At 69.3% G+C, this 418,559-nt stretch carries 346 protein-coding genes, 7 tRNA genes and 1 pseudogene (2 of these 354 running past the window's edge); 186 read left to right on the top strand and 168 right to left on the bottom strand.

Annotated features, from left to right (window positions below; genetic code table 11):
- Together D7Y04_RS45085 and D7Y04_RS07275 are read left to right on the top strand one after the other, a co-directional pair.
- Positions 1-57: transfer RNA gene (locus D7Y04_RS45085), tRNA-Pro, on the top strand (it extends 141 nt beyond the left edge of the window).
- Between the two features lie 27 nt (positions 58-84).
- A tRNA-Leu gene (locus D7Y04_RS07275) sits at positions 85-159 on the top strand.
- Between the two features lie 42 nt (positions 160-201).
- Here D7Y04_RS07275 and D7Y04_RS07270 read toward each other — a convergent pair.
- From D7Y04_RS07270 to D7Y04_RS44370, 3 genes are all read right to left on the bottom strand, one after another.
- Complete coding sequence (locus tag D7Y04_RS07270) at positions 202-885, bottom strand: SdpI family protein (protein WP_121758727.1); 684 nt, start codon at positions 883-885, stop codon at positions 202-204.
- Entirely contained in the window at positions 882-1,169 is a 288-nt protein-coding gene (locus tag D7Y04_RS07265; RefSeq protein WP_121754132.1) for an autorepressor SdpR family transcription factor, read from the bottom strand. Before D7Y04_RS07265 ends, D7Y04_RS07270 begins: the two co-directional genes overlap by 4 nt.
- A 302-nt stretch (positions 1,170-1,471) precedes the next feature.
- On the bottom strand, positions 1,472-1,645 hold the full coding sequence (locus tag D7Y04_RS44370; protein ID WP_158627457.1) for a hypothetical protein: 174 nt from the start codon (positions 1,643-1,645) through the stop codon (positions 1,472-1,474).
- A gap of 205 nt (positions 1,646-1,850) precedes the next feature.
- Here D7Y04_RS44370 and D7Y04_RS07260 point away from each other — a divergent pair, with 205 nt between their 5' ends.
- The 4 genes from D7Y04_RS07260 (at position 1,851) to D7Y04_RS07245 (ending at position 12,244) form a co-directional block, all read left to right on the top strand.
- Complete coding sequence (locus D7Y04_RS07260) at positions 1,851-4,571, top strand: VCBS repeat-containing protein (protein ID WP_158627456.1); 2,721 nt, start codon at positions 1,851-1,853, stop codon at positions 4,569-4,571.
- Positions 4,572-4,798: 227 nt separating this feature from the next.
- Positions 4,799-4,874, top strand: a tRNA-Pro gene (locus tag D7Y04_RS07255).
- Between the two features lie 27 nt (positions 4,875-4,901).
- Positions 4,902-4,976, top strand: a tRNA-Leu gene (locus D7Y04_RS07250).
- A gap of 119 nt (positions 4,977-5,095) precedes the next feature.
- Complete coding sequence (locus D7Y04_RS07245) at positions 5,096-12,244, top strand: RHS repeat-associated core domain-containing protein (RefSeq protein WP_121758725.1); 7,149 nt, start codon at positions 5,096-5,098, stop codon at positions 12,242-12,244.
- 423 nt (positions 12,245-12,667) lie between these two features.
- Here D7Y04_RS07245 and D7Y04_RS07240 read toward each other — a convergent pair whose 3' ends face one another.
- The gene (locus D7Y04_RS07240; RefSeq protein WP_121758724.1) at positions 12,668-14,380 is read right to left on the bottom strand and encodes a DUF4215 domain-containing protein; all 1,713 of its coding nucleotides are present in this window, start codon (positions 14,378-14,380) and stop codon (positions 12,668-12,670) included.
- A gap of 199 nt (positions 14,381-14,579) precedes the next feature.
- On the opposite strand from D7Y04_RS07240, the gene D7Y04_RS07235 reads away from it, so the two are divergent.
- Positions 14,580-15,491, top strand: a complete 912-nt coding sequence (locus tag D7Y04_RS07235; RefSeq protein ID WP_121758723.1) for a LysR family transcriptional regulator — start codon at positions 14,580-14,582, stop codon at positions 15,489-15,491.
- Positions 15,492-15,502: 11 nt separating this feature from the next.
- Here D7Y04_RS07235 and D7Y04_RS07230 read toward each other — a convergent pair whose 3' ends face one another.
- The 6 genes from D7Y04_RS07230 to D7Y04_RS07205 are packed head-to-tail and all read right to left on the bottom strand — an operon-like array spanning position 15,503 to position 20,993.
- On the bottom strand, positions 15,503-16,108 hold the full coding sequence (locus D7Y04_RS07230) for a TMEM175 family protein (RefSeq protein ID WP_147454556.1): 606 nt from the start codon (positions 16,106-16,108) through the stop codon (positions 15,503-15,505).
- An 11-nt stretch (positions 16,109-16,119) separates the two neighbouring features.
- Positions 16,120-16,791 carry a YoaK family protein gene (locus D7Y04_RS07225; RefSeq protein ID WP_121758722.1) on the bottom strand — a complete coding sequence of 224 codons (672 nt, stop codon included), beginning with the start codon at positions 16,789-16,791 and terminating at the stop codon, positions 16,120-16,122.
- A complete protein-coding gene (locus D7Y04_RS07220) occupies positions 16,770-18,152 on the bottom strand; it encodes an alginate export family protein (RefSeq protein WP_158627455.1) in 1,383 nt (460 codons plus the stop codon). Before D7Y04_RS07220 ends, D7Y04_RS07225 begins: the two co-directional genes overlap by 22 nt.
- A 13-nt stretch (positions 18,153-18,165) precedes the next feature.
- Positions 18,166-20,022 (bottom strand): amidohydrolase, encoded by a 1,857-nt coding sequence (locus tag D7Y04_RS07215; RefSeq protein ID WP_121758720.1) that lies wholly within the window; start codon positions 20,020-20,022, stop codon positions 18,166-18,168.
- A gap of 13 nt (positions 20,023-20,035) precedes the next feature.
- Positions 20,036-20,302: a XapX domain-containing protein gene (locus D7Y04_RS07210; protein ID WP_120595911.1), complete on the bottom strand. Its 267-nt coding sequence runs from the start codon at positions 20,300-20,302 to the stop codon at positions 20,036-20,038.
- 34 nt (positions 20,303-20,336) lie between these two features.
- Positions 20,337-20,993, bottom strand: coding sequence for a hydrolase (locus D7Y04_RS07205; protein ID WP_121758719.1), 657 nt, complete (start codon positions 20,991-20,993; stop codon positions 20,337-20,339).
- A gap of 195 nt (positions 20,994-21,188) precedes the next feature.
- On the opposite strand from D7Y04_RS07205, the gene D7Y04_RS07200 reads away from it, so the two are divergent.
- A complete protein-coding gene (locus D7Y04_RS07200) occupies positions 21,189-23,906 on the top strand; it encodes a hypothetical protein (protein WP_121758718.1) in 2,718 nt (905 codons plus the stop codon).
- 24 nt (positions 23,907-23,930) lie between these two features.
- On the opposite strand, the gene D7Y04_RS07195 is transcribed toward D7Y04_RS07200, so the two are convergent.
- The gene (locus D7Y04_RS07195) at positions 23,931-24,956 is read right to left on the bottom strand and encodes a lipase family protein (protein WP_121758717.1); all 1,026 of its coding nucleotides are present in this window, start codon (positions 24,954-24,956) and stop codon (positions 23,931-23,933) included.
- A 375-nt stretch (positions 24,957-25,331) separates the two neighbouring features.
- Here D7Y04_RS07195 and D7Y04_RS44365 point away from each other — a divergent pair, with 375 nt between their 5' ends.
- Positions 25,332-25,967 carry a hypothetical protein gene (locus tag D7Y04_RS44365; protein WP_158627454.1) on the top strand — a complete coding sequence of 212 codons (636 nt, stop codon included), beginning with the start codon at positions 25,332-25,334 and terminating at the stop codon, positions 25,965-25,967.
- A gap of 94 nt (positions 25,968-26,061) precedes the next feature.
- Here the strand turns inward: D7Y04_RS44365 and D7Y04_RS07185 are convergent, their stop codons facing one another.
- From D7Y04_RS07185 to D7Y04_RS07175, 3 genes are all read right to left on the bottom strand, one after another.
- A complete protein-coding gene (locus D7Y04_RS07185) occupies positions 26,062-27,093 on the bottom strand; it encodes a hypothetical protein (protein ID WP_120599825.1) in 1,032 nt (343 codons plus the stop codon).
- An 89-nt stretch (positions 27,094-27,182) separates the two neighbouring features.
- Positions 27,183-27,791: an isochorismatase family cysteine hydrolase gene (locus D7Y04_RS07180; protein WP_120599824.1), complete on the bottom strand. Its 609-nt coding sequence runs from the start codon at positions 27,789-27,791 to the stop codon at positions 27,183-27,185.
- Positions 27,792-27,880: 89 nt separating this feature from the next.
- The gene (locus D7Y04_RS07175; protein WP_120599823.1) at positions 27,881-28,972 is read right to left on the bottom strand and encodes a vWA domain-containing protein; all 1,092 of its coding nucleotides are present in this window, start codon (positions 28,970-28,972) and stop codon (positions 27,881-27,883) included.
- 187 nt (positions 28,973-29,159) lie between these two features.
- Between D7Y04_RS07175 and D7Y04_RS07170 the strand changes: the two genes are divergently transcribed.
- The 9 genes from D7Y04_RS07170 (at position 29,160) to D7Y04_RS07120 (ending at position 36,165) form a co-directional block, all read left to right on the top strand.
- Positions 29,160-30,398, top strand: coding sequence for a styrene monooxygenase/indole monooxygenase family protein (locus tag D7Y04_RS07170; RefSeq protein ID WP_120599822.1), 1,239 nt, complete (start codon positions 29,160-29,162; stop codon positions 30,396-30,398).
- Positions 30,399-30,489: 91 nt separating this feature from the next.
- Positions 30,490-32,487 carry an AHH domain-containing protein gene (locus D7Y04_RS45080; protein WP_199749629.1) on the top strand — a complete coding sequence of 666 codons (1,998 nt, stop codon included), beginning with the start codon at positions 30,490-30,492 and terminating at the stop codon, positions 32,485-32,487.
- The gene (locus D7Y04_RS45075; RefSeq protein ID WP_233601369.1) at positions 32,487-33,131 is read left to right on the top strand and encodes a hypothetical protein; all 645 of its coding nucleotides are present in this window, start codon (positions 32,487-32,489) and stop codon (positions 33,129-33,131) included. The genes D7Y04_RS45080 and D7Y04_RS45075 overlap by 1 nt, the downstream gene beginning before the upstream one ends.
- A gap of 75 nt (positions 33,132-33,206) precedes the next feature.
- A complete protein-coding gene (locus D7Y04_RS07145; RefSeq protein WP_120596510.1) occupies positions 33,207-33,608 on the top strand; it encodes a hypothetical protein in 402 nt (133 codons plus the stop codon).
- Positions 33,605-34,384 (top strand): hypothetical protein, encoded by a 780-nt coding sequence (locus D7Y04_RS07140; RefSeq protein WP_121758715.1) that lies wholly within the window; start codon positions 33,605-33,607, stop codon positions 34,382-34,384. The genes D7Y04_RS07145 and D7Y04_RS07140 overlap by 4 nt, the downstream gene beginning before the upstream one ends.
- A 68-nt stretch (positions 34,385-34,452) precedes the next feature.
- Entirely contained in the window at positions 34,453-35,082 is a 630-nt protein-coding gene (locus D7Y04_RS07135) for a hypothetical protein (RefSeq protein ID WP_121758714.1), read from the top strand.
- Between the two features lie 58 nt (positions 35,083-35,140).
- Positions 35,141-35,767, top strand: a complete 627-nt coding sequence (locus D7Y04_RS07130) for an NIF family HAD-type phosphatase (RefSeq protein WP_121758713.1) — start codon at positions 35,141-35,143, stop codon at positions 35,765-35,767.
- A gap of 226 nt (positions 35,768-35,993) precedes the next feature.
- A tRNA-Pro gene (locus tag D7Y04_RS07125) sits at positions 35,994-36,069 on the top strand.
- A gap of 22 nt (positions 36,070-36,091) precedes the next feature.
- Positions 36,092-36,165 (top strand) — tRNA-Leu (locus tag D7Y04_RS07120).
- Positions 36,166-36,313: 148 nt separating this feature from the next.
- Here D7Y04_RS07120 and D7Y04_RS07115 read toward each other — a convergent pair.
- Complete coding sequence (locus tag D7Y04_RS07115; protein WP_121758712.1) at positions 36,314-36,808, bottom strand: hypothetical protein; 495 nt, start codon at positions 36,806-36,808, stop codon at positions 36,314-36,316.
- 153 nt (positions 36,809-36,961) lie between these two features.
- On the bottom strand, positions 36,962-37,498 hold the full coding sequence (locus D7Y04_RS07110) for a hypothetical protein (protein WP_121758711.1): 537 nt from the start codon (positions 37,496-37,498) through the stop codon (positions 36,962-36,964).
- Between the two features lie 332 nt (positions 37,499-37,830).
- On the opposite strand from D7Y04_RS07110, the gene D7Y04_RS07105 reads away from it, so the two are divergent.
- The 5 genes from D7Y04_RS07105 to D7Y04_RS46715 all read left to right on the top strand — a co-directional run bounded on the left by D7Y04_RS07105 (position 37,831) and on the right by D7Y04_RS46715 (position 43,628).
- Positions 37,831-38,313: an STAS/SEC14 domain-containing protein gene (locus tag D7Y04_RS07105; RefSeq protein ID WP_120596504.1), complete on the top strand. Its 483-nt coding sequence runs from the start codon at positions 37,831-37,833 to the stop codon at positions 38,311-38,313.
- A 279-nt stretch (positions 38,314-38,592) separates the two neighbouring features.
- Positions 38,593-39,492 carry a hypothetical protein gene (locus D7Y04_RS07100; protein WP_121758710.1) on the top strand — a complete coding sequence of 300 codons (900 nt, stop codon included), beginning with the start codon at positions 38,593-38,595 and terminating at the stop codon, positions 39,490-39,492.
- A gap of 427 nt (positions 39,493-39,919) precedes the next feature.
- On the top strand, positions 39,920-40,519 hold the full coding sequence (locus D7Y04_RS07090; RefSeq protein ID WP_147477056.1) for a hypothetical protein: 600 nt from the start codon (positions 39,920-39,922) through the stop codon (positions 40,517-40,519).
- A 1,033-nt stretch (positions 40,520-41,552) separates the two neighbouring features.
- Positions 41,553-43,352, top strand: a complete 1,800-nt coding sequence (locus D7Y04_RS07070; protein ID WP_120596499.1) for an amidohydrolase — start codon at positions 41,553-41,555, stop codon at positions 43,350-43,352.
- 105 nt (positions 43,353-43,457) lie between these two features.
- On the top strand, positions 43,458-43,628 hold the full coding sequence (locus tag D7Y04_RS46715) for a GMC oxidoreductase (RefSeq protein ID WP_120558383.1): 171 nt from the start codon (positions 43,458-43,460) through the stop codon (positions 43,626-43,628).
- A gap of 6 nt (positions 43,629-43,634) precedes the next feature.
- Here the strand turns inward: D7Y04_RS46715 and D7Y04_RS07060 are convergent, their stop codons facing one another.
- Together D7Y04_RS07060 and D7Y04_RS07055 are read right to left on the bottom strand one after the other, a co-directional pair.
- Positions 43,635-44,558, bottom strand: a complete 924-nt coding sequence (locus D7Y04_RS07060; RefSeq protein ID WP_158620686.1) for a LysR family transcriptional regulator — start codon at positions 44,556-44,558, stop codon at positions 43,635-43,637.
- Positions 44,559-44,939: 381 nt separating this feature from the next.
- The gene (locus tag D7Y04_RS07055; RefSeq protein WP_121758707.1) at positions 44,940-51,155 is read right to left on the bottom strand and encodes an Ig-like domain-containing protein; all 6,216 of its coding nucleotides are present in this window, start codon (positions 51,153-51,155) and stop codon (positions 44,940-44,942) included.
- 599 nt (positions 51,156-51,754) lie between these two features.
- Between D7Y04_RS07055 and D7Y04_RS07050 the strand changes: the two genes are divergently transcribed.
- Positions 51,755-53,797, top strand: a complete 2,043-nt coding sequence (locus D7Y04_RS07050) for an FG-GAP-like repeat-containing protein (RefSeq protein ID WP_121758706.1) — start codon at positions 51,755-51,757, stop codon at positions 53,795-53,797.
- Between the two features lie 401 nt (positions 53,798-54,198).
- Here D7Y04_RS07050 and D7Y04_RS07045 read toward each other — a convergent pair whose 3' ends face one another.
- Both D7Y04_RS07045 and D7Y04_RS07040 read right to left on the bottom strand, forming a co-directional pair.
- Positions 54,199-54,600 carry a hypothetical protein gene (locus D7Y04_RS07045; protein WP_121759304.1) on the bottom strand — a complete coding sequence of 134 codons (402 nt, stop codon included), beginning with the start codon at positions 54,598-54,600 and terminating at the stop codon, positions 54,199-54,201.
- Positions 54,601-54,727: 127 nt separating this feature from the next.
- Positions 54,728-56,212 carry a hypothetical protein gene (locus tag D7Y04_RS07040; protein ID WP_121758705.1) on the bottom strand — a complete coding sequence of 495 codons (1,485 nt, stop codon included), beginning with the start codon at positions 56,210-56,212 and terminating at the stop codon, positions 54,728-54,730.
- A 76-nt stretch (positions 56,213-56,288) separates the two neighbouring features.
- On the opposite strand from D7Y04_RS07040, the gene D7Y04_RS07035 reads away from it, so the two are divergent.
- The 3 genes from D7Y04_RS07035 to D7Y04_RS07025 all read left to right on the top strand — a co-directional run bounded on the left by D7Y04_RS07035 (position 56,289) and on the right by D7Y04_RS07025 (position 58,182).
- Positions 56,289-56,948, top strand: coding sequence for a MarR family winged helix-turn-helix transcriptional regulator (locus tag D7Y04_RS07035; protein WP_120596494.1), 660 nt, complete (start codon positions 56,289-56,291; stop codon positions 56,946-56,948).
- 95 nt (positions 56,949-57,043) lie between these two features.
- Positions 57,044-57,631 carry a protoglobin domain-containing protein gene (locus D7Y04_RS07030; RefSeq protein WP_121758704.1) on the top strand — a complete coding sequence of 196 codons (588 nt, stop codon included), beginning with the start codon at positions 57,044-57,046 and terminating at the stop codon, positions 57,629-57,631.
- On the top strand, positions 57,631-58,182 hold the full coding sequence (locus D7Y04_RS07025; RefSeq protein ID WP_121758703.1) for a redoxin domain-containing protein: 552 nt from the start codon (positions 57,631-57,633) through the stop codon (positions 58,180-58,182). The genes D7Y04_RS07030 and D7Y04_RS07025 overlap by 1 nt, the downstream gene beginning before the upstream one ends.
- A gap of 235 nt (positions 58,183-58,417) precedes the next feature.
- On the opposite strand, the gene D7Y04_RS44360 is transcribed toward D7Y04_RS07025, so the two are convergent.
- Positions 58,418-59,662: a collagen-like protein gene (locus D7Y04_RS44360; protein ID WP_233601290.1), complete on the bottom strand. Its 1,245-nt coding sequence runs from the start codon at positions 59,660-59,662 to the stop codon at positions 58,418-58,420.
- Between the two features lie 76 nt (positions 59,663-59,738).
- The gene (locus D7Y04_RS07010; RefSeq protein ID WP_121758702.1) at positions 59,739-60,290 is read right to left on the bottom strand and encodes a hypothetical protein; all 552 of its coding nucleotides are present in this window, start codon (positions 60,288-60,290) and stop codon (positions 59,739-59,741) included.
- Between the two features lie 176 nt (positions 60,291-60,466).
- Here D7Y04_RS07010 and D7Y04_RS07005 point away from each other — a divergent pair, with 176 nt between their 5' ends.
- Together D7Y04_RS07005 and D7Y04_RS07000 are read left to right on the top strand one after the other, a co-directional pair.
- Entirely contained in the window at positions 60,467-61,366 is a 900-nt protein-coding gene (locus D7Y04_RS07005; RefSeq protein ID WP_121758701.1) for an aspartyl/asparaginyl beta-hydroxylase domain-containing protein, read from the top strand.
- A gap of 70 nt (positions 61,367-61,436) precedes the next feature.
- On the top strand, positions 61,437-62,318 hold the full coding sequence (locus D7Y04_RS07000) for an ADP-ribosylglycohydrolase family protein (RefSeq protein WP_199749628.1): 882 nt from the start codon (positions 61,437-61,439) through the stop codon (positions 62,316-62,318).
- Positions 62,319-62,322: 4 nt separating this feature from the next.
- Here the strand turns inward: D7Y04_RS07000 and rnhA are convergent, their stop codons facing one another.
- Entirely contained in the window at positions 62,323-62,790 is a 468-nt protein-coding gene (gene rnhA, locus D7Y04_RS06995; protein ID WP_121753537.1) for a ribonuclease HI, read from the bottom strand.
- A gap of 55 nt (positions 62,791-62,845) precedes the next feature.
- On the opposite strand from rnhA, the gene D7Y04_RS06990 reads away from it, so the two are divergent.
- From D7Y04_RS06990 to D7Y04_RS06955, 8 genes are all read left to right on the top strand, one after another.
- A complete protein-coding gene (locus tag D7Y04_RS06990) occupies positions 62,846-63,901 on the top strand; it encodes a Gfo/Idh/MocA family protein (RefSeq protein ID WP_233601289.1) in 1,056 nt (351 codons plus the stop codon).
- Between the two features lie 152 nt (positions 63,902-64,053).
- Entirely contained in the window at positions 64,054-64,890 is an 837-nt protein-coding gene (locus D7Y04_RS06985; protein ID WP_147477055.1) for a hypothetical protein, read from the top strand.
- 100 nt (positions 64,891-64,990) lie between these two features.
- Positions 64,991-65,395, top strand: a complete 405-nt coding sequence (locus D7Y04_RS06980; RefSeq protein WP_120597867.1) for a DoxX family protein — start codon at positions 64,991-64,993, stop codon at positions 65,393-65,395.
- Between the two features lie 110 nt (positions 65,396-65,505).
- Positions 65,506-68,571, top strand: a complete 3,066-nt coding sequence (locus tag D7Y04_RS06975) for an ATP-binding protein (RefSeq protein WP_121758698.1) — start codon at positions 65,506-65,508, stop codon at positions 68,569-68,571.
- A gap of 89 nt (positions 68,572-68,660) precedes the next feature.
- Positions 68,661-69,602 (top strand): DUF808 domain-containing protein, encoded by a 942-nt coding sequence (locus tag D7Y04_RS06970; protein WP_121758697.1) that lies wholly within the window; start codon positions 68,661-68,663, stop codon positions 69,600-69,602.
- 98 nt (positions 69,603-69,700) lie between these two features.
- Positions 69,701-73,000, top strand: a complete 3,300-nt coding sequence (locus D7Y04_RS06965) for an Ig-like domain-containing protein (protein ID WP_158627453.1) — start codon at positions 69,701-69,703, stop codon at positions 72,998-73,000.
- 170 nt (positions 73,001-73,170) lie between these two features.
- Positions 73,171-74,844 (top strand): serine hydrolase, encoded by a 1,674-nt coding sequence (locus D7Y04_RS06960; protein ID WP_121758695.1) that lies wholly within the window; start codon positions 73,171-73,173, stop codon positions 74,842-74,844.
- A 110-nt stretch (positions 74,845-74,954) separates the two neighbouring features.
- The gene (locus D7Y04_RS06955) at positions 74,955-77,024 is read left to right on the top strand and encodes a PQQ-dependent sugar dehydrogenase (protein ID WP_121758694.1); all 2,070 of its coding nucleotides are present in this window, start codon (positions 74,955-74,957) and stop codon (positions 77,022-77,024) included.
- A gap of 49 nt (positions 77,025-77,073) precedes the next feature.
- On the opposite strand, the gene ppk2 is transcribed toward D7Y04_RS06955, so the two are convergent.
- Positions 77,074-77,874 (bottom strand): polyphosphate kinase 2, encoded by an 801-nt coding sequence (gene ppk2, locus D7Y04_RS06950; protein ID WP_120597876.1) that lies wholly within the window; start codon positions 77,872-77,874, stop codon positions 77,074-77,076.
- A 231-nt stretch (positions 77,875-78,105) separates the two neighbouring features.
- Here ppk2 and D7Y04_RS06945 point away from each other — a divergent pair, with 231 nt between their 5' ends.
- From D7Y04_RS06945 to D7Y04_RS06880, 14 genes are all read left to right on the top strand, one after another.
- Positions 78,106-79,668 carry an efflux transporter outer membrane subunit gene (locus D7Y04_RS06945; protein ID WP_233601287.1) on the top strand — a complete coding sequence of 521 codons (1,563 nt, stop codon included), beginning with the start codon at positions 78,106-78,108 and terminating at the stop codon, positions 79,666-79,668.
- 10 nt (positions 79,669-79,678) lie between these two features.
- On the top strand, positions 79,679-80,689 hold the full coding sequence (locus tag D7Y04_RS06940) for an HlyD family secretion protein (protein WP_121758693.1): 1,011 nt from the start codon (positions 79,679-79,681) through the stop codon (positions 80,687-80,689).
- Positions 80,690-80,714: 25 nt separating this feature from the next.
- Positions 80,715-83,513, top strand: coding sequence for a ribosome-associated ATPase/putative transporter RbbA (gene rbbA, locus D7Y04_RS06935; protein WP_121758692.1), 2,799 nt, complete (start codon positions 80,715-80,717; stop codon positions 83,511-83,513).
- A gap of 2 nt (positions 83,514-83,515) precedes the next feature.
- Positions 83,516-84,640, top strand: coding sequence for an ABC transporter permease (locus D7Y04_RS06930; protein ID WP_120595230.1), 1,125 nt, complete (start codon positions 83,516-83,518; stop codon positions 84,638-84,640).
- Between the two features lie 33 nt (positions 84,641-84,673).
- Positions 84,674-85,447 carry a hypothetical protein gene (locus D7Y04_RS06925; protein ID WP_121758691.1) on the top strand — a complete coding sequence of 258 codons (774 nt, stop codon included), beginning with the start codon at positions 84,674-84,676 and terminating at the stop codon, positions 85,445-85,447.
- Between the two features lie 497 nt (positions 85,448-85,944).
- Positions 85,945-86,859, top strand: a complete 915-nt coding sequence (locus D7Y04_RS06920) for a class I SAM-dependent methyltransferase (protein ID WP_199749627.1) — start codon at positions 85,945-85,947, stop codon at positions 86,857-86,859.
- The gene (locus D7Y04_RS06915; RefSeq protein WP_121758690.1) at positions 86,856-87,413 is read left to right on the top strand and encodes a hypothetical protein; all 558 of its coding nucleotides are present in this window, start codon (positions 86,856-86,858) and stop codon (positions 87,411-87,413) included. The genes D7Y04_RS06920 and D7Y04_RS06915 overlap by 4 nt, the downstream gene beginning before the upstream one ends.
- A gap of 101 nt (positions 87,414-87,514) precedes the next feature.
- Positions 87,515-87,736, top strand: coding sequence for a hypothetical protein (locus D7Y04_RS06910; protein ID WP_120595227.1), 222 nt, complete (start codon positions 87,515-87,517; stop codon positions 87,734-87,736).
- Positions 87,737-87,780: 44 nt separating this feature from the next.
- Positions 87,781-88,002 carry a hypothetical protein gene (locus D7Y04_RS06905; RefSeq protein ID WP_121758689.1) on the top strand — a complete coding sequence of 74 codons (222 nt, stop codon included), beginning with the start codon at positions 87,781-87,783 and terminating at the stop codon, positions 88,000-88,002.
- 54 nt (positions 88,003-88,056) lie between these two features.
- Entirely contained in the window at positions 88,057-88,275 is a 219-nt protein-coding gene (locus D7Y04_RS06900) for a hypothetical protein (protein WP_014394285.1), read from the top strand.
- Positions 88,276-88,326: 51 nt separating this feature from the next.
- Positions 88,327-91,311 (top strand): DUF1611 domain-containing protein, encoded by a 2,985-nt coding sequence (locus D7Y04_RS06895; protein WP_121758688.1) that lies wholly within the window; start codon positions 88,327-88,329, stop codon positions 91,309-91,311.
- 17 nt (positions 91,312-91,328) lie between these two features.
- Positions 91,329-93,113: an ABC transporter ATP-binding protein gene (locus tag D7Y04_RS06890; RefSeq protein ID WP_158627452.1), complete on the top strand. Its 1,785-nt coding sequence runs from the start codon at positions 91,329-91,331 to the stop codon at positions 93,111-93,113.
- 26 nt (positions 93,114-93,139) lie between these two features.
- Positions 93,140-93,430, top strand: coding sequence for a hypothetical protein (locus D7Y04_RS06885; RefSeq protein ID WP_120595223.1), 291 nt, complete (start codon positions 93,140-93,142; stop codon positions 93,428-93,430).
- The gene (locus tag D7Y04_RS06880) at positions 93,427-94,125 is read left to right on the top strand and encodes a S8/S53 family peptidase (RefSeq protein WP_121758686.1); all 699 of its coding nucleotides are present in this window, start codon (positions 93,427-93,429) and stop codon (positions 94,123-94,125) included. The genes D7Y04_RS06885 and D7Y04_RS06880 overlap by 4 nt, the downstream gene beginning before the upstream one ends.
- Before the next feature lie 6 nt (positions 94,126-94,131).
- On the opposite strand, the gene D7Y04_RS06875 is transcribed toward D7Y04_RS06880, so the two are convergent.
- Complete coding sequence (locus D7Y04_RS06875; RefSeq protein WP_199749626.1) at positions 94,132-96,747, bottom strand: carboxypeptidase regulatory-like domain-containing protein; 2,616 nt, start codon at positions 96,745-96,747, stop codon at positions 94,132-94,134.
- Between the two features lie 190 nt (positions 96,748-96,937).
- Between D7Y04_RS06875 and D7Y04_RS06865 the strand changes: the two genes are divergently transcribed.
- Positions 96,938-99,100 (top strand): xanthine dehydrogenase family protein molybdopterin-binding subunit, encoded by a 2,163-nt coding sequence (locus D7Y04_RS06865; RefSeq protein WP_121759301.1) that lies wholly within the window; start codon positions 96,938-96,940, stop codon positions 99,098-99,100.
- Positions 99,101-99,102: 2 nt separating this feature from the next.
- Positions 99,103-99,585, top strand: coding sequence for a (2Fe-2S)-binding protein (locus D7Y04_RS06860; RefSeq protein WP_121758683.1), 483 nt, complete (start codon positions 99,103-99,105; stop codon positions 99,583-99,585).
- On the opposite strand, the gene D7Y04_RS06855 is transcribed toward D7Y04_RS06860, so the two are convergent.
- Positions 99,586-100,701 (bottom strand): aldo/keto reductase, encoded by a 1,116-nt coding sequence (locus D7Y04_RS06855; protein WP_121758682.1) that lies wholly within the window; start codon positions 100,699-100,701, stop codon positions 99,586-99,588.
- Between the two features lie 94 nt (positions 100,702-100,795).
- On the opposite strand from D7Y04_RS06855, the gene D7Y04_RS06850 reads away from it, so the two are divergent.
- The 3 genes from D7Y04_RS06850 (at position 100,796) to D7Y04_RS06840 (ending at position 103,472) form a co-directional block, all read left to right on the top strand.
- Entirely contained in the window at positions 100,796-101,701 is a 906-nt protein-coding gene (locus tag D7Y04_RS06850; protein WP_121758681.1) for a LysR family transcriptional regulator, read from the top strand.
- A gap of 120 nt (positions 101,702-101,821) precedes the next feature.
- A complete protein-coding gene (locus D7Y04_RS06845; RefSeq protein WP_120595216.1) occupies positions 101,822-102,199 on the top strand; it encodes a hypothetical protein in 378 nt (125 codons plus the stop codon).
- Positions 102,200-102,224: 25 nt separating this feature from the next.
- Positions 102,225-103,472, top strand: a complete 1,248-nt coding sequence (locus D7Y04_RS06840; protein WP_120595215.1) for a hypothetical protein — start codon at positions 102,225-102,227, stop codon at positions 103,470-103,472.
- 12 nt (positions 103,473-103,484) lie between these two features.
- Here D7Y04_RS06840 and D7Y04_RS06835 read toward each other — a convergent pair whose 3' ends face one another.
- The 3 genes from D7Y04_RS06835 to D7Y04_RS06825 are packed head-to-tail and all read right to left on the bottom strand — an operon-like array spanning position 103,485 to position 107,273.
- A complete protein-coding gene (locus D7Y04_RS06835; RefSeq protein WP_121758680.1) occupies positions 103,485-105,731 on the bottom strand; it encodes a hypothetical protein in 2,247 nt (748 codons plus the stop codon).
- The gene (locus tag D7Y04_RS06830; protein WP_233601286.1) at positions 105,728-106,567 is read right to left on the bottom strand and encodes a DUF3142 domain-containing protein; all 840 of its coding nucleotides are present in this window, start codon (positions 106,565-106,567) and stop codon (positions 105,728-105,730) included. Before D7Y04_RS06830 ends, D7Y04_RS06835 begins: the two co-directional genes overlap by 4 nt.
- A gap of 52 nt (positions 106,568-106,619) precedes the next feature.
- Entirely contained in the window at positions 106,620-107,273 is a 654-nt protein-coding gene (locus D7Y04_RS06825; protein ID WP_120595213.1) for a TetR/AcrR family transcriptional regulator, read from the bottom strand.
- Positions 107,274-107,369: 96 nt separating this feature from the next.
- On the opposite strand from D7Y04_RS06825, the gene D7Y04_RS06820 reads away from it, so the two are divergent.
- From D7Y04_RS06820 to D7Y04_RS06800, 5 genes are all read left to right on the top strand, one after another.
- On the top strand, positions 107,370-108,185 hold the full coding sequence (locus D7Y04_RS06820) for an alpha/beta fold hydrolase (RefSeq protein ID WP_121758679.1): 816 nt from the start codon (positions 107,370-107,372) through the stop codon (positions 108,183-108,185).
- 16 nt (positions 108,186-108,201) lie between these two features.
- Positions 108,202-109,203: a PHB depolymerase family esterase gene (locus D7Y04_RS06815; protein WP_121758678.1), complete on the top strand. Its 1,002-nt coding sequence runs from the start codon at positions 108,202-108,204 to the stop codon at positions 109,201-109,203.
- Positions 109,204-109,368: 165 nt separating this feature from the next.
- Positions 109,369-109,911, top strand: coding sequence for a hypothetical protein (locus tag D7Y04_RS06810; protein WP_147477053.1), 543 nt, complete (start codon positions 109,369-109,371; stop codon positions 109,909-109,911).
- A 93-nt stretch (positions 109,912-110,004) separates the two neighbouring features.
- Positions 110,005-110,322 carry a helix-turn-helix transcriptional regulator gene (locus tag D7Y04_RS06805; protein ID WP_120595209.1) on the top strand — a complete coding sequence of 106 codons (318 nt, stop codon included), beginning with the start codon at positions 110,005-110,007 and terminating at the stop codon, positions 110,320-110,322.
- Positions 110,319-110,723, top strand: coding sequence for an SRPBCC domain-containing protein (locus D7Y04_RS06800; RefSeq protein ID WP_120595208.1), 405 nt, complete (start codon positions 110,319-110,321; stop codon positions 110,721-110,723). Before D7Y04_RS06805 ends, D7Y04_RS06800 begins: the two co-directional genes overlap by 4 nt.
- A gap of 26 nt (positions 110,724-110,749) precedes the next feature.
- Here D7Y04_RS06800 and D7Y04_RS06795 read toward each other — a convergent pair whose 3' ends face one another.
- Positions 110,750-112,444 (bottom strand): PA14 domain-containing protein, encoded by a 1,695-nt coding sequence (locus D7Y04_RS06795; RefSeq protein WP_158627451.1) that lies wholly within the window; start codon positions 112,442-112,444, stop codon positions 110,750-110,752.
- Between the two features lie 179 nt (positions 112,445-112,623).
- Here D7Y04_RS06795 and queD point away from each other — a divergent pair, with 179 nt between their 5' ends.
- Entirely contained in the window at positions 112,624-113,007 is a 384-nt protein-coding gene (gene queD / locus D7Y04_RS06790; RefSeq protein WP_233601285.1) for a 6-carboxytetrahydropterin synthase QueD, read from the top strand.
- 7 nt (positions 113,008-113,014) lie between these two features.
- On the opposite strand, the gene D7Y04_RS06785 is transcribed toward queD, so the two are convergent.
- Genes D7Y04_RS06785 through D7Y04_RS06775 form a run of 3 tightly spaced genes read right to left on the bottom strand, consistent with a single transcriptional unit; the run spans position 113,015 to position 115,865 of the window.
- Positions 113,015-113,716, bottom strand: a complete 702-nt coding sequence (locus D7Y04_RS06785; RefSeq protein WP_121758675.1) for an SDR family NAD(P)-dependent oxidoreductase — start codon at positions 113,714-113,716, stop codon at positions 113,015-113,017.
- A complete protein-coding gene (locus tag D7Y04_RS06780; protein WP_121758674.1) occupies positions 113,709-114,209 on the bottom strand; it encodes a 6-carboxytetrahydropterin synthase in 501 nt (166 codons plus the stop codon). Before D7Y04_RS06780 ends, D7Y04_RS06785 begins: the two co-directional genes overlap by 8 nt.
- A 39-nt stretch (positions 114,210-114,248) precedes the next feature.
- Positions 114,249-115,865: an NADP-dependent glyceraldehyde-3-phosphate dehydrogenase gene (locus D7Y04_RS06775; RefSeq protein WP_121758673.1), complete on the bottom strand. Its 1,617-nt coding sequence runs from the start codon at positions 115,863-115,865 to the stop codon at positions 114,249-114,251.
- 143 nt (positions 115,866-116,008) lie between these two features.
- Here D7Y04_RS06775 and D7Y04_RS06770 point away from each other — a divergent pair, with 143 nt between their 5' ends.
- From D7Y04_RS06770 to D7Y04_RS06750, 5 genes are all read left to right on the top strand, one after another.
- Positions 116,009-118,138, top strand: coding sequence for a von Willebrand factor type A domain-containing protein (locus tag D7Y04_RS06770; protein ID WP_199749625.1), 2,130 nt, complete (start codon positions 116,009-116,011; stop codon positions 118,136-118,138).
- Between the two features lie 11 nt (positions 118,139-118,149).
- The gene (locus D7Y04_RS06765; protein ID WP_121758672.1) at positions 118,150-119,994 is read left to right on the top strand and encodes a HAMP domain-containing sensor histidine kinase; all 1,845 of its coding nucleotides are present in this window, start codon (positions 118,150-118,152) and stop codon (positions 119,992-119,994) included.
- Positions 119,991-120,698 (top strand): response regulator transcription factor, encoded by a 708-nt coding sequence (locus D7Y04_RS06760; protein WP_121758671.1) that lies wholly within the window; start codon positions 119,991-119,993, stop codon positions 120,696-120,698. The genes D7Y04_RS06765 and D7Y04_RS06760 overlap by 4 nt, the downstream gene beginning before the upstream one ends.
- Positions 120,699-120,737: 39 nt before the next feature.
- Positions 120,738-121,499 carry a type 1 glutamine amidotransferase domain-containing protein gene (locus D7Y04_RS06755; RefSeq protein ID WP_121758670.1) on the top strand — a complete coding sequence of 254 codons (762 nt, stop codon included), beginning with the start codon at positions 120,738-120,740 and terminating at the stop codon, positions 121,497-121,499.
- Positions 121,500-121,627: 128 nt separating this feature from the next.
- Positions 121,628-122,842: an RICIN domain-containing protein gene (locus D7Y04_RS06750; RefSeq protein WP_120595231.1), complete on the top strand. Its 1,215-nt coding sequence runs from the start codon at positions 121,628-121,630 to the stop codon at positions 122,840-122,842.
- Positions 122,843-122,905: 63 nt separating this feature from the next.
- On the opposite strand, the gene D7Y04_RS06745 is transcribed toward D7Y04_RS06750, so the two are convergent.
- The 10 genes from D7Y04_RS06745 to D7Y04_RS06700 form a co-directional block, all read right to left on the bottom strand.
- Positions 122,906-123,271 carry a hypothetical protein gene (locus D7Y04_RS06745; RefSeq protein ID WP_120595199.1) on the bottom strand — a complete coding sequence of 122 codons (366 nt, stop codon included), beginning with the start codon at positions 123,269-123,271 and terminating at the stop codon, positions 122,906-122,908.
- Complete coding sequence (locus tag D7Y04_RS06740) at positions 123,268-123,504, bottom strand: hypothetical protein (protein ID WP_121758669.1); 237 nt, start codon at positions 123,502-123,504, stop codon at positions 123,268-123,270. The genes D7Y04_RS06745 and D7Y04_RS06740 overlap by 4 nt, the downstream gene beginning before the upstream one ends.
- Before the next feature lie 4 nt (positions 123,505-123,508).
- Positions 123,509-124,168, bottom strand: coding sequence for a hypothetical protein (locus tag D7Y04_RS06735; protein WP_121758668.1), 660 nt, complete (start codon positions 124,166-124,168; stop codon positions 123,509-123,511).
- A gap of 108 nt (positions 124,169-124,276) precedes the next feature.
- On the bottom strand, positions 124,277-125,359 hold the full coding sequence (locus D7Y04_RS06730; protein ID WP_121758667.1) for a hypothetical protein: 1,083 nt from the start codon (positions 125,357-125,359) through the stop codon (positions 124,277-124,279).
- A 43-nt stretch (positions 125,360-125,402) separates the two neighbouring features.
- Positions 125,403-125,813, bottom strand: a complete 411-nt coding sequence (locus D7Y04_RS06725; RefSeq protein WP_120597594.1) for a hypothetical protein — start codon at positions 125,811-125,813, stop codon at positions 125,403-125,405.
- A 3-nt stretch (positions 125,814-125,816) separates the two neighbouring features.
- Positions 125,817-127,382: a hypothetical protein gene (locus tag D7Y04_RS45070; RefSeq protein ID WP_199749624.1), complete on the bottom strand. Its 1,566-nt coding sequence runs from the start codon at positions 127,380-127,382 to the stop codon at positions 125,817-125,819.
- A 94-nt stretch (positions 127,383-127,476) separates the two neighbouring features.
- Positions 127,477-127,863: a VOC family protein gene (locus tag D7Y04_RS06715; RefSeq protein ID WP_121758666.1), complete on the bottom strand. Its 387-nt coding sequence runs from the start codon at positions 127,861-127,863 to the stop codon at positions 127,477-127,479.
- 55 nt (positions 127,864-127,918) lie between these two features.
- Positions 127,919-129,379: an alpha/beta fold hydrolase gene (locus D7Y04_RS06710; protein ID WP_121758665.1), complete on the bottom strand. Its 1,461-nt coding sequence runs from the start codon at positions 129,377-129,379 to the stop codon at positions 127,919-127,921.
- A gap of 68 nt (positions 129,380-129,447) precedes the next feature.
- Entirely contained in the window at positions 129,448-130,014 is a 567-nt protein-coding gene (locus D7Y04_RS06705; RefSeq protein WP_120597597.1) for a DNA-3-methyladenine glycosylase I, read from the bottom strand.
- Positions 130,015-130,088: 74 nt separating this feature from the next.
- The gene (locus D7Y04_RS06700) at positions 130,089-130,793 is read right to left on the bottom strand and encodes a bifunctional 2-polyprenyl-6-hydroxyphenol methylase/3-demethylubiquinol 3-O-methyltransferase UbiG (RefSeq protein WP_158627450.1); all 705 of its coding nucleotides are present in this window, start codon (positions 130,791-130,793) and stop codon (positions 130,089-130,091) included.
- A gap of 108 nt (positions 130,794-130,901) precedes the next feature.
- Between D7Y04_RS06700 and D7Y04_RS06695 the strand changes: the two genes are divergently transcribed.
- Positions 130,902-132,557, top strand: coding sequence for an FAD-binding dehydrogenase (locus D7Y04_RS06695; protein WP_121758663.1), 1,656 nt, complete (start codon positions 130,902-130,904; stop codon positions 132,555-132,557).
- A 54-nt stretch (positions 132,558-132,611) separates the two neighbouring features.
- On the opposite strand, the gene D7Y04_RS06690 is transcribed toward D7Y04_RS06695, so the two are convergent.
- Entirely contained in the window at positions 132,612-133,061 is a 450-nt protein-coding gene (locus D7Y04_RS06690) for a GFA family protein (protein WP_121758662.1), read from the bottom strand.
- Between the two features lie 145 nt (positions 133,062-133,206).
- Between D7Y04_RS06690 and D7Y04_RS06685 the strand changes: the two genes are divergently transcribed.
- Both D7Y04_RS06685 and D7Y04_RS06680 read left to right on the top strand, forming a co-directional pair.
- Positions 133,207-135,180, top strand: coding sequence for a S9 family peptidase (locus tag D7Y04_RS06685; RefSeq protein ID WP_121758661.1), 1,974 nt, complete (start codon positions 133,207-133,209; stop codon positions 135,178-135,180).
- Positions 135,181-135,223: 43 nt separating this feature from the next.
- The gene (locus D7Y04_RS06680) at positions 135,224-136,354 is read left to right on the top strand and encodes an alpha/beta fold hydrolase (RefSeq protein ID WP_121758660.1); all 1,131 of its coding nucleotides are present in this window, start codon (positions 135,224-135,226) and stop codon (positions 136,352-136,354) included.
- Between the two features lie 15 nt (positions 136,355-136,369).
- On the opposite strand, the gene D7Y04_RS06675 is transcribed toward D7Y04_RS06680, so the two are convergent.
- Complete coding sequence (locus tag D7Y04_RS06675) at positions 136,370-136,870, bottom strand: MarR family winged helix-turn-helix transcriptional regulator (protein WP_120597607.1); 501 nt, start codon at positions 136,868-136,870, stop codon at positions 136,370-136,372.
- A gap of 55 nt (positions 136,871-136,925) precedes the next feature.
- Between D7Y04_RS06675 and D7Y04_RS06670 the strand changes: the two genes are divergently transcribed.
- The gene (locus D7Y04_RS06670) at positions 136,926-138,203 is read left to right on the top strand and encodes an MFS transporter (RefSeq protein ID WP_121758659.1); all 1,278 of its coding nucleotides are present in this window, start codon (positions 136,926-136,928) and stop codon (positions 138,201-138,203) included.
- A gap of 6 nt (positions 138,204-138,209) precedes the next feature.
- On the opposite strand, the gene D7Y04_RS06665 is transcribed toward D7Y04_RS06670, so the two are convergent.
- Positions 138,210-139,181 carry a quinone oxidoreductase gene (locus D7Y04_RS06665; protein WP_121758658.1) on the bottom strand — a complete coding sequence of 324 codons (972 nt, stop codon included), beginning with the start codon at positions 139,179-139,181 and terminating at the stop codon, positions 138,210-138,212.
- A gap of 83 nt (positions 139,182-139,264) precedes the next feature.
- Here D7Y04_RS06665 and D7Y04_RS44355 point away from each other — a divergent pair, with 83 nt between their 5' ends.
- The 4 genes from D7Y04_RS44355 (at position 139,265) to D7Y04_RS06650 (ending at position 143,169) form a co-directional block, all read left to right on the top strand.
- Positions 139,265-139,423, top strand: coding sequence for a hypothetical protein (locus D7Y04_RS44355; RefSeq protein WP_158620737.1), 159 nt, complete (start codon positions 139,265-139,267; stop codon positions 139,421-139,423).
- 99 nt (positions 139,424-139,522) lie between these two features.
- Positions 139,523-139,607 (top strand) — tRNA-Tyr (locus D7Y04_RS06660).
- Between the two features lie 106 nt (positions 139,608-139,713).
- On the top strand, positions 139,714-140,256 hold the full coding sequence (locus tag D7Y04_RS06655; RefSeq protein WP_120578714.1) for an HNH endonuclease: 543 nt from the start codon (positions 139,714-139,716) through the stop codon (positions 140,254-140,256).
- An 87-nt stretch (positions 140,257-140,343) separates the two neighbouring features.
- A complete protein-coding gene (locus D7Y04_RS06650; protein ID WP_121758657.1) occupies positions 140,344-143,169 on the top strand; it encodes an AAA family ATPase in 2,826 nt (941 codons plus the stop codon).
- A 158-nt stretch (positions 143,170-143,327) separates the two neighbouring features.
- Here D7Y04_RS06650 and D7Y04_RS06645 read toward each other — a convergent pair whose 3' ends face one another.
- The 3 genes from D7Y04_RS06645 to D7Y04_RS06635 all read right to left on the bottom strand — a co-directional run bounded on the left by D7Y04_RS06645 (position 143,328) and on the right by D7Y04_RS06635 (position 146,231).
- Positions 143,328-144,128: a hypothetical protein gene (locus tag D7Y04_RS06645; protein ID WP_121758656.1), complete on the bottom strand. Its 801-nt coding sequence runs from the start codon at positions 144,126-144,128 to the stop codon at positions 143,328-143,330.
- A 109-nt stretch (positions 144,129-144,237) separates the two neighbouring features.
- Positions 144,238-145,830 carry a M56 and MltD domain-containing protein gene (locus tag D7Y04_RS06640; RefSeq protein ID WP_121758655.1) on the bottom strand — a complete coding sequence of 531 codons (1,593 nt, stop codon included), beginning with the start codon at positions 145,828-145,830 and terminating at the stop codon, positions 144,238-144,240.
- Positions 145,827-146,231 (bottom strand): BlaI/MecI/CopY family transcriptional regulator, encoded by a 405-nt coding sequence (locus tag D7Y04_RS06635; RefSeq protein ID WP_167547819.1) that lies wholly within the window; start codon positions 146,229-146,231, stop codon positions 145,827-145,829. Before D7Y04_RS06635 ends, D7Y04_RS06640 begins: the two co-directional genes overlap by 4 nt.
- A 147-nt stretch (positions 146,232-146,378) precedes the next feature.
- Between D7Y04_RS06635 and D7Y04_RS06630 the strand changes: the two genes are divergently transcribed.
- Genes D7Y04_RS06630 through rimO form a run of 4 tightly spaced genes read left to right on the top strand, consistent with a single transcriptional unit; the run spans position 146,379 to position 151,112 of the window.
- Entirely contained in the window at positions 146,379-148,019 is a 1,641-nt protein-coding gene (locus tag D7Y04_RS06630; protein ID WP_121758654.1) for a ribonuclease J, read from the top strand.
- 30 nt (positions 148,020-148,049) lie between these two features.
- Positions 148,050-148,547 (top strand): YajQ family cyclic di-GMP-binding protein, encoded by a 498-nt coding sequence (locus D7Y04_RS06625; protein WP_120599742.1) that lies wholly within the window; start codon positions 148,050-148,052, stop codon positions 148,545-148,547.
- Between the two features lie 15 nt (positions 148,548-148,562).
- Positions 148,563-149,678 (top strand): hypothetical protein, encoded by a 1,116-nt coding sequence (locus D7Y04_RS06620; protein WP_121758653.1) that lies wholly within the window; start codon positions 148,563-148,565, stop codon positions 149,676-149,678.
- 33 nt (positions 149,679-149,711) lie between these two features.
- Positions 149,712-151,112 carry a 30S ribosomal protein S12 methylthiotransferase RimO gene (gene rimO / locus D7Y04_RS06615; RefSeq protein ID WP_216672894.1) on the top strand — a complete coding sequence of 467 codons (1,401 nt, stop codon included), beginning with the start codon at positions 149,712-149,714 and terminating at the stop codon, positions 151,110-151,112.
- 82 nt (positions 151,113-151,194) lie between these two features.
- On the opposite strand, the gene D7Y04_RS06610 is transcribed toward rimO, so the two are convergent.
- From D7Y04_RS06610 to rplU, 6 genes are all read right to left on the bottom strand, one after another.
- Positions 151,195-152,613, bottom strand: coding sequence for a hypothetical protein (locus D7Y04_RS06610; RefSeq protein ID WP_121758651.1), 1,419 nt, complete (start codon positions 152,611-152,613; stop codon positions 151,195-151,197).
- A gap of 15 nt (positions 152,614-152,628) precedes the next feature.
- Positions 152,629-153,444 carry an outer membrane lipoprotein carrier protein LolA gene (locus D7Y04_RS06605; RefSeq protein WP_121758650.1) on the bottom strand — a complete coding sequence of 272 codons (816 nt, stop codon included), beginning with the start codon at positions 153,442-153,444 and terminating at the stop codon, positions 152,629-152,631.
- A gap of 81 nt (positions 153,445-153,525) precedes the next feature.
- On the bottom strand, positions 153,526-154,206 hold the full coding sequence (locus D7Y04_RS06600; protein ID WP_120580527.1) for an RNA methyltransferase: 681 nt from the start codon (positions 154,204-154,206) through the stop codon (positions 153,526-153,528).
- A gap of 4 nt (positions 154,207-154,210) precedes the next feature.
- Positions 154,211-155,572: a GTPase ObgE gene (gene obgE, locus D7Y04_RS06595; protein ID WP_121758649.1), complete on the bottom strand. Its 1,362-nt coding sequence runs from the start codon at positions 155,570-155,572 to the stop codon at positions 154,211-154,213.
- A 128-nt stretch (positions 155,573-155,700) separates the two neighbouring features.
- Positions 155,701-155,976 (bottom strand): 50S ribosomal protein L27, encoded by a 276-nt coding sequence (gene rpmA, locus D7Y04_RS06590; RefSeq protein WP_120536731.1) that lies wholly within the window; start codon positions 155,974-155,976, stop codon positions 155,701-155,703.
- Positions 155,977-156,022: 46 nt separating this feature from the next.
- The gene (gene rplU, locus D7Y04_RS06585; RefSeq protein WP_121758648.1) at positions 156,023-156,331 is read right to left on the bottom strand and encodes a 50S ribosomal protein L21; all 309 of its coding nucleotides are present in this window, start codon (positions 156,329-156,331) and stop codon (positions 156,023-156,025) included.
- Positions 156,332-156,610: 279 nt separating this feature from the next.
- On the opposite strand from rplU, the gene D7Y04_RS06580 reads away from it, so the two are divergent.
- A complete protein-coding gene (locus tag D7Y04_RS06580; RefSeq protein WP_121758647.1) occupies positions 156,611-156,991 on the top strand; it encodes a hypothetical protein in 381 nt (126 codons plus the stop codon).
- 30 nt (positions 156,992-157,021) lie between these two features.
- Here the strand turns inward: D7Y04_RS06580 and D7Y04_RS06575 are convergent, their stop codons facing one another.
- On the bottom strand, positions 157,022-159,061 hold the full coding sequence (locus D7Y04_RS06575; protein ID WP_199749623.1) for a serine/threonine-protein kinase: 2,040 nt from the start codon (positions 159,059-159,061) through the stop codon (positions 157,022-157,024).
- Positions 159,062-159,237: 176 nt separating this feature from the next.
- Between D7Y04_RS06575 and D7Y04_RS06570 the strand changes: the two genes are divergently transcribed.
- Complete coding sequence (locus D7Y04_RS06570) at positions 159,238-160,200, top strand: isopenicillin N synthase family oxygenase (RefSeq protein ID WP_121758646.1); 963 nt, start codon at positions 159,238-159,240, stop codon at positions 160,198-160,200.
- Here D7Y04_RS06570 and D7Y04_RS06565 read toward each other — a convergent pair.
- A complete protein-coding gene (locus tag D7Y04_RS06565) occupies positions 160,193-161,119 on the bottom strand; it encodes a hypothetical protein (protein WP_147477051.1) in 927 nt (308 codons plus the stop codon). The two genes, D7Y04_RS06570 and D7Y04_RS06565, sit on opposite strands and share 8 nt — an antisense overlap.
- 109 nt (positions 161,120-161,228) lie before the next feature.
- Here D7Y04_RS06565 and D7Y04_RS06560 point away from each other — a divergent pair, with 109 nt between their 5' ends.
- Positions 161,229-162,266, top strand: coding sequence for a carbon-nitrogen hydrolase family protein (locus D7Y04_RS06560; protein ID WP_121758644.1), 1,038 nt, complete (start codon positions 161,229-161,231; stop codon positions 162,264-162,266).
- On the opposite strand, the gene D7Y04_RS06555 is transcribed toward D7Y04_RS06560, so the two are convergent.
- From D7Y04_RS06555 to D7Y04_RS06535, 5 genes are read right to left on the bottom strand one after another with little or no spacing between them, the layout of a single operon-like run.
- Positions 162,250-162,588: a hypothetical protein gene (locus D7Y04_RS06555; protein ID WP_121758643.1), complete on the bottom strand. Its 339-nt coding sequence runs from the start codon at positions 162,586-162,588 to the stop codon at positions 162,250-162,252. The genes D7Y04_RS06560 and D7Y04_RS06555 overlap by 17 nt on opposite strands.
- 7 nt (positions 162,589-162,595) lie before the next feature.
- On the bottom strand, positions 162,596-164,041 hold the full coding sequence (gatB, locus tag D7Y04_RS06550; RefSeq protein ID WP_121758642.1) for an Asp-tRNA(Asn)/Glu-tRNA(Gln) amidotransferase subunit GatB: 1,446 nt from the start codon (positions 164,039-164,041) through the stop codon (positions 162,596-162,598).
- Between the two features lie 27 nt (positions 164,042-164,068).
- Positions 164,069-165,532 (bottom strand): Asp-tRNA(Asn)/Glu-tRNA(Gln) amidotransferase subunit GatA, encoded by a 1,464-nt coding sequence (gene gatA / locus D7Y04_RS06545; protein ID WP_120597564.1) that lies wholly within the window; start codon positions 165,530-165,532, stop codon positions 164,069-164,071.
- Positions 165,533-165,538: 6 nt separating this feature from the next.
- Positions 165,539-165,826 (bottom strand): Asp-tRNA(Asn)/Glu-tRNA(Gln) amidotransferase subunit GatC, encoded by a 288-nt coding sequence (gene gatC / locus D7Y04_RS06540; RefSeq protein ID WP_120523770.1) that lies wholly within the window; start codon positions 165,824-165,826, stop codon positions 165,539-165,541.
- 28 nt (positions 165,827-165,854) lie between these two features.
- On the bottom strand, positions 165,855-166,202 hold the full coding sequence (locus D7Y04_RS06535) for a zf-TFIIB domain-containing protein (RefSeq protein ID WP_120597565.1): 348 nt from the start codon (positions 166,200-166,202) through the stop codon (positions 165,855-165,857).
- Positions 166,203-166,403: 201 nt separating this feature from the next.
- Between D7Y04_RS06535 and D7Y04_RS06530 the strand changes: the two genes are divergently transcribed.
- The 3 genes from D7Y04_RS06530 (at position 166,404) to D7Y04_RS06520 (ending at position 171,142) form a co-directional block, all read left to right on the top strand.
- Positions 166,404-169,490: a DNA translocase FtsK 4TM domain-containing protein gene (locus tag D7Y04_RS06530; RefSeq protein ID WP_171812820.1), complete on the top strand. Its 3,087-nt coding sequence runs from the start codon at positions 166,404-166,406 to the stop codon at positions 169,488-169,490.
- 95 nt (positions 169,491-169,585) lie between these two features.
- Complete coding sequence (locus tag D7Y04_RS06525; RefSeq protein ID WP_120597566.1) at positions 169,586-169,870, top strand: antibiotic biosynthesis monooxygenase; 285 nt, start codon at positions 169,586-169,588, stop codon at positions 169,868-169,870.
- A gap of 42 nt (positions 169,871-169,912) precedes the next feature.
- Entirely contained in the window at positions 169,913-171,142 is a 1,230-nt protein-coding gene (locus D7Y04_RS06520; RefSeq protein WP_120597567.1) for a class I SAM-dependent RNA methyltransferase, read from the top strand.
- Here the strand turns inward: D7Y04_RS06520 and plsY are convergent.
- Together plsY and D7Y04_RS06510 are read right to left on the bottom strand one after the other, a co-directional pair.
- Positions 171,068-171,646, bottom strand: coding sequence for a glycerol-3-phosphate 1-O-acyltransferase PlsY (gene plsY, locus D7Y04_RS06515; RefSeq protein ID WP_120597568.1), 579 nt, complete (start codon positions 171,644-171,646; stop codon positions 171,068-171,070). The two genes, D7Y04_RS06520 and plsY, sit on opposite strands and share 75 nt — an antisense overlap.
- A 23-nt stretch (positions 171,647-171,669) precedes the next feature.
- Entirely contained in the window at positions 171,670-172,101 is a 432-nt protein-coding gene (locus D7Y04_RS06510; protein WP_120566606.1) for a DUF2752 domain-containing protein, read from the bottom strand.
- 89 nt (positions 172,102-172,190) lie between these two features.
- Between D7Y04_RS06510 and D7Y04_RS06505 the strand changes: the two genes are divergently transcribed.
- Together D7Y04_RS06505 and D7Y04_RS06500 are read left to right on the top strand one after the other, a co-directional pair.
- Positions 172,191-172,763, top strand: a complete 573-nt coding sequence (locus D7Y04_RS06505) for a DUF4920 domain-containing protein (RefSeq protein WP_169849395.1) — start codon at positions 172,191-172,193, stop codon at positions 172,761-172,763.
- A 26-nt stretch (positions 172,764-172,789) separates the two neighbouring features.
- Positions 172,790-173,404 (top strand): hypothetical protein, encoded by a 615-nt coding sequence (locus D7Y04_RS06500; protein WP_233601284.1) that lies wholly within the window; start codon positions 172,790-172,792, stop codon positions 173,402-173,404.
- 11 nt (positions 173,405-173,415) lie between these two features.
- Here the strand turns inward: D7Y04_RS06500 and D7Y04_RS06495 are convergent, their stop codons facing one another.
- From D7Y04_RS06495 to D7Y04_RS06480, 4 genes are all read right to left on the bottom strand, one after another.
- Complete coding sequence (locus tag D7Y04_RS06495) at positions 173,416-174,354, bottom strand: hypothetical protein (RefSeq protein ID WP_171807225.1); 939 nt, start codon at positions 174,352-174,354, stop codon at positions 173,416-173,418.
- Between the two features lie 98 nt (positions 174,355-174,452).
- A complete protein-coding gene (locus D7Y04_RS06490; protein WP_120597572.1) occupies positions 174,453-175,997 on the bottom strand; it encodes a radical SAM protein in 1,545 nt (514 codons plus the stop codon).
- Positions 175,998-176,113: 116 nt separating this feature from the next.
- Positions 176,114-176,881 (bottom strand): hypothetical protein, encoded by a 768-nt coding sequence (locus tag D7Y04_RS06485; protein WP_120597573.1) that lies wholly within the window; start codon positions 176,879-176,881, stop codon positions 176,114-176,116.
- A 30-nt stretch (positions 176,882-176,911) separates the two neighbouring features.
- Positions 176,912-180,109 carry a TonB-dependent receptor gene (locus D7Y04_RS06480; protein WP_121758639.1) on the bottom strand — a complete coding sequence of 1,066 codons (3,198 nt, stop codon included), beginning with the start codon at positions 180,107-180,109 and terminating at the stop codon, positions 176,912-176,914.
- 230 nt (positions 180,110-180,339) lie between these two features.
- On the opposite strand from D7Y04_RS06480, the gene D7Y04_RS06475 reads away from it, so the two are divergent.
- The 5 genes from D7Y04_RS06475 (at position 180,340) to D7Y04_RS06455 (ending at position 184,726) form a co-directional block, all read left to right on the top strand.
- On the top strand, positions 180,340-181,083 hold the full coding sequence (locus D7Y04_RS06475; RefSeq protein ID WP_120620545.1) for an energy transducer TonB: 744 nt from the start codon (positions 180,340-180,342) through the stop codon (positions 181,081-181,083).
- 75 nt (positions 181,084-181,158) lie between these two features.
- Positions 181,159-181,836 carry a MotA/TolQ/ExbB proton channel family protein gene (locus tag D7Y04_RS06470; protein ID WP_120575935.1) on the top strand — a complete coding sequence of 226 codons (678 nt, stop codon included), beginning with the start codon at positions 181,159-181,161 and terminating at the stop codon, positions 181,834-181,836.
- A 100-nt stretch (positions 181,837-181,936) separates the two neighbouring features.
- Positions 181,937-182,350 (top strand): biopolymer transporter ExbD, encoded by a 414-nt coding sequence (locus D7Y04_RS06465; RefSeq protein WP_014394198.1) that lies wholly within the window; start codon positions 181,937-181,939, stop codon positions 182,348-182,350.
- The gene (locus D7Y04_RS06460; RefSeq protein WP_120599649.1) at positions 182,350-182,862 is read left to right on the top strand and encodes a biopolymer transporter ExbD; all 513 of its coding nucleotides are present in this window, start codon (positions 182,350-182,352) and stop codon (positions 182,860-182,862) included. The genes D7Y04_RS06465 and D7Y04_RS06460 overlap by 1 nt, the downstream gene beginning before the upstream one ends.
- Positions 182,863-183,088: 226 nt before the next feature.
- On the top strand, positions 183,089-184,726 hold the full coding sequence (locus D7Y04_RS06455) for a YifB family Mg chelatase-like AAA ATPase (protein WP_120599648.1): 1,638 nt from the start codon (positions 183,089-183,091) through the stop codon (positions 184,724-184,726).
- Here the strand turns inward: D7Y04_RS06455 and D7Y04_RS06450 are convergent.
- Positions 184,649-186,028, bottom strand: a complete 1,380-nt coding sequence (locus D7Y04_RS06450) for an NAD(P)/FAD-dependent oxidoreductase (RefSeq protein WP_121758638.1) — start codon at positions 186,026-186,028, stop codon at positions 184,649-184,651. The two genes, D7Y04_RS06455 and D7Y04_RS06450, sit on opposite strands and share 78 nt — an antisense overlap.
- 283 nt (positions 186,029-186,311) lie before the next feature.
- Between D7Y04_RS06450 and recA (D7Y04_RS06445) the strand changes: the two genes are divergently transcribed.
- On the top strand, positions 186,312-187,337 hold the full coding sequence (gene recA, locus D7Y04_RS06445) for a recombinase RecA (protein WP_121758637.1): 1,026 nt from the start codon (positions 186,312-186,314) through the stop codon (positions 187,335-187,337).
- Here recA (D7Y04_RS06445) and D7Y04_RS06440 read toward each other — a convergent pair.
- From D7Y04_RS06440 to pssA, 4 genes are read right to left on the bottom strand one after another with little or no spacing between them, the layout of a single operon-like run.
- Positions 187,334-187,843: a DUF1285 domain-containing protein gene (locus tag D7Y04_RS06440; RefSeq protein ID WP_120599645.1), complete on the bottom strand. Its 510-nt coding sequence runs from the start codon at positions 187,841-187,843 to the stop codon at positions 187,334-187,336. The genes recA (D7Y04_RS06445) and D7Y04_RS06440 overlap by 4 nt on opposite strands.
- A gap of 57 nt (positions 187,844-187,900) precedes the next feature.
- Positions 187,901-189,400 carry a hypothetical protein gene (locus tag D7Y04_RS06435; protein ID WP_121758636.1) on the bottom strand — a complete coding sequence of 500 codons (1,500 nt, stop codon included), beginning with the start codon at positions 189,398-189,400 and terminating at the stop codon, positions 187,901-187,903.
- Positions 189,397-190,665, bottom strand: coding sequence for a CinA family nicotinamide mononucleotide deamidase-related protein (locus tag D7Y04_RS06430; RefSeq protein ID WP_121758635.1), 1,269 nt, complete (start codon positions 190,663-190,665; stop codon positions 189,397-189,399). The genes D7Y04_RS06435 and D7Y04_RS06430 overlap by 4 nt, the downstream gene beginning before the upstream one ends.
- A 57-nt stretch (positions 190,666-190,722) precedes the next feature.
- Positions 190,723-191,577, bottom strand: a complete 855-nt coding sequence (gene pssA, locus D7Y04_RS06425) for a CDP-diacylglycerol--serine O-phosphatidyltransferase (RefSeq protein ID WP_120597526.1) — start codon at positions 191,575-191,577, stop codon at positions 190,723-190,725.
- Between the two features lie 116 nt (positions 191,578-191,693).
- Here pssA and D7Y04_RS06420 point away from each other — a divergent pair, with 116 nt between their 5' ends.
- Positions 191,694-192,812 carry an alpha/beta fold hydrolase gene (locus D7Y04_RS06420; RefSeq protein ID WP_120597527.1) on the top strand — a complete coding sequence of 373 codons (1,119 nt, stop codon included), beginning with the start codon at positions 191,694-191,696 and terminating at the stop codon, positions 192,810-192,812.
- Here the strand turns inward: D7Y04_RS06420 and D7Y04_RS06415 are convergent.
- Positions 192,803-194,257 carry a hypothetical protein gene (locus tag D7Y04_RS06415; protein ID WP_147477050.1) on the bottom strand — a complete coding sequence of 485 codons (1,455 nt, stop codon included), beginning with the start codon at positions 194,255-194,257 and terminating at the stop codon, positions 192,803-192,805. The two genes, D7Y04_RS06420 and D7Y04_RS06415, sit on opposite strands and share 10 nt — an antisense overlap.
- A gap of 324 nt (positions 194,258-194,581) precedes the next feature.
- Between D7Y04_RS06415 and D7Y04_RS06410 the strand changes: the two genes are divergently transcribed.
- On the top strand, positions 194,582-194,851 hold the full coding sequence (locus D7Y04_RS06410) for an HU family DNA-binding protein (RefSeq protein WP_014394187.1): 270 nt from the start codon (positions 194,582-194,584) through the stop codon (positions 194,849-194,851).
- 30 nt (positions 194,852-194,881) lie between these two features.
- Here the strand turns inward: D7Y04_RS06410 and D7Y04_RS06405 are convergent, their stop codons facing one another.
- Together D7Y04_RS06405 and ltaE are read right to left on the bottom strand one after the other, a co-directional pair.
- The gene (locus D7Y04_RS06405) at positions 194,882-195,901 is read right to left on the bottom strand and encodes a M23 family metallopeptidase (RefSeq protein WP_121758633.1); all 1,020 of its coding nucleotides are present in this window, start codon (positions 195,899-195,901) and stop codon (positions 194,882-194,884) included.
- A 239-nt stretch (positions 195,902-196,140) separates the two neighbouring features.
- Positions 196,141-197,166, bottom strand: a complete 1,026-nt coding sequence (gene ltaE, locus D7Y04_RS06400; protein WP_120575923.1) for a low-specificity L-threonine aldolase — start codon at positions 197,164-197,166, stop codon at positions 196,141-196,143.
- A gap of 35 nt (positions 197,167-197,201) precedes the next feature.
- Between ltaE and nth the strand changes: the two genes are divergently transcribed.
- Positions 197,202-197,912 (top strand): endonuclease III, encoded by a 711-nt coding sequence (gene nth / locus D7Y04_RS06395; RefSeq protein WP_121758632.1) that lies wholly within the window; start codon positions 197,202-197,204, stop codon positions 197,910-197,912.
- Here nth and def read toward each other — a convergent pair.
- The 6 genes from def to galU form a co-directional block, all read right to left on the bottom strand.
- A complete protein-coding gene (gene def, locus D7Y04_RS06390) occupies positions 197,909-198,436 on the bottom strand; it encodes a peptide deformylase (RefSeq protein ID WP_120575921.1) in 528 nt (175 codons plus the stop codon). The genes nth and def overlap by 4 nt on opposite strands.
- A 53-nt stretch (positions 198,437-198,489) precedes the next feature.
- Positions 198,490-204,429 (bottom strand): response regulator receiver protein, encoded by a 5,940-nt coding sequence (locus D7Y04_RS06385; RefSeq protein WP_121758631.1) that lies wholly within the window; start codon positions 204,427-204,429, stop codon positions 198,490-198,492.
- 16 nt (positions 204,430-204,445) lie between these two features.
- Complete coding sequence (gene priA / locus D7Y04_RS06380) at positions 204,446-206,839, bottom strand: primosomal protein N' (RefSeq protein WP_120597532.1); 2,394 nt, start codon at positions 206,837-206,839, stop codon at positions 204,446-204,448.
- A 178-nt stretch (positions 206,840-207,017) separates the two neighbouring features.
- On the bottom strand, positions 207,018-207,626 hold the full coding sequence (locus D7Y04_RS06375; protein WP_121758630.1) for a glutathione S-transferase family protein: 609 nt from the start codon (positions 207,624-207,626) through the stop codon (positions 207,018-207,020).
- Between the two features lie 101 nt (positions 207,627-207,727).
- Entirely contained in the window at positions 207,728-208,480 is a 753-nt protein-coding gene (locus D7Y04_RS06370; RefSeq protein ID WP_121758629.1) for a hypothetical protein, read from the bottom strand.
- A complete protein-coding gene (gene galU, locus D7Y04_RS06365; protein WP_120597535.1) occupies positions 208,477-209,379 on the bottom strand; it encodes a UTP--glucose-1-phosphate uridylyltransferase GalU in 903 nt (300 codons plus the stop codon). Before galU ends, D7Y04_RS06370 begins: the two co-directional genes overlap by 4 nt.
- A 60-nt stretch (positions 209,380-209,439) precedes the next feature.
- Between galU and D7Y04_RS06360 the strand changes: the two genes are divergently transcribed.
- Entirely contained in the window at positions 209,440-210,309 is an 870-nt protein-coding gene (locus tag D7Y04_RS06360; protein ID WP_120597536.1) for a hypothetical protein, read from the top strand.
- Between the two features lie 22 nt (positions 210,310-210,331).
- Here the strand turns inward: D7Y04_RS06360 and D7Y04_RS06355 are convergent, their stop codons facing one another.
- Positions 210,332-216,232, bottom strand: coding sequence for a hypothetical protein (locus D7Y04_RS06355; RefSeq protein ID WP_147477049.1), 5,901 nt, complete (start codon positions 216,230-216,232; stop codon positions 210,332-210,334).
- Positions 216,233-216,372: 140 nt separating this feature from the next.
- Complete coding sequence (locus D7Y04_RS06350) at positions 216,373-217,311, bottom strand: RluA family pseudouridine synthase (RefSeq protein ID WP_121758627.1); 939 nt, start codon at positions 217,309-217,311, stop codon at positions 216,373-216,375.
- 133 nt (positions 217,312-217,444) lie between these two features.
- Here D7Y04_RS06350 and D7Y04_RS06345 point away from each other — a divergent pair, with 133 nt between their 5' ends.
- Positions 217,445-218,965 carry a peptidase M3 gene (locus D7Y04_RS06345; RefSeq protein ID WP_120598494.1) on the top strand — a complete coding sequence of 507 codons (1,521 nt, stop codon included), beginning with the start codon at positions 217,445-217,447 and terminating at the stop codon, positions 218,963-218,965.
- A gap of 13 nt (positions 218,966-218,978) precedes the next feature.
- Here D7Y04_RS06345 and D7Y04_RS06340 read toward each other — a convergent pair whose 3' ends face one another.
- From D7Y04_RS06340 to D7Y04_RS06330, 3 genes are all read right to left on the bottom strand, one after another.
- Positions 218,979-219,314, bottom strand: coding sequence for a hypothetical protein (locus D7Y04_RS06340; RefSeq protein WP_120575912.1), 336 nt, complete (start codon positions 219,312-219,314; stop codon positions 218,979-218,981).
- Between the two features lie 154 nt (positions 219,315-219,468).
- On the bottom strand, positions 219,469-220,014 hold the full coding sequence (locus D7Y04_RS06335; RefSeq protein WP_120575911.1) for a hypothetical protein: 546 nt from the start codon (positions 220,012-220,014) through the stop codon (positions 219,469-219,471).
- Between the two features lie 182 nt (positions 220,015-220,196).
- Positions 220,197-221,234, bottom strand: coding sequence for a hypothetical protein (locus tag D7Y04_RS06330; RefSeq protein WP_171809683.1), 1,038 nt, complete (start codon positions 221,232-221,234; stop codon positions 220,197-220,199).
- A 106-nt stretch (positions 221,235-221,340) separates the two neighbouring features.
- Between D7Y04_RS06330 and D7Y04_RS06325 the strand changes: the two genes are divergently transcribed.
- On the top strand, positions 221,341-222,273 hold the full coding sequence (locus tag D7Y04_RS06325; protein ID WP_121758626.1) for a DUF2058 family protein: 933 nt from the start codon (positions 221,341-221,343) through the stop codon (positions 222,271-222,273).
- Positions 222,274-222,352: 79 nt separating this feature from the next.
- On the opposite strand, the gene D7Y04_RS06320 is transcribed toward D7Y04_RS06325, so the two are convergent.
- The 3 genes from D7Y04_RS06320 to D7Y04_RS06310 form a co-directional block, all read right to left on the bottom strand.
- Positions 222,353-223,534 (bottom strand): acyl-CoA dehydrogenase family protein, encoded by a 1,182-nt coding sequence (locus D7Y04_RS06320; protein ID WP_121758625.1) that lies wholly within the window; start codon positions 223,532-223,534, stop codon positions 222,353-222,355.
- Positions 223,535-223,583: 49 nt separating this feature from the next.
- Positions 223,584-224,588 carry a DUF1028 domain-containing protein gene (locus D7Y04_RS06315; protein ID WP_121758624.1) on the bottom strand — a complete coding sequence of 335 codons (1,005 nt, stop codon included), beginning with the start codon at positions 224,586-224,588 and terminating at the stop codon, positions 223,584-223,586.
- 109 nt (positions 224,589-224,697) lie between these two features.
- The gene (locus D7Y04_RS06310) at positions 224,698-225,702 is read right to left on the bottom strand and encodes a DUF1028 domain-containing protein (protein ID WP_120598498.1); all 1,005 of its coding nucleotides are present in this window, start codon (positions 225,700-225,702) and stop codon (positions 224,698-224,700) included.
- Positions 225,703-225,820: 118 nt separating this feature from the next.
- On the opposite strand from D7Y04_RS06310, the gene D7Y04_RS06305 reads away from it, so the two are divergent.
- Entirely contained in the window at positions 225,821-226,585 is a 765-nt protein-coding gene (locus D7Y04_RS06305; protein ID WP_121758623.1) for an SDR family NAD(P)-dependent oxidoreductase, read from the top strand.
- A 123-nt stretch (positions 226,586-226,708) separates the two neighbouring features.
- Here D7Y04_RS06305 and D7Y04_RS06300 read toward each other — a convergent pair whose 3' ends face one another.
- Positions 226,709-228,532: a methyl-accepting chemotaxis protein gene (locus D7Y04_RS06300; RefSeq protein ID WP_121758622.1), complete on the bottom strand. Its 1,824-nt coding sequence runs from the start codon at positions 228,530-228,532 to the stop codon at positions 226,709-226,711.
- A 200-nt stretch (positions 228,533-228,732) separates the two neighbouring features.
- The gene (locus tag D7Y04_RS06295) at positions 228,733-229,473 is read right to left on the bottom strand and encodes a PP2C family serine/threonine-protein phosphatase (RefSeq protein WP_121758621.1); all 741 of its coding nucleotides are present in this window, start codon (positions 229,471-229,473) and stop codon (positions 228,733-228,735) included.
- A gap of 408 nt (positions 229,474-229,881) precedes the next feature.
- Between D7Y04_RS06295 and D7Y04_RS06290 the strand changes: the two genes are divergently transcribed.
- Entirely contained in the window at positions 229,882-230,886 is a 1,005-nt protein-coding gene (locus tag D7Y04_RS06290) for a hypothetical protein (protein WP_121758620.1), read from the top strand.
- Between the two features lie 26 nt (positions 230,887-230,912).
- Here D7Y04_RS06290 and D7Y04_RS06285 read toward each other — a convergent pair whose 3' ends face one another.
- The 3 genes from D7Y04_RS06285 to D7Y04_RS06275 all read right to left on the bottom strand — a co-directional run bounded on the left by D7Y04_RS06285 (position 230,913) and on the right by D7Y04_RS06275 (position 234,420).
- Entirely contained in the window at positions 230,913-232,202 is a 1,290-nt protein-coding gene (locus D7Y04_RS06285; RefSeq protein ID WP_121758619.1) for a hypothetical protein, read from the bottom strand.
- Between the two features lie 39 nt (positions 232,203-232,241).
- A complete protein-coding gene (locus tag D7Y04_RS06280) occupies positions 232,242-233,126 on the bottom strand; it encodes a hypothetical protein (RefSeq protein WP_121758618.1) in 885 nt (294 codons plus the stop codon).
- A gap of 160 nt (positions 233,127-233,286) precedes the next feature.
- Positions 233,287-234,420 (bottom strand): aminotransferase class I/II-fold pyridoxal phosphate-dependent enzyme, encoded by a 1,134-nt coding sequence (locus D7Y04_RS06275; RefSeq protein ID WP_121758617.1) that lies wholly within the window; start codon positions 234,418-234,420, stop codon positions 233,287-233,289.
- Between the two features lie 162 nt (positions 234,421-234,582).
- Here D7Y04_RS06275 and D7Y04_RS06270 point away from each other — a divergent pair, with 162 nt between their 5' ends.
- Together D7Y04_RS06270 and D7Y04_RS06265 are read left to right on the top strand one after the other, a co-directional pair.
- Entirely contained in the window at positions 234,583-235,092 is a 510-nt protein-coding gene (locus D7Y04_RS06270) for a peroxiredoxin (protein ID WP_120594881.1), read from the top strand.
- A gap of 42 nt (positions 235,093-235,134) precedes the next feature.
- Positions 235,135-236,175: an SDR family oxidoreductase gene (locus D7Y04_RS06265; RefSeq protein ID WP_120594882.1), complete on the top strand. Its 1,041-nt coding sequence runs from the start codon at positions 235,135-235,137 to the stop codon at positions 236,173-236,175.
- 27 nt (positions 236,176-236,202) lie between these two features.
- Here the strand turns inward: D7Y04_RS06265 and D7Y04_RS06260 are convergent, their stop codons facing one another.
- Positions 236,203-237,312 carry an MJ1255/VC2487 family glycosyltransferase gene (locus D7Y04_RS06260; protein ID WP_121758616.1) on the bottom strand — a complete coding sequence of 370 codons (1,110 nt, stop codon included), beginning with the start codon at positions 237,310-237,312 and terminating at the stop codon, positions 236,203-236,205.
- 73 nt (positions 237,313-237,385) lie between these two features.
- Between D7Y04_RS06260 and D7Y04_RS06255 the strand changes: the two genes are divergently transcribed.
- Both D7Y04_RS06255 and D7Y04_RS06250 read left to right on the top strand, forming a co-directional pair.
- Positions 237,386-237,682 (top strand): hypothetical protein, encoded by a 297-nt coding sequence (locus D7Y04_RS06255; protein ID WP_121758615.1) that lies wholly within the window; start codon positions 237,386-237,388, stop codon positions 237,680-237,682.
- 128 nt (positions 237,683-237,810) lie between these two features.
- Positions 237,811-238,710 carry a LysR family transcriptional regulator gene (locus D7Y04_RS06250; RefSeq protein ID WP_120577755.1) on the top strand — a complete coding sequence of 300 codons (900 nt, stop codon included), beginning with the start codon at positions 237,811-237,813 and terminating at the stop codon, positions 238,708-238,710.
- Between the two features lie 4 nt (positions 238,711-238,714).
- Here the strand turns inward: D7Y04_RS06250 and rsmB are convergent, their stop codons facing one another.
- The 4 genes from rsmB to D7Y04_RS06230 are packed head-to-tail and all read right to left on the bottom strand — an operon-like array spanning position 238,715 to position 242,602.
- Complete coding sequence (rsmB, locus tag D7Y04_RS06245) at positions 238,715-240,031, bottom strand: 16S rRNA (cytosine(967)-C(5))-methyltransferase RsmB (RefSeq protein WP_120594885.1); 1,317 nt, start codon at positions 240,029-240,031, stop codon at positions 238,715-238,717.
- Positions 240,028-240,990, bottom strand: a complete 963-nt coding sequence (locus D7Y04_RS06240; protein WP_199749622.1) for a type II 3-dehydroquinate dehydratase — start codon at positions 240,988-240,990, stop codon at positions 240,028-240,030. The genes rsmB and D7Y04_RS06240 overlap by 4 nt, the downstream gene beginning before the upstream one ends.
- A 49-nt stretch (positions 240,991-241,039) precedes the next feature.
- Positions 241,040-241,978, bottom strand: coding sequence for a methionyl-tRNA formyltransferase (gene fmt, locus D7Y04_RS06235; RefSeq protein ID WP_121758614.1), 939 nt, complete (start codon positions 241,976-241,978; stop codon positions 241,040-241,042).
- Between the two features lie 33 nt (positions 241,979-242,011).
- Positions 242,012-242,602, bottom strand: a complete 591-nt coding sequence (locus tag D7Y04_RS06230; protein WP_121758613.1) for a signal protein — start codon at positions 242,600-242,602, stop codon at positions 242,012-242,014.
- A gap of 103 nt (positions 242,603-242,705) precedes the next feature.
- On the opposite strand from D7Y04_RS06230, the gene D7Y04_RS06225 reads away from it, so the two are divergent.
- Complete coding sequence (locus D7Y04_RS06225; protein WP_120594888.1) at positions 242,706-244,301, top strand: HEAT repeat domain-containing protein; 1,596 nt, start codon at positions 242,706-242,708, stop codon at positions 244,299-244,301.
- 281 nt (positions 244,302-244,582) lie between these two features.
- Here the strand turns inward: D7Y04_RS06225 and D7Y04_RS46500 are convergent, their stop codons facing one another.
- Together D7Y04_RS46500 and rpsD are read right to left on the bottom strand one after the other, a co-directional pair.
- Positions 244,583-246,781 (bottom strand): FUSC family protein, encoded by a 2,199-nt coding sequence (locus D7Y04_RS46500; protein WP_120594889.1) that lies wholly within the window; start codon positions 246,779-246,781, stop codon positions 244,583-244,585.
- Positions 246,782-246,897: 116 nt separating this feature from the next.
- Entirely contained in the window at positions 246,898-247,530 is a 633-nt protein-coding gene (rpsD, locus tag D7Y04_RS06215) for a 30S ribosomal protein S4 (protein ID WP_120594890.1), read from the bottom strand.
- 348 nt (positions 247,531-247,878) lie between these two features.
- Here rpsD and D7Y04_RS06210 point away from each other — a divergent pair, with 348 nt between their 5' ends.
- Complete coding sequence (locus D7Y04_RS06210) at positions 247,879-249,672, top strand: M4 family metallopeptidase (RefSeq protein ID WP_121758612.1); 1,794 nt, start codon at positions 247,879-247,881, stop codon at positions 249,670-249,672.
- A 59-nt stretch (positions 249,673-249,731) separates the two neighbouring features.
- On the opposite strand, the gene D7Y04_RS06205 is transcribed toward D7Y04_RS06210, so the two are convergent.
- Positions 249,732-252,086 (bottom strand): arylsulfatase, encoded by a 2,355-nt coding sequence (locus D7Y04_RS06205; RefSeq protein ID WP_121758611.1) that lies wholly within the window; start codon positions 252,084-252,086, stop codon positions 249,732-249,734.
- A gap of 132 nt (positions 252,087-252,218) precedes the next feature.
- The gene (locus D7Y04_RS06200; protein ID WP_120577747.1) at positions 252,219-253,253 is read right to left on the bottom strand and encodes an aldo/keto reductase; all 1,035 of its coding nucleotides are present in this window, start codon (positions 253,251-253,253) and stop codon (positions 252,219-252,221) included.
- Between the two features lie 165 nt (positions 253,254-253,418).
- Between D7Y04_RS06200 and D7Y04_RS06195 the strand changes: the two genes are divergently transcribed.
- The 4 genes from D7Y04_RS06195 (at position 253,419) to D7Y04_RS06180 (ending at position 259,086) form a co-directional block, all read left to right on the top strand.
- Positions 253,419-255,200 carry an ABC transporter ATP-binding protein gene (locus D7Y04_RS06195; RefSeq protein WP_120594893.1) on the top strand — a complete coding sequence of 594 codons (1,782 nt, stop codon included), beginning with the start codon at positions 253,419-253,421 and terminating at the stop codon, positions 255,198-255,200.
- Positions 255,197-257,011, top strand: coding sequence for an ABC transporter ATP-binding protein (locus D7Y04_RS06190; protein ID WP_199749621.1), 1,815 nt, complete (start codon positions 255,197-255,199; stop codon positions 257,009-257,011). Before D7Y04_RS06195 ends, D7Y04_RS06190 begins: the two co-directional genes overlap by 4 nt.
- A 359-nt stretch (positions 257,012-257,370) precedes the next feature.
- On the top strand, positions 257,371-258,150 hold the full coding sequence (locus D7Y04_RS06185; RefSeq protein ID WP_121758610.1) for an SDR family oxidoreductase: 780 nt from the start codon (positions 257,371-257,373) through the stop codon (positions 258,148-258,150).
- A gap of 57 nt (positions 258,151-258,207) precedes the next feature.
- Complete coding sequence (locus D7Y04_RS06180) at positions 258,208-259,086, top strand: aldo/keto reductase (RefSeq protein ID WP_121758609.1); 879 nt, start codon at positions 258,208-258,210, stop codon at positions 259,084-259,086.
- Between the two features lie 66 nt (positions 259,087-259,152).
- Here D7Y04_RS06180 and D7Y04_RS06175 read toward each other — a convergent pair whose 3' ends face one another.
- From D7Y04_RS06175 to D7Y04_RS06165, 3 genes are all read right to left on the bottom strand, one after another.
- The gene (locus D7Y04_RS06175; protein WP_120577742.1) at positions 259,153-259,590 is read right to left on the bottom strand and encodes a hypothetical protein; all 438 of its coding nucleotides are present in this window, start codon (positions 259,588-259,590) and stop codon (positions 259,153-259,155) included.
- Complete coding sequence (locus D7Y04_RS06170; RefSeq protein WP_120594897.1) at positions 259,563-260,954, bottom strand: GNAT family N-acetyltransferase; 1,392 nt, start codon at positions 260,952-260,954, stop codon at positions 259,563-259,565. Before D7Y04_RS06170 ends, D7Y04_RS06175 begins: the two co-directional genes overlap by 28 nt.
- Before the next feature lie 126 nt (positions 260,955-261,080).
- Positions 261,081-261,677, bottom strand: coding sequence for a TetR/AcrR family transcriptional regulator (locus D7Y04_RS06165; RefSeq protein ID WP_158620601.1), 597 nt, complete (start codon positions 261,675-261,677; stop codon positions 261,081-261,083).
- A gap of 94 nt (positions 261,678-261,771) precedes the next feature.
- Here D7Y04_RS06165 and D7Y04_RS06160 point away from each other — a divergent pair, with 94 nt between their 5' ends.
- A complete protein-coding gene (locus D7Y04_RS06160) occupies positions 261,772-263,334 on the top strand; it encodes an FAD-dependent oxidoreductase (RefSeq protein ID WP_121758608.1) in 1,563 nt (520 codons plus the stop codon).
- A 55-nt stretch (positions 263,335-263,389) separates the two neighbouring features.
- Positions 263,390-264,763, top strand: a complete 1,374-nt coding sequence (locus tag D7Y04_RS06155; protein ID WP_158627449.1) for a spondin domain-containing protein — start codon at positions 263,390-263,392, stop codon at positions 264,761-264,763.
- Positions 264,764-264,789: 26 nt separating this feature from the next.
- Here the strand turns inward: D7Y04_RS06155 and D7Y04_RS06150 are convergent, their stop codons facing one another.
- Both D7Y04_RS06150 and D7Y04_RS06145 read right to left on the bottom strand, forming a co-directional pair.
- Positions 264,790-266,181, bottom strand: coding sequence for a TerB family tellurite resistance protein (locus D7Y04_RS06150; protein WP_233601283.1), 1,392 nt, complete (start codon positions 266,179-266,181; stop codon positions 264,790-264,792).
- 198 nt (positions 266,182-266,379) lie between these two features.
- Entirely contained in the window at positions 266,380-267,240 is an 861-nt protein-coding gene (locus tag D7Y04_RS06145) for a metal-dependent hydrolase (protein ID WP_120594900.1), read from the bottom strand.
- Positions 267,241-267,449: 209 nt separating this feature from the next.
- Between D7Y04_RS06145 and D7Y04_RS06140 the strand changes: the two genes are divergently transcribed.
- The 4 genes from D7Y04_RS06140 to D7Y04_RS06125 are packed head-to-tail and all read left to right on the top strand — an operon-like array spanning position 267,450 to position 271,269.
- The gene (locus D7Y04_RS06140; protein ID WP_121759292.1) at positions 267,450-269,303 is read left to right on the top strand and encodes an HSP90 family protein; all 1,854 of its coding nucleotides are present in this window, start codon (positions 267,450-267,452) and stop codon (positions 269,301-269,303) included.
- Positions 269,303-270,412, top strand: a complete 1,110-nt coding sequence (locus D7Y04_RS06135) for a hypothetical protein (protein ID WP_370457085.1) — start codon at positions 269,303-269,305, stop codon at positions 270,410-270,412. The genes D7Y04_RS06140 and D7Y04_RS06135 overlap by 1 nt, the downstream gene beginning before the upstream one ends.
- A 15-nt stretch (positions 270,413-270,427) precedes the next feature.
- On the top strand, positions 270,428-270,802 hold the full coding sequence (locus D7Y04_RS46710) for a hypothetical protein (protein ID WP_120594903.1): 375 nt from the start codon (positions 270,428-270,430) through the stop codon (positions 270,800-270,802).
- Positions 270,799-271,269, top strand: coding sequence for a DUF6714 family protein (locus D7Y04_RS06125; protein ID WP_120594904.1), 471 nt, complete (start codon positions 270,799-270,801; stop codon positions 271,267-271,269). The genes D7Y04_RS46710 and D7Y04_RS06125 overlap by 4 nt, the downstream gene beginning before the upstream one ends.
- 255 nt (positions 271,270-271,524) lie before the next feature.
- On the opposite strand, the gene D7Y04_RS43985 is transcribed toward D7Y04_RS06125, so the two are convergent.
- From D7Y04_RS43985 to D7Y04_RS06080, 9 genes are all read right to left on the bottom strand, one after another.
- Entirely contained in the window at positions 271,525-271,824 is a 300-nt protein-coding gene (locus D7Y04_RS43985) for a hypothetical protein (RefSeq protein ID WP_147477048.1), read from the bottom strand.
- Positions 271,825-272,039: 215 nt separating this feature from the next.
- Positions 272,040-272,354 (bottom strand): YrhB domain-containing protein, encoded by a 315-nt coding sequence (locus tag D7Y04_RS46705; RefSeq protein WP_121759291.1) that lies wholly within the window; start codon positions 272,352-272,354, stop codon positions 272,040-272,042.
- 30 nt (positions 272,355-272,384) lie between these two features.
- Positions 272,385-272,681, bottom strand: coding sequence for a hypothetical protein (locus D7Y04_RS06110; RefSeq protein ID WP_121758605.1), 297 nt, complete (start codon positions 272,679-272,681; stop codon positions 272,385-272,387).
- A 5-nt stretch (positions 272,682-272,686) separates the two neighbouring features.
- A complete protein-coding gene (locus tag D7Y04_RS06105; RefSeq protein WP_121758604.1) occupies positions 272,687-273,157 on the bottom strand; it encodes a hypothetical protein in 471 nt (156 codons plus the stop codon).
- A gap of 5 nt (positions 273,158-273,162) precedes the next feature.
- Positions 273,163-275,463 carry a Tex family protein gene (locus D7Y04_RS06100; RefSeq protein ID WP_121758603.1) on the bottom strand — a complete coding sequence of 767 codons (2,301 nt, stop codon included), beginning with the start codon at positions 275,461-275,463 and terminating at the stop codon, positions 273,163-273,165.
- A 53-nt stretch (positions 275,464-275,516) separates the two neighbouring features.
- The gene (locus D7Y04_RS06095) at positions 275,517-277,574 is read right to left on the bottom strand and encodes a right-handed parallel beta-helix repeat-containing protein (protein ID WP_121758602.1); all 2,058 of its coding nucleotides are present in this window, start codon (positions 277,572-277,574) and stop codon (positions 275,517-275,519) included.
- Between the two features lie 156 nt (positions 277,575-277,730).
- The gene (locus tag D7Y04_RS06090; RefSeq protein ID WP_370457084.1) at positions 277,731-279,869 is read right to left on the bottom strand and encodes an alkaline phosphatase; all 2,139 of its coding nucleotides are present in this window, start codon (positions 279,867-279,869) and stop codon (positions 277,731-277,733) included.
- 254 nt (positions 279,870-280,123) lie between these two features.
- Entirely contained in the window at positions 280,124-281,209 is a 1,086-nt protein-coding gene (gene recA / locus D7Y04_RS06085; protein ID WP_120600023.1) for a recombinase RecA, read from the bottom strand.
- 112 nt (positions 281,210-281,321) lie between these two features.
- Positions 281,322-282,128, bottom strand: coding sequence for a hypothetical protein (locus D7Y04_RS06080; protein ID WP_147477047.1), 807 nt, complete (start codon positions 282,126-282,128; stop codon positions 281,322-281,324).
- 42 nt (positions 282,129-282,170) lie between these two features.
- On the opposite strand from D7Y04_RS06080, the gene D7Y04_RS06075 reads away from it, so the two are divergent.
- From D7Y04_RS06075 to D7Y04_RS06060, 4 genes are read left to right on the top strand one after another with little or no spacing between them, the layout of a single operon-like run.
- On the top strand, positions 282,171-282,773 hold the full coding sequence (locus D7Y04_RS06075; RefSeq protein WP_120576842.1) for an RNA polymerase sigma factor: 603 nt from the start codon (positions 282,171-282,173) through the stop codon (positions 282,771-282,773).
- Positions 282,770-283,249, top strand: a complete 480-nt coding sequence (locus tag D7Y04_RS06070) for an anti-sigma factor (protein WP_120600344.1) — start codon at positions 282,770-282,772, stop codon at positions 283,247-283,249. The genes D7Y04_RS06075 and D7Y04_RS06070 overlap by 4 nt, the downstream gene beginning before the upstream one ends.
- Positions 283,249-283,743 (top strand): DUF3106 domain-containing protein, encoded by a 495-nt coding sequence (locus D7Y04_RS06065; protein ID WP_120600343.1) that lies wholly within the window; start codon positions 283,249-283,251, stop codon positions 283,741-283,743. Before D7Y04_RS06070 ends, D7Y04_RS06065 begins: the two co-directional genes overlap by 1 nt.
- Entirely contained in the window at positions 283,740-284,006 is a 267-nt protein-coding gene (locus tag D7Y04_RS06060; protein ID WP_147477046.1) for a hypothetical protein, read from the top strand. Before D7Y04_RS06065 ends, D7Y04_RS06060 begins: the two co-directional genes overlap by 4 nt.
- A 76-nt stretch (positions 284,007-284,082) precedes the next feature.
- Here D7Y04_RS06060 and glmS read toward each other — a convergent pair whose 3' ends face one another.
- Both glmS and glmU read right to left on the bottom strand, forming a co-directional pair.
- Positions 284,083-285,918: a glutamine--fructose-6-phosphate transaminase (isomerizing) gene (gene glmS, locus D7Y04_RS06055; protein WP_120599844.1), complete on the bottom strand. Its 1,836-nt coding sequence runs from the start codon at positions 285,916-285,918 to the stop codon at positions 284,083-284,085.
- Between the two features lie 113 nt (positions 285,919-286,031).
- Complete coding sequence (gene glmU / locus D7Y04_RS06050; RefSeq protein WP_121758598.1) at positions 286,032-287,432, bottom strand: bifunctional UDP-N-acetylglucosamine diphosphorylase/glucosamine-1-phosphate N-acetyltransferase GlmU; 1,401 nt, start codon at positions 287,430-287,432, stop codon at positions 286,032-286,034.
- 388 nt (positions 287,433-287,820) lie between these two features.
- Here glmU and ggt point away from each other — a divergent pair, with 388 nt between their 5' ends.
- Positions 287,821-289,584 carry a gamma-glutamyltransferase gene (gene ggt / locus D7Y04_RS06040; protein ID WP_121758597.1) on the top strand — a complete coding sequence of 588 codons (1,764 nt, stop codon included), beginning with the start codon at positions 287,821-287,823 and terminating at the stop codon, positions 289,582-289,584.
- Positions 289,585-289,605: 21 nt separating this feature from the next.
- Positions 289,606-290,388, top strand: a complete 783-nt coding sequence (locus D7Y04_RS06035; RefSeq protein WP_120599847.1) for a TatD family hydrolase — start codon at positions 289,606-289,608, stop codon at positions 290,386-290,388.
- A 147-nt stretch (positions 290,389-290,535) separates the two neighbouring features.
- Here D7Y04_RS06035 and D7Y04_RS06030 read toward each other — a convergent pair whose 3' ends face one another.
- On the bottom strand, positions 290,536-290,811 hold the full coding sequence (locus tag D7Y04_RS06030; RefSeq protein ID WP_120561800.1) for a hypothetical protein: 276 nt from the start codon (positions 290,809-290,811) through the stop codon (positions 290,536-290,538).
- Between the two features lie 323 nt (positions 290,812-291,134).
- Between D7Y04_RS06030 and D7Y04_RS06025 the strand changes: the two genes are divergently transcribed.
- The 5 genes from D7Y04_RS06025 (at position 291,135) to D7Y04_RS06005 (ending at position 295,435) form a co-directional block, all read left to right on the top strand.
- Positions 291,135-291,383, top strand: a complete 249-nt coding sequence (locus D7Y04_RS06025) for a hypothetical protein (RefSeq protein ID WP_120576850.1) — start codon at positions 291,135-291,137, stop codon at positions 291,381-291,383.
- Positions 291,380-292,372: an amidohydrolase family protein gene (locus D7Y04_RS06020; protein WP_120599933.1), complete on the top strand. Its 993-nt coding sequence runs from the start codon at positions 291,380-291,382 to the stop codon at positions 292,370-292,372. Before D7Y04_RS06025 ends, D7Y04_RS06020 begins: the two co-directional genes overlap by 4 nt.
- A gap of 102 nt (positions 292,373-292,474) precedes the next feature.
- Positions 292,475-292,855, top strand: coding sequence for a response regulator (locus tag D7Y04_RS06015; RefSeq protein WP_014394116.1), 381 nt, complete (start codon positions 292,475-292,477; stop codon positions 292,853-292,855).
- An 85-nt stretch (positions 292,856-292,940) separates the two neighbouring features.
- Positions 292,941-293,774 (top strand): ABC transporter ATP-binding protein, encoded by an 834-nt coding sequence (locus D7Y04_RS06010; RefSeq protein ID WP_120599934.1) that lies wholly within the window; start codon positions 292,941-292,943, stop codon positions 293,772-293,774.
- On the top strand, positions 293,771-295,435 hold the full coding sequence (locus D7Y04_RS06005) for a hypothetical protein (RefSeq protein WP_120599932.1): 1,665 nt from the start codon (positions 293,771-293,773) through the stop codon (positions 295,433-295,435). The genes D7Y04_RS06010 and D7Y04_RS06005 overlap by 4 nt, the downstream gene beginning before the upstream one ends.
- Positions 295,436-295,477: 42 nt before the next feature.
- Here the strand turns inward: D7Y04_RS06005 and D7Y04_RS06000 are convergent, their stop codons facing one another.
- Positions 295,478-296,770: a VWA domain-containing protein gene (locus D7Y04_RS06000; RefSeq protein ID WP_121758596.1), complete on the bottom strand. Its 1,293-nt coding sequence runs from the start codon at positions 296,768-296,770 to the stop codon at positions 295,478-295,480.
- A 129-nt stretch (positions 296,771-296,899) separates the two neighbouring features.
- Between D7Y04_RS06000 and D7Y04_RS05995 the strand changes: the two genes are divergently transcribed.
- From D7Y04_RS05995 to D7Y04_RS05960, 8 genes are all read left to right on the top strand, one after another.
- Positions 296,900-297,799, top strand: a complete 900-nt coding sequence (locus D7Y04_RS05995; protein ID WP_121758595.1) for a histone deacetylase — start codon at positions 296,900-296,902, stop codon at positions 297,797-297,799.
- A gap of 84 nt (positions 297,800-297,883) precedes the next feature.
- Entirely contained in the window at positions 297,884-298,594 is a 711-nt protein-coding gene (locus D7Y04_RS05990) for a hypothetical protein (protein ID WP_120598981.1), read from the top strand.
- A gap of 84 nt (positions 298,595-298,678) precedes the next feature.
- A complete protein-coding gene (locus D7Y04_RS05985; protein ID WP_120598980.1) occupies positions 298,679-299,071 on the top strand; it encodes a peptide chain release factor-like protein in 393 nt (130 codons plus the stop codon).
- Between the two features lie 205 nt (positions 299,072-299,276).
- A complete protein-coding gene (locus D7Y04_RS05980; RefSeq protein WP_121758594.1) occupies positions 299,277-303,518 on the top strand; it encodes a hypothetical protein in 4,242 nt (1,413 codons plus the stop codon).
- Positions 303,515-304,114 carry a type II secretion system protein gene (locus D7Y04_RS05975; protein ID WP_120576856.1) on the top strand — a complete coding sequence of 200 codons (600 nt, stop codon included), beginning with the start codon at positions 303,515-303,517 and terminating at the stop codon, positions 304,112-304,114. The genes D7Y04_RS05980 and D7Y04_RS05975 overlap by 4 nt, the downstream gene beginning before the upstream one ends.
- Positions 304,111-305,226, top strand: a complete 1,116-nt coding sequence (locus tag D7Y04_RS05970) for a PilW family protein (protein ID WP_120598978.1) — start codon at positions 304,111-304,113, stop codon at positions 305,224-305,226. The genes D7Y04_RS05975 and D7Y04_RS05970 overlap by 4 nt, the downstream gene beginning before the upstream one ends.
- A gap of 26 nt (positions 305,227-305,252) precedes the next feature.
- Positions 305,253-305,879 carry a hypothetical protein gene (locus D7Y04_RS05965; protein WP_120598977.1) on the top strand — a complete coding sequence of 209 codons (627 nt, stop codon included), beginning with the start codon at positions 305,253-305,255 and terminating at the stop codon, positions 305,877-305,879.
- Between the two features lie 31 nt (positions 305,880-305,910).
- On the top strand, positions 305,911-306,333 hold the full coding sequence (locus tag D7Y04_RS05960; RefSeq protein WP_120576859.1) for an HD domain-containing protein: 423 nt from the start codon (positions 305,911-305,913) through the stop codon (positions 306,331-306,333).
- Between the two features lie 79 nt (positions 306,334-306,412).
- Here D7Y04_RS05960 and acnA read toward each other — a convergent pair whose 3' ends face one another.
- The 5 genes from acnA to D7Y04_RS05935 all read right to left on the bottom strand — a co-directional run bounded on the left by acnA (position 306,413) and on the right by D7Y04_RS05935 (position 314,210).
- Positions 306,413-309,145 (bottom strand): aconitate hydratase AcnA, encoded by a 2,733-nt coding sequence (gene acnA, locus D7Y04_RS05955; protein WP_121758593.1) that lies wholly within the window; start codon positions 309,143-309,145, stop codon positions 306,413-306,415.
- Positions 309,146-309,273: 128 nt separating this feature from the next.
- Positions 309,274-310,533: a phosphatidylserine/phosphatidylglycerophosphate/cardiolipin synthase family protein gene (locus D7Y04_RS05950; RefSeq protein ID WP_120576861.1), complete on the bottom strand. Its 1,260-nt coding sequence runs from the start codon at positions 310,531-310,533 to the stop codon at positions 309,274-309,276.
- Positions 310,534-310,632: 99 nt separating this feature from the next.
- Complete coding sequence (locus D7Y04_RS05945) at positions 310,633-312,252, bottom strand: FHA domain-containing protein (protein WP_121758592.1); 1,620 nt, start codon at positions 312,250-312,252, stop codon at positions 310,633-310,635.
- Between the two features lie 6 nt (positions 312,253-312,258).
- Positions 312,259-313,188: a YafY family protein gene (locus D7Y04_RS05940; protein WP_120576863.1), complete on the bottom strand. Its 930-nt coding sequence runs from the start codon at positions 313,186-313,188 to the stop codon at positions 312,259-312,261.
- The gene (locus D7Y04_RS05935; RefSeq protein WP_120576864.1) at positions 313,185-314,210 is read right to left on the bottom strand and encodes a YafY family protein; all 1,026 of its coding nucleotides are present in this window, start codon (positions 314,208-314,210) and stop codon (positions 313,185-313,187) included. The genes D7Y04_RS05940 and D7Y04_RS05935 overlap by 4 nt, the downstream gene beginning before the upstream one ends.
- Positions 314,211-314,570: 360 nt before the next feature.
- On the opposite strand from D7Y04_RS05935, the gene D7Y04_RS05930 reads away from it, so the two are divergent.
- Complete coding sequence (locus D7Y04_RS05930; protein WP_171809096.1) at positions 314,571-315,044, top strand: hypothetical protein; 474 nt, start codon at positions 314,571-314,573, stop codon at positions 315,042-315,044.
- Positions 315,045-315,066: 22 nt separating this feature from the next.
- Here the strand turns inward: D7Y04_RS05930 and proB are convergent, their stop codons facing one another.
- Positions 315,067-316,191, bottom strand: coding sequence for a glutamate 5-kinase (proB, locus tag D7Y04_RS05925; RefSeq protein ID WP_121759290.1), 1,125 nt, complete (start codon positions 316,189-316,191; stop codon positions 315,067-315,069).
- A gap of 166 nt (positions 316,192-316,357) precedes the next feature.
- On the opposite strand from proB, the gene hflX reads away from it, so the two are divergent.
- Positions 316,358-318,013, top strand: a complete 1,656-nt coding sequence (gene hflX / locus D7Y04_RS05920) for a GTPase HflX (RefSeq protein ID WP_169827771.1) — start codon at positions 316,358-316,360, stop codon at positions 318,011-318,013.
- Between the two features lie 50 nt (positions 318,014-318,063).
- Positions 318,064-318,525 carry a hypothetical protein gene (locus tag D7Y04_RS05915; protein ID WP_233596986.1) on the top strand — a complete coding sequence of 154 codons (462 nt, stop codon included), beginning with the start codon at positions 318,064-318,066 and terminating at the stop codon, positions 318,523-318,525.
- 15 nt (positions 318,526-318,540) lie between these two features.
- On the opposite strand, the gene D7Y04_RS05910 is transcribed toward D7Y04_RS05915, so the two are convergent.
- Together D7Y04_RS05910 and D7Y04_RS05905 are read right to left on the bottom strand one after the other, a co-directional pair.
- Entirely contained in the window at positions 318,541-319,548 is a 1,008-nt protein-coding gene (locus D7Y04_RS05910; RefSeq protein WP_120599463.1) for an NAD(P)H-dependent glycerol-3-phosphate dehydrogenase, read from the bottom strand.
- Positions 319,549-319,583: 35 nt separating this feature from the next.
- Positions 319,584-320,567, bottom strand: coding sequence for a hypothetical protein (locus tag D7Y04_RS05905; RefSeq protein WP_233601379.1), 984 nt, complete (start codon positions 320,565-320,567; stop codon positions 319,584-319,586).
- Positions 320,568-320,751: 184 nt separating this feature from the next.
- On the opposite strand from D7Y04_RS05905, the gene D7Y04_RS05900 reads away from it, so the two are divergent.
- A complete protein-coding gene (locus D7Y04_RS05900) occupies positions 320,752-321,528 on the top strand; it encodes a hypothetical protein (RefSeq protein ID WP_147477045.1) in 777 nt (258 codons plus the stop codon).
- Between the two features lie 12 nt (positions 321,529-321,540).
- Here the strand turns inward: D7Y04_RS05900 and D7Y04_RS05895 are convergent, their stop codons facing one another.
- A complete protein-coding gene (locus D7Y04_RS05895) occupies positions 321,541-322,650 on the bottom strand; it encodes a hypothetical protein (protein WP_120581506.1) in 1,110 nt (369 codons plus the stop codon).
- A 95-nt stretch (positions 322,651-322,745) separates the two neighbouring features.
- A complete protein-coding gene (locus D7Y04_RS05890; protein ID WP_121758589.1) occupies positions 322,746-324,776 on the bottom strand; it encodes a c-type cytochrome in 2,031 nt (676 codons plus the stop codon).
- Between the two features lie 255 nt (positions 324,777-325,031).
- Here D7Y04_RS05890 and D7Y04_RS05885 point away from each other — a divergent pair, with 255 nt between their 5' ends.
- Complete coding sequence (locus D7Y04_RS05885) at positions 325,032-326,564, top strand: cell wall metabolism sensor histidine kinase WalK (protein ID WP_121758588.1); 1,533 nt, start codon at positions 325,032-325,034, stop codon at positions 326,562-326,564.
- Positions 326,561-327,274 (top strand): response regulator transcription factor, encoded by a 714-nt coding sequence (locus D7Y04_RS05880; protein WP_120581425.1) that lies wholly within the window; start codon positions 326,561-326,563, stop codon positions 327,272-327,274. Before D7Y04_RS05885 ends, D7Y04_RS05880 begins: the two co-directional genes overlap by 4 nt.
- Before the next feature lie 7 nt (positions 327,275-327,281).
- Here D7Y04_RS05880 and D7Y04_RS05875 read toward each other — a convergent pair whose 3' ends face one another.
- Entirely contained in the window at positions 327,282-327,980 is a 699-nt protein-coding gene (locus D7Y04_RS05875) for a bifunctional 2-polyprenyl-6-hydroxyphenol methylase/3-demethylubiquinol 3-O-methyltransferase UbiG (RefSeq protein ID WP_121758587.1), read from the bottom strand.
- A 217-nt stretch (positions 327,981-328,197) separates the two neighbouring features.
- On the opposite strand from D7Y04_RS05875, the gene D7Y04_RS05870 reads away from it, so the two are divergent.
- From D7Y04_RS05870 to D7Y04_RS05860, 3 genes are all read left to right on the top strand, one after another.
- Positions 328,198-329,880, top strand: coding sequence for a hypothetical protein (locus D7Y04_RS05870; protein WP_121758586.1), 1,683 nt, complete (start codon positions 328,198-328,200; stop codon positions 329,878-329,880).
- Positions 329,881-330,145: 265 nt separating this feature from the next.
- A complete protein-coding gene (locus D7Y04_RS05865) occupies positions 330,146-331,510 on the top strand; it encodes a sigma 54-interacting transcriptional regulator (RefSeq protein ID WP_121758585.1) in 1,365 nt (454 codons plus the stop codon).
- A gap of 59 nt (positions 331,511-331,569) precedes the next feature.
- Complete coding sequence (locus D7Y04_RS05860; RefSeq protein ID WP_121758584.1) at positions 331,570-332,217, top strand: DUF3332 domain-containing protein; 648 nt, start codon at positions 331,570-331,572, stop codon at positions 332,215-332,217.
- Between the two features lie 49 nt (positions 332,218-332,266).
- Here the strand turns inward: D7Y04_RS05860 and D7Y04_RS05855 are convergent, their stop codons facing one another.
- Positions 332,267-332,818 carry a hypothetical protein gene (locus D7Y04_RS05855; protein WP_121758583.1) on the bottom strand — a complete coding sequence of 184 codons (552 nt, stop codon included), beginning with the start codon at positions 332,816-332,818 and terminating at the stop codon, positions 332,267-332,269.
- A complete protein-coding gene (locus D7Y04_RS05850; RefSeq protein ID WP_121758582.1) occupies positions 332,815-334,134 on the bottom strand; it encodes a hypothetical protein in 1,320 nt (439 codons plus the stop codon). The genes D7Y04_RS05855 and D7Y04_RS05850 overlap by 4 nt, the downstream gene beginning before the upstream one ends.
- 179 nt (positions 334,135-334,313) lie before the next feature.
- Here D7Y04_RS05850 and D7Y04_RS05845 point away from each other — a divergent pair, with 179 nt between their 5' ends.
- Both D7Y04_RS05845 and D7Y04_RS05840 read left to right on the top strand, forming a co-directional pair.
- Entirely contained in the window at positions 334,314-334,967 is a 654-nt protein-coding gene (locus D7Y04_RS05845) for a gluconate 2-dehydrogenase subunit 3 family protein (RefSeq protein WP_121758581.1), read from the top strand.
- The gene (locus D7Y04_RS05840; RefSeq protein WP_121758580.1) at positions 334,964-336,616 is read left to right on the top strand and encodes a GMC family oxidoreductase; all 1,653 of its coding nucleotides are present in this window, start codon (positions 334,964-334,966) and stop codon (positions 336,614-336,616) included. Before D7Y04_RS05845 ends, D7Y04_RS05840 begins: the two co-directional genes overlap by 4 nt.
- Before the next feature lie 20 nt (positions 336,617-336,636).
- Here D7Y04_RS05840 and D7Y04_RS05835 read toward each other — a convergent pair whose 3' ends face one another.
- Positions 336,637-337,077 carry a hypothetical protein gene (locus tag D7Y04_RS05835; RefSeq protein WP_233601282.1) on the bottom strand — a complete coding sequence of 147 codons (441 nt, stop codon included), beginning with the start codon at positions 337,075-337,077 and terminating at the stop codon, positions 336,637-336,639.
- Between the two features lie 88 nt (positions 337,078-337,165).
- Here D7Y04_RS05835 and D7Y04_RS05830 point away from each other — a divergent pair, with 88 nt between their 5' ends.
- Positions 337,166-337,609, top strand: coding sequence for a hypothetical protein (locus tag D7Y04_RS05830; RefSeq protein WP_171809492.1), 444 nt, complete (start codon positions 337,166-337,168; stop codon positions 337,607-337,609).
- 50 nt (positions 337,610-337,659) lie between these two features.
- On the opposite strand, the gene D7Y04_RS05825 is transcribed toward D7Y04_RS05830, so the two are convergent.
- The 5 genes from D7Y04_RS05825 to D7Y04_RS05805 form a co-directional block, all read right to left on the bottom strand.
- Positions 337,660-339,957, bottom strand: coding sequence for a hypothetical protein (locus D7Y04_RS05825; protein ID WP_121758579.1), 2,298 nt, complete (start codon positions 339,955-339,957; stop codon positions 337,660-337,662).
- Between the two features lie 16 nt (positions 339,958-339,973).
- The gene (locus D7Y04_RS05820; RefSeq protein ID WP_121758578.1) at positions 339,974-341,764 is read right to left on the bottom strand and encodes a vWA domain-containing protein; all 1,791 of its coding nucleotides are present in this window, start codon (positions 341,762-341,764) and stop codon (positions 339,974-339,976) included.
- Complete coding sequence (locus tag D7Y04_RS05815) at positions 341,761-343,746, bottom strand: vWA domain-containing protein (RefSeq protein WP_120578937.1); 1,986 nt, start codon at positions 343,744-343,746, stop codon at positions 341,761-341,763. Before D7Y04_RS05815 ends, D7Y04_RS05820 begins: the two co-directional genes overlap by 4 nt.
- A gap of 36 nt (positions 343,747-343,782) precedes the next feature.
- Positions 343,783-345,111: a thrombospondin type 3 repeat-containing protein gene (locus D7Y04_RS05810; RefSeq protein ID WP_121758577.1), complete on the bottom strand. Its 1,329-nt coding sequence runs from the start codon at positions 345,109-345,111 to the stop codon at positions 343,783-343,785.
- A gap of 169 nt (positions 345,112-345,280) precedes the next feature.
- Positions 345,281-346,918: a calcium-binding protein gene (locus tag D7Y04_RS05805; RefSeq protein ID WP_121758576.1), complete on the bottom strand. Its 1,638-nt coding sequence runs from the start codon at positions 346,916-346,918 to the stop codon at positions 345,281-345,283.
- Positions 346,919-347,170: 252 nt separating this feature from the next.
- On the opposite strand from D7Y04_RS05805, the gene D7Y04_RS05800 reads away from it, so the two are divergent.
- The 3 genes from D7Y04_RS05800 (at position 347,171) to D7Y04_RS05790 (ending at position 349,059) form a co-directional block, all read left to right on the top strand.
- Positions 347,171-347,473: a hypothetical protein gene (locus D7Y04_RS05800; protein WP_120600060.1), complete on the top strand. Its 303-nt coding sequence runs from the start codon at positions 347,171-347,173 to the stop codon at positions 347,471-347,473.
- A 99-nt stretch (positions 347,474-347,572) separates the two neighbouring features.
- On the top strand, positions 347,573-348,103 hold the full coding sequence (locus D7Y04_RS05795; protein WP_147477044.1) for a hypothetical protein: 531 nt from the start codon (positions 347,573-347,575) through the stop codon (positions 348,101-348,103).
- Positions 348,100-349,059 (top strand): hypothetical protein, encoded by a 960-nt coding sequence (locus D7Y04_RS05790; RefSeq protein WP_121758574.1) that lies wholly within the window; start codon positions 348,100-348,102, stop codon positions 349,057-349,059. The genes D7Y04_RS05795 and D7Y04_RS05790 overlap by 4 nt, the downstream gene beginning before the upstream one ends.
- On the opposite strand, the gene D7Y04_RS05785 is transcribed toward D7Y04_RS05790, so the two are convergent.
- The 3 genes from D7Y04_RS05785 to D7Y04_RS05775 form a co-directional block, all read right to left on the bottom strand.
- Positions 349,056-349,595, bottom strand: coding sequence for a hypothetical protein (locus D7Y04_RS05785; RefSeq protein ID WP_147454879.1), 540 nt, complete (start codon positions 349,593-349,595; stop codon positions 349,056-349,058). The genes D7Y04_RS05790 and D7Y04_RS05785 overlap by 4 nt on opposite strands.
- 8 nt (positions 349,596-349,603) lie before the next feature.
- Positions 349,604-349,840 (bottom strand): hypothetical protein, encoded by a 237-nt coding sequence (locus D7Y04_RS05780; protein ID WP_120600056.1) that lies wholly within the window; start codon positions 349,838-349,840, stop codon positions 349,604-349,606.
- Between the two features lie 232 nt (positions 349,841-350,072).
- On the bottom strand, positions 350,073-352,430 hold the full coding sequence (locus D7Y04_RS05775) for an MtsA protein (protein WP_121758573.1): 2,358 nt from the start codon (positions 352,428-352,430) through the stop codon (positions 350,073-350,075).
- A 230-nt stretch (positions 352,431-352,660) separates the two neighbouring features.
- On the opposite strand from D7Y04_RS05775, the gene D7Y04_RS05770 reads away from it, so the two are divergent.
- Genes D7Y04_RS05770 through D7Y04_RS46495 form a run of 8 tightly spaced genes read left to right on the top strand, consistent with a single transcriptional unit; the run spans position 352,661 to position 364,363 of the window.
- A complete protein-coding gene (locus D7Y04_RS05770; protein WP_233601281.1) occupies positions 352,661-353,071 on the top strand; it encodes a hypothetical protein in 411 nt (136 codons plus the stop codon).
- A 39-nt stretch (positions 353,072-353,110) separates the two neighbouring features.
- Positions 353,111-355,762 carry an AgmX/PglI C-terminal domain-containing protein gene (locus D7Y04_RS05765; protein ID WP_121758572.1) on the top strand — a complete coding sequence of 884 codons (2,652 nt, stop codon included), beginning with the start codon at positions 353,111-353,113 and terminating at the stop codon, positions 355,760-355,762.
- A gap of 59 nt (positions 355,763-355,821) precedes the next feature.
- Positions 355,822-356,457 (top strand): outer membrane beta-barrel domain-containing protein, encoded by a 636-nt coding sequence (locus tag D7Y04_RS05760; protein ID WP_121758571.1) that lies wholly within the window; start codon positions 355,822-355,824, stop codon positions 356,455-356,457.
- Positions 356,454-358,067 (top strand): hypothetical protein, encoded by a 1,614-nt coding sequence (locus D7Y04_RS05755; protein WP_121758570.1) that lies wholly within the window; start codon positions 356,454-356,456, stop codon positions 358,065-358,067. The genes D7Y04_RS05760 and D7Y04_RS05755 overlap by 4 nt, the downstream gene beginning before the upstream one ends.
- A complete protein-coding gene (locus D7Y04_RS05750; protein WP_120576593.1) occupies positions 358,064-361,333 on the top strand; it encodes a tetratricopeptide repeat protein in 3,270 nt (1,089 codons plus the stop codon). Before D7Y04_RS05755 ends, D7Y04_RS05750 begins: the two co-directional genes overlap by 4 nt.
- Entirely contained in the window at positions 361,324-361,827 is a 504-nt protein-coding gene (locus D7Y04_RS05745; RefSeq protein ID WP_216672564.1) for a hypothetical protein, read from the top strand. Before D7Y04_RS05750 ends, D7Y04_RS05745 begins: the two co-directional genes overlap by 10 nt.
- Positions 361,824-362,462, top strand: a complete 639-nt coding sequence (locus tag D7Y04_RS05740; RefSeq protein WP_120595414.1) for a hypothetical protein — start codon at positions 361,824-361,826, stop codon at positions 362,460-362,462. The genes D7Y04_RS05745 and D7Y04_RS05740 overlap by 4 nt, the downstream gene beginning before the upstream one ends.
- Positions 362,462-364,363, top strand: a complete 1,902-nt coding sequence (locus D7Y04_RS46495; RefSeq protein WP_121758569.1) for a tetratricopeptide repeat protein — start codon at positions 362,462-362,464, stop codon at positions 364,361-364,363. The genes D7Y04_RS05740 and D7Y04_RS46495 overlap by 1 nt, the downstream gene beginning before the upstream one ends.
- A 61-nt stretch (positions 364,364-364,424) precedes the next feature.
- On the opposite strand, the gene D7Y04_RS05730 is transcribed toward D7Y04_RS46495, so the two are convergent.
- From D7Y04_RS05730 to D7Y04_RS05720, 3 genes are all read right to left on the bottom strand, one after another.
- A complete protein-coding gene (locus D7Y04_RS05730; RefSeq protein ID WP_147477043.1) occupies positions 364,425-365,264 on the bottom strand; it encodes a hypothetical protein in 840 nt (279 codons plus the stop codon).
- Between the two features lie 49 nt (positions 365,265-365,313).
- Positions 365,314-366,951, bottom strand: a complete 1,638-nt coding sequence (locus tag D7Y04_RS05725) for a hypothetical protein (protein WP_121758567.1) — start codon at positions 366,949-366,951, stop codon at positions 365,314-365,316.
- A gap of 139 nt (positions 366,952-367,090) precedes the next feature.
- Complete coding sequence (locus tag D7Y04_RS05720; protein ID WP_120595410.1) at positions 367,091-367,729, bottom strand: protein phosphatase 2C domain-containing protein; 639 nt, start codon at positions 367,727-367,729, stop codon at positions 367,091-367,093.
- A 125-nt stretch (positions 367,730-367,854) separates the two neighbouring features.
- Between D7Y04_RS05720 and D7Y04_RS05715 the strand changes: the two genes are divergently transcribed.
- Complete coding sequence (locus D7Y04_RS05715) at positions 367,855-368,541, top strand: hemerythrin domain-containing protein (RefSeq protein WP_158620634.1); 687 nt, start codon at positions 367,855-367,857, stop codon at positions 368,539-368,541.
- On the opposite strand, the gene D7Y04_RS05710 is transcribed toward D7Y04_RS05715, so the two are convergent.
- On the bottom strand, positions 368,522-369,016 hold the full coding sequence (locus D7Y04_RS05710) for a hemerythrin domain-containing protein (RefSeq protein ID WP_121758566.1): 495 nt from the start codon (positions 369,014-369,016) through the stop codon (positions 368,522-368,524). The two genes, D7Y04_RS05715 and D7Y04_RS05710, sit on opposite strands and share 20 nt — an antisense overlap.
- 9 nt (positions 369,017-369,025) lie before the next feature.
- On the bottom strand, positions 369,026-369,670 hold the full coding sequence (locus D7Y04_RS05705) for a hypothetical protein (protein ID WP_120576585.1): 645 nt from the start codon (positions 369,668-369,670) through the stop codon (positions 369,026-369,028).
- Positions 369,671-369,726: 56 nt separating this feature from the next.
- On the opposite strand from D7Y04_RS05705, the gene D7Y04_RS05700 reads away from it, so the two are divergent.
- The 9 genes and pseudogenes from D7Y04_RS05700 to D7Y04_RS05665 all read left to right on the top strand — a co-directional run bounded on the left by D7Y04_RS05700 (position 369,727) and on the right by D7Y04_RS05665 (position 378,827).
- Positions 369,727-370,569 (top strand): LEA type 2 family protein, encoded by an 843-nt coding sequence (locus tag D7Y04_RS05700; RefSeq protein ID WP_171811685.1) that lies wholly within the window; start codon positions 369,727-369,729, stop codon positions 370,567-370,569.
- A 14-nt stretch (positions 370,570-370,583) separates the two neighbouring features.
- Positions 370,584-371,270 (top strand): leucyl/phenylalanyl-tRNA--protein transferase, encoded by a 687-nt coding sequence (gene aat / locus D7Y04_RS05695; protein WP_121758564.1) that lies wholly within the window; start codon positions 370,584-370,586, stop codon positions 371,268-371,270.
- A gap of 10 nt (positions 371,271-371,280) precedes the next feature.
- A complete protein-coding gene (locus D7Y04_RS05690; RefSeq protein ID WP_121758563.1) occupies positions 371,281-371,481 on the top strand; it encodes a hypothetical protein in 201 nt (66 codons plus the stop codon).
- A 130-nt stretch (positions 371,482-371,611) separates the two neighbouring features.
- The gene (locus D7Y04_RS05685) at positions 371,612-372,940 is read left to right on the top strand and encodes a GTPase-associated system all-helical protein GASH (RefSeq protein WP_121758562.1); all 1,329 of its coding nucleotides are present in this window, start codon (positions 371,612-371,614) and stop codon (positions 372,938-372,940) included.
- Positions 372,940-373,899 (top strand): hypothetical protein, encoded by a 960-nt coding sequence (locus D7Y04_RS46700; protein WP_121758561.1) that lies wholly within the window; start codon positions 372,940-372,942, stop codon positions 373,897-373,899. Before D7Y04_RS05685 ends, D7Y04_RS46700 begins: the two co-directional genes overlap by 1 nt.
- Positions 373,899-374,763: pseudogene (locus D7Y04_RS46695) on the top strand (hypothetical protein). The gene D7Y04_RS46700 and the pseudogene D7Y04_RS46695 overlap by 1 nt, the downstream one beginning before the upstream one ends.
- A complete protein-coding gene (locus D7Y04_RS43980) occupies positions 374,753-377,236 on the top strand; it encodes an effector-associated domain EAD1-containing protein (protein WP_147477042.1) in 2,484 nt (827 codons plus the stop codon). The pseudogene D7Y04_RS46695 and the gene D7Y04_RS43980 overlap by 11 nt, the downstream one beginning before the upstream one ends.
- Before the next feature lie 27 nt (positions 377,237-377,263).
- Positions 377,264-378,376 (top strand): caspase family protein, encoded by a 1,113-nt coding sequence (locus tag D7Y04_RS05670; RefSeq protein WP_121758560.1) that lies wholly within the window; start codon positions 377,264-377,266, stop codon positions 378,374-378,376.
- Between the two features lie 187 nt (positions 378,377-378,563).
- Positions 378,564-378,827 (top strand): hypothetical protein, encoded by a 264-nt coding sequence (locus D7Y04_RS05665; protein ID WP_147477041.1) that lies wholly within the window; start codon positions 378,564-378,566, stop codon positions 378,825-378,827.
- Here the strand turns inward: D7Y04_RS05665 and D7Y04_RS05660 are convergent.
- The 3 genes from D7Y04_RS05660 to D7Y04_RS05650 all read right to left on the bottom strand — a co-directional run bounded on the left by D7Y04_RS05660 (position 378,824) and on the right by D7Y04_RS05650 (position 381,388).
- Positions 378,824-379,423 (bottom strand): hypothetical protein, encoded by a 600-nt coding sequence (locus D7Y04_RS05660; RefSeq protein ID WP_121758558.1) that lies wholly within the window; start codon positions 379,421-379,423, stop codon positions 378,824-378,826. The genes D7Y04_RS05665 and D7Y04_RS05660 overlap by 4 nt on opposite strands.
- A 93-nt stretch (positions 379,424-379,516) precedes the next feature.
- Entirely contained in the window at positions 379,517-380,521 is a 1,005-nt protein-coding gene (locus D7Y04_RS05655; RefSeq protein WP_121758557.1) for a hypothetical protein, read from the bottom strand.
- Positions 380,522-380,584: 63 nt separating this feature from the next.
- The gene (locus D7Y04_RS05650) at positions 380,585-381,388 is read right to left on the bottom strand and encodes a hypothetical protein (protein WP_121758556.1); all 804 of its coding nucleotides are present in this window, start codon (positions 381,386-381,388) and stop codon (positions 380,585-380,587) included.
- Between the two features lie 55 nt (positions 381,389-381,443).
- Between D7Y04_RS05650 and D7Y04_RS05645 the strand changes: the two genes are divergently transcribed.
- Positions 381,444-382,805 carry a hemolysin family protein gene (locus D7Y04_RS05645; RefSeq protein ID WP_121758555.1) on the top strand — a complete coding sequence of 454 codons (1,362 nt, stop codon included), beginning with the start codon at positions 381,444-381,446 and terminating at the stop codon, positions 382,803-382,805.
- 4 nt (positions 382,806-382,809) lie between these two features.
- On the opposite strand, the gene D7Y04_RS05640 is transcribed toward D7Y04_RS05645, so the two are convergent.
- Genes D7Y04_RS05640 through glgA form a run of 3 tightly spaced genes read right to left on the bottom strand, consistent with a single transcriptional unit; the run spans position 382,810 to position 385,688 of the window.
- Entirely contained in the window at positions 382,810-383,301 is a 492-nt protein-coding gene (locus D7Y04_RS05640; protein WP_121758554.1) for a hypothetical protein, read from the bottom strand.
- Positions 383,301-384,218, bottom strand: coding sequence for a serine/threonine-protein kinase (locus D7Y04_RS05635; RefSeq protein WP_121758553.1), 918 nt, complete (start codon positions 384,216-384,218; stop codon positions 383,301-383,303). The genes D7Y04_RS05640 and D7Y04_RS05635 overlap by 1 nt, the downstream gene beginning before the upstream one ends.
- 36 nt (positions 384,219-384,254) lie before the next feature.
- A complete protein-coding gene (gene glgA / locus D7Y04_RS05630) occupies positions 384,255-385,688 on the bottom strand; it encodes a glycogen synthase GlgA (RefSeq protein ID WP_121759287.1) in 1,434 nt (477 codons plus the stop codon).
- Between the two features lie 71 nt (positions 385,689-385,759).
- Between glgA and pdxH the strand changes: the two genes are divergently transcribed.
- Positions 385,760-386,359 (top strand): pyridoxamine 5'-phosphate oxidase, encoded by a 600-nt coding sequence (gene pdxH, locus D7Y04_RS05625; RefSeq protein WP_121758552.1) that lies wholly within the window; start codon positions 385,760-385,762, stop codon positions 386,357-386,359.
- Between the two features lie 9 nt (positions 386,360-386,368).
- Here the strand turns inward: pdxH and D7Y04_RS05620 are convergent, their stop codons facing one another.
- Together D7Y04_RS05620 and D7Y04_RS05615 are read right to left on the bottom strand one after the other, a co-directional pair.
- Positions 386,369-388,786 (bottom strand): CapA family protein, encoded by a 2,418-nt coding sequence (locus D7Y04_RS05620; RefSeq protein ID WP_121758551.1) that lies wholly within the window; start codon positions 388,784-388,786, stop codon positions 386,369-386,371.
- A 149-nt stretch (positions 388,787-388,935) separates the two neighbouring features.
- Positions 388,936-389,625 (bottom strand): SDR family oxidoreductase, encoded by a 690-nt coding sequence (locus tag D7Y04_RS05615; protein ID WP_120576571.1) that lies wholly within the window; start codon positions 389,623-389,625, stop codon positions 388,936-388,938.
- Positions 389,626-389,728: 103 nt separating this feature from the next.
- On the opposite strand from D7Y04_RS05615, the gene hemG reads away from it, so the two are divergent.
- From hemG to D7Y04_RS05600, 3 genes are all read left to right on the top strand, one after another.
- Entirely contained in the window at positions 389,729-391,129 is a 1,401-nt protein-coding gene (gene hemG / locus D7Y04_RS05610) for a protoporphyrinogen oxidase (RefSeq protein WP_121758550.1), read from the top strand.
- Positions 391,130-391,384: 255 nt separating this feature from the next.
- Entirely contained in the window at positions 391,385-392,443 is a 1,059-nt protein-coding gene (locus D7Y04_RS05605) for a sensor histidine kinase (RefSeq protein ID WP_121758549.1), read from the top strand.
- Positions 392,440-393,213, top strand: a complete 774-nt coding sequence (locus D7Y04_RS05600; RefSeq protein WP_121758548.1) for a LytTR family DNA-binding domain-containing protein — start codon at positions 392,440-392,442, stop codon at positions 393,211-393,213. Before D7Y04_RS05605 ends, D7Y04_RS05600 begins: the two co-directional genes overlap by 4 nt.
- Before the next feature lie 139 nt (positions 393,214-393,352).
- Here the strand turns inward: D7Y04_RS05600 and D7Y04_RS05595 are convergent, their stop codons facing one another.
- A complete protein-coding gene (locus D7Y04_RS05595; protein ID WP_121758547.1) occupies positions 393,353-394,819 on the bottom strand; it encodes a hypothetical protein in 1,467 nt (488 codons plus the stop codon).
- Positions 394,820-394,933: 114 nt separating this feature from the next.
- On the bottom strand, positions 394,934-396,421 hold the full coding sequence (locus tag D7Y04_RS05590; RefSeq protein WP_121758546.1) for a glutamate--cysteine ligase: 1,488 nt from the start codon (positions 396,419-396,421) through the stop codon (positions 394,934-394,936).
- 170 nt (positions 396,422-396,591) lie between these two features.
- Here D7Y04_RS05590 and rlmN point away from each other — a divergent pair, with 170 nt between their 5' ends.
- On the top strand, positions 396,592-397,668 hold the full coding sequence (gene rlmN, locus D7Y04_RS05585; protein WP_120595391.1) for a 23S rRNA (adenine(2503)-C(2))-methyltransferase RlmN: 1,077 nt from the start codon (positions 396,592-396,594) through the stop codon (positions 397,666-397,668).
- 200 nt (positions 397,669-397,868) lie between these two features.
- On the top strand, positions 397,869-398,255 hold the full coding sequence (locus D7Y04_RS05580; RefSeq protein ID WP_120595390.1) for a hypothetical protein: 387 nt from the start codon (positions 397,869-397,871) through the stop codon (positions 398,253-398,255).
- Positions 398,256-398,258: 3 nt separating this feature from the next.
- On the opposite strand, the gene D7Y04_RS05575 is transcribed toward D7Y04_RS05580, so the two are convergent.
- Both D7Y04_RS05575 and D7Y04_RS05570 read right to left on the bottom strand, forming a co-directional pair.
- Positions 398,259-399,869, bottom strand: coding sequence for an adenylate/guanylate cyclase domain-containing protein (locus tag D7Y04_RS05575; RefSeq protein ID WP_121758545.1), 1,611 nt, complete (start codon positions 399,867-399,869; stop codon positions 398,259-398,261).
- 33 nt (positions 399,870-399,902) lie between these two features.
- Positions 399,903-400,757 carry a metallophosphoesterase gene (locus tag D7Y04_RS05570; RefSeq protein ID WP_121759286.1) on the bottom strand — a complete coding sequence of 285 codons (855 nt, stop codon included), beginning with the start codon at positions 400,755-400,757 and terminating at the stop codon, positions 399,903-399,905.
- Positions 400,758-400,848: 91 nt separating this feature from the next.
- On the opposite strand from D7Y04_RS05570, the gene gluQRS reads away from it, so the two are divergent.
- The 6 genes from gluQRS to D7Y04_RS05540 all read left to right on the top strand — a co-directional run bounded on the left by gluQRS (position 400,849) and on the right by D7Y04_RS05540 (position 405,860).
- Positions 400,849-401,787 (top strand): tRNA glutamyl-Q(34) synthetase GluQRS, encoded by a 939-nt coding sequence (gluQRS, locus tag D7Y04_RS05565; protein WP_233601280.1) that lies wholly within the window; start codon positions 400,849-400,851, stop codon positions 401,785-401,787.
- Positions 401,788-401,944: 157 nt separating this feature from the next.
- Positions 401,945-402,895 carry a hypothetical protein gene (locus D7Y04_RS05560; protein WP_121758543.1) on the top strand — a complete coding sequence of 317 codons (951 nt, stop codon included), beginning with the start codon at positions 401,945-401,947 and terminating at the stop codon, positions 402,893-402,895.
- A gap of 72 nt (positions 402,896-402,967) precedes the next feature.
- Positions 402,968-403,612, top strand: a complete 645-nt coding sequence (locus tag D7Y04_RS05555; RefSeq protein ID WP_121758542.1) for an AgmX/PglI C-terminal domain-containing protein — start codon at positions 402,968-402,970, stop codon at positions 403,610-403,612.
- 45 nt (positions 403,613-403,657) lie between these two features.
- The gene (locus tag D7Y04_RS05550) at positions 403,658-404,497 is read left to right on the top strand and encodes a GNAT family N-acetyltransferase (RefSeq protein WP_121758541.1); all 840 of its coding nucleotides are present in this window, start codon (positions 403,658-403,660) and stop codon (positions 404,495-404,497) included.
- 324 nt (positions 404,498-404,821) lie between these two features.
- Positions 404,822-405,094 (top strand): hypothetical protein, encoded by a 273-nt coding sequence (locus D7Y04_RS43970; RefSeq protein WP_147477038.1) that lies wholly within the window; start codon positions 404,822-404,824, stop codon positions 405,092-405,094.
- A gap of 139 nt (positions 405,095-405,233) precedes the next feature.
- Positions 405,234-405,860: a tRNA-(ms[2]io[6]A)-hydroxylase gene (locus D7Y04_RS05540; protein ID WP_121758540.1), complete on the top strand. Its 627-nt coding sequence runs from the start codon at positions 405,234-405,236 to the stop codon at positions 405,858-405,860.
- Positions 405,861-405,877: 17 nt separating this feature from the next.
- Here D7Y04_RS05540 and D7Y04_RS05535 read toward each other — a convergent pair whose 3' ends face one another.
- Complete coding sequence (locus D7Y04_RS05535; protein WP_121758539.1) at positions 405,878-407,677, bottom strand: SLC13 family permease; 1,800 nt, start codon at positions 407,675-407,677, stop codon at positions 405,878-405,880.
- Positions 407,678-407,943: 266 nt separating this feature from the next.
- Between D7Y04_RS05535 and D7Y04_RS05530 the strand changes: the two genes are divergently transcribed.
- The 3 genes from D7Y04_RS05530 to D7Y04_RS05520 all read left to right on the top strand — a co-directional run bounded on the left by D7Y04_RS05530 (position 407,944) and on the right by D7Y04_RS05520 (position 412,139).
- Positions 407,944-409,737, top strand: coding sequence for a phosphoenolpyruvate carboxykinase (GTP) (locus D7Y04_RS05530; RefSeq protein ID WP_121758538.1), 1,794 nt, complete (start codon positions 407,944-407,946; stop codon positions 409,735-409,737).
- Between the two features lie 138 nt (positions 409,738-409,875).
- Positions 409,876-410,706 (top strand): hypothetical protein, encoded by an 831-nt coding sequence (locus D7Y04_RS05525; protein ID WP_120597354.1) that lies wholly within the window; start codon positions 409,876-409,878, stop codon positions 410,704-410,706.
- Positions 410,706-412,139, top strand: coding sequence for an ABC transporter substrate-binding protein (locus tag D7Y04_RS05520; RefSeq protein ID WP_120597355.1), 1,434 nt, complete (start codon positions 410,706-410,708; stop codon positions 412,137-412,139). Before D7Y04_RS05525 ends, D7Y04_RS05520 begins: the two co-directional genes overlap by 1 nt.
- Here the strand turns inward: D7Y04_RS05520 and D7Y04_RS05515 are convergent.
- From D7Y04_RS05515 to D7Y04_RS05490, 6 genes are all read right to left on the bottom strand, one after another.
- Positions 412,120-413,295 carry a pyridoxal phosphate-dependent aminotransferase gene (locus tag D7Y04_RS05515; protein WP_121758537.1) on the bottom strand — a complete coding sequence of 392 codons (1,176 nt, stop codon included), beginning with the start codon at positions 413,293-413,295 and terminating at the stop codon, positions 412,120-412,122. The two genes, D7Y04_RS05520 and D7Y04_RS05515, sit on opposite strands and share 20 nt — an antisense overlap.
- Positions 413,292-413,570, bottom strand: a complete 279-nt coding sequence (locus D7Y04_RS05510; RefSeq protein ID WP_014394019.1) for a hypothetical protein — start codon at positions 413,568-413,570, stop codon at positions 413,292-413,294. The genes D7Y04_RS05515 and D7Y04_RS05510 overlap by 4 nt, the downstream gene beginning before the upstream one ends.
- 114 nt (positions 413,571-413,684) lie before the next feature.
- Positions 413,685-414,380: a dethiobiotin synthase gene (gene bioD, locus D7Y04_RS05505; protein ID WP_121758536.1), complete on the bottom strand. Its 696-nt coding sequence runs from the start codon at positions 414,378-414,380 to the stop codon at positions 413,685-413,687.
- Complete coding sequence (gene bioF, locus D7Y04_RS05500; RefSeq protein WP_121758535.1) at positions 414,370-415,551, bottom strand: 8-amino-7-oxononanoate synthase; 1,182 nt, start codon at positions 415,549-415,551, stop codon at positions 414,370-414,372. The genes bioD and bioF overlap by 11 nt, the downstream gene beginning before the upstream one ends.
- Positions 415,548-416,573: a biotin synthase BioB gene (gene bioB / locus D7Y04_RS05495; RefSeq protein WP_120578971.1), complete on the bottom strand. Its 1,026-nt coding sequence runs from the start codon at positions 416,571-416,573 to the stop codon at positions 415,548-415,550. Before bioB ends, bioF begins: the two co-directional genes overlap by 4 nt.
- Before the next feature lie 188 nt (positions 416,574-416,761).
- Complete coding sequence (locus D7Y04_RS05490) at positions 416,762-417,031, bottom strand: GlsB/YeaQ/YmgE family stress response membrane protein (RefSeq protein WP_120597359.1); 270 nt, start codon at positions 417,029-417,031, stop codon at positions 416,762-416,764.
- 181 nt (positions 417,032-417,212) lie between these two features.
- Between D7Y04_RS05490 and radA the strand changes: the two genes are divergently transcribed.
- Positions 417,213-418,559, top strand: partial view of a DNA repair protein RadA gene (gene radA, locus D7Y04_RS05485; RefSeq protein WP_120597360.1) — the 5' portion only. It continues 15 nt past the right edge of the window; 1,347 of the gene's 1,362 nt are visible here — the first part of the coding sequence; it begins with the start codon at positions 417,213-417,215; its stop codon lies off the right edge, out of view.

Genomic DNA, 418,559 nt, shown 5'->3' with positions numbered 1-418,559 from the left:
GTTGAGAGCGTGCGCCTCGGGCGCGCAAGGTCGCTGGTTCGAATCCAGTCATCCCGACTTCAAGCACAATCAAAGACACACCCCGCCGGGGTAGCCCAACTTGGTAGAGGCGCCGCGCTCAGAACGCGGAGGTTGCGGGTTCGAATCCCGCCTTCGGCACATCATCACCCAAGGAGCATGGGCCTCCACATGGCCCCTCCTTCACGCAGAGCGATGCGAGCCCGCATCGTCCGGCGGTCCGTGCCTGTCCTGCTCGATGCGGCGATAGAGGAAGTACGAGTAGAGCACGGGAATCACCACCGCGACGGTGACCGCCGCAATCACGGGGACCGGACCACCGCCGAGCAGCCCCGAGACGAGGACGATGACTCCCGCGAGGACGAAGAGCCTTCCTCCCAGGCGATGCGTGCGCAGCCAGACCTCGTCGCTCGCGAGCGTCCAGGGCGTCCGGATTCCACAGAAGAAGTTCTTCGTGAACTTCCCCATGTAGTTGCCCAAGACAATGAGGACCCCGCCCGCGGCCGCGGGAACCACGCGCGCCATCGGCACGGACACGCCGATGCCCCCGAGCAGGACCAGGGCGTTGAGCAGAAACAGGAACGCGACCAACACCACCTGGATGCCCTCGAAGACGCCCTGGAATCGCTCCACGCGGTATCCCCTGGGCGAAATCAGCGGCACGGCCACCAGGACCAGGTACATGGCAGCCATCAGCAGCGGCAGGACGAAGGGTCCCCAGGGCTTGGGCGTATACCCATCCACCACCCCCTGGGCATTCCAATGCGTGGGCATCCACTCCGGCAACTGGCCGTAGAGAATGAAGGCCATCGCGAACGCCGCGACGACGAATCCCAGACTCAGCACATGGGCTCGGCTGATTCTCATGACCGCTCTCCGTTCCCCTTGTCGACCTTGAAGAGGTCAAGAAGGACCGCCGCTACGTCCTCGAACACGGTCGTATTGAGGGAGTAGACGATTTGCTGCCCACGGCGCTCACAGCGCACCAGGTCCGCGGCTTTGAGCACGTTGAAGTGATGCGATAGCGACCCCTTCGTGATGTCGAACGCCTCAGCGAGCTCTCCCGCTGACTTCGAGCCGCCCTGCAGCAGCTTGAGCACCTTGCGCCGGGTCGGATCTGAAATTGCCTTGAAGACCTCCTGCGTTCGCATCACGACCTTTTGATATTTTGAATAACGTCAAAATAACCACAAGGAAGGCCCTGTCAAGTGGAACGCATGGGGCACCGGGCCTTGGGGGCCATGCCGGGACGGCAACCCCGAGGGCCCTCCTGCGCTCCATGAGCCAACCGACTCATGGGTCGAGGCCAAGGACCGGAGAGACACTGAGGATGGTGGACGCCTCACTGGGGCCCTTCATGCCGCTCCAAGGAGACATGCCCCCTCCCGTGGCGGACGACTACCGGGGGCCGTGGGCGCGGGATGCCCGGCGCCTGCTGCCCCTGGGTGGGGCTTCACTCCAGTCTCGCAGCGATCTCGAACCACCCGTCGTCGAGGACCTCGACGCCACCGCGGATCATCTCCGGCCCCGGCTGCTCCAACGTGAGCCCGCGCAATGTCTTCGCTCCGAGTCGCTCCCACTTCGCGCGCAGCGCGGGTCCTACCCCATGGAGGTCGTGCTCATTCATCGCCGTGCATCCTCCTGAGAAACCTCTCATGAGAAGAAAGGCAGACAGCCTCAGGAAAGAGCTGTTAAACTGCCGGCTGGTGTCCCCTGCGGTCATCCATTGACCGCGAGGGATTCCAGCTCCCCATCACAAGGCAATGCCTGCCACCGGCCTCCCCCGCGCCGTACGCCCGGGGTGTGCCATCTCACGTCTGGAGCACCACCGCTTGAAACGCCATACCCTGCAACTCATGTTGGGAGTGATTGCCCTGCTCCCCTGGACCCGTCAGGCCCACGCGGCGGACTGGGAAGACCTCATCGTCCCGTCGACGTTCCGTCAGGGGCACTACGACCCCGCGAATCCAACGGTCGCCCCCCGGGGCGTGTACGTCGCGCCGTATTCCATCAACACGGGGGAGACCCCCACCTTCTACATCCAGAGCCCGGAGTGCTTCCGGCTGCGCATCTACCGGCTGGGTTGGTACGGCGGCGCGGGCGCTCAGGTGGTCCACGACTCGGACACCGCCCCCGCGACGACCTACGGGCCCATCTCGCAGCCCCGTTGCGGCACGGAGACGCCCACCACCGCCCCCAACTACCTGGCGATCCGACAGCAAGAAGTGGACTACGGCCTGGTGGAATGCGCGTGGAGCAACCCCGTGCAGCCCTCCGTGGGCACGCTCAGCTCGGGGGTGTACTTCGTGCGGATCACCCCGAAGGTGACCTCGCCCAAGGAGACGCTGGCGACGTTCGTGGTGCGCGACGACGCCTCCACGGACCGGCTGATCATCGTCAACCCGACGACGACAGAGGTCTACAACCCCTGGGGGGAGACGCTGCACACCAGCACCACGGCTCAGCCCTGTGAGGGCTGGCCTTCGTGCCCCTGGCGCGGCATGTACGCCTACGAGCGGGCGACCAAGGTCTCCATGGCGCGCCCGTCGTGGAACGTCCCCACCCACTTCAAGACGGACGTCCCGCTGCTGCGCTACCTGGAGAAGAACGACCTGCCGTACACGGTGGCCACGGACTACGACGTCTCGCGCTTCTCGAGCCTGCTGACCTCCCGGCGCTCGGCCATCATCTCCGGTCACGGCGAGTACTGGGACATGAACACGCGCAACCGGCTGGAGTCCTTCGTCGCGGGGGGCGGCAACCTCGTCGCCATGGCGGGCAACACCGGCTACTGGCAGATCCGCTACGAGGCCTCCACCACGGGCAACCCGGGCCCCATCATCGTGGGCTACAAGGACAACGCCACCGACACGACGACCCCGTCGTCCACGTGCCGTCCCGGCGTCACCGTCCCTGCCTCGAGACCGGACTGCTCGGATCCGATGCTGTCCGTCAACCCCAGCCTGACGACCACCTGGTTCCGGGCGCCGCCGGTGCACAAGCCGGAGCAGGAGCTGCTGGGCGTGCAGTACCCCATCGACCCGGCCGGCAACACCTTCGAGCTGCCGCTCACCTTCTTCACGGACACCGTGGCGGCCCGCCCCAGCCTGGGCACCGGCATCACCGCGACGGGCAACACGCTCATCGGCTCGTACGTCTCCTCGCAGAACGTCTACGTGGGCAACCTGGGGTGGGAGGCGGACTCCATCCACCCCAACCAGCTGTTCCGGATCGACCCCACGGCGTGCGTGCTGCCGCTGGGACAGGGGAAGTTCTCCGATGATCCGAAGTGGGCCCTGGACAACCCGACGCCCTTTGGCAACGAGTTCACCCACCTGGTCCTGTACCGCCCCAAGGCGACCAGCGGCCACGTCGTCGCCGGCATGAGCATGCTCTGGAGCTGGGGCCTGGATGACTGGGCGACGCTGCACCCCCTGGGCGGCCCCATCGTCCCCCGGGTGGACCCGCGGCTGCAGCAGTTCACCCGCAACCTGCTCGTCTCCAGCGACGGCGCCGGCTTCGGGACCGACTGTGACCGTGGCGTCGACTTCGACGTCTGGTTCGGGGATGCCTTCACGGACACGAAGGCGGATGGCAACACGGCCCCGTCCGGTGGCGACGGCAGCCCGGTGGAGATGATCGTCAAGGAGCGCGACTACCCGGGCCGCTGGGGAAGCGTGGCCCTGGAGAAGCAGGCGGGCTCCCTGAAGCTGGTGCCCACCTTCAAGGAGGTGGCGCGGCTGACGGACTGGGCGGTGGGCAGCAACGCCTACAACCTGTTCCTGGCGGACGTGAACGGCGACGGCAAGAAGGACCTCATCGCGCAGAGCCGCGTCAACGGAACGTTCGACGTGGCCCTGAGCAACGGCGACCGCTTCGTCCCCGGCAGCACCTCCTGGCTCACGGGCTGGGCGGTGGGCAGCGCGTATGACGTCTTCGCCGCGGACCTCGACGCGGACGGCAAGGCGGACCTCGTGGCCAAGGAGCGCACCGCGCCGGGGACCTGGTACGTGGCCCTCAACACCGGGACGCAGTTCGTCCCCGCGTCGAGCAGCTGGCTGACGGGCTGGGCCGTGTCCAGCAGCGCGTACGACCTGTTCGTGGCGGACGTGAACGGCGACCACAAGGCGGACCTCGTGGCCAAGGAGCGCACCGGCTCCGGACTCTGGTATGTCGCGCTCAACACCGGCAGCGGGTTCACGGCGCAGCCCGGCTCGCTCGCGGGCTTCGGGGTCCCCAGCGCGGACCATGACCTGTTCGTGGCGGACGTGAACGGCGACGGCAAGGCGGACCTCGTGGCCAAGGAGCACACCGGCACCCAGGCCTGGAAGGTGGCGCTCGGCACGGGCACGGGTTTCGTGCCCCAGACGTCCGCGTGGCTGACGAGCTGGGCGACGAGCAGCAGCGCGTACCGCCTCTTCGTCGCGGACATGGATGGGGACGGAAAGGCGGACTTGGTGGCCCGGGAGCGCACCTCCCCGGGCGCCTGGTACGTCGCCCCCAGCTCTGGCAGCGCCTTCGTTCCGCAGACCGCGCGGCTCGACGCACGCTGAGCGGTCCATGGGAGCCGGGGCCCCGCGCACGCGGAGTCCCGGCTCCAGGTCTCGGCCCTCCACGACGAGCGCGCAAGCCTCGCAGTCGAGCTCCGTCGCCGGGACCACGTTCCCTCGCGCGACCTTGAGTTCAGCGAGGAGCATGGGAAGGGCGAGGGCCGGGTTCCCGAAGGGGGACCCGGCCCTTGTCGTGTCCGGGTCCCTCCCTCGAAGGTTTCCCCAGTCATCGGGATGTAGCTCAGCCTAGTTGAGAGCGTGCGCCTCGGGCGCGCAAGGTCGCTGGTTCGAATCCAGTCATCCCGACTTCAAGCACAATCAAAGACACACCCCGCCGGGGTAGCCCAACTTGGTAGAGGCGCCGCGCTCAGAACGCGGAGGTTGCGGGTTCGAATCCCGCCTTCGGCACATCATCAAGCCCGGCAATCCCCACGGGTTGCCGGGCTGTTTCATGGGCGCATATTCACTTTTCGTGAATTCCTTGGTATTGATACTTCCCAGAGGGGATATCAATGCAGGAAATGACGATGCGCCCATGGCTGGGATTGGCCCTGGGTCTGCTGTTGGGGTTGTCTCCAGGCGTGAGCGTGGCGCAGCTGGCGCCCACCGGTGGCCACTATGGGGGCCGTGCTTCCGACACGGGCACCGCCCCCGGCGCCGTCAACGCGTCGGGCGGTTACTCGGCCTCGATTCCACTGGAGCTGCCGGCCTCACGGGGCGGCATGCCTGTTCCCCTCTCCATCGGCTCCGGCACCCGGGGCGTGGGCGCCGTGGGCCTGGGCTGGGACATCCCGCTCTCGTACATCCGCCGGGACATGACGTTCGCCCACCGCAAGCCGCAGGTGGGCAGCAGCGTCCCCTCCGGACGGGAGCAGGTCACCCTCTTCCTCCAGGGCCAGGTGCTGGACCTGGTGCCCCGCCAAGTGTCCGCGGGGCCGCCCCAGGTGGTGCACTGGGTGCCGCGCTACCACGGGGCGGACCTCCTCCTTCAGGAGCAGTCCGGCAACTGGGTGATGAACGACGGCGACGGGCGGACCTGGACCTTCACCGAGCCTGCCGGGATGGCCGGGGGCGGCTTGTGGCTGCTGACGTCCATCACCGGGCCGGACAACACCGCCGTCCAGCTCACCTATGACGTCTCCACCATCGGCGTCCCGGGAGGTGGCTCGGGCTTCACGCTCGATCTGCGTCAGGTGCTCTACAACAAGCACCCGGCTGCCAACTGTTTCAAGAACGAGCTCACCCTCAACTACGGCGCCCCGGCCGCTTCTCCCCTGGCGCTCTCCCTGCTGGGTGACGTGGTGCTCACACGGCTGCGCACGTTGAATACGCTGGACGTCTCCAGCCGCGCCACCTGTGGCAATTCCCCCCAGAGGCTGCGCACCTATGCCTTCGCGTATGGGACCGACGCGGACACGAAGCAGCCCCGCCTGGCCACCGTGACGATGCTGGGACGCCAGGGCACGCCGGAGCAGTCCGTCGCGCTGCCCGTCGCCTCCTTCACGTATGGCAGCGCCACCACCGGCGGCAAGCTCACCTACGCGAAGACGGCGTCCATCCCCATGCCCACCGGCACGGATGCCACGAAGCTCTCCAGCACGGGCCGCGACGCCACCTTCACTCCGCCCAATTCGGAGATCGGCTCCACCACCTGGCAGAGCCTCACCGACGTCACCGGCGATGGACTGCCCGACCTCGTCTACGCCAAGAGCGGCAAGCTCTGGGCCGCCCTCAATAAGCCCAACACGACGGGCGCCACCACCCTGGGCACCGTCAACGCGCAGCTCCAGGACACCACTTTCACCGGCGGCCCCTTCGAATCCCGCAGCGCCACCGCGGTGCGCTTCCCCAACAGCGTCACCACCACCACCAAGGACCGCGTGTGGCGGCAGGCCCTGGACGTCAACGGCGACGGCCGCATCGACATGGTCGACGCGGCGGAGACCCCGGGCCGGTGGGTCATCTACCTCAACACGCCGGGCACCGGCACCACGGGCGTGACGTGGGTGCGCCGCTCGTACTCCATCACCGCGGTGCGCGACCTGCTCATCAGCCTGGGCCACTCCCTGCCCGGCGGCTACCTGCCCCTCTCCAGCCGCTTCAGTGGCCGCGACTACGTGATGCGCCAGTGCTGGGTGTGGAACGACGTGACGCTCAAGTGGTCCGCCCACACGGGCTCGAACTGCGGCTCCGTGCCCCTGGGCACCGTGGCGTCCGCGGATCCGCAGAAGACGTACACCGAATGGGAGGTGACGGACGTCAACGGCGACGGCTTCCCGGACCTCGTCTTCAACTCCTCCCCCGTGGAGACCGTGGCGCCGGAGCCGGACTACTCGGGCAGCTTCGGCGGCCAGATTGTCTACGGCGACTTCGCCATCAAGGTGCGCCCCCTCCTGGACATCGCGAACCAGGTGCTGGCCGTCTACAACCTCCGGGGCCTGTTGTTCGACGAGGGCGTGAACGCCTTCTCCTCCGCCGTCCTGCTCAAGAAGAGCTCCTGCGGCGTTGGCCTGTGGACGACGGACAACGACTCGCAGCGCGTGTTCTGCGCCCTGACGGACGTCAACGGTGACGGATTGCTCGACCGCGTGGAGAGCGCCACCGTCTATCTGGGCACCGGCAGCGGCTTCTCCGACGCCACGCTGACCCTGCCCTCTCCTGGCTTCCTCTCCATCCAGGAGAACGTCCAGGAGCGCACCTGCGTCTGGCCGGATCCGGATCCTCCCGCCAGCACCCCCTTCACCTCCGCCATGACCCACGGGTTGCGCGACCTGACCGGCGACGGCATCCCGGACTACGTGGTGCGGAGCTCGCCCTGGACCGTGGCGGTGGGCACCGGCGCCGGCTTCGCCCCTCCCGTCACCATCGACGTGACAGGCTCCAGCTTCACGCTCTCCACCCAGACGGAGCGCTGCGACGGCCAGACGTCCCTCACGGTGGGCGGTCTGTACGACCTCAACGGCGACGGCAAGCCAGAGGTGGTCCGCCTCAACGGCACCAACCTGGACGTCTACGAACTGGCCGGTGGGACGCGTCCCGGCAAGCCCGAGGCCGGCCGCCTCATCCGCGTGGACAACGGCTACGGCGCGCTCACCACCGTGGGCTACCGCTCCGCCAAGGAGGACGGCACCACGAAGCACCAGGTCCCCTTCCCGGAGGTCGTCGTCTCCTCCGTGGTGACCGTGGGCGGCAAGGGCCTGGGCGGCACGCTGGCGGAGACGCGCTACGCCTACGGCGGCGCGGAGCTCGTCTACGACTCCTCACTCCAGACCTTCACCCTGCCCGGCTACCAGCGCTCGGTGGCCATGAACACCATCACCGTCCAGGGCAAGAGCGAGGGCTTCGCCACCATCACGGACACCTATCCGCTGCCCGCCTACGACAGCACATCCAAGCTCACCCGCTTCGCGCGCTACCTCCAGGCGGGCCGGGCGCGCGACGTCACCACCGTCACCAGCTCCGGCCTGGACCCTTGGGCGCTGCTGGCCACCGACCTCACCTCCTATGCCCGCCGCCTGAGGGCGACGCACACGGAGTGGGGCACGAAGCTCTTCGAGGAGCCCGCGCCCACCGGCTCCACCAACACGTCCCTGGACTGCCTGGAGATGTCCTTCCCGCTCGACTTCGCGGCTTCGATCCTCCAGACCTCCGGCTCCATCCCCTTCTACGACGCCTGCCGCGCGCGGGGCTTCCAGTACACGCGCGTCACCGACGCCTGGCGCGGCACCCCGCCGCCGTCCACCGCCAACGTGGCCACGAAGTCGGAGGTGACGAGCGTGGACGACCAAGGCCGCGTCCTCAACGTCAAGCACTCCAACGACGTCTACCGCACGGACGACGACCTCTGCGAGGAGACGCTGTACGCCACGCCCACCAGCACGGCGATGGCCCCCCGGGTGCTCCACGCGCCCATGAGCCGGCGCTACTGGACGTGCGACAAGACGCCCTATGTGACGTACGCCTCCGAGTCCTGGACGTATGACGGCCTGGCGTCCGGCAGCGTCTCCGTGGGCCACGCCACCACGCACCGCCGCGACCGGCGCGACGGCGCGGGGGCGGTGCTCGACACGGTGCTCGAATACACCGCCGGCTACAGCGCCGCGGGCAACCTCGCCTCCGTCCAGCGCGTGCGCGAGGACGGCGCCGTGCGCACCGTGAAGCTCTTCTACGACGAGTTCGGGCTGGGGCTGACGGAGCAGCGCGTGGAGGGCAGCGGTCTGCCGGCGCTCTCCACCACCTACACGCTCGATCCGGTCAGCACCGCGGCGACCACCCTGACCGAGGCCAACAGCACCCGCTACGACTTCGACGTGGACGGCTACGGGCGTCCGGTGCGCACCCTCGTGGAGCCCCCGGGCGGCATGCAGGGCGTGCTGTCCACCACGAGCTACCTGGGCTTCACCGGCGCGGATCCGCTCGGTCGCCGCGTGGTGGAGAAGGGCTTCAGCGAACCCGTCACGCCGGGCAACGAGGTCAGCGCCGCCGGCAACGTCCAGACCACGTTCCTGGACGAACTGGCCCGCCCGCGCCGCACCGAGGCCCCCCTGGGCAGCGACTACGGCACCGAGGTGATGATCACCGGCGCGCGCACCTACGACGACCTGGGGCGCGTGGCGTTCGAGGCGTCCCCCTACCCCGCCTCCCAGAGCGCCGCCACCGCCTACGGCACCAGCTACTATTTCAACCAGGACGGCTCGCCCTCATGCTCCATCCGGGGCAACGGCCCGCAGGCGTACAGCACCACGCCGGACGCGGCCTCCGAGCGGCTGCCCACCTGCTACTCCCGCGCCTTCGTGGACCACCAGGAGAAGGTGTCCCTGCGCGACGCCGCCTCCTACTCCACCACGTCCTCCCAGCTGAACGTGGTGCGCACCGCCACGATGACGGGCGCGGGCCGCCTGCTGTCGCGCACGACGACCCAGTCCAGCACCACGCTGGAGCACACCGCCTTCAGCATGGACCGGCTGGGCCACCTGACGGGGATGACCCGCTACCTGGATCCGGTGAACCTCACCGGGCCGGTGACGTGGTCGTGGACCTATGACTCCTTCGGCCAGCAGCTGGCCTGGCAGGAGCCGGACACCGCCACGCGGACGGTGAAGTACAACAGCTGGGGCGAGCAGACGGAGGTCAACTGGACCGAGTCCGTCGCCACGCCCACGGGCGCGCGCACCCAGATCACGCAGTACGACGCCCTGGGCCGCGTCACCCACTCCGAGGACCGCATCCAGGGCGCGGCGGTGCCGGCCACCGCCTACGACTTCTTCTACGACGTGGGCTCCAGCCCCACGCCGCTCGTCACCCCGACGAACGTGCTGGGCCGCCTGTCGAGCACGAAGTCCTCCCTGGGCGAGGTCTTCTACAGCTACGACGCCTATGGCCGCCCCAACGCGCACGTCTACACGGACTCGGGGGGCAAGGCCTACGTGGAGCAGACCACGCTGCGCGCCGACGGCGCCCTGGACACGCTCACGCGCTACCTGCCGGACACCGGCTACACGCCGGAGACGGTCTGGTACGCCTACGACACCGCCCAGCGCCCCACGTACATCAAGTACGAGGACCCCTCCGGCAGCAAAGAGCTCTACCTGGCCAAGTCCATCGACGCGTTCGGCCGGGTGCGCAAGGCCGTGTACGGCGGCGTGGCGGAGTTCCTGGGCGAATACGCGGACACGGGCCGCCGACTGCCGCTCGGCACGACGGTCGCCACCAGTTCGGGCTCCCGCGCGTACTACCACACCAACCGCGACCTGATGGGCCGGGAGACGGGCCGCTCGGAGGTCGTCAACGGCGCCACGACGTACGCGAAGACGAACCTCACCTACGACGTGCTCGGCCGGCTCGCGACCTCCAAGCGCTTCCAGGGGTCCACGTCCCTGGCGGACTGGAGCTACACCTACGACGCCCTGGGCAACGTCCTCACGCAGACCGACGCGCTGAGCACCGCCGACGCCGCCATGAGCTACTCCACGGTGGACCGCGACCGGCTCTGCCGCATCGGCTACGGCAACGGCGGCCTGGGTGGCACCGCCTGCAACGTCACCCATGACAGCCTGGGCAACGTGCGCACCCAGCCCACGCGCGCGGGGACGCGAACGCTCGACTATTACCCCTCGGGCGACGTGCGCAGCGTGAGCATGCCGACTGGCACGGCCTCCTTCCGCTACGGGGCCCTGGGCGTCCTGCGGGAGGTGCTCCTGAACACCACCGGCAAGGACACCCGGCAGGAGTGGAGATACGGCGACCTGCTGGAGCTCAAGCAGCAGATCATCGGCGGACAGAACCTCCAGGTCCTCACGCGCCACATCCCCGGACCGGGCGGCGTCATCGCCACCCGGCGCGGGGCCAAGGACGAGTGGGTCTTCCCCTTCGAGGAGCTGCGCGGCGCGCGCTACGCCGTGGACCTCAAGGGGAAGTTCATCCAGGACGTGGACTACACGCCCTTCGGCGATGCGAAGTCCACCGGCTCCCAGGGGACGCCGGGCGCGCTGCTCTACTCCAGCGACCAGTGGAACGGCGGCGAGTCGCTGGAGTCCCTGGGAGTGGTCCACGTGGGCGCGCGCCTCTACGATCCGGTCATCGGCCGCTTCCTCAGCCGTGACCCGCTCACCGTCCCGCGCACCGCGGCCACCTCGAACCCCTACGGGTTCGCGATGAACGACCCGGTGAACCTGTCGGATCCGTCGGGCATGGACCCCTCGTGCATCGGGCAGGAGTGCCAGGGGCCCGGGGGCGGCTTCCCGGGCCAGCCCGGCGGGGGCGGGGGCCCCAGCCCCATCAACGACCCGAGTCTGTACTTCCCCAGCCAGAGCCCGTCCGGTGGCTTCGCGGACCCCGAGGCGTCCTTCCGCCCCGTCGCCTCCGTCGCGTCCTTCACCCAGGCGCCCACGGGTCCCCAGACGATCCCGGGGCAGTTCCTGAAGCTCTCCACCCAGCTTCTCACCGGCTACGAGATGGGCTCCGCGTTCGACTTCGACTCGCTCGCGGCGAAGGGGTTCACGGTCTCCGAGGTGGCCGAGCGGATCATCAACACGCCGGAGGGAGCCCTGCAGGCGTCCGCCATGGAGAACGCGGTCTACGACCGCTGGTCGAGCTTCGGGCAGGGCTTTGGCGACATGATCATCTTCTGGTGCCCGGGGTGCACGCAGCGGATGCGCCAGGACTGGGGCATCACCTCCGGCGGCGACCGCTACTCCTACGCGATGGGCTCCATCACCGGCTTGGTCGTCTCCATCATGTTCCCGTCGCCGGCGAAGGCCCCGGTCACCCGCGCACCCAAGGCGGACTACCAGCGGGTGCTCTACGAGGAGCTGCGCGAAGTCAACATGGTCCGGGGCAGGACGAACTGCTTCAACTGCGTCATCGCGGGGCACGCCACGCTCTCCGGTGCGCCCGCGAGCGCGCTCAGGGGACCGGTGACATCACTCACGACAGCGGAGGCGTACTTCGGCCAGAAGTTCACCCAGCTGCTCAACAAGGGCGCGGTCATCCGCACCGTGGAGGGTTGGGAGTCGGGTGCCATCGGGGCCGTGGCCATCGGCAAGGGAGGAGAGACCGGCCACATCCTGCTGGTGCAGAACTTCAATGGCAGGGCCTACTTCACGGACCCCCAGGGGCTCAGCGTGCTCCCGAACCTCAGCGGCGTGAAGGAGTGGTTCCTGATGAAGCTCCCCTGAGGACTGGATGAACAGCACGCCCCGCATGTCAGCCCTTTCCAAAATGATTCCCGGCGACACTCGCAGAGTCCTCCTGGAGGGGCACATGTATCGATGGTTGCTGTTCGCGGCGCTCGCCGTCACCACGACGGCGGGCGCGAAGCCCAACACCCCGCTGTACGCCACCGGCGCAGGTCCTGGCGGTGGGCCGGCGGTGAAGACGTTCGACCCCAACTCCAACACCAACTGGGTGTCCTTCTACGCCTACGAATCGTCCATGAGCGTGGGCGTGGAGATGGCGACAGGCCGGGTGACGACGAACTGGCGCCCGGACGCCGTCACCGGCACCAGCGAGGGCGGAGGGCCCCTGGTCCGCGTGTTCGACGTCAACACGGGCAGCGTGCTGCGGGAGTTCTTCGCCTACGACCCGAACTTCCGGGGCGGCTATAGCTCCAGCATGCAGGTGGCGCTGCAGCCGTCGCGGCTGACGGTGTTTCCGTCGTCGCATTGCTCGCCCTGGTTGAATTGCACGACCCCGTCGCCACAGCGGATGCCGAGCAGGCAGCCCGGGGCGCATTGCCCGTAGCCTCCCGGGTTCATGCCCTCGTCGCACTCCTCGCCCTCGTCCAGCCTGCCATTGCCGCAGGCGGAGATGCACACCCTGGACTGGTTGGCCGGCAGGAGCGAGGAGAGTTGCAGCTTGTAGCTCGAGCCCGTGGTGAAGCGTTCCGCCTGGAACACGGCGACCTCATAGATACCGTCTGGCTGGAGGCCCAACGCGGACGCCCGGCCCGCGAGGTCCACGGTCGAGGTCATGCTGGTGTGAACCCCTCCCAGGTCGATGGCGAGCTTCCCGTTGATGAAGACCCAGACGTCATCGTCTCCCGTGAAGACGAGTTGCCCCTGGCCCGTGTACACGAACCAGAAACGCGTCTCGCTGGTGAAGCTGTAGTTGTGCGGTGCTCCCGTGCTGTCCGGACGCGTCGTCTCCTGCCCCTCGGCCACCCAGCCCTTGCCGTCGAGCGGGAAGAAGGTCGTGTCCTCGAACAGATAGGAGAGGGCGTTGGGAGAAGAGGTCCGCGACAGGGCCAGCGTGGAAACGACGGGCAGGTTGACGTTGCTCACGTCGCGAAACCATTGGTCGAAGGGCACCACTCCATGCGTCGTGGCGGAGAACACACCTGCCTTGGCATAGACGGGCTTGCCGGCCGGGCCCAGGGTGGCCTGGACAATGCCTGTCTCCTGCCCGTTCGCGTTCTGGAAGTCGACGTGGCCATTGGGCAGGTCATTCCCCCGGAAGTCGCGGTAGACGATGGGGAGACTCAACGTGGACAAGGGCTCTGAAAGGACGCAGACGAAGCCCTCCTCGATTTGACAGGTCGAGGAGCAGCCGTCGAAGTCGCGCAGGTTGCCGTCGTCGCACGCCTCTCCGGCCGTGAGGATGCCGTCGCCACAGAGGGCATCACAAATCCCATTCACGCAGCGGGGCTCCCGCTGACACAGCGGCGAGCAACCATCGCCCAGGTCGTGGTTGCCGTCGTCGCACTGCTCGGTGCCTTCCACCTTGCCATCGCCGCAGGTCGTCTTCGTGCACTGCTTGCCCACGACCTGGCACTTGTAGCCCTGCTCCAACCGGCAGGAGGAGTCACAGCCATCGCCGTTGTCCCTGTTGCCGTCCTCGCATTCCTCCGGGGCCGCGATGATGCCGTCGCCGCAGCTCGCGGCGTGGCACCTCAGGCCACCGGCGCCGCAGTTCCACCCCGGCTCGACCTGGCAGCTCGCGCTGCAGCCATCGCCGCTCGTGGTGTTCCCGTCGTCACATCCCTCGCTGCCCTCCTTCTTTCCGTCACCACAGATGACCGGGGAACCCGCGTCGACAGGGTCGGTGCCGGCATCGGTGGTGCCTGCGTCCTCGGGACCCGCGTCCAGCGTCCCGGCGTCCGTGCCCGCGTCCGTGCCCGCATCATCATCGGGCAGCGTCCCGGCGTCCGAGCCGGCGTCGTCTTCGGGCTGCGTCCCGGCATCCGCCCCGGCGTCCGTCTCGGAGCCGGCGTCCTGGATCCCGGTCGAGGCATCGGGCCGGGTCCCCGCGTCGGAATCCGGAGTGGTGTCATCTCCACAGGCCGCGAGTGAGAGCAGGAGGGCGGCGCAAAACATTCGCGCCAACAGGGATTGGCGGGAGCCATTCTGGGTCTTGTTTGTCATACGGGGCGCGCATGCTGTGAGCGCTGAAAGCAGGTGTCAAAGGGTTGCTGGCTTTTGTTTGTCTCCAAGTCCAAGCGCGTCCACGCTGGCAGTCACACCCACACAGGAGGAGCCTTTGCCTCCGCCCACCGATTCATGAGATGGGGCGGACGTGTTCGACCCCATCACGCTCGACCAGCTTCGCGCCTTCGTCTCCGTCGTCGAGGAGGGAAGCTTCTCCGCGGCGGCGCGCAAGCTCCGCCGGGTGCAGTCCGCCATCAGCACGTCGATGGCGAACCTGGAAGCGCAATTGGGCGTCACGCTCTGGGATCGCACGACGAAGGTCGCCCGGCTGACCAACGAGGGCCAGGCGGTGCTCGCGTCGACGCGGCGGGTGCTCAATGAAGTGGACGGCTTGCGGCGGCTCACCACCGGGCTGACGATGGGGCTCGAAGCGTCGGTGTCGCTGTGCGTGGATGCCTTCTTCCCCCTGAAGGCGCTCATCGACCTCTGCGCCGCCTTCACCCAGGAGTTCCCCGCGGTCGACTTGCGCATCGACACGCAGGTCAAGTCCGCCGTCTCCGCGCGAGTGCTGGACGGACGGGCCACCCTGGGCGTGGTGAGCCCGGAGGGGCTGGCGCGAGGACTCGAAGCGCAAGCCCTGTCCCCCATCCGGTTGCTCCCCGTCGCGGGCCCGGAGCACCCGCTCGCCGCCATCAAGGGACGCATCGCGACCCGGCACTTCGCCGACGCGATTCAAGTCGTGCTCTCCGAATGCACCGATGATGGCGTCAGCGATCAGCTCGGGCTGTCGCCGCGCGTCTGGCGCGTGGGCGACCTCTACACCAAGCACGAGATGCTTCGCGCGGGGCTCGGGTGGGGCACCCTGCCGGAGCATCTGATTCGCGAGGACCTGCGAGCGGGCACGCTGGTGGCCCTCCGGCCAGCGGCCTGGGGGAACCCCGCGCGCGAACTCAACCTCGTGGCCATCTACCGGAGCAACACCATGTTCGGCCCCGCGCATCGCTGGCTGCTGGAGCAGCTCACCCTGCTGTGCGCACGCGAGGCACGGCGCCAGCAGTAGGCCGGCCCACCTCACCCACCGTCGTGCACCGGCCGCATGTTGGAGCTCCACAAGGCCCACATGCCCGCGCACATCGCGAGGCTGAGGGGAAGGCTCCAGAGCGCGACGAGGGTCGCCACCAGGTACACCGGGAACCCGAGGCGGTAGTGCCACGTGAGCCGCTGTTCCAGCGCTCCCGGGAGCGCCTGCCGCCGCAGCAGGCGCCAGAGCAGGTTGAAGGCCCCGTTGATGAGGACGAACAGGCCCGAATAGAGGGCCCCGGCCATGGAGCCCGACGGCTCCATCAGGTGGGCCGACAACAGCGCTGTCGTGAACGGCACGAGCGTGGTCAGCAGCATCAGGAACCCGTTCGCGAAGAGCACCGGCGTGTCCACCCGGCGCACGAACTTGAGCAGGCCGTGGTGGTCGATCCACATGATGAGGACGGTGCTGAAGCTCGTCACGAACGCGAGCCAGGTCGGCCACCTGGCGGCAAGCTGCCAGAGCAGCGTGCGTGAGTCCCGGGCGGAGTCGGTGAGCTCCGGCTTCAGGTCGAGCGCCAACAGCGTGATGACGACGGCGAAGACGCCATCGCTGAAGGCCTCCAGCCTCGTGTCTGTCCGCTCGGTGTCTGGCATGGCGGCGCCCGTCACACCCGGCTGCGCACCCACAGCGCGAGTCCCAGGGGCGCGAGGAACGCCGCGAACCCCAGGTGCTGGACGCCGAACGCCCCACCCAGGCACCCCAGCGCGAACGCCAGGATGATGAAGCCCAGGGAGCGGTGTTTGCCCGCGTTCTCCGGGGTGGCGGGAACAACCTGCTCGACGAACCACTGAGTGACATTGCCGGTCATCACCGTCGTCATCGGCCCCAGCGAGGGCGCCACCCGGTGCATCGCGTTCTGGATGCCCATGGCGATGACCGCGAAGACCACGACGAGCTGGTGCGCCGCCGTCCCCTTCACCAGCAGGGGCACGCCGGCCGCCAGACCGAAGGCCACCGCCTGGAGGAGCAGCAGCATCCGCGCGGAGCGCTCCACCCGGACATGCAGGTGCGTGGCGAGGAAGACGGACAGGACGAAGATGGGAAAGGTCGACAGCTTGAGCCATTCATCGGCATTGGCGTTCCGGGCAAGGTCCGCCGCGAGCACGACGAAGTTGCCGGTGACGTGTGCGCAGAAGATTCCTCCCGCGCCGACGAAGGTGACGGCGTCCGCGTAGCCCGCGACGAACGCGAGCGCGGCGGGAACCCATACGGACGGGGACGAAGGACTGGAAGGCATCGAGGTGGGGCCGTGGGTCAGTAGGTGAAGGTCGTCCATGTTCCGAGGAAGTCGACGTCTCCGCCAGTGGCCGCCCGCAGCGCGGGCCCGGCGAAGACGTGCGAGTACTCGGCATTGAATTGAACGTGGCGCGTGACGCGATAGCCAAGCGACAGCGAGAGCTGCGCGCCGGTGTACCGCGCCGTGGAGACCGAGGGCGGAACGAGCACCTCCCCCGGCGGCGTGTAGACGGCGTCGTGCACCGACTGCCGGAAGAAGAAGACCGAACCCGCCTCCAATGAGACGGCGTCGAGCTCCCACTGCACGAGCGGATGCACTTCGTAGAGGTTCGAGGGGTAGATCAACGGCAGCGCGCTGAAGAAGGTCTGGTTCGGAAACCAGGCATGGAAGGTGGAAACCCGGCCGTCGCCAGCGCGGCGGTCACCGCTCAGCGCATCGCCTCGCACCCCCACCCGCAGGGGCGCGAAGGGCAGCCGCTGCCACAGGCCTCCCGCCAATCCCCAGGCCAGGACCCGGTCACCGCCCACGGTGCCCGCCTGGAGGAGCGCATGCCCGATGTACTCGAGGCCGCTTTCGGTCTCGCCGAACCCCCGCACGCCCACCATGTGGCGCACCTCGCGCCCCTCCACCTCGCCGTAGGTCACCGAAGGCCGGTCGCGCCCGAGATAGAAGGCATCGAACGAGAACTGCTTTCGCGGCAGGACGTTCACCGTCGCGTAGACGCCCCAGAACCGGCTCCGCCAGGAGGGAGCATCATCGAGCACGCCCCGCTCCAGCTGGGGCACCACGCCGCCAAAGCCCTCCACGTTCCAGCCGTCGCCGGTGACCGTGAGCCGGGCCAGGTCGAATGCCTGCCGGACATTGGTCCCATCCCGCGTGCTCACCCATCGCGTCGACCCCAACGCCATCTCCTGGCGTCCCACGCGGGCGACGAACCGGACCTCCCGGGCCCTGGCTCGCCACTCGACGAAGGCCTGCTGCACGTCCAACAGGTCGCTTCCGGGCGGCGCGTCGCGGGACGGAGCCCCCAGCGCGAAGTGCGCCCCCAGTTGCACGAAGGCCCGAAGCGGTCCCGCGTGGGCGTCGACGTGCAACAGGTTGCGCGAGAGCAGGACGCTTTCGGGGAGCGGCCCCTCCCATCCTTCGGTCAGCTCGTAACGGAGCCGATGCTGGCCTCCGAACGAGAGATAGACCTGCTCCGCGAGCGGGACGTACTTCACGCGGTCGAAAGGATCCTCCCCGGGCCGCCGCGACGGGTCCGCCCAGTCCTCGAGGTAGCGGATCCCGGCGTACCGGGGCGGCTCGCGCGGCTCCGGCACGTCCTCGGCGTGGGCCGTCAGCGACAGGGTCAGCAGCCCGGGGACGAGGCGGAAGAGTTCCCGATTGAAACGACAGGGCATGGGGGAGCTCCGCTCAGAACGCCCAGCAGGAGCAGCCCAGGAGCCCCCAGAACGCCGGCTCCTCCGCGACGGGCACCGGCCGCTTCCAGGCCGCCGTTCCGTGGGCGTGCACGCCACACGCATGCGGCGCGGCGTGGACCGGCGACGCGTCGTGCCCGCCTCGGGCATGCGCGGTGGCGTACTCCGCGCCGCCGAAGGTCCGGACCGGAGACCAGTCCGGCATCGCCGGGGGCAGCGGCGGCGCGAACTCCGCGAAGCCCCCGGAGCCATGCACCACCTTTCCGCCGACAAGGGTGAGCACGGATTCCAGGCCAGCGATGTCGTCGGCCGCGACGCGAAAGTAGTCCGCCGAGAGCACGGCCAGGTCCGCGAGCTGCCCCACGGCGAGCTGCCCCTTCTTGCCCGTCTCCGAGGAGAACCAGGTGTTGCGCTCGGTCCAGAGCCGCAGCGCGGTCTCACGGTCGAGCAGCGCTCGCTCCCCGTACAGCGGAGTCCCCGCGACGGTCTTGCCGGTGACCAGCCACGACAACGAGACCCAGGGATTATAGGACGCGACCCGCGTGGCATCCGTGCCGGCGCCCACCGGAACACCCGCGGAGAGCATGCGGGCCACGGGCGGAGTCCGGCCCGCGGCCACCGCGCCATAGCGCTCCACGAAGTATTCGCCCTGGTAGGCCATCCGGTGCTGCACCGCGATGCCGCCGCCGAGCGCCGCGATGCGGTCGATGTTCCGCTCGGAGATGGTCTCCGCGTGGTCGAAGAACCAGTGCAGCCCCTGGAAGGGCATGTCGCGGTGGACCCGTTCGAAGACATCGAGCGCACGCGAGATGCTCTCGTCGTAGGTCGCGTGCAGGCGCCACGGCCAGCGGTTCTCGACCAGGACGCGGACGACCTCCTCCAGCTCCCCTTCCATGTCGGGCGGGAGGTCTGGACGCGGCTCGCGGAAGTCCTCGAAGTCCGCGGCGGAGAACACCAGCATCTCCCCCGCGCCATTGTGGCGGAAGTGGTCGCTCCCCTGCCCCGGCTGGACCATCCGGGTCCACGCGCGGAAGTCCGCGGCCTCGGCGCCCTTGTTCTGGGTGAACAGGTTGTAGGCGATGCGCAACGTGAGCTCGCCCGCGTCCGCGAGCTTCCGCACGACGGCGTAATCGTCAGGGTAGTTCTGGAAGCCGCCGCCCGCGTCGATGACGCCGGTGATGCCCAGGCGGTTCAGCTCGCGCATGAAGTGGCGGGTGGAGTTCTCCTGATACTCCTGGGGCAGCTTCGGGCCCTTCGCCAGGGTCGCGTAGAGCAGCTGCGCGTTGGGCTTCGCGAGCAGGAGTCCGGTGGGATTGCCGTGCCGGTCGCGCTGGATTTCACCGCCCGGCGGGTTCGGCGTGTCGCGGGTGTACCCGCACGCGCGGAGCGCCGCCCCGTTGAGCAACGCCCGGTCATAGAGATGGAGGATGAAGACCGGCGTCTCCGGCGCGACGGCATTCAGTTCTTCCAGCGTCGGCAGGCGCCGCTCGACGAACTGGAACTCGGTGAAGCCCCCCACCACCCGCACCCACTGCGGCGCGGGGGTGACGGCCACCTGCTGACGCAACATGCGCATCGCATCCGCGAGCGACCGGACCCCATCCCAGCGCAGCTCCAGGTTGTAATTGAGCCCGCCCCGGATGACGTGGGTGTGACTGTCGATGAGGCCGGGCACGACGCGCCGGTCCCCCACGTCGATGATCCGGGTGGCCGGGCCCCGCGTCGGGAGGATGTCGCGCGCGGCGCCCACCGCGGAGAACCGCCCGTTCGTGATGGCGACGGCTTCAACCTCGGAGGCGCCCGGGTGCAGCGTGGTGAACCGGCCGTGGTGCAGGATGAGGTCAGGGGCCATGGAGCGTGTCCCTTCAGGGTTGGGGGCGGGCTGGCGGCGCGTCCGGAGGCTCGGGGGGAACTCCCGTGACCTTCGGAACGCACTCTTCAGCGAACCACGCCGCGGTGAGCGGTTCACGGCGAATCAGCCGGCGCCCGACGGGCACCAACTGCTCTCCGATGAGGATTCCCAAGAGGCCCGTCAGCGCGACGAGCGGCGGCGCCGGAGAGCGGACACCGAGCAGACCGTAGAGGAAGCCAATCAGCGTCCCCGCGGCGATGGACACCAGATAGATTTTCATGAGCATCGACCCGACGCGGAAAGCCCCCCGGGGGTCAGTGACCGCCCTCGCCCCCACCGAACATGGTCTTCGCGTAGAGCAGGCCGAGCCCATAGGCGCCGCCCGACTCCTTCGCGAGATTCACGACGGCGTCGTACGTCTTGCTCCGGGCCCAGTCGCGCTGCAGCTCAAGCAGGTACTGGAGCGACGTCATGGGACGGACGCCGGCCTGGATCATGCGGGACATCGCGCGCTCATGGGCCTCCGTGGAGACGTCACCGCACGCATCGGCGATGACGTAGACCTCGAAGCCCTGGTCCAGCGCCGACAGCGCGGGACCGACGATGCACACCGACGTCCAGAGGCCCGCCAGGACGATGCGCGACTTCCCGATGGCGTTGACGCGCTCGGCGATGCGCGGATCCTCCCAGGTATTCATCGAGGTCCGGTCGATGAACTCGGACTCCGGAAACGCTTCCTTGATCTCCGTGAACATCGGGCCGGAGAAGGACTTCTCCGCGACGGTCGTGAGGAGGGTGGACACGTTGAACACCCGCGCCGCGCCGGAGATGAGCGAGACGTGCGTTCGCAGCTGGTTCGCGTGGATGGAGTGGGTCGCGAAAGCCATCTGCGGCTGGAAGTCGATGAGGATCAGCGTGTGGTCGCCGGGGTTGAGCAGCGTCTTGCCAGGGGATGCGGTCGCGGTCGCCATGTGGATGCCCTCCGTGGAATGGGGGCACCCTCTCCTGCCCGCGACGCCGTCACAATCCGCAAACGGGAGATGATTTCCATCGACTCAGGAGATGGGGCGAAGGCGACCTGTGAGGGTTCATCCGCCGGGCTTTGGGTTGTCCCCGGGTCCTAGAACATCCATGCTGGGAGTCACACCCACGACTGGACTTCGCGGATGCCTGACCTGAAGAAAGTCATTCTTTGCCTGGGAGCGCTCCTCCTCGTGGGGTGCGCCAGCGGCCGCGACACCACGCCTTCGAATGCGGACCACCGGCTGCTGGCGCTCGCGACGGACGGCGAGCCCACCGCGACGGTGGCCCTCAACCTGCGGCTGCTGAAGACCGCGAGCGCGGATCCCACCTGGAAGGACGCGGTCGAGTCCGCGGAGCAGCACCTGTTGAAGCTGGGGAACATCCCGCCCCGGCACCGGGCCCTCGTCCTGGACACGTTCTCGTCGTTCGCCGCGGGCCTGATGCAGACCCCTGGCGGAACGGCACCCTTCCGAGTGTTCGCCTCCCATGGCCCGGAGGACGCGGCGCTGGAGGTCCTCCAGACGGCGCGGATCATCGAAGCCACGAAAGACGGCGACTACGTCCTCATCGACCCGGAGACGTGTGAGCGCGCGGGCCCCTTGCGGCTGCTCAAGACGAAGCAGCTCCTCGCGTTCGTGCCTCCGGCGCTCGCGGCGGACGTGTCGGCACGGCTCGCCCGCGAGCCCGGCCAGAAGATGGAGCCGCTGTTCATCGCCCAGGGGGGCGTCGAGGTGGGGCCGGTCCTGGAGCCGTTCGTCCCCGGCCTCCTGATGCTGGCCATCCAGCAGTTCCAGGCGACGGATGCGGCCCGGCGAATCTCCTTCACCGCGCGAGCGGATGCGAGCGGTGCCATCCGGGCGGACGTGGAGTTCGCCGGGCCCCACCCCGAACGCATCCAGGCGCTCTGGGAGCGAGTGACCACCAGCGAGTCAGCGCTGCGGACCGTGGTGGCCTCCTCCACGAAGCTCCAGGCCGGCAAGGACGTCCTGCGCATCACCTTCGACGTGAACGCCCTGCGCGCGCAGTCCGCCATGCTCCGGCGGGCCTTCTCTCCCTTCAGCGACGAGCCTCTGCCCTCGGAGAACCTGGAGGACCTGCGCGAGGGCGCGGTGCTTTCGCCCGAGAACGTGGTGTCCTACCCGGAGACGCTGACGCCCGAGTCCTTCCTCGCCCTCTCCGGTGACGACTGCAGCCCCTGGAAGGGTGATGCCTTGGACGAGACGAAGAAGCTGCGCCTCGCGTTCACGTCCCTGCGAGCCTCGTTCATCACTCCCGAGGCCGACCACCTCCAACTGACCGCCCGTGTCTGCCAGCCCCGCGACTACGTTCCGGTCCTCGCGCGACGCAAGCTGATGGAGCTGCGCGTCCAGCAACCGGAGCTCCACCGCCCCCTGTGTGGCCCGCTGGCCGCGAGCCCGGACGGGATGAAGGTCGGGGAGGACTTCTCGGGTGAGAACGCCTCTCGCGGTCAGGTGGCGTCCCACCACGCCCAGTTCGCGCTCAAGCCCGGCGTGGACGCCCAGACGCTGCCGGCCATCTCGGGTTCAGTCACCGTGCATGTGCCTACGCGAATCCGGAGCATCCGCCTGCCCTTCGCCGCGCCCTTTAACCGGGCGGAGCAGACCTTTCCCGACGGGAAGCTGTTCGTGGAGGGACTGCGCATCCACCTGGGCACCCTGACCTTCCAACTGGGGAGCGAAGGCACGCCGCCGACAGTGCTGGCGGTGCGGGCCCTGAACGCGGAGGGGAAGTACCTCAGGACCGAGGCACGCCCGGGCCTCACCATGGTCCTGTCGCTCCCCCTCTTCGGCGTGCTGTCTCCCGACGCGCCACTGTTCACCGTGGAAGGAAGGCCCGCGCAGATAGAGCTCGTCCTGGTGGACGCGACCACGCCGTACACCCGGCCCTTCACGCTCACGCCGCCCTTCCCCTCCGGGAACGCCGCGGCCAGGGACGCCGAGGCGCTTCCGCTCGCGATGATCGATCAAACCCTGTTCGAGCAGCACCTCATGTCCCCGGAGTCGGTCGCGAGGAGGACCGCGTCGTTCAGTGGCGCAGTGAAGAAGGACGCGCTCCCCGCGGCGCTCCCGCCGAACGCCCCTGCCTCGCCCTTCCACGCCTGGCTGGTGACCGACGGTGTCTTCCGCGGAGACGTCGAGTTCTCCTGGCCGGACGACGTGCAGAAGTCCTTCGCGCAGGCGGATCCCCCCGTCACGCTGGAGCTGCTCGAAGCGGACTTCGCGGACGGGACGCGCCTGCGCGCGGCGGACATCGAGGCGGTGGATGAGGAGGACCAGTACGTCTGGCACAACGGCTATGGCCAGCAGCTCAAATGGAGCACCACGTTCTCGCCCGGGCGGAGCTGGAGCTTCACGCACAGGGGCTACATCCCCCACCAGCTCGAGCGGGTCCCCCTGACGAGGCTCAAGGGGCAGCTCTCCTTCGCCCTGCCGGAGAAGTGGGTCGCGTCATCCCCCACGGCCCTGAGCCTGCATACAGAGGCCCGGCTGGAAGGGGGCCGCTTCAAGGTCGAGATCATCGAGCCGGGCCGCATCCGCATCCAGAGTCACGACACGGGCCAGGAGGGTTTCTCCGCGGTATTCGACGACGCCAAGAACCGCCCGGTTGACGCGGTCCTGACGAAGCGGACGGACTTCGATGACGCGACCTTCATGCTCGACTTCGAGACCCAAAAACCCGCGCACCGCTGGCGGATGATCCAATCCCAGGGCGCCCCCAAGACGTATGCCTATCCGTTCGAAATCCTCGCCCAGGCGCCCGTGGCCCCCACCGCGCCCAAGCCCGTCCCCGCCCGGAAGGCCGGGCCCACGCGGAAGGCCAGCCCCACCCGGAAGAAGTGAGCGGGGCCGGAACGGACGAAGGCCCTACTTCGCCGCCACCTGACGGCCCGGAGGCTGGGCCACCGGGCGCTGCGGCAGGGCCTTCGCGGACGCCTGTGCGTTGACCACTGCGTCCGCGGTGGGCGCCACGCTGGTGTCCTGGAGCGGGTTGCCCTGGCTGTCCGTGTAGACGCCATCCGAGAAGGGGCCCACGTAGAGCTGGGGCGTGGCGGGCAGCGCCTGGGTGAGCACGGTGAGGTAGTTGTCCATCTCGTGCCGGATGGTCGCCTCCTGCGTGCTGGTGTCGTTCAGCGTGTTGTAGAAGAGCACGTCGAACTCCACACCGACCTGCGTGTAGTTGGGCGCCAGCCACGACGGCGGCAGAGTGGGCACCACGTCGTACTGGTTGACCACGCGCACCGTCGCCGGACTCGTGACGTATCGGGCGTAGGCCGTCCCCCATGAATCCGCGAGCCCGGCCTTCGGCGCCGCGAACGTGACGGTCGTCACGCTCAGCGACGGCTGGCTCACCGCCAGGTCCAACGCCAGCAACTCCGCCAGGCCTCCGCCCAGGCTGTGGCCCGTCACGTAGAGCGTCTGGATGTTGTTCGCCTTCAGCCACGAGAACACCTGCGCCTGCATCGACTGGGGCACGGAGGTGCTCGTGCCGGTGTAGATGCCCCAGAACCCGCCATGCACCTGCGGCACCGGCGACAGGGACATCCCGGAGTACGGCGCGAAGGACGTGGTGGAGTACTGCTCGTCCGCGCTCGTGTCCGCCGACGTCACGGTCCCGCGCAGCGCCAGCATCACCGTGGTCGAATCCGCGTCGGAGCTGAACCACAGGCCGAACGCCTCCGCGACGCCGCCCTTCTGAGGCACCCACGCCGTCAGGGTGTCCGCCTGCGTCCAGCCCGAGGGCACGGAGTACTCCTTGCCATTGAAGGCGGCGTAGGCCGCGACCACGCCCTGCCCCATGCCCAGCACCTGGGTCGCGTCCAGCACGGGCTCGGGTGGCGTGGCATGCAGGCTCGGCTGCGGACGGACGGCGGCAACGGTCGAGGTCGTCATGTTCGGATCCAGGAAGGTGTGGCGGGTGGAACGGGGCGACGCCTGTCGCCATCCGTTGCCAGGCACCGATTGCAGCGCCCATGCCGCACGCGGCGTCCCCCGGAGGCCCTCGCGGCAAGGGGGTTCACGCGCGCCTTCGACGCGTCGGTCGACGCGACGCCCGACACAAAGCCGCCCCTGGTGACTGGAAACATCAACGCCTGACGGCAGTCACCAGGCGCAAGCCCAGGAGCCGGGGCTGTGCCTCATGCACTCCCAGCAAGATCAACGGCTTGCGCGTGCCCTGAGGGGTCCGAGGCGTTGGCATGCCCGCTGCTATGGGTGTCCTCGTCGCTGAAAGCAACACTCCCTCCCCTTCCAGAAAAGAGACACGTCATGGCCATCCGCTCCGCCGGTCGCTCCACCCCCTCCATCCCGTCCACCGCCTCCAAGCCCACCACCTCCCCCACCCAGCCGTCCGCGACCTCCAAGCCGACCACCCCGACGCAGCCGTCCGCCACCTCCAAGCCCACCACGCCCAACCAGCCGTCCTCCCTCTCCAAGCCCAACACGCCCGACCTGCCGTCCTCCGTCTCCAAGCCCACCACGCCGAGCCTTCCGGGCGCCGCGGATGCCTCCCCCTTCGGGAAGGTGGGCGGCAAGATGTCCGACAAGCTGTCGAGCCTGAAGCAGGACGGCTTCGACGCGGCTGGCAGCCTCGGCGGAAAGGCCGCGAAGCTGGGCGAGCTGCTGGAGGGCGCCGCCTCCGTGCTGAGCAGCATCGCGCAGCTGGTGCAGGGCATCACGCAGGGCGTGCAGGGTGTCGCTGAGGGCGTGCAGGGCGTCGCGGGCGCGGTGGGTGGCGCCGCGGGCGCGGTGGGTGGCGCCGTGGGCGCGGTGGGTGGCGCCGTGGGCGCGGTGGGCGGCGCGGTCGGTGCGGTGAGCGACGTCGCGACCAGCGTGCTGTCTCTGGCCCAGGGGCCGCAGCAGGACCCGACGGCCGGCATGAGCCAGGTCCCGACGATGGAGTAGTCCGCCGCGCAGCCTGACGCGGTGATGAAAAAAGGGGTGACGGCGATGAGCCGTCACCCCTTTTTCGTGTCGTCACGAACGTCCAGCCGCCGCGCTACTCGATGGTGGCGACCTTGTCGTCCTTGCCGAACTTCACCCGCACCTTGGACGTCTTCGACTTCCAGTAGGTCCAGGTGCTGGACTGGAACGACGGCGTCTCATGCGCGGGCGGAGGGCCCCACGCCATGCGCACGGCCTCGCGGCTCATGCCGGGCTCCACTTCCGACGCGGAGACCTTCTTGCGGTCATCCACCGACAGCGCCTCCAGCTTCGCGGCCTGGTCGTCCGGCGCGAACGAAGCCTGGAACAGCTTCCAGGTCTCCGAACCCGAGCGCGAGTCGTTCGTGAACTCGAGCTCCGCGCCGGTCTCCACGACCTTGAACTTCACGGAGGACGAACCCTTGTCCAGCACCTCCACCTTCGCGTTGAACGGGATGATGGGGCCCTTGAGGTAGTTCACCCAGGACACGGTGCCGTCCTCGAAATGGAAGTTCGCGGTCGCGTGGTAGTAGGCCTTCTCCACCACGGGCGCGGGGGCCGGGGCGGCCGCGGGCTCGTCGCCCACGCGCACGACCTTGCCATCCGGGCCGAACTCCACCTCGAACGTGGAGAACTTCGAGTTCCAGTACGTCCAGCGGGTGCTCTGGAGCGAAGGCGTGCGGTGCGGCGGCGGCGGCCCGGCCGTCAGCAGCACGGCCTCTCGCGACATGCCCCGGGCCAGCTCACCAGCGCGGACCTGCTTCTGCTCCTCGGGCGTCAGCGCGGCGATGCGCGAGGCCGGGTCCTGCTCGGCGAAGAAGCCGGCGAACAGCACGTTGATGGGCTTGCCCAGGCTCCGGTGCGTCACGAACCGGAACTCGGCGCCGGACTCGATGACCTTGCAGCGGACCTCGTCGTTGTCCCGCTCGAGGACAGCGACCTTCGCCCCCACGGGGATGGCCGCGCCCTTGCCGCGGTAGTTCACCGCGGAGAGCTGGTTCTTGTTCAGAAGGAAGTTGGCCTGGGCATACAGCACCTCGGCCTGGGCCCCCATCGCCGTCAGCAACCCCAGCGCGAACACGGCGCTGAGAACATTCTTTCGATACACGCGAAAACCCCCTCGGGTCAGGCAACGGCGTGCTTCTAGTGGCGTCGCACGCACGGCCGCAAGGGGGTTCGCGCCGCGCTCCTCCGGCCCTACGCCCCCAGCATGCCAATCACTTCCGACGACGGCATGGGGCGCGAGAACATGGGGAAGTCATACTTGAGCGCGTTGCGGTGCTCCTCCGCCGAGGTGGCGGCGGCGCAGTCCGTGAGGGTGATGACGTCGAAGCCGTGCTCGTACGCGGTGCGCATGGTCGACTCGACACAGCAGTTGGTGAGGAAGCCGCCCATCACCACCGTCTTGATGCCCTTGCTGCGCAGGATGAAGTCCAGGTTGGTGCTGGCGAAGGTGTCCAGGCCACGCTTGCCTTCCACCACGATGTCGCCCTTCTGCGGCGCCAGCGCGTCGATGATCTGCGCCCCCCAACTGCCCTTCACGAACGCCTTCCCGTCCACCACGCCCTTCAGGATGCCGTAGGGGTGCCGGGTCAGCTCGCCGTACCCTTCCGCGAAGGTGATGGGCACGTGCATCACCGTCACGCCCTTCGCCCGGGCGGCCTTCACCACCGCGAGGGTGTTCTCCAGCATCTTCGTTTCGGCCATCACGCCCTTCACGGCCGGGTGCAGGACGCCGCCTTCGGTGGCGAACTCGTTCTGGTACTCAATCAACAACACGGCGGTGGTTGAAGGGTCGAGCAACATGGCGGACTCCGAGGCAAGGGGACCGGACCATTCCGGACGCCCGCCATGTTTGTCAGTCATTCCAACAGGCCGTCAAGCCATCCCCTGGCTCAGGCCGCGGCGCGAGCGCCGTCCCAGTCCTCCACTTCGTAGAGGAACTTCGTGCCGCCCTTGAGCTTGCGGTTGGCGGACGTGCTCTGGACGAAGACGACGTACTTCTCCAGGCTCGCGGGCCGGATGCGCACCGTCTCCCCGGGCGGCAGGCCGAGCATCTCCCGCGCGCGCTCGCCGCTGTAGAGGTCGCCGGACTTGCGGTCCATCAGCACCACCTCCTTGCGGCCCTGGATGGTCTCCGTCTTGGTGAACTCGTAGAAGCCACGCCCCGTCTTGAAGCCCAGGCCGTTCTCCGTCACGAACTCCTTGATGGCGCTGTCCCCTTCCACCTCCAGCACCTGGAAGCGCCCCGACGGCACCGCGCGCAGGTCCGTCTCACCGAAGAGCGTGGACGCGGTCCGCTTGAGCATCGTGTTGAACATCGCGTTCAGGCCGCGGTTCATGCGGCCCTCGCGGGACACCTCCGCTTCGTATGCCTGGAGTTGAGAGTCCGAGGACTGCTTGTAGCAGACGGCCAGCAGCATGTCGGTGATGTGTGAGAACTGATCCAGGCTCAGGTGGAAGCCGCCCGACTTCTCCGCCAGCTCCTTGTAGAACGACGTCGCGTGACGGCGGTTCAGCGCCTGGACGCCATACACAGGCACGCCCTGCTCCCCCAGCGCGGCCACCTCCTTGCGCCAGTCCAGCTTCTTGGGGTTGTGCTGGGGCGGGTGCGGCACGTCGTCCCCAATGAGCACGAACGCCTTCGTGTAGCCCTCCGTCCAGGACAGGCTCCGGGCCTCATGCAGCACCAATTCGTAGCACTCCGGCGCGTCACCGCCGCCCGTCTGGCCCACCTTCTCCACGAAGCGGGTGATGGCCTTGGCGTCGTCCGTGAGGTCCAACGCCTTGGTCACGTAGGTGGACTTCGCGTCACAGTAATCGCCGTGCGCGATGATGCCGATGCGGATGCCAGGGATCTCCTTCGTCAGCCGGGCCACGGCGGCCCCCAGCTTCTTCCGCACCTGCGCGAGACACGGATACATGCTGCCCGTGGTGTCAAAGCTGAAGACGACCTCAACGCGGTTATCAATCACAGAACTCGCCATGACGTGTTCCCCCTCGTTCGTTTCTCGCTGCGACAGGAGGAACAGTACTCGCGGGGTCTGACATGAAAGGGGGCTCCGGGGCGTCGTTTTCCGGGCGGCCTCGTACCGCCGTGCGTTGCCAGGAAGGGGCCCTCGTTTCGTAGTGTCCTGGCAGGGCGTGACGCCCGGACACCACCCAGGGGGGACCATGAGGAACATCGGCATCATCGGAGCGGGCCAGGCGGGTCTGCAGCTCGGCTTCGGCCTGTTGGAGAAGGGCTACGCGGTCACCGTCTACTCGGACCGCACGCCCGAGCAGATCTTCAACGCCCGGCTCGCCGCGACCACCTACCTCTTCGGCCGCGCACACCGGTACGAGCAGGAGCTGGGGCTCGATTTCTGGACGGGCCCGGGGGAGTCCGCCCGGGGCGGGGACCTGGACGTCTGCGCGGCGCCGGGTCAGCGGGCGCTCCGAGTCCAGGGGCGCATCCTGAATCCAGGCAAGTCCCTGGACCTGCGGGCGAAGTACTCCCGCTGGCTCGCGGAGTTCGAGCGGCGCGGCGGCACCGTGGTGGTGCGGGACGTGGACGTGGAAGCGCTGGAGGCGCTCGCGCCCGGGCATGACCTGGTGGTGGTGACGACGGGCCGCAACAGCTTCACGCGGCTGTTCGAGCGGGACGCCGAGCGCAGCGTCCACACGCAGCCGCAACGGAACCTGGTGGCAATGATTGTCACCGGCATGAAGCCGCTGCACGAGACGCCCTACCCCGCGCTCAAGTTCATCCTGACGGCGGGCCACGGCGAGTACTTCGCCATGCCGTACTTCGACCGCATCCGGGGCCCGCTGAACGGCATCCTGCTGGAGGCCATCCCCGGCCAGGGGTTGGACCGCTTCGGCGGCGTGAGCACAGCAAGGGAGGCGATGGAGCGGATGAAGCAGGTGCTGCGGGACTTCTCACCGTGGGTAGCGGAGCGGCTGGAGGGCGCCAGCATCGTGGACGAGTCCTCCTGGCTCACCGGCGCGTTCACGCCCACGGTGCGCAAACCGGTGGGGCGGCTGCCCTCGGGACGCACGGTGATGGGGATGGGGGATGTCGTCATGCTCAACGACCCCATCGCGGGCCAGGGGCTCAACAGCGCGTCGAAGCAGGCGCATGCGATGACCCAGGCCATCCTCGCGCACGGCGACCAGCCCTTCACGCCAGACTGGATGGAGCAGACCTTCGAGCACTTCTGGCGGACGGAGGGCCAGTTCATCACCGCGTTCACCAACCTGCTGCTCCAGCCGCCTCCGCCGCACGTGCTGCGCTACCTGGGAGCCGCCTCGGCGATGTCCCCCCTGGCCGACACGTTCTTCGACAACTTCGGAGAGCCGCAGCGCTTCTGGCCTTGGATTGTCAGTCCTGCGGAGACCGAGGCGCGCATCCAGCAGGCGGCCGCCGCGTAGCGGCTGTAAGTCTTTGTCATTCCCACCCGGCCGGTCCTTCACCTCCGGTCCGGGTGGCTGAATCCTCTCAGTCCCGAGACCTGGGGGGAACATGACGATTCAGCTCGGGTTCATCGACCAGAGTGATGGCGCCAACCTCCGGACGCTTCCCGCGGAGATGAAGGGCTCCACATGCCTGACGCCAGCGCCCCTGCCTCCGGGCACGCGGGTGAGCGTCATCCGGGACCATGCCCAGGCACCTGGATGGTCCTACGTCTCCACCGTGGTGGGGGGATACCTGCTGCAAGGCTACGTGCAGACCTTGCGCATCGCGACCCAACTGCCGGAGCCCGCGGCGACGCTCTATCAGGTCCGTCCAGGGGACCGCCTGGAGCCCATCGCCGCGCGCATCTACCGGCAGGCCATCCAGCCGGGACGGGACCTGCGCTTCTACGAGAATGTCATTCATCACGTGAACGTGAAGAGTGGCCGCAAGGGGGTCCAGCGCATCGACGGTGACGTGCGGCTGGTCGCGGGCGAGCGCATCTGGCTGGTGAGCATCGCCTTCGCCAACCAGCTCCAGGGAATCGTGTCGAGCGGCTCCATCACCCACGAGGCGATGGCCAAGGCACGCAAGGCCGCCCGGCACCTGGAGGACGTCATCACCTCCGTGAGGCAGGCGGATCAGTACTTCGGAGAGGTCACCGGGCAGTACGGCAAGGCCATCCTGGACAACTGGCTGGCGATCTCCGCGATGGTGGTGGGCTTCATCGCCGCGGAGGCGCTGTCCACCTTCCTGGCGGCGACGCCCACCGGCGTAGGACAGCTCGCGGCGGCACTCATCCAGCTGGGCCTGGCGGCGTTCGGAGCCCATGGCCTCATCGAGGCCGGAGGGGAGGCCCTGAAGCACGCGCAGCTGTGGCTCACCCAGGCCTGGGAGGCCAACGGCTCACCGGAGAAGCTCAAGGAGGCGAGCAAGTCCTTCCTCCGGATGCTGGTGAGCATCGCGATGGCGGCGCTGGCGCTGATGGGCGTGAAGACCAACGCGGGACGTGGGCTCAAGCTGATGACGTCCGTGAGAATCACCCCACCCCGCATCTACATGATGGCGGCGGCGGGTCCCGGCGGAGCCTACGCGGGCGTCCCCGTGTTCCAGCCGGGATCCATCACCGCCGCCCCCGCCATCCCGCTTCCCTTCAATCCCTGGGGAGCCGGCACGCCGCTGCTGTCGAAGGCGGTCACGGAAGGCGGGACATCAAAGCCGGACCCCGAGCCCAGCCTGACCGAGCGCATGCTCAGTGACGCCGAGTTGGAGAAGCTGCTGGAGAAGCTCCCCAACTGGGACAAGCTCAAGGACTTCGTCGGACGCCGCATCCCTCAGGAAGGAACGCCGGAGTTCAATGCATTCAAGCAGGAGCTCCAGGCTGCCGGATACCGCCTGGAGAAGTTGAACACGGGCTCCCAGCCCTATCGGCTGAGCCGTCCGCACGGAAAGGCCCTGGGCGACGAGTACGGAGCGCTCACGGTGACCGACGATGGATTGGTGGTGCTCAAGGTCGGCAAGGGGACGCCCCGCCTCAGCGTCTTCACCCGCTACCGGAAGAACTACCTGGACTGGGTGGAGAAGACCCAGGGTCCGGCGGCACGGGCGGCGGCGGAGGTCCGGATCTCCGCCGGTCATCCCATGCACCACCTCATCCCAGACGGGGTCGCCCAGAAACACCCACTGACCCGCATGGCCATGGAGCGGCTCAAGGGCTACACGATTGACCAGGGGTCGAACATCCTCGACATGCATTCCGGGCTCAACGTGGAGGGCCAGCTCATCCACTCGGGCAGCCACCCGCGCTACAGCAAGTTCGTGGAGACCCAGCTTGATGGTGCCTTGAGGAATCTGTCCAAAAGAGGCTCCCCCTCCAGTTGGACACCCAAGGTCATCGAGGAGGCCATCCTCAAGGTCGAGCACGAACTGCGCCAGGCCATCCAATCCGGGAGCCTGAAGGAGCCGGTCATCAAGGTGATCCAGGAGCAGCGCGGCGGTAGGGTGCTCACGGGGAAGAAATTGGCCTTGCTGGAGCTGTCCTCCCACGGGGAGTCACACGCCACATGATGTATGCATTGACGGCTGATACCGCCCATATCGAGGAAGAAGATGTCCATGACGCCACGCTCATCGAGTTCGACGATTTCGAGTCCGTGACGTTCTTCGAACCGGGCATCGACTACCAGCGCCAGCAGGGCGCGCCCGGAGTCATGGAGTTCGTCGGCAACCTGGAGAGCGCCGCCCGGCTCGACCATCTGTTCACCGCTCCCATGGGGTGGTTGCTGCTCTCCCGGCGCATGGTGCGTGTGCTTGAGGGAGTTGGCCCGTTCCGCCATCGTCTCATCCCCGCGGTCATCTACTCGGAACGCATCCGGCACCTCGTCCAAAGCGGATACCCCCGGAGGAGGACCTGGTACCCGGTAAAGGACCCTGCGCTGAAGAACGAGGACTTCGTCATCCTCCAGTTGCTGGAGCAAACCGACTGCCTTGACCGGGAGCGAACCCTCGTGAAGGGAGTTCCCTTCCACCGGTGCGGAGAAGAATTCCTGGGCCAGGAACAAGCCGAGCCGCTCGTGCTCCGCCCCCCCCCCGGAGGCTTCCCGCCCGTGTTCTTCGTCCCCGAGCTGCTCTACTACTGCTACACCGAGGAGGCACGGCAGGCGTGTGAGCAGGCGGGACTGAAGGGCCTGTGGTGGCGCCCCCAGCCATGAGCCCGGACGCGCCCGGGGCTGACTTGGGGCGCGAGTCCGTCCCCCTTTAGGATGACGTCCCCATGGGGACGCAATATGAGTGGTGAGGGCTCGAAGCCCGTCGCGGCGGTGCTGCTGGGGCTGACGAACTTCCGGCTGGGCCGCATCCTGCTGTGGACCACGACAGTGTTCCTGGGGCTGCTGGCGCTTGTGCCGGGCCCTGACAGTGGGCTCTTGTGGCACATGGCCGCCATTCTGGGCGTGCTCGCGCTGATTGGAACCGGCACCGCGTGGTGGAAGGAGCGCCAGAGCGCCCGGTCAGGTCCCATTCCATGGCTGCTGCCCCGGCTGGCCGTGGGCGCCGTGCTCTTCGGCTCCGCCGCGCTCCTGATGTGGTGGCGGCGCCGGCGCGAGCTGAAGGCCAGCGAGCCGGTATCGCCGCCCTCCGCGGAACAGGTGGACCGGTGGGCTGCCGCCGAGCTGGAGCGCTCGTCATGAGCCACGCGGCATTGAAGCAACAAGACGCGGCACCGCTCGAAGTGCCTCCGCGTGAGTCCATGGGAGGCATGGCCCGCGCGGGCTTGCGGAGCCTCCTCTCGATGGTGCCCGCGCTGCTGGGCTCCGGCGTGATGGGCGCGCTGAAGGGCTTCTTCCTCTTCGGGTGCTTCGGCCTGGTGCTGGCAGGCGTCTTCGTGCTCGCGCCGCGTTGGACGGGCGCGACACCAACGCCCTCCTGGCTGAACTACCTGAGCTTCGTGCTCACACCCCTGCCCCTGGCTCTGGCTGGGGGCTACGTCTGGATGCTCCACGGGGTCAGCTCACGGCTCGCGAGCGAGGTCCGCGCGCGAGGGTTGATGGGCTATGCGTACGCCATCCTCAAGCCCGCGACGATGCAGGTCGCCCGGCGGTTGCGCGGGGCCAGCACGCCCAGCCGCGCGGAACTCACCCGGGCCATCGAGGAGTCGGTGGCGGAGCGCATGCGGGAGCCCGAGGAGGAGCGCGAATCCGCGGCCTCCCGCGCCGGATGGCTGGAGGGCTTCCTCATGGACCAGTCCCGCCGGGTGCTGGGGCTCATCGCCCTGCGCGCGGTGCTGACGTCGTCGGACGTGCCTTCCGCCGTGCGGGAACTGGAGATGTTGGCCATCGATCGATTGGAGGGAGTGTTGGAGGAGACGCTGGAGGACCTCTTCTTCCTCCAGATGGTGCTCACACTCTGCGCGGGCATTCTTGTCGCCTCGCTGCCCACGTTCCTGCTCCTCTTCCTGCCCCGCTGAGCGGAGACCCGCCGGCCTCTGCTAGCCTCCTGCCGTCCCACCAGGGTGGGACAGGAGGCGACGCCGGGATGGACTCACTGGACGCGCGCATGGAGCGGCTGGAAGGCCGGCTCCGACGGTGGCAGGGCCTCACTCTCGCGGCCGTCGTGCTGGCCGGGGTGGGACTGGGAACCGCGGCCCTGCGTGACGAAGCGCAGCAGCCTCATTCGGGAGAGCTGGTCGCCTCGCGACTGGTGCTCAAGGACGCCAGGGGCCGCACACGGGCCAGCCTGGATGCGAACCGCCATGGCGGCGCGTCGCTGGTGCTGAACGACAGCGAAGGCCGTCCCCGGGCGCTGCTGGGCGTGGGCGAGGACGACTCGCCCCGGCTGCGCTTCTCCACGGCGGAAGGCGAGTCACTGGCGGAGCTGATGGTGTTCTCCGACGAGGCGCCGCGCCTGACGCTGTCCAAGTCCGGAGGCGCGGAGCTGTTCTCCGTGGGACTCCAGGTGGACGGCTCGTCGCGACTGGAGCTGGCGGACGTGACGGGACGCCCCCGCGCCATCCTGGGCGCGGACGAAGAGGGCTCGCCCGGCCTGCTCCTGGTGGACCGTCGCGGCCAGGCCCGCGTGGAGCTGCGAGTGGGCAGCACGGACGAGGCCAGCCTCGTGCTGGAAGGCCGCAACGGCCAGGTGTTCCGAGCGCCCGGCGTGCAGTGACGCCGCGTCGTCATTTCCGTGAGCCGTGCGGCGACATCACCGGGAGGGAGACCCACCGGTGACGGCGCCCACGGACCGCATCCTGTTGATCCTGGACCTGGATGAGACCCTGGTCCACGCAAGCGAGAAGCCCCTGGCCCGGGAGGCGGACTTCCAGGCCCTGGGCTATTTCGTCCACGTGCGTCCGCACCTGGAGCCATTCCTGCGGGAGTGCGCCTCTCGCTTCCGGCTCGCCATCTGGTCTGCGGGGGCTGACAAGTACGTGGCGGAACTCGTGAAGCGGCTTGTCCCGCCGGAGCTCGAGCTGGACTTCGTCTGGGGGCGGAGCCGGTGCACGTATGGGCTCGACCGGGCCGGCGTCCAGCGGGACGGGTTTCTCGACCTGGATGCGCACTACGGCTGGGTCAAGAAGCTGCGCAAGCTGAAGCGGCGGGGCTACCGGCTGGAGCGCGTCCTGATTGTCGATGACACGCCGGCCAGGTGCATCCACAACCACGGCAACGCCATCTACGTGCGCGAATACGAGGGCGAGGCGCACGACACGGAGCTGCTCGACCTGGGTCGGTATCTGAAGACGCTCGCGGACGTGGACAACGTCCGGTGCATCGAGAAGCGGAACTGGCGGAAGCAGCTCTGTCAGGACGGATTGTCTGCTGCGTCCCTCATCCCCGAGAAAGGAGTGTGACGCCCATGACGAAGCGCGACGAGCCGAACCCCAACCGCCCCACCGACATGGAGCCCACTCCAGACAGCTTGGAACTGGCCATTGCCTCGTTCCACGGCTGTCCGCCCGGTACCTGACCCACGCCGCCACCCGGTAACACCGGGACGGGCATGGACAGAGGCCGGGCTCCCGAGGGGGGACCCGGCCTCAGTCATGTCCGGGTCCTCCCTCGAGGACTCAAACCCATCGGGATGTAGCTCAGTCTGGTCAAGAGCGTGCGCCTCGGGCGCGCAAGGTCGCTGGTTCGAATCCAGTCATCCCGACTTCACATCCAAGACAGCTCACGCCGGGTTGGCCCAATCGGTAGAGGCGCCGCGCTCAAAACGCGGAGGTTGCGGGTTCGAATCCCGCCTTCGGCACTATTTTCCCCTGTCGTTACGATCATTTCCTTGATCACCGGACGTCCCCGGGGCCACGTCCGACCGCGCAGACGACCTTGGTGCCGCCCGCCTCGATGGCGCCGACGAGAACCTCCTGCCGCTCCTGGCTCACGGCGAATCCTCCACTTCAGGAGGTGGATGCCGTGGGCGGGGTGGGTGTCGTGGTCGTGGGCACCTCCCACACCTGCTGGAGCAGCGCGAGCAGGCCCGGGTCGGGCTTGCCCAGCTCTTCACATGTGAAGAGATAGAAGTCGTTGCGGCCGAAGAGCGCCTCCGAGTTCTCCGCGAAGTACTCCCCCACGTCCGTCGTGGCATAGGCACGCTCGAACGTGTGGGGCCGCCCGGGCCTACGCGAGCGATCCACGCAGTCGTAGCTCTTGCTTGCCATCGCGCGCTCATAGACAGCCGCGAGGCCGGCGTGCTCCCAGCCGAGCACCTGGTCATCATAGGCGTGGCTGAGCTCGTGGAGCACGAACACGGGCATCCGCTTGGATTCCTTCTCGAAGATGAAGACGTTTGAGAACTCGACGCTCTTCAACTCGGAAAGAGGGTACGTCGCCCTCGGCTCCTCGTTGGGATAGGGCGGCGACAGCCACAGCGTCACCTTGCGGAACTGAGCCACGGGGCCCGCGGGGACGATCCGGACGACATCAAGATCGACGAAGACGTCAACACGGGCATCCTGGGCGGCTCGGTGGCGGGCGTGGTGCGCCTCACCGAGCAACCGAAGCCCGGGGACCGCCGCTGAACCCGGCGGCCCCCGGTCGAGGGACCCTTACCGCGCCGCCGGACTGGGACAGGTGCTGTAGCAGTCCTCGCGCTCCGGCGCGCACTGGGCCGGCGTCGGGGAGTTGCGCAGGCAGTAGGTGTAGGCGAGGTCGCACGCGTACTCGCACGGCGGCGGGCGCATGGCCTGCACCGGGCTGGCCACCGAGGGTTGGCACCTGGCGTAGCAGACGTTGCTCTGCGCCTCGCAGGCCGCGTCCTGCTCGGGCGACGTCGACTGATTGAAGCATTCGTCATACTGGATGAAGCAGGCTCGCTCGCAGGCCCGCTGCGACCGGGCCGTCACCTCCGCTGCGGGCGCCCGGTAGGGGAAGCAAGCTGCGGCGCAGGAGTTGCTCTCGTCGCGGCAGAACTGCAGCGCCTCGGGCGTCGTCGCCTGATAGCTACAGGTCCGATAGGCCGCCAGGCATTCCCGCTCACACGGCGTCAGTATCTGGGATTCCACGTCCCGCGACTCCATGTCCACGCTGCCACAGCCCGCGAACAGACCGACCGACAGCAGTCCCGCGATGATTGCCAGACGCACGCCACACTCCTTGAGTCAAGGATGAAGGTGCCCCGTGAGGGGCCGTGCGAGAGTGACAGGCATTGCCAGGACCGTCACCCTGGGAAGGCGTGCGAGTGAGAGGATTTGAACATCCCTCGCTGACGGAGATGTTCGAGGACGACCTGCACGTCAAACAAATCCTGTCCCTGTCGCGCGCGACGCTGGGGCGGTGCAGGCGGCGAGCCTGTCTCAAAGCCCGAGGGGCTCAGCTTCGCGACGTAGATGTTGTCGAGGCTGGACATCCCACCTCCGGCCATACCGGGAGTGCCGTGGGTTGCGGCAGCCCCTACCCCCGGGAGAGCATGGCCCCAATGACTACTTCTTCCGAGCACGGAGGTCCGGCGGCGCTCGACGCACCGGATGTCGTTGGCGCCTTCAAGGGCCGCACGCTGGGCGTGGCCATGGTGGGCAAGGTGCTGGTCCTGGCGCACAACGCACTGCCGCCCGCGCAGGACGAGTGGGGCCACTACTGCGACCTCGTCGGCCAGAACATCACCACCATGAGCGCACAGCTCGTGGTGGCGGAGGGGCATGGCCCGAACGCCGCCCAGCGCCAGCAGTCGCTCGACCGGGGCGCAAAGGTGAAGGGCGCCGCCATTCCGCCCACGGCCGTGCTCACTCGCTCGCCGCTGGTGCGCGGCATCGTCACCCTCTTCAACTGGTTCACCCCCAAGGCCATGCGCGCCTTCCCTCCGGAGGACCTGGAGGCCGCGGCCCGGCACCTGAAGATGAGCGACGCCGAGTTCCAGCGTCTCGTGGACATCGCCCACGCGCTGCAGCCTCAGGAGGCGTGACACCTGGCGTCCGGCGTCCGCCTGTCCGGAGGACGCTGGCAACAGGCGCAACTCTCACGCCGGCAGCGACGGAGGGGCGCGCGCCACGTCACCTTCAAGTCCGCGCCCTCCCGCGCCACGTCCAGCGTCTTCGCCTCGTCGAGCGGGTCGAAGCTCCCCGGCACCAACAGTTTGCTCCGGGGCGCCCAACCCTGTCGATTCAATCGGCTCCATTCGCGCTGTCGGTCAGGACTTTCGCGGGCTCGTGAACGGTCAGTCGTCAGGAGGGATTCTCGTAGAATGACGAAACGTCATCGCGAGGAGCCCGTCATCCGTCCCTTCCGTCTCGTGGAGACCCGCCTCGCTGTGCCCGGCGTCATCGGCATGCGCGAAGCGCGGAGACTTTCCTTCGGCAAGATGCCGCACGTGCTGATCGGCCCCGACGCGGGCTTCCCTGAATTCCAGCCGCTGGATGAATGGAAGAACGAGGTCGCCCTGGTCGACGCGCGCGCACTTCCGCTCGAAGTGCGCAAGGAGGCGGGCATCAAGAACCCGGCAGAGGAGCATGCCAGGCTCGTTGAAATGGAATGGGCTTACTACATGGGGGAGGGCAAGCTCGAGGACCTGCGCATCATGGAGCGCGCGCGGCTGACGCCCCTGGACGAGAGGGCCCGCGGCGTCCTCACGGCCCACGGGCATGCGTATTGGTTGGCCGGCTACAGCCGGCATTCGTCCATGCTGTGGGTCCATCTCATCGGTGGAGCCGCGCCGCGCCAGGCCTGGACGAGCATCTGGAGCACGCCCCCGCCCCAGCCGCTCGGCGAAGGACCGCCAGCATGGCTGTCGCCGGAGGCGTACTCGGAGCTCCGGCTCGCGCGCTGGGCGGACAGGGTGCTGCGCGCGCTGAGCGACGGCATGGTGACGGAGACGGGGCTGCTCTTCGCCCGGGTGCGCGAGGCCATCTGGGACCTGGCGGAGGACGACCTCGCGCGGGCGGGCATGGAAGCGGCGGCGCACATGGCCGCGGGCGCGGACGAAGTGGTGCTCCCCCTCCACGGCCCGGCGCGGCGGGTGCGGCTGCCACCCTTCATCCTGAGTGTCCATGAACGCAGTCCGTTCGAGCGGGAGGAGCCCTCCCGCCTGAGAGAGGTCCACGTACCCGCCGAGGATGCCTGGATACTCACGAAGGACCTGCGCTGATTCCCTCACTGGCACGGTCCGGGGCGCGGGCCGCTCGCGGAGAACGGACGCGTTTCAAGAGGAGTCCGCCATCCACATCCAGGGCGAACGTCCTTTTCAGCAGCCCCGCCCAGTCCAAACGGAGTGTGCGCTCCTTCCTCGGCTCCTCCACTGTCGCGGCAACGGAGGGGATCAAGCGGCCTGTCCACCGGCCGGGGGCATCGGAAGGAGAACAGGCCTTCCGCCGGAGTTCTGATCAGAAACACTGGCCACATTGCATGGAGACCGCGACCAGAGAGAGCATGGCCCCAGACCGGTGCGCTCAGAGAACCTGGAGCCGCGGGACGAAGACGCCGTCGGGCCACGGCACGGCGTCCTGTAGGAGGACCGCGTGGGAGTAGCTGAGCCGGTACTTGCTGGTGATTGCGTCTGGTATCGCGGGCGGACGTTGAGCCTCGCCATCGCTCAAGGCACTGGGTTGTTCGTGCCGCAAAAGCATGGCTTGAAGCCGCGGTCCGCAGCGACGCCTGATCGCCGGGGCTTTGCCTGTTTCTATCGGGTCTCGGAGGATGCACTCTTCCTCGAGCGACTCCATCTCGCGTTACCGTACAAGGAGCAACTGCTCGTCCAGGCTGGAAGAGGGCCTCTGCTCCTCGGCCTGAGCGCGCGGGTCGAGCCGGAGGGAAGGCTTCGCGTCCTGTACTCTGACATGCATGCCCCCGTGCAGTTTTCGGGAGGGATGTTGCTAGGGGACGGCTACATTCACGCTCTGGCGCTGCACGGCCGCGAACTGCAGTTGCGCCGGACCACCATTCACCCTGCTTTCGAGTGGCGCGAGGTTCACGAGCTCATTTTCGAGATGGGCCGGCTTGTAGAGGCGCAAGACTGCTCCGAGGCCGTGGTCCGGATTCGCGAGCACCTGGCCTCCGAGCAATTCGAGCCAGGATCACCCGAGTGGCAGGCCGCGCACGCGACGCTGGTCGCACAGGCATTCCGGGTGGACTACGGGCTGCCGGCTCTCTCGTCTCCGTCATCATGGATTCGCTAATCCCTCTCAGGACTCTCGCCGAAGAGCACGGAGGATGATGACCTCTCGGCAGTCCAGGGCGAACGTCCTTTTCAGCAGCCCCGCCCAGTCCAAACGGGGTGTGCGCTCCTTCATCGGCGCCTCCACCGTCGCGGCAAAGGCAGGACTCTCCTCCTCCAGCCCCGGCTCCGCCCCTGCTGTGAGATCAAGGCGATAGCCGGTAACAGCGCGACCTGCTTGGGGTTTTGCTTCCGCCTTGATGCGGGTTCGATTGCCGCCGCTTCCACGCCGAGCAACCCGCCGCTCTCAAGCGAGTTCCCTCTGAAGAAGAGAGCGGGGCTTATATTTCGGGACCAAATCGGTTCTTGTAGGACCAAATTTGGACCAAATCCGGAGCGCATAAGAAGGATGAGGAGGCGGCAGGCGACGGGCCACTGCTGCTGCAGACTCAACACCACGCGTTCTGGGGTGGCCCCCGTGCTGGAGCCAGTCTCCCAGGAAGCGTGGGCAGTCCCAGGTGCTTCAGGATGGCACGCACCCCACCGGGAGCCGTCAGATACGCCAGCACCCGGCGCCTGCCTCCACACCTGCCGCAGGCGAACACGTCCAGCGCGAAGCTCCTGCGCAGCAACCCGGCCCAAGTAAGCCGCGGCGTGCGCTCTTGGGTCGGCTCCTGCCTCGTCGCTGCTAAAGGCGGCTCACTTGCCTCTTCCGGCTTCGGCTCTGTCCCCGCTTGAGGGAGTTCTGCCCCCGCTTGAGGGAGCCGGCCATGTACCACGTCAAGACGATGATCGTGAACGGCGTCTGGACTTCGGTGGGGTTGACCAACTTCGACCCGCGCTCGCTGCGGCTGAACAGCTCTGAACCGAGGCAGACATTCAGGCGCGGTTCTCGGACCAGGGCAGTCCCCACGCGGCATGCCCGATAGGCATGCTAGTCCCTACGAGCAAGTATTGTTCCGGGGTTTTCTTCCGTACGAGACTCTCACCCAAGGCAGATCACTTGGCCCTCTGCTGGCCTCCCAATGCAACCCACTGCCGTGAAAAAGGACCCCATGTCTGCACTCCGACTCCTGGCTCTCTCGCACCTGTTGCTCGTCGGCCTCCATGCGCGTGGAGACGAGCTTCGTCCCGGGGCCGATCTGATCGTTTTCAACGCGAAGATCACCACTCAGCACCTAGCGCAGCCGGCGGCTTCCGCGGTCGCGATCAAAAGAGGGCGGATCTACGCAGTGGGCGACGACGCCGAGATCCTCGCCCTCAAGAACAGCAAAACCAAACTGATCGATGCGGAGGGGCATCGCCTGATCCCGGGCATCAATGATGCCCACGTCCACGTGCTGAATGAGAACAACTACAACTACAACGTGAGGTGGGACGGGGTTCCCACCTTGAGCCGCGCCCTCGAGATGTTGAAGGAACAGGCCAAAAGAACGCCCAAGGGCCAATGGGTCAAGGTGATCGGGGGTTGGTCGCCGTATCAGTTCAAGGAGAACCGGTTCCCGACCTTGGAGGAGCTGAACGCCGCGGTACCTGACCGGCCGTACATCGTTCAATACGCCTACAACCAGGCGTTCTTGAACGAGCTGGCGATGAAGGAGATCGGCGTGGGAACCCCCAAGCTCCAGATGCCGCCCGGCACGGAATTCGAGAAAGACATGCAAGGCAAGTACACCGGCGTCGTGCGAGGGTTCACCTGGACCTTCGTGGCGCTCGAAGCGGTGGTCCCGTTGCCTTCCTTCGCGGAGAAGGTGAACTCGCTCGCCTACGCGATCAACGACTTGAACCGGTTCGGAGTGGTATCGGCGCTGGAGTCCGGCAGCATCATCCCCTACCCGGAAGGGCACAAGCCCATCGAAGCCCTGATCAGGGATCAGCGTTTGAACGTTCGTTTCCCTTTCATGGATCTCCAGCTCGTCGAGCCCGGCGCTTCGATGGTGGACGCCGAGATCGATGCCATCACCAAGAAGTCTCCGACCAGCCCCGGGGACAACACGCACCCGACCCTGGCGCATGGTCACGAATACCAAACCAACGGAGAAGTGCTGAACGCCCAACTCCACGACCATGAGAACTTCGACCGGCAGGCTGTGGTGATCGATCGGGAATTCATGCGAAAGACCGTCGAAGAGGACGTGGGCAAGCTGGTGAAGCGGCGAAGCCCGTTCCGGATGCATATCAGCTACGACGAGAACATCTCTCCATTCCTGGATGCTCTGGAAGCGCTGAACAAGAAAACGCCTTTCGACGGCCTGCGGTGGAGCATCGAGCACGCCGAAACGATCAGCCCGAAAAACATCGAAAGGATCAAGAAACTGGGCGGCGGAATCGCGCTGGACGACAAGATGGCGCTCCACGGAGACGGCTTCATCAAGACCCACGGCCGCGAGGTGGCCCTGCAGACGCCTCGCTTGCGTCAGCTCGTCGACAGCGGGATCCCGCTGGCCATGACCACCGACGGATTCAGGGCTTCTTCTTACAACCCGTGGGTGGCTATCCAGTGGATGGTCACCGGCAAGTCGGTGTCGGGCTCGGAGATCCTGGCCAAGGACAACCGCCTGAGCCGGGAAGAGGCGCTCAAACTCTATACTTTGGGTGCCGCGTGGTTCACCAAGACCGAGAACGAGAGCGGGAGGATCGCGCCGGGCAACCTAGCGGACTTCGCGCTGCTGAGCACCGACTACTTCTCGGTGCCGGAAGAGGAGATCCAGCATATCACTTCCGTGATGACCGTCGTGGACGGGAAGGTCGTGTTCGGTGCGGGCAAATACAGCAAACTCGCTCCGGAACTGCCGAAGATCATCCCGACGTGGTCCCCGATCAAGTACTTCGGCGGCTACTATGGCGCGAAATGACGAGCTGAAACCCATGGGCCAAAGCGTGAACAGAGCGCATGGAGCCGCCGGAGCGGACGTGATCATCGTGGGCGCTGGGTCGGCGGGGGCCGTCCTGGCCCGCCGATGGGCGCGGAGAGCGATCCGACCCCGGTCGTGGATCGATGGGGACAGGTTCGGGCCGTGGAAGGCCTACGGGTCATCGATTCGTCGATCATTCCGGCGATCCCGTCGGTTCCTACCAATCTGACCACGATCATGTTGGCCGAGAAGCTCGCCCACGAGCTGTTCCGATGAGAGGCGTCAGACGATGAGCAGACCCGCCGCCGGACGAAGCGACTTCAGCTTCACGGCGGCCAGGATGGCCAGGAAGTCGTTCCCTGCCGAGGACAGCTTGGCTTGATCGTAGATCACCACGACGGGCAGCCTGGGCGGGGACGGCAGCACCGGACGGAAGTTGAGCCGGCTGCCCGCGAGCTTAGCCATCGTCTCGAAGCCGATCGCGACGCCTTTGCCGGACTCGACGGCCGCGAAGAGACTGGAGATCCCGTCGCACTCCATCACGATGTTCGGCTCCTCGGTGAACCCGGAGAGGATCTTCCGGATCGCCGAATGAGCCTCCGGGTGCTCGCTCTTCGTGAAGGTGATCAGCCCTTCCTTCGCGACTTCGGCCAACGGCACTTGCTTCAGCTTCGCGAAACGGTGCTCTTTGGGGAAAGCCACGGTGACGCCGTAGCTTCCGAGCTCTTTCATCGCCAGCCCCTCGAATGACTGGGGGGCGACGCCGATGGTGATTCCGAGATCCAGCTTCAGATCCCTCACGCCGCGGACGATCCCGTTGCTCGACAGGTCTTTTAGCTCGATCTGGATCGATGGATGCTGCTTGTGGAAAACCCGCATCGCTTGCTTCAGGATTTCCACGGCCGGCGTGGCGGCGAATCCGATCCTCAGGATGGACCGATGCGAAGGCGATTTCCGTCGCACCTTCTCGACGGCGTCTTCGACCCGACGGAGGATGGCCTTGCATTCGGCGAGAAACACCTTGCCCGCTTCCGTCAGAGCGATGGAATTGGGATATCGCTCGAGGAGATCGACTCCGAGCTCCTCCTCCAAGTCGCGGATTTGCCGACTGAGCGCAGGTTGAGAAACATGAAGCAGTTGCGCCGCGCGGGTCACGCTGAGCTGCTCGGCAACCGCCGCGAAATACCTCACGTGTCTGAGTTCCATGATCGCAGCATAACCAAAAGGCATGCTAGCGGCACCTAAGGGGCAGTCCGCGCCCCAGCTCGCCTGCCTCCGCCAGCAGCGTGGCGAGGTTATCCCTCACCGCCTCATACAGCACCGTCCCCTCCGGCCGCCTGCGCCGATACTCCCACCCGCGCTCCTTCACCAGTCCCTCCCCAGCCACACCTCGCCAGGGCACACGCTACCGGTGGGCACCCACGGAACTTCGCCAAGCCCGCTCTCAAAATGCCGTGCCTGGAAGTCCTATGGGACCTGCGCTCGACCCAGACGGAGCGCTCTCGCCAGAAGCTCAGAGCGGCGGGCTCGATTCCCGCCGCCTCCATCCCGAGAAGCCCAGCAATCCTGAAGCAGCCTTGCTCCCCGCTATTGTACCGTCACGGAGATCGCCGCGGACGTGGTGACATTGCCCGTCACGTCGGTGGCCCTGGCCGTCAGCGTGTGTTTGCCCTTGGCCGCGCTCAGGAGGTTCCAGCTCACGCTGTAGGGCGCGCTGGTGTCCGTGCCGAGCACCGTGCCGCCATCGTAGAACACCACCTGGGTCACACCGGCGTTGTCGCTCGCGCTGGCCTGGATGGTGGTGCTCAGGAACAGAGACAACAGCGTCGCCCCATTCGCCGGAGAGGTGATGGCCACGGCCGGAGCGGCGTTGTCCACAGTGACGTTGCGCGAATCAACCTTGACGTTCCCGACGGCATCATAGGCCCTGGCGTAGAGCGTATGACTGCCATTGGCCATCCCCACCGTGTCCCAATTCATGGAGTACGGCGCGGTGGTCGCGGTGCCGATCAGTACCGAGCCGTCATGGAACTCGACCCTCGCGACGGCCCGGTTGTCGCTGGCGCTGGCCGTCAGCTGCACGCTCCCCCGAACGTAGGTGGCCACGGGCGCGGTGAATGACACCGTGGGAAGGGTGTTGTCGACGATCACCGGGACCGCCACGGAGGTCCCCGTGAAGCCAGCGCCGTCGTAGGCCTTCGCCGTGAGCGTATGAGAGCCCGCCGCCACGCTCGCGGTATTCCAGCTCACGCTGTAGGGCGCCGTGGTGTCCATCCCCAGCAGCGTCGCGCCGTCATAGAACTCGACCTTCGTCACACCGGTGTCGTCCTGCGCCGTGGCCGTCACCGTCACCGTGCCGAGCAGCTCGGCATTGCTGGCTGGAGCAGTGAGCACCGCCGTCGGGGGCGTCACGTCCGACTCCGGCGGACCGACCGCGAACATCAGGTCGTCATGATCATCATAGGTGCCGGTGCTGCAGGCCGAGGCGGTGCTGCCGCCAGACAGGTAGCTGGCGCGAACCGCCTGCACGCTTCCCGTGGGCAACACGTACTCCGTCGAGAGGACCTGCGAGCCACTCGCGCTCGCCCGGAGCGTGGTCAGGTACGTCCACACGGGGGCGGCGGCATCGCTCGCGTAGTAGAGGGCGAGCGCATCGGAGTAGCTGTTGTCGACCAGGGCCCCGACCTCGAGCCGGACGCGCTTGCCTTCCACCAGGGAAGCCCCATTCACGCCGGAGACCGCGATCCAGCCGACCCGCCCGGACGGGTATGAGCCCCCCGCTCCATCGGCACAGCCATCGAGCGTGTTGGGCGGGTGGAGCTCTGGGAACTGGGAGACCACACCGCGGCCCTGCAGGAGCGACTCGGAATCACAGACACTGGAGACCTGGGCGCACGCGGGGACCTTGCGGGTGGCGTCGTACACGGCGGTCCCCGGCTGGGCCACGCTCACCGTGACCGGGGCGCTCGTGGTGAGGTTGTTCGCCGCGTCATAGGCCTTCACGGTGAGGGTATGGCTGCCATTGCGCACCGAGTGGCTGTCCCAGGTCATGGCGAAGGGCGGCGAGTAGCTGGACACGGCCTGAATGCCATCGACATAGAGATCGACCCCGCGCACGCCATGGTCGTCGCTCGCACTCACCTGGATGGAGACCCGTCCCGCCAGGCTCGTCCCCTGCGAGGGCGAAATGAGGGCCACCGTCGGAGGCGTGAGGTCATTGTCCACGATGAAGGAGCGCGTGGCCGATACGCCTACGTTGCCGGCGCCGTCGTAGGCCTTGGCCATCAGCGTGTGGGCGCCGTTGGCGACACTCCGGCTGTCCCAGGTACGGCCGTAGGGTGAGCTGTTGCCACCCGCCCCCAGCAACTGTCCATCGAGGAAGTAATCCACCCTGGAGATGACATCATCATCGGCGGCGTTCGCCGCGAAGAGGGCATAGGAGCTGACGGTGGTGCCCTCCGCCGGGGAGCTCACCGAGACCGTGGGCGCGGTGACGTCGCGGGCCACCGTCACCACCACCGCGGGCGAGGTCCCCACGTTGCCATACGAGTCATATGCCTTGACCGTCAGCGTGTGGCTGCCATTGGCCATCGAGCTCGGATTCCAGGAGATCGCGTAGGGCGAGGAGGAGTCCGTTCCCATCAACGCACCGTCCACGTAGAGCTCGACCCGGAGAATCTGCGTGTCATCGGTGGCGGTGGCCTGGACCTGCACGGTCGAGCGGACCGTGGCACCCGCCGAGGGCGAGGTGATGGCCACCGTGGGCGGAATGTTGTCACGCACGACGGTCACGTTCACCGGCGCGGACACCTCCACGTTGCCTGACGCATCGTACGCGCGGGTGGTCAGGGTGTACGGGCCGGTGGGCTCGGCGAGGGTGTTCCAACTGAAGGCGTAGGGAGACGTGGAATCGGTGCCGAGCAGGCGCGTGCCCGCGTAGAGCTCGACCCGCGCCACCTTGCTCGGGTTGCCGACCGTGGCGGAGATCGTCACCGTTCCCACCAGCGTCGCCCCGTCCGAGGGGCTGGTGATCGTCGTGAGGATTGAAGCGTGGTCGTTGTTCACCGTCACCACCACGGGGCTCGAGGGGCCCGCGTTCCCCGCGGCGTCCCGGGCCACCGCCGTCAGCGAGCGGCTGCCATTGGGCGTGCTCCAGCTGTTCCAGCTCACGCTGTACGGCGGCGTGTCATCGGTGCCCAGCAGGGTCGTCCCCTCGTAGAAGTCCACGCGCGCCACGTCGTAGTCATCACCCGCGCTGGCCGTGGCCGTGGCCATCCCTGTCAGGACAGTGCCCCCAGCCGGAGAGGTGAGCTGCGCGGAGGGCGGCGTGGTGTCCGGCTCGTCGGCGAGCGTGAAGACCAGGTCATCGTGGTCATCGTCATTGTTATTGCCGACGCTGCACGGGCCTTGGGTGTGCGTGCTGAACCAGTAGCTCGCGCGCACGGCCTGCACGCTTCCGGAGGGCAGCCGGTACTCCGTGGAGACGGTCTGCTGGCCATAGCCGCCCTGCACGAGTGTGGTCAGGTACGTCCATGAGGGGTGGGTCGCGTCACTCGTGTAGTAGAGATCCACCCCCTCACGGTTCGGGCTGAGGGCATTGACGGTGACATCGATCCGGACCCGCTTTCCGGCCGCCAGGTTCGTCCCATCCGGCCGATACACGCGGATCCGATCGATGGCTGTCGAGGTGCCCTGATAGAAGGCCGCGGTGCCGTCGGCGCATCCATCCAGGGTGTTGGGCGTGTGGGCCTCGGAGGCAGAGCCCCTGTTCGCGAGCAGCGTGACCGAGTCGCAGTAGGCCGACGGCGTGGTGCAGACCGGGACCTTCAGGGTCGCATCGTACGCCGCGGCGCCCGTATTGCTCACCATCACGGTGACGGCGGCGCTCGTCGCGCCATTGCCCGCGGCATCCATGGCCGTGGCCATCAGCGTGTGGCTGCCATTGGCCTGGAACGTCGAGTCCCACGTCAGCTCATAGGGAGCCGAAAGACGGGTGCCGAGCAGTTTTCCATCGACAAAGAAATTCACCTTCCCCATCTGCCGGTTGTCATTCACGGAGACCTGGAGGGCGACCGTGCCGCTCACGTTCGCGCCGGAGGCCGGCGAGACGAGGGCCACCGTCGGAGGTGTGTTGTCGTTGTCCAACACCACGTTCAGCGGCCCCACCATGGAGGCGTTGCCCGCGGTGTCATAGGCCTTCACATAGAGCGCCCAGGAACCGTTCGTGAAATAGCGGGCGCTCCAGGTCACATCGTAGGGCGCCGTCGAGCTGCCGCCGATGAGGCGATAGTTGGAGGGCGGGAGCAGATAGTAATACTCGACACGCACGTTCCCGCCCCGGTCATCACTGGCATTGGCGGTCAGGTGGACATCCCCGCTCACGGCCGCGCCCTCCGCGGGAGAGAGGAAGGACACCTGCGGCGGGACAATGTCGTTGTTGACGATGACGTCCACGGGGTCCGACGTGGTGCTGAGGCCCGCCGCATCGTAGGCGCGCGCCGTGAGGCGATGGACGCCGTTGGGCAATCCCTTCGTGTACCACGTCAGGGAGAAGGGAGGACGGGTGGCGATGTCGGCGAGGGTCGCGCCGTCGTACAGCTCGACGCGCGCCACGCCGAAGTTGTCGCTCGCCGCCACCCCGACGGTGATGGTGTTCTCCACCGCCGCGCCCGCCGTGGGCGAGGTGATGGCCACTGTGGGCGCGGAGGGGTCCGACTCCTGTCCCACCGCGAAGACCAGATCATCGTGGTCGGAGCGGGAGTCCGGGTTGCACGCCTGGGCACTTCCTCCGGTGCGGTACACCCCGCGAATGGCCTGCAGGCCGCCCGGAGGGAGGAGGAACTGGGTCGAGAGGATCCGGTCTCGATAACCGCCGGGAGAGAGGGTCGTGAGGTAGGTCCAGACGGGGTTGTTCGCGTCGGCCGCGGTGTAGACATCCAGGGATTCCTGCCCGTACTGGTGGCTGGCCCGGACCGTCGCCTGGATCGTCACCCGCTTGCCCTCCGCGAGCGCATCCCCCGCGTCCCGGAAGACAGCGAGCCGCTGCAGCGCGGGGCTGGGGAGATCCGGCCGGTCCGTTCCATCCGCGCAGCTGCCCGTCAGGGTATTCGGGGCATGCGGCTCGGCGCCGAGCGCTCCCCTCCCCTCGAGCAGCCACACCGAGTCACACCGGCTGCTCACGCTCGCACAAGCGGGCACCTGCCACTGCGCGTCGAAGGCTGCGTTGCCCGCGTTCTGCACCGCCACGTCCACGGGCGCGCTCTGCGTCCAGCCGCAGCCGTCGTCGTACGCCCTGGCGGTGAGCGTGGTGGGGCCGCTGCTGGCGGCAGTGGTGTCCCAGGCCAGCGCGTAGGGGGGCGAGGTGACCGTGCCCAGCAGGTGCGTGCCCGCGTAGAACTCGACCTTCGTGACGCCCACGTCATCCGTGGCGTTGGCCGTGAGCGTCACCGTGCCGCTCAGCGCCGCTCCGGCCGCCGGTGCGGTCAGGGCCACCTGCGGTGCCTGGGTCGCCTCCAGCACCGAGCACGGGGTGTACAGCAGCCGGTTCGGCGCGCCCTCGGTGCCGGAGACCTTGTCCGGCGTCACGCGGCTGATGAGCCTGTTTGCGACCTCCTCGGGCGTGGCGGTGGGGTTGGCTTCCAGGTAGAGCGCGACCGCGCCCGCCACATGGGCGGCGGCCATGGAGCTGCCGCTGGTCAGCAGGGTGTCGCTGTAATGACCATAGGTGCCCGTTGCGCCCGGCCAGGCCGAGGTGATCTGCGCCCCCGGCGCGAAGAGGTCCACGCAGCTCCCGTAATTGGCATACGAGAACCGTTGGTCCGTGCCGTTGGTCGCGCTGACGGTGATCGCCGCCGGAAGCCTCCCGGGAGAACGGAAGCACGCATCCGCGCCGAAGTTGAAGGGGCCGCCTTCGGTGTCGCCCGCGGCCACGACGTAGGGGATGCCCGCGTTGATGGAGCGGGTGATCGCATCCTCCAGGGCTTGCGTGTCGGCATAGGCCGTCAGGCTCAGGTTGGCCACCGCCGGCTTGATGTGATTGGCCGTCACCCACTCGATGCCCAGGATGGCATCGGACACGTAACCCGCGCCGTCACAGCCGAGCACGCGCACCGCGTGGAGCTTCACCCCCTTGGCGACGCCGTAGGTCTTGCCGCCGATGATTCCCGCCACGTGGGTGCCGTGGCCATTGCAGTCCGGGTTGCCCTGGTTCCAGCTGTAGCTGGCGACGTCGTATTCGAAGCGGGCGCGCCCCTCGAACTCGGTATGGGGCGTCCAGATGCCCGTGTCGAGCACGTAGACATGCACCCCGCTGCCCGTCCGGCTGTAGGAATAGCCCTGGTCCAGCGGCAGGTCGTGCTGATCGATCCGATCCAGGTTCCACGGAGGAGACTGCTGCGTGCTGGCGGCCCTGATCATCCCGTCCTCTTCGACGTAGCGCACGCGCGGGTCCAGACTGAGCCGCCGTGCGTCGGCCTCGGTCATCGTCGCGACGAAACCCGGGAGGGCGTGCGAGTACACGTGCCCGACCTTCGCCCCGTGGAGCGATGCCACTTCGGAGGCCACGGACGCCACGCGCTGCGTCGGCGCCTGGAGCGCGGCCGGCGAGGCCTTGTCCTCGAGGACGACGATGTACCGCCCGGGGAAGGCCTTCTCGGTCTTCAGCAACCGGGTGCCGGCGACGAACGCCTTGCCGCCCGGGCTCGCGCGCACCGGGGAGTCGGCCTCCGCCGTGCCGGAAGAGGTCTTCGAGTCACAAGCCAACAACGTGAGGCTGGCGGCCACCAGCACTGAAAAAATCCGCATATTCTAAATTGAGCGACGAACGCGAAATGGATCGCACTCCGGATGCGACGCGCTGGGTGGGGCCCATGCGGCGGGGCGTCAACGCGGATTCATGGAGTCACGGCACGTGTCGCGTATCGATGAGGCAAACGCCATCAAACGCATCCGACATTCAAGGCAATCCAGGCTGCGCGCCATGAATGCAATTGCATGCCCGATGACCGGATCCGGCGCCGTATGAGCCGGAGCGCTCGCTTCGCGCTGCGTTCATCGCGGCCCGGGGGATGCCGCCGGCTGCGTTCCTCCGCCGCCGTCGCTTCGAGTTCGGGTCCGGCGGGCGATTCAGCGTCGAATGCAAGACGCTCTTCGAAGAGACCCTCGCGGCCTCGCGCGGACCCGCCATGGATTGAGCTGTGCGAAAACTACGGGCATTGTGCCGAATCGGCAGGAATCCAACCGCGGTCATGAATTGGCAATTGATAGGTCGCCAACGGGCGTTATAGATCTTCACTGCGGGTGAACAGGGACGGCCCGCGCTCAACGACAGTCCAGCTTGGGTGCCCGCGAGCTCCGCGCAAGCCGTCGCGAGGCCGTGGTGCGTCCTTTCAGGGGGAATCTCAATGAAACACAAATCAATTTCGCTCCTCGTCATGTTCATGGGGGCCGGTTTGCTCGGCCTCATCGGCGGTTGCAGCCCGATCTCCGTCGGAGACAATGACGCGTACGTCGGTTCGGCCGACTCCGCCCTCACCGCCGAGCAGTGCGATTACTTCGAGGTCAACGGGAAGGTCCAGATCTGCCACAAGACCAGCTCGAAGAGTCATCCCTACACGATCGTCCGTGTTAGCGAGCAGGCGTGTATCAACGCGCACAGCGCTCACAACGGCGACTACGTCACCAGCCTCGACCCGACCTCGCCGCTCTACGACCCGACGTGCAGCGGCCAGGGCTGCCTGTCCGTGAACGCGCCGTGCGACGCCACGGTCCCCTGTTGCGACGGCCTCACGTGCCAGAGCGGCACCTGCGTCGACGTCAACGAGTGCGCCGCCGGCACCGACAACTGCAACGAAAACGCCACCTGCACCAACACCGTGGGCTCCTTCACCTGCGCCTGCAATGCGGGGTACGAGGGCAACGGCGTGACCTGCGCCGACGTCAACGAGTGCGCCGCCGGTACCGACAACTGCGACGACAACGCCACCTGCACCAACACCGGGGGCTCCTTCACCTGCGCCTGCAACGCGGGGTACGAGGGCAACGGCGTGACCTGCGCCGACGTCAACGAGTGCGCCACGGGCCCCTGCCTGAACGGTGGCACCTGTATCGACGGCGTGGGTAGCTACACCTGCGAGTGCGCGCCCACCTATGAGGGAACCAACTGCCAGGCTTGCTCCGGCACCCTCGGGGACTGCAACGGGAACTCGTCCGACGGCTGCGAGGTGAACCTCCAGAGCAACGCCGGCAACTGCGGCGCCTGCGGCATCGTGTGCTCAACGGGCCAGGTCTGCACGAACGGCGCCTGCCAGAACGCCCCCACCGGCCAGGTCCCCGGCACGCCGATCAGCTCCCCCGCGAACCACAACCCGCTAGCCCCGGCGGTCGCCGATGTGAATGGCGACGGCAAGCCCGACATCCTGGTTGCCAACGCCGAATCCGGGGCGATCCTGTTCCCCTCTGGCTCGCTCTCCGTTTTCCTGGGGAACGGCGACGCCAGCGTCCAGTCGGAGGTCAACTACGGGGGCGCCTCGCTCTCCAGCAACGCGGTCGTGGCCGTGGACGTGGACGGCGACGGGTGGCTCGACGCCGTCACCGTCAACGGCCAGACCAACCTGCTCCTCATCAACGGAAACATCAGCGTCTACAAGAACCTGGGCCCGAGCGCGCCCGGGACGTTCGGCGCGCCGACGAGCTTCACCACCGGCACCCCGGGCTCCGTCCACCTCTGCTCCGGGGACTTCGATCACGACGGGGTGGCTGACATCGCCACGACGAGCGTGACCCTGAGCCAGGTGAGCGTGCTCTTCGGCACCGGCGCGGGCAGCTTCGGCGCGCCCACGTTCATCGGCATCCCGAACACCGGTGGCGTGCAGTCGACCATCGCCTGCCGTGACCTGAACAGCGATGGCTTCTCCGATCTCGTGGTGACGAGCCCCGCCAGCGCACGCCTGTCGGTCCTCATCAACCAGGGCGATGGCTCGTTCGCCGCTCCCGTCGCCTACAGCAACTCCGCAAGCGGCCAGACGGCGGGCATCGCCTTCGGTGACGCCGACGGCGACGGCACGCTCGACATCCTCTCGAACGGCGCGGCCGGCCGGTTTCTCTTCTTCTTCAAGGGGAACGGCAACGGCACCTTCGCGAGCGGCGTTCAGTCCGTCGCCGCGCCCACGACGGCCGCCAACTCGGCGCTGGGTGTCGTGGCCGATGACTTCAACGGCGATGGCAAGCTCGACGCCTACATCCTCGTTACAACGGCCTCGGGCGGCGTCCGCCCGATGACCGGCAACGGCACCGGAGGCTTCACCTCGGGCACCGTCGTCACGACCGGCGCCTCGCCTGGCCTCAACGCCATCGCCACCGCGGACATGGACGCGGATGGGTACGCCGATCTCATCCTGACCAACAGGGGCTCCGGCACCGTGACCGTGGTCCCCAACGGACTCTGAGCAGCTGTCCGCGATACCGCCATGGGGCGGTGTGCCCTGATTTCAGCGCGGTCTCGGTAGGAGAATCGGTGCGCCGCGTGCTTCGCGCGCGGCGCACCGAACGGGTGCAAGACCACGCGGCGTGCTCGGCACAACGTGGGGCCAACAGGCCGCGCCCCAACTCGCTCGCCGCTCGCATCCGTGAGCGGATTGACTCTGTGGGGCCGCATGTGCCCCCAGTGTGTCCCTCCAGCAGGGAGGAGAACGGGACAAGACGGGGCGTAACGGGATAGGGCGGCACAACGAACCGACGTGAGATCAAGGCGATAGCGGGTCACAGCGTGTCCTGCCTGGGTTTTCCTATCGCCGTGTCAGCGGGTTCGAATCCCGCCCCCCGGCACACGCCTGAGCCCGTCTGACGCCTACTCGAGTTGGAGGCCGCAGTCGCTGCAGGCGCCCGACACCAGAGCGGCGGCTGTTCCGCAGGCCGGGCAGGGAGGCTCTCCCTCTTCCTCGGTCGCTTCTGACGGGGCGGAGGGCATCAGGCGGGGAGCCGCCCCCTCTGGCATCAGACCCTCGCGGCGCACCGTCTCCAGCCATCCCTGCTGGAGCAGGGCGGCCACCCGGGGCCCATCCTCGGGCCGCACCAGCACCTGGAACTTCGGAGAGCAGCCGACCTTGCTGCACGCCTCACGGTGGACGAGGGCGGGGACGTCCGCATCCAGGAAGCCCTCCACCATTCTCCGGGCGTCCGCGAGTGACACCTCCGCGCACGGCACCAACTCCGAGTCCGCCAAGGTTCTCTGCACTTCGTCTGGGGTCATGACGGCCGTGATTGGACCTCGGATGTGCCCCCTCCGTCCACCGCGCCTGCTGCGGAGGCGCGAGGAACTGAAGGCGAGCGCGGTCCGGAGCGTCATGGCCCCCATCATCACCTTTCCACGAACCGCATTACGAACCGCAGCCGCGCGCATCCTTCCGGACGAAGACGCGAACCGGGCCTGGGTCCGCCACCTCTTCGAACCGGGAATCCCCTTGGAGCGTGTCGAGCAACGCCTCCCGGGATTCCGCTCCCAGGAGGAGCGTGTCCACGCGCGGAGGCACGAGCACGACCTGCGCCCGCTCATAGTGGTGCAGGAGGAAACGGTCGTAGCCGTTGGGCACGAAGACGATGGAGCGGAAGTCCGTGGCCACCGCGCGCCATGAGGCACACTTCTGGACCTGACGCGCGAACGCCTCGCGGAAGTCGCCATCCACCGGAGGCATGGGCCGCAGCGGCGGAGACCCGATGGTCCGGTCGAAGCGCGCGACCTGGAGAATCGCGAGCACGGCGAGCAGCAGCGCGGGCACCTTCGCGGCCCAGGCAGGGACCCGTCCGCGCGCGAGCACGCCCTTCCACACCTCCGCGAGCCATCCAAAGCCAGCCGCCGCGCACACGCCCAGCCCGGGCAGCAGGAAGGCGGAGTTGTAGAACCAGAGGAGGCGCTTGTCCGGCGCATCCGCCATGAAGAAGAAGGTGCCCGGAATCGTGCTGACCAGCGTTGCCGCGGGCGAGAGCAGTTGCATCCACCAGAAGCTGCGCTGGAAGACCACCAGCCCGCTGGTAGACACGTCGTGCACCACCCTGCCGGGATCGCCCAGCGCGGTGAAGGCAACCTGCCCCCACGTGCTGCCGTAGTGCGACCAGAACCGCGTGCCCGACGGTGTCCCTAGCGCCGGCAGCACCACCGCGACACAAAGCGCGAGGTAGCCAAACGCCAACGCGGACACCCCGAGCGCCCTGCGCGTGAGCACCGCACGCGGCGGACGGGCCACGGCAGGCAGCAGCAGTAATGCCGCCGACTGGAACGCGAGGAACAGGCCTCCATCCGGACGCACGCCCAACGCAAGCAGCGCCGTGGGCACGATCCACCGCATCCGCGCCCCGCGCAGGAGCATTACGAGCACCGCCGTGGAGCCCAGTTGGAAGAACACCTCGAAGTGCGCGGAGAGCGCGACCGTCTTCACGAACGGATTGAGCGCCAGGTACAGCGTGAAGGCGACGGAGGCCCACGGCCTCCAGGCGGCGGGAAGCAGCTCCTTTTCCTCGACCATGCGCTCGAAGAACCAGACCTGGAGCGCGACCGCCGCGTACAGCGCCACCAGCCCCAACAGGATGAACAGGAACTGTGAGTCGCTGAGCAGGAACAGCGGCGTGAGCAACAGCAGCGTCGGGGTGAAGTGCACCGTGAGGTGGTTGAAGCCCCCGTCCGTCACCCAGAAGGGCCGGCCCCGGTGCACCGCGTTCGAGAACAGGTCGTTCAGGAGCGCGAGGTCGTGGAACGCGAACACCCCACCCCGGAAGGCGCTCCAGACGCAGACCACGGTGTAGACGAACAAGGCTCCGAGCACGAGGTGCCAGGCCCGGAACCGGCGGGTGAACGCGAAGGGATGCAAAGCGGGGGGACTCTGCCACACGAACGGTCCACCCGGTCGCCTTGACAACTTAGGACTCCTAACTTAGATCAAATGCATGACTGGGAAGCGACCGGGATACTTCGACGAGAACAGCGAACCCATCTCCGCGCGCATCGCGACCGGGCTCCACAAGATCGGGCTCGCGATGAAGCAGCAGTCGTGGCAGCAGGCGAATGGAGCGGGCCTGTCCGCCACGCAGGGGCAGATCCTCGCCACGCTGGTCGCGAACGGGCCCCTCACCGGCAAGGAGTTGAGCGAGCGCCTCGGCGTGACGCTTCCCACCATCAGCGACTCCGTCCGCGTCCTCGTCGAGAAGGCGCTCGTGACCCGCTCCGCGGACCCGAGGCACCCGCGCGCCAGCCTCCTGACCCCCACGGCCACGGGCGCATCACTCGGGGCCCGCGCGCGTTCCTGGCCGGAGTTCATGGCGGACGCGGTCGCGGACCTCTCCCCGGAGGAACAGCGCGCGTTCTTCGCCGGCATCGTCAAGATGATCCGGATGCTTCAGGAGCAGGCGCTCGTCCCGGTCACCGGCATGTGCGTGACCTGTACGCACTTCAGGCCGAACGTGCGCCCGGGCGCGTCTCCGCATCACTGCGCCTTCGTGGACGCGCCCCTGTCGAGTGAGCAACTGCGCCTCGACTGCCCGGAACACGAGCTCGCGGCGGAGTCCGCGCGACGCGAGGTCTGGGAGCAGTTCATGCGTCGCGGCTGACGTTCCTGCGTCTCAGACACGAATGAACACGGCTTTCCGCGGCCACCCCGGCCGACGGCAACGGCGGAGCTCTGCTCCCTGAAGGAGAAGACACCATGAGCAACATCCCCGGCTATACCCACGGCACCGCGTCCGTTTCGCGCTCGCCGGTATCCCTCAACGACTTCGAGCAGATGAAGGCCAGCGTCCTGTTCGGCGATGAGGACGTGAAGGCCCTCCGCATGTCGCACGACATCGTGAAGGAGCGGACCGAGGCCATCCTCGACGTCTGGTATGGGTTTGTCGGGAGTCAGCCGCACCTGCTCGCCTCGTTCAGCGGAAAGACAGACGGCAAGCCCCTGGGTGACTACCTCACCTCCGTCCGCAAGCGCTTCGCCCAGTGGATCCTCGATACGTCGAGCGCCGGGTATGACCAGGCCTGGCTCGACTACCAGCACGAGATTGGCCTGCGCCATCACCGGGCCCGGAAGAACAAGACCGACGGAGCCCCTTCGACGGACCTCGTGCCCTTCCGCAACCTGTTCGCGCTCATCTTCCCGGTGACCTTCACCCTGCGCCCCTTCCTGGCCGAGCAGGGCCACTCCGCGGAGGACGTCGAGAAGATGCATGCGGCGTGGGTGAAGTCCTGCCTGTTGCAGGTGACGCTCTGGGCCCACCCCTACGTCAAGGATGGGGACTTCTGATGACTCCGCGCCCCGCACCGGCCTGGCGGACCACCGACTGGCTCAATACGCCAGAGCCGCTCACCCTGGAGCGACTCTGCGGCAAGGTCATCCTCCTCCACGCCTTCCAGATGCTCTGCCCGGGCTGCGTCGCCCGGGGCATTCCGCAGGCCCAGCGCGTCGCTGAAGTCTTCGCGGGCGCGCCGCTCGTCGTGGTCGGGCTGCACACGGTCTTCGAGCACCACGAAGCCATGAAGCTCGAGTCCCTCCGGGCGTTCCTTCACGAGTACCGGGTGAAGTTCCCGGTGGGCGTGGATGCACCGGGCGAAGGCGGCGACCCCATCCCGCGCACCATGAGGGCGTACGCCATGCAGGGAACGCCGACGACGGTTCTCATCGACGCGCAGGGACGTCTTCGCCGGCAGGTCTTCGGGATGCACGACGACCTGCTCCTGGGCGCCGAACTGCAAACCCTGCTGCTCGAGGCCCAGGCGGGTCCTGTGTCCGGTGTGCAGCGGCCTGCGATACAGGGGGCTTGTGACGACACCGGCTGCACAGTGCCTGCGGACTGACCGCCGCCGGCCAGCCTCCTCGCCGCGAGCAGGACACCCGCGGCGAGGATGACGGTTCGCCAATGGCTCAGATCGAGATGGCCTTGGCCACCGTGTCGAAGTGGCTGACGATTTCGGCGTCACTGAGCTTCCAGTAGCTCATGGGGATGATCATCACCGCGCTGGCACCGGCCCCATCCCTACTCCTGGGCCCCCTTCATCATCGCGGGCCGGGATACGCCCCTCCGGGGACTCGTCACAGGCAGTTGGAGTCCACGGGCAGGGTGTCCTGCTGCACGGTCTGGAAGGTGAACAGGCACAAGGCGCTCGCGCCCTGCTCCACGAAGACCCCGCCGTAGAGCTTCGCGTGGCCCAGCCGCGCCGTGCTCCCCGCCTTGAGGTACACGGCCGTTTCGTAGCCTTCGATGGAGGACTGGTCGATGCCCATGCGGACCCCGGGCGTCGGTGCCGGGAAGTCCGCGTAGACGCCGAAGGCCCCCGTGCCGTTCCCCTTCAGGCGGCTGGAGCGCACGGACACTCCGGGCGTCTCCGCGTGCAGGGCCGCGGACAGCGTGGCGCCTCCGCTGAAGACCTCCGAGTCCACGATGTCCACGTCCTGGGCCGCCGCCTCCACGCCGAAGCTCCGGGCGCCGTTCGTCGCGCTGGCATTGATGAACACGCGGCGCAGGATGCCGAAGTTTCCGGCCACGCCCACGCCAATCACAGACTCCACCGCGCTCGCGGTGCCCTGGACGACGGCCTTGGAGTCCTCCAGCGTGATGCCCACCTGGTCGAACGCGAACCCCATCACCCGGCCCCGGTCCGACGACGCCTGGGATTCGACGCGCGACAACGTGATGCCATTGGCGGACTGGTAGTACACGCCAAAGGTAAGGGATTGGCCCGCGAGCGCCTCCGCCCGGACTTCGCTCACCGCGAAGCCGTCATCCCTGTTGAAGATCGCCACCGACCGCGCCCCACCGCCCGTGTTGCTCACGGAGAGCAGGCGCAGCCCCGCGCCGGAGGCGCCCACCACCGAGCCATCCCCGGCAGTGGAGGACGTGATGCGAGACACGCCCACGCCGCTGCCCTCCAGGAACACGCCCCGCTTCAGCACCAGGCCCGTCGTCCCCAGGTCGTAGGTGCCGGCGCCGAGCTTCAGCACCCACGTCTGAGAACCGTCGGAAGGCACCGCGTCCACGGCGGCCCGGAGCGCGGCGCCGGACTCCAGCGCGGTGGCTTCCAGCGGGATGATCCGCACGCGCGCGGCCAGCAGCCTGTCCGTCCCGGAGCCGCCCGGCGCCCCCGCGGGACCCGTTTCCCCCTGAAGACCTTGCGCTCCCGCGGGCCCGACTTCACCGCGAGGCCCCTGGGCTCCCGCGGGCCCCGTTTCCCCCTGGAGCCCTTGAGGCCCTTGAGCCCCCACGGTGCCCTCACCCTTGCAGGCGGACACGAACAATACCCACGGCAACAGCGCACGGCGGACAGACGGAAGATTCAAGAACAGCTCCCCTTCGGACCTGAAGGAGCACAGTCTGTCCGCTCGCGCGGTGGCGTTGGAATGGGTCCGCCGTCACTCAGCCCATCTTGCAGTAGTAGAGGCTGATGTCATCGCAATACCAGCCCCGGCACTTCGCGCCCCGGATGAAGTACTCCTCGGGGGCCTGGAAGGGGGCGGTCTCGTCGGAGATCCAGCTGGACCAGTAGCAGTCCGTCGCGGTGCGCCCGGTGATGTTCGTACACTCCAGTGAGACGTTGTCGCAGAAGCTTCCCGTGCAGGACACGCCCGTCGCCCAGTACCCCGAGGGACAGAGGGTCGGCGTCGTGGTCTCCTCGGAGAACGACCGCGTCCAGCTCTTGCTGCCATACCCGGCGTTGGAGGGAATGTCCCGGCAGTTCATGGACACGTTGTCGCAGCCGGTGCCCGTACACCCCAGCGAGAAGGCCACCATCCGGTTGCCGCAGTGGATGGGCGGAAACTCCTCCGACGTGGAGCCCGCGGATTGCGTCGCCGCCTGCTCCACCTGCTCGGTCTCAAACCCGGTTTCGGAATCCATCTCATCGGCGGGACCGCAGGCCGGGGTCGTCAACAGGAGGGTCAGTGCCGCGAACAGGGACAGTCGCTTCATGGTGTGAAACCTCTCAATGAATGGTCGTTGCCCTGCGGTTACGCCCGCGTCCGGAATTATTCCCGGGGCGTGTCCGAGGAGGGACCGGGTCATCCGCGCAAGGGTCAGCGCCACCCCTGGACGCTGCATTCGCCGCCGGGCTATGGCTTGCGCCTCCCCATCGGAGGCACCGCACCATGGTCGCGCAGACATCGCCCCAGGAAATCACCGCGCAGGTGCGCCAGCGCATCGTCGACCTGGCCCGGCAGGGCGGCTACGTCGACGCGGTCCTCGGCGCGGGGCCGGAGCTGGAGCGGCTGAAGCACTACCTGCGCATGCTCATGGGCCAGGTGCCCGCGCCTCCCGCCAGGCCTGAACAGTCCCCCACCATCTTCCCGCCGTTCCCCGGACTGGATGAGCACCCGTGGCGCGACCCGCCGCCTCCGGCCGCGAAGGCGCTGGAGGGCTGCCTGGCGGCAGTGACGCGAGACATGGAGCGGCTGGAGAACGCGGACCTGCTGCACTACGACTCCGGCATCGTCGGCACGGGCCACTGGTCCGTGCACCCCATCTACTTCGGCGGCGAGCGCACCGACCGGCTCTTCTGGCCCCAGCTCGCCATGGAGGAGACGGCCGCCGCGGTGCGGTCGCTGGACGGCGAGTGCACCGACTTCCCGCTGGCGGACGTGCTGTTCTCCTCGCACGCGCCCGGCACCACGCTGACGCCGCACTGCTCGTGGGACGGATTCCGGATGAGACTGCACCTGGGGCTCAAGGTGCCGGAGGGCTGTGGCATCCGCGTGGGCGCGGAGAGCCGGCACTGGCAGCCGGGCCGCGCGCTCACCTTCCACGACTCCTTCGAGCACGAGACCTGGAACCGGGGCACCGAGCGCCGCGTGGTGCTCATCGCCGACTGCTGGCACCCCGGCCTCACCCAGCCCGAGCGAGAGGCCCTGCTCGGCCTCACGCGCAAGTTCGAGGTCCGCGCGATGCTCGCCCAACTGCGCGTGCCGGAAGCCATGTCCGAGCCCCTCCTCGTCCGCTTCGCAGAACAGGAACGCACGGACGCCCAGGTGCGCCGCTTCTGGCGCGGGTAGCGCCCCCACTCGGAGGTCGACAGGAGGCACCATGGTCGCGCGGACATCGCCCCAGGACGTCACTACACGAATGACTCGTGCGCTCGTTTCACTGGACGGCGTGTCCGTGGGAGATGCCTTTGGCGAGCGGTTCTTCGGCCCGCACGAGCTCGTGCAGCCCTGGGTAGAGCAGCGGATCCTTCCGCGAGCACCCTGGGGCTACACCGACGACACGGAGATGACGCTGTCCATTGTCCAGGTGCTGGAAGACCATGGCCACGTCGACCCGGACGCGCTCGCGAACCTCTTCGCGAAGCGCTACCGCCGCGACAAGAACCGCGGCTATGGCGGCACCGCGCACGACATCCTGTGGAAGCTGGGGCTCGGGCTGCCCTGGCGTGAGGTGTCCTCGGAGGTCTTCGAGGGCCAGGGCTCCATGGGCAACGGAGCGGCCATGCGCGTGGCGCCCCTGGGGGCGTACTTCGCGGGAGACATGAGCCGGGTGGTGGCGGAAGCGCGCGCGTCGGCGGAGGTGACGCACATGCACCCGGAGGGACAGGCGGGTGCCATCGCCATCGCGGTCGCCGCCGCGTGGGCCTGCCAGTGGCCCCAGACGCGCGGCTCCGCGATGGAGCTCTTCGACACGGTGCTGGACTTCACGCCCGCCGGAGCCACGCGCCAGGGACTGGAGAAGGCGCGAGCGTGGCCGCGGGACACCAGCCCCTCCTCGGCGGCGCGCACGCTGGGCAGCGGACAGAAGGTTCTCGCCGAGGACACCGTGCCCTTCGCCGTGTGGTGCGCGGCAAGGCACCTGGACTCCTTCGAGGAAGCCCTCTGGTGCACCGTGGCCGGCTTCGGAGACCGGGACACCACCTGCGCCATGGTGGGGGGAATCGTCGCCCTGAGCGCGGGGCGGTCATCCATTCCCGCGACGTGGCTCGCCGCGCGGGAGCCCCTGCGCCGGCGCGTGTAGACCCCTACCGTCCGAGCCGTGCCGCCAGCTCCAGTCGGGCCGCCACGGCCAGCGCATCCGCGCGGTTGTTCTCCACGTCATCCGAGTGGCCCCGCACCCAGTGCCACGTCACCTCATGAGCGCGAACGGCTTCCAGCAACTCGCGCCACAGGTCCGCGTTGGACACGGCCTTCTTGCCCGACGTGCGCCAGCCATTGCCCTGCCACGTGTCCAGCCACTTCTCCGCGAAGGCGTTGCACACGTACTTCGAGTCGGTGAACACCTGGACGCGGCACGGCATCTTCAGGGCCTTCAGCGCGACGAGCGCCGCGGTCAACTCCATCCGGTTGTTGGTGGAGTCCGCCTCCGAGCCCTGGAGCTCCTTGCGGTAGCCCTGGCGTTCGGTCGCGATGAGGATGGCACCCCAGCCGCCCAGGCCGGGGTTCGGCGAACAGGCGCCATCGCAGTAGATATGCACGAGCGGGAGCGACATCGGACGCGCACCCTACTCCATCCGCATCCGGCGTCCCGCGGCTAGAGTTGGGTTCGTGAGCGCCTTCCCCTCCACCCTCCCCCACGTCGAACCCATCCCCTTGCGCGGAGGGCGCGTGCTGCGCTGGGGCGTGCTCGCGCCGGGGCGGATCGCCGGGGGCTTCGTCTGGGCCCTGCACCGGCACACCGACCAGCGCGTCCACGCGGTGGCCTCGCGTGACCCCGAGCGCGCCGGGCGCTTCGCCGCGCAGTACGGCGTCCCGCGCGTCCACGAGTCCTACGAGCAGCTCGTCGCCGACCCCGACGTCGACATCGTCTACGTCGCGTCTCCCCACAGCGAACACAAGCGACAGGCGTTGCTCGCCATCGCCGCCGGCAAGCACGTCCTCGTGGAGAAGCCACTCGCGCTCGACGCCTCCGAGGCCCGCGACATCGCCCAGGCCGCTCGCGCCGCGGGCGTCTTCGCCATGGAGGCCCTGTGGTCGCGCTTCCTCCCCCAAACCCTGCTCATCGAACGGCTGCTGCACGACGGAGTGCTCGGCGACATCCGGCTCGTCATGGCGGACTTCGGAGGCTGCTTCGACTTCGACCCCGAAGGCCGCGTCTTCAATCCCGCGCTCGGCGGTGGCGCGCTGCTGGACATCGGCATCTATCCCATCTGGCTCGCGCACCTCGTGCTCGGCCCACCGCCGCACATCCACGCCACGGGCACCCTCACCCAGACAGGCGTGGACGGACAGGCGGCCCTCGTCCTCACCTGGCCCACGGGCGCGCAGGCGCTGCTGCACACCACCCTCTTCGCGGAGACACCCCAGGAGGCCGTCATCGCGGGGACGCACGCGCGCCTCCAGATCGACTCGCGCTTCTTCACCCCCGGCGGCTTCACGCTGAAGGCAGCCAGGTCGGACCAGCGGCTGCGCTGGACCGACCCGTCCGGCATCCACGGCAGCGAGGGCCTCGCCTGGCAGGCGGCCGCGGTCGCGCTGCACATCGCCGAAGGCCGCACCGAGTCGCCGCTGCATCCGCTCGAACGCAGCATCGCGTTGCTCGAAACCATCGACGCGGCGCGAAACCAGCTCGGCGTCAATCGTGACGGGGCGCGTCGGGAATAGCCGCAAACGCCACAAAACAAGCTTTCCTGTGACCTGAACAGTCACAGCCGCCGTACGACAATCATTGCCATCCGAGCGACTGTCTCGGTTGGGCGCCGTGGTCTGTCCATTGCAGACATCTGGCCTCCGCTGTCCACCCCGAGGAGGAATGGATGTCAATGACGCGCGCAGGCATGTTCATGGGCCGGCTGCTGACGGCCACGTTGATGGGAGTGTTCGCGGGCTGCCAGGGAGAGCCCACACAGGAGGAGGCCAAGACCGCCTCCACGTCGCAGGAGGTCATGGCGGCCTCGCAGGACTGTGTGAAGCGCTTCGACGGCATCACCCACTGCGCCACGGGCACCGCGAAGGTGGAGTCCACCGACAAGGGCCTGGTGGTCACCGGCATGAACAAGGTGGGCCAGGACGGCGTCGTGGGGCTCATGGGTCGCGCGGAGAGCTGGCGGCAGCGGTCCATCGTGGATTTCGGCGCCAGCCACGAAGGCGTGCAGTACTTCGGCCGGAACGAGGACCAGGTCATCAGCACGCTGTCGCTGGCCCCGGATCCGAGCAACCCCGAAGCCGGGATGCGGCTGCTGCCCACGTTCACGGGGAGCCCCGGCGGCTCCGCCTACACCATCAACGTGCGATACCAGGGCGAGCCGACGGCCATGATGCTTCCGCACAACTGGTGGCGGTGGAGCAGCGTGGAGCTCTGGGACTACATGGACCGCCAGCGTCACCCGGACCTGTACTTCGGCGTGGAGGGGTTCGGCGTGACCACGGGCGTGGGCCGCGTGGGTGCCTGCATCTGGCGCGTGCGCTTCCAGGAAGGCCCGTTCACGGTGACCCTGGAGGACGGCAAGCAGGTGATGGGCGATGAAATCGAGTTCGTGGAGCAGCTCGATGACGGCGCCTATCCCTACAGCGCCTTCACGCACATCGGGATGACGGGCTCGGTGGACGCGCTCACCATCGTCGACGAGACCGTGGTCCAGAGCAGCAAGTGAGGTTCCCGGGCCCGTGCCCAGCGTGGACACGGGCCCGCCATTATGGTTCACGGGCGCGTGCCGGGACCTTCCATCCCCCGGCACACGCTCGGAGAACACCATGGGATTCCTGCGGCCCCACGCTGAACGCATCTACGCACTGCTCCGCATCGCCGCGGGGCTGATGTTCATGCTGCACGGCATGCAGAAGCTCTTCGGCATGTTCGGCGGGGTGCCCGCCGGGGCGCCGCCGTTTGTCGTCTACGGCGCGGGAGGCATCGAGTTCCTGGGCGGCCTGCTCGTGGCGCTCGGCCTGTTCGCCGGGCCCGCGGCGTTCATCTCCAGCGGCACCATGGCGTTCGCCTTCTTCATGGGGCACGTCATCCCCAACGGAGGCAACCTCATCCCCATCCAGAACCAGGGCGAGCTCGCGGCGCTCTACTGCTTCGTTTTCTTCTACATCGCCGCGCACGGCTCCGGCATCTGGAGCGTCGACGCCGCCCGCCGGGGCAATTCCCGGACGTAGCCGCCCTCGGGATGGCCGGCCGCTTGCCCTCCAAGGCCTGCGTCGAGGGGTCAACCTTCCTCCCACACGCCCCGCCCGGCCACGGGGCCGTGTGATAACGAACGCGCTCGATGAGCTCCTCGACCTACTCGCGCGCGCCAGCTCCCAGCGACCCCGAGGTGAAGGACACCCCTCACCGCGAGGGCCAGGAGGAGCCCTTCATCCAGCACGGCGGCGAGATGGGCGCCCTGATGCGGGCCCATGACTGGTCCAGCAATTCGCTCGGCCCGCTCGAGCACTGGCCCCAGTCCCTGCGGACCTCCGTCAGCACGATGCTGCGCTCGCCCTACCCCATCATCCTCTTCTGGGGTCCCGAGCTGCGCATGCTCTACAACGACCCGTTCCGGCCCATCCTGGGGGCGAAGCATCCCCAGACGCTGGGCGCGCGCGGAAACGAGGCGCTCGTCGAGGAGTGGGCGCAGCTGGGGCCGCTGATGAAGCGCGCCCAGGACACGGGCGAGCCCATCTACATCGAAGACGGGAACGTCAACTTCGCGCGCCGCCCCGGGGGCCTGCGGGAGGAGTCCTACTTCACCTGGTCCTACAACCCGACCATCGGCGAGTCGGGAGAGATTGCCGGCCTCTTCGCCATCGCGAGTGAGACGACCCGGCAGGTGGTGGGTGACCGCCGGCTGGGAATCCTCCGGGAGCTGTCCATCCGGATGGCCCTGGACAAGAAGGTCGAGGACATCTTCCGCTCGCTGGAGGGGGTGCTGTCGCAGGCGGCGTACGACGTGCCCTTCGCGCTGCTCTACGTCGTCAAGGCGGAGCAGGCACGCCTGGTCAGCTGCGCGGGCATGGAGCGTGGTGGGGCTGCCTCGCCCGTCGCGTTGGCGTTGGACGACACGTCGTCCTCCTGGCCGCTCTCGAGCGTCACGCAGTGGGGGCAGGAAGTGCTGCTCGAGGACCTGCTCCAGCGCTTCGGGCCCCTTCCCGGCGGGCCCTGGCCCGAGCCCACGACGCGCGCGCTCGTCCTCCCGGTGTCCATGGGCGTGGAGACGGAGACCACCGCGGTGCTCGTGGCCGGTCTGAGCCCCCTGCGCGCGCTGGACGACGAGTACCGCGGCTTCCTGCAGTTGCTGGCGCGACAGCTCAGCGCCAGCATCGCCAGCGCCCGCGCCTATGAGCAGGAGAAGCAGCGGGCGGAGGAGCTGGCCCGGCTGGACGCGGCCAAGACAGCGTTCTTCAGCAATGTCAGCCACGAGTTCCGGACACCGCTCACGCTCATCCTCGGCCCCATCGAGGACGCGCTGGCGCGGACGCCGAAGTCGTTGGAGGGAGAGCCGCTGGAGCTGGTGCGCCGCAATGCCTTGCGGCTCTACAAGATGGTCAACACCCTGCTCGACTTCTCCCGGATGGAGGCGGGACGGGCCCAGGCCCGCTACGTGCCCGTGGACCTGTCTGTCTTCACCACGAACCTCGCGAGCGCCTTCCAGTCCGCGGTGGAGAGCGCGGGCCTGCGGCTGGTGGTGGACTGTCCGCCCCTGCCCGAGCCCCTCTACGTCGACCCGGAGATGTGGGAGAAGGTTGTCCTCAACCTCATCTCCAACGCGGTGAAATACACCTACCACGGGGAGATCCACGTGAGCCTCCAGTGGGAGGACGCGCAGGCCGTCCTTCGCGTGGAGGACACGGGGGTGGGCATCCCCGAGGAAGAGCTCCCGCGCGTCTTCGAGCGCTTCTACCGCGTCCGCGTCACCCAGGGCCGAAGCCACGAGGGGACGGGCATCGGACTCGCGCTGGTGCAGGAGCTGATGAAGCTGCATGGAGGCAGCGTCGCGGTGACGAGCCAGCTGGGAAAGGGCACCACCTTCACCCTGCGGCTGCCGCGCGGGACGGAGCACCTGCCCCCGGAGCGCGTCGAGCGCACCTTCCGGCCAGGGCCGGTCCCTACGGGCGCCATCCCCTTCGTGGAGGAGGCGCGCCGCTGGTCCATGGACGTCAGCGCCACGGACCTCGAGGCGCCACCCGCGGCCGCGTCGCTCTCGCCAGAGGTCTCCGCGGAGCTCGCGCGGTCCCGCATCCTCCTGGTGGACGACAACGCCGACCTGCGCGCCTACGTCACGGGTCTGCTCAAGCACGTCTTCCCGCACGTGGAGGCCGCCAGGAACGGTCAGGAGGCGCTGGAGCAGGCGCGCGTCCGGCCGCCGGACCTCATCCTCTCCGACGTGATGATGCCGGTGCTGGATGGCTTTGGCCTGGTGCGGGAGCTGCGCGCCGACGAACGCACGCGCGCCATCCCCATCATCCTGCTGTCCGCGCGGGCGGGCGATGAGGCCACGGTGGAGGGCCTGCGAAGCGGCGCGGATGACTACCTGGTGAAGCCCTTCTCCGCGCGCGAGCTACTGGTGCGGGTGCGCACCCAGCTGGACATGGCCCGCGTGCGCCGGGAGGTGGTCCGCAACGAGGTGGAGAAGGATTCGCTGCGCGAGTCCGTGCGGACGCGGGACGACTTCCTGCGGCTCGCCAGCCACGAGCTGCGCACGCCCGTGAGCGCCCTGTCGCTCAGCATCCAGTCCCTGGTGCGAGGCCTGGACAGCGAGGCTCCGGACGCGAACCTGGAAGCCACCCAGCACAAGGCGCGGACGACGCAGAAGCACCTTCAGCGCCTGTCGCGCTTGGTGGAGCAGTTGGTCGACGTGTCGGAGTTCGTCACCGGACCGCTGGACCTCTCACGTCGGGAGGTCGACCTGGCGGAGCTCGCGGCCACGGTCGTGGCGCGGTCGCGGGAGAAGGCCCTGCGCGCGGACTGCGTCCTCACCCTGGAGGCGCCCCTGCCGGTGGTGGGGAGCTATGACGGCGCGAGGCTGGAGCAGCTCCTGGACAGCCTCGTGGACAACGCCCTCAAGTTCGGGCCGGGCAAGCCCGTGGAGGTCACCGTGGCGCGCGCGGAGGGCCGGGTGAGCCTGGCGGTGCGGGACCATGGCGCGGGCATCGGGCCGGAGGACCAGGAGCGCGTCTTCGGGCGCTTCGAGCGCGCCGTCCCTACCCAGCACCATGGCGGCTTCGGGCTGGGGCTGTGGATGGCCCGCCACATCGCGGAGGCCCACGGAGGAAGCATCCACCTGGAGCCCACGAAGGGCGGCGGCGCCACCTTCACCGCGGTGTTGCCGTGGGAGCTGAACCCGGGAGGGTGACCCGCCGTCGCTGGAGCGCGGCTCGTCCAGCTGTGCTAATCCGCGCTGAAGCAGGGTGACGTCCCCACCCCCCAGCCCGGAAGACATCCATGGCAGGCAGCAGCCTGATTGCGCTCATCGACGACATCGCCACCATCCTGGATGACGTCTCCATCCTGACGAAGGTGGCGGCGAAGAAGACGGCGGGTGTGCTGGGAGACGACCTGGCGCTCAACGCGCAGCAGGTGACGGGCGTGAACGCGGACCGCGAGCTGCCCGTGGTGTGGGCGGTGGCGAAGGGCTCGCTGGTCAACAAGGCCATCCTGGTGCCGGCCGCGCTGGCCATCAGCGCGCTGGCGCCCTGGCTGGTGACCCCGCTGCTGATGATTGGCGGCGCCTTCCTCTGCTTCGAGGGCGCGGAGAAGCTGGCGCACAAGCTCCTGCACGGCAAGGAAGAGGACGAGGCGCACAACGCCGAGCTGCGCAAGACGCTGGAGGACCCGAACCTGGACCGGGTGGCCCTGGAGAAGGACAAGATCAAGGGCGCGGTGCGCACGGACTTCATCCTCTCCGCGGAGATCATCGCCATCACGCTGGGCACCGTGGCGACGGCGGACTTCGCCACCCGCGTCTCGGTGATGGTGGGCATTGCCCTCATCATGACGGTGGGCGTGTACGGGCTGGTGGCGGGCATCGTGAAGCTGGACGACGCGGGCCTGTATCTCAGCCGCAAGAGCAGTGGCTTCGCGCAGGGCCTGGGCAGGGGAATCCTCCGCGCGGCGCCGTGGCTGATGAAGTTCCTCTCCGTGGCGGGCACCGCGGCCATGTTCCTGGTGGGCGGCGGCATCCTCGTGCACGGCATCTCCGGCCTGCACCACGCGGAGGAGTCCCTCACCGCCTGGGCCGGGCGCGTCCCGGGCGTGGGCAGCGTCCTGGGCGGGCTCGCCCCCATGCTGCTCAACGCCGCCGTGGGCCTGGGCGCTGGCGCCCTGCTGGTGGTGCTCTTCACCCTGGGTCAGAAGCTGTTCAAGGGCCGCGGCGCGAAGAAGTAGCAAGGTCCCCCTCGCCATGGGTGGGATTGCATGAAAGCAGCAAATCATGCAATCACTGATGTTGGATGTCTTCACGAGTCCAGCAGAGGGGGAGTTCCATGCAAATGCGTTCCTGGCTGCGGGGCAGCCTTGTCTTGTTGTGTCTCAGCTGTGGTCCCACGTCGTCGGAAGACGCTCCGGAGCCCGCGCAGGCCCAGGCCCAGGCCCGGACGCGGGCCGAGCAACTGGTCGCGGAGCGCGGCTTCGACCTCCGGGATGTCTCACTGATACCGGATGCGAAGGGGGTGCGGCAGACGCTCCACTTCCGGGGCGTGCCGGTCTGGGGCCTGGAAGCGAAGTCAGCGCTGGGCCAGACCTTCTTCTCCAACGCCCGGTTCCAGCCCATGGGTGCGGTGGAGACGGAGGCCCGGCTCACGGAAGCCCAGGCCCGGGACGCAGCGCTCGCGGCCCTGAAGGATGCCACCGCGAAGGTGGAGTCCGCGCGGCTCGTGCTCCTGCCCACGGAGGTGCGCCAGCTCCGGAAGGACGCGGCCGCCCCGCGCTTCGCCGGTCCCCGGAACGCCGAGGACTTCGAGCGGGTGGTGACGGGCCTGCGGCTCATCTACCGGCTCAAGCTCAGCACGGGCGGGGACCTGCCGCGGCAGTGGAGCGCGCAGGTGGATGCACGCAGCGGAGAGGTGCTGCGCCTGGAGCCGCTCGAACACACGGGCGTGCAGGGGACGTTCAAGAAGGCCCGGGGCACGGGTTACTTCGCGGGAGCGGTCACCATGGCCGTGTTCTCCGAAACCTTTGGCGGGGCCACCCGGCTGCGGGACGTGTACAACAATGACTATTACGCCTTTGTCCCGCAGGGGCGAGGCGGCACCTGGCAGCTCTATTACACCCCGGACCTGATCCTGGGTGACGGGCTCCGCTACAGCGGAGGAGGCACGCTCGGAACCAACGGGGAGACCGCGGCGGTGGACGCCTACCACGCCGTGGGCCTGGCGTGGTCCGTCTACGAAACCTTCCTGGGGCGCGCGGGCCCGACGGGAGATGGCACCCCCTTCGACGTCCAGGTGCACGCCAACGCCGAGAACGCCTTCTATCTCCCCGGGCTGCGCAATCCGACGCTCCGGTTCGGCTACCGCTCCCTCAGCGATAATCTCAAGACCTCGCTCACGACCACAGACATCGTGGCCCACGAGATGGCCCATGACTTCTTCGGCCGGGAGCTGGCGGGCGACCCCTCGGATGTCCCAACGGAGCATTCGGAGCGGGCCGGGCTGAACGAGGGCACGGGGGACATCTTCGGTTTCGTCACCGAGCTGCTGCGCGACGCGAAGCGGACGTCGTCGACGAACATCGATGGGGTGGCGGTGAAGCCCTCGAACCTCACCATGGGCGAGGAGACGGGCACCACGTCCCGCAGCCTCCTGGCGCCCCTGTATCCGGAGTGGTTCGACTCCATCGGTCAGGCGGACGAGCACTACTCCGGGGGCCCCCTGAGCCGGATGTTCCTGCTGCTGGCTTATGGATGCAGCGCGCAGACCACGAGCCCGTGGCACTGCTGGCTGGTGCCCGAGGGGTTCAGCGGCCTGGGCCCCGCGGAAGCGCTGCGCATCTGGGGGCAGGCGGTTCAGTTGATGCCGCTGGATTCGGACTACGTGCAGGCCCGCCAGGCGGCTCTCGCGGCGGCGACCGCGCGGGACGGCGTGCTGAACGGCAACCGGATGAAGACCGTGGCGCGCGCGTTCGCGGCCGTCAACGTCGGCTACGCGCCGGACTCGGTGCCTCCGCAGACGACGCTGAGCTGCCGGCAGGTGAACCAGGACATCGAATGCACCGGCACCATCACCGACGCCGAAGTGCCGGGGCAGTACACCACCGCGCCCCGGCTGGTGGTGGACGGCGGCACGCAGATCAAGACGCTGTCCGGATGGACGTTCACGCAGGTCCTGCCGGGCGCCGCGCTGGCCCATGGCAATCACTCCATCCAACTGCAGGCATGGGACTTCTGGGGGAACCTGGCCACGAAGACGGTGACGGTCGCGATGGACAAGCAGGCGCCTGGCTTCTCCTTCCTCCGCTCCGGTTCGCCGAAGCAGCCCCGCTACTCCGTCACCCCGAGCGACCCCTCCGGAATCCTCTCCGTGGACTTCGGCGCCGACGGACAGTTCATGTACGGCATCTTCGTGCCGCCGTATGAGCAGGAGCTGGACACCTCCACCTGGACGGATGGCACCCATGACGTGTTCATCCGGGTCTACGACACGTACATGAACGCCGCCGTCCAGCATGCCGCCTTGAAGGTGGACAACACGCCGCCCAGCGTGACGATGACGGTGGGTGCGGGGACCGAGTCGCCGTTCCAGGTGAATGTCTCCGTGACGGACAGCTCCGCGGTGGCGCGGGTGGACTTCAAGGTGGACGGCTTTGTTTTCGCCACGCGGACGAACGAAGCCACGACGTACCAGGCCAGCTACACGCCCCTGGATCCGCTGGCCCACAACCTCACCGTGGAGGTGACGGACGCCTTCGGCAACAAGGGCACCACGTCCAGGGCGGCCCCGCTCGACACCACGCCCCCGGTGGTGAGCTTCGCCAAGACACAGCCGGGCTCGCTGGTGCGGCTGACCGTCAGCGCGGCGGATGGCTGTGGCATCGAATATCCGTATGCGCTGTATGTAGACGGGACGCTGGTGGCGCAGCCCACGACACCGTCCTACGTGCTGGACTTCGGGGACGCGATGGCCGCGGGGACGCACACCTTCCAGGCCCTCGTTCGCGACCAGTGCGGCAACACGGCGAACTTCCAGACAGCGTTCATCAAGGACCTCACCCCGCCGGTCATCACGGGCATCACCCGGGACGACACCCAGCCGAAGAAGCCGAAGTTCACCGTGCAGTGCACGGATACGGAGGGCGTGCACCACGTGGAGCTGCGCGAGGGAGGCGTCGTCACCCAGATGGACACCACCGCGCCCTATGAATTCGTGGTCGACACCACGGGCCGCGCGGACGGTGACTACTCGCTGCTGTTCCAATGCACGGACATCAACGGGGTCTCCAGCTCACCGGAGACGCGCACCGTGACGGCGGACAACACCGGTCCCACCCTCAACCTCACGGTCTATGGCGCGGGCCGCTCCTACCTCATCTCCGCGGAGCCCGCGAGCGACCCTCGTGGCATCCAGTCCATCACCCTCGCGCAGCTCCTGATACCCGCCTTCTCCGTCACGCTCACCCAGGCGCCCTGGTCCGCGTGGTGGAACATCCCGGGCACTGGCTCCATCCAGTCGGACTTGCCGTTCTCGGTCACCGCCAAGGACAAGTGGGGAAACACGTCCAGCAAGTTTCTGTATTGCTCGGTAAGCACCTCCTCCACCGTGGCGCAATACAGGACCTGTCACCCGTGAGTTGACGCAGCCGGGGAGCATGGATGGGCATGCTCCTCGGCCGTGCGGCCCGTTCGCCGCACGGATGTGCCCGTTCGCCGCGAGCCAGTCCCCACCGGCTGAACACTCCCCCAGCGTGGCGTCAGCACAGGCAGGGTGCCCCCGTTCACCTCTTGCCCTGGAAGCGCTCCATGCCGCGCAAGCTGCTCGTGTCGTCGTTCCTGTTCGCCGCGCTCATGTGTGCCCCCGCCCTGGCCGCGAACCCCCTGCCCAAGGACCGCCACAAGCAGGTGGATGCCCTCTTCTCGCAGTGGAACAGCAAGACCCAGCCCGGCTGTGCCGTGGGCATCTCACGCGACGGCGTGCTGGACTACGCGCGAGGCTACGGCATGGCGGACCTGGAGCACGACGCCCCGGTCACGCCGCGTTCGGTCTTCTCCATCGCCTCCATCTCCAAGCAATTCACTGCCTTCTCGATTGGACTGCTGGCGCAGGAGGGCAAGCTCTCGCTGGACGACGACATCCGCAAGTACGTGCCGGAGCTGCCCGCGTATGCAAAGACGGTCACGCTCGCGCACCTGATGCATCACACCAACGGGCTGCGTGAGCAGGGACAGTTGCTGAACCTGGCGGGCTGGCGCGGTGATGACGTGTCCACCGAAGCAGACGTCCTCTGGGCGCTGAGCCGGCAACGCGGTGTGAACTTCGAACCGGGCACGGAGGTCCTGTATGGCAATGCCGCGTACACGTTGCTGGCGGTCGTGGTGCGGCGCGTCTCCGGTCAATCGCTGCGAGCGTTCACCGACGAGCGGCTCTTCAAGCCGCTCGGCATGACCGACACCCTCTTCCGCGAGGACCACACCGAGCTCTTCTCCCGGCGCGCCTGGGGCTACACCTCCCACGACGGCGGTGGCTGGCGCCTCAGCGTCTCCAACTCCGACCACTATGGCGCGAGCAACCTGTTCTCCACGATTGGCGACCTGCTGAAGTGGCAGCAGAACCTGCTCGACGCACGCGTCGGTGGGCAGGCGCTGGTCGCGAGGGTGCGGACCTCCGGCAGGTTGAACGATGGCACCGCGACGGGCTACGGCGGCGGCCTCCGGTTGATGGGGTATCGCGGCCTGGACATGGTGAGCCACGACGGCATGGACGGCGGCTACCGCACGGAGTCCCTCCTCTTTCCCGCCCAGCGGGTCGCCATTGTCACGCTCTGCAACAGCGGCCTGATTGATGCCAGCGTGCTCGCCCGGAAGGTCGCCGACGTGTACCTGGGCGCGCACATGAAGAACGAGCTGCCGCCCGCCGTGAAGATGGCTGAGGCAGAGCTGTCGGCGCTGGCCGGCGACTACTGGAGTCCCCTGACGGATGAAGTGGTGCGGCTGGAGTTCAAGGACGGAGCGCTGCGCCAGGTCGGCGTGCCCACCGCCTTCGTACCCATGGGCGATGGCGCGTTCCGTCCAGGCGAGTCCATGCACGTCTGGCGTTTCTCGCCCCCGCGAGCGCTGAGCATCCGGGACGCCTGGCCGACGACGAGACCCTTCATCCGCGTGACCGAGCCCCTGCCCGTGGCTTCGGCGTTGGCGACCTTCGCGGGGCAGTACCGCAGCGACGAGGTCGACATGATCTACACGGTGCGCGTCGTGGACGGGAAGCTGGCCATCCGCTGGCCCCGCCGGGACGAGGTGGTGCTGGAGGCCGTCGGTGGAGACCGCTTCGTCGGCTCGCTCGGCGCGGTCACGTTCACGCGGGCGGCCTCCGGAGGAATCAACGGGTTGACCATCAGCAACCGCCGCCTGCGCCGGTTCCGCGCGGAGCGGCTCGAGAGAGCGGAGGCGGTGAGAGCGGCTTCGACGGCAGGCAATTGAACCTGGGGGCGTGTTGATAGCCGCTCAACATCAGCCGACGCGTGCCAGAGAGTTCACTTGAGGCCTTTCATGGATTCCGTGAAAGAGGCGGAATGCAAAGGAGCGCCTCAATGAATGTTCGTCACCTACTGGCCGGAGTCCTGGTCACCGTCACTGCTTGTGGAGAAAAGCCGGAGGAAGGCCCCGACCTCCAGACCCAGACCGCCGCGGTGGTCGCCGGCTCGCGGCTCATCAGCACGCAGTCCGGCCGCTGCCTCGACGTGGCGGGGAACAGCCAGACCGCGGGGCAAGAGCTCCACATCTATGACTGCCACAGCCAGGACAACCAGCGGTTCCTCTTCACGCCGGAAGGCGAGCTTCGCGCGTTCGGTGGCTCGTGGTGCGTCCAGCCGGAGACCGCCAGCTCTGGGGCCCGGGCCGTCATCGCCGCCTGCAATGGGACGGCGAACCAGCGGTGGGTCCGCAACACCGCCGGCGCGGTGATCCACACGGCGACCTCGCTGTGCCTGGACGTGTCCGGTCAGGCCACCGCCAACAGCTCGAAGGTCATCGTCTGGACCTGCAACGCCCAGACGAACCAGCAGTGGTCGCTGCCGGCCGACACCCAGGCGCCCACCGTGCCCACGGGGCTCGCGCTGTCCAACGTGACGTGCAACTCGGCCACGCTGTCCTGGTCACCTTCCACGGACAACCAGGGCGTCGCCTTCTACGACGTCTACCATGACGGACAGCTGATGAAGTCCGTCTCCGGCGCCACGGTGTCCACCGGGCTGACCGTGGTGCCCGGCGTGACCTGGGGCCTGTATGTGAATGCGCGGGACGCGGTGGGCAATGTCTCCCAGGGCAGCGCCACGCTCTCCATCACCCCGCCGCAGTGCCAGGCGGACACCCAGGCCCCCAGCATCCCCACCGGCGTCACCGCCACCGCGTCCGGCACCAGCGTGACGGTGAACTGGACCGCGTCCACCGACAACGTGGGCGTGCGCGCGTATGACGTGTTCCGGGGAGGCGTGCAGATTGGCTCGGTGGCCGGCTCTCCGCCGGGGACGACCTTCGTCGACAGCGGCCTGTCCGCGAACACCGCCTACACCTATGCCGTGCGCGCTCGCGACGCCCAGGCCAATGCGTCCGCCCAGAGCACGTCCGTGACGGTCACCACCGGCCAGGCCTGCGCGAACGCCGTCTGCTCCGTCATCCAGGTCGCCACCGACACGGACATCCCGTGGGGCCTGGTGAACCTGCCGGACGGCACGGTGCTCTACGGCCGCCGCGACGCGCAGAACATCGTTCGCCTGGACCCGGCGACGGGACAGAAGACGTCCGTGGGCACCGTCCCCAACGTGCAGAGCACCGACGGCGAGGGCGGCCTGATGGGGCTGGCGCTTTCCCCCAACTTCTCCACCGACCGCTGGCTGTACGTGATGCACACCTCCCCCACCGACAACCGCATCGTGCGGCTGCGGTATGAGAACGGCGCCCTCAACACCGCGTCGCTCCAGGTGCTGCTCCAGGGCATCGGCCGCAACAAGTTCCACAACGGCGGGCGTCTGCGCTTTGGCCCGGACGGGAAGCTCTACGCGTCCACGGGTGATGCCCAGAACGGCGCCTACGCGCAGGACATCAACAACCTGGCCGGCAAGGTGCTGCGCCTCAACGCGGACGGCACCGTCCCGTCCGACAACCCCTTCGGCAACTACGTGTGGAGCTACGGCCACCGCAACCCGCAGGGCCTGGCCTTCGACTCCCAGGGCCGGCTGTGGGAACAGGAGTTCGGCAACTCCGTGATGGACGAGACCAACCTCATCCAGAAGGGCGGCAACTACGGCTGGCCCAACTGCGAGGGCACGGTGTCCCAGGGCGGTTCGGGCTGCGCGACGGCCGGGTACATCGCGCCGAAGCAGACCTACTCCACGGCGGACGGCTCCTGCTCAGGCATCGCGGTGGTGCGCGACGTCCTCTACGTGGCCTGCGCCCGCGGCACGCGCCTCTACCGCGAGGTCATCAGCGGCACCAACCTGACCAACGTGCAGCAGTTCTTCGTCGGCACCTACGGCCGGCTGCGCACCGTGGAGCCGACTCCGGACGGCAACCTCTGGATGACCACCACCAACCAGGGTGACAAGGACAGCATCCCCGACAACAGCAACGAGCGGATCTTCCGCGTCGTGCTGGGTCAGTAGCCAGCGGGGCACCGCCGCGCCGTGACGAGGGCACAGCTCGTCACGGCGCTCAGTACCGCTCGGGGATGAAGTTCCGCCCCTTGAGCGAAGCGCCGTCGTCGTACTCGCCATGCTTGGAGCGGGGGGGCAGCTTCACCTTGGCGCGCTTCACCTTCTCGTAGGGAATCTTCTCCAGCAGGAAGCGGATGCAGTTGAGCCGCGCCTTCTTCTTGTTGTCGGACCGCAGGATGTGCCAGGGCGCGAAGGGCGTGTCCGTCGCGGCCAGCATTTCATCCCTCGCCTTGGAGTAGTCGTACCAGCGCTTCCAGGACTTGATGTCCATGGGGCTGAGCTTCCACTGCCGCAGGGGGTCGTCAATCCGCGCCGCGAACCGCCGCGCCTGCTCCTCCTTGCCGACCTCCAGCCAGATCTTCAGCAGGAGGATTCCGCTGTCGACCATGTACTGCTCGAACACGGGGCAGCCAATCAGGAAGCGCTCGTGCTCTTCGGGAGTGCAGAAGCCCATCACGGGCTCGACGCCGGCCCGGTTGTACCAACTGCGGTCGAAGATCACGATCTCGCCTGCCGCGGGGAAATGCGGCACGTACCGCTGCAGGTACATCTGGGACTTCTCCCGGCTCGAAGGAGCCGGGAGGGCCACCACGCGAAACACCCGGGGACTCACCCGTTCGGTGATGGCGCGAATCGTTCCGCCCTTCCCCGCCGCGTCCCTTCCTTCGAACACCACGATGACACGCATCTGCGCGTGCTTGACCCACTCCTGAAGCTGGCAGAGCTGGGACTGGAGCTTGCGGAGCTCCTTCATATAAGCCTTCTGCTTCAGGGGCTCTTTTGGGGTGTCCTGTGCCATGGACATAGGGTTGTGCGGCCCCCCGGCACGCGCAATGTCAGACGTGCGCACGGTGCGGCGGATGACAGCCACGCCGTCCCCGGGTCGGTGTCTGGCATGGGCCGGCGGACATCGAACACTGCCCCCTGGGGCATTCGCACGGCTCGTACTTCCGCGCGCTTCACCCCGTGCGGACTCTGCCCACCCATCGAGGTGTAGCGGATGCGGGGGACGGCCAACGCCATGCAGGGGATGAAATCCTTCGTCGGCACCGTGTCCCTGCTCAGCGTCCTCGCCGGGTGCGCGGTGGGCCCCGACTTCAAGAAGCCCGAGGCCGCGGTCGCGAAGGAGTGGCGCACCCAGGGCGACCCGCGCCTGTCGACACAGGGCGCGGTCGACACCCAATGGTGGAAGTCGTTTGGCGATCCCTCGCTGGACCGGCTCGTCGAGCTCGCCGCCAGGCAGAACCTGCCGCTGCAGATCTCGGGGCTGCGCATCGTCGAGGCGCGCGCCCAGCTGGCCATCCTCACCGGCCGGCAGTATCCGCAGGTCCAGGTCCTCACCGGCAGCGCCGCCGCGGTGAGGCGCAGTGAGAACTCCGCCGCGGCCAACCCCATCGATTTCGACCTGGGCTCCATCGACCGGAACTTCCTGGAGTACCAGCTGGGCTTCGACGCGCTGTGGGAGGTGGACTTCTGGGGCAAGTACCGGCGGGGCGTGGAGTCGGGGACCGCGGGCCTGCTCGCGTCGGTGGCGGACTACCAGTCCTCGCTCGTGTCGCTCACCGCGGAGGTCGCGCGAACCTATGTCCTGGTCCGCACCTTCGAGGTGCTCATCGAGCAGGCGCGGCAGAACGTGCGCATCCAGGAGGAGGGCTTCCGGATCGCCGAGTCGCGCTTCAGCAACGGCGTCACCTCCGAGCTGGATGTGACGCAGGCCTCGACCCTGTTGGAGAGCACCCGGGCCACCATCCCCCAACTGGAAGCCGGGCTGGAGCAGGCTCGCAACGCCATGAGCACGCTGCTGGGCCAGCCCACGGGCGAGGTGGAGGCCCTGCTGGCGGGCCCCAAGCAGATTCCCGTGGCGCCCGCGACGGTAGCCCTCGGCATGCCGGCCGAAATCCTGCGGCGGCGGCCGGATGTCCGTAGCGCGGAGCTGTATGCCGCCGCGCAGTGCGCCCGGATCGGCATCGCGGAGGCGGAGCTCTATCCGAGCTTCTCCCTCTTCGGGACGGTAGGGCTCCAGGCGAGCACCAGCGCCGCGGCCTCCGGCAATCTCTTCTCCCTGGGCAGCCTCTTCTATTCCGTGGGTCCCCGGATCGTCTTTCCCTTCCTCAACTACGGCCGCCTGAAGAACGGGGTGCGGGTCGAGGACGCGCGGTTCCAGCAATTGCTCGTCAACTACCGCAACACGGTGCTCAAGGCGGCCCAGGAGGTGGCGGACGCCCTGACGGGCTTCATCCACTCCCAGCAGGCCATGACCTTCCAGCAGGCCGCGGTGAAGTCCGCGCAGCGGTCGGTGGAGCTCGCGGTGGTGCAGTACCGCGAAGGCGCCGTGGACTATCAGCGCGTGCTGGACGCGCAACGCTCACTCCTGGAGCAGCAGAACAACCTGGCCCAGACGAGCTCCAACATCGCCACGAACCTGGTCGCCCTCTACAAGGCGCTGGGTGGGGGCTGGGAGGTCCGCCGCGACCAGCCCGTCGTGCCAGAGCCGATGCAGGCAGAGATGGAGCAGCGGACCCACTGGGGCGACATGCTGTCCAAGCCGCGGACGCAAGAAACCAAGCCGGTCTCGCAACCCGTCAAGCCATAGAGAGTCCGCCATGCCCAAGAACCCGAAAGGGAAATACAAGTGGGTGATTGGGCTGGTCGCCCTCGCGATCATCGCGTTCATCGGCTTCAAGTATTGGAAGGGGAAGAAGTCCGCGCTGCCGGAGGGCATCGTCTCCGGCAACGGCCGCATCGAGTCGAAGCTGGCGGATGTCTCCGCGAAGGAGCCCCTGCGGGTGCGGGAGGTCCTCGTCAACGAAGGCGACCTCGTCAAGCCAGGGCAGGTGCTGGTGCGACTGGACACCACCACGCTGGAGTCCAGCCTGGCGGAGGCCAACGCGAACCTCGCGGCCACGCAGGAGAAGCTGGCGGTGGCCCAGGCGGGCATCGTCAAACAGAAGAGTGAAATCGAGCTCGCCACCATCGAGGCCGAGCGCTCCCGGAGGCTGGTGGCGCAAGGCGCAGGCTCGCAGCGGGACGTGGACGTCCGGGCGAGCCAGCTGGAGACCACCCGGGCCAGCCTGGCGGAAGCCGAGGCCACGCTGAAGACCTCGCGGGAGGAGATTGAAGTCGCGCGAGCCAACGCGGCGACGATTCAAACGCGCATCGCCGACGCGACGCTCAAGTCCCCGGTGACGGGCCGGGTCCTCTACCGCCTCGCCGAGCCCGGCGAGGTGCTGGCGCCCGGCGGACCGGCGCTCACGCTCGTGAACCTGGAGGACGTCTTCATGGAGATCTTCCTGCCCGCGAGCGAGGCCGCCCGCGTGAAGCTCGGCTCCGAGGCGCGCCTCACCGTCGACTTCGAGCCCGACCGTTCGATCCCCGGGTACGTGTCCTTCGTGTCGCCGGAAGCGCAGTTCACGCCCAAGCAGGTGGAGACGAAGAGCGAGCGGGAGAAGCTGGTGTTCCGCCTGAAGCTCCAGGTCCCCCGCGAGCTGGCCAGCCGCTACGTCGAGCGCATCAAGACAGGCATTCGCGGCGTCGGTTACGTCAAGGTGGACCCTGACGCGGCGTGGCCATCCCGGCTGCAGAACGTCGTCACGGCGGAATCCGAACCTCACTAGCCCGGCGACAAGGGAGGGCCCCGCCATGGTCTCAGCCGTGTCTCCAGGGGCGCCTGCCGGCTCCACTCGCCAGCTCGTGGTCTCCATCCAGGACGTGACCCACCGCTACGGCAAGGCCGTCGCGCTCGACGGCATCTCGCTCGACGTCCCCAGCGGCATCCGGGTGGGCATCGTGGGGCCTGACGGCGTTGGCAAGTCCACGCTGTTGGCCCTGGTCGCTGGCGCCAAGAAGATGCAGCAGGGACGGGTCATGGTCCTGGACGGGGACATCGCGGATGCCCGGCACCGGCGCGGAGTGGGCCCGCGCATCGCGTACATGCCCCAGGGCCTGGGCAAGAACCTCTACCTGGAGCTCAGCGTCTACGACAACGTGGACTTCATGGCCCGGCTCTTCGGGCTGTCCCCCGAGGAGCGCAAGGTGCGCGTCCCGGAGCTGCTCGCGGCCACGGGCCTGGGCAAGTTCGCGGAGCGCCCCGCCGGCAAGCTCTCCGGCGGCATGAAGCAGAAGGTGGGGCTGTGCGGCGCGCTGGTGCACGACCCGGACCTGCTCATCCTCGACGAGCCCACCACCGGCGTGGATCCGCTCTCCCGGCGGCAGTTCTGGGCCCTCATCGACGACATCCGCGCCGGGCGTCCCGGCATGAGCGTCATCATCTCCACGGCGTACATGGACGAGGCGCAGCAGTGGGACTGGATCGTCGCCATGGACGCGGGGCGCGTGCTGGCGACGGGGACGCCCGCGGAGCTGATGGAGCGCACGGGGACCCAGGACCTGGAGAAGTGCTTCATCGCGCTGCTGCCCGAGGAGAAGCGCCGGGGCCACAAGGAGATCACCATCCCGCCCCGCGCGCCGGGCAAGGCGGAGCTGGCCATCGAGGCCCATGGGCTGACCCGCCGCTTCGGGACCTTCACCGCCGTGGACCACGTCACCCTGTCCATCGAGCGCGGGGAGATCTTCGGCTTCCTGGGCTCCAACGGCTGCGGCAAGTCCACGACCATGAAGATGCTGACCGGCCTGCTGCCTCCCACGGAAGGCACAGCGAAGCTCTTCGGCAGCTCCGTGGACGCGGGCAGCATGGAGGTGCGCAAGAACCTGGGCTACATGACGCAGGCGTTCTCGCTCTACAGCGAGCTGAGCGTTCAGCAGAACCTGGTCCTGCACGCCCGGCTCTACCACCTGCCACCTGACAAGGCGAAGGCGCGCATCGATGAGCTGGTCGAGCGCTTCGGGCTGGGCACTCACCTGGAGGCACTGGCAGGAGACCTGCCCATGGGCCTGCGCCAGCGGCTCTCGCTGGCCGTCGCCGTGCTGCACGGGCCGCAGATCCTCATCCTGGATGAGCCCACGTCGGGAGTGGACCCGGTCGCCCGGGACAGCTTCTGGGAGCTGTTGATCGACCTGTCGCGCAAGCAGGGCGTCACCATCTTCGTGACGACGCACTTCATGAACGAGGGGATGCGCTGCGACCGCATCTCCCTCATGAACGCGGGCATGGTGCTGGCGGCGGACAGCCCCCAGAAGCTCATCGAGGCCCGGAACGCGGACAGCCTGGAGACCGCCTTCATCGGCTACATGGAAGACGCCATCGCCGAGAAGGCACGCGCCGAGGGCAAGGACACGCCTCCCACCCCCGCGCCCCAAGCCGCCCCACCCCAGCCCCCGGCCGCGCCACGGGCGGACCGGGCCGGACTCCGGCTGCGTCTGGGCCGGATGCTCGCGTATGCCTCCAACGAGACCCGTCAGATTCTGCGCGACAAGGTCCGGCTGGCGTTCGCCTTCATCGGTTCGGCGGTGTTGATGCTCGTCTTCGGCTTCGGCATCACGACCGACGTCGAGAACATCCGCTATGCCGCGCTGGACATGGACCAGTCGCCGGAGAGCCGCGCGTACCTGGAGCAGTTCAGCGCGGCGAAGCCCTACTTCGCCCCGACTCCGCCCGCCCCGTCCGCGGACGCGGCGCTCCGCCGGCTCCAGTCAGACGATGTCTCGGTGGTGATGGAGATTCCGCCCCGCTTCGGTCTGGACCTCCGCCGGGGCTCCGGTCCCGAGGTGCTGGCGCAGGTGGATGGCGCCATGACGTTCCGTGGCGACACCGTCGGGCAATATGTCCAGGGGGTCCACAACCGGATGCTCCGGGATCCCGCGAGCGGCTTCTATTCCGCCACCGCGAGGGAATCCACGGCCAACATCGAAGAGCGCTACCTCTACAACCCCACCTTCGAAAGCATCTACTCCATCGTGCCGAGCGTCCCGGCGCTGCTGCTGCTGCTCATCCCGGCCATCCTCATGACGGTCAGCATCGTGCGTGAGAAGGAGTTGGGGTCGATCATCAACTTCTATGTCACGCCCACGGGGAGGCTGGAGTACCTGCTTGGAAAGCAGCTGCCCTACGTGGCCATCGGCATGGCCAACTTCTTCATCCTGACCGCGCTGACGCTGGTCGTCTTCGGCGTCCCCATCAAGGGCAGCTTCCTGACGTTGGTGGTCTGCGCCCTGTTCTACGTCACGGCGACAACAGGCATTGGGATGGTGACGTCCACCTTCACCGGCAGCCAGGTCGCGGCCGTCTTCGTCACGGCCATCCTGACCATCGTGCCGACCATCCAGTTCTCCGGCTTGTTGCAGCCGGTCTCCACGCTCCAGGGTGGGGCCAAGCTCGTCGGCTCCATCTGGCCGGCCACCTATTACATGCACGCCAGCCTGGGCGCCTTCACCAAGGGACTGGGCGCGGGCCTCATCCTGCGGGACGTCGCCTTCCTGGCCGTGTGCGTCCCCGTCCTCCTGGCCATCAGCGTCCTCGGCCTGAGAAAGCAGGAGAAATAGCGGTGAACTCGCTGCTGAACATCCTGTGGCTCGGGCTCAAGGAGCTCCGCAGCCTGCTCAGCGACGCGGTGCTGGTCGTGTTCGTCGTCTATGCGTTCACCCTGGCCATCTACGTCCAGGCCACGGGGACCTCCAGCGAGGTGAACAACGCGTCGATTGCCTTCGTCGACGAGGACGGGTCCGCGTTGTCCAAGGAGCTGCTCAACGCGTTCTATCCGCCCCGCTTCAAGTCGCCGGAGGTCATCACCGCGGAGGACATCCAGCCGGACATGGACCGGGGCCGGTTCATGTTCGTCGTGGTGATTCCGCCCCGCTTCGAGCACGACCTGCGCGCGGGGCGCAACCCGGACGTCCAGCTGAACATCGACGCGACCGCCATGCAGCAGGCGGGCATCGGCGCCGGCTACATCAAGAACATCATCAACGACCGCATCTCGTCCTTCCTCAAGCGCACGGCGGAGACGGGACCGAAGCCCGTCAACCTGATCGTCCGCAAGCTCTTCAACCCCAACGGGGTGTCGTCCTGGTTCAAGAGCGTGGTGGCCATCATCAATCAAATCACCCTGCTGACGGTCGTCCTCACGGGCGCGGCGGTCATCCGCGAACGCGAGCACGGAACGCTGGAGCACCTGCTCGTGATGCCGCTGACCTCGTTCGAGATCGCCATGGCGAAGGTCTGGGCCAACGGCCTGGTCATTCTCGTCGCGACCGGGGCTTCGCTGTTCCTGGTCGTGCACCTGGTGCTGAAGGTGCCGTTCGCCGGCTCGGTGGTGCTGTGGTTCGTCGGCGTCGTGCTGTACCTGTTCTTCGCCACGGCGCTCGGCATCTTCCTGGGGACCATCTCCCGTTCGATGGCGCAGTTCGCGCTGCTCATCATCCTGGTGGTCCTGGTGCTGATGCTGCTTTCCGGCGGGAGCACGCCCGTGGAGAGCCAGCCGAAGTGGCTGCAATACGTCACGTACCTCCTGCCGGCCCGGCACTTCGTCAGCTTCTCGCAGGTCATCATCTACCGCGGCGGAGGGCTGTGGGCCGTCTGGCGCCAGTTCCTGATGGTGGCCGCGGTGGGCGTGGGCTTCTTCGTCTACAGCCTGGCGCTCTTCCGGAAGTCCATCGCGGTGAGCAAGTAGGGCCGGGCGCGCGGAGGATCTATCCTCCGGGCGATGAGACTGCTCCCCCGACTCCACCTCTTCGAGTTCCTCGACCAGTCGTGGCTACCCGCGCCGTTGCGCCGTGGCGAGGTCGACTATCTGCACGTCGTGCTCGACAAGACGCGCCCCTATGACTCCGTGGCCCCCCAGCTGGCGGATCTGCTGCGCATGTCCGGCACGAACCGCATCATCGACCTGTGCTCGGGAACAGGAGGCCCCTGGCGCACCCTGCTCCCGGCGCTGCGCCGTGTGAACAGCGAGGCCGAGGTGGTGCTCACCGACCTCCACCCCACCCCGGTGCCGGAGCTACCCGAGGGCGCTCAGTACCGCGACACTCCGGTCGACGTGATGCACATCCCGGAGGAGCTCACCGGGTTGCGCACCCTTTTCGAGGGACTGCACCACTTCCGCCCGAAGCAGGCGAAAGCCCTCCTCGCGGACGCCGCCGCGCGTGGTGTCCCCATCGCGGCCTTCGAGCTCACGCAGCGCTCGCTGCTGTACGTCCTCTTCCAAATCCTGCTCATCATCCCCCTGGTATGGGGCTTCACCCTGCTCATCCGGCCCAGGCGCTGGTGGCGGCTGGTCCTCACCTACCTGGTGCCCATCATCCCGCTGCTCATCCTCTGGGATGGGGTGGTGTCATCACTGCGGACCTACACACCGGAAGACCTCGAGGAGCTGACGGAGGGCCTCGATAACGACGGTTACAAGTGGCACCACGGCGTTCATCGGGTGAATGGAATGAGCATCACCTACCTCATCGGACTGCCTCGCCGCCGGCAGTGAGGCAGGCAACGCGACGCAAGGACTTTCGTGCTAAACTTTATTTGCAGCTCAGGCGCGAAAGGGAATGCCCATGCAAGGATTGCGCGGAACGTTGGTCGCGTTGCTGGTTGTCCTTGGAAGTGGATGCGGTGGCGTTGAGACATCGCAGCCCCAGCCGGAGTCCATCAACTCGGAGGGACAGGAGCTGCAATACTGTACCGACCAGAATGGCTGTTATGCCGGAGCCACCTGCGCGGGGAATGCGTGCCGGCCGACCTGCAACTTCAACAATCCGCCGGTCGAGGTGTTGAGCAGCGGTTCGGGTGCGCTCGCCTTCACGGGCTGTCCTTCCGCGCAGTATTGCTGCATGGGCTACTACCCCACCGAGACCCAGCCCTATTGCGCGCCCAGCCCCAGCGCGTGCCTGTGGGGCGTCTACCGGTCTCCTTGATTGCGCCACGTCCCGACGCCGGGGCGCCGAGCCGCCCCGGCGATGAGGTACAGTCCGGCGCACTCGCTTGCCCTCCGACCTCCTCGAAATCTCCGACCTCATCGTCGACTACGACGTCGCGACACTCCAGCCCCGGCCGGTGTCGCGCGAATCCGTCGTGGCCCGGCTCATGGCGAACGGGCAGCGCTCCGCCGCGCGGTTCGTGCAGCGGCTCCCCGCGTCCAATGACACGCTCGACTTCGAGGCCTGCAGCCTGGCCCTCCTGCGCTCCCACATCGAGCTGCAGCGGCTGAGCGAGGAGTTCCTACAGGCGGACCGCATCCGCTGCGTGCTGCTACCCCTGTTGCAAGCGCTGCGCGACTCCGGCGTGAAGCCGCCGCTGCGCATCGTCGACGTCGGCTGTGGGCTCGGCTACGCCGTCCGCTCGCTCGCGGCGCATGGGCGGCTGGGACGCGACGTTGAAATCATCGGCTGTGACATGAATGTGACGCTGGTTGAAAACGCCCGGCGGCTCGCGGAGGAGGAATCCCTCTCATGCGAGCTCCGGGTCGCGAACGCGTTCCAGCTAGAGCAGCCCGGACACATCTACATCTCCACGGGCGTCCTGCATCACTTCCGTGGCAACGACCTGAACGCGTTCTTCGCCGGCCAGCGGCAGGGCCACGCCTTCGTTCACTACGACATCCAGCACTCGGTGCTCTCACCCTGGGGTTCGTGGATGTTCCACCAGGCCCGCATGCGGGAGCCGCTCGCGCGCCACGATGGAGTGGTCTCCGCACGGCGCGCCCATCCCACGGAGACCCTGCTATCGGCGGCCCGGTCCGCGACGGGCTTTACCTGCGCGTCGCTGGATGGGGCCCGGAACCTCCTCGGCGCGATGCTCCGGCCCATGACCGCCACGGTGGGAACGCGCGCGGAGCTGTGGGAACCACTCCAGCGCCACCTGGGCCCGCTGCGCTCACGGATGGGAACCGCTTCATGAACGCCGGCCTCCCGGTGCTGCTCGCACTGCTCGCCATCACCGACGCCGCGTTCTGCGGCTTCCGGGTGGCCGCGGGCCGCGATGCCCGCATCTTCAAGGCCGACTACTACCGGGCCGCCATCCGCCGGGGGATGGGGCGGGGACTCTTCACGACCGCGCTGGTGGGTGCCGGCATCGCCGGGGCCTGCCTGTTCTCACCGGGCCTGTTCCCCCAACTGCTCGTCTGCGCGCGGGCCATCCTCTGGGTGCTCCTGCCGTACGCGACCCTGACGCTGATGGGCATGGGCGTCTGGGCCGCCGCGGAGGCCGACGTGCGGACGCTCGCGAGCGTGGTGGTCCTGGGGCCCTTCACGCTGATCCGCCCCTGGGTCATCGCCACGGCGGCCGTCGTCGGCGCGTGGAAGGCTCCGGGATTCACCGCTGTGCTCGTCACGGTCGCGGCGTGCGGCGTCCAGCTCGCGCTCGAACCCTGGCTGAACGCCGGCATGCGGCCCCGGCTTCCTGTTGGTGGGTCCGGTGAGACCGTGAAACACAAAGTCACACGTGCTTCCTGACACTTCCGGGGACCCTACCCTGCCCTGCCTTGCCCGCTCCTCCGTCCCTTCCTAGGATTCAGGGCTCCGCTGATCTCCCCTCATCACCTGGAGTCCTCACCATGCGGTACACGCGCAAGAACATCTCCGAGCTGCTCGACACCGTGCAGGGCAACCCCGACGTGACGGGCTTCTGGACGTCCACGGTCGGCGGCTACACGTACAACATCACCCCGTCGGCGGGCGGCTACATCTACCAGGACATCTACAACGCGAATCACCGGATGTGCGAGGACGGTGGCCAGGTCGTGTTCGAGGACCGGTCCCAGGTGGGCTGCTACTAGCGCCCCGCTTCGCCGTCTCCCCACGCCACTCCCGGAGCACTCCCATGCGTTACACGCGCAAGAACGTCAGTGACCTGTTGAACGCGGTGCAGGGCAGCCCGGATGTCCAGGGCTTCGGTACCTCCACCTTCGCCGGCTCGACCTGGAACCTGGTCCCCTCCTTTGGCGGCGGCGCTGTCTGGCAGAACTACTGGACCTACCAGTGGACCTGCGAGGACGGCGGCACCGTCACCGCCGAGGACCGCTCCACGTTCGGCTGCTACTAGCCCTCGGCCCGCGCCTTCCCTTCCGCCGTTCCACCCGTCACACGGAGGTCCCCGATGCGATTCACGCGCAAGGATGTCTCGGAGCTGCTGGAGCAGGTCAACGGAGGCCCGGACGTGCAGGGCTTCGCCACGTCGAACTTCTCCAGCACCACGTACACGCTCGTCGCATCGGGACCGGGAACGGTCTGGCAGGACCTCTACAACTCGGCCCACCGGCTGTGTTCCGAGGACGGCGCGACGTCTCCCTCCGAGGACTGCGGCGGCGGCGCCTAGCCCCGCAGTCCGCTGTGCCTCCCCCGCTTCCCCCCGTCTCGCGGTCCCCTCATGAACACGCGCCTTACCCTGATCCTCAACACCCACATGCCGCAGGTGTTGGGCGAGGGGTCCCTCTTCGATGAGCCGGAGAACTGGCTCTTCGAAGCGCTGACGGAGACGTACATCCCGCTGTTCCGGATGTTGGAGCGCTGGGACGCCCAGCGCTTCGCCGGCACGCTGGTGATGTCCTTCACCCCGTGCCTCTTCGAGCAGCTCGTCGCCTGCGAGGAGCGCTACACCGGCTACCTCCAGCTGCTCAAGCGCATCGCCACGCGCGAGCTGGAGCGCACGTCGCGGCTGGAGCTCTACAACCGCTACGAGAAGTTCCCCCAATCCCTGTCGGACGAGTCGCTCGCGCGGGTCCACCGCACCGCGGGCATGTACCTGCGCCGCGTGGAGGACAGCCTCGCGTTCCTGCGCCAGCACAGCCTGAGGGACGTGTTCGCCTCGCTGGGGCGCTCGCGGCCGTCCAACGTGCAGCTGTGGACCTCCACGCCGCAGCACAACTTCCTGCCCTTCTTCCAGCCCGCCGTCGCGGACCGGCTGGTGGCGAGGGGCGTGGAGTCCTTCCAGGACCTCTTCGGCCGCGAGCCGGACGGCCTCTGGCTGCCCGAGTGCGCCTTCCAGCCGGGCCTGGAGCGCGTGCTCACCCGCCATGGCATCCGCCGCACCGCGCTCAGCCTGACGGGCATTGGCGCGTCCCAGGCCCAGGACCCCAGCGGCGTGTTCCGCCACGAGGACCTGGAGGTGATGGTCCACGACTACCGAATCGGGCTGTACCTGTGGAAGTCGCCCGAGTCCACGTTCCCTGCGCACCCCGTGTACCGCGAGTTCTTCCGGGACGTGGGCTTCGACGTGCGGCCTGAATACTTCGAGGAGATGGGCGTGCCCGTGCCCGCGAACAAGCGGGGGCACGTGTGGACGGGCCTCAAGTACCAGGCGGTGACGGGACAGAAGGTCGACCTGGGCCAGAAGGCGCTCTACGACGTGGACGCGGCCCGCACCCAGGTGAAGCAGCACGTGCGCGAGTTCTGGGAGCTGTTGGACTCGCGCCGCTCGCTCGTCCAGGACGGGCAGACGTTCGTGCTCGCGTTCGACACGGAGCTGTTCGGCCACTGGTGGCACGAAGGCATCGAGTGGCTGGAGGGCGTCATGCAGCCCGCCGCGCCCGTCGAGCTCCAGGCCGTTACGCCGCCGCCAACTCCGCCGTCGCTGCCCCGGCTCTACTATTCGACGTGGGGGCGCGACTTCTACAGCGAGCACTGGCTGACGCCGGGCAACGCGTGGATGTACGCGCTCATCAAGCTGGTGGAGGCGCAGCTGCCGGAGCCGGTGGACGCGGAGACACGCGAGACGTGGCGCCGCTTCGAGGTCTTCAGCGGCAGCGACCTGCTCTTCATGATTCCGGACCCGACACAGCGGGACCGGGCGAGGGCGCTGTTCCTCGCGCGTTACGCGGACGTCGTGTCGCGGCTGAAGGACTTCTCCTCCGAGCTGCTCACGTCCTTCCCGGTGGACCCCTTCAAGTGCGTGCTCATCCAGGTGAGCAAGGCCGACGGGCAGGAGCAACCGCCGTTCCTGCTGCGCCGGCTGTCGCTGGAGGGCGTGAACACCGGGGCCCGCCGGGAGCTGACGCTGGACGCGGAGGTGCTGGAGGTCGCGGGACTGCGCGTCGCGTTCCAGTACTTCCTCTTGCACCCGCAGGGCCGCTACGCGCTGCGCGTGGAGGGCTCCGAGCGCGAGCACGTCTTCCAGATGCCGGACTACGGCGTGCCGCTGCTCATCGCGCCGGACACCCGCACCTATCCCAAGTACGACCCGGAGGTGCTGTACCAGAAGCTGGGTGAAATCTGGGAGGGCGACCAGCGCCTGCCACTCAAGATGAACCCCACGCTGCGCAGCCGCCACATGTACACGCGCGCGCAGGTGATGGAGGTGCTCGCGGGCAAGCGGACCGCCGTCTTCAAGTACAACAAAGAGGGCTACGCGCTCTTGCGCTTCCGCGACCGGAGCCCGGCCCCGGCGTGCGTCGTCTTCGACGACACGGTGACGCTCAGCGACGCGGGCACGTACATCCAGGCAGGTGAGCTGTCCGTGCCCGTGGTGAACGACCCGGCGGCCATCGCGAGCCATGACTTCGACGCGGTGGTCTTCACCTGCTCGCTCAACTTCGAGACGGAGGTGCCGCACGTCCGGGCGCTGCTGGAGGTAGCCACGCGCAGGCGGCTGCCGGTGGTGTCGCTGTACGACGACATCCTCTATTACGACCTTTTCGACGGGCTGGAGCCGGACCCCAACCTCTTCTTCCGCGTGGCCGTGCCGGAGCAGGACGCGCTCGCGAAGCCGGGCCCGGAGGAGTACGGGCCGCGCAACCTGCTGGGCGTCTTCGGCACGGACACGGTGCAGGGCAAGTTCACCACGCAGGTCTACCTGCGCGAGGCGCTGGCGAAGCACGTGCGCGTGCGCCACCACGCCACGGAGCCCACGGGCATCCTGCTGGGCTCGGACACGGGCTACTCGCGCGTGCTGCGCGTGGAGGGCCCGCAGCGGCTGGCGTTCGAGCGGCGGATCATGGCGGACCTGGCGAAGGACTGCGACCTGGTCATCACCGGCGGGCAGAACGGACTGCTCTACGTGCCGCAGGGCATGGACAAACGGGCCAACGCCTCCACGCTCATCTACGAGACGTTCCTCCCGCGCCTGGTGGTGCTGACCGTGGCGGTGGATACGAAGCCGGAAGACGTCATCGCGACGCGCGAGTACCTGGAGCTGCTGGCCCGCGAGCACAACGTGCCCTGCACGGTGGTGGGCCTGGCGATGATGGGCGGGCGAAAGCTTTTGGGCAGCCGTTGGACGGAGACGTGGTTCCTGGGCGTCCGGGATGAAGTCCTGGAGGAGGCGCGCCGGAAGATGGAGCAGCACACCGGCCTGCGCGTCCACGCCATTCCGGAGGAAGTGGACGCGCTGGCGCGGAGCGTGCTCACGCACCTGTGATGGAAGCGGGCGGCGCGATGCAGGAAGAAGGGGCTCCCGGGCTGCGGCAGTCGGCGCGCTATCTCGTCGCGCTGCTGCGGCTCTTGCGTCCCGCGTGGGGCTCGCTCTTGAGGAGCGCGCTCCTGGGCCCGGTCATCACCGGGCTCCTGCTCATTCCACCCTTCCTCACCCGGCTGTTGTTCGACCACGTGTCGTCCCCGCAGGACCTGGGGCTTCTGCACGTGCTGGTGCTGAGCATCCTCGCCGCGTCGGTGGCGGCGGCGCTCGTGGAGTCACTGTTCGGCTACTACTCCGCGTACCTCACGGTGAAGCTGGAGAGTTCCGCCACGCTCTATCTCTTCAACCACCTGCAGCACCTGCCGGACCGCTTCTTCTCCCGGCGCCAGGTGGGGGAGCTCACCAGCCGCTTCGACGATGCGAAGGCGGGCATGGCGCTGGTGCTGGGGTTGATCCGGCTCGTCTTCTCGCAGCTCACCTTCCTGGTCGTCATCCCCTTCACCCTTGCGTCGCTGCACTGGGAGCTGGCGCTGGCGGCCGTGGCCACGCTGCCCTTCGTGGTGGCGGTGCCGCTCGTCATCGGCCGCGCCATGGGGATGGCCTGGCAGGAGGTGATGGGCGTGCACGGCGCCCTCCAGGCGCTCCAGGTGGAGACGCTGCGGCAGAGCCGGACGACGAAGGTGCTGGCGCTGGAGCCGTTCATCTACCAGCGCGCCGCGGGGCTGATGCGGTCCGTGCTGCGGGCACACCTGCGGGCCCACGGAGTGGAGGGGCTGATGCGGCTGTTCGAGCGCACGGTGGAGGCCGCGCAGACGGCGCTGTTCACCTGGCTGGGCTGGCGGCTCATCATCCAGGGGAAGCTGACGCTGGGCGGCTTCGTGGCCTTCGTGGCGTATGCCGCGTACCTGCGCGGGCCGGTCATCGAAGCCATCGGCTTCGTCACCGGCCTGCAGCAGCGAGGGGTCCACCTGCGCCGCTTCTTCGAGTACCTGCACGAGGCGCCGGAGCAGGACCCGGCCCGCTCGCTGACGCCGCCTTCTCCGCTGACCCAGCGGCTCTCCGGCGGGGTGGAGCTGGAGGACGTGTCCTTCGGCTACCTGCCCGGACAGGACGTGCTGCGCGAGGTGAGCGCGCGCATCCGGCCCGGCGCGGTGGTGACCATCGTCGGCTCCAGCGGCTCCGGGAAGACGACGCTCGCGCGGATGCTGACGCGGCTGGAAGAGCCGGGCCGAGGGCGCGTGCTGTTCGACGGGCAGGACGCGCGGACGCTGGAGTTGTCCGACCTGCGCCGTCAGCTCGCGGTGGTGTGGCAGGACGTGGAGCTGTACCACGGCACCGTGCGCGACAACCTCACCCTGGGGCTTCCCGCCGTGAGCGAGGAGGACCTGCGGCAGGCCGTGCGGCTGTGCGCGCTGGAGTCCGTCCTGGCCGCGCTGCCGCAGGGCTTCGACACGCCGGTGGCCGAGGCGGGCGCGAGCCTCTCCGGCGGACAGCGGCAACGGTTGGCGTTGGCCCGGGCGGTGCTCCGCGACGCGCCCGTGCTGTTGTTGGACGAAGCCACCTCGCAGCTCGACGTGGAGACGGAGTCCGTGATTGTGCGGGCGCTGCTCGCGCGGGCCCGGGAGCGCGGTCAGACGGTGCTGTTCATCACGCACCGGCTGGCCAACGCGCCCCTGGCCGACGAGGTGTGGATGCTCGCGGGAGGCCGGCTGGTGGGCCAGGGACCGCACACGGAGCTGCTCGCGCGCTGCGCGCCGTATCAGCGACTGTTCCGTGCGGGCATGGGCGAGGCGGACGCCGCCTGACGCGGCGGAAAGGAAGGGTCCCGGTCATGGCGAACGAACTCCCACGCCCCACCGCGCAGCCGCTGCCCTCGCGGCTGCCGCTCCTGGAGGACCCGGACCACGCCGGCCTCTTCGTCGTGCGGCGCATTGGCACGCTCACGTTCCTGCTCATCCTGGTGCTGGGCGCGGGGATGGTGCTCGCGGGTTCGCTCGTGCACCTGACCGTGTCCGTTCCGGACGCCGTCCCGCCCCGCACGGAGTCCGTGTCGCTGGGCACCTATGTGTTCCGGCAGCTGAAGCTCTGGAGCCCTTCGCGGCCGGGAGGCACCTCGCCGTGAAGAAGGTGGGCATCATCGACAGCGGCGTGGAGGTGGCCTTCCTGCGCGAGCACGCGATGCACCTCGCGGGAGCGGCCACCTTCTCGCTCGACCTGGACGCGCAGGTGCTGGAGGCGCGCACCTACGAACGAGAGGAGTTGGACGCGTGGCGCGACGGCACGGGCACGCTGGACCTGGAGGACACGCACGGGCACGGCACGGCCGTCCTGAGCATCCTCTACGACCAGGTCCGTCCCTGGCCGGATGTGGAGGTCTACGTCGCCCGCGTCCTCGACCAGAACATCCGAGGACACTCGCTGTGCCTCGTGGAGGCGATGGGGTGGATGCTCGATGAGGTGGGCGTGGACGTGCTCAACCTGAGCCTGGGCACGACCCACCGCGCGCTGGAGGCGTCCATGCGGGAGGTCACGAACCGCGCGGCGGCACGGGGCGCCATCATCGCCTCCTCCGCGGGCGGCATGCCCACCCTGCCCGCGCAGCTGGAGTCCGTGGTGTCCGTGGGCGACCCCGCCCTCATGGAGCGCGTGGGCGCGGACGTGAAGGTGGACCACGTCGTGAAGGAGCGGGAGGTGAAGCTCTACATGGGCGGCCACTGGATGCAGGTGCCCATGACGACCAGCTTCGCCTGCGCGGTGGCGGTGGCCGAGGTGCTGCGCGACGGTCCGCCTCCGGGCTGGCGGCGCAAGCCCGGCTGAAGCATCTCACGGCGCGGATGCGTCCTGGGGGGGCGGCGTCACCTCCATGGCCACGTCGCCCAGGTCCAACACGTCACCGTCCTTCATCTTCAACGGCCGGCGCAGACGCCCCTGCGAAGGGCCGCCCAGGATGAGGAGGACGCGTTCGCCCGCGCGCACCCCGCCGAGGGAGAAGCGGCCCTCCACGTTGGAGATGTGCTCCATCAAGGGCTCCTCCCCCTCGATGAAGACGAACGCGCCAGAGACGGGCGTCTTCGTGGCCGCGTCCACCACCCGGCCCCGAACGGTGCCGGAGGCCTCCAGGGGAATGTCCACTTCGAGCACCGCGCCCGTGGAGGGAGAAGCCGTGGTCTCGCCGATGGAGCCATCCACCGTGCGCGCCGTCAGCTTCACGGGGTCGGGCGGGACGTCGCGTAACTCGAAGCGGTCGCCGGAGAACTCGAAGGGGCCTTCGCCGTTGGGCAAGTAGCCCTTCTGGAGCCGGAGCGAGAGGGTGAAGCCGCGAACGGGCTCTCCCTTGCGCACCACGCGGCCGCGAAGGAAGGCCGAAGGCCTCAGCCGCACCACCACCTCCTTTTCGAGGGTGATGGGCACGGGCTCGCTCGATCGTCCTCCATTGCGCGCGACCAACAGCACGCGGTCCGGGTGGGTGAACCCCGATCGGAAGGAAGCGGTGAAGCGCCCCTCCACATCCGTGGGTGTCATCGTCAGGGGGACGCCCTTTCCTTCCGCGGCCGTGAGGGTGATGACGGCGTGGGGCGACGGCGAGCCATCCGGCTCCAGGACGACCCCCCGGTACGCGCGCTCCTCGGGCGGTTCCTCCCAGATGAACTCGACCTGGGCCGTCCGTCCCGCCTCCACGCGCACCTGCTCCTGCTTGCCCTGAACGAAACGACCGCGCGCCGCGAGCGTGGCCGTGTAGGCGCCAGCGGGAAGGGTCATCCGGAAGACCCCGTCCGCGCCCACGGCGGCACTGCCGAGTGTCATCCCCGTGGCCCCCGGCTGCCTGTCCGCCATGGCCGTCACCTCCAGCTGACCCTCCGAGAGGTCTCCACGGGCCGCGCGCACCCTGCCCTCGAGGGTCCCCGTGCCATCCAGGGTGAAGTCCGCCCGGGCCGTGCGGTTCTCCTCCACGGAGACGGTCTGGCGGATGCCCGCCGTCGTCCCATCCTGGCTCGCGGAGAGGGACAGGATGCCCGTGGCGATTCCCTCGAGCCGATAGTGGCCGTCCGCGTTCGTGCGGGCCTCGATGGAGCTCAACTCCATTCCGCGGCTCCAGCCGTTGACGCCGGAGATCCGGGCCGCGGCCACCGGCGCTCCGTTCCGGTCTCGCACCTGGCCCTCCACCACGCCGGTGCCCGAGAGCTGAAGTTCCACGGGAAAGCGTTCGCCCTGCCTGACCGTCAGGCCCCGGCGCATGGCGGGCGAGTAGCCCGAGGCCGTGACCTTCGCGTCGTAGCCGCCGGGGGCAAGCCCCCGCACGAGGAAGTGCCCCTCCGCGTCCGACACGGCGACGCCGGGGTCCGCGTCCCCGCCGGAGCGGCTGACGTCGACGCGCGCTCCCTCCACCGGCTTGCGCGAAAGCGCCTCGACGACGCGGCCCTCCAGCACCGCGCCCGGCCCCAACTGGATGCGCACGTCTCGCACGGTGCTGCCCGCTGCGCAGAGCACTGGCAGGTCAAGCGCGCCGGACTCCTCGCCGCGCCGCGCGGACAGGAGATGGGAGCCGGGATCCACCTCCACGGAGAAGCCGCCCTGCGCGCCCGTCGTCACCACCTGCGAGGCGCTGCCGCCGACCCGCACCTCGGCGTCCGCGGCCGGCAGGCCCTTCGCGTCCACGACGAAGCCCTCGATGACGCTCGCCAGCCGGAGCGCCAGCGTCAGCGGGCCTTCCGTGGGGATGCGCAGACGGCCCAGCACCAGGCGCGCGTAGCCGGGGGCGCGGGCCTCCAGCTTGTAGGTGCCCTGGGTGAGTCCGTCGACGCGGAAGTTCCCCCGCTCGTCGCTCGTGGCATAGACGCGCTCGTCGTCGGGAGCATCCGGGCCCTGCCAGGTCTCCAGGTCATGGGCGTGCGCCGTGAGGACGATCTCCACGAGCGGTAACGGTTCATTCGTTCCGCGCACCACGGTGCGGCCCGCGAGTGATTGCGCGGGCTCCAGGGAGATCCGCAGCGCCGTGCGCGACTCGCCGAGCGGGCGGGCCACGTCGTACAGCAGCGGGGCCCGGCCCGGAGCGCGCACCGCCACGAGATAGCGCCCGGGCCCGGAGGCAAGCTGGACGTGGCCTTGCGGATCCGTGACCCCAGAGCCCATCAGCGTCCAGGTGGATGCCCGCGCCCCCCGTGCGTAGAGCCGCACGGTGGTTCCGAGTGAAGGCTTTCCATCGGACAGCACCTCCACGTCCAGGACGCCATCCGCTTCGCTCGGGGACCGCGCCGCCGGGAGCCCCTCCACAGGGTCGGAGCGCTCCGGTGTGGGCACGGGGTTCGCGGGGCGCTTCCGCGTCAGCGTGGCGTCCGCGTTGCCCTCCGGCGCGACGGGGCCACCGGAGCGTAGCGCCCAGAACAGCACGAGGCCGCACGCGACCAGGACCGCCACTCCACCGATGAGCCACCTGCGCATGCCCGCCGTCCTCGTCCCCGCCTCCATGGTGCACATGGCCACCAGTATCCCTCGAAGCCGCGTGCGCGTCCCGCCCCAGACTCCATGCCCCGGGTCGTGTCCCGGGTGCTTCCGCGCGCCACATGACAGGTGCCGTACAGGTCCTGCCAGGTCGTTGGGTCCGCCCGTGGCCGCGTGCCACACTTTCTCCATGGCTGACACGCTGCCCACGGACGCAGCCCCTCCTCCCAGCGGCATCGAGCGCCGCAAGTTCCTCACGTGGCTGGTGGCCTCACCCACGTTGATGATCGCGGCCCGGCTCGCGCTCGATGTCCCCTCCGCAGAGGCTTCGGAGCCTTCAGCGGCCCCGGAAGAAACGCCGCTCAATCTCTACGTCGCAGTCCGGACCGATGGCCGCGTCACCGCCACCCTGCCTCGCACGGAGATGGGCCAGGGCATCACCACCGCCGTCTCCATGCTCGTCGCCGAGGAACTCGACATCGGCCTCGATGCCGTGGACGTGCACACCGCCGACGCGGATCCGCGCTGGCTCATCCAGCTCACCGGGCTGTCCTCGACGATGCGCTACCTGGCCGGTCCGCTCCGCGCCGCCGCGGCGGAGGCCCGGGCACGGCTGGTCACCGCCGCCGCGCACCGCTGGCGGGTGCTGGCCCTCACGCTCACCACCGCGCAGGGCGAGGTGCGTGCTCCCGACGGCCGCAGGCTCGGCTACGGCGAACTGGCGGAGGACGCCGCGCGCGTGCTGCTGCCGGAGGTCCTTGCGCTGCCGAAGTCCTCGAGCAAGTACACCGTGGTCGGTCAGCCCACGGGACGCGTCGACGCACGGGACATCGTCACCGGCGCGGCGCGCTTCACGCTGGACCTGGACATCCCGGACGCGGTGCCCACGGTGGTGGCGCGGCCTCCCACGCTGCTCGGCAAGGTCCAGTCCTTCAATGCCTCCACGGCCCGGGCCCTGCCTGGCGTGGTCGGCGTGGTGCAGATTCCTTCAGGCATCGCGGTGGCGGCGCGGACGTACTCCCAGGCCTTCGCCGCTCGCGATGCCTTGCAAGTCACCTGGACCCCTGGCCCGGCCAGCCATCTCTCCGACGCCGACATCCGGACCCGACTGCGTGACGCCATCGGTCCCCGGCCGCTGCCTCCGCTGCTCACGACCCGGGTCGTGGAGGGGCGCTTCGACTTCCCGTATCTCGCGCACGCGCCCATGGAGACACAGAGCTGCGTGGCGCGTGTAACGACAGACACCGCGGAGATCTGGTCCGGCGTCCAGGATCCAAAGTTCGCGCGGAGCCAGGTCGCCGCGGCGCTCGGATGGGCGCTCACTCCGCAGCGGGTCACCGTGCATCCCATCCGCGCTGGCGGTGGCTTTGGCCGGCGCTTCTTCACCGAAGCCGCCGTGGAGGCCGCGCTCATCTCGCGCTCGCTCGGGCAGCCGGTGAAGCTGATGTGGAGCCGCAACGATGAGATGCGCCACGGGCACTACCGGCCCGCGAGCCACCACCGCATCCTCGCCTCGCTGGGGCCCGGCGGTTCCATCCTCGGCTGGCAACACCGCGCCGCCATCCCCACCGTGGAGTTCCCCCACGGCTTCGGAGACCTGCTCACCTCCCTGGTCGGTCAGGTGCTGCCGGATGTCACGAGCGCGGTGTTCTTCGCGCTGACACAGCACGTCCCCTACCAGTTCGGCTGGGTGGCGCAGGAGCTGGCCGAAGTGCCGCTCCCGATTCCCACCGCGTCCTTCCGCTCCGTCTTCACCAGCCAGGTGGGCGTGGCCAACGAGATCTTCGTCGACCAGCTGGCCCGCGAGCTCCAGAAAGACCCCGTGGAACTGCGGCGCTCCCGCCTCACGTCCCGCAGGCTCAAGGCCGTGCTGGAGCGGGTGGTGCTCGAAGGCGCCTGGGGCCGCGCGCTGCCACCTGGCGTCGCGCAAGGTGTCGCCGTGCTGGAGGAGTGGGACAGCGCCATCGCCCACCTCGTCGAAGTGGACGTGACCAGCGGGACACCGCGCGTGCTGCGCGTGGTCATCGCCGCGGACGTGGGCCTGGCCATCAACCCGAAGGGCATCGAAGCCCAGCTCCAGGGCGCGGCGATGGACGCGATGTCCACCACGCTGAGCGCCGGGCTCCACATCGACGCGGGCGCCGTGCGCGAGGGCAGCTTCGCGGACTACCGGTGGCTGCGGATGAAGCACGCCCCGGCCTCCATCCAGGTGCACCTCGTGCGCTCCGACGACCGCGTGGGCGGCGTGGGAGAGCTGGGCTACCCCAGCGCGGCGGCGGCCCTGGCCAACGCCATTGCCCGGGCGACGGGCACCATGCCCACGCGCTTCCCCATCCTCGACGAGGGAGTCTGACCATGCCGGCCCATTCCTTCCTCCTCAACGGTCAGCCGGTGTCGGTGGACTCGCCCGCGGACCTGCCCCTGCTGTGGGTGCTCCGCGACGTGCTGGGCGTCACAGGCCCCAAGTACGGCTGCGGCGTGGGCGTCTGCGGCGCGTGCACCAGCCACCTGGACGGCGAAGCCTTCCGTCCCTGCCTCCACCCCGTGGGCGACATCGCGGGCCGCGAGGTGAAGACCATCGAAGGACTCGCGGACGCGTCTGGACTGCACCCCGTGCAGGAGGCGTGGATCGCCGAGGACGTGGCCCAGTGCGGCTTCTGCCAGCCGGGGCAGATCATGGCCGCGGTCGCGCTGCTGCGCGGGAATCCCCAGCCGTCCGACGCGGACATCGACGCGGCGATGAGCGACAACGTCTGCCGCTGCGGCACCTACGTCCGCATCCGCGCCGCCATCCACCGCGCGGCGCTGCTGCTGCGGAATGGCGCGGCCCCACGGTAGCTACCGGGACGCCGGCCGGAACCACGTGGGCTCGGCACGGACCGTCGTGCCACCCGTGAACATGCCTCCAGTGAAGAAGGCCTCTTCGAAGAAGTGGTACGGGTGGACGAGCTCCGGGCGGCTCACAGCCTCCAGCTTCGCGGCGAGCGCTTCAGGAATCCGCACGTCGAGCGCATGCAGGTTCGCCTCCAGTTGCTCCATTCGCGTCGCGCCAATGATGGTGGACGCCACGCCGGGCCGCCTCGTCACCCACGCGAGCGCCACCTGCGCGGGCGACCGGTCCAGCTCCGTCGCCACCTCGCGCAGCGCATCCACGATGGCCCAGTTGCGCTCGGTGAAGAGCTTCTCGAAGCCCGGGTTGCCTCCGCCCTGGATGGACGGCAGCCGTCCCTCGCCCTTCGCCTGCGTGCCCTCGCGGGTGTACTTGCCGGACAGCAGCCCCGACGCCAGCGGGCTCCAGGGCGTGATGGACGCGCCCAGCGCCAGCGCCGCGGGGATGTGCTCGCGCTCGATGTTGCGCTCCACCAGCGAGTACTCCAACTGCAACGCGGCGACGCGCTCCCAGCCCTCCTGCTCCGCCAGCGACTGCGCACGGGCGAAGTACCAGGCCGGCACGTCCGACAGGCCGATGTAGCGGACCTTGCCCTCGCGCACGAGCGCGTCGAGCGTGCGCATCACCTCCTCCACCGGCGTCATGCCATCCCACGCATGCAGCCAGTACAGGTCCACGTAGTCCGTCTTCAGCCGCCGCAGTGAACCCTCCAGCGCGCGGCGGATGTTCTTGCGGCCATTGCCACCCGCGTTCGGATCCCCGGGCTGAGTGTTGATGGTGAACTTCGTCGCGATGACCGCACGGTCGCGGCCGCCGGCCTGGGCGAAGTAATCCCCGATGATGGCCTCGCTGGAGCCGCCCGTGTAGCCGTCCGCGGTGTCCACGAAGTTGCCACCGGCCTCCAGGTAGCGGGCGAGGATGCGGTGGGCGGTGTCCTTGGGGCTGCCCCAGCCCCACTCGGTGCCGAAGGTCATGGCGCCCAGGCACAGCGGGCTCACTCGCAGGCCACTGCGGCCCAGCAGGTGGTACTGCGCCAGCGAATCGATGCGAGCGGTCGTCGTCATGGAATGCCCCCGTGTTGGATGCGCACAAGGTGCCGTCCAGAAGCCGCCGGATGAAGACGCGGAAGTTGCAGGGACTGTTTAGACTTTCTTCGAAATGGCCCTGACACCCCTCAATGCCCTGACCGTGTTCGTCACCGTCGCCCGCCGGCGCAGCTTCACTCAGGCCGCGAAGGAGCTGGGCGTGTCCTCGTCCGCGGTGAGCCAGGCGGTGCGCCAGTTGGAGGAGAAGCTGGGACAGGCGCTGCTCGCCCGCACCACGCGCAGCGTGTCCCTCACGGAGGCGGGACAGCGGCTGATGGACGAAGCCGGCCCGGGCCTGCAGTCCGCGCTGGCGGCGCTCGAGCACCTGGCCGCCGGAGCCACCCCGGAGGTGACAGGCACGCTGCGCCTGTCGGTGCCCGCGTTCTCCGTGTCACCCGTGGTGGAGCCGGTGCTGCCGCGCTTCGTCGCGGCCTACCCGCAGGCGCAGGTGCACGTCTCCGTACAGGACGGGTTCGTGGACATCGTGAAGGAGGGCTACGACGCCGGCATCCGGCTCACGGAGTCCGTGCAGCGCGACATGGTCCAGGTGCGTCTGACGCCCGCCTTCCGCTTCCTCGTCGTGGGCTCGCCCGCGTACTTCGAGCGGCACGGGACGCCCCGGCATCCCCGGGACCTGGGGAACCACTCATGCCTGGGCTACCGCGCGCCCTCGACGGGGCTGCCCTACCACTGGGAGTTCGAACAGGGGGCGAAGGAGCTCATCGTCCCGGTGAAGGGGCCGCTCACGTCGGACAACTCCTCGCTGCTCCTGGACATGGCCAGCCAGGGACTGGGGCTCACCTACATCGCGGAGCTCCAGGCGGCGGCCGAGCTGCGCACCGGCGCGCTGCGCCCCGTGCTGGAGGACTGGACCCCGAGCGTCCCCGGCCTCTTCCTGTACTACCCCCACCGGGCGCGGGCCTCGCGTCCGCTCAAGGCCTTCATCGAAATGGCGCGGGAGCTGCTCCCCCGCCGCTGAAGCGGGCCTGGCCGCTCGACTCCCACTCGGGCAGGCGGGCATGCTGCGCGTCGCTGAGTCCCCTTCTCGCGGACTGTTATGGCGGAAGTCGGGCCGGTCCCACACCGAAAGGACAGGAACATGGCGCAGCACGGACAGCGTGTCGGTCTCTTCATGGCGCTCACGATGGCGGCGGCCCTGCTGGGCGCTCCCGCGCACGCGGCGGACACGGCGAAGAAGCCCAAGCCCTCCACCTCCGCGAAGGCGGACGCCGGAGTCGAAGGCCAGGACGCGGGCACGGCGGCCACGCCGGAGAAGAATGCCACCGCGTCCGAGGGCGCCGGCCGCTGTACGGGCAAGGCGCACTTCTGCGGCGTCTTCTCCCAGATGTACTGCAGCAGCCAACCTGGATGTGCCTACATGTTTGGGTCCAATATGTGCGGCGGCGTGGCCATCGCGTGCGAGAAGGCCACCAACGAAGCGTTCTGCACGAAGATCAAGGGCTGCTCCTGGAAGTAGCCCGCTCGCACAGCTGGGGGACTCCATGCCGAAGCGCGAATTCGACGAGGGCATCGACACCGCGACCCTTCCTCGCATCTCCATCCTGTTCATCCCCTTCGACGCGGCCAAGAAGTTCTACAAGGCCAACACCACCAAGGGTGTGATGGGGCTGAGCGCGACGTTGGATGACACGGGGGCGCGGGTGGACGGAAAGAGCCTCGCGAACCCGCTCGTCCCCAGCATGGCCGCCACCGAGTTCCTGCAGGGGCCGGACATCGCCGCGAAGCTCGCGGATATCGTGGAGCAGGAGTGCGACCTCATCCGCAACATGCACGTCCGCGACTCCGACTATGACGACAACCTCCAGTCCTGGCTGGAGAGCAACGGCCCCCAGGCGGCGGACACGTCCCGGTGGAGCGACCGGCGCAAGAAGCGCATCGAGCGGAACCTGCGCGGCTACAAGCACTACCCCGTCTTCATCTTCCTGTCGGAGAACCCCACGGGCTCGCCCTTCCCGGACCGCATCGACGTCCCGGGCCTGGGCATGGCCTACGTCCGCAAGCACCTGATTGACCACGCGACGGTCAAGGGCATCAAGCACGTCAACGAGATTGCCCTCTACCTGCGGGAGGACATCGACGAGCAGTTGGACAACGTGAAGGAAGACGGCTTCTACCTGGAGGCCACCACGCTCACGCGCAATACGGCGTCCATCCAGACGAAGCTGAAGGCCAAGGACGAGTACATCCTCAAGGTGACGCTCGGGAACCGGTATGGCTATTCAGTGACGGTGGCCGGGGTGCACCTGCGCGCGTCGCTGACCGGCTCCTCGCATCACGAGCGGCAGGTGGAGCGCACGGCCTTGCAGGCCTTCTGCAAGTCCGAGGGCATCCAGGTGATGGTGGGCGACTTCAACATGGACCTCCAGGAGACGGCCCAGGGCAGCCGGGGCGTCTACTTCGACGGCCAGCCGGAGACGCAGCCCACGTACATGCTGGCCCTCAAGAGCAGCGAGGCCATCCCGCTCTACCAGCAGCAGTTCTCGAACTCCGCCGGCAACGCCCACTACATGGGCTACTACCAGGCGGACGTGGATGCCCTGGAGCTGTCCGGCCCCGGCATGTTCGGCCTGATGGGCGCCAGCGGCTCCCGGCACCTGAAGTCCGAGGGCAAGTACTACTCGGACCATCCGTCCATCTACCTGCAGGTGAAGTCCACGCGCCTGACCGACGAGGCGCGCGACAAGATCTTCCGCCGGAAGATCCTCCGCGTCACGAAGCCCAATCAGTAGGGCCCGCTCGCGTCAGTACACGTAGGGCGTTTTGCGCGCCCACTCCGTCTTGCCGTAGTGCTTGTGGAGGAAGGCGAAGGCCTTCTTCGCCTCCGGGGTGTTCTGGCCGCAGCCCCGCTTGCTGGAGCGGACCGCGCGGAACAGCGCGATGGGCGAGCGCGGATCCTCCGGGTGCGCCTTCGCCCAATCCAGCGCCACGCGGGAGAAGAAGGCGACAGAGGAGCCCGCCTCGTTGAGGGCCTTCCACTCCGCGGCGGCGTCCGCCCGCTCCTCCGGGCTCGCGAACGGGAGCGGCGTCTTCAGCGGATCCTCCTGGTTCTTCGGCCCCGGCACGCACCAGCCGTTGCGGTACCAGCTCAAGTCCTCCGTCAGGTCGAGCTTCGGGGAGACGTTGGCCAGACGGTCCCTGGCGGGCTCCACCCTCGCGGAGACGACCGGCAGCCCCATGATCAACAGCCGCGCGTCGAACTGACGCTCCTCCGCCGTGGGTCGCCCCACGATGGCCAGCAGCTCCGCGCGGGCCTTGGGCTCCGTCTCCGCGAGCGTGGTCGCCTGGGCCTTGAGCATGGCGTCATCCCCCACCACCGCGGCGCGGGCGAACACGGCCCACGACAGCTGCCGGCGCATCTCGGGGCTCAACGACGGAAGCGCGGCCCACTCGCGCAGCCGACGCGTGGGGACATGGGACTCCAGGAAGGTGGCCCGCGCGGCGCTGAGTCCCATGGGTGCACTGCCGTCCTGCTGGGGGGCCAGGACGGACTCCTCCACCAGGAACTGAGCCGCGTTGCGCAGGGCCTCGTCCCAGTCGTGCGCCAGGTGCAGCCGCTCCTCTCGCAAAGCGTTGTCCGTGGAGAGTTGGCCGCGCACCTGCTCCGGGGGAATGGCGTCCAGCCGCGCCCGGGCCTCCGCCAGCTGTCCCCGCTCCCGCAGCAGTTGCACGGAGCGCCACGCGAGCGTCATGCCCGCGGGGGACTCCACCGGAATCGCTGCCGCGGCCGTGAGCAGCTCGGGCACCTCCGGCGCGTCCGCGCGGGCCGACAGCAGCGCGAGCACGAGCCAGGGCTGATTCCCGGACTTCTTCCAACGGGCCACGGCGGTGCCGTAAGCCTTCGCGGGCCACGGCGCCTCTGGAGCGCCGGGCTCCTCGGGAATGGGGGCGGACATGAGCCGGAGCCACTCGAAGAGCTCCGCCGCGCGAGGCTTCAGCCCCGAGCAGGTGACGGCGTTGCCCTCCGCGTCGGATCCCAGCCAGATGCCGGCCAGCTCCGAATCCAGCCCGGAGCCCGTGCCCTTCTCCAGCACCCGAGAGAACAGCTCGCACCGCCAGGTGTCCGGCGACAGACGCAAACGCACGAGGGACAGCAGGCGTCGCGCGGGGCCGTGCACCTCGCGCAGCTTCGGATCCGCGAGCACCTTCTGGATGGCCTCCTCCGCCTTGGTGAAGCGCGCGAGCGAGGCCTCATCCACCTTGCGCACCTCGTAGTAGTCGTCCGGCTGTAGGAACAGCGCCTCGCGAACGCGGGTGCGCGCCACGAGGTACGCGCCGAGCGCCCGGTAGGGAGAGTCCGCGGTGCTGGCGAGCGCCTGGAAGGCCTCCGCCGCCTCGTCGAACTTCCCGCAGTACAGGTGCATGGCCGCGGCCTGGTAGTCGCGCTCGGCCTGCCTGCGCGCCTTCTCCTTGGGCGTCAGTGAATCCTCGATGCCCGGCGCCGGGTCGGCCACGGCGCAGCCCTTGCTGAAGACGATGTCCTGGTTGCCCACCCACTCCTTCAGCAGGGCCGGGCGCTGCTTCCATTCCTTCGCGAGCGCGCGGGCCGTGACCGCGGCGTGCAGGAAGGCATCACCGTGGATGTAGGCGTCGTTGGAGGCGTACACCAGCTGGTTGGCGTCCACCTGCGGCAGGTCCTTGGCGGGCACGGCCTCCTGCCGGACGGCGGTCCATTGATCACGGGCCCAGCTCGGGTCGGGCCCATAGCGGCCCTCCGCGTCCGTCCAACCCGCCACCAGGTGCTTCTGCTCATCCGCCGTGGTGGGGATGCCCATCATCGAGCGAAAGGCGAAGGCGAGGTACGGCGGGTCGAACGTACGGCGGAGGATGCCCAGGCGTCCGGCGGCGTAGTTGCTGAAGGGCTGGTCGGGATTGTCGATGACGGAGAAGCGGGGGGCGGGCCCGAAGTCGGGTCCACAGGCGTCGGCGATGACGGGAGGCAGCAGGACCGCGAGGCCCACGAGCCCCAGGACTGTTCTTGCGTTCTTCATGGTCGGGTCTCCGCCACGGCACGAGCGAACGCATCGGGCGTCCACGGCCGGGGGTTGAAGAGATAGAGGGTCGAAACGCCGGGAGGCACGGGCTGCCACTCGTCCACGGCCAGGCCCATGCTTCCCGAGCACGGGCGAGGCAGGCCGCGCGCGAAACGAGCACGCCAGACCGGCGCGTCCGGGCCCATGCGGAAGAGCTGCGGCACCACTTCGTCCACGGGCGCGCGGGCAATCCAGCTGCCGGGCACACACCACGACGCGAGCCCCGTGATGGACAGCGGCATCCCCGGAGGCAGGCGCGCGCGCAACCGCTGGAGCATGTCGACGTAGGCGTCGTATTCCGATGCACGGGCATCGAAGTCCAGCTGCAGCGCCGTCACGTCAGGACGGCGGCGAACGAGCGCATCCAGACTCCCAGCCAGCGACTCCAGGCGCTCCGGACCGAAGCGCGCGAGCGAACTTCCCGGAAGCACCTGCAACCGCACGGTGGCCTTCAACGCGGTGCCAAGAGGAACCCTGAGTGGCTGCCTGCGAGGCACCAGGTGGTCGCCCTCATCGGTGAGGTCAATCGTCGCGAGCAGGAAGGCGACATCCACCGCGCGGCCTTCCAGGAAGCTCAGGTCCTCCGGCCGCTCCCAGGCCCAGAGGACAAGACGGGGCGGCGGAGACTCCGGCGGCGGCGTGGCCACGGACAGCGGCAGGCACAGCAGCGTGAGGACAGCAGTGGCCCGCAGGCCGCGCCGTGGGCCGGGTGCCGCGTGCGAATGGGACTGTTCGGGGAGCATCGCGGCCAGGAAGCCACGGCCGGGCACCCTGCCCGGCCGGCATGGGGACATTTAGCAACCCGTGCGCCAGACGCCCATGACCTCTCCGGTGATGCGCCGGAGCTCAGCCCTCTTTCTTCCCCGCCTTGACCCCCAGCATCCGCAACGCCAGCTCCGCGTGCAGGTCCGCCAGCGCGTCCACGTCCAGCGCGGGCGTGGGTTCGAACCAGTAGGGCAGCCGCAACCCCATGGCGGAGATGGCCGCGGCGACGACGCCCGCGTTCGGCACGGAGAACACGCCCTGCGCGCGCCCTCGCTCGATGACCGCCATCAACAGCGCCGACGACTGCTCCCGCAGCGCCAGGGACGGCGCCGCCAGCTCCGGCGGCAGGGCATGGATTTCGTCGTTCACCACCACGGCCAGCTGCGGATGGGTCGCGTGCAGCTGAGTGTGCGCCCGGACCAGGGCCCGGAGCTGCTCCACCGGCTTCGCCCCCGCGCCGAGCAGCGCCGTGCGCAAGCCCTCGTGGTGCGCCTCGTGCCCCAGCCGCACCAGCTCCGCGAGCACGTGCTCCTTGGAGGGAAAGTGCGCGTAGAGCGCGCTGGGCCGCAGCTCCAGCTCCTTGGCCAGGTCCCGGATGGACGCGTCATGGAAGCCCCGGCTCGCGAAGAGCTGGAGCGCCGTCTCCAGGATGCGGCGACGCGTGCCGTCAGCCAGCGCCGAGGCCGGAAGCACCGCCTTGCGCGCACGAAGACGGGACGGGGAGGAAGACGCCATGGGAGCCACCTTGAAAAACGAACGGTCGTTCAGCTACGGTTCCACCGACCCTGCAAGCGTAGTCCATCCCCCCTCTGAACGGTCGTTCACCTGACGATGCCCACGTTCTCCCTCCCCGACGGCGTCACCCTGCACCTCCAGGAGTCCGGCGAGGGAGCTCCCATCCTGCTCCTCCACGGGCTGGGTTCGTCCGGCAGCGACTGGGAAGCGGTGGCGCCCCGGCTGTCCGCGCATCACCGCGTGCTGGTGCCGGACGCACGAGGCCACGGCCAGAGCGACAAGCCAGCGGGCGCGTATGGCGTGGCCCTCTTCGCGCGGGACATCGCCGCGCTGTGTGACGGGCTGGGGCTGAAGCAGGTGCACGTCGTCGGCCTGTCCATGGGCGGGATGATGGGCTTCCAACTGGCGGTGGACCGGCCGGACCTGGTGCGCAGCCTGACCGTGGTCAACAGCGGGCCGGACATGGTCGCGCGCACGTTCCGCCGGAAGATGGAGTTCGCGGCGCGACTGCTGGTGTTGCGCCTGCTGGGTCCCCGCGGGCTGGCGAAGCGCGTGGCCCCCAGGCTGTTCCCCAAGCCGGAGCAGGAGGCCCTGCGCCAACGGGCCATTGAATCCCTGGGCGCCAACGCGCCGGACGTGTACCTGCGCGCGACGAAGGGGCTCGTCGGCTGGAGCGTCCAGGACCGGCTGAAGGACATCACCTGTCCCGTGCTCGTGCTGCACTCCGAACGGGACTACACGCCACTGTCCACGAAGCAGGCCTACGTCGGCCAGCTCAAGGACGCGTGGCTCCAAGTGCTGACGGATTCCGGGCATGCCGCGCCCGTGGATCAACCCGGACAGGTCGCCGACGCGGTGGAGCGGTTCCTCCGGGATGTCGAGTCACCCGGGCGCATGACGCGTCCTGGCTGAAGCAGGAGGCAGACACATGTCGGTGACTCGGAAGGTCCAGGCCATGTCTCGCATGGCGGTGGCGGTGTGCGCGCTGTTCGCCGTGTTGGGAACCACCCAGGCCCACGCGGGCGAGTGGGTCCACGGCGTCTATTCGAACGTCTGGGGCACCCGGAGCTACCAGCTCTGGGTCCCCACCGGCTACCAACCCGGCGAGCCGCTCCCGCTCGTCGTGGGGCTCCATGGCTGTCTTCAGAACCCGGACCAGTTCGCGGGCCTGTCACGGCTGAACGCGAAGGCGGACGCGGAGAAGTTCCTGGTGCTCTATCCCAACCAGGCGATGTTCGCGAACGGCACCCAATGCTGGAACTTCATGTTCTCCTCCAACCAGGAGCGAGGCATTGGCGAGCCGTCGATCATCGTCGGCATGGTGGATTGGGTGAAGAGCCACTATGCGGTGGACTCGCGCCGCGTCTACCTGGGCGGCGTCTCCGCGGGCGCGGTGATGACCAGCGTCCTGATGGCCTGCTACTCGGATGTGTTCACCGCGGGCATGGTGGGCGCGGGCGCCATGTACAAGGCGGCCACCACTGCGTCCGGCAGCCTCTATGCCATGACGTTCGGCAGCATCTATTCGCCGGATGAGCGGGGCTATGACGCGTGGGCGTGCTCGGGCAAGCCGCGCCGGAAGGTGCCGGTGCTCGTGGTCCACGGCACGTCGGATGACGTCGTCAATCCCGTCAATGGACAGCAGGCCGCGCGCCAGTTCGTCCAGACGAACGACTACGGCGATGACGGCTCCAACAACAACAGCGTGTCCAACACCCCGGCCCGGACGACGTCCGCTGTTTCACCGGGAGGCCGCAAGTACACCGTGAGGGACTACGTCTCCAACGGCGTGCTCCTGGTGCAGCACATCGAAATCCAGGGCATGGGTCACGCATGGCCTGGCGGTGACGGCGCCTTCCCGTTCGCGGACCCAGCGGGTCCCGACGGAACCACCATCATGTGGGACTTCTTCAAACAGCACTCCCGCTGAAGGGGCGCGGTCCGTCCGGCGGCTCCCGGACTACCCGGGAAGACGTGGACAGCCCATCCGCCGGCATGTTGAGCTTGGGTCAAAGGCATCCATCGCCCGTACGCCCGAGACACCGGCCCCATGTCCTTCTTCGAAGTGCTTTCACCGGTTCCACAGAAGATGGACATGGGGGGTGACCTCCCCCTGCGCTTCCGCACGCGTCCGCTGCTCGGCCAGGTCGTGTGGCCGCTGCTCGGGCTGGTGCTGCTGGTCGTGCTCCCCGTCGCCTACGCGCTGGACCAGGGCCTGTCCCTGGCCCTGCTGCGTGAGCAATGGATGCTGCCGCTGGTGGGCGTCCTGGGCTTGTTCGTGACCGGGACGCTTATCGTGCGGTGCGTGACGACCCGCCTGGAGGTGTTGGTGACGGCCTCGGAGGTGTCAATGCACGGTGGCGGGGCCCTGAGCGCCTTCACCTGGAGCGAGCCCCTGACCCACTACGCCGGCCTCGACTGCGAGCGGCGCCACCACCCGGACTGGATTGGCGCGCAGGACGAGTACGGCATCGCGCTGACGCACCAGAAGAACCCGGAGCGCACCGTCGTCGTGCACTGGGGCCGCGATGCCCGGCGCTTCGAGGATCGGCTCGCGCGCTACGCCCAGCTCCTCCGGCTCCCCATCCGCCGGGAACAGCGCGCGCCCCTCGCACAGCCGCGCGCCGCCCGCCGGTAACCGCTTCACGCAAGCCCCGGGCGTCCACCGACGCGTCGGGAGTTTCCGACGTCTCTTGACGCGTCGGATATTTCCGACGTATCAATCCGGACCATGTCCGAACCGGATGTCTTTTCGGCGCTCTCCAATCCGGTGCGCCGGGAAATCCTTCTGCAGCTGCGCAAGGGGCCACGCGCGGTGAACGACCTGGCGAGCGGCTTCAATCTGGGCCGGCCCGCCGTGTCCGAACATCTCCAGGTCCTGCGCAAGGCTCAACTCGTCCGCGAGGAGCCGCGCGGCCGTGAACGCTACTACCACCTGGATCCGCGTCCGCTGTCGGAGGTGGACGACTGGCTCAAGGCCTTCACGCACTACTGGAAGCAGCGGCTCGCCGCGCTCGAGGACGTGCTCGACGAGGAGTCACGCAAATGAATCCCCCCGCCGTCATCCAGCTGGACCACGTGTATGCCCATCCGCCCTCCGCCGTGTGGAAGGCTTTGACGGACCCGGCGCTCCACGCGAAGTGGTGGGCCGCGGGCGACGTGCGCCCCATCGTGGGCCACCGCTTCACGCTCGACATGGGCCCCTGGGGTCAGCAGCCCTGTGAGGTGGTCGCGGTGGAGCCGGAGAAACTGCTCCAGTACCGCTTCGCCACGGGCACGCTCGACACCACCCTCACCTGGCGGCTCGTGCCGGAGGGCAGCGGGACGCGGCTTACGCTCGTCCACGAAGGCTTCAACCTGGACTCGCCCATGGGCCGCCGCGCCTTCGAAGGGATGAAGCCGGGCTGGCCGGGGGTGCTCGCACGGCTGGGCACCGCGCTCGAAGGCTGAGCGCGGGCCCTCGCGGATGACTCAGTTTATCGGGGGCCGCACACCGTGGCCCCTTCGTTCCAGATGGTGACGTTGCCCACCGGCGACACGGAGCAGAAGCCACCGCAGCAGTCCTCGTTGGAGCGGCACTGGGAGCCGTGCGGCCGGCAGGTGAAGTGCGGCGGCGTGCTCAGTGCGGTGGTGACGGTCTGCCAGGGGATGCCCGGGCCGGTCCACGACAGCTGTGCGTGCGCGTCGCCGTAGCCCTCGAAGAACTCCATCACCAGGTCATGCGGGCTGTTGGCGGTGAGCGACACGACCACGTCATGCGTCTGCCCGCCCTCCGCCTCCATCCAGTCGTCGACGAGCAACACGCCGTCCAGCCACAGGCGCACGCCGTCCTCGGTGGCGGTGCGCAGCGTGTACGTGCCGGTGGTGGGCGCCGTCAGCGTGGCGGACCAGCGCGCGGACCACCTGTCGGCGGGCACGCCGGGCGCGGGAGAGGACGCGCCCCAGTACGTCCCCAGGAACGCCTCGCGCCGGACGGTGGCGCGGTTGTAGAGGAACTCAGAGGTGAAGTACTCGGCCTTGAGCCCGGGCTGACCTTCCGCCACTTCGGGCGTGCAGACGGCGTCGCCCTCGTTCCAGATGGTGACGTTGCCCACGGGGAACACGCTGCACCCACCGGAGCGGCACTGCGCGTCCGCGGTGCAGTGGGCACCCAGGGGACGCGGCTGGGGCAGCGCCGCCGTCTCCAGGCGGGACACGGGCACCGTCTGCCAGGGCTGGCTGGCGCTCTGCCACTGGAGCAGCAGCGAGGCCGCGGCTTCCGCGTCGAAGAACTCCAGCACCACGCTGGCGGGGACGTCCTGCGACAAGGCGATGCTTCCGGAGTGCTGCTCCACGGCGTGCTCGAACCAGTCATCCACCAGGAGCTGTCCATTCACCCACAGCCGCACGCCACCACTGGCGGAGGTGCGGAACGAGTACGTCTGCGTGAAGGCGGGCGTGACGTAGCCCTCGATGCGCATGCCGAAGAAGTCCGCCGGAATGCCAGCCACCGGCGCTCCCGTGCCGTAGGACACGTTCACAGTGGACAGGTGACGCAGCACCGGAACGCCCTGCATCCGGAGGTTGGGGAAGAAGCGCGCCACCACGCCCGGCTCGCTGCTGGCGTACTGGATGACGACGACATACTGCGCGTTGGTGCCTTGCGCCGGAGCCGCCATGCCGCCCCCCAACACCAGCGTCCCCGAGGGCACGGACTTCACGTACACCTTCATGGGCGTGGAGGAACTGGACGTGGTCGCGGAGGGATCATTGGTGGCGAGCACCTCGTCGGTGAGCGCCCAGGTGCCGTCCGCCAACCACGCGGGCAGCACCGTGTTGCGGCGGTCCATGGCCACGTAGACCGTGGCGGCGGAGTTCAGGCCCAACCGCACCTGCGACGCGCCGGTGTAGAGCTTGTCGTCGTTGGCCGCCTGGAGCAGCACACCACCCTGGAGCCGAGGGGACAGACCGGTGAGCGTGTACGTCCGGTCGACGTAGAGCTGCGTGCCTGGCTGCGCGGTGGCGAAGGCATAGGGCCGGCCCGTGCCCACGGCCTCCAGGGTGACGAGCCCGTTGGCGGAGGTCAGGCCCTGAGCGCGGGTCGCGGTGGGCGAGGACTCCTGTTCTGGAACGGGACCACAGGCCAGCAGGCTGGCGAGCACCAGGAGCGGTGCGAGGAAGGAACGACGCATCACGAAGGCCTCCGGGAAAAAGGGGCCGGCAGCCTGTGCGCTCATGTCCAACAAGGAAAGGATGCGGGGGGCGGGATCATCTGATTCCGGGGAATTGCCTGGCGTCCGGGCCCGCGCCTCCAGGCACGTGGACGCCGGGGGACATGACAGGTAGAAGGCCGCCGTCAGGAGACTGTCCCTTGAAGAAGACCCCCCTCGTCACCGAAATCTCGAAGGAGTTCACCTTCGAGGCCGCGCACCGCCTGCCCAACGTTCCGGAAGGGCACAAGTGCTCGCGGGTGCATGGCCACAGCTACCGCATCGAAATCACCCTCCGCGGCCCCGTGCATCCGCAGTTCGGGTGGATCGTGGACTTCGCGGAGCTGAACGCCGCCTGGCAGCCGCTCCACGCCCAGCTGGACCACCGGCTGCTCAATGACGTCCCCGGCCTGGAGAACCCCACGAGCGAGCTGCTGGCCGCGTGGCTCTTCGATCGCGTGAACGTGCCCGGCACCACCGTCGCGCGCATCCGCGTGGCGGAGACCTGCACGTCCTCGTGCACCGTCTACGCCGCGGAAGGCTGAAGCCGCTTCAGCGCTCTACCTGGCCCAGGTTGGCGTGGATGACCGCGCCATTCAGGACCGGAGTGGTGGCGCAGAGGTAGAGCACGCCGGAAATCTCCTCCGGCGTGATGAGCCGCCCGAACGTCGTCATCCCCGCCACGCTCGCCCGGACGGAGGGGTCCGTTCCCATGTGCTCGCGGAGCATCTCCGTGTCCGTGAAGCCGGGGCAGACGCAGGCGGTGTGGACCTGGGTCCCCGCCAGGTCCTGGCAGGTGGCCCGCATCATCCCGATGAGCGCGTGCTTGGTCGTCACGTAGGACGCCACGCCCTTCACGGCCTTCTCCCCCAGCGTGGATGACACGTAGAGCAGGGACGAGCCGTCCGTGAGCAGCGGCCGCGCCAGGCGGTTGAGCACCAGCGGGGCCACCACGTTGACCTCCAGCACGCGGCGCAGGTGGTCCGCGTCCATGGTCAGCGCGTCGTCGTGCTCGTAGAGGGCTGCGTTGTGGATGACGGACAAGCGCCCGGGTCCGGCGCCGTCGCGCAGCGCCGCTTCGACCGCGGGCTCCCAGCCCGGCACGGCCAGGTCCACCGTCACGTTGACGACGCCCGGCACGGTGCAGGGGCTTCGCGACACGTTGATGACGCGCCAGCCCTCCTTGCGGAAGCGCTCCGCCGCCGCCCGGCCAATGCCCCGGCTGGCGCCGGTGATGAGGACCTGATCAGACATCGCGTTTCCACTCCCAGGAGGCCCACTGGCCAGGGCCCGAAGCGCACTTCACCAGCAGCCCGGTGATGTGGTCGCGCGCCATGCCGCTGCCGTCGCCCACCAGCTCCTCGCCGAAGACGCGCGCCAGCTCCTCCAGCGACACGTTGGCCACCGGCAGCACCGTGACGTCGCGAGCGAGGAAGCGCAGCTCCTCGCCGTTGAAGTGCGCCACGTGGTTGCCCTTTTCGTCCCGCTCCAGCCGCAGGTGCTTGGAGCGGCTGGGGAGGAAGAACGTCTCGTTCCAGGCCTTGCAGCGGTTGATGATGGCCTGCTTGAGCGGACCGTAGTCCGAGAGCAGGCCATCATCGGACACCTCCCCCGTCAGCGCGACGTAGACGGAGAAGTTGTGCCCATGCAGGTTCTCGCGGTGCGTGGCGGAGAAGATGGTGAAGTGCCCCGCGGAGAACTTCATCTCTTCCTTGTGCAGCTCGAGGGTCGTGGTGCGCGGAGCCATGGGATGGCCCAGGGCATACCACCCAGGGCCAAGGCCGGACTAGAAGAGGAAGTCCGTGGTGAGGAAATCCGACTCTCTTCGGGTCAGGATGGATTGGACGAGCGCGGTGTTGTCCGGCGTCGTCTTCGTCGCCACCAGCGTGCGGATGGAGAACACCCGCAGCGCGTCCGCCACGGACAGCGTCCCTTCCGCGGAGTCCTTGCGGCCGTTGAACGGGAACGTGTCCGGCCCGCGCTGGCACTGGCAGTTGAGGTTGATGCGGCCCACCTGGTTGGAGAACGCGTCGATGAACCGCCCGACGCGCGCGGAGTCCTTCCCGAACAGGCTCAGCTGCTGACCGAACTGCGACTCCACCACCAGCCGCACGGCCTCCGCGTCGTCGTCGAAGACCATCACCGGCACCACCGGGCCGAACTGCTCTTCCGTGGCGAGCCGCATGTCGCGCGTGACCGGGTACACCACCGTGGGTGAATAGAACGACCGGGCCCCCTGCCCGCCCGTCTGGTTCACCACGCGCGCGCCCTTCGACACCGCGTCGTCCACCAGCCCCTGGAGGTATGTCGCCTTGCCCGGCTCCGGAAGCGGCGTGACGGCGACGCCCGGGTCCCAGGGCATGCCGGGCTTGAGCTTGTCCACGGCGGCGGTGAACTTCGCGAGGAACGCGTCCACGATGTTCCGGTGCACCACCAGCAGCTTGAGCGCCGTGCACCGCTGACCGTTGAAGGACAGCGTGCCGGTGATGCACTCCTTCACTGCGTTATCCAGGTCCGCATCCTCCAGGATGATGGCCGGGTTCTTCGCGTCCAGGCCCAGCACGGACTTGAGGCGGTGCGGCCGGGGGTGCATGCGCTTCAGCTCGCTGGCGCCCTTGTTGGTGCCAATGAAGGCGAACAGGTCCACCTGCCCGCTCTCCATCAGCGCGCCCACGGTCTCCCGGCCCCGGCCGTAGATGATGTTGATGACGCCGGGCGGGAAGCAGTCCCGGAACGCCTCCAGCAGGGGCCGCACCAGCAGCACGCCGAACTTCGCCGGCTTGAACACCACGGTGTTGCCCATCAGGAGCGCAGGGAAGAGCGTGCTGAAGGTCTCGTTGAGGGGGTAGTTGTACGGCCCCATGCACAGGGCCACGCCCATGGGCGCGCGGCGGATCTGCGCCATGATGCCCTGGTCCTGGACGAAGCGGGACGAGGTGCGATCCAACTCCTTCAGCGCGCGGATGGTCTCCACGATGAGGTCCACCGTGCGGTCGAACTCCTTCTCCGAGTCCGGCTGCGTCTTGCCAATCTCCCACATGAGGAGGTTCACCACGGCGGTGCGCTGGGCGCGCATGGCGATGAGGAAGCGCTCCACGTGATCGATTCGCTCGGCCACCTTGAGGGAGGGCCAGACGCCCCGGCCGGAGTCGTAGGCCTTCACCGCCGCCGCCAGCGCGTCCAGGGACTCACGAGAGGTGAGCAGCGGGGTCGCGCCAATGACCTTCTGCTTCAGCCCCTCCGGGGTCCGGACGAACACGGGGCTCGCCACCGGGTTGAGCTCGCCGGTCCAGGTGCGCAGCTCGCCTCCCACGAGGTACTCGCGCTGCTCCAGATAGGCAGGCAGCCGCACGCCGGGGGGAATCTGCTCTTCGGTGGGAAAGAGGGTGCCGAGTGCCGTCATGGACGGCCTTTCTAATCAGACACCGCGCCCCCGGCACGGTTTCCCTTCATGATGAAACCATGATGAGGAGACGAGCCCCCCATGCGGTTCGATGCGGGGCGCATCTGGATGATGGCTCCACCCTGATGCGCGAGAGGTGGTCCATGCTGAAGTCCCTCCTGAGAAGCACCCTGCCGTTGTTCCTGATGATGCCCGCCGAGCCCGTGCTGGCTCAGCCCGACGCGGGCACAGTCGGCAAGAGCGTCATCATCGGCACGGTGATTGACACCGAGACCAAGAAGCCCTTGCCGGACGTGGTCATCACCGCGACCTCCCCCAGCATGCAGGGCGAACAGTTGGTCGTCACGGACGTCCATGGGAACTACCGCATCCCCCAGCTTCCCGCGGGCACGTACACCCTGCGGTTCGAATTGGAGTCGTTCAGGCCTGTCGTCCGCCCTGAGCTCCAGCTACTCCTCAACCGCACCATCCGCGTGAACGTGGAGATGATCCCTGAGAGCTTCTCGTCGACGGAAACCCTGGTCGGCTCGCCCCCCGTCATCGACGTGGGCGGGACGAACCACGGCGTCAACGTGGACCAGGAGTTCATCAAGCGCATCGCGGTGGCGCGCCCGGTGGGCCAGGGCGGTGCGACGCGCAACTTCGAGTCCCTGGCGGAGTCGGCGGCGTCCGGCGCCCCTAACAGCAACAACGACCGCGCGCGCGCCCCGTCCTGGGCCCTGCCGTACATGCACGTCGTCGTCCCGGACGGCACGCCGCAGACGGTCTACCGCGCGCCCCAGGCCTCGGCGCTGCCGACGCCGCAGCCCGCGCCGGAGCGCACCGAGGCCCCGCAGGGTCAGCGCTTCTTCGACATGTACTTCAAGGGCTACGGCGTGAACCCCACCGTGGACACCGAGGAGGAGCGCTTCTCCACCTTCTCCGTGGACACGGACACGGCGTCGTACACGCTGACGCGCGCCTACCTGGAGCGCGGCGCGCTGCCGGACGAGCAGGCGGTGCGTGTGGAGGAGTTCGTCAACACCTTCGACTACGGCTACGCCAACGCCCCGGACGCGCCCTTCAGCGTGAACGTGGAGGGCTTCCCCTCCCCCGCGCGCAAGGGCTACCAGGTGGTGCACATCGGCGTGAAGGCGCGCGACGTGAGCCGCGCCGAGCGCAAGCCGGCGCACCTGGTCTTCGTCATCGACGTGTCCGGCTCCATGGCCATGGAGAGCCGGCTGGGCATGGTGAAGCGCTCGCTGCGATTGCTGGTGGATGCGCTGGATGAGCGGGACTGGGTGTCCATCGTCGTCTACGGAAGCACCGCCCATCAGGTGCTGGCCCCCACCAATGCCACGCAGACGGCCGTCATCCTGAGCGCCATCGACAGCGTCCAGGCAGAGGGATCCACCAACGCGCAGGCCGGCATGGAGTTGGGCTACGCGCTGGCCGCGAGCCACCTGGTGAAGGGCGGCATCAACCGCGTCATCCTCTGCTCGGATGGCGTGGCGAACAACGGCATCACCCAGGCGGATGGCATCTGGGCGCGGGTGAAGGAGCAGGCGGCGGCGGGCATCACCCTGTCCACCGTGGGCTTCGGCATGGGCAACTACAACGACGTGCTGATGGAGCGCCTGGCACAGGTGGGTGAAGGCAACTACTCCTACGTGGACAAGCTGGAGGAGGCCCGCCGCATCTTCGTGCAGAACCTCACCGGCACGCTCCAGGTGGTGGCCAAGGACGTGAAGCTCCAGGTGGAGTTCGACCGCAAGACGGTGTCCCGCTACCGCCTCATCGGCTACGAGAACCGGCTGCTCACCAAGCAGCAGTTCAACGACGACCGCGTGGACGCGGGTGAAGTGGGCGCGGGCCACGCCGTCACCGCGCTCTATGAAGTGAAGCTGCGCGACCCGGCTCAGACGAACTTCGGCACGCTGCGCATCCGCTACAAGGCCCCGGAGGGCGGCAGCTCGCGCCTCATCGAGAAGGCCATGCCCATGACGCTCCTGCGCCCCGCCTATGAGAAGGCCGCGTCCCCCACCCGCCTGTCCTACGTGGCCGCCGCCTTCGCGGAGAAGCTGCGCGGCTCCTACTGGGCGCGCCCGCTCACCTACGACGCGCTGGTGTCGCTGTGGGAGGAATTGGGCACGCCGCTGAAGTCCCGCACTGACGTGGTGGAGCTGGGCAACCTCATCCGGCTGGCGAAGAAGCTGGACCGCCGCGAGGACCGCTTCGAGTCCTTCGCGCCGGTGCGCACAATGGACGCCGACCGCGTCCCCACCATCAAGTAGGGACTGTCCGGATGCCGCGCAGGCTGCTGCCCACCCTCGTCGCACTCGTGCTCGGCCTCGCCGGGCTCGCGGTCGGCCTGGGCTATCTCCACCGCATCTTCGCCGCTGAACGCGAGGATGCTCGGGCCTCGCTCCGTTCCCGGCGCGAGGCCCTGGAGCAGTACGCCCGCGCGTCGTTGGGGCAGGCGCTGCGAGAGGGACTGGATGCCTCGCGTTCCACGCTCGCCGCGGCGAAGGAGGATCCGCTCGTGGCCACGCCGGGGCTGTACCTGCGGGAACAGGGGGAGCAGGTGCTGCCGCGGCTGGCTCTCTTCGATACGGCCGGGGACTCGCCCGCGAAGGACCGCTACGCGCGGCTGCGCGCGGGCACGGAGGTCGCGGACGAGGACGAGGGGCCCTGGAAGGAACGGCTGGAGCGGATGGCGCTGGTGGAGCAGTCGCTGAAGGCGAAGGACCGGCGGGCCACGCTGCTGTCGCTGATGGCGCTGCTCCAGCACCGCGCCCGCTTCGTGCTCGCGTCCACGAGGGACCTGCCCTCGATGCTGGTAGTGCTGGAGGACGTGGCGGCGCGGGGCGACGTGGTGCCGGACCTGATGCGGGCCCTGGTGCGCGACGGGCTGGTGGATGGACAGGGCGGAGGGCGGCTGGAGGGCTTGCAGCGGCTGCTGTTGCTCAAGCGCTCGCGCTTCACGCCAGAGGACTTCGACTTCCTGCGCGAAAAGGTGGTGGCGCTCTCCACGCGCGTGGGCGTGCCGGTGGCGGACTTCGAAGCGAGGACGCGCGAGCTGGCCGCGACGCCGCTGCTCCTTCCGGAGGACGTGCGGGAGCCGGTGCTGGCGGGGTCCGGCTGGTACCTGGAACCGCTCCAGGGGGCCGACGTACGCGGGCTGGCGCTGGACCTGTCAGGGCTCCTGGCGGGGCTCACCCGCGAGATGCGGGAGCGCGGCCTGCTGAAGGCGGACGGACACGTGGCCCTGCCGGGGGATGCGCCAGTACTGACGCTGGCGTCGCTGCCGGTGGCGGTGGAGTCGTCCGAGTGGACACGGGGCGAAGAGGCGCTGGAGAGCCGCTACCGGATCAAGACGCTGATGCTGGTCCTGTGCGCGGCGCTGGCGCTCACCATCGCGGTGCTGGCCTTCGTGGCGCAGCAGCGCAAGTACCGTTTCCTGGAGCTGAAGAGCGACTTCGTGGCCACGGTGTCGCACGAACTGCGCACGCCGCTGGCCTCCATCCGCCTGCTCGCGGAGACGCTGGAGTGGCGGGTGGCGGAGGGCGCGGACGCGAAGGACTACCCCGCGCGCATCATCCGCGAGGCGGACGGGCTGGGCTTCCTGGTGGAGAACCTCCTGTCCTTCAACCGCATCGACAAGGGGCGCTGGGTGCCGAAGCTCGCGCCGGTGCGGCTGGACGAGCTGGTCTCCAACCTGCGCCGGGACCTGGAGTCCGGCGCGCCGGTGCCGGTGGAGCTGACGGCGGACGTGGACGCTCGCGAGCTGAACGCGGACGCGCAGCTCCTGCGGCTCTTGCTGGCGAACCTGGCGCGCAACGCATGCGCGTACAACACCCGCAGCCCCGTGCGACTGCACGTCCAGACGCTGTCCGGAGGGCGAGTGCACTTCACGGACAACGGCACCGGCATCCCGGCGTCCGAGTGGGAGCACGTCTTCGGCGAGTTCTACCGGCTGTCCGGCCGCGACGGCCGCGAGGTCCCCGGCAGCGGGCTGGGGCTCGCGCTGTGCCGGAAGATTGCCCGGCTGCACGGAGGCACGCTGCGCGTAGCGGCCTCCAGCTCCGAAGGCACGACCTTCGAGCTGACCCTTCCCGAGTACCGCCCCGAGGCCCGGAGCAACGCATGACCATCGCCGCCCCCACCGTCCTCGTCGTGGAGGACGACCCGAACCTGCGGCTCGCGCTGCGTGACAACCTGGAGCACCAGGGCGGCTACGCCGTGGAGGAGGCCGCCACGGTGAAGGAGGCGCGCGAGCACCTGTCCCGCCGCGACTTCCAGCTCATCCTCCTGGACGTGATGCTGCCGGATGGAGACGGCTACTCGCTCTGCCGCGCGCTGCGAGAAGAAGGCCTGAGCGTACCGGTGCTGATGCTCACCGCGCGCACGCTGGAGGAGGACGTGGTGCGCGGCTTCGAGTCCGGCGCACAGGACTACCTGGGCAAGCCCTACCGGCTGCGCGAATTGCTCGCACGTGTGGGCGCCCACCTGAAGCGCGGTGGCGGTGTCGCCCCGGCGAAGGTCCTGCGCTTCGCGGGCTACAGCGTGGACCTGGACCGGCGGCGCGTGGATTCCCCCGAAGGCGCGGAGGTGGAGCTGACGCGCAAGGAGTTCGACCTACTGGCCTTCTTCCTGAAGGAGCGCGAGCGGGCGCTCAAGCGCGACGAAATCCTGGACGCGGTCTGGGGCACGGACGTGGTGGTGGACCCACACACCGTGGACAACTTCGTCTCCAGCCTGAAGCGCAAGCTCAAGTGGACCAGCGCCTCACGCTTCTCCATCCAGACCGTGCGAGGCGTGGGCTACCGGATGGAGATCGAGCGAGGCTCCTGACCGCTTGTCAGCCCCGGGACCGCGGGAAAGACTGGCCGCATGGCCTCCGCTCGCCGCGTCCTCGTCCCGCTGCCCGATCATGATTTCGATGTCACCGAGGTGGCCGTCCCCTGGCGCCTGCTCACCGACGCGGGCCACGAAGTGGTGTTCGCCACGGAGAAGGGCCACATGCCCGCCGCGGATCCGCGGCTGCTCACCGGCGTGCTCTTCGGACAGCTGGGCGCGGATCCGGAGCCCAAGCGCTTCTATGGCGACCTCACGCTCACGCAGGCCTTCCAGAAGCCTCTGACCTGGGACGCGGTGACGCCGTCGGATTTCGACGCGCTCCTGCTGCCTGGAGGCCACGCGCCGGGCATGCGGCAGTACCTGGGCAGCGGCGCGCTCCAGGCGAAGGTGGCGGCGTTCTGGGCGCTCCAGCGGCCCGTGGCGGCCATCTGCCACGGCGTGCTGGTGCTGGCGCGCACCAAGGACCCCGCCACCGGAAAGAGCGTGCTCCACGGCACGCGCACCACGTGCCTGCCCAAGTACATGGAGCGCTCCGCGTACCTGCTGACCGCGTGGAAGCTGGGCCGCTACTACCGCACCTATCCCGCGTACGTGGAGGAGGAGGTCGCCGCCGCGCTCGCGGACCCGAGCCACTTCGAGCGAGGCCCCCGCGTCCTGTCCAAGCGCGGCACCGCGACGGACCACGCGCCCGCCTTCGTGGTGGAGGACGGGCGCTACGTGTCCGCGCGGTGGCCGGGAGACGCGTACCTCTTCACGGAGCGCTTCCTGAAGCGCCTTTCGGATTCCCCGGATTGACTGGATATCTAGCCTGATGGCATGAAGCCAGGAGACTTTGTTCTCTCAGAAAACAAAGTCTACCTGGGACGTACAAATACACCTCCCAGGAGTTCCTCCATCTGCTGGCGGTACCCATGGGAGACGTCATGAGCCACAAGGGAATGATCCGCGGTCTGTCGTTGCTGGGAGTCGTGGGCGCGCTGGCGGGCTGTTCGGGGCCGGAAGCCGGAGACACCGCGCAAGAAGCCGTGGGCCAGGTGGAGAGCGCCGCCGTGGTGTCGACCATCACGGAGGGCGACTACGTCATCCGCTCGGTGCGGACGAACAAGTGCATCGACGTGGCGTCGTCCAGCACGGCGGACGGCGCGAAGGTGCAGCAGTGGGACTGCAACGGCACCAACGCGCAGAAGTTCCACATCTCGCCCACGTCCGGCGGGTTCTGGAAGATCATCAACGTCAACAGCGGCAAGGCCCTGGACATCGTGGGGGTGAGCACCGCGGAGAACGCCGTCCTCCACCAGTGGACCTACGTCGACGGCGCCAACCAGCAGTTCCAGTTCATCAACCGGGGCGGCACGCAGTTCAGCTTCCACCCGCGCCACACCGGCATGGCCATGGACCTGTCGTATGGCTCGCCGGACAACGGAACCCTCATCGTCCAGTACCCGTTCTACGCGGACCGCGACAACCAGCGCTGGACGTTCGACAAGGTCTCCGGCGGCGGGACCGGGGGCGGCTCGGGCTTCGGGGGCATCCTCACCCGCGACATGTTCAACACCATGTTCCCCGGCCGCAACGGCTTCTACACGTACGACGCGCTCATCGCCGCCGCGAATGGCTTCCCGGGCCTGGCGACGACGGGTGACACCGACACGCGCAAGCGCGAGGTGGCCGCCTTCCTGGCCAACGTGTCACACGAGACGGGCGGGCTCGTGTACATCGAGGAGATCAACAAGGGCGACTACTGCGACACTTCGTGGGGCCCTCCGGGGTGCAGCTGCGCCCCGGGCAAGCGGTACTTCGGACGCGGACCCATGCAGCTGTCGTGGAACGGCAACTACTGCGCGGCGGGCAACGCGCTGGGCCTGCCGCTCCAGTCGAACCCGGACCTGCTGGCCCAGGACGCGAACGCCGCGTGGCGCACGGGCTTCTGGTTCTGGACCACGCAGAACGGCGCGGGCTCCATGACGGCCCACAACGCCATCGTCAACGGCGCGGGCTTCGGTGAGACCATCCGCACCATCAACGGGTCGGTGGAGTGCTATGGCCGCAACCCCGGCCAGGTGCAGAGCCGCATCGACAAGTACCTGCAGTTCTGCTCCCTGCTCGGCGTGAGCCCCGGCACCAACCTGGGGTGCTAGGCCCCGATGCGGGTGGCGCTCAGCGCCTCTGGCGAGCGCCACCTGCATCCGTCAGACACGCCCCTAGCGGGCGGGCGTCTGATTGCGCCAGATGAGCAACACCTGGTTGATGGTGTTCACCCACCGCCGCGCGGCGTCCGCGTCCTCGTAGATGCCGTCCTTCATCAGCTTGAAGACGAAGTCGTTGCCGTCCTGGAGGAGCAGCCGGATGCCATCGCCCTTCCAGAAGCTCTCGCGCACCTCCGCGCGGGCAATGTCCTTCAAGTAGAAGTTGAAGAGCAGCGTGCCGTTGGCGTCTTCGGCGAAGACGCGCTTGCTGGTCATCGTCGCCAGGTAGGTGCCGAAGAACGTGTCATCGGGCCTCCGCGTCGCCACCAGCGACTGCATCTGGATGTCTTCCTTCGGGGCCAGCACGACCTTCGTCTTCATGACTCCCCCTCCTCGGACCTGCCGCCCTGGAACAGCGGGCCCTCCTTGTAGAGCTCTGTGTATCCACACGTGTCACAGACCGCGGCGAACAACGAAAGGACCTGCGGATTCGCGAAGCTGTCGTCCGGCTGCAAGGTGTAGCGGCTGGCGGGGACGGTCAGCAGGGTGTTCGGGCAGTTGATGCAGAGGAGGGTCTTCGACTCCTTCTGCACAGGATGTGCGCGCAGGGGCATGGACTCAGTCCTCGGTGATCTTGTTGTGGCCGCGAGGCGTGTTCTTGTTGATCTTGTCCCGCGCCGCCTGGTCCTTCATCCGCGCGATGTCCGCCTGCGTCTGCTCGTGGCGGTTCGAATCGATCCGGTCATAGGCGTCGTCCATGACGGCCCCCAGTCCCCGTCCCACCACGGCAGCCCCGCCAATGGCCTTCCCCACGCCCCGCACGACCGAGCCGCTGCCCGGATACACGAGGTCCGCCACGCCGGAGACCACGCCCACGGCCCCCGCGACCTTGCCGATGACGTCGTAGGTCTTGTCCCGCTGCTGCTGGCTCGCGGAACGGCCATTCCCCGCGGCCTCGATGCCGGCCATGACCGGGTCCTCCGCCGGCTCCTCCCCCGAGGAGGGCATGCTGAAGGGGTCTTCCGTCTGGGAGCGGTTGCCCCCGAAGAAGCCCCCCTCGTCATCCGGCATGACGGCCGGCATCTGCAAATCCGCCTGGCCTCCGGGACGCCGGAGCGGCTCGGGAGCGTCGGAGAAGAACCCCGCTCCGGGCTTCCGGCCCGGGTGCGGAAACTCCTCCTGGGGCGGGGTGGGTACGCGCGGACGCAGCCGCACCTCTTCCACCCGCGCGGTGTTGGACTGCGGAGCCTCGTCCTCTTCGTCGAAGAAGCCAGCCATGTTTCCCCCTCATGGGATTATTCCCACGGAGCTGCACTCCCAATCCTGGGCCGCGAAGTGCGACCCCGTCAAGACAGGGGGTAGAGGGGGGACGCGGCGGGTCCGCCGTCAGGGAAGCTGGCCCAGCAGCTCGAAGAGGGCCTCGCGCGTCAGCCCTGCCGCGTCGCGAGCCACCGTCTCCAGCATCCCCCTGGCCCGGCCCAGCCGGGCCGGATCCGCTTCCTCCAGCGCGGCCACGGCGGCCTCCTGGAGTTCGCGCGACGCGGCCGGGCCCAGCTGGCCCTTCAGCAGGAAGAGGGCCTCCGCCGCCGGAGCGCCGGAGCGAACCAGCGCCACGGCGGAGCGGGCCGCGACGTGCGGACTCTCGTCACGGAGGTGCTCGCGCAGGGCCGCGATGGCCTCGGGCGACAGCGGACCGCTCAACCCCAGCAATGCCGCCGCTTCCTGCCGGATGGGGGCTTCCGGCGCGGTCAGCGGGCGCAGCAGCGCGGACTCCAGGTCCGGCAACGCGGGCGCGGGCCGCGCCTCTCCGTTCAACTCCTCCAGCAGGCCCCGCAGCGACACCAGGGCCAGGTAGAGGCGCGCTCCGTCTGAATCGCGCACCTGATCCAGCAGCCGGGGCGCGGTGAGGTCCGGCGCCAACGGGGCGAGCGCGGCCAGGGACTCCAGCGCGGAGAGGGCCACGGCCTCCTCGTCCTCCAGGAGCGCCAGCAGCTGGCGCAGCTCCGGCGCCGCGGCGGTTCCCAGCCGGCCCACGACGCGCGCCATGGCGCCGCGCACGGAGGCCCTCGGGTGCTGGAACAGCCCGTCCAGCGCGGCGAGCTGGAAGGGATCCACCCGGCACACCCCGGCGAGCACGCTCGCGGCGTTCTCCAGCGCCGGAGCGTCCGCCTCCATCCGCGTCAGCGAAGCCAGCACGCTCTGGACGGCGAGCCCGGTGAGGCCCGGCTGCGGAGGCCACCAGCTGCGCTGCAACAGGAACAGCAGGGGCTCCGTGACCGCCGTCCCGGGCCGCCCCAGCTCCTCCAGGAGCGCCCGCGCGGTCCGCTCCCGCGCCTCCGGCTCACCGGACACCAGCAACTCCTCCAACGCCGACTGCGCCTCCTCGCGTGTTCCCGCATCGCGCGAGGAGAGCCGCCCCAACCCTTCCTCCACCGTGCGGACACGGCCCTTGCTGCGCTCCGAAGACATGGCTCCACGCTAGCGCAACACCCCGGGGGCCCGGGGCGTCACGCTAGGGGGAGACCTCCGTGGCGTGCCCCTCTGGGTCCACGTCGAAGTGGAGCGTGCCCCGGTTCTTGCCCACCACGTACAGGGCGTAGCGGCCCCCGGGTTGGAGCGCCCGGGGCCCGTCCAGCACGGTGAAGCCGGGGGGCGCCTCGCCGTACGTCAGCGAGGCCACACTGGCCGTGTCGCCGTACGGCTCCGCCCGCAGCTGCCAGTACATCTCCCCCGCCCGGTCCAACACCTGGACGGTGGTGTAGCGGGGGCGATCCGCGTGCTCCGGATCCTCCACGGTGAAGCGCGGAGCGGGCAGCTGCCGCGCGCCCTCCAGCAGGGACACCTGGAGGACCGGACGGCACGCGGTGAGCAGCAGGAGCAGGACCCAGGCCCACCCCAGGTTGGCGAGGCGCGGCGACCGCATGGCCTACGGGGCTCCCTTTCCGGCCCGCACCTGGGCGATGGCCGCTTCAATCTGCGCCGTGTAGTCCTTGCCGTTGAAGTGGAAGCCGGCGGCGGGGTTGGCGAAGTAGCCCGCGAGCTGGGCCTGCTGGAGGAACTCCGCCTGCTGCTCGGGGTTGAGCTCGCTCCAGGGCTTGCCCGCGTCCAGGCCCTTCTCGAAGTCGTAGCCGTCTCCGATGTGCTGGGCCACCAGGGCTTCGCTCATGTAGTCCGTGCCGCCGTTCTGGTGCTGCCAGACGTGCGCCGACTCGTGCACCAGCAGGTCCGGCGTCAGGGGCAGGTTGTCCGGCGGGATGTAGATGGTGTTGCCGTGGGTGAACGCGCGCCCGGTGGTGCTGAAGAGGCCGGAGTTGCCCTCCTTGATGCGCATCTGCGAGTAGTCGATGGAGTCCCCGTAGACACTGCGCAGCGTGGCGATCTCACTGTCCGACAGCTTGCGCGCGGGCGGCTCCACGCCAATCAGCGTCTGGATGGCGCTCAGGGCCCGTCCGCCCATCATCAGCAAGGCATCCACCGGCGTCTGCACGACGGTCTTCAGCAGGCCCAGCCCCATCTGCTTGAAGCCTTCACCAAACTTGCCCTGGAACAACTTGCCGATGCCGCCGAAGAAGGTGCCCACCCCCTCTCCGATGTTGCGGAACGCGCCCACCACGGTGCTGGTGGCCCCGGTGAGAAGGCTGCGCAGGCCATCGCCCGCGCGGTTGGCCACGTTCTTCACGCCGCTCCAGACGGTCTTCGCCGCGTTGCCGACCCAGTTCGCCGCGGTGGTGACCGCGCCACCCACCGCCTTGGCCGCCGTGGTGACCGCGCCACCCACCGCCTTGGCCGCCGTGGTGACCGCGCCACCGATGGCGTTGCCCACGGCCTTGGCCGCGTCACCAATGGCCTTGAAGGGGTTCCAGAACTCGACCTCCTTCGCCTTGCCGTCCACGACGATGGTGCCCTTGTCGTTCTCCGCGCGGATGTCCGCCACCTGCTTCGAGGACAGCTTCTCCCCGGACAGGATGCGGCGGAACAGCTCGCCCTCGTCGCCCTGGGCGTCCTCGGTGTTGAGCTTCGTGTCCAGGTGGTGGCCCGCCTCCTCCACGTAGGTGGAGGCCGCCAGCGACGGATCCAGCGACTCATTGATGAGCACCGTGCCGGATTCCGCGTCGTAGGCGCCGTTGGCCCCGTTCAGCGTCTCCGCGGACACCGTGCGCACCGGCGGCAGCCAGCCGAAGTCGCCCTTCAAGGCCTGCTGTCGGAACTGCTCGGCCTTGGCGGCGTCGTAGCCCTCGCCGTAGACCGTCCGCATCGTCTCGTGGAACTTCTGCTTGTCCGACGCCAGCGCGCCGAACTCACGCTTGAGCGTGGACGTCACGTCCGGCTGCTTGGAGACGAACGCGCTCTGCTCGGAGAAGCCCGCCCGGCGAGCCGCCACCTCCGGAGCACGCGCCGGCGTCCCCTGCGTCGTATTGCCTTGTGCCGTTCCCGCCGCGAGCCCCTTGCGAGGCTCCTGCGGCGGTACCCTGGATTGAATCCGCAGCGTCATGACATCCCCCCTCAGTCAGCATGAAAACCCAGGACACAGCGTAAACCCTGGCTGACTCGGGGTGACATACGACGAACGGCCGATACACGGCTCGTTACACCTGAGCAATCTGGATGAGATTGCCGCAGGTGTCCTCGAAGACAGCGACGGTGACGGGGCCCATGACGGTGGGCTTGCTGCGGAACACCACGCCGAGTTTCACCATGCGTTCATATTCCGCCTGACAGTCGTCGACGCCGAACGACGTCAACGGGATGCCCGTGTCGAACAGCGCCTTCTGGAACACGCGCGCGGGCGCGAAGCCCATGGGCTCCAAGAGAATCTGCGTGCCCTCCGGCGCGTCCGGCGCGACGACGGTCAGCCACCGGTCCTTGGGACCCATGGGGACGTCTACCTTCAGCACGAAGCCCAGGACCTCCGTGTAGAACTTCAAAGCCCTGGACTGGTCATCCACCATCACGCTCGTCACGCTGATCTTCATTTCGTGTCTCCTGGGTGTTTCGCCGGTTCCGTCCACTGCGTGAAGCGTGCTGGGGCTAGGGCCGCACGCTCAGGGAAAAGTCCGCGCCGCGCCGCTTGAGCGCGCAGTCGACGGCGGGCGGGTGCGAGGGGTCCTGGAGGAAGGCCTCCACGATGCTCACGCCGCACGTGTTGAAGGAGGCCGCGTGGCTGCGGCCCCGCATGTCGACGGGGTACGCGTTGGGCATCGAATCGAGCAGCCGGTGACCCCATTCCGGAGGCGTGTCCGGGTCGAACTCGCCCGCGAAGACGAGCGCCGGCACGTCGCTCTTCACCGGCTCGTTCTCCACAGCGGGCGCGGCGGTGACGTTCCACGCGCGGCACTCCTGCGGTGAAGCCGTCCCCTCATTCACTCCGCCCAGGCCCATGGCGGGCGCGAGCTGCGCGGCGATGCGCCCCGCGTCCTCGAACGGCATTTCCTCGGCGCACCAGACTGAATAGCGCAGGCCCCAGGCCATGGACGAAGGCCCCTGGTTGTCGCGGATCAGCCCGCTCAGGGCCTCGAAACGCCCCTCGGAGGCGTCCACGATGAGCCTGGGAATGAGGGGGATCTGCACGGGTTCGTGCATGGCGGAGTAGACGGCCTCCACCACCTGCGCGCCCCGGACCTCCACCGGTCCGCCGCCCGCCCGGATGGCCAGCTTCAAGGGGCGGCGGTCCGCGTCGGCCACCAGCTTCGTGAAGCGGGCGCGCAGGTCGGGATACCTTGCGCCGCACTGGCGGTCCACCGCGCACCCGTCGAACACCTGGTTCAGGACACGCAGCACGTTCGTCGCGGAGACCTCGTCGAAGTTCACCTCCGGCGGCAGCACCGAATCCAGCACGACGCTCCGGACGCCAGCGGGATGCCGCCGCAGCACGGTCAACATCAGCCGCGTGCTGTAAGACACGCCATAGAGGTTCCACCGCGCCACGCCGAGCACCTTGCGGAGATCCTCGATGTCATCCGCGGCGGCCTCGCTGGTGTAGCCGTCCAGGTCCACGCCCGACGCGGTCAGCACCGCCCGGCAGCGTCCCGCGGCCTGCGTCAGCGCGGTGGTCGCCGCCGGCCCGCGCAGCCTGCCCGCGGCCAGCTCGCCCCTGAGGGTGGAGGTCTCCGGGCACTGGAGCGACGGCTGCGCGAACTTCGCGCCGCGCTGCTCCAGGACGATGTAATCGCGCTGGTCCAGGAGCTTGTTGTTCTTGCCGGAGGTGAAGTGCTCGACCGCGCTGAGGCCCGGGCCCCCGGGCATGAACAGCACCGGATCCGCCAGGGGCTTCGCGGCACGGCTGCGGAAGAGGGTCACGGGAAGGCGGATGGAGCGGCTGTCCGCCTTGTGCCGGTTCTCCGGCACCACCAGCAGGCCGCAGTCGATGCGCTCCGTAGCGGCGACCTCCACGGCACAGGCGCCTGGCTCGAAGCGGGGAACCACTGGAGCCGGTTCAGCCCCGGCCCTCCACGAGAGCAACAGCACCGCGACGAAGAGGGGCAAGCGCATGCGCTCCGTTAAACCAGCACCCGGCGGCACAGGTCCACCGCCCCACCGCCCTCGATGTCCCCCTGCGCTCAGCGGTGCCGCACGCCGTGCCGGAAGCAGTCCACGGTGTGGTCATCCACGATGCCCGTGGCCTGCATCCACGCGTAGACGATGACCGGCCCCACGAACTTGAAGCCGCGCTGCTTGAAGGCCTTGGCGTACGCCTCCGACAGCTCCGTCTTCGCCGGCACGTCGCCCCGGCCCTTCCACACATTGCGGATGGGCTTACCGCCCGCCATCCCCCAGACGAACGCGGAGAAGTCCTCGCCCGCCTCCTGCATCTTCAAGTAGGCGCGCGCGTTGCCGATGGTCGCTTCAATCTTCGCGCGAGCCCGGACGATGCCTTCGTCCGCCATCAGGCGCGTGACGTCCTTCTCCGTGAAGCGCGCCACCACCTTCGGGTCGAAGCCCTTGAACGCCTTCCGGAAGGCCTCGCGCTTGCGCAGGATGACAATCCAGGCGAGCCCCGCCTGGAAGCCCTCCAGCATCAACATCTCCCAGAGCGCGCGGCTGTCGCGCACAGGCACGCCCCACTCCTCGTCGTGGTAGGTCTGGTACAGCGGATCCGCTCCCACCCACACGCAACGCTGTTGCATCCGCGCTCCTCGCTGGTTCGCGGCAGGGGCTATCACGAAGACTGAACAGGCGACCAGTCCCGTCGTCTGTCCTTTCAGCGCGGGCGCGTCAGCAGCGCGAACAGCCCGTCGCTCCACCACCGGCCGCGCAGCCCCGGCATGAACCGCTGCCAGTACACGCTGCTGCGGGGAATCCGCCCGGGCAACGGATAGTCGAAGTCGATGGACTGGAAGCCCGCCTCCACGGCCATGCGCCGCGCGTCCAGTTCCGTAATGGGCGTGATGTGTCCGGAGTCCCGGTAGTCCTGCTCGCAGAACGCGGGGAAGTAGCCCCGGACCAGGAAGGACAACCTTGCCGTCAGGCTGTCGTTGTTGGGCGTGGTGAAGAAGAGGTGGCCTCCGGGCTTGAGCACGCGGAAGGCCTCCTTCACGAAGTGGCGCGGGTTGGCCAGGTGCTCCAGCACTTCGATGGCGAACACCCAGTCCACCGACCCGTCGCCCCACGGCAGCGCGTCCCGGGACACGTCCCGCAGCTGGAACTCCACGCCCGGCAGGCGGCTGGCGCCCGCGTCGTGGATGTCCGTGCTGAGGATGCGCTCGACGGCGGGGTTCTGCCGCAGCCGGCGGATCCACCCGCCACTGCCCGAGCCCACGTCGAGCACCACGCCAAAGGCCCGCTGCCCCGCCACGCTCCAGGCCGCGTCCCGCAGCGGCTCCGGGGACAGCCCGTCCTGACGCTGCGCGTAGGCGACGGCATCATGGCCCATCGGTCCCGTGTTGCCCTTCACATCTGGCTCCATGCGCGGAGAGTCTAGCCTCCGGAGCGCCGGGATGCGCAGATGAAGGAAAGCTCTGCTCTCCGCGCGAAACGCTATCATCCGCGCGCCAGGTGCTACCGGGAGGCACGCATGGGACAGGAAGTGGATGTCATTGTCGTGGGCGGAGGGCTCGCGGGACTCGTCGCCGCGACCGAGCTCGCGGATGCGGGCAAGCGCGTCGCCGTGGTGGACCAGGAGGGACCGCAGAACCTGGGCGGCCAGGCGTTCTGGTCGTTCGGCGGCCTGTTCCTCGTGGACTCGCCCGAGCAGCGGCGCATGGGCATCAAGGACTCCCACGAGCTCGCGATGGTGGACTGGATGGGCACCGCGGCCTTCGACCGCGAGGAGGACCACTGGCCGCGTCAGTGGGCGGAGGCCTTCGTCAACTTCGCCGCGGGCGAGATGCGCCCCTGGCTGGTCCAGCAGGGCATGAGCTGGTTCCCCGTGGTGGGCTGGGCGGAGCGAGGCGGCTACGGCGCCGTGGGCCACGGCAACTCCGTCCCCCGCTTCCACGTCACCTGGGGCACCGGCCCCGGCGTGCTGGAGCCCTTCGTCCGCCGCGCCAAGGCGGCCGAAGCCAAGGGCACCCTCACCTTCCACTTCCGCCACCGCGTGGACGAGCTGCTCACGCAGAACGGCGCGGTGGTGGGCGTGCGCGGCATGGTGCTGGAGCCCACGGACGTCCCCCGCGGAGCCAGCAGCTCGCGCGTGACGACGGGCGACTTCGAGCTGCGCGCGAGCGCGGTCATCGTCACGTCCGGCGGCATTGGCGGCAACCACGAGCTGGTGCGCAAGGCGTGGCCCGAGCGCATGGGCCCCGCGCCGAAGTTCATGATTCAGGGCGTGCCCGACCACGTGGACGGCCGGATGATCGCCATCACGGAGGCCGCGGGCGGGCGCCTCATCAACCGCGACCGCATGTGGCACTACACGGAGGGCCTGCGGAACTGGAACCCCATCTGGCCCCGTCACGGCATCCGCATCCTGCCGGGCCCCAGCTCGCTGTGGCTGGACGCCACCGGCAAGCGCCTGCCGCCGCCGCTGTTCCCCGGCTTCGACACGCTGGGCACGCTGGAGCACATCCTCAAGACGGGCCACGAGCACACCTGGTTCATCCTCAACCAGTGGATCATCAAGAAGGAGTTCGCGCTCTCCGGTTCGGAGCAGAACCCGGACCTCACGGGCAAGGACTGGCTGGGCGTGCTCAACCGCGCCGTGGGCAAGAAGGCCATGGGCCCGGTGGAGGCCTTCAAGGAGAAGGGCGAGGACTTCGTCATCTCCAACAACCTGCGCGACCTGGTCGCCGGGATGAACGCGAAGACGGAAGCCCCGCTGCTGGACTTCGCCACGGTGGAGCGCGAGGTGAAGGCCCGCGACCTCCAGATGGACAACCCCTTCAGCAAGGACCTGCAGCTCGCGGCCATCCGCCAGGCGCGCAACTACCGGGGCGACAAGCTGGTGCGCACCGCGAAGCCGCACCGCATCCTGGACCCCAACGCGGGGCCGCTCATCGGCGTGAAGCTGAACATCCTCACGCGCAAGACGCTGGGCGGCTTCGAAACGGACCTCCAGGGCCGCGTCTTCAACGCCCAGGGGAAGACCATCCCAGGGCTCTATGCGGCAGGTGAGGTGGCCGGCTTCGGAGGCGGTGGCGTCCACGGCTACCGCGCCCTGGAAGGCACGTTCCTGGGAGGCTGCATCTTCTCCGGCCGCACCGCGGGCCGGGCCGCCTCGGGGAATGTGTAGTCATGGGCGGTGACGGGCAGGGGCGCGTCAAGGCCCCTGCCCCTCCGGGCGTCCTCAGGCGGCGGCCTGGAAGGGCCACGGAGTGGAGCGCGCCCCGGCCATCCAGTTGTCGTGCCGGCCGTCCCAGTACTTGAAGGTGAGCAGCGACGGGTCCACGTCATCCAGCGTGTTGACGTAGATGGAGACGAACTTCCCGCCCAGCTCCGGGACGTCGCCGTCGCCGAAGCACACGACGCCGCAGCGGCCGCAGAAGCTGCGCGTGTTGGGGCTGCCGTCGCGCCCGTACTTCTTGATGGCGTCCTGGCCCTTGAGGAGCCGGAAGGCGTCCGGCTTCATCCCCGCGCCGCCGCCGTAGCCGTACTTCATGCAGATGGTGCAGTTGCAGCGGGTCACGCCCGCCAGGTCCGCGGTGGCCTCGTAACGCACGGCACCACACAGGCAGCCGCCCGCGTAGGTGTGCACGCCGCTCAGGGCAGGGGTCTTCTGAAGGTCGTTCTGGGTCATGGCGGAATCTCCGGTGCCGCGTTGTGGGAACGAACCCAATGTCGCCCCTGGCCGTGACAGCCTTATGTCAGGTTTGTCGCCCGCCTCTGTTGAACCCGGCGGGGCCTGGCCCAGAGTGCCCCGGTCCGCCATTCCCGGAGGCCGCATGCCCGCGTGGAAGTCCCTGTCCCGTGTCCTTGCCCCGACGTTGCTCCTGCCGCTGCTGGGGGCCGCGCCGCCCGCCACCCTGCCCGCCACGAAGCCCGCTTCAGCGGTGAAGGCGGTCGCGGGCGCGACGGGGGCCCGGCCGTCGAAGCAGTACTCGGTGGAGCAGTTCATGGGGTCCACGGAGGTGATGGCCCCGGTCTTCACCTCGGATGGCAAGCAGTTGCTCTTCTCGTCGAACGCGTCCGGCATCTTCAACGTGCACAGCGTGCCGGTGGGTGGGGGCAAGCCCACCGCGCTGACGCGCTCGAAGACGGACAGCATCCGGGTGGTGGGGGCCTTTCCTCGCGACAGCCGATTCCTCTTCGAGCGCGACAAGGGCGGCGATGAGCAGACGCACGTCTACGTGCGCACGCCGGACGGCAAGGAGAAGGACCTCACGCCCATGAAGCAGGGCGTGGCCGGCTTCCTGGGCTTCAGCCACGACGACAGCGCGTTCTACATCACCACCAACGAGCGCGATCCGGGCGCCATGGACGTGTACCGCTATGACGTGAAGACGTACGCGCGCACGCTCCTGGCCCAGAACGACAAGGGGTTCAGCGTCGCCGCCGTGGCCCCGGACGAGAGCTGGGTGGCGCTGGAGGAGGCGGTCACCACGTCGGACGGCAATGTGTGGCGCTACGACGTCGCGACGAAGACGCTGAAGAACCTCACGCCCCACACGGGCGCGGCCAGCTACCGGGTGGGGGACATCCACCCCGTCACCGGGGAGCTGTACGTCATCACGGACGACGGCTCGGAGTTCACCCGGGTGGTGCGCCCTGCGAAGGAGGCCGGCAGGTGGGAGGACGTGGAGAAGGCGGACTGGGACATCTATGGCACGCACTTCTCGCGTTCGGGGGCGTTCCGCGTCTCCATCATCAACGTGGACGCGGGCATCGAGGTGCGCCTGCACGACGTAAAGGCCGGCACCCAGGTTCCTCTGACGCAGCTCCCCGCCGGGATGATCTCCGACGTCGTCTTCTCCCGTGACGAGAAGCAGCTGGCGGTCCAGGTGGAGACGGACCGCACCTCCGCGAACCTCTATGTCCTGGACCTGGCCACGAAGAAGACCCGGCGCGTGACGGACACGATGAGCCGCGAGCTCGACTCCGAGGACCTGGTGGACGCGCAGGTGGTGCGCTTCAAGTCCTTTGACGGGATGGAGATCCCCAACCTGCTCTTCAAGCCGCATCAGGCGACGGCGGAGCACAAGGCCCCCGCCATCGTCTACGTGCACGGCGGTCCCGGCGGCCAGACGAGCCGGGGCTACAACAACTTCGTCCAGTACCTGGTGAACCGCGGCTACGTGGTGCTGGGCATCAACAACCGGGGCAGCGCCGGCTACGGCAAGACGTTCCTGAGGGCGGACGACCAGAAGCACGGCAAGGATCCGCTGCGCGACTGCGTGGAGGCGCGCAAGTACCTGGCGAGCCTGCCGTACGTGGACGGCTCGCGCGTGGGCATCCTCGGCGCCAGCTACGGTGGCTACATGGTGCTGGCGGCGCTCGCCTTCCACCCGGACGCCTTCGACGTGGGCGTGGACGTCTTCGGCCCCTCCAACTGGCTGCGCACGCTCAAGAGCATGCCGCCCGAGTGGGGCGCCTTCCGTCAGGCCATGTTCCAGGAGATGGGCAACCCGGAGACGCAGGAGGTGATGCTCAAGGACATCTCCCCCTTCTTCCACGCGGAGCGCATCAAGAAGCCGCTGTTCGTCGTGCAGGGCGCCAACGACCCGCGCGTTCCCCAGGCGGAGTCTGACGACATCGTGGCGGCGGTGAAGAAGAACGGCGTGCCCGTGGAGTACCTGCTGCTCCCCGACGAGGGACACGGCTTCAAGAAGAAGAAGAACGAGGCGGAGGTGGACCGGCGCATCCTGGAGTTCTTCGACCGCTACCTGAAGTCCGCCACCGCCACGGTCCCCAAACCCTGAGGGGCGCTTTACAGTACATGCACATGCAGGTATTTCTTCCGACATGACGACTTCCGTCCGCCGGCCTTGCGTCCTGCTGTCCGCGCTGTTGGGTCTGTCCCTGGGGTGCGCCACCGCGCGTCCCCAGGCCGCCTCGGCTCCCGTGGAGACACCGGCGTCGGCGCCCGAGCCACTCGTGGCCCAGGAGGCGGACGCGGTCTTCACCGGCCACCGCTTCCAGGACGGGACGGTGCTGCCGGAAGTTCGCATCCACTACGCGACGCTGGGCACGCCGCGCCGGGACGCCTCCGGCGCGGTGACCAACGCGGTGCTGCTCCTGCACTGGACGAGCGCGAGCGGCGAGGTGCTGCGGAGCAAGCCCTTCCAGGACGCGCTGTTCGCGCCGGGCCGTCCGCTGGACGCGACGAAGTACTTCCTCATCTTCCCGGACAGCGTGGGCCACGGCCGCTCCAGCAAGCCGAGCGACGGCCTGCGCATGAAGTTCCCGGCCTACGGCTACCGGGACATGGTGGAGCTCCAGCACCAGCTCGTGACGCGGACGCTGGGCATCCGCCGCCTGCACGCCATCGTGGGCCTGTCCATGGGCGGTATGAACGCGTGGCAGTGGAGCGAGCTGTACCCGGACGCGGTGGAGGGAGTGATGCCCATCGTGTCCCTGCCCACGCGCATCGCGGGGCGCAACCTGCTGTGGCGGCGCTTCGTGTCGGGGCAGATTCGCAACGACCCGGAATGGAAGGACGGCCTCTACACCGCGCCGCCCCGAGGCTGGCTGGAGGCGTTCCCGGTCTTCCGGATGATGCTGGACGGGGTGCCGCACCTGCAGGCCACGCTGCCGGATGCACAGGCGGCGGATGCCTTCATCTCGACGGCGCGGGCGCAGGCGGCGGGCATGGACGCCAATGACATCCTGTACTCGCTGGAGTCCTCGCGGGACTACGACCCGGAGGGCGCGCTCGGGGACATCCAGGCCCGCGTGTTCGCGCTCAACTTCTCCGACGACGAGTTCAACCCTGTCTCCCTGCGCACGCTGGAGACGTTGATGCCGAGGGTGAAGCGCGGCCGCTTCGTGGTGCAGGAAGGCAGCGCGAGTTCCTTCGGCCACTTCACCCAGGCACACCCGGAGCTGTGGGCGGATCAGGTCGCCGCGTTCCTGAAGTTCCTCGAGGAGGGGTGAGCCGTGGGGATGCGCTCAGCGTCCGCTGCGGCGAGTTTTGCCCTTGGGAGCCGGAGGGGCTTCGGCCTCCGCTTCGGCTTCGCCCAGTCCCGTCCGGGAGACGGCGGCCAGCAGGTCCCGCAGCGCGGTGGCCTGGGTGTTGCCCACGGCGTTCTCGAAGTCCGACTGGGCGCGCAGCCACAGGGGCCGGGCCTTGCGGTAGATGCCCTGCCCTTCCGGGGTGATGGCGATGGCGCGCTGGCGCCGGTCGGTGCGGCCCACCTCCAGCACCACGAAGCCGTCCTTCAAGAGAGGCTTCAGGTTGTGGGTGAGCGTGGAGGGGTCCATGACGAGCTGATCCGCCAGCGCGTTCACGGTCAGCGGGCCCTGGGTCTGGACGCGGTGGAGGATGGAGTACTGCGTGGTCCGGATGCCGCTGGGCGCGAGCACCTGATCATAGAACTGCGTGACGTGGCGGCTGGCCTGCCGCAGCGCCAGGCAGTTGCAGAGGGTGCGCTGGAGATCGTCTTGGGACATCGCTGCCGGGAAGTATACGTGGGCCCGGGCGTGGCCGCTTGAAGGAGACACCGTCATGAGGACACACCGGTTTCATTATGCGTGGGTGATGGCCGCGGCCATCTTCGTGGTGCTCCTGTGCGCGGCGGGCGTGCGGGCGACCCCGAGCGTCTTCATCGTCCCGCTGGAGCGGGAGTTCGGCTGGAGCCGGGCCCTCGTCTCCTCGGCCGTGTCGGTGAACCTGGTGCTCTACGGGCTCGTGGGGCCGTTCGCCGCGGCGCTGATGCAGAAGTTCGGCATCCGGCGCACGACGCTCGTGTCCCTCTGCATCATCGCGGTGGGCGTGGCGCTGACGAACTTCATCCGCGCGCCGTGGCAACTGCTCCTCTTCTGGGGCGTGCTGGTGGGGCTGGGCACGGGGACGACGGCGATGGTGCTGGGCGCCACGGTGGTGCAGCGTTGGTTCGTCGCGAGGCGCGGGCTGGTGATGGGCGTGCTGACCGCGAGCACGGCCACGGGGCAACTGGTGTTCCTGCCGTTGCTCGCGATGCTGGTGGAGCACCACGGCTGGCGCGTCGTGTCCTTCACCGTGGCGGGCGTGGTGGCGTGCGTGATTCCGCTCGTCGCATGGCTCGTGCGCGACAGGCCGTCGGACGTGGGGCTGAAGCCATACGGAGCCGCGCCGGAGGACGAGGAGGTGAAGCCATCCAGCATGAATCCCCTGGCCAACGCGTTGGGCGCGCTGGGGCGGGCTTCGCGCAAGCGGGACTTCTGGCTGCTCGCGGGGAGCTTCTTCATCTGCGGCGCGACGACGAACGGGCTGGTGGGCACGCACCTGATTCCGGCGTGCATGGACCACGGCATCCCGGAGGTGCGCGCGGCGGGGTTGCTCGCGCTGATGGGCATCTTCGACCTGGTGGGAACGACGGCGAGCGGCTGGATGTCGGACCGCTTCGACAACCGCTGGCTGTTGTTCTGGTACTACGGCCTGCGAGGGCTGGCGCTGCTCTACCTGCCGAGCGCCTTCGAGATGTCCCTCTTCGGCCTGCCATTGTTCGCGGTGTTCTACGGCCTGGATTGGATCGCCACGGTGCCACCGACGGTGCGCCTGACGACGCAGACGGTGGGCGCGGAGGATGGGCCCATCGCCTTCGGCTGGGTGGTGGCCGCGCACCAGGTGGGCGCGGGCCTGGGAGCGCTGGGCGCGGGCGTCATCCGCACGTCGCTGGAGACGTACACGCCCGCCTGGGTCGTCGCGGGCGTCATCTGCCTCGCGGCGGCGCTGGTGGTGCTGCGCATCGGACGTGGCTCCGCTTCATCACCGCCAGTGGTGGGCGCGCCCGCGACGCACTGAAGGACCTCAGTCCGAGCCCAGCAACACGACCTTGCCCACCGTGCGCCGCCCCTCCAACTGGCGGTGGGCCTCTTCCGCGCGAGACAGCGGCAGCGCCAGGCCCACCAGGATGTGCAGGCGCCTCGCCACGACCTCCGCCAGCAGCGCCTCTCGCGCCTTGCGTTGCACCTCCGGGGGCGTGGGCGTGCGCAGCCAGTAGGCGCCCACGGTGAGTGACTTCGCGTAGAGCGACTCCACCTCCACGTGCGGCGGATGGCCGCTGGCGTTGCCGTAGCTCACCAGGTGTCCGAAGGGTGCCAGCGCATCCATGCTGGCCTTCCAGGTGCTCGCGCCCACGGAGTCCAGCACGCGCTCCACGCCGCGCCCCTGCGTCAGCTCGCTCACGCGCGCCGCGACGTCTTCCTGGTCGTAGCGGATGACGGCGTCCGCGCCCACGCCCCTCGCGAGCTTCGCCTTCGCCTCGCCCGACACCGTACCGATGACCCGCGCTCCCGCCGCCTTCGCCAGTTGCACCGCGAGCAGCCCCACGCCTCCGGCCGCCGCGTGGATGAGCACCGTCTGCCCCGCCTCCACGCGCCCCACGGTGTGCACCACGTGGTACGCCGTCAGCCCCTGCACCAGCAGCCCGGCGGCCTCCTCGAAGGACACCTCCGGCGGCAGCACCAGCAGTTCATCGACCGACGCGAGGGCGGCCTCCGCGTAGGCCTCCTTCGTCAGGGCGACCACGCAGCGGCCCACCCAGGATGCGTCCACACCGGGCCCCACCGCTCGCACCACGCCCGCGGCCTCGCTGCCCAGGATGCGCGGCAGGGGCGCCTGGGCGTCGTACAGCCCGCGGCGGCGCTCGGTGTCCGCGAAGTTCACGCCCGCGGCATGGACTTGCACGAGGACCTGGCCCGGCCCGGGCACGGGCTCCGGCGCGTCCTCCCAACGGAGGACCTCTGGCCCTCCCACCTGGTGGTAGCGGATGGCTTTCATGCGCGGATTCCTAACGTCCGCGCCGCTTGCCTGTCAGGACTGATTTTCCGCGTGCGTCGCTGGGAGCGAAAGGAGCGGTCCCGATGCGCCAGGCGACGAAGCAGGCCCCGATGAACCTCAAGCACCTGAATCCTTCCGGTCACGGCATCGACGCGGCCTCGCGTCCCAGCCCGGCGACCGCTCCTTCCACGTGCCGCTGGCGGGACTTCGCGTCCTATCGCCTCGCCTCGCCCGGCTCCTGAAGGCGCCCTGCTCCGTCCCTGACGCGGCATGGCCCTGGAGGCCGGGCTCCCGACAAGGGGACCCGGCCTTCTTCACGTCCGGGCTCCCGCTCACCTTCCGGGGACGTAGAGCGTTACGGAGACGCGCTGGCCTGTAGAGCCGGAGCCCTTAGAAGCCCGCTGGGTTCGACTCCCAGCGTCCCCACTCCCTCACCCACATAGGCCGCGCACCGGGTGCAGTCCGAACTCCAAATCCGGACGAGCAGGGTTCGACTCCCTGGCGGCCTGTCCCGCCCGAAAGGCCCTGTGTCATGGAAACGCTGGTGCTGAGCCAGTCCTATGAACCCGTCGCACGCATCCCCTGGCAACGCGCCATCATGCTGCTCGTCCAGGGCAAGGTGGAGGTCGTCGAGGAGTACGAGGACCGCGTCATCCGCTCAGTGACGGTGGAGCTGCGCATGCCGTCCGTCATCCGCTTCGTGCGCGCCCTGTGGAAGGGCCCGCGCGGCGTGCGCTTCAGCCGTGAGAACGTCTACCAGCGCGACCAGTGCCGCTGCCAGTACTGCGGCCACAAGGTGACCCGTCCGGAGGCCACGTACGACCACGTGCTGCCGCGCGCGCAGGGCGGCCGCACGAGCTGGGAGAACATCGTCATCGCCTGCGTGCCCTGCAACCAGAAGAAGGGCAACCGCACCCCGGCGCAGGCGCGCATGACGCTGCGCACCGTGCCCGCGAAGCCGAAGCGGCTGCCGGACGCACTGGTCGTCTCGTTCCTCGTGGAGAAGGGCCTGCCCCTGTCCTGGCGCAAGTTCCTGAGGGACGTGGCCTATTGGCACACGGAGCTGGAAGCGTAGGTCCCGGCCCAAGGGTGGGCCGGGACTTCGCTTCCGCGCCGCAACGGTTAGAGTGCCTCACGTCGAGGGGGCGTTCCGGACCACACCATGGCGACGAGGAAGAACGAAGACCAGGAGCGGCTCATCGACCGCGACCTCACCGCGATGGCGCGCGAGGGCAAGCTGCCGGCCGCCCACGGCGTGGACACCGCCGTGACGGAGGTGCTGGGGCTGCTGACGCGCGGAGGCAAGCATCCGCTGCTGGCGGGCGAGCCCGGCGTGGGCAAGAGCGCGCTCGTGCAGGAGGTGGCCCGCCGCATCGCCGAAGGGCGCGTGGACGGGGACCTGGCCCAGGCGCGGCTCGTGGAGGTGTCCGTCGCGAACATCCTGGCGCGCAGCACCCAGCGCCAGGCGGCCGAGTCCTTCGAGGAGCTGCTCATCCACCTGGGCCGCCACCCCTGCCCCATCGTCTACATCCGAGACCTGCCGGTGGCCCTGGGCGGGCCCCTGGCGCCCGTGGCCGTGCGCGCGCTGCGCACCGGCGGCCTGCGCTTCATCTTCGAGACGGAACCCAAGCGCGTGCAGGAGCTGCTGCGCGCCGATGAGGCCCTGGCCGAGCGGCTCCACCTGTTGCCCCTGAACGAGCCGCCGCTGGAGAAGGCGCGCTGGATCGTCGGCCGCGTGGCGGAGGAGCTGGAGCGCGAGCTGCGGCTGCCCATCGACCCGGCCGCGTGCGACCTGGCGCTGCGCCTGTCCGCGAAGTTCCTCCTGGCGCAGCACATGCCGCGCAAGGCCATTGAGCTGCTCAAGGAGACGGCGGCGGAGGCCGCGGGCGTGGCGCGCGACCACGTGGGGCCGGAGGATGTGCTCACCCGCTTCTGCGCCGCCACGCGACTGCCCCGCTTCGTCGTGGACGACGCGATGCCGCTGGACCTGGAGGAGACGGAGCGCTTCTTCGGGGAGCGGCTGCTCGGCCAGACGGACGCGGTGGCCGCGGTGTTGCGCTCGGTGGCGTTGCTCAAGGCGGGGCTCAACGACCCGCGCCGCCCGTTGGGCGTGTTCCTCTTCGCCGGGCCCACGGGCGTGGGCAAGACGCAGCTGGCGAAGCTGCTGGCGGAGTACCTCTTCGGCTCCGCCGACAGGCTGGTGCGCCTGAACATGGCGGACTACCCCAACGACGGCGACGAGAGCGTCCCCTTCGGCGCGTCGTGGGCGCCCGCGCTGGAGACGCGGCGCGGAGAGCTGTCCGCGCTGCTCGACGGCAAGGTGTTCACCGTGCTGCTGCTGGACGAGTTCGAGAAGGCCGCGCGCAGCGTGCACGACCGCTTCCTCCAGCTCTTCGACGAGGGAACCTTCGTCAACGGCGCGGGCGAAGCGGTGTCGTGCAACAACACGCTCATCGTGGCCACGTCCAACGTGGGCTCGGAGGTGTACCGCGAGGCGGGCCTGGGCTTCGCCGCGCACAAGCGCGCCGACGAGCAGGTGTCGGAGGTGGACCGCCGCATCGCGGAGGCCTTCCGCCCGGAGTTCCTCAACCGCTTCGACGCCATCTGCCACTTCCGTCCGTTGTCGCGCGTGGACATCCGCAAGATTGCCCAGCGCGAAGTGGGCCGCGTGCTGGAGCGCGAGGGCATCCGCGCCCGCGCCCTGGACGTGGAAGTGACACCGGAGGTGGTGGACCGGCTGGTGGAGCGCGGCTATTCGCCGCAGTTCGGCGCGCGCTACCTGCAGCGTGAAATCGAGAAGACGCTCACCGCGGCGCTCGCGGTGGAGATTGCTCGCAGGCCGCTGCCGCCGGGCACGCCTGTGCGCGTGGAGGCTCGTCCTGGAGGCCGCGTGGTGGCGGTCGCGGAGCCCGTGCCGACTCCTCGCGAGGTGACGGCGCAGCTGCTCCTGCCCACGCCGAAGGCCGCGGCGGTGAAGCGCCGGCTGGACCGCAAGTCGCTGCTGATTGAGATGGACCGGCTGGTGGGCCGTGCCCGCGCGCTCGCCGAGTCCACGGGACGGTCGGAGCTGGAGGCGCGCCGCGCGGCGCTGCTCGCGGAGACGCAGGCGCCCAACCTCTGGGACGACTCGCAGCGCGCGGCGGACGTCCTCCGCGCCTTCCGCACGGTGGAGGCGCAGCTGGGAGAGCTGGACCGCCTGGAGGCCGCGTGCAACTTCGGGCGCCGGCTGGTGCGCGAGGCGAAGAACGAGGTGCAGCTGGGCTCCGCCGCGAAGCAGGTGGAGGAGGTCGCGCGAGAGGTCCAGATGGCGGAGGCGCTGCGGGCCGCCGGGGCCACGACGTTGGACAACGAGGCGCTGGTGGACATCTGCGCCAGCGACGCGTCCGAGCTGCAGGACGCGTGGGTGCAGGAGCTGGCCACCATGTACCTGGGCTGGGCGCAGCGCCGGGGCTACGAGGCCACCGCCGTCGCGGAGGCGGACGCCCCCGCACGCGTGGTGGTGCGCATCGCCGGGCCGGGCGCATACGGGTTCCTCGCGGGCGAGGCGGGGCTGCACCGCCGCCTGGAGGACGAGAAGCGCCAGCGCGCGTACGTGCGCGTGCACCGAGGCGGACCGATGGAGGAGGTGGAGCGGGAGCTGCTGGTGCTGGAAGGCCGGCCGGTGAAGAGCCGCGAAGGCGAGTACCTCCAGCGCGTGCGCAACGAAGTCACCGCGAAGGATGAAGCGACGGGCCGCGTGCTCACGCTCATTGGCGCCGGGGAACTGGACGAGCTCAAGGGCATCGCCGCGCGCGTCGTCGCCGGCCAGGGCGCCAGCACCGACGAAGCCCGCCGCTACTTCCTGGGCCGTGGAGCGCGAGTGGAGGATCCACGCACGGGCGCGGGGACACCTCGCGTGAAGGACGTGTTGCGAGGCGAGCTGGACGTGTTCATCGCCGCGTGGATTTCCCGTCCACCCCCCGAGGGGGGCTCCACGCCGCTGTCCTGAGCCGTCGGGGCACCCGCCCCTTCAGCACGGGGAGAGAGTGCGCGCGGACTGCCCACGCTCTTGAACGGTGGGAGTCGGGCGCCTGTCAGGCATCGCAGCGTCGGCGAGATGCGGAAGTCCCCGGCCCGACCGGGGTCATCCTCGCCGCGCATGCACGGTCAGGGCAGGTCGCCCCGGGCCACACCCAGCCGCATGGCCTCCGCGAGCACGTCCAGGCCCTGTGCGGTGTTGATGCGGGAATGAGACATGGCGCCGCTGACCACCTGCACTGCTCCGCCCAGCACGAAGGGCACGGGCCGGCGTCCCAGCCGCAGCAGCCGCTCGTCGTAGAACGCGGCCGGGGCGCGCTCTCGCACCAGGCGCGCCAGCGTCATCATGTTCGCGGTGCGCGACGGCTGCATCGCGGAGCCCAGGCACGAGAAGTCGAAGCCCACCTCCGGCAGCACGGCGCCCCGGCCGTCGCGGTCGAAGATGAAGACGACCTGCGATGTCTCCTCCTGCGAGCCGCGCACGCTCTTCTCCGCCGTCTTCGTCAGCTTCAGGCCGCCCGTGATGAGGGCCGTGCCCAGCGCCACCTGTGTCGTCTTCTCCGTGTGCTCGCTCTGCGTGCGCAGGGACGACGCGCCCCGGAGGATGAGCGTCACATCCTCCCAGGCCATGGTGAGCGGCGCACCCGCGCGAGGCGTGAACGTCGCCTGCGTCGCGCCGAACGTGACGGTGCGTGCCGTGACGCGCTCCGCGACCTCCGACTCGTCGATGGCGAGCGCCGCGAGCCCCGCGTCCCGAAGGGTCTTCACCAGGGCATCCGCCGCATCGGGAGCCAGTCGCGCAATCAGGGCGGGAGGCTCGGGGGCCAGCCGCATGCGGGCCTCCGCAGGGGCCATGCCCGCCGCGGCGGCGAGCACCTGGGCTGCTTCCGGAACCTCACCCGCGGGACGAACGAGCGCGACGATCTTCATGGCGTTTCCCACCCCTGGCACTGAGCGCCGCCATCCTCGCGCGAAAGCAGGGTGGCGCGCATCCGAACCCCGGTGTGGCGGGGACATTCCCCGCGCGGTGGACAAACGCTCAGTCGAGCAGGTGCGGGTTGCGCAGCAGCAGCACTCCGGCCTGAACGGTGGCGGTGTAGCCATTGAGCTTGCCGGTGCGCACCAACTCGCTCACGTCGCGCACGCCGCTCTCCGCGAGGACTCGGTCCACCACGCCCTCCCCCTGGTTGTAGGCCGCGAGCGCGAGCCGCCAGTCGCCGTAGCGCTCATACAGCGCCTGGAAGAGGGACGCGGCGGCCTCCGTCTCCCGCGCCACGTCCAGCCGTTCGTCCCGTCCCGCCTCCACCTTCAGGCCGTAGCGACGCGCCGTCTCCGGAATGAACATCCAGACGCCCGCGCCCCTCGACCCCGGCGCCATCGACGGCTCGCGAGACGTCTCCGGCAGGTTGCTCACCGCCGACTCCACCATCGCCACCGCGAGCAGCCCCTCCGGCAGGGAGCGCGAGCGCAGCGTGCCCGTCATCGCCTCGCGGTGCTCCTGGAGGTTCGCCAACGCCTTGCGCATGAAGTCGCGGCCCTTCGGCGTGGTGACGAACTTGTTGAGCTGTTCGACCACGGCGGCATCCACCACCACCGGCAGGTCCCCCGCCTTCTGCCCCGCCTCCGCCAGCGCACGCGCCTCCGTCAGCGACACCGCGCGCCCCCGCACCGCGCCCTGCGCCCACAACGCCAGCGGCGCGAGCACCAACGCCAGCGACAACGACAGACCCAGGGTGCGCACGGAGCTACGGGGACGAGTCTGGAACAGCATGTGGATCCTCCTGACAGTGGGGTGGGACATGCCGGTGACACCGGCGGGAAGAGAAAGGGCAACAGGGACACGCAGCGACGCCTGCAACAGGCACCGCGCATACGCATCCGCGGACACGTGCTTCACGGCGACGAGCGCCTCGTCACAGGCGAACTCCTGACGCTCCGCCAACCACCGCGAGAACGCCCGGGCGAACGGATTCCAGAAGAAGGCGCTGTCAAACCCCAGCCGCGCATAGGCAAACACCGTGTCCCGCTGCCGGTGATGTTGCAGCTCATGCCGCACCGTGAGCCGGAGCGCCTCCGAGTCCACCAGCACTTCAGCGGGAACCACCGCCCACGCGCCGCCACCGGGGAACCACACGGAGAACGCGCCGTCCGCCGCGTCCCCCAGCACCACGCGCACCCGGCCCACGCGGCGAAGCACGGGCAGCGTCTCCAGCTTCCGCCGCAAGCGCGCATACCGCCGCAGCTCCCACGCCAGGAACGCCAACGCCCCCGCACCCACCAACCCCATTCCGACCATCGCCCACGGCAGGCCCATGCCCGAGGACCGCGTCTCCGGCACGGCGCCGAGCACGGGCCGCGCTTCGACAGACGTCAGCGGCGCGGCGTAGCTCACCAGGGAACGCTCGAACTTGAAGAGCGGCGCCGACGGCATCCACTCCCGCGCAACGAGCGCCACGAACGGAAGGAGCACCGCCAGCCCCAGCGCCACCCGCCCCACGCGCAACGTCTGCCGCGCGTCCAGCCTCCGCTCCATCCCCAACGCCAGCGCCGCGCGCAAGAGTCCGAAGCCCACCGCCACCAGCACCGCCGCCGTGAAATACGCGGCCAGCACGTCCCGGATGAAGGCGCTCATCCCCGGCCTCCCTTGCGGCCCAGCAGCTTGCGGATCTGCTCCACCTCCTCCGGGGACAGCGGCACCGCCTCCACCAGCCGCGCCACGAGCGACGACGGCGTCCCGTCGAACACCGTCGCAACCAGGTGGCGCACGCTCTGGGCCTCATAGGCCTCGCGAGACAGCCGCGCCGAGTACAGGTGCCCCCGCCCCTCCTTGCGGCTCTGCACCACGCCCTTCTGCTCCAGGATGCGCAGCACCGTGGACACCGACGTGTAGGCCAGCTTGCGCTCCGGCGGCAGCGCCGCGAGCACGTCCGCCACACTCACCTCCCCCAGCTTCCACACGAGCTGCATCAGCTCCAGCTCCACGGGTGTGAGCGGCTTGGACTCCTCGACGGACGGCGGCTTCGTCACGGGCATGGCCTCCCGACTTCGAACTAAACCCTTAGTTCGAATACAACTAAGCCTTTAGTTTGAATCCGTCAAGCAGGCGGGCGGTGGCTCGCGGTGGTGGGGTGTGCGGATTCCTACGCACTGGAGGGGCCGGGCCCTTAGACTTCCGGACACATGCTCCACGTCATCCCTCTGGGCGGCCTTGGCGAAATCGGCCTCAACGCCATGGTGCTCGCCTGTCGTGGGGAGATGCTGCTCATCGACGCCGGCTTGATGTTCCCCTCGTCGGGAATGCCCGGCGTGGACATCATCGTCCCGGACTTCACGCACCTGCAGCGCAACGCGGCCCAGCTCAAGGGCGTGCTCCTCACGCACGGGCACGAGGACCACATCGGCGCGCTCCCCTACCTGCTGGGCGACATGCCCGTGCCCATCTACGGCACGCGCTTCACGCTCGCGCTCGCGCGTCAGCGCCTGGAAGAGCTGGGCGTGAAGGCGGACCTGCGCGAAATCGAGCCGCGCACGCCCTTCCCCGTGGGCAGCGTCTTCAACGTGGAGGCCACGCGCGTGACGCACACCGTGCCGGACGCGGTGGGCTTCATCGTGCGCTCCCCCGAAGGCACCGTCATCCACACCGGCGACTTCAAGCTGGACCCGGACCCCATCGACGGCCTCAAGACGGACCTGGAGCGCTGGGGCGAGGCGGGCGACGAAGGCGTGGTGTGCCTGCTGTCGGACTCCACCAACTCCGAGCATGTGGAAGAGACCGGCAGCGAGCGTGTGGTGCAGACCACCTTCGAGCGCCTCTTCCACGAAACGAAGGGCCGCATCGTCGTGGCCCAGTTCTCCTCCAACCTCCACCGCGTCCGGCACCTGCTGGACCTGTGCGAGCGCACCGGCCGGCTCGTCGCGCTCCAGGGCCGCAGCATGGTGCGCAACGTGGAGTTGGCCCGGGAGATGGGCTACCTGGATGTGCCCGACTCGCTCTTCGTGCACCTGGACAGCGTGCCCAAGCTCGCGCCCCACCGCGTGGCGGTGCTCACCACCGGCGCGCAGGGCGAACCCCGCGCGGGCCTCACCCAGTTGGCGAATGGTGATGGGCCCGTGCGCCTGGAGCCCGGCGACACCGTCATCGTCAGCGCCCGGCCCATCCCCGGCAACGAGCGCTCCGTGGGCGCGCTGCTCGACCAGCTCCACTGGCGCGGCGCCCGCATCGTCTACGCCCAGGTGGAGCCCGGCGTGCACGTCTCCGGACACGCCAGCCGCCCCCAGCAGCGCCGGGTGCTGGAGTTGATCCGCCCCCGGAATTTCATCCCCGTGCATGGGGAAGTCCGGCACCTGCACCGACACCTGACCACCGCCCGCGAGGCCGGCATGGCGGCGGAAGGCCTGCTGCTGGCCCACGACGGGGACGTGGTGACGTTCGAGGAGGGGCGGGGCCGTTTCACTGGCAGCGTGCCTTCAGGGCGCATCATGATGGAGCGCTCCGGGGACGGGGTGGTGACGCCGGAGACGCTGGTGGAGCGCAACCGGCTGGCGGAGACGGGCGTGGTGGCCGCGGCGGTGGTGCTCCGGCGCGACACCCAGGCGCTGGTGGGGGGGCCCCAGCTGTCCGGCCAGGGCCTCAGCCCGGACGAGCAGGGCGTGCTGGCCCGGGTGGCCCAGGATGCTCGGGCCTTCTTCGAGGAGCTCAACCCCCTGCTCCGTGGGGACGACGCCCTGGTGCGGGAGGAGCTCGTGAAGGCGGTGAAGCGGGCCTTCAAGCAGCACACCTCCCGGCGGACCCTGGTGGTGCCCTTGGTCGTCAGGGTGTAGGTATGGTAAGGGCGCGAAAAGGTCCCCCCCATGCCCTCCTTTGACGTCATCTCCAAAATCGATCTGGCTGAGCTCGACAACGCGGTCAATCAGACCCGGAAGGAGCTCAGCACCCGCTACGACTTCCAGGGCGTGAAGGCCGAAATCGAAATCGCTCCGGACCATTCCGCGCTCACGCTGAAGACCAACAGCGAGGAGAAGCTCCAGGCCGCCAAGGAGGTCCTGCTCGGCAAGCTGGCCAAGCGCGGCATCAGCCTGCGCGTGCTGGAGTTCGGCGACATCGAGAAGACGGGCCTGTCCAACGTCAAGCAGCCCATCAAGCTCCAGCAGGGCATCCCGGTGGAGAAGTCCAAGGAGCTCATCAAGGTCCTCAAGGAGTCGAAGATCAAGGTGCAGGGCTCCATCCAGGCGGATCAGCTCCGCGTCACGGGCAAGAACCGGGACGACCTGCAAGAGGCCATGGCGCTGTTCCGCAAGGAGCAGGACCGCCTCAGCCTGGACATGCAGTTCACCAACTTCCGCGACTAGAGGCGCCCCTTCGCCATGCACGCCGCCCGTCTGGCCTCCCTGCCGCTCTGCCTGCTCTTCGCCACCGCCTCGCTCGCGCAGGACGGGGCGCCCCGGCCCAGCAAGCCGGTGCCCGCGCTCAAGAAGGCACCCCAGCCGGAGAAGGGGCTCAAGGACTTCGGCTCGCCGCTGGTCCTCAAGCCGCTGTCCACCGAGGGCGCCACCGCCAGCTTCTCCGCCCGGGTGGGCTGGCGCAAGGACACGCTCTTCGTGGGCGTGGAGGCCACGGACAACCAGCTGCTGGCGGGTGACATCATCACCCTCACGCTCTACTTCCCGGACTCGGGAACCACCGCCACGGGCTACACCTACCGCTTCGCCTTCGACGGCCAGCGCACCTCCGGGGCGGACAGCGGCACGCCCAGGTTCGCGCAAGGCCTGGTGAACGCCGCCGTGCACCGCCAGGGCGACACCCTGTCGGTGGTGGCGATGATTCCCGTGCGCGCCCTGCCCCGCTTCCCTGCCGTGGATCCGCTCGTCATGGACCTCTGCATCACCTACGAGGACCAGGACCAGGTGGGCGCCAAGGTGGTGCCGGTGTCCAACTGCAAGGGCGGCACCATGCCGGAGGGTGAAGCGCTGCGCCTGCCGGACGAGGCGCGCAAGAACCTCAAGCTGAAGCCCCCCGCCAGCGTCACCGCGCTGGAGGCGGCGCCCACCGGCTGGCTGGGCTGGAGCCTGTTCAGCTACCCGGACTGGGCCCAGGGCGAGCAGGCCCTCACCCCCGCCTCGCTGCGCGCGCTGGTGGCCCCCACGGCCGTGGACGCCTCGAAGATGGGCGTGAACCTGCCGGAAACATTGAGCCTGCCGGACGGACGACCGGTCGTTAGTGTCCTCACTGGGAAGAATCCCTATGCCGTCGAGGGTCAATGCGACTCCGACGATGAGCTCCGGATGGGGCTCTATGTGGTGTCGGGGAAGACAGCCCAGCGAGTGCTCGACTGGCCGGCCGCCACCTGTGCGCTGGGTCGCGCCACTTCGGTGGAGCTGGAAGAAGACGGGGCGCTGAACATCGGTTACTCGAATGGCGCCATCATCAACTTCGTTTGGAGTGCGGACCACTTCGAGCGAACGCAACTGGGAAAGCGGTAGACGCGCGTGGAAGAGACCAAGAGCCTGTACATGATGACCCTCGGCTGCCCGAAGAACCGGGTGGACTCCGAGGTGATGCTGGGCACGCTGCGCACCCGCGGCTATTCGCTCGTGCAGGAGGCCTCGGAGGCCGAGGTCATCGTGGTCAACACGTGCGCCTTCATCGGGCCGGCGAAGCAGGAGTCGGTGGACTCCATCCTGGAGATGGCGGAGCTGAAGAAGTCGGGCTCGTGCAAGACGCTCGTCGTCACCGGCTGTCTGTCCCAGCGCTACGGCCAGGAGCTGTCGCAGGAGATGCCGGAGGTGGACCACTTCCTGGGCACCAGCGCGTACGCCCAGATTGGCGACCTGCTGGCGGCCGAGGCCTCGCCGCGCCAGGTGATTCCGGATCCGGACTACATCCACAACGCGGAGACGCCGCGCATCAACTCGATGCCGAAGTACACGGCGTACCTGAAGATTTCAGAGGGCTGCGACAACGCCTGTGCGTTCTGCATCATCCCCACGCTGCGCGGCGGCCAGCGCTCGCGCACGGTGCAGGACATCGTGGCGGAGGCGCGGAACCTGGCGGACAGCGGCGTGCAGGAGCTGAACCTGGTCGCGCAGGACCTGACGGCGTACGGGCATGACCTGCCCGGCAAGCCGAAGCTCCACGAGCTGCTCAAGGAGCTGGTGAAGGTGGACGTGAAGTGGATCCGCCTGCACTACGCCTACCCGCGTGTGTTCCCGGACGAGCTCATCGACGTCATCGCCACCGAGCCGAAGATCGCCAAGTACCTGGACATGCCGGTACAGCACGCCAGCGACAAGCTGCTCCTGTCCATGAAGCGCGGCCGCAACTCGGAGTTCCTCAAGAAGCTGCTGGGCAAGCTGCGCGAGCGCGTGCCGAACCTGGTGATGCGCACCTCGCTCATCGTCGGCCTGCCGGGTGAGACGGAAGAGGACTTCGAGCTCCTGAAGGAGTTCGTGAAGGAGCAGCGCTTCCAGCGCCTGGGCGTGTTCCAGTACTCGGACGAGGAGAACACCGCCGCGTTCGACCTGCCGAACAAGGTCCCGGCGAAGACCATCGAGCGCCGCTGGCGCGAGGTGATGGCCATCCAGAAGCGCATCAACCGCGAGCAGAACAAGAAGCTCGTGGGCCAGAAGCTCACCGTGCTGGTGGAGGGCCCCAGCGAGGAGTCCGAGCACCTGCTGGTGGGCCGCCACGAGGGCCAGGCGCCTGAAATCGACGGGCAGGTCTACATCAACGACGGCCTGGCGTACCCGGGCGAGTTCGTCACCGTGGAGGTGACGGAGGCGCACGACTACGACCTCATCGCCCGCGTGGTGGAGCGCCCGGATCCGAAGCAGCGCGAGCACACCCCGCGCGAGGCCCATCCCGCGCCCGTGCCGCTGAAGGCGCTGGCGCGTCCGCCGGAGCCGCGGCCGGAGTAGTCCGTCACCGCGAAGGCCGTGCCCCGGGCCCGCCCCGTCCTCCCCAATGGAGGCGGTCGCGGGCCCGAGCCGTTCGTGGGCCCTACTTCGGATCCTCGGGCTCCAGCTCGCGCTCCTCGACGGGCGGCGGCTGAGGACCCGAGCCCTTCGTCGGCACCGCCACACCCTCGCCCAGTGGCGTGGGCTGGCACTCGCATACGGTGCGCCGCGACGCGGACTCGGTGACGAAGGCGCACGTCGTGGGGCACTCGGGCTGACGCCCTTCTTCCACCAGCGACACCACGTAGCTCTTCGCGCCCTGGAGCGCGGCGTGGCACGCGGGCAGGGTCTTCGCCAGCGAGGCCCACGGCAACCGGTGCTGCGTGTTGGCGCCACGGGTGGTGGTCGGGAAGCTCAGGCCCACCTGGCAGCCCGTCTCCAGACGCTGACCGTCCACGCCCCGAGGCTCCACGTACAGGCGCACGCCCTCCGGCACGTCCCTGAACACCTCGCCGGAGAGGGCCACCGCGCCGTCGGGCTCCGCGCGCACGAAGATGCCGTAGCAGCCCTCCTCGCTGAACGCGCCGCCCTCGCCCGCGCACTGCTGCCGGCCTCCGCCCTCGGGCGTACGCACGTGGGGCCTGCGCAGCACCAACGCCCCACCCTGCGCGTCCACGGTGGTGGTGAAGCGGCCCCACACGTCCGGGCCCAGGCGGCCCAGGCTGCTCTGCGACGGCCAGCGCCCCGCGGCCTCCATCACCAGGGGCTTCACCCCCAAGCCGTCGGCCACCTCCACCGCGTCCACCACGAAGGTGCGCGGCGGCAGGCCCGCGGCCGTCTCCAGCGGCTGAAGCCCCAGTCCCAGCGCGGGGTCCACCGACAGGCGGGAGAAGGGCTCACGCGTGCCCAGCACGAAGGGGCCGGTGATGCTCGCCCCGCCCTGCGTCACCTGCACGGCCAGGAGCGGCCAGTCGCCCAGCGGCTCGCGGCTCAACTCCACCACGTGCGACTCGCGCACGGCGTCCGTCCCGCGCAGCTCCGCGTCGTAGGCCTCCCGGGGACGTGAAGCGGTGAAGGTCACCTCGCGGCGCAGCGGATCCACCGTGAGGGCATACGGAAACAGCACGTCCTGCCCCAGCGTCACCGAGCAGCCCGTCTCACCGGAGAGCAGCAACGTGCGCAGGGGCGGCGACACCGGGCCCACCGTCAACGGCGGCGCCGGAACCTCCGGCCAGGAGCGATGACCTCCGGAGGACTCCGGCACGCGAGCGGTCCCCGCGGCCGCGGGCGGCGCGCCGTCGAAGCAGCTGGAGGACACGAGCGACAGCGGCCGCGTGACGTCCAGCACCACCGGCACGGCCCGGTTCCCCAACCGCCCCGCCACCGTCAGCCGCAGCGCGGGCGACGACAGGAGGGGCAGCGTCTGCCCCGCGAGGCTCGTGGGACGTGAAGGACCCGCGGGCGCGGCGGAGTGACACCCCGCGCCCAGCAGCACGCATCCCGCCAGCAGCACGCCGCGCATGGGGGGCGGGCCGTCCTACTGCGCCTTCTTGGTGAAGTCGTCCACGCGGGTGCCCTCGGGCGGGTTCAGCTTGAAGCTGTCCGCGGAGATGCCCACGTTCGTCTTCAGGTCCAGGAAGGCGATGGTGTTCTCACTGCCGTCCGGATCCACCACCGTGCTCTTGAGCACCTGCGCCGTCGAGGGGTCCACCTCCAGGCGCACCTGGCGGAAGCGCGGCTCGTTCTTCAGCGGATCCAGCACCAGCAGCGTGCCCTTGCAGTCCTTGCAGGCGCCCTTGGTGATGGCGAACTCGTCCGCCAGCTTCCCCTGGCCGAAGAGGAACGTCACCGACGCGGACAGCTGGCTGGTGTCCATGGCCGCCACCGACAGCGTCTGCGCTTCCGGGTCGTGCATGTAGACCTTGTTGCCCGCGAGCACGAACGTCCGCTTGGACGGGTTCTCGTACTCCCAGCGCATCAGGCCCGGCTTCTTGTAGGTCACCGTGCCCGTGGACGTCTGCGTGCGGCGGAAGGCCTTGTACTTGTAGTCCTGCTTGAAGCCCGCCTTGAAGTCGCCCGTCTTCTCGTAGAAGGCCTGCATCCGGTCCACGAGCGTCTTCACCTCGGGCGCCATCGGCTTCGGAGCGGCCGTGGTGGCGCCGGCGGCGACGCTCGCGTCGCCCTGCTTCGCGGCGGGGGGCATGGCGGCGGTGCCGGCATCCTTGGGAGCGGCGGGCTGCGGCGTGGCGGCGGGGGCCTTGGCGGCGGCCGCGGGCTTCGGCGCGGGCGCGGTGGGGGCGGCGGTGGTGGGGGCCTGCGTGAGGAGCGTGAAGAGCAGGGATTCCAGCAACATGGCGTGCGCCTCCGGAGCGGGCACCCGGGGCGCCCGCAGGGTCCATCTATCGCATCCGGACGGACCCCGGGGGACCGGCATTCACCGCTGTGTGGCTTTGACCAGACGCTTCCGCTGCTTCACGCCCAGCAGGTAGAAGCGCTCGCGCAGCTCCTGGGCCTCCTCGGGGGACAGGTCCCCGGAACTCCCCAGGTGCTCGTCCCGCCAGGCGATCGCCCGGGTGATGCTGGCGGACGCCGCCGCGGAGATGTTCAGGCTCTGGCTGAAGCCCTTCATGGGCACCCAGAAGGTGCCGTCCACGCCGTTGAGCACGTCGTCGCTCACGCCGTAGCGCTCGTTGCCGAACACCATGGCGAACTTCGTGTCGAAGCGCAGGCTGTAGAGGCTGGTGGCCCCCTCGCGCAGCGCCGACGCGTAGAGGCTGAAGCCCCGCCCCTTCAGGTGCTCGCGGCACTCCGCGAACGTCTTGTAGAGGTGCACGTCCAACCACTTGTCGCAGCCCTGGGCCACCCGCAGGTTGGGGATGAAGGGCGCTTCCGGGTTGATGACGACGTGCACCTCCTGCACGCCCATGGACTCGCAGGTGCGCAGCACCGCGGCCATGTTGAAGTTGTCCTCCAGCCGGTCGAGCACCACCACGAAGTTGCGCGTGCGCTGGCTGACGACGCGGTCGATCTTCTCCTTCCGCACGTCGAGCAGGAACTGCTCCGGCTCGACGACGTCGCGCTCGAACTTCTCGTAGCGGGGGCCTCCACCAGCCATCGGATCAGCGCCTCCCGCCGGACTTCTTCGCAGGGGCCTTCCGGGCGGACTTCTTCGCCGGGGCCTTCTTCGCAGGAGCCTTCTTCGCGGCGGCCTTCTTCACCGGCGCCTTGCGCGCGGCCTTCTTCGCCACGGGCTTGCGCGAGGACTTCTTCGCGGCGGCCTTCTTCGCCGGAGACTTCTTCGCGGCGGCCTTCTTCGCCGGAGACTTCTTCGCGGCGGCCTTCTTGGCCGGGGCCTTCTTCGCAGCGGCCTTCTTGGCCGGGGCCTTCTTCGCGGCGGCCTTCTTGGCCGGGGCCTTCTTCGCCGGAGCCTTGGAGGCGGACCTCGTCGTCGGCATCTCGACGTGGATCTTGTCGGTGCGGCCGGTGAAGAGCACCTCCGCCACCGCGTCCATCAGCGACTGCATGCCCTCGCCCGTGGCGCAGGACACCGGGTACACGCGGATGCCCCGGCGGCGCAAAGCCTCCGTGAAGGGTCCCAGGCGGTCGCGGCCCTCCGTCAGGTCCTGCTTGTTCGCGGCCACCACCTGCGGCTTGCCGGCCAGCTCCGCGCTGTACTTCTTCAACTCCGCGTTGAGGATGTTGAAGTCGGCCAGCGGCTTGCGGCCCTCGCCCTCGGCGCCCATGTCGATGAGGTGCACCAGCACCTTGCAGCGCTCCACGTGGCGCAGGAACTGGTGGCCCAGGCCCACGCCCTCGCTGGCGCCCTCGATGATGCCGGGGATGTCCGCCATCACGAAGGACAGGCTGTCCTTGTACTGGACCATGCCCAGGTTCGGCACCAGCGTGGTGAACGGGTAGTCCGCCACCTTCGGCCGCGCCCGGCTCACCCGCGAGATGAACGTGCTCTTGCCCGCGTTGGGGAAGCCCAGCAGGCCCACGTCCGCCAGCAGCTTCAGCTCCAGCCGCAGGGTGATCTCCTCACCCTTTCCGCCGTCCTGCGCGAAGCGCGGCGTCTGGCGCGTGGAGGTGGCGAAGTTCATGTTGCCCAGGCCGCCCCGGCCGCCCTTGGCCGCCACGAACTGCTGGCCCGGGTCGCTCAGGTCCACCAGCAGCTCGCCCGTCTGCTCGTTGCGGATCAGCGTGCCCACCGGCACCTGGAGCACCATGTCCTCGGCGCCATGGCCGTTGCAGTCGCTGCCCATGCCGTGCTCGCCGTTCTTGGCACGGTGGTGCTGCTGGTAGCGGTAGTCCAGGAGCGTGGTCAGCTGCGGGTTCGACACGAACACCACGGAGCCGCCATTGCCGCCGTCCCCGCCGTTGGGGCCGCCGCGCTCGATGAACTTCTCACGCCGGAAGGCCACCGCCCCGTTCCCGCCGTCTCCCGCCTTCACGTAGATGCGTACTTCGTCGACGAACTTCATGGGGCGAACGCCCTCCTGGAAAAACACAAAGCGGGCCGTCCTCGCATCCACCCGTTCCCAACGGGAACAGAAGGACCGGGAACGACCCGCTCGGTAAGCCGTGCCCTGGGTCGCCCCAGGGCCACTGACTAGGCGCTCGCCTGCTCGGCGGCGGCCGGGTACACGGACACCTTCTTCTTGTCGCGGCCGAGGCGCTCGTACTTCACCACGCCGTCCACCGTCGAGAAGAGGGTGAAGTCGCGACCGAGCTTCACGTTCGTGCCCGGGTGGATGACCGTACCGACCTGGCGCACGAGGATGCTGCCCGCCGAGATCGTCTCACCGCCGTACACCTTCACGCCACGGTACTGCGGGTTGGAATCACGCCCGTTGCGCGAAGAACCCTGACCTTTTTTATGGGCCATGACACCTGCTCCTTGAAGTTCGTGTGGGGAATGCCCGGAAAGGCGATTAGCCGGAGATCGAGGTGACCTTCACCTCGGTGTACGACTGGCGGTGACCACGGCGACGGGTCCAGCCTTCCTTCTCCTTCCGGAAGTGCAGGACGCGGCGGTGCTTGTCCTGCGCCAGCACCTTGCCCACGACCTTCGCGCCCGCCACCGTCGGCTGGCCCACCTTCGGGCTCTCAGAGCCGCCCAGCAGGAGAACCTCAGAGAACGAGACCTCAGCGCCGATGTCACCGGCGATCTTCTCGATCCGGACAACGTCGCCCTCGGCGACGCGGTACTGCTTTCCGCCCGTGCGAATGACTGCGTACATCGTCGAACCCCTGTCAGCTTCGGGTTGGTTCAACCCATGGAATCCAACGCGCATTTCGGACGGAGGACCGGCCGGCGCGCTAAAAGACGGCGGGACTTACGAGAATCCTGGGGGGTAGTCAAGGCAGTTGGCGGATCAGCCCGCCTCCAGCCCCCCTATTTGCTTTTGAATAGAATTCCCGGAATAAAGTCCACTGGACCGCAACGGAGCGCTCGCTAGGATGCGCGCCGCTTGCTTTCCACCTGTACCTGTACCTCATCCCTGAGGGGGAGAACCATCATGAAGAAGATCCTGTTCGGTCTGGCCGCCATGGCTTCGCTCACGCTCACCGCTTGCGGCGGCGGCGACTACTGCGATCGCAACGAGGACCTGGCCGATGACCTGGCGTCGAAGGCCGAGGAGTGTGGCGTCACCGGCACCGACAAGCCGACCGATGAGGAGGTCGAGGCGGCGACCAAGGCCTGTAAGACGGCCCTGGACAGCTGCTCCGACGCGGACAAGGACCTGCTGGACAGTGCCCTGGACTGCGTGGAGAAGGTGGAGAGCTGCTCCGACAAGTCCGAGGCCCAGCAGACCTCGTTCTTCCTGGCCCTCGCGACCTGCTACAGCAAGGCCTCTGGCGTGAGCGCGGCCTGCCAGGCGGCCATCAGCGCCGAGTAGTCGCCTCTCCCGCGGCGCTCGCCGCGGGATTCAGGGCCCGGTTCCCTCCCCAGGGAATCGGGCTCTTTCATTTCGAGCACCCGGCAGGCGAGCACCCAGCGCCCGGTCCACCACCCGGCGGCGCTGCTGGTACTCCCACTCCAGGGGGTCCAGCTCCAGTCCCCGCTCGTAGGACTCCAGGGCCCGCTGGAGCTGGCCATCGCGCTCCAGCGCGTTGCCGGTGAGGAAGTGCACCCGCGCGGTGCCCACCGCCCGGGGCTGCTCGGCCAGGTACTCCCGGTGAAGCGCGTCCGTCTGGACCGCGGTGAGGCCCGCCTCCAGGCACCGCGCCACGCCCCGGGCATTGCCCAGCCGGGCGTCGTAGCGGGCCCGGCGCAACGGCATGCCCAGGGTGTCGCCCGCGTCCCTCACGCGGATCAGCATGGACTCCAGGCGCGAGCGCTGCCCGCGCGACAGGGGCCGCTGCCGCAGCGCGGACAGGGCGGCCCACAGCTCCCGCGCGCGCTCCCGCGCGGACTCCAGCTCCGCGTCCGGTGAGAGCCCCAGCACCGTGTAGTGGGTGCCCTCCCCCGCCAGCTGTCCGCGCCACATGGCCAGGACGCGCTCGGCCTCTGCGTCGTCCGGGAGCTCCCGGGGCGCGGGGAGCGGAGAGGCCGTGGCGCCCGCGAGGTGCTGCTCCACGCGGGCCTTCAGCGCGGCGGACGGCGCGACGAACTGCACGCCGAAGCCCGGGCGCATGCTCCAGGCCTGGGCCTGCTCGGGCGAGACGTGGCGCACCACCTCGCAGGTGACGGACAGCGGCCCCGTGGACAGCGGCAGCACCACCTGGACCTGGGCGAACAGCGGGGGCAGCTCCCCCGTCGCGTGCAGGAACACGCCACCGCGCGACAGGTCCGACCCCGTGAATGCCCGGGGCTGCGCGCCCGGCTGCAGCACCACCTGCACGGGCACCGGGAGCGTCTTCCCCCCGGACGCGCCCGGCGGGGCCAGCGGAGGGGTGCGCCGGGGGCCGGTGACGGGAGTTCCCGGGGAGGCCCCTCCCTGCACGGGACGGGGACCGCCCACGGCCGCGCGCGGCGACGGGGGCCGCGTGGCGAGGGCCTGCTCCAACGCGGCCCGCAGCGCGAGCGCGTGGGGGAAGCGCTCCTCCGGCGTCTTCGCCAGCGCGCGCAGCACCACCGCCTCCAGCGCGGGTGGCACCGAAGGGCAGATGGAGCGAAGGGCCGGGGGCGTGCGCGTCTGGTGCGCCACGAGCTGGGCGGTGAGCCCCTCGTCGGGGAAGGGCAGCCGCCCGGTGAGCAACTGGTAGGCGATGACGCCCACCGCGTACAGGTCCGCGCGGCCGTCCAGGCGCCGGCTCAGGGACTGCTCCGGGGCCATGTACTCCGGCGTGCCCACGATGATGCCCGCCACCGTCTCCGGCATGCTCGCGTCCACCAGCTTCGCGATGCCGAAGTCGAGCACCTTCACGAACGGCATCCCCCGCCCGCGCTTCACCAGGAAGATGTTGTCCGGCTTCAGGTCGCGGTGGACGATGCCCCGCGCGTGCGCCGCATGCAGCGCGTCACACACCTGCATCAGCATGGGCACCACCGCTCCGGCCGACAGGGGCGTCCCCACCCACGCCGACAGGGGCGCCCCCTCCAGGAACTCCATGATGAGGTACGGCCGGGGCGCCGAGGCGTTGAGGTCGAAGATGCTGACGATGTTCTCGTGCCCGATGAGATTCACTGCCCGGGCCTCGGCATGGAAGCGCTGCACCAGCTCCGGGTAGCGCGTCAGGTGTTCGTGCAGCACCTTCACCGCCACGCGGCTGCCAATGGACACGTGCTCGGCCAGGTAGACGGACCCCATGCCTCCCCGGCCCACCCGGCGCACCAGCCGGAAGCTGCCCATCTGGGTCCCCACCAGCGGGTCCACCTCGTCCGCCACGGCCACGGCCGCCGGCGGCTCCACGGCCTTGCCCTGGCCACCCCCCGCCTCCCGGACGAGCGTGTCGCACGACGTCCCCTCGCCATGTCCCCGCCCGCACGCTGAGCACGTGCGCTCGTTCCTCGCGACTTCGGCCATACCGCGCCCCCCTGGCCAATTCCCTGCCCAATCTGCACATCCCGGAAGCCCGGCATCCACTGCCGCCAAGGGTGGGTGTCGCAAAGTGAGGAGGGTCCCCCGCCCTTGGGCCGGGGTGACGGTTGGGCGGCGGACTGCGACGTGTCAGGAAGGTGTCACGCGGATAGGATGCGCGCATGTCCCGCTCGGCCCGACGCATCCCCACCGTGAACCTGTCCCACTACCGCTCCGGCACTCCCGAGGAGCGGGCCCGCTTCGTCCAGGTGTTTGGCGACGCGCTCAAGGAGTTCGGCTTCGTGACCGTGGAGGGCCACGGCGTCGAGGACGCGCTCATCCGCCGCACGTACACGGACGTGGAGCGCTTCTTCCAGCTGCCGGAGTCCACCAAGACGCGCTACGCGGTGCCGGAGCGTCCGGGGCAGCGGGGCTTCATGGCGTTTGGCCAGGAGCACGCGAAGAACCGCAAGGTGGGAGACCTGAAGGAGTTCTGGCACGTGGGCCGCGAGCTGCCCGTGGGCCACCCGTACCGCGACGACTACGGCGCCAACGTCTGGCCGGAGGAGGTGCCCACCTTCCGTGAGCACACGCTGACGCTCTACCGGGAGCTGGACGACGCGGCGACGGTGATGCTCCAGGCGTTGGCGGACTACCTGGGCATCGCGCGCAACACGTTCAGCGACATGACGGTGGACGGCAACTCCGTGCTGCGGCTCATCCACTACCCGCCGCTGAAGGACCGCTTCATCCCGGGCGCGGTGCGCGCCGCGGAGCACGAGGACATCAACTTCATCACGCTCCTGTGCGAGGGCACCGCCGGCGGCCTGGAGCTGCTCACGCGCGACGGCGAGTGGATTCCGGTGGACACGCTGCGCGGACAGATTGTCGTGGACTCGGGCGACATGCTCAGCCGGGTGATGAACGGCGTCATCCCGTCCACGACGCACCGGGTGGTGAACCCGCCCAGCACGGAGCAGGACACCGTGCGCTACTCGATGCCCTTCTTCGTGCACCCGTTCTCCGACTGCATCCTGAAGCCGCTGCCGCAGACGGAGACGCCGGACAACCCCACGCGCCACCCGCCCATCACCGCGGACGCGTTCCTCAAGCAGCGCCTGCGCGAGCTGGGCTTCCTCAAGTAGCCCCCGCGCGAGCGAGCAACTCCTCCATGTGCACGCGGAAGTGGCGAGTCCCTTCCGCGCCGTGGAGCCAGGGCCCCCGGCCCTTGAGCCACGAAGGCTGCCACGCACGGCCCGTCTCGTCCGTGAGGACGACGCGGGTCAGCGGGGCCAGGCGCTGTTCGCCCCGGTAGTACAGCCTGTAGAGCTGGAGCAGTGCCTTGTCGTCGTAACACCCGCCGAACAGCACGTGCGTATCACTGACGGCGATGGCGCGTGCGCCATGCACCGGGGAGGACCAGACCGTGGAAGGCTCTCCCGGCCTCATGCGCACGAGCGGGAAGTCCGTGTAGCTGTAGAACCAGGTCTCCCGCTCTGAAGCGACGTTGAGCGCGTAGCACTCCAGGATGCGCTGCTCCAGGCCGAGCGCCATCTGCACACCACTCTCCTGCCGCTGCCCCAGCGCATCGAAGCGCTCCAGGCCCTCGGCGCCGACGGGCGACCGTGATCCATCGCCGCCCCGGGTCAGGCTGCCGATGACGCCTTCGTCGAAGTAGCTGACCCAGACCTGTCCGTCGGACGTCGTCTGCACATCCTCGATGCCGTCCCCCAGGGTCAGCTCCCGCAGCAATGTGCCTTCCGGCGAGTAGACGTGGGCGTTGCGTTCGTATCCCGTCTCCAAGCGGTAACGGCAACGCCCGTTCACGAGCAGCACCTCGCCATCGGGAAGCGGCTGGACGCAGTGGAAGTCCGGGGCACCGCGAGGCAGCGTGAAGCGCTCCCAGGTGTCCCAACCGTCCGCGAAATGGAGGACCTCGTCGCCCTCCGCGAGCCACCACACGGTGTTGTCGGGTGCCACGCCCAGGGCCATTACCTTCCGTCCCGCGAGCGCCTCCGCCGCGTCGACGAACGGGTGCACTTCGACGTGGAGTGTCCTCTTCATGCGCATCACGGCCTCCAGGCACGGCCTCGACGGAGGCACCTCCGGAACCTGACGGTCCATCGCCGCGAGGCTCGCGCGGCATGGGGGTGGGTGCCATCCTCGCGGCACCGTGACCACCTCCCTCGACCTGTTCGCCATCCAGCCGCGCGTCACGCTCGACGACTATGCCTCGCAGGAGACGTTCGCCTCGCACCATCGGGCGCTCGCTGCACGGGCGGACGCGCTGCGTCCCCGGGACGCCTCGGGCCGGCCGTTGAACCCCGCGCTCGCTGTCTGGCCGGAGATGGTGGGCGCGGCGCTGGGACTGATGGGGCACCTGTCACGCGTGCGCCGCCGCAAGACGACGAACGGTGCCCTGACGCGTGTGGCTCTCGCGGAGTGGCTCGGCATGTTCCGCACGTGGAGCGCCTTCCATCCACCGACGATGGAGGAGTGTCTCTACGCCACGGTGGCGCCCCGCGTGCACCGCGCCATGTACGAGACCTTCTCTGGCATCGCTCGCGACTTCGGCCTGTGGGTGGTGGCTGGAAGCGCGCTGCTGCCCACGAACCGCCTGGGCCTGGACACCCCCGAGTACGCGCCCGCAGGCGCGCGCACCTTCAACACCAGCTACACGTTCTCACCGGATGGCCACTGCGTGGCCGTCACGCGCAAGGTGAACCTGGTGCCCACGCAGGAAGACGTGCTGCACCTGAGCCCGGGCCGTCCGGAGGACCTGCCCGTGCTGGACACGCCGTTCGGAAAGCTGGGGACGCTCGTCTGCTACGACGGCTTCCGCGAACCCCACACGTCCGGCGAACCCTATTTCGTGCCCTGTGCGCAGTACCTGGACGCGCTGGGCGTGGAGGTGCTCGCGCAGCCCTCCGCCAACGCCTGGAGCTGGGACGCGCCCTGGGCCTTCAACGCGCCCGGTGAGACGCAGCTGCGCAGCGAGCAGTGGTTCAACGAGGGCCTCTTCACGCAGCTGCGCACCCTGAAGCGCGTGCGCTACGCGGTGAACCCGCAGCTCACCGGTGGCTTCTTCGACAACACCTTCGAGGCGCCCTCGCTCATCCTGGAGCGCCGGGGGCCGGACGACGTGCACGTGCTCGCCCGGTCCACGGATCCACGCGGCGAGGACGTGCTCCACGTCACTGTTCCCCGGTAGGCGCAGCGGGAACGAGCCGCGCGTCATCCTCCAGGACGAACTTGAGCGTGGGGCCGCGCTCCTCCGGCTTCCATCCCAGGTCCCGCGCCATCACGATGACCCGCGCCACCAGGTCGGGGCCCACGTCGCGAGTCACGAGTCCGGTCATGTCGCCGTCGTGGAGCCACGGATCATCGTGGCGGACACGGACGTGCAACGCCTGCCGGGTGGCCTCGGCCCACACGACCGTGAGCAGCCGCCAGCCCGTTCCCTCCGGTGCGTCCCGCCGCCCCCGAAGGCTCCAGCGGTACGAGACACCGTTCACCGTCAGGAGCCGGGCCACGAGCGCCCTACTCGCCCAGCTTCTTCTTGAGCAGCTCGTTGACGAGGCCGGGGTTGCCCTTGCCCTTCATGGCCTTCATCACCTGGCCCACGAAGAAGCCGTACACGCTCTTCTTGCCGGCCTTGTACTTCTCCACCTCGCCCGCGTTCTTCGCGAGGATGTCGTCCACCACCGCCTCCACGGCGCCCACGTCGCTGACCTGCGCGAGCCCCTTCTCCGCGATGATGTCCGCGGGCGGGCGGCCCGTGCGGAACATCTCCCCAAGCACGTCCTTCGCCGCGTTCGCGGACACCGTGCCCTTCTCCACCGTGGCCAGCAGCTCGCCCAACTGCGCGGGAGTGAAGCGCAGCGCGGAGATGGGCGTGCCCTCCTCCTTGAGCAGGCGGCTCAGCTCACCCAGGAACCAGTTGGAGAGCTTCTTCGCGTCGGAGACGTGCTTCGCGCAGGCCTCGAAGAAGTCCGCCAACGGGCGCTCGGCGGTGAGGATGCGCGCGTCGTAGGCCGGCAGGCCGTACTCGCTCATGAAGCGCGTGCGCTTGGCGCGAGGCAATTCCGGCAGCGACTGCCGCTGCGAATCCCTCAGCGCGTCCGACACGAGGAGCGGCGGCAGGTCCGGCTCCGGGAAGTAGCGGTAGTCGTGCGCGTCCTCCTTGGAGCGCATGGACCGGGTGATGCCCTTGTTCACGTCCCAGAGGCGCGTCTCCTGGTCCACCTTGCCGCCGGACTCGAGGACGTCCACCTGCCGCGCGGCCTCGTACTCGATGGCCTGCTTGAGGAAGCGGAACGAGTTGAGGTTCTTCAACTCACACCGCTGCCCGTACGTGGTGGAGCCCTTGGGCATCACCGACACGTTGGCGTCGCAGCGGAAGCTGCCCTCCTCCAGGTTGCCGTCGTTGACGCCCAGGTACACCAGCACGTCGCGCAGCACCTTGAGGTACTCCACCGCCTCGTCGGCATCGCGCAGGTCCGGCTCGCTGACAATTTCCATCAGCGGCACGCCCGCGCGGTTCAGGTCCACCAGGCTCTGACCCGCGGACGCGGTCGCGTCGTGCACGCTCTTACCCGCGTCCTCCTCCAGGTGGATGCGCCGCACGCGCACCGTCTTCTCCCCGGAGGGCGTGTCGATGACCAGTTCGCCCCACTCACAGATGGGCTGATCATACTGGGTGATTTGATAGCCCTTGGGCAGGTCCGGATAGAAGTAGTTCTTCCGGCTCCACACGCTCGTGGACTTCACCGCGCACCCGAGCGCCAGGCCCGTGCGCACCGCGTACTCCACCACGCGCTGGTTGAGCACCGGCAGCACGCCGGGCATGCCCAGGCACACCGGGCAGGTGTGGTGGTTGGGCTCGGCGCCGAACGCGGTGGAGCAGCCGCAGAAAATCTTGGACTGCGTGAGCAGCTGCGCGTGGACCTCGAGGCCGATGACCGTCTGGAAGTCGCTCAGGGGCATGGCGGTGTCACCCTTGTGTCGCGCCCGCTAGACGGGGGCGGCGCGGCGGAAGAAGTCGTGCTCGCGCTCGAACGCGCGGGCGATGCGGAGCAGGCGGGCTTCGTCGAAGGGGCGCCCCAGCAGCTGCATGCCGATGGGCAACCCGCCTTGAGTGAAGCCGCACGGCACGGACAGGCCGGGCAGGCCCGCCAGGTTGCACGGCAGCGTGTAGACGTCCATCAGGTACATGGACAGCGGGTCGTCCACCTTCGCGCCCAGCTTGAACGCCGGCACCGGCGACGTGGGCGACACGATGGCGTCCACCTGCTGGAACACCTTCGTGAAGTCCTCGCGGATGAGCGTGCGGACCTTCTGCGCGCGCAGGTAGTACGCGTCGTAGTAGCCGGCGGACAGCGCGTAGGTGCCCAGCATGATGCGGCGCTTCACCTCCGCGCCGAACCCCTGCCCACGCGTCTGCGTGTACAGCTCCTTGAGCCCGCGCGCGTCCTTCGCCCGCTGTCCGTAGCGGATGCCGTCGTAGCGGGCCAGGTTGCTGGACGCCTCGGAAGAGGCCAGCAGGTAGTACGTCGCCAGCGCGTACTTCGTGTGCGGCAGGGACACGTCCACCAGCGTCGCGCCCAGCTTCTCCAGTTCCTCCAGCGACGCGCGCAGCGTGCCCGCCACCTCCGGGTCCATGCCCTCCGCGAAGTACTCGCGAGGCACTCCCAGCTTGAGGCCACGCACCCCGTCCTCCAGCCCCGTGAGGCAGTCCGGCGTCTCCACGTCCGCGGAGGTGGAGTCCAGCGGATCATGCCGCGCGATGAGCTGGAAGAGCGCCGCGGTGTCCCCCACCGTGCGCGCCATGGGGCCCGGCTGATCCAACGACGAGGCGAAGGCGATGACGCCGTAGCGTGACACGCGGCCATACGTGGGCTTGAGCCCCACGGTGTTGGTGAGCGCCGCGGGCTGGCGGATGGAGCCGCCCGTGTCGGTGCCCAGCGCGCCGAACACCTCGCGCGCCGCCACCGCCGCCGCCGAGCCACCGGACGAACCGCCCGGCGTGCGCGTCAGGTCCCACGGGTTGTGGGTGGGGAAGTACGCGCTCGACTCGTTGGACGAGCCCATGGCGAACTCGTCCATGTTCAGCTTGCCCACGAGCGGCAGGCCCGCCTCTTTCAGCAGGCGAACCACGGTGGCGTCGTAGGGCGGGACGAAGCCCTCCAGGACGCGCGAGGCGCAGGTGGTCTCCACGCCCTCCGTGAGGAAGATGTCCTTGAGGCCCACGGGCACGCCGTCCAGCGCGCTCAGCGGGCTGCCCGCCTTGCGGCGCGCGTCACTGGCTTCGGCGGCCTTCAGCGCCCCGGCCTCGTCCACGCGCAGGAAGGCGCGCACCTTCGGGTCCACCTGGGCGATGCGCTGGAGGCTCGCCTGGGTGGCCTCCACGGAGGACACCTCGCGCGAAGCCAGCTTCGCCGCCAGCTCCAGCATCGACAGGTCGGTGAGCGACGACATGGCGGGCTACTCCAGGATCTTCGGGACCGCGAAGGCAGTGCCCACCTTCGCCGGCGCGTTGGCGAGCCCTGCTTCCGGGGGCAGTGACGGACGCAGCACGTCCTCGCGCAACAGCGAGGACGCGAGCGTCGCGTGGGAGGTGGGCTCCACCTGGCTTACGTCGAGCGCTTCCAGCTCCGCCACCGCGTCCAGGACCGCGGACAGCTGGGTGGCGTAGCGCTCCTCCTCTTGCGGCGTCAGCGACAGCCGCGCCAGGGTGGCCACGTGCCGGACCTGCTCGAGCGTGAGGGCCATGGGGAAGCCTCCTCCGGACTTCGCGGTACTACGGGGTCGGCGACGTGCGCTTGAACAGGTTGAGGACGGCGTTCATCACCTTGCCGCTGCCCTCGTGACCGTGCTGCTTGATGACCTGCTCCAGCTCGCCCGCGTCCAGCCAGACGCCGTGGCAGTTGAAGCAGCTCTCCAGCTCCACATCACCCTGCTTCAGCGTCTGCAGGTCCATGCCGCACTTGGGGCACTTCATGTAGTGCAGCTGCTTGAGCGACTCGCGCTGCTGGGCGGCCATCTCGTGGGACTGCTGGAGGGCCAGCTTGCGCTTGGCTTCAATCTCCTCGCGCGCGAAGTAGTCGTCTTCGTTGTGGGAGGGCTTGTCGGGGCTCAGGTCGGACATGGTCTCGGGTTCTCCTTGGCGGCAGGCACCATACCCTCTCGCCACGGGGACGCGCCCGAAATGTAGGCCTTGTTCCGCCTCCTCGGAGCCCCCTTGGACGCCTGCCGGAAAATTGACCCCGCCCCCTCCCTCCCTATTCTCGCCGGGCGGATTGCTACAGCTCGCTACGCGGCTGGAATCGGGCAGAGGGAACAGGGGTCCATGACAGCGGCAAAGAAGGGTGGCCGGGCGGAGAAGGCGGTGCTCTCCCGGCAGGAGATCGCGACGCGCCGCAAGGCGCTCAACAACAAGAAGATGAAGGCCCCGGGCGCGGCGAGCCCCGCCAAGCGGGCGCTCATCGGCGTCTTCATCCTGGCCGCCTCGTTGCTGGCCTTGCTGGCGGTCGCCACGTTCGACGCGCATGACCGGGTGGGACCCGGCTTCCACAACGCGGTGGGCCCCATGGGCCACCTCATCGCGGAGACCCTGCGCGGAGCACTGGGCGTGTGCGCCTACCTCATCCCCGCGGGTGGCATCTACACCGCCGTGGTGCTCTTCGTGGGCAACCGCGAGCGGCGCCGCATGCCGCAGATCATCTCCCTGGCGCTGCTCACCTGCAGCGTGTCGGTGCTCGCGCAGCTCATGTTCGCCAAGGACAAGGGCTGGGCCCACCCGCCCGGCGGCGCGCTGGGCGCGAGCCTGGGCGGCCTGATGGAGGGGATGTTCTCCACCGTCGGCACCATCATCCTCGTCACCGCCATCAGCGCGGCGGCGCTCATCGTGGGCACCCAGTACACGTTCTTCAAGCTGTGCTCGCTGGTGTGGGCCGGCCTCACCGTCCTGGGCCGCCGCATCTCCGAGAACGCGCACGTCTTCTGGGAGCAGCAGAAGGTCAACTACGCGGCCCGCCAGGAGCGGCTCGCGCAGGAGAAGGAAGAGGAAGCCGCGTTCCTCGCCGAGCTGGAGGCCGAGGAGGAGGAGCTGTCCGAGGCCGAGCGCATTGCCGCCGAGGCCGAGGCCGCCGAGGCGGAGTCCCTGGCGGAAGAAGCCGTGCGCCTGGCCCGGCAGAACGAGAAGGAGCAGATCGCCAACGCGAAGAAGGCGCTCAAGGAGCAGAAGGATCGCGAGAAGCTGGAGAAGAAGTTCGCCCGCGAGGAGCCGTCCGAGGACGAGGAGAACGACGACGCCTCCGACGAGCAGCCCTCGCTGCCGCCCGAGCGCGCCGAGCGCCGCTCCCCGGGCGCCGACCCCGCCTGGGCCGCGTCCTTCCTCGCACCCCAGCCGCAGCTGCCCGCCAACGCGGACGCTGGCGAGCCGCCCCGCCGCGCTCGCAAGACGCCGCAGATCGTCACCCCGCCCTCCGCTCCGTCCACGCCGCCGGTGCCCGCCGCGTCGCTCACGCCTCCGTCCGCCGAGCCCGTCGCGAAGCCCATGGTCGCGGAGAAGCCGGCCGCCGCCGCGCCGGGCAACGCCCTCATCCCCGCGCCGCCCTCCGCGCTGGCGCGCATGCCGCTCATCGTGGAGCCCAAGGCGCCGCCCAAGCCCACCGCCGTGAAGCGGCCGCAGGACCAGTTCGAGTTCGTGGGTGACCGCAAGAGCTTCTCGCTGCCGCCGCTGGACGTGCTGGAGGCGGACAAGAAGGAGCGCTCCGCGCTGGACAAGGACGCGTTCCTCGTCACGGCGGAGAAGCTGCGCGCGAAGCTGGCGGACTTCGGCATCGTGGGCGAGGTCGTGGAGATCCGCCCCGGCCCCGTCGTCACCATGTACGAGTTCCTGCCCGGGCCCGGCATCAAGGTCAGCAAGATCGCCGCGCTCCAGGACGACCTGGCCATGGCCATGGAGGCCATGCGCGTGCGCATCGTCGCCCCCATCCCCGGCAAGGGAGTGGTCGGCATTGAAGTCCCCAACCGCGACCGCGAGACCGTGTTCCTCAAGGAGATTGCGGAACAGGACACGTTCCAGAAGAGCAGCAGCAAGCTCACCATGTGCGTGGGCAAGGACATCGAAGGCATGCCGTACGTCTTCGACCTGGTGAAGGCCCCCCACCTGCTCATCGCGGGTACCACCGGCTCCGGCAAGTCCGTGGCGGTGAACTCGATGATCATGAGCATCCTCCTCAAGGCCACGCCCGAGGAGGTCCGCTTCATCATGGTGGACCCGAAGATGCTGGAGCTCTCCGTCTACGAGGGCATCCCGCACCTGCTGCTCCCCGTCGTCACCGACCCCAAGAAGGCCGCGCTCGCGCTGCGCTGGGCGGTGGAGGAGATGGAGCGCCGCTACCAGCTGCTGTCCGAGGCGGGCGTGCGCAACATCGCCGGCTTCAACAAGCTGGTGGAGACGCAGGCGTCGGAGGAGAAGCCCGCCCCCGCTCCCGCCGCGAAGAAGAAGACCAAGCCCAAGAAGATGTTCGTCGTGGACGTGGAGGGCAGCACCGTGCCCGCCCCCGCTTCCGCCAGCGACGGGCTGGGCGTGGCCATGCCGCGCGAGGACGACGAGGACCTGCGTGAGGCCATCGTCTCCGAGCCCGCTCCCACCCTGGAGGCCGACGGCGAGGAGGACGCGGAGTTCGAGGAGGACGGCGAGGAGTCCACTCCGGCGGAGGCCGCCTCCCCGGAGAAGAAGGAGCTCAAGAAGCTGCCGTACATCGTGGTCATCATCGACGAGCTCGCGGACCTGATGATGGTCGCCAGCCGCGAGGTGGAGACCTACGTGGCGCGCCTCGCGCAGATGGCGCGCGCGGCCGGCATCCACCTGATGGTCGCGACCCAGCGTCCGTCCACGGACGTCGTCACGGGCATCATCAAGGCCAACTTCCCCACGCGCATCAGCTTCATGCTGCGCTCGAAGCCGGACTCGATGACGATTCTGGGCACGGTGGGCGCGGAGGCCCTCTTGGGCATGGGCGACATGCTCATCATGCCGCCCACGAGCGCCCACCTGCAGCGCGTGCACGGCGCCTACGTCTCCGAGCAGGAGATCAAGAAGGCGGTGGACCACCTCAAGGCCCAGGGCAAGCCCGTCTTCGACGAGTCCATCCTCAAGCCGCGCGATGACGAGAGCGAGGGCGGCGGTGGCGAGGAGGACGAGCTGTCCGACGAGCTCTACGACCAGGCGCTCGCGGCGGTCAGCGAGATGCGCTCCGTCTCCATCTCCATGCTCCAGCGCAAGATGCGCATCGGCTACAACCGAGCGGCGCGCATGATTGAGCGCATGGAGCGCGACGGCGTGGTGGGCCCCGCGGACGGCGCCAAGCCCCGCGAGGTGCTGCTGCGCGGCCTGGGCGACATGCCCGGCGCCGGGGCGATGTAGCCGGGGAACGGACCTCCGTCCCCCAGCGGTTTTCCCCTCGGGGGCGCCACGGAAAGCTTCCGGGCGCCCCCGCTCTACTTTCTCCGGACGGCCGAATGATCGTCGCCATCTCCCGCTTCCGAGCATCCCCCGAAGAGGCCGACGGCTGGGTCCACCGGCTCCAGGAGCGCTCGCGGCGCGTGGACGGCCACGCGGGCTTCCTGGGCCTGGAGGTGCTGCGCTCGTTCGAGCGCTCGCCTGAAATCCTGCTCGTCACGCGCTGGAAGGACCGGGACGCCATGAAGGCCTACTTCCAGTCCGAGGACTTCCAGCGGGCCAGGGGGGCCAGCGCGTCCCAGGAGGACGCCACCTTCACGATGTACGAGGTCGTGGCCACCTGAGCAGTTCCCAATCGCCCCCGGGTCGTCTAAGGGCGGTGCACCATGGCTGAACGTCTTGCCCTATTCGTCACCGCCGCGCGCGGCACCGAGGACCTGCTCGCCGAGGAGCTGAAGGAGCTCGGCGCCAAGCGCATCCGCCAGGACCGAGGCGGCGTGCGCTTCATGGCCTCGCTCGACGAGGCCCTCAACGTCTGCCTCTGGTCCCGCATCGGCATGCGCGTGCTCTATCCACTGGGCGAGTTCGAAGCGCATGGTGCCCAGGGGCTCTACGACGCCGTCGCCAGCGTCCCGTGGGAGGAGCACCTCACCACGAACGTGACGTTCGCCGTGGACGCGAACCTGAAGGACACCGAGCACGCGCACTCCGGCTTCGTAGCGCTGAAGGTGAAGGACGCCATCGTGGACCGCCTGCGAGACAAGCTGGGCTCGCGGCCGGACGTGGACACGCGCAACCCGGACGTGTCCGTGGTGGCGCACCTGGTGAAGGAGAAGCTGTCCCTCTCCCTGGACCTGTGCGGCGACCCACTGCACCGGCGCGGCTACCGCGTGCGCCCCACCCCCGCGCCCCTGAAGGAGAACCTGGCCGCGGCCCTCCTGCGTGCGGCGGGCTACACCGGCACGGAGGCGCTGGTGGACCCCATGTGCGGCTCGGGCACCATCGTCATCGAGGGCGGCCTCATCGCGCGCAAGCGGGCCCCGGGCATCAACCGGGGCTTCGCGGTGGAGCGCTGGCCGCACCTGGGCGTGCGCGCGAAGGAGCTGCTCGCGGACCTGCGCGCGGACGCGCGGCGCAACGAGCGCAAGGTGGAGGTCCCCATCCTCGGCTTCGACAAGAGCGACGAGGCCCTGGAGGCCGCGGACCGCAACGTGAAGGCCGCGCGACTGGGCGAGGAAATCCAGCTCGCGGAGGGCGACGCGACGAAGCTCCCGCCCCTGCCCGAAGGCGGCGGGCTCGTCCTCACCAACCCGCCCTATGGCGACCGGCTTGGCTCCGGCGGCCAGAAGGGCATGAAGACCTTCTACTTCAAGCTGGGCGACTCCCTGCGCGCGCTGCCGGGCTGGCGAGTCTGGGTGCTGTCCGGCAACCCCGCCTTCGAGAGCGCCTTCCACGCGCGCCCCATGGCCCGGCGCGACGTGTGGAACGGCCCCATCCCCTGCACGCTGCTGGGCTACCGCGCCCCGTCGCTGCCTCCCGGCTCAAAGCCGGTGCTCGGTGCGCCGGGCGAGTCGCTGGAGGTTGCTCCGGTGCGTCCAGAGCATCAGGACGAATAGGCCCGCGGTGAGCAGCACGTACTCGCGGGAGGGCGCGGTGAGGAACGCGGTGGCGATGGCGACCACCGCCGCGGACAGCGAGCCCACGGAGCTCACGCGCCACCGGGCCACCACCAGCCCGTAGATGATGGCCCCCGCGAGCGCCGCCTTGGGCACCAGCACCACCAGCACGCCCAGCGCGCTGGCCACGCCCTTGCCGCCCTGGAGCTTGAGCCACACCGGGTACACGTGCCCCAGCACTGCGGACAGGCCCACCAGCGCGTGCGCTTTCGCATCCCCGGGCAGGTAGTGCACGGCCAGCGCCACGGGCAGCACGGCCTTGAGCGCGTCCAGGAGCAGCACCACCGCGCCCAGCTTCTTGCCGGCGACGCGCGTGACGTTGGTGGCGCCGATGTTGCCGCTGCCGCTGGCGCGCACGTCCACCCCAAGGAACCACCGCGTCAGCAGCACGCCGAAGGGGATGGAGCCGCAGAGGTAGCCCAGCAGGAGGAAGGCGGAGAGCACGGAAGAGAACAGGGTCCCGCCCTTCAGGACAGCAGGTGCGGGAAACGGGTGTGCACCACGACGTAGGCGTAATTGACCAGCAACACCAGCGGGAACGCGATGCGCACCCACCGCCACTCGCGCTCCTCCAGCTCCACCTCCGGGATGGGCAGCGCGAAGAGGAAGTGCAGCACCGTCGCCACCGCGGCCAGCGCGAACAGCAGCGCGCACACGGTGCCCAGGGGATTGGCCTCCCACGCCCCCGGGATGTTGAAGTGCGCGACGCGGTCCGCCACGCGGGTGAGCCCACAGCCCAGACAGGGCCAGCCCGTGTGCTCGCGCAGCACACAGCCCCAGAACGGGATGATGCGAGCCACGGGGACGTAGCGCCCCACGAGCAGCCCCCCGAGCCCGACGAGCCCGAGCCATTCGAATGTGCCCAACCGGCGGTTGGGGGCGGGGATGGTGACCTTCATGCGCACCTCGCGCCGAGTGTGCGGGACAAGTCGCGAGGATGGAAGGGGTGCCTTGCCGGGCCCCGGAAACCTGGGCTAAGCGAACGGGCATGCACATGCTCCGCACCGCCCTCGTGATGCTGGTCGCAGCGCCCCTCGTGGCCCTCGCGGCGGACAAGACGCCCAAGCCCGCCGCCAAGGCCGCGGAAGCGTCCAAGGCCGAAGCCGCGGCGAGCGACTGCCACCACCCCGCCGACGCGAAGACGCCCGAGGCCGCCAAGGCCGCCGACACCGGCTGGACGCTCACCCGCGGCGAGCCCCTCAAGGGCGAGAAGACGGTGAAGCTGGCGGAGCTGCTCGCGAAGCCCCAGGCCCACGACGGCAAGGTCGTGCGCGTGGAGGGCCAGGTGCGCAAGGCGTGTGAGAAGAAGGGCTGCTGGATGGAGCTGGCCCAGGACGCCAAGAGCCCCGGCGTGCGCGTGACGTTCAAGGACTACGGCTTCTTCGTCCCGCTGGACTCCGCGGGTTCGCAGGCGCGCGTGGAGGGCGTGGTGAAGGTCGCGGAGCTGAGCGACGCCCACGCGAAGCACTACGAGGCCGAGGGCGCAATCGTCCCCCGTGGCACCGACGGCAAGCCCCGCGAGATTCAGCTCGTGGCCTCGGGCGTCGAGCTGCGCCGCTAGCCGCGATGGGAGGCCGCAGTTTCAGCATGAGGGGCGTGCAGGGCGCGGCCGACCGGGCCGTGCAGCACGCCCGCACGTGGCTTCTGGAAACGGAGCCCGGGTCGCGAGTGCACGACGTGCAGTTGGATCCGCGCTTCCAGCACCGGGGCGTGGACCTGCTCTGGGAGCTGCCCTCCGGAGAGGTGCGCGGCATTGAAGTGAAGGGCGACCGCCAGGCCACCCGCCGCCGCTACTTCTTCGAGCTCATCTCCAACCTGGAGAAGGACACGCCGGGCTGCTTCCTCTACAGCGGCGCGGATTTGATGCTGTACGTATTCCTCACGCAGGGGGAGCTGCACGCCCTGCCCCTGCCCCGGGTGCGCGAGTGGTTCCTCCCCCGCGCGAAGGAGTACGCCCTCAAGCACGCCTTCACCCAGACGGGCGCCATCCGCTACACCACCGTGGGCGCGGTCGTGCCCGTGCGAGACGTGGCGGAAGGCGTGCCCGGCGTCACCACCGTGAAGCTCAAGCGCGCGGCGCCAGAGAAGCCTGACTTGAAGCCCGGCACGCCGGACACGGAAGGCGCGACGCCCGCCGCGGCCAGTGAGCCCGCGGCGCCCGAGGCCCCGGAAGCCCGGAGCCCCCGGCGCACGGGGACCTGAAGCCCGGCCGACTAGCGGCGGCGCTGCGGCTGCGCGTGCTGGTGACGGTGCGCCCGGTGGCCCGGGTGCATCTTGTCGTGCAGGGCCTCCAGCCGCTCCTGCGTGCCCATCAGCTCCAGGAGCGCGGACCGGTCGTTCTGCTGCTTGAAGACGTGCTCCAGGCGGGGCACCAGGTCCAGCGCCAGGTGGATGTCGTTGGCCTTCTCCGCCTCCGCCAGCAGGCCACGGCCCTCGACGGACGCGTCGATCCACGCCTGCAGGTGGATGAGGCCGTCCACCGCCAGCAGGCGCGAGATGGGCGCGCGAGCCATGTCGTGGATGAGGTTCTTGAGGTCCTGGATGGCGGGCTCGCGCTCGCCCTTCGCGGCGCGCACCACCGCCTGGGAGATGCCACGCCGGTCGGGCAGCAGGAACTCCTCCACCTCGGCGAACGCCGAGGCGTCGTCCAGGTGGCCCTGCGCGGCCAGCGACTCCGCCAGGCTGTCGAACAGCTCCGCGTCCTTCTCCGAGAAGGGCGCCAGCGCCTCCTGGAGGAACGGCTGGGGCAGCGCGCCCTTGTCATCCACCGCCAGCTTCGAGCGCAGGGCCTTCACGTGCTCGAAGGAGGGGGCCACCGGGGCCTCCTTCGCGCCGTTGAGCTTGTGCACGAGCACCTGCATCAGCGTCGCCAGGGACGTGGTGAACTCCTGCGGGGACACGCGGTCCGGCATCCACCGGCGCCACAGCTCCACGGCCGCGGCCACGACGTAGTCCTTGAAGGGGCCGGTGCCCTTCCACTTCGCCGCCCACTGCTGGGCGATGCCGAGCGGATAGGCGGACTCCGCCAGCTTGCGGTAGTCCTCTTCACCCACCGGGATGCCGTAGTGCCCCAGCGTGCTCAGCAGGGCCTCCGTCGAGTAGTCCTTGAGGCCCGTCTTCTGCCACGACTTTTCCACCCGCTGCGTGCTCACCAGATGCTCTCCGAGGCCATGCGAGTGCCGGCCATCGGCCCCGCTGCCCATCTTCTAGCGAAAGCGGAGCCCGGCGAATACGGCCTTTGCGGGCCCCGTCAGGCGGCGGACGGCTGGGGCGGCGGGCGGCCCGGCACGATGGGCCACACCGTGGGCTGGCGCCGCCCGTCCTCCACCCGGCGGGCCATGTACGGCTCGCACCCGCGCTCCTTGAAGGCCTTCTTCCACGCGGCGAAGCTGCCCCCTGCGCGCCAGGCGTCCATGGCCGCGAGCCCCGCCTCCGGACCGCACTGGGCCAGCATGTACTCCACCCAGGCCCAGCGCGCGGACGTGGGCCGCACCTCCGCCCGCCCTCGCAAGCCCTTGCGCAGCCGCTCCAGCTTGTTCTCCACCTCGCGCAGCCCCGCGAAGGGCGCCCCGTCCAGCGGCGTGTTGCGCTTGGCCACGAAGGGCGCGACCCCAAGCGCCACCGGCAGGATGCGCGACAGCTCCGTGGTGAAGCGGATCAGCTCGTCGATGTCCGCGTCCTCTTCATGGGGCAGGCCCACCACGTTGTAGACCTTGAGCTGCTTCATGCCCGCCGTGCGCGCGAACCGCGCGGCGCGGACAATCTGTTCCTCGGAGTGCTTGCGGTCCACCAGGTCCCGCATCTTCTGGGACGCCCCGTCCGCGGCCACCGTGAGGCTCATCGCCCCACCCCGCCGGAGCTGATCCACCAGCTCCTGCGTGAGCCGGTCCGCTCGCAGGGAGGACACGCCCACCTCGCGCCCGGAGTCCACGATGGTGCGCAGCAGCTCCACGATGCGCGGATGGTCCGTCACCGCCGCGCCCACCAGCCCCACGCGCTTCGCATGCTCCGGGATGAGGGACAGGACGCGCTCCGGAGGCACCGTGCGCATGCCGCCATTCGTGGTGCGGCGCATGACGCAGTAGTGGCAGCCACGGGAGCAGCCCCGCTCCGGCTCGATGAGGAACATCGACCGGAGCTCCGTGTGGGGCGTGATGATCTGCGTGCGCGCTGGCAGCCGGGCGTCCGTCGCCTTCGCCACGTGGTAGCGCGCCCCACCCCGCCCGGGCACCCGAAAGCCGGGGACCTTCGCCAGGTGATCCAACAGCGCCTCGCGCTCCATGGAGGCGGCGGCCTCCAGCAGCACGTGGATCAAATCCTCCGCCTCCCCCTGGACGAGCACGTCCACGAAGGGCTCCAGCGGATCCGGGTTGGAGAACGTCAGCGGGCCGCCCGCCACCACCAGCGGATGTCTGGCATCCCGTTCCGATGAAAGAACCGGCAAACCAGACAAATCCAACATCGTGAACAACCCTGAAAGCTCCAATTCATAGGCAACTGAAAAGGCAAGCATTTCAAAGCTAGACACGGGTGCCTGGGATTCCCAGGTAAACAATGGCGTCCGTGTTCTCTTGTATGTCTCGACATCATCGGGAAGGAAGACACGCTCGGCGGTCGCGCCCGCGTGCTCATGCACCTCCCGGTAGATGGCCTGGTAGCCCAGCGAGCTCATGCCCACGTGGTAGGGGCTCGGGTAGCAGAGCGCGACCCGGTAGGGCGCCTCCTTGCGGAGCGTCCCTGCTTCGTCCGCCAGCAGTGAGCAGACGTGCTCGATGAGTTCGTAACGGCCCTCCATGGTCCTCCCGACAGTGGATTCCAGACACCTAACAACAGCGCGGCCCCGGACCGCCACTCCCGCGTGGGGGAGGGGCTGCCGGGGCCGCGTTGGCCTTCAGGGTCGGTCAGTGCCGACTACTTGAACGACGGGATGCTCTCCGACGGGACGCAACGGCCCTCGATGTAGTCCGGGTCGTCATCCGGGCTGCCGAAGTACTCGAGCCAGAAGCGAGCCGGAACCGCCTCGCACTGCAGCGCGAAGTCCGGGTTGATACCCGAGCCCGAGCCGCAGTTGGCGAAGCCCTCATCCGGATCCGACTGGTCCGCGCGAGGATCGCACGGGGTCGCCGGCCACACCGCACGCATGACGTACGTGGAGGTGCAGCCATTCCGCACGAACGTCACCTCACCCGACATCTGGGTGCCGGGAGAGCTGGGCGACGAGTACACCTTCACGTTCTTCAACGTGTAGGAGATGTTCGACGTCACACCGGCCTGCGTGGGGTTCACGGTGGCGGTGTTGAACTCCGGCGCGAGGCAGAAGTCGTCCGTCGTGTCCGCGCTCAGGCCACCGGTGACCTGGAGGCTGTCGAACGTGTTGTTCGCGTCCGCCGATCCCAGCCGGGCCATGTACTGCGGCCGAACCACGAGGATGTTGCTCCCCGTCTTCGGGTCCGCGAACTTCCACACGCCCAGGTTGTCACCCACTTCGAGCGCCTCGGCCGCGGTGCAGGCAGTGCCATCCGCACGGGTCGGGCCGCTCACGACGTCATACTTCGCCCACCAGTTCGCGAAGCTCGCGTCCTGGACGATGCAACCGGGATTCGGCTGCTCGACGTCGCAGGCGGTCAGGCTGCCCGCGGCCGCCACCATCACCAGCGATGAAAGAATGCTCTTGCGCATGATGCTGATCTTCCTCACGTGGTCGGGTGGTTAGAACGTGTACCGAACACCGAAGCGGATCTGCCGCGGCGCCTGGTAACGGTCCGGGTTCTTGTAGTTCTGGTTCACGTCTTCGTAGGCCAGCTTGCCACCCGCCGCCGCCGGGACGTTGCCCGCGCTGTCAGCAGTGGGCAGGTCCGCCACGGAGCCCGGGGTGTTGGTCTTCGCGTCGTACACCGGGAGCACCTGCTCGAAGGTGTAGGACTCGTCGACGCTCTCCACGCCCTGGAAGTTGAAGAGGTTGAACACGTCCAGGGTGAAGGACACCACGCTGTCCTTGCTCACGCGGTAGTTCACGCCGACGTTGGAGTCGACGCTGTTGATCCACGGGGTGCGACCGCCGCTGCCGCGCGGCAGGATGAACGTCTCATCCTGGCCGTAGCCCGGGTACGCGCCAAGGTAGCTGATGGGCGTACCGGAGTTGCCGCGGTAGGACAGACCGATGCTCGCCGACAGCGCGTTGGAGATGTTGAACTCCTTGGCGCCGAACACCTTGATGGCGTGCGTGCGGTCGAAGGGCAGCAGACCCGAGCGGTTGTTCAGGAGGGCCACCAGGTCGAAGTCCGCGAGGATGTTCGGGTCGAGCTGGTTGTTCTCCGGGCGGAACAGACCGGGGTAGTTGCCGTACAGGCGGGACCACGTGTAGCTCGCCTGCGCCAGCCAGCCTTCCGTGAACGTGCGGTTCAGGTAGACGGTGACCGCGTCGTAGTCACGCACGGGCGTCGGGAACTCCTTGGCGAAGCCGCTGCCAGGGTTACCGAGGAAGTACGTCTTGCCGTCATCGCGGCTCATGTCCTCGATGACCTTGCCCATGTCGCGGTGCGTATACGTCGCGCCCAGGCGGGTGTTCGCCAGGAGCTCGTACTCACCGCCGACCACGACTTCGTCGGAAGACTGGGGCTCGATGTCCGGATCGACCGGCTCGCTCTGCACCAGACCGCCGCTGAAGTACTGGTTGGAGTTCAGCGTGGCCTCGGCGCGGGGCACGATGTACTGGCGATCCGAGCAGTTGCCGCGCTGGCCTTCCAGCGTGGACGGGTCGCAGCCCGCAACATCCGACCCCGGCTCCGTCAGGTAGCGACGCGCGCTGAAGCGACGCTCACCCGGGAAGGCGCGGTCCATCATGTTGAGCGGAACCTGCTCGTAGTAGCGAGCGAAGTTCACGAACAGCTTCGCGCGGCCGTTGGCGAACGGATCCACCACGGCGCCGATGCGGGGCGACCACTGGTTGGCCAGCTTCAGCGCCAGGTTGCCGTCGCCGCCGTACATGTTCTGCACGTCGTAGCGCACGCCGAGGTTCAGCGTGACGCGGTTGGCGATGGACCAGCTGTCCTGGAGGAAGCCACCGATGGTGGTGCCGCTCGTGGACGACTGCTGCAGGGTCTCGAACACCGGGGTGTCCGGGGCCGTCTGGTAGCCGTAGCGACGGTTGTCCGACCAGATGCGACGGGTCACGCCGTTGAGCTGCACATCGCTCGCGGCACCAGCCTCCTGGAGGAACACGCTACCGGAGTAGGCCTTCTTCTGATCGAAGGTCAGGAACTCCGTGTCCACGCCCGCCTTGAACACGTGCGTGCCCAGGGCGTTCAGCAGGTAGGTGGCCTTGGCGTTGATCTGGTAGCGATCCAGCGTCGCCTCGGACATGAAGCCGGGGCCGCCCACGTAGTAGTTCGTCGCCGGGCAACGAACGGCCTGCTCGGCCGCCGTCGTGCCGCAGTACTCCGCGGCGTTGGGGACGTTCTCGAACGTGGTGATCGGGCGACGACGCGTGTACATGGCCAGCGAGTAGCCCGCCAGGCCGTCCGTCGAGCCGATGGCGCTGCCGTCCGCCGGAGGCGTACCAGCGGTCTGGTGGAACCAACCGAGGTTGGCGTCGACCAGGACCTTCTTGTCCATGAAGGCGCCGGCGTACTTGAGAGCGAGCGCCGTGGTGTTGGCGCGGTTCTCAGTCTGGCCGATGTCCTCAGGGCGCGAGTTCTGCGCCGCCGGCAGACCACCCGAGCGGGGGCTGATCTGCAGCTTGCCCAGACCACCCGACACGGTCGGGGTGCCGTTCAGGGCGAACGACACGTTGTGGTCCTGGTTGATGAGGTACGTCAGCTTGCCCATGAACTGGATCGTGCGGGAGTCGGCGAAGTACGTCCGCTCGGAACCCGGGATCTGCTGGACAACGCTGAAGCCGTTCGCATCCTTCGCCACCGCGCCGTCGTCATCCAGCGTGAAGGCGTTGAGCGCACGGGTGTGCTCGTAGCGCTGGAACGACGGCGCGAAGCCGGCGAAGAACCAGAGCTTGTCCTTGAGGATCGGACCACCGAGGGTGGCGCCGAAGTCGCCCAGGTTGCTCAGGGCGTTCAGGCCGGTGATCGTGGTGCCGTCCTCGATGACCAGCTTGCGGTTGCCTTCCGCGAAGCCCGGCGTCCAGTTGGCGAACACGGAGCCGTGGAACTCGTTGGAACCGGACCGGGTCACCGCGTTGATCACACCGCCCGTGGAGCGACCGAACTCCGGCATGTAACCGCCGGTGATGATGTTCACGTCCTGCACGAACTCGATGCTCAGCGGGCTGGCGTTCACGCCGAAGGCCGGGTCGTTCGTGGACAGACCGTCCACCACGTAGCCGTTCTCAGGCGAGGTCGTGCCGTTGATGGACACGCCGTACTGGTCGGACTGGGCGCCCGGGGCGAGCTCGGCCAGGGACTCGAACGAGCGCGTCGCGCCGCCCTTGCCAACCGGACGGGCCACCGCGATGCGCTTGATGAACTCCTGATCCACGTTGACGCCCTGGTTCGTCGAACCGACGTCGATCGTCGGCGGCGTACCAATAACGTCAACCGTCTGCGTGAAGGAGTCCGGAAGGAGCTCCACGTTCACGCGGATGGTGCGGTTCAAGAGCAGCTGGATTTCGGGGCGGGCGTAAGGCTTGAACGTCTCCTTCTCGAACCGCAACGTATACGTGCCCGGCGGGAGCTGGGGAATACGGTAGTTACCCTGTGCGTCAGTAACCACGGTCTGCTCGCCCTGCAGGTTGGGCGAGGTGGCGGTCACAACGACATCTGCTGCCGGCTTCTTGTCCTCAGTATTGAGGACAGTGCCGATGATGACGCTGGACTGCGCGAAAGCCGCGGATCCGTACAACAGACCCGCAGCAAGGACGACTCCGGTTTCCCGAAGTACTTGTTTCACTTGCATACCTAACCCCTCCAAGGTGGGCTGCAACCGAAAATGACTTGGGAAAATATCCGAGGTCAAGCAGTTGTCAATAGACCGTTGCTTTTTGGTGACCAGTGGGGCATTGCGCGATCACGGCAGCGGCACCAGACACGGTTGCTTGAACCCGGAACCCTTTTCTGTATGGTGGCCGCCCTTCGATCCGGGCATGGCGGGGACGGGTAGTCCACTGGTGATGAGGAGTTACTTGCATGTTCGATTCAGTCCTTGACCGCGGCCAAGGACCCAGGTCGCGCTTCGGCGTGGGTGCTGGCGTTTCCACGCTGCTCCACGTTGGCCTGCTGGGTCTTGTGGCCTATCTCTCCACGCGTCCGCCTCCCGTGGAGGAGAAGGAGGTCGAGGTCACGCTGAAGGCCACGATGGCGCCTCCGCCTCCGCCGCCTCCGCCGCCTCCCCCGGCGTCGAAGCCGAAGACGGAGAAGAAGGTCACGCCCAAGAAGCCCAAGGACGTGATCGTGCAGCCGAAGGAGATCCCGCAGCAGAAGCCCGAGGAGACGGAGACGGCGCCCGAGCCCGAGGAAGAGGCGAGCGAGTCCGAGGTCGAGGGTGGCGTGGAAGGTGGCGTCGCGGGCGGTGTGGTGGGTGGCGTGGTGGGTGGCGTGATCGGTGGCGTGGTGGGCGGTCAGCTGGGTGGAACGGGCACGGACGTGCTGGCGTTCGGCCAGGGCATGACGCGTCCTGAGAAGATCGCGGGTCCCGAAGTGTCCTATACGCGTGAGGCCATTGAAGCGCGCGTGCAGGGCCTGATGATCGTGAAGTGCGTGATCACGACCGAGGGAAAGGTCGAGCGCTGCCGCACGATCAAGCCGCTCCCTCACATGGAGCAGGCCGTGATGGACGTGCTCACCGCCTCACGCTACAAGCCGGTCACGTTCCAGGGCAGGCCGGTCGAAGTGCAGTACACGTTCAACTTCAACCTGAAGCTGCCGCGCTGATCCAAAGCAGGCAGCCCCGCTTGAGCAGTCCGCCGAACATCACCTCGCGCTCGTGAGGAGGAGCGCTCCACAGCCATGCAATTTACCCTGCTTGATATCTGGCACCACACGGGCCTCTTCGCCCGCATGATCATCTTCACCCTTGCCATCATGTCGGTGGCGTCGCTGGTCGTCATGGCGGAGCGGGTCATCGTCTTCCGCAAGACCCGCTCGGACAGCCGCAACTTCGCCGCCAAGATGGGCGCGATCCTCGCGAAGGGCGACCTGACCACCGCGGCGAACACCAACCTGGGCAAGGACGTGGGCCACCTGGGCCGCGTGATCAACTCCGGCCTGACGGCGTACCGGATCACCCCCGGGAACAAGGACCTGGCGGTGGAGTCCGTGGCCCGCGCGCTGGAGCGCCAGGCGCAGCGCGAGGTGCAGAGCCTCAAGCGCGGCCTGGGCCTGCTGGCCACGGTCGGTTCCACGGCGCCGTTCGTCGGTCTGCTGGGCACCACGATGGGTATCGTGAACGCCTTCCAGCTGATGGCGGCGGCGGGCTCCGGCGGTCTGGCGACGATCTCCGCCGGTATCTCCGAGGCGCTCATCACCACGGCGTTCGGTCTGCTCGTGGCGATCCCCGCGGTCATGGCCTACAACTTCCTGCAGGGCTGGGTGGATGCCCGCTCCGTGGACATCTCCGAGTCCTCCAACGAGTTCCTGGACGTGGTGGCCCGGCACGTGGGCGGCGGTTCGTCGCACGCGGCCTAGTCGTAGCCCCACCCTGGGACGTCCCCACCCATGAGGGCGGTCCGGCTGAGAAGCCGCGCTGCCCCAGGGTGGGCGTTCCTTCCCGGATACAGGTGCACGCATGGGAATGTCAGCAGGCCCCAAAGGGGGCATCAAGAGCGAGATCAACGTCACGCCGCTGGTGGACGTGGTGCTGGTGCTCCTCATCATCTTCATGGTCGTGACGCCCATGCTCCAGCGCGGCAAGTCCGTGGAGCTGCCCAAGGCCACGGAGATTGAAAAAGAAGGCAAGACGGACGCCGATCCGCTGATCCTCTCCATCACCCCGGACAAGAAGATGTTCGTGGAGAACGATGAGGTCGACGAGAAGGGTCTCCAGGAGAAGATCGCCGCGGAGCTGGTGAAGGATCCAGGCAAGAAGATCCTCCTGAAGGGCGACAACGCCCTGAACGTGGGCGACGTGCGCAAGGTGCTGGACACGGCCCGCAAGGCGAAGGCGAAGCAGATCGCCCTGGGTGTGGAGGAGAAGAAGTAATGTCCCGAGGACACAAGCAGCGTCAGTGGGTCAAGCCCGCGTCCGCGCCGAACTCGGAGATCAACGTCACGCCCCTGGTGGACGTGGTGCTGGTGCTCCTCATCATCTTCATGGTGGTGACGCCCCTCCTGGAGAAGGACATCCTCGTCCGCGTCCCGGAGACGGAGGTGGAGGAGAACCAGCCGCCGCCGGAGCCCGATGATCAGCAGATCGTCGTGCAGGTGGACAAGAGCGGCGCCTACTCCATCAACACGGAGCAGATCCCCGCTTCGGACTACGTCGCCCGCCTCAAGCGGATGCTGAACGCCAAGAAGCCGGACGAGAAGGTCGTCTTCTTCATGGCGGATGACGCGGCGAACTACGGCAAGCTGGTGGTGGCGCTGGATGGCGCCCGTGCCGCGGGAGCGAAGATCCTGGGCATGGCCACCGAGCTTCCCCAGAACGCGGTCATCCAGGGCACGGCCACGCCGGACGGTGCGCCGCCCGCGCCCCCTGCCCCGCCGACTCCCTGATCCACGCCTTCCGTCAGGGCTGACGCGCGGACACGCCGTCACCGATTCCATCCGAAGCCCGCTGGCGTTCAGACGCCAGCGGGCTTCTTCTTTTCAGGCCCCCAGGTCCCTGCTTGGGACCCGACGTCTGCCGCGTGGGATGGCCGCGGCTGGCCGCCTGTGAGGACAGCGCGCCGGTACGGGCATTGCTCTCCCCTCCGCCCGTACGGGTTGGAAGGGGGAGACGATGCTGGCGAGGGTGCGGTCGGGGGCATTGATGGGCATCGACGCGGTGGTGGTGGAGTGCGAGGTCGACATGGCCCTCGGGCTGCCCTACTTCAACGTCGTGGGGCTGCCGGAGGGAGCAGCCCGGGAGTCGAAGGTCCGGGTGGTCTCCGCGCTGAAGAACGCGGGCTTCGACCTTCCGCAGAAGCGGATCACGGTCAACCTGGCGCCCGCCGAGATCCGCAAGGAAGGGGCGGCCTTCGAGCTGCCCATCGCGTTGGGCGTCCTCGCGGCGGCGCGGTTGATGGAGGAAGAACCGCTGGAGCGTTACCTCTTTGGCGGAGAGCTGTCGTTGGATGGCTCCATCAAGGCCATCAAGGGGGTGCTTCCGCTGGCCGTCGCTGCCCGGAATGGCGGCTTCCAGGGCGTCATGGTGCCGGCAGCCAACGCGGCGGAGGCGGCGCTGGTGGAGGGCATCCAGGTGCTGTCCGTGGCCCACCTGAAAGAGGCCGTGGGGCACCTCACCGGCAAGGCCCCGCTGACGCCGCTGACGCGCACGGGGACCTCGGTGAGCGGTATTCGCACCGCTACCGCGGACATGGCCGATGTGCGGGGGCAGCCGGAGCTGAAGCTGGCTTTGGAGCTGGCGGCGGCGGGTGGCCACAACATCCTGATGGCCGGGCCTCCAGGGTCGGGCAAGACGATGTTGGCGCGACGGCTGCCAGGCATCCTGCCCGAGATGTCCTTCGACGAGGCGCTGGAGGTCACGAAGGTCTACTCCATCCAGGGGCTGCTGGGAGACGAGCAGGCGTTGCTCCGCGAGCGTCCGTTTCGCGCGCCCCACCACACGCTGTCCGATGCGGGACTCGTGGGAGGTGGCCCCATGGCCCGTCCCGGCGAGCTGTCCCTGGCCCATCACGGCGTGCTGTTCCTCGATGAGCTACCGGAGTTCCGCAAGAACGTGCTGGAGGTGCTGCGCCAGCCTCTGGAGGAAGGCGCCATCCACCTGGCCCGGGCCACCCAGCACATCACCTATCCCTGCCGGGTCATGCTGGTGGCGGCGATGAACCCCTGCCCGTGCGGATACTTCAACGTCCCCGGGCACACGTGCACCTGCCTCGAGCACCGCATCTTCGGCTACCACTCGCGCATCAGCGGGCCGCTGCTGGACCGCATCGACATCACCGTGCAGACGCGGCCGGTGGAGTACCACCATCTCGCCGAGAAGAGTCAGGAGCTGCCCAGCCAGTACTACCGGCAGCGAGTCGAGGCCGCGCGCGAACGGCAGCGCGCCCGATTCCACGAGATGCCAGGGGTGCACTGCAATGCCCAGATGCCTTCGCATCTGCTGCGCCGCTACTGCGTAATGTCACCGCCCGCGGAGAAGGCGCTCAAGGACGCGGTCACTCATTTCGGTCTGTCCGCTCGGGCGCATGACCGCATCCTCAAGCTCGCGCTGACGCGCGCGGACCTGGAGGGACACGGACGTATCGAGGACGTGGACATGCGGCTCGCTGTCGATTGCCGGATGCTGGACCGCCGGGGCTGGCTCCACGCCAATACCCGGGGCGCGGTGAATGCGTTACCCCGCACCTCTACTGTCAGGCACCAGGCTTCCGAGAACGGCGGGAGCCGGGGGTTCTCCGTCGGCGACGGCTGACTTTGCACTCGGGAGCAGCGGCTGCACGCTCCGCTCCTCCAGACGGGGAGCGGGGCCGGTGATGATGCGCGCGGACCTGCCGAAGGTCAGGTACGCGTACGCCCAGTTGAGCAACACGGCCAGCTTGCTTCGGAAGCCAATGAGGAAGGTGATGTGGATGAAGAGCCAGGCCAACCAGGCGACGAAGCCGGATTGCTTCACGCGGCGGAAGGCCACGCCCACTGCATGGCCTCTGCCGATGACCGCGTAGGTTCCCCGGTCCCAGTAGCGGAAGGGCTGCATGGGCTCGCCCGCGAGTTGGCGTCGGAGGTTGAGCACCGCGTGCTTGCCCTCCTGCATCGCCGCGGGCGCCACTCCCGGGACCGCGCTTCCGTCCTCCTGATTCACGAGCGCCAGGTCGCCGACGACGAAGATGTCGGGATGCCCGGGCACGGTGAGTTCGGGCGTCACCGGGACGCGCCCTGCCCTGTCCAGCGTCACGCCGAGCGAACGGGCCACGGGCGAGGCCTCCACCCCCGCGGCCCAGAGCACCGTGCGGGCCGCCAGATGTTCTGGCCCCATGTCCACGCCCGCGGCGTCGATGTTCGTGACCCGGGTGCCCGTACGGACCTCGACGCCGAGCCCCTCCAGCACCCGGCGGGCCTCCGCCGAGAGGTTCTCGGGATAGGTGGGAAGCACGCGGTCCATTCCCTCGATGAGGATGACGCGCGCGTCCCGTGGGTCGATGTTCTGGAAGTCACCCGACAATGAATTGCGGCTGATCTCCGCCAGCGCCCCCGCCAGCTCCACGCCCGTGGGACCCGCGCCAATGATGGCGAAGGTGAGCAGCGCGCGGCGGCGCTCGGGGTCCAGTTCGCGCTCGGCCTGCTCGAAGGCGAGCAACACGCGGCGGCGAATCTCCAGCGCGTCCTCGACGGTCTTCAGTCCCATCGAGTGTCGCGACCAGGCGTCATTGCCGAAGTACGAGTGCGTTGCTCCGGTGGCGACGATGAGGAAGTCGTACGCCAACTCACCGTCCGCCAAGAGGACGTGCTTGCGCGCGGTGTCCACGCCGGTGACTTCCGCGAGCAGCACCTGGACGTGATTGCGTCCGAGCATTGCTCGCAGTGGCGCGGCGATGTCGCTGGGACTCAGTGTCGCCGTGGCCACCTGGTACAGCAGGGGCTGGAAGAGGTGGTGGTTGTGACGGTCCACCATCGTGACGCGAACCCCTGCCTTTCGCAGGTACCGGGCCGCGTAGAGGCCGCCGAAGCCGCCTCCCAGGATGACCACATGGGGAAGGTTCTCACGGGTCGTATTCACGAGAGGAAATGTCACGGCGACGCGCCAGGGTTTCAACGCAAAGCCTTCCATCCCATCAAGCCGGACTGTCACCTCCCCTCGTGTCTGCTTATGCGGAGACGCTCTTACCTTTGCGCCTTCTCAGCGCGTGGGAGACAGCCACGCCGCTCCGCCAGTTCGGACGGCTCTGGCCGAACCTGGACGCCCTTGCAGGCCCTTCCGCCTGGAAGCCCGCGCGGCATGCGCGTTGCTCTGTCCACCGCCGAGGCATCCAGCCCGCAGGGCGGCGAGGGAGGCAGACAAGATGAGCAAGCTGACGGAGAAGTTGAAGGCAGTGGCGGCGGCGGTGGCGTCCATCGAGAAGCAGTTCGGCCGGGGCGCGGTGATGACGCTCGGCGCGGACGCACCGGAGCAGAAGGTGGCGGTCATTCCCACGGGCTCGGTGGGGTTGGACCGGGCGCTGGGCGTGGGGGGCTATCCGCGAGGGCGCGTGGTGGAGCTGTTCGGCAACGAGTCCTCCGGCAAGACGACCCTCACCCTGCATGCCATCGCGCAGGTGCAGGCCGTGGGAGGCATCGCGGCCTTCATCGACGCGGAGCACGCGCTGGACCTCTCCTACGCGCGCAAGCTGGGGGTGCGTACGGAGGAACTGCTCGTGGCGCAGCCGGACACCGGAGAGCAGGCGCTCGAAATCACCGAGCAACTCGTGCGCTCGGGCGCCGTGGACCTCATCGTGGTGGATTCGGTGGCGGCGCTGGTCCCCCGTGCGGAAATCGAAGGGGAGATGGGCGACGCGCACATGGGCGTCCAGGCGCGGTTGATGAGTCAGGCGCTGAGGAAGCTCACGGGCGCGGTGAGCCGCTCCGGCACCTGCATCATCTTCATCAACCAGATCCGCATGAAGATTGGCGTGATGTTCGGCAACCCGGAGACGACGACGGGCGGCAACGCGCTGAAGTTCTATTCGTCGGTGCGGATGGAGATCCGCCGCACGGGCAACCTCAAGGATGGCGACGCGGTGGTGGGCTCACGGGCCCGCGTGAAGGTGGTGAAGAACAAGCTGGCGCCCCCGTTCCAGGAGGCGGAGTTCGATGTGCTCTACGGCACGGGCATCCACCGCGCCGCCGAGGTGCTGGACCTGGCCGTGAGCGCGGGCGTGGTGGAGAAGTCGGGCAGCCACTTCAGCCTGCGGGGTGAACGCATCGGCCAGGGCCGCGAGCGGGCGTGCGAGTGGCTGCGCGAGCACCCGGATGTCCTGGAGGCCCTTGCTCGCGACCTGGTGGGAGCCACCGCGCCCTCCGTGCCGTCCGCGGACTCCGCGGCGGCCTAGGTCGCGGCCTGGAGTGCATCCAGCGAGAGGGGGAGCTCCCAATGGCGTTGGCCCGCGCGCAGCACCAGTCGCCCTTCGGGGCTCTCTTCCAGCATCTCGCCGAACTGGTACTGCGCATCACGAGAGAAGCGGGCCTTCGCCCTGCCCTGCTTCACGCGGCAGGTGAGGACTCCGTCCGGCGTGAGCTGGAGCGACCCCAGGTCCAGGGCTTCGGCCGTCCGGTCGCTCAGACGCAGGGACACACGCTCGTCCGGGGTGAGGTCCACGGTGCGGACCTCGTAAGCCGCGTCCTCCACCTGGACGTAGCACCAGTCCGGGGCGATGCGGAGCTGGTAGCGCCCGTCGTCATCCAGGACCAGCGAGGCGTTGAAGAGCTCGATGATCTTCGGGTGCTCGATGGGCTCGTCGTCGTGCCACCAGCGCAACGCCGCATCCAGACGGATGCCGCTGTCCTCACGGGTGTGCCAACGCTTGCCTGGAGGGGGCTGGCCAGTGGGAGGTTGCATGTCGCCCTTGAGGTGCGGGTGAGGTCCGGCGGATTCAAGCCGCCGGAGCCTGGAGGCCTACCAGTTCCGCACGAACTCCGTGTAGCCACGAAAGGCCACGGCGCCCCAGAAGTTCACCAGCACGCCAAGCGCCAGCACGGCGATCACCGCGCGGTTGCGCAGCGACCATCCTCCAATGGCGAAGAGCAACAGCAGATAAGGCGTGTAGTCCAGGCTGAACCGGAAGCCGAACTGCATGTAACCGGTGTTCTGGTAGAAGAGCCCCGGCAGCGCGCACACCGCCACGGTCAGCCACAGGGACCAGTGCAGACGGGGACGCGTGCGGGGGACCAGCAGGAACACCAGCAGGGGCAACGTGAGCAGCAGCGTCAGCCCATGCGGGTCGTACGACAGCCGCGGCGGAGACAGCGACACCTGGGGCAGCTTGAGGAACGCGGCCTGGAGGTTGCGCGACAGGTACTCGATGTTGAAGAGCCCGAAGCGGTCGATGTCGACGTTCACCCGGTTGTTGAAAAGGTACGAGTGGCCGAACTCGCCGGGCTTGCCGAAGCGGTAGACGTTGTACGCGGCCGCGAGCGCGGCGAGGGGCGCGGCCCCCGCGCCGAAGAGGACGAGCTTGCGGAGGGCGGGCTTCCACGCGGTCGGAAGGGCCTTCAGTTGGGCCAGCCGGTCCGGCCCGGGGCAGAGCGCCTCCAGGACGAAGAAGAGGCCCGCGAACACCAGCGGAGTGCGGGTGAGCACCGCCATGGAGAAGAAGAGCCCCGCGAGCACGGGACGCCGGGCCTTGACGGCGTTGCGCACGTACAGACACGTGAGCGCCACGCCCATCACCTGCGCGCCGAACCAGACCTCGCCTCGGATGGCGCAGTAGAAGAACAGCGTGCCGAAGGCGAGCACCAGCGACAGCACCACGTTGTCGTCGCGGTTGCGCTCCGTCTCCCCTTCCTGCGCGAGGAAGCGCAGCAGCGAATAGAAGAGCGCCACCGCGAGCGCGCCCACGAAGACGCCGAAGGACGTGTCGTTGAACTGGTAGCCGTGCAGCGCGACGAAGGGGAGCATCACGACCGCGGGGAAGGACGGGAAACTGACGAACCAGCGGTCATCACGGAGCGGGCGTCCCTCGCACCGCACCTTCTGTCCGTCCACCAGCCGCACGCAGGCCCAGTCCTCCAGGTTGGGCAGCACCTGCGGATCCACGTCGAGCCGTCCCTCCAGCCAGGACTGGGCCTGGTAGATGAAGTGCGGCGCGGCGCTCTGCCGGAGGAAGCGCTGCGAGCTGAAGCTGGACAGCACCGCGAACGCGACGAGGAACAGCACCACCTCCACCCGGTAGGCGGACAGCCACAGGCGCACCGCGCTCCGCACCGGATGCACTCCTGCTCCGGCCGGCGACATGGGGGGGCTGGCGGGCTCCGTCGTCGCCGTGGGGCTGGCGAGAAGCGCGGAGGACTCGGGCGTGGCCGGGACGGGTTCGCCCGCGGCGGCGGGGGCCGGGGGCACCGAGGACGGCGCTTCCGGGTCGGAAGGACGGGGACGCTTTGATTTGGAGCGACTCATGGCGACACGGGGGCGGCGGCGAGCAGGTGCAACCTCAACATTTCCAGCACGTGGGATGCGGCGAACAGGCGGACCCGGTCCCGGTCACCCGCGAGCGAGATCCGCTCGCAGCGGGGCTCCATTCCGGGGCCGGACAGGCCGCAGTACACGGTGCCCACGGGGTCCTCGGGCGTGCCTCCACCGGGGCCTGCGTAGCCCGTGACGGACAGGCCGAACGTGGCGCCGCAGGCGGCGCGGACTCCCTCCGCCATGGCGAGCGCTGTCTGGGACGACACGGCGCTGTGCTTCGCGAGGATGTCCGAGGGGACGCCCACCCAGGCGGACTTCATCTTCTCCGAGTAGGCGACCGCCCCGCCGATGAAGACCTGGCTGGAGCCCGGCACCGCCGTGAGTTCCTGCGCGACGAGGCCGCCCGTGCAGCTCTCCGCCACCGCCAGCGTGTGACCGCCGCGCGCCAGCATGTCGAGGAGCACGGGCGCGTATTCGCTGCCATCCGCGCCGTAGACGTGCGTGCCCAGCACCTGCCGGCATGCGGCCTCCGCGTCCGCGAGCGCGGCGTCGGCCTCCGCCTGCGTGGGGGCTTCCGCCATCAGCTTCAGGTGGTTCTCTGGTGCGTGCGTCCGGAAGCCGAACACCACCCTGGGGTGGCTGGGAGCCAGGGGCATCACCCGCTCGTTCAGCACGGACTCGGGCAGGCGCACGGTTCGCAGCAGGCGGAAGGCCCGGAACGTGCGACCCGATTCGGCGGCGAGCCAGGTCCGCACTCGCGGCAACACCTCTCCGTCCACCAGGGCGCGGTATTCGCGCGGGACGCCTGGAAGGAAGAACAGGTGGGCTCGGCCCAACTGCTGGATGACCAGTGGCGCCGAGCCCTGGGGATTGCGCACCGGCTCGGTGCCCGTGGGGATGCGCGCCATGCGCAGGGCGCCCGGATTCATCGTCATGCCCCGTGCGGCGTAGCGCTCCTTCAGCCAGCCGAGCACTCGCGCGTCCTCTTCCATGGACACGCCCGCGGCGGCGGCGGCGCACTCCAACGTGAAGTCGTCCGACGTGGGCCCCAGGCCTCCGGAGACGATGACCACGTCCGCTCGCGCCGAGGCCTCCAGCAGCGTGCCCGTGATGTCCGGTCGCACGTCGCCCACCACCGTCACCCGTGCGACCTTCACACCCAGGTCGAAGAGGCGGGCTTCCAGGTACGTGCTGTTGGTGTCCGTGATGAGGCCGGTGACGAGCTCGTCACCGGTGCACAGCAGCTCGACGCGCATGGGCCGGGCATCCTAGCGGCCGGCACGGTCCGCGTCCCGGCTCCCGCGCTTGACTGCTCAGAGGAACGCGGGACCGTCGTCCGTGGCGTTGGCCTCGGAGTCCTCGTCGTCGTCTTCGTCGAGCCCGGCCGCCACCGCCACCGCCGCGACGGAGCCGACCTTGCGGGACGCCAGCCGGCTGCGCACGGAGACCGCGGACTCCACCAGACCCATGACCAGGTACGCGGCGAAGTACGTCACCAGCACCCAGGCCGGGTGGAACTGCTGGGCGATGAACGCGCCCGTGAGCGCCATGACCATGAAGACGAGCGCCGTCCTGCGGCTGGGACGCGCGTCCTTGAAGGTGCGGTAGCGCACCGTGGACACCATCAGCAGCGACAGGGCGCCCACCGCCACCGCCACCGGCAGGCGCGCGCCGTCACCGAGCGCCTCGCCCTGGCTGGCCACGTGGTGGGAGATGATGAGGGAGACGAGCACGCCGGCCGCCAGCGGGATGGGGAGGCCCACGAAGAAGCCGCCACCACCGCCGTGCGGGTTGCGCATGGCGAGCACGTTGAAGCGCGCCAGCCGCATGGCGCCGCAGGCCATGAACGAGAAGGAGATGAACAGGCCCCAGAAGCCCATGGGGGCCAACGCCCACTTGTAGACGAGGAGCGCCGGCGCCGCGCCAAAGGACATGACGTCCGCGAGGCTGTCGAGTTGCATGCCGAAGTCGCTCTGCGTCTTCGTCAGCCGGGCCACCCGTCCATCGAACCCGTCGAAGAACATGGCGAAGAGGATGGCCAGGGCCGCCTGGTACAGCTGCACCGGTTCTGCCTCACCCGAACACAGGGTGATGGCGTAGAAGCCACAGAAGATGGAAGTGACGGTGAAGAGGTTCGGGAGCACGAACATCAGTTTCCGCAGCTTCATCGTTCCCTCGACTTCCCCAGGTGGTCGGCTGCCCATGTGGCAGAAACGGCGAGGGAACGGACCTTAGCAGGGTTTTATTCGCGCCGGAGTCAGTCCCGGGTCGCATGGGAGGAGAAATGCCGTACGGGCAGTGGGCCCTGTGGGGATTGACCGCGGCGGCCGTCCTGCTGCTGGTGAATGTGGTGTGGGTCCTGCTCGTGCGGCGGTGGTACCGCCTCAAGGGGCCCCTTCCCGAGATGCTGCGCGTGAAGTGCGCGGATGGGTGGGAGTTGACCGTGCACGCCCGGCGGGCCCCGGTGCGCCGCTTCGCCGAGCCCGTCCTGCTGTGCCACGGGCTGGCGGCCAACCGCTTCACCTTCGACTTCGAGCCGCCCTACTCCGTGGCCCACTACCTCACCGAGGCCGGCTTCGACTGCTTCAGCGTGGAGTGGCGCGGCACCGGGCACTCGCAGCGTCCGCCCAGGGGCCGGCGGCCCACGGACTTCACCGTGGACGACCACATCAACCACGACGGGCCGGCCCTGCTGGAGCTGGCGCTGAAGGAGACCGGCGCGAAGCAGGCCTTCTGGCTGGGTCACTCGCTGGGAGGCCTGGTGGGGTACGGCGTGGCGCAGGGGCACGATGGCGGGAAGCTGGCGGGCCTGCTCGAGTTGGGTGCGCCGGTGTATCTCAAGTCGGAGCCGTTCCTGCGGACGCTCATCTCGCTGGGCGTGCGCGCGGCGTGGCCGGGGAGCATCCGGCAGTCGTGGGTGAGCGCCAGCATGGCGCCCTTCCTGGGCTACCTCGCGCTGCCCCTGTCGGACATCGTCGTGAACCCCCGGCACGTCCCGCCGCGCGTCCTGCGGCAGCTGTCCGTCAACATGATGGCGGCGATGAGCCGCAAGGTGCTGCTGCAGTTCCAGGACTGGATCTCCCACGACGCGTTCCGCTCCTACGACCGCAAGACGGATTGGCGCGCGGGCATCGCGAAGCTCCAGCTGCCCGTGCTGGTGATGGGCGGTAGCGCGGACCGCCTGGCCACCTCGGCCAACGTGGAGGCGCAGTACGCGCTGCTCACGTCACCGGATCGCGCACTGCATGTCTTTGGCCGGGACCGCGGGGACAAGATGGACTACGGCCACGGCGACCTCATCTTCGGCACCGGCGCGCCCATGGAGGTCTACCCCGTCATTCGCGAGTGGATCGAACAGCGCGCCACGCCCCTGCCCCCCACGTCCGCTCCCGCTCAGGGCTGAGGCGAGCGGGCGTCGAGTTGGACGCAGGGGGAGCGCAGGCCTCGCGTGGTGCTCGCGTCGACGTGGCGGAGCTGGACGCGTGTCTGGCCCTCGCAGTCGGTGGAGACCAGCTCGCCACTCGCGTCCTTCGCGGTGAGGTCCTCCACCTGCAACTGGCCTTCTTCGATAGCCACCAGGATGGAGCCCGGCGTGTCGCGCACGTCGACGTTCCGGGACTCCAGGGTGGCCTTCGTATCCACCGCCAACGCGGCCAGGCCACAGCCCGAGAGCCGGGCGTTGCGGAGCGTCGCTCGGGCCCGCTGCGTCGCCAGCACGCAGGTTCCCTTCGCTCCCTCGACGGTCACGGTGTCGACGTCCGCTTCCACCTGGCGCAGGTGGAGCCCGTCTCCCGTGATGCCATCCGCGGTGCTCACGCCCTTGATGACGCCATCCCGCAGGCGCACGCGGCCCTGCAGCGCCACCACGCCGTACTCCCTTGAGCCCTCCAGGCGGAAGCGCCGCACCTCCAGGTCCGAGGCGGTGAGCTGAAGTGCCCCGTAGTTGCCCGCGTCCTTCACGGTCACGTCCTCCAGCAGACCGTTCGTCGCGGTGAGCCCCATTCCCGCGCGCTTGGCGTGCTCCGAACTGAAGCCCCGCACCAACAGCCGGGCCTGATTGGCCGTCACGCCGTACTCGTGGCCCTGGACCCGGACGTCCACCAGCGTCAGCGCGCCCTCCACCGTGGAGAACGCCGTGCCCGTGCCGCCCGAGACCCGCGCCCGTTCGACCTCCGCCACGCCGCCCTCCTGGCTCAGCGCCGTCCGGGGACCCTGGAAGTCCACCCCCTCCAGGCGCACCGTGGCTCCCCCCCGGGCCCGAACCGCGCGGTCGTAGGGCCCCACGAACGCGCTGTCCCTGAGGGTCAGGGAGGGCGCGGCAGCCTCCGCGGTTCCGGCCTCCACGAGCACGCCTACACCGGTCGGCGCCTGGCTGCTCGCCCCGGCCTCGAAGCGCAGCCCCCTGCCCTCCAGCGGACCCGCGCCCAGCCGGATGGCGCCCCGGGTCTGGTTGCGGAAGGTCACCGTGTGGACCTTTATGGGGCCCCGGGCTTCCAGGCCCCACCCTCCTCCCTCCACCGACAGGGACTCCAGGGCGGTGTCCCCTGGCGCCTCCACCACGGTGGTGCCGGGGTCCGCCGCCAGGATCGTGGAAGGGCCCTCCCCCAGGAGCCGGGTGCCCTCCGTCAGCCGGAAGGGGCCTTCGTAGCGGCCGGATGCCAGGTGCACGCGCTTCGGGCCAGGGCGGGCCAGGGCCTCGATCAGCGAGCGCAGGGGGCGCTCCCGGGTGCCGTCGCCCCCCGAGGCCGCCCCGTCCACCCAGAGCTCGCCCCTCGCCTGGGGCCGGGGGGACGGCCCCGAGCAGGCGCACATCAGGACGAGGAGCCATGGAAGCAGTCGGGTGGGCACGCGGGCAGGCACTCTAGCCCCCTGATGGCACCCTGCTGGAGCTGGATCAGCGGCGACTGCTAAGTGATCGATTTTCCAATGCCTTTCACACAAACGCGATCACCAGGCGATCACTTCCCCTGATGTGAAAAGCAGGAGTGTGAGGATGTATCAAAAGATGCGATCCTCCCGACTCTCTACAGGGTGTATTTTCAGAGGCCAGTTTTCATCCGGAGGCCGATTTTCCGGCCCGGGAGCGGGTGGCGCATTGACAGTCGAAAGCTCGATTTGTTACCTCCGCCATCCGCTCGATCAACGCCAGACAACGCAAGAGGGAGGGGTGTCATGACCAAGGCAGAGCTCGTGGAGGTGGTGGCTGCACAGTCGAAGCTCACGAAGAAGCAGGCCGCCCAGATCCTCGACAGCGTCTTCACCAACATCGGCAAGGCGGTGAAGAAGGACACCCGCTTCAGCTACCCCGGGTTCGGCACGTGGTCGCTGCGCTCGCGCAAGGCGCGGAAGATCCGCAACCCTCAGACCAACGAGATGATGAAGCTCAAGGCGTCGAAGACGGTCGGTTTCCGTCCCGCGAAGGAGCTGAAGAACTCGCTGTAGTCGCAGGGCCGTTGTGAAGGCCCGTCCCCCTCAGGGGCGCGAACCCGCGGCCGGGTGGCGCCCCTGGGACGTGAGGACGGGGGACTCCGTGGGCATGCGGGCCACGGGACGCTCTTCGGACGCGTCCGGGGCCGCCTCGGGGGCGACGAGCGCCTCCAGCGGATCCAGTGAACTGCCGTCGTGCCAGAGCTCGAAGTGGACGTGGACGCCGGTCGCAAGGCCTGTGTCCCCCGCGAGCCCCACCACGTCGCTCCTCGCCAGCACCTCGCCGGTCGTCACCAGGACCTCGGACAGGTGGCTGTAGCGCGTCACCCACTGGCCGTCGTGCTGGACCTCCACCATCTTACCGTGGTCGCCGTTCCACCCGGCGCGCAGGACGACGCCCCGGTCCGCGACGCCCACGGGCTGTCCCCGGCGCGCCGCCAGGTCCACGCCCGAGTGGCGGCGCAGCTGGCCGGTGATGGGGTGCCAGCGGTCGCCGTAGAGGCTGGTGATGGTGACCGGCTCCACGGGCCAGGCGAGGCGCGGCGGGCCGGAGGGCTCCGGCGGCTGCTCCCAGCGGCGCAGCGTGGACGCGCGCACGATGAGGCGGCCCACGCGCACCACCACGGCCTCCGCGAGCGAGCCCGGCATGTCGCCGTACAGGCGCGCGTCCAGCTCCAGCTCCGCCTCCATCACGCCCCGGGCGCGCGTCAGGTCGCGGGTGTCGGTGTGCTCCACCGGCCGGGCCAGGAAGGCGTCCAGGGACGCGTTCATCGACTCCCAGTTGCGCACCTGCGCGGCGGGCATGGCGCTGCCGCGCTGGACCTTCTCGCGGTAGGCCTGGGCCTGTTGCACGAACGCGGTGAGGGCGGCTTCCAGTTCCGTGGAGCGTTCGGGCGACAGGGGCCCGCGGGCGCGCTCCGGTTCGTGGGGGAGGAAGGGCGTGCCGGAGCTGACGAAGCCGCTGTCGCCCGAGGTCGCGTACAACTCCTCAAAGCTCATCTTCCCCGGCCGCGGCGTCGCGCAGGCGGAGAGGGCCAGCAGGGCAAGGACGGCGGGTCGGCGCACGGCGGGGTGAGCCTACCACCGCGCCGGGCCGTCCACCTGTTCCGGGCCGTGGATCATCCCCTGGCGTACAGGTGCGTGCCGTCCGCACCTGGCGCGTGGAGGGGGCTCGTCCCCGGGTGCCGGAGGACCGTCATTCCTTGGACAGCGGCGCCTGGCGGCGGCGACCCGCACGAACTTGTCCGACAGTCGGACAGGTTCTGGGACACCGCGGCCGGACCGCGAGCCCGGTGCCGCCCGTGTCAGGCAGCGAGAGCCTGACGGATGCGCGCCAGGGCGTCGTCGATGTCCGCCGTGGACACGTCCAGGTGGCACACGAGGCGGATGGAGTGCGGACCCGTGGGGTTGGCGAGCACGCCCTGCTTCAGGAGCAGCGCGGAGGCCTCCGCCGCCGGACGCACCAGGTCCGCGAACACCATGTTCGTCTCCACCCTCGCCAGGTCCACCTTCACGCCCGGCACCTGGGCCAGACCCTCCGCCAGCCGGCGCGCGTTGGCGTGGTCCTCGGCCAGGCGCTCCACGTGGTGCTCCAGCGCGTACAGCGCCGCCGCCGCGAGGATGCCTGCCTGCCGCATGCCTCCGCCCAGCCGCTTGCGCAGCCGCCGCGCCTCACGGATGACGTCCTTCTTGCCCGCGAGCGCCGAGCCCACCGGCGCACCCAGGCCCTTGGAGAAGCACACCGACGTCGAGTCCGTCAGCGACGCCCACGCGGACGCGGGCTGGCCCGCCGCCACCTCCGCGTTGAACAGCCGCGCGCCGTCCAGGTGCACCGCGAGCCCGGCCTTGCGCCCCGCCTCCACCACCGCCTTGAAGCGCTCCACCGGCCACACCGTGCCGCCGCCTCGATTGTGCGTGTTCTCCAGCGACAGCAGGCGCGTGCGCGGGTTGTGGATGTTGTCCTCGCGCACCGCCGCCGTGACGGTCTCCGGCTTCAGCAGGCCGCGCTCGCCCGGCAGGGGCCCGGGCTGCACGCCCCACAGCGCCGGCACCGCGCCGCCTTCGTACTGGAGGATGTGGCTGCCCTCCTCCGTGAGCACCTCGTCGCCGGGACGGCAGTACGCGCCGATGGCGATTTGATTCGCCTGCGTGCCGGAAGGGACGAAGACGGCGGCCTCCAGCCCGAGCCGCTCGGCGACGCGCTCCTCCAGGCGGCGCACGGTGGGGTCCTCGCCGTAGACGTCGTCGCCTACCTCCGCGTCGGCGATGAGCCTGCGCATGGCGGGCGTGGGCTTCGTCACGGTGTCGGAGCGGAAGTCGATGGGCTTCATGGTTCTCCTCGCTGCGTGAAAAGGGAGGTCCCGCCATGGCGCTTGGGCGGGGCCTCCCCGTGACATACAACGCCCGCGTGGCCCGGCGAGAGACAGTGGCGGAGAAGCGGCAGCGTGCGGTGTCGATCCTGGACGGTCTGGAGGCGGCCATGCCGGACGCCCGCATCGAGCTGGACTACCGCACGCCGCTGGAGCTGCTGGTCGCCGTCATCCTGTCCGCGCAGTGCACCGACAAGCGCGTCAACCTGGTGACCCCTGCCCTGTTCGCCCGCTTCCCGGATGCCCAGGCCTACGCGCGCGTCGAACCCGCCGACGTGGAGCCCTTCATCCGCACCTGCGGGCTGTACCGCGCGAAGGCGAAGAACATCGTCGCCACGGCGCGCACGCTCGTCGCCGAGCACGGCGGGCAGGTGCCGATGGTGCGCGACACGCTGGCGGAGCTGCCGGGCGTGGGGCTGAAGACCGCGGGCGTGGTGTGCATCCACCTGGGCGGCGACGCGGCCTTCCCCGTGGACACGCACGTGAAGCGGCTGGCGTACCGGATGGGCTTCACCACGCACGAAGACCCGGACAAGGTGGAGAAGGACCTGCAGGCGCTGCTGCCTCGCGAGCGGTGGACGCTGGGGCATCAGCTGCTGGTGTGGCACGGGCGGCGCACGTGCTTCGCGCGCTCGCCCGATTGCGGCTCCTGCGTGGTGGCGGCGAAGTGCCCGAAGAAGGGCGTGCGCGCCACCGCGAAGGCTTAGGCGGACGCCGGAGCGCCCTGCTCGCGCGAGGCCTTGAGCTTCTTCATGCGCTTGCGGATGAACTCGCGCTTGAGCGTGGAGACGTGGTCCACGAAGACGGTGCCGTCCAGGTGGTCCGTCTCGTGCTGCACGGCGATGGCCAGCAGGCCGTCACAGCGCAGCGTCTGCTCCTGGCCCTCCTCGTCCAGGTAGCGCACCGTGGCGAAGGCGGCGCGGTCCACGTCCTCGGCTTCACCGGGGATGGAGAGGCAGCCTTCCGTGTAGGTCGTCTCCCCTTCGAGCGAGACGAACTCCGGGTTGATCATCGCCAGGGGCCTGGCGTCCGGCTGCTGCGACCGGGTGTCCAGGACGATGATGCGCTGGAGGATGCCCACCTGCGGCGCGGCGAGACCGACGCCCTCGGCGTCGTACATGGTCTCGAACATGTCCTTGATGAGCGCGCGGACCTTGTCGTCCACCTTCGCCACCGGCTTGGCCTTCTGCTTCAGGATGGGGTCGGGCCAGATGAGAATCTCGCGAACCATGGAGGGGACTCTTAACCCCTCCGGACCGCGACGGGCAACCGTTCCACCGGGCATCAGTCGAGCAGATTACGGGCGTACTCGCCCCGCAGGCGGTCGTCTCCCAACGCCCGGGCGGCCTCTGTCAACACCGCGCGGATCTGCTGCGCGCGGTGCTGGAGCGCGGGGTCCGGATGGCCGGCGAAGCGCAGCGGGTGGAACTCGGCGGCGAGCAGCGCGTATGCCCGCTTGACCTCTTCACTGCCGGCCGAGCGTGCGAGCCCCAACACGGTGAAGTAGTCCGCGTCCTGGATCTCCTCGAACTTGGCCTCCAGGCGGTGCACGTCCAGCTCCGGCGGCAGGTTGCCGTGGGCGTCCTCCGACGGCGGATGCAGCGCGATGAGGCCCAGCGTCCGCGCCACCGCGAGCGCCTTGAGCGCTCCGTCCTGCGGCAGGCCCGCGCCCAGGAGCAGTGACTCCAGCGTGCGTTCGCCGTCCACGGCCTGCAGGAGCTGGAGCTCGCGGGCGGAGAGGCCGAAGTCCGCGGGGGGCATGTGCGCGTCGCCTCGGGAGACCTGGGCGCGCAGCGAGCCCGCCGCGTCCAGGAGCGACTCGGCGGTGAGCGTGTTGCGCAGCCCTTCCGCGAGCAGGTGCAGCGGCGGGCGCGTGGCGGCGGCGAGCGCCACCTCGTGCGGCGCGGGCTCCGGCACCAGGCGGTAGAGCGTGGAGGGCTCCGCGAGCGCGTCCAGGAAGACCTGTTCGGTGTAGCGCTGGACCAGCGGGACGGATTCGGCTTCGCGCACGTAGCCGCGCCCGCGCAGGGCTTCCAGCAGCGTGCCGGTGGTGGCGCTGCGCACGAGCCGCAGCTCGGCTTCCTGGCGCGCGTCGATGAGACCGTCCGCGCGGGCGCGGTCCACGAGGGACTCCCCCTGCGCGGAGGACGCGGCGCCGACCAGGGCTCCGTCGCGCAGCCAGAGGACGCGCAAGGCGTTCATCACCTTGAGCTCCAGGCGCACCTCCATGCGCGCGTCGCAGAGCCGCAGGATGAGGCGCGAGAGGCCCTCCTGCGTGAGGCTGCCGCTGCGGGCCACCGCCATCTCCGGACGGCCGGGCGATTCGAGGGGGATGATGGTGGCGCGGGCCTGGGCCGCGGCTTCTTCCGCGTCCCGCTGCGCTCGGGCTTCGAGTTGTTCGCGCTCGCGCTCGGCCTGGAGGCGCTGTTCGACGGCTTCGGCTTCGAGCCGGGTGCGCGTTTCGCGCTCGCGGGTGAGTTCCTCGCGGAGCTGTTCGAGCTGCGCTTGCAGGGTGTCTCGGGCCTGCGTGAGGTCCGTGGATTCAGAGCGGGCGCGGGCTTCGGCTTCGGTGCGCGCGTGGGTCTCGGCGGCGAGGTGGGACTCCGCGGTTGTGCGGGCCTGGGACTCGGTTTCGAGGCGGGCTTCGAGGTCCTGGCGTGCGCGGCCCTCGGAGTCGAGGCGGACTTCCAGCACGGTGCGCAGCCGGCCTTCGGATGTGGCCTTGGAGGTGGCTTCGGCGGCCTTCTGCTCGGCCTGGAGGGCGCGGGACTCCGCGGCGGTGCGGGCCTGGAGCTGCTGTTCGGCCGTGGCTTCCGCTTCGGCGCGGGCCTGCTCGGCCTGGGCCAAGTGGGTCCGGGCGAGTTCGTCCGCGTCGGTCCGGGCGTGCGTGGATTGATCCGCGCGGGACTCCGCCTGGGCGAGGGACTGCGTGAGTTGTTCCGCGCGGGCCTGGGCCTGGGTCAGCTCCTGCGTGAGCTGCTCGATGCGGGCCTGGGCCTCGGTGCGAGCCTGGGTGGACTGCTCCTCGCGCGATTCGGCTTCGGTGCCCGTCCGGGTGAGCTGCTCGATGCGAGCTTCGGCTTCGGTGCGTGCTTGCGCAAGCTGATCCGCGCGGGCTTCCGCTTCCGTGCGCGCCTGCGTGAGCTGCTCGATGCGCGACTCGGCTTCGGCTCGTGCCTGCGTGAGCTGCTCGATGCGCGACTCGGCCTCGGTGCGTGCCTGCTCAAGCTGATCCGCGCGGGCTTCCGCTTCGGTGCGCGCCTGCGTGAGCTGCTCGATGCGGACCTGGGCTTCAGCCTGGGCCTGCGTGAGCTGATCCGCACGGGCCTCCGCTTCGGTGCGCGCGTGCGTGAGCTGTTCGATGCGGGCCTGGGCTTCGGCCTGGGCCTGCGTGAGCTGGTCCTCACGGCTCCCCAAGTTGGACTGGAGCTGCTGGAGTTGCTCCGCGCGGGCCTCTGCTTCGGCCCGTGCCTGCTCCAGTTGCTCGGCGGTCTTCTTCGCTTCGGCGTGGAGCTGTTCTTCGCGGGCCTCTGCTTCGGCCCGTGCCTGCTTCAGCTGCTCGGTGTTGGCGCCGCGGGCCTTTTCGGCTTCGGTGGCTCGCGCTTCGGCCTGCTTCAGGGCCTGCGTCAGTTGCTCCACGCGGGCTTCCGCCTGGAGCAGGGCTTCGGCGGGCTGCGCGGCCTTGGCTTCGGCTCGCTGGCGGGCCTGCTTGAGCTGCTCCATCCGAGCGTTGACCTGGCTCAGGGTCTCCGCGAAGCGCGCCTCGTTCTGCAGCCTGACCGCATCGGCGTCTTCCACTCGGGCCTGGGCTTCGGCCAGGGCTTCCTCGGCCTTCGCGGCCCGCGCTTCCGCCTGGGCCAGGGCTTCGGCGTTCTGTTCAGCGGTGGCTTCCGCGTTGGCTCGGGCCTCCTCGGCCTGGCTCACCGCCTGGGTGGACTGTCTTGCCTTGGCTTCGCCCTGGAGCAGCACCTGCGCCAGTTGCTGCGCCCTGGCCTCCACCTGCGCCAAGGCCTGCGCGGACTGCTTCGCCTTCGCCTCGGATTGCGCCAGCGCCTGCGTGGCCTGCTGCACCCGCGTCTCCGCCTGGGCCAGCGCCTGCGCGGATTGCTTCGACTTCGCTTCGGACTCGGCCAGCGACTGGGCCAACTGGTGCGCTCGCACCTCCACCAGGGACAGCGCTTGCGCGGAGTGCTTCACCTTCGCTTCGGCGGTGGTGCGGGCCTTCGCCTCTGCTTCGGCCCGGGCTTCCGCCTCGGCACGCCGCACATCCAGGTCCGCACGGAGCGCGGCGTCCTCGGTGTCGCGGCTCTCCGCCTGGTCGGAGTCGGCTTGCGCTCGCTGACGCGCGTCCTCGCGGGCCCTGGCTTCGGCTTCCGCCCGGGCTTCGGCCGCGATTCTTGCCTCGGTCTCGGCTTCGAGCCGCGCTTCCACGTCCGTGCGTGCGGCCTGCTCCAGCTCGGCGCGGGCTTCGGCCTCCTCGCGCGTCTGCGCTTCCTGGCGGGCTCGGAGTTCGGCTTCCTCGCGCGCCTGGACCTCCGTGGCGAGTCGCTTCTCGAGTTCGACGAGCTCGAGCCGGGCCATCTCCGCGAGGGCTTCGGCTTCGCGGCGGTCGCGCGCCTCGGCTTCCGCGCGGGCTTCGGCCTCCACCCGGCCTCCGGCTTCGGACGCGAGCCGTGCCTCGACCTCCGCGAGGGCCTCCGTCGCCGACTCGGCCCGAACTTCCGAGGCCTCATGGGCCGCCGAGGCCTGCTTCAACAGGGACTCGGCTCGGGCACGAGCGTGGACCTCCGCTTCGGCCCTCACCTCCACGGCGCTCCGAGCCTCCACCTCCGCGTCCGCTTCGAGTCTCGCGTCTTCGCGTGCTCGCTCTTCGCTCGCGATGCGGTCTTCCAGCTCCACGCGGAGCGACTGCTCCGATTCGGCCAGGGCTTCCGCGTCCGCGGCCCGGGCCTCCGCCTCCTCGATGGCGGCGTGGGCCAGCGCCAGCTCTTCACGCAGCGATTCCAGCTCCGCGGCGAGATCCGATGACGGCTCGGCAGCGTCCGTGCGCGCAGGGGCGGGGGATTCCTGCTCCTGGGTGCGCGTCTTGTTCGCCCGTTGCAGGCCTCCGGGTACCTGCGGTGCCTGGACTTCCTGCCGGGTGTCCGCGCGCGACGAGGCACCGACTGCATCCACGGCACCGTCGCGAGGATTCGTGGAGGAGCCGGCTGGCGTCGCCGCATCCCCTGCTCCTACCGCGACAACCGCACCGGACTCGTTGCCCGGACGCGTGGAGGTGCCGCCTGTAGCCGCACCGGACTTGTCGCTCAGGCCCGCGGCGCTGCCACCCGCGCCTGCCGCATTGCCCGAGGCCGCGACGCTGCTACCCGCGCCTGCCGCATTGCCCGAGGCCGCGACGCTGCTACCCGTGCCTGGCGCATTGCCCAAGGCCGCGATGCTGCCACCCGCGCCTGCCGCATTGCTCGAGGCCGTAGCGCTACCACCCGAGCCTGCCGCATTGCCCGAAGCCGCGGTGCTACCACCCGCGCCTGCCGCATTGCCCGAGGCCGTGGCGCTACCAGCCGTGCCTGTTGCATCGCCCGGGTTCGCGGACGAAACACCCACGCTCGCCACGATGCCCGCGCTGCTCTTGCCCGACGAGCGCAGCGGGACACGGGCCGCGACACGCAGCGGCCTCTCGGTGTTCACGCGCGGCGCGGCGCTGTCCGCCGTTCCTCCATCGCGCGACTCCGGGGCCGCATCCGGACGCGAGGCCGCCTTGCCCGGCTTCGCGTCATCACCCTTCGCGCTTGCCGCAGCCGCCGGGCTCGCGGTGCCCGAAGGCTCCGCCCACTGGAGGGGCCTGGCTCCCTCCGTCTTCGCATCCTCGACGGTCTCGGAATCGAACCAGTCCGACCCCACCGGCTTCGCGTCGTCCGAGGAGGACTCCTCCTCCTGCTCGCGCGCATCGGCGGAGGCCTTGAGGTCCGCCTCCAGCACATCCCAGTTCGACAGGCCCGCCGCCGCCAGTTCCTCCGCGGTCGGCTCCGAGGGCGCGTCCTCCTGCGACTCACCCGCCGCCGCGGCCCGCTCCTCCGCCGCCACGTCGTCCGCGACCGAACCGAAATCCGTCTCGTCGGAGTCGTCCACGCCGCCCGGAGACGCACTCGCATCCAGCTCCGGATCCGGCTCCAGTTCCTTCCACGCCAGCGGCGCGGAGCCCTCCGGATCCGACGCCTTCGCCGCCCCGCCGTCCTCGTCCGAGTCGACGTCGAAGAAACCCTCGTCCCCCAGCTTCGGCGCGGACTTCACCGGCTTCAGCCCCGGCGGAGTGAGTGGCTCCTCACGGAACGCGAGCCGCCCCTCGGCGAGCGCATCTTCCGCGCCCTCCTCGTTCGGGAACGGGAAGCGCAACGTGGAGCGCGCTTCCGGCGGACGGCCCTCGAGCGCATCCTCGGCGTTCGGCGGCTCCGCGTCCCACTCGGAGCCGATGCTCGCGTCCGGATCCTCCTCGCCCCACGCCTCGCCGGAGTCACCCTCCTCCGACGATCCCGTCCACTGCGACTTCGTGCCCACCGACAGCGCGGAGTCGATGGAGGCGATCGCCTCCGTCTCCACTTCCAGGTGCGCCTGCTCCAGCGCGGCATTCATCGCCAGGTGCGTGCTGCGCTCGCGCTGCTGGTGCACGGCGTGCGCGCTGCGCTCCTCGCGCGTCATCGCCGCCACTTCCCAGTCCGTCTGGTTCAGCGGCGCCAGGTCCCCAAACAGCGCGTTCGCCAGCGCGGGGTCCCCGCCCACCGAGCGCGGCGACGTCACGTGCCAGGCTTCGTCCGCCGGGGCGCTCCCCTTCGCCGGCTCGCTCAGCGTCCGGTTCTCCACCACACGCCAGCCATCCGCCTCCGCCGGCGCTCGGATCAACGTGTCCACCAGCGTCACGAAGCTCGGCCCGTCCAGGGGCAGCGGCGCCACCGGCGCGCTGAAGCCTTCGATGGGCTCACTCAGCAGCAGCACCCGCGCCTTGTGGCCATCCGGGTGCTGCACCAGCTCCTCCAACACCACGCGCCCGCGGTCGCTCTCCACGCTCGGCGCGAGCACGATGAGCTCCGGCAGGTGATGCCCGAAAGCAATGAGCGCGTCCGCGGCGGAAGTCGCGAGGATGACCTCGTGCCCTTCGCGGGACAGCAGTCGCCGGACGGCGGCGATGGTTGCGATGTCGTCGTGTACGAGGAGGACCGAGGCGCCCATGGGGGAGCCGGGGAGTCTACAGCATGGCTCCGGGATCCACGTCGATGACGACCTTCACCCCGTTGGGCACATCCGCCAACGCCGCCTCCAACCGGGCGAGCAATGGGGCGAGCGCCGCATGCGTCGGCGCCTTCAGGAGCAACTGCCAGCGTGTCTTGCCCCGGATGCGGGCGATGGGCGCCAGGGCCGGCCCCAGCAGGCGCACCCCCGCCGACGCCGGCGGCATGTGTCGTCCCACCAGGTTCCCCAGGAACCGGGCCACACCCGCGGTCTGCTCCGGGTGCTCGCCCTCCAGACGGACGGACGCCATGCGCGCGAAGGGCGGATAGGCCAACGCCTTGCGCCACTCCAGCTCCTGCTTGGAGAACCCGTCAAAGTCGTGCGCCAGCATCCGCTTCACTGGCTCCGCGTCCGGGTTGTAGGTCTGCACCAACACCCGCCCCGGGTCCTTCCCGCGCCCCGCGCGCCCCGCCACCTGGGTCAACAGGTGGAAGGTCCGCTCAGCGGCTCGGAAATCGGGAATCGCCAGGGAGGTGTCCGCCATCACCACGCACACCAGCGTCACGCCCGGGAAGTCGTGCCCCTTGGCCACCATCTGGGTGCCCACCAGCACGTCGAGCTCCCGCCGCGCGAAGGACGCCAGCAGCTCCGTCAGCTTCTCCGCGCTCGTCGCGGAGTCGCGGTCCAGCCGCGCTACGCGTGCGTGTGGCATCCGCTCCAGGACCTCCGCCTCCACGCGCTCCGTGCCGATGCCGAGCTTGAGCAACGGGCCGGTGCACTCGCGGCAGCTGTCCGGCACCGGGAACGCCACGCCGCAGTAGTGACACACCACCCGGTTCTGCGAGCGGTGGTGCGTCATGCACACGTCGCAGTCCTGGCACTTGAGCGACAGGCCGCACACCTCGCACAGGAGGATGGTGCTGTGGCCTCGGCGGTTGAGGAACAGGATGACCTGCTGCCCCTTGGCCACCGTCTCCTCCATGGCCTGGAGCATCTGCGGGCTCAGGATGGGCGCCTCTTCCGTCACCTGGCCCTCGCGCGGACGCTCCACGCGCAGGTCCACCAGGCTGATGGTGGGCATGGGCCGGTCGTCCACGCGGTTCTTCAGCTCGAGGATCTTGTAGCGGCCGGAGCGCGTGTTCTGGAGCGTCTCCAGCGAAGGCGTCGCGGAGCCCAGCACCACCACCGCGCTGGCCTGCTTGCCGCGCACCACCGCCAGGTCGCGCGCCTGGTAGCGCAGCTTCTCGTCCTGCTTGAAGGACGGGTCGTGCTCCTCGTCCACGACGATGAGCCCCAGGTGCTCCACCGGCGCGAACACCGCCGAGCGCACACCCACGGCGATCTTCACCGTGCCTTTGCGCAACGCCTGCCAGTGGAACAGCCGCTCACGGTCCTTCAGCCCGGAGTGCAGCACCGCCACGTCGCCGCCGAAGCGGCTGCGGAAGCGCCCCACCAGCTGCGGCGTGAGCGCGATTTCCGGCACCAGCACCAGGCTGCCCAGGCCGCGCGCGAGCGTGTGCTCCACCGCGCGCAGGTACACCTCTGTCTTGCCGCTGCCGGTGACGCCGTGCAGGAGGTACGGCTGGAAGCCGCCCGCGTCGACGGCGCCCTGCAGTTCCTTCACCGCCAGGGCCTGCTCCGGGGTGAGGCGGTCCGGGCGGTTCTGCACCAGGCCCTCGCGCACGCCGGGCTGCAGCGTCACCTCCACCCACTTCACGAACTTGCGCGTCGCCAGCTTCTTCAGCGTCTCGCGCGCACCGGGGATGGCGTGCGTCACCTCGTCCAGCGGCGCGCGTCCGCCCACCGCCAGGAGGTACTGGAGCACCGCGACCTGCGCCGGGGCGCGGGCCAGCTGCGGGGGCACCTCCGTGACGAGCGCCTCCACGAAGAACTGGATGTCCGGCTTCGCTTCCTTCTCATCCACCGCGGTGGAGAGGCCCGGCGGCAGCGCGCCTCGGATGACCTCCCCCAGCGGATAGCGGTAGTGCTCCGCGGTGAAGCGCAGGAGCGCGATGAGGTCCTTGGGCAGGGACGGCGAGTCCTCCAGCACGCGCTGGATGGGCTTGAGCCGCACGCCGCCTTCCACCGGTGCGTTCGCGGGCCCCAGGTAGAAGCCCAGCGCCATGCCGCGTCCGAAGGGCACCAGCACACGCTGCCCCGGGGCGAGGTTGCCCGCGAGCGCCTCCGGCACCAGGTAGGTGAACTCCCCGCGCACGGGACGGCCCACGGCGACAGAAGCAAGTTGGGCGGGAGTGGCGCTCACGACAGGGCGCACTGTAGCGGCGTGCTCCCGCTCCGACACTTCCCTTCCCACATCCGTACGCCGCGTCCGCAACGGAATGGAACCGCGAGAGGGGGCCTCTGCCTGTGCCCGAGGAAAACCACCCAGCGCGAAGTGCTCTTGCTCCATGACCGACCTCTTGCCGCCAGCGTCCCCGGCCCGCCCGTCCTGCACCCGGGATCCACTGTGCCCCGGGCGTCTGACATCCCCGGTTGCCCTGGAAGCACGAAGGGCCCCTCCCGACCCTGGAAGACAGGGTGCGGAAGAGGCCCGGGTGGCCTGCGCGAATGAGGGGCGTGCGGGCGGACTAGCGGCCGGCGGACTTCTTCACGGACGGGCGGTTGGACACGCGGTCCCACCAGGCCATCACGTTCTTGTACGGGGCCACGGTGTCCTTCTCCCCCATGGCGAAGAGGTACTCCATGTACGGCGCGAAGCAGACCTCGGCGAGCGTGAAGTCATTGCCCGCCAGGTACGGCCGGGTCGCCAGCGCCGCGTCGAGGACCTCCAGCGGACGCTTCAGGCCCTCGCGGCCCTTGGCGATGTTCTCCTCGTTGTTGGTGCCCCGGAAGCGCTCCATGACGATCTTCATCGCCGGGCCGGAGAAGTAGGACTGCTCCACGCCGATGAACTGCTCCATCAGCGCGTAGGCCTTGGGGTCCGCGGGCGTCAGCGACGGGCCCGGCAGGGTGCGGTCCAGGAAGCGGCTGATGGCGCGCGACTCGTACATGACGAAGCCGTCGTCCAGCTCCAGCGCGGGCACCACGCCAAAGGGCTGGCGGGCGATGTGCTCGGGCGTCTTCTGCTCGTGCTTCATCAGGTCGATGTTGATGAACTCGACCTCGCGGCCCTTCTCCGCCAGGACGGTGAGGACCTTGCGGGTACACGTGCTCATCGGGTTGCCATGGAGCTTCATGCGAATCGCCTCCGAGCCAAGAACCGGGGAAATCCCGGTCCTGGAACGGGCGGGACTTTCACCGTCAGCCCCGCCCATCGCAAGCGAATCGAAGCGGACCGCTACTTGAAGAGCGTGTCCGGCACGGCCGAGCGGTTGTCCGCCTTGAGGGCGGTGAAGCGCACCACGCGCTGGCCTGCCTTCCACACCTCCACCGTGCGGGGCATCCAGTCGCCGGTGGCCGGCGAGGCGTAGTCCAGGAAGCGCACGTCCCAGGCCGCCCCGGACGCGTCCGAGTAGCGCAGGCGCGCGGGCCGGAAGGCGTCCTTGTAGACCCAGAACTGGGGCTTGCCCTCCGCGGGGTCGCCCAGGACGAAGGCCACCTCACCGCCGAAGCGCGCGAGCGACGTCACCTTCGTGTTGATGCCCAGCCCCTGGAGGTAGGCCTCCTGAGCGAGCTTGGTGTCCTGCACGCTGCCCGCGTCCTGCGCGAGGATGGCGCACACCTGGGCCACCAGCACGGAGATGGCGGGCAGCTCCTTGCCCTCCACGCGCTTCTTGCCGGAGACCTGCACGGTGGAGGACTTGAGGCTGCTGTCCGGAGAGCTCGCGTCGAAGCGGCAGCGGCCCGGAATCTTCGCGGACAGCACGCCGTCACCCTGGAGCTCCGGGCGGTCCGTGGGGACGTTGAGGGCGGCCCCGGCTTCCGCCACGCCCGTGGAGGAGAAGATGACGGAGCCTTCCACGCGGAAGGCCGACAGGTGCTTCTCCTCCCGCGCGTTGGCCATGCGCCGCAGGATGGAGCCGCCGGGCAGCACGTAGGCGCCGGCGGCGAGGGACACGAGGACTGCGGATACGGCGATGAGACGCTTCACGGCTTCTCCGTCTTGACGACCTCGCGCAGGTACTCCAGGAGCCCTCCGCGCAGGTCGGGGCGCTTGAGCGCATAGGCGATGTTCGCCTTGAGGTAACCCACCTTGTCACCGGCGTCGTAGCGCTGGCCCTGGAACTTGTAGCCCAGCAGACCTTCGGTCTTCTGGAGCGTGGCCAGGCCGTCCGTGAGCTGGATTTCCCCGCCCACGCCCGTGGTCTGCGTCTCCAGGATGGGGAAGATGGACGGGGGCAGCACGTAGCGGCCAATCACCGCCAGGTTCGACGGGGCGGTGCCCTTCTTGGGCTTCTCCACCACGTGGTCGATCTGGATGACGCCGTTGCCCAGGTCCTTGCCGGCGGCGATGCCGTACATGTGCGTCTCGCTCTCCGGAACCTCCATCAGCGCGATGACGGCCTTCTGGTGCTGCTGGTAGATGCGCGCGAGCTGGCCGATGCCCGGATCCTCCGAGTCGATCATGTCGTCGCCCAGGAGGACGCCGAAGGGCTCGTCGCCGATGACGCTCTTGGCGCACAGCACCGCGTGGCCCAGGCCGAGCGGCTCCTTCTGACGCACGCTGATGATGCGCACCAGGTTCGCGATGGCGCGCATCCGGTCCGCGTCCGCCGTCTTCCCGCGCGCGCGCATCGTGGTCTCCAGTTCGAACGCGATGTCGAAGTGGTCCTCGATGGAGCCCTTGCCGCGGCCGTTGATGACGACGACATCCTCCATGCCGGCCTTCACCGCCTCCTCCACGATGTACTGGAGGGTGGGCGTGTCGACGATGGGCAGCATCTCCTTCGGCACGGCCTTGGTGGCCGGGAGGAAACGGGTGCCCAGGCCGGCGGCGGGGATGACGCACTTGCGGATGAGCTTCGCTGCCTTCGTGTCAGGAGAGGACATGGGGCCGGGAATCTATTGGTGGCCCAGAACCCCAGCAAGCCGGATAGATTCCCCGGTGCCATGCCGCTCCGAGCCATCGCCGCCGCCCTGTCGTTGACGCTCTCCGTGGTCCCCTTCCTCGCCCGAGCCGCCACGACCGAGCGGGCCGATGAGCTGCGCAACATCTCGAATGCACGCTCCCAGGGCATGGGCGGCGCCTTCCGGGCCACGGGCCTGGGTGCGGATGCACTCCTGGGAAATCCCGCGGCGATGGCGCTGTACCCGGTCTACCGCATCGAGGGCACGGGGGCGTACGACCCACGCAACAAGGAGGGCTTCCTGGGCATCAGCCTGGCGGACTCCAGCAGCGGCCGGCTGGCGCTGGGCGTGGACTACCACTGGCTTTCGCTGGGGCGCGGCGGAGGGCGCACGTCCGCGAACCTGAGCACGCTGGGCGCGGCGCTGCCGCTGGGGCAGTCGCTGCTCATCGGCCTGTCGGGGCACTACCTGCGGCTGAATGGCCAGTCGCGCTTCGCCAACTCCATCACGATGGACGCGGGCATCCTGGTGCGGCTGAGCGAGCAGCTGTCGCTGGGCGTGTCCGGGAACAACCTCATCGACACGGAGAACGTGGAGATGACGCGCTACTACTCCGCGCACGCGGCCTACGTGGGGCAGGCGGTGGTGGTGGCGTTCGACATGCGCGGGGACTTCGAGACGCGCGACTCGGCGGTGCTCACGTACAACACCGGCGCGGAGTACATCTTCGACCAGACGATTCCGCTGCGCGCGGGCTACACGTACGACGGTTTCCAGAAGATCTCGCGCTTGACGGTGGGCGCGGGCTTCCTGTCGCCCGGAGGCGGCGGCGTGGACCTGGCGTACCAGCACGACCTGGGCGGGCTGAACGGGCGCGTGCTGTCGCTCACGCTGCGGCTGGCGGTGAACTGAGGCGCTTCCAGGCGAAGCCGCTCTAGCGTCCGCGGCCCGCTTCGACGGCGTCGCGCAGGGCGAGGTAGCGCTCGGAGGCGGCGAAGCGGACCAACTCCTCCAGTTCTGAATCGTTGGGGCGGCGGGCCCGGAGCACGGTGAGCGAGGGCCCGGGGCCTCCGCAGGCGACGAGCCCCGCGCGGTTGGCGGAGTCGCGCGCGGCGGCGACGAGCAGGTTCGCGTCGAAGTCTCGGGTGCCGGGCTCCATCAGGAGGGCGGCGCGCTCCAGGGCCCTGGGGGACAGGGACTCGCGCACCACGCGGGCGTCGTCTCCGGCGTCCTTGGGGTTCTTGAGGACGGAGGACAGCAGCGCGAGCGCGCGCAGCAGGTGGTCCTTGCGCAGGGCGCGCAGGGCGAGCAGGTCCGGTGACAGCGAGAACAGCGCGCGGCCGGCGTGGAAGCGCAGCTCGGCGTTGGTGGGGGGCTGCTGCACGAGCTGCCGGCCCACCACGAGGCGCGGGGCGGAGGTGTGCAGCGGGGTGATGTTGGCGCTGTCGTCGTCGCCCGCGACGAGCTCCGGCAGGGGCACGCCCAGCAGGCGCGCGGTGCTGTTCAGTGCGTCAAGCACGGCGGCGGCGCCCGGGCCAGAGGAGGCGCGCAGGGGCTCCGTGGTGTTGGCGATGCGCGCGGGCGACGGGAACAGCCGGCACAGCGCGATGCCCACGCACGCGAGCAGCTCCCCGGACGGGGTGCGCAGGCCCGGGTGGCGCAGGCCGGCACGCTCCTGGTTGGTGAGGGGCGCGCGCAGCACGCGGGGCGCGGGGACTTCGCGGCCCTCCAGTGCGTCGGCGAGCTCGCGCATGAGCGCGGCGCGGGTGGAGTCGCCGCGCTGGTCGAAGTGGTCCACGAGGCCGCGGTAGGGCTTCGGGTCGAGCGGGCTCTCGCGCACGAGCTTGAAGACGATGGGCTCCGCGGAGGTGGAGTCCGCGGGGGGCTCGACGTCCGGGACGGCGGCGGGCGTCTCGCGGGTCTCGGTGGAGCCGACGGTGGGGCGGCCACTGGCCTGGGGACGCGTGGGGGCGGGGCCGGAGACGGTGCCTTCGGGACGACCGGCGCGGTGGATGCGGCGCACGGGGTCCATGCGGCCGGGAGGCGCTTCCCACGCGATGACGCTCGTGGCTTCCACGGGCCCGGCGCCGAGCTCCTGGGCGTCCTCGTCTTCGTCCTCGGACGGAATCTGGCTGAGGAGCGGGATGTCGGGCGGGGCTTCGGGAGCGCCGCGGCCCTTCGCGGGAGGGACGACGGAGCGCGAGGCGCCGACCATGGCGCGCGGCGCGGGGGCTGGTGGTTCCACGCCACTGGCGGACAGCGGGGCGCGGGGGGCGGCGGGGGGTTCCACGCCGCTGGCGGATAGAGGGACCCGGGGCGCGTGTCCGGCGCGCGGGGCGCGTTCCACGCGGGACGGGGCTTCGCGGACCTGTGTGCCCGCGTTCTTGGAGGAGCGGGCGTTGTCCTCGGGGGTGGGCGCGGCGGGGGCGGCCTTGCGAGACGCTGGGGCTTCGGGCTCCGCGTCCTGCGGGAGCGATGCTCCGAAGGCCGTGGTCATTTCGCGCGGAGGCGCTGCGGCGGCTCGCGGCTTGCGGTCGGGCGCGGAGGCTGCGGCGTCTGGTGTCGGGCCGGGGTCCTGGGCCGAGCCGCCGCGAGACGGCTTCGCGGCCCGAGACATGCCGCTGGGAGCGGGGGCGGACTCCGCGAGGGAGACAGGGCTCTCCGCTGGCGCCTTCGCGGCGCGACGGGGGGGCTCCGCTTCCGATGGCGTGCTCGCGACCGAGGCATGACGGCCGGACGGGGCCTTCGGCTGGCGCGTGGCGTCCGTGCTCGCGGCCGTCGCGCCGACGGGGGCGTGACGGTTGGACGCGGCCTTCGGTTGGCTTGCGGCGTCCGTGCTGGATGCAGTGGCTCCGACAGGAGCGTGACGACCGGATGGGGCCTTCGGCTGGCGTGCTGCTGCATCCGCACCGGATGCCGCTGCTCCTGGGGCAGCGTCGCGGCCGGACGAAGCCTTCGGCTGGCGTGCTGCATCCGCGCCGGATGCCGCTGCTCCTGCGGGAGCGTCGCGGCCGGACGGGGACTTCGACTGGCGTACGGCGTCCGTGCCCGGCGCTGAGCTACCAACCGGCGCGTGGCTTCCGGAGGGCGCCTTGGGTTGCCGAGGTGCTTCCGTGGAGGACGATGCAGCGCCCGCTGGAGTGTGACGTCCCGAAGGGGCCTTGGCCGGGAGGTCGACCTCCGCGCCCGGCACTGTATCCGCGAGGGACACAGGGCTTCCCACCGGAGCCTTCCCGGATGCGGGGCGGCGCGGCGCTTCTGTTCCCTGAGCGGTGTCTCCTACCGACGCGTGCCGTCCTGACGGGGCCTTGGCGGCGCTCGCGACCGGAGCATGGCTTCCCGAGGGGGCCTTCCCAGGCTGCGACGCGGATGGAGACGCTCCCGCGCCTCGCTCTGACTCCTTCCGCGACGCGCGCTCAGCCGTGTCGCTCCGAGCCCCCGCGCGCCCTCGCTTCTTGTTGCCAGGAGCCGCTTCGAGTTCCTCGCCTGCCGCGTTCGTCGAGTCGACTTGCGCTGCCGCGTTGCCGCGTCCCTTGCGCGAAGTCGCGCTGGCTCCCAAAGCCCCGGGCGAACGCTTCTCCGATGCGTTGGCGGACGCGGCCTCTTCCGCCTGGAGCAGCGACGGGACATCCGTGTTGGACGTCACTTCGTCGGACAGGTCCTTGCTCTGTTTCGCCGCGGGCACCCGACCCGTGGCGACCGGCGGAGCGACGAGCACCGACGGCGGCGGCACCCCGCCAGCCTGCGAGGACGCCGGACGCGTGGGCTCCGGCGACGGCGGACGGGTGCGCTGCTCGCGGGACTTGCGCAGACTGTCGGCGCGGCGCGCGTAGAGGCGGGCCTTCTCGGTGTTGTTCAGCACCTCGCGGCAGAAGAGCGCGAGCCGCTCCCACGTGTGCTGTCGCTCCTCGTCGTCCTCCGTCGCGGTGGCCGCGTTCTCCAGCGCCCAGGCGGCTTCGCCAAATTGCTCGCGCTCGGTGCAGCGGTCCGCGAGCAGCAGCCAGGCTTCCTTGTGCCCCGGCTCGAAGCGCACTGCCTGGCGCAGCTCCGCCAGGGCCGCGCCCGCGTCGCCCATCGCCTCCAGCGTGGCGATGCGCTCCAGGTGCGCCTTGCGCGCGGCCGGCCCCCGAGGCTCGCGGGCGAGCTGCGCGTGCAGCAACGCACTCAGCGCGGGCAGGTCGCCCAGGCGGCGCGCGAGCGCCAGCAGGTGCTCCCGGGGTTGCTCATTGTCAGGGCTCTCCGCGAGCACTTCCACCCAGGCCCACTGCGCGATGCGCAGGTCGCCCAGGGACTCCTCCGCGGTCTTCGCGAGCACCCGCAGCGCCTCCAGGCGATCCGGCGCTCGGCGCGGCGCGGCGGCACAGGCGGCGCGCAGGCGCTCGACCTGGGCGAAGCGCTCGTCGTCGGAGACGCTGCGCACCAGCCCCGCGAGCACGGGCAGCATTCCGGACACGAGCGCATCCGCCGCCTCGAAGTCCTCGCGCGCCTTCGCGGGGTTGCCCATGTTCAGCTGCCGCTCGCCTCGCGTCAGCAGGGCCACGGCGCGGGCCCGCGAGGTCCTCGCCCGGGAGATCGCGTCATCGAGCGCACGGCGCACGAGCGAAGCGTCCTCCCGCTGCGACAACAGCCGGACCTGTTCACGCAACGCGGTGCGCTCACCGGTCAGCTCGACGATCTCCCGGTACATGCGCGCGGCGCCCGCGGAGTCCTGGAGCTCGTTCTCCATCACCTCCGCGAGCCGCGTGAGGGCTTCGGCGCGCTCGGGTGCGTCCTTCGCGCGGTCCGCGCGCTTGAGGTACAGCTGGGCCAGCTCGCGCCAGGCACTGCGCGCGATGAGCTGGGCCTCCTGACGCTGGGACTGGGCTCGCTCCGAGCCCTCGTCAACGGTGCGTGCCGAGGCAGATGCATCCGAAGCCGGGGACTCGGAGGGCTTCACCGAGGGGACGCGCGTGGAGTCGCGCCGGGGCGCGGCGGGGGCGGCCTGCGCGGTGGAATCCGCCTGCGGGAAGACGACTTCCGAAGTCGATTCCTCCTCGTCGAACGCGGGCTTCGAAGTGGAGGGGACCAGCACGGAAGCCCGTCGAGGAGCGGATGGCTTCCCGTCACGGGGCTGCGTTGACGCGGAAGCGTCCTTCTCCGCTTCGGCACGCTCGGGCGGGATGATCTCCGAGGTCGCCTCGTCATCATCGAACGCCATCGCTGGCGCACCCGGCACCAACACCGCGCTGGACGAACGCGGAGGGTTCACTTCCGACGTCGCTTCGTCCGCTGGGGACGGCTTCTTCGAGGCCGATGCGTTCTCGCTAGATGCCCTGGCTTGCGCTTCAGCTTCCGGTTCGGACGGACTTGGCGGGACGATCTCCGACGTCGATTCGTCTTCGTCGAAGGCCTTGGAAGGTGCACCCGGCACCAGCACCGCGCCAGGCGAACGCGCCTCCATCCGCTCCGATGCCGACGTGTCAGGAGCGGAGGTCTTCGAAGGTGCCGCCGTTATCGCGGCCGGGGTCTCCTCGGATGGATTCCGTGGCGCGGGCTTTTCGTCGAGTGCGGCATCGGCTGGCAGCGCTTCCTCAAGCTTCTTGCCGAAGACCTGCGTCGACTCGAATACCGGCGAGGCGGGTGGCGCGGCAGCAGGCGTCGACACCTCAACCTTCTCATCGGGTGTCCGCACCGCATCCGACGACGCCGCTTCGGTCGTCGGCGCAACGGCCTTCACTTCGGACGCTGCCGCCGTATCCGGGAGCAGTGGCGTCTGCGTCGCACTCGCGGGTGCTGCTCCACCGACGTGCTCGGCCGCCTCCGCTGACGACGATGCCGTTTCGACGCGCTCAGGCGCCTTCGCCGAGCCCGACAACATCAATGCGCTCAACGCCGCGAGGACGTGATCAGGCACGGTCGCGGAGGGCGATGCGCTTGACGGTGCGACGACGAGCACAGGCGCATCCGCGGTGTTCACGGATGACGAAGCATTCGATTCGCCAGCAGCGCTCTCCACCCGAGGCGCTTCATCCACGGACGACGATGCACTCGAGGCCGCAGCGGCTGACGCCGGAATGTCAGACGCCCCCACGACCGCAGCTTCAGGGCGCACCGTGTCCGGTGCCTTCTCGCCAGCCTCCTGCGCGACGACCACCGGATCCGGAACGGTCCTCGCTCCTCTCGGCGGCGTCACCACCCGGGCCTTGCCCGGTCCTTCGTCATCCCAGGGGAACTCCGGCCCTCGCGACGCCGGCCGTGCCTGTTCCGCCCACTCACCCAGCGGGACCTGCACCGTGGCGGACCGGGGAGCCCACGCTGGCGCGGCCGGCACCGAGACCACCGGCATCTCCACCACCGTGTTGCCCAGCTCCGGATCCGACAGCGCCAGCGCGGACACCTCCACGGTCTTCGTCCGGGACTCCTCGTCCTCCGCCACGGGCTGCGGCGATGGCACCGACTTCGCCTTCGCCACCCGCTCGCGCAGCACGTCGAGCACGAAGCGGGCCCTGGCGTCGTCGGGCGCGTCCATCAACAACCCGTTGAGCACCGCCGCGGCGCGCGCTTCCTGCCCCGTGCGCCGCAACACCCGCGACAGCTGACGGCGGACCTCGCGGCGGACCTCGCCCCGCTCCGTCACCATCGCCGCGTCCAGCAGGGTGATGACCGCGCGCTCCGTGCCCGCCTTCAGCGCGCACCGGACCAGCACCGCCGCGAGCCGGGGCGTCATCGGCAGGGAACGGCTGGCGGACACCAGGCCGGAATACGCCCGCGCAGCCTGCCCCTCCTGGAGCAGCCGAGCAGCGTCCCGGCAGATCCGGGCCACCGCGCCTCGCACGTCCTCTCCTCGCGAGCTCAATTCCGCTCCGCGAAGGGAGGGCTCCGGCGTCCGTGGGCCCTTGCCGTGTCTCCCGCCACCCATGAAGTCCCCAGTCTACACACGATGCGCGCGACGGGGGCATCCTGTCCGCGAGCACAGGGCCCGGGTTTTCCAGGTTCTCAAGACGCGTCCGCGGCCACGATGGGCCCCTCCGGAACGCGCACGCCCGCCGACTCGAAGAACGCCCGCATGTCGCCCGGCACCGGCGCCTCCAACCGCAGCGGCTGGCCCGTGCGCGGATGCCCCAGCTCCAGCGCGTGCGCGTGCAGCAGGCACCGCGGCGCCATCAGGCCCCCCGCGCTCCCCTCGCCGCCATAGCGCGAGTCCCCCAGGATGGGGTGCTCCAGCGCCGTCAGGTGCGCCCGGAGCTGGTGCGTGCGGCCCGTCCGGGGCAGCAGCTCCACCAGGCTGAACGCCTCTCCCGCGAACAGCGTCCGGTAGTCCGTCCACGCGGGCACGCCATTGGCCGCGCGGGTCGCCCGCCAGCGCCCCGGCCTCGACGGGTCCTTCGACAAGGGCAGGTCCACCGTGCCACCCGCCGGAAGCCCCGGCCCCGTCGCCGCGAGGTACCGCTTGCGCGCGGTGCCCTCCCGGAACGCCTCGGCCAGCGCGGAGGTGGCGGCGGGCGTCTTGCCGAACACCGTCACCCCGGAGGTCTCCCGGTCCAACCGGTGCACCAACCCCGCCGGCCGGCCCAGGTGCTCGCTCACCAGGTCCACCAGGCTTCCGCCCACGCGGCCTTCCGTGGGCTGCGCGTTCAGGCCCGCGGGCTTGTCCACGGCAATGACGTCCGCGTCCTCGAACAGCACTCGCAAAGGCACTGCGGGCTTCGAAACCTCCAGCGGGCTCTGCCCTGCCTCCTCCAGCACCACCGTCACCACCTGCGCCGCCTGGAGCTTCACCGCCCCGTCCCGCGCGCGCCGCCCCGCCACGTACACGGCGCCCACGTCCACCAGCCGCCGCACGTCCGCCACCGGCAGCGCCAGCTCCGCCGCCACCGCCTCCACCAGGGCACGCCCCACGTGCGCCCCCTCCGCCCGGAACGTCCGGCGCTTCATCGCGCGCCGCTCCTTTCGAGGAGGGACTCCAGGGGGGCATGCGGCCGGGCAACGAAGGCAGAGGACATGGCGCGACACTCTATGCGCGTGCTCCCTGCCGTGACGCGGGCTTCCTGTTACCTTCCGCGCCGCCATGGACCGCCCCCTGCTCTCCGTCCGGTCGCGGCTGGATGATTTCCTCGCCGAGCTGGCCACCCTCCAGTACCGCTACGGCGCCGGACTCTCCCCGGACCTCCCTGTCGCGCGCCTCTACGCTTCCTTCCCGGAGCTGTCCTCGCCGGAGACCTTCGCCGCCGCCAACGAGGCGCTCGCTCGCGCGCAAGGCAAGGACGACCCCGTCGCCGTCCGCCGCATCCGGCTGGTGCGCGAGCTCATCGCCACCCAGGTGGAGGAGTCGCTCGCCCTGCCCGCGGCGGACGCCGTCGTCGCGGTGGAGGCCCGCTCCCACATCCCCGCGGACGACACGACGCTGTCCCTCGCCCAGGCCCTGTCCCAGATTCCGCGCGAGTCCAGCCGCTCCCGCCGCGCCCTCCTGGAGCGCGGCGCCGGCAACTTCCTCTGGGACCACCGGGGTCCGTACGGCGACCGGCGCGACGCCACCCTCCAGGCCGCGGAGGTGCTGGGCTTCCCGGACTACCCCTCGCTGCGCCAGGACGTCACCGGCATCGACGCGGGCAAGCTGGCCGAGGCCGCCGAGGAGACCCTCAAGCGCACCGAGGACGCCTACCGCGACGTGCTGGCCTACGTGCTGCGCAAGCTGGAGCCCACCCTGCGCCCGCTGCCCGGCGGAGAGGCGCGGCGCCACGACGTGCAGCACGCCCTGCGCGCCCCGTGGCTGGACGCGCACTTCCGCCGCGAGGACACCGTCCCCGCCGTGATGCGCTGGCTGTCCGACTGGGGCCTCCACCCCGAGGCCGGCGGCCGCATCCGCCTGGACGACGAGTCCCGCCCTGGCAAGGCGTCACGCCCCTTCGTCGCCGCCGTGCGCGTGCCCGGCGAAATCCGACTGGTCATCCAGCCCCGCAGCGGCATGGACGCGCTGGGCGACCTGCTCCATGAGATGGGCCACGCGTGGCACCTGGCCCACGTGGACGCGGACGCCCCCATGGAGCTGCGCCGCCTGGGCGACGCCTCCGTGACGGAGGCCTACGCCGCCACCTTCGAGCGGCTGCTGTTGTCCCCGCCCTGGCTCAAGCGCTACCTGGGCCTGCCGTCCGGCACGACGAAGGACGTCGTGCGCATGGGCGCCTTCCAGGCCCTGGCCGTGCTGCGCCGCCACTGCGCGAAGCTGTCCTACGAGCTGTCGCTCAGCACCAAGGGCGCCTCCGCCGACCGCGCGGACGAGTACGCCGACGGCCAGCGCCGCGCACTCTTCGCGCAGCCGCACCCGGGCTTCTTCCTGCACGACGTGGATTCGCAGCTCTACGTCACCCGCTACCTGCGGTCCTGGGCCCTGGAGACCCGGCTCACCGCGCACCTGCTGGAGCGGTTCAACGAGGACTTCTGGCGCAACCCCTCCGCCTTCACCTGGCTCAAGGGGCTTTTCGCGCGCGGCGGTGCCACCGACGCGGAGGGACTGGCCACGGAGATCTCGGGCACGCCGCTGGCGCTGCCCGAGGCGGGAGCGCGCCTCGTGGCCATCCTCAACCAGTAGGGAGTACGGCCCCCTACTTCTTCTTGGCGCGCAGCGCGCGGACGATCTTGTCCTTCGCCGCGTTGGCCGGAGCCTCGCGGGTGGGGACCGCGGCGGGCGCCTTGGTGGCCTTGGCCGCCGTGCGCGCGCGCATCGCCTTCATCAGCTGCATCTCGATGACGAGCAGCTCATCCGCCAGCTCCGCGTTCGCACCCGCGGCGCGGGGCAGCGGCGCGCTCTTGCTGGGAGCGCCCGCGCCATGGCGCATGCGCAGGGCCTTCTCCTCCTCGGCCGTCAGCGTGGTGGACTTCTCCAGCGCCGCCTTGACCTCTTTCGCGGTCAACGTGCTACTTCCGACCTTGCGCTCCATCTCCGCTCCCTTCGTTGTGCACGCCTGAACACCCGAGCATGTCAGATGCGTCTGGGCCGCAACCGACGAGGATTGTAGAGGACGCAAGAGGGCCGTCAAAATTTCTTCCAACAGGCCGCTGCCAGTCTGTAGCGACCCGCCCCACCCGCTACAGCTACAGGTGCATCCCCAGACCCAGGAACGTGGAGCGCAAGCTCTGTCGCTCCCCGGAGAAAGGGGAGCCCCTGGCGGAGAAGTTCTGGTAGCGGGCCTCGGCGGAGAGGAAGAGGTTCTCCCCCAGCTCCACCCCCACGCCGCCGCACAGCTCGAAGCCCAGTTGGAGCACCCGGCTGCCCAGCGCGTCCGGGGCCACCGGCTGGGGGCGTGAGTGGGGCACCAGCATGCTGGCCCCCACGCCCAGGAAGGGCCGCACCCGGGTGTCCCCCAGGGGAACCACGCGCACGGACATGGGCGTCACCTCCGTCAGGTGCCGGCTGGACGCCAGGTGGCCGCCCACCTCCAGCACCGCCCCCGGCTTGCGGTACGCCCAGCCCAGGCCCGCGCTGTAGCCCACCGTGCGCACCTTTTCCGCGTCGCCCTGGAGCACGTAGGCCCCCAGCGGTGCGACGGTGATGCCCAGGTTGCGGACGGGCTCGGCGAGGGCCGGGGTCGCCAGGAGTGCGAGCCCGGCACATGCCAGGGGGAGGGCGGAGCGGAACATGGCCTCCCGTGAGAGCAAGGCCAGGGCCAGGGGGATTCCCCAGCCGCGTCAGGCACTTGCGGGAAGGCCCGGGCGGGGGCGGCGGCCCGTGCAGGACACGGCCGTCACAGCCCCCGAGGGCTGCGCACCTCCCGTCGTGAAACCGTGGGGCTTCCAACGGACAGGAGGTGCGGCGGGGTGCGTCAGTTGCCCTCGGCCTCGTCTTCCGGCTCGGGGGCGCCGGCCGCGGCGCCCGGGGTGGCGGGCGAGTCCCCGGCCTTGGTGCGCGGGATGCCGAAGTGGTCCATGGCGTCCGCGATGCCCTGGGGCTTGTCCGCGTCCGGCAGGAAGTCCTGGGGCGGCTGCAGCGCGGGGTCCTTGCCAATCTCCGTCAGGGAGGACTCCAGCGTCATGCGCAGCTCCGCGGCCTCCGGGGTCTTCTCCTGGGGCACGCCGATGCGCCCGTCCAGCCGGGCCTTGAGGACGACGGAGGTCACCGAGTCCACCAGCACCTCGCCCTCCAGCGAGCGCGGCAGCCGGTGCGAGAAGAAGTTGGCGCGGCGCTTCGTCGTCTCGTCCGCGTTCTTGGGCGTGAAGGCGGCGGGCATCTTCTTCGGCGTGCCGCCCTCCAGGGGCGAGCCCAGGGACACGTTGTACTTCCACGCGGTGCGCCCCTCGTGGGTGACGGTGCCCGCGGGGGTGAGCTTGATGCGGCCCTGGAAGAGGCTGTCGAAGTCGCGGATGGCGCCCGTCAGCTCCGTGCGGGTGCGCTCGGCCATGCCTCGGTCGCGCAGGCGCTGGCGGTACGGGCCGTAGCGGTTGCGGGCGAACACCTGCCCCTTCACGCGCATCACCTCCAGGCCCTGGTCCCGGGAGTTCTCCAGGACGCCGTGGAAGTCGCCGTTGACGCCCCCGGGGCCCGCGCGGAAGGAGCGTGTCTCCGTGAGCTTCACGGGGTTGTTCCCGTTGGGGCCGGCCCACTCGTAGCTGAGGGTGGACTGGAAGAAGTGCGGGCCCAGCCGCTCGGTCACCTCCGCGGCGTCCATGCCCAGGATGCGGCGGGAGACCTGGGGGTTGTCCGCGACGTCCTCCGGCGGCAGCTTCTCCTTCGCCGAGGCCACCACCTTCGGCGGGTCCTCCGCCGAGAAGATGCGGGCCTTTGCCGCCTTGTCGACGGGGTCTGAGCAGCCAGTGGCTGCCAGGACCAGGGCGAGGGCGGCGGACTTCGTCAGACTTCTCACGGAACCTCCACAACCAGGACGGCGGGGGCGGCAAGTTACGTGGGGGGCACAGGAGCGGCAAGCGGTGGCTTGCGTGCGGCCGTGCAAGGGATAGAACGCCCAACCCATGCAGAACCTGCGAGACAAGTTGTTGAAAGCGGGCCTCGTCTCCGAGGAGGAGGCCAAGAAGTCCGACTCCACGCCCTCGGCGCCAAGGCGCCAGGAGGACAGCCGGGGGAGCGCTCCACGCGCCCCGGCCCCTCGCGGACGTGATGAGAATCGGACAGCCGGAGGCCCGCCGCGCCGTGATGAGCGCGGAGGTCCGCCGCGCCGTGATGACCGCGGAGGTCCACCGCGCCGAGAGGGCGGTGGTGGTCCGCCGCGAGGCGCCGGAGGTCCCCCGCGCCACGGTGCGGGCGGTCCGCCGCGTCAGGGCGGAGGCTTCCGGGGCGGTCCCCAGGGTGGGTTCGGCGCGAACGCGCGTCCGGGCACGCCCACGGAGAAGCCCATCCCCAAGCTGCCGCCCATGCCGGGCTCCAAGGCCTACCAGCGCGCCGAGTCCAAGAAGCAGGTGGAGCTGGACCGCGCCCTGCGCGAGCTGGTGCTCGGCGCCCAGGTGCCCCAGGAGCAGGGCGAGACGGCCTTCTACTTCATGACGCGCAAGGGAAAGCTGCGTCGCATGGAGCTGAGCCCCGCCCAGGCCAAGCAGTTGGAGGACGGCGAGCTGGGAGTGGTGGAGCGTCCGGAGCCCGCGCAGATTGAGCACTCGCTGGTGCCTTCCGCCGCGGCCGAGCAGATGTACGCGCTGTCCGCCAAGGCCGTGCGCTTCTTCAACCGCAAGGAGAACCCCGTCGGCTTCATGAACGACGAGGAGCTCAAGGCGCAGCAGGCCGCCGAGGCCTCCGGCACCGCGCCGGAAGTCGCCGACGAGCCCGAAGCCTCCGCGGAAGGTGCCGAGGAGGGCGAGGCGTCCGCCGAGGCCACCGCGTCCGAGCCGTCGTCCGAGTCCCCTGGCGAGCCTGCCTCCGAGCCGAACGGCGAAGGCAACCCCCAGTCCTGATGTTCCTTCCCGTGCCCTCCCCTCCTTCCCATCCGGGAGCGAGGGGAGGCGCGGCTTCCACCCGACGTCCGCGCTCGTCTCAGCCGAACGCGTCGATGCCGGTGATGGCCTTGCCCAGCACCAGCGTGTGCACCTCGTGGGTGCCCTCGTAGGTGAAGACGCTCTCCAGATTCAGCATGTGGCGCACGGGCGGGTAGTCATCCGTGATGCCGTTGGCGCCGTAGATGCTCCGGGCCACGCGGGCGATGTCGAGCGCGCTCTTCACGTTGTTGCGCTTGGCCAGGCTCACCATCACGGGGTTGCTCTTGCCCTCGTCCTTGAGGCGCGCGAGCCGCAGGCTCAACAGCTGCGCCTTGACGATCTCCTGGAGCATGTCCGCCAGCTTCTCCTGCGTGAGCTGGTAGCCGGCGATGGACTTGCCGTCGAACTGGGTGCGGGACAGCGCGTATTCGCGCGCGCCCTCGAAGCACGCGATGGCCGCGCCCGTCACCGCGAACGCGATGCCTGCTCTCGCGTTGTTGAGGCACGACAGCGGACCGCGCAGGCCCACGACGCCGGGCAGCACGTTGCGGTCGGGCACGCGCACGTCCTGGAAGGACAGCTCACTGGTGCGTGAAGCGCGCAGGGAGAACTTGCCGGGAATCTCCCGCGCGCTGAAGCCGGGCATCCCCTTCTCCACCAGGAAGCCGCGCACGGACTCCGGGCCGCCGTCGTCCGTCTTGGCCCACACCACCGCGACGTCCGCGATGCTGCCGTTGGTAATCCACGCCTTGGTGCCGTTGAGCACCCAGCTGTCTCCGTCCTTCCGGGCGCGGGCGCGCATGCCGCCGGGGTTGGAGCCGAAGTCGGGCTCGGTGAGGCCGAAGCAGCCGATGAGCTGTCCCTTCGCCATGCCCGGCAGGAAGCGCGTCTTCTGCTCCTCGCTGCCGAAGGCGTGGATGGGGAACATGCACAGCGAGCCCTGCACGGACGCGAAGCTGCGCAGGCCGGAGTCACCGCGCTCCAGCTCCTGCAACACCAGGCCGTAGCTGACGGTGCTCATGCCCGCGCAGCCGTAGCCCTGGAGGTTCGCGCCCAGCACACCCAGTTCCGCGAGGCCCGGGATGAGGTGCGCGGGGAAGGTGCCGTCGCGGAAGTGCTTGCCGATGATGGGCAGCACCTCCGCGTCCACGAAGCGGGCCACCGCGTCGCGAGCGGCCTTCTCCTCGGCGGACAGCAGGTCGTCGATGCGGAACAGGTCGGTGATTTCGGCGCGGGGCATGGCGGCGTGCTTAGCGTCGCCATGCGGGAGGCGTCAAACCACCGGTGCCTCAGTGCGTCGCGGGCGCGAGCGCATCCAGGTCCGCGTCGCGCATGGAGTTGACCAGCGGACCGTCAATCTTCCGCTGGCCGTTCACCACCACGGTGGGCTTGAGGAAGAAGCTGTTGTTCCAGCTGAAGTCATACAGCGCCTGCTCGGCGGTGTCGTTCCAGGTCCCGTCCATGCGGCCGTCGTAGTACCCGAGCTTGTGCAGCACGCGCTTCACGACCTTCGCCGTCTCCTTGTCGAGCGAGATGAGGTCCGACGCGTACGGCGCCGCGACGCCCGCCTGGTAGCGGTTCATCTCCACGTCCAGCTCCTTCAGCGCGTGCTTGCTGCTGTGCACGACGGCGTCCGCCAGCACCTTCGTGTAGAAGACCGCTTCGTTCTCCGAGCTCCAGACGCGGATGACACCGGAGCGCTCGCCGTTGTTGTCACCGCCCACCTTGGCCCCGGCCTTGAGCGACGCGAGCAGCCGCTGCGGCAGGCTGCCCGTGGCCTTCTGGAAGCCCGTCGCCATGGCCGCGCAGATGGTGGCGGTGGTCTGGTTGTTGGCCTGCACCACGAAGGTAGCGCCCTTCACGGCGCAGCGCTGCGAGGCGCTCTCCGCGCCGGTCTGCTGGCCCACGGTGATGGTGCCGTCGGAGTTGAGCTTCACCGCGGCGAGCTGCCGGTAGTCCGCATACGGATCCACGGTGAACACGTAGTCGACGGCGGCCTGGGCCGTGTCACCCGCGTCGGTGCGGGCGATGATCGCCTCGGCGTCATCCACCGAGGGGTAGAACATGGAGGCCACCGCCACGTCCGGACGGCCGTAGGGCACCAGGCCGCTGATGCCCGAGGGAAAGGAGATGCTGGCCACGCCGCACGACTTCTCCACGGCGTCGCACGCGACGATGGCGCGCGTGCCCAGGAGGCGCGGGTTGGCGCGGCCGGTGGGCGCCGCCGCGAGGGCGGACGTGGACGCGAACATCAGGCAGGAGGCGGCGAGCAGGCCGCGATTGAAGGTCTTCATAGGCAATGGACCTCGATGCAGTGAGTGGTGCCTGGAAGAGCCTGCTCGCGCGCGGATGATGCATGTCGCCATGCACCATGCCCCGCGAGACGACGAAGTCAGCGGTGCTTCACAGTCCGCCGGGCTTGAACGCCTTCGGATCCGCGTTGCGCAGGTAGTTGACCAACGGACCGTCAATCTTCCTCTGGCCGTTCACCACCACGGTGGGCTTGAGGAAGAAGAGCGTGTTCCAATTGAAGGCATCCAGCGCCTGTTCGGCGGCGTCGTTCCACGTCCCGTCCAGGACACCGTTGTAGTACCCGGCCTTGTTCAACGTGTTCTTCACGACCTTCGCGGTCTCCGCGTCGAGCGGAATGAGGTCCGACGCGTACGGCGCCGCGATGCCCGCCTGGTAGCGGTTCATCTCCACCTCCAGGTCCTTCAGCGCGGTGAGGCTGGTGTGCACGACGGCGTCCGCCAGCACCTTCGTGTAGAAGGTCGATTCGTTCTCCGAGGTCCAGACGCGGATGACACCGGAGCGCTCGCCGTTGTTGTCCCGGCCCACGGCTGCCCCCGCCTTGAGCGAAGCGAGCAGCCGCTGCGGCAGGCTGCCTGTGGCCTGCTGGAAGCCCGTCGCCATCGCGGCGCAGATGGTGGAGGTGGTCTGGTTGTTGGCCTGGACCACGAAGGTGGCGCCCTTCACGGCGCAGCGCTGCGGGGCATTCTCCGCGCCGGTCTGCTGGCCCACCGTGATGGTGCCGTTGGGGTTGAGCTTCACCACCGCGAGCTGGCGGTAGTCCGCGTACGGATCCACGGAGAAGACGTAGTCCACCGCCTGCTGGGCCGTGTTGCCCGCGTCGACGCGCGCGAGGACCGCCTCGGCGTCATCCACCGACGGGTAGAACATGGTGGCGATGGCCACGTCCGGACGGCCGTAGGGCACCAGGCCGCTGATGCCCGCGGGGAAGGAGATGCTGGCCACGCCGCAGGACTTCTCCACCGCGTCGCACGCGACGATGGCGCGCGTACCCATGAGGCGCGGATTGGCGCGGCCGGTGGGCGCCGCCGCGAGGGCGGACGTGGACGCGAACATCAGGCAGGAAGCGGCCAGCAGGCCACGATTGAAGGACTTCATGTGCAGGGAACTCCGATGCAGTGGTTGATGTCTTGAAGAGTCCCCGGAAGCGCAATTGATGCATTTCGCCATGCACGTTCCGCCCGGTCCCGCGCGCAGGGCCCTATGCTGTCCGGCCATGGCAAATGAGACGACGAAGAGCGTGGTGGTGACGGGCGCCAGCCGGGGCATTGGCCGCGCGGTGTCCCTGGCGTTCGCGCGCGAGGGCTACGACGTCTGGGCGATGGCGCGCTCGGCGGAGTCGCTGGAGGCGCTGCGCAAGGAAGGCAGCGAGCGCATCCGCACGCTCACCGTGGACGTGGCGGATGAGTCCGCGCTGCTCGCGGCGTGCAAGACCGTGCTGGCGGCGGGCACGCCTCGGGTGCTGGTGAACAACGCGGGCATCACCGTGTCCGCGCCGCTGACGAAGACGTCCACGGCGGACCTGGCGAAGGTGATGGCCGTGAACGTGACGGCGCCCTTCCTGCTGTGCCGCGAACTGATGCCGGCGATGGCGTCCGCGGGCGGCGGCCGGGTCATCAACATCGGCTCCATCACCGCGACGCGCGGGGCGCGGTACACGTCCGCGTACTGCGCGTCCAAGCACGCGCTGCTGGGGCTGACGCGCGCGCTGTCGGTCGAGTACGCGCGCAAGAACGTCACCGTGAACATCGTGAACCCGGGCTGGGTGGAGACGGACATGTTCGCGGGCGCGACGGCCGCCATCACCAAGACGACGGGCCGCAGCGAGGAACAGGCCCGCGAGGCCCTGGCCGCAATGAGCGCCATGGGCCGCATCATCCAGCCGGAGGAGGTGGCCGCGATGTGCCTCTTCCTCGCGTCGGAGGCGGCGGCGCCCATCACCGGCGCGGCCTACGCCATCGACGGCGGCGAAGCGGCGTAGCGGCGGGCTCCCGCGCGCCGGGCCGTCACGTGCCCGGCGTCACCGCGCGAGTGGGACGATACGCCGTGCGGCATCGCGGGCTCCCGCGCGCCGGGCCGTCACGGGCCCGACGCCTTCACGGCGTCACAGGCGATACTGCTCCACGATGTTGCTGACCTCGTGGGACGCGGTGGTGAGGCGCGCGGCGGCCACGGCACTGGTGGCCACGCGCTCCACCGTCTCGTCCGCCAACCGCGTCAGGTCGCTCAGCGCGGCGAACAGCTCCGCGATGCCCGCGTCCTGCTGGCTCACCATGTCCGCGATGCTCTTCACGGACACGCTGTTGTTCTGGATGACCTCGGCCAGCGCTCGCAGGCTCTCTCCCGCCGCGCGCGCCTGCTCCAGGCCACCTTCCACCTCGCGCGTGCCACCTTCGCTCGTCTGCACCGCCTCGGAGATGGCGCGGCCGATGTCCGCCAGGATGGACTGCACGCGCGCTGTCGCCGTCGCGGACTGGTCCGCCAGCGACCGCATCTGACGGGCCACCACCGCGAACGCCCGGCCCGCCTCGCCGCTGCGCGCCGCCTCGATGGCCGCGTTCAACGCCAGCACGTTGGACTGGTCCGCCAGGTCCTTCACCGTGCCGGTGATGTCGCCCACCTGCCGCGTGCTCTGCCGCAGCTCCGACACCGTGTTGGAGATGCGCTCCACCTGCGAACGGATGTGCGTGAGCCCGCCCACGCTGCCCGCCACCGCGGACTCGCCCGCCTGCCCCACCGCGCCCGCCTTCTCCGCGTCGCGCAGCACGCCCGTGGCCCGCTGCGCCGCCGCCCGCGAGCTCTCCTGCAGCTGCCGCGCGGCGATCTGCGTCTGATGCAGCGCCGCCGCCTGCCGAGTCACCGCCAGGTTCTGGTCCGACGCGGAGTTCGCCAGCTCCAGCGCCGTCGCCTCCAGCTCGTGCGCGGAGTTCTTCAGCGCCATCAGCACCGCGCGCAGCCGCGCCATCATGTCCCCGAAGGACAAGGCCAGCTGGCCAATCTCATCCTTGGAGTGGATGTCCAACGTGCTGCTGAAGTCCCCTTCCGCCACCACCCGCGCCGCCGCCGCCGTCAGCGCGCCCAGGGGCGCCATCATCCGCCGCACCAGAAGGAACACACCCCCGCCCGCCATCAGCGCCACGAACAGCCCCAGCCCCAGCACCTCCATCAGCGTGGCGCGCATCCGCGCCCACTCCGCCTGAGCGCCGCGCGCCAGCACCAGCTCCAGGCCCTCGCCCACCTCCACCCGCGACACGTGCAGCGACACGCCGCCCACGTCCACCTCGGCGCCGTTCGCTCCGCCCGCGCCCGCCGCGGCCAGCAGCGCCTTCGCCTGGACCGCGTGCACCGACCTCGCCACCAGCCGAGGCCCCGCGTGCAGCAACGCCTCCAGGTCCTCGCTCCCCTCGCCCAGGCGGCGCAGTTCCTCTCCGCCCAGCTCCGCGCCCACCACGAGGAAGCCCACCGGTACGCCGTTGGACTGGAGCGGCTGCGCCACCGCGAACAGCGGCACTCCCGTGGCCGGCAGCATCACCTGTCCCTTCTGGCGCACCACCTTGTCGATGCCCGGCAGGGTCCGCTCACCGGAGGAGGCGAGCACCGTCCCGTCCACGCCCACCAGCGCCATCAGGTCCACGCCCAGCACCGTGCGGTGCTCGTTCAGCAGGGCGTCCGTCTCCGAATGGTCCTCCGCGAAGGCCGCCGTGAACGCGGGGTTGGCCGCCGCCACGCGCCCCAACTCCGCCAGCACGCGCAACTCCTGGTCCTTCAACGCCTGCCAGCGGGTCGCGTCCCGCGTCAGGGCGGAGGCCATTTCGGACTCCACGCGCGAGCGCAGCGACAACCCCATCAACGTCACGGTCAACAGCGTGAGGGTGATGACAACGGCGGTAAGGGCCGCGGTCAGGCGCGCGGCAAGGCTGAGCGTCATACGCAACGGGTGCTCGGAGGGGGGAGGGAGACGCGAGGGGGAGCCCCCAGATTAACCTGGAAGATGCGAAGGATTGAAGTCCCTGTTCAGGGTGACTCCCCTCCGTCCGGGCGGACCCATCGCGTCGGGTCGGCGGTCAGGACCGACCTGTGGGGTTCATCATCCCCGCACTCCCAGCATGTGACGCGCTGGGTAGACGTTCAGACCTCCACGCGCAGTACGACAGCGGTGATGTTGTCGCGGCCACCGGCCTCGTACGCGGCGGTCACGAGCGCGTCACACGCGGCCTGGGCGGAGGGAGCGTGCAGCTGCTCCTTCATCACCTCTGGACCCAGGGGCTCATACAGGCCGTCCGAGCACAGGAGGAAGACATCCCCTGGCTGCGTCTCCAGCCACTGCACGGTGGGCTCCGCGTTCTCCGTGCCCAGGGCGCGGGTGATGAGGTGGCGCAGGTTGGCCGGATTGCCGGGCGGCTCGCGCCCCGCGGCGCGCAGCTCCTCGATGAGCGAGTGGTCGCGCGTGAGCGACTCCAGCTGGCCCTCGCGCAAGCGGTACAGGCGGCTGTCGCCCACATGGGCCACCGCCGCGCTGCGCTCTCCCACCGCGAGCGCCACCACCGTGGAGGCCATCTCCTTGAGCTTGCCCACGCGGCGCACACGCAACGTGCGCTGGGCGAGCGCGGTGCACGCGGCCAGGTAGTTCTCCTCGCGACTTCGCGCGGGATCCACCGCGTCCGGCCAGGTGCCGTCGCGGTCGCGGTCCAGCCGGTCGCTGAACCCCGCGAAGGTGTCCACCACGCACTGGCTGGCGACCTCCCCGCCCTCCTGTCCCCCCAGGCCGTCCGCCACGACGAACAACCCGCGTTCGGGCAGCACACAGTACGCATCTTCATTGTGCGGGCGCCGCCCGATGTGGGTCTGCCCCGCGCACTCGAATCTCATCACCACTGCCTCCTGGCTGGGCTCCCGGTCAGCAAACGGGAGGCCAACGGCCCGGTCGCTTCATGCCCGGGGTTCCCCCATGGGGTTCTCGCCTCTGGAGAACGCCCGGGTGCGCGGTCTCTCCACGCACCCGCACTCCCCTGTCCGAGGACCGACGTTGCGGTCGTCTCCACCCCGTCCCGCCCCGACTTTTCAACGGGCGTGACACCCCGAAGGCCCGGGCGGGCTTCGTGGGAGGACGCCGGACGGGCGTCCACGTGTGGAGCAAGGGTGGGAGTCATGGGCGCCGGTAGGATATCGGGCATTGTGGCCAATGGGGATCCACTCGCGTCCCCCTAGCAACTCCTGCCGGCCCCAGCGGACAATGCAGGAGCTGCCCGACCTGCGGGCCATCACCCGAGGAGAACCATGACATCCATCCGCCGAGTGGGTTCTGGCATCTCGACGTCCCGGGCCTGGTCCATCTCCTCCGAGTTGGAGGTGACCGCCCCGGTGCAGCAGCAGCCCATGACGCCGGTGGAGCCGGTGCGGCGGGGCTTCTCCGACTCGAGCGACTTCCAGGCGGACGCCGACGGCGACCTGGCCGGTGCCCTGCTCGAGGACCTGGGGCTGACGTCGGGCCCGTCCTCGGAGGCCGGGGGGCGCGCGTCGGGCCTGGAGGACCCGGAGGCCCGGGCCGCGCTGATGGAGAACCCCCACCTGCGCACCTTCGCGGGGGAGAGCACCTTCGAGGCCGCCGCGCCCGCGTACGCCCAGCGGCTGGGCACGCCGCAGATGTCCACGCCGCTCATGCAGGCGCGCCACTTCCAGCAGGCGGAGCGCCGCGCGGAGGCCTCGCCGGCGGATCCCTCCCTGGACCCCTCCGACATCCTGTCGCCCGACGCGGCCGAGTGGGAGCTCCAGAACCTGGACACCATGCCGAGCACCGCCTCCTCGAAGGAGGCGGAGGACCTGCTCTTCCTCCTGGAGTCCGGTGACCTGTCCGGCCTCAGCGACGAGGAGCTGGCCGCGCTGAGCGACGACCTGGACATGGACGACGCGGCTCCGGATGCGTCTGGCGACACGGACGGCCTGGAGGTCTCCGGTGCGCCGGAGGATTCGGGCGGGTTCCTGGCCACGCTGGAGGACAGCGGGCCGGAGGCGCTGTCAGCGGATGCGCCGCCGAGCGCCCCGGCGTCGAGTGACTTCCTCGCGGACGCGGACGACTTCACGATGGAGGCCGTCCAGGCCGAGGCCGCCTACGCCGCCGCCTATGCCGAGGCCCGCAAGAACGCGGCTTCCGAACCGGAGCCCAGCGTGGTGGTGGCCGCCGAGCCCGCTGACGCTACGGCGGACATCGAGGATGTGCAGGACGCCGACCTCGTGGAGGTCGACGCGGCCCAGACGCCTCCGCCGCCTCCGCTCGAGTCCTGAGCCGAGTCCCAAGCGGGCCCTGACGCTCAGGGCTCGGGCCTGTCGGAGAGCGCGGCGTCGAGCTGCTTCTGCGCCTCCATGACGTCCTTCTCCAGCTCGGTCTTGTAGCGGTCGCGCTCGGGGCTCCTCCACTCCGCATCCGAGAACTGCTCGAGCGTGTACTCGCGAGTGGTGTGCACGGGCCCGCGCAGCGTGACCATCAGCTCGCGGTCCGGGTCACCCATCTCCTTGAGCAGGAAGCCCTCCACGTCGCGCAGGGTCAGCGGGAACGTGGGCTTGTCGTCCCGGATGACCTTGCCGAAGACGTTGAGCTTCACCTCCTGCGAGCCCTCCTGCAGCTCCTCGTTGAACGACAGCACCGCGAACGGCACGCCGCCTTCGTCGTCCAGCCGGCCGGACACCACGTACCGCCCCGCCTTGCGGACCTGGACGGGCAGGTACAGGTCCAGCGACCCACCCTCCAGCACCTCGCGCACCCTGCCGCTGAACGTGGCCGGCGGCGCGGGCGTGTAGAGCACGTCGAAGAACGCCGAGTCCTCCAGCGAACCCGAGCGCACGCGGAGGGCCACGCGCAGCGTGCCGGAGAACATCGCGAAGCCCTGCTTCGACGGCTGGAAGCGGCCGGTGAGCATCCCGTCACCCGCCACCGCGTCGCCGCCCTGGCCTGAGTCCGCGAACGTCACCGGCACTCCCGGCACGCCGCCCGCGTCCGCCAGGTGGTCCGCCTCGTGCGCCATCGCGGACACCACCTCGCACGGGCGCGCCGCGCGGCGCGAGTCCTCGCACGCCACGGTGAAGAGCACCGCTTCGTCACCGACGACGAACACCTTGTCCTGCTTGAGTCGCAGCTGCACGTCGGAGGTGCCGTCCTCCGCGGCCTTGGGGCTCAGCGGCCGGGTGCGCTCCGGCTCCGCCAGCTCCAGTTGATCCGGATGCTCGCGGCCGGGCCGCGACTCGGGCGGGTAGCGCGTGGCCGCCACGTAGGATTCCAACGAGCGCTTCGCGCGCTCCAGCCGCTTCTGCCACAGCTCGCGGCGGGCCTCGCGTTCGCGGGCCTCCGGGCTGAGCAGTGACGGCGGGGCGGACTCGGCCGCCATGGCCGCTCTGGAGCGCTCCGCCGGTGCCCGCGCCCCCTCGCGAGGGTCGGACACCGGGGCGGAGGTGGGCTTCGGTGCGCCCTCCGGCGCTACGGCCCCATCGCTTCCCTGCCACCAGAAGAGCGCTCCGCCCACGAGCACCAGGGGCACGAGGGCGAGCAACCACCGGCCGTGGCGCAGCCGGGAGGCGGAGGGGATGGGGCCGTCTTCACGTGTCATGAGCGGGCTTCGCCGGAGGGGGCGGGGGAAGCCGTCATTCTAGTACGCGTACTGGGCCATGTACTCGCGCACCTTGGAGACGATGCCGCCCCAGTTGCCGTTGGCGTAGTGGTTGTACGACTCACCATCGTCGCGGAGGTACACGGAGTGGAAGCTCCACTTCGCCCTGCCGTCGCTGCACGCGTTCTTGAGCAGGTTGAGCGTGCCGCCGCAGAACCAGTCGCCCGGGTTGCAGTAGGAGCCGCCGCTGCTGCCGGAGACGCCGCCCGTGGAGTGGTAGGACACCGCCTCGTCGTCCTGGCCCGGGAGGATGCCGGAGTACAGCGTCCCCTTGGAGCCGGCGAACATGAGGAACTCCACGTTGGCCGTGGCGTTGTGGTTGTACATGGAGCGCGCCGTGGTGGTGACCAGGTCGCTCACCAGGGGCTCGCTCACCGCCCAGTCGCCGTGGTCCGCCAGCTCGCTGCCGCCGCCCGCGCCGGACGCCACGGCCACCCACTTGATGTTCCAGCCGGTCTGCGTGGAGGTGCCCACGTTGCCGCATTCGCCGTTGGCGTTGGGCGAGGCGTTCTTCACCTGCCGCGTGCTGGTGCCGTACAGCGACAGCGCGTAGCCAATCTGCAGGTCACCGGCGCTGTGCACGGCGATGTAACAGGAGTTGGTACCCGTGCAGAAGCAGTCCAGCGCGTTGCGGATGCGGTAGTTCTCCGAGCCCACGCGCTGCGTGCCGTTCCAGTTGACGGCCTTCTTGTTCACGCCCGCCGCGGTGGTGGACGGCCCCCAGTAGCTGAAGTCGGCGTAGTTGCCCGCCTGCGTCTTGTTGCCGTTCTTGCCGTGGATCCACAGCGTGTAGTTCGTCGCGGCGGCTTCGGTACCCACCAACAGCGTCGCGGCGGTCACGGCCGCGCCAATCAGCATCTTCATCGGGGTGTGTCTCCTGGCCTCTCGGGGGGATGAGAGGGCTTCCGCACGGCCCCAGGCCGGGCGAGGGGACAACCACTCTAGGGGTTGTTTCAGATGAAGGCGATAAGCCGAAAGTCGAGCCGTCAGTGAAAACCCTGACGCACCGCGCTGGCTCTGGAAGTCACCCCAGCGCGTCCAGGGCACCGTCCCGCACGAAGCGTTCCAGCCGCTCCAGTGCTTCCGGCAGGTTGGCGCGCCCCAGACCCAACCGGAAGTGATTGCCCGGAAAGCCATACACGTCACCCGGCAACAGCAACACACCCTCGCGGGTAATCAGTGACTCAGTGAAACGAGCCACCGGGATGTTTCGCAGCAGACGGGGGAAGGCCACGCTGCCGGCGCGCGGGCGCACCCATTGGAAGGTGTCCGCGTGGCGCGCGAAGAAGTCATCCAGCCGCGCGAGGTTCGCGGTGAGCAGGCCGCGGCTGCGCTCCAGCACGCGTTCACGGGCGCGCAGCGCGATGAGGGACAACAGCTCGCTGGGGGCGCTGTTGCAGAGCGACGTGTAGTCCTTGAAGGCACGGCAGCGTGCGAGCAGCTCCGCGTCCCGGGTGGCGAGCCAGCCCACGCGCAGGCCCGCGAGGCCGAACGCCTTGGACATCACGCCCAGGCTCACGCCCTTCGTGAGACACGACGCGGCGGGCGGCAGCGTGTCGTTCGCGTCGTACTCCAGCAGGCGGTACACCTCGTCGGAGAAGAGGTGGATGCCGCGCGCCTCGCACAGCGCGCACAGCTTCTGGAAGGTGGCGCGGTCCGGCAGTGAGCCCGTGGGGTTGTGCGGGAAGTTCACCACGACCATGCGCGTGTCCGGGCGCAGCGCCGCCGTGAGCGCGTCCAGGTCCAGGGCCCAGCCGTCCTCCTCCCGCAGGGGCAGCAGCGTCACGTCCGCGCCCACGGAGCGCGCGACTTCGTAGAGCGACTGGTAGCCCGGCCAGGTGACGACGGCGTGCGTGCCGGGCCCCAGTAGGACGTTCATCGCGACGAACATCGCCTCCTGCGCGCCCGCGAAGGTGAGGACATCCTCGGAGATGAGGCCCGGGTACATGCCGGCGATGGCCTCGCGCAGCGCGGGAAGGCCGGGCGTCTCCGTGTAGCCGAGCGTCAGCCCGTCCCAGCGCGCGCGGTCCTCCGGCGACGCGAGCGCCAGCAGGTCCGCCATGCGCCAGCCCTCGATGTCGGAGGAGCACAGGAGGTAGGGCGCGGCGAACTCCCACCGCGCGAAGTACCGCTCCAGTTCGAAGTCGGGGATGCGCATGCACGGCCTCCATGCCCGCCTGCCCACCGGAGGGCGGAGCGGGCCAACAGCCCTTGCCGGACAGGCGAGCGGACGGGCGCGCAGCCGGGAGCAACCGGTGGCGCATGCATAGCTTGAGTCACGTCCCGTTGAAGCGCTTTCCACTTCGCATTGGGAGCTCGCATGGCCTCGACGAAAATCCCGCTCACGCTCCTGGACCCGGAAGGCGGGTGGGTGAACGCCCCCGTCCACGTCTCGGAGCTCGATGGACTGCCCGTCCTCCTCCACTTCTGGACCATGGACTGCGAGGACTGCGAGAAGCAGTTCGACGCCGTGAATCAGTGGGTGGTGGACTACGGGCCCAAGGGCCTGAAGGTCATTGGCGTGGACGTCACCCACTCCGACCCGGAGCTGCGGGACACCAACAAGGTGGAGGGCTTCGCGCGCGAGCACGGCCTGCGCCATCCCATCGCCATGGATGACGGCTCATTGGCCCGGGCCTACGGCGTGGACAAGCACCCCGCCTTCCTCATCTTCGGCACGGATGGGCGGCTGAAGAACCGCATTGGCGGCAAGGACGCCGTGCGCCGCGTGCGCGCGCTGCTCAAGGCCCTGCCCGGCGAGGAGACGCCCGCGCTCCACGGCGAGGTGTCCCGCGAGCAGGAGGACCAGTTCGCGGCCTCCAATCCCTGAGCCCTCGCGCCCCCACCCTTCCCTCTCCAGGAGAGTCGCACCATGGCTGACCGACGACACACCGAGCGAAGGGGCTTCTCCCTGGGCGCGCTGGCCGCCGGGGTGGGGGCCGTCGTGGGGCTGAAGCGCGCGCTGCGTCCGCGCTACAGCTTCCAGGGCAAGACGGTCGTCATCACTGGGGGCTCCCGGGGGCTGGGACTGGTGATGGCGCGCATGTTCCTGAAGGAGGGCGCGCGCGTGGCCATCTGCGGACGCGACGTCGAGTCGCTCCAGCGCGCCCACGCGGACCTGGAGCGCATGGGCGGCGAGGTGCTCACCCTGCGCTGCGACGTGCGCGACCAGGTGCAGGTGGACGCGATGGTGGGTGCGGTCCACGAGCATTGGGGCGCGGTGGACGTGCTCATCAACAACGCGGGCGTCATCATGGTGGGCCCGCTGGAGTCCATGACGCTGGAGGACTTCGAGGAGGCGGTGGACGTCCACCTGTGGGGGCCGCTGTACACGACGCTCGCGGTGGCGCCGGCCATGAAGGCGCGCGGCGAGGGCCGCATCGTCAACGTGGCCTCCATGGGCGGCAAGCTGAGCATCCCGCACCTGGTGCCGTACTCCGCCAGCAAGTTCGCGCTGGTGGGCCTGTCGGACGGACTGCGCACGGAGCTGGCCCAGGACGGCATCCGCGTGACGACGGCGTGCCCGTCCCTCATCCGCACGGGCAGCCCGCGCAACGCGACCTTCAAGGGCGACCACGAGAAGGAGTACGCGTGGTTCCACGTGAGCAACTCGATGATGGGCGTGTCCATGAGCGCCGAGCGCGTGGCGCGCAAAATCATCGAAGCCTGCCGCCGGGGTGACGCGGAGGCGCTGGTGGGCATGCCCGCGAAGCTGGGCGCGGTGGGGCGCGCATTGGCGCCCAACCTCACCGCGCGCGTGCTGGACGCCGTCAACCGGCGGCTGCCCCAGGACAGCACCCCGGAGCGCTACAAGGGCAGCGAGAGTGAGACGCCTCTCACCCGCTCCTGGCTCACGGAGATGAGCCGCCGCGCTGCGGAGCGAAACAACGAGAACGAGGTGTCCCTGCACTGACGCGGGGACACCCCGGTGGACGCGGGCCTAAGCCTTGCCGTCCATCTCCGCCAGCTCCATGCGCCAGTGGCCGCGGTGCTCGTACGCCTGCGCCAGCTGATCATTCAGCGCGGCGAGAATCTTCACGTTCCCGTCCTGCGCGTAGCCCTTGAGGGACTCCGCGCAGGCGGGCACGCGTGACAGGAACGTCTTCAGCGCGTCCAGGCTCAATTCCTTCACATACATCCCGTACCCCAGCCGCTCCAGATAGAGGGCATTGAGCACCTGTTCGAACTGGCCACCCACGGGAATGCTGAGCAGCGGCTTGTGCAGGTACACAGCCTCGCTCATCAGCGTGTACCCACCGCCCGCCACCACCGCGCGCGCGGTGCGCAGGTCGTCGATGAAGCCCGCCTCGCTGAAGGGCCGGTAGGTGAGGTTGCCCTCCACCACGTCCTCCTTGAGGTCTCGGCGCAGGCCATACACGCGACACGGCACGCCGGACTGCTTGAGGATTTCGGGCAGCTGCGTGTTCGTCGTCGACGTCTGGTACACGAGCAGGTGCTCACCGGCCTCCGGCTTCGCCGCCAGGATTTCGGGACGGAGGATGGACGGCGCCAGCGTGGTGCGGCGCTTGCGCACCGGCGGATAGAAGAACGTCGTGGCCAGGTAGTGGAAGGCCCCGGGCAGCTTCGCCTTCACGATGGCGCGCGTGGCCTCGAAGCTCTCTTCGTGGCCCGCGAGCAGCGCAGGGTCGTGCTGACAGCGGTTGATGACCTGCATGTTGTCCACGCTGATGACGGGCAACCGGTGGTTCTTCGCGAACAGGTAGCTGAACGTCTCGAAGTCGCTCACCACCACGTCCGGCTTGAAGCCCTCCACCAGGTCGAAGTACTGGCGCACGTTCTGCGGCCAGCCCGTCACGGCGCCCTTCAGGTTCTGCAGCACCGTCTGCCACTTCTTCACCGAGTTGCCTTCGTAGGCGATGGTCAGCCCCCAGATGCCGTGCACGTTCTGGAAGCGCTGGGCCAGGTAGTTCTGCGCCCGCCCGGACACCACGATGTGGACCTCGTGCTCCTTCGTCAGCGCCTCCAGCAACACGCGCGAGCGCGTGGCGTGGCCCATCCCTTCGCCGACGACCCCATACAGGATTCGCATGGTCCGGAAGCATACGCCCGGGACACCCTCCCCTGTCCCTTCCGGCCCGGGACGGTGCTACGCCTCCCGGTCCATGACCTCCCTGCCCTCGCCCCGGGGTGCCTCCGTCCTGCGCGCAGCGGCGTTCGGGGGCATCGTCGGCCTCATGCTGGGCGGCGTGGGGCTGCTCGGGCTGGGCGTGAGGGCCGGCTTCGCCTCCGCCGACTGCACCCACCTGTCCCCGCAGGAGTGCCAGCTCCTCCACGAGACGGACCGCGACCTGGGCCGCGTGCAGACGCTCTCCGGCGGAGCGCTCGTCGCCCTGGGCGCCGCCCTCTTCGCGCTGACCCGCCCGCGTCCGCCCGAGGACGGCCATGACTCCAGCGTTTGAGAGCCCGAGATTTCGCCGCGCCGCGCAAGCAGCCAGGCACATTGTGCCTGTAGGTCATTTTCGCGCGCGGGGTAGGTCAACTAATTACCACTGGCCCGGCCATTAGGTTTGAGGGTAGGAGACGGCCCATGCAGCTCGAATCGTTGAAGATGTTCTGTGACGTGGTCGAGACAGGCTCGTTCTCGCGCGCGGCGCAGCTCAATCACGTGACCCAGTCGGCGGTGAGCCAGCAGATTCGCGCGCTGGAGAACCGCTACGAGCAGAAGCTGCTCTCTCGCAGCGCGCGGCAGGTGACGCCCACGCCCGCGGGCGAGCGCCTGTTCCGAGGCTGCAAGGAAATCCTGGCGCGCTTCGCGGAGGTGGAGCAGGAGATCCGCGAGCAGGCCACGGAGGTCCAGGGCGCGACCACCGTGTCCACCATCTACTCGGTGGGTCTGCACGAGCTGAACGTGGTGCAGAAGCAGCTCTTGAAGACGCACCCCAAGGTCAACATGCGCCTGAACTACCGGCGCAATGATCAGGTCTACGACGACGTGATTCTGGGCGCCGCGGAGATTGGCATCGTGGCCTATCCGCAGCCGCGCGCGGGCGTGGACATCCTGCCGTTCCGCGACGACAAACTGGCGGTGGTCTGCGCGCCCAACCACCCGTTCGCCAGCAAGACGAAGGTGAGCGTCACCGCGCTGTCAGGCGTGCCTTTCATCGCCTTCGACCGGGAAGCCCCCACGCGCAAGGCATTGGACCGCCTGTTCCGCGAGAAGAACATCGACATCAATCCGGTGATGGAGATGGACAACGTGGAGACCATCAAGCGCGCGGTGGAGATGGGCCTGGGCGTGGCCATCCTCCCGCTCGCCACGGCCCACGCCGAAATCAAGAACAGCTCGCTGGTGGCGAAGCCCTTCGCGGAGGGGCCGGTGTCGCGCCCCATTGGCCTGCTCATCCGCAAGGGCAAGTACCTGGACCGCGCGTCCGCGGCGGTGCTGGAGGCCTTCAAGCAGGCCTCCCTGCTTCCGCAGGACGACTGAAGCCTCAGTAGAGCTTGCGCAGCCGGGCCGCGAAGAAGCCGTCGTAGCCTTCCGGCCCGGGCAGCGTGCGCAGCCAGGCCTGGGCGAGCGGCAGCTTGAGGCCGGGCAGCACGGGCGGCTCGGCCGTCCACTCCGGGTGGCTGCGCAGGAACATGTCCACCTGGTCCTGCCCCTCCTGCGGCTCCGGCGTGCAGACGGCATAGACGAGCAGGCCGCCAGGCGGCACCGCTTCCTGGCAGTTCTCCAGGATGCGCCGCTGGAGGGTCGCCAGCCGGGCTACGTCCTCTTCCTTGCGGCGGTAGCGCAGCTCCGGGTGTCGGCGCAGCGTGCCCAGTCCAGTGCACGGCGCGTCCACCACCAGCGCGTGGAACTCGCCCCAGCTTTCGGGGAACGGCTCGGACGCGTCGTGCGCGTAGGCCTTCAGGCGCCCGGACAGCCCCAGGCGGTGGGCCTCCGATTCAATCTTCCGCAGCTTGTTGGCGTGCAGGTCCACCGCGACGACGTCGTGCGTCTCCGCCTGATGGCAGGCCTTGCCGCCCGGCGCCGCGCAGGCGTCCAGCACGCGTGCGGTCTCCGGGATGGCGCCATAGACGCCCACCAGCTGCGCGGCCTCGTCCTGCACCTGCCACAGCCCTTCCGAGTAGCCGTACACGTCCTCCACGCGGCCCACGGGCGGCAGGATGATGCCCACGGGCGAGGCCTCCGTGGCGCGCGCCTCCACGCCCACGTCCTTCAGCTGCGCGAGCAGCGCGTCGCGCGTCACCTTGGAGGTGTTGGCGCGGATGACGACGGCGGGCGGCAGGTTGTTGGCGACGAGCATCGCCTCCGCTCGCTCGCGGCCGAACTGGCGGATCCACCGCTCCACCAGCCAGCGCGGGTGGCTCTCGCGCACGGACAGGTACTCCACCGGGTCCTTCTGGGAGGGCAGCGGCGGCGAGGGCAGCTCGGACAGCTTGCGCAGGATGGCGTTGGTGAAGCCCGCCGCGCGCCCGAGGCCCACGTCCTTGAGGGCCTGGACCGTCTCCGCCACGGCGGCGCGCGCGGGCACGCGGGTGTGGAAGAGCTGGTAGGCGCCCACGCGCAGGGCGGCCAGGACCTTGTCCTCCAGCGCGTCCAGCTTGCGGTCCGCGAAGCGGGTGATGGCGTAGTCCAGCGCGAGCTGCCGCCGGGTGGTGCCGTAGGTCAATTCCGTGACGAGCGCCGAGTCGCGAGGGTCCTTCGGAGGCGACTCCGAGAGGACCGTGTCCAGCACCACGTTGAGGTAGGCATCCGTGGCGCGCACGCGCGCGAGGATGTTGATGGCGAGGATACGGGCGTTCATCCTTCTTCCAGCCGGGTCATCAGGTCCACCAGTTGCTCGTCCGACATCTGCGTCGCGGGCAGATGGGACAAAGTGAGGCTCTGGAGGCTGTCCTCCAGCAGCTCGCGGTGGCCGCTCTCCGCCGGTTCACCACGCTGGACCTGCTGATACTTCGCGCGGGCCCAGGTGGCCAGCTCCGCTTCACTGAGCCGTCCGGCCAGCCGGTCCGCGATCTTCTGGCGCACGAGCGCCCGGGTGAGCAGGTCCGACGCAGGCGTGGATCCGCCCTTCGCCGCGCGGCCCAGCGTCTTTCCCGGCTTGCCGTCCGTCTGCACGACCGTGGGCACGGACTTGCGGCCCAGCGTCTTCAACGGGCCCCCGGCCTCCGCCGTGCGCCGCAGCGACCGCGCGGGCGTGGTGACCAATGGCGTGGGCTCCGGCGCGTCGTCCTTCTTGAGCGGGTGCACGCGGCCCACCAGCTTGGGCTTCGGACGCGAGTCTTCGTCCTCGGGCCCGGCGGACTTCTTGCGGCGGCCCAGCGACTTCACCGGCCCGGGGATGGAGGGGTGGAAGATGCCGCTCGCGAAGGTCTCCAGGGCCTGGATGTACGGGTCGAAGCCGTGCAGCCCCAGCACCTGCATGGCGCACGCTTCCGCCACCACGGACTCGCGGGCGGGCGGCTTGAGCAGCACCTCGATGGCGGGCAGCCCCACCGCCTCCAGCGCCTCCTTCAGCGCGTAGGACGTGAAGTAGCCCGCCGGGTTGATGAGGATGCCCTCCACGTTCTTGCGCTCGGCGTGGATCGTGTCGATGAGGGCGCCCTCGTGATTGGACTGGACGATGGTCAGCGTCAGTCCCAGCTCCTTCGCCTTCGCGCGCAGGGCCGCGTCGAGGTCCGTCAGGCGGCCCCCCACGACGTCCTCACGCTCGCCCAGGAGGTTGAGGTTCGGTCCGTGCAACACCAGCAGCTTCATGCCCATCCGTGCGACTCCATGACGCGAGAATTCCACATGGCGCTCGGCGGCGCGCTCAAGACGTGAACGGCTGACTGCCCGGCTGCAATCTGTTGCCAGAGAGGAAGTCCGCCGCGCGCATCACCCGCTTGCCCTCTGGCTGGACCTCCAGGAGGACGAGCGAGCCCTCGCCACAAGCAACCTCGATGCCCTCTGGCCCCGCGGACAGCACGGTGCCGGGTGCACCCTTCCCTTCCGCGGGCCGCATCCGGTGCACCTTGAAGACCTTGCCACCCAGCAGCGTGTACGCACCGGGCCACGGCGTGAAAGCGCGCAGGCGGCGGTCCAGCTCCACTGCGGGCTTCGCGAAGTCCAGCTTGCCGTTCTCCTTGTCGATGATGGGCGCCAGCACCATGCCCTCGGAGGGCTGGGGCTGGGGCGTCAGCTCGCCGCGGAGGTAGCGCGGCAGGGACTCGCGCAGGATGTCGCCGCCCAGCGAGGACAGCTTCGCGTGCAGCGTGGCGCTCGTCTCGTCCGGCGCGATGGGCAGCCGCTTCATCGCCAGCACGGGTCCCGTGTCCAGGCCCTCATCCATCACCATCAGCGACACGCCCGTCTCGCTGTCGCCATGCTCGATGGCCCACTGGATGGGCGCGGCGCCCCGGAAGCGAGGCAGCAGCGAGGCGTGCACGTTCACGCAGCCCTTGGCGGGCAGGGCCAGCAGGTCTTTGGGGAGAATCTTTCCGTACGCCGTCACCACGCAGACGTCGGGGGCGTACTGGCGCAGCTCCTCGGAGAACGGCGGCGTGCGCAGCTTCTGCGGCTGGAGCACGGGGATGCCCTTCTCCAGCGCGCGCTCCTTCACGGGCGGCGCGGTGACGGCGTTGCCCCGGCCCTTGGGCTTGTCCGGCTGGGTGACGACGGCCACGACGTCGCCCACGTCGAAGCAGGCCTCCAGCGAGGCCACGGCGAACTCGGGCGTGCCCATGAAGACGATGCGGGGTCGGCTGCTCATGTGAGGGGAATCTCGTGTGGAAAAGGGATGGGGTCAGGCCACGGACTTGAAGGCGGCGGGCGGCGCGGAGGTGTCCACCGCCTGGCGCTTGCGTGCGCGCAGCGCTTCCAGCGTGGACAGGGCCTCGCGCGTTTCCGGGGTGGTGGCCACGTCCTTGAGCGCGTCCAGCGCCTTCTCCAGCGCCAGCGCTTCGTCCGCCTCGCGCTGACGGATGCGGTCCACCGCTTCGCTGAAGCGCGCGAAGAAGGCGCGCAGCTCGTCCTTGCGCCGCAGGGGACGCAGGCGCGGATAGCGGCCCGCCGCCAGCGCCGCGACGTAGAGGCTCATCACGTGGACGGGGCCCGCCACACGGTGCGTGAAGAGGAGCCCGAACAACCCGAGCGCGATGCCCAGACCCACGGTGGCCACGCCGGTGAGCCACCAGAGCGTCTCCACGCTGGACAGGCCCTCTTCGGCGGACATGCGGTGCACCTGCTGCGCGAGCACGCCGAACAGCAACATGCTCCCGGCGCCCATGCCGGTGAGCAGCAAGATGTATTTGAGCTGGAATTCTCGGTCGAGCAGGTACGTCCGGCGGATGATGGTCGGACGCGACGCGTTACGACTGTCTTCGGCATGGGGCATGTCGTTGACCAGCGTACCCCAGGAGGTGGGGGAGGTTTGCGTCCTTCGTCAGGACAGGTCTACACCCGACGGAAGCACAGACGTTCGGACGTAAAGGAGCCCCATGTCCCGCTCACTCGTCTCCCTGTCCCTGGCCGTGTCCTGCCTTGCCCTGGGGGGTTGCAAGAAGGAAGACCCCAAGACGCCGGAGTACTGGCAGTCCAGTCTGGAGGGAGCGAAGCGCCCTGACGACAAGGTGCGAGTGATTGAGTCGCTGCGCACGTCAGGCAACGTCAATGAACAGTTCCTGCCCTTCCTGCACGGGCGGCTGTCCTCGGAGCGCCGGCCGGAGGTGAAGGCGGCGGTGGCCCGGACGCTGGGGGATTTGCACCACCCGACATCGCTGGAGCCGCTGACGGCGGCGCTGGACCCCGGGGCTTCGGATGTGCCGGCGCAGCAGGTGAACAAGGCGGTGGTGGGCGCGCTGGGGCGGATCGGGGATGAGCGCGCGGTGCCGTCGCTGGTGCCGCTCTTGCGCAGCAAGGACAACTACACGCGCATCGAGGCCATCCAGGTGCTGGGCGCGCTGAAGGCGAAGCCGGCGGTGGAGCCGCTCATCCAGCTGGCGACGGACGAGTCCGCGGAGCCGTTCCTCAACAAGAAGGCCATCGAGGCGCTGGGGCAGATTGGGGATCCGCGCGCGGTGCCGGCGCTGATGCGCACGCTGACCAAGGAGCGCCGGGGCATGTCGTTCTACGTGGAGAGCAGCTTCGCGCTGTTCCAGCTGGGCGCGCCCGCGGCGGACGCGCTCTTGCCGGTGCTGGAGGGCAAGGACGCGGAACTGCTCACGTGGGCGAAGGCGCAGGGGGTCAACCCCGCCAGCTACCCGATGAAGGCCGCGCAGGTGCTGGGCGACCTCCGGGAGAAGCGCGCGGTGCCCACGCTGTTGAAGCAACTGTCGTTCACGCATTCGGATCCGCAGATCCAGGCGCTGGTGCGGATGCAGGCGGCGGACGCGCTCGGGAGGATGCGTGCGCAGGAGGCGGTGAAGCCGCTCGCGGGGCTCGTGGGTGAGCCGGACCCGACGGTGCGGGATGCGTACGTGCGGGCGCTGGCGCTGCTGGGCAGCCGGGACGCGCTCCCCGCGCTGGAGAAGGCGGCGGGCACCGGGGATTGGTACTCGCGGGAGATCGCCATGAAGGGCATCGCTCTGCTGGGAGATGCGCGGGAGCAGCCGATGCTCGCGAAGCTGGCGGCGGCGGAGCCCGCGCGCACGACGGCGGACTGCCAGGAGACGGGCGAGGACGGGTGCCAGGATGCCGCGGCGCTGGGCAAGAAGCGCGCGGATCAGGTGCAGGGATATGGGGCGGTGCTGGAGGCGGCGCAGGCGTGCAGCGGCAACGCGGGCTGCTGGTCGCAGCGGCTGCCCAAGGCGGACGCGGTGTTGTTGCAGCGCGCGGCGCTGGAGGTGGGGCGCTCCGGGGCGGCGGACCAGGGCCCGACGCTGGCGTCCCGGCTCACCGAACGCGACACCGAGGCGCGCGCCACGGTCATCCAGGCGGTGGACTGGCTGGCGGACGCGCCCGGCGCGGCGAAGAAGCTGCGCGAGGCGTCCCTGCCCGCGCTGAAGAAGCAGCTGGAGGACGAGAAGGGCAACTCCAACTTCGTGCGCGTGAACGAGGACCTGCGCCGGCTGATGGTCAAGCTGGAGCGGGCGTAGCGCGCATCCTGGAAGTGCGCGGCGCGGAGGGCACGCATTGGGTCCTCCGCGCGCGGGCAGTAACTTGTCACGCGGGGACGGGAGTAGCCCCATCCTCCGAGGCGCGCAGCGCGGCAACAGGTGCGCCACCTCGTGGCGAAGCACGCGCGGATGGCCTCCGCGGCATGCCACGTGTCACGCGGAGACGAACGCGACGCCCTCTTCCGAGGCGCGCAACACGGCAGTAGATGCTCCACCGCGTGGCGAAGCACGCGCTGATGGCCTCCGCGGCATGCCACGTGTCACGCGGGGACAGGCGCGGCGCCATCCTCCGAGGCACGCAGCGCGGGCGGCATCCGCTCCACCGCATGGTGGAGCACGCCCAGCTGACGCACCAGCCGCGACAGCTGCGTGCGAGCCAGCGCGTCCGCGCCCTCCAGGCCCGGAGTCTCGCGTTTGAGCGCTGAAGGCACGCGGCGAGCGACCAGCGCCGCGGACAGCTCCTCGAGCGCGTCCGACGCGTAGCGCACCACCGGCCCCAGGTCCGACTCCTGATGCCACGCGCGGCTCGCCGCCAACGCCGTCACGGCCGCGGTGAAGCGGCGCGCATAGGTGATCAACGCCATCCCCGGCTCCAGCTCCTTCGCCGGTCCCTTCCACTCACTCAGCAAGCGCTGGAACGACGCCTCCGCGGACAACAGCGCCACGCCCACCTTGCGGCGGGCCTCTCGCAGCACCACCTCCGTGGACACCGGCGTCCGCGCCACCTCGCGCAGGTAGTGCTGGTCCGCCTTCAGCACGCCGGCCACCTCCTCGGCGAAGCGCGCGTGCTCGGGGCTCGGCCAGAGCAGCCGGATGCCCACCAGCGCCAGCACGCCTCCCATCAGCGTGTTGAGGATGCGCACCCCCGCGAGCTGCCAGTCCCCCGTCTGGATCTCCGCGAGCAGCACCAGCGCTGGCGCCAACAGCACCTGGTACACCGTGAAGTTCAGCGGCCGCACGCTCACCGACACGCAGACAAGCAGCACGATGGCCGCGAGCATCAGCCACTGCGCGGGCAGCACGTGCACCAGCCCCATGGCCAACACGCTGCCCACGAACGTGCCCGCAACACGCTGCAACCCCTTCTCCGTGGTGAGCCCCGAGTACGGCTGCAACACGACAATCACCGTGATGGTCACCCAGTACCAGTGATTGAGCCCCAGCCCCTCCGCCAGCGCCGTCGCCACCGTCGCGGTGAGCCCCAGCCGCAGCGCGTGCCGGAAGACCACCGACTCCGGCGTCAGGTGGTCGCGCAGCACCTTCCACCACGAACGCCCGCGCCCCGGCTCCAAGCCCAGCGGCTTCGTGTCCCGCTCCGGCAGCGGCTCGCCACTCTCCAGCCGGGACGCCACATCCAGCGCCACCGCGCTGTACTCCCGCAGCCGCCCCAGCAACCCCGCCACGTGCGAGTACTGCGAGCGCGCCGGCTCCGGCAGTCCCCCGTCCGCCTGGAGCACCCGCGTTACCCGCTCCGCATCCCACGACGACGGCACCGGCACCGTGCCCCGCACCAACGAGCCCACCACGCCCCGCAGGTCCACCGCCAACGCGCCCAGCGCGTGCTGTGCCTCGATTCGGGCCGTGCGGCACGCCCCCTGGCGCGGCGCTTCATCCAGCGCCTCCGACATCGCCGTGAGCAGGAGCGACAGCGCGTCCGCATCCTCCAGCAACACCAGCAGGTGCTCGCCCCGGCCGCTCTCCTCCTGCCGTCCCTGGCGCGTGGCCCCCAGCGTCGCGCGCGCCGTCTCCAGCGACTGCCGCATGCGCGCGGCCCGCTGCACCGCCTCCCACGTCCCCACCCGCGAGGGCCCCTCCATGGGCCAACCCGCGACGGCGTCCGCGACGTCCGCCAGTTCGTCGTAACAGGCCGCGATGGCCAGCCGCGCGGGGCGGTAGGGCCTGAGCGGCCACAGCACCAGCGCCAGGAACATGGACCACAGGCCGCCCGCGACGAAGTACGCCGCCTGCAACAGCACCGCTTCCGGTCCACGCTGCGGCAGGGCCAGCGACACCACGAACAGGTTCGCCAGCAGCATGCCCACGATGCCCGGCGTGTCCCCGAAGCTGCGCGCGAAGCCGCACGCCGTCACCCAGAAGAACGTCAGCGCCACGTCCACCCAGAAGGGACTCGGCAGCGCGATGATGAACCCCACCAGCGCGCCCAGCACCGTCATCGCCCCCATGGCCCGAGCGCGCGCGCGGTACGGCCCGCCCTTGTCCACCAGCGCGACGAAGAGCCCGGCCATGCCCGCCCAGGACACCGCGGGCTGCGACAAGAGCGTGGAGATGAGCAGCGGAACCCCCAGCGCCAGCCCCGTGCGCAGCCCCGCCGACACCGCGGGCCGGCCCGGCTGGAAGCGGAAGAGGCCCGCGACGTGACGGGGCAGGTGTCCCCGGGCCGCACGCCCTCGGGGTGCCACCCAGCCGTCCGCCACCGTCTCGCCTCCGTCCCCGCGCATCCCCGCTCCTTCCCCGGGTGAACGTCCCCTGGAGGAAGAAGATGGGGTGCGCGAGCACCGGATTCCGCCCCTGCCCGCTCGCATGCACGGCGAACGGGCAGAAGGCGGCCAGGCGGTCAGCTGCGCTGCGCGTAGTACTCGACGATGAACGGCTCGTTCACGTCCACGGGGATCTCCTCACGCTCGGGCAGCCGCACGTAGCGCATGCCCTCCCCTGCCCCCAGGACCTGCACGTACGCGGGCACCTGGCGGGACTTCATCCGTCCGAAGGCGTCCTGCACCGCCGTGAGCTTCAGGTGCTCCGGATGGAAGCGCACCTCGTTGCCCGGCTTGAGCCGGATGCTCGGGATGTCCGCGCGCTTGCCGTTCACCTGGAAGTAGCCGTGGCGCACGAACTGGCGCGCCTGGCGGATGCTCGTGGCCAGACCCGCGCGCAGCACCAGCGCGTCCAGCCGGCTCTCCAGCAGCTGCATCAACACCTTGCCCGTATTGCCCGGCGACCGGCGCGCTTCCAGGAAGGCGCTGCGGCACTGCTTCTCCAGCAGGCCGTAGTACAGCTTCAGCTTCTGCTTCTCCCGCAGCCGCTGCGCGAAGTCGCTCACCGACACGCGCGCCGTTGCCCCGTGCTGACCCGGCGGATACGGCCTGCGCAGCACCGGATCCTTGTCCGGGTCCTTCGCAGTGATGCGCGACAGGGGGATGCCAAGCCGCCGACACATCTTTCCACGGGGTCCCAGTTCACGAGCCACGGTGCGTTCCTCCGGCCTTCCTGTTGGGTCGAGCCAAGTTGAAGTTGATAATCACTATCAATTTCAATACCCGCAAAGGGAGCGGCCGGTCAAGCTTCCAGACACGGGGTGTGGGTGGACGGCCGTGCACAGGCAGGGTGAAAATGAACGGAAATACAACCCCGCGCACCTGCTTACCTACCGGTCGGAATGTGCTTCCGGGGTGAATGTAGGACGAAAACTTCACCTGTGAATTCATGAGCTTGGACCCACTCATGACCGTGTAAGCAACAACCCACACGCAACAATGGGACGGCTGACACGAGAATCAATTTGTCCGCTTCACCTTCCCCCGAAAGCCCGCCCCCCATGGCCCTGCGCACCGACCTGTCGAAGCCCGTTGTTGCCACCCAGAACCGCACCGACACGAAGCCGGTGAACACCGTGAAGCCCCAGGGCCCGGTGGGCATGAGCTCGCAGTCCAGCTTCAGCACGGGCGCGCCTTCCAAGGCGAAGGCCACGGTGGCGCTGAACGGCGTGGGCCAGAAGCTGACGCCGGGCCCGGTGGACCTCACCAGCCCCCAGGCGCAGCAGGCCGTGCAGCAGACGGTGTCGTACGTGAACCAGAAGAACCCGCAGCTGACGGGCATCACGGGCGGCACGTCGTTCTCGCCGCGCTCGGTGGAGCGCGACCAGCTGGGCATGACGCACGTGCGCATGGACCGCATGCACGAGGGCCTGAAGGTCGCCGGTGAGCAGATCATCGGCCACCTGGACGCGAAGGGTCAGTTCGACAGCCTGACGGGCGACGTGTCCAACGTCCCGGTGGGCATTGGCAAGGCGCCCACGAAGCTGACCGCGAAGGACGCGCTGGCCGTGGCGCAGAAGGACTTCAACGGCGAGACGTCCAAGGCGCCCACCGCGGAGAAGGTCATCGTCAAGGGCAAGGACGGCCAGTACCACGCCGCCTACCACGTGACGCTCACCGACACGAAGGTGTCCAGCGGCAAGGACCCGCGCTCGATGAACTACTTCATCGACGCGAACACCGGCGAGTCCCTCAAGCAGTACAACACGCTGAGCCACCTGGACCGCACGACCAACGCCAAGCGCGCCGATGGCACCTCGGGCACGCCCGCGCAGACGCCCACCACCCCGACGACGCCCACGACTCCGGGCACGGGCCGCGTGGCGGACGACCAGACGATGTACAGCGGCAAGGTCGACATCCAGACCACGAAGAACAAGGACGGCACGTTCTCCCTGGACGACAAGACGCGCGGCAAGGGCATCGTGACGTACGACGCGAAGAACCGCGAGGAAGCGTCCGGCACCACGGGCTTCACCGACAACAACGACGTCTGGGGCGAGAAGACCGACCCGTCGCGCGCCGCCACCGCGGTGGACGCGCACTACGGCGCGGAGATGACCTACGACTTCTACAAGGAGATCCTCGGCCGCGACTCCATCGACGGCAAGGGTGAGAAGCTCGTCTCCTACGTCCACACCGACGTGAACCTGGTGAACGCGTTCTGGGACGGCGAGAAGATGCAGTACGGCGACGGCGACGGGAAGGACTCCGGCCCGCTCACCACGCTGGACATCGCCGGCCACGAAATCACCCACGGCCTCACGGAGCGCACCGCGGGCCTGGAGTACGAGGGTGAGTCCGGCGGCCTCAACGAGTCCTTCAGCGACATCATGGGCACCGGCGTGGAGTGGTTCGCCAGCCAGAAGAACAGCGCGGTGAAGTTCGACTGGGCGGTGGGCGAGGACGCGTGGACGCCCAAGAACGGCGACAACACGGACGCCCTCCGCTACATGAACGACCCGACGGCGGACGGCTACTCCATCGACAACTACAAGAACTTCCCGAAGATGACGGAGGTCCACGGCTCCAGCGGCATCGCGAACAACGCCTTCTTCCTCCTCACCGAGGGCGGCAAGAACAAGACGTCCGGCATCGAGGTGAAGGACGGCATCGGCATGGAGAAGAGCCTCAAGGTCTTCGGCCGCGCGCTCACCACGTACATGACGCCGCAGACGAACTTCTCCCAGGCCCGCGCCGCGACCATCAAGGCCGCCACGGACCTGTACGGCAAGGACTCCGCCGAGGCGAAGAAGGTCGCCGAGGCCTGGACCGCCGTCGGCGTGACCAAGTAGTCCGCTGAGCTTTCAGGCCCGGACGGGAGCCCTGCGCTCCCGTCCGGGCCTTTTTCGTTTCACTGCTTCGCCATGGCGGCCTTCTGTTCGCCCGCGGTATCCCGGACGTGCTCCCCGGAGACGTCGACCGTCACCTCGTGGAGCGTGCCGGTGAACTCGAAGGGCGCGCTGTAGCGCTGGCTGACGGGCGAGTTCTCGTCCCGGCCGCACGTGAGCCCCTCTCCCAGACTGATGGCCACCGGCATGGTCGCGTCGATGGTACTCTGCGCCACCAGGTCGCCGTTGATGTAGAGCCGGCCGCGTCCGGGAGTGCCCCGCCCCACCTTCAGGTCTGGCTTGCCGGTGGGCTCGAACTCGAACCGCAGCTTCGATCGTCCCTCCGGCACGTCCACCGCCGACTCGATGTGGAACTCCTGCTCGCCGAGGTAGTTGTAGGCGTAGTGCAGCTTGTGGTCCTGGATGAAGAGTGAGTAGCCGCCGGTGAGGCCGCCGTGACTGAGCAGCACGCCCTCCGTGTCCCGCGTCACCTCCGCGTCGGCGGTGATGGTGTGGGGCCGGTTGAGCACATGCACCGCCGCGTTCTCCGGCGCGGGCGACGTGTGCGGCCGGTACACGTAGCGAGTGCGGTCCTTCGTGAGCTGCGGGCGCTCCATGGCGAACACGGCGCGGGTGGGCGACGCGAGCGGCAGCACCTGGTAGCGCCCGGCTTCGGCGTACCAGAGGGCGATCATCTCGATGAGCTTACCCCGGTGCTCCGCCGCCACGTTCCGCGTCTCGGAGCAGTCTTCCGCCACGTGGTACAGCTCCCAGCCGTGTGTATCCAGCTCGCGCAGCCGGTCCTCGTCGAGCAGCGACTCACCGAAGCCCTCTCCGGCCTCCTTGAAGGACGGGCCGGGGAACGGGCACACCGCGCGCCAGCCGTCGTGGTAGATGGCGCGCGAGCTGAACATCTCGAAGTACTGCGTGCGGTGTCGGCCAGGCGCGTTCCCGTCGTTGAACGTGTGCTTGAAGCTGACGCCTTCGATGGGTGACTGGGTGACGCCGCGGATCTCCGCCAGCGGCTCCAGGCCCAGGCAGTCCAGCACCGTGGGCACCATGTCGATGGCGTGCGCGTACTGCGTGCGAACCTCGCCCTTCGCCTGGATGCCCTGGGGCCAGTGGACGAGGAACGGGTCGGTGGTGCCGCCGCGGTACGTCTCCCGCTTCCAGCGGCGGAACGGCGTGTCCCCCGCCCAGGCCCAGCCCCACGGGTAGTGGTTGAAGTGCTTCGGGCCGCCCAGGTCCTCCATCGCCGCCAGGTTCTGCGCCAGGGACTCCGGCGCGTTGTTGAAGAACTTCAGCTCGTTCACGGAGCCGTGCGGCCCGCCCTCCGCGCTGGCCCCGTTGTCGGACAGCACCATGATGAGCGTGTTGTCCAACTCGCCGGTGTCCTCCAGGAACTTCAGCAGCCGGCCGATGTGGTGGTCCGTGTGCTCCAGGAAGCCCGCGAAGACCTCCATCATGCGTGAGTAGAGGTGCTTCTCCTCCGGCGGCAGCGAGCCCCAGTCCTGCACGTCCGGGTCATGCCGGGACAGCTGCGTGCCCCGGGGAACCACGCCCAGCTCCAGCTGCTTCTGGAACACCTTCTGGCGGTAGGCGTCCCAGCCGTCGTCGAACTGGCCCGCGTAGGCGTCCGCCCACTCGCGGGGGACGTGGTGGGGCGCGTGCATGGCGCCGGTGGCGAAGTAGAGGAAGAAGGGCTTGTCGGGCGCGACCTGCTTGGTGTCCGCGATGCAGTCCATGGCGCGGTCCACCAGGTCCGGGGTGAGGTGGTAGCCCTCTTCCGGAGTGCCGGGCGGGCGGATGGCGTGGTTGTCGTGGACGAGGTCCGGGTAGTACTGGTGCGTGTCCCCGCCCAGGAAGCCGTAGAAGCGCTCGAAGCCGCGGCCCAGCGGCCAGCGCGAGTACGGCCCGGCGGCGCTCGTCTGCTCCGCGGGGGTCAGGTGCCATTTGCCAATGGCATACGTGTTGTAGCCGGCCTCCATCAGCATCTCGGAGAGGAAGCCATTCTCGAAGGGGATGGTGCCGTTGTAGCCGGGGTAGCCCAGCGACGTTTCGGTGATGGTGCCCATCCCGTTGGAGTGGTGGTTGCGGCCGGTGAGGATGCACGAGCGCGTGGGCGAGCACAGCGCCGTGGTGTGCATGTTGTTGTAGAGCAGCCCGCCTTGCGCCAGCCGGTCCAGGTTCGGCGTGCGGATGGGCGAGCCGTAGCAGCCCAGGTGCCCGAAGCCCATGTCATCCAGGATGATGAACAGGACGTTGGGCGCGCCGGGCTTCGAGCGCAGGGGAGACGGCCACGCGGGAGACGACTGCTCCCAGGTGCGGCCGATGACGCCGGGAAACGGACTGCCGGGTTTGTATTCCTTGAGGGACATGTGCGGGCGCGCCTCCACGCGGCGAGAAACGTTCTCGTGCGTGAGGTGCATCGCCCCCGGAGGCAGCGAATCTGCCCCCGGGACGGAGGCGGCCGGACCCAGGCCCTGGCCGCCTCCTGCTTCACACCCCGCTCACGTCACGGGGAACGGGTTGCGTTCGTGGAACTGGCGCTGGTGGAAGTACGGGTAGGGCCAGGGCGTGGTGCTGGCGGCGTCCAGCGTGGCCACCTGCGCGGGCGTGAGGTTCCAGCCGATGGCGCCCAGGTTCTGGCGCAACTGCTCCTCCGTGCGCGCGCCGATGATGACGTTGGACACGGTGGGCCGCTGGAGCAGCCAGTTGAGCGCCACCTGCGGCACCGTCTTGCCCGTCTCCTGGGCCACGGCGTCGAGCGCGTCCACGACCTTGAAGAGGTACTCCTCCGGAACCTGCGGGCCACCGGCCGCGGTGGCGGGGTTGTTGAGGCGGCTGGTCTCCGGCTTCGGCGCGCCCCGGCGCAGCTTGCCGGTGAGCCGGCCCCAGCCCAGCGGGCTCCACACCACCGCGCCCACCTTCTGGTCTTGCGCGAGCGGCATCAGCTCCCACTCGTAGTCGCGGCCCACGAGCGAGTAGTAGGCCTGGTGGGCCACGTAGCGCGCCAGGTTGTAGCGCTCCGACACGGCCAGCGACTTCATCAGGTGCCAGCCGGAGAAGTTGGAGCAGCCGAGGTAGCGGATCTTCCCCGCGCGCACGAAGCCGTCCAGCGTGTTGAGGACCTCCTCCACGGGCGTCACCGCGTCGAAGGCGTGGAGCTGGAACAGGTCGATGTAGTCCGTCTTCAACCGGCGCAGCGAGGCCTCCACGGCGCGCGTGAGGTGGAAGCGCGAGGAGCCCACGTCGTTGGGCCCCGTGCCCGCGCGGAAGGTGGCCTTGGTGGAGATGATGGCCTTGTCGCGCCGCCCCTCCAGCGCCTTGCCGAGAATCTCCTCCGCGAGCCCGGCGGAGTAGCCGTCCGCGGAGTCGAACATGTTCACGCCCGCGTCCAGCGCGATGTCCACGAGCCGCGTGGCCTCCTTCACGTCGCTGGAGCCGAAGCCCTTGAAGAAATCACCCGCACCTCCGAACGTGCCCGTGCCCAGACTGAGGACGGGGACCTTGAAACCAGAACCACCCAGCTGCCGGTATTCCATGACGTTCACCTCGTGACGAAGCGGGAGGAAAGGCGGCCCACGTAACGGGCCGTGGCGCGGCGCGCAACCGTCGTTTCGCGACATCCGTGATGCTTGAAGCGAAGCGTGGGGGCGCCCATCATGCGCGCGCCTTCCCGGGTGGGGAGGAAGGGGTCCAGGTCTCACGTGAGCACGTCCGCGCCACCCGCATCCGGCCGTCCGCCCATCCTGCGGGCCTTGGGCTATCTGCGCCGCTATCGCCTGGAGGCGCTGGGCGCGCTGCTGTCGCTGCTGCTCGTCTCCGTGGCGAACCTGGGCGCGCCGCAGATGATCCGCATCGCCATCGACCACGGGCTCGCGCGCGGGGAGATACGGCCCGTGTGGCTGGCGGTGGGCGGCCTGGTCGCCATCGCGCTGGGGCGCGGCCTGTTCAACTTCCTGCAGGGCTACCTGGCGGAGCGCGCGTCGCAGGGCGTGGCGTTCGACCTGCGCGACGCGCTCTTCGCGCGCATCCAACGGCTGTCCTTCAGCTACTACGACCAGGCGCAGACGGGGCAGCTGCTCACGCGGCTGACGAGCGACGTGGAGGCGGTGCGCACCTTCGTGGGCAGCGGCGTGGTGCAGTTCGCCGCGGCGGCGGCGATGCTGGTGGGCTGCGCGGGGCTGCTGCTGTACCTGGATCCGGTGCTGGCACTGGCGGCGCTGAGCACCGTGCCGCCCATCCTGTGGGTGCTGCGCCGGTTCATGCAGCGGATGCGTCCGCTGTTCGGCCAGCTGCAGGCGCTGCTGGGCTCGCTCAACACCACGCTGCAGGAGGACCTGCGCGGGCTGCGCGTGGTGCGCGCCTTCTCCGGCGAGGCGCGGGAGCTGGAGCGCTACGGGAAGACCAACGCGGAGCTGAAGGAGAAGAACCTGCGGGTGGTGGACGCGCTGGCCGGCAACTTCCCCCTGGTCACCTTCATCGCCAGCATGGGAACGCTGATGGTGGTGGGCGTGGGAGGCTGGCGCATCCTTCATCAGAAGCTGACACTGGGAGAGCTGGTGGCCTTCATCAGCTACCTGACCTTCCTGCTGATGCCCCTGATGACGCTGGGCTTCTTCGCGGCCAGCATGTCGCGAGCGAGCGCGTCCGCGCAGCGCCTCTTCGAGCTGCTCGACACGGCGGTGGAGGTGGCGGACCGCCCGGGCGCGGTGCCACTGCCTCCATTGCAGGGCCGCATCGAGTTGCGTGACGTGCGCTTCCGCTACGCGGGCAGCGACCGCGAAATCCTGCGCGGCGTGAGCGTGACACTGGAGCCCGGGCAACTGGTGGCGGTGCTGGGCACCACCGGCTCTGGAAAGAGCACGCTCATCAACCTGCTGCCGCGCTTCTACGACGTCACCGGGGGCGCGGTGCTGCTGGACGGACATGACGTGCGGGACGTGACGCTCGCGAGCCTGCGCTCGCAGATGGGCGTGGTACTCCAGGACGCGCTGCTGTTCTCCGGAACGGTGCGGGAGAACATCGCCTACGGGCGCCCGGAGGCGACGCAGGCCCAGGTGGAGGCCGCGGCGGAGGCAGCCCAGGCGGCGGAGTTCATCCGCGAGCTGCCGCAGGGCTACGACACGGTGGTGGGCGAGCGCGGCGTGGGGCTCTCTGGCGGACAGAGGCAGCGGTTGGCCATCGCGCGGGCGCTGCTCACGGATCCGCGGCTGCTCATCCTGGACGACAGCACGTCGGCGGTGGACGCGCGCACGGAGACCGCCATCCAGGGCGCGCTGGACGCGCTGATGCGGGACAAGCGCAGGACGGCCATCGTCATCGCCCAGCGCATCAGCACCGTGCGGGACGCGGACCTCATCCTGGTGCTGGATGAGGGGCGCATCGCCGCGAAGGGGCGCCACGAGGAGTTGAAGGCCTCCAGCGAGCTGTACAACGACATCCTCGGGTCGCAGCTGCAGCCGCCGCGTCAGGAGGAGGTGGCATGAGGCGGCCCGGAAGCATCGAGGCGATGGCGGAGATGGAGACGGGCCGCGCGAAGCAGCGCGGGAAGGTGCTGCGCAGGCTGCTGGGCGAGCTGCGTCCGCACGCGAGCACGCTCACCGTGGCGATGGTCTTCATCCTGGTGGGCGCGGCGTGCCAGGCGCTGGGGCCGTACCTGATGAGCCGGGCCATTGACCACGACATCGGCTCGGGGGACGGCTGGGGGCTGTTGCGGACGATGGGGGTGCTGTTCGTCGTCTACGTCGTGGGCTTGCTGACGCAGCAGGCGCAGACGCGGCGGGTGGGCCACACGGGGCAGCACGTCCTGTCGGACCTGCGCCTGCGCCTCTTCGAGCGGCTCCAGCAGCTGCCGCTGTCGTGGTTCGACCGCCGGCCGCTGGGCGACCTGATGAGCCGGATGCTCAGCGACGTGGACACGCTCAATCAGCTCTTCGCGCAGGGGCTGACGCAGCTGTTGGGTTCGCTGCTGGGGCTGGTGGGCGTGCTCGTCGCGATGTTCGCGCTCAACTGGCGCCTGGCGCTGGCGTGCTTCTCCCTCATCCCCGCCATCGTGCTCACCACGTGGTTCTTCGCGTCGCGGGCGCGCAATGCCTACCGCAAGACGCGGCAGACGGTGGGCGACGTGACGGCGAACCTCCAGGAGGAGATTGGAGGCGTGCGGCAGGCGCAGGCCTTCAACCGCACGGAGAAGAACATCGAGCGCTTCCGCGACCGGAACGCGGCCAACCGCGACGCGAACGTGGCGGCGGTGGGCATCACGTCCGCGTTCTCGCCGGCCATCGACCTGCTCTCCACGCTGTCCACTGCGCTGGTGATTGGCTACGGCGGCGCGCTGGCGCTGAGCGGGCAGCTCACGGTGGGCGGCGTGGCGGCGTTCCTCATCTACGTGCAGCAGTTCTTCCGGCCGGTGCAGCTGGCCGCGTCCGTGGCCGCGCTGATGCAGTCCGCGCTGGCGGGGGCGGAGCGCATCTTCTCCATCCTCGACGAGACCACGGAGCCACCGGACGTGTCGGGCGCGGTGGAGCTGGGGCCGCTCCAGGGCCAGGTGGTGTTCGAGGGCGTGTCCTTCGGCTACGACGCCGCGCGGCCGGTGCTGCGCGACGTGTCCTTCCACCTGGAGCCCGGCCAGACGCTGGCGCTGGTGGGGCGCACGGGCGCGGGCAAGACAACGGTGGCCAGCCTGGTGCCGCGCTTCTACGACGTGACCGGGGGCACGGTGCGTGTGGACGGGCACGACGTGCGCCAGGTGACGCGCGCGAGTCTGCGCCGGCAGATGGCCATGGTGCTCCAGGAGCCGTTCCTCTTCAGCGGCAAGGTGGCGGACAACATCGCCTATGGGAAGGCGGACGCCACCCGCGAGGACGTGGAGGCGGCGGCGAAGGCGGTGCACGCGCACGACTTCATCACCCAACTGCCGCAGGGCTACGACACCGTGCTGGGCGAGGGCGGCGCGACGCTCAGTCAGGGGCAGCGGCAGTTGCTCGCGTTCGCTCGCGCGGTCATCGCAAATCCGCGGGTGCTCATCCTGGACGAGGCGACGGCGAACATCGACACGCGCACGGAGGCGCTCATCCAGCTGGCGTTGGGGCAGCTGTTGTCCGGCCGCACGAGCATCGTCATCGCGCACCGGCTCAACACCATCCGCCACGCGGACCTCATCCTGGTGCTGGAGCACGGCACCGTGGTGGAGCGCGGCAACCACGCAGAGCTGCTCGAGAAGGGCGGGCTCTACGCGGAGCTGTACCATCAGCAGTTCCGTGACACGCCGGAGCCGACGGTCAAGGCGCTGGGCTGAAGGAGCGCTGTTGCGGCGCGTGGACGCTGACACGCCGGATGCACTCCCGGAGCCAGCTCCTCAGGCCCTCCCCACGGGGCACCTTCCGCCCTGCGCGGTCCGCGAACCTGTCCGACAGCTGCTGCCGGAGGCGCCCGGGTGCAGGGCGTCACCGTGCATGGGCGTCGCGCGCGGGCCCCTCCCGGGCGCTTTGATTCCCGTCAGGGCCGCATCTCGCTTGCACGGCTGACCGCCCTTCGTTACCCAGCGGCCGAGGGTGCGGCGTTGGCGGCATGCGCTTCGCGGCGGCGGTTCCCATCTCCAGCATTCATTGCGGTGGGGACGGGCGCGCACCCCTTCCATCTCATCCAGGAGCAGGCATGGCAGGCAGTCGAGGGACAGCGTTGGTGACGGGCTCGTCCGCGGGAATTGGCGCGGTGTACGCACGGCGGCTGGCGGCGCTCGGGTATGACCTGGTCCTGGTCGCTCGGAGGGAAGAGCGGCTGAAGACGCTGGCGGCGGAGCTGACGGCGGCGCATGGCATCCGCGCGGAGGTGCTGCGGGCGGACCTCACGGTGCACGCGGACCTTCAGCGGGTGGCCGGGCGCGCGGCGGGCGAGGACCTCACCCTGCTCATCAACAACGCGGGCGTGGGTGGCTATGGCCCCTTCGCGCAGGTGGAGCCCTCGGCGCTGGAAGGACTGGCGAACCTGCACATGATGGCGCCGATGCTGGCCACGCGCGCGACGCTGCCCGGCATGCTGGCGCGGGGCAAGGGCGCGGTCATCAACGTCGCCTCCCTGCTCGCCTTCTCCGGTGCGATGCCGCCGGGTCCCCTGCCCCACCGGGCCACCTACGCGGGCGCGAAGGCGTTCCTCGTCCACTTCACCCGCACGCTCGCGGGAGAGCTGCGCGGCACGCCCGTGGTGGCGCAGGTCGTCTGCCCGGGCATGACCTTCACGGAGTTCAACGGCGGCTATCCCGGCACCATGTCGCCGGAGGACGTCGTCACCGCGTCGCTCGTCGCGCTGGAGCGCGGAGAGACGGTCTGCGTCCCGGGACTGGAGGCCGCGGAGGCCCTCACTGCCCTGGAGAAGGCGGAGACAGGACTGCTGCGTGGGGCGACCCATGCATTGGCCGGCCGGTACCGGACGGCCTGAAACGCATTTACTGCACATGCATCCATTCAGGCATTCATCTGCACGGAGGAAGCACTCATGAGCGGAACCTCGACGCGACCCGCGGAGAAGAGCGGCACCTTCAAGCTGGGCGGAGATTTGCCCGTCCACCGGCTGGGCTACGGCGCCATGCAGCTCACGGGCCCTGGCATCTGGGGCCCGCCCAAGGACCGGGCGGAGGCGGTGCGCGTGTTGCGCCGCGCGCTGGAGCTGGGCGTGGACTTCATCGACACGGCGGACTCCTACGGCCCCTACATCAGCGAGGAGATCATCGCGGAGGCCCTGCACCCCTACGCCAAGGGCGTGGTGGTGGCGACGAAGGCAGGCCTGGTGCGCACGGGTCCCAACGAGTGGCACCCGGTGGCCGCGCCGAAGTACCTGCGCCAGCAGTTGGAGATGTCGCTGCGCCGGCTGAAGCTGGAGCGCATCGACCTGTACCAGTTGCACCGCATCGACCCGAAGGTCCCGGTGGAGGAGTCGCTGGGCGAGCTGAAGGCGCTGCAGCAGGAAGGGAAGATCCGCCACATCGGCCTGTCGGAGGTGTCGGTGGAGGAGATTGAGCGGGCACGCAAGGTGGTGGACATCGTGTCGGTGCAGAACCGGTACAACCTGACCGACCGCGTGCACGAGAAGGTGTTGGACTACTGCGAGAAGGAGAACCTGGGTTTCATCCCGTGGTTCCCGCTGGCGACGGGCGGTCTGGCGAAGCCGGGGAGCACGCTCGACTCCGTGGCGAAGAAGCACAACGCGACGCCCGCGCAGATTGCCCTCTCCTGGCTGCTGGAGCGCTCGCCGGTGATGCTGCCCATCCCGGGCACGTCCTCCGTGAAGCACCTGGAGGAGAACGTCGCGGGCGCGGAGGTGAAGCTCAACAAGGACGAGCTGGCCGCCGTGGACGCACAGGCGTCGGGACGCTGAAGCATCAGCCCTGCTTCGCTTGAAGCACCCCACCGGCCCACGGGCGGATGGGGTGCTCGCGGCACCTCACGTGGCGAGCGTCCGCCGGCCACGAATCTTCGTGAACGCGTGCGAGCTCAGATAGGCGTAGCTCTGGGGTGCGCGCAGTTCCGGGGAGATATCTCCCAGCGGGAAGGGCTTCGCGAAGACGTGGACCTTTCCCACCTGGATCGCGACGCCGCCCTCGCATCGCGAGAAGTAGCGGTCGTAGTCCTCCTTCAAGATGCCCCCCACCCTCGAGTAGCGGCGCCAGAGCTGCTCGGGAGCGGCCTCGTCGATGCCCAGGATGTCGAAGAAGCCGACGACCTGCTTCACCGGGCTGGAGGAGTAGACAACGACGTGTGAGACCTCCCTGCGGAAGGCGCGCTTGCGGAACTCGACGCGCTTGAGCCCTTCCAGAATGGGGGTCGCATACCGGGGCTGGATGGGCAGCAGGACTACAGACCGAGGCGTTGGCGAAGCCATTCACGACCTCCCGGCTGGACCGTGGTGATGGACTGCGGAGGGCCGTTGAGCACTCCATGACGACAGAGGTCACCGAGAGGAATGGGCTCCTTCAGGATGGCTGCTTGTCGGAAGAGGATGGCGAGCACTTCGCCATTCGAGCACAGCGTCTGCATGTCGCGAAGGGAGAACACCGTGCGTTTACCCACGGTGGCGGCGATCTCTTCGGCATCCGCGGACACCAGCGTCTGCTCGGCAATGCCCACGACCGTCACGGCCTTCTGGGAGTGGCTCAGGTAGAACAGCAGGGACGCACCGGGCTCTATCTGTCGGATCAACGCCCGGCACAGGTACGCCTTCCTCAGGCCATTCCCAAAGGGGTGGATGCCGGGCTCCAGCGACAACTGCGAGTCCGCGTCCGGGAAGAGCAGGTGATGGAACCGGGGCTCGATGGGGATGATGAAGGACGGCACGTCGAACTTCATCGCGGGCGGCCCGTGGCGCACGTGGAAGTCGAGGGGTAAAAGCACTTCGGGCGCATCCCCTGCACGCATTCGTTTCAAGAGGACGAGTTCGCCAGATTCCGTACGCCCTTCCACCTGGAATCCGAAGTCCTCGAACATGGCGATGAGCGCGCCCTGTCGCTCGTAGGCCGTCACGTAGATGAAGTCGTGCCCGTTCTTCGAAACGTGCTCGAAGACACTCTTGAGCAGCAGCTCGCCCAGGCGGCGTCCCTGATGCGCGGGCGCGACCTTGAATGTGCAGAGCTTCAGCGTGCGTCCCTTGAGGCCCAGGACGCCCTCCTCGTCCTTGATGAGGCACAGCGCGGCCAGATGACGCCCCTGCCCCCGCACCACCCAGCATCGTCGGTGGTCCATCTGGCATCTGCGGAACCAACCATCGAATGACGGGTAGTCCCCTCGGAGGCTGTCGAGGAAAGGGTCATCCGCGTCGACGTCATGCGCGAACGTGAACTCCACCGCTGGCGGAGGCCGGGCGAACCTGGCTCGCAAGCCCTGCACCATGGCGAGGGCTTCGCCGACCGTGACAACGCGTTCCTTCAGTCCGATGCGCTTCGCCTTCCGGTGGATGCGCAGGTCTTCAGTCACCAGGACGCCCACGGCGTTGGACCGAACAGCGGCCAACAGCTGGTGGTCTACCCAATCATTCGAGTGGAGTTCAGGGCTCCCCAGAACCTCGTCCCAGCTTGTGGGAACGGGAGGCGGCGCGGGAAGAGGGAGGTATTTGCCGAGCAGCAACTCGCGAAGCCAGCGGCGTGCCTCGTCGCGGTCCCTCTCGACATCCACCTTGATGGCTGGATGGATGAAGAGCTGATAGCCAGCCTCTTCAATGGCTCTTACCAGCCGGGTCGCGGGCTCCATCATTGCCTCAACCTGTTCGGGCGAGGTGGGCTCCAATGGAATCAAGACATTCGTATCGATCAAGAGCTTCGTGACATCCCCCTTACTGCTGTCATGAGGCGTGAAGCCTACTCACGCGTCTGACACCCGTCACTTCCGCTTCACGTAACGCAGGAGGAGCGTCACCAGCTCCTCCTGGAGCAGGCCCTGGGATAGGGACTCGGGGCGCTCCACCACGGCTCGGTGGATGACCGCGTGGGACACCGTGTCGATGAGCCACAGGGCCAGCTCCGGGTCCGGCACGTCCGTGCGGAATCTACTCAGGGCCTCCAGCATGGGCGCGTCGTCCGGATCCCACTTCCTGGCGGGACGTGATGGCAACTCCTCCGTCAGCGCGTGGTGCAGCTTCGGATTCACCGCGTGCGCCGCGAAGCCCAGCGTCACCAGCGTCCGGATGAGGTCCTCCAGCGTGTTGAACTTCCGCGTCGCCAACACCTCTCGCGCGGCGGCGCGCTGCTCCTTCACGTGCCGGCGCGATACCTCCGCCACCAGTGCCTCCTTGCCTGGGAAGAACTGGTACAGCGATGCCACGTTCACGCCTGCTCGCTCCGCGATTCGGTTCGTCGTCAGCTTCGCGTAGCCGTCGCGCACCAGAATGTCAGCAGTCGCCTGCACCAACGCGTCCACTGTCGCTCGCGAGCGCTCCTGCGTGGGTGTCTTCCGAGGGGAAAGCTTCGCGCGCGGCATGCCGGACTCCTGGGGCGGGAACGCAAGCTGACAACATAAGCAGTCCCTTACATTCTTGTCTCCGTCGCTGCTTGCCCGCGACAGGAGACCTTTCATGTCCCATGACACTCTGCCGGTGCTCGTCATCGGCGCAGGGCCCACCGGCCTGACCCTCGCGTGTGACCTCGCTCGTCGAGGCATCCGCGTGCGCATCGTGGATGCGGCCCCGCGCCCCTTCGCCGGTTCTCGCGGCAAGGGGCTTCAGCCTCGCACGCTGGAGGTATTCGATGATCTGGGCGTGCTCGACGCCATTCTCGCCGCGGGCATGGCCTATCCCCGCCTTCGCCTCCGCTGGCGGCGCTTCGTCGTGGGGCGCTGGACCATGATGGCCCCCCGCGCCGTGACCCCAGACGTGCCCTACCCCAATCCCTGGCTCGTTCCCCAGGCACTCACCGAAGGCATCCTGCGCGACCGCCTGACAGCGCTGGGCGTCACCGTGGAGCTCGGCACCGCGCTCACCCGCTTCACCCAGGACGACACCGGCGTCACCGCCACCCTCACCCGTGACGGCGCGGAGGAGACCGTCCGCACGGAGTACCTGGTGGGCGCGGACGGCGGACACAGCCGCGTGCGCAAGGAGTTGGGCCTGGTCCTCCACGGCGTCACCCATGACGAGGAACGCATCATCGTGGGCGACGTACGCGTGGAGGGCCTGGACCCTTCGCACTGGCATGTGTGGCCCTTCGCCACGGGCGGCATGGTGGCGCTGTGTCCCCTCCCCGGAGGGCGCTTCCAGCTCGCCCTCCAGGTGAAGCCCGGCGCTCCCCTGCCGGAGCTCACCGAGGACGCGATCCACCAGCGCTTCCAGGAGGCCGCCCGCCCTGGCTCCAGGCTGCGGCTTCATGACGCGAGCTGGCTGTCCGTGTACCGCCCCAACGTGCGCATGGTGGACCGCTACCGCGTGGGCCGCGTGTTCATCGCGGGCGACGCCGCGCACGTGCACCCTCCCGCCGGAGGCCAGGGCCTCAACACGGGCGTGCAGGATGCCTACAACCTGGGCTGGAAGCTGGGCCACGTGCTTCAGGGCGCGGACCCTGCCCTGCTCGACACCTACGAAGCGGAGCGGCTGCCTGTCGCCGCGCGGGTGCTTGGGCTGTCCTCGAAGCTGTTCGACGGCATGCGGCAGGGACGCATGAAGGCCCTGAACCGGGGCGACGAGCTGCGGCAGCTGGGCCTGGGCTATCGCGACGGACCGCTCGCGCCAGAGGTTCCCGGCGACACGGCGCGGGTGCAGGCCGGAGACCGCGCCCCGGACTCACCCTGCGTGGATGCCCACGGAAAACCTGTCCGACTGTCGGACAGGTTTCGCGGCCCCCACTGGACGCTGCTCGCCTTTGGAACCGCGCGCGCGGATGCCGTCGCGTGGCCTGGTGATTCCGTGCGCGTCGTCCACGTTCTGGGAAAGGGTGCGACTCCCATCCCCGAGGCCCTGTTCGACAGGGACGGCCATGCCCACAGTGCCTACGACGTGGTCCCGGGAAGGGATGCGCTCATCCTGGTTCGCCCGGATGGATACGTGGGACACGCGTCCCGGCCCGGCGACCTCGCGGCGCTGACCGCGTTCCTCACGTCGCTCCTGTCCGCACGCGCGGAGTCCGCTACAGAGGCCACCGCGTAGAGGGAGCCACTCCGCGGGGCTTCGCATTTTCGCGAGGCCCATGGAGACTCTCCCCATGTCCATCCGCTCCTTCCGTGGAAGCGCCGCCCGCGCAGCGCTCGGCCTCCTGACGCTGTCCGCCTGCGGCTCCGGCGACGACACCGACCCGTCCTCCCGGCGCTTCCGCGTGCGCATCGAGAACGTGGCGCCCTTCCAGAACCTCAAGTCCGGCCGGTTCGACACGAAGATAAGCGGCACCTCACCGGGCCCGCTGGCCCCGGGCGACACCTACGAGTTCAGCTTCACCGCGGGCCGCAACCACCGCCTGTCCTTCGCCGCCATGTTCGGCGCATCCAACGACTGGTTCTTCGGCACCGAGCCCCGGGGCATCCCGCTCTACTCCTCCGACGGGCAGCCGGTGACCGGTAACGTCACCTCCCAGGTGGTCCTCTGGGACGCGGGCACAGAGGTGAACGAAGAGCCCGCCGTGGGCGCGCACACCGCTCCGAAGCAGGCCACCTCCACGGACGGCCCGGGCATCAATGACTTCAACTCCAACAACGTGCGGCGCGTGGGCACGCAGCCCGTGCTCAGCAGCGGCCTGCCGTTCAACCTGCCCCCGCGCGCGACGATGATCCGCGTGCAGTTGGCCCACGACACGGCCACGCAGCGCTTCACCGTGCGCATCGAAAACGTCTCCGACGACCGCAACACCCTGAGCACCTCCGAAGGCATCAAGCCCGTGCGCATCACCCCAGGGGTCTGGGTGGTGGGCGCAGGCAATGAGCCCCTCTTCACTGAAGGGCAGCCGGACCGGGGCCAGGGCCTGGAGGCGCTCGCGGAGGGCGGCGACGCCACCGTCCTGGACACCTGGCTCAAGCCGCTGAACGGCGTGGCCACGCCCCTGTCACCGGGCGTCTTCGCCGTGCACAACGCCGCCTCGCCGCTGTTCACGGAAGGTGCGCAGGACCGGGGCCTGGGATTGGAGGCGCTCGCGGAAACGGGCGATGCCTCGCGGCTGGCCAACGCCCTCTCTTCGACTCCGCCCGCGGGCGTGAGCAAGTCAGGCACCTTCAACACGCCCGTGGACGCGGCCGTCCCCGGTCCCCTCCTGCCGGGCCTTGCCTACGAGTTCACCGTCAACGCCAGCCCCGGCGACCGGCTGTCGTTCGCGACCATGTTCGGCCAGTCCAACGACTGGTTCTTCGGCCCCGACGAGCAGGGCATCGCGCTCTTCGACAAGGCCAACGACCCCGTGACGGGCGACATCACATCCAAGCTGTTCCTGTGGGACGCGGGCACGGAGCTGGACGAAGAGCCCGCCGTGGGCCCGCACCAGGGTGCCCCGGAGTGGACCGTGGACACCAACAAGACCGTGCGACGGGTGCCCCCGTCGCGCTACGGCACGCCCCTGTCCCAGCACCTGCGCGTCACCCTCACTGCGGAGTAGTTCGCGCCGCGCTTCACACGGGGACTTCAGACGGCTTCGCGCTCCAGCGTGTCCTCGTCATCGGAGTCCACCGCGGGCTCGTCCTGGAAGGCGCTGGGCAGCAGGCTGAAGGGCAGCACCTTCGCCAGCGCCGCCAACAGCAGGATGCCACCCGGCGCGGCGAAGATGGCCAGCGCGGGGATGGCCTTCGCCACGTCGATGAGCTGCGCGCGCATGCGCTGGCGCTCGTCGGCGGTGAGCTTCTGGCGCCGCGCCGCCTTGGTGAGCAGCACCGCCAGGTCGCCCGTCTCGCGCGCCTCCTGCATGAGCCGGTGGAAGTTCTTCTCCAGCGTCTCCTGCATGCCGCCCATGAGTTCCTCGCCCATGGCGCCCGCCGCGTCCGACACGGTGAAGACATCCACCAGCGAGCGGTGCCGCGCGTAGAACTCCGCCATCTCCAATTCCAGACGGCGCAGCTCCGCGTGAGGCACGTGCAGCGCGCCCGCCAGCGTGTCGATGAAGGCCCGTTCCCGCCGCGTCCGCCTACCGTCCACCAGCGCCGCCAGCAGCGCCTGCTCCAACAGCAGGTGCCGCATGTCCACGCTGCGCACGCGGCGCACCACCTCCCGCACGTCGCGCTTGCGCTCGAAGGACTGGCGCACCGCGGCCTTCACCTCGCCCTCCAGCGAGTGCGGCAGCTTCAACCCCTCCACCTGCCGGAGGATGGCGCGGCGCGCGGGCGCGCTGGGTTCGCGGTCCACGCACGCGAGCGCCGTGAGCACGTCCACCAGGAGCGCCTTCTGCTTCGCCGCGAAGTCCCGCCGCCGCTCCGCCATCGCGCGCGACAGCCTCCCGGTCGAGAACAGGTCGATGGCCTGCCGGCAGAACAGCTGTGCGTCCGCGTACTGCGCGCCGTTGTGCAGCACCAGCCCGTACACCGGGTCTCCGGCCAGCGACGGCGCCCGCTTGTCGAGCGCGTCCTCCACCCGGCCCACCATCCGCCGGGGCACCGGCAGCCCCGCAGCGAGCCGCGCGTCCAGCGCCATGGCCAGGTCCAGCTCGCCCGCCAGCACCGCGAAGAGCACCAGCAGCTGCTCCACCCGCGGGCCCTCCGGCGCGTCCATCACCCGCGCCAGGTCCAGCGCCATGCGCGCCAGCGTGCGCACCACGGCGTGGAACAGCTCGTCCTCCACCTTGCGCGCCGGGACGTCGAAGGGCTCACCACCATCCACCGGCGAGGGCAGCGGCACGGGCGTGCCGTAGACGAGCCCCGAGGCCCGCAGCGTACGACGCAGGAAGGCGCGGCCCCGGGCTCGGCCGGAGGAGGTTTCCGGTAGCGGAGAGGTCGGGACGGGCGAGGGGGAGCGCGCATGCGCTGTGACCACGTCCGTCAGGAGCGTGGCCAGCCAGGTCCCCCTTCCAAAAACCAGCACCGACACCGGTACACCCCTCAAAAGCGTGCGGCCGGACCCCGCCGGAAGCACACGAAGCGGGGAATAACCCAGTCGCATCCGCGATGCCACCCGGCCCCAGGCTCACGGCGGCGTCCGGCAACGGATGCTGATGCCTGGTGGAAAAAACAGCGCGCCCGTCCACCCAGGGCGGACGAGCGCGCGGAGACACCTGGCCAGGAAGGCCTACAGCGCGGTGGCCTTGCCCGGCTCCAGGGCGAGCACCTTGGTGGTGGCCCGGGTCTTCTTCAGCTCGGTGGTGAGCGCGTCCGGGGTGCCGGCCAGGGCGGGGAAGGTGCCGTAGTGCATGGGCACCACGGTCTTCACCTTCAGCAGCTTCGCGGCGACGGAGGCCTGCGCGGGGTCCATGGTGAAGTGGCCGCCAATGGGGAGCAGGGCCACGGTGGGCTTGAACTGCTCGGCGATGAGGGCCATGGAGCTGAAGGCCCCGGTGTCACCCGCGTGGTACAGCGTGGGGCCGTTGGCGATTTCGATGACGAAGCCCAGGGGCGCACCGGCGTACTGAGACGCACCCTTCGGGTCCGCCTGGTAGCTGCTGGAGTGCACCGCCTCCACCAGGTGGATGGTGGCGTCCTTCACCGTGAACGTCCCGCCCGCGTTGGCGCCCATGCCCTGCGCCTCCGGCAGGCCCAGGAGGTTCACCAGCTCGAAGGAGCCGTACACCTTGGCGCTCGTCTTCTGGGCCAGGGCCTTGGTCTCACCCACGTGGTCGAAGTGGCCGTGGGACACGAGGATGGCGTCCACCGCCTCCGGCCACGTGGCGCCCTGCGGCGCCTTCGGGTTGGTGAACCACGGGTCGATGGCGATGGTCGCGCCGCCCGGCGTCTTCACCACGAAGGCGGCGTGGCCCCACCACGTCACCTCCGTCTTGCCCGCGGTGGCCGCAGCCTTGCCCGCCGCCGCCTTGGCCGGCGCCTTCACGTCGGCCTTGGGAGCCGCCGGCGTCGTCGGCGTGCCCTGCGCGAAGGCCGCGCCCGCGACGCCCAGCACCGCACCCACCACCACTGCCTTCAGGTTGTTGCCCATCGTTGTCCGCTCCAGGGGGAGGAAAGAGACGACATGTCGCCGTGCCGCCCGGGGGCGCCGCACGGCCGTGGCGCGACATACCACCCCACCAGGGAGGCGGAAGGGGGCTGGCGCGTCCGGTTGCCTTGGGAAGGACACATGCCTTCATCCACCCACGGCGGGGGATTGTGGCCCCGGGGAGGATGCAGCGCGCTACGCTCGATGGTCGCGTGGACCATCGATTCCAAGTCAGCCTCCGCGGGGTCATCGACCTCCTGTCCCACCACCTGTACAGCTCGCCCGGGGTCTACGTGCGGGAGCTGCTCCAGAACGCCACGGACGCCATCCGCGCCCGCCAGTTGCTGGAGCCCCAGGCCACCGGAGCCGTGGGGCTGGAGCTGCGGGAGAAGCAGGACGGCGGGCCGCCCACCCTGCTCTTCACGGATGAGGGCGTGGGGCTGACAGAAGAGGAGATCCACCGCTTCCTGGCCACCATCGGCGAGTCCTCCAAGCGCGAGCAGCTGGAAGCCCGCCGCAACGACTTCATCGGCCAGTTCGGCATCGGCCTCTTGTCGTGCTTCATGGTGTGCGACGAGCTGCTGGTGGTGACGCGCTCGGCGAAGGGCGACGGGCGGACGCTGGAGTGGCGGGGCCGGCACGACGGCACGTACGACGTGCGCGTCTCCGAGCACCCGCTGGACGCTCCCGGCACGCACGTCTACCTGGTGGCCCGCGCGGACATGGTGGAGTGGTTCACGCCGGAGCGGGTGCGCCAGCTGGCGAAGCACTACGGCGGCCTGTTGCCCTTCCCCGTGCGGCTCACGGTGGATGGACAGACGGAGTCGCTCAACCCGGACGGTCCGCCCTGGCGCCGCTTCTACGAGACGGCGGGAGACCGGCGGCAGGCGCTGCTCGCGTACGGGCGCGAGGTGTTCGGCACGGACTTCCTGGATGTGATTCCGCTGCGCTCGGAGGCGGGAGACGTGGACGGCGTGGCGTATGTGTTGCCGGCGTCGCCGCACTTCAACGCGAAGCAGAAGCACCGCGTGTACCTGAAGCAGATGCTGCTGTCGGAGAGCGCGGAGAACCTGCTGCCGGAGTGGGCGTTCTTCGTGAAGTGCGTGGTGAACGCGAACGGGCTACGGCCCACCGCGAGCCGCGAGTCCTTCTACGAAGACACGGTCCTGGCGAAGGCGCGCGAGGCACTGGGCCAGTCCCTGCGCAAGTACCTGATGGACCTGGCGCACGAAGACCCCCGGTCGTTGCAGCGGTTGATTGCGTTGCATGGGCTGTCGGTGAAGGGGCTGGCGCTGGACGACGATGACTTCTACCGGCTGGTCATCAACTGGCTGCCTTTCGAGACGTCGCTCGGGGTGATGACGTTGGCGGACTACCGGAAGTCGTGGCCGGTGGTGCGCTACACGCCGACGCTGGACGGGTTCCGGCAGGTGGCGCGGGTGGCGGCGGCGCAGGGGCTGTGCGTGCTGAACGCGGCGTACACGCATGACACGGCGCTGCTGGAGAAGCTGCCGCACGTGGTGCCGGAGGCGCAGGTGGCGCCGTTCTCGTCGGCGGACCTGCCGCAGAGCTTCGAGGAGCTGACGCTGGACGAACGCGAGGCCGTCTACCCGCTGCTGCGTCTGGCCGAGCGCGTGCTGGCGCCGTTCCGCTGCGGGGTGGAGGTGAAGAAGTTCTTCCCGGCGGAGGTGCCCACGCTCTACAGCTCGGACGCGGAAGGCGCGTTCAAGCGGGACGCGGAGCGGGCGCGGGAGGAGTCGGACGACCTGTACGCGGGCGTGTTGGACGGGGTGATGGCGGGCACGGGCGGACAGGAGCGGGCGTTGCTCTGCCTCAACCTGCACAACCCGGTGGTGCGCAAACTGGCCGCGGTGGAGGGGCGGGAGTTGCTGAAGCTGTCGGTGGAGATGCTCTACGTGCAGGCACTGCTGTTGGGGCAGCACCCGCTGAACGCGCAGGAGATGGCGCTGCTGAACCATGGACTGCTGGGGCTCATCTCGGCGCGGCTGGACGAAGGCGGCGGCGGGGGCGGTTCGTCGGGTCCGGGCTCGCGGGGGATGCACTGATGGTGGACTGGCATCAGCAGGTGGAGGCCCTGCGCGCGCAGGCGGAGGAGCTGCCGGAAGGCGACGCGAAGGTGCGCGCGCTGGAGGAGGCAGTGCGGCTGACGGACGCGCACGGCGACGTGCCGCTGGGGTACGAGCTGCGGGACTCGCTCATCGACGCGGCGACGTTCGGTGGGTATCCGGACAAGGCGCTGGTGGCGTTCGCATGGTGCCGGGGGCAGCAGAAGAAGGATCCGCAGCGGTTCGACCCGGAGGACATGCTGTGGAAGCAGAAGTGGGTCGTGGGCCGGTTGGACGAGTTCCCGCACATCAGCCGGAAGCAGATTGCCGACGCGCTGGATGACGTGGAGCAGAGCTTCGCGAAGCTGGACGCGGGCAAGCGGGCGGCGTTGAAGCTGCGCTACCAGATGGCTCGAGACATGGGGGACACGGAGGAGGCGGAGCGCCTGTGGGAGGCGTGGCTCGTCGCGCCCAGGGACCACCTGACGGACTGCCGCGTCTGCGAGCTGGACGATGAGCTGGACCACCACGTGGACAAGGGCGAGTGGGAGCAGGCCATCCAGAAGGCGAAGCCCATCCTGGACGGGCGTCAGTCCTGCGCGGAGATCCCGCACCTGACGTTGGGCACGCTGCTGTATCCGTTCTTCAAGCTGGAGCGAATGAAGGAAGCGCGGGACTGCCACATGCGCGGCTACGCGATGGTGGCGAAGAACCGCGAGTTCCTGGCCACAGTGGGAGAGCACCTGGAGTTCCTGGCGCTGACGGGCAACCTGTCGCGCGGACTGACGCTCTTGGAGAAGCACCTGGGCTGGGCGCTGGAGCACTCCAGCTACCGGGACCGGTTCAGCTTCTACACGGCGTCGTCGTTCCTGCTGGGCCAGGTGGTCGCGGACGGCCGGGATGAGGTGAGCCTGCGATTGCCACGCGCGTTCGCATTGCACGCGGTGGACGGGGGCTATGGGACGCGGGCGCTGAAGGACTGGCTGGAGTCACAGGCTCGCGACATCGCGGCGCGGTTCGATGCGCGGAATGGGACGCAGCGGTTCACGGGATTGCTGGCTCGCAATGAGGTGCTGGCGAAGGAAGCGCGGTTGTTCCCGTTGGATTGAAGGGAGTGCATCCGCATGAAGGGCTCAAGCTGGATGCCTGTCGCCATCACCTGGTTCCTCCTTCTCGCGCCCCAAGGCCGGGCTGAAGAAACAGAGCTACCTCCTCCGGGAGACTGCGCCAAAGACGTCTGGCGCGACTTGAGCAAAGCCGTTGGCACGGCATGCAAGACTCAGAGCATGAGCTGTAACGCAACAATGTCCTGCGTGGACCTGACGGTTCAATGGAATCGCTTTGAGCACTGCATCCAAGCGCGCAGGACTTTGATGAACCGATGCTTTCGCGGCGGCGATGCTGAGCATAGGAGCATCCTTGAAGGCTATGAGCGGGGACAAGCTCGCTGCACGGAGTTCATTCGCGTCCGATGCGGCCCCAATGAGAAATGCCAATGAGCGATGACGACCTGCGACGTCTCATTGAGCAGGCCTTCTCAGGTGTTCCCCCCCCCGAGAAGAAACGCGTCGCCTATGCACGCGGTGCATGGGAGACGCCAAAACTCGTTCGGGACTTCGGGGGGCACCACTGGAAGGACGTCCCAATAGAGAAGGTGCGCGACCATGCGGCGCATCTCTCGCTGTTCAGCCCGGAGGCACTCGCCTACTACCTTCCGGCCTATCTCAGCGCGGCGCTCGTGGATCTTGATGTGCGCGACTTTCTCCTGTCCTCATTGACCATCTTTGATGAAGCACAGCCAGACCTGCGCGCCTTCTTCCTTCGCAGGTTTGATCGATTGAGCCCACCCCAAAGGAACGCCATCCGGATGTTCCTCATCCACATGAGGGACGCATCCACTTCGCCTATCTCCAAGCAGTCCTGGTCCCAAGCGTTGGAGACGTATTGGGACCTACCCGCGGAATGACATCCGCGCTCAGCCACTCGTATCTAGCTGACAGGTCCATCCAGTAGCGCCCGAGGAAGCAAGCCAGGGAACTCGACTTCGAAGCGTCGAACATCCTTGACGAGTTCCCGGACAGACGCGTCGCGCAGGTGCCCTCGGTAAGCCAGTGTGTCTTCACACCGGAGACGCAACCACTCGACATCCCCAGCAGGGACGTCTGGCCCCTTCAAAAGCCCGTGAAGAACTCCGGCCAGGTCGCGAACCCATTGGTCCTTCTCACTCATCCGTCGTGATTCCGTAGATTGGCGCATGGAAGCCGCGCTCTACATCGACCCGAACATCGCCACTGCTTTGCACCGCCACCAGGATCCGGGCGTCCCCGATCCGCATCCACCACTCGCGTTCGCCGAGTTGCTCGATGTGGAGCCAGTGGTCGACAACCAGTTCGTCAAACACCCCTTCGTTCTTCACGGCTACGTCACCGGATGGACGATGCGCCAACAATCGCCATTCCCGGCCAGGGGACGAAGCAAGGCGGAGGGCCCGTTCAGCTTCGTTCTCATTCTTGTCGCTCATGACTCACACCCTGATGTCATTCCATGAGCAGCGTTCGAAGAGCCAGCGCTCAACGAGGTTCTCAACGTACTGCTGCGAACCTCCACTCCGGCCGTCCAAATCGCGTGGGGAGAGCGTCAGGCGTTCGACTCCCACCAGCCGGATGTTTTCGATTCGCAGCGGGTTGCCGGATGCGAGCCGTTCAGTCCACGAACGAAACGTTCTCTCCAGGGAATTCAGTCCCATGAAACACGCCATTCCCAAGGTGTTCTCGAGCGTGCTTCATACTCTGCGATGTAATGCTCAACAGGATAGGCCGTGCCAGTTACATGGAACTCGCCGGTCACCCTGTCTACAATCAAGGGTGCATTCCCGCCTACCGCAAAAGCCGGGTCCCCAGTTTCCACGTGCCGCTTCGAGGCATAGAAGAAAACCCATCCAAATCCACGCTCGATCGTGTGCTCATCGAGAAGAATCAACTCCCCCCCAGCTTGAGCGCTCACCCTACTTACGTAGGCATCCACCAGCTCACGTGCTTCATTTCGATTCATCTTCCACCTGCTTTCGCCGCGCCCATCCATCTACCCCGGGTCCGGCCGAAGGTCGCCGACCCGGCCAGTCTGAACGATTTCCTGGATGCCAGACGCAATGCGCTCCCGCGTGACGGAAGCGACGACCACGAGATTCCGCTCAAGAAACACCCTGCCGCCCTTCAGCGCCTCGTCAACATCCTGGGTCAAGCGAGCCGGGTCGTACACGGTGAGCGTGTACCGACGCCCATGAATCACCGCGACGACTCCGGGGAGCCAGCCTTTGGCCTCGACCTCCCAATCGGAGTCCTCGAAGCCAGGAGGGAACTCCAGGACGATGTTGCTCATGACGCTCACAGTGGATTGAGCGGCTCGGTCACGCGGAGTGAGAACCCCAGGGCCCTGATGGCCTTGAGATAGGGCATGGAGCGCATCTCAGGGCATTTGAGGACCGCCTCCTGGAACTCCATGGGCGGCACGTACCCGTGCGCGTCGATGTAGTGGACGATCATCGTCGGAGCGATGAAGACCTTCGTCTCCCCGGGGATGAAGACGTTCGCATTCCCGGCGGCGCCCCCCGCACCAAAGTAGGACGTGCCCGCGAGCCTCCCCGCGAACTGGCAAAGCGAGCACACGTGGATGCCCGCGAACGCCACCGGAGGCTGCCACGGATTCCCACACAGGCGGAGCAGCGCCTTGAAGAACTTCTCGTCCACGGTCCCCTGGGGATAGGCGTGCCCCCTTTCAAGCCAGCCCACCGCGAGCGACGACGGTTCCCACTCGCGCACATAGCTGCAAGGGGTCAGGTCTTGAAAGTGAGCCATGTGCGTCAGCGCTTCAGCTTCGAGAACGGATTGTTGAACGGCTCCGGCTTCTTCTGCGGCGGAGCCTGATTCGCCGGCTTCTGCGCCGGACGCTGCGGAGCCGGTGAACTGACAAGCTTCGCCTGAGCCGGCCGCCCTGACGGCTGCGGCGCCCCACCCTCCAGCACCGCCCGCACGGACAACGCCAACCGCTTGCGCGCCAGGTCCACGGTCAGGACCTTCACCGTCAGCCGGTCGCCCACCTTGGCCACCTCCGACGGATCCTTGATGAAGCGCGCCGCCAGCTGCGACACATGCACCAGGCCGTCCTGATGCACACCCACGTCCACGAACGCTCCAAATGCCGTCACGTTCGTCACCACGCCCTGCAACACCATCCCCTCCTTCACGTCCTCCAGCGTGCGCAGGTCATCCCGCGTCGCGTGCGCCGTGAAGTCTCCTCGAGGGTCGCGGCTCGGCTTCTCCAGCTCCGCCAGGATGTCCTTCAGCGTCAGTTCTCCCAGCTCCGGCCCCAGGTAGCGCTTGGCTTCAATCTGACGCACCAGCGCCGCGTTCCCCACCAGCGCCGCCACGTCCACGCCCAGGTCCTTCGCCATGCGCTCCACGACCGTGTAGCGCTCCGGGTGCACCGCGCTCGAATCCAGCGGCTCCGGTCCTCGCACCCGCAGGAAGCCCGCAGCCTGTTCGAACGTCTTCGGCCCCAGGCCGCTCACCTTCAAGAGCTCCCGCCGAGTGGTGAAGCGCCCCTTCGCCGCCCGGTGCGCCACCAGCTTCTTCGCCAGCGACGGCCCCACTCCGGACACGTGCTCCAAGAGCTGCGGTGACGCCGTGTTCACGTCCACGCCCACCGCGTTCACGCAGGAGTCCACCACCTCGCCCAGCTTCTTCTTCAGCAAGCCCTGGTCCACGTCGTGCTGGTACTGCCCCACCCCGATGCTCTTCGGGTCGATCTTCACCAGCTCCGCCAGCGGGTCCTGCAAGCGCCGCCCGATGGACACCGCCCCGCGCAGCGACACGTCCATCTCCGGGAACTCCTCTCGCGCCACCTCCGACGCGGAGTAGATGGACGCGCCCTGCTCGCTCACCGACACCACGGGGACCTGCACACCCATCGCCTTCAGCGTGTCGCGCGTGAAGACCTCCGCCTCGCGGCTGCCCGTGCCGTTGCCCACGGCAATGAGCTCCGGCTTGTGCTTGCGCACCACCGCCTCCAGCAGCTTCGCCGCGCGCGCCCGCTCGTCCGCGCTCCGCTCCGAATAGAGCGTCGTCGTCTCCGCCACCGACCCCGTCACGTCCAGCATCACCAGCTTGATGCCCGTGCGCAGCCCCGGGTCCAACGCCAGCACCGCCCGAGCCCCGGCCGGCGCCGTCAGCAGCAGGTGCCGCAGGTTCTCTCCAAACACCCCGATGGCGCCCTTGTCCGCGCGCTCCTTCAACTCCGCGCGCAGCTCCGACTCCAGCGACGGCCCCATCAGCCGGTCCCAGCTGTCCTCCACCGCCGCGCGCAGCTCGCCCGCGAACAGCGACTGCGGCCGCGTCACCACGCGCCCGGTGAAGAGCCCCTTCACCTCGTCGTCCGGCAGGCCCAGCTTCACCTTCAGCACGCCCTCCTCCTCGCCGCGCAAGAGCGCCAGCACGCGGTGGGACGGGGCCTGGGACAGCGGCTCCTCGTGGCCGTAGTAATTCTCGAACTTGGTCGTCTCGCCCTTCTTCGCGGGCACCACGTCCGAGCGCAGCGAGCCCCGCCGCGCGCAGATGTCGCGGGCCTCGCGGCGCAGCCTGGCGTCCTCCGCCACCCGCTCCGCGCAGATGTCCCGCGCGCCCGCCAGCGCCTGCGCCACGTCCGCCACGCCCTTGTCCGCGCTCACGTACGGCTTCACGCGCGCGTCCAGGTTCTCCCCGCGCTGGCCCTCCTGCTTCCACACCAGGTCCGCCAGCGGCTCCAGCCCCTTCTCCCGGGCGATGGCCGCGCGCGTGCGGCGCTTGGGCTTGTACGGTAGGTACAGGTCCTCCAGATCCGCGCGCGTGCGCGCCGCCTGGAGCGCCTTCTTCAGCTCCGGCGTCAGCTTCCCCTGCTCCTCGATGCTGCGCAGGATGGTGTCGCGCCGCCCGTCCAGCTCCGCGCGCTCCGTGGCCTTGTCCAGGATGGCCTGGATTTGAACCTCATCCAGGCCTCCCGTGGCCTCCTTGCGGTAGCGCGCGATGAAGGGGACCGTGCCTCCCTCTTCGTTCAGTGCGAGGGTCCGGTCCACCTGCTCCGGCTTGATGCCCAGCTCCTGGGCCAACGCGGCGGCATAGACGTGCATGGCGACCGTCTATACCCCGGTCCGCCCGCGCCTCCCAGAGACGCGCCGCTGCCCTACTGCCGCACCAGACGGATGACGTCCAACGCCACGTTGTAGCCCGTGCTCGCCGCGTTCTTCCCAACAGTCGTGAACGTGAACGCCTGGGGCTCCAGGTCCGTGAACGTCACCGTCCCCAGCTCCACCTCCACGAACTGCGTGGTGGCGGAGTACTCGTCCCGCGTTCCGCCCACCACCACCCCGTTCACGTCCAGCCGGTACTGCCCCCGCCCGTTGTTGCGCTTGGTCCGCACCCGCACCGCGAACGTGCCCACCGTGCGCGGATGGAGCGTGTACGTCACCTTCGCGCCCACCGCGCTCGTGTTGTGGTAGCGCACCCCGCCCAGCTCCGGCCCCGCCTCCACGCCGGTGGACGACGGGTCCGGGGTGCTCGTCGGCTTCAGGTTCTCCGCCTGGTACACCAGAACCCGAGCGTCGTGCTCCACCGCGCGTCCCAGCCGCTTCTGCGTCTGGTCCACGTAGAGCGACTGCGGCACCAACTCATTCCCGGACTGCGCCACCTCCGCGAGGTCCGCCGGGGCCGTCTTCGTCGTCACCGACACGTCCACGCCTGTCGCGCTGCCGCGCATCCCAATCACATACCCCTGCCCGTACTGCTGCGAGCGCACCACGCTCGTGCCCCCGTACGACGGCGGCTTCGCCCCGTTGGTGTTCCAGAACACGCTCTCCGTCGTGGTGACGCCGTGGCTCGTGGTGCCATAGGGCGAGCGGTCCGCCGCCTCGAAGCGCTCCTGGTACAGCGTGGTGTTGTCCACCAGGTTCGCCGCGCTCAGGTGCATGTGGAAGTCGGACACCTTCTCGCCGTTGGACACGCGGTTGTTGAACAGCACGTTGCCGGTGGTGTGCATGGAGCGGAAGTCAAAGTTGTGCCGCCCGCCGTACGACACGCTGTCCTTCACCAGGCTGTCGCTGCTCCGGATGGAATACAGGTACCCGTTTCCGCCACCGCCCTTGTACTGGGGCTTGTTGATTTCACACCCCTCCACCGTGACGTTGCGCGCGTAATTCAGGTCGATGCCGTTGGACAGCACGTGCACGTCCTGAGTGTTGGACGGCGGCCGATAGGAACCAACGCCGCGCACCCACCCGTCCACCACGTGGTTCATCAAGAGCGCCGTGGACTCGTGCACCTGGTACGCACCGGTGCCCTGCACCGTGTAGTCCTCCTCGGCCAGGCCCGGCGTGGGGTTCTCCCGCATGCCGATGGCCAGGTGCTCCACGCCCACCTCCGACAGGTGCGCGGGCACGCGGTACACCCGCGCCGCGTCCCGAATCAGCAGCCCCTGCCGCAGCGGGATGTCCAGCGTCAGCATCCGCGTGGCCGCGTCCACCGCCACCACCTGCCGGTAGAAGGACGGTCCGGGCAGCGACGTCCACGTCGTGCCCATGTTCAGCTCCGCGCTGCGCGCCGCCGTCAGGTCCGCCCGCACCACCACCCACGTGCCCACGGTGTAGCCGGACACGCTCGCCACCTGGATGCGCGTCGCCTGGTTGGGCGCGTCCTGCGTCAGCGCCGTCGCCGCCGTCGAAGCGGACGTCCAGGACACCGTCGTGTCGCGGGGGCCCACCTGCACCACGCGCTTGCTGCGCATGTCCGTGGCGGAGTTGTAGAGGAACGTGGACGTCGCGCCCTGCCCGCGCAGCACCACGTTGCTGTACCGGATGAGCAGCGCGTACGGCTTGCCCGCGGGCGGCGCCACCCGGTACGTGCCCCGAGGCAGGTACACCACCCCGCCGCCCACCACCGCCCCCGCGTCATCGAGCGCCTGCTGCAACACCGCCGTCACGTCCGACGTCCCCGTGTTGTCCGCGAAGTACGGCGCCTGCGTCACGTCTAGCACCCGGTCCGTGCGCACCGGCGGCTCCGCCTGCCGCATCTGGTAGCCCGCGTAGGAGAAGTCGTGCAGGAACCGCGACGGGTTGCCCGGCTGCGAGTACCCGGGCGTCCACGTCGACGGATACAGCACGCTCCGCCACGGCGCCGCCTCCGCCACTCCCACGGCCGCGATCAGCCCCGCACCCAGCAGTCCCTGCCATCCCTTGCGTGAGCCCACGGTGTACTCCTTCCCGGTGTCCCGGACTCCCTCAATGGAAGCCCTATCCAAGGAAAACAGCACAAAGCAGGAAATTCACAAAGCCCTTGAGACATAAAAAGGGCCGCGCGGGGAACACCCCACGCGGCCCTTCGCTTCAGCTCATGCGCGTCCGGCTCAGGCCGGCTGGATGTCGCTGTTCTTCACGCGGAAGGTCTTCGCGGTGAACTTCGCCTCCAGCTCGCTGTCCGCGCGCTTGGAGTAGTCCTTGGCCACCTCGCCGGCGGGGATGAGGTGGAAGGTGGCGAGCGTCTCATCCGCCTTCACCTCCACCAGCACGAAGCCGTGCGAGTCCGCGTCCGCGAAGCGCAGGCCCGAGTTGGACGCCATCAGCGTCTTCTCCATCTCCACGACGGCGTGCTGGTACACCGGCGCGCCCGTGGAGTAGCCCGCGCCAATCAGCGCCAGGCTGGCCAGGCTCTTGATGGAGCCGGAGGTGATGCCCGGCGCCGTCAGCACGGGCACGCCCTCCTCCACCGACGCGAACGACGCGTGGATGTCCCCGGAGATGAACAGCGTGTTCGTCACGCCCGCGGCCTTCAGCGTGTTGAGCATCACCTTCTTCTTCGTGGGGAAGCCGTCCCACTGGTCCACGCTGAAGTAGAAGCGCTGGCGCAGCGTCGGGTCCGTGATGTCCGCCTGCTGCCGGAAGTCCCAGATGAGCGCCGACAGCGACGTGGAGCTCACCACCATCTTCCAGGTGTTCGTCGCAGTGGTCATGGTCTGCTGGAACCACGCCTCCTGGTCCGGGCCGAACACATCCTCGCTCTTGCCCTGGGACAGCTGGTACTTCACCGCCGCGAACAGGTCGAACGTGTCCTTCACCACCACGTAGCGCGAGCCCTGGATGTTGAAGAGCGCCGCCTTGCCCATGTGCGCATACGCCAGGCCCCGGGGCTTGTCCGCGGGCGGAATCACCAGCGCCTTGTTCACCGCCGCCAGCACCTGGTTCACGTAGTAGAGCGCCACCGGACCGGCCACCCACTTGCCGGCCTTCTGCGCGGCCTCCGCGTCCGTCAGGCCCGCCGCCTTCGCCTGGCTCAGGTACACGGCCTGGAGCACCTGCTTCTGGTTCGCGTACGCCGCGTCGTCGATGTTCACGTACGCGAACGTGTCCGCCTGGAACGTGGCCTTCACCACGTCCGGCTGGCCCTGGAGCGCCGCGCCCAGCAGCGTCGCGTCCAGCGCCACGGTGCCCGGGTAGCCGTCCTCCGGGATGAGGTGGTCCGGCCGGTAGCTGCGGTAGTCCGTCACCAGCAGCTTCAGGTGCTTGCCGTACTCGAAGTCACGGTAGATGCGCGAGTTGGGGAAGCGCGGCTCGCTGGCCACGTCGATGGCGCCCGCGGCGGACTGCGCCGTGTCCAGCGGGATGTACTCCAGGAAGGCCTGCTCCGCGTTGAGCTTGCGGTCCAGCTGCGTCTCGTCCCGCTTGCCGTCCTCGTACGTGGCCACGTCCTGCCAGCAGTCGTCGGAGAACTCGTGGTCGTCCCAGACGATGATGAACGGGTAGCGCTCGTGCACCGCCTGCAGCTGCTTGTCCGTGCGGGTCGTCTTGTAGAGGTCGCGGTAGTTGGAGAGCGAGTTCGCCGCCAGGTACGAGGTGAGGCCCGCGCCCTGCGGCAGCGCCCCATCCGGCTCGCTGAAGCGGATGCTTCGGCCGCCATCGCCGGACTGGAAGGACGTGTCGCCCGTCGTCTCGTAGACGTAGTCGCCCAGGAACACGATGAAGTCCAGGTCCACGTCCAGCTGCAACAGCCGCTGCCAGGCGTTGTAGTAGCGGCCAATGAAGTCCTGGCAGCTGGCGAAGACGAACTTCACCTGCACGTCATCCCCCGCCGCCGGCGCGGTGCGCGTGCGCCCGGTGCGCGTGGTGTGCTTCTGGCCGTCCTTCTCGTAGGAGAAGCGGTAGTAGTACGTCGTGCGCGCGGACAACCCGGTGACCTTCACCTTCACCGCGTGGTCATGCTCCGCCAGCGCCGACAGGTCCGTCTTGTCCAGCACCAGCGTCTTGAAGTCCTCCGACGGAGAGACCTCCAGCCGCAGCGGCAGGTCCGAACCGGAGCGGTCCTTGTCCTCCACGCGCACCCACAACACCACGCTGTCCGGACGCGGATCCCCCGACGCCAACGACTGCGGGAAGTAGGGCGAGCCATCCGAAGTCTCCGTCGAATCGTCGTCGGAGCATCCAAAGGTCGTCGTCGCCGCGACAGCAACCACGGCTTGCAGGAACGTGCGGCGTTTGAAGGGGTTGAACAAGGCGATGGACTCCAGCGGGAAGCAGGGGTGAAGGGGCTCCCGGACCTCGAAGTCTAGAGGCCCTCCTCCCTCCACACGAAACATCCCGGCGACAGGCCAGTGATGACCGTGCGCGTCACAATCCCGCAATCCCTCTCACGGTGAAGAAAAAGGGGCCGGCCCCATCACTGGAGACCGGCCCCTTTTCTACTTCACCCGCCGCGCCGCTCCCCCCGGAGGTGCGCGGCGGACCATTTTCGCGAAACGCGTCGCGACTACTTCACGGCCTTCACGCGCGGGCGCTTCTCACCTTCCGGCGGCTCGCTGGGGGCGTCCGCGGCGGGCGTCGCACCCGCGGGCTTGCCGATGCCGTACTTCTCCAGCACCAGGGCCTCGACCTCCTTGTAGGTGTCCGGGTGCTCGCGCAGGTACTCCTTCGCGTTCTCCCGGCCCTGGCCGATGCGCTCTCCCTTGAAGGAGAACCAGCTGCCGCTCTTCTCGATGATGTTGTCGTTGGAGGCCAGGTCGATGAGGTCACCCTCCTTCGAGATGCCCGCGCCGTACATGATGTCGAACTCCACCTCCTTGAACGGAGGCGCCACCTTGTTCTTCACGACCTTCACGCGGGTGCGGCTGCCCACCACGTTCTCGCCGTTCTTGATGGCGCCCACGCGGCGGATGTCCATGCGCTGCGACGCGTAGAACTTCAGCGCGTTGCCGCCCGTCGTGGTCTCGGGGTTGCCGAACATCACGCCAATCTTCATGCGGATCTGGTTGATGAAGATGACGCACGTCTGGCTCTTGGAGATGGTGCCCGTGAGCTTGCGCAGCGCCTGGCTCATGAGGCGCGCCTGCACGCCCATGTGCGCGTCGCCCATCTCGCCTTCCAGTTCCGCCTTCGGCACGAGCGCGGCCACCGAGTCCACCACCAGCACGTCGATGGCGCCGGAGCGCACGAGCATCTCCGCGATTTCGAGGCCCTGCTCACCGGTGTCCGGCTGGGACAGGAGCAGGTCGTCGGTGCGCACGCCCAGCTTGCGCGCGTAGCCCACGTCCATCGCGTGCTCGGCGTCGATGTAGCCGCACACGCCGCCCTTCTTCTGCGCTTCCGCGACGATGTGGAGACACAGCGTCGTCTTGCCGGAGGACTCCGGCCCGAAGATTTCGATGATGCGCCCGCGCGGCACGCCGCCCACGCCCAGGGCGATGTCGAGCGAAGTGGACCCCGTCGAAATGGCCTGGACGTCCTTCATCATGGGCTCGTCGTTGCCGAGCCGCATGATGGAACCCTTGCCGAACTGACGCTCCACCGCCGCCAGCGCCAGTTCGATCGCCTTTTCCTTCTCCTGATTCACGGCCATTTCTCGTCGCTCCTTGGAAGAGTGGACCACCCCGGTCCACCTGAACGCGCTTTTAGTACGCGATGGGTAGACCCTAGTCCACCCCTCTGACATCCGTTTTGGGTCCTGGCGGTCAGCTCTTGCGCAGGGCAGCCAGGAAGGCAGCCACCAGCCCGCCCAATCCGGCCGCCCAACCCGCCGGAACCTCTGGCACCAGCACCATCCCCAACCCAATCCCGGACACCACCGTCAGCAGCGCCAGGGCTCCGCGATACAGGGGAGAGCCCACGGAGGCAACCGTCAGCACGGTCAGGGTCAGCAGGGTCAAAAGCCCCTGCAGGATGAGCAGCCCGCCAGGCACGACGACGCCCGTCAGCCCCAGCACCACCTGGAGCGCCAGCGCCCCCAGCCCCACCGCCAGGGCCGGGAAGGGCCCCCCTCTGGGAGGCGTCAGCCGCGTGCCCGGGACGGGGGCGTTCGTGAGGTGCTCCAGGTCCTCCGGGCGCACCTCCAGCGCGTAGGGGAAGCCCAGGGCCAGCAGGGACTCCACCGCGGTGGCGCGGCAGGAGCGCCCATCCGAGTCCACCAGCCCGTCCAGGTTGCCCCCCTCCAGCAGCCGGTGGAAGGCGTCCGCCTCCGTCCGGCCCCCGCCCTGCGCCCCCAGCTCCTCCAAGAGCTGGTTGAGGTTCCAGGACAGGCGCTTCTGTTCGTCCCCTTGAGCGCGCCGGGCCTGCTGCGCCAGCAGGTACATGGGCAGCGGCGAGTCCGTGGGCGGGGTGGGCGTGCCGCCCTGCGCCGGAGGTTCCCAGGCCGCCAGGTCCGACGGGGGCTCCGCCTCCTCTCCCAGGTGGGGAGATGGTGTGCGCGAACGTGGGCGGAAAGCATCGCACACGGTGGCGAAACTGTAACCGGGGCGCGGCTTGGGGTTCAAAGTGGGCAAGCCCGCAACTTCCAGCGGGCAACGGGGTTTCTGGCCTCACGGATGGATTGGGACCCGGACACGCAGGCGATGCTGAAGGTGGCGGCGGGCGACAAGCAGGCCTTCGCCTGGCTCTTCGACCGGCACCACGCGAGCGTGGCGCGCTTCGCGTTCCGCTTCGTGGGGGACGCGGCGCGGGCGGAGGAGCTCACGCAGGACATCTTCGTGAAGCTCTACCGCCACGCGCGCTCCTACAAGCCCACGGCGAAGTTCAAGACGTTCCTCTTCCGGGTGGCGACCAACCACTGCCTCAACGAGATGCGGCGCGGCGAGTACCGCGTGGCGCGCCTCACGGCGGAGGCCCCGGCGGAGGAAGACGTGGGGGCGATGCGGATGCCAGGGCCCGACGGAGACAGGCCAGACCAGGCGCTGAGCGGCCGGGAGCTGGAGGCTGCGGTGGGCCTGGCGCTGAAGGATTTGAGCGACCGCGAGCGGGCCGCGTTCACCATGTGCCGCTTCGAGGGCATGGCGTACCGGGACATCGCCGAGGCGCTGGAGGCGAGCGAGGCCGCCGTGAAGAGCCTCATCCACCGGGCCACCCTGGCGGTGGCGCGCAGGATTGAAGCGTTGCAGGCGGGCACCGTGCCCGCGAGGAGTCGGGCATGAGCTGTGCGTTCGAAGAAGACCTGACGGCCTGGGTGGACGGGGAGTTGCCGCCCCCGCACCGCGCGCGCATGGAGGCCCATCTGGGCACCTGCGCGGAGTGCCAGGGCACGGAGCGGCTCCTGCGCCTCACGGTGGCGCGGATGGCGGAGCTGCCCGCCTTCACCCCCTCCCCGTCTGCCCGGCGCGAGCTGCTGGCGCGGGTGGACGCACTGCCGCCCACCTGGCGCGAGCGGTTCGCGCACCTCTTGAGGCCCGGCGTGCTCGTGCCCTCCGCGGGACTGGCCGCCGCGGTGGTGCTGACGCTGGTGGTGGCCGGACGCACGCGCGTGGAGTCGCCCTCGCTGGAGGAGTGGGACCCGGGCGCGCTGGAGGTGGCGGCGAACCTGGAGCTGGTCGAGGACTACGAAGTGCTGGGGCTCAACAGCTCCGAAGACCTGGAGGTCGTCGAGAACCTCCATGAACTGGGGGTGCCGTGATGCTGGGAAGGATGACCGCCGGCGTGCTGGCGGTGGCGCTGATCATCGGCGTGCCCGCCCTCGCGGCCAACGCCCCCGCGCCCACCGCCGCGGAGCGCTTCGAGAAGCTCCCGCCGGAGCAGAAGGAAGCCCTGCGCGCGAAGCTGCGCGAGTTCAAGGCCATGTCCCCCGACGAGCAGGCCCGCGTGCGCGCGAACCTCCAGCGCTGGCGGCAGCTGCCCCCGGAGGAGCGCGAGCGGCTGAAGACCAACCTGCGCGACTTCCAGCGCCTGTCGCCCCAGGAGCGGCAGGCGGTGCGTGAGCAGGTGCGCGAGCTGCGCGGCCTCACCGCGGAGCGCCGCGGGGAGCTGCGCGAACGGGTGCGCGCCTATCTCAAGGAACACCCGGAGCGCCGCGAGCAGATGTTGGAGAACATGCGCCGCTGGCGGCAGATGTCCCAGGAGCAGCGACAGGAGGCACGCGAGCGGCTGCGCGAAAGGCGGCGCAACAAGTGAGGCCCGCGCCCTGTTGGTTGCTGCTGTTCGCGCTCGCGGCCGCCGTGCCCGCTTCCGCGCAGCAGTCCCCGCCCCCCAAGGAAGCCCCCGCGCCCGCGAAGGCCGTGCACCTGGAGGCCCCGCCCCTGCCCACCGAGCCCCGCCGGCCCCAGCCCCAGCTCACCGACGAGGATCGCGAGGTGGTGGAGAACCTGGAGCTGTTGGAGTCGCTGGACGCCGCCGCGGACCTGGAGGTCCTCCTGGAGCTGGCGGACGAGAAGTAGCGGGAACGAAGAAGCCCGGGCCCCCTGTGAAGGGAGTCCGGGCTCTTTCGCATTCAGGCGTGGAAGCCGTGAATCGCTACTCGACGGTCACGCTCTTGGCCAGGTTGCGGGGCTGATCCACGTCGTTCCCGCGCATCTCCGCCACGTGGTACGCGAGCAGCTGCAGCGGGATGGTGGCCACCACCGGCGCGAGCAGCGCGCAGGCGGGGGGGATGCGGATGACGTGGTCAGCCAGGGTGTCCGCCTGCGTGTCGTCCTCGTCGAGGATGGCGATGACCTTGCCTCCGCGCGCGCGAACCTCCTCGATGTTGCCGATGATCTTCTCGTACGCGACGTGCGGCTGCTTCGGCGCGATGACCACGACGGGCATCTTCTCGTCGATGAGCGCGATGGGGCCGTGCTTCATCTCACCGCCCGCGTAGCCCTCCGCGTGGATGTACGAAATCTCCTTCAGCTTGAGCGCGCCCTCCAGCGCCACCGGGTGCATGGGGCCGCGTCCCAGGAAGAGGAAGTCCTGCGCGTTCATGAACTCGCGCGCGACGCGCTTCACCTGCGGCTCGCACTTGAGGACCTCTTCAATCATCTTCGGCACCTGGGTCAGGTGCGTCAGGTGCTCCTGCGCGCCCTCCACCGACAGCGTGCCGCGCATGCGGCCCAGCTTCACCGCCAGCAGGTACAGGGTGACGAGCTGCGTGGTGAACGCCTTGGTGGACGCGACGCCAATCTCCGGGCCCGCGTTGGTGAGGATGTGCAGGTCCGACTCACGCGTCATCGCGCTGCCAATGACGTTGCAGATGGCCATGGTGTGCGCGCCCAGCCGCTTGGCCTCCTTGAAGGCCCCCAGCGTGTCCGCCGTCTCACCGGACTGGCTGATGGCGATGACCAGGTGGCTCTTCTCCACGATGGGGTCGCGGTAGCGGAACTCGCTGGCCAGCTCCACCTCCACCGGCAGCCGCGCCAGCGACTCAATCATGTGCTTGCCGGCCACGCCCGAGTGCCAGGACGTGCCGCAGGCCAGGATGGTGACCTTGGTGAAGGACTTCACCTGCTCCTGGGACAGGTTCCACGTGTCGAAGTGGACGTCGCCTTCCGTGAGGAGCATCCGGCCGCGCAGCGTGTCCGCGATGGCGCGGGGCTGCTCCCAGATCTCCTTGTGCATGAAGTGCTTGTAGCCGCCCTTCTCCGCCATCATCGGCGTCCAGTCGATGCGGCGCGTGGGACGATTCACCAGCTTCCCGTCGCGGTTGAAGATGTCGACCTTGGCGGCGGTGACGACGGCCAGGTCACCCTCCTCCATGTAGACGAAGTCACGCGTGTGCTCGAGCAGCGCGGGCACGTCGCTGGCCACGAAGTTCTGGCCCTCGCCCAGGCCCAGCACCATGGGCGACGCATCCTTCGTGCACACGATGCGGCCCGGGTCGTTGGAGCACACCACCACGAGGCCGTAGGTGCCCTTCACCTGCTTGATGGCCGCGCGGACGGCGTCCGGCAGGTCCACGCCGCGCTCCACCTCCGCGGAGATGAGGTGCGCGAACACTTCCGAGTCCGTCTCCGACGCGAAGACGTGGCCGCGCGCGCGCAGCTCCGCCTTGAGCGCCAGGTGGTTCTCGATGATGCCGTTGTGCACCACCGCCACGTTCTTGTACGTGTGCGGGTGGGCGTTCTCGTCGGAGGGACGGCCGTGCGTGGCCCAGCGCGTGTGGCCGATGCCGGTGGTGCCCTTGGGCAGGTCCTGCACCACGCGGTTCTCCAGGTTGCGCAGCTTGCCCGTGGCGCGCACCACATTGAGTTGGTTGCCGCCCACCACCGCGACGCCCGCGGAGTCGTAGCCCCGGTACTCGAGCTTCTTCAGACCCGACACCAGGATGGGAGCAGATTCCTTGTCACCGACGTAGCCAACAATCCCGCACATGTTCGTCCTGCCTCTTTCTCGTCCCGCGGCGCCGGAGCAAACCACGGGCAACCCGTTCACGCCCAACACGCCCAACCCCGCCCCGCCGACCGACCAGCAGGCGAGCACTCTTCCTAACCAGCCTTCACCTTCACCTGCCGGGCCTTCTTGGCAGCCACCCAACCCTCCTTCACGACCTGTGGCGCGCGGGACACAGCGAGGCTCCCAGGAGGCACATTTTTCGTCACCGTGGTGCCCGCGCCGACATACCCGCCGTCCCCCACCTTCACCGGCGCCACCAGTTGACTGTCCGAGCCGATGAAGACGCCATCGCCCAGCTCGGTCAGGTGCTTGTTCACCCCGTCATAGTTACAGGTGATGGTGCCCGCGCCGATGTTGCAGCCCGCGCCAATGTTCGCGTCGCCCAGGTAAGTCAGGTGGTTGGCCTTGCTGCCCTTGCCGATGCGGGTCTTCTTCGTCTCCACGAAGTTCCCCAGATGCACTTCCTCTGCCAACTCCGTGGCGGGGCGCAGCCGGGAGAACGGGCCGATGATGCAACGCTCGCCCACACGCGCCTCCTCCAGCACGGAGTAGGGCTTGATGTGGGTGCCATCCGCCACGTGGGAGGCCGTGAGCACGCTGCCCTGGCCGATGGTGACGTTCTTCCCGATGACGGTGCCGGCCATCAGCGAAACGCTGGGGCCAATCTCCGTATCGGTGCCAATGGTGATGCCCTCTTCGATGTACGCGGTGGCGGGGTCCTGGATGGACACGCCCGCGCGCATGTGGGCTTCGTTGATGCGCTGCTGGAGGACGCGGGCGCGCGCCGCCAGCTCCACCTTGTCGTTCACGCCCGCGGTCTCCGTGGCGTCCGCGTCCACCGCGCCCACGGGGCCCAGCTTCGCGGCCATCTCCACCAGGTCGGTGAGGTAGTACTCGCCCTGCGCGTTGACGGGCTTGATTTCGGCAAGCGCCTTCCAGAGGAAGGCCGCGTCCACGGAGTAGATGCCCGCGTTGCACTCCTTCACCGCGCGCTGCTCCGGGGTGCAGTCCTTGTGCTCCACGATGCGCGCCACCTTGCCGGCCTCGCGGATGACGCGGCCGTAGCCGGTGGGGTCCTCCAGCGTGGTGGACACCAGCGCCAGCACTCCGCCCGCGGCGTCATGCGCGGCGAGCAGCGACTGGAGCGTCTCCTTACGGAGCAGCGGCACGTCTCCGTAGAGGATGAGCACGCGGCCGTCATGGCCCTTCAGCGCGTCCTCGGCCGCCTTCACCGCGTCCGCGGTGCCCCTCTGCTCCTTCTGGAGCGCGAAGCGCAGGGGCGCGTCCGGGAAGTGGGAGCGGATGGACTTCTCCACCTCCGCGGACTGGTGGCCCACCACCGGCACCACGTGCGTGGCACCCAGCTCCAGGGCCCGCTTCAAGGGATAGGCGCAGAGGGGCCGGCCGAGGATGGGGTGAAGGACCTTGGCCTTCTCCGACTTCATCCGCGTGCCCTTGCCCGCGCACAGCACAACCGCCGCCAGAGCTGTCATATGCGGCGGAGAATTAGGGACCGCCGATCAACTCGTCAACCGCGCCCGGACTTCAAAGCGGATCGCGGGACGTCCGGGGAGGGGCGGGCGCTGACTGCTACACACAACGTGTTGCATTGGACCGTGATGCCGAAGCGCGGTTTCAGGAACGTCGTCAGCCGGGCCGAAGTGGAGGCCGGAGTCGGAATCGACGCCGGGCTTTCCACGGGGTTCGGAAGACTCATGAGCACCGCCCGTTGCTGCGCATGGCCGGAGACTGCCCCGCTTCCGCTCACAATCCAAGGAAAAAAATGTTGTCTGGCTGAAACCCTGGCCCTGGCGCGGCGCGTGGTGCATTAGGGAACGGCTGGAAATCACAAGGAAAGGCCTCCAGGTGGGGAAAACACACATGGGCGCCGCGGGACGGAAGTCGTTCCGTGCGCTGGGACTCGCAGTGTTGCTGGTGGCGGCGCAGGCGGGTGCGGCACGTCCCTACCGGGGAGGTGCGGTGGCCACGGCGTATCCGCCCGCGAGCGAAGCCGCGCTCCAGATGCTGGACAAGGGCGGCAACGCGGTGGACGCGGCGGTGGCGGCGGCGTTCGTGGCGGCGGTGGTGGGCCCCTACCACTCCGGCGTGGGCGGCGGCGGGTTCGCGCTGGTGCACGACGCGAAGTCGGGCGGCACACAGGTGCTGGATTTCCGGGAGGTGGCTCCCAAGGGCGCCTCGCGTGACATGTACCTGAAGGACGGCGCGCTGGTGCCGGGGCTGTCCACGGACGGCGCCCTGAGCGTGGCGGTGCCGGGCGCGGTGGCGGGCTACCTGGAGCTGTTGTCCAAGCACGGCAAGCTCAAGCCCGCGGTGGTGCTGGCCCCGGCCATCCGGCTGGCGAAGCAGGGCTTCTGGGTGACGCCCAAGTACCAGCAGATGGCCACCGGCCGCGCGGAGTGTCTGCGCCAGGACCCGGAGGCCGCGCGCATCTTCCTGACGCCCAACGCGCAGGGCACGCCGGACGTGCCCCCGGTGGGGCACCTCATCAAACAGCCGGACCTGGCGCGCACGCTGGAGCGGGTGGCCAAGGGCGGCGCGAAGGCCTTCTACGCGGGCCCGGTGGCGCAGGCGCTGGTGAAGACGGTGCAGGACGCGGGCGGGCTGCTCACGCAGGAGGACCTGACGAACTACCGCACGCGCCCGGCCACGCCGCTGGAGACCACCTACCGCGGGCACCGCATCCTCACCATGCCGCCGCCCAGCGCGGGTGGGCTGGCGGTGGTGCAGGTGCTGGGCATGCTCCAGCAGCTGCGGCCGCAGGGCGTGCCGTACCGCGACCCGGAGTCGCTGCACCTCTACGTGGAGGCCGTGCGGCGCGCGTACGTGGACCGCGCGAAGTACCTGGGCGACCCGGCCTTCGTGCAGGTGCCGCTGGAGCGGCTGACGTCACCCGGCCACATCGCGGACCTGGCGGGCGGCATCGACTCGAAGAAGGCCACGCCCAGCGCGTCGCTGCTGGCGCCCGTGACGGGCGGGCCTGCCTCCACGCTGCGCAAGGACGCGGGGCCGCTCACGCCGGAGCCGGAGAAGAAGAACACCACGCACATCTCCGTCATCGACAAGGACGGCAACGCGGTGGCGATGACGACCACGGTCAACTACAGCTTCGGCTCGTGCCTGGTGGCCAAGGGCACCGGCGTGCTCCTCAATGACGAGATGGACGACTTCGCCGCGCAGCCGGGCGTGCCCAACGCGTACGGGCTCGTCACCGGTGAGCCCAACGCCATCCAGGCCGGCAAGGTGCCCCTGTCCTCCATGTCGCCCACGCTGGTGTTCTCCAAGGAGGATCCGAAGCGGGTGATGCTGGCGGTGGGCAGCCCTGGCGGCTCCACCATCCCCACCACCGTCATCCAGGCCATCAGCAACGTGGTGGATCAGGGCATGGACGTGGCGCGCGCGGTGGGCACGGGCCGGCTGCACCACCAGTACCTCCCGGACGAGCTCTGGGTGGACAAGTGGGGCCTGGAGCCGGCGACGCTGTCCGCGCTGGAGGCGAAGGGCCACAAGATTCGCCGGGTGGACGCCTGGGGCGACGCGGAGGCCGTCTACAGCGACCCGCGCACCAACCTGCGCTATTCCTCCAGTGACCCGCGCAACGAGGGCGCCGCGACGGGCCAGGACTGAAACGAAGGAGAACGACTGCCCGTGGCCGAGCCGCTTCCGCTCTTCGATGCGCACCTCCACCCGGAGGCCCTGACGGACCAGGACCTGGAGTCCATGCGCTTCTTCGGCGTGGAACAGGCCCTGGTGGTGGCGCACCACTTCCCGGAGCCCACGGCCAAGGGGCTGCGTCAGCACTTCGACCAGCTGGTGGAGAAGCAGCTGCCGCGCCTGGAGCGGCTGGGCATCCGCGCCTGGGCCGCCCTGGGCGTGCACCCGCGCTGCATCCCGCGCCGGGGGCTGTCCGAAGTCCTGAGCCACCTGCCGGACTACTTCGAGGGCGGCCGGGTGGTGGCCCTGGGCGAGACGGGGCTGCACGCGGGCGGCGAGGAGGAGGAAGAGGCCTTCCTGGAGCAGCTGGCCCTGGCCCGTCAGCTCAAGCTGCGCGTGGTGGTGCACACGCCGCTCAAGGACAAGGAGCGCCACACGCGGCGCATCCTCACGCTCCTGCGCCAGTCGGGCCTGTTGCCTTCGCGCGCGCTGGTGGACCACGCCAACGCGCGCACCGTGCGGACCATCCTGGAGGTGGGCCACTGGGCCGGCCTCACCCTTCACCCGGAGGCCCTCCAGGCGGACCGGGCGGTGGCCCTGGTGCGGCGGCTGGGCAGCGAGCGCCTGGTGCTGGACTCGGACGCGGGCGACGGCGCGGGGGACATCCTGGGGCTCGCGCGCACGGCGAACCTGCTGGGCAAGGCGAAGCTGTCCGAGCGGCTCGTTCGACGGGTCACCCGGGACAACGCCGCCCGCTTCTTCCAGATCCACGACTGAGCGCGGCATTCGCGCACCGTGTGGGTCGCATGCGGTGCGTTGAAAAGTAGACGGCGGCCCGGACCTGTCAGCGCTGTAAATGAGACGGGCCCCGCGCAGTGAAGCGCGGAGCCCGTGGGTTTACAGCCTGGAACCCCGAGGAGGGGCCTAGTTCACCGAGACGGAGGCCTGGGCCTCCGGGTGCAGGGTGAGCCCCTGCGCGTCCGGCGCCAGCCGCACCTGCACGGGCACGCCCTGGGAGCGGTACTCCGCGAGGGAATCCGCCGCCTCGTCGAGCAGCTGCTGATAGCGCTCCTCCAGCTCCACCGCGATCAGGAGCATGGTCTCGCCGGCGTCCGTCACGCCCGGCCGGTACACCTGGCACCGCTGGAAACGCGCCCAGCGACCGTTCTGCATCTTCACAAGCTCGCCGTCGTAAGCCATGCGCAGCACCTCTTGAGTGAAATCCGACGGACGCAATGTAGAGGCGAATCCCGGCGCTGTCATCCCCCTGCTTGAAAATTCGTAAACCCTTCGTGATTCCAGCGGGTTGCCAACGCTCAAGGGGGTGCACAGGGGTGCTCCGGAGGCCGGGCCGGCGCAAAATGTAAACTGGAACACTGTCAACGCGGTTAACCCGGCCCGGGGGGCGATGCCGCGTCGCGCTGTCAACACTCCGTGAACCCGCCGGACCGGGAGGGGCGGCCAGGGGACGGGGCGGGACTGACGCGTGGCACCGCGCTGGGGCATCCCTTAGATTCCAGAGGATGAAGTTGCCCCTGCCGTTCCGTCGCGACCGCCCCATCATTCCGTCCGCCAATGCGCAGGATCACGCGGAGCGGTTGATCGCCGAGTCCCTGCGCATGCTCGGCCAGGTGTGTTCGAAGGTCGCGGACGCCATCGAGGCGCAGCGGCTGGAGCGCCAGGGCTACGCGCACAACAGCTACCTGCGGCGCCTGGACAAGGACGAGGACGACGACGCGAAGAAGTCCTCCGGGCCGGGCACGGGCGGATGACGGCTCACAGGGAGCCACCTGAAGAGCACGCCCACAGCGAACACGAGGACGACGACGCACCGGTGCCGTGCCTGGCGTCCTCTCCAGCCGCGACCTGGCGCGAACAGGGCATCCAGATGCCCATGCCCGCGCTGGCGGACGAGGAAGGGCCCCGCGTGGACCCTGGCCTGCCGCCCGTCGTGGACGCGCACGTGCACCTGTTCCCCGATCGCGTCTTCGAGGCGGTGTGGCGCTGGTTCGACCGCTACGGCTGGCCCATCCGCTACAAGCTGCACACGCCCCACGTGCTGTCCTTCCTGCTGTCCCGGGGCGTCGAGCGCGTGGTCGCCCTGCACTACGCCCACAAGCCCGGCATGGCGCGCGCGCTCAACGCCTTCGTGGCGGAGGTGGCGAAGGCCGAGCCCCGCGTCATCGGCCTTGGCACCGTGTACCCAGGCGAGCCCGGCGCCGTCGGCATCCTGGAGGAGGCGTTCGCCCTGGGGCTGAAGGGCGTGAAGCTGCACTGCCACGTGCAGGCCTTCTCTCCGGACGCGCCCCAGCTGAACGAGCTCTACGAAGCGTGCGCCCGGGCGGGCAAGCCGCTCGTGATGCACTCGGGGCGGGAGCCCTCCAGCGCCCAGTATCCGGTGGATCCGCACCAGCTCTGCGCCGCGGAGCGGGTGGAGCGCGTGCTGACGGATCATCCCACGCTCAAGCTGTGCGTGCCGCACCTGGGAGCGGACGAGTTCGACGCGTACGCGCGCCTGCTGGAGCGCCATGACACGCTCTGGTTAGACACGACCATGGCGGTGGGCGGCTACTTCCCCGTGCCCCTTCCCCGGAAGGCGCTGGAGGTCCGGCCCGAGCGCATCCTCTATGGGACGGACTTCCCCAACATCCCCTATGCGTGGGACCGGGAGCTGCGGGCGCTCGCCGGGCTGGGGCTGGACGAGGCCGCGCTCGCGGGGGTGCTGGGCGGAAACACGCTGTCGCTCTATGGGGAATGTTGAAAAGAAACGCAGGCCCTTCCGCAATGAGGAGGGCATTCCCATCTTCGTCCCCATAGAATCGCGGTCCCCAAGCAGACGCCGCCACTCCAGAGGCTCAAGCCCATGTCGAACTTCATCCTGGTCGTCGACGACGACGCGAGTCACCGCACGCTCATCTGCGATGCCCTCCAGGAGATGGGCTATGCCACCATCGAGGCCAAGAACGGCCGAGAAGCGCTGGATCTTCTCGAGGACGACATCCCGGGCGCCGTGCTGCTGGACCTGCGCATGCCCGTCATGAGCGGCTGGGGCCTGCTGGACGCGCTCAAGAAGATGCCGAGGGCGCGCAACCTGCCCATCATCATCATCTCCGGCTACGGCTTCGAGTGGGAGGCGGAGCTGGTGGGCGCCGCCGGCTACATCTCCAAGCCGGTGGACCTGGACAAGGTGCGCACCACCGTGCAGCAGATCGTCGGGCCGCCGGAGGTGGCCATGGTGCACTGAGTCGGGAAGTGCCCGGCGGGCCGCACCATCCGTCAACCCGAGGATTGTGGGCAGCCCCTGGGTGCATGGTGTGATGGCGTCCTTCATGACGCCCCCCTCTTCAGAACCGGCCGGCTCCGAGCTGGCCATCGACGCCCGCGGCCTCGTCAAGCGCTTCGGCACCTTCACCGCGCTGGATGGCCTGGAGCTTCAGATTCCGAAGGGCGCCTTCTACGCGTTCCTCGGCCCCAACGGCGCCGGCAAGTCCACCTCCATCGCGTTGCTCACCGGCGTGTACGGGCCTGACAAGGGCACCATCCGCATGCTCGGCGTGGACGCCGTGGCCAGGCCCCTGGACGTGAAGCAGCGCGTGGGCGTGGTGCCGGAGGAGCTGAGCCTCTTCGAGCGCCTCACCGGCCGTCAGTACCTCACCTTCTGCGCGCGCATGTACGGACTGGATGGCGCGGAGGCCGCGTCGCGCGCGGTGGAGCTGCTGGAGCTCACGGAGCTCACGTACAAGGCGGGCGCGCTGGTGGCGGAGTACTCCAAGGGCATGCGCCGCAGGCTCGCCATCGCCGCGGCGCTCATCCACGCGCCGGAGCTGGTGCTGCTGGATGAGCCCTTCGAGGGCATCGACGTGCTCGCCGCGGGCGTCATCCGGGAGCTCTTGCGCGAGCTGTCGCGCCGGGGCGTGACGCTGCTGCTCACCACGCACGTGCTGGAGATCGCCGAGCGGTTGGCCACGCACGCGGGCGTCATCCGGGGCGGGCGCATGTTGGATCAGGGCCCGGTGGAGCAGCTGCGCCAGCGCCACGGCGTGTCCACGCTGGAGGCGGTGTTCGAGAAGCTGATCTCCGTGCCCGCCGCGCGCAACGCGAAGCTGTCGTTCTACGGCGAGCCCGTGGCGAACGTGGTGCCGCTGCGCCGGGAGACCGCGTGAGCAGCCCGCGTCCGAAGGTCCCCGGCTTCTTCCAGCACCTGCTGCTGCTCTGGGGCCTGCGCCTGCACCTGGGCCTCAACCAGGGTCCGGGCAAGAGCCGCCTGCTCGCTGTGGCCGCGTTCGCGGGCTCCAGCGCGCCGGGCGTGCTGCTGGGCCTGAGCTTCTTCAAGCTGATGCGGATGCCGCTCATCGTGCACAGCAACGTGTGGCCGTACTTCATCCTCAACCTGCTGTGCTTCGTCACCGCCGCCACGTGGGTGACGTGGCCGCTGTTGTCCGCGGGCGTGGATGACCATTCCGAGCTGTCGCGCTACGCCGCGTTCCCCATCTCGCCGTTTCGCCTCCTGATGGGATCCACGGTGGCGAGCCTCTTCGAGCCCCGCGCACTGGTGTTCTACGCGCCCCTCACCGGCGCGGCGGTGGGCTATGCGTCGCGGCACCGGCTGGCCTCGCCGTGGCTGGCGGCGGTGCTCTACGTGCTGTTCGCGCTGTTCTGCGCGGCGTGGAGCCGGGTGGGCCTCTACACGGTCATCAACGTGCTGAGGGCGAAGCACAGCGCGCGCATCATGGGTGGCGGCATGGTGGCATTCCTCGTCGCCGCGTCGTTCATCCCGCCCATCGACACGTCGTGGCTCACCAGCGTGGGCGAGACGGGCGTGGGCGCGCTGGACATGAGCCTCATCATCAACGCGGCGGTGGCCCTCAGCCAGGTGCCCCCGGGCTTCTTCGGCGACGGGCTGGGACAGCTGGCGCACGGCCGCGTGGGCATCGCCATGCTGGAGGCCTTCGGGCTGCTGTTCTTCACCGCCATGGGCATGGTCGTGGCGTACGCGCTCTTGATGCGCTTCCACCGGCAGGCGGGAGGCCGCTCCGGCGGCGACCGGGGGGACGGGAAGGACAGCGACCCGTTCGCCACCACGGGTACGCGCTTCGACACGCTCCTGCGCCGCGAGGTGCTGGACCTGTGGAACAACCCGCGCGCCCGGCTGCTGGCGGCGGTGCCCTTCATCCTGGCCATCCTGCTGAAGCTGCTCTCCGGCAGGGATCTCTTCGTGTACCTCTTGGGCGGCAGTGCGGACGCGTGGGTGATGGGCGGCCTGAGCATCTATGGCGCGGTGGTCATCGCGTCCACGTTCTCGCAGAACACCTTCGCGTACGACGGGCACGGCTTCGCGGTGTTCCTGGCGGCGCCCATGAACCTGGCGGACGTGCTGCGCGCGAAGAACCGGGTGCAGGGCGTGGCGGCGCTGGGGATGGCGGTGCTGGTGGGCGTCTTCTACCGGGCGTACTTCGGCTCGGGCACGCTCGTGGACTTCCTGTGCGCCATGGCCGCGGTGGCGGCGGTGGTTCCCATGCTGCTGGCCGCGGGCAACTTCCTGTCGCTGTACTTCCCGGTGAAGTTCCACGCGAGCCTCAAGCGGCGCGACCGGATTCCCCTCACCGCGTCCATGCTGGGCATCTTCGCGGCCAGCGTGGGCTGCATGCCCTTTGGCCATGCGCTGCGGGCCGTGGGGAAGGACGGGCCGGGCTGGCAGTCCGTGGCCTTCATCCTCGGGTTCGCCGTGCTCCACTTCGGCGTGTACCGGGTGACGCGGCCCTGGGCGATGCGGCTGTTGGATCAACGCCGGGAAATCGTCCTCCGGGCGGTGACGCGCGAATAGCCGCGCGGGCGGGGCCTGGGTGGGCCCCGCCCGACACGTCACTCAGTACGTGACGCCGAAACTCGCGGCCTGCTTCTTCACGCTCTTCATCACGTTGGCGTCGAAGGCGTCCTCCTTGGTGGGGGCGTTCTTCGTGAGCCACTGGTCGCGCTCGGTGGCGAGCTTCGCGACCTTCTCCTCCAGCACCTTGCGCTCGGCGGACAGCTGCTTCACCTTCGCGGCCTGCTCCTCCTTCTTGAGACCCTTGAGTTCCTCGGGCAGCTCGTCGTCCTTGAGGCTGCCGAGCGCGGTCGGCTTCTCCAGCAGGTCCACGCCGCCCGCGACGGCCGCGGGTGCGCTGCTCACCGCTCCGGCGCTGGCGGCGCCCTTCCCCGCCCCCCGGCTCTCCTTCATGAAGCTGATGCGGTCCGCGACCGCCTCCGCGGCCATGCTCTTGGTCGCCTCCGCGCGGGCGCGGTTCATGGCCTGGGCCTCCGCGCGGCCACCGTAGAGCGTCTTGGACGCCAGCTCCGCGTTCACGCGAGACAGCTCCGCGTCAAAGGGCGTGGCCACCGCCACCATGCCGCCCGCCGCGTCGATGGAGTCGAAGGTGCCGTCCGTCAGCTTCGCCACGTAGCGCCAGGACTCCTCGGTGGAGGAGTCCGAGCCGCAGCGCACCGTGTTCACCACGATGTGGCGCTCCTTCGCGCGCTTGGACCAGAGCTTGAAGTCCCAGGCGGCCTCGCGCTGGGCGGGGGGCGCGTCGCCCACCAGGAAGATGACCTTCATCACCTCGCGGTCCTGGCTCCACTTGAGCAGCGACACGGCCTCGCCCAGGCCGCGACCCACGTGCTCGGGGAAGTCCCCGCCCCCGTTCGCGTCCAGCTTGCGCAGCTCCGCGAACATGGAGTCCATGTCGTCGCTCAGGTCGAAGCGCTTCGTCACGTACGCGTCCCCCTGGTCGCGGTACGCCACCAGCGCCACCTTCAGGTGCGGCGTGGGCTTGCCCTTCGCGATGCGCGACGCGATGGAGAAGATCTTCTGCTTGGCGCCCTCCAGCAGGCCGCCCATCGACCCCGTCGTATCCAGCACGAACGCCACTTCGATTTCAGGCCGCGCGCCTTGCGGCTGGACCTGCGCGTCCTGGCCCTGTGCCTGCGCGCCCTGCCCCGTGGGCGCCTGGGGTCCGGTGGCCGGCGTGCCCGTGGGCTTGACGGGCGCGGGCTTCTCGGCCGCGGGCTTCGCGGTGGTGGTGGCCGGCGCGCTGACGGGCGTGACGGCCCAGGCGGAGGTGGCGGACAGACCGGTGGCGAGCGCGGCCGTCAGGACGGCCCGCGAGAGGGGCTTCAGGTTCATGGGTGTGGGCTCCTGGGGACTGCGCGGGGCGGGCACGTTCGCGCCGCCTGCTCCTGTAACGGACAGGCCCGCCGGAAGTTCTACGCCCCCGGTTGCACCCCTCCGGAACGGGCGTTACGCCCCGGGTCCGTGCGCGTCTTCCACATCGACCGGTACCTGGTCCCCCTGCCCGACGGGCACCGCTTCCCCATGGAGAAGTACCGCCTGGTGCGCGAAATCCTGCTCGAGCGCGGCATCCTTCCCCCCGCCGTCTTCCACGAGGCCCCCCGCGCGGAACGCGACGAACTGGAGCGCGTCCACACCCCGCGCTACCTGGACGCCTTCTTCGGCGGAAACCTCACCGACGCGGAGCTGCGACGGCTGGGCTTCCCCTGGTCCCTGAGGCTCGTGGACAACGCGCGCGCGTCCGTGGGCGGCACCCTGGCCGCCGCCCGCGCCGCATTGGAGGACGGCTTCGGCGCGAACCTGGCCGGCGGCACGCACCATGCCTTCCCGGACCACGGGGAGGGCTTCTGTGTCTTCAACGACATCGCCGTGGCCATCCGCGTGCTCCAGGCCGAAGGGGCCATCCGCCGCGCGGTGGTGGTGGACCTGGACGTGCACCAGGGCAACGGCACCGCGGCCACCTTCGCGGGCGACCCGTCCGTCTTCACCTTCTCCATGCACGGCGAGCACAACTTCCCCTTCCGCAAGCACGCCTCGCACCTGGACCTGGGCCTGGAGGACGGCGTGGGGGACGCGGAGTATCTGGCCACGCTGGACGCGCACCTGCCCCACGTCCTGGAGTCCGCCCACGCCGACCTGCTCTTCTTCCAGGCCGGCGTGGATCCGCTGGAGGAGGACACCCTGGGCCGGCTGTCGCTCACCCACGCGGGGCTGCGCGAGCGCGACCTGCGCGTCATGCGCGCGGCGAAGGAACGCGGACTCCCCGTGGTGCTCACGCTGGGCGGCGGCTACGCGCGGCCGCTGGCGCCTTCGCTGGAGGCCCACGTCGGGACTTATCTCGCCGCCTGTTCGTTGTTCCGCTGACGCCCGCCTTCCCTGGGGACGCTTGCGGGCCCTCGCGCCCCGGCCCCATGCTCACCCCTGCTTCGCCACCCCTGGAGCCCTCCCATGCCGCGTTCCCTCCCCCGTCTCGCCGTCCTCGCCTGCGCGCTGGCCCTGGGCTGCGGCGGCAACACGCCCTACTACCACCTGGATTGGGGAGGCGCGGACACCGTCACCGCCGCGCCCGGCGACTCCGTCCCCTATGACATCGCCATCCAGCGCATCGCGGACAACCTGGGTGAGGTGCGCGTGAGCGCGGCGATCTCGCCCGAGGGCGTCACCTTCGGCCCGGCGTTCTCCCTGCCGGAGGGGGAGACCATCGTCAGCACCACCGCCACCATCTCGGTGTCCAACAACGTCACGAGCTACGGCGTGAACGCGCTGCAGCTCATCGCGGAAGACCCGGCCAACAACGTCACCGCCCGGGGCAACATCTCCCTGGTCATCCTGGCGCCGCCCGAGCCCCAGCCGGACTTCGCCCTCGCCGTGGAGCCCCGCCAGGTGAACGTGGCGCCCGGCCAGTCCGCCCTGGTGACGGTGACGGTGACGCGCGCGGAGGGCTTCACCGGCGCGCTCACCCTCACGCTGGAAACCCCGGGCACGACGCGGCTGGGCGCCGACCCCGTCACCCTGGCCCCGGGTGAGACGACCGCGCAGGTGCGCGTCACGACGGACCGGTCGCTCTCCGTCCTGCCCTACGTGGTGAAGTTCGTGGCCACCGACGAGAGCGGGCGCGCCGCCAAGACGGGCTTCACCTTCAACCTGAACTACACCTGAGCAGGCCTTGAAGGGGCCCCGCGCCGCCCGGTGTCAGGCGCGGGGTACCGGCGGCGTCTCCGCGGCGCTAACTTGAGGACCGCCATGACGCCGCCGACCACACCCATCGCACCCGCTCGACGCCAGGCCGCCCGGGAGGCCCTCTCCCTGGATGACGAGGCCCTGCTGAAGGTCTGCGACGTGGAGTTCTTCATCGCCTCCGGACCCGGCGGCCAGCACCGCAACACCACCGCCAGCGGCGTGCGCCTCTCCCACCCGCCCACGGAGCTGTCCGTCACCGCCACCGAGCGCCGCAGCCAGTCCCAGAACAAGGACGCCGCCGTGCGCCGCCTGCGCGCCGGCCTGCAGGCCCTCACCTTCGTCCCCAAGGTCCGCAAGGCCACCCGCCCCACCCTGGGCTCCAAGCGCCGGCGCCTGGAGGACAAGAAGCGCACCTCCGAGAAGAAGGCCGGCCGGGGCGGCAAGGTCGCGGATTAGGCGACCCGGCCTCCGCCGCTATGCACGACGTGCGGACCTCGCAAGCTTTGCGTAGCCGCTGAGGTCGTCCACTCACAGCCACACGGTTTCTTTCCAAGGCTCCCCCCGCACGGGAGTCCTCCACGCCGGGGCATACGGTGTGCACAAGCCAGGGGTGACCTCCGACCCCGAGGGGGTCAGTTGGCCTCCAACCCCCGGTGAACCCTTGGCCCCCATCACCCCCAGAATTTCCGCGGCGCGGCGAATCCTGCTGGGCCTGGCGCTGCTGACGGCGCTGCCGGCGTCCGCGACGGACATCGTCACCTTCAGCCAGGGCGCGCTCATCATTCCGGAGCAGGCCACCTTCCAGCAGGGCTGTGGAAGCCTGTCGGCCTACGGACTGGTGTGGCGCCTGTTGCAGTCCAACGAGGCGGGCGGCTTCAACGCCAACCACCCGGTGACGGTGTACCTGGCCATCGACGATACGAAGCGGTCCCCCAACCGCTGCGTGCCCACCAACAAGCACCTGCCGCCCCTGCCGCACAACGGCCAGTGGAACGACCCCAGCTGGAATGACGGCTGCGACTTCCACATCTCCCGCGCGGACGCGGCGCCCGTCGTGCCGGTGCCGCCCCTGCAGGCGCTGCCCGCGAGCGGCCTGTTCCCCGAAGCGAACATCGACAACTTCACCACCAACCCCGCCCAGGCGCGGCCGAACTTCACTGCCACCACGCTCAGCACCGCCAGCGGCTTCCGCGACGTCCAGTACATGGGCGGCGCGTTCATCATCGACGCGAAGGACGCGAAGAACGCGCTCGACTTCCTGAACTCCTCCGCCGGAGCGGACGCGCCGAAGAAGTTCCGCACGACGTGCAGCTGCAACACGTTCAGCAATGGCAGCAACTGCTTCTACGTGCGCATGCATCAGGCCACCATCGAGTTCAACGCGCCCATTGGCCGGCGGCTGAACCGCGTGCCCCCGAAGATCGCCCTGCTGGACCTGGACGACGACAACGCGGTGGACAAGTCGTTCGTGAAGGGCGGCATGCTGGACGACTACCTGCGCAACGCGGGCCTGGACTTCACCGGCGCGGGCGGCTGCCCCCAGGGCACCACCAGCGGCTGCAACCTCAACGGCGGACAGCCCGGCCTCATCTACGACGCGCTGCACGCCAACGCGGACCTCATCTCCACCACGGCGTTCCCCAACGGGCTGATCAACGCCGTGGACCCTGTCACCCTGCGCCCGCGCTACCGCGTGTTCTGGGCGCCGCACTGGCAGATTGGCGACAGCACCCGCCCCGCGTACCAGTCCAACGGAGACGGCGCCGGCAACCAGGCGGAGAACGTCCTCAACAACATCGCCCACTTCACCAACCAGCGCGGCAACGGCCTGTTCGCCGAGTGCACCAGCATCTGGTCCTACGAGCACACCGACAAGGTGGGCGGAGGGCTGGTGCCTTCCACTCGCTTCCAGGGCGACGTCAACTTCGAGAAGAACAAGCTGGGCAACAGCGGCAAGAACTGGGACGGCCGCAACTGCACGGACCCGGACTACATGAACGAGTCCTCGCCCCGGCCCGCCTGCATCGTCTACCCCAACCCGGGCGACCCCTTCTCCCAGCTGGGTGACTTCCGCTTCAACAACGTGGCGGGCGAGACGGAGAACTACCGGACGACCTTCAAGAACGGCGTGCGCCGGCTGGCGGTGAGCTGGGTGAACTACGCCCCGGGCAACCAGTACGACAACCCCACGCACGTGGCGGCGAATGCCCTTCGCGGCAACGACTTCTTCTCCTTCAACCAGAAGGACAATGATCCGCAGAAGGCGACCATCGTCTACCTGGCGGGCCATGACTTCAAGGACAGCGTCGCGGGCACGCGCATCGTGCTCAACACGCTGCTCAACCTGGGAAACGAACCGCTGCAGAGCGAGCGCACCGTGTCCGCGCCCGTCGCGCTGGACGACACCAACGGCAGCGACACCAACGGCTCGCGCGCCCTGCTGTTCAAGACCTCCTACAACGCCGTGACGGGCTACCCGCCCGGCGCGGACACGTACACGCCCGCGCAGGGCTCGCACTGGGTGTTCCCCTACTACCCGGGCACGCTGCGCGCGCACTCGCTCATTGGCGGGGATGCGCTGTCCACGGGGGAGAACTCGCTGTCGGACGGAACGCTGTGGAACGCGGACGCGCGCATGCCCGCGCCCGGCGACCGCAACCTCTTCACCTACTTCGGCGGCGAGGTGACGGTGAACCCGACGCTGGCCGCCGGCCGCACCGCGCCGCACGGGGTGATGCAGGTGGGCTGGAAGCCGGAGGAGGTCTCCGGCACGCGCATCAACCGCAACTACGGCTCGGTCCCCAACACCGGCTGCGTGGACGAGCTGAAGCTCGGCCGCGCCACGGCGCGCGACGGCAGCTTCCGCTACGACTTCGTGAAGGGCCCGGACGGAATCTGCGACCTGCAGCAGGCGACGCAGTACTCGCCGCAGCTGGCCGGGACGGACTTCGGCGTCGCCAACGAGATCATCAACAAGCTGCAGCTGGGCGTGGACTTCAACGCGGTGGCGATGATGCTCCAGCGGGTGCGCGGCTACTGCTACGCCACGGTGTCCGGCAACGACGGCGCCGGCGAGACGCCCGTCCTCGAGCCCTCCGTCACCCAGTGCAACAACGAGGACGCGGACAACAAGGCGCACCTGGGCGGCTTCATCCACTCGTCGCCCGTGGTGGTGACGGCCAGCCCCCTCATCCAGGACAAGACCGCCGCCCGCCCCACGGTGGCCTACGCGGCGGGCCTGGACGGCCAGGTGCACGCCTTCTACGTCTCCGGCGGCGCGCGCTATGACGGCCCCGCGCAGAGCCTGAACTTCCCCAACCCGGACGCGAGCGCGCGCTTCAAGACGGACTTCGCCCAGCGCTTCCGCAACGGCACCACGCCCCCGCCGGGCACGGAGCTCTGGAGCTTCCTGCCGGCCACGCAGCTTGCGGGCCTGCGCAACAACACCGCGCGGGTGAACAGCGCGCCCGCCGTCTTCGACGTGTTCGCGGACTTCGTGGGCACCGGCCGCCGCGAATGGCACACCGTGCTCGTCGCCAACGTGGGCCAGACGGGGCGCGACCTCTTCGCGATGGACGTCACCAACCCGCTCAAGCCCGTGCTGCTGTGGCACCTGGTGGGCAGCCACTACGCCACCTCCAGCGCGCCGAACTCCGCGGTGGCGCTGGCGGACAAGGGCCAGGGCGGCATGGACTGGACGTACACCTGGGACGAGGACTCGAGCCTCTTCCTGCTGCCGCCGCGCGCGGACCCGGGCCGTCAGCCGAGCGGCCTCTATGACTACAGCGGCCTGGGTGGCTCGCGCGGGCTGTCCGTGGGCGTGGGCCGGCTGGGCATGGAGCCCGTGTACGCCGTCTTCGTCGCCTCCAGCAGCTCCGGCGCGCTGCCGGTGTCGGGCTCGCCCGGCTCTCCCGCCAAGGGCGTGCAGGTGTTCGCCATCGACGTGGCCACCGGCCAGAAGCTGTGGCAGTGGCAGCAGGCCTATACCAGCAGCGTGGACAACAGCGCGCCCGCCGCGCCCACCGTGTCGCAGGACTCGAGCGGCGCCGCGCGCCTCTACGTGGGCGACATGGAGGGCAAGCTCTGGGAGCTGGACGCGTCCACCGGCATGAACATCAACGTGGCGCGCATGGGCCCCGCGTGCTCGGAAGCCGCGCCCTGCAAGTACACGGCGATGAACATCGGCGGGCTGCCCGTCACCAGTCAGCCCATCAGCACCAACGTGGGCCTGGCGCGCATTCCGCTCGACGCGGCGAACGCCTCCGCCTTCAGCCAGTACAAGGGCAAGGTGGTGGCCCTGGTGGGCACCGCCGGCATGGACTGGGTCCCGGACACGGTGGGCGGCCGCTTCCACGCGCTGCTCCTGGACGCGGGCCTCCGGCTGCCCATGGGAACGGATGGCTATCGGCTGGACGGCTCGCCCATCAACGCGAACCTGGCCCACACGGAGGCGAACACCTTCGGCGTGCTCCAGGAGCCCGCGCCCTTCCCGCTCATCTTCCCGGCGCCCGAGCACGTCTACGGCAACATCACCATCGCCGGGCGCACCGCGTACTTCAGCACCGCGGAGGAGTCCGTGAACGACCCCATGCTGCTGAGCGCGTCCGTTGGCGGCCACACGTACAGCATCGACCTGGGCAATACAGCGACCACGCAGGCGGGCATCCAGCCCATGAGCGGCGCGACGCTGGCCAACTACGGCGGCGTGGCCGTCTACCACCGCGACAGCGGCGGCGCGTCCACGGACTTCGTGGTGGGCGCGGAGGTGAGCGCCCTGCGCGTCACGCGCATCGACAACGCGACCAACACCGGAGCCTCCAGCCCCAACGCGAAGGACTCCGTGGACGGCAACAACGGCGTGCTCTACCAGCTCCTCAACTGGAGCCAGAGGTTCCTCGAATGAGAGCCCTTCCCTCTTCCGCCGCCCGGCGAGGCAGCAGCCTGTTGGAGGTGCTCATCGCCACGTGCGTCCTGGCGCTGGCCGCGGTGGGCGCCGTGATGGGCATGGTGGCCGCCACCCGCGACGTGAAGGACGGCCAGGTGCTCCAGGGCCGGCGCATGCTGCTGGAGGCGCGCGTGCAGCGGCTGTGGCTCGCGTCCAAGATGGAGCTGGCCAATCAGGCCATCCCCAGGCCCGCGCTCTTCCCCGCGGACGTGGCGCTGGCCACGGCGCCCTGGGTGCTGGACCCCAGCACGCCGCAGACGGGCGACATCGGCACCGGCGCCTACTTCCGCGTGCGCCCCACGGGCCAGGTGGAGCCCGCGCTGGACGTGCCCGCCGGCACGCCCTGCACCACCGTCACCCCGGACACGGTGCTGCCCCGAGACGTCTACTGCCGCGAGGTCCTGGTGACGCAGGGGCTGCCCAAGGACCTGCCGCCCGCGGCCCAGGCGATGGTGCCCGCCGGGGCCCTGCCCTTCACCTTCTGGACGCGCGCGTACCGCAAGGGCGACAGCCTGGACCGCGCCATCGTGCACAGCGAGGTCTTCGTCCAATGAGGATCCGGTCGAAGTTCCGGACGAAGCTTCGGGCGAACGCGCGCGGCATGACGCTGCTGGAGACGATGGTGGCCGCGACGCTCACCGCCATCGTCCTGGCGGCGGCCACCGCGCTGCTGCTGGCGGGCGGGCGCGTGGTGCACAACACGGAGCACGTGGCGGACAGCCACGACAACGCGAGGCTCGCGGGAGAGACGCTGCTGTCGGCGGTGCGCCAGGCCGGCGCGGGGATGTCCGAGGGCCTCTGGGTGGTGTCCAGCGGCACGCCCCTGCGCATCAACTCCGTCTTCGGCGGTGACGGCGCGGGCACGGGCGTGCTCGCCGCCACCACGACCGGCAACGCGCCGGGCACGAACGGCAGCGATGACCTGTGGCTGGTGATACCGGACCGCAACTACCTGGGCCGCGACTGCGCGCCGGGCGCGGCGATGACGGTGGTGAAGCCGGGCACCGGCGCCCTGGAGGTCAACTGCGCGGGCACGCTCTCCGGCGCCGCGCCCACCAACCCCATGCTGGTGGCCAGCAACATGAAGAGCGCCGCGCTGCTCACCCAGGCGTCGGTGACGAGCAGCCCGCCCACGGCCACGGTGAACTTCCTGGAGACCAGCGTGGCGGGCTTCTCCAACGCGCCCCACAAGGGCGGCTTCCAGAAGGGCGACCTGGTGTACCCCGTGCGGCTGTTGCACTTCTTCATCGGCACCAATGCGAGCAACGGCCGCAAGGCGCTGATGCGCGCGGAGGGCATCCCCGGCAGCGACGTGTCAGGGCGCCCCTTCATGGACATGGCAGACCCGGTGGTGGTGCAGGACTACGTGGAGGACTTCCAGGTGACGTTCGGCATCGACGCCACCAACACGGGCGACCCCACCCGCTACGACTTCCAGAACGGCCTCAGCCCCGAGTACACGCCGGGCCTGCGCTCGGTGCGCATCAGCGTGGTGGCCACCGGCCGCTCGCCCCGCCGCGACACGCAGAGCAAGGACGTCCTGACCGACGACCTGCCCATCGCGGTGGAGAACCACACACCGGCCGCGGCTCCCGCGGACGGCTACTTCCGCAGCCTCTTCTCCCGCCGGGCGGAGCTGCCCAACCTGGCCGCCGCCAGCCTGTGAGTCCGTCCTCCGTGAGGCCCTCCGCCATGTCCCCACGCGCTTCCTCGCGTTCCCCCCGCGGCGCTACGCTGCTGCTCGTCGTGCTGCTCGTCACCGTGCTCCTGGGCCTGGTGGCGGGCGTGATGGCCTACGCCAGCAGCGAGCGCACGCGCGCCGTGACGTCCAGCCGCGCGGGCCAGCGTCAGGGCTGCGCGGAGAGCGGCCTGCAACTGGCGCGCGGCTACTTCGGCCGCAACTACGCCCAGTGGAACACCTTCCTGAGCACGCCGGACGCCTACGACCCCATCGGCTCGCCCACCAACACCACGCCCGCCAACCCGCGCACCGCCGCCGGCCGCACTGCCATCAAGACGGTCAACCCCGCGCTGTTCGCGGACCTGGACGGCGACGGCAAAGACGACGTGTACCTCTACATCCGGGACAACGAGGACGAGTTCAAACCGCTCGCCCCGGAGTGGAACCGCGACAATGATCAACAGGTGGTGGTGGGCGCCATCTGCATCAGCGAGACGCTGATTCCGCGCCGGGGTGGCAACAACCAGCAGGACCCCAGCGCGCTCGCCGTGGAGGGCATCCTCCAGTACAACGGCGGCGGCCACGCCTACACGGCGCAGACGGCGGGCGGCACGGGCTCCGGCAACCTCAACCATTGAGCCGTCCGCGGGGCGTGAGAAGCTTCCGCCCATGCCCACGCTCGAAGACGCCATCGCCCTGGCGGTGGCCGCGCACCAGGGTCAGCGCGACAAGGCAGGACAGCCCTACATCCTCCACCCCATGCGGGTGATGCTGCGCCTCGCCTCCGACGCGGAGCGCACCGTGGCCATCCTCCACGACGTGGTGGAGGACACGCCGTACACGCTGGAGCGCCTGCGCGGCATGGGCTACCCGGAGGACGTGCTGTCCGCCCTGGACTGCCTGACGAAGCGCGAGGGCGAAAGCTACGAGGCCTTCATCGAACGGCTGCGTCCCCACCCCCTGGCCCGCCGCGTGAAGCTGGCGGACCTGGAGGACAACATGGACGTGCGCCGCCTGAAGGACGTGACACCGAAGGACGCCGAGCGGCTGTCGCGCTACGTGGCCGCCTGGACGCGCCTGCGCGCGGAGTAGCCACCAGAAAAGACGACGGCCCGGCGACCCTCCCGAGAAGCGAGGGCGGCCGGGCCGCGAAACCAGCGGGTGCTGTCCGCTACGCCTTGGCGAGCTGGCGCAGCACGTACTGGAGGATGCCGCCGTTGCGGTAGTAGTCGAGCTCGTTGGGCGTGTCGATGCGGCACACCGCGGTGAACTCGATGGGGCCCTTCTCACCAATGGCCTTCACGGTGAGCTTCTTCTGCGGCGAGAGGCCGTCCGCGACGCCGGTGATTTCGAACGTCTCGTGGCCGGTGAGGCCCAGCGACTGCGCGTCCTGGCCCGCCTCGAACTGCAGGGGCAGCACGCCCATGCCCACGAGGTTGGAGCGGTGGATGCGCTCGAAGCTCTTGGCGATGACGGCCTTCACGCCCAAGAGCTGCGTGCCCTTGGCCGCCCAGTCGCGGCTGGAGCCGGTGCCGTACTCGGCGCCCGCCAGCACCACGAGCGGGATGTTGTCCGCCTGGTACTTCATGGACGCGTCGTAGATGCTCATCCGCTCACGCGTGGGGATGTGCACCGTGACGCCACCCTCCACGCCCGGAACCAGCAGGTTCTTCAGGCGGATGTTGGCGAAGGTGCCGCGCACCATCACCTCGTGGTTGCCGCGGCGCGCGCCGTAGGAGTTGAAGTCCTTGGGCTCCACGCCCTCCGCCATGAGGTACTTCGCGGCGGGGCTCGTCTTCGCGATGTTGCCCGCGGGCGAGATGTGGTCCGTCGTGACGGAGTCACCCAGGAGCGCCAGCACGCGCGCGCCCTTGATGTCCTGCACCGCCTTGGGCTCCTTCGGGAGGTTCTCGAAGAAGGGCGGCTTGCGCACGTAGGTGGACTTCTCATCCCACTTGAACGTGGAGCCCTTGCCCACCTGCAGCTGCTGCCAGAGCGTGTCGCCTTCCATGGCGTTGGCGTACTGGCTGCGGAACTGCTCCGGCTTCACGGCCGTGCGGATGGTCTCCTTGATCTCCTCGTTGGACGGCCAGATGTCCTTGAGGAACACCGGGCGGCCGTTGGGGTCCGTGCCCAGCGGCTCGTTGTCCAGGTCGCGGCCCACTTCACCGGCCAGCGCGTACGCCACCACGAGCGGGGGGCTCGCCAGGTAGTTCATGCGCACGTGCGGGTTGATGCGGCCCTCGAAGTTGCGGTTGCCGGACAGCACCGCCGCCACCACCAGGTCGCCCTCCACCACCGCGTTGGACACGGACTCAGGCAGCGGGCCGGAGTTGCCGATGCAGGTGGTGCAGCCGTAGCCCACGACGTGGAAGCCCACGGCCTCCAGGTAGGGCAGCAGGCCCGCGTCGCGCAGGTACTCGGTCACCACGCGGCTGCCCGGGGCCAGGGACGTCTTCACCCAGGGCTGCGGCTTGAGGCCCTTCTCCACGGCCTTCTTCGCCAGGATGCCCGCGGCCACCAGCACGGCCGGGTTGGACGTGTTGGTGCAGGAGGTGATGGACGCGATGACCACCGCGCCATGGCCCACCTGGTAGCTCTGCTTGCCCGCCTTCACGGTGACGGACTGGGCCAGCCGCTCCGGGGCCACCGGGGCCGCGGGGGCCTTCGCGCCCTTGGGGCCTTCGTCGTCCTCGCCCTTGCTCTTGCCGGCGGACAGCATCTCCACGAGCGACGCCTCGTACCCGGCCTTCATGTCCTTCAGGGGCACGCGGTCCTGCGGACGCTTGGGGCCCGCCAGGCTGGGCACCACGGCGGCCAGGTCCAGCCCCAGCGTGTCGCTGAAGAGGGGCTCCTGGGCGCCGGCGTTGAGCCACAGGCCCTGCTCCTTCGCGTACGCCTCCGTCAGCGCCACCACGTCATCCGGGCGGCCGGTGAAGCGCAGGTAGTTGCAGCTCTCCTCGTCCACCGGGAAGAAGCCGATGGTGGCGCCGTACTCCGGGGCCATGTTCGCGATGGTGGCGCGGTCCGGCAGCGACAGCGCCTTCAGGCCCTCGCCGTAGAACTCCACGAACTTGCCGACGACGCCCTTCTTGCGAAGCATCTGCGTGACGGTGAGCACCAGGTCCGTGGCCGTGGCGCCCGCGGGCAGCTTGCCGGTGAGCTTGAAGCCCACCACCTGCGGAATCAGCATCGTGATGGGCTGGCCCAGCAGCGCCGCCTCCGCCTCGATGCCGCCCACGCCCCAGCCCACCACGCCCAGGCCGTTGATCATCGTGGTGTGGCTGTCCGTGCCCACCAGCGTGTCCGGGTACACGGTGCTGCCCTGACGGAACGTCACCTGCGCCAGGAACTCCAGGTTCACCTGGTGGCAGATGCCGATGTCCGGCGGCACCACGCCAAAGCCCTTGAACGCGCTCTGGCCCCAGCGCAGGAAGGCGTAGCGCTCGCGGTTGCGCTCGAACTCCAGCTCCGCGTTCTCCTTGAAGGCCGCGGTGGTGGCGAACGAATCAATCTGCACCGAGTGGTCGATGACCAGGTCCGCCGGGTTGCGCGGATTGATTTTGGCGGGATCACCGCCCATGGCGGCGAGCGCCTCGCGCATGGCGGCCATGTCCACGACGGCGGGCACGCCGGTGAAGTCCTGGAGCAGCACGCGCGCGGGGTGGAAGGAGATCTCGGTCTCCGGGGCCGCCTTGGGGTCCCAGGCGAGCATCTTCTCGATGTGCTCGCGCTTGACGACGCGGCCGTCCTCATTGCGCAGCAGGTTCTCCAGCAGCACCTTCAGCGAGAACGGGAGGCGGTTGACCGCCGGGTGGGCCTTCGCCAGCGTGGCCAGGCTGAAATAGTCGTAGGTCGCCGAGCCCACCTTGAGCTGGGCCTTGGTGCCGAAACTGTCCGTCATGTGCGTTGCCGTCCTTCCGTGCCGGAATGACGCAACTTCTAGGCGTGTCCCCCCCGGCATGCAAAGGGTTCCTGCACTGCGTTGAAGGCGGTGGACGGTTGGTTCGGACCCCGGGCTTACAGCCCCGCTCAGAGCACCTTGCGGAAGAAGTACAGCACCCGCTCCACGGCCTTCTGCCAGAGGGGACGGCGGCGGAAGGCGGCCAGGTCCACCTCGCGACAGTTGCCGCAATCCAGGCGGAACGAGTCCTCCAGGTCGCGACCCAGCCGGGGGTCCGCGAAGACGGCGTTGACCTCGTGGTTGAAGGCCAGTGACAGCCGCTCCAGGTTGAACGACCCGATGGTGCCCCACACGCCGTCCACCACGGCTGTCTTGGCGTGCAGCACGCCCCGGCGCCACTCGAAGATGCGGATGCCGGCGTCCATCAGCGGCTCGTAGAAGGCGCGCGTCGCATGCTCGAGGAACGGGTGGTCGCTCTTGCCCCCGTTGAGCAGCAGACTCACCTCCACGCCCCGCTTCGCCGCGTCCTTGAGCGCGGCCACCATGCGCCGGTCCGGCACGAAGTAGCCCGCGGCGATGAGCACGCTGGCCCGAGCGCGCTGGATGGCGTGCAGGTACGCGCGGTGGATGCTGCGGCGGCTGGACAACACCGCCAGCCCCACGTCGCCCTTCTGGGGACGGGCCTCCAGCGCCTGGGCCCCGCCGCGGATCCGCCGGCGCAGCCGGCTCAGGCGGTCGCGGAACATCATCCGCCACGTGGCCAGGAAGCGCCGCTCCAGCTCATGCACCGCGGGGCCTTCAATCCGCAGCACGTCGTCGCGCCACGCCACGCCCTGCCCCTCCGGGGCCCAGTGCGCCGCGATGTTCACCCCGCCCGTGAAGGCCACCGTGCCGTCCACCACCAGAATCTTGCGGTGATCCCGGCGCAGCAGGTGGCGCAGCCCGCGCTGGAGGCTGAAGGGTTTGAAGGCCCGCACGTCCACGCCGCGCTGGCGCAGGCCCTCGAAGAAGCTCCTGCGGCTGGTCCACGAGCCCACCGCGTCGTAGAGCACCTTCACGTGCACGCCGCGCTCGGCGGCCTCCGCGAGGGCCTGGCCGAACAGCTCGCCCACCGCGTCGGTGACGAACATGTACGTCTCCAGGCGGATGGAGCGGCGCGCCCGGCGGATGGCCTCCAGCATCTCCGGGTAGGCCTCCACGCCGTCGCGCAGGAGCCGGCACGCATTGCCCTGGAGGGTGGTGTGGCGCTGCGGCAGGTAGTACCGGGCGAGCAGGCGCCGCGACACCCCGGCGCTCCACACCGGGCCGTGCTCCGGCACCGGTCCCGGCGAGCGCGCCGCTGGAACCAACCCCTCCGTCCGCCCGTCCTCCCCCGCCAGCTCACGCATCACCCCACTCAGGGTGGGAACGGAGGGAGGGACCGGCAACCCGGACGGGCCCCGCCCGCCTCCCTGGCGGGGTTGCACCGTCCGGTAGACGACGGCTCGCTACAGGCCGAACTCGACGCGCTTGTTCTCCGCGCGCGTGGCGCACGGCTGGTCGTACTCGGGGAAGTACTCGCGCATGTGGTCCAGCGTGGAGGCGGCCTGCTTGAAGTGGCCCTGGTTGTAGTAGCCCTCCACCTCCAGCAGCAGCTTGGAGCAGGTGCGATCCAACTCCTGCTGGGCGCGCTTCATGAACTCCTGCGCCTCGAAGTAGAGGTCCGGCTTGGGGTCCGGGTGGGCCTCCAGCATCAGCCACGCCTCGCGGAAGGACTTCCACGCCTCGTAGCGGTTGCGCGCGCCGATGTCCGGCGTGTCGAAGTTCTTGCGGCCCTTCTTGAAGGACTCGTTGGCCGTCTGCACCAGCTGCTGCGTGGACAGCTGCTCCGGCAGCAGCGCGCGCTCCACCCAGACGTTCCACACGCGCCAGGTGTCCTCGCCCGGCGGGTTGCGGGTGTTGTCGAAGATGATGCGGTTGGGCTCGCCCTTGCGCAGCTGCTGGGGCGGAATCATCAGCTCCAGCGAGCGCTCCTGGCTGGCCAGCGTGTCCGGGGGTACCTTGCCCACGTCCACGCCGTTGACGCTCACCACCACCTCGTCCTTGGAGATGCCCTGGGCCTGGTAGTGGAGGATGACCACCGCGCGCGTCGCGGCGACGAACTCCCACTCGAAGACCTTCATGTCCGGCCGGTTCCAGGTGACGCCGTCGCCCAGACCGAACGAGTCCGTGATGGGCTGGTTGGACAGGCGCACGGGCTCCTCGCCCTTCGCCACCTGGGTGTCGCCGCCCAGCACCAACCAGTACATGAGGGCGAAGAGGCCCAGCACCACCACGCCGCCGCCGGCCATCACGCCCGCGCGGACCTTGGAGTTCGCCTCCGCCCAGAACAGGCGCAGGTTGGCCACCAGACCCGGCGTCTCACGACGGATGCGGGCGCGCTCGGCCGCGGACAGGCCACCACCGCCAGCGCTGCTGCTGGCGCCACCGGCGCGGGGCGTGCGGGCCACGGCGCGGGAGGACTGGGAACCGGTGCGGCGCGCGGGCGGGGGCGCGGGAGCGGGCTTTTCGATGGCCGCCGGGGCGTCCTCTTGCGGAGGCGGATCCTGCGGCACGGCGCGCTGGGCGTTGGAGGTGGGCCGGCGGATGGCGCGCATGTTCATGCGCGTGGACTCCGCGCGGATGCCCTGCAGGTCCTCCTCGTCCGCGCCCTCCGGCACGAGCGACGCGGCGGCCTTCTTGTTGCGCTGCTTGCGCAAGGAGTCGATGGAGACGATGCGCGTGCTGTTGGCGCCATCCTCCGCGGGCTTCTCGTCCTCGCCGGTGGTCGCTTCCTCCGCGGCGATCGCGAAGAGGAACGTCACCGGGCCCAGCGTGAGCGTGTCGCCGTCCGTCAGCGTCTGCTTCTGCACGGCCGCGCCGTTGATGAGCGTGCCGTTGGCGCTCTTCTGGTCCTCCACCGCGTAGCCGCTTCCGTCCTGAAAGATGCGGCAGTGGCGGCGGGAGATACCAGGGTCGTACAGCACCACGTCGCACTCGGAGGTGCGCCCGATGAGCACGGAGTCCTGGTCGAAGACGAACTCCTTGCCGGCGTCTTTTCCCTCGGAGATCGTCAGTTGGAAGGCCATGTCGTCCTAGGAGCCTATCGAGGCATGTACGGCTCGGGCAACGGCGGCGCGCGCGCTCGCCGGCTCCAGCACCTCCGCCTCTCCGCCGAAGGATAGCACCCACTGCGTGAGCCAGCGCTCACTGTCTCCGGCCACCCGCACCTCCACCCCTCCGTCAGCGAGCGGGCGGGCGTCCTGGCCGAAGCGCTCCTTCACGTAGGGTGCCGCCGTGGGGGTGAAGCGCACCCGGACGGAGGCCTCGCTGGCGCCGCGGGCCGGGTTGGGCACGTCCGCGCGGGCGTCCGGAGGGGGCTGGAAGGCCGTGGTGGTGACGGCCAGGTCCTCCATGCGGTCCAACCGGAACAGGCGGGCGTCCTGGCGGGTGTGGCAGAAGCCCTGGAGGTACCACTGGCCCCGGTGGCTGAGCAGCTCGTAGGGGCGGACCCGGCGCGGTTCCGCCGGGCGGCCGGGGCTGGCGTAGCCGAACGTCACCTCCAGCCGCTCCAGGATGGCCCGGGTGATGGGCCCCAGCGCCGGGGGCGCGTCCGCGGAGGCGTCGATCTTCCGGTACATGTCCCGGAAGCGCTCGCGGGCGGCAGGCGGGATGATGTTCTCCAGCTTGGTGAGGGCGCTCTGGAGCGCGTCGCCGGTGGCCGGGCGCAACAGCTCCGCCGCGGCGGCCAGGGCCGCGGCCTCGCCCGCGGTCAGCCGGGGCGGCGCGAACAGGCGCTGATCCAGGTCCACGTAGACGCGGTCGTTGTCCACGTAGATGTCGATGTAGTCGTCCGGGTTGAAGGGCGGCCGGCCCACGCAGGTGAGCAGGTCCAGTTCCTCCAGCAGGTCCTCGCGGCTGATGTTGAGGGCCTTGGCCAGGGCCTCCACGGTGACGCCGGGGTGCTTCGAAACGTAGGGGACAAGGAACAGCAGGCGGCGCAGCCGCTCATGGACGTTGCTCATGCGCTCACCCGCTGACCTTCCACCGGCGCGTGCTTCGCCAGGATGTTCGCGGCCATCCGCTCCAGGCGCTCGCGCGCCTCCGGAGGCCCCTCCACACGGCAGTCCTGTCCCAGCGACAGGACGAAGCGCGTCAGCCCGTCCAGGAACGTCACCGGGAAGCGGGCCCGCACCACGCCCTCCGACACCGGCTCCAGCGCCGCGCCCGGGAACAGCGAGCCCGCACGCGAAGCCTGCGGCCCCGTCAGCTGGAGCGTCACCTCCAGGGGTTCGTGGAAGCGGTACTGCCAGGGGAAGTAGGCCACGTGGGCGTCCAGCGAGAAGTCCGCCGGCACCTCGAAGTCCGGCGTGCGCGGCCGGGCGGTGTTCACCTTCAGCTCGCGGATGCGGTGGACGTGGAAGGTGCGCAGGCCCTGCCGCAGGTGGCAGTAGCCCACCAGCGTCCACACGCCGCGCCGCAGCGCCAGGCCGTACGGGTCCACGCGCCGCTCCGTGACGCCGTCCTTGCGGGGGCTGCCGTAGGTCAGCTGCACCCACTTGTGGGCGGAGCACGCGTCCCAGAGCTGCTCCAGGCGGGCGGAGACCTCCTTCTCCTGCCCCTGCTGGCCGGTGCCCAGCTCCATGCGCACGCGCGGGGTGGGCAGGGATTCGCCGGCGAAGAAGCCGATTTTGCGCAGCGCGTGCGCCAGGTCGTCGCGGCCGGGGAACGCGCCGGACGCCAGCGCGGCGGACCCGGCGGCGTAGAGCACGGCCAACTCCTCCTTCGTGAGGTCCGCCTCCGGCAGGTAGTAGACGTTGCGGTCGACGAGGTAGCCGTCGCGCCGCTCGTCGTCGCCCTGCACGTAGCTCAGCGGGAAGCCCAGCTCGACGAGTTCCGCCTTGTCGCGCTCGAATTTGCGCTCCGCGGCGTCATCCGAGCCACCGTAGTCAGCGGGGAAGTGCTCACGCAGCTCGGCCCACGAGATGGGTTCCCGCGCGTCGAGCAGCAGTGCCACGAGATCAAGGATGCGTTCCGTGCGGTCCATTCAGGTGATCGGTGACCATGGCGGACAGGACCCGGGAGATCAAGAGACCGGGGACTTCCGGGGTGGGAGAAAGGGGCAGGCCAGGAAACGAACAGAAAGGGAACAGCGGAGGGCACTGGCTCCGTCCAAGGGGGGATAGCCGCCCCAACCTGAACAGGCAAGCAGGTACCGTCATGTACCCCTCGTTTCGTCCGCAAGCCAGCAGACAACCCCAGGTGTGGGGCTCGCACTCGGGGCGCGTCTGGGTTATTCCTTGGCCATTGTCGATTTGGGTGAGAAGCGACAGCGGGCCTCCTGGAGGCTTTGCTGGCTGCCGTGGGGCCGACGCGGCGGACCGAAGCTTTTGACGAGGGCTCGACCATGAACCACACCTCCCTGCTGAAGAAGTGGCTTCCCGGGCTGGCGCTGGTGCTACTGGCCTTCGTCTCCGCCCCGGCGCACGCCCGCTCCGAACCGCTCTACTTCGCGCTGGAGGTCCGGCGCGACGGCCGGCTGATTGCCCAGCCCAAGCTGCTGGGTGAAGCGGGCCGCACCCTTCGCGCCGAGCGCCGCCGTCCGGGCGCGACCGTGCCGGACTACCGGCTGGTGCTCACGCCCAAGGGCGAGGGCGACTCGTTCCAGCTCCAGGTGGACCTGTCCCTGCCGGAAGGGGAAGGCCACTCGCAGCTCGCCCTGCTGCACGGCCAGGAGCGCAAGCTCCAGCTGGGCCGGGTGCCTGGGGAGCTGGAGGTTTCGCTGCTCCTGATGAAGGTGGACTCGCCGGAGTTCCGCGCGCTGATGCGCCTGACGGAGCCGGCGACCGGCACGGTGAAGTCCGTCTCCTGCTCCATCTAGGCGGCCTTTGCGTGGACCGCGGCTACAGCACCGCCAGGTCGTCGCGGTGCACCGCCTCATCCAGGTAGCGGTAGCCCAGCACCGCCTCGATGTCCATGCTCCGCCGCCCGGCGATGCGCCTGAGTTCATTGGCGTCGTAGGTGGACAGGCCCCGGGCGAACACCGTCCCGGCCGAGTCCGTCAGGTCCACCGGGTCTCCCCGGCCGAAGTCCCCCTCCACACCCGTCACGCCGCTGGGCAGCAGGCTGCGCTTGCCGGTGACGATGGCCTCCTTCGCGCCCGCGTCCACCACCAGCCGGCCCCGGGGCCTCAGGGCGTGGGCGATCCACGCGGTGCGCGCGCTGCGGCGTCCGGCGGGTTCGAAGAGCGTGCCCACGGCCTCGCCCTGGAGCACGCCGCGCAGGCGGCCGGGCACCGCGCCGGAGGTGATGACGCAGGGGATGCCCAGCTCCGCGGCGCGAGCGGCGGCGCGCACCTTGGACGCCATGCCTCCCGTGCCCACCTCGCTGGTGGCGTCGCCAGCCAGGGCCAGCACGTCCGCGGTGACGCGCGGCACGGCGGGCATCAGGCGGGCTTCGGCGTCCTTGCGCGGGTCGGCGGTGTAGAGGCCCTCCACGTCCGACAGGAGGACCAGCGCGTCCGCCTCCACCACGCCGGCCACCAGGCTCGCCAGCGTGTCGTTGTCGCCGAACTTCAACTCATCCACGGACACGGTGTCGTTCTCGTTGATGACCGGCACCACGCCCGCGGCCAGCAAGCGCTCCAGCGTGTGCTTCACGTTGAGGTAGCGCCGGCGCTCCTGCACGTCCTCGTGGGTGAGCAGCACCTGGGCCACCGTCCGGGCCGCGTGACCGAACGCTTCCTCGTACGCCTGCATCAGGCGGCTCTGCCCTACCGCCGCGCACGCCTGCTTGCCTGGGATGTCCCGGGGGCGCGCGGGCAGCCCCAGCCGCTCCATGCCCAGGGCGATGGCGCCGCTGGACACCACCACCAGCTCCCGGCCCCCGGCGGCCCACATCAGGTCCTGCCCCAGCGCGTCGAAGTGGGCACGGTTGAAGCGGCCCGTGGCGCTCGTCAGCGCGTTGGTCCCAATCTTCACCACCACGCGGCGGGCCCCGCGCAAGGCGTTGCGTGCGGAATCAGTCACAGGGGCAGCGTAGGCTGGAACGGGAAAGGACGCGCGTGGCCGGTTGTTCACCAGGCTGCGCGACACACCGGCTGGGGGGCTTTGTCATGAAACGCGGGTGGCCCCAGTCCATCCAATGCCTTGAATGCAGCGCGGGTCGTTCGATGTCCGCGCCAGGAGAAACGGTTTGAAGGAAATCTTCGGCAACACCCTGGGCCTGAAGTCGAGCGAGCAGCAGCGGCTGCGCAACACCTTCCGCCGCCGCGTGGATCCGCGCGAAATCGTGTCCGCGGAGCTTGCCCGCCACCTCACCGAGCTGTCGCACGAGCTCAACCGTCAGGTGGGCGTCCTCATCAACCGCAAGGGCGACATCGAGCACGTCGTGGTGGGCAACGCGCACAAGCTGGAGCTGCCGGACATCGGCCGTGCGCGCGCCGGTCAGATTCGTCTGCGTGGCCTGCGGCTGGTGCACACGCACCTGAAGAGCGAACCCCTGACGAAGGACGACCTCACGGACCTCGCGCTCCTGCGCCTGGACTGCGTGGCGGCCGTGGGCGTGGGCAACGAAGGCCTGCCCGGCGTGCTGCACTGGGCCTACCTGGTGCCGGAGAACGGCGCGGGCGAGTTCTGGCACGTGTCCACCCTGCCCTCCGTGCACGTGGAACAGCCGGACCTGCTGTCCACGCTGGACGCGCTGGAGGAGGAGTTCAACCGCAAGGCCGCCGCGCGCACGGTGTCCGGGAAGGAGCGCGCCATCCTGGTGGCGGTGTGCCTGGACGGCAACCGCGCCCGGGCGGAGTCCTCACTCGCGGAGCTGAAGGAGCTGGCGCGCACCGCGGGCGTGGAGGTGGTGGACAGCGTGCTCCAGATGAAGCGCGAAGCGGATCCGCGCTACCTCATCGGCCGGGGCAAGCTGGAGGACCTGAACCTGCGCTCCATGCAGTCCATGGTGGACCTGCTCATCTTCGACAAGGACCTCACCCCGTCGCAGGGGCGGCACATCGGAGATGCGACGAGCCTGAAGATTCTCGACCGCACACAGCTCATCCTGGACATCTTCGCGCAGCGCGCGCAGACGGCCGAGGGCAAGCTGCAGGTGGAGCTGGCGCAGCTGAAGTACCGGCTGCCTCGGCTGGTGCAGGGGGATGACTCGCTCAGCCGCCTCATGGGCGGTGGCGTGGGCGGCCGCGGCCCGGGTGAGACGAAGCTCGAAATCGACCGTCGCCGCGTGCGCGAGCGCATCACCAACCTGGAGCGCCGCATCGACGTCATCAGCCGCGAGCGCAGCGTCCGCCGGGCGCAGCGCAACCGGCGCGAGGTGCCGGTCATCTCCATCGTGGGCTACACCAACGCGGGCAAGTCCACGCTGCTCAACGCCATCACCAACGCGGAGGTGCTGGCGGAGGACAAGCTGTTCGCCACGCTGGACCCCACGAGCCGCCGGCTGCGCTTCCCGCAGGAGCGCGAGGTCATCATCACCGACACGGTGGGCTTCATCCGGGACCTGCCCAAGGACCTGGTGGCGGCCTTCCGCGCCACGCTGGAGGAGCTGTACGACGCAAGCCTCCTGTTGCACGTGGTGGACGCGAGCGACCCGGCACGCGACGACCAGGTGGAGGCGGTGGAGAAGATCCTCGCCTCGCTGGGCTTGATGGAGAAGCCGCGCCTGATGGTGTGGAACAAGGCGGACCAGCTGTCCGCGGACGAGGTGGAGTCGCTCTTGCGCTCCCTGGGCGGCGTGGCCATCAGCGCGGTGAAGCGCGAGGGCCTGTCCACGCTCCTGGCCAAGGCGGACATCACCCTGTTCGCCGAGGGTGCGTCCGAGTCCATCGGCGTCGTCTGACGGTGGGCGGGTTGTCGGCGCGGGGGCCCTCCCCGTAGAGTCGGGGGGCCTTGGCTCCCGCGCTGAAACTGCTCATCCCTCTGTTGACGGCCCAAATCGAAGGCCTGCCCGGTCAGGACTCCGGGCCGGACTACGACCGGCCCGTCTCGTCCATCACCACCGGCTACATCGAGCTGCTCGAGAAGAACAGCCACATCGTCTACCCGGTCATCGCCGTGGTGACGCTGCTGCTCATCGGCTGGGGCATCCTGTCCGCGTGGAGAACGCAGGACATCGACGGCCTGCAGAAGAACGAGTTCAAGCGCGCCATCATCAACCAGCTGCGCTCCAACCTGAGCGGCATGCCCGGCGACCTGCTGGGCCGCACCATCGGGTTGGACCGGCTCAAGACGAACCGCCTGCTGGAGGAGATGCAGACGGAAGGACTCGTCCTGAGCCACACCAACTCCGAGCGGCTCACCGTGTGGCGCGTGCGCGGCGCAAGCCCCGAAGCGAAGCCGCGCCGCTACTAGCACCTCGCGGCGTCTTCAGACGCCGGACAGCTCCGACTTCGGCTGGCGCGTCATCAGGTCCACGACGGCCATCTTGGCGTTCTTGCCCTCGTAGGCGATGAGGTAGACCTGCTCGCAGATGGGCAGCTCCACGCCCGTCTTGATGGACAGGTCGCGCGCGCTCTTGGCGGTCTTCACGCCCTCGGCGACCTCCTTCATCTCCGCGAGGATGTCCGGCAGCTTGCGGCCCTTGCCCAGCTCCATGCCCACGTGGCGGTTGCGGCTGAGCTCGCCCGTGCAGGTGAGCACCAGGTCGCCCATGCCGGACAGGCCGGAGAGCGTCAGCGGGTTGGCGCCCTTGCGCACCGCCAGCCTCGTAATCTCCGCCAGGCCGCGCGTGATGATGGCGGCCCGCGCGTTGTGGCCCATGCCCAGGCCGTCCGCCATGCCCGCGGCGATGGCGATGACGTTCTTCAGCGCGCCGCCGTACTGCACGCCCACCACGTCCGTGGACGTGTACGAGCGGAAGGTGTCCGTCTGGAGCGCCTTCTGACAGCGCTGGGCCACCTTGTCCCAGTGCGACGCGATGGTCACCACCGTGGGCATGCGACGGGCCAGTTCCTTGGCGAAGCTGGGGCCGGAGAGCACCGCGACGTACGGGTGGAACTCCTCCGGCAGACAGTCCTCCAGCAGCTCCGTCATGGTGAGCAGCGTGCCGTTCTCGATGCCCTTGGACACCGTGACGAGCGGCACGCTCTTGGGCAGGAAGTCCTTGGCGCGCGCGAGCACCTCGCGCGTGGCGTGGCTGGGCGTGGCGAGCACCACCATCTCCGAGCCGGCCAGCGCCTCCTCCAGGTCCGTGGTCGCGCGCACGCGCTCGGAGAGGGGGATGCCCTTGAGGTAGGTGGCGTTCTCGTGGTGGGTGTTGATGGCCTCCACGGCGGAGGGCTCACGGCCCCACAGGCGGACTTCGTCGCAATTCACCGCGAGCACGTTGGCGAGCGCCGTTCCGAACGAACCTGCACCGATGACACTGCCGCGCATGAGCTGACCTCGGGTCGAGAGGGGGAAGGGGGATTTCAGAACAGCGTGGACACCACGCCCACGGACAGCGTGGGCATGAACTCCGCGTCCGAGGAGCGGCTGCGGAAGTCGCCACCGAACGAGACAGCGTAGGACGTCTTCTCACCCACGGGAAACTCCGCGCCCAGCCGGACAAGGACGGACGCATCCAGCTTCCACGCGGGCGGCACGCCAGACAGCGGATCCTTCTGGATGGGGTCCATGTCGAAGGCCATCAAGGCTCGGACGTCCAGGTACGGCCGCCACGCGCGCGGGCTGTCGCCCTGGAAGGACGCCACCAGCCCCGGGGCCACGTTCCAGTCGCGCCGGCCGCTCAGGTAGCGCGCGCCCTTGTCCTCCGTGTCCGGGGGACGCAGGAAGAACGCATGGCCGCCGTCCACCACGAAGGCGAGGCTGACGTTGTCGCTGTCCAGGAGGGTGAAGCGGACGCTGGCGCGCAGCTCGGTCATCAGGCCGTAGACGGTGTCCACGCCCAGCCCCAGGTCCAGGTGCTCCAGCACGCCGTACATGCCGCGCGCGGACACGAAGGGGAAGCCCAGCTCCATGCCCACGCCCGCGTGTCCGGAGCCCAGTGACCGGCCGCCGTAGAGCCCGTAGCGATTGGGAGCCTGGGGTGGAGGCGGCGGACGGGGAGCCTTGACGCGACGGCGCGCGGATGGCGGCTCGGCGAGTGGCGTCGGAGCGGCCCGGGGCGGCGGAGGCGGAGGCGGCGCGGGGACAGGAGCGGGGCTGGAGGCCCCGGGGAAGGACTCCCAGCCCTCGGCTTCGGGCGGCGGCTGAACGCGGGAGGGGACTTCCTCGCCGGGAGCGGCCTGGGGACTCGCGGGGGCCGGTGGGGCTTCCGAAGCGGGCTTGCCGGGTTCGCTCCAGGACTCGTCGGGGGTCGCGCTCCGGGGAGGCGGACTGGATGTCTGGGCCCGGGCGGGAATGGCCGGCGCCAGGACCAGGATCGACAGGCTGAGGAAACCGGGGAGGCGCATGGTGGAGGAAGGCAGGCAGCCTAGCCCACGCTCCGCCCATGAACGAGGCCGGCCTGCCCGACCTCTCTCCCGCCATCCGGTCGCGTCCGGAAAGCGGCAGCCGCGCCACAATGCTGATGACGAGGGCCGGGCACGGTCTACCATCCGCGCCGCGCGCATGGCGTCGGTGAGGAGAGCCAACGGGATGAGGGTCGGACGGGGTGCACTGCTGATGGCGCTCGCCCTGGGCGCGTGCAGCAGGCCCGGTGCGGGCACGGACGCGACGGGAGCGTCGGATGCGGGGGTCATCGGGATTCCGGGACGGCCGTCCACTCTGACGCTGCCCTCGTGCGAGGAGCTGCTTCCAGCGGACCTGCGCGACCTCACGCTGAACGGCTTCACGATGAAGGAGGAACGCGCGTGTCCCACGTGCGGGCCCGTGTGCTCGCTGCGTTCAGCGGCGCTGGCGGGCGTGTCCGTGTCGGTGGCGTATGACTGCCAGCCGAACTACGCGAACGCGGATGTGCGCGCGCTGCTCGAGCCCACGCTGAACGTGGGCGGTGAGGAGATTCCGGCGCTGGGCAAGGCCGCCGCGCGCCGTAACCCCGTGCAGGGCATGACGCAGGTGGTGGCGTGGGATGACGACACGCCGTGCGTCGTGGTCGTGACCTGGCTGGGGGATGACCCCGACCGCGCGATGGACGTGGCCCGGCTCGCGGTGACGTCGAATCACGGCGTGAGGGATACGACGGCGGACGCGGGCTCGGAGCTTCCGGCCGACGCGGGGGACAGCCTTCTGCTGGATGAACCGCTGGAGCCGATGGACAGCCTTACCGCGCCGCGCTCGGGCTCGAAGGACCTGCTCTCCGCGCCTCCAGGCTCCGTGCCGCCGCCCTCCCCTGCCCCGCGTCCCGCCGCGATGGCGCCGAAGCCCGTGGTTCCCGCACCGGCTGCGAAGAAGCCCGCGCCCTCGGCGCAGTAGCCCGCGGCGGACTCAGTAAGGCCACTTCGCGATGGCGTAGGCGTGGGTGGCCTTGTGATTGAGCCACACGAGCAGCAGTGCCACCGTCCAGCGCAACGCCTTGGGACGCGTGGCCAGCCAGTCGCCCGCGACGAACATGACCGGGAAGAGCACCGCGCCGAAGCGGAAGGCATTTCCCAGGTCGCCTTGAGGCAGCATCACCAGAAGTGACAGCAGGACATAAAGGCCCAGGGCCCGGTCGCGTCGCCACAACATCACCCCGAACACCAGCCACGCGGCCCCGAAGACGTTCCGCAGCACCAGCCAGCCGTTGAATCCCTTGTGCCAGGGATTGCCGAACCACAGCCCCCGGATGGCGCCCCAGACAGAGTCCACGTGATTCCACTCCCGCTGGGCCTTCAGGAACATGAAGGGGTCGCCGGAGCGGCTCCACTCGAAGACGAGCAAACCTCCGAACGCCACCAGCGCCAGACACCCCATGAAGCCGAACCGCACGAAGCGCTCGCGCCACGACGGTTCGCGCATGGCTGCCAGGAGCGCGGCGGCGATGGCCACGAAGCAGCCCTGGTTACGCGTGAAGATGCACAGCGAAACCAGCACGGCCGAGGGCAGGAGCAGCCCACGCGAAGCACACGCCAGGGCCCCGAACGACAGGAGCAGGAAGAGCCCCTCCGTGTGGTGCGAATGGAGCGCGAAGCTGGCGGGAGCGTAGAGGAAGACGAACCACCCCCAAGGCGTCCGGGCCGTCATCCCTTCGCGCTCCGGCCCCTGCCGCGCCCAATGGGTGTTCCACGCGACGAAGCCCAGCAGGCATGCCGTGGACAGGGCCGCGCCGACGACCTGGGGCGGCAGCGTGCCCCCCAGCCCCTGCCGCACCAGCCAGACCAGGCCCGGGTACAGCGGCAGGAAGGCCCAGAGGGGCCATGAGTAACCCTCCAGGACCAGCGTGCTGTAGTGGTGCGAGTCCCAGCGATCCAACACCAGGAGCGGTGGGATGTCCCGGCGCCAGGCCGTCCACGCCCAGAGCCCGAAGTGGTGGACCAGGAGCAGCGCCACCAGGCCCCAGGGCGAAGACGCGATCTTGAGACGGAGCGAACCCGCCGACTGAGAGGTGGGACCCATGAGCGGGGGTCTCCATGCCCTCGCGGCACGGCTCAAGCAAGAACCCTTCGCGGCGCGGCCATCTCCCGAGGGAATGACCGCGCCGGTGCGGTTCGCTACAGCGTCTCCAGGTACGCCACCAGGTCGTCCATGTCCGCGTCGGACAGCCCCGCCGTCGTGCCGTGCAGGTTCGTCTCGCGGCCGTTCATCAGGCGGGCCTTGAGCGTGGGCGCGCTGCCGTCATGCAGGTACGGCGCGGTGCGGCCCACGCCCAGCAGCGACGGCGTGTTGAGCCCCGCCTTGATGACCGCCGCCGCGTCCTGCAGCACGCCCGAGAGCACGAACGTGCCCACGTCCACGTTGCGGTTGTCCGTGAGCGCCGCGCCCGTGTGGCACGTGTCGCACTTCGCCTGCGTGAAGAGGGCGGCGCCGCGCGTCTGGGACGCCGTCAGCGGCTCGCCCTGGAACGCGTTGTCCGGCGCGGGGATGGCGTCGATGAACGCTCCCAGCTTCGCCACCGTGTCCGCGTCCAGCTCCTGGCCGCCCATGCGGTCCTTCACCGTGGCGCTCATGAAGTCCCCCAGCGCGGAGAACTCGCCGCTCCAGTGGAAGGGCGCCGTCGCCGTGGTCATGCGACCCGCCAGGCTGGGCGTCTGGCGCGGCCCGTCCGGGAAGCCCCACACGTGGCCGTCCTCGCGGCCCTCCAGGTGGCACGACGCGCAGGACACCGCCACGGACGGGCTGGTCATCCGCGCATCCACCGCGCTGAAGAACAACCGCCGGCCCGCCGCCGCCATCGGCGACAGCGTGTCGCCCACGATGACCAGGCGCTCACCCTCCTCGCGGATGTCCCCTAACGCGTTGCCGCTGGACCCCAGCGTGCTGACCGTGTGGTCGAACGCGTTGTAGACGTACGCCTTGCGACCGTCCCGCGTGAGCGCGATGCCGTTGGGGCCCGCCCCCACGGCAATCAGCTGCCGCACCGGGCTCGTCTCGTTCACCAGGTCCGAACCGGAGCGGCGCCACGAGGGCAGGATGGCCACGTTGTTCGAGTCCTGGTTCACCAGGAACAGCCACGCGCCCGTGGGGTCCACCACCGCCGCCGCCGGCCCCTGCAGGGGCGTGTCGAACAAGGGGCTCGCGACGAGCGACGTGGGGTAGTCCGGCTTCTCCTCCGGCGGCGGCTTGCACTCGTCCAGGTCGTCCACCACCGGGCGGGGCGCTTCGTCCTCCGCGTCGAAGGTGATGAGGCCCGCGGCCACCACGCCGCCACCGGCCGACGCGCCGCAGGGCGTCCCGCCGCCGTACATCGACTCTCCCGGATTGGGTCCGCGGCCGTCCACGGGCCCGCCCAGCGGATCCTCGCGCGACCACAGCACTGGCGCGAAGAGGCGCCGGCCATCCGGAGCGCTCAACAGGTCCACCATGCCGCGCGACCGGAAGGAGCGCGGGCCCTGCTGGGGATTCATGGGCAGCGGTTCGAACTCCGAGGGGGCAGCAGGGGGCGACGGCCGGTTCGCCTTCGCGAGCAGGTCCGTGCCGCCGCGCATCACCTGGGGCTGGTTCGCGTCCGACAGGTCCACCGTCATCACGTCGCCCTGCCGGAACAGCGACACCGCCGCCTTGCGGCCGTCCTCCAGCAGCGCGATGCCTCGCGGCTCCTCGCCCAGCGGCAGCTCCCAGCGCGCCGTGAGCGTGCCCGTGTCGATGGCGGTGAGGCTGCCCCGCGCGGCGGACTCACGCATGGCGCTGTTCACCACGTACAGCGTGCTGCCATCCGGAGACAGCGCCATCCCCGTGGGCTCCACGCCCACTTCAACGCGCGCGGCCTCCACCGCGTCTCCCTTCCGGATGACGGACACGCTCCTGCCGCCCCGGTTCGTCACGTACACGGTGTCGTCCGGGCCCACCGTCACGCGCTCCGGACGCGGGCCCACCCGCACCTCGGACACCTTCTCCCGGCGCGCGGTGTCCACCACGGCGAGGATGCCGTTGTCCGCGTCCACCACGTAGAGCAGCGAGTCGTCCCGGCTGAGCGCCACGGACCCGGAGGAATTGCTCCAGGTGCCCGCGACCTCACGCTCCTTGCAACCCGACAGCACCAGCGTCGTCACCGCGCACAGCGCGGCCCATCCCTGCCGTCGCATCGGAAATGCCATCCCCTCCCGCGAAGGCTTTCGCGCGCTCCTCCGGCCCCACCCTGCGCGCATGCCCCACGGCCTGTCCGGAAGCGTGCCGGCCCTGCTCACACGCCTTCCCGAGGGCCGCATGCTCGCTCACCCGCCCCCCGAAGTCGACGTCCTCTCCACCCGCCGTGCGCCTCCGGACAATGTCGGGAAGACTCCCCCCTCCCCCAAAAGCCGCGAGCACCCGGCCGCCGTCGCGTGTAGACACGGGGGGCCGTGTCTCGTCCCGCGCCCGTCATCCTCAGCTTCCGACGCACGTTCGCGCTGCTCATCCTGCTGGTCGTGCTGCCCTCGGCCGGCCTGTCCGGCTTCGGCGTCGTGGCCATCATCAACGAGCGCGCCGCGGTGGAGAAACGCCTGGAGGCCGCGTGGCGGGGGACGCTGGCGGACCTGTCCGCGGAGGTGCCTCGCGCGCTCAACAGCGGACGCTTGGAGCGCGTGGGCAGCGAACGGCTGGCCTTCCTCCTGCCGGATGACCAGGAGCTGTCCGACCCGGACGGCACCTTCCACGTGGAGAACGGGTTAGTGCGCACGAAGGACCCGCAGCTGGCGGAGTCCCTGGCGGCGCTGGTGCCAGAGGCCGCTTCGCTGCCCACCGTGCCCACCGTCTTCTCGCTCTCCACGAGCGGCCGCGCGGTGATGGTGGCCGCCGAGCGCCAGGGCGCCACCGTGCGGGGCGTGCGGCTGTCGGGCGTGGCGTTGGACTCGCTCCTGTCGGACAAGGCGCAGGGCCGGGCCACGTCGGAGCCGGTGCGCTTCACGCTGCTGCCCGTGCCGCGTGACACGTCCAGCGAGGGCGGGCTCGTCAACCGGCTGATGTCGGAGGTGGCCCAGGCCCGGCAGAACGCGCTGGGGCAGCCGGTGCTCGCGGAGCGGGTGCTGTCCGCGCCGTTGCAGGACTTCCGCCTGGTCGTGCTGCCCACCGGCGAGGACCCCGTGGCGAGCGCGTCCACTCGCAACCGCGCCGTGTACGGCGTGCTGCTGGGCCTGTTCTACCTGACGCTCACCTTCGGCGTGGGCTACACGGCCCGCGTGCTCTACCGCGAGGCGCGCCTGTCGCGCATGAAGACGGACTTCGTGTCGCTGGTGAGCCATGAACTGCGCACGCCGCTCACCTCCATCCGGATGTTCATCGAGACGCTGGCCCTGGGCCGGCTGAAGGACCCGGCGCAGCAGCAGGAGGTGCTGGACCTGCTCACGAAGGAGACCGAGCGCCTGTCGGACCTCATCGAACGGGTGCTGGACTGGGCGCGCATCGAGAGCGGCCGCAAGGTGTACCAGCGCGAGTCGCTGCCGGTGACGGACGTGGTGGACGCGGCGGTGGTGGCCTTCCGCACGCAGCGCCACGGCGACGGCATGGAGTTCACCGTGAAGGTGGACGACGGGCTCCCCCATGTCGACGTGGACCGGGTCGCGGTGGCGGGCGCGCTGCTCAACCTGTTGCAGAATGCCTACAAGTACAGTGGGCCCGCCCACCGCAGAATCGCCCTCCGGGCACAGAGAGACGGCGGACACGTGAACCTGTCGGTGGAGGACAACGGAGTGGGCATCGCCAAGAAGGACCGCAAGCGCATCTTCGAGCGCTTCTACCGGGTGGACAACCTGCTCACGCGCAAGACGGAGGGCAGCGGCCTGGGGCTCGCCATCAGCAAGCGCATCGTGGACGCGCACGGCGGCCGCATCACCGTGAAGAGCGAGCCCGGCCAGGGCAGCTGCTTCACCCTCCAGCTCCCGGTGAGCCGCGCATGAGCACGTCCGTCCCTCAAGAGGAGAAGCCCCAGCGCATCCTGGTGGTGGAGGACGACCTGTCCATCCTCACCGGCGTGTCCATGAACCTGCGCTTCGAAGGCTACGAAGTGCTCCAGGCCCAGGACGGCCGCACGGGCCTGGCCAAGGCGCTGGACGAGGCGCCGGACCTGCTGGTGCTGGACCTGATGCTGCCGGAGCTGAACGGCTACGAAGTCATCCGCGAGCTGCGCCAGCGCGGCCGCGACACGCCGGTGGTGGTGCTGTCCGCGCGGGGCCAGGAGTCGGACAAGATCCTGGGTCTCAACCTGGGCGCGGACGACTACGTGGTGAAGCCCTTCGGGTTGCAGGAGCTGCTCGCGCGCATCAAGGCGGTGCTGCGCCGCCGGTTCGGGGCCACGGGCATCACGCCGCCGCCGGTGACGTTCGGGGACGTGAAGGTGGACCTGTCCCAGCGCACGGTGGCGCGCGATGGACAGCAGGTGGAGCTGACGGCGCAGGAGTTCAAGCTGCTGGCGCACTTCCTGGCGCACCCGGGCCGCACCTTCACCCGCGAGGAGCTGCTGTCCGGCGCGTGGGGCTACCACTACGAAGGCAGCGCGCGCACGGTGGACAACTTCATGCGCCAGCTGCGGCTGAAGTTCGAGTCGGATCCGGAAGCGCCCCGGCACTTCCTCACCGTGCGCGGCCTGGGCTACCGCTTCGAGCGCTGAAGGGCGCTCACGTCCCGGCGACGCCAATCTGGCGCAGGTCCTCCAGGTCGAAGGGCTTGCCGTCGAAGCGTCCGAAGCGCTCTCGCAGGGTGAGGCCGCTGGCGGTGAGGGCGGTCTCCAGTTCCACCGGGAGGAAGTGCTTCAGCTTGAGGCGGCGGATGGGGCTCTGTCCGCCGGCCGGACGCCGCTCGCGCAGGTGCAGCGCGAAGAGGGGGCGGCGGGGCTCCACGGCGGCGCCGGGCTCGTCATCGTCGCGAGGCAGCACGGGTTCGCGCGGGGCGTTGAGCACGTCGTAGATGAAGGTGCCGCCGGGGGCCAGGTGGTGGCGCACGGTGGCGAGGAACGCCTCCAGGTCGTCGCGGCCGGACATCAGGCCCAGCGCGTGCTGCGGGGCGAGCACCAGGGGGAACTGCTCCGGCAGCCGCAGCGCACGGGGGTCGGAGGCGATGAGGCGCGTGCGCTCGGAGACCTCCGGCGATTCGGAGGCGCGGCGCTCCTCGGCGGAGCGGATCATCGCCTCGGAGGGGTCCACGCCGACGGTGGAGAAGCCGTGCCCCGCGAGCGACCAGGGCACCCTGCCGTTGGCGGCGCCCAGCACGAGCACGGGCCCGCCGTGTTCGGCAGCCTGCCGTGTGTAGAAGACGAGGTCCGGCTCCTGTCCCACGAGGGACAGCGGGGTGCGGCCGCGTGCGTCGTTGCCTGCCATTGCCCAGGCCCTAGCACGGTTGGGGGCCGCTCCGGGACCCCGGCGTTCACACAATGGGCAAACGGTTGCCCACGCCCTGTCGAGCAACGGACGCCCACCGGCGACGTCCCAACGGTGGCCGGCCCTCCGGGGCTGGCACCCTCCTTGCCTTGATGGCCACGAACAATGGCTTCGTGCCGGGGGACCTTCCTCCGGCCCAGTGTGAGGTGGTCGGCATATGAGGCACGGGTGGCGGTGGACGGGAGCGCTCCTCCTGGTGGGAGCGCTGGGGTGGACGGGCTGCGGCGGGGACGACGGCGACACGCGACAGGTGGATGACCCGGTGGTGCCGGTGACGCCCGTGGAGGATCCGCGGCTGCCGGACGCGGGCACGGGCGAGGTGGACGCAGGCACGGATGCCGGCACGAGCACGGATGCTGGAACCGACGCGGGCACCGGGACGGATGCGGGCACGGGCACGGGAACCGGTACCGACGCGGGCACGGATGCCGGCACCGACGCAGGGGTTCCGGAGAAGGTTCAGACCTATCCCCGCCCCTCGGCTCCGGGCTGGACGTTCTACAACCAGGAGCAGGGAGCGCCGCGCTACGTCTACGGCATCTCCGCGGACCAGGGCGGCAACGTCTGGGTCGCGGGCGGCGAGGAAGGCCTGTTCCTCATCAAGAAGGGCTCCAACTCCATCCAGCGCTTCACGATGTCCGAAGGGCTCCATCCCTTCGGCCGCATGCGCGACGGAGTGGGCGGCCCTCCCGCGGGAGTTCCGTACCTCAAGGTCATCTCCGTGGCGGGTGGCCCCTCGGGCACGGTGTTCGTCGGCTACGCCGGCAAGCCGCCCAAGGCGGGCATGCCCACCTGCGAGGACGAGTGGGACCAGGCGGAGAACGCCCATCGGGAGCCGGACGCCAGCGTCTACAAGAGCGGTGACGCGGACAAGGTGACGCTCAAGGCGGATGGCACGATTGATGTCGTGCACTACGACATCCACACCGGCCCCAAGAAGGTGGGCGCGGAGCTGCGCGGACGCGAGAAGCTCTGCACCGTCTACCGCATCGCCTACGACCCGGTGAAGGAGGTCGTCTGGTTTGGCGGCAACCACGGCTTCGCCATGGGCGACGCGAAGTTCAACGGCATCGTCCCGTCGTACTGCTGGGATCCGCGCCCCTGGAACACCGAAGGCTTCAAGTGGGAGTTCGAGTGCGCGGGACTCTATGAGCACGTGCACCCCGCCATCTCCGGCTCCAAGGGCGAGCTGCTCTCGGACCGCTACTACGGCGTCTCCATCACGGAGAATCACGACGTCTTCTTCGGCGGGCAGATCCGCTCCACGCGCTTCCGCTACGGCACCAACGGGGACGACTACTGGTCGGCCCAGAGCGAGACGGAAGACGCGGGCTACGAATGGAACCGCTTCGACATCTGGCCTGACGCCGTGCCGAACTACCCCACCGCGGCGCAGCGCGTGGACGACAACGTCTCCGGCATGGCTCCGGCGTCCAACGGCGGCGTGTGGGTGAGCTCCTTCTACTTCGGCCTCGCCCGCCTGAGCGCCGACGGAGCCGTGGAGACCAAGGTGATGCAGGACCTGGTCAACTACGCGCCCGCCAGCGGCAGCAACCCCGCGATGGCCCCGACCTCTTCCGTGGCGACGGACCCGTGGGATGGAAGCCTCTGGGTGGGCGCCAACTGGTGGGGCGGCATCACGCGCCTGAAGGGTGGCGGCACGGTGAAGTACAGCGGTGACGTCTTCGGCAACGTGCTCACCTCCGTCAGCAGCGTGTCCGACATCCAGTTCGACCGCTCCGCCGGCAAGCGCCGCGTCCTCGTCTCCTTCGAAGGCACCAAGAACGCGAAGACGGGCGTCGTCACGCCGGGCCTCATCGGCATCTACGAAGGCGACTGACGCCGCATCCACACCGAAGTCCTGACACGGCCGTCCTTCCTGTCATGGGGAGGGCGGCCGTTGTCTTGGCGCCCACCTGGGCCACCGCGATGCTTTCATCCTGAAGTATCCCAACCCGCGGACGTCGCGGGCGTCTCGCACCGCGAGAAAACAAACTGGCACGCACGCTTTTGACGCGCCGTGCCCGGCTACCCACCTGCCGGGCACGGCCTGCACCGACAGACAGCCCGCGCGGGCCGGAAGCCGTCTAGAATCCTGCCCGCTCATGTCCACCGTCCCTCCCGCCCCCATCCCCGCGCACACCGTCGTCGTCGCCCGTGCGCAGGCGGAGCGACTGTCCGCGCAGCGCTTCCACCTGGTGCTGCTGGACACCGAGCGCGCGGGCACCGTGTACCCGCTCGCCACGGAGGACCTGCGCGTTGGCAAGTCCACCGACAACGACGTCGTCATCGACCACCCCACGGTGAGCCGCAACCACCTGGTGGTGCGCCGTCAGGGCGACCGCTTCCTCGTGCAGGACCTGGGCTCCACCAACGGCACCTTCCTGGACGGCGCCCAGGTGCGTGAGGCCTACCTGCGCCCCGGTGCCCTGCTGGAAGTGGGCGACGTGCGCCTGCGCTTCAGCCCGCAGATGACGCCCGTGCAGGTGGAGCCCACCGTCGAGGACCGGCTGGGCGACCTCGTGGGCCGCAGCGTGCCCATGCGGCAAATCTTCGCGCTGCTCCAGCGCATCGCCCCCACGGACTCCACCGTGCTACTGGTGGGCGAGACGGGCTCCGGCAAGGGCGCGGGCGCCAAGGCCATCCACAAGTTGAGCCCCCGCACGGCCGGGCCGCTCGTCGTGTTCGACTGCGCCAGCGTGTCCGACTCGCTCATCGAGTCCGAGCTGTTCGGCCATGAGAAGGGCGCCTTCACCGGCGCGGTGGGCCAGCGCATCGGGTGCCTGGAGCGCGCCCACGGCGGCACCCTCTTCCTGGACGAAATCGACGACCTCGCCCTGGACCTGCAGCCCAAGCTGCTGCGCGCCATCGAGGACCGCGAGTTCCGCCGCCTGGGCTCCTCCACGCCCATCTCCTTCGACGCGCGCATCGTCGTGGCCAGCAAGAAGGACCTGTGGGCGGAGACGCAGGCGGGCCGCTTCCGCGAGGACCTCTACTTCCGCCTGTCTGTCTTCACCTTCAGCCTGCCACCCCTGCGCGACCGCAAGGAGGACATCCCGCTGCTCGTGGAGGCCTTCGCCGGCGAAGGCCTGTGGCCCCGGCTGCCGGAGAAGATTCAAGAGCAGTTCCTGGGGCACACCTGGCCGGGCAACGTGCGCGAGCTGCGCAACGCCCTGGAGCGCGCCCGGCACATGGTGGACATCCCGGGCCTCACCGGGGACAACCTCCTGCGCGAGTTCACCCGCGACGTGCCCACGCCCGCCGGGGACTTCCTGCCGGTGGAGTTCACCGGGCCGTTCAAGGTGTGCAAGGACGAGCTCGTCCGCGCCTTCGAGCGCGAGTACCTCACACGCCTGTTGGGCCGCGCCCGGGGCAACATTGCCCGCGCCGCTCGCGAGGCGGAGCTGGACCGCAAGCACCTCTATTCGCTGCTTCACAAGTACGGGCTCGTTCAGAGCGAGCCGGACTGACGCCTTCGTGGCATGGTGCGGCCGCTTTCACGCGGTCCCCCATCCCCCAGGAGGGCTTCATGAAGTTGCGTCCGTCCCGCTGGCTCGGTGTGCTGTGCGCGGGTGTCCTGATGATGAGTGCGACGGGCTGCTTCGGCTCGTTCAAGCTCACGACGAAGATCTGGCAGTTCAACAAGGGCATCTCCGGCAACAAGTTCGTCCAGTGGCTGGTGTTCCTCATCTTCGTCGTGGTGCCCGTCTATGAAATCGGCACGCTGGTGGACGCGCTCGTCGTCAACAGCATCGAGTTCTGGACCGGCAGCAACCCGGTGAGCAGCGTGGAGGGCGAAGACTCCAACACGCGCATCGTGAAGCTGGGCCCCACCGACACGCTGAAGATGTCCCGCGACGTGGAGTCCGGCGTCATGCGTCTGGAATTGCAGCGCGAGGGCCAGGAGCCCGTGGTGCGCTACTTCGAGCCGCTGGAGGACGGCATGGTCGCGCGCGACGAGGCGGGCGCCCTGCTCATCCGCGCGCAGGGCCAGACGGACGGCGCGGTGAAGGTGACAGACGCCACCGGCTCCACCGTGACGGTGCACGCACGGGACGCGGTGGACGCCGCGCGCCAGCTCTTCCTGGACGGAGGCGCGCCCGCGCTCGCGCAGTTCGCCACGCACCAGGGACAGCTCTCCCAGGGCATGGCCACGCTCGACACCTGCACGCCGTGAGATGAGACCCAGGGCTTCCGGTTCGAGCCACCGGAAGCCCCGGAGTGATTCAGGGCGCGGGCTCTTCACCCACCACGTCGCCCAGGTCCGGGCCGAAGCCCGCGTCGAGCGCCAGGGAGTTGAACGTCCCCTCCATGCTGCGCCCCGCGCCGTAGCCGTCGCCCTTCTTGAACGACAGGGAGAAGTCTCCGCGCGTGGCCTCGCCCACGTTGCCGCCTTCGTCCAGCACCAGGTCGCCGCGCTCCACCTGGGTGAAGACGCGCGCGGGCTCACCCGCGGCCACATGCACCACCGACGCGCGGTCGCGGCCAGAGGGCGTGGTGCCGCCGAGGTTCACCTTCGTGCCCGGCTTCATGTCCACGCCTTCCGTGTCCACGGTGAGCCGCGCGACCAGGTCCACGTCCAGGCCGTTGTTGCGGAAGTAGCTCACCTGGAGCGCCTCCGGGTTGCGGCGGATCTCCACCCTCGACACGTCGGTGACGGGGAACAGCTCCGACACGCTGCCGGACAACTCGTTGTCTCCGCGGCACGCGACGACACCCGCGCCGCTCAGCACGGCCGCGAGCCCCAGCGCCGCCACGGCGCGTCCCGCGAGGCTCACCGCTCCACCGCCAGCGTCAGGGCCTGCGTGCCGCCCGCGCGGTAGAGCACCACGCGCTGGCCGGAGGACAGGAACGCCAGCTTCGGCGACCAGCCGCCCGCCGTGTCCACCGTCACCTCGCGCCACTGGTCTTCCACGCGCGTGGCGATGATCAGCGCGTCGTCAGCCGGCGAGCAGCTGCCCTCGTTGCGCCCGGACTCCAGCGAGCAGATGTGGAACGCGATGGACGGGTCGTGCGTCTTCGGGTCGAACGCCAGCGACGGGTACCAGCCGCCAGAGCCCGTCTGGTACACCGGATCCGGCGTCGTCCAGTCCCCCGCCGCCGCGCACTTCGTCCCCGTCGTGCCCGCGCAGGTGATGAGCGTGAGCCGGCTGCTGGAGCGGTCCACCGCCGCGATGCCGAAGCCGATGGTTGAGTCATACGCCATCGACGCGCCCAGCATCGTGTTGCCCACCGACTGCACCTGCACCGGCGGCGTCCACGTGGTGCCGTCCGCGTTGCGGCGCTGGAAGTAGACGTTCTGCCCCGGCGCGTCCGCTGCGCCAAAGGCCTGGTCGAACACCAGCGCCGGCTGATCACCCGCCATCAACATCTGGAGGTGCCCGCCGTACGCGCCCTTCTGGTCGCCGCCCGACGCCACCACCCGGTGCTGCCACGCCGTGGGCCCGCCGCTGGCCAGCTCCACGTCGCTGCCCGCCCAGTCCTGCTGCGGGAACTGTCCGTTGTGTCCGTCGCGGTAGACAACCAGGGCCTGACTGCCGCTGAAGACGATGGAGGGATTGAGCCCCACCAGGTAGCCCGTGTCGCTCACCGCGTTGCCCGCCACGGCCTGGTCGCCCGTCGTGACGGCGATGCGCTCGGTCCAGGTGCCGTTCGCGTTGCGGTAGGACACCGCCAGGTCGCTCTGGAGCCAGAAGACGGAATCGTCACTTCCGCCGCCCAGGTAGCTCACCGCGGGCTGTCCGGACGGGCTGAACGCCAGCGACACGCCGTACACGCGCTGCACGGTGGCGATCTTCTCCGCCTCCGCCTGCACCTGGCCGTCCTTCACCTCGCGGTAGCGAAGCTCGGAGTCCTTGTCGTTCACCTTCACGAAGTACGCGATGCCGATGCGATCGTCCGGGGCCACCGCCATCGCGATGTTGGAGATGGCGAGCTGCTCGCTCGGATTCGTGTCCACCGTCAGCCGCACGAAGGGCGTTTCCGTCGTTCCGCCATCATCCTGCGGCTTCGAGCCCGCGTCCGGGTTGGCCGGCTTGCCGCCGCCACATCCCAGCGCGAGCGCCGCTCCCAGTAGCCACGCGTGCCGTTTCATGCGGTCCTTCTCCTTGGTTCAGTCGGCCTGGTTGAGCGCGCCATCCTATGTCAGCCGCGCGCGTTGTCCGTCACGCCTCGCGGTGCGGACCCACGTCACGCACGCGGTGGGCGGCCAACCGACCCCGGCCCCTTCTCAGGTGCCGTGAAACACACGCACCTGGGTTAGGCTCGCGCGCCATGGCTCGCGCGCGTTCGCTCCCCCCGAAGCTGTCCCGGCGCACCTTCATCCAGCGGCTCACCTTCTTCGGCGGCGGCGTGGTGCTGCTGGGTGGCATTGCGTGTAAACGTTCGAAGGAGGCGGAAGAGAAGAAGCCCGCGGAGCCCACCGGCACCACCTCCGCCGGCCAGGCCCTGCGCACCTTCTCCGCCTTCGAGTACGCCGTCGTCGCAGCAGCCGTGGAGCGGCTCCTCCCCCGCGACGAGGACCCCGGCGCCCAGGACGCGGACGTCGCGCTCTACATCGACCGCATCCTGGAGACGCAGGGGTTGGAGTCCATGCACCGCGACTTCCTCCAGGGCCTGGCCGCGCTGGAGCGCCGCGCGCAGCGCATGTTCCAGAAGGGCTTCGCGCAGGCCACGCCCGCCCAGCAGGACGAGCTGCTCGCCATCTTCAAGGACAGCCCGGCCGGCAGCGGCGAGGCCCACTTCTTCGAGCTGTTGATGACGCTCAGCCTGGAGGGCTTCCTGGGCGACCCGTCCTACGGCGGCAACAAGGGCCGCGTGGGCTGGCGGCTGATGGGCTTCGACACCGTGGGCACGCTCGCCATGGCGCCCCCGGAGGGCTACGACGGGCCCAAGTGCCTGCGCGAGTGCGGAGGTCACCACCCGTGAGCCTGCCTTCCGTGGACGTGTGCATCGTGGGCAGCGGCGCGGGCGGAGCGCCGCTCGCGCTGGAGCTGGGGCGCGCGGGCTTCAAGGTCGTGGTGCTGGAGAAGGGCCGCCACTACCAGCCCAAGGACTTCGTCCACGACGAGATCCTCAACAGCCGCCGCAACTTCTTCATGCCGCTGCCGTGGGAGGAGCCGCACCTGGTGCGCCAGGGGGCCAAGGGCCGCTACGAGCGCAGCAACGCCGCGTGGACCGCCAACTGCGTGGGCGGCGGCACCGTGCACATGAGCGGCTTCTTCTACCGCCTCAAGCCGGTGGACTTCCGCCTGCGCTCCACGCTGGGCGCCGTGCCCGGCACCACCGTGGCGGACTGGCCCATCTCCTACGAGGAGCTGGCTCCCTTCTACGACAAGGCGGAAGCCGAGCTGGGCGTGTCCGGGCAGGCCATCCCCCACCCCTTCGCGGAACCCCGCAGCGGCCCCTACCCGCTGCCGCCCCTGGACGTGCACCCGGTGGCGTCCGAAATCGACAAGGTGTGCGCGGCCATGGGCTGGCACGCCCTGCCCACCGCGCGCGGCATCATCAGCAAGGCGTACAAGGGCCGTTCGCCGTGCGCGTACTGCGCGCTGTGCGGCAGCTACGGCTGCGAGACGGGCGCCAAGAGCAGCACGCTCGCGAGCCTCATCCCCAACGCCATCGCCACCGGCAACGTGGAGGTGCGCCCGGGCAGCATGGCGCGCTCCATCGAAGTGGATAAGCAGGGCCGCGCGAAGAGCGTGGTGTACCTGGACAAGGACGGCGTCGCGCAGGAGCAGCCGGCGAAGATCATCATCGCCTCCGCCACCGCCGTGGAGAGCGCGCGCCTGCTGCTCAACTCCACCTCCAGCCGCTTCCCCAACGGGCTCGCCAACGGCAGCGGGCTCGTGGGGAAGAATCTCCTCTTCAGCTCCTTCGGCGGCTCGCGGGCGCACTTCCGCGTGTCGAAGCAGAAGACCGCGCGGCCGTGGCTCACGGACCCGGCGCCCTTCGTCAACCGCAGCCTCCAGGACTTCTACGTGATGCCGGACGCGCGCCACGGCTTCCGCAAGGGCGGCACGCTGGGCTTCATGTGGGCACACCCCAACCCCATCTACGCGGCGGTGGGCCTGGCGGGCAGCGGCAAGTCCGGCGTGTTCGGCAAGGAGTTGAAGGACCGCATGCGCGCGTACCGCGACTCGCGCATCCTCGAGTTCGAGGTCTACGCGGAGTTCCTCCCCACGCCCGGCACCTCCGTCACGGTGGAGCCCGAGGTGAAGGACAAGTACGGCATCCCCGTGGCCGCCATCACCCTGGACCGGCACCCGGCGGACTTCGCCGCCACGCGCTTCCTCGTGGAGCGCGGCGAGGAAGTGCTGATGCGCCTGGACCCGGACAGCGTGGAGCGCGTGGGCACGCAGGGTGAGACGACCATCCTCCAGCACGGCACCTGCCGCTTCGGCAACGACGCGGCGGCCTCCGTGCTGGACAAGCACTGCCGCGCGCACGAAGTGCCGAACCTCTACGTCGTGGACGGCAGCTTCATGCCCACCGGCGGCAGCGTGCCCTCCACGCTCACCATCGCCGCCAACAGCTTCCGCGTGGCGGACCACCTGGTGCGCACGCTCAAGGGCTGAAGCCGCGCGCCGCTGACGCGCTACTGGAGGCGCAGCGGCGTCACTTCCACCTTCACCACGTAGCGCGCCTGCATGTCGGAGTCGAACTCCACCAGGTGGTCACCCACGCCGGTGACGTCCGCCTGCTGGGTGAAGACGCCGAACTTCTCCATCTGATCCAACGCCGCGCGGCCCGTGGACGCCTTGCGCTGCCGTGCGCGGCAGCCCTCCTCGTGCACGGTGATGGCCGTCTCCTCGCCCGCCGCCGTCACCTCCTCCAGGTAGAAACTCACCTTGATGGTGGAAGCCTCCGGCACGCGCACCAGCACCTGCCCGCGGCCGGGGAAGCGGCCTTCGGAGTAGCTCTCCGGCCCGAGGATGCAGCCCGCGTACTCACTGCACACGGGCCAGGACGCCTTGCAGACATCCAGCACGCGCGCGCCGATGAAGTCATCCCGCGAGCCGCCGCATGCGACGAGCATCAATCCCAACACAGCGAACGCCAGTCGCGAGACATTCCGTGTTACAACACCAGACATTCTTCTGAACCTCAGCGAGGAGTGGATGTCCATGCGCATGCGCAACCTGTGGCTGCCTCTCACCATCATCGCCCTGGCGGGCTGCGGAGACGAGAGCGAGGACCTGCCGAACACGCCGCAGCTGCTCATCGACCGTACGGAGCTGAGCTTCGACACGGAGTTCTCCGCGGGGACCTACGTGGGGGCGACGACCTTCAACACGCTCTACATCGAGAACCGCGGCATCCAGACGCTGGAGCTCACCGAGGCCTCCATCTCCGGCCCCAGCGTCTTCACCATGAAGAAGCCGGAGGACTGGCCGGAGAACGGGCCCCTGAAGCTGGAGACCTACAAGCGCACCTTCATCGAGGTCGCCTTCAAGCCCAACGCCGCGCAGGAGTTCACCGGCAAGCTCACCCTCAAGTCCAACGCCGCCAACGGCGAGACGCGTGAACTGACGCTCAAGGGCAAGGGCGTCGCGGCGCCGAAGCCGTAGTCCCGGCGAAGGCGGCGGAGGCGTGAAGCCCCGCCGCCCGCCCGGCGCGGCTACCGGGTGAACTGGCAACCGCCCACCCACGTGCCACCGTCCTGCGTGGGCGCCGGGCACGACGTGGGCGAACCGCCATCCGCCGCCGTGTAGCTGCGCGGGTAGTCGCCGTAACCGGTGCGCAGCGTGTAGCCCACGGGCGTGTAGTCCGTGCGCTCGGTGGCGCTCACCGCCACCTTGAGCGTGCCGCCCTGGATGAAGCGCCGCTCCAGGCAGGAGCACGTGTAGGGCGCCACCGTGACGCGCGTCGTGGTGGCCGTCTTCTCCAACTGGTACAGCGCCTGGTAGCTGCTGAGCGGCGCGCTCGCGGTGGTGTGCCACGCGCGCATCGCCGTCGGGTTGTAGGCCAGCGTCAGCGCGCCGCCCGTGCTGGTGGTCGTCACCGGCGTGCACGTGCCGGCGCCGCCGTCCGTGGCGGTGCCGTCGCAGAAGGTCAAATCCAGCGCCAGTCCGTGCGGCGTGCCGCCATCCGGCAGGTTGTCCACGTCCCACTGCACCAGCCACGCCGCGTCCTCGGGCGCGCTCAGCGCGGGGAGCTGGTACTCGAAGGTGTCCGTGTCGGAGGGCACCGCGTCGTAGTCCGTGGGGCCGCGCACGCCCAGGCCCGTGGCGCGGTCGTTGTTCCGCAGCCGGCCGTGGCCGTGCGTCAGCTGGCCCTTCGCCTCGAAGGTGGCGTTGCCCACCGGCAGGTTGCCCGTGCCCACGCCGCCGAGCGTCTTGGAGCGCGGCTGCTCCACGCCTCCGCTGTAGGCGTTCTCCTCCTCCGTGTCCTCCGCCGCCCAGGACACCTCCAGCCGGTAGTCACGGTCATCCGCCCAGTTGTTGCCGTCGTCCTGCACCACGAAGTGGTACGTCACCTCCGTGCCGTGCGAGGGCACGGGCAGCGCGCCCTGGAAGTTGCTCAGGCCGGGGAAGCGCGCCGGGTCGGACTCCTCGCGGATGGACTGGATGCACAGCACGGCCTCCGCGTTGTTGCAGTAGGTCTGCACCAGCCCCAGCGCGTCGGGGTGCTCGCGCGTGTCGCGCGGGCACACGGCCGGGTTGTTGGAGCAGGTGGCGCGCTGCTCCGCGGTGACAGTCGTGCTGACGGTGCTGAACACCAGCACCTGCCGGTCCGCCAGCTGGCCCAGCGGCAGGGGCAGCGGGTCGAAGCGCGTGGTGGTGGGCCGCTCCGTCAGCCGGTAGCGCAGCACGCTGGGCTTCGTCAGGCTGGACAGCTTCACCGCGAACCAGTCGCGGTCGCCCACGTAGCCCAGCCGGCCCTCGAAGGTCGTGGTCGCGCCCGTCGTCCCCAGGTTGTTCGAGTACGCGCGGGCGTAGGCGTCGTTGTCCCCGGACTGGTCGCGCGGGTCCTCCTCGTCCACCACGCGGACCTCGACTTCATACGGCTGGCGCAGGTCGCCCGCGGGCACGGGATCGTTGTTGCCCTTGTACCCCTTCACCACCAGGGTCCAGGTGCCCGCCAGCTTCACCTTGCGCGCGGTGGCCATCACGCCCGGATGCACCTTGGGCAGCACGTTGCCTTCCGACTCCTTGTCGGTGCCGTTGGGGCGCAAGAGTTCGTAGGACAGGCGGTAGTTGGGCGCGAAGCCCTGGTCCGGCGCGGTGATGCGCACGTAGGCAATCTTCCCCGCCGTCAGCGGGAAGCTGAAGCGGTCCACGTCGTTGTCCGTGGCCAGGTAGCCCTGCGCGGTGCCCACCTGCACGGCGCCCTGCGCCGCCAGCGCGATGGGCGTGGGCGTGACGTCGTTGGGCTCGTTCGTGTCCGGGTTCTCCAACAGCTCCACGGTGAGCCGGTAGGCGTTTCGCGCGTCGTAGTTGGGGCGCGCGGGGTTCGTGGGCGCGTCCCGCACCACGATGATGAGCTGCGTGCTGGGCGTGCCGTACGGCAGCACGATGTCCACCGGCTTCGGAGCGCCCGCGCCGTGCTGGTCCGACTTCGCCACCAGCGAGGTGTCCTTGTCCTTCTCCCGCACGGAGATGGACAGGTTCACCGGCGTGCTGGACGCCAGGTACGTGCCGGTGACGTGCACCAGCGTGCGCGCGTTGGCGGTGGCGGGGATGTTGACGCGGTACCAGTCCTCGTCACCGGCCTTCACGTCGCCCGTGAGCGCCAGGTAGCGCTCCATGGGCACGCCGGGCTTCAGCTCGCAGTCCGCGTTCGTCAGCGCCTCCTCGCGGTTGTTGCAGAGGTCCTCCACCACGCCCGTGCCGGCGTCCGGCGTGTCGTCCCCGTCGGAGGAACAGGCGGCCAGCAGGAGGAGCGCGAGCGGGAGCAGTCGGGTGCGAAGGCGCATGGGGAGCTCGGAGGAATCAGGGAACGGGCGAGAGGGTCGGGGCGACGCCGGGGCAGCCGTCCACGAAGTCCTCGGGGTTCACGCGGATGACGCCATTCGGAGGCGACTTGATGCCGCCCACCGGGTAGCGCACGGAGTCCACGCGGAAGGTGCGCACCAGCGTGCGCGCGGTGGGGTCGTCCGCGGGCAGCATGGCCACGGAGAGGTAGATGTCGTTGTAGCCCGCGCCGCGCTGCACGGTGCCGGCATCCACGCCCCCGTCCACGCCGCCGTCGGCGATCATCGCGATGGTGGGCGCGAGCAGCACGTTGTCCACGCGGAAGCGGTAGCACTGGCGGCCCTGGTCATCCACCGGGCCGTCCGCCTCCATGCTGTAGCGGTACGCGTCCGAGGCCAGGTTCGCGGTGTCCACCTGCAAGGGGCGCATGTGCATGCGCAGCTCGCTGCGGTTGGTGAGGCCGTCCGTGTCCGGGTCCTCGTCCAGGTCCTTGCTGGAGCCCTGCGTGCCGCCGCGCCACTCCATGCCGTCCGGCACGCCGTCGCCGTCGCTGTCCTGGAGGGTGGCGTTGGTGCCGATGAACTGCTCGTCGCAGTCCAGGAGGCCGTCGCAGTCCGTGTCCACGCCGCGCAGCGCGGGCGGGCAGCCCTTGTCCAGACCGCCGCCGTCCGGCTGCGCGACCTGCGTGGGGTCGAACTGCACGCCGCGGTCGCGGAAGTACACCTCCACGCCGTCACTGAAGCCGTCGCCGTCCGTGTCGCGCAGGTTGGGGTTGGTGCCCAGCTCGTACTCGCGCGCGTCGGAGAGGCCGTCTCCGTCCGTGTCCGCCTCGTCCAGCGGGCTGCCCGGGGGCGCGGAGAAGTTGGAGGCCACGAAGTCCTTCACGATGAAGGCGCGGCGCACCTGGCCGAACTGGAAGTTGAGGAAGTTGATGGGCTCGTTGTTGCGGAAGTCGCGGAAGTTGCCGCCGCCCAGCGTGGCCATCTTCTCCAGACGGTCCGCGTTCTGGTTGATGATGAGCAGCGGGCAGCCGCCGTCGCCGAAGCCGCCGTCCTCCGCCACCAGGTCGCACACGGACGGCACGGGCTGGACGGGGTTGAAGACGTGCACGGTGTTGAAGCGCACGTCCTCCACCAGGTCGCGCAGCTGGCGGATGCGCACCACCGCGTCGCCGCGGATGAGCTCGTCGTCCTGGTTGTTGGTGGGCTTGCCGTCCGACAGGAAGATGACCGAGTAGCGCGCCTGCGCCAGCGCGTCACTCCCGCTGGGCTGCTGCCGCGCCCGCGCGATGTCCGTGTTGATGAGCGAGTAGATGTCCGACAGCGGCTTGACGAAGTCCGTCGAGTCCCGGTTCGGCGACGTGTCCGTGTTGCGGAAGGTGAGCAGCTTCTCCGTGAGGATGGCCTTCGCGGTGGCGTCCAGCCGCGACACCTGCACGAAGCCGTCCTCCAGCGGCGGCCCGGGGTTCTGCGTGAGGAACGCAGTGGTGCTGCCCGCGAAGAGCATCACCGCGATGGAGACCTCTTCGTCCTGCGGGAGGTTCTCGATGAGGTCCACCAGCGCCGTGGCGCGCACACCGTCCGGGTCGCTCACGCGCATGGACTGGCTGGCGTCCATGGCGACGATGATCTTGATGGGCCGGATGACCTCATTGGCGCCCAGCGTGCAGAAGCGCCCGTCCAGCGCCACGGCCCGGTCCGCGGGCACGTCCGTGTCGCGGCGCGGGTCATAGAGGTACGAGTCCGTACAGGCCACCACCACGGCGAACCCCACCAGGCAGAGCGCCCACCAACGTCCCGCGCGGCTCACGGCGAGGCCCCTCCCTGCGACGGCGACACGCCGACGCAACTGCCCTGGGTCCTCCAGGGATCCACCAATTGGTCAGGACGGCGGAAGTCACCGTCCTCCATGGCCAGGTCCGGCGCCAGCGGCACGCGAACGCTGGGAGGCGCGTACTGGGCCCACGCGCACGCGGTGCGCCAGACGCCGTAGTCCGTGGCCACGCCGCTCTCCGGCGCCTCCGCGAACCACACCTTGAACAGGTTGTAGCCCTGCTTCACGCCGGAGCGGTCCGGCGGCGTCACCAACTGGAGGTTGGACACGGTGAAGTCGTAGCAGACGCCGTCCGTGTCGGTGCCGCCCGGGACCTTCTTCACCTCGTACTGGATGCCGTACTTGTCGTGGAAGGGCCGGTCGCGCCGGGTGGGGTCGCTGCCGGCCTTCAACTCCTCGTCGTCCGGGATGCCGTCGCCGTCCGTGTCCAGGCCGGACACGCTCGACTGGAGCGGGTTGAGGCCGTACTTCGCCTCCAGCCCGTCCGGCATGCCGTCGCCGTCGCTGTCCACGATGCCCTGGCGCGTCTTGAGGTAGTCCTCGGCGAACTGCGACAGCCCGTCACCGTCCGTGTCCCGGCAGATGCAGCCGGGCGTCAGCGGAGACTGCGGGTTGCAGCCGCGCGCGTCCAGGTCGTTGCCCGGCTTGAAGCCCTGGTCCTGGCGCCGGTACTCGAAGCCGTCGCTCAGGCAGTCCCCGTCACTGTCGATGGTGAAGGGGTTCGTCTTGAGCGTGAAGCTGTTGTCCAACGCGTCCGGGACGCCGTCGCCGTCGCTGTCCAGCACGCGGCCGTCATCTCCCGGCGCGGAGCTCAGGGGCTCCACCAGCAGCGTCTTCATCACGTTGGGCGACGCGAAGGAGGAGTAGTCCAGCGCGCCCAGGCCCAGCTCTGAGATTTCAGCCGTGTCGCTGAACTCCTGGTACACGCCGTTGCCCATCTCCGCGAAGCGCTTGAGCAGGAAGGAGGCGATCTTCTTCGCCGCGGCCGGGTACTGCGCCTCCGGGACGCCCGGATAGGTGCCGTAGATGTCCTGGCAGATGGGGCCGCAGGCGCGCACAGCCTCTTCGTTGAAGAGCAGCACCGTGTGCATGCGCACGTCGCCCACGTTGTACTGCGTCTTCAGCTCCATCAGCCGGCGCACGTAGCTGAAGAGCTGGTAGTTCTGGTTGCGGTCCGTGCCCACCTCGAAGCCGGTGATGGCGTCGGTGGTGCTGGTGGCGTTGCAGAAGCTGGTGATGGAGTCGCGCCAGGTGAGGTCCGGCGTATCCGGTCCCGCGTAGGCGGACAGGTCGTCGTTGGCGGAGCAGCGCGGGTACGGCGTGCCGTCCGTGAGGAACACGACGACGTAGCGCGTGCGGGGCAACAACTCCGGCGTGGACTGGGACACCGCCTCGATGTCGCTGGCGATGAGGCTGTACGCGTAGCTGAGCGCGCCCTGGTAGTCCGTGCCCTTGCCCAGCTGCGACTGCAGGCCTTCGATGTAGCTGTTGATGTTGCCCGGCGGCGCGAAGCGGTCTCCCGTGGAGGCCGGCGGCCAGGTGTTCTTCACGTTCGTTTCGAACGGGGCAATGGCGATGCTGATGTTGCCCTGGCGCGCGTCGTTGATGCGCCGGAAGCCATTCACCACGTTCTTCAGGGCGCGCACGCGCGCGGGCTCCGTCACGCCCGGCGGGATGATGGCCTGCACCTCCGCGCGCTCGCAGAAGCCACTGCCCTCCTGCGAGCCCGGCGGATCCGACACACACATGCTGCCGGACTCGTCCACGACGAGCACCACCTTCACCGGGAAGCCGGTGGGGTTCGCCGGACGCGTGCACACCCGGCCGGTGAGCGTCAGCCGGTCATCCAACTGGGACTGCTCCTGGGCGCGAGGCTCCAGGAGCGTGTCTGAACAGGACAGCACACCCAGGACCAGGAGGCCGGTCGCAAGAAACGGAACAGCGAGCAGACGGCGCATGCGATGCGGACCTCCTGGCACGGGGAACATCCTTACTTACGCCTTCTTGCGACGGCGCAGGAGCAGGCCGAGCACGCCAGCGCCCAGGGCCGCGACGCTGCCGCCCGCAGGCAGCGAGGTGCAGCCACCGCCCTCGGAGTCCTGCTTGCCCACCTTCACGAAGAGGCTGGACACGGAGGCGCGCTCATTGGGGAACACGCGGTCCGCGAAGGCCAGGCGCGTGGACACCTGCAGTTCGTACTCGCCTTCCTTGTCCGGGTTGAAGTTGGGCACGCTGCCGTCCACGTACTGGTACTCCCAGTGGCGGCTGTAGGTGACGGCGCCCTTGGGGTTCTCCACCACCGCGGTGGAACCGGAGGGACGCTTCACCACCGTCCAGGTGTACTCGATGGCCGCGCCGTTGCGGTTGGCGAACAGGGGCGGACGCACCGCCATGCCCGTCTTCTCCACGCTGATGGAGCCACCGGTGCCCACGCTGAAGGGCGACTTCGGGTCGAGGCAGTCGTTCGGGTTGTCCTTGTTGAGGACCACGCAGTAGCGCGTGTCGCACGCGTCGCCAATGCCGTCGCCGTCGTCATCCGCCTGGTCGCGGTTGGCCACCAGCTGGCAGTTGTCCGCGGCGTTGAGGACGGAGTCGTTGTCGATGTCCGGATCGCACTTGTCGCCGATGCCGTCCGCGTCCGTGTCCTTCTGGTCCGGGTTGGACAGGCCGGGGCAGTTGTCCAGGTTGTCGGAGACGTTGTCGCCGTCCGCGTCCACGCGGCACTGGCTCAGGTCCGCCGGCATCTCGGTCTGGATGGGGTTGGCGACGAGCGGGCAGCTGTCCTCGCCGTCCGGCACGCCGTCGTTGTCGTCGTCCGCGTCACAGACGTCGCCGATGCCGTCCTGGTCGTTGTCCGCCTGGTTGGCGTTGGGGATGGTGGGGCAGTTGTCCTCGCCGTCCAGCTTGCCGTCGTTGTCGTCGTCCGGGTCGCACGCGTCGCCAATGCCGTCGCCGTCGCCGTCCAGCTGGTTGGCGTTGGACACCGCGGGGCAGTTGTCACAGGCGGTGCCGACGAGGTCACCGTCCGCCGTGTCGTCCTGGTCGCGGTTGGACGTGAAGGGGCAGTTGTCCTTGTCGTCCGCCTTGCCGTCACCGTCCGCGTCGTCCGTGTAAGACAGCGTCTTGCCGTCGTCCGTGTAGGCCACCCAGACGGAACAGCCGCAGCCACAACCGCAGCCGCCGCCCTCCTCCTTCGGGCGACCGCACTCGTCTCCGAGGCACTCCGGGTTGTCCGGGTTCTGCTCCTGGGCCTGCACGGTGCGGGGACTCAGCACCAGGAACGCTCCGAGCGCCAACAGGGGGGCAATGCGACCGATAGTCATGGTGACTCCTTTCACAACCCCTGCCCTAGCAAGAGGCGATCCCGCGTCTGTAGGAGTTTCAGGGTCAGGAACTTCAAGGGGTTGCGCGTTCGGAAGAGCCTGCTACAGGAAGGGTGTGGGGGGGACACCCCATTGAGACTGTGGGGGACACCCCACGCTGGGGGCCGTCTCAGGTGCCCACGATGAAGTCGTCGGAGAGCATGGGGACCATGCCTGCGGGGGTGCGGCCCGTGTCGGGGTCGTATTGGATTTCCTGGATGAAGAGCGAACCCACGCCAGCACCGCGCGGATCATTGTCCCGGCCCACCTGGAGGTAGAGGTAGACCTCGTTGGTGCCCGCGGAAATCACCTCGCCGGGAATCAGCGGGTGGGGGCGCTCCAGGGTGGGGACCAGGGAGACGTTCTCCACGCGGGTGCGGTAGCAGGCGCGGTCGCTGGTGGCGGTGGGCGGCAGCGGGACGATGGAGTAGCCGTAGCCGCGCTCGCGGTGGAAGTCGAGGTCGGCGCTGAGGGGGTCGGTGTGGGCCTCCACCTCCGCCACGTTGGAGGCACCGTCGCGGTCGGTGTCGAGCAGGTCCTCGGCGATGAGCGGGTTCGTCTGCGACAGGGCCTCCACCAGGTCCGGCAGGCCGTCGCCGTCCGTGTCGCCCACGCAGGGGTCGCTGCCGAGCACGCGCTCCTCGCAGTCGTTGAGCCGGTCGCCGTCCGTGTCCTGCGTCACGCTGCAGCCGTTGATGATGTCCACGGCGAGCGGGTCCAGGCCCATGCGCAGCTCCACGCCGTCCATGAGCCCGTCCTGGTCGGTGTCGGGGGAGGTCGGGTCCAGGCCCAGGGCGCGCTCGTCGTCGTCCGACACGCCGTCGCCGTCGCTGTCGGTGAGCATCTGGCCGTTGCGCACCTGCACGTTGCGGTTGAAGGCGAGGAAGCGCTTGAGCTTGAGCGCGTTGTCGAGCGCGCCGTAGTCCAGCCGCGCGAGCGCGTTGGGCAGGCCCACGAAGTCCGTCTCCACGGGCGCGCTGCCGCCCGCGTTGGCGATGGCGGCCACCTGGAGGCGGGTGACGGGGTCCGGCGTCTGGCCGCGGACGTAGACGGGCTGGACACTGACGTCGCCCGCGCCCAGCTGCTCCACCAGGCCCTTGAGCTCGCCCACCACGGCGGTCAGTTCGCACTGGCTGCACGAGGCGTTGCACTGGGCCTGGGCTTCCGGGGTCGCGTTGCAGCCGGCGGCCTGGGCCAGCGCGGTGCACCGGCTGTCGATGCCGATGTTGTAGGCCGGGTTGTCACAGCTCACGTCGGAGCTGCGGATGACGGGCGCGACCACGTAGCGCGAGCGCGCGACCTCGCCCTTGCAGGCGGCCTGCATGTCGCCGGACATCAGGCTCTTGGACAGCCGCAGCGCGGAGCGGATGCTGATGGGGCCCTGCTGCTGGTAGCTGGCGTAGCGAGGCAGGACGGCCTGGAAGGAGGCGGCGTCCGTAAAGCTGCCTTGAAGGCCCGTGGCCACCGAGTGGAAGGCCACGAGCCCGAAGCGCACCTGCGGACCGGTGAAGCGCGAGGTGAGCGTGGCGAGCCCGTCCACCGCGGAGCCCACCACCTCTGGCTCCACGCCGGTGCCGCCCTGGAGCGCGAAGATGACCTTCACGGGGAACGCGTCGCCGGTGGCCTCGGGGACGCAGAGGTCTCCCTCGAAGTTGGCGCGGTCGCGTGTACCGCCCGCGCGGTCATCAATCGAATAGAGCCCCGCGTCGGTGCACGACAGCCACAACGTTGGAATCAGGAGCCAGGCGACCCGGGGGGAGGAACGCATTCGTTGGATTGTAGACCTCAGCCCCCCCTTCCAACGCAAGCGACCCGAGTGCCGGCTCCACGTGAAGGCCCCGACACCGCTCCCGCCTTTTCGCGCCGACAGAGAAAAGCTCGCCGCCAACCAGACTGGAATGTCCACATCCCGCCTGGAATCAGCCCCCAACAGAATCCTGGTATTCCCGGGATGGTTCCGATTTCGGGGAGGGGAAAGACATTGCCCTCGCTGTCCAACCAATCCCCAAGGAGCAAGACCATGAAGAAGACGCACGTGAAGCTGGGCGGGACCGTGGCGATGTTCGTGCTGGCGCTGGGCGCGACGGGCGCGATGGCTCACAACCGTGAGGTGAAGAGCCATGATCCGCGCATGGCGGTGTCGATGGAGGAGGTCGTGCTGGTGTCGAAGACGGGCCCCCTGGCGGGTGGTTCCGGCAGCGGCAACGGCAACTGCGGCATCCTCAGCAACATCCTCGGTGGCGGCAACATCCTGGGCAACACCACGGGCAACCTGCTGGGCATCTTCATCGGCGGCGGCAGCATCTCGGGCAACTGCAACTGACGCCAGCTGACGTCACAACCCCCTGAAGTGATGTAGCGGTCCATTCAAGACGGACCCGACGCCGGAGGTGCCCCCTCCGGCGCTCGGTCTGGAGCCCCCATGCGACACACGTTGACTCCCCGGCACGGGTTGTTGACCGGCCTCGCCGTGCTGCACCTGCTGATGGTGGCCCGTGGCGCGCTGCACGTGCCCCTGCTCCCGCTGACAGACACCGGGAGGCCCTGGGCCCAGGCCTATGGGCATTGGACGGGCTCGAGCAGTGGCTTCAGTTTCTTCGCCCCCGGGGTGAGCCCGGCGGTGCGTGTCTCCTTCGACCTGGAAGGTGCGTCCGGCGAACAGCTGCACGACGACTTCCGGTCCGACAACGGCGCCGTGAGCGTGCGCATCCATTCCATGAACCTGCGCTTCAGCCTGGAGGAGAGCCGGGACGCGCTGGCCCGCGCGTGGGCGGCGGCGATGTTCGGCCGGCATCCGGACGCGAAAGCCGTCACGGTGCGCGTGGAGTCGCTCCAGCTGCCCAGCATGGAGGGACACATGCAAGGGTCGCAGCCGCTCTGGACGGAGGCCTACCGTGCGGAGTTCCAGCGGCGCGTGCCCGCGGCCGTGTCCACCGGTGAGGTGACGCCATGAGCGCCCGGACCTGGAAGTCCGCCGTGGGTGCCAGGCTGGCGGCGTTCGTCGGCGAGCCTTCTTCTCCGCAGCCGCTGGGCGTGTTGCGCATCGGCGTGGCGGCGCTGCTGCTCATCCAGGCGTGGAGCCTGTCGGAGAGCCTGCCGGAGCTGTTGGGCAACCAGGGCTGGGTGCCCTGGAGCGTCTCCGAGGCGATGGCGTCCCCGGCCGTGCCCCGGGTGGGCGCGGTGGTGGCCGCGCTGGCGCCGCTGGGCTTCTCGCAGGCGGCCAGCATCCAGGGCCTGACGTTCGTCTACGTGGTGGCGCTGCTGGGGCTGCTGCTGGGCCTGCACACGCGGCTGTCGTCGGTGGTGGCGTGGATCCTCCACACGGTGCTGCTCAACAGCATCAGCTTCTTCTCCTACGGCGTGGAGACCTTCGCGCACATCAGCCTGTTCTATTGCGCGGTGATGCCGGTGGGCACGGCGTACTCCCTGGACGTGCGGGCGGGCAGGCTCTCCGGCGCGCCGTCCGCGCTGGCGACGCTGTCGCTGCGCGTGTTGCAGGTGCACCTGTGTCTCATCTACCTGACCACGGGTCTGGAGAAGATGCTGGGGCCCGTGTGGCGGGACGGGACGGCGCTCTGGGAGGTGCTGATGCAGCCCCAGTACGGCCAGTTCGACTTCGCGTGGCTCGCGACGGTGCCGTGGATGGTGAAGCTGGCCACGTGGAGCACGCTGATAGTGGAGGTGGGCTACGCGTTCTGCGTCTGGCCCCGGCGCACGCGGGGGCTCTGGGTGGCGCTGACGATGAGCCTGCACCTGGGCATCGCGGTGATGATGGGGCTGTGGATGTTCAGTGGGATGATGGCCGTGCTCACGTTCGCGGCGTTCGGGTGGCCCCTGGTCGCCGAAACGATGCGCACGCGGGTCCGTGCCGCGGTGCTGTTCCCCTTCCACTCCGGGACCGCGCGTTAGGGCGCGGGCTTCAAGGGTGGAGGCTCCCGCTCGGGAGTCGGGGCGCGCGTCACGCGCAGCCTCGGCTTCGCGATGTTGGCGGCATCCAGTGCGTGGACGGAGAGCTCCACATCGACGCACTCAGGTCCGGGCTGCCCGGTCGCGGACTGAGGGAAGAGGGGGACGGACACATCCCGCCCGTACCACTGGCCTGGCTCGAGGAGGAGGATGTCCTCTGCCCTGCGCGGTGGCGTCCGGACGTCGACGACGAGGAACGGCAGGGGCTGCCCGTTGGCACAGTCCAGGACCCGCTCCACCGTCAGCGTGTGGCTCTCGATGAGACGTCGGTCCAGGCACAGGCTTCCACTCGAGGTCCCCAGCAACAGGCGCCCTGACAGGGTCTGTCCGTCAAAGCCCGCGTGCTGGAACTCCACCCGCGCGGCTGCCGCTTCATGCGTGGGGCAGGTGGCGGCCTGAGCGTCGGCACCAGGCCTCGCACTGGAGAAGAGGCCCCCCTGACAGCCACTCAGTCCCATGAGGCTGAGGGTCAGGAGCATCGAGCGTGTCATTCGCACCGGAGATCTCCATCGTCGCCAGGAACCCCAAAGCCCTGCCGATGCTTCCAGCCACAGGAATGGGCCAGTTCATGCACCATCGCCTGGGCACGGCACTCGCGCGACGAGGGCTCCTCGCACCAGTTCACCTCGTGGACCGGATTCTGGCAGCCCGCATCCGGCGGCCTCCACACGTACCCCAGCGCGGTGACGCCGGTGCCCTTCCGGAGCGCGCACTCCTTCTTCACGTCCGCTCCGCAGTTTATCTTCGCACCACCGCACTGGAGGCTGACGCACTCCCGAAGGCATTCGTCCGTAATGCTCTTTGCGGCGACACGGCACTCCTCGATGGTCGGAAGCTCGCGACATGCGGAGTGCATCGGTGTGCCAGGAGCTTGAGCCGCGGCACACGCCCAGTGCAGGGCGGCGGCGCTGATGAAGACTGCCAGAGATAGCAATCGCGGCATACGTCGACTTTACTCACAGTGTGAGCAGGTACGCGAGCAGGTCGTCGCGCTCCTCGGCGGTGAGTTCCTGCGCGGCGCCGTGGGTCAGGCCTGGGGTCTCCAGCAGCGTGCGCAGCGGGAAGCGTGAGCCCACCACGAGCCGGTCCTCCTGCACCGTGTAGCCCGCCGTGGCGCTCGTCAGGAGGGGCCACACGTCCCAGGTGCCCACCAGTGAGGGCGGCGCTGCTCCTGCCACCAGTTGCTGCTGCTCCAGCCGCAGCGGCAGCGCGATGGGCGTTCCAACGTCCTGATACTGGCCCCGCGTCGAGGGGTCCTGGTCCAGGGTGAAGAGGGGCGTGGGATGGCAGGCCATGCACCGGGCCTTCCCTTCGAAGAGCGCCAGGCCCTTCACCGGATGGCCAGCCCTGCCGTCCGGCAGCGTGACGGTCTCCAGCGGCGCGCCGTCCTCTCCCCGGTACGGGTTGGGCGCGGTGGGCAGCAGCGAGGTGTAGAGCGCCAGCGCCTCCACCTCCGACGGCAGCGGATCCGGGTTGTGGTAGCGGTTGCGCCCTCCCACCGTCTCCACCGTCTCCGCGATGCTGCGCGTGCTCGCGGGCGTGAAGTAGGGCGGCGTGTCCCGGCTGCCCAGGGCCGTCGTGGACCGGTAGATGCGCATGGGGCGCGTCTTCTCGAAGAAGACGCCGCCGGTGTGCCCTTCGATGTGGCACGCGTCGCAGCTCATGCCCGTGCGACCCACGTCGGAGAAGTAGAGCACCTGGCCCAACCGGCGCTGCTCGCGCGAACGCACGTCCACCACCGGCCACTGCCGCGTCACACGCGCTTTTCCCGCCCGCGCCTCGCTCGCGTCCACCACCGCCACCGTGCCCGTGAAGCGGTTGAGCACGTAGAGCGTGCGCCCGTCCGGGGACAGCGCCAGCGAGCGCGGCCCGGAGTGCAGCTCCAGCCCCGCCCTCCCCTTCGTCCCCAGGTCCTCCACGGGGCGGATCCACGGCGTGCCTTCCGGCGCGAGCACCGGCAGCGTCTGGAGCACCGCCTCTCGCGCGGCCGCGTCGCTCTTCACCAGCGCCTTCGCGTCCAGCACCCGCACCTGGCCCAGGCCCACGTCCGCCGCGTAGAGCAGCCCCGCTCGGTCATCCAGCGCCAGCCCCTCCGTCACGCCCGCGCCGAAGCCCCGGTGCCGCACCACCTCCTGCCGGTCCAGGTCCAGCACCGCGACTCCGCTGTTCGCGCTCACCTCCATGCGCTGGGCGTTGGGCCCCACGTTCGGCCCCAGGCTCGACATGAAGAGGCGCTTCAAGCGGTCGCTCGCGACCAGGGCTCGCGGCGCCTTGCCGCCCATCACCTGCGCGGAGAAGGCCTCCGTGGTGCCTCCGACAATGGGGACGCCGGGCTTCGGCACCACCGGCGCCAGCTCCCGGCCGTCATCCTGGCGCAGCAGCACCACCTGCCCCGTCTGGAGGCTGCCCACCGCGAGCAGTCCGTTCCACCGCGCCATCGCGCGCGGGTTCGGATCCACGGCCGCGCTCCATTTCTCCCGGCCATCCTCCAGCGCGAGCGCGTGCACCGTGTCTCGGAGGTGCTCGGCGACGAAGGCCACGCCCTTCGCTCCATCCACCTCCAGGCCCCATGCACCCGAGGGCGCGGGGACGACCCGGGCCTTCCGCTCCGGCGCGTCCAGTGCGTACAGCCAGAGCTCCGCGCCGTACTGGTGGGCCACGCCCAACCAGGGATGGCCGCTGGCGTCCTTCCAGGTCGCGAGCGCGGACGGCCCGTCTCCCACCGCCATCGCCTCCACGCGGCCGGACTCCACGTCCAGCGCGAACACCGTGTCCGTGGGCGGCGACGCGACGAAGAGCGTGCGCCCGTCCGGGGACAGCGCCATCGCCATCAGGTCCGGGAAGGCCGCGTCGTTGACCAGGGTGAGCCGCGCCGTGCCCGTGGGCCGGGGACCGGTCGCGGCGAGCGACAGCTGCACGTCCGCCTGGAAGGTGCCCTCGGGGAGCTTGAGGTCGGGGGGGAGCCTCGCGTAGCCATGGCGCGCGTCCACCACCGTGAGCGGCACCTCCCTCGACAGGGGCGCTCCGAGCACCAGCCTCAGGCCCGGCACCAGGTTCTCACCATAGAGGGCGAGCGGCTGCGAGGTCTGGTTGCTGGTCAGCTTCGGGCCCACCGCCTGGAGGATGGGGCGCGGTGCAGCGGGGGCGGCGGACGGCGCGGGCGTGGGCGTTGGCGCGGGCCCGCTCGGGGGCATCCACACGAAGACCCCAATGCCCAGGAGCACCAGGGCCCCGAGCACGGCCGCGATCCATCCTCGATGGCGAGTGACACCTATCACGCGTGGGCATGCCTCCCGCGCGCGAGCATCCTCCATCCGCCCACCGTGTCACGATGACTTCGTGCCACGTCTGCTCGCATGCTGGGGAGGCGCCGCTCGGAGGGAATCCCACGGGACGTTTCCAGCGTACCGGCACGAAGAAGGACAAGTCGTGGAGGGTCCGCCCCAGGTGAGGTGGACTGCCCCCCACACCTGATCGCCACAGGCCATGCCATGGGGCTGGAGTGTGCGTTGACAGGTCGGGGCTCGCATCGCTTAACCTGTTGATGATGCGACGTTTCCTCCTCTTCTGTGCCGTCGCCAGCGTGCTCGGCTTCGGTCCCCTCTCCCCCGCGAACGATGCCTGGGCCCAGGGGCGTGCACGCGCTCCCAAGACGAAGGCCGTGAAGCCGGCCAAGCCCAAGAAGGGCTCCAGCAAGGCGCCCCCGCGCATCGAGACGAAGTCGAGCACGGCCGTCACGGACCCTGTGACGGGGGATGCTTCGGCCGCCGCGTCGTCCGCGCCGCCGCAGCGCGGCCCGTCGCGCATCGACTTCGACGACCGCCTCATCCAGGGCCAGACGAACAAGTCCGGCGCCGTGTACCTCTATGACCGCAAGGAATTGAAGACGCGGTCGATGCTCCGCGAGCGCGACAGCTTCCGCTCGGAGACGCTCGCCACCGTCTACGATCAGTAGGGCCGTACCGCCCATCACCCTTCGAAGGGAGCGTCACCGTTGAGCGGCCAGCCCAGCGTCCTGCAAGTCGTCATCCTCCGCGACGGCCTCCTGGTGGGGACGGAGGTCTTCGTCCCCGGCACCTACGCGCTCGGCTCCGATGCGTCGTCGGATCTGCGGCTGGACGATGCGTCCGTGTCTCCGCGCCATGCGTTGCTGTACTTCCAGAATGGTCGCACCGCGATCCAGGACGCGGGCGGAGGCACCAGCGGCGTCTTCGTCAACGGGCACCAGGTCACCGCCTGTGAGATCCGCTCCGTGGACGAGGTGCTGTGCGGTCCGTTCGTCCTGAAGACGCGGATCCTCAACCAGCGTCCCGTCGAGACCAAGCCGCAGCCGCCGCCCGAGGTCGCCGCGCTCCTCGGAGGTGCGGGGGCTCCGCACTCCGCGATCCCGAACGGAGGGAACGGGGCGACGCACGCGTTCGGGCCCGCCACGAATGGCTTCGCGCCCCAGCACGGCGCGCAGGCCGTGCACGCGCAGCAGACCGTCGTCGCGCAGCAAGCTCAGCAAGCCGCGCTGGCACAACAGCAGGCTCAGCAGGCCGCATACGCGCAGCAACAGGCTCAGCAAGCCGCGCTGGCACAACAGCAGGCGCAGCAGGCCGCCTACGCTCAGCAGCAGGCGCAGCAGGCCGCCTACGCCCAGCAGCAGGCGCAGCAGGCCGCCTACGCTCAGCAGCAGGCGCAGCAGGCCGCCTACGCTCAGCAACAGGCTCAGCAGGCCGCACTGGCACAACAGCAGGCGCAGCAGGCCGCCCACGCGCAGCAGCAGGCGCAGCGCGCCGCGCAGGCCCAGCAGTCGGCACAGGCGCAGCAGACGCAGCAGACGCAGCAGGCCGCCTACGCGCAGCAGCAGGCTGCGTACGCACAGCAGCAGGCCGCCTACGCGCAGCAGGCTCAACAAGCGGCGCATTCGCAGCATCCGGGTGCGCAGGCCCAGCAGCAGGCGCAACAGGCTCAACAGGCGGCCTTCGCTCAGCAGAACGCGCACGCCCACCCCGGCGCGCAGGCGGGGCATCCCCAGGCCGCGCACGCTCAGACGGGCCACGCACCGCAGGCCGCGCACCCGAATGGTGCCCACGCCGCGCACGCGCAGCCCGCGGCCTCGAAGCCGGCCCCCGCTCCCGCCGTTCCCCCGGGCACCGTCCCCTCCGCGCGGCGCCGTCCTCCGTCGGAGGTCATGCCCAGCCTCCTCGTCGCGGACGATCTGCTCGCGGACCTGGACACGGACGGCCCCGCGCCCACCTCCGGCCCCCTCGTCCTCGACAAGACCCCGGCCAGCCGCCCCACCCACGCGCCGAAGATCGGCCCGGGCAAGGGCGCGGCCCAGCTCTACCTGGAGCTGTACTGGGGCGCCGTGCGCCGCGACGCGCGCCGCTTCGCCCCGGACGCGAAGAAGCCCGTGAAGGCCGCCCAGGAGGAACTGGCCCCCATGCCGCTGTGGGGCTTCACCCTCCCGGAAGGTGACGACTTCACCCTCGCCGAGTCCGTCAACGGCAACTACCGCCTCTTCGTGCCCCCCGGCACCGACGTGGAGAAGGCGCACAGCGACGGCCGCTTCGCCCCCGTCACCACCGCCGCGCTCGAGTCCGACGGCAGCCGCCGCTTCGTCACCCTGCGCGACGGCGCCGCCGCCCGCCTCACCCAGGGCAAGATGTCGCTCGTCGCCTACGCGGCCCCCGCCCCCGAGCGCGTCTTCGTCAACCCGCTCAAGGGCCTGCCCTGGCTCACCCTCTTCTTCCTCGCCATCTTCGGCGGCGGCCTGGGCTGGTTCATCGCCACCCGGCCTCAAGGCCCCGCGACCGCGGACTTCACCCAGAAAAACCTCCCGCCCGTCGCGCTGCGCCTCATCGCCCCCGAGCCCAAGAAGAAGGAAGAGGCCAAGAAGAAGCTCGAGGCCCTCAAGAAGAAGGAGCCCGTGAAGGAGAAGCCCGTCGTCGCGGAGAAGGCTCCTCCCAAGCCCGTCAAGGAAGTGCAGGTCCCCAAGGCCGTGGCCGCCGCTCCGGAGAGCAAGGCGCTCAAGGCGCTCGCGAAGCTGTCCGCCGCGGGCCCCGCCGCCAACGACCTGCTGGCCGCCGTGGACAAGCTGGGCAGCGGCCCGGGCAGCAAGAACGCCAAGCAGACGAACTACAAACTCGCGGGCCTCATCGGAAAGGCGCCCATCGCCAACGCGGGCCTGGGCACCTTCGGCCTGGGCGGCGGCGGCAAGGGCGGCGGCGCCACCCTGGGCGCGGAGCTGCTGCGCGGCAAGGGCGGCGGCGGAATTGGCGCGCTGGGCGCTGGCGGCGTGGGCAAGGGCGCGGTGGGCGGCACCGTCACGCGCGCCACCGCTCGCAGCATCTCCTCCACCCAGGGCACCGTGGACCGCGAAGCCGTGGCCAAGGTCATCAACAGCCACCTCAATGAGGTGCACGGCTGCTACGAGCGCGCGCTGCTCAAGGACCCCGGCCTCGCTGGCAAGGTGGTGCTGGAGTGGGCCATCGGGCTCAACGGCCGCGTCGCTTCCGCCAAGACGAAGTCCTCTACCCTCCGCAACGCCTCCGTCGAGGCGTGCATCCTCAGCAGCCTGAAGGGCTGGCAGTTCCCAGCTCCCAAGGGCGGCCAAGTCATCATCACGTACCCGTTCCTCTTCAACTCGGTCGGCTACTGACGCGGGGGCACTCCCCCCACCCCACGTCGTCCCCCGCCACCTGACAGGAAAAAGTCCCCGTGCGATTCCTCCTGCTCTCCCTCCTGTGCCTGGTGCCCGGCCTCGCGCGCGCCCAGGCCGAGGAACTCGAGAACCCCGGCACCGTCTCCGCGGTGCAGGACCGGCTCTACCGCATGCACCACGAGCTCTCGCTCGGCGTGGGCGTGCTGCCCGCGGATGCCTTCTACAAGGGGCTCATCGGCACCGTCGGCTACACGTACCACTTCAGCGACAGCGTCGCGTGGCAGGTGGGCCGAGGCACGTACAGCTACAACGTGCAGACCAGCCTGCGCCGCCAGTTGGAGCGCGACTTCGACGCCGCCCCCACCGCCACCGCCTTCGAGGACCAGGTGCAGTGGATGGTGGGCTCCGACCTCATGTGGAGCCCGCTGTACGGCAAGACGTCCTTCCTCAACTCCAACGTCATCCACTTCGAGGTCTCGCTGCTGGTCGGCGGCACGGTGGTGAAGGTGGACCGCAGCGACGGCTTCCGTCCCGCCGTCAACCTGGGCCTGGGCGTGCGCATGTTCTCCAGCCAGAACGTGTCCTTCCGCCTGGACGTCACCAACAACACCGTCTTCGCGGGCGCGTCGCGCATCATCAACGTGCCCACCGTGCAGATTGGGACGGCCTTCAACTTCGGCGCCACGGAATGACGTCCCGCCCCCTCATCGTCGCCGCGCTCGCCAGCGCCGCGCTCTTCGTGTCCCCGACGGTCGCCCTCGCGGCACCGGACGCGGGCACGCTGCCCATGCCACCCCCACCGGCCGCCACCGCGAAGGCCCCCGCCGCCGCCACGGACGCGGGCACCTCCGGTCCCACGGACGCGGGCACCGTTGCCGGCACGCCCGCTCCCGCCAAGGCCGCCGTCGCGGAAGCGCCTCCGCCCCCGCCGCAGAAGGTGCCGCCGGAGACCTTCGACAACGCGCTCAAGGCCTACTTCGACGGCAAGCCTCGCGACGCCGCGGGCCCGCTGTACGCGTGGCTCCAGGCCACGCCGCGCACGGATGACAACTACGCATGGGGCCAGTACTTCCTCGCCCGGAGCCTCATCGACCTGGGCCTCACGCACGCGGGCGCGACGTACCTGGCGCGCATCGCGCGTGAGCGCTCCAACCCCAACGTGCTGCCGCGCGCGCTGGACGCGCTGAAGGGGCTGACGGACCGGCCGCACGACGAGGTGATGATCGACGAGCAGGTCTTCGGCGCGCTCGACCTGGGCTTCCTCCCGGACGAGACCGGCGCCTACGCGCACTACCAGCAGGGCCTGGTGGACCTGCGCGTGGGCAACGAGCGCTGGGCGAACACGCACTTCTCCAAGCTGCCGGAGACGAGCGCGGAGGCCAGCCGCGCGAAGTTCGCGCTGCTCGTCACCCGGCTCAAGCAGGTGAAGGATCCGCCGGAGGAGATGGTGAAGGACTTCCTCGGCCTGTCCCAGGACGAGAAGCTCACCCGCGAGGCGCGCAACGAGGCGGCGCTCGCGGTGGCCCGCCTGCGCTACGAGAAGAAGGACTTCTCCGGTGCGCTGGAAGCGTACGGCAAGGTGAAGCTGCCGGAGCTGGACCCCGGCCGCGCCAGCCTCTACCTGGAGGAGGCGTGGACCCGCTACAAGCTGGGCGAGCTGCGCGCGTCGCTGGGCATCCTCACCACGCTGGACGCGCCGTCCTTCCGCGATGAGTTCATGCCGGACAAGTACCTGCTGCGCGCGCTCATCTTCCGCGACCTGTGCCACTACCTGCCCGCCAAGCGCGCGGCGAAGGAGCTGACGCGCCGGTACGCGGACTCGCTGGAGTCCGTGCGCAACCGCGAAGACCTGAGCCAGGACGCCCGCCTGCGCCGCGCCGCCAACGCGCACGGCGGCACCCAGCGCGCCGCGAAGTTCGTGTCGCTGCTGGACCTGGAGGGCGAGCGCCTGGGCCGCTACGCCGGCAGCTTCGGCGACCGGCTCTTCGGGCACCTGACGCGCGTCTATGACCTGTCCCACGCGGAGGCCGTGCGCGTGTACGACGCGCGGCTGCAGGACGCCGTGCGCCAGGAAGCGGACACGCTGCTGCGCGCCGCCGAACAGGTGCGCCTCATGGAGTACGAGGTCGGCCTCAAGCTGTACGAGCGCGTGAAGAAGGGCGCGCAGGTGGTGGCGGCGCAGGAGGAAGAGCTGCTGTCGCCCGCGCAGGTCGCCTTCAAGTTCGACAACGAATACTGGAACGACGAGCTCAAGTCCTACCGGGTCCGCATCGAGAGCCGTTGCATCGAGGAAACCCCATGACCGGCCCGTTCACCGGACTCATCACCGCCGCGCTGCTCGCGGCCGCGGCCCCCGGCCCTGGCCGTGTTGGGCCCAACACCAACCCCATCGTGTCCAAGGCGAAGGAGCGCGAGGAGCTCGTCGCCAAGCTGAAGCGCGACATCTTCAAGGTGGACCGCGCCATCGGCGAGACCGAGAAGCTCATCTCCAAGAGCCGCAACGCCCCCTACCTGCCGGACCTGCAGTTCCGGCTGGCGGAGCTCTACGTCGAGAAGAGCCGCTACGTTTACTACCTCCAGGCGGAGACCCGTCCGGAGGGCGCCACCGGCGCCATCGTCTCTCCGGAGACGCGCCTGATGAAGCAGAAGGCGGTGCAGATGTACTACCGCCTGCTGCGCGAGTACCCGGACTTCAAGGACGGGGACCAGGTGACGTTCTACCTGGCGCACGAGCAGCGCGAACTGGGCCAGTTCGACGAGATGCTCAAGACGCTGGGGGACCTGACTCGCAAGTTCCCCAACAGCCCGCTGCGCCTGGAAGCCGAGCAGATTCTCGGTGACCACTTCTTCGACAAGGCAGAGCTCGTCGAGGCGGAGAAGCACTACCAGGCCATCCTGGAGCTGCCACCGTCGCCGGTGCACGACCTGGCCCGCTACAAGATGGGCTGGATCCGCGTGAACCAGGCCAAGCACGCGGAGGCCGTCACGTTCTTCGAGGCAGCGGCCGCCAGCGCGCCCCTGCCCGGCGTGGACGTGAAGAAGGCGCTCAACGTCAAGCGCGAGGCCCTGCTGGACCTGGTCTACAGCTACACGGAGGCCAAGCCCCCCAAGGGCGCGCTCAACTACTTCGAGAAGCTCAGCGAAGGCCGCGCCACGTACGCGCTCGCGCTGGACAAGCTGGGCAACCGCTACTTCATCAAGCAGCAGTACGAGTGGGCCATCCCCACGCTGCGCAAGCTGATGGAAGTGCAGCCCGACCCTGAGATGGACCTGGAGCGGAGCCAGAAGCTGTACGACTCGCTCAAGGCCGCCAAGGGCAAGGTGATGCCGGAGCCGGAGGACATCCGCTTCCTCGTGCGCGCCGCGGTGCAGAGCAAGACGGACCCGGAGATGTCGGAGTCCGACCGCAAGAAGCAGCTCGCGGAGACGGAGGAGATGGCGCGCGACCTGTCCACGCAGGTGCACCTGGCCGCGCAGAAGGCGGACTCGCGGGACCTGTACCTGAAGGCCGCGGCCGCCTACCGCGAGTACCTGGGGCTGTTCCGGCCGGACCAGTACGTGCGGCCCATCATGAAGAACCGCGCGGATGCGCTCTTCGCCGCCAAGGAGTTCCCGGAGGCCGCGCGCCAGTTCGAGGAGCTGGCCCGCTACGAGGACAAGGCCAAGGACGGCAAGGCCGTGGACACCGCCATGTACGGCGCGCTCCTGGCCCACTTCTCCACGCTCAAGCCGGAGGAGGCGCAGAAGCGCAACGCCTTCGAAGTGGCGGACGCTCGGCAGGCCCTGAAGCTCCTGGGCGCGAACTACGTGTCGCGCTACCCGCAGAGCCCGCACGTGCTGGACGTGAAGTTCAACATCGCGCGCGCCTACTACGAGGACGGCGATTACCCGAAGGCGGCGGAGCTCTTCACCGCGTTCGCGCTGGCGCACCCGCAGTACAAGGACGCGCCGGTGGCGGGCAACCTGGCCCTGGACAGCCTGCGGCAGGTGAACGACTTCAAGAAGCTGGACGAGACGGGCCGCAAGTTCCTCGCGTCCTCGCTGCCGTCCAACTTCCGCGGTGAAGTGCAGAAGATCCTCACGCAGAGCAAGGCCGAGGCCCTGGACGAGCTGGCCCTGCAGAGCGCGCAGGAGACGGGCGACGTCATCGAAGGCCTGATGAAGGTCGCGGACGAGAACAAGAACAGCGACATCGGCGAGAAGGCGCTCTACGGCGCGTTCACCGCCGCGCGCGAGAAGCGCGACCTGCCGCGCGAGCGCGAGCTGGGCGCGAAGCTGGTTCAGTCCTATCCCAAGAGCCAGTACCTGTCGGACGTGCTCCTGACGCTGGGCCGGCACGCGGCGGAGGCGGCGGCCTTCAACGAGGCGGCCGGCTGGTTCGAACAGGTGGGCCAGAAGCTGACGGGCGACCTGGCGTCGGTGGACGGCTGGATGGCCGGTGCCCGCCTGCGCATCGCGCTGGGTGAGTACAAGGAAGCGTCCCGCAACCTGGAGACGGCGTCCGAGGCCGCGGGCGCGCGCAAGGGCGAGGTGCTGTCGCTGCTCGCCGAGACGCGCCTGAAGCAGAAGGACTACTCGCGCGCGAAGACGGCGGCGGAGACGGCGCTCAAACTGGACAAGAACAACGTGGCCGCCGCGGCGGTGCTCGCGGAGGTGCAGGCCACCACCGCGCCCACCGCTCCGCCGGACGCGCTCATCTCCACCCTCACCGCCGCGGTGCAGGGCCCCAACGGCCAGACGGAGGAAGCGGCCAAGGGACTCTGGTACCTGGGTGAGATTCTGTATCGCGGCTACAAGGACCTGCCGGCGGACAAGGTGGAGGAGAAGGTCGCCGCGCTCCAGGCCATGGAGGGCGTGTACACGCAGGCCGCGTCGCTCGGGTATCCGGAGTGGGCGGTGGCGTCGCTGTGGAAGATTGCCCTGGCGTACGGCCACATCGCGGACGTGGTGGACCAGACGCCGGTGCCCGGCGGGCTGTCCGCCGCGGAGACGAAGCAGTTCCAGGACGCGGTGAAGCAGCAGGTGGGGCCGCTCAAGGCCCGCTCGGACGAAGCCTTCAAGGCGTGTCTGTCCCGCGCGGAGTCGCTGGAGGTCTTCAACGCGGCGGTGGTGGGTTGCCGCAGCCGCACGGACGTGGCCGCGCTGCCGGTGCCGCAGCCTGCCGCGCCCACGCAGCCCGCGGCGCTGGAGGACCTGCGCAAGAAGGCGGAGAAGGTGCTCACCGCGGAGGCGCTGGAGGCCCTGGGCATGGGCTACCTGGACGCGCACCAGTACGGCATGGCGCAGCTGACCTTCGGGCGCGTGACGGAGTTGCAGGACACGCGCGCGTCCGCGCACGCGGCGCTGGGCTGGGCCATGCTCAACCTGGGCGATGCCATGGGCGCTCGGGAGGCGTACGCCAAGGCGCTGGAGGCGGACCCCACCTACGACAAGGCCCGCCTCAACCTGGCCGCGCTGCGCTGCCGCTTCGGCGACACGGACGGCGCGCGCCGCGAGCTGGCCGTGCTCAAGGACATGGGCACGCTCAACGGTCCGGACGTGGACGCGGGGTGGAAGGCATGCAAGTGAGCGCGCCCTTCCGCCGCATCGCCCCGGTGCTGTTCGCGCTCGTCGCCACCGCGTGTGGTGACGAGGGCGGCAAGCTGGAGGGCAGCGTGACGGAGCTCATCGACCTGCGCTACCAGCGCACGGAGGCGGCCCTGGCGGAAGGGACGCTGGCGGTGAGCTTCGTCAACACGCAGGGCAGCGGGCAGGACGTGGTGTTGAAGGTGAGCGCGCGGGTGGCGGACATGCTGCCTGACAACGAGTACGCGGGCTCGCTGGACATCGACCTGGCGCAGGCGCTGGACGACGGCTCGCAGCGGGGCAGCGTGGACCGCAGCGTGCTGGACGAACCGGTGCGTCCGTTTCCGCCGCTCGTGCGCGGCAACCTCTTCGTGAAGTCCCTTCCGAAAAACACCGGGGACCGGGTGTCGGGCGAGTTCAGCGTCACGTTCACCAACGGCACCGACGTCTACTCCGGCCGGACCATCTTCAGCCGTTTCGAGGCCATCGCTCCATGAAGCGCCACCTGCTCCTCAGCCTGTCCCTCCTGACCGCCGCCTGCGGCCCGAGCTACGGCATGCGCGTGCCGGACGCGCTGGTGAAGAAGCTGCCGTACGAGACGCGCATCGAGCTGCTGGAGGCGGAGAACGACCTGGCGCTGGCCATCGACCGGGTCGACGAGGCGGACAACGAAGTCAACCGCGCGCGAGACAACATCCGCCGCGCGAAGTCCCGCCAGGAGGCCGCCGAGGACGAGGAGGACCGCGCGCAGGACGCGTCCTCCCGCGAGGTGGCGCAGCTGGCCATCGCGGAGTCCGAGGCCCGCGTGGAGTACCTGCGCGCGCACCAGCGCCTCAACGTGGGGCTGCGCGAGGTGGAGAAGCTGTCCCTGCGCTGCGCGTTCGCCCGCTTCGAGCTGGCGCGGCTGACGTCGGCGCGCAAGGCGAAGGTGCAGGGCAGTGAGCGTCTGGAGCCGAAGGACTTCGAGCAGCAGGTGTCCGAGTGCGAGGCCGCCGTGAAGGAAGAGCGCGCGAACCTCGGGGGGGACACGAAGGAAGCGCAGACGGCGAAGGAGGCGTGGGAGGCGAAGAAGACCGCCCTGGCCAAGAAGACCTTCGACGCGCGCGCCAGCCCGTACGTGGAGAACCTGTGATGACGAAAGCCGGAGTCCTTCTCCTCCAATTGTTGACGGCCCAGGCTCCCGCCCCGGAGACGCCTCCGCCGGAGAAGCCCGCTGCGCGCGCGGACAAGCTCCCGGACGACCCGGACGCGCTCTACAAGCTGGGCACGGCCTTCCTGTCGCAGAACCAGGCGCGCCGCGCGGTGGCTCCGCTGACGAAGCTGGTGGGGCTCACGCCGGACGGCGTGCCCGCGAAGGTCGCGCTGGCGCGCGCGCTGCGGCTGTCCGGCGACGTGCCCAAGGCCAAGGCGGTGCTGGACGCGGCGCTGGCAGCCTTCCCGGAGGAGGCCACGCTGCGCTCGGAGCGCGGCCTGCTGGCGCGCATCCAGGACGACACGGACGAGGCGATTACTCAGTACTCCGTGGCGACGGAGCTGGCGCCCAAGGACGCGGAGCTGCGCTTCAACCTGGGCGAGGTGCTCCAGCGCGCAAACCGCACGGACGACGCCATCGAGGCGTACCGCGAGGCGCTGAAGCTGGACGGCGCGCTCCAGGTGGCTCGGGTGAACCTGGGCAAGGCGCTGGCGGAGAAGGGGCTGGCCGCGGAGGCGAAGGAAACGCTGCGCGAGGCCATCCGCCAGAAGGACAGCGACGCGGAGGCCCACTACAACCTGGGCGTCGTGCTGATGCGGGAGAACGACGTCACGGGCGCGTTCTCCGAGTACCAGGCGGCGCTGAAGGCGGATCCGAAGCACGCGCGCGCGCAGAACAACCTGGGCGTGGTGCTGGACGGCCAGGGCAACGCGCGCAAGGCGGCGGAGGCGTTCCAGAAGGCCATCACGTTGGATCCGAAGTACGCGGAGGCGCACTTCAACCTGGGGCTCGCGTGCTTCCAGTTGGGGGAGAACGCCCGGGCGACGAAGGCCTTCGAGAAGGCGCTGCTGCTGGAGCCCCGCCGCGCGAGCGGCCCGTACACGCAGCTGGGCCAGCTGTACCTGGCGCAGGGCAAGAAGACGCAGGCGGTGGCCGCGTTCCAGAAGGCCATCGAGAAGAGCGCCGACGACGGCAAGAAGACGACGGAGTCCTACCAGGGCCTGGCGCGCGCGTACCTGGAGCTGGGCAAGGTGGACGACGCGGTGGCCACGCTGAAGACGGCGGTGGAGACCTTCCCGGACGAGCCCGGCGTGCGCGCGGGCTACGGCGACGCGCTCAAGGCCAAGGGCGACCTGGAGGGCGCCATCGCGCAGTACTCGGCCTGCGTGAAGCTCCAGCCCACGGTGGAGAACCGGCTGATGCTGGCGGAGGCGTACGCGAAGAAGCACGTGGGCGCCCAGGCGCGGCCCCTCTACGAGGCCGTGCTCCAGGAGGATCCAAAGCACCGCGCGGCGAAGCTGGGCCTGGCGGACCTGCTGCTCGCGATGGGCGACTACGCGGCGGCGGAGAAGCTGCTCACGCCCGCCCAGGGCGAGGAGGCGGAGACGGCGGCGCTGGCGCGGCTGGGCATCCTGCACTCGCGGCGCGGCCGGCCGGACCTGGCGGTGCCGGAGCTGGAGGCGGTGGTGGCGAAGGACCCCGCGCAGCTGGAGGCCCGCGCGGAGCTGGGCTTCCTGTACCTGCGCGGCGGCGACGAAACCAAGGCGCTCCAGGTGCTGAGCGACGTGCTGGCGGTGGAGCCGCGCAACTCGCTGGGCCTGCTGTACCTGGGGCACACGCTGTACCGGCAGGGCAAGTTGCCGGAGGCGGAGAAGGCCTTCCGGGGCGCGTCGCAGGTGGACGCGAGCGCGGGCGAGCCGCACTTCGCGCTCGCGCAGCTGCTGGAGGCCACCAACCGCAAGCCCGAGGCGAAGAAGGAGTACGAGGCCGCGGTGAAGCTGCAGCCGGACCACGCGGACGCGAAGAACGCGCTGCAGAAGCTGGCCGTGGACGTGCCGTAGTCGCGGCGGGAGCGCACCGCACGAACCTGTCCGACAGTCGGACAGGTTGGGCCCGCGCTCTCTAGTCCCGGGCTCGCATGAGGCTGTCCGGGAGCGAGGGCCCCGTGGGTGCGGGCCGCGGTGACTCCGTGAGCGTCCGGCCGAAGTGGTAGCGCGCCTCCGCGTGGACGCCGAAGGACTCGCCTCCGGCGCTCGCCAACAGCACGAGGTCGTCATCGGGGCGCCCATCCGCGGGCAGGCCCAGGGTCCAGGGCACTTCCCGCGTGTCTCCGTCCAGGACGATGGGCGACGTGGGGCCTTCCTGGAGAATCGTTCGCGGCGGCACGCGCAGGGAGACTTCCACGGGCGCGGTGAAGCCCGGGCTCCGGTCCAGCCGCGCGACGAGCCGCACCGTGTCCGCGCTGGCATCCACCACCCGCCAGGAGACGTGCAGCGGCGCCGGGATGCGCGCCGTGGCGGGGAGCACCGTGGGCCGCGACGCGGGACTGTCCGTGGTGGTGGCGTCGTCCTCCGGGCCTCGCGTGAGCACCGTGGACGAAGGGGCTGTCGCCGCACCCCTGACGTGTGGCTTCGCCGGGACCGGCCGAGAGCGCTGGGCTCCGCTCGACGGCAGGTCCCATGAACGCATCCCGTGCGCAGGCAGCGCCACCGACCGCGCGGACGCGAGGAGCGTCGGCGAGGACGCGTGGACGGACTTCTCCCGCGCCTGAGGAGCTGGCGCGGGAGTTCCTGGCGCCTTCTTGCGCCGCACGCGGTCCACGCCGGACGCCATGCCCGCCGAAAGCGCTCCGACGAGCGCCAGTGCCAACACAGCCCCCGCCACGCGTTTGCGCATCAAGGGGCGCAGGAGGTTCAGGGGCGCGGACCGCCGGCTTCGCCGCATCAAAGGGGGAAGCTTCATGGGCACGAGGACTCACGCGTGAGCACGGGGCTCCGAGTCAGGAAGGGCGTCATCGACACAGGGGCTCGTGGCTCGGATACGGGAAGGCGGTGGCGGGTTCGGTGGCCGCGTCGACCCGGGTGCTCGGGAAGCCCTGGCACATCAGCGCGTCCAGGAAGTCCGCGAGACACGGTGAGGACCTGCCCGTGTCCACGACGTCCGTGAGCGCGCCATTCTCATCCCGCGTCCAGGTGTGTCGCGTGTAACCGCGCGCCCAGGGCGCTCGGTTCATCGAGGGCGCGGCGAGCGCGTCGTAGAGGGGCTGGCTCGACGGTGTACCGGTGGCCGCGCGGTAGAGGATGGCGGCCACCTCGTTCTCGTCCACGGGCTGGAGCAGACCTTCTTCCGCGCGGGGCCGCGACCAGGGGCTCACCGAGGAGGCTCGCGCGGACAGGTCCACCCAGAACAGCGTCCCGCCCTGCCGGTCGAAGTAGCGGGGACTGCGGCGCGCGTCCGCGCTGAACCAGGTGGCCCAGCCCTCGCTCCATGCCTGTCCCGGGAAGGTGGGCACGCCCACGTAGTGCGACCCGCCCTCCTCCGGACTGGTGCCCCGGCTGGCCATCACCCAGTGACCCAGTTCGTGCATCACCATCGCGTCCGACCACCACGCCGCATCCGAGTCACCCGGCAGCCACACCTGCGCGTCCCAGCTCCGGCCCACCGCCGTCACCGGCCAGGGCGCGAAGCAAGCACCACAGGACCAGGTCGTCCCGAAGCCCAGCCACGCCACCACGGGCAGGCCGTCGCGTCCGCCGTAGCGCTCGCGCATCTGGCGCCAGGCCGTGCCCAGCACGTCGAACACCGCAGCCGCGCCGGAGCCCTCGGACTCGGCGAGGGTGAACGCAGGGCGTTCGGACAGCTCGCGCGTCGTGCGCGACCAACTCCAGATGCGGGCCGCGTCCCCCGGCACCGTCTTCACCGACTGCGCGCCCGGCAGCCCCGGGTCCGCCACCGCGTAGGCCACCGCGCCGTCCCGTCCCCGGCCAGCGGCGTACACGACGACGCGGTCGTCATCGCCCAAGGAGGACGACACCTTCAGCGTGAAGCGGCCGGCGTCATCCGTCACCTGCGAGTCGAGCACCTTCGTGCCCTGGAACGACACGATGAGGAACCCGCGAGCAGGCACCGGCTCCACGTCCAGCGTCCACGCGCGGAACTCCGCATCCGGGAAGCGGCGCGCGTAGCGCACCGTGCCGCTCAACGTGGATCCGGGTCTGCCGCAGAAGCCCCGGCCGGGCGCGGCTTCGCAGGCCACGTCGCAAGCGCGCGCGACCCACCGGCCATTCGTGCACACCTGCAACGCCCGGGACTCCGTGCACCGCGAGACGCCGTCGACGCATGCCGTACCTGAAACGCAGGCGACCTCCGGCGATTCGACGCAGGTCGTGTCCTCCGCGCAGTCCTCCCGGTGCACGGCGCCATCGACACAGCGCTCCACCACGCGAGGCCCCAGGCACCGTGACGGCGCGGGGAGCTGATCACACGCGAGCGCGGGCCGAGCAGTCTCTTCAGGCAGGGACGTGACACAGGCCGCGCAGGCCGCGCCCTCGCAGTCGACGGCACAGGGCGTCAGCTCCGCCCCCGGGTCGCAACCCGCGAGCGCCAGCGCCACGAGCGCCCAGCACCACACCCAGACCCCGCGTCCCACCAGGAGGAAACCTCGTTCGAGCCAGCGCCCGCGAAGACAGCACGCACGACTCGACGGCAGGCAGAGCCAGGAGACCGACGGCCCCCCTGCCCGCTCGCCCGCCAATAGGTTCCACGATCCCGAGCTTCGGACAACCGCGTCAGGGGCGTGGAGCGCTCGGGCGGCACAGGACGAGCCCCACGTCATCCGGGAGCGCGCCGCTCGCAAGTCGAGGCAGAGCGGCCAGCGCGAGCACCGCGGCGTGTGCGTCGGCGATGGTCACATGCTCCTGGATGCGACGGAGGTCGACGTACTTGAACAATCCGTCTGACGCGCCAAGAAGAACGCCGCCTCGCCACACGCGTTCGAAGGTGACGGGCCGAGCCTGCCCGCTACCGAGCAGGGGCTTGCGGTGTTGATGCTCCGTCAGCGCGGTCGCTTCGCTGCCCTGGAACAGCCACAACTCCGAATCCCCCACGCTGGCCCCCACCACGCGTCGTGGGGTGACACAGGCGACCACGGCGGTGGTTTCTCCTCCCTGGCCCGAAGCCCCCAGCGCCGCGTCGCACCGCACCAGCACATCGCGCCAGGTCTCTTCACGTTCCACGTCGGCCCCGGCCTCCACGGCGTCCTGGACGCCATGCAGGACTGCCTCCGCGGCCTCGGCGCCACGTCGTGAGTTCCCCGCCCCATCCGCCACCACGAGCACCGTCACATCCCCTGGCGTCAGAACCAGCACGCGGTCCGCACCCGTCCTGCCCGCCGGTTCCACATGCCACACCGTCTCGAAATCACTCATGTGTCGCGCTCAGGGGCGACCTTCGCATGCCATCGACAAGCAGTCGTGCCGCGCCACGCACAAACCTGTTCGACTGTTGGACAAGTTCGGCCGACGAGACAGCGGCTCATACAAAGAGCATGTCCATGAATGAGGCGTCCAGCCGTCGCCGCTTCTTGTCCACGGTCGTCTTGCTGGGCGCTGGAAGCACCGCGAGCGCTGCACCCAAGTCCAAACCCGCGGAGGTGAACGCCACCGAGGACCTGATGCGCGAGCACGGCATCATCCGCCGCACGCTCCTGGTCTATGAGGAGATCGCTCGCCGCCTCGACCTTCGTGAAGAGAAGGCTCCTGTGGAGGTGCTCGCCCAGGCCACCCGGCTCATGCGCCGCTTTGGCGAGGCCTACCACGAGAAAACAGAGGAGACTGAGGTGTTCCCCCGGCTGGTGAAGGCGGGCCAGCAGAGGGAACTCGTTCAGGTGCTCATCGAGCAACACGCCGCAGGGCGCAAGCTCACCGAGTCCATCCTCGCCGCGACCTCAGGCCGCGACGCACTCACGCAACCCCAGCCAAGAGCCACGGTCGCGCGGCAGCTCAATCTGTTCATCCGCATGTACGGGCCGCATGCCGCGCGCGAGGACACGGACCTGTTCCCCGCCTTCCGCAACCTCTTCGACGAGAAGCAATTCAATGAGCTCGGCGAGCGCTTCGAAGAGCAGGAACACCGGCTGCTGGGGAGCGATGGTTTCGAGAACGCGCTCAAGGAGGTGGCTCAGTTGGAGCGCGCGCTTGGGATCCACGACCTCGCCCGGTTCACGCCCTCGGAGAGGTAGGGGCCGTTCGCTCAAGGAACGCGGTCAGCAGGGCCCGCCGCTCCTCTTCACTCAGCACGCCATCCAGCGCGGGGAACAGGTACGTCTCCTCGCGCAACGAGTGGTGGTGCTCCAGGTGCTTGAACGTGCTCTCCATGTCGAACACGCGCAAGACCGCGCGGCGGTAGTCCGGAGCGCTCGCGTCCAGCGCGTCCACGGCATCCTGACACTTCGCCAGCAGCTCCTGCATGCGCTGGTGCTCGCCGGTGAAGAGCTCCGGCGCTGCGCCTCGGATCCTTCCGGCGCGCGGCAGCTCCGGCAACAGCAGCGCCTCCTCCGCCTCCAGGTGCCGCGTCAGCTCCTCGCGGTAGCGCGACAGCCGTTCACGCGCGGCGGGCAGGTCCATGCCCATCAGCGCTTCCTGGTGCAGGAGGAACAGCTCCTCCAGGTCGCGGTGGAGCGCTCCCAGGCTGACGAAGTCGGTGGGCGCGGCCATCAACGCCCTTCAGTGCACCTTGTCGTCGCGCACGTGGGCCTCGCGAACCACTCGAGGACGCGGCGTCACCATGCGGGCCACTCCAGAGTAGAGCTGATCCTCCGTGTAGACCTTGCGCACGCGGCGATGCGACGCGCGCGGGTGGTAGGCCGGGCCCGGACGCTCCAGCCACTGCAGCACCCGCACCTCGCCCGAGTGCGCCAGGTCCGCGAGCAGCGCCTCCGGGCACAGCTTCAGGTAGCGGCGCACCAGCGGCCGCAGACGGCGCCCGAACTCCGTGCCCAGCTTCGCGTGGCGGCGGCCCGCGTGCAGCGTGCCGTCGAAGCGCAGCGAGATGTGGAAGAGCTCGTGCATCAGCGTCTCCAACCGCGACTTCGCGGTGGAGCCCCGGAAGAAGAGCGGCCGGAGCGTGATGCAGTACAGGATGCGGCGGCCCCGGATGCGCACCTCCGGCTTGCGCCGCCCCGCCTTGTCGATGCTCTTGCCCCCCTTGAAGCACAGGGGCTTCACCGTGCCTCGCGACGCGCGACGGGCCTCGCCCGCCACCACCAGGATGCGGCCCACCTTCACGTGGTTGAACTCGGGCATGCGCGCGGCGATGTCCCGGATGAGGGAGCGCAGGGTCCGATTGAAGTTGGGACGTCGGGGAGCCACGGTTGGTGGACAGTCTAGCGGAAATCCCCTTGGGACTGGCCCCTGGCCTCCCCAGAATGTCCTTTGTGAATCGCTCGACCTGCTTGGTGGCCCTGGTGTCCGCGCTGTTCGCCCTTAACTCCGGGTGTGCCTCCGCCCCCGTCCGTTCCGGGGGCCCCCCTGCCCTGACGGCCCAGGAGACCGCCGTCGTCTCCCAGGGGCTCACCGACGCCTCCGTGCGCTACACCGGACAAATCACCGGCACCGTCAACGGTATCGTGGAGCGCGCCGACTATGAGCTCGTCGCCGACGGGCAGGTGGTGAAGACGGGCTCCACGAAGCTGGGGGTGCCGTTCGCGCCGGGAGCTCCCGCGGACTTCTCCATCGAGGAGAAATCCGCCTACGTGAAGAGCCCGGAGGACCTGGCCCGCCTGAGCGCCCAGGGCGGCACGGTGCTCATCGCGCTGCGCGGCACGCTGGTGGTGCGCTCCGGCGGCAGCGAGGACACCGTGCCCTTCGCCGCCAGCCGCGCCGTGCGCGTGCCCCGGCTGCCGGAGGTCATCGTGGAGAGCCTGGACGCGGCCCGCTATTCGCCGGAGGAAGTGCAGATCAACCTGCGGCTGGGCGTGCGCAACCCGAACCCGTTCCCGCTGCGGCTGGACTCGCTGACCTACCAGGTCGCCATCGCGGACAAGCCCCTGGAGGAGGGCACCACCGCGCAGGCGGACTCGGTGGATGCGTCCGCCACGGGCGTGTACCCGGTGGAGGTGGCGGTGACGGCGCAGTCCTGGGGCCCGGGCGTCAAGGCGCTCATCGGGAAGGGCGTCCTGCCCTACAGCGTGAAGGGCGAGCTGAAGGGCCCCATGTTGCAGGTCCCCTACTTCCTCAAGGGTGACGTGAAGCTCAACGTGTCCCGCTAGACTGGCGCGTACGCGTGCCCATCTACCTGCTGAGTGACGACGAGCCGGAGCTGTTCCCCCCACCCGCCAAGGCGGACAAGAGCGGCCTGCTCGCGGTGGGCGGCGACCTGCGCCCGGAGCGGCTGGTGGCCGCGTACTCGCAGGGCATCTTCCCCTGGTACAGCGAGGGCCAGCCCATCCTGTGGCACTCGCCCGACCCGCGCTTCGTGCTGGAGCCGGACAAGATTCACGTGGGCCGTTCGCTGCGCAAGGTGATGAACCGGGGCACGTACACGGTGCGCTACGACACCGTGTTCGCGAAGGTCATCGACGCGTGCTCGCGCGTGCACCGGCCGGGGCAGGACGGCACGTGGATTACGGATGCGATGAAGCAGGCGTACATCCGGCTGCACGAGCTGGGGCTGGCGCACTCGGTGGAGGCGTGGGACGGCGAGGTGCTGGTGGGCGGGCTGTACGGCGTGTCGCTGGGCGCGGCGTACTTCGGGGAGAGCATGTTCGCGCTGGCGCCGGACGCGTCGAAGGTGGCGTTCGCCACTGCGGCGGAGCGCTTCAAGGGCTGGGGCTTCCAGCTCATCGACTGCCAGGTGGAGACAGAGCACCTGGAGCGCTTCGGCGCGGAGTCCTGGCCGCGCAAGCGCTTCCTGGGGGCTCTAGCGCAGGCGTTGAAGGAGCCCACGCGGCGCGGGGCGTGGACGGAGTAGTCTTCCAGGGATGGACGTCCACTACACCTGGATTGGCCCTATTCCGACGGACCGGAATCGCAACATCAACGTACCGAAGGCGCTGGCGGCCCGCTGCTCGGGCCAGCGCGTGGAAACCTATTACTGGTGCCTCGACGCGCACGTCGCGGCGTACGAGAGGGACTTCGCCGCGAACACGAACGACACGTGCGAGGCATGCAGGCGGTCCTGAACAAACCCTTGTCCATTCTCAAGAGAAACAGAGAAAATCTGTCTGAGGATGTAAGGGTCAATGCGCACTTGCGTCGCCACTAGTGGTAAGGCGAACCAATCTAGGACAACCCAACAAGGACCAGGACGTCTTGGCGAGCAATCAAATCTTACTGCAGTTTTTAAATGCAGGTCTAATTAACGTTGGTGGAGATGACGCAAAACTAGAAAGGCTGCGCGAGACAGCTGCTGATCTTGCAGCCGAGCTGAAGCGGGCACCGGCTAAAGCAGCCTCGTTTGCGCTCATTGCCTTCGACCCCGAGGCGCCTGCTGATGATCCGGTGATTAAAGAAGCCTCCGCCGCACTCCAGAGCCGCTGGGCCACCTATATAAACACCTTTTCCGGAACGCCAGTCGCTGTACTTCGCGCCCTTCTGCTTGATGCTCTCGTACGAACGGCGAGTGAAGACGAAAAGATTGGCGTTGCCTTCGTGGCTTCGGCCCGCAACGTCCTGCCGTTCACGGAGGCAGGCAACGAACGGGCAATCTGGATAGATGTCGTTACAGACATTGAGCGGCGCGTTGATTCCCGCGCAGAAGCCGAATGGGCGACACCAGAGACCATCAATGTGTCTGCGATGGCATTCCAGTCTCCCGATGCGGTCAAGATCGCGACGTCTCAGGTGAGTATCGACAAGCTCACTCTCGCCAAGAAGCTCGAAGCCGCTGCAGGCCCGAACAATCCAACGCAAGCCACCGGTGGAAATCCATACTGGCCGAATAACAATGGCCAACATTGGCTTGCCGAGTTTGGCACGCGAATGGCGGATGTTTTGATTGAGGCGCTCGGTGCGGTTGTGAAGAGTTCCCAGTTCGAACCAATCGACCTTTCCCCACCGCTCAAAGGCCTTGCACAAGCCGTGTCGGCTCATGTTGATGGAACGCTTCGAGCAGTGAGCGGCGCGACCGCAGGACTCCAGAGGCGGACCAACCTGCTTTGGTGGAAGGAAGCGCTCTACTCACCCAGCGCCCGCACCAGTTACCGCTCCATGTCGATTTCCACAGCAGCAGCACTGATGGCATTTGACATGCACAGGCAGGTACCGACGCTCTCGCCAGCAAGCGTCGCCGCGTTCTTATATGAGGCGGTGCTTAGCCTGCCTTCCTCCGACACCAACATAAAGCGTCCTATCAGCGAACATCTGACTGACGTTTTGAACGCCGAGGAACTGAGCCCGTTAAGACAAGCAGCATCAGAGATGGTTCCCAAGCATGGGGGCCGAGGACCAGTCCTCGGTCTCATAGGACAGGGCGCAGGCCGCGCTCTACCTGAAGCGCGAGCATTCCGCGATCGCATTGGCGTGCCTGCCTCTGCAGCGCTAACTGCGCCGGAATGGGCGACGTGGATTTTCCGAGAATTGCAAGCAACACGCGCGGCGAACGAAGGAGCCGAAGCGAGGAAACGAGGGCGTAAGACCTAATGAACCCTTGCTCAAGACCGACGTGCTTCGCTCCTGAAAGCACCTGCGACTTAGGTTTTCTCGATCGAGCTAAATGCTCGGCATGGAAAGGAAATGAGCAAGGCTCTGACTCGCAACCTGGAACAGCGCCGGACGAATTGCTGCTGCCCTGGTCGGGGAGCGCACTTGGCCTCGTGGACCTCGGTTTTGTTGCTGGTCAGGCCAAGCCGCTAGTCGTCGGTATCGCCGGTCCACAAAACGCCGGAAAGACGACGCTCCTAGCCGCATGGTACCTGATCCTAGGTCGCGGTCTAGACAATCCAGGAAACAGTATATTTTCCGGTTCCTACTCCCTAGCTGGCTGGGAAGCCGTAGCTAGCGCGCTCCGATGGAAGCCTGGCCAACAACCTACCTTTCCACCGCACACCAGCAGCCGCGGAGGCCGAGCACCTGGCCTTTTGCATTTAGCGTTCCGGGAAAGGACTGAGCAAACTCGAAGCTATCTTTTCACAGATGCTCCTGGCGAGTGGTTCCAAAAATGGGCTGTCAATCGCGAAGCATTTGACGGAGAAGGAGCTCGGTGGGTAGCAGAGCATTCTGACGTCTTCCTACTGATCGCTGACCGCGAGGCTCTTTCTGGCGCCAATATGGGTTCAGCCCGCGGGGCACTTCAACTACTCGCCCGACGCTTAGCCGCTGAGCGCGCTACCCGCCCTGTAGCGCTCGTCTGGACCAAGTCCGATGTCGCGGTTGCGCCTGCAATGGAGAAAGCGATTCGCGAAACTGTTTTTGGCCTCATGCCGGATGCAGTTGAATTCTCGGTAAGCATTATATCCAATCCCAGCGGCGCGCCTGACACAGGGAAAGGCTTTGTTGAGCTACTTGAGTGGATACAGCGCATCCGCCGCAAGCACATAACTCTAGCCTCTGCCTCAGCAAACAGTGCCGACCCGCTATTCATGCTTGGCTCGAGGCAATAATGAGTGCCGGCGAAAACTCTATTCTTCTTATTGGTGAGTCCGGCGTTGGCAAGACGCACTACGGCGCTCAGCTCTTGAAGCGGTTAATGAAGGGGGATGGACGACTCCGCATGGATGGGGCCGCAACCAATCTGGAGCCGTTCGAGGCGGCGATGGAAAGCCTGAATGAAGGCATGGCAGCAGGGCATACCGCCACAACGACCTATGTCGACAGCATATGGCCGATTTCAGACGAAACTGGCACCAAGGCAGACCTCGTATGGCCAGACTACGGCGGAGAACAAATCAAAAATATCTCTTCAAGCCGGCGCATTCCGGCTGCTTGGCGTACGAGAGTGCTTTCCACTCCGGCATGGCTCCTGCTCGTTCGCATCCAGCAGACCCGAGTGAGTGACGACATATTCTCTCGCCCTTTAAGCGACTTGGCCAAAGAGGGGGGGGGAAAATCGCGACATACAAATCTCGGATCAGGCCCGCCTGATCGAACTTCTTCAAATGCTTGTGTATGTTCGCGGGGCGATCAGCACTGAACCACTCCGCACCCCACGCCTATGCGTTTTACTTAGTTGCTGGGATGAACTGAACACTGGCGACAAACCCGAGGCAGTCTTGCGACAGCGACTTCCCATGTTCGCGAGCTACTTGGCAAGCACTTGGGAGGAATTTAGCGTGCTCGGACTATCCGCACTAGAACGGCCACTCAGACCTCGTGAGCGCGATTTGGAGTATGCAGAGCGAGGACCAGAGCAGTTCGGATACATAGTTCTTCCCAATGGCGAACGCTCGGCAGACCTCACTCTGCCAATCCAGCGACTCCTATCTCAGACTCCCCCTGAACTTCCCCGGCGGAAGCATGAAGGTTGAGCAGGCAGTCTATGGCGAAGCGCGAGGTGGACATGCGCTGCGGATATCGAGTGATAATGGCCAGATATCTTCCGAGCTAACTTCGCGACTTGACCTACCTGATACAGCGCCTCCCGGGGTTAACTGGTCGCCCTTCCTGAGTGGATTCCCACATAAAGATCGCTACGTATTAGCGCGCACGCTCTCTGACCCAACCGCAACTCGGGGAGGAATGGTTCTCTCACATGCCGTGATCGCGCCACTCGACGAACTATCTTCGATGGCCGATCTGAGGCCTATTCTATCCCTTTTGACAATATCACCTGTTGCTCCGGCAGAAATAGCAACGCATGAAGTCTCAGCATCCCCTAACTCGCCTACGATTCCTATTGATTTTGTGGCGACCGCTGAAGCTCTCACAGCCCGTGGTTCCGGACCTGTTGTCCGGATCGGCCACCACGGATTCGAAGACTTAGTGATTTCCTTGTGGTTTCGGTTTTGGCCTGAGTTGCGAGCTGGCTTTGCCTTTCGGCTCAGCTTTGGGCCACAAGATCTAATTGAGGCTCCCAAGCCCTCACTCGTATGCACCCCCACAACATTGGCAGCTCGCTGGGCCGGCCATCGCATCATCAGCTCATCACCAAAGGCCAACTCGCGCGCCACAACACTTCTAAGCGGAGTGGCAGAATCGAAACCAATTCTAGAATTCGCCCGCGAGACTGGCATTGGACTCAACGACTTCACCAGTCTATCACTTCTCGAGCGAGCGTATGATATTGGCTCGACTGCGACACCGACCTTTGAGGAGTGCGTCGCAACCCTTCGGCTAGTCGAGCGACTCTCCCCTAGTCGCGCTAAGGGGATGGCAGGCAAGGCTAGGCTGCTTGACAGGCTAATTTGTCGACTAACTTCAGCCTCGGTACGCGACGTCCTCTTGCTCAGAAATCTAGGAACCGAAGCCCTTCCGTCGGCCGACTCCCTTTGGACCGGTATTCGAGATTGGGCTGCGAAGAACTTATTCATCCAAGCCGACGACGAGTTGCTGTTATCCGCGATCAACGATGCCACGTCAGAAGGAGCCGCAGTTCCCGCCTGGAAAGAGGCGCTCCTAACCGGTTTGGCCGAGGCGGCGCAATCCAAACCCGAATACTTTTCGACCGCCTTCTGGCGATGGATTGACGCAAATCCTGCGACTCTCGCTGCGTTTTTCAAGTATATTTCAAATACCCCTGATTTTGAGGCAAGCCTCTCGAACGCTGCACCTCGTAATTTGCGCCGTGACATCGGCGATACAGCAATGGCACTCGCGGTATCCAAGCGATGGCTACGACTGCACGGCACAGCTACCAGTGCAACATTCGCACCGTCTGAGGCGGTCCATCGGCAACTATCCGTCGATACCGATTCCGCGAACTTGGATGGAGTGCGTGCATCTCTTCTTCGAGCTACACCGATTGAGACACTCAGCATCGCGTTGGAAACTGACGACCCGCGTGTTCTACGTATCGCGGCCGAAGTGGTCGCGGCGCAACCCCACCTCTTGAGAGATGTCAGCCTTCACACTGCGTCTGCCCAGCAAATTTGGGCTGGCGCATTGCGCATTAATGCTGACGCCTGGCAAGGCCCAGCCAATCCACCGCAGGCATTTATCGCCATTCTCAACAACCTTGTCGACGGCAAAGCAGCCAACACCGACCTAATCTCTTCGTTAGCCTCTTCTCCTATCGCCGACATCAGCAATTATTCGCGCCGAACAGAGGTCTGGCATCGAGTCGACGATGTAGCTCGTAGCAGGCTACTGGAGGCTACAGTTGCTGGCTGGCTGAAGCGTGCGACTTCGGCATTCGAACTTGACACTCCCGAGCAAGCGCTTGAAGTTGCTCTCCTCACCAGTAATGTGTTCGACAGAACCTTGCGCGCCCTGGCTCAGCACAACACAGGTGTGGCGGTCCGAATCATCTCAGCAATACCCAGCTATGACGAGATACGCTTCGTGCGTTGGCTAGATGAACTCATAGCCTCACGCCACGTATTGCCGGAAGTCGATGCTGAGGCGATCGGTCGTCTTGTTCTCGGAAGACACTGGACGCGGGCAGTAGAGCGAATGATCGTTTGCGCACGTTCTGGACGGGACGACTTTAAAGCGGCACTTCGCGTTTGCCACATGATGGTCGGCATGTTCATTCGCTGGTCACTCGGCCTGTCACCTGTCTCACTTGATGAGAAATGGTTGTTGCTGGAGGAACTAGCAACTGAACTCTACCCGAAAGGCCCCGACGACAATGAGTTGTGGGAGCGAGCAGGGGGGCGACATTCTGACCTGCAAAGCAATGGCAGCGGCCGCACCCGATGGAGGGATGCGCTCGTGCAACTCCGCCGTGGGAAGGGGCCTTACCTTACTCGGCTCATACAAGAGATGACTGGCGATTTTCAGCACAACGAAAAGCTCAATTACTTGGCCACCGATCCAGACTTCCGAAGCAATTCACACTAAAAGCAACACAATGAAAGAGGGATAGACATGGACAATCAGGATGATGTGGTTGCGACAGCCCGCTTTCCTGGTGGGCACGCCCTAGTAGTCGCCGTTGCTGCCTATCCCAATGTCCCTCCCTTGCCTACTGCAGTCATAAACGATGCGCGTGAAGTCGCCGCAACACTCACCTCGCCAGCGCACTGCGGCTACGAGCCTAGGAATGTAACTCTACTGCTGAACGAGCAAGTAACACTTGATGCCCTCCGTAGTGAACTAGCGGCTCTCGCGGCTCGCGCCAAGCCTGACGACACAGTAATGTTTTTCTTCTCTGGTCATGGAGCACGCCTCGGCGCCCCTTCAAATCCAGAGAGCGCCCTCATTCCTGTCGACTGCGATTTAGCCAACTTGGCGTCGACAGTCCTGCCAGAAGCGGAGCTTTCAGCAGCGCTAGCGCGAATTAAGGCCCAGCGCGTTGTTGTGCTCATTGATGCATGCCACTCTGGAGGAGTCGGTAGCTTCAAGACTGCCGGCGGCATTCAACCTCTGGCTTTAGGATTCAGCGAGAAATCTCTGGAAGAACTGGCAAAGGGAACCGGACGAGTCCTTATCGCATCATCGCGAGCATCTGAAACCTCCCTTGTGTTAGCAGGAGCTTCAAACAGCCTATTCACACAACACCTTGTCGCCGCGCTGCGGGGTTCCGCGCATACGCGCGGCGACGGGCTGATTCGAATCTTCGAGATTTTCAATTATGTCTCAGAACAGGTCCGTAACGCAGCGCCCGGACGCCAGCATCCAATCTTCAAGGCTAGTGACCTAGAGGATAACTTCGTAGTCGCGCTAGAACGTGGTGGATCAAAGAGCGCAGCAAACGCTTCAGCGACAACTGCCTCGCACGATCGTTGGCGCCAGCTCGAAGAAGCTCTCTCCGATCTTTATCCTGCAGGTCCGCAGGATCAGGAGATATGGGCTCGAGCTGGCGGTGACCTATCGCGGCTTCGGCTCAGCGGCACTGGGCGAGCGAATTGGTTTGCGGCACTTCGAATTCTTAGGCAGGGCGGCGGCGGCGCAGGAATCAGCCAGGACACGCTTGTCAAAGCCGTGCAGGAAGACTTTCCTCATCATCCAGAACTACTCCGTCTGATTAGCGGCAGCTAACCAGACATCGGCCCTTACACCAATTACCAACACCAAGCATATGGAACGTGGAGATTCGGCCACCTGAGGGATTGCCATGCACCCGCGCACTACGATGTGAAGATGCGGTCATTCAAGGTCTACAAAGCCATGACTACGACGTGGCGGGCGACGGTGACTCGGAGATGTGTCCCAGCTGGAGGTGTGGATGCTGGACAGCCCGCGCTACTCCAAAGGCGCCTGGGCGGCGCTGAAGCAGTACTACGTGGGCTGGAAGGAGATGCAGCAGAGCAACAAGCTGGTGAGCGCGACCGCACCGCAGGTGTTCCGCAACAGGCTCACGCGAACACAGCAGGGCGGCGTCCAGGTAGCGCACGGCTTATTCTGGTACTGCACGGACAACAAGGGCGGCACGGTGGACCTGCCGACCTTGAAGCTGCGTAAGTGCTACCACGGGTCCAGCGCTCACTAACCGGGCTGGCAGCCCAGCGGCGTCTCCGGGAAGCCTCCGCTCCACACCGTGCGGATTGCTTCCACCACCTGGGTCCCGTTCCCGGTGGCGATCTGCTCCCAATAGGGGAAGTGCGCGAACACGGCCTCATGGTTCGCGGTCACCTCTGCGTGGAAGTCCATCCCGTTGTACCCGTGGATCCCAATCAGGGTCTTCAGTTGGGTCCGCGCATTCTGCCCCCGCAGGGAGAAGGCCTCTGGAATCCTGCCCGTGAAGTGAGGATCGAAGTCCGCGGCAATCACACGAATCCGTCCCTGGATGTGATCGTTGAACGCATCCAGGGCCTCGGCCGGAACCCAGAGTTCCTGGTGCATCCGAGCACCGACCTGCTGGACCTCGAATGAGGCCGCGTGGGCGTCCTCCACGTCGAACGCCGTCACGTAGCCGGCGCCTTCGGGGCTCTTGGCGTTCCAATCCCGGCTGATCTGCCGGGCATACGGCTCGTTGAGCACCGGGTAGAAGATGGGCTGCTCCGGCAGACGCGGCGGAAAACGCCGCATGCCCGACCGGTAGATCAACAGCAACTCTTGAAGCCCGACGGGACGGTAGAGACGCATGGCAGACCTCCCCCTTCTGGACCGCTTCACGCGAAAAGCCCCTGGATGCTGACAGCAGCGTCCAGGGGCTCTGGCTTCACCGCCTGAGCGCGGCTACTTCTTGCACGGAGACAGCGTGCGCTTCGCGTGGATGAGGTCCTCTTCCGTGGGACTCCCGTAGCGCACGGCCTTCGGCGCGGCCTTCAGCTTCTGGTAGTCGTACGCGTAGAGCACGCCCATCTCCCGGCTCAGGATGAAGCGCGGGCCGCTGAAGTCCCAGAGTCCTCCGAAGAGCTGGCCTCCCGGCTTGAGCGGCGTCAGCGCCGTGCTCTCCCGCCCTCGCACGAACAACATGGACAGGTCGTCCGACGCCCAGTTGCACGGATTGCTGCCGTTCTTGTGCAGATAGGACACCGTCAGGTCGAACGAACCTTCGCCCTCTTCGCCCGTCACGCCGAAGTACTCCCACAGCCGCGCGCACTCCGGCGCCGCGCAGTCCTGCGGCGGGATGTGCTCCGCGTAGTCCGGGGGAATGCCGTCGGACTCCTTGCCCGTGTGGCTCCGGTTGGGCCGGCGCAGCACGCACCCCGTGGGCTCGTCCTTCTGCCGGAGCGCGACGGGCGTGCCCGCGAGCCGTCCGGGCGGCAGCACTTCACACTCCATCGCCAGCTCCGCCATCAGGTACGTCTGGCGGTCCTCGTCCGTCCCCATCCGCACCGCCCAGTACGCGATGGGCGTGCCCTTGCACGCCTTCGACTTCTCCTTGCCGAACACCCAGATGGGCGCCTTCGTCGTGTCCAGCGCGCCCAGCTTCTTCGACTGGTCCATGGGCACCGGCTTCACCCCGGAGCGGCTTCGCGCCCCCGCCAGGAAGAACTTGTCCTTCGAGGGCGGGATGATGGCCTGGTGCACCAGCCAGCCCAGCCGGTCGATGCCCACCTGTCCCATGGGCGTCATCGGCAGGAACTCCGGCTTCACCGGGCAGCCCCGGTCTATCTCCGGCAGGTCCACCACCACCGCCGAGCCGTCGTCCTCATCCACCTGCGCCCACGCGGCCCCCGGCCCCACCGTCAGCGCCAGCACCAACGCGAACCCCGCGCACTTCACTCCGTTCGTCATTCCGTCGGACCTCCACCCACGGTCATACCGCAAGCGGATGCCCTCCGGCGCGCCCTCCGAAGTTCAGCGCGGCTTCTTGGGCGGAGCCTTGCGCTTCACCGGCGGAGGCGGCGCCGGCGGCACCCCTGCATCCCCCGGCACGTCCGACACCGTCGCGTCGAGCGCCTCCTGCTTCGCGGCGTCGTCCTGCTTCGGCGGCGCATCCACCTCCGTGCGGTCCTCCAGCGGCACCCGGCCCACCGCGCGGTTGAACAGCTCCCACAGCGCCTTGCGGTGCCCCTCGCGGTCCGTCTTCCCGGACAGCACCAGCCCCGCGCCGCTGTAGCGCACCGTCAGCCCCGGCGGCATGCCCGCCTCGAAGTCCTCCAGCTGCGCCTGGAGCTGCGGCACCGCGAACGTCAGCTCCAGCTCCTTCGCCAGGTACGCGTGCGTCTTGAGGAACGTGCGCAGCGCCAACCGGCACGCGGTGTCGTTCACCGTCGCCGTGAGGCTCCGCTCTACGCCTTCCGTGGCCTTCAGGTCCGGGCAGGCCTTCTTCGCCGCAGCGAATTCGGATCCGGTGTTCTGCAGCTCGATGGGGCCCACCATCACCCGCCACACCGCGAAGCGGCCTTCCGCGTACAGCAGCACTCGCGCGATGCCGGCGGCGTGGGGCGTCAGCAGCAGCTCGCCGCTCTGGGGCAGCGCCTCCGCCGTGACGACGTTGGGCGCGTCGGACTCCGCCCAGTCCACCGCGGTGAGCTTCTGGAATCTCTCCTTGCCGGGCTCCAGCGTCAGGGCCTGGTCCACCGGCCAGGCCAGGGCCGCCGAGGGCGCCGCCAGCGCGCCCAGCAGTCCGCCAATGACGTACATCCGACGTCCCCGCATGGTGCCTCCCGCCAGGGTGGTATGCCCCTCTAGCACGGGATAAGAACGGACCCCTATGCCTACCTGGACCCTCTGGGTCGCCTGCCTGGCCCTCTGCTTCATGAGGTCCCTGGTCGCCGCCGCGGAGTCCGCGCTCTATGGGACGTCCGACCTGCGCGCCCAGGAGCTCGCGGAGGAGAGCAAGAGCGTCGCCGCGCGCCGGGTGCTCCGTCACAAGACGGAGCGCGAGCCCGCCGCCACCGCCCTGCGCCTGGGCATGGTGCTGTCCGGCTTCCTCGCCGCCGCCATTGGCGCCTTCGTCCCGCCGCGCCTGCTGGACTTCAGCCGCTACGCCGAGGCCACCTGGGTGCCCATCGCCACGGTGTGCGCGGGCGCCCTCTTCGTGGGCGTGCTCGCCAGCCTCATGGAGGTGACGCTGCGCGGCCTGGCCAACGGCAACCCGGAGCGCTGGGCCCTGCGCCTGTCGGGCCTGGTGTCCCTGCTGGTGACGGTGCTCTACCCGCCCATGCGCATCATGCTGGGCCTGCTCAACCTGGGCGCCCGCACCATGGGCCGCACCCTGCGCTTCGAGCCGCCGCCCCCACCCCTGGAGGAGCTGGAGAAGCTGCTCGCCGCCCAGGCCGCGCGCAACGAGGTGGACAAGAGCGCCCCGCAGCTCATCCGCTCCATCTTCGAGCTGTCCGACAAGCGCTGCCGCGACGTGATGGTCAACCGCACGGACGTCATCTCCGTGGACGTCACCACCCCGCCGGATGAGGTGCTGCGAATCCTGGCGGAGGAGAACCACTCGCGCATCCCGGTCTACAAGGACGACGTGGACCACATCGTCGGCGTGCTGCACGCGCGCGACCTCATCCCGCTGCTCCAGCACCCGGAGCTCATCGTCCTGCAGGACGTCATCCGCCCCGCCCACTTCGTGCCGTGGATGAAGCCCGTGGGGGACCTGCTCCGCGACATGCAGAAGCGGAAGATCCACATGGCCATGGTCGTCGACGAGTACGGCGGCTTCATGGGCGTCGTCACGCTGGAGGACATCCTCCGCGAAATCGTGGGCGACATCGGCGACGAGTTCGAGGTGGAGGAGAAGCTCGTCGAGAAGATGGCCGACGGCAGCTCGCTGGTGGACGCCGCCATGGAGGTGGATCAGTTCACCAAGCTCTTCGGCTTCCCGCTGCCAGAGGGCGACTTCGACACGCTGGGCGGCTACCTGTCCTCGCTCGCGGGCCACCTGCCGGACGTGGGCGAGCGCTTCACCTACAACGGCTGGCAGTTCGTCGTGGCCACCAAGGAGGGCGCCCGCATCGACCGCGTGCGGATGTCCCGCCTCAAGAGCGTCGCGCCCGGCCTCCCGGACGGCCAGGGAGGCTCGCCGCGACAGGCCTCCGACTCCAGCTCGGCTCCGGACGCGAAGAGCTGAAAGCTCACTGCGCCGGGCTGGACTCCCCGCCTGGCACCCACGCGATGTCCAGCGAGCGCGTGTCCCGGAAGGGCGCGCGCCGCTCGGAGCCTCCGAAACGCAGCACCACGCCGCCCTCCACCCGCACCACGTGCGAGCCCGCCTCCGGACGGCCGCCGCCACGCGCCACGGCCAACGGGAAGTAGACCTCCAGGGGGACTGCGCCCTTGCCGTCCAGGGGCACGCCCATGACCTGCTCGCCCGTGGCCACGCGCCGTCCGTCCACGCGCAGGTCGAAGTCCACGCGGGTGAGCGTGGCCGCGTCCGAGGACGGGTTCCCCACCTGGAGCTTCAGCGTGAGCGCCCCGCTGCCGTCGCGCGTGAAGGCCACGTCCATCGCCTCCACCCGCACCGCCTCGTCGTAGGCGCGCGGGCGGAAGGGCACCACGCCCAGGCAGCCAGACAGGCAGGAGATGCCGGCCAGGCCCAGCCCGAGCACCGCCCGGCGCGAGCGCATCAGCCGCCCAGCAGAGGCTGCAGCGCCTCCACCGTCAGGGGCCAGCCCGCTCGGCGCGCCAGCACCTCCAGCGCCTTGATGAACTCCCCCGCGGACTGGAAGCGGCGGGCCCGGTCCGCGAACAGCGCCTTGCGCGCCACCCGCGCCGCGTAGTCCGGCAGGTCCGGAGACAACGTGGACAAGAGCGGCACGCGCGCGTCGCGCACCAGGTGCATCAGCTGCGCCTCGTTGTCGCCATTGAAGAGGCGGCGGCCAGCCCACAGCTCCCAGAGGATGACGCCCACCGCGTACAGGTCCGTGCGGGCGTCCACCGCCTGCCCCAGCACCTGCTCCGGGCTCATGTACGGCAGCGTGCCGCGCAGCGCGCCGGAGTCGCCGCGGATCATCCCCTCGACCTCCGCCACGCCGAAGTCGGTGAGCTTCACGTCGCCCTGGACGCCCAGGAGCACGTTGGCGGGGTTCACGTCGCGGTGGACGATGGTGGCGCCGTTCTCCCCCACCTTGGCGCGGTGGATGTAGTCCAGCGCCTTGAGGATGCACCACGCGATGTAGCAGGCGGACTCCGGCGGCATCGCGGCGCCCGCCTTGATCAGCAGCTCCTGCATGTAGCCCAGCGTCCGGCCACTCACGAGCTCCTGCACCATGAGGTAGTCCGGCCCGGCGCGGAACAGCCGGAACGTCCGCACGATGTGCGCGTTGCGCAGGCGCACCGTCAGCTTCGCCTCGTCGACGAAGGCCTTCACATACGCGGGGTCGTTGCGGAAGGACGGGTGCAGCCGCTTGATGACCACTTCGTCGGGCTCGCCCGGGGAGCGCTGGGTCGCCTCACGGGGACGCGCCTGATACACCTCGGCCATGCCTCCGACCGCAAGCCGGCCGACCACTTCATAGCCACCCAGGTCCGGAGCTTCCGCCACGGGGCCAAGATTAACGCGGATCCGGGAGCGGCCCCACTATTCCGCCACCAGGGAGCTGAAGAGGGCCTCGTACTTCCGGGCGGACGCGGTCCATGAGAAGTCCTTCCCCATGCCCCGCACCTGGAAGTCCCCCAGCCGTGCGGGGTCCGCGTACAGGGAGAGCGCCCGGCGGATGGCGGCCAGGAGCGCCGAGCGGTGGAAGGACTCGAAGAGGATGCCGTTGCCGTCCAGCCCCCCCTCCACCGTGTCCACCAGTCCACCCGTGGCCCGGACGATGGGCACCGTGCCGTAGCGCAGTGAATACATCTGGTTCAGGCCGCACGGCTCGTAGCGGCTGGGCATGAGGAAGAAGTCCGACCCGGCTTCCACCAGATGTGACAACGCCGGGTCGAACCCGATGTGCACGCCCACCTGCTTCGGGTGGCGGGCCTGTAGCGCCCGCAGGCCCTCTTCCAGGGTCGGGTCGCCGTTGCCCACCGCCACGAACTTCAGGTCCCCCTGGAGCGCCGCGGGCAGCGTCTCCAGCAGCAGGTCCACGCCCTTCTGCCACGCCAGCCGGCTGACGATGCCGAACACCGGCGCGTTGCCTTCCGTGGGCAGGCCGAAGTGCTCCAGCAGGGCTCGCTTGCACATCGCCTTGCCCGTCATGTCCTCCGGGCCGTAGCGCGCGGGCAGGAAGGAGTCGGTGTGGGGGTTCCACTCGTGCGCGTCGATGCCGTTGATGATGCCGGTGAGCGCGTGCGAGCGGCGGCGCAGCAGGCCATCCAGCCCGTAGCCCTGCTCCGGCGTCTGGATTTCGCGCGCGTAGGTGGGCGACACGGTGGTGAGCGCCTCCGAGTAGACGAGCCCCGCCTTGAGGAAGTTGACGTGGTCGTAGAACTCCACGCCCTCCGGCGTGAAGAGGTCCCACGGCAGCCCCAGGTCCTCCATGGTCCGCTTGGGGAACTGCCCCTGGTAGGCCAGGTTGTGGATGGTGAAGACGCACTTCGCCTTCGCGAGCGGCGTGCCCTGGAAGCCGCGGCGCAGGGCCACCGGGACGAGGCCCGTCTGCCAGTCGTGCAGGTGGATGATGTCCGGGAAGAAGCGCAGGCGCTGCGCGGCCTGGAGCGCTCCCACGCACAGGTAGGCGAAGCGGCGGGGGTTGTCCGCGAACTCGCCACCCGCGTCGCCGTAGAGGCCCTTGCGGCCGCCGTAGAAGGCCTCGTTCTCCAGGAAGAGGACCTCCAGGCGTTCGGAGAGGCGCGCGGACAGGATGGGGCCGCCTGACTCACCGAAGGGGAAGCGCAGCACCAGGGACTGGCCGGTGGGCAGCAAGTGTCCGGTGTTGCGCACGTCCTGGTAGCGGGGCGTGACGATCTTCACGTCATGCCCCAGCCCGGCGAGCGCCGTGGGCAGGGCCCCGGCCACGTCGCCCAGTCCCCCCGTCTTCGAGAAGGGGGTGACCTCCGAGGCGATGAAGAGGATCTTCATGAGTCCCGCCATTGCGTGCGAGTCCCGACAGGGAGTCAACCGCGAACGTGCGCGCCGGGGCCGTGTTTCCTATGGTGCGCCGCGTGACGAATATCCCTCCCGACCCCATCCAGCGCTTCGCCGACCTCTTCGCCCAGGCGAAGGCCGCCATCCCCGTGGACCCGAACGCCATGGTGGTCGCGTCCGTGGACGACCAGGGCCGACCCAGTTCACGCGTGGTGCTGCTCAAGGACTTCGATGCGCGGGGCTTCGTCTTCTTCACCAACTTCCACAGCCGCAAGGGGCGTCAGCTCCGTGCGCATCCGTACGCGGCGCTGTGCTTCTTCTGGCAGCCCCTGGAGCAGCAGGTGCGCATCGAGGGCCGGGTGGAACAGGTGACGGACGCGGAGGCGGACGCGTACTTCCAGAGCCGCGCGCGCGGCAGCCAGATTGGCGCGTGGGCCAGCCTCCAGAGTGAAGAACTGCCCTCGCGCGAGCTGTTGGAGCAGCGCGTGGCGGAGGTGGAGGCGCGCTTCCAGGGCCGCGAGGTGGAGCGCCCGTCGCACTGGAGCGGCTTCCGCGTGGTGCCGGACCGCATCGAGTTCTGGCACGCCCGCCCCAGCCGGTTGCACGAGCGCAACGTGTACCTGCGCGACGGCGCGGGCTGGAAGACGCAGCTGCTGTTCCCTTGAAACAAGTCCTCAAGGCACGCGGTGCTCGCGGAAGATAACGCGCAGCACGTACGTGCCCGCAGGAGCCTCCACCCGCACGAAGTCCCTCGCGTGCGGCGTCTGCTGCGTCAGCGTGCCTCCCGTGGCCTGCTTCTCCCAGGCCACCAGCGCCAGGTCGTCCACCGCCGTCACGCCCTGGCCGGACTTCGGGGGCACGGTGTTGAGCGTCAGGTCCAACGCCCAGGGCGCGTTCCACAGGTCCGGCTTCGGCGGATCCGCGGGGAAGTGCAGGTCCTCCGCCACCAGCGTCCAGTCGTAGGTGCCACCGTCGTGGCGCAGCAGCGTCTGCTCGCCGAAGAGCGTGTAGGACTCCACGGGCAGGTACTGCACCTTCGCGGAGAAGGCTCCGCCGCCCTGCCCCTTCAGCCACGCCACCGCCGTGAGGTCCCGGTTGGGCGGCCCTTCCGCGAAGCCCGGCGGACGGAAGCGGTTGACCAGCTTCACCGCCGCGCTCCGTGAGTCGCTGGCCGCACGCCGCTGGCAGAGCGCCGCCGCGCCCCGATGCGGACCGTCCTGGCACACGTAGCCGGCGTTCGGGCCCACGCTCCAGCGCGGCGCCTCGTTGGCGTCGTCGTCCACGTCGTGGTCCTCGAAGTCGCCGTGCAGGAGCACGTCCCGCCCGGCCTTGAGCTTCGCGCCCGTCACGTCCGCGCCCGTGAGCTTCGCCACCGCCACGGACTCCCCTTCATGGCGCAGGGGCCGCAGGTCCACCGTGGCGCGGCCGTTCGCGTCCACCGTCACCGGCACGTCCACGGTGCGCTCGCTCACCGCCGCGTGTTTGTCCTCCGGGAGCAGTTCGCCCCAGGAGGGTTGGGGCACCAGCTCCACGCCGCCCTCGCGGGACAGCTCCGCCAGGTTGCGCAGGAAGCTCTCCGCCAGGTCGCCCGCGACGGGCCGGGGGCGGTAGTCCTCGATGTACACGGGCACCGCTCGGGCCCGGTCCACGCGCGTGCCCTTGGCCTCCACCTCCGCCATCAGGCCCACCATCGTCTCCATGCGGTCCTGGTCGAAGGCGAAGTTGCCCAGCGACTGCGCCATCAACACGCCCTCGTGGCGCGCGAAGCCCTGCGGGATGTGCGGGTGGTGCGCGATGACGAGCCCCGCGCCCGCGTCCACCAGGTCGCGCATCCGCTGCGCCGTCGGAGTGGAGGGCCGGACGCTGTACTCGACGCCGGTGTGCAGCACCGCCACCGGCACGCGTCCCTGCGCCTTCTCCGCGGCCAGCAACGCGGACGCCCGCGTCAGGTTCCTCGCGTCCGCCGCGCCGCCCTGGTTGGGGCCCGCGACGTACTGCTGATCATGCGCGCTGCCGGTGATGGAGCACATGGACACCAGGCTGTAGTTCGCGCCCGCGAGCGACACGCGCGCCGGCATGAAGGCCTGGTCCTCGTTCTGGCCCGCGCCGCTGAAGGCCATGCCCGTCGCGGCCACGTGCGTGAGCGTGTCCTCCAGTCCCGGCGCCAGGTAGTCGTAGACGTGGTTGTTGCCCAGGCTCACGTAGTCCACGCCCAGCCACGGCAGCGCGGGCAGCGAGCCGGGCAGCGTGAAGAACGCATAGGCCTTCTCGTCGTGGGGCGTCGCCGGATGATCCGTCACCGGCGTCTCCAGGTTCACGGCCCGGAAGTCCGCCGCCTGGAAGTAGGGCCGCACGTGCGTGAAGACGGCCTTCGTGCCCGGCAACGGATCCGACACGCGGATGAGCGCCGCAGGGTCGTCTGGCGGCATCTGGTTGCGCGGCGTGGTGTCGTCCGGGTCGAGGAAGCGCCGGCCCAGCGACACGTCGCCCGCGAAGAGCATCCGCACGCCGTCCTTCGGAGACAGGCGCACCGGCGGCAACGTCACGCGCTTCTCCGTCAGGCTCCGGCGCAGCTCCACCGCGACCACCGCCGGGCGGAAGCCCTCCGCCTCCACCGTGAGCAACCGGTTGTGACGGGGCAGCACGGGAAACCGGAAGTGTCCGGTCGCGTTCGTGCGCGCCCGCGCGTCCCCCACCTTCACCACGACGTCCGCCACCGGCGTGCCCGCCGTGGAGACCAGCGAGCCCTCCAGCGCGATGCCGGTGCAGGCGTAGTCATGGCGCGCGGTCCGCTCGGCTTCGGGCACGGTGGCGTCCGCCGCGGGCTCCGGCGCGCAGGCCGTCAGCACCGGATCCTCTTCTGGCGGTGGCGGCTCTTCCGCCGTCTCGTCGGGAGGCGGCTCTTCCTCCGGCGGTGGCTCGGGAGGCGGGGGTTCTTCCTTGGGCGGGTCGTCCGGAGGCGTCACCGGCGTCGCCGGTTCGTCCCCCGGCGTCACGGCCTCCTGGCCGCTCTTCGGCGTGGAAGCGCCCGGACCACACGCCACGAGACACGCCGCCACCCACACCGTGGGCCACCACCACCGCCACGCCATCCCACCCCTCCGCCGCGGACTTCCTCGCGACGAGATGGGGACGGCGGCAGGCAGGCGCCAGCGACGGCCTCGTCCCCAGGGGCTGCCTGCCTGCCCCCGGGGGCCGGGGCGTGTTCACCCGGCGACAGCGAGCATGTCCCTTCAGGTCACTACCAAGGCACTTCCGCGCCCTCGTAGTCGAAGAACCGGCCGGAGTGCTCCAGCGAGACGCTGTCGATGACCCGCAGCATCCCGCGCACGGACTCCTCCGCCGGCAGCGGCGCGTCCTGCCCGCCCATGTCCGTCTGCACCCAACCCGGATGCAGCAGCACGCACGCCAGGCCTTCGCGGCGCAGGTCGTTGGACATGGAGCGCACGCCCATGTTCAGCGCGGCCTTGGACATGCGGTAGGCGTACGCGCCGCCCTCCGTGTTGCTGGAGAGCGACCCCATGCGGGACGTGACGTGCGCCACCTTGCGTCCCGCGCCGTGCCGCAGCGCGGGCAGTAGCGCGGAGGTGATGCGCAGCGGCCCGAGCGCGTTCACCTCGATGGTGCGCGCCAGGTCCTCGTAGTCCAACTCATTCAGCCCCACCCACTGGCCGGACACGCCCGCGTTGTTGATGAGCACGTCCACCGGCTCGCGGCAGATGCGCTCCGCGAAGGCCTGGACGCTTTCCGCGCGGGTGACATCCAGTGGATGGATCCTCAGGCGGCTGCCGGCCTCCAGCAGCAGCGGCTCCAGCCGGCGCGCCAGTTCCGGGGCACGCACCCCTGCATCCACCGTTTCTCCCCGCCGCAGCAGTTGCTGCACGAATTCGAAACCGATGCCACGGCTCGCTCCCGTGATGACATAGCGCATGCCTTTATTAACGCGCCGGGAGGCTCTCCTTGGCAAAGCTCTTGCCTTCGCACTAAGGCGCCCGGGGTTGCTCACCTCACGACAAGCCCGGGAGTAGGACGACATGACGGTCGCGGTCATTGGGGGAGGCATCACCGGACTGGCGCTGGCCTATCAATTGCGGGCTCGCGGTACTGCTGCCGTGGTGCTGGAGTCGACGTCACGCGTGGGTGGAAACGTGCAGACCCACGCCCGCGAGGGCTACCTATTGGAGGCCGGACCCAACAGCTTCCTGGACCGGGAGCCCACGACGCGTGAACTGGCGGACGTGCTCGGAGTGTCATCCCGAATTCGTTCGGCGGATGCAGCGGCAAAAAACCGTTACATCTACACACGCGGCGCCCTGCGGGCCCTGCCCACGTCGCCTCCAGCGTTCCTGAAATCCGACATCCTTCCCCTTGCTTCCCGCCTGCGGGTGGTGGGGGAGCTGTTCAGCGGACGCAACCCCACGGGTGCGGACGAGTCCCTGGCCCGGCTGGGGCGGCGCCACCTGGGGCGCGAGGCGACGGCGGTGCTGCTGGACGCGATGCAGACGGGCACCTACGCGGGCGACCCGGAGCAGCTCAGCGCGGAGGCCACGTTCCCGCAACTCGTGAAATTCGAGCGGGAGCACCGCAGCCTCATCCTGGGAGCCATCCGTGCGCAGCGCGCGGCGCGACAGGCGAAGGGCTCGGGCGCGGTGGAGACAGGCCCCCGGCTCACCGGGCAGATGAGCACGTTCGACGGCGGCCTGGGCGTGCTGGTGGACGCGCTGGCGAAGGCGCTGGGCGACAGCGTGCACACGGATGCGAAGGTGGAGGGACTGGAGCGCTCGGCGGACGGCTGGAAGGTGCGGTACCAGGAGCGGGGCCAGTCGGCGGAGCTGAGCGCGACGCATGTGGTGCTGGCGGTGCCCGCGCACGTGGCGGCTTCGCTCGTGCGCCCTTTGGACGCGGAGCTGGCGGAGAAGGCGGACGCCATCCCGTACGCGCCCATCGCCGTGGTGCACCTGGGCTTCGCGCCGGGGACGGTGCCGAAGCCGGACGGATTCGGGTTCCTGGTGCCGGCGGTGGAGGGCACCGCGATGCTGGGCACCATCCATGTCTCCACCACGTTCCCCTTCCGCGTGGAGGGCGGGCGCGTGCTGCTGACGTGCCTGATGGGCGGCGCTCGCCGGCCGGAGGTCGTCTCCCGGGATGAGGACGCGCTGGTGGCACTGGCTCGCGAGGAGCTGAAGACGATGGCGGGGCTCACCGCGACGCCGGAGCTGACGGCGGTGTTCCGCTGGCCGCGCGGGATTCCCCAGTACACCGTGGGCCACCTGGAGCGACTGGCGTCGATGGAGGAGCGGCTGAAGCGCTGGCCTGGCCTGCACCTCACCGGCAACGCGTACCGGGGTGTGGGCGTCAACGACTGCCTCAAGGAGGCGGCTCGACTGGCGGAGGCACTGGGAGGGCCGGCGGCGGGAGCCACCCGGAGCGCCTGAGCGACCGCTCACCCGGAGACAGCGACGGCCGGGGGCAACCCTCCCTGGAGGGTCCCTGGGTCGATGCCAGAGTTCGTGGGCATGTTTCATGGACACTGGAGAAGCCCCCCATGTTCTCACTGCGCTCGCCGCTCTTGTTCGTGCTCGCCGTCCTCTTCTTCCCCGCGGTCCTCGCCGGGACGTTCGTCCTGGACCTCGTCCCCGCGCCCATCCCCCAGCGGTAGGACGCGGGACGGTGTAGCCTTCCGCCTCCGCATGCAGGAGACGTCGCAGGAAGGCTCCATCGTTCGCGCCACGCTGCGCGCGCTCGTCGCGCCGTGGCGGTTGGCCCCCATCGTCCTGGTGTCCATTCCGCTGCTCGCGGCCCAGGTGCGCTGGAGCGTGGATCCTCGCGCGTTCTGGATTGGCCTCCTGCTGTGCCTGATGTGCGTCGCGGTGGCGCCCGTGTCGTACCGGGTGCTGTTCCCGGAAGGGCTGGACCTGAGCCACGGCGGCATCCGCTTGTTGCTCTACGCGGCGGTGGGCAGCGGCGTGGTGCTGTCGGTGGGCTACGCCCTGCCGCGCGTCACGCTGATGCAGGACATGTTCCTGTCGGAGCCGTACAACCTGGCCATCTGCGGCGGCCTGTTCCTCGTCGCGGGCTGGGGGTTGGGGCGGGACATCGGCTTCGAGGAGACGCTGGCCCGTGAGCGGGCCCGCGCCACCCGCTTCGCCTGGGAGGCCGAGCAGGCGCAGCTGCTGGCGATCCGCAGCCACCTGGATCCGCACTTCCTCTTCAACACGCTGAACGCCATCGCGGAGTGGTGCCGCGAGGACGGCGCCGTCGCCGAGGCCGCGGTGCTGCGGCTGTCCACGATGCTCCGCTCGGTGCTCGCGGGCGTGCGCAGCGTCACCTGGCCGCTGTCGCAGGAGCTGGAGCTGATGCGCACGCTCTTCGACCTGCACCTCTTGCGCGACCCGGACCTGTTCCAGCTGCGCATGGACGTGGCGGACGGGCTTGCGGACGTGCCCGTGCCGCCGCTGTTGCTCCTGCCCCTGGCGGAGAACGCGGTGAAGCACGGCCCGGCGGCCGGCCACCGGGGCCCGCTGAGCGTGGAGGTTGCCACGCGCGAGGGGGCGGTGGTGGTGACCCTCGACAACCCGGGCGCGTCCAAGGGCCCGCGCGAAGGCAGCGTGGGCCTGCCCACCGTGGAGCGGCGGCTGGCGCTGGCCTATGGCGGCCATGCGCTCCTGTCCTTGGAGAGCGCCGACGGGCGCACCCGTGTCACCGTCACCCTGCCCCGCCAGGGCCCCCAACCCGGAGTCCTCACGTGAGAGAGCCCCTGCGCGTCCTCATCGCCGACGATGAACTGCTGGCCAGGAAGCGCCTGTCCCGCCTGCTGGCCGCGCTGCCGGACGTGAGCGTCTGCGGCGAGGCGGTGGATGGGGACTCCGTGCTCGCGGCGGTGCGCGCGGGCGGCGTGGACGTGGTGCTGCTGGACATCCACATGCCGGGCCTGAGCGGGCTGGACGCGATGGCGCTGCTGCCGGAAGGCGGGCCCCACGTCATCTTCTGCACCGCCCACGCGGAGCACGCGGTGAACGCTTTCGAGCACGGCGCGGTGGACTACGTTCTCAAGCCCGTGGAGGCGGCGCGGCTGCAGAAGGCGCTGGAGCGCGCGCGGGCGCGAGTGCCGGCGCGGGTGAAGGCACCTGCCGCGACGGCGCCGACGGTAGTGGCGGAGAAGCCGGCACTGACACGGCTGCCCATCCCGACGCGGCAGGGGCTGGTGCTGGTGTCACCGGACGCCATCTCCCACGCGTCGCTGGAGGACGAGCTGGTGACGGTGTTCACCGCGCAGGGCGACTACCTCACCGACTTCACGCTCAACGAACTGGCGGACAAGCTGCCTCCGGAGCACTTCCACCGGGTGCACCGCCGCGCGCTGCTCAACCTGTCCCACGTGACGCGACTGGAGCCGCTGGAGACGGGTGGCTATCTGGCGCGTACGGCGCGGGGCCACTCGGTGGAGGTGAGCCGCCAGTCCGCGCGCGAGCTGCGCCGCATGCTGGGCCTGCGCAAGGGCGCGGAGGACGAGGGCTGAGCCCGCTCTGCGCGCGCGGCACGGCTTCCGTGCTGGCGCGCGCATCGTGCAGACACATCCCGCGCGTCATCCGTCGCGGGCTGGCGCCAGCAACGGCGGGGCAGGCGCGGCGAGCGCACCCGCCTCGACACCGAGCGCCTCAGTTCCAGACGAACAGCCGGTGCACCTGCGCCGCGTCGTCGCCCAGCGTGTCCGTCAGGGCCTGCTTCGCGGGGCCGGGCAGCTCCACGCCGCCTCGCGCGCAGCGGGCCGCATCCTCCACGGCGAAGGCGGGCGCATTGCAGAACGCGTCCTGCCAGCGCGACATGAGCGAGGCGAAGAAGGTCTGCTCGTAGCCGCGCAGCTGGCCGTCCAGCCAGCCCTCCTTGTTGGGCCGCTGGAACACCTGCGGGCGCACGCCGCCGGGCTCGAAGGTGATGTTGTGCTCGTAGCCAGAGGCCTCGATGGAGTTCTCCGCCTTCACCGCCAGCGGCGCGTGCTGCTCCTGGAGGATGCCCTGGGCCACCACCGCGAAGCTGTACTCCACGCCCCGCCGCTGCGCGTGGTAGTCGAACGAGCGCGACACGTCGCGGTACTTCGTCACCTCGACCGTCGTCTTGTACTCCACCGTCTTCGTCTGGCGGACCAGGCGCTTCTTCATCACGCCCTTCTCCTCGTAGGACTCCTCCACCGAATACGGCACCTCCGCCGTCGCGGTGCGGTCCTCGTGGTCCGTGTACGGCACGCGCTCCGTCCACGGCGCCGTCAGCTGCACGGGCTCGACGGTGCGCCGCTCGCGCAGGCTCCCGGCGATGGTCATCGGCGCGTGGCGCTGGGACGCCTCCGAGTACCAGGGCGAGGCCTCGAACGCGCCCGACAGCCGCGTCATCAGGTACTGCACGACGTCATTGCTGATGCCATCCACGGACACCTGCCACGTGGGCACGCCCAGCGCCTCCGGGAACATCCCCGCGCGCGGCGCCGACTGCTGGTAGTGCCCGCAGTAGCGCGACACCAGCTCCGTCCAGTGCTGCGCGCCGCCGGACAGCGACTGCTTCAGCTTCGCGCACGTCGCCACGCCGCCCTGCGCCACCGCCTCCTCCACGTCGCGGCGGATGGGCGCCATCTCCGGTTGGGCCAGGAGCACGCGCTTGCGGTCCAGGTGCGACTCCGCCGTCAGCGCGTTGCCCAGCTTCGCCGGGTCGATGATGAGCTGGCGCAGGTGCCGGTGCGTGCCCGCCATCTCCTCCAGGAGCGAGCTCTCCATGCCGCCATCCAGCTTGGAGTTCCACTTCACCCTGTAGGTGAAGAACTGCTCCAGGTTCACTTCCGCGTCCTCGTCCCGCCCCTCCACCCGAGCCTGACGCGCCTGGGTGAGCAACTGCGAGAGGCCGCGCCAACGCAGGTCATCCAGCGACGCGCGATACTCGGGGTTGTTGGGCTCGTCATTGACGAGCTTCACGTAGACCTCGGCCGCCTCCACGAAGCGGCCCTTCTCCGCCAGGTCGTTGGCGTGGCCCCGGGTGGTCGAGCACGCGGTCAGTGCCCCCGCGCACAGCAGCGCTGGGACGAGGAAGGACTTCCGGCGGGCGCCGGAGCGGAACGAAGCAAAGAGCGAGGCAATCACGGGAACGGCACCCTTCAGCGCGAGGCACGAGGCCTCGCCGGCTGACCTTCAGGATGGCCGGATTATTCACCGCGACAGCCCCGTCCCGACAAGGCCCCCAGGCTCCGGGGCACGTCAGCGCTCCACCGGCCAGGTGTGCACCGGCAGCCCCTCCTCCGACAGCTCCAGGTAGCGCTCCAGCAGGGCCGCCAGCGCGTCCTGGCGGGGCATGTGGGCCTCCAGCCGCTCCAGCACCGCCCGCTGCCAGCGCGACCCGGTCCGCTGAATCGCCACGCGCCGGGCGATGATGTCCAGGAGCCCGTCCGCCTCCGAGGCCTCCACTCCGGCCTCCAGCAGCCCGCGCCTCGCCACGGGCAAGAGCTGCTTCACCAGCTCCACCGCCGGCATCACCCGAGGGCTGGGCGCGGTCTCCGCTGGCCACAGCAACGTCGCGCCCAGGCCGTAGTGCGCCGCCTGCTTGAAGTTGCGCCGCGCCTGCCAGAAGGGCAGCGCCGGCAGCAGCGCGTCCACCCGCTCCGCGAGCCCCAACGTCAGCCCCAGCATGAACGCGCCGTTGGCCACCATGTCCACCGGTGTGGGGCCGGACGGCAGCGCTCGGAACTCGATGCGCACGTGGCCTTCCCCGTGCGGATCATAGATGGCCCGGTTCCATGACCAGACCGTCCCGTGGTGCAGCCGCAGCTCCTCCAGCTTGGGCAGGCCGCCAGCGGCCACCACCTCCAGCGGGGACTCCTGCCCCATCACCGGCAGGAGCGCCGGATGGAGCGCCACGGCCTCCGCGAACAGCTCGTGCAGGCCCTCGCGCACCCAGCCGTGTCCGAACGTCACGCGCGGGTGCAGGTGCGCGGCCTCGTCACTGTCGCTGCGGTCGTCGGTGGCCTGCTGGAAGAGCGCCACGCGCGTCTCCTCCCACAGCCGCTTGCCCAGGAACAGCGGCGAGTTTCCGCACGCGGCCAGCACCGGCCCGGTGGCCAGCTGCGCGGCGTTGTACACGCGCGCGAAGTCCTCCGGATCCACGCGCAGGTGGAACTGGAGCGACGTGTTCGCCCCCTCCAGCGTCACGTCCTCCCAGGTGAGGTTGAGCGTGTCGTCGCCCGCGATGGCCACCTGGAAGGGCCCGTCGCGCCGCTTGCGGATGGCCGAGGCCAGCGCCCGGTAGCGCGGCTGCGGCGTGAGCGCGTTCTTCCCCAGGTCCGCCTGCCGCAGCGTGGGCAGGATTCCCACGGTCGCCACGCGCGCGCCCTCCGTCGCCGCCGTGCGCCTCAGCTCCGCCAACACCTCGTCCAGCTGGGCCTGGAGCCCGGTGAACGGCCGCCCCGCGAGCAACGAGGGGCGCAGGTTCATCTCCATGTTGAAGCGGTTGAGCTCCAGCGTCAGCCGGTCGTCCTTCGACTTCGCCAGCACCTGCTGGTTCACCGGCAGCGGCGAACCCGCGCCGTCCACCAGCGCCACCTCCAGCTCCGCGCCCATCGTCGCGGGCCCCACGCCAAAGCCCGGGCGCTGGAGCACCTGTCGCAGCGCCTCCAGGCTCTCCGCGAGCCGCTCCACGAACCGCGCGTGCTCCTCCGGCGTGAACTCCTCCTGCTGGATGGCCAGACCCATAGGCCCTCCACGATTGGCACGACGCGGCGCACTGGCACGCGCGGTGTCAGCCGCTGGACGCCGCAACGCACCGGGAACCCCGCCCGCCTCCCACACGCGCTCCCTCGTCCGCCCCCCAGGCCGGCGGACCCGGGTGCGTCCGCGCAGGGTGTGTTATCCCAGGTCCCGTCATGCCGGACGCCACCGTCAACCTCTACGACCTGCCCCGCCCCGCGCTGGACGCGCGGCTCGCCGGCTGGGGCTTCAGCCCCCAGTACCGAGAGCGCGTGTGGACGGGCCTGTACCGCGACGGCGTCACCGCGACAGGCGATGTGCAGGGACTGCGCCCGGACCTCCAGACCGTGCTCCAGGAGCGAGCGCACCTGGGCACGCTCGCCACGCATCACGAGAGCTTCAGCAGCGACGGGCTCACCCACAAGCTGCTCTTGCGCCTGCACGACGCGCAGACCATTGAAACGGTGCTGATGCGCTTCAAGGGCCGCGCCACCGTGTGCGTGAGCACGCAGGCCGGGTGCGCCATGGGCTGCGTCTTCTGCGCCACCGGACAGATGGGGCTGTCACGCCACCTGACGCCGGGCGAAATCGTGGGCCAGGTGCTCCACGTCACGCGCGTCCTGCGCGCGCAAGGGGAGGCGCTGCGGAACATCGTGCTCATGGGCATGGGCGAGCCCCTGCACAACTACGAGCACACCATGGCCGCGGTGGACATCCTCGTGGACCCCAAGGGCCTGGCGCTCGCGCCGCGCTTCATCACCCTGTCCACCGTGGGCGTGGTGCCCGGCATCCTCCGGCTCGCGGACGAGGCGCGTCCGGTACAGCTCGCGGTGAGCCTCCACGGCGCCACGGACGCGGAGCGCGCCGCGCTGGTGCCCGCGGGACGCCGCTGGCCGCTCAATGAGCTGATGGACGCGTGCCGCTACTACGTGGCGAAGCGCAAGCGCCGCATCTTCTTCGAGTGGACGCTCATCTCCGGCCGCAACGACACCGCGGAGCACGCGCACCATCTGGGGAAGCTGCTGCACGGGATGGACGCGCACGTGAACGTCATCCCGCTCAACCCCACGGTGGGCTACGACGGCGGTCCCAGCGTCCCCGACGCGGTGCGTGCGTTCCAGGACGTGCTCACGTCGTACGGCGTGCCCAGCACGGTGCGCCAACGTCGCGGTATCGACATCGACGCGGGCTGCGGCCAGCTTAAAGCCGCCGTGGAGCGCAAGCCCCGCCGCTCCCTTCCCGTCGCTTCCTGAGCAACGTGCGGGGTCGCACGGAACACCACCCGACCTGTCGTGTCACCCCGGAGCGCTAGCGTCCGCCCCGTCCGCACGCGCGTAACGAGGTGTGTGCGGCACGTGGATGTTCGGGGGCCCTTGCATGGCATGGGCTCGTGGGCACATTCTTCAAGACGGCTTCCACGCAACCCCAACGGCTTCTCTGGCGGAGGTGGGCAATGCTTTCCATCCAGGAGCACGGCACGGTGGAAGAGGCGAGCAGCAATCTGCTCGACTTCATCCTGATCCCCGACAACTGGCTTGAGCAGGCGCCTCCGCAGCCGGAGGGCTCCGCCACATGGCCGGCATCGGATACCCAGTACCAGCGCCGCGTGGGTACGCTGCGCATCTGTGCGTCGGTGGACGTGGCACCGTCGCTGGACGTGGTGCTCCACATCGCGTTCCGAGCGCCGGGGCTCACGCCGATCAAGGCGGCGGACCACCTGGAGAGCTTCCTCAAGCAGCGCCTGCCGCTGACGCCCAACAGCGAGTGGCAGGTGGAGGTGGACGAGCGCCGGTGGATCCACTTCTCGCGGCGCTACGCGGGCACGCACCTGCTGGCGTGACGGCTACGGCGCCAGCCGGTAGTGCCGCAGCGGCTGCGCCACGTTCTTCACCGGCGTTTCCGTGAGGGGGCCAAACTGGAGCTTGCGCACGAAGGGCTCCTGCGACTGCTTCAGCGCTTCGTGCACGCTCTCCATCACCAGCGTCTCGCGGAAGCCCGCCAGCGACTGCAGTCGCGCGGCCTGGTTCATGCCACTGGAGAACGCGGTGTAGTTGCGGTTGGGACCGAAGAGGCCGCAGTTCGCCGTGGCCAGGTTCACGCCCACCGACACGCCCAGGCCCGGCAGCTTCACCCGCTGGCACAGCGCGGCCACCTCCTCGCGTCCGCTCAGCTCCGCGGTGAAGGCCTGGATGTCCTGCGCGGCGCGCACGGCGGCCTCCGCGCGGCGCACGCGGTCCGTCTGGAAGAAGGGCGGACCGAAGAGGCCGATGACGCAGTCGCCCACCATCTTGTCGAACACGCCGCCGCGCTGCCAGATGCAGTCCACGGCGCGCGCGCTCCACTCGTCCACGAATCGGCCGATGCTGCGCGGGCTGTCGAAGCCCTGCTCGCAGATGCGGGTGAAGCCGTTGATGTCCGCGAACAGGATGCCCACCTCCTGCTCCTGCGCGCGCAGGTGCCGCGCGTAGTCCGGGTCCTCCAGCAGCGCGTCGATGGCCACCGTGGGGAAGAACTGCGACAGGTGGATGCGCTCGCGGTTGTAGTCCAGCAGGCGCTGGCTCAGCGTGGAGGCCAGCACGCGGATGAGGTCCATCGCGTACGCGGAGAAGCCCTCGTTGCTCCAGACGACAATCTTGCCCAGGGGCTCGCTGCGCGTGGCCGCGGAGATGAGCACCGCCTCCGTGCTGCGCCCGTCGAACAGGCGCTTGAGCACGCCCGCGTCACCGTGCAGAAGCCGCGTGCCGTGCTGGTGCAGCAGCGTCTCCAGCTGCGAGCCGGGCTGATCTCCGCTCTCGTACTCCAGCTGCCCGTGCCGGTACGAGCGGTAGTGCAGCACGTGCGGCTGCACGGCGTCGCGGTACAGGAGGAGGAAGCCCGGCAACCGCACCCGCTGCGCCAGCGTGCGCACCGCGTGGTCCATGCCCGCCTCGAAGACGGGGTTGGCCAGGTGCTCGTTGCACTGGAGGATGAGCTGGTGCTTCTCCGACGCGGTGTGGACCAGCATCAGCACCGTGTCCAGCTCCTCCGCCACCACGTCCAGCGCGCGCACGCGCTTCGCGGTGGTGCCCGCGTCACCGGGCGGCCCCGCGAAGAGCACGCCCAACGTGCCCACCGGTGAGCCCGCCACGTCCAGCGTCTGGGTGAGCAGCGTGCCCGTGTCGAGGGCGCTCAGGCCCATGGGCCCCGCCAGAAGACTCCCGGCGAAGACGCCGCCCCAGTCGCCCGCGCTCCAGGTCTGCTCCACCAGCTCCTCGTCGCGCGTGGTGACGGCGATGGCGCGCGCGCCCAGGTGCGAAAGCAGCGTGGGGAAGCAGCGCCGGAAGCACTGGGTGAGCGTCTCGCGCTCCCGCAGGCTCTCCTCCAGGAGGTCGTCCGTGACGCGCCCCAGCTGGCGCAGGTAGCGGTACTCGTCCAGGGACAACTCAACGGGTGGGGACGTGGGCGCCGGGGTCATGTGCGCCCCTTGTACCGCCGCCCGGGGGGACTGTCACAAGGCCGGCACGTGCTTCGTGCCGCCCACGACGACGCCGTCCTGGACCTCGATGAGCCAGTAGCCCTCCTTCCCCGCCTGGGTGGAGGAGCCCGCGCCAAACAGGTGGGGCCGGTCGTCGGTGGCCGGGTGGTGGTAGCGCTGGTGGATGTGGCCGTGGAGCACCGCGAAGCGAGGGCCCGGCAGGAGCTTCAGGAGCGCGTCCGCGTCACGCAGTCCGTGGTGCCAGCCGTCCGCGTGGTTCGCGGCACCGCGCGGCGCGTGGTGCACGACCACCAGGATGGCGCGGCCGTCCAACCGGGCGTCCTTCAGCAGGGCCGCCAGGCCTTCGAGCTGGGCGGGGCCCACGGTGCCGTAGGACAGGCCGGGCGTGGGCAGCGGGCGCGCGGAGCACAGGCCCACCACCGCGGCGCCCTCCCCCACCAGCCGCACGAAGGGGAACGCGCCCTCGCGGCGGTACTCCGGCAGGTCGCTCTCCAGCAGGTCCCCGAAGTGCCGGGCGAAGCGGCCATCCCGCGCGGCGCCGGGGGTGAAGACGTCGTGGTTGCCGGGGATGACGGTGCAGCGCGCGGGCGTGGGGGCCAGGGGCGCGAGCGCGGCGCGGGCGGCGCGGAACTCGCCTTCCAGGGCGTAGGCGGTGAGGTCGCCGGAGAGGATGAAGTGGTCCACGCCGTGCGTGCCCGCCTCGCGGGCGATGGTGGACAGCGTGGTCTGCGCGTTCCGGTAGGCCTTCGCCCGGCCTCCCACCGTCAGCTCGACGAGCGCAATCCAGCGGCGCCAGCCCAGCTTGCGCAGCGGCAGGGCGAAGTAGTCCTCGGTGATGTGGACGTCGGAGCAGTGCAGGAAGCGCATGGAGGGAGTCACATCCCAGGAACGGAAGGAAGCGGCGGGGCATTCTCTCCCAGCGCGCGGGGCGGGCGGGGAAGTTATGGTCGCCGCCACGATGCGAGGACGCTTCGCCCCCAGCCCCACCGGCCGCATGCACCTGGGCAACATGAGAAGCGCTCTCCTGGGCTGGCTCCAGGCCCGGGCCGAGGGCGGCGCGTTCCTGCTGCGCATCGAGGACCTGGACCGCGCGAGATGCCGCCCCCAGTTCCTCCAGGACCTCTACGAGGACCTGCGCTGGCTGGGCCTGGACTGGGACGAAACACCGCTCATCCAGAGCGAGCGCGACAGCGTCTATCGCGAGGCCCAGGAGAAGCTCGAGCGCGAGGGGCTCATCTACCCGTGCTTCTGCACGCGCGCGGAGATCGCCCGCGCGGCGAGCGCTCCCCACGGCCTGTCCGACGAAGGCCCGCGCTACCCCGGCACCTGCGCGCACCTCACCGCCGAGCAGGTTTCGGAACGTGCCCGCACGCGCGCCCCCGCGTACCGCTTCCGCGCGCGTGAAGGCGAAGTGCGCTTCGTGGACGAGCTCATGGGCCCGTACGTCCAGGACGTGCAGGCGCTGGTGGGGGACTTCGTGGTGCGCCGCAATGACGGCGTGGCCAGCTACCAGTTGGCGGTGGTGGTGGACGACGCGGCCAGCCGCATCACCCACGTGCTGCGCGGGGATGACCTGTTGCCCTCCACGCCGCGGCAGCTCCAGCTCTACGCCGCGCTGGGCCTGCCCGCGCCCGCGTTCCTCCACGTGCCGCTGGTGATGGGCGAGGACGGCAAGCGGCTGGCGAAGCGCGACGGGGCGTTCGCGCTCGCGGAGCTGCGGGCGCGCGGCCGGCCTCCCGAGCACGTCCTGGGTCTGCTCGCCGCATGGAGCGGCCTGGGCGACGGCAGCCCGGTGACCCTGCCCGCGCTCGTCGCGCGCTACCGCACGGACGTGCTTCCTCGCGAGCCGGTGGTGGCGCGCGAGGCACTGCTCCTCGACGCGCTCGGCCTGCGCTGAGGCCACCCGGCCTCCCGCCCCACCCTCCGGGACGGGGCGGCCGTGAAGCAGTGAAACGAAGTGGCTTCTCCGGTGCACACCTTCAGCCCAGACACGTACGTCCGGACCGTGCCCAGGCGCGGCTTCGGCGACTCACGGGAAGCGAGGGTGGAGTCCAATGGCAGCCATCGTTGAAAGCGAACGAGCCGGCATCATCCCAGCGGTGCCGGGCAGTGCGTACAAGCTGAGCTGGGGCGCCATCTTCGGTGGCACCTTCGTCGCGCTGGGCGTCTGGATATTGCTCTACACGCTGGGGCTGGCGCTGGGCCTGTCGTCGGTGAACCCCGCCGACGCGGGGAGCGCGAAGTCCGCGGGCATCTTCACCGGCATCTGGAGCGTGCTCGTGCCGCTGGTGGCGCTCTTCGTGGGCGGCGTGGTGGCCGCGCGCAGCGCGGGCATCGTGGACAAGGCGGGAGGCGCCATGCACGGCGCGGTGCTCTGGGGCCTGACGACGCTCATGGGCGTCCTCGTGCTGGGCATGGTGCTGTCGAACGTGCTGGGCGCGGTGCTCAACGTGGGCAAGGCCGCGGTGGGCGCGGGTGGCACCGCCGCAGTGGGCGCCGTGACGGGCGGCGGTGAAGCAGCGAAGGCGTTCGGCCTGGACGCCAACGACGCGCTCGCGCCGGTGAACCAGCGCCTGCGGCAGGAGGGCAAGCCCCCCATCACCGCGAACCAGCTGGAGGCAGCGACCAAGGACATCGTCACCGAGGGCGTGCGCCAGGGCCGCATGGACCGCGAGCTCCTGGTGAGCAACATCGCGCAGAACACCAACCTGTCGCGCCAGGACGCGGAAGGCGTGGCTGACCGTGTGGAGCAGCAGGTGGACCAGGCCAAGACCAAGGCCAGCGAGATGGGCCAGCAGGCGCAGCAGGGCGCGCTGAAGGTGGCGGACCGCTCCGGCCGCGTCTTCTGGGGCATCTTCGCGGGCCTGCTGCTGGGGCTCGTCGCGGCGGTGCTCGGCGCCACGCTGGGCGTCAGCCGCAAGCAGCGCATCCGCGCGGAAGGGGCGGTGGTGGTGCCCCCGACGACGCCCACGACGCCTGGCTCGCGGCGCGAGGTGTATCCGTAGCCTCGGGCGCTCGCGTGCATCCCCGCTTCACGGCCCTTCGTGAGGCGGGTATGACACGCGGGCTCCCGGCCCATGGCGTCCTCTCACCGCACCGTTGTCCATTGGCTCCTCATCCCCGGCCTGAGCCTGGGGCTGTTCCTGCTGTTCACGCTCGGGGCCGCATGGGTGACGCGCTTCACGGACGCACCGGAGCTGCCTGAGCCGGCCGCGCCACCGCCGGCCCTTCCGCCGCGCGCGACCGCACCGGAGCCCACCGAGCCCTCCCGGCTCCCCGCCCCGCCGCTCCCGCGCCCCGAGGCTCCGGTGCACGAGCCGCCCCGCGCCCCGCCGCCGCGCCAGGGCTTCGACGCCCCCGACCCGCGCCGCGTGGAGGTGGTGGAGCCGGTGGTGGAGGCCTCCTCTGGCCGCATCGACGCGGAGGACCTGAGGCTGGCCATCCAGTCCGTGACTCCGCTCGTGCAGCAATGTTTCCAGGACGCCGCACAACGCAACCGGGGCACACACGAAGTGAAGCTGCGCTTCACCGTGGAGGGCGAGGGCTCCGAGGGGAAGATGAACCGGGGCGAGCTCGTCTCCAGCACCATCCCGGACCCCATGGTGCAGGCGTGCGTGCTGGATTCGCTCCTGGACGCGCGCTTCCCGGCACCCCACCTGGGAGGATCCGCGACCGTGCTCCAACCATTCCGGTTCACCGTGCCTGGGGACGCTGGCCCGTGAGGTCGGGTTGCGCGTAAGGTTCAGGTCCCCTTTCGACCCTCGCGCATGCCCGTCACCGTCGAACAGCTCGCGCCTTCCCACTCGGACGCCCTGCGCGCGCTCCTGGCGAAGGATCCCGTCCACAACCTCTACCTGCTGGGGTTGCTGGAGGAGTTCGGCATCTCGGCGCCGGAGCGCCAGGCGGCCTTCTCCTTCCACGGCCGCTTCGACAGCGGCGTCCTCACCGCGGCCGTCTTCGTGGGCGGCGATGGCGGGCTGGTGGTGCCCAGCGCCAGCGACGCCAGCGCCACGGGCGTCATCGCGGACGCGCTCGCCGCCAGCCTCAAGCTGCGCGCCACCGTGGGGGACAAGTCCTCCGTGGACGCGTTGGTGCGCAGCCTCTGTGAAGGCAAGCCGCGCCTGTCCCGCACCCAGAAGCTGTTCAGCGTCTCCGCGGACGACCTGGGCCCCTTCACCAACCCCACCCTGCGCCTGGCCCGTGAAGAGGACGTGCCCCGCCTGCTGCCCCTGGCCCAGGGCTACGTGCGCGAGATTTTCGAGCGGGACCCGCTGTCGGAAGACTCCGCCCACTACGAGGCCCGCGTCCTCCAGCGCGTGCGCCAGCGCCGCACCTACGTGCTGGAGGAGGGCAGCGAGCTCGTGTTCAAGGTGGACATCGGCTGCCGCTCCCAGTTCGGCGCGGAGCTGGAGGGCATGTACACGCCCCCGTCCCGCCGCCGCCAGGGCCACGCCACGCTGTGCCTGGGGCAGATTTCCCGGCACCTGCTGTCCTCGCTGCCCCGGCTCGCCATGCGCATCGACGAGCGCGACGAGAGCACCGCCCGCATCGCGCGCAAGGTGGGCTACCACGCCGGCCGCACCCAGCGGCTCGTGCTGGTGGAGTAGTCCCCGGGGCAACGCAGGCAACAGCCGCCTGTTGCTCCCGGAACAACTTGAATTGCCACAAAGACATGTAAACAACCGAAAGCACGCCATCCCAGACGAGGGCATGGCGCTTGCTTCCCTGTGGCGTGGCGCGCGGCCTCCGCGGGCCCGGCGGCATCATCGGCAGCTTCAGCATCGACTGAAGCGCCCGCGGTGACGGCCTGCTGGAGGTACGTGCCTCCAGCGCCGTGCAGTCCTGATGCGCGGCCGCGCGATGGCGTTGTCCCTTTCAGAATCCTTCCCACCCTCGCGCGGTCCGTTCCCTTCTCTCCCGTGGGCGTCCCCATGTCCTCCCGGTTCCAGAGCCGCCTCAAGGTGCTCAACGACGCCTTTCGCAACCACCTGCCCGCGACCTCCCATGTGAAGTCGCTGGACTGCAAGGCCACGCTCTGCCGCGTGGAGCTGATCCACCGGGACGCAACCACGCAGGGCACGCTCCTGCGCAGCGGCATGCGCACGTGGCCGGGCTCCATCTTCGTCGCGAGCGAGGTCCAGCAGGGCCCCGACTACGTCGTCACGCTCATCGCCGCGAAGGAAGGCACGAACCCTCCGCTGTAGCCGTGGATGCCGGCCCCCGCCGCGGTGAGCGGCCCCTCACCGCGCGGGCGGCCGGCATGTTCTTGGAGGAAGCGGGCTCGCGAGCGCCGCACGACACCCGCGCACGGCGCACGGCGGATGCCCTACAGTCCGCCCCGAAATGAGCAGCCGCCCCACGCCCTCCCGCCGTCCCCTCTCCGGAGCGGGCCCCGTCATCCTCCACGCGCCCACCGACCCGGGCTGGCTGCCGCTGGCGCTCGCCAACTTCGACGCGGTGCTGGTGGACCACGCCCACTGCGAGAAGAAGGCCGCCGCCAACGCGCTGTCCATGCTCCAGGCCTACCCGGACCTGCCGGGCCTGCCGTCGCAGATGGCCCGCCTGGCCCGTGAAGAAAGCGCCCACCTGGCGCGAGTGCTGGACCTGATGGCCGCGCGCGGCCTCACGCTGACCAAGGACGCCGGAGACCCGTACGCGCAGGGCTTGCAGAAGCACGTGCGCACGCCCGCCCTGGAGCGGCGCGTGGACCGACTGCTCGTCGCAGCCATCATCGAAGCGCGCTCGTGTGAGCGGCTGTCCCTGCTCGCGGAGGGACTCACCGACCCGGCGCTCGCCCGCTTCTACGGAGAGCTGGCCCAGTCCGAGGACGGCCACCAGTCCCTCTTCCACCGCCTGGCCGTCACCGCGTCCAACGGGGACGAGGCCGCCGTGGACGCGCGAATGCAGTACCTGCTCGCGCAGGAGTCACAAGTCCTCGCGAGCGTGGGACTGCGCGCCGCCATCCACTGAAAAGGCGCTTCACGCGCCTACGCGTGGAACGGCCACACCACGGGCACGGCGAGCACGAGGAACACCACCAGCACCGCGGTCAGCGGCGTGCCCAGCCGGAAGAAGTCGGTGAACCGGTAGTGCCCGGGCCCGTAGACGAGCACGCAGCTGGGCTCCAGCGGAGTGATGAAGGAACAGCTGGCCGCCAGCGTGACGCCCATGGCGAAGGGGCGCACGTCCACGCCCAGCTGCGTCGCCGCGTTGAGCGCCACCGGCAGCACCACCAGCGCCGCGGCCTGGTTGCTCATGGGCGCCGACAGCACGATGGTCAGCACCATCAACAGCGCCAGCACCGCGCGGGGGCCGCCGTACGCGCCCAGCCGCGCCACGTGGTCGCCGATGAACTTCCCCGCGCCGCTCACCTCCATGGCCAGCCCCAGCGCCATCATGGCGCCGATGAGCAGCACCACCCGCCAGTCCACGCGGAACGCGGTGCGCGCGTCCACGCACCCGGTGGCGATCATCAGCAGCATGCCGGTGAGCCCCGCCAGCGACAGCGGCACCCAGCCCAGGGAGCCCGCCGCCAGCGAGCCCAGGAAGATGACCACCGCGAGCAGCGCCTTGGCGTAGCGCGGCGGCTCGTACTCGTGGCCCTCCAGCACCATCAGCGTATGGGCCGGCGCCAGCTCCGCCACCTTCTGGCGCGGGCCGCGCAGGAGCAGCACGTCCCCCACGGACAAGGGCAGCGTGGACAGCGAGTGCTCCTCCCAGGCACGCCCCAATAGCTGCAGCTTGGTGAGCCGCTGGATGGCGGGCCGGCGGTGCAGCCCCAGCGCCACCAGCCCGAAGCGCTCCACGAACAGCGTCTCCCGAAGGCTGCGCCCCACCAGCGGACTGCCGGGGGGCACGCTCACCTCCGCGAGCATCGACTCCGGTCCTTCCAACTCCGCGTCCGACAGCCGCACGTCCGGCCGCAGCGCGAGGCCCTGCAGGTCCTTCACCCGCAGGATGTCCTCGCGCTTGCCCTCCACCACCAGCCGCTCCTGGCCCGTCAGCACGTACGACGGCTTCGCGGAGAGCGTCTCGCCGTCGAGCACCACGCCAATCACGCGCAGGCCCAGCCCTTCCGTGAGCTCCGCCAGGGGCTTGCCCACGTAGCGCGAGCCCTCCGGCACCACCGCCTCCGTGAGGTAGTCGCGCAGCGCGAAGCCCTCCGTGCCCGGCTTGCCCTCGCGCGAGGGCAGCAGCCACCGCCCCAGCAGCACCACCACGGCGATGCCAATCAGCACCACCGGCAGCCCCACCGGCGCCAGTTCCGTCACGCCAATGGGCGCCATCCCCTGCCGCTTCAGCGCCGCGGACACCACCAGGTTCGTGGACGTGCCGAAGAGCAGCACCGTGCCGCCCAGCATGGACGCGTACGCCAGCGGCAGCAGCACCTTGCTGCGCGGCACCTTCGCCCGCTGCGCGGCGCCAATGGCCACCGGCAGGAAGGCCGCCGTCGTCACCGTGTTGGAGATGAACGCGGAGAACACCGCCACCACGCCCATCATCGCCAGCACGAACACCTGGTGGCCGAAGCGCGCGAAGAACGCCATCCGCTGCCCCACCATCTGCACCACGCCCGTGGCGGCGAGCCCCTGGGTCATCGCCAGCAGGGTGAAGATGAAGATGACGGTGTCGTTGCTGAAGCCCTCGAACGCCTGCGCCGGCGTCAGCACCCCGGAGAGCGCCAGGAGGCAGACCACCACCAGCGAGGTGAACTCGATGGGGATGGAGTCAATGGAAAACAGGACCAACGCGACAACGATGACGGCCAGGACGAGAGCGATGGACATGGAGGGGGCGTGCGCACCCTCAACCTGGGCACGGCGCGCTGCGCTGCCAGCGTGTGCCGCACCGCGCCGTTTACTGATGAGCGACCGGACGCTGATAAGTGGAATTAGGCCAGAGCGGTCGAAAGTCCGGTTGACTGCCGGACGTCAGTTGCTTTTGGGGCCTGGGTCCAGAAGGTTTGGTGTTCCTTCCGCTGTAGGGTTTCGCCCCCTCGCGAAGTCGCGAAACGCGGGAGACCCGACCCATGAAACACCCCGAGGAAACCTCCATGGCTTCGACGCAAGCGGCCGCCGCCACCGAGCAGGCGCCCACGAAGAACCCCACGCTGCTGGCATGGGTGGCCAAGATGGCCGCGATGACCCAGCCGGACCGCATCGTCTGGTGCGACGGCTCCGAGGCTGAGAAGCAGCGCCTCACCGAGCAGGCGGTGAAGGACGGCACGCTCATCCCGCTCAACCCGCAGAAGCGCCCCGGCTGCTACCTGCACCGCTCCAACCCCAACGACGTGGCGCGCGTCGAGCACCTCACGTTCATCTGCACGCCGAACAAGACGGACGCGGGCCCCACCAACAACTGGATGGAGCCGGACGAGGCCTACACGAAGCTGGGCCTGCTGTTCGAAGGCTGCATGAAGGGCCGCACCATGTACGTGGTGCCCTACGCCATGGGCCCGCTGGGCAGCCCCTCCACGAAGATTGGCGTGGAGCTGACGGACAGCGACTACGTGGTCCTCAACATGCGGATCATGACCCGCATGGGGAAGGCCGCGCTGGACATGCTGGGCGACAGCGACGACTTCAACCGCGGCCTGCACTCCACGGGCGACGTGAACCCGGACCGCCGCTACATCTGCCACTTCCCCCAGGACAACACCATCTGGAGCTTCGGCTCCGGATATGGCGGCAACGTGCTGCTCGGGAAGAAGTGTCTCCCGCTGCGCATCGGCAGCTACCTGGGCCGCGAGGAGGGGTGGCTGGCCGAGCACATGCTCATCCTGGGCGTCACCAGCCCCAAGGGCGAGACGACCTACGTCGCCGCCGCCTTCCCGTCCGCGTGCGGCAAGACGAACTTCGCCATGATGATCCCGCCCAAGGAGTACGCGGGCTGGAAGATTGAAACCGTCGGCGACGACATCGCGTGGATGCGCCCCGGTCCGGATGGCCGCCTGTACGCCATCAACCCGGAGGCCGGCTACTTCGGCGTGGTGCCCGGCACCAACAACAAGACCAACCCCAACGCCATGGAGACCATCTCCAAGGACACGCTCTTCACCAACGTGGCGCTCACGCCGGATGGTGACGTGTGGTGGGAAGGCAAGGACGGCGAGGTCCCCGAGGAGCTCATCGACTGGCAGGGCCGCCCCTGGAAGAAGGGCAGCGCTGAGAAGGCGGCGCACCCGAACAGCCGCTTCACCGCGCCCATGAGCAACAACCCGGTGCTGAGCGCCAAGGCGAACGACCCCATGGGCGTTCCCATCAGCGCCATCATCTTCGGCGGCCGCCGCTCCAACACGATTCCGCTGGTCATCCAGGCCTTCAACTGGACCCACGGCGTGTTCCTGGGCGCCACCATGGGCTCGGAGACGACGGCGGCGGCCACCGGCAAGGTGGGCGTCGTGCGCCGCGACCCCATGGCCATGCTGCCCTTCTGCGGCTACCACATGGGCGACTACCTCCAGCACTGGCTGGACATGCAGAAGTCCATCCCGCAGCTGCCGAAGATCTTCCAGGTGAACTGGTTCCGCCAGGACAAGAACGGCAAGTTCATCTGGCCGGGCTTCGGGGACAACATGCGCGTCCTCGAGTGGATCGTGAACCGCGTCCAGGGCCGCGTCCCCACGCAGGAGACGCTGCTGGGCTGGGTGCCGCGCCAGGACCAGGGCCTGAACCTGAAGGGCCTGGACCTGTCCGAAGAGGCCGTCCAGGAGGCCACCTCCATCAAGGAGGACGAGTGGAAGTCCGAGCTCAAGAGCCAGGAGGTCTTCTTCGAGCAGCTGGGCACCAAGGCCCCCGAGGCCCTGATGCTCCAGCGCAAGCTGCTCATCGCGCGCCTGGACGGCTGATCGCCGCCTGACGCCTGAGCAGGCCCGTCCGGGGCTGCTTCCTCTCCTGGTGCTACAGGGGTGGGGGTGGCCCCGGCGCTTTTTAAAGGGGGCCAGTGCTTCGACGGCCGGATTGTTCGGCGCTAGGCTCACCGCCCCATGAGACTGGTTTTCGTGTTGTCGCTGGCGCTGGCGCTGGCACCGGGGTCCGCCCTGGCGCAGCGGGGTGGCTCCAAGGTCAACGTGCAGGCGCTGTTGAAGGAGGGCAAACGCCTCTACGACGCGGGCAAGTACCGCGAGGCGGCGGAGGCGCTGAAGCAGGCCAACGAGGCGCAGCCGCACCCGCGGCTCGTCTACAACATCGCCGTGGCGCTGGAGTACGCGGGCGAGCCCCGCGAGGCGATGACCTTCTACCGGCAGTACGTCACGTCCTCCAGCGAGGACACCGACCCGGCCCTGCTGAAGAACAGCAACCGCGCCATCGACCGGCTGCGCGTGCAGCTGGACCGCGAGGACCAGGCGCAGGCGACGGCGGACGCGGACCGCAAGCGGCTGGAGGCGGAGGCCGATTCCGCGCGGCAACAGGCGGAAGCCGAGCAGGCCGCGGCCCGGCGCGCGGAGGACGAGAGCGAGCGCCAGAAGCAGGCGGAGCTGAACCGGGCCATCAAGTCCTACCGCAACCAGCGCATCGCGGCGTTCGCCTCGGGCGGCGTGGCGGTGCTGGGCGTGGGCGCGGGCGTGCTCTTCGGGCTGCAGGCGCGCGACCAGCGCGAGCAGTTCGACACCGCCAAGACGCTCGATGAGAAGGAGCGTCTGTCGGACAGCACCAAGAGCAAGGCGCTGCTGGCGGACATCGGCTTCGGCGTGGGGCTCGCGGGAGCCATCACCGCCATCATCCTGTATCCCAAAGAAGGCCCTCCCGCGCAGGGCGAGGTCCGCGTGACGTTCGCGCCGCGCGGTGCTGGCATTGGCATGGAGGGGCGTTTCTGATGCGCGCGCTGGGAATGATGACGTTGGGCATGGCGCTGCTGTCGTCCGGGTGCAGCTTCACCACGGCGGGCGGCCTGTCCGAATGCACGACGAGCAGCGACTGCGGCAGCAACAGCGTCTGCACGTCCGGGTTCTGTCTGCCGCAACCCGCGGGATGCGACCAGGTGGTGGGCGCCACGTCCGCGGCGAACCCCATCGTGCTGGGCGCGCTCCTGCCGCTCACCAACGCGAGCGGCAACGCGGAGATCGAGCAGCAGCGCTTCAACGGGCTGAAGCTGGCGCTCAATGAAGTGAACTCGCTGGAGGGCGTGGGCGGCCGGCAGTTCGTCATGTACGTCTGCGACACGAAGGCGGACGTGGAGAACGCGAAGACGCAGGCCACCTGGCTGGTGAACGACAAGCAGGTGGTGGCGGTGTTCAGCGCGGGCAGCGCGCAGACCACCGGCGTCAGCACCATCACCATCAAGAAGAACGTGCTGCTGATGAGCCACACCGCCACCAGCGCGACCTTCACCGACCTGGACGACAAGAACGGCGGTCCGGTGGGCCTGGTGTGGCGCACCACCCCGTCGGACGCGCTCCAGGGCCGCGTCATCGCGGAGGTGCTGAGCGGCAAGACGACCATCAACGACCCGGGCTCCACGTTCACGGTCCCCACCAAGATTGGCGTGGCCTACGTGAACGACAACTACGGCCAGGGGCTGTTCTCCCAGCTGCTGGACCGGTTGCCCTCGAAGGTGGGCGGCGCGCAGTACGAGCGCAACGGGGACGTGGGCACCGCGGTGACCTGGCTGAAGAACAACAAGCCGGATCTGACGGTGCTCGCCGGCTTCACCGAGGACAACGCGCGCCTGGTGCCCGCGGCGGTGGCGGAGCAGGTGAAGGTCGCCAACGGCAACCGGTGGTTCCTCACCGACGCCAGCAAGGACCCCACCCTGCTGTCCAACGACGCGACCGCCGCCGAGCTCGCGGGCACGTACGGCACCGCCCCCGCGTCCGCGCGTCCCGACGACTCCGTCTACCAGCTCTTCAACAGCCGCTTCCGGACCGCCAACAACAACACGGACCCGGCGCAGTTCTCGTTCACCGCGCACGCCTACGACGCCATGTACCTGGTGACGCTCGGCGCGGCGTACGCGATTGGCAACGACCTCAACAACCCCGGCTCCGTCACCGGTGACCGCATCGCCATGGGGCTCACGAAGCTGACGCCTCCCTCGGGGCAGACGGCGAAGACCTACGCGCTGGGGCCGGTGCAGTTCAGCGGCGCGCGCGATGAACTGCGCGCGGGCAACATCGTCAACGTGCGCGGCGCGAGCGGCGAGCTGGACTTCAACAACGACACCGGCGAGGCCATCTCGCCCTACGAGCTGTTCAAGGTGTCGGGCAAGAACTTCACCCAGCTCCAGGTCATCACTCCGGCGGCGGACTGAGCACGCGAACCAGCAGCACCAGGGCGGCGGTGAACACCTCGGGCGTCGGTAGCAACGACAGCACGAGGTACGCACCGCCGCCGAAGTCGTAGAAGTAACCCGGTTGCACGCGCACCCCCTCCTCCAGGAGCCGCAGGCAGGTGGCTTCTTCTCCGGGGTGATGGGGGATGCGCAGCACCGCGCTCCAGCCGCCGTGCGAGGGCACCACGTCCCACGCGGCGTCCGCCGGGCGCGCTTGAACCAACCGCTCCCTGTTGTGCCTCACCCGCTCCAGCAGTGCTTGCTGGAAGCGCGGCGCGTGCGCGAGGAGCGCCGGCAGCGCGAGCTGCACGGGCGTGGCCACCGACAGCGCCGCGTCCGCCACGTCCTCCAGACGGGCCAGGGCCTCGTCGCGAGCATGCGCGGGGCCGCCCACGTGCAACCACGCCAGCTTGAGGCCGGGCAGGCCCGCCACCTTGGACAGGCCGGAGAGCGAGAACGTCAGGCACGGCAGCGGCCGCCCCGCCACGGACGTCACCCGTCCCTCTTCTTCATCCCACGCGAAGTCGGAGAACACCTCGTCACAGACGAGCGCCAGGCCATGGCGCGCGCACACGTCCGCGAGCGCGTGGAGTTCGCCGTCGTGCAGGAAATGGCCGGTGGGGTTGCCGGGATTCACCACGACGACCGCGCGCGTACGGGCGTCCACGGCGGCTTCCACCCGGGCCGCGTCCAGGCCGAAGCCGTGCACGGCGGGCAGGCGGTAGGAGCGCGTGTGCACGCCCTCCAGTCGCGCCAGCACGTCCACCAGCGGGTAGCCGGGCGCGGGGAGAAGAACGTTGTCCCCCGGGTCGCACAGGAGCTTCAGGAGCCAGCCGTAGGCCTCGCTGGTGCTGGCGGAGAGGACGACGTGCGCGGCCTCCACGGACGCGCCCCGTTGGCGCAGGTGCGCGGCCACGGCCTCGCGTGCGGTGGGCAGGCCGAAGGGGTCCGGTGTGTAGCGGAAGGGCTCGGGGAGGGCCCCGAGGTCCACGTCTGGGGAAGGCAGCCCCACTCGCGTGGGGTTGGTCTCCGCCAGGTCCAGCAGGGGCAGCCCGCGCGCGTGGCGCTCGGCGACGGCCTGGGAGAGCGGGTTGGGTGTGCGCGGGAAGGCGGTGCGGAGCGAGAAGCGGCTCACAGCCCCGTCTGGAGCATGGCGCTGGCCACGCGGCGGATCAGCTCGCGGCGCAGTTCCAAGCGGCAGTGCTCGACGGCCTTCTCGTGCGGCGCGGGCAGTTCCGGGTTCCGGGTGCGGATCGCGGTGCGCAGAACCAGCTCGACCTTCGTCGGCTCAATCTGGAACAACCGCGGACCGTCTTTCTGGAGGAAGTAGGACAGCCCGCGCTGTTCAATGAGCTTCTTGAAGAAGCGCCGGACGTCCGCGAGGAGCGTGATGTCGATGATGTCCGCCATTCGTCCGGCTTTCTCGCGCGGAAAAAACGGGACGTCCAGATCACGGCCACCACCACGCGAAAACTTGCGCGACCTGTAGCACGCACCTTTCCGCCGAACGCGGCGGAGGCCGATTTATCGGGCCCGCGCGCGTTCGGACACCAGCGGCGCCAGCGCGCGCCGGAACGCAAACTGGCGCTTTCTTGGATCCTCCACATACGGCACGGGCCCCAGGACATCCACGCCATGGCGGGCCTCCAGGTAGCGCCGGTTGTCCCGCTCCGCCAGGTCACGTCCGGGCACCCCGCGCGACAGCACCACCGCCCGCACGGACACCTTGCGCGCCGCCAGCGCCTCCAACGACAGCGCGACATGGTTGAGCGTGCCCAGTCCCGCGCGCGCCACCAACACCACGGGCAGGCGGAAGGCCTGGATGAGGTCCACCACGTCGCGCTTCGAATCCACCGGGACGAACAGTCCCCCTGCCCCCTCCACCACCACCGACCCGCCCTTCAGCTGCTTCCACGCCGCGAGCGTCACGCGGAAGTCCGGATCCGTTCCCAGTCGCGACGCCGCGATGCCCGGGGCCAGCGGCGCCTTGAAGCGGTGCGGGCAGATGGCATCCACCGGCAGCGTGCTGCCCGCGGCCTCGCGCATGGCGAGCGCGTCCGACGGGGCCTTGAGGGACGCGCAGCCGCTTTCGTAGGGCTTGAAGCCCTGGGGCTGGAGGCCCGCGTCCTTCAGGAGCGACAGCAGCGCGCACGACACCTGCGTCTTGCCCACGCCGGTGTCCGTGCCGGTGACGAAGAACTGGAGTGCCTCAGGGGCCACGGGAGACTCCCACCCGGCGAAGGGCCTCCAGCGCCAGGTCGATGTGGCCCGTCGTATGGGCCGCGGAGAGACAGAAGCGAAGCCGACTGGTGCCGTCCGGCACGGTGGGAGGGCGGATGGCCTTCACCAGGAGGCCCGCCTCGCGAAGGCGCTTCGCCGCGTCCAGCGCGCGCGAGGGCTCGCCCAGGATGACCGGGAAGATGGCGCTCCGGGGTTCCGCGGGCAGCCCGAGCGCGCGCAGTCCGTCGGTGAACCGGTGGATGTGCCCCCACAGCCGTTCGCGAGGAGTGGGGTCGTGCTCCACCAGGTCCACCGCGCACTCGGCGGCGGCGCACAGGGCGGCAGGCAGCGCGGTGGAATAGACGAACGGCCGCGCGCGGCTCACCAGCAGGTCCGCCACAGCTCGCGAGGTGGCCACGTACGCGCCCAGTCCACCCAGCGCCTTGCTCAGCGTGCCCATGCGCAGGTCCACCCGGTCCTCCACGCCCAGCGCCTCGCACAGGCCCGCGCCGCGAGCGCCCAGGACGCCGGTGGCGTGTGCCTCGTCCACCATCAGCGCGGCGCCGTGGGCCTCGCACGCGACCACCAACTCGCGCAGCGGAGCCACGTCCCCATCCATGGAGAACACGCTGTCGGTGACCACCAGCTTGCGCCGCGCGGGCGTCTCCGCCAGCGCGCGGGTGAGCGCGGCCACGTCCGAGTGCGGGTAGACGACGACGCGCGCGCGAGACAGCCGGCAGCCGTCCACCAGCGAGGCGTGATTGAGGACGTCGGAGAACACCGCGTCGCCGGGGCCCACCAGCGCGGGCAGGATGCCGGTGTTGGCCGCGTAGCCGGAGTTGAAGAGGCGCACGGCCTCCGCGCGCTCGAAGCGTGCGAGCCTCGCCTCCAGCCGCTGATGCGGCACCATGTCTCCCACCACCAGGCGGCTGGCGCCGGTGCCCACGCCGTAGCGCTCCAGCGCGGACGCAGCGGCGGCGCGCACGGCGGGCGACGCCGCGAGCCCCAGATAGTCATTGGAGGAGAAGTTGACGAGCCGCTCGTCCCCCACGCGCACCTCCGCGCCCTGGGGTGAATCGAGCGGCTCCAGCACGCGGCGAAGGCCCTTCGCGGACAGGGCCTCCAGGTCCTCGCGCGCCCATCGGTCCGCGACCTGCGTCGTGGGCCTCACCGGTCCTGCCGGGGCTCCAGGGGGCGGATGCCCGCCTTCTCCAGGAGCGCCATGTCCTGGGTGTACTCGGGGTTGCCGGTGGTGAGCAGCTTCTCCCCGAAGAAGAGCGAGTTGGCGCCCGCCATCATGCAGAGCAGCTGCGCCTCCTCGTTCATCTGCATGCGGCCCGCGGACAGTCGCACCATGGACTGGGGCATGAGCAGGCGCGCGGTGGCGATGGTGCGCACCATGTCCACCGTCTCCACGCGGTGCTGCTCCGCCAGCGGCGTGCCCTCCACGGGTACGAGCGCGTTGATGGGCACCGACTCCGGATGCACCTCCTGGTTGGACAGGGTGCGCAGCAGGTTGCAGCGGTCTTCCACGGACTCGCCCATGCCGATGATGCCGCCGCAGCACACGGAGATGCCCGCGTCGCGCACCCGGTTCAGCGTCTTCAGCCGGTCGTCATAGGTACGGGTGGAGATGATGTCGCCGTAGTGCTCCGGGGACGTGTCCAGGTTGTGGTTGTACGCGGACAGGCCGGCCTCGCGCAGGCGCTTCGCCTGGCTGTCGGAGAGCATGCCCAGCGTGGCGCACGCCTCCATGCCCAGGGCCCGCACGCCCTTCACCATCTCCAGCACGCTGTCGAACTGCGGGCCGTCCTTCACCTCACGCCACGCCGCGCCCATGCAGAAGCGGGTGGCTCCGGCGGCGCGGGCCTGCGACGCGGCGGACAGCACGTCCGGCACCGCCATCAGCTTCTCCGCCTTCACACCCGTCTTGTAGCGCGCCGCCTGCGGGCAGTACGCGCAGTCCTCCGGACACCCGCCCGTCTTGATGGAGAGCAGCGAGCAGAGCTGCACCTTGTTCTCCACGAACACCTGCCGATGCACCGTCTGCGCCTTGTGCACCAGATCCAGGAGCGGCAACTGGTACAGCGCCTTCACCTCCGCGAGCGACCAGTCATGCCGCACCGTCACCCCTTCCGGGACGGGAGCGGCGTGGTGGGCGTGGCCGTGGAAGGACTCGGCGGTGTCGGACATGCGGGCTCCTGGGGAGGCGTCAGGAGGCCGACGGTGCGTGGCCCGGAGGCCGTTGTCAACGCTCTTGGCCCAGGGGGTTGACGAGTCCCCTTTCCCCTCTGGGAAGCCCGCAAAACAGAAGGGACGCCCGTGCGTGACACGGACGTCCCTGGCTGTCTCCCGCCTCATCGGTCGAGGAGCTTGGCGAACTAGACGTGGACGCGACGGCCGCGGCCGGCGAGCCCCACGAGGAACAGCACCACCAGTGCGCCCAGGACGGAGAACAGCAGGCCCGTGGGGTGGAGGTCGAACACGCGACCGTCACTGGAGAACAGCGAACCGACGAAGCCGCCCACGAACGAACCGGCGATGCCCAGCAGCGTGGTGGCGATGAGCCCCATCGACTGGTTGCCCGGCATGATGGCACGAGCGATCAGACCCGCGACCAGACCAATCACCAGAAACGCGATAATCCCCATGACAACCTCCCTGTGTGTGGGGGGCTCGCTCAGCGCGACGCCCGTGGACCAGAAAGTGGGTTGCCCCCCCCTGTGGGGCAACCCGCTACCTGATCCACGACATCACGCTTGCCTGCTCTCCTGGCATGGCGCGCGCATGGGGCGGGGAAACGTCAGGGGTCTGGGGTAGACACTCCAACCCATGGCGAAGGCGAAGACGCACTACACCTGTCAGGCCTGCGGCTACCAGACGGCGAAGTGGCTCGGGAAGTGCCCGGACTGCGGGGCCTGGAGCTCGCTCCTGGAGGAGACCGAAGCGAAGGTGGACGACAAGCGCCCGGCATGGGGCGCGTCCGGGGGCGCCTCCAAGCCGGTGAAGCTGCAGGACGTGACGGCGGAGACGGAGGTGCGCCGCAGGACGGGCATCACGGAGTTCGACCGGGTCCTGGGCGGCGGCGTGGTGGGCGGTTCACTGGTGCTGTTGGGCGGCGACCCGGGCATCGGCAAGTCCACGCTGCTGCTGGCGGCGCTGGACAAGCTGTCTCGGCACGGGCCGGTGCTCTACGTGTCGGGTGAAGAGAGCCTGCGGCAGACGAAGATGCGCGCGGAGCGCCTGAAGGTGGAGGGTGAAGCCATCCACCTGTTCGCGGAGACGGACGCGGACCGGGTGCTCCAGGCGGCGGAGGCGCTGAAGCCGCAGGCGCTGGTGGTGGACTCCATCCAGACCATGTACCTCCCGGAGCTGGGCAACGCGCCGGGCAGCATCACCCAGGTGCGCGAGGTGGCGGGCCGGCTGATGGCGTTCGCCAAGCGCAGCGGGGTGCCCACGTTCCTGGTGGGGCACGTGACGAAGGAAGGTTCCATCGCGGGTCCCCGGGTGCTGGAGCACATGGTGGACACGGTCCTCTACTTCGAGGGCGAGCGCGGCCACCCGTTCCGGCTCCTGCGCGCGCACAAGAACCGCTTCGGCAGCACCAACGAGATTGGCGTCTTCGAGATGAAGGGCGCGGGGCTGGTGGAGGTGGCGGACCCGTCCGCGCTGTTCCTCTCCGAGCGTCCCCAGGGCAAGTCCGGCAGCGTGGTGACGAGCACACTCAACGGCACGCGGCCGCTGTTGGTGGAGGTGCAAGCGCTGGTGGCGCCCACGGGCTACGGCACGGCGAGGCGTACGGCCATTGGCGTGGACGGCAACCGCGTGGCGCTGCTGGCGGCGGTGTTGGAGAAGAAGGAGGAGATTCCGCTGGTGGGCTGCGACCTGTTCGTCAACGTGGCGGGCGGCATGCAGTTGAGCGAACCGGCGTGCGACCTGGCGGTGTGCGCGGCGCTGGTGAGCAGCCTGCAGAACCGGCCGTTGGACGCGAAGACGCTGGTGCTGGGAGAGGTGGGGCTCGCGGGCGAGGTGCGCGCGGTGGGCCAGGTGGAGCCGAGGCTCGCGGAGGCCGCGAAGATGGGCTTCCAGCGGGTGGTGCTGCCGGCGGGCAGCGCGCGGCGCGTGGAGAAGACGAAGCTCCAGGTGGTGGGCGTGGAGACCTTGAGCGAAGCGCTGGCG

The sequence above is a fragment of the Corallococcus sp. AB038B genome (genome assembly GCF_003668955.1).
GTDB classification, from domain to species: Bacteria; Myxococcota; Myxococcia; order Myxococcales; family Myxococcaceae; genus Corallococcus; species Corallococcus exiguus.
This window is presented reverse-complemented; position numbering and strand designations above follow the sequence as displayed.

What these genes read in the sequence shown, in the direction of transcription:
- D7Y04_RS07270 (WP_121758727.1), bottom strand. Translation starts at nt 885, where the DNA reads ATGAGAATCAGCCGAGCCCATGTGCTGAGTCTGGGATTCGTCGTCGCG.
- D7Y04_RS07265 (WP_121754132.1), bottom strand. Translation starts at nt 1,169, where the DNA reads ATGCGAACGCAGGAGGTCTTCAAGGCAATTTCAGATCCGACCCGGCGC.
- D7Y04_RS44370 (WP_158627457.1), bottom strand. Translation starts at nt 1,645, where the DNA reads ATGAATGAGCACGACCTCCATGGGGTAGGACCCGCGCTGCGCGCGAAG.
- D7Y04_RS07245 (WP_121758725.1), top strand. Translation starts at nt 5,096, where the DNA reads ATGCGCCCATGGCTGGGATTGGCCCTGGGTCTGCTGTTGGGGTTGTCT.
- D7Y04_RS07240 (WP_121758724.1), bottom strand. Translation starts at nt 14,380, where the DNA reads ATGTTTTGCGCCGCCCTCCTGCTCTCACTCGCGGCCTGTGGAGATGAC.
- D7Y04_RS07230 (WP_147454556.1), bottom strand. Translation starts at nt 16,108, where the DNA reads ATGCCAGACACCGAGCGGACAGACACGAGGCTGGAGGCCTTCAGCGAT.
- D7Y04_RS07225 (WP_121758722.1), bottom strand. Translation starts at nt 16,791, where the DNA reads ATGGACGACCTTCACCTACTGACCCACGGCCCCACCTCGATGCCTTCC.
- D7Y04_RS07220 (WP_158627455.1), bottom strand. Translation starts at nt 18,152, where the DNA reads ATGCCCTGTCGTTTCAATCGGGAACTCTTCCGCCTCGTCCCCGGGCTG.
- D7Y04_RS07215 (WP_121758720.1), bottom strand. Translation starts at nt 20,022, where the DNA reads ATGGCCCCTGACCTCATCCTGCACCACGGCCGGTTCACCACGCTGCAC.
- D7Y04_RS07210 (WP_120595911.1), bottom strand. Translation starts at nt 20,302, where the DNA reads ATGAAAATCTATCTGGTGTCCATCGCCGCGGGGACGCTGATTGGCTTC.
- D7Y04_RS07205 (WP_121758719.1), bottom strand. Translation starts at nt 20,993, where the DNA reads ATGGCGACCGCGACCGCATCCCCTGGCAAGACGCTGCTCAACCCCGGC.
- D7Y04_RS07200 (WP_121758718.1), top strand. Translation starts at nt 21,189, where the DNA reads ATGCCTGACCTGAAGAAAGTCATTCTTTGCCTGGGAGCGCTCCTCCTC.
- D7Y04_RS07195 (WP_121758717.1), bottom strand. Translation starts at nt 24,956, where the DNA reads ATGACGACCTCGACCGTTGCCGCCGTCCGTCCGCAGCCGAGCCTGCAT.
- D7Y04_RS44365 (WP_158627454.1), top strand. Translation starts at nt 25,332, where the DNA reads ATGGCCATCCGCTCCGCCGGTCGCTCCACCCCCTCCATCCCGTCCACC.
- D7Y04_RS07180 (WP_120599824.1), bottom strand. Translation starts at nt 27,791, where the DNA reads ATGTTGCTCGACCCTTCAACCACCGCCGTGTTGTTGATTGAGTACCAG.
- D7Y04_RS07175 (WP_120599823.1), bottom strand. Translation starts at nt 28,972, where the DNA reads ATGGCGAGTTCTGTGATTGATAACCGCGTTGAGGTCGTCTTCAGCTTT.
- D7Y04_RS07170 (WP_120599822.1), top strand. Translation starts at nt 29,160, where the DNA reads ATGAGGAACATCGGCATCATCGGAGCGGGCCAGGCGGGTCTGCAGCTC.
- D7Y04_RS45080 (WP_199749629.1), top strand. Translation starts at nt 30,490, where the DNA reads ATGACGATTCAGCTCGGGTTCATCGACCAGAGTGATGGCGCCAACCTC.
- D7Y04_RS45075 (WP_233601369.1), top strand. Translation starts at nt 32,487, where the DNA reads ATGTATGCATTGACGGCTGATACCGCCCATATCGAGGAAGAAGATGTC.
- D7Y04_RS07145 (WP_120596510.1), top strand. Translation starts at nt 33,207, where the DNA reads ATGAGTGGTGAGGGCTCGAAGCCCGTCGCGGCGGTGCTGCTGGGGCTG.
- D7Y04_RS07140 (WP_121758715.1), top strand. Translation starts at nt 33,605, where the DNA reads ATGAGCCACGCGGCATTGAAGCAACAAGACGCGGCACCGCTCGAAGTG.
- D7Y04_RS07135 (WP_121758714.1), top strand. Translation starts at nt 34,453, where the DNA reads ATGGACTCACTGGACGCGCGCATGGAGCGGCTGGAAGGCCGGCTCCGA.
- D7Y04_RS07105 (WP_120596504.1), top strand. Translation starts at nt 37,831, where the DNA reads ATGACTACTTCTTCCGAGCACGGAGGTCCGGCGGCGCTCGACGCACCG.
- D7Y04_RS07100 (WP_121758710.1), top strand. Translation starts at nt 38,593, where the DNA reads ATGACGAAACGTCATCGCGAGGAGCCCGTCATCCGTCCCTTCCGTCTC.
- D7Y04_RS07070 (WP_120596499.1), top strand. Translation starts at nt 41,553, where the DNA reads ATGTCTGCACTCCGACTCCTGGCTCTCTCGCACCTGTTGCTCGTCGGC.
- D7Y04_RS46715 (WP_120558383.1), top strand. Translation starts at nt 43,458, where the DNA reads ATGGGCGCGGAGAGCGATCCGACCCCGGTCGTGGATCGATGGGGACAG.
- D7Y04_RS07060 (WP_158620686.1), bottom strand. Translation starts at nt 44,558, where the DNA reads ATGGAACTCAGACACGTGAGGTATTTCGCGGCGGTTGCCGAGCAGCTC.
- D7Y04_RS07055 (WP_121758707.1), bottom strand. Translation starts at nt 51,155, where the DNA reads ATGCGGATTTTTTCAGTGCTGGTGGCCGCCAGCCTCACGTTGTTGGCT.
- D7Y04_RS07050 (WP_121758706.1), top strand. Translation starts at nt 51,755, where the DNA reads ATGAAACACAAATCAATTTCGCTCCTCGTCATGTTCATGGGGGCCGGT.
- D7Y04_RS07045 (WP_121759304.1), bottom strand. Translation starts at nt 54,600, where the DNA reads ATGACCCCAGACGAAGTGCAGAGAACCTTGGCGGACTCGGAGTTGGTG.
- D7Y04_RS07035 (WP_120596494.1), top strand. Translation starts at nt 56,289, where the DNA reads ATGACTGGGAAGCGACCGGGATACTTCGACGAGAACAGCGAACCCATC.
- D7Y04_RS07030 (WP_121758704.1), top strand. Translation starts at nt 57,044, where the DNA reads ATGAGCAACATCCCCGGCTATACCCACGGCACCGCGTCCGTTTCGCGC.
- D7Y04_RS07025 (WP_121758703.1), top strand. Translation starts at nt 57,631, where the DNA reads ATGACTCCGCGCCCCGCACCGGCCTGGCGGACCACCGACTGGCTCAAT.
- D7Y04_RS07010 (WP_121758702.1), bottom strand. Translation starts at nt 60,290, where the DNA reads ATGAAGCGACTGTCCCTGTTCGCGGCACTGACCCTCCTGTTGACGACC.
- D7Y04_RS07005 (WP_121758701.1), top strand. Translation starts at nt 60,467, where the DNA reads ATGGTCGCGCAGACATCGCCCCAGGAAATCACCGCGCAGGTGCGCCAG.
- D7Y04_RS07000 (WP_199749628.1), top strand. Translation starts at nt 61,437, where the DNA reads ATGACTCGTGCGCTCGTTTCACTGGACGGCGTGTCCGTGGGAGATGCC.
- rnhA (WP_121753537.1), bottom strand. Translation starts at nt 62,790, where the DNA reads ATGTCGCTCCCGCTCGTGCATATCTACTGCGATGGCGCCTGTTCGCCG.
- D7Y04_RS06985 (WP_147477055.1), top strand. Translation starts at nt 64,054, where the DNA reads ATGTCAATGACGCGCGCAGGCATGTTCATGGGCCGGCTGCTGACGGCC.
- D7Y04_RS06980 (WP_120597867.1), top strand. Translation starts at nt 64,991, where the DNA reads ATGGGATTCCTGCGGCCCCACGCTGAACGCATCTACGCACTGCTCCGC.
- D7Y04_RS06975 (WP_121758698.1), top strand. Translation starts at nt 65,506, where the DNA reads ATGAGCTCCTCGACCTACTCGCGCGCGCCAGCTCCCAGCGACCCCGAG.
- D7Y04_RS06970 (WP_121758697.1), top strand. Translation starts at nt 68,661, where the DNA reads ATGGCAGGCAGCAGCCTGATTGCGCTCATCGACGACATCGCCACCATC.
- D7Y04_RS06965 (WP_158627453.1), top strand. Translation starts at nt 69,701, where the DNA reads ATGCAAATGCGTTCCTGGCTGCGGGGCAGCCTTGTCTTGTTGTGTCTC.
- D7Y04_RS06960 (WP_121758695.1), top strand. Translation starts at nt 73,171, where the DNA reads ATGCCGCGCAAGCTGCTCGTGTCGTCGTTCCTGTTCGCCGCGCTCATG.
- D7Y04_RS06955 (WP_121758694.1), top strand. Translation starts at nt 74,955, where the DNA reads ATGAATGTTCGTCACCTACTGGCCGGAGTCCTGGTCACCGTCACTGCT.
- ppk2 (WP_120597876.1), bottom strand. Translation starts at nt 77,874, where the DNA reads ATGGCACAGGACACCCCAAAAGAGCCCCTGAAGCAGAAGGCTTATATG.
- D7Y04_RS06945 (WP_233601287.1), top strand. Translation starts at nt 78,106, where the DNA reads ATGAAATCCTTCGTCGGCACCGTGTCCCTGCTCAGCGTCCTCGCCGGG.
- D7Y04_RS06940 (WP_121758693.1), top strand. Translation starts at nt 79,679, where the DNA reads ATGCCCAAGAACCCGAAAGGGAAATACAAGTGGGTGATTGGGCTGGTC.
- rbbA (WP_121758692.1), top strand. Translation starts at nt 80,715, where the DNA reads ATGGTCTCAGCCGTGTCTCCAGGGGCGCCTGCCGGCTCCACTCGCCAG.
- D7Y04_RS06925 (WP_121758691.1), top strand. Translation starts at nt 84,674, where the DNA reads ATGAGACTGCTCCCCCGACTCCACCTCTTCGAGTTCCTCGACCAGTCG.
- D7Y04_RS06915 (WP_121758690.1), top strand. Translation starts at nt 86,856, where the DNA reads ATGAACGCCGGCCTCCCGGTGCTGCTCGCACTGCTCGCCATCACCGAC.
- D7Y04_RS06910 (WP_120595227.1), top strand. Translation starts at nt 87,515, where the DNA reads ATGCGGTACACGCGCAAGAACATCTCCGAGCTGCTCGACACCGTGCAG.
- D7Y04_RS06905 (WP_121758689.1), top strand. Translation starts at nt 87,781, where the DNA reads ATGCGTTACACGCGCAAGAACGTCAGTGACCTGTTGAACGCGGTGCAG.
- D7Y04_RS06900 (WP_014394285.1), top strand. Translation starts at nt 88,057, where the DNA reads ATGCGATTCACGCGCAAGGATGTCTCGGAGCTGCTGGAGCAGGTCAAC.
- D7Y04_RS06895 (WP_121758688.1), top strand. Translation starts at nt 88,327, where the DNA reads ATGAACACGCGCCTTACCCTGATCCTCAACACCCACATGCCGCAGGTG.
- D7Y04_RS06890 (WP_158627452.1), top strand. Translation starts at nt 91,329, where the DNA reads ATGCAGGAAGAAGGGGCTCCCGGGCTGCGGCAGTCGGCGCGCTATCTC.
- D7Y04_RS06885 (WP_120595223.1), top strand. Translation starts at nt 93,140, where the DNA reads ATGGCGAACGAACTCCCACGCCCCACCGCGCAGCCGCTGCCCTCGCGG.
- D7Y04_RS06875 (WP_199749626.1), bottom strand. Translation starts at nt 96,747, where the DNA reads ATGCGCAGGTGGCTCATCGGTGGAGTGGCGGTCCTGGTCGCGTGCGGC.
- D7Y04_RS06865 (WP_121759301.1), top strand. Translation starts at nt 96,938, where the DNA reads ATGGCTGACACGCTGCCCACGGACGCAGCCCCTCCTCCCAGCGGCATC.
- D7Y04_RS06860 (WP_121758683.1), top strand. Translation starts at nt 99,103, where the DNA reads ATGCCGGCCCATTCCTTCCTCCTCAACGGTCAGCCGGTGTCGGTGGAC.
- D7Y04_RS06855 (WP_121758682.1), bottom strand. Translation starts at nt 100,701, where the DNA reads ATGACGACGACCGCTCGCATCGATTCGCTGGCGCAGTACCACCTGCTG.
- D7Y04_RS06850 (WP_121758681.1), top strand. Translation starts at nt 100,796, where the DNA reads ATGGCCCTGACACCCCTCAATGCCCTGACCGTGTTCGTCACCGTCGCC.
- D7Y04_RS06845 (WP_120595216.1), top strand. Translation starts at nt 101,822, where the DNA reads ATGGCGCAGCACGGACAGCGTGTCGGTCTCTTCATGGCGCTCACGATG.
- D7Y04_RS06840 (WP_120595215.1), top strand. Translation starts at nt 102,225, where the DNA reads ATGCCGAAGCGCGAATTCGACGAGGGCATCGACACCGCGACCCTTCCT.
- D7Y04_RS06835 (WP_121758680.1), bottom strand. Translation starts at nt 105,731, where the DNA reads ATGAAGAACGCAAGAACAGTCCTGGGGCTCGTGGGCCTCGCGGTCCTG.
- D7Y04_RS06830 (WP_233601286.1), bottom strand. Translation starts at nt 106,567, where the DNA reads ATGTCCCCATGCCGGCCGGGCAGGGTGCCCGGCCGTGGCTTCCTGGCC.
- D7Y04_RS06825 (WP_120595213.1), bottom strand. Translation starts at nt 107,273, where the DNA reads ATGGCGTCTTCCTCCCCGTCCCGTCTTCGTGCGCGCAAGGCGGTGCTT.
- D7Y04_RS06820 (WP_121758679.1), top strand. Translation starts at nt 107,370, where the DNA reads ATGCCCACGTTCTCCCTCCCCGACGGCGTCACCCTGCACCTCCAGGAG.
- D7Y04_RS06815 (WP_121758678.1), top strand. Translation starts at nt 108,202, where the DNA reads ATGTCGGTGACTCGGAAGGTCCAGGCCATGTCTCGCATGGCGGTGGCG.
- D7Y04_RS06810 (WP_147477053.1), top strand. Translation starts at nt 109,369, where the DNA reads ATGGGGGGTGACCTCCCCCTGCGCTTCCGCACGCGTCCGCTGCTCGGC.
- D7Y04_RS06805 (WP_120595209.1), top strand. Translation starts at nt 110,005, where the DNA reads ATGTCCGAACCGGATGTCTTTTCGGCGCTCTCCAATCCGGTGCGCCGG.
- D7Y04_RS06800 (WP_120595208.1), top strand. Translation starts at nt 110,319, where the DNA reads ATGAATCCCCCCGCCGTCATCCAGCTGGACCACGTGTATGCCCATCCG.
- D7Y04_RS06795 (WP_158627451.1), bottom strand. Translation starts at nt 112,444, where the DNA reads ATGCGTCGTTCCTTCCTCGCACCGCTCCTGGTGCTCGCCAGCCTGCTG.
- D7Y04_RS06785 (WP_121758675.1), bottom strand. Translation starts at nt 113,716, where the DNA reads ATGTCTGATCAGGTCCTCATCACCGGCGCCAGCCGGGGCATTGGCCGG.
- D7Y04_RS06780 (WP_121758674.1), bottom strand. Translation starts at nt 114,209, where the DNA reads ATGGCTCCGCGCACCACGACCCTCGAGCTGCACAAGGAAGAGATGAAG.
- D7Y04_RS06775 (WP_121758673.1), bottom strand. Translation starts at nt 115,865, where the DNA reads ATGACGGCACTCGGCACCCTCTTTCCCACCGAAGAGCAGATTCCCCCC.
- D7Y04_RS06770 (WP_199749625.1), top strand. Translation starts at nt 116,009, where the DNA reads ATGCTGAAGTCCCTCCTGAGAAGCACCCTGCCGTTGTTCCTGATGATG.
- D7Y04_RS06765 (WP_121758672.1), top strand. Translation starts at nt 118,150, where the DNA reads ATGCCGCGCAGGCTGCTGCCCACCCTCGTCGCACTCGTGCTCGGCCTC.
- D7Y04_RS06760 (WP_121758671.1), top strand. Translation starts at nt 119,991, where the DNA reads ATGACCATCGCCGCCCCCACCGTCCTCGTCGTGGAGGACGACCCGAAC.
- D7Y04_RS06755 (WP_121758670.1), top strand. Translation starts at nt 120,738, where the DNA reads ATGGCCTCCGCTCGCCGCGTCCTCGTCCCGCTGCCCGATCATGATTTC.
- D7Y04_RS06750 (WP_120595231.1), top strand. Translation starts at nt 121,628, where the DNA reads ATGAGCCACAAGGGAATGATCCGCGGTCTGTCGTTGCTGGGAGTCGTG.
- D7Y04_RS06745 (WP_120595199.1), bottom strand. Translation starts at nt 123,271, where the DNA reads ATGAAGACGAAGGTCGTGCTGGCCCCGAAGGAAGACATCCAGATGCAG.
- D7Y04_RS06740 (WP_121758669.1), bottom strand. Translation starts at nt 123,504, where the DNA reads ATGCCCCTGCGCGCACATCCTGTGCAGAAGGAGTCGAAGACCCTCCTC.
- D7Y04_RS06735 (WP_121758668.1), bottom strand. Translation starts at nt 124,168, where the DNA reads ATGGCTGGCTTCTTCGACGAAGAGGACGAGGCTCCGCAGTCCAACACC.
- D7Y04_RS06730 (WP_121758667.1), bottom strand. Translation starts at nt 125,359, where the DNA reads ATGTCTTCGGAGCGCAGCAAGGGCCGTGTCCGCACGGTGGAGGAAGGG.
- D7Y04_RS06725 (WP_120597594.1), bottom strand. Translation starts at nt 125,813, where the DNA reads ATGCGGTCGCCGCGCCTCGCCAACCTGGGGTGGGCCTGGGTCCTGCTC.
- D7Y04_RS45070 (WP_199749624.1), bottom strand. Translation starts at nt 127,382, where the DNA reads ATGACGCTGCGGATTCAATCCAGGGTACCGCCGCAGGAGCCTCGCAAG.
- D7Y04_RS06715 (WP_121758666.1), bottom strand. Translation starts at nt 127,863, where the DNA reads ATGAAGATCAGCGTGACGAGCGTGATGGTGGATGACCAGTCCAGGGCT.
- D7Y04_RS06710 (WP_121758665.1), bottom strand. Translation starts at nt 129,379, where the DNA reads ATGCGCTTGCCCCTCTTCGTCGCGGTGCTGTTGCTCTCGTGGAGGGCC.
- D7Y04_RS06705 (WP_120597597.1), bottom strand. Translation starts at nt 130,014, where the DNA reads ATGCAACAGCGTTGCGTGTGGGTGGGAGCGGATCCGCTGTACCAGACC.
- D7Y04_RS06700 (WP_158627450.1), bottom strand. Translation starts at nt 130,793, where the DNA reads ATGGAGCCAGATGTGAAGGGCAACACGGGACCGATGGGCCATGATGCC.
- D7Y04_RS06695 (WP_121758663.1), top strand. Translation starts at nt 130,902, where the DNA reads ATGGGACAGGAAGTGGATGTCATTGTCGTGGGCGGAGGGCTCGCGGGA.
- D7Y04_RS06690 (WP_121758662.1), bottom strand. Translation starts at nt 133,061, where the DNA reads ATGACCCAGAACGACCTTCAGAAGACCCCTGCCCTGAGCGGCGTGCAC.
- D7Y04_RS06685 (WP_121758661.1), top strand. Translation starts at nt 133,207, where the DNA reads ATGCCCGCGTGGAAGTCCCTGTCCCGTGTCCTTGCCCCGACGTTGCTC.
- D7Y04_RS06680 (WP_121758660.1), top strand. Translation starts at nt 135,224, where the DNA reads ATGACGACTTCCGTCCGCCGGCCTTGCGTCCTGCTGTCCGCGCTGTTG.
- D7Y04_RS06675 (WP_120597607.1), bottom strand. Translation starts at nt 136,870, where the DNA reads ATGTCCCAAGACGATCTCCAGCGCACCCTCTGCAACTGCCTGGCGCTG.
- D7Y04_RS06670 (WP_121758659.1), top strand. Translation starts at nt 136,926, where the DNA reads ATGAGGACACACCGGTTTCATTATGCGTGGGTGATGGCCGCGGCCATC.
- D7Y04_RS06665 (WP_121758658.1), bottom strand. Translation starts at nt 139,181, where the DNA reads ATGAAAGCCATCCGCTACCACCAGGTGGGAGGGCCAGAGGTCCTCCGT.
- D7Y04_RS44355 (WP_158620737.1), top strand. Translation starts at nt 139,265, where the DNA reads ATGCGCCAGGCGACGAAGCAGGCCCCGATGAACCTCAAGCACCTGAAT.
- D7Y04_RS06655 (WP_120578714.1), top strand. Translation starts at nt 139,714, where the DNA reads ATGGAAACGCTGGTGCTGAGCCAGTCCTATGAACCCGTCGCACGCATC.
- D7Y04_RS06650 (WP_121758657.1), top strand. Translation starts at nt 140,344, where the DNA reads ATGGCGACGAGGAAGAACGAAGACCAGGAGCGGCTCATCGACCGCGAC.
- D7Y04_RS06645 (WP_121758656.1), bottom strand. Translation starts at nt 144,128, where the DNA reads ATGAAGATCGTCGCGCTCGTTCGTCCCGCGGGTGAGGTTCCGGAAGCA.
- D7Y04_RS06640 (WP_121758655.1), bottom strand. Translation starts at nt 145,830, where the DNA reads ATGAGCGCCTTCATCCGGGACGTGCTGGCCGCGTATTTCACGGCGGCG.
- D7Y04_RS06635 (WP_167547819.1), bottom strand. Translation starts at nt 146,231, where the DNA reads ATGCCCGTGACGAAGCCGCCGTCCGTCGAGGAGTCCAAGCCGCTCACA.
- D7Y04_RS06630 (WP_121758654.1), top strand. Translation starts at nt 146,379, where the DNA reads ATGCTCCACGTCATCCCTCTGGGCGGCCTTGGCGAAATCGGCCTCAAC.
- D7Y04_RS06625 (WP_120599742.1), top strand. Translation starts at nt 148,050, where the DNA reads ATGCCCTCCTTTGACGTCATCTCCAAAATCGATCTGGCTGAGCTCGAC.
- D7Y04_RS06620 (WP_121758653.1), top strand. Translation starts at nt 148,563, where the DNA reads ATGCACGCCGCCCGTCTGGCCTCCCTGCCGCTCTGCCTGCTCTTCGCC.
- rimO (WP_216672894.1), top strand. Translation starts at nt 149,712, where the DNA reads ATGACCCTCGGCTGCCCGAAGAACCGGGTGGACTCCGAGGTGATGCTG.
- D7Y04_RS06610 (WP_121758651.1), bottom strand. Translation starts at nt 152,613, where the DNA reads ATGCGCGGCGTGCTGCTGGCGGGATGCGTGCTGCTGGGCGCGGGGTGT.
- D7Y04_RS06605 (WP_121758650.1), bottom strand. Translation starts at nt 153,444, where the DNA reads ATGTTGCTGGAATCCCTGCTCTTCACGCTCCTCACGCAGGCCCCCACC.
- D7Y04_RS06600 (WP_120580527.1), bottom strand. Translation starts at nt 154,206, where the DNA reads ATGGCTGGTGGAGGCCCCCGCTACGAGAAGTTCGAGCGCGACGTCGTC.
- obgE (WP_121758649.1), bottom strand. Translation starts at nt 155,572, where the DNA reads ATGAAGTTCGTCGACGAAGTACGCATCTACGTGAAGGCGGGAGACGGC.
- rpmA (WP_120536731.1), bottom strand. Translation starts at nt 155,976, where the DNA reads ATGGCCCATAAAAAAGGTCAGGGTTCTTCGCGCAACGGGCGTGATTCC.
- rplU (WP_121758648.1), bottom strand. Translation starts at nt 156,331, where the DNA reads ATGTACGCAGTCATTCGCACGGGCGGAAAGCAGTACCGCGTCGCCGAG.
- D7Y04_RS06580 (WP_121758647.1), top strand. Translation starts at nt 156,611, where the DNA reads ATGAAGAAGATCCTGTTCGGTCTGGCCGCCATGGCTTCGCTCACGCTC.
- D7Y04_RS06575 (WP_199749623.1), bottom strand. Translation starts at nt 159,061, where the DNA reads ATGGCCGAAGTCGCGAGGAACGAGCGCACGTGCTCAGCGTGCGGGCGG.
- D7Y04_RS06570 (WP_121758646.1), top strand. Translation starts at nt 159,238, where the DNA reads ATGTCCCGCTCGGCCCGACGCATCCCCACCGTGAACCTGTCCCACTAC.
- D7Y04_RS06565 (WP_147477051.1), bottom strand. Translation starts at nt 161,119, where the DNA reads ATGAAGAGGACACTCCACGTCGAAGTGCACCCGTTCGTCGACGCGGCG.
- gatB (WP_121758642.1), bottom strand. Translation starts at nt 164,041, where the DNA reads ATGCCCCTGAGCGACTTCCAGACGGTCATCGGCCTCGAGGTCCACGCG.
- gatA (WP_120597564.1), bottom strand. Translation starts at nt 165,532, where the DNA reads ATGTCGTCGCTCACCGACCTGTCGATGCTGGAGCTGGCGGCGAAGCTG.
- gatC (WP_120523770.1), bottom strand. Translation starts at nt 165,826, where the DNA reads ATGGCCCTCACGCTCGAGCAGGTCCGGCACGTGGCCACCCTGGCGCGG.
- D7Y04_RS06535 (WP_120597565.1), bottom strand. Translation starts at nt 166,202, where the DNA reads ATGTCCGACCTGAGCCCCGACAAGCCCTCCCACAACGAAGACGACTAC.
- D7Y04_RS06530 (WP_171812820.1), top strand. Translation starts at nt 166,404, where the DNA reads ATGACAGCGGCAAAGAAGGGTGGCCGGGCGGAGAAGGCGGTGCTCTCC.
- D7Y04_RS06525 (WP_120597566.1), top strand. Translation starts at nt 169,586, where the DNA reads ATGATCGTCGCCATCTCCCGCTTCCGAGCATCCCCCGAAGAGGCCGAC.
- D7Y04_RS06520 (WP_120597567.1), top strand. Translation starts at nt 169,913, where the DNA reads ATGGCTGAACGTCTTGCCCTATTCGTCACCGCCGCGCGCGGCACCGAG.
- D7Y04_RS06510 (WP_120566606.1), bottom strand. Translation starts at nt 172,101, where the DNA reads ATGAAGGTCACCATCCCCGCCCCCAACCGCCGGTTGGGCACATTCGAA.
- D7Y04_RS06505 (WP_169849395.1), top strand. Translation starts at nt 172,191, where the DNA reads ATGCACATGCTCCGCACCGCCCTCGTGATGCTGGTCGCAGCGCCCCTC.
- D7Y04_RS06500 (WP_233601284.1), top strand. Translation starts at nt 172,790, where the DNA reads ATGAGGGGCGTGCAGGGCGCGGCCGACCGGGCCGTGCAGCACGCCCGC.
- D7Y04_RS06490 (WP_120597572.1), bottom strand. Translation starts at nt 175,997, where the DNA reads ATGGAGGGCCGTTACGAACTCATCGAGCACGTCTGCTCACTGCTGGCG.
- D7Y04_RS06485 (WP_120597573.1), bottom strand. Translation starts at nt 176,881, where the DNA reads ATGCGCAAGAGCATTCTTTCATCGCTGGTGATGGTGGCGGCCGCGGGC.
- D7Y04_RS06480 (WP_121758639.1), bottom strand. Translation starts at nt 180,109, where the DNA reads ATGCAAGTGAAACAAGTACTTCGGGAAACCGGAGTCGTCCTTGCTGCG.
- D7Y04_RS06475 (WP_120620545.1), top strand. Translation starts at nt 180,340, where the DNA reads ATGTTCGATTCAGTCCTTGACCGCGGCCAAGGACCCAGGTCGCGCTTC.
- D7Y04_RS06470 (WP_120575935.1), top strand. Translation starts at nt 181,159, where the DNA reads ATGCAATTTACCCTGCTTGATATCTGGCACCACACGGGCCTCTTCGCC.
- D7Y04_RS06465 (WP_014394198.1), top strand. Translation starts at nt 181,937, where the DNA reads ATGGGAATGTCAGCAGGCCCCAAAGGGGGCATCAAGAGCGAGATCAAC.
- D7Y04_RS06460 (WP_120599649.1), top strand. Translation starts at nt 182,350, where the DNA reads ATGTCCCGAGGACACAAGCAGCGTCAGTGGGTCAAGCCCGCGTCCGCG.
- D7Y04_RS06455 (WP_120599648.1), top strand. Translation starts at nt 183,089, where the DNA reads ATGCTGGCGAGGGTGCGGTCGGGGGCATTGATGGGCATCGACGCGGTG.
- recA (WP_121758637.1), top strand. Translation starts at nt 186,312, where the DNA reads ATGAGCAAGCTGACGGAGAAGTTGAAGGCAGTGGCGGCGGCGGTGGCG.
- D7Y04_RS06440 (WP_120599645.1), bottom strand. Translation starts at nt 187,843, where the DNA reads ATGCAACCTCCCACTGGCCAGCCCCCTCCAGGCAAGCGTTGGCACACC.
- D7Y04_RS06435 (WP_121758636.1), bottom strand. Translation starts at nt 189,400, where the DNA reads ATGAGTCGCTCCAAATCAAAGCGTCCCCGTCCTTCCGACCCGGAAGCG.
- D7Y04_RS06430 (WP_121758635.1), bottom strand. Translation starts at nt 190,665, where the DNA reads ATGCGCGTCGAGCTGCTGTGCACCGGTGACGAGCTCGTCACCGGCCTC.
- pssA (WP_120597526.1), bottom strand. Translation starts at nt 191,577, where the DNA reads ATGAAGCTGCGGAAACTGATGTTCGTGCTCCCGAACCTCTTCACCGTC.
- D7Y04_RS06420 (WP_120597527.1), top strand. Translation starts at nt 191,694, where the DNA reads ATGCCGTACGGGCAGTGGGCCCTGTGGGGATTGACCGCGGCGGCCGTC.
- D7Y04_RS06410 (WP_014394187.1), top strand. Translation starts at nt 194,582, where the DNA reads ATGACCAAGGCAGAGCTCGTGGAGGTGGTGGCTGCACAGTCGAAGCTC.
- ltaE (WP_120575923.1), bottom strand. Translation starts at nt 197,166, where the DNA reads ATGAAGCCCATCGACTTCCGCTCCGACACCGTGACGAAGCCCACGCCC.
- nth (WP_121758632.1), top strand. Translation starts at nt 197,202, where the DNA reads ATGGCGCTTGGGCGGGGCCTCCCCGTGACATACAACGCCCGCGTGGCC.
- def (WP_120575921.1), bottom strand. Translation starts at nt 198,436, where the DNA reads ATGGTTCGCGAGATTCTCATCTGGCCCGACCCCATCCTGAAGCAGAAG.
- D7Y04_RS06385 (WP_121758631.1), bottom strand. Translation starts at nt 204,429, where the DNA reads ATGGGCGCCTCGGTCCTCCTCGTACACGACGACATCGCAACCATCGCC.
- priA (WP_120597532.1), bottom strand. Translation starts at nt 206,839, where the DNA reads ATGGAGCAAGAGCACTTCGCGCTGGGTGGTTTTCCTCGGGCACAGGCA.
- D7Y04_RS06375 (WP_121758630.1), bottom strand. Translation starts at nt 207,626, where the DNA reads ATGAAGCTCCATGGCAACCCGATGAGCACGTGTACCCGCAAGGTCCTC.
- galU (WP_120597535.1), bottom strand. Translation starts at nt 209,379, where the DNA reads ATGTCCTCTCCTGACACGAAGGCAGCGAAGCTCATCCGCAAGTGCGTC.
- D7Y04_RS06360 (WP_120597536.1), top strand. Translation starts at nt 209,440, where the DNA reads ATGCCGCTCCGAGCCATCGCCGCCGCCCTGTCGTTGACGCTCTCCGTG.
- D7Y04_RS06350 (WP_121758627.1), bottom strand. Translation starts at nt 217,311, where the DNA reads ATGAAGCGCCGGACGTTCCGGGCGGAGGGGGCGCACGTGGGGCGTGCC.
- D7Y04_RS06345 (WP_120598494.1), top strand. Translation starts at nt 217,445, where the DNA reads ATGGACCGCCCCCTGCTCTCCGTCCGGTCGCGGCTGGATGATTTCCTC.
- D7Y04_RS06340 (WP_120575912.1), bottom strand. Translation starts at nt 219,314, where the DNA reads ATGGAGCGCAAGGTCGGAAGTAGCACGTTGACCGCGAAAGAGGTCAAG.
- D7Y04_RS06335 (WP_120575911.1), bottom strand. Translation starts at nt 220,014, where the DNA reads ATGTTCCGCTCCGCCCTCCCCCTGGCATGTGCCGGGCTCGCACTCCTG.
- D7Y04_RS06325 (WP_121758626.1), top strand. Translation starts at nt 221,341, where the DNA reads ATGCAGAACCTGCGAGACAAGTTGTTGAAAGCGGGCCTCGTCTCCGAG.
- D7Y04_RS06320 (WP_121758625.1), bottom strand. Translation starts at nt 223,534, where the DNA reads ATGCCCCGCGCCGAAATCACCGACCTGTTCCGCATCGACGACCTGCTG.
- D7Y04_RS06315 (WP_121758624.1), bottom strand. Translation starts at nt 224,588, where the DNA reads ATGAAGACCTTCAATCGCGGCCTGCTCGCCGCCTCCTGCCTGATGTTC.
- D7Y04_RS06310 (WP_120598498.1), bottom strand. Translation starts at nt 225,702, where the DNA reads ATGAAGTCCTTCAATCGTGGCCTGCTGGCCGCTTCCTGCCTGATGTTC.
- D7Y04_RS06305 (WP_121758623.1), top strand. Translation starts at nt 225,821, where the DNA reads ATGGCAAATGAGACGACGAAGAGCGTGGTGGTGACGGGCGCCAGCCGG.
- D7Y04_RS06300 (WP_121758622.1), bottom strand. Translation starts at nt 228,532, where the DNA reads ATGACGCTCAGCCTTGCCGCGCGCCTGACCGCGGCCCTTACCGCCGTT.
- D7Y04_RS06295 (WP_121758621.1), bottom strand. Translation starts at nt 229,473, where the DNA reads ATGAGATTCGAGTGCGCGGGGCAGACCCACATCGGGCGGCGCCCGCAC.
- D7Y04_RS06290 (WP_121758620.1), top strand. Translation starts at nt 229,882, where the DNA reads ATGACATCCATCCGCCGAGTGGGTTCTGGCATCTCGACGTCCCGGGCC.
- D7Y04_RS06285 (WP_121758619.1), bottom strand. Translation starts at nt 232,202, where the DNA reads ATGACACGTGAAGACGGCCCCATCCCCTCCGCCTCCCGGCTGCGCCAC.
- D7Y04_RS06280 (WP_121758618.1), bottom strand. Translation starts at nt 233,126, where the DNA reads ATGAAGATGCTGATTGGCGCGGCCGTGACCGCCGCGACGCTGTTGGTG.
- D7Y04_RS06275 (WP_121758617.1), bottom strand. Translation starts at nt 234,420, where the DNA reads ATGCGCATCCCCGACTTCGAACTGGAGCGGTACTTCGCGCGGTGGGAG.
- D7Y04_RS06270 (WP_120594881.1), top strand. Translation starts at nt 234,583, where the DNA reads ATGGCCTCGACGAAAATCCCGCTCACGCTCCTGGACCCGGAAGGCGGG.
- D7Y04_RS06265 (WP_120594882.1), top strand. Translation starts at nt 235,135, where the DNA reads ATGGCTGACCGACGACACACCGAGCGAAGGGGCTTCTCCCTGGGCGCG.
- D7Y04_RS06260 (WP_121758616.1), bottom strand. Translation starts at nt 237,312, where the DNA reads ATGCGAATCCTGTATGGGGTCGTCGGCGAAGGGATGGGCCACGCCACG.
- D7Y04_RS06255 (WP_121758615.1), top strand. Translation starts at nt 237,386, where the DNA reads ATGACCTCCCTGCCCTCGCCCCGGGGTGCCTCCGTCCTGCGCGCAGCG.
- D7Y04_RS06250 (WP_120577755.1), top strand. Translation starts at nt 237,811, where the DNA reads ATGCAGCTCGAATCGTTGAAGATGTTCTGTGACGTGGTCGAGACAGGC.
- rsmB (WP_120594885.1), bottom strand. Translation starts at nt 240,031, where the DNA reads ATGAACGCCCGTATCCTCGCCATCAACATCCTCGCGCGCGTGCGCGCC.
- D7Y04_RS06240 (WP_199749622.1), bottom strand. Translation starts at nt 240,990, where the DNA reads ATGGGCATGAAGCTGCTGGTGTTGCACGGACCGAACCTCAACCTCCTG.
- fmt (WP_121758614.1), bottom strand. Translation starts at nt 241,978, where the DNA reads ATGAGCAGCCGACCCCGCATCGTCTTCATGGGCACGCCCGAGTTCGCC.
- D7Y04_RS06230 (WP_121758613.1), bottom strand. Translation starts at nt 242,602, where the DNA reads ATGCCCCATGCCGAAGACAGTCGTAACGCGTCGCGTCCGACCATCATC.
- D7Y04_RS06225 (WP_120594888.1), top strand. Translation starts at nt 242,706, where the DNA reads ATGTCCCGCTCACTCGTCTCCCTGTCCCTGGCCGTGTCCTGCCTTGCC.
- D7Y04_RS46500 (WP_120594889.1), bottom strand. Translation starts at nt 246,781, where the DNA reads ATGCGCGGGGACGGAGGCGAGACGGTGGCGGACGGCTGGGTGGCACCC.
- D7Y04_RS06210 (WP_121758612.1), top strand. Translation starts at nt 247,879, where the DNA reads ATGGCCCTGCGCACCGACCTGTCGAAGCCCGTTGTTGCCACCCAGAAC.
- D7Y04_RS06205 (WP_121758611.1), bottom strand. Translation starts at nt 252,086, where the DNA reads ATGTCCCTCAAGGAATACAAACCCGGCAGTCCGTTTCCCGGCGTCATC.
- D7Y04_RS06200 (WP_120577747.1), bottom strand. Translation starts at nt 253,253, where the DNA reads ATGGAATACCGGCAGCTGGGTGGTTCTGGTTTCAAGGTCCCCGTCCTC.
- D7Y04_RS06190 (WP_199749621.1), top strand. Translation starts at nt 255,197, where the DNA reads ATGAGGCGGCCCGGAAGCATCGAGGCGATGGCGGAGATGGAGACGGGC.
- D7Y04_RS06185 (WP_121758610.1), top strand. Translation starts at nt 257,371, where the DNA reads ATGGCAGGCAGTCGAGGGACAGCGTTGGTGACGGGCTCGTCCGCGGGA.
- D7Y04_RS06180 (WP_121758609.1), top strand. Translation starts at nt 258,208, where the DNA reads ATGAGCGGAACCTCGACGCGACCCGCGGAGAAGAGCGGCACCTTCAAG.
- D7Y04_RS06175 (WP_120577742.1), bottom strand. Translation starts at nt 259,590, where the DNA reads ATGGCTTCGCCAACGCCTCGGTCTGTAGTCCTGCTGCCCATCCAGCCC.
- D7Y04_RS06170 (WP_120594897.1), bottom strand. Translation starts at nt 260,954, where the DNA reads ATGATGGAGCCCGCGACCCGGCTGGTAAGAGCCATTGAAGAGGCTGGC.
- D7Y04_RS06165 (WP_158620601.1), bottom strand. Translation starts at nt 261,677, where the DNA reads ATGCCGCGCGCGAAGCTTTCCCCTCGGAAGACACCCACGCAGGAGCGC.
- D7Y04_RS06160 (WP_121758608.1), top strand. Translation starts at nt 261,772, where the DNA reads ATGTCCCATGACACTCTGCCGGTGCTCGTCATCGGCGCAGGGCCCACC.
- D7Y04_RS06155 (WP_158627449.1), top strand. Translation starts at nt 263,390, where the DNA reads ATGTCCATCCGCTCCTTCCGTGGAAGCGCCGCCCGCGCAGCGCTCGGC.
- D7Y04_RS06145 (WP_120594900.1), bottom strand. Translation starts at nt 267,240, where the DNA reads ATGGGCAACAACCTGAAGGCAGTGGTGGTGGGTGCGGTGCTGGGCGTC.
- D7Y04_RS06135 (WP_370457085.1), top strand. Translation starts at nt 269,303, where the DNA reads ATGGTGGACTGGCATCAGCAGGTGGAGGCCCTGCGCGCGCAGGCGGAG.
- D7Y04_RS46710 (WP_120594903.1), top strand. Translation starts at nt 270,428, where the DNA reads ATGAAGGGCTCAAGCTGGATGCCTGTCGCCATCACCTGGTTCCTCCTT.
- D7Y04_RS06125 (WP_120594904.1), top strand. Translation starts at nt 270,799, where the DNA reads ATGAGCGATGACGACCTGCGACGTCTCATTGAGCAGGCCTTCTCAGGT.
- D7Y04_RS43985 (WP_147477048.1), bottom strand. Translation starts at nt 271,824, where the DNA reads ATGAGCGACAAGAATGAGAACGAAGCTGAACGGGCCCTCCGCCTTGCT.
- D7Y04_RS46705 (WP_121759291.1), bottom strand. Translation starts at nt 272,354, where the DNA reads ATGAATCGAAATGAAGCACGTGAGCTGGTGGATGCCTACGTAAGTAGG.
- D7Y04_RS06110 (WP_121758605.1), bottom strand. Translation starts at nt 272,681, where the DNA reads ATGAGCAACATCGTCCTGGAGTTCCCTCCTGGCTTCGAGGACTCCGAT.
- D7Y04_RS06105 (WP_121758604.1), bottom strand. Translation starts at nt 273,157, where the DNA reads ATGGCTCACTTTCAAGACCTGACCCCTTGCAGCTATGTGCGCGAGTGG.
- D7Y04_RS06100 (WP_121758603.1), bottom strand. Translation starts at nt 275,463, where the DNA reads ATGCACGTCTATGCCGCCGCGTTGGCCCAGGAGCTGGGCATCAAGCCG.
- recA (WP_120600023.1), bottom strand. Translation starts at nt 281,209, where the DNA reads ATGGCCGTGAATCAGGAGAAGGAAAAGGCGATCGAACTGGCGCTGGCG.
- D7Y04_RS06075 (WP_120576842.1), top strand. Translation starts at nt 282,171, where the DNA reads ATGGATTGGGACCCGGACACGCAGGCGATGCTGAAGGTGGCGGCGGGC.
- D7Y04_RS06070 (WP_120600344.1), top strand. Translation starts at nt 282,770, where the DNA reads ATGAGCTGTGCGTTCGAAGAAGACCTGACGGCCTGGGTGGACGGGGAG.
- D7Y04_RS06065 (WP_120600343.1), top strand. Translation starts at nt 283,249, where the DNA reads ATGCTGGGAAGGATGACCGCCGGCGTGCTGGCGGTGGCGCTGATCATC.
- glmS (WP_120599844.1), bottom strand. Translation starts at nt 285,918, where the DNA reads ATGTGCGGGATTGTTGGCTACGTCGGTGACAAGGAATCTGCTCCCATC.
- glmU (WP_121758598.1), bottom strand. Translation starts at nt 287,432, where the DNA reads ATGACAGCTCTGGCGGCGGTTGTGCTGTGCGCGGGCAAGGGCACGCGG.
- ggt (WP_121758597.1), top strand. Translation starts at nt 287,821, where the DNA reads ATGGGCGCCGCGGGACGGAAGTCGTTCCGTGCGCTGGGACTCGCAGTG.
- D7Y04_RS06030 (WP_120561800.1), bottom strand. Translation starts at nt 290,811, where the DNA reads ATGGCTTACGACGGCGAGCTTGTGAAGATGCAGAACGGTCGCTGGGCG.
- D7Y04_RS06025 (WP_120576850.1), top strand. Translation starts at nt 291,135, where the DNA reads ATGAAGTTGCCCCTGCCGTTCCGTCGCGACCGCCCCATCATTCCGTCC.
- D7Y04_RS06020 (WP_120599933.1), top strand. Translation starts at nt 291,380, where the DNA reads ATGACGGCTCACAGGGAGCCACCTGAAGAGCACGCCCACAGCGAACAC.
- D7Y04_RS06015 (WP_014394116.1), top strand. Translation starts at nt 292,475, where the DNA reads ATGTCGAACTTCATCCTGGTCGTCGACGACGACGCGAGTCACCGCACG.
- D7Y04_RS06010 (WP_120599934.1), top strand. Translation starts at nt 292,941, where the DNA reads ATGACGCCCCCCTCTTCAGAACCGGCCGGCTCCGAGCTGGCCATCGAC.
- D7Y04_RS06000 (WP_121758596.1), bottom strand. Translation starts at nt 296,770, where the DNA reads ATGAACCTGAAGCCCCTCTCGCGGGCCGTCCTGACGGCCGCGCTCGCC.
- D7Y04_RS05990 (WP_120598981.1), top strand. Translation starts at nt 297,884, where the DNA reads ATGCCGCGTTCCCTCCCCCGTCTCGCCGTCCTCGCCTGCGCGCTGGCC.
- D7Y04_RS05985 (WP_120598980.1), top strand. Translation starts at nt 298,679, where the DNA reads ATGACGCCGCCGACCACACCCATCGCACCCGCTCGACGCCAGGCCGCC.
- D7Y04_RS05975 (WP_120576856.1), top strand. Translation starts at nt 303,515, where the DNA reads ATGAGAGCCCTTCCCTCTTCCGCCGCCCGGCGAGGCAGCAGCCTGTTG.
- D7Y04_RS05970 (WP_120598978.1), top strand. Translation starts at nt 304,111, where the DNA reads ATGAGGATCCGGTCGAAGTTCCGGACGAAGCTTCGGGCGAACGCGCGC.
- D7Y04_RS05965 (WP_120598977.1), top strand. Translation starts at nt 305,253, where the DNA reads ATGTCCCCACGCGCTTCCTCGCGTTCCCCCCGCGGCGCTACGCTGCTG.
- D7Y04_RS05960 (WP_120576859.1), top strand. Translation starts at nt 305,911, where the DNA reads ATGCCCACGCTCGAAGACGCCATCGCCCTGGCGGTGGCCGCGCACCAG.
- acnA (WP_121758593.1), bottom strand. Translation starts at nt 309,145, where the DNA reads ATGACGGACAGTTTCGGCACCAAGGCCCAGCTCAAGGTGGGCTCGGCG.
- D7Y04_RS05950 (WP_120576861.1), bottom strand. Translation starts at nt 310,533, where the DNA reads ATGCGTGAGCTGGCGGGGGAGGACGGGCGGACGGAGGGGTTGGTTCCA.
- D7Y04_RS05945 (WP_121758592.1), bottom strand. Translation starts at nt 312,252, where the DNA reads ATGGCCTTCCAACTGACGATCTCCGAGGGAAAAGACGCCGGCAAGGAG.
- D7Y04_RS05940 (WP_120576863.1), bottom strand. Translation starts at nt 313,188, where the DNA reads ATGAGCAACGTCCATGAGCGGCTGCGCCGCCTGCTGTTCCTTGTCCCC.
- D7Y04_RS05935 (WP_120576864.1), bottom strand. Translation starts at nt 314,210, where the DNA reads ATGGACCGCACGGAACGCATCCTTGATCTCGTGGCACTGCTGCTCGAC.
- D7Y04_RS05930 (WP_171809096.1), top strand. Translation starts at nt 314,571, where the DNA reads ATGAACCACACCTCCCTGCTGAAGAAGTGGCTTCCCGGGCTGGCGCTG.
- D7Y04_RS05910 (WP_120599463.1), bottom strand. Translation starts at nt 319,548, where the DNA reads ATGCGCGGCAGTGTCATCGGTGCAGGTTCGTTCGGAACGGCGCTCGCC.
- D7Y04_RS05905 (WP_233601379.1), bottom strand. Translation starts at nt 320,567, where the DNA reads ATGCGCCTCCCCGGTTTCCTCAGCCTGTCGATCCTGGTCCTGGCGCCG.
- D7Y04_RS05900 (WP_147477045.1), top strand. Translation starts at nt 320,752, where the DNA reads ATGAGGGTCGGACGGGGTGCACTGCTGATGGCGCTCGCCCTGGGCGCG.
- D7Y04_RS05895 (WP_120581506.1), bottom strand. Translation starts at nt 322,650, where the DNA reads ATGGGTCCCACCTCTCAGTCGGCGGGTTCGCTCCGTCTCAAGATCGCG.
- D7Y04_RS05890 (WP_121758589.1), bottom strand. Translation starts at nt 324,776, where the DNA reads ATGCGACGGCAGGGATGGGCCGCGCTGTGCGCGGTGACGACGCTGGTG.
- D7Y04_RS05880 (WP_120581425.1), top strand. Translation starts at nt 326,561, where the DNA reads ATGAGCACGTCCGTCCCTCAAGAGGAGAAGCCCCAGCGCATCCTGGTG.
- D7Y04_RS05875 (WP_121758587.1), bottom strand. Translation starts at nt 327,980, where the DNA reads ATGGCAGGCAACGACGCACGCGGCCGCACCCCGCTGTCCCTCGTGGGA.
- D7Y04_RS05870 (WP_121758586.1), top strand. Translation starts at nt 328,198, where the DNA reads ATGAGGCACGGGTGGCGGTGGACGGGAGCGCTCCTCCTGGTGGGAGCG.
- D7Y04_RS05865 (WP_121758585.1), top strand. Translation starts at nt 330,146, where the DNA reads ATGTCCACCGTCCCTCCCGCCCCCATCCCCGCGCACACCGTCGTCGTC.
- D7Y04_RS05860 (WP_121758584.1), top strand. Translation starts at nt 331,570, where the DNA reads ATGAAGTTGCGTCCGTCCCGCTGGCTCGGTGTGCTGTGCGCGGGTGTC.
- D7Y04_RS05850 (WP_121758582.1), bottom strand. Translation starts at nt 334,134, where the DNA reads ATGAAACGGCACGCGTGGCTACTGGGAGCGGCGCTCGCGCTGGGATGT.
- D7Y04_RS05845 (WP_121758581.1), top strand. Translation starts at nt 334,314, where the DNA reads ATGGCTCGCGCGCGTTCGCTCCCCCCGAAGCTGTCCCGGCGCACCTTC.
- D7Y04_RS05835 (WP_233601282.1), bottom strand. Translation starts at nt 337,077, where the DNA reads ATGCTCGTCGCATGCGGCGGCTCGCGGGATGACTTCATCGGCGCGCGC.
- D7Y04_RS05830 (WP_171809492.1), top strand. Translation starts at nt 337,166, where the DNA reads ATGCGCATGCGCAACCTGTGGCTGCCTCTCACCATCATCGCCCTGGCG.
- D7Y04_RS05825 (WP_121758579.1), bottom strand. Translation starts at nt 339,957, where the DNA reads ATGCGCCTTCGCACCCGACTGCTCCCGCTCGCGCTCCTCCTGCTGGCC.
- D7Y04_RS05815 (WP_120578937.1), bottom strand. Translation starts at nt 343,746, where the DNA reads ATGCGCCGTCTGCTCGCTGTTCCGTTTCTTGCGACCGGCCTCCTGGTC.
- D7Y04_RS05810 (WP_121758577.1), bottom strand. Translation starts at nt 345,111, where the DNA reads ATGACTATCGGTCGCATTGCCCCCCTGTTGGCGCTCGGAGCGTTCCTG.
- D7Y04_RS05805 (WP_121758576.1), bottom strand. Translation starts at nt 346,918, where the DNA reads ATGCGTTCCTCCCCCCGGGTCGCCTGGCTCCTGATTCCAACGTTGTGG.
- D7Y04_RS05800 (WP_120600060.1), top strand. Translation starts at nt 347,171, where the DNA reads ATGAAGAAGACGCACGTGAAGCTGGGCGGGACCGTGGCGATGTTCGTG.
- D7Y04_RS05795 (WP_147477044.1), top strand. Translation starts at nt 347,573, where the DNA reads ATGCGACACACGTTGACTCCCCGGCACGGGTTGTTGACCGGCCTCGCC.
- D7Y04_RS05790 (WP_121758574.1), top strand. Translation starts at nt 348,100, where the DNA reads ATGAGCGCCCGGACCTGGAAGTCCGCCGTGGGTGCCAGGCTGGCGGCG.
- D7Y04_RS05785 (WP_147454879.1), bottom strand. Translation starts at nt 349,595, where the DNA reads ATGCTCCTGACCCTCAGCCTCATGGGACTGAGTGGCTGTCAGGGGGGC.
- D7Y04_RS05775 (WP_121758573.1), bottom strand. Translation starts at nt 352,430, where the DNA reads ATGGAGGATGCTCGCGCGCGGGAGGCATGCCCACGCGTGATAGGTGTC.
- D7Y04_RS05770 (WP_233601281.1), top strand. Translation starts at nt 352,661, where the DNA reads ATGATGCGACGTTTCCTCCTCTTCTGTGCCGTCGCCAGCGTGCTCGGC.
- D7Y04_RS05755 (WP_121758570.1), top strand. Translation starts at nt 356,454, where the DNA reads ATGACGTCCCGCCCCCTCATCGTCGCCGCGCTCGCCAGCGCCGCGCTC.
- D7Y04_RS05750 (WP_120576593.1), top strand. Translation starts at nt 358,064, where the DNA reads ATGACCGGCCCGTTCACCGGACTCATCACCGCCGCGCTGCTCGCGGCC.
- D7Y04_RS05745 (WP_216672564.1), top strand. Translation starts at nt 361,324, where the DNA reads ATGCAAGTGAGCGCGCCCTTCCGCCGCATCGCCCCGGTGCTGTTCGCG.
- D7Y04_RS05740 (WP_120595414.1), top strand. Translation starts at nt 361,824, where the DNA reads ATGAAGCGCCACCTGCTCCTCAGCCTGTCCCTCCTGACCGCCGCCTGC.
- D7Y04_RS46495 (WP_121758569.1), top strand. Translation starts at nt 362,462, where the DNA reads ATGACGAAAGCCGGAGTCCTTCTCCTCCAATTGTTGACGGCCCAGGCT.
- D7Y04_RS05730 (WP_147477043.1), bottom strand. Translation starts at nt 365,264, where the DNA reads ATGAAGCTTCCCCCTTTGATGCGGCGAAGCCGGCGGTCCGCGCCCCTG.
- D7Y04_RS05720 (WP_120595410.1), bottom strand. Translation starts at nt 367,729, where the DNA reads ATGAGTGATTTCGAGACGGTGTGGCATGTGGAACCGGCGGGCAGGACG.
- D7Y04_RS05715 (WP_158620634.1), top strand. Translation starts at nt 367,855, where the DNA reads ATGAATGAGGCGTCCAGCCGTCGCCGCTTCTTGTCCACGGTCGTCTTG.
- D7Y04_RS05710 (WP_121758566.1), bottom strand. Translation starts at nt 369,016, where the DNA reads ATGGCCGCGCCCACCGACTTCGTCAGCCTGGGAGCGCTCCACCGCGAC.
- D7Y04_RS05700 (WP_171811685.1), top strand. Translation starts at nt 369,727, where the DNA reads ATGTCCTTTGTGAATCGCTCGACCTGCTTGGTGGCCCTGGTGTCCGCG.
- D7Y04_RS05690 (WP_121758563.1), top strand. Translation starts at nt 371,281, where the DNA reads ATGGACGTCCACTACACCTGGATTGGCCCTATTCCGACGGACCGGAAT.
- D7Y04_RS46700 (WP_121758561.1), top strand. Translation starts at nt 372,940, where the DNA reads ATGAACCCTTGCTCAAGACCGACGTGCTTCGCTCCTGAAAGCACCTGC.
- D7Y04_RS43980 (WP_147477042.1), top strand. Translation starts at nt 374,753, where the DNA reads ATGAAGGTTGAGCAGGCAGTCTATGGCGAAGCGCGAGGTGGACATGCG.
- D7Y04_RS05670 (WP_121758560.1), top strand. Translation starts at nt 377,264, where the DNA reads ATGGACAATCAGGATGATGTGGTTGCGACAGCCCGCTTTCCTGGTGGG.
- D7Y04_RS05665 (WP_147477041.1), top strand. Translation starts at nt 378,564, where the DNA reads ATGCTGGACAGCCCGCGCTACTCCAAAGGCGCCTGGGCGGCGCTGAAG.
- D7Y04_RS05660 (WP_121758558.1), bottom strand. Translation starts at nt 379,423, where the DNA reads ATGCGTCTCTACCGTCCCGTCGGGCTTCAAGAGTTGCTGTTGATCTAC.
- D7Y04_RS05655 (WP_121758557.1), bottom strand. Translation starts at nt 380,521, where the DNA reads ATGACGAACGGAGTGAAGTGCGCGGGGTTCGCGTTGGTGCTGGCGCTG.
- D7Y04_RS05650 (WP_121758556.1), bottom strand. Translation starts at nt 381,388, where the DNA reads ATGCGGGGACGTCGGATGTACGTCATTGGCGGACTGCTGGGCGCGCTG.
- D7Y04_RS05645 (WP_121758555.1), top strand. Translation starts at nt 381,444, where the DNA reads ATGCCTACCTGGACCCTCTGGGTCGCCTGCCTGGCCCTCTGCTTCATG.
- D7Y04_RS05640 (WP_121758554.1), bottom strand. Translation starts at nt 383,301, where the DNA reads ATGCGCTCGCGCCGGGCGGTGCTCGGGCTGGGCCTGGCCGGCATCTCC.
- glgA (WP_121759287.1), bottom strand. Translation starts at nt 385,688, where the DNA reads ATGAAGATCCTCTTCATCGCCTCGGAGGTCACCCCCTTCTCGAAGACG.
- pdxH (WP_121758552.1), top strand. Translation starts at nt 385,760, where the DNA reads ATGGTGCGCCGCGTGACGAATATCCCTCCCGACCCCATCCAGCGCTTC.
- D7Y04_RS05620 (WP_121758551.1), bottom strand. Translation starts at nt 388,786, where the DNA reads ATGGCGTGGCGGTGGTGGTGGCCCACGGTGTGGGTGGCGGCGTGTCTC.
- D7Y04_RS05615 (WP_120576571.1), bottom strand. Translation starts at nt 389,625, where the DNA reads ATGCGCTATGTCATCACGGGAGCGAGCCGTGGCATCGGTTTCGAATTC.
- hemG (WP_121758550.1), top strand. Translation starts at nt 389,729, where the DNA reads ATGACGGTCGCGGTCATTGGGGGAGGCATCACCGGACTGGCGCTGGCC.
- D7Y04_RS05605 (WP_121758549.1), top strand. Translation starts at nt 391,385, where the DNA reads ATGCAGGAGACGTCGCAGGAAGGCTCCATCGTTCGCGCCACGCTGCGC.
- D7Y04_RS05590 (WP_121758546.1), bottom strand. Translation starts at nt 396,421, where the DNA reads ATGGGTCTGGCCATCCAGCAGGAGGAGTTCACGCCGGAGGAGCACGCG.
- rlmN (WP_120595391.1), top strand. Translation starts at nt 396,592, where the DNA reads ATGCCGGACGCCACCGTCAACCTCTACGACCTGCCCCGCCCCGCGCTG.
- D7Y04_RS05580 (WP_120595390.1), top strand. Translation starts at nt 397,869, where the DNA reads ATGCTTTCCATCCAGGAGCACGGCACGGTGGAAGAGGCGAGCAGCAAT.
- D7Y04_RS05575 (WP_121758545.1), bottom strand. Translation starts at nt 399,869, where the DNA reads ATGACCCCGGCGCCCACGTCCCCACCCGTTGAGTTGTCCCTGGACGAG.
- D7Y04_RS05570 (WP_121759286.1), bottom strand. Translation starts at nt 400,757, where the DNA reads ATGCGCTTCCTGCACTGCTCCGACGTCCACATCACCGAGGACTACTTC.
- gluQRS (WP_233601280.1), top strand. Translation starts at nt 400,849, where the DNA reads ATGCGAGGACGCTTCGCCCCCAGCCCCACCGGCCGCATGCACCTGGGC.
- D7Y04_RS05560 (WP_121758543.1), top strand. Translation starts at nt 401,945, where the DNA reads ATGGCAGCCATCGTTGAAAGCGAACGAGCCGGCATCATCCCAGCGGTG.
- D7Y04_RS05555 (WP_121758542.1), top strand. Translation starts at nt 402,968, where the DNA reads ATGGCGTCCTCTCACCGCACCGTTGTCCATTGGCTCCTCATCCCCGGC.
- D7Y04_RS05550 (WP_121758541.1), top strand. Translation starts at nt 403,658, where the DNA reads ATGCCCGTCACCGTCGAACAGCTCGCGCCTTCCCACTCGGACGCCCTG.
- D7Y04_RS43970 (WP_147477038.1), top strand. Translation starts at nt 404,822, where the DNA reads ATGTCCTCCCGGTTCCAGAGCCGCCTCAAGGTGCTCAACGACGCCTTT.
- D7Y04_RS05540 (WP_121758540.1), top strand. Translation starts at nt 405,234, where the DNA reads ATGAGCAGCCGCCCCACGCCCTCCCGCCGTCCCCTCTCCGGAGCGGGC.
- D7Y04_RS05535 (WP_121758539.1), bottom strand. Translation starts at nt 407,677, where the DNA reads ATGTCCATCGCTCTCGTCCTGGCCGTCATCGTTGTCGCGTTGGTCCTG.
- D7Y04_RS05530 (WP_121758538.1), top strand. Translation starts at nt 407,944, where the DNA reads ATGGCTTCGACGCAAGCGGCCGCCGCCACCGAGCAGGCGCCCACGAAG.
- D7Y04_RS05525 (WP_120597354.1), top strand. Translation starts at nt 409,876, where the DNA reads ATGAGACTGGTTTTCGTGTTGTCGCTGGCGCTGGCGCTGGCACCGGGG.
- D7Y04_RS05520 (WP_120597355.1), top strand. Translation starts at nt 410,706, where the DNA reads ATGCGCGCGCTGGGAATGATGACGTTGGGCATGGCGCTGCTGTCGTCC.
- D7Y04_RS05510 (WP_014394019.1), bottom strand. Translation starts at nt 413,570, where the DNA reads ATGGCGGACATCATCGACATCACGCTCCTCGCGGACGTCCGGCGCTTC.
- bioB (WP_120578971.1), bottom strand. Translation starts at nt 416,573, where the DNA reads ATGTCCGACACCGCCGAGTCCTTCCACGGCCACGCCCACCACGCCGCT.
- D7Y04_RS05490 (WP_120597359.1), bottom strand. Translation starts at nt 417,031, where the DNA reads ATGGGGATTATCGCGTTTCTGGTGATTGGTCTGGTCGCGGGTCTGATC.